This is a genomic window from Roseivirga seohaensis (assembly GCF_001592945.1).
Taxonomy (GTDB): domain Bacteria; phylum Bacteroidota; class Bacteroidia; order Cytophagales; family Cyclobacteriaceae; genus Roseivirga; species Roseivirga seohaensis.
The window spans coordinates 173,015-520,206 of sequence record NZ_LRPB01000048.1; the positions used below are offsets into that span (position 1 = coordinate 173,015).

General features: G+C 39.0%; 305 protein-coding genes, 5 tRNA genes and 1 pseudogene (1 of these 311 cut by a window edge). 177 read left to right on the forward strand and 134 right to left on the reverse strand.

Translation table 11 applies throughout. The features are described from left to right. Both AWW67_RS15295 and AWW67_RS15300 read right to left on the reverse strand, forming a co-directional pair. Positions 1–897: the beginning of a TAT-variant-translocated molybdopterin oxidoreductase gene (locus tag AWW67_RS15295; RefSeq protein ID WP_062302792.1), read on the reverse strand. The gene continues 2,220 nt to the left of window position 1, outside the view; 897 of the gene's 3,117 nt are visible here — the first part of the coding sequence; the start codon lies at positions 895–897; its stop codon lies beyond the left edge, outside the window. Between the two features lie 36 nt (positions 898–933). Then, positions 934–2,178 (reverse strand): cytochrome c3 family protein, encoded by a 1,245-nt coding sequence (locus tag AWW67_RS15300; RefSeq protein ID WP_062303171.1) that lies wholly within the window; start codon positions 2,176–2,178, stop codon positions 934–936. Positions 2,179–2,789: 611 nt separating this feature from the next. Between AWW67_RS15300 and AWW67_RS15305 the strand changes: the two genes are divergently transcribed. Further along, positions 2,790–2,863, forward strand: a tRNA-Pro gene (locus AWW67_RS15305). Between the two features lie 140 nt (positions 2,864–3,003). Here AWW67_RS15305 and AWW67_RS15310 read toward each other — a convergent pair. The 6 genes from AWW67_RS15310 to AWW67_RS15340 form a co-directional block, all read right to left on the reverse strand. Then, positions 3,004–3,396 carry a hypothetical protein gene (locus tag AWW67_RS15310; RefSeq protein WP_062302794.1) on the reverse strand — a complete coding sequence of 131 codons (393 nt, stop codon included), beginning with the start codon at positions 3,394–3,396 and terminating at the stop codon, positions 3,004–3,006. 3 nt (positions 3,397–3,399) lie between these two features. After that, the gene (locus tag AWW67_RS15315) at positions 3,400–3,870 is read right to left on the reverse strand and encodes a TolB family protein (RefSeq protein ID WP_062302795.1); all 471 of its coding nucleotides are present in this window, start codon (positions 3,868–3,870) and stop codon (positions 3,400–3,402) included. Between the two features lie 56 nt (positions 3,871–3,926). Then, on the reverse strand, positions 3,927–4,316 hold the full coding sequence (locus AWW67_RS15320; protein WP_062302797.1) for a TolB family protein: 390 nt from the start codon (positions 4,314–4,316) through the stop codon (positions 3,927–3,929). A gap of 3 nt (positions 4,317–4,319) precedes the next feature. Then, positions 4,320–4,811: a hypothetical protein gene (locus AWW67_RS15325; RefSeq protein ID WP_062302799.1), complete on the reverse strand. Its 492-nt coding sequence runs from the start codon at positions 4,809–4,811 to the stop codon at positions 4,320–4,322. Positions 4,812–5,242: 431 nt separating this feature from the next. Continuing rightward, the gene (locus tag AWW67_RS15335) at positions 5,243–5,794 is read right to left on the reverse strand and encodes a TetR/AcrR family transcriptional regulator (RefSeq protein ID WP_141655476.1); all 552 of its coding nucleotides are present in this window, start codon (positions 5,792–5,794) and stop codon (positions 5,243–5,245) included. A gap of 373 nt (positions 5,795–6,167) precedes the next feature. Then, positions 6,168–9,449, reverse strand: coding sequence for a WD40/YVTN/BNR-like repeat-containing protein (locus AWW67_RS15340; protein WP_082794076.1), 3,282 nt, complete (start codon positions 9,447–9,449; stop codon positions 6,168–6,170). A gap of 211 nt (positions 9,450–9,660) precedes the next feature. Here AWW67_RS15340 and AWW67_RS15345 point away from each other — a divergent pair. Next, positions 9,661–9,747 (forward strand) — tRNA-Ser (locus AWW67_RS15345). A 164-nt stretch (positions 9,748–9,911) separates the two neighbouring features. After that, positions 9,912–10,457, forward strand: a complete 546-nt coding sequence (locus tag AWW67_RS15350) for an inorganic diphosphatase (protein WP_053223296.1) — start codon at positions 9,912–9,914, stop codon at positions 10,455–10,457. Between the two features lie 50 nt (positions 10,458–10,507). Here the strand turns inward: AWW67_RS15350 and AWW67_RS15355 are convergent, their stop codons facing one another. The 5 genes from AWW67_RS15355 to AWW67_RS15375 form a co-directional block, all read right to left on the reverse strand. Then, positions 10,508–11,755 carry a metallophosphoesterase gene (locus tag AWW67_RS15355; protein WP_062302804.1) on the reverse strand — a complete coding sequence of 416 codons (1,248 nt, stop codon included), beginning with the start codon at positions 11,753–11,755 and terminating at the stop codon, positions 10,508–10,510. Positions 11,756–11,928: 173 nt separating this feature from the next. Continuing rightward, the gene (locus tag AWW67_RS15360) at positions 11,929–15,372 is read right to left on the reverse strand and encodes an efflux RND transporter permease subunit (protein ID WP_062302806.1); all 3,444 of its coding nucleotides are present in this window, start codon (positions 15,370–15,372) and stop codon (positions 11,929–11,931) included. Positions 15,373–15,396: 24 nt separating this feature from the next. Next, positions 15,397–16,539, reverse strand: coding sequence for an efflux RND transporter periplasmic adaptor subunit (locus AWW67_RS15365; protein ID WP_062303173.1), 1,143 nt, complete (start codon positions 16,537–16,539; stop codon positions 15,397–15,399). A 22-nt stretch (positions 16,540–16,561) separates the two neighbouring features. Beyond that, positions 16,562–17,917, reverse strand: coding sequence for a TolC family protein (locus AWW67_RS15370; protein ID WP_062302807.1), 1,356 nt, complete (start codon positions 17,915–17,917; stop codon positions 16,562–16,564). Continuing rightward, on the reverse strand, positions 17,901–18,527 hold the full coding sequence (locus AWW67_RS15375; RefSeq protein WP_141655477.1) for a TetR/AcrR family transcriptional regulator: 627 nt from the start codon (positions 18,525–18,527) through the stop codon (positions 17,901–17,903). The genes AWW67_RS15370 and AWW67_RS15375 overlap by 17 nt, the downstream gene beginning before the upstream one ends. Before the next feature lie 208 nt (positions 18,528–18,735). Between AWW67_RS15375 and AWW67_RS15380 the strand changes: the two genes are divergently transcribed. The 5 genes from AWW67_RS15380 (at position 18,736) to AWW67_RS15400 (ending at position 24,879) form a co-directional block, all read left to right on the forward strand. Further along, complete coding sequence (locus AWW67_RS15380) at positions 18,736–19,554, forward strand: alpha/beta fold hydrolase (RefSeq protein WP_062302810.1); 819 nt, start codon at positions 18,736–18,738, stop codon at positions 19,552–19,554. Between the two features lie 14 nt (positions 19,555–19,568). Next, the gene (locus AWW67_RS15385) at positions 19,569–20,036 is read left to right on the forward strand and encodes a RidA family protein (RefSeq protein WP_071387155.1); all 468 of its coding nucleotides are present in this window, start codon (positions 19,569–19,571) and stop codon (positions 20,034–20,036) included. A 72-nt stretch (positions 20,037–20,108) separates the two neighbouring features. Then, the gene (locus AWW67_RS15390) at positions 20,109–21,125 is read left to right on the forward strand and encodes a hypothetical protein (RefSeq protein WP_062302812.1); all 1,017 of its coding nucleotides are present in this window, start codon (positions 20,109–20,111) and stop codon (positions 21,123–21,125) included. Positions 21,126–21,335: 210 nt separating this feature from the next. Next, positions 21,336–23,195, forward strand: a complete 1,860-nt coding sequence (locus AWW67_RS15395; protein WP_176700061.1) for a DUF4139 domain-containing protein — start codon at positions 21,336–21,338, stop codon at positions 23,193–23,195. A gap of 82 nt (positions 23,196–23,277) precedes the next feature. Beyond that, positions 23,278–24,879 carry an amidohydrolase gene (locus tag AWW67_RS15400; RefSeq protein WP_062302814.1) on the forward strand — a complete coding sequence of 534 codons (1,602 nt, stop codon included), beginning with the start codon at positions 23,278–23,280 and terminating at the stop codon, positions 24,877–24,879. Here AWW67_RS15400 and AWW67_RS15405 read toward each other — a convergent pair. After that, on the reverse strand, positions 24,876–25,397 hold the full coding sequence (locus tag AWW67_RS15405) for a DUF6155 family protein (RefSeq protein WP_062302815.1): 522 nt from the start codon (positions 25,395–25,397) through the stop codon (positions 24,876–24,878). The genes AWW67_RS15400 and AWW67_RS15405 overlap by 4 nt on opposite strands. Positions 25,398–25,589: 192 nt before the next feature. Between AWW67_RS15405 and AWW67_RS15410 the strand changes: the two genes are divergently transcribed. The 14 genes and pseudogenes from AWW67_RS15410 (at position 25,590) to AWW67_RS15475 (ending at position 37,940) form a co-directional block, all read left to right on the forward strand. Next, positions 25,590–25,991: a hypothetical protein gene (locus AWW67_RS15410; RefSeq protein WP_053223286.1), complete on the forward strand. Its 402-nt coding sequence runs from the start codon at positions 25,590–25,592 to the stop codon at positions 25,989–25,991. Positions 25,992–26,052: 61 nt separating this feature from the next. Beyond that, complete coding sequence (locus AWW67_RS15415) at positions 26,053–27,087, forward strand: sensor histidine kinase (protein WP_062302817.1); 1,035 nt, start codon at positions 26,053–26,055, stop codon at positions 27,085–27,087. Beyond that, complete coding sequence (locus tag AWW67_RS15420) at positions 27,084–27,836, forward strand: LytR/AlgR family response regulator transcription factor (RefSeq protein ID WP_062302818.1); 753 nt, start codon at positions 27,084–27,086, stop codon at positions 27,834–27,836. The genes AWW67_RS15415 and AWW67_RS15420 overlap by 4 nt, the downstream gene beginning before the upstream one ends. 69 nt (positions 27,837–27,905) lie before the next feature. Continuing rightward, positions 27,906–28,544 carry a carbonic anhydrase gene (locus AWW67_RS15425; RefSeq protein ID WP_062302820.1) on the forward strand — a complete coding sequence of 213 codons (639 nt, stop codon included), beginning with the start codon at positions 27,906–27,908 and terminating at the stop codon, positions 28,542–28,544. Between the two features lie 852 nt (positions 28,545–29,396). Further along, positions 29,397–31,064: a glutamine--tRNA ligase/YqeY domain fusion protein gene (locus tag AWW67_RS15430; protein WP_062302821.1), complete on the forward strand. Its 1,668-nt coding sequence runs from the start codon at positions 29,397–29,399 to the stop codon at positions 31,062–31,064. A gap of 222 nt (positions 31,065–31,286) precedes the next feature. Continuing rightward, positions 31,287–32,105: an agmatinase gene (gene speB, locus AWW67_RS15435; protein WP_062302822.1), complete on the forward strand. Its 819-nt coding sequence runs from the start codon at positions 31,287–31,289 to the stop codon at positions 32,103–32,105. A 436-nt stretch (positions 32,106–32,541) separates the two neighbouring features. Next, positions 32,542–33,084: a hypothetical protein gene (locus AWW67_RS15445; RefSeq protein WP_141655478.1), complete on the forward strand. Its 543-nt coding sequence runs from the start codon at positions 32,542–32,544 to the stop codon at positions 33,082–33,084. Between the two features lie 12 nt (positions 33,085–33,096). Continuing rightward, the gene (locus AWW67_RS15450; RefSeq protein WP_062302827.1) at positions 33,097–33,474 is read left to right on the forward strand and encodes a DUF3703 domain-containing protein; all 378 of its coding nucleotides are present in this window, start codon (positions 33,097–33,099) and stop codon (positions 33,472–33,474) included. 99 nt (positions 33,475–33,573) lie between these two features. Then, on the forward strand, positions 33,574–33,852 hold the full coding sequence (locus AWW67_RS15455) for a TIGR03643 family protein (protein WP_260311485.1): 279 nt from the start codon (positions 33,574–33,576) through the stop codon (positions 33,850–33,852). Beyond that, on the forward strand, positions 33,849–34,949 hold the full coding sequence (locus AWW67_RS15460; RefSeq protein ID WP_062302831.1) for an FAD-binding domain-containing protein: 1,101 nt from the start codon (positions 33,849–33,851) through the stop codon (positions 34,947–34,949). The genes AWW67_RS15455 and AWW67_RS15460 overlap by 4 nt, the downstream gene beginning before the upstream one ends. Continuing rightward, positions 34,946–35,104 (forward strand): annotated as a pseudogene (locus AWW67_RS18830) (DUF2256 domain-containing protein). Before AWW67_RS15460 ends, AWW67_RS18830 begins: the two are co-directional and overlap by 4 nt. A 95-nt stretch (positions 35,105–35,199) precedes the next feature. Next, positions 35,200–36,021, forward strand: a complete 822-nt coding sequence (locus AWW67_RS15465; RefSeq protein WP_062302832.1) for an AraC family transcriptional regulator — start codon at positions 35,200–35,202, stop codon at positions 36,019–36,021. A gap of 220 nt (positions 36,022–36,241) precedes the next feature. Beyond that, positions 36,242–37,351 carry a chromate efflux transporter gene (gene chrA / locus AWW67_RS15470; RefSeq protein WP_062302834.1) on the forward strand — a complete coding sequence of 370 codons (1,110 nt, stop codon included), beginning with the start codon at positions 36,242–36,244 and terminating at the stop codon, positions 37,349–37,351. Between the two features lie 64 nt (positions 37,352–37,415). Beyond that, positions 37,416–37,940, forward strand: coding sequence for a flavodoxin family protein (locus AWW67_RS15475; protein WP_062302837.1), 525 nt, complete (start codon positions 37,416–37,418; stop codon positions 37,938–37,940). An 86-nt stretch (positions 37,941–38,026) separates the two neighbouring features. On the opposite strand, the gene AWW67_RS15480 is transcribed toward AWW67_RS15475, so the two are convergent. The 7 genes from AWW67_RS15480 to AWW67_RS15510 all read right to left on the reverse strand — a co-directional run bounded on the left by AWW67_RS15480 (position 38,027) and on the right by AWW67_RS15510 (position 43,638). Next, entirely contained in the window at positions 38,027–39,211 is a 1,185-nt protein-coding gene (locus AWW67_RS15480) for an aminotransferase class V-fold PLP-dependent enzyme (RefSeq protein ID WP_062302838.1), read from the reverse strand. Positions 39,212–39,335: 124 nt separating this feature from the next. Further along, positions 39,336–39,614 carry a hypothetical protein gene (locus AWW67_RS15485; RefSeq protein WP_062302844.1) on the reverse strand — a complete coding sequence of 93 codons (279 nt, stop codon included), beginning with the start codon at positions 39,612–39,614 and terminating at the stop codon, positions 39,336–39,338. A 188-nt stretch (positions 39,615–39,802) separates the two neighbouring features. Beyond that, entirely contained in the window at positions 39,803–40,501 is a 699-nt protein-coding gene (locus AWW67_RS15490; protein ID WP_062302846.1) for a DUF4097 family beta strand repeat-containing protein, read from the reverse strand. Positions 40,502–40,513: 12 nt separating this feature from the next. Further along, positions 40,514–41,254 carry a hypothetical protein gene (locus tag AWW67_RS15495; protein ID WP_141655479.1) on the reverse strand — a complete coding sequence of 247 codons (741 nt, stop codon included), beginning with the start codon at positions 41,252–41,254 and terminating at the stop codon, positions 40,514–40,516. Positions 41,255–41,507: 253 nt separating this feature from the next. Further along, a complete protein-coding gene (locus AWW67_RS15500) occupies positions 41,508–42,281 on the reverse strand; it encodes a DUF4097 family beta strand repeat-containing protein (RefSeq protein ID WP_062302849.1) in 774 nt (257 codons plus the stop codon). Between the two features lie 81 nt (positions 42,282–42,362). Beyond that, entirely contained in the window at positions 42,363–43,139 is a 777-nt protein-coding gene (locus AWW67_RS15505; RefSeq protein WP_062302850.1) for a PG0215 family putative anti-sigma factor, read from the reverse strand. After that, on the reverse strand, positions 43,126–43,638 hold the full coding sequence (locus tag AWW67_RS15510; RefSeq protein ID WP_062302851.1) for a GFO_1088 family ECF-type sigma factor: 513 nt from the start codon (positions 43,636–43,638) through the stop codon (positions 43,126–43,128). Before AWW67_RS15510 ends, AWW67_RS15505 begins: the two co-directional genes overlap by 14 nt. Before the next feature lie 145 nt (positions 43,639–43,783). Between AWW67_RS15510 and AWW67_RS15515 the strand changes: the two genes are divergently transcribed. The 4 genes from AWW67_RS15515 to AWW67_RS15530 all read left to right on the forward strand — a co-directional run bounded on the left by AWW67_RS15515 (position 43,784) and on the right by AWW67_RS15530 (position 47,195). Further along, positions 43,784–44,548 (forward strand): YdcF family protein, encoded by a 765-nt coding sequence (locus tag AWW67_RS15515; RefSeq protein ID WP_071387156.1) that lies wholly within the window; start codon positions 43,784–43,786, stop codon positions 44,546–44,548. 207 nt (positions 44,549–44,755) lie between these two features. Continuing rightward, entirely contained in the window at positions 44,756–45,718 is a 963-nt protein-coding gene (locus tag AWW67_RS15520) for an endonuclease/exonuclease/phosphatase family protein (protein WP_082794077.1), read from the forward strand. A 124-nt stretch (positions 45,719–45,842) separates the two neighbouring features. Next, positions 45,843–46,661: an AraC family transcriptional regulator gene (locus tag AWW67_RS15525; RefSeq protein WP_062302855.1), complete on the forward strand. Its 819-nt coding sequence runs from the start codon at positions 45,843–45,845 to the stop codon at positions 46,659–46,661. Between the two features lie 165 nt (positions 46,662–46,826). After that, positions 46,827–47,195, forward strand: a complete 369-nt coding sequence (locus AWW67_RS15530) for a VOC family protein (RefSeq protein ID WP_082794078.1) — start codon at positions 46,827–46,829, stop codon at positions 47,193–47,195. 87 nt (positions 47,196–47,282) lie between these two features. On the opposite strand, the gene AWW67_RS15535 is transcribed toward AWW67_RS15530, so the two are convergent. The 3 genes from AWW67_RS15535 to AWW67_RS15545 all read right to left on the reverse strand — a co-directional run bounded on the left by AWW67_RS15535 (position 47,283) and on the right by AWW67_RS15545 (position 50,644). Then, a complete protein-coding gene (locus AWW67_RS15535; RefSeq protein WP_311316226.1) occupies positions 47,283–48,641 on the reverse strand; it encodes an NAD-dependent succinate-semialdehyde dehydrogenase in 1,359 nt (452 codons plus the stop codon). 57 nt (positions 48,642–48,698) lie between these two features. After that, a complete protein-coding gene (locus tag AWW67_RS15540; protein ID WP_053223262.1) occupies positions 48,699–49,001 on the reverse strand; it encodes an ArsR/SmtB family transcription factor in 303 nt (100 codons plus the stop codon). Positions 49,002–49,234: 233 nt separating this feature from the next. After that, a complete protein-coding gene (locus AWW67_RS15545) occupies positions 49,235–50,644 on the reverse strand; it encodes an OmpA family protein (protein ID WP_062302859.1) in 1,410 nt (469 codons plus the stop codon). Between the two features lie 197 nt (positions 50,645–50,841). Between AWW67_RS15545 and AWW67_RS15550 the strand changes: the two genes are divergently transcribed. Then, positions 50,842–51,342 carry a metallophosphoesterase family protein gene (locus tag AWW67_RS15550; RefSeq protein ID WP_053223260.1) on the forward strand — a complete coding sequence of 167 codons (501 nt, stop codon included), beginning with the start codon at positions 50,842–50,844 and terminating at the stop codon, positions 51,340–51,342. A gap of 60 nt (positions 51,343–51,402) precedes the next feature. Here AWW67_RS15550 and AWW67_RS15555 read toward each other — a convergent pair whose 3' ends face one another. Beyond that, complete coding sequence (locus AWW67_RS15555) at positions 51,403–52,092, reverse strand: tetratricopeptide repeat protein (protein ID WP_053223259.1); 690 nt, start codon at positions 52,090–52,092, stop codon at positions 51,403–51,405. A 21-nt stretch (positions 52,093–52,113) separates the two neighbouring features. Further along, positions 52,114–53,532 carry a CCA tRNA nucleotidyltransferase gene (locus AWW67_RS15560; protein ID WP_062302861.1) on the reverse strand — a complete coding sequence of 473 codons (1,419 nt, stop codon included), beginning with the start codon at positions 53,530–53,532 and terminating at the stop codon, positions 52,114–52,116. Between the two features lie 279 nt (positions 53,533–53,811). Here AWW67_RS15560 and pyrG point away from each other — a divergent pair, with 279 nt between their 5' ends. The 7 genes from pyrG to dapB all read left to right on the forward strand — a co-directional run bounded on the left by pyrG (position 53,812) and on the right by dapB (position 61,212). Further along, complete coding sequence (gene pyrG / locus AWW67_RS15565) at positions 53,812–55,425, forward strand: CTP synthase (protein WP_053223257.1); 1,614 nt, start codon at positions 53,812–53,814, stop codon at positions 55,423–55,425. Positions 55,426–55,444: 19 nt separating this feature from the next. Further along, entirely contained in the window at positions 55,445–57,271 is a 1,827-nt protein-coding gene (yidC, locus tag AWW67_RS15570) for a membrane protein insertase YidC (RefSeq protein ID WP_062302862.1), read from the forward strand. A 207-nt stretch (positions 57,272–57,478) separates the two neighbouring features. Then, entirely contained in the window at positions 57,479–58,159 is a 681-nt protein-coding gene (locus AWW67_RS15575) for a metal-dependent hydrolase (RefSeq protein WP_062302864.1), read from the forward strand. Between the two features lie 8 nt (positions 58,160–58,167). Next, entirely contained in the window at positions 58,168–58,932 is a 765-nt protein-coding gene (locus tag AWW67_RS15580; RefSeq protein WP_053223254.1) for a ParA family protein, read from the forward strand. Positions 58,933–59,012: 80 nt separating this feature from the next. After that, positions 59,013–59,918, forward strand: a complete 906-nt coding sequence (locus AWW67_RS15585) for a ParB/RepB/Spo0J family partition protein (RefSeq protein ID WP_053223253.1) — start codon at positions 59,013–59,015, stop codon at positions 59,916–59,918. After that, positions 59,918–60,499 carry a DUF5683 domain-containing protein gene (locus AWW67_RS15590; protein ID WP_062302865.1) on the forward strand — a complete coding sequence of 194 codons (582 nt, stop codon included), beginning with the start codon at positions 59,918–59,920 and terminating at the stop codon, positions 60,497–60,499. Before AWW67_RS15585 ends, AWW67_RS15590 begins: the two co-directional genes overlap by 1 nt. Then, complete coding sequence (dapB, locus tag AWW67_RS15595; protein ID WP_062302866.1) at positions 60,496–61,212, forward strand: 4-hydroxy-tetrahydrodipicolinate reductase; 717 nt, start codon at positions 60,496–60,498, stop codon at positions 61,210–61,212. Before AWW67_RS15590 ends, dapB begins: the two co-directional genes overlap by 4 nt. A gap of 62 nt (positions 61,213–61,274) precedes the next feature. Here the strand turns inward: dapB and AWW67_RS15600 are convergent, their stop codons facing one another. Beyond that, positions 61,275–62,588, reverse strand: a complete 1,314-nt coding sequence (locus AWW67_RS15600; protein ID WP_062302868.1) for a hypothetical protein — start codon at positions 62,586–62,588, stop codon at positions 61,275–61,277. A gap of 167 nt (positions 62,589–62,755) precedes the next feature. On the opposite strand from AWW67_RS15600, the gene AWW67_RS15605 reads away from it, so the two are divergent. Further along, a complete protein-coding gene (locus tag AWW67_RS15605; protein WP_062302869.1) occupies positions 62,756–63,940 on the forward strand; it encodes a DUF4934 domain-containing protein in 1,185 nt (394 codons plus the stop codon). Between the two features lie 114 nt (positions 63,941–64,054). On the opposite strand, the gene ung is transcribed toward AWW67_RS15605, so the two are convergent. Then, on the reverse strand, positions 64,055–64,717 hold the full coding sequence (gene ung / locus AWW67_RS15610; protein ID WP_062302871.1) for a uracil-DNA glycosylase: 663 nt from the start codon (positions 64,715–64,717) through the stop codon (positions 64,055–64,057). A gap of 75 nt (positions 64,718–64,792) precedes the next feature. Between ung and apaG the strand changes: the two genes are divergently transcribed. Beyond that, on the forward strand, positions 64,793–65,179 hold the full coding sequence (apaG, locus tag AWW67_RS15615; protein WP_062303179.1) for a Co2+/Mg2+ efflux facilitator ApaG/CorD: 387 nt from the start codon (positions 64,793–64,795) through the stop codon (positions 65,177–65,179). A gap of 47 nt (positions 65,180–65,226) precedes the next feature. Further along, a complete protein-coding gene (locus AWW67_RS15620) occupies positions 65,227–65,958 on the forward strand; it encodes an O-methyltransferase (protein ID WP_062302872.1) in 732 nt (243 codons plus the stop codon). Here AWW67_RS15620 and AWW67_RS15625 read toward each other — a convergent pair. After that, the gene (locus AWW67_RS15625) at positions 65,955–66,542 is read right to left on the reverse strand and encodes a methyltransferase domain-containing protein (protein WP_062302874.1); all 588 of its coding nucleotides are present in this window, start codon (positions 66,540–66,542) and stop codon (positions 65,955–65,957) included. The two genes, AWW67_RS15620 and AWW67_RS15625, sit on opposite strands and share 4 nt — an antisense overlap. A gap of 104 nt (positions 66,543–66,646) precedes the next feature. On the opposite strand from AWW67_RS15625, the gene AWW67_RS15630 reads away from it, so the two are divergent. Beyond that, a complete protein-coding gene (locus AWW67_RS15630) occupies positions 66,647–67,564 on the forward strand; it encodes a DUF8428 domain-containing protein (protein WP_062302875.1) in 918 nt (305 codons plus the stop codon). Positions 67,565–67,703: 139 nt separating this feature from the next. On the opposite strand, the gene AWW67_RS15635 is transcribed toward AWW67_RS15630, so the two are convergent. Both AWW67_RS15635 and AWW67_RS15640 read right to left on the reverse strand, forming a co-directional pair. Further along, positions 67,704–68,531, reverse strand: a complete 828-nt coding sequence (locus AWW67_RS15635; protein ID WP_062302877.1) for a PhzF family protein — start codon at positions 68,529–68,531, stop codon at positions 67,704–67,706. Further along, complete coding sequence (locus tag AWW67_RS15640; protein ID WP_062302878.1) at positions 68,528–69,376, reverse strand: DMT family transporter; 849 nt, start codon at positions 69,374–69,376, stop codon at positions 68,528–68,530. The genes AWW67_RS15635 and AWW67_RS15640 overlap by 4 nt, the downstream gene beginning before the upstream one ends. Positions 69,377–69,428: 52 nt before the next feature. Here AWW67_RS15640 and AWW67_RS15645 point away from each other — a divergent pair, with 52 nt between their 5' ends. Both AWW67_RS15645 and AWW67_RS15650 read left to right on the forward strand, forming a co-directional pair. Further along, positions 69,429–69,887 carry a peroxiredoxin gene (locus tag AWW67_RS15645; RefSeq protein WP_062302879.1) on the forward strand — a complete coding sequence of 153 codons (459 nt, stop codon included), beginning with the start codon at positions 69,429–69,431 and terminating at the stop codon, positions 69,885–69,887. A 60-nt stretch (positions 69,888–69,947) separates the two neighbouring features. Next, complete coding sequence (locus tag AWW67_RS15650; RefSeq protein ID WP_062302881.1) at positions 69,948–70,802, forward strand: outer membrane beta-barrel protein; 855 nt, start codon at positions 69,948–69,950, stop codon at positions 70,800–70,802. Between the two features lie 3 nt (positions 70,803–70,805). Here the strand turns inward: AWW67_RS15650 and AWW67_RS15655 are convergent, their stop codons facing one another. Next, on the reverse strand, positions 70,806–71,465 hold the full coding sequence (locus AWW67_RS15655; protein ID WP_221405274.1) for an ABC transporter ATP-binding protein: 660 nt from the start codon (positions 71,463–71,465) through the stop codon (positions 70,806–70,808). Between the two features lie 124 nt (positions 71,466–71,589). Between AWW67_RS15655 and sucC the strand changes: the two genes are divergently transcribed. The 3 genes from sucC to AWW67_RS15670 all read left to right on the forward strand — a co-directional run bounded on the left by sucC (position 71,590) and on the right by AWW67_RS15670 (position 73,945). Continuing rightward, positions 71,590–72,801: an ADP-forming succinate--CoA ligase subunit beta gene (gene sucC, locus AWW67_RS15660; RefSeq protein WP_053223240.1), complete on the forward strand. Its 1,212-nt coding sequence runs from the start codon at positions 71,590–71,592 to the stop codon at positions 72,799–72,801. A gap of 8 nt (positions 72,802–72,809) precedes the next feature. Continuing rightward, positions 72,810–72,883: transfer RNA gene (locus tag AWW67_RS15665), tRNA-Arg, on the forward strand. Between the two features lie 153 nt (positions 72,884–73,036). Beyond that, positions 73,037–73,945 (forward strand): DUF6089 family protein, encoded by a 909-nt coding sequence (locus AWW67_RS15670; protein ID WP_062302882.1) that lies wholly within the window; start codon positions 73,037–73,039, stop codon positions 73,943–73,945. Positions 73,946–74,265: 320 nt separating this feature from the next. On the opposite strand, the gene AWW67_RS15675 is transcribed toward AWW67_RS15670, so the two are convergent. The 31 genes from AWW67_RS15675 to AWW67_RS15825 all read right to left on the reverse strand — a co-directional run bounded on the left by AWW67_RS15675 (position 74,266) and on the right by AWW67_RS15825 (position 107,140). Then, complete coding sequence (locus AWW67_RS15675) at positions 74,266–76,170, reverse strand: polysaccharide biosynthesis protein (RefSeq protein WP_062302884.1); 1,905 nt, start codon at positions 76,168–76,170, stop codon at positions 74,266–74,268. After that, positions 76,167–77,303, reverse strand: coding sequence for a DegT/DnrJ/EryC1/StrS family aminotransferase (locus AWW67_RS15680; RefSeq protein WP_062302885.1), 1,137 nt, complete (start codon positions 77,301–77,303; stop codon positions 76,167–76,169). Before AWW67_RS15680 ends, AWW67_RS15675 begins: the two co-directional genes overlap by 4 nt. Further along, positions 77,296–77,895, reverse strand: coding sequence for an acetyltransferase (locus AWW67_RS15685; RefSeq protein WP_062302887.1), 600 nt, complete (start codon positions 77,893–77,895; stop codon positions 77,296–77,298). Before AWW67_RS15685 ends, AWW67_RS15680 begins: the two co-directional genes overlap by 8 nt. Further along, a complete protein-coding gene (locus AWW67_RS15690; RefSeq protein ID WP_062302889.1) occupies positions 77,896–78,498 on the reverse strand; it encodes a sugar transferase in 603 nt (200 codons plus the stop codon). Beyond that, positions 78,488–79,606, reverse strand: a complete 1,119-nt coding sequence (locus tag AWW67_RS15695; RefSeq protein ID WP_062302890.1) for a glycosyltransferase family 4 protein — start codon at positions 79,604–79,606, stop codon at positions 78,488–78,490. Before AWW67_RS15695 ends, AWW67_RS15690 begins: the two co-directional genes overlap by 11 nt. Before the next feature lie 62 nt (positions 79,607–79,668). Further along, positions 79,669–80,919 (reverse strand): O-antigen ligase family protein, encoded by a 1,251-nt coding sequence (locus AWW67_RS15700; protein WP_062302892.1) that lies wholly within the window; start codon positions 80,917–80,919, stop codon positions 79,669–79,671. Then, a complete protein-coding gene (locus AWW67_RS15705; protein ID WP_062302893.1) occupies positions 80,919–82,031 on the reverse strand; it encodes a hypothetical protein in 1,113 nt (370 codons plus the stop codon). The genes AWW67_RS15700 and AWW67_RS15705 overlap by 1 nt, the downstream gene beginning before the upstream one ends. Continuing rightward, complete coding sequence (locus tag AWW67_RS15710) at positions 82,028–83,137, reverse strand: glycosyltransferase (RefSeq protein WP_062302894.1); 1,110 nt, start codon at positions 83,135–83,137, stop codon at positions 82,028–82,030. Before AWW67_RS15710 ends, AWW67_RS15705 begins: the two co-directional genes overlap by 4 nt. Positions 83,138–83,143: 6 nt before the next feature. After that, on the reverse strand, positions 83,144–83,806 hold the full coding sequence (locus tag AWW67_RS15715; RefSeq protein ID WP_071387157.1) for an HAD family hydrolase: 663 nt from the start codon (positions 83,804–83,806) through the stop codon (positions 83,144–83,146). Positions 83,807–83,991: 185 nt separating this feature from the next. Then, complete coding sequence (locus tag AWW67_RS15720; protein ID WP_062302897.1) at positions 83,992–84,873, reverse strand: NAD-dependent epimerase/dehydratase family protein; 882 nt, start codon at positions 84,871–84,873, stop codon at positions 83,992–83,994. Further along, a complete protein-coding gene (locus AWW67_RS15725; RefSeq protein ID WP_062302898.1) occupies positions 84,870–85,799 on the reverse strand; it encodes a phosphoglycerate dehydrogenase in 930 nt (309 codons plus the stop codon). The genes AWW67_RS15720 and AWW67_RS15725 overlap by 4 nt, the downstream gene beginning before the upstream one ends. Further along, positions 85,789–86,538: an acylneuraminate cytidylyltransferase family protein gene (locus AWW67_RS15730; protein ID WP_053223226.1), complete on the reverse strand. Its 750-nt coding sequence runs from the start codon at positions 86,536–86,538 to the stop codon at positions 85,789–85,791. Before AWW67_RS15730 ends, AWW67_RS15725 begins: the two co-directional genes overlap by 11 nt. Beyond that, positions 86,535–87,638, reverse strand: coding sequence for a glycosyltransferase family 4 protein (locus tag AWW67_RS15735; RefSeq protein WP_062302900.1), 1,104 nt, complete (start codon positions 87,636–87,638; stop codon positions 86,535–86,537). The genes AWW67_RS15730 and AWW67_RS15735 overlap by 4 nt, the downstream gene beginning before the upstream one ends. A gap of 39 nt (positions 87,639–87,677) precedes the next feature. Next, positions 87,678–88,754, reverse strand: a complete 1,077-nt coding sequence (locus AWW67_RS15740) for a glycosyltransferase family 4 protein (RefSeq protein WP_062302901.1) — start codon at positions 88,752–88,754, stop codon at positions 87,678–87,680. A gap of 46 nt (positions 88,755–88,800) precedes the next feature. Then, positions 88,801–89,838, reverse strand: coding sequence for a hypothetical protein (locus AWW67_RS15745; protein WP_062302903.1), 1,038 nt, complete (start codon positions 89,836–89,838; stop codon positions 88,801–88,803). A 20-nt stretch (positions 89,839–89,858) separates the two neighbouring features. After that, the gene (locus AWW67_RS15750) at positions 89,859–90,545 is read right to left on the reverse strand and encodes an acylneuraminate cytidylyltransferase family protein (protein ID WP_062302904.1); all 687 of its coding nucleotides are present in this window, start codon (positions 90,543–90,545) and stop codon (positions 89,859–89,861) included. Next, the gene (locus AWW67_RS15755) at positions 90,542–91,588 is read right to left on the reverse strand and encodes a nucleotidyltransferase family protein (RefSeq protein WP_062302906.1); all 1,047 of its coding nucleotides are present in this window, start codon (positions 91,586–91,588) and stop codon (positions 90,542–90,544) included. Before AWW67_RS15755 ends, AWW67_RS15750 begins: the two co-directional genes overlap by 4 nt. 45 nt (positions 91,589–91,633) lie before the next feature. Further along, complete coding sequence (locus AWW67_RS15760; protein WP_141655480.1) at positions 91,634–92,572, reverse strand: NAD-dependent epimerase/dehydratase family protein; 939 nt, start codon at positions 92,570–92,572, stop codon at positions 91,634–91,636. A 40-nt stretch (positions 92,573–92,612) separates the two neighbouring features. Continuing rightward, positions 92,613–93,725, reverse strand: coding sequence for a UDP-N-acetylglucosamine 2-epimerase (gene neuC, locus AWW67_RS15765; RefSeq protein ID WP_141655481.1), 1,113 nt, complete (start codon positions 93,723–93,725; stop codon positions 92,613–92,615). Beyond that, positions 93,722–94,741, reverse strand: a complete 1,020-nt coding sequence (locus AWW67_RS15770) for an N-acetylneuraminate synthase family protein (RefSeq protein WP_062302910.1) — start codon at positions 94,739–94,741, stop codon at positions 93,722–93,724. The genes neuC and AWW67_RS15770 overlap by 4 nt, the downstream gene beginning before the upstream one ends. Further along, positions 94,731–95,687, reverse strand: a complete 957-nt coding sequence (locus AWW67_RS15775; RefSeq protein ID WP_062302911.1) for an ATP-grasp domain-containing protein — start codon at positions 95,685–95,687, stop codon at positions 94,731–94,733. Before AWW67_RS15775 ends, AWW67_RS15770 begins: the two co-directional genes overlap by 11 nt. Next, a complete protein-coding gene (locus AWW67_RS15780; RefSeq protein ID WP_082794067.1) occupies positions 95,684–96,523 on the reverse strand; it encodes a pyridoxal-phosphate dependent enzyme in 840 nt (279 codons plus the stop codon). The genes AWW67_RS15775 and AWW67_RS15780 overlap by 4 nt, the downstream gene beginning before the upstream one ends. A gap of 7 nt (positions 96,524–96,530) precedes the next feature. Further along, the gene (locus tag AWW67_RS15785) at positions 96,531–97,319 is read right to left on the reverse strand and encodes a formyltransferase family protein (protein ID WP_062302914.1); all 789 of its coding nucleotides are present in this window, start codon (positions 97,317–97,319) and stop codon (positions 96,531–96,533) included. Between the two features lie 3 nt (positions 97,320–97,322). Continuing rightward, the gene (locus tag AWW67_RS15790; protein ID WP_062302915.1) at positions 97,323–98,228 is read right to left on the reverse strand and encodes a class I SAM-dependent methyltransferase; all 906 of its coding nucleotides are present in this window, start codon (positions 98,226–98,228) and stop codon (positions 97,323–97,325) included. A gap of 8 nt (positions 98,229–98,236) precedes the next feature. Beyond that, on the reverse strand, positions 98,237–99,379 hold the full coding sequence (locus AWW67_RS15795) for a LegC family aminotransferase (RefSeq protein WP_062302917.1): 1,143 nt from the start codon (positions 99,377–99,379) through the stop codon (positions 98,237–98,239). A 35-nt stretch (positions 99,380–99,414) separates the two neighbouring features. Beyond that, positions 99,415–100,608: a UDP-N-acetylglucosamine 4,6-dehydratase gene (locus AWW67_RS15800; protein WP_062302918.1), complete on the reverse strand. Its 1,194-nt coding sequence runs from the start codon at positions 100,606–100,608 to the stop codon at positions 99,415–99,417. A 33-nt stretch (positions 100,609–100,641) separates the two neighbouring features. Further along, on the reverse strand, positions 100,642–102,441 hold the full coding sequence (locus AWW67_RS15805) for an ABC transporter ATP-binding protein (protein ID WP_062302920.1): 1,800 nt from the start codon (positions 102,439–102,441) through the stop codon (positions 100,642–100,644). A 14-nt stretch (positions 102,442–102,455) separates the two neighbouring features. After that, the gene (locus tag AWW67_RS15810) at positions 102,456–104,864 is read right to left on the reverse strand and encodes a GumC family protein (RefSeq protein WP_062302921.1); all 2,409 of its coding nucleotides are present in this window, start codon (positions 104,862–104,864) and stop codon (positions 102,456–102,458) included. Between the two features lie 4 nt (positions 104,865–104,868). After that, positions 104,869–105,699 (reverse strand): polysaccharide biosynthesis/export family protein, encoded by an 831-nt coding sequence (locus AWW67_RS15815; RefSeq protein ID WP_062302923.1) that lies wholly within the window; start codon positions 105,697–105,699, stop codon positions 104,869–104,871. 18 nt (positions 105,700–105,717) lie between these two features. Next, complete coding sequence (gene kdsA, locus AWW67_RS15820; protein WP_062302924.1) at positions 105,718–106,563, reverse strand: 3-deoxy-8-phosphooctulonate synthase; 846 nt, start codon at positions 106,561–106,563, stop codon at positions 105,718–105,720. Then, complete coding sequence (locus tag AWW67_RS15825) at positions 106,556–107,140, reverse strand: KdsC family phosphatase (protein ID WP_062302926.1); 585 nt, start codon at positions 107,138–107,140, stop codon at positions 106,556–106,558. The genes kdsA and AWW67_RS15825 overlap by 8 nt, the downstream gene beginning before the upstream one ends. 288 nt (positions 107,141–107,428) lie before the next feature. Between AWW67_RS15825 and AWW67_RS15830 the strand changes: the two genes are divergently transcribed. The 3 genes from AWW67_RS15830 to serA are packed head-to-tail and all read left to right on the forward strand — an operon-like array spanning position 107,429 to position 112,117. Then, positions 107,429–109,855 carry a penicillin acylase family protein gene (locus AWW67_RS15830; protein WP_062302927.1) on the forward strand — a complete coding sequence of 809 codons (2,427 nt, stop codon included), beginning with the start codon at positions 107,429–107,431 and terminating at the stop codon, positions 109,853–109,855. Beyond that, positions 109,855–110,211 carry a hypothetical protein gene (locus AWW67_RS15835; RefSeq protein WP_062302929.1) on the forward strand — a complete coding sequence of 119 codons (357 nt, stop codon included), beginning with the start codon at positions 109,855–109,857 and terminating at the stop codon, positions 110,209–110,211. Before AWW67_RS15830 ends, AWW67_RS15835 begins: the two co-directional genes overlap by 1 nt. Before the next feature lies 1 nt (position 110,212). Beyond that, complete coding sequence (gene serA / locus AWW67_RS15840) at positions 110,213–112,117, forward strand: phosphoglycerate dehydrogenase (protein WP_062302930.1); 1,905 nt, start codon at positions 110,213–110,215, stop codon at positions 112,115–112,117. A 68-nt stretch (positions 112,118–112,185) separates the two neighbouring features. On the opposite strand, the gene AWW67_RS15845 is transcribed toward serA, so the two are convergent. After that, the gene (locus tag AWW67_RS15845) at positions 112,186–112,608 is read right to left on the reverse strand and encodes a hypothetical protein (RefSeq protein WP_053223203.1); all 423 of its coding nucleotides are present in this window, start codon (positions 112,606–112,608) and stop codon (positions 112,186–112,188) included. A gap of 170 nt (positions 112,609–112,778) precedes the next feature. Here AWW67_RS15845 and AWW67_RS15850 point away from each other — a divergent pair, with 170 nt between their 5' ends. The 5 genes from AWW67_RS15850 to AWW67_RS15870 all read left to right on the forward strand — a co-directional run bounded on the left by AWW67_RS15850 (position 112,779) and on the right by AWW67_RS15870 (position 118,238). Then, complete coding sequence (locus AWW67_RS15850) at positions 112,779–114,494, forward strand: phospho-sugar mutase (RefSeq protein WP_062302931.1); 1,716 nt, start codon at positions 112,779–112,781, stop codon at positions 114,492–114,494. Beyond that, complete coding sequence (locus AWW67_RS15855) at positions 114,491–114,946, forward strand: DinB family protein (protein WP_062302933.1); 456 nt, start codon at positions 114,491–114,493, stop codon at positions 114,944–114,946. The genes AWW67_RS15850 and AWW67_RS15855 overlap by 4 nt, the downstream gene beginning before the upstream one ends. Then, the gene (gene murB, locus AWW67_RS15860; RefSeq protein ID WP_062302934.1) at positions 114,943–115,959 is read left to right on the forward strand and encodes a UDP-N-acetylmuramate dehydrogenase; all 1,017 of its coding nucleotides are present in this window, start codon (positions 114,943–114,945) and stop codon (positions 115,957–115,959) included. Before AWW67_RS15855 ends, murB begins: the two co-directional genes overlap by 4 nt. A 54-nt stretch (positions 115,960–116,013) precedes the next feature. Then, the gene (locus tag AWW67_RS15865) at positions 116,014–117,225 is read left to right on the forward strand and encodes a TCR/Tet family MFS transporter (RefSeq protein WP_062302936.1); all 1,212 of its coding nucleotides are present in this window, start codon (positions 116,014–116,016) and stop codon (positions 117,223–117,225) included. A gap of 104 nt (positions 117,226–117,329) precedes the next feature. Beyond that, entirely contained in the window at positions 117,330–118,238 is a 909-nt protein-coding gene (locus AWW67_RS15870; protein WP_053223198.1) for a dimethylarginine dimethylaminohydrolase family protein, read from the forward strand. Between the two features lie 81 nt (positions 118,239–118,319). Here the strand turns inward: AWW67_RS15870 and AWW67_RS15875 are convergent, their stop codons facing one another. The 3 genes from AWW67_RS15875 to AWW67_RS15885 form a co-directional block, all read right to left on the reverse strand. Beyond that, positions 118,320–120,323, reverse strand: a complete 2,004-nt coding sequence (locus AWW67_RS15875) for an OmpA family protein (RefSeq protein ID WP_053223197.1) — start codon at positions 120,321–120,323, stop codon at positions 118,320–118,322. 141 nt (positions 120,324–120,464) lie between these two features. Continuing rightward, a complete protein-coding gene (locus AWW67_RS15880) occupies positions 120,465–121,469 on the reverse strand; it encodes an ABC transporter ATP-binding protein (RefSeq protein ID WP_062302937.1) in 1,005 nt (334 codons plus the stop codon). A 32-nt stretch (positions 121,470–121,501) separates the two neighbouring features. Then, complete coding sequence (locus tag AWW67_RS15885; protein WP_311316227.1) at positions 121,502–122,653, reverse strand: PQQ-dependent sugar dehydrogenase; 1,152 nt, start codon at positions 122,651–122,653, stop codon at positions 121,502–121,504. Between the two features lie 124 nt (positions 122,654–122,777). Here AWW67_RS15885 and AWW67_RS15890 point away from each other — a divergent pair, with 124 nt between their 5' ends. Beyond that, positions 122,778–124,694 carry an ABC-F family ATP-binding cassette domain-containing protein gene (locus AWW67_RS15890; RefSeq protein WP_062302939.1) on the forward strand — a complete coding sequence of 639 codons (1,917 nt, stop codon included), beginning with the start codon at positions 122,778–122,780 and terminating at the stop codon, positions 124,692–124,694. Here AWW67_RS15890 and AWW67_RS15895 read toward each other — a convergent pair. From AWW67_RS15895 to AWW67_RS15910, 4 genes are read right to left on the reverse strand one after another with little or no spacing between them, the layout of a single operon-like run. After that, a complete protein-coding gene (locus tag AWW67_RS15895; protein ID WP_062302940.1) occupies positions 124,691–125,080 on the reverse strand; it encodes a hypothetical protein in 390 nt (129 codons plus the stop codon). The two genes, AWW67_RS15890 and AWW67_RS15895, sit on opposite strands and share 4 nt — an antisense overlap. A 9-nt stretch (positions 125,081–125,089) precedes the next feature. Further along, complete coding sequence (locus AWW67_RS15900) at positions 125,090–125,497, reverse strand: hypothetical protein (RefSeq protein ID WP_062302941.1); 408 nt, start codon at positions 125,495–125,497, stop codon at positions 125,090–125,092. 7 nt (positions 125,498–125,504) lie between these two features. Beyond that, a complete protein-coding gene (locus AWW67_RS15905; RefSeq protein WP_062302943.1) occupies positions 125,505–126,842 on the reverse strand; it encodes an outer membrane protein in 1,338 nt (445 codons plus the stop codon). Further along, positions 126,829–127,398, reverse strand: a complete 570-nt coding sequence (locus tag AWW67_RS15910) for an RNA polymerase sigma factor (protein WP_053223191.1) — start codon at positions 127,396–127,398, stop codon at positions 126,829–126,831. Before AWW67_RS15910 ends, AWW67_RS15905 begins: the two co-directional genes overlap by 14 nt. Positions 127,399–127,594: 196 nt before the next feature. On the opposite strand from AWW67_RS15910, the gene AWW67_RS15915 reads away from it, so the two are divergent. Continuing rightward, positions 127,595–128,869, forward strand: a complete 1,275-nt coding sequence (locus AWW67_RS15915; RefSeq protein WP_176700062.1) for a type IX secretion system plug protein — start codon at positions 127,595–127,597, stop codon at positions 128,867–128,869. Here the strand turns inward: AWW67_RS15915 and cas6 are convergent. The 4 genes from cas6 to AWW67_RS15935 form a co-directional block, all read right to left on the reverse strand. Next, positions 128,866–129,684, reverse strand: a complete 819-nt coding sequence (gene cas6 / locus AWW67_RS15920; protein ID WP_053223189.1) for a CRISPR-associated endoribonuclease Cas6 — start codon at positions 129,682–129,684, stop codon at positions 128,866–128,868. The two genes, AWW67_RS15915 and cas6, sit on opposite strands and share 4 nt — an antisense overlap. A 137-nt stretch (positions 129,685–129,821) precedes the next feature. Then, the gene (gene ychF, locus AWW67_RS15925; RefSeq protein ID WP_062302946.1) at positions 129,822–130,919 is read right to left on the reverse strand and encodes a redox-regulated ATPase YchF; all 1,098 of its coding nucleotides are present in this window, start codon (positions 130,917–130,919) and stop codon (positions 129,822–129,824) included. 9 nt (positions 130,920–130,928) lie between these two features. Further along, complete coding sequence (locus AWW67_RS15930; protein ID WP_053223187.1) at positions 130,929–132,014, reverse strand: AI-2E family transporter; 1,086 nt, start codon at positions 132,012–132,014, stop codon at positions 130,929–130,931. Between the two features lie 60 nt (positions 132,015–132,074). Then, on the reverse strand, positions 132,075–132,419 hold the full coding sequence (locus AWW67_RS15935; RefSeq protein ID WP_053223186.1) for a DUF3276 family protein: 345 nt from the start codon (positions 132,417–132,419) through the stop codon (positions 132,075–132,077). Between the two features lie 191 nt (positions 132,420–132,610). Here AWW67_RS15935 and AWW67_RS15940 point away from each other — a divergent pair, with 191 nt between their 5' ends. Next, a complete protein-coding gene (locus AWW67_RS15940; protein WP_062302947.1) occupies positions 132,611–133,516 on the forward strand; it encodes a DUF58 domain-containing protein in 906 nt (301 codons plus the stop codon). Between the two features lie 74 nt (positions 133,517–133,590). Here the strand turns inward: AWW67_RS15940 and AWW67_RS15945 are convergent, their stop codons facing one another. Next, complete coding sequence (locus tag AWW67_RS15945) at positions 133,591–133,935, reverse strand: 4Fe-4S binding protein (protein ID WP_053223184.1); 345 nt, start codon at positions 133,933–133,935, stop codon at positions 133,591–133,593. 151 nt (positions 133,936–134,086) lie between these two features. Between AWW67_RS15945 and AWW67_RS15950 the strand changes: the two genes are divergently transcribed. From AWW67_RS15950 to AWW67_RS15960, 3 genes are read left to right on the forward strand one after another with little or no spacing between them, the layout of a single operon-like run. Continuing rightward, on the forward strand, positions 134,087–135,097 hold the full coding sequence (locus tag AWW67_RS15950; protein WP_062302948.1) for an acyl-CoA reductase: 1,011 nt from the start codon (positions 134,087–134,089) through the stop codon (positions 135,095–135,097). 58 nt (positions 135,098–135,155) lie between these two features. After that, positions 135,156–136,874, forward strand: coding sequence for an amidohydrolase (locus tag AWW67_RS15955; RefSeq protein ID WP_062302950.1), 1,719 nt, complete (start codon positions 135,156–135,158; stop codon positions 136,872–136,874). Between the two features lie 14 nt (positions 136,875–136,888). Then, positions 136,889–137,371 (forward strand): GyrI-like domain-containing protein, encoded by a 483-nt coding sequence (locus AWW67_RS15960; RefSeq protein WP_062302951.1) that lies wholly within the window; start codon positions 136,889–136,891, stop codon positions 137,369–137,371. A 22-nt stretch (positions 137,372–137,393) separates the two neighbouring features. Here the strand turns inward: AWW67_RS15960 and AWW67_RS15965 are convergent, their stop codons facing one another. The 3 genes from AWW67_RS15965 to AWW67_RS15975 all read right to left on the reverse strand — a co-directional run bounded on the left by AWW67_RS15965 (position 137,394) and on the right by AWW67_RS15975 (position 140,884). After that, the gene (locus AWW67_RS15965) at positions 137,394–138,032 is read right to left on the reverse strand and encodes a response regulator (RefSeq protein ID WP_062302952.1); all 639 of its coding nucleotides are present in this window, start codon (positions 138,030–138,032) and stop codon (positions 137,394–137,396) included. Beyond that, positions 138,029–140,233 (reverse strand): tetratricopeptide repeat-containing sensor histidine kinase, encoded by a 2,205-nt coding sequence (locus AWW67_RS15970; RefSeq protein ID WP_176700063.1) that lies wholly within the window; start codon positions 140,231–140,233, stop codon positions 138,029–138,031. The genes AWW67_RS15965 and AWW67_RS15970 overlap by 4 nt, the downstream gene beginning before the upstream one ends. Before the next feature lie 198 nt (positions 140,234–140,431). Continuing rightward, the gene (locus tag AWW67_RS15975; protein WP_053223178.1) at positions 140,432–140,884 is read right to left on the reverse strand and encodes a hypothetical protein; all 453 of its coding nucleotides are present in this window, start codon (positions 140,882–140,884) and stop codon (positions 140,432–140,434) included. Positions 140,885–141,106: 222 nt separating this feature from the next. On the opposite strand from AWW67_RS15975, the gene AWW67_RS15980 reads away from it, so the two are divergent. Both AWW67_RS15980 and AWW67_RS15985 read left to right on the forward strand, forming a co-directional pair. Next, complete coding sequence (locus AWW67_RS15980) at positions 141,107–141,766, forward strand: hypothetical protein (protein ID WP_062302955.1); 660 nt, start codon at positions 141,107–141,109, stop codon at positions 141,764–141,766. Between the two features lie 219 nt (positions 141,767–141,985). Next, positions 141,986–142,828 carry an endonuclease/exonuclease/phosphatase family protein gene (locus AWW67_RS15985; RefSeq protein WP_062302956.1) on the forward strand — a complete coding sequence of 281 codons (843 nt, stop codon included), beginning with the start codon at positions 141,986–141,988 and terminating at the stop codon, positions 142,826–142,828. 2 nt (positions 142,829–142,830) lie between these two features. Here the strand turns inward: AWW67_RS15985 and AWW67_RS15990 are convergent, their stop codons facing one another. Further along, positions 142,831–143,463 (reverse strand): 2OG-Fe(II) oxygenase, encoded by a 633-nt coding sequence (locus tag AWW67_RS15990; protein WP_062302958.1) that lies wholly within the window; start codon positions 143,461–143,463, stop codon positions 142,831–142,833. Between the two features lie 147 nt (positions 143,464–143,610). On the opposite strand from AWW67_RS15990, the gene AWW67_RS15995 reads away from it, so the two are divergent. From AWW67_RS15995 to AWW67_RS16005, 3 genes are all read left to right on the forward strand, one after another. Then, on the forward strand, positions 143,611–145,224 hold the full coding sequence (locus tag AWW67_RS15995; protein ID WP_062302959.1) for an ABC-F family ATP-binding cassette domain-containing protein: 1,614 nt from the start codon (positions 143,611–143,613) through the stop codon (positions 145,222–145,224). A 112-nt stretch (positions 145,225–145,336) separates the two neighbouring features. Next, a complete protein-coding gene (locus AWW67_RS16000) occupies positions 145,337–146,251 on the forward strand; it encodes a glutaminase (protein ID WP_053223174.1) in 915 nt (304 codons plus the stop codon). 95 nt (positions 146,252–146,346) lie between these two features. Then, complete coding sequence (locus tag AWW67_RS16005) at positions 146,347–147,483, forward strand: AI-2E family transporter (protein WP_071387158.1); 1,137 nt, start codon at positions 146,347–146,349, stop codon at positions 147,481–147,483. A gap of 352 nt (positions 147,484–147,835) precedes the next feature. Here the strand turns inward: AWW67_RS16005 and AWW67_RS16010 are convergent. After that, positions 147,836–147,907 (reverse strand) — tRNA-Glu (locus AWW67_RS16010). Positions 147,908–148,083: 176 nt separating this feature from the next. On the opposite strand from AWW67_RS16010, the gene gap reads away from it, so the two are divergent. Then, entirely contained in the window at positions 148,084–149,076 is a 993-nt protein-coding gene (gene gap / locus AWW67_RS16015) for a type I glyceraldehyde-3-phosphate dehydrogenase (RefSeq protein WP_053223173.1), read from the forward strand. Positions 149,077–149,590: 514 nt separating this feature from the next. Here the strand turns inward: gap and AWW67_RS16020 are convergent. Continuing rightward, positions 149,591–152,149, reverse strand: a complete 2,559-nt coding sequence (locus AWW67_RS16020) for a M14 family metallopeptidase (RefSeq protein WP_062302961.1) — start codon at positions 152,147–152,149, stop codon at positions 149,591–149,593. A gap of 342 nt (positions 152,150–152,491) precedes the next feature. Between AWW67_RS16020 and AWW67_RS16025 the strand changes: the two genes are divergently transcribed. Together AWW67_RS16025 and AWW67_RS16030 are read left to right on the forward strand one after the other, a co-directional pair. Continuing rightward, a complete protein-coding gene (locus tag AWW67_RS16025) occupies positions 152,492–153,079 on the forward strand; it encodes an RNA polymerase sigma factor (RefSeq protein ID WP_062302962.1) in 588 nt (195 codons plus the stop codon). Beyond that, positions 153,079–153,840, forward strand: coding sequence for a hypothetical protein (locus AWW67_RS16030; RefSeq protein ID WP_062302964.1), 762 nt, complete (start codon positions 153,079–153,081; stop codon positions 153,838–153,840). Before AWW67_RS16025 ends, AWW67_RS16030 begins: the two co-directional genes overlap by 1 nt. Positions 153,841–153,851: 11 nt before the next feature. Here AWW67_RS16030 and AWW67_RS16035 read toward each other — a convergent pair whose 3' ends face one another. After that, on the reverse strand, positions 153,852–156,854 hold the full coding sequence (locus tag AWW67_RS16035; protein ID WP_082794070.1) for a CHAT domain-containing protein: 3,003 nt from the start codon (positions 156,852–156,854) through the stop codon (positions 153,852–153,854). 180 nt (positions 156,855–157,034) lie between these two features. Between AWW67_RS16035 and AWW67_RS16040 the strand changes: the two genes are divergently transcribed. From AWW67_RS16040 to AWW67_RS16060, 5 genes are all read left to right on the forward strand, one after another. After that, complete coding sequence (locus AWW67_RS16040; RefSeq protein ID WP_062302966.1) at positions 157,035–159,842, forward strand: T9SS type A sorting domain-containing protein; 2,808 nt, start codon at positions 157,035–157,037, stop codon at positions 159,840–159,842. 36 nt (positions 159,843–159,878) lie between these two features. After that, positions 159,879–160,331 carry a hypothetical protein gene (locus AWW67_RS16045; RefSeq protein WP_062302968.1) on the forward strand — a complete coding sequence of 151 codons (453 nt, stop codon included), beginning with the start codon at positions 159,879–159,881 and terminating at the stop codon, positions 160,329–160,331. A gap of 93 nt (positions 160,332–160,424) precedes the next feature. Further along, positions 160,425–161,339 carry an OmpA family protein gene (locus AWW67_RS16050; protein WP_062302969.1) on the forward strand — a complete coding sequence of 305 codons (915 nt, stop codon included), beginning with the start codon at positions 160,425–160,427 and terminating at the stop codon, positions 161,337–161,339. Positions 161,340–161,359: 20 nt separating this feature from the next. Continuing rightward, entirely contained in the window at positions 161,360–162,307 is a 948-nt protein-coding gene (locus AWW67_RS16055) for a hypothetical protein (RefSeq protein ID WP_062302970.1), read from the forward strand. A gap of 1 nt (position 162,308) precedes the next feature. Then, positions 162,309–163,028, forward strand: a complete 720-nt coding sequence (locus AWW67_RS16060; RefSeq protein ID WP_062302972.1) for a hypothetical protein — start codon at positions 162,309–162,311, stop codon at positions 163,026–163,028. A 273-nt stretch (positions 163,029–163,301) separates the two neighbouring features. On the opposite strand, the gene AWW67_RS16065 is transcribed toward AWW67_RS16060, so the two are convergent. Next, a complete protein-coding gene (locus AWW67_RS16065) occupies positions 163,302–165,902 on the reverse strand; it encodes a BamA/TamA family outer membrane protein (protein ID WP_176700064.1) in 2,601 nt (866 codons plus the stop codon). A 185-nt stretch (positions 165,903–166,087) separates the two neighbouring features. Between AWW67_RS16065 and AWW67_RS16070 the strand changes: the two genes are divergently transcribed. The 24 genes from AWW67_RS16070 to AWW67_RS16180 all read left to right on the forward strand — a co-directional run bounded on the left by AWW67_RS16070 (position 166,088) and on the right by AWW67_RS16180 (position 195,394). Further along, positions 166,088–167,260, forward strand: a complete 1,173-nt coding sequence (locus AWW67_RS16070) for a Pycsar system effector family protein (protein ID WP_062302975.1) — start codon at positions 166,088–166,090, stop codon at positions 167,258–167,260. 174 nt (positions 167,261–167,434) lie between these two features. After that, positions 167,435–171,727, forward strand: a complete 4,293-nt coding sequence (gene dnaE, locus AWW67_RS16075) for a DNA polymerase III subunit alpha (protein ID WP_062302976.1) — start codon at positions 167,435–167,437, stop codon at positions 171,725–171,727. Positions 171,728–171,866: 139 nt separating this feature from the next. After that, on the forward strand, positions 171,867–172,193 hold the full coding sequence (gene trxA / locus AWW67_RS16080; RefSeq protein ID WP_053223160.1) for a thioredoxin: 327 nt from the start codon (positions 171,867–171,869) through the stop codon (positions 172,191–172,193). Positions 172,194–172,409: 216 nt separating this feature from the next. Then, the gene (locus AWW67_RS18905) at positions 172,410–172,715 is read left to right on the forward strand and encodes a hypothetical protein (protein ID WP_141655482.1); all 306 of its coding nucleotides are present in this window, start codon (positions 172,410–172,412) and stop codon (positions 172,713–172,715) included. Between the two features lie 2 nt (positions 172,716–172,717). Beyond that, positions 172,718–173,245: a LytTR family DNA-binding domain-containing protein gene (locus tag AWW67_RS16085; RefSeq protein ID WP_141655483.1), complete on the forward strand. Its 528-nt coding sequence runs from the start codon at positions 172,718–172,720 to the stop codon at positions 173,243–173,245. 61 nt (positions 173,246–173,306) lie between these two features. Next, on the forward strand, positions 173,307–174,470 hold the full coding sequence (locus AWW67_RS16090; RefSeq protein WP_062302979.1) for a dioxygenase family protein: 1,164 nt from the start codon (positions 173,307–173,309) through the stop codon (positions 174,468–174,470). A 344-nt stretch (positions 174,471–174,814) separates the two neighbouring features. Next, positions 174,815–176,626: a CHASE3 domain-containing sensor histidine kinase gene (locus tag AWW67_RS16095; RefSeq protein ID WP_062302981.1), complete on the forward strand. Its 1,812-nt coding sequence runs from the start codon at positions 174,815–174,817 to the stop codon at positions 176,624–176,626. Then, on the forward strand, positions 176,623–177,081 hold the full coding sequence (locus tag AWW67_RS16100; RefSeq protein WP_053223157.1) for a response regulator: 459 nt from the start codon (positions 176,623–176,625) through the stop codon (positions 177,079–177,081). The genes AWW67_RS16095 and AWW67_RS16100 overlap by 4 nt, the downstream gene beginning before the upstream one ends. A gap of 9 nt (positions 177,082–177,090) precedes the next feature. Then, positions 177,091–178,569, forward strand: a complete 1,479-nt coding sequence (locus AWW67_RS16105; protein WP_062302982.1) for a hybrid sensor histidine kinase/response regulator — start codon at positions 177,091–177,093, stop codon at positions 178,567–178,569. Between the two features lie 93 nt (positions 178,570–178,662). After that, positions 178,663–179,586: a ribose-phosphate pyrophosphokinase gene (locus tag AWW67_RS16110; RefSeq protein WP_375596905.1), complete on the forward strand. Its 924-nt coding sequence runs from the start codon at positions 178,663–178,665 to the stop codon at positions 179,584–179,586. 12 nt (positions 179,587–179,598) lie between these two features. After that, positions 179,599–180,228, forward strand: a complete 630-nt coding sequence (locus AWW67_RS16115; protein ID WP_053223154.1) for a 50S ribosomal protein L25/general stress protein Ctc — start codon at positions 179,599–179,601, stop codon at positions 180,226–180,228. 100 nt (positions 180,229–180,328) lie between these two features. Continuing rightward, positions 180,329–180,889 carry an aminoacyl-tRNA hydrolase gene (gene pth / locus AWW67_RS16120; RefSeq protein ID WP_062302983.1) on the forward strand — a complete coding sequence of 187 codons (561 nt, stop codon included), beginning with the start codon at positions 180,329–180,331 and terminating at the stop codon, positions 180,887–180,889. A gap of 166 nt (positions 180,890–181,055) precedes the next feature. Next, positions 181,056–181,403, forward strand: a complete 348-nt coding sequence (gene gldC, locus AWW67_RS16125) for a gliding motility protein GldC (protein ID WP_053223152.1) — start codon at positions 181,056–181,058, stop codon at positions 181,401–181,403. Positions 181,404–181,580: 177 nt separating this feature from the next. Next, positions 181,581–184,394: a TonB-dependent receptor gene (locus AWW67_RS16130; protein ID WP_260311497.1), complete on the forward strand. Its 2,814-nt coding sequence runs from the start codon at positions 181,581–181,583 to the stop codon at positions 184,392–184,394. 12 nt (positions 184,395–184,406) lie between these two features. Next, positions 184,407–186,008, forward strand: a complete 1,602-nt coding sequence (locus AWW67_RS16135; protein WP_176700065.1) for an SGNH/GDSL hydrolase family protein — start codon at positions 184,407–184,409, stop codon at positions 186,006–186,008. Between the two features lie 383 nt (positions 186,009–186,391). Next, positions 186,392–187,132: a 3-deoxy-manno-octulosonate cytidylyltransferase gene (gene kdsB, locus AWW67_RS16140; protein WP_062302986.1), complete on the forward strand. Its 741-nt coding sequence runs from the start codon at positions 186,392–186,394 to the stop codon at positions 187,130–187,132. 35 nt (positions 187,133–187,167) lie between these two features. Continuing rightward, complete coding sequence (gene tpx / locus AWW67_RS16145; protein ID WP_062302987.1) at positions 187,168–187,668, forward strand: thiol peroxidase; 501 nt, start codon at positions 187,168–187,170, stop codon at positions 187,666–187,668. Positions 187,669–187,793: 125 nt separating this feature from the next. After that, positions 187,794–188,675: a sugar phosphate isomerase/epimerase family protein gene (locus tag AWW67_RS16150; protein WP_071387159.1), complete on the forward strand. Its 882-nt coding sequence runs from the start codon at positions 187,794–187,796 to the stop codon at positions 188,673–188,675. A gap of 267 nt (positions 188,676–188,942) precedes the next feature. Next, positions 188,943–190,904, forward strand: a complete 1,962-nt coding sequence (locus tag AWW67_RS16155; RefSeq protein ID WP_062302989.1) for an LVIVD repeat-containing protein — start codon at positions 188,943–188,945, stop codon at positions 190,902–190,904. A gap of 78 nt (positions 190,905–190,982) precedes the next feature. Beyond that, on the forward strand, positions 190,983–192,170 hold the full coding sequence (locus AWW67_RS16160) for a YncE family protein (RefSeq protein ID WP_062302990.1): 1,188 nt from the start codon (positions 190,983–190,985) through the stop codon (positions 192,168–192,170). Between the two features lie 75 nt (positions 192,171–192,245). Further along, positions 192,246–192,318, forward strand: a tRNA-Gln gene (locus AWW67_RS16165). Positions 192,319–192,463: 145 nt separating this feature from the next. Further along, a complete protein-coding gene (locus AWW67_RS16170) occupies positions 192,464–193,570 on the forward strand; it encodes a CapA family protein (RefSeq protein ID WP_062302992.1) in 1,107 nt (368 codons plus the stop codon). A gap of 88 nt (positions 193,571–193,658) precedes the next feature. After that, positions 193,659–194,513, forward strand: a complete 855-nt coding sequence (locus AWW67_RS16175) for a ChaN family lipoprotein (protein ID WP_062302993.1) — start codon at positions 193,659–193,661, stop codon at positions 194,511–194,513. A gap of 434 nt (positions 194,514–194,947) precedes the next feature. Further along, on the forward strand, positions 194,948–195,394 hold the full coding sequence (locus AWW67_RS16180) for a cold-shock protein (protein WP_053223145.1): 447 nt from the start codon (positions 194,948–194,950) through the stop codon (positions 195,392–195,394). Positions 195,395–195,596: 202 nt separating this feature from the next. On the opposite strand, the gene metG is transcribed toward AWW67_RS16180, so the two are convergent. From metG to AWW67_RS16230, 10 genes are all read right to left on the reverse strand, one after another. Continuing rightward, complete coding sequence (gene metG / locus AWW67_RS16185) at positions 195,597–197,657, reverse strand: methionine--tRNA ligase (RefSeq protein WP_062302994.1); 2,061 nt, start codon at positions 197,655–197,657, stop codon at positions 195,597–195,599. Positions 197,658–197,807: 150 nt separating this feature from the next. Further along, positions 197,808–198,419 (reverse strand): NADH:ubiquinone reductase (Na(+)-transporting) subunit E, encoded by a 612-nt coding sequence (gene nqrE, locus AWW67_RS16190; RefSeq protein ID WP_053223143.1) that lies wholly within the window; start codon positions 198,417–198,419, stop codon positions 197,808–197,810. An 11-nt stretch (positions 198,420–198,430) separates the two neighbouring features. After that, on the reverse strand, positions 198,431–199,093 hold the full coding sequence (locus tag AWW67_RS16195) for an NADH:ubiquinone reductase (Na(+)-transporting) subunit D (protein ID WP_053223142.1): 663 nt from the start codon (positions 199,091–199,093) through the stop codon (positions 198,431–198,433). An 11-nt stretch (positions 199,094–199,104) separates the two neighbouring features. Next, positions 199,105–199,872 (reverse strand): NADH:ubiquinone reductase (Na(+)-transporting) subunit C, encoded by a 768-nt coding sequence (gene nqrC, locus AWW67_RS16200; RefSeq protein ID WP_062302996.1) that lies wholly within the window; start codon positions 199,870–199,872, stop codon positions 199,105–199,107. Beyond that, positions 199,859–201,040 (reverse strand): NADH:ubiquinone reductase (Na(+)-transporting) subunit B, encoded by a 1,182-nt coding sequence (locus AWW67_RS16205; RefSeq protein WP_053223140.1) that lies wholly within the window; start codon positions 201,038–201,040, stop codon positions 199,859–199,861. The genes nqrC and AWW67_RS16205 overlap by 14 nt, the downstream gene beginning before the upstream one ends. A 2-nt stretch (positions 201,041–201,042) precedes the next feature. Then, the gene (locus AWW67_RS16210) at positions 201,043–202,410 is read right to left on the reverse strand and encodes a Na(+)-translocating NADH-quinone reductase subunit A (RefSeq protein WP_062302997.1); all 1,368 of its coding nucleotides are present in this window, start codon (positions 202,408–202,410) and stop codon (positions 201,043–201,045) included. Positions 202,411–202,550: 140 nt separating this feature from the next. Further along, positions 202,551–203,444 (reverse strand): 4-hydroxy-3-methylbut-2-enyl diphosphate reductase, encoded by an 894-nt coding sequence (locus tag AWW67_RS16215; RefSeq protein WP_062302998.1) that lies wholly within the window; start codon positions 203,442–203,444, stop codon positions 202,551–202,553. A 12-nt stretch (positions 203,445–203,456) separates the two neighbouring features. Further along, positions 203,457–204,137, reverse strand: coding sequence for a (d)CMP kinase (cmk, locus tag AWW67_RS16220; protein WP_062303000.1), 681 nt, complete (start codon positions 204,135–204,137; stop codon positions 203,457–203,459). Positions 204,138–204,233: 96 nt separating this feature from the next. Beyond that, positions 204,234–205,169, reverse strand: a complete 936-nt coding sequence (locus AWW67_RS16225) for a carbon-nitrogen hydrolase family protein (RefSeq protein ID WP_062303001.1) — start codon at positions 205,167–205,169, stop codon at positions 204,234–204,236. A 58-nt stretch (positions 205,170–205,227) separates the two neighbouring features. Beyond that, positions 205,228–205,947: a hypothetical protein gene (locus AWW67_RS16230; RefSeq protein WP_062303002.1), complete on the reverse strand. Its 720-nt coding sequence runs from the start codon at positions 205,945–205,947 to the stop codon at positions 205,228–205,230. 191 nt (positions 205,948–206,138) lie between these two features. Between AWW67_RS16230 and AWW67_RS19285 the strand changes: the two genes are divergently transcribed. The 5 genes from AWW67_RS19285 to AWW67_RS16255 all read left to right on the forward strand — a co-directional run bounded on the left by AWW67_RS19285 (position 206,139) and on the right by AWW67_RS16255 (position 211,244). Continuing rightward, positions 206,139–206,318: a PLDc N-terminal domain-containing protein gene (locus AWW67_RS19285; protein ID WP_375596906.1), complete on the forward strand. Its 180-nt coding sequence runs from the start codon at positions 206,139–206,141 to the stop codon at positions 206,316–206,318. A gap of 15 nt (positions 206,319–206,333) precedes the next feature. Then, positions 206,334–206,825 (forward strand): GNAT family N-acetyltransferase, encoded by a 492-nt coding sequence (locus AWW67_RS16240; RefSeq protein WP_062303005.1) that lies wholly within the window; start codon positions 206,334–206,336, stop codon positions 206,823–206,825. 139 nt (positions 206,826–206,964) lie between these two features. After that, positions 206,965–210,228 carry an amidohydrolase family protein gene (locus AWW67_RS16245; RefSeq protein WP_062303006.1) on the forward strand — a complete coding sequence of 1,088 codons (3,264 nt, stop codon included), beginning with the start codon at positions 206,965–206,967 and terminating at the stop codon, positions 210,226–210,228. 135 nt (positions 210,229–210,363) lie between these two features. Beyond that, a complete protein-coding gene (locus AWW67_RS16250; protein ID WP_053223132.1) occupies positions 210,364–210,774 on the forward strand; it encodes an Xre family toxin-antitoxin system antitoxin in 411 nt (136 codons plus the stop codon). Beyond that, positions 210,774–211,244 carry an RES family NAD+ phosphorylase gene (locus AWW67_RS16255; protein ID WP_053223131.1) on the forward strand — a complete coding sequence of 157 codons (471 nt, stop codon included), beginning with the start codon at positions 210,774–210,776 and terminating at the stop codon, positions 211,242–211,244. Before AWW67_RS16250 ends, AWW67_RS16255 begins: the two co-directional genes overlap by 1 nt. Positions 211,245–211,333: 89 nt before the next feature. On the opposite strand, the gene AWW67_RS16260 is transcribed toward AWW67_RS16255, so the two are convergent. Continuing rightward, positions 211,334–211,834 carry a PRC-barrel domain-containing protein gene (locus AWW67_RS16260; protein ID WP_062303008.1) on the reverse strand — a complete coding sequence of 167 codons (501 nt, stop codon included), beginning with the start codon at positions 211,832–211,834 and terminating at the stop codon, positions 211,334–211,336. A gap of 247 nt (positions 211,835–212,081) precedes the next feature. Between AWW67_RS16260 and AWW67_RS16265 the strand changes: the two genes are divergently transcribed. Next, positions 212,082–212,273, forward strand: coding sequence for a hypothetical protein (locus AWW67_RS16265; protein WP_062303009.1), 192 nt, complete (start codon positions 212,082–212,084; stop codon positions 212,271–212,273). Here AWW67_RS16265 and AWW67_RS16270 read toward each other — a convergent pair whose 3' ends face one another. After that, positions 212,274–214,688, reverse strand: a complete 2,415-nt coding sequence (locus AWW67_RS16270) for an ABC transporter permease (protein ID WP_071387165.1) — start codon at positions 214,686–214,688, stop codon at positions 212,274–212,276. Positions 214,689–214,869: 181 nt separating this feature from the next. Here AWW67_RS16270 and AWW67_RS16275 point away from each other — a divergent pair, with 181 nt between their 5' ends. Together AWW67_RS16275 and AWW67_RS19250 are read left to right on the forward strand one after the other, a co-directional pair. Further along, entirely contained in the window at positions 214,870–215,937 is a 1,068-nt protein-coding gene (locus tag AWW67_RS16275; RefSeq protein ID WP_062303012.1) for a fatty acid desaturase, read from the forward strand. A 115-nt stretch (positions 215,938–216,052) separates the two neighbouring features. Continuing rightward, positions 216,053–218,248, forward strand: coding sequence for a helix-turn-helix domain-containing protein (locus AWW67_RS19250; protein ID WP_062303013.1), 2,196 nt, complete (start codon positions 216,053–216,055; stop codon positions 218,246–218,248). Positions 218,249–218,299: 51 nt separating this feature from the next. On the opposite strand, the gene AWW67_RS16285 is transcribed toward AWW67_RS19250, so the two are convergent. From AWW67_RS16285 to AWW67_RS16295, 3 genes are all read right to left on the reverse strand, one after another. Then, complete coding sequence (locus AWW67_RS16285; RefSeq protein ID WP_094078559.1) at positions 218,300–219,160, reverse strand: murein L,D-transpeptidase catalytic domain family protein; 861 nt, start codon at positions 219,158–219,160, stop codon at positions 218,300–218,302. Between the two features lie 268 nt (positions 219,161–219,428). Continuing rightward, positions 219,429–219,908: a PepSY-like domain-containing protein gene (locus tag AWW67_RS16290; protein WP_089082051.1), complete on the reverse strand. Its 480-nt coding sequence runs from the start codon at positions 219,906–219,908 to the stop codon at positions 219,429–219,431. Positions 219,909–220,094: 186 nt separating this feature from the next. Then, entirely contained in the window at positions 220,095–221,843 is a 1,749-nt protein-coding gene (locus tag AWW67_RS16295; protein WP_062303014.1) for a L,D-transpeptidase family protein, read from the reverse strand. Between the two features lie 488 nt (positions 221,844–222,331). Here AWW67_RS16295 and AWW67_RS16300 point away from each other — a divergent pair, with 488 nt between their 5' ends. The 4 genes from AWW67_RS16300 to AWW67_RS16315 all read left to right on the forward strand — a co-directional run bounded on the left by AWW67_RS16300 (position 222,332) and on the right by AWW67_RS16315 (position 225,153). Next, a complete protein-coding gene (locus AWW67_RS16300; RefSeq protein WP_053223124.1) occupies positions 222,332–223,006 on the forward strand; it encodes a YiaD family glycine zipper/OmpA-like lipoprotein in 675 nt (224 codons plus the stop codon). 91 nt (positions 223,007–223,097) lie between these two features. Then, on the forward strand, positions 223,098–223,328 hold the full coding sequence (locus AWW67_RS16305) for a DUF3820 family protein (protein WP_062303016.1): 231 nt from the start codon (positions 223,098–223,100) through the stop codon (positions 223,326–223,328). 62 nt (positions 223,329–223,390) lie between these two features. After that, positions 223,391–223,828 (forward strand): hypothetical protein, encoded by a 438-nt coding sequence (locus tag AWW67_RS16310; RefSeq protein ID WP_062303017.1) that lies wholly within the window; start codon positions 223,391–223,393, stop codon positions 223,826–223,828. Between the two features lie 116 nt (positions 223,829–223,944). After that, on the forward strand, positions 223,945–225,153 hold the full coding sequence (locus AWW67_RS16315; RefSeq protein ID WP_062303019.1) for a CynX/NimT family MFS transporter: 1,209 nt from the start codon (positions 223,945–223,947) through the stop codon (positions 225,151–225,153). A gap of 19 nt (positions 225,154–225,172) precedes the next feature. Here AWW67_RS16315 and AWW67_RS16320 read toward each other — a convergent pair whose 3' ends face one another. Continuing rightward, the gene (locus AWW67_RS16320; protein ID WP_062303020.1) at positions 225,173–225,961 is read right to left on the reverse strand and encodes a glycerophosphodiester phosphodiesterase; all 789 of its coding nucleotides are present in this window, start codon (positions 225,959–225,961) and stop codon (positions 225,173–225,175) included. A gap of 151 nt (positions 225,962–226,112) precedes the next feature. On the opposite strand from AWW67_RS16320, the gene AWW67_RS16325 reads away from it, so the two are divergent. The 8 genes from AWW67_RS16325 (at position 226,113) to AWW67_RS16360 (ending at position 241,465) form a co-directional block, all read left to right on the forward strand. Then, the gene (locus AWW67_RS16325; protein ID WP_062303021.1) at positions 226,113–226,781 is read left to right on the forward strand and encodes a response regulator transcription factor; all 669 of its coding nucleotides are present in this window, start codon (positions 226,113–226,115) and stop codon (positions 226,779–226,781) included. Beyond that, positions 226,778–228,163, forward strand: a complete 1,386-nt coding sequence (locus AWW67_RS16330; protein ID WP_062303023.1) for a sensor histidine kinase — start codon at positions 226,778–226,780, stop codon at positions 228,161–228,163. Before AWW67_RS16325 ends, AWW67_RS16330 begins: the two co-directional genes overlap by 4 nt. A gap of 67 nt (positions 228,164–228,230) precedes the next feature. Next, positions 228,231–232,568, forward strand: a complete 4,338-nt coding sequence (locus AWW67_RS16335) for a CusA/CzcA family heavy metal efflux RND transporter (RefSeq protein ID WP_062303024.1) — start codon at positions 228,231–228,233, stop codon at positions 232,566–232,568. Continuing rightward, entirely contained in the window at positions 232,565–233,728 is a 1,164-nt protein-coding gene (locus AWW67_RS16340) for an efflux RND transporter periplasmic adaptor subunit (RefSeq protein WP_062303026.1), read from the forward strand. The genes AWW67_RS16335 and AWW67_RS16340 overlap by 4 nt, the downstream gene beginning before the upstream one ends. Positions 233,729–234,099: 371 nt before the next feature. Beyond that, positions 234,100–234,543: a response regulator gene (locus AWW67_RS16345; protein WP_062303027.1), complete on the forward strand. Its 444-nt coding sequence runs from the start codon at positions 234,100–234,102 to the stop codon at positions 234,541–234,543. An 11-nt stretch (positions 234,544–234,554) separates the two neighbouring features. Then, entirely contained in the window at positions 234,555–237,068 is a 2,514-nt protein-coding gene (locus AWW67_RS16350) for a PAS domain-containing sensor histidine kinase (RefSeq protein WP_062303029.1), read from the forward strand. Positions 237,069–237,188: 120 nt separating this feature from the next. Further along, the gene (locus AWW67_RS16355; RefSeq protein ID WP_062303030.1) at positions 237,189–240,356 is read left to right on the forward strand and encodes a PAS domain-containing sensor histidine kinase; all 3,168 of its coding nucleotides are present in this window, start codon (positions 237,189–237,191) and stop codon (positions 240,354–240,356) included. A 98-nt stretch (positions 240,357–240,454) separates the two neighbouring features. Then, positions 240,455–241,465 (forward strand): LLM class flavin-dependent oxidoreductase, encoded by a 1,011-nt coding sequence (locus tag AWW67_RS16360; RefSeq protein ID WP_062303032.1) that lies wholly within the window; start codon positions 240,455–240,457, stop codon positions 241,463–241,465. Positions 241,466–241,513: 48 nt separating this feature from the next. Here the strand turns inward: AWW67_RS16360 and AWW67_RS16365 are convergent, their stop codons facing one another. Further along, on the reverse strand, positions 241,514–242,209 hold the full coding sequence (locus tag AWW67_RS16365; RefSeq protein WP_062303033.1) for a hypothetical protein: 696 nt from the start codon (positions 242,207–242,209) through the stop codon (positions 241,514–241,516). A 91-nt stretch (positions 242,210–242,300) separates the two neighbouring features. Further along, positions 242,301–243,455: a serine hydrolase domain-containing protein gene (locus AWW67_RS16370; RefSeq protein WP_062303035.1), complete on the reverse strand. Its 1,155-nt coding sequence runs from the start codon at positions 243,453–243,455 to the stop codon at positions 242,301–242,303. 500 nt (positions 243,456–243,955) lie between these two features. Here AWW67_RS16370 and AWW67_RS16375 point away from each other — a divergent pair, with 500 nt between their 5' ends. The 11 genes from AWW67_RS16375 (at position 243,956) to AWW67_RS16425 (ending at position 255,160) form a co-directional block, all read left to right on the forward strand. Then, a complete protein-coding gene (locus AWW67_RS16375) occupies positions 243,956–244,636 on the forward strand; it encodes a response regulator transcription factor (RefSeq protein ID WP_062303036.1) in 681 nt (226 codons plus the stop codon). 1 nt (position 244,637) lies between these two features. Continuing rightward, complete coding sequence (locus AWW67_RS16380) at positions 244,638–246,008, forward strand: sensor histidine kinase (RefSeq protein WP_062303038.1); 1,371 nt, start codon at positions 244,638–244,640, stop codon at positions 246,006–246,008. 184 nt (positions 246,009–246,192) lie between these two features. Continuing rightward, the gene (locus AWW67_RS16385; RefSeq protein WP_141655484.1) at positions 246,193–246,480 is read left to right on the forward strand and encodes a hypothetical protein; all 288 of its coding nucleotides are present in this window, start codon (positions 246,193–246,195) and stop codon (positions 246,478–246,480) included. A gap of 118 nt (positions 246,481–246,598) precedes the next feature. After that, a complete protein-coding gene (locus AWW67_RS16390) occupies positions 246,599–248,173 on the forward strand; it encodes a SulP family inorganic anion transporter (protein WP_062303041.1) in 1,575 nt (524 codons plus the stop codon). 11 nt (positions 248,174–248,184) lie between these two features. Further along, positions 248,185–248,781 (forward strand): carbonate dehydratase, encoded by a 597-nt coding sequence (gene can, locus AWW67_RS16395; protein ID WP_053223104.1) that lies wholly within the window; start codon positions 248,185–248,187, stop codon positions 248,779–248,781. A gap of 112 nt (positions 248,782–248,893) precedes the next feature. After that, the gene (locus AWW67_RS16400) at positions 248,894–249,709 is read left to right on the forward strand and encodes an enoyl-ACP reductase FabI (protein ID WP_062303192.1); all 816 of its coding nucleotides are present in this window, start codon (positions 248,894–248,896) and stop codon (positions 249,707–249,709) included. 90 nt (positions 249,710–249,799) lie between these two features. Next, on the forward strand, positions 249,800–250,609 hold the full coding sequence (gene ispE / locus AWW67_RS16405) for a 4-(cytidine 5'-diphospho)-2-C-methyl-D-erythritol kinase (protein WP_062303043.1): 810 nt from the start codon (positions 249,800–249,802) through the stop codon (positions 250,607–250,609). A 241-nt stretch (positions 250,610–250,850) separates the two neighbouring features. Next, on the forward strand, positions 250,851–251,675 hold the full coding sequence (locus tag AWW67_RS16410) for a M23 family metallopeptidase (RefSeq protein WP_062303044.1): 825 nt from the start codon (positions 250,851–250,853) through the stop codon (positions 251,673–251,675). 53 nt (positions 251,676–251,728) lie between these two features. Then, complete coding sequence (locus AWW67_RS16415) at positions 251,729–252,190, forward strand: (2Fe-2S)-binding protein (RefSeq protein ID WP_062303046.1); 462 nt, start codon at positions 251,729–251,731, stop codon at positions 252,188–252,190. After that, positions 252,183–254,453: a xanthine dehydrogenase family protein molybdopterin-binding subunit gene (locus AWW67_RS16420; protein WP_062303048.1), complete on the forward strand. Its 2,271-nt coding sequence runs from the start codon at positions 252,183–252,185 to the stop codon at positions 254,451–254,453. The genes AWW67_RS16415 and AWW67_RS16420 overlap by 8 nt, the downstream gene beginning before the upstream one ends. Before the next feature lie 8 nt (positions 254,454–254,461). Next, positions 254,462–255,160 carry a hypothetical protein gene (locus AWW67_RS16425; RefSeq protein ID WP_141655485.1) on the forward strand — a complete coding sequence of 233 codons (699 nt, stop codon included), beginning with the start codon at positions 254,462–254,464 and terminating at the stop codon, positions 255,158–255,160. Positions 255,161–255,202: 42 nt separating this feature from the next. Here AWW67_RS16425 and AWW67_RS16430 read toward each other — a convergent pair whose 3' ends face one another. The 3 genes from AWW67_RS16430 to proC are packed head-to-tail and all read right to left on the reverse strand — an operon-like array spanning position 255,203 to position 258,021. Further along, positions 255,203–256,402 (reverse strand): glutamate-5-semialdehyde dehydrogenase, encoded by a 1,200-nt coding sequence (locus tag AWW67_RS16430; protein WP_062303051.1) that lies wholly within the window; start codon positions 256,400–256,402, stop codon positions 255,203–255,205. A gap of 9 nt (positions 256,403–256,411) precedes the next feature. Continuing rightward, on the reverse strand, positions 256,412–257,191 hold the full coding sequence (gene proB, locus AWW67_RS16435) for a glutamate 5-kinase (RefSeq protein ID WP_053223097.1): 780 nt from the start codon (positions 257,189–257,191) through the stop codon (positions 256,412–256,414). Positions 257,192–257,193: 2 nt separating this feature from the next. After that, entirely contained in the window at positions 257,194–258,021 is an 828-nt protein-coding gene (gene proC, locus AWW67_RS16440; RefSeq protein WP_062303052.1) for a pyrroline-5-carboxylate reductase, read from the reverse strand. Positions 258,022–258,289: 268 nt separating this feature from the next. Between proC and AWW67_RS16445 the strand changes: the two genes are divergently transcribed. From AWW67_RS16445 to AWW67_RS16475, 7 genes are all read left to right on the forward strand, one after another. Continuing rightward, positions 258,290–258,736 (forward strand): hypothetical protein, encoded by a 447-nt coding sequence (locus AWW67_RS16445; protein ID WP_062303054.1) that lies wholly within the window; start codon positions 258,290–258,292, stop codon positions 258,734–258,736. A gap of 157 nt (positions 258,737–258,893) precedes the next feature. Further along, positions 258,894–260,363: a tRNA (N6-isopentenyl adenosine(37)-C2)-methylthiotransferase MiaB gene (gene miaB, locus AWW67_RS16450; RefSeq protein ID WP_062303055.1), complete on the forward strand. Its 1,470-nt coding sequence runs from the start codon at positions 258,894–258,896 to the stop codon at positions 260,361–260,363. Between the two features lie 17 nt (positions 260,364–260,380). Continuing rightward, positions 260,381–261,658 (forward strand): sigma-54 interaction domain-containing protein, encoded by a 1,278-nt coding sequence (locus AWW67_RS16455; RefSeq protein WP_062303057.1) that lies wholly within the window; start codon positions 260,381–260,383, stop codon positions 261,656–261,658. Beyond that, the gene (locus AWW67_RS16460) at positions 261,645–262,178 is read left to right on the forward strand and encodes an LptE family protein (protein ID WP_062303058.1); all 534 of its coding nucleotides are present in this window, start codon (positions 261,645–261,647) and stop codon (positions 262,176–262,178) included. Before AWW67_RS16455 ends, AWW67_RS16460 begins: the two co-directional genes overlap by 14 nt. Positions 262,179–262,215: 37 nt before the next feature. Beyond that, complete coding sequence (locus AWW67_RS16465) at positions 262,216–263,058, forward strand: DUF8458 domain-containing protein (protein ID WP_141655486.1); 843 nt, start codon at positions 262,216–262,218, stop codon at positions 263,056–263,058. Next, entirely contained in the window at positions 263,051–263,413 is a 363-nt protein-coding gene (gene secG / locus AWW67_RS16470) for a preprotein translocase subunit SecG (protein WP_053223090.1), read from the forward strand. Before AWW67_RS16465 ends, secG begins: the two co-directional genes overlap by 8 nt. A gap of 169 nt (positions 263,414–263,582) precedes the next feature. Beyond that, a complete protein-coding gene (locus AWW67_RS16475; RefSeq protein ID WP_062303061.1) occupies positions 263,583–265,490 on the forward strand; it encodes a M61 family metallopeptidase in 1,908 nt (635 codons plus the stop codon). Between the two features lie 179 nt (positions 265,491–265,669). Here the strand turns inward: AWW67_RS16475 and AWW67_RS16480 are convergent, their stop codons facing one another. The 3 genes from AWW67_RS16480 to AWW67_RS16490 all read right to left on the reverse strand — a co-directional run bounded on the left by AWW67_RS16480 (position 265,670) and on the right by AWW67_RS16490 (position 268,512). Beyond that, the gene (locus tag AWW67_RS16480; protein ID WP_053223088.1) at positions 265,670–266,194 is read right to left on the reverse strand and encodes a hypothetical protein; all 525 of its coding nucleotides are present in this window, start codon (positions 266,192–266,194) and stop codon (positions 265,670–265,672) included. Between the two features lie 89 nt (positions 266,195–266,283). Further along, positions 266,284–266,823, reverse strand: a complete 540-nt coding sequence (gene hslV / locus AWW67_RS16485; protein ID WP_062303064.1) for an ATP-dependent protease subunit HslV — start codon at positions 266,821–266,823, stop codon at positions 266,284–266,286. Positions 266,824–266,880: 57 nt separating this feature from the next. Then, positions 266,881–268,512, reverse strand: a complete 1,632-nt coding sequence (locus tag AWW67_RS16490; protein WP_062303066.1) for a pyruvate dehydrogenase complex dihydrolipoamide acetyltransferase — start codon at positions 268,510–268,512, stop codon at positions 266,881–266,883. A 203-nt stretch (positions 268,513–268,715) separates the two neighbouring features. Here AWW67_RS16490 and AWW67_RS16495 point away from each other — a divergent pair, with 203 nt between their 5' ends. Further along, positions 268,716–269,414: an SOS response-associated peptidase gene (locus AWW67_RS16495; protein WP_053223085.1), complete on the forward strand. Its 699-nt coding sequence runs from the start codon at positions 268,716–268,718 to the stop codon at positions 269,412–269,414. Between the two features lie 7 nt (positions 269,415–269,421). Here the strand turns inward: AWW67_RS16495 and AWW67_RS16500 are convergent, their stop codons facing one another. After that, entirely contained in the window at positions 269,422–270,168 is a 747-nt protein-coding gene (locus AWW67_RS16500) for a DUF6503 family protein (RefSeq protein ID WP_071387167.1), read from the reverse strand. Positions 270,169–270,380: 212 nt separating this feature from the next. Here AWW67_RS16500 and AWW67_RS16505 point away from each other — a divergent pair, with 212 nt between their 5' ends. The 3 genes from AWW67_RS16505 (at position 270,381) to AWW67_RS18910 (ending at position 273,371) form a co-directional block, all read left to right on the forward strand. Then, positions 270,381–271,379 carry a 3-oxoacyl-ACP synthase III family protein gene (locus AWW67_RS16505; protein WP_062303069.1) on the forward strand — a complete coding sequence of 333 codons (999 nt, stop codon included), beginning with the start codon at positions 270,381–270,383 and terminating at the stop codon, positions 271,377–271,379. Positions 271,380–271,630: 251 nt separating this feature from the next. After that, positions 271,631–273,178: a toxin-antitoxin system YwqK family antitoxin gene (locus AWW67_RS16510; RefSeq protein ID WP_176700066.1), complete on the forward strand. Its 1,548-nt coding sequence runs from the start codon at positions 271,631–271,633 to the stop codon at positions 273,176–273,178. Between the two features lie 31 nt (positions 273,179–273,209). Then, the gene (locus tag AWW67_RS18910) at positions 273,210–273,371 is read left to right on the forward strand and encodes a Lacal_2735 family protein (protein ID WP_311316228.1); all 162 of its coding nucleotides are present in this window, start codon (positions 273,210–273,212) and stop codon (positions 273,369–273,371) included. On the opposite strand, the gene AWW67_RS16515 is transcribed toward AWW67_RS18910, so the two are convergent. Continuing rightward, the gene (locus AWW67_RS16515; protein ID WP_062303072.1) at positions 273,372–275,321 is read right to left on the reverse strand and encodes a TlpA family protein disulfide reductase; all 1,950 of its coding nucleotides are present in this window, start codon (positions 275,319–275,321) and stop codon (positions 273,372–273,374) included. 209 nt (positions 275,322–275,530) lie between these two features. On the opposite strand from AWW67_RS16515, the gene AWW67_RS16520 reads away from it, so the two are divergent. The 11 genes from AWW67_RS16520 (at position 275,531) to AWW67_RS16575 (ending at position 291,229) form a co-directional block, all read left to right on the forward strand. Next, positions 275,531–276,670, forward strand: coding sequence for a prolipoprotein diacylglyceryl transferase (locus AWW67_RS16520; RefSeq protein ID WP_071387161.1), 1,140 nt, complete (start codon positions 275,531–275,533; stop codon positions 276,668–276,670). After that, positions 276,667–278,109 (forward strand): BamA/TamA family outer membrane protein, encoded by a 1,443-nt coding sequence (locus tag AWW67_RS16525; RefSeq protein ID WP_062303075.1) that lies wholly within the window; start codon positions 276,667–276,669, stop codon positions 278,107–278,109. Before AWW67_RS16520 ends, AWW67_RS16525 begins: the two co-directional genes overlap by 4 nt. 79 nt (positions 278,110–278,188) lie before the next feature. After that, on the forward strand, positions 278,189–279,004 hold the full coding sequence (locus tag AWW67_RS16530) for a PorV/PorQ family protein (RefSeq protein WP_062303076.1): 816 nt from the start codon (positions 278,189–278,191) through the stop codon (positions 279,002–279,004). Next, a complete protein-coding gene (locus AWW67_RS16535; RefSeq protein WP_062303078.1) occupies positions 279,004–281,088 on the forward strand; it encodes a ComEA family DNA-binding protein in 2,085 nt (694 codons plus the stop codon). The genes AWW67_RS16530 and AWW67_RS16535 overlap by 1 nt, the downstream gene beginning before the upstream one ends. Before the next feature lie 148 nt (positions 281,089–281,236). After that, the gene (locus AWW67_RS16540) at positions 281,237–283,150 is read left to right on the forward strand and encodes a M1 family metallopeptidase (protein WP_082794073.1); all 1,914 of its coding nucleotides are present in this window, start codon (positions 281,237–281,239) and stop codon (positions 283,148–283,150) included. A 201-nt stretch (positions 283,151–283,351) separates the two neighbouring features. Next, on the forward strand, positions 283,352–284,041 hold the full coding sequence (locus tag AWW67_RS16550; RefSeq protein ID WP_062303081.1) for a TetR/AcrR family transcriptional regulator: 690 nt from the start codon (positions 283,352–283,354) through the stop codon (positions 284,039–284,041). Next, positions 284,038–285,759, forward strand: coding sequence for a peptidase domain-containing ABC transporter (locus AWW67_RS16555; RefSeq protein WP_062303082.1), 1,722 nt, complete (start codon positions 284,038–284,040; stop codon positions 285,757–285,759). The genes AWW67_RS16550 and AWW67_RS16555 overlap by 4 nt, the downstream gene beginning before the upstream one ends. Positions 285,760–285,766: 7 nt before the next feature. Next, complete coding sequence (locus AWW67_RS16560) at positions 285,767–287,122, forward strand: HlyD family secretion protein (protein ID WP_062303084.1); 1,356 nt, start codon at positions 285,767–285,769, stop codon at positions 287,120–287,122. Continuing rightward, a complete protein-coding gene (locus tag AWW67_RS16565) occupies positions 287,122–288,531 on the forward strand; it encodes a TolC family protein (protein ID WP_062303085.1) in 1,410 nt (469 codons plus the stop codon). The genes AWW67_RS16560 and AWW67_RS16565 overlap by 1 nt, the downstream gene beginning before the upstream one ends. 74 nt (positions 288,532–288,605) lie before the next feature. Next, the gene (locus AWW67_RS16570; protein ID WP_062303087.1) at positions 288,606–288,956 is read left to right on the forward strand and encodes a DoxX family protein; all 351 of its coding nucleotides are present in this window, start codon (positions 288,606–288,608) and stop codon (positions 288,954–288,956) included. A gap of 434 nt (positions 288,957–289,390) precedes the next feature. Continuing rightward, entirely contained in the window at positions 289,391–291,229 is a 1,839-nt protein-coding gene (locus AWW67_RS16575; protein WP_062303088.1) for a potassium channel family protein, read from the forward strand. A gap of 66 nt (positions 291,230–291,295) precedes the next feature. On the opposite strand, the gene AWW67_RS16580 is transcribed toward AWW67_RS16575, so the two are convergent. Next, the gene (locus AWW67_RS16580; RefSeq protein WP_082794083.1) at positions 291,296–293,398 is read right to left on the reverse strand and encodes a S9 family peptidase; all 2,103 of its coding nucleotides are present in this window, start codon (positions 293,396–293,398) and stop codon (positions 291,296–291,298) included. Positions 293,399–293,624: 226 nt separating this feature from the next. On the opposite strand from AWW67_RS16580, the gene AWW67_RS16585 reads away from it, so the two are divergent. Then, a complete protein-coding gene (locus tag AWW67_RS16585; RefSeq protein ID WP_053223068.1) occupies positions 293,625–293,912 on the forward strand; it encodes a DUF3817 domain-containing protein in 288 nt (95 codons plus the stop codon). 47 nt (positions 293,913–293,959) lie between these two features. Then, positions 293,960–294,805: a 1,4-dihydroxy-2-naphthoyl-CoA synthase gene (locus AWW67_RS16590; protein ID WP_053223067.1), complete on the forward strand. Its 846-nt coding sequence runs from the start codon at positions 293,960–293,962 to the stop codon at positions 294,803–294,805. Between the two features lie 162 nt (positions 294,806–294,967). Here the strand turns inward: AWW67_RS16590 and AWW67_RS16595 are convergent, their stop codons facing one another. From AWW67_RS16595 to AWW67_RS16625, 7 genes are all read right to left on the reverse strand, one after another. Then, positions 294,968–295,780 (reverse strand): ABC transporter permease, encoded by an 813-nt coding sequence (locus AWW67_RS16595; RefSeq protein ID WP_062303090.1) that lies wholly within the window; start codon positions 295,778–295,780, stop codon positions 294,968–294,970. After that, positions 295,777–296,685: an ABC transporter ATP-binding protein gene (locus AWW67_RS16600; RefSeq protein WP_053223302.1), complete on the reverse strand. Its 909-nt coding sequence runs from the start codon at positions 296,683–296,685 to the stop codon at positions 295,777–295,779. The genes AWW67_RS16595 and AWW67_RS16600 overlap by 4 nt, the downstream gene beginning before the upstream one ends. A gap of 65 nt (positions 296,686–296,750) precedes the next feature. Then, on the reverse strand, positions 296,751–297,281 hold the full coding sequence (locus tag AWW67_RS16605; RefSeq protein ID WP_062303091.1) for a DUF4252 domain-containing protein: 531 nt from the start codon (positions 297,279–297,281) through the stop codon (positions 296,751–296,753). A 53-nt stretch (positions 297,282–297,334) separates the two neighbouring features. Continuing rightward, positions 297,335–297,850, reverse strand: a complete 516-nt coding sequence (locus AWW67_RS16610) for a DUF4252 domain-containing protein (RefSeq protein WP_062303092.1) — start codon at positions 297,848–297,850, stop codon at positions 297,335–297,337. 19 nt (positions 297,851–297,869) lie between these two features. Beyond that, positions 297,870–298,421 (reverse strand): PG0215 family putative anti-sigma factor, encoded by a 552-nt coding sequence (locus AWW67_RS16615; RefSeq protein ID WP_062303094.1) that lies wholly within the window; start codon positions 298,419–298,421, stop codon positions 297,870–297,872. Then, positions 298,411–298,923 carry a GFO_1088 family ECF-type sigma factor gene (locus AWW67_RS16620; RefSeq protein WP_053223062.1) on the reverse strand — a complete coding sequence of 171 codons (513 nt, stop codon included), beginning with the start codon at positions 298,921–298,923 and terminating at the stop codon, positions 298,411–298,413. The genes AWW67_RS16615 and AWW67_RS16620 overlap by 11 nt, the downstream gene beginning before the upstream one ends. A 128-nt stretch (positions 298,924–299,051) precedes the next feature. Beyond that, the gene (locus tag AWW67_RS16625; RefSeq protein WP_176700067.1) at positions 299,052–300,074 is read right to left on the reverse strand and encodes a tetratricopeptide repeat protein; all 1,023 of its coding nucleotides are present in this window, start codon (positions 300,072–300,074) and stop codon (positions 299,052–299,054) included. A 74-nt stretch (positions 300,075–300,148) separates the two neighbouring features. Between AWW67_RS16625 and AWW67_RS16630 the strand changes: the two genes are divergently transcribed. The 4 genes from AWW67_RS16630 to AWW67_RS16645 all read left to right on the forward strand — a co-directional run bounded on the left by AWW67_RS16630 (position 300,149) and on the right by AWW67_RS16645 (position 301,653). Beyond that, positions 300,149–300,514 (forward strand): diacylglycerol kinase family protein, encoded by a 366-nt coding sequence (locus AWW67_RS16630; RefSeq protein ID WP_062303097.1) that lies wholly within the window; start codon positions 300,149–300,151, stop codon positions 300,512–300,514. A gap of 3 nt (positions 300,515–300,517) precedes the next feature. Continuing rightward, positions 300,518–300,940 carry a DUF1801 domain-containing protein gene (locus AWW67_RS16635; RefSeq protein WP_062303098.1) on the forward strand — a complete coding sequence of 141 codons (423 nt, stop codon included), beginning with the start codon at positions 300,518–300,520 and terminating at the stop codon, positions 300,938–300,940. Further along, complete coding sequence (locus AWW67_RS16640) at positions 300,933–301,208, forward strand: hypothetical protein (protein ID WP_053223058.1); 276 nt, start codon at positions 300,933–300,935, stop codon at positions 301,206–301,208. The genes AWW67_RS16635 and AWW67_RS16640 overlap by 8 nt, the downstream gene beginning before the upstream one ends. A gap of 94 nt (positions 301,209–301,302) precedes the next feature. After that, entirely contained in the window at positions 301,303–301,653 is a 351-nt protein-coding gene (locus tag AWW67_RS16645) for a hypothetical protein (RefSeq protein WP_062303100.1), read from the forward strand. 2 nt (positions 301,654–301,655) lie between these two features. Here AWW67_RS16645 and AWW67_RS16650 read toward each other — a convergent pair whose 3' ends face one another. The 4 genes from AWW67_RS16650 to AWW67_RS16665 all read right to left on the reverse strand — a co-directional run bounded on the left by AWW67_RS16650 (position 301,656) and on the right by AWW67_RS16665 (position 305,532). Then, positions 301,656–302,975 (reverse strand): ABC1 kinase family protein, encoded by a 1,320-nt coding sequence (locus AWW67_RS16650; protein ID WP_062303101.1) that lies wholly within the window; start codon positions 302,973–302,975, stop codon positions 301,656–301,658. Between the two features lie 53 nt (positions 302,976–303,028). After that, the gene (locus tag AWW67_RS16655) at positions 303,029–303,697 is read right to left on the reverse strand and encodes a TetR/AcrR family transcriptional regulator (protein ID WP_053223055.1); all 669 of its coding nucleotides are present in this window, start codon (positions 303,695–303,697) and stop codon (positions 303,029–303,031) included. 76 nt (positions 303,698–303,773) lie between these two features. Further along, entirely contained in the window at positions 303,774–304,469 is a 696-nt protein-coding gene (locus tag AWW67_RS16660; RefSeq protein WP_062303103.1) for a LytR/AlgR family response regulator transcription factor, read from the reverse strand. Then, on the reverse strand, positions 304,462–305,532 hold the full coding sequence (locus tag AWW67_RS16665) for a sensor histidine kinase (protein ID WP_062303104.1): 1,071 nt from the start codon (positions 305,530–305,532) through the stop codon (positions 304,462–304,464). Before AWW67_RS16665 ends, AWW67_RS16660 begins: the two co-directional genes overlap by 8 nt. A 177-nt stretch (positions 305,533–305,709) precedes the next feature. On the opposite strand from AWW67_RS16665, the gene AWW67_RS16670 reads away from it, so the two are divergent. From AWW67_RS16670 to AWW67_RS16710, 8 genes are all read left to right on the forward strand, one after another. Next, complete coding sequence (locus AWW67_RS16670) at positions 305,710–306,627, forward strand: ABC transporter ATP-binding protein (RefSeq protein ID WP_062303106.1); 918 nt, start codon at positions 305,710–305,712, stop codon at positions 306,625–306,627. After that, complete coding sequence (locus tag AWW67_RS16675; protein WP_062303107.1) at positions 306,624–307,403, forward strand: ABC transporter permease; 780 nt, start codon at positions 306,624–306,626, stop codon at positions 307,401–307,403. The genes AWW67_RS16670 and AWW67_RS16675 overlap by 4 nt, the downstream gene beginning before the upstream one ends. Before the next feature lie 29 nt (positions 307,404–307,432). Then, positions 307,433–308,899, forward strand: coding sequence for a serine hydrolase domain-containing protein (locus AWW67_RS16680; RefSeq protein ID WP_062303109.1), 1,467 nt, complete (start codon positions 307,433–307,435; stop codon positions 308,897–308,899). A gap of 13 nt (positions 308,900–308,912) precedes the next feature. Continuing rightward, complete coding sequence (locus AWW67_RS16685) at positions 308,913–309,527, forward strand: DoxX family protein (protein ID WP_176700068.1); 615 nt, start codon at positions 308,913–308,915, stop codon at positions 309,525–309,527. A 146-nt stretch (positions 309,528–309,673) separates the two neighbouring features. Next, the gene (locus AWW67_RS16690; protein ID WP_062303112.1) at positions 309,674–310,369 is read left to right on the forward strand and encodes a nitroreductase family protein; all 696 of its coding nucleotides are present in this window, start codon (positions 309,674–309,676) and stop codon (positions 310,367–310,369) included. Next, positions 310,362–311,705, forward strand: a complete 1,344-nt coding sequence (locus AWW67_RS16695) for a D-alanyl-D-alanine carboxypeptidase/D-alanyl-D-alanine-endopeptidase (RefSeq protein WP_071387162.1) — start codon at positions 310,362–310,364, stop codon at positions 311,703–311,705. The genes AWW67_RS16690 and AWW67_RS16695 overlap by 8 nt, the downstream gene beginning before the upstream one ends. A 772-nt stretch (positions 311,706–312,477) precedes the next feature. Then, complete coding sequence (locus AWW67_RS16705; RefSeq protein ID WP_082794075.1) at positions 312,478–315,768, forward strand: SusC/RagA family TonB-linked outer membrane protein; 3,291 nt, start codon at positions 312,478–312,480, stop codon at positions 315,766–315,768. Between the two features lie 20 nt (positions 315,769–315,788). After that, entirely contained in the window at positions 315,789–317,243 is a 1,455-nt protein-coding gene (locus tag AWW67_RS16710) for a SusD/RagB family nutrient-binding outer membrane lipoprotein (protein ID WP_176700069.1), read from the forward strand. A 114-nt stretch (positions 317,244–317,357) separates the two neighbouring features. Here AWW67_RS16710 and AWW67_RS16715 read toward each other — a convergent pair whose 3' ends face one another. After that, positions 317,358–317,837: a low molecular weight protein-tyrosine-phosphatase gene (locus AWW67_RS16715; RefSeq protein ID WP_062303196.1), complete on the reverse strand. Its 480-nt coding sequence runs from the start codon at positions 317,835–317,837 to the stop codon at positions 317,358–317,360. Positions 317,838–317,887: 50 nt separating this feature from the next. Between AWW67_RS16715 and AWW67_RS16720 the strand changes: the two genes are divergently transcribed. Further along, positions 317,888–318,661, forward strand: coding sequence for an enoyl-CoA hydratase-related protein (locus tag AWW67_RS16720; protein ID WP_062303119.1), 774 nt, complete (start codon positions 317,888–317,890; stop codon positions 318,659–318,661). A 53-nt stretch (positions 318,662–318,714) separates the two neighbouring features. Here the strand turns inward: AWW67_RS16720 and AWW67_RS16725 are convergent, their stop codons facing one another. The 3 genes from AWW67_RS16725 to AWW67_RS16735 are packed head-to-tail and all read right to left on the reverse strand — an operon-like array spanning position 318,715 to position 320,991. Then, positions 318,715–319,770 (reverse strand): DUF6588 family protein, encoded by a 1,056-nt coding sequence (locus tag AWW67_RS16725; protein ID WP_062303121.1) that lies wholly within the window; start codon positions 319,768–319,770, stop codon positions 318,715–318,717. A 20-nt stretch (positions 319,771–319,790) separates the two neighbouring features. Then, on the reverse strand, positions 319,791–320,378 hold the full coding sequence (locus tag AWW67_RS16730; protein WP_053223040.1) for a hypothetical protein: 588 nt from the start codon (positions 320,376–320,378) through the stop codon (positions 319,791–319,793). Between the two features lie 58 nt (positions 320,379–320,436). Further along, positions 320,437–320,991, reverse strand: coding sequence for a hypothetical protein (locus AWW67_RS16735; RefSeq protein WP_062303122.1), 555 nt, complete (start codon positions 320,989–320,991; stop codon positions 320,437–320,439). Between the two features lie 267 nt (positions 320,992–321,258). Here AWW67_RS16735 and AWW67_RS16740 point away from each other — a divergent pair, with 267 nt between their 5' ends. The 4 genes from AWW67_RS16740 to AWW67_RS16755 all read left to right on the forward strand — a co-directional run bounded on the left by AWW67_RS16740 (position 321,259) and on the right by AWW67_RS16755 (position 324,872). Next, on the forward strand, positions 321,259–321,888 hold the full coding sequence (locus AWW67_RS16740) for a peroxiredoxin (protein WP_053223038.1): 630 nt from the start codon (positions 321,259–321,261) through the stop codon (positions 321,886–321,888). Between the two features lie 62 nt (positions 321,889–321,950). Beyond that, positions 321,951–323,195, forward strand: coding sequence for a 3-deoxy-D-manno-octulosonic acid transferase (locus AWW67_RS16745; RefSeq protein ID WP_062303124.1), 1,245 nt, complete (start codon positions 321,951–321,953; stop codon positions 323,193–323,195). Next, positions 323,183–324,112, forward strand: coding sequence for a ribosome small subunit-dependent GTPase A (gene rsgA, locus AWW67_RS16750; protein WP_053223036.1), 930 nt, complete (start codon positions 323,183–323,185; stop codon positions 324,110–324,112). The genes AWW67_RS16745 and rsgA overlap by 13 nt, the downstream gene beginning before the upstream one ends. A gap of 85 nt (positions 324,113–324,197) precedes the next feature. Further along, on the forward strand, positions 324,198–324,872 hold the full coding sequence (locus tag AWW67_RS16755) for a protein-tyrosine phosphatase family protein (RefSeq protein WP_062303125.1): 675 nt from the start codon (positions 324,198–324,200) through the stop codon (positions 324,870–324,872). 52 nt (positions 324,873–324,924) lie between these two features. Here AWW67_RS16755 and AWW67_RS16760 read toward each other — a convergent pair whose 3' ends face one another. Beyond that, entirely contained in the window at positions 324,925–325,314 is a 390-nt protein-coding gene (locus AWW67_RS16760; RefSeq protein ID WP_062303126.1) for an acyl-CoA thioesterase, read from the reverse strand. A gap of 118 nt (positions 325,315–325,432) precedes the next feature. Here AWW67_RS16760 and AWW67_RS16765 point away from each other — a divergent pair, with 118 nt between their 5' ends. Then, positions 325,433–326,362 carry a hydrogen peroxide-inducible genes activator gene (locus tag AWW67_RS16765; protein ID WP_053223033.1) on the forward strand — a complete coding sequence of 310 codons (930 nt, stop codon included), beginning with the start codon at positions 325,433–325,435 and terminating at the stop codon, positions 326,360–326,362. Positions 326,363–326,642: 280 nt separating this feature from the next. Here AWW67_RS16765 and AWW67_RS16770 read toward each other — a convergent pair whose 3' ends face one another. Together AWW67_RS16770 and AWW67_RS16775 are read right to left on the reverse strand one after the other, a co-directional pair. Next, entirely contained in the window at positions 326,643–328,091 is a 1,449-nt protein-coding gene (locus tag AWW67_RS16770) for a hypothetical protein (RefSeq protein ID WP_062303128.1), read from the reverse strand. Positions 328,092–328,239: 148 nt separating this feature from the next. Further along, positions 328,240–328,443 carry a hypothetical protein gene (locus tag AWW67_RS16775; RefSeq protein WP_053223031.1) on the reverse strand — a complete coding sequence of 68 codons (204 nt, stop codon included), beginning with the start codon at positions 328,441–328,443 and terminating at the stop codon, positions 328,240–328,242. A 157-nt stretch (positions 328,444–328,600) separates the two neighbouring features. Here AWW67_RS16775 and hisS point away from each other — a divergent pair, with 157 nt between their 5' ends. The 4 genes from hisS (at position 328,601) to AWW67_RS16795 (ending at position 333,152) form a co-directional block, all read left to right on the forward strand. After that, a complete protein-coding gene (hisS, locus tag AWW67_RS16780) occupies positions 328,601–329,971 on the forward strand; it encodes a histidine--tRNA ligase (protein ID WP_062303129.1) in 1,371 nt (456 codons plus the stop codon). Positions 329,972–330,057: 86 nt separating this feature from the next. Further along, the gene (locus AWW67_RS16785; RefSeq protein ID WP_062303131.1) at positions 330,058–331,788 is read left to right on the forward strand and encodes a T9SS type B sorting domain-containing protein; all 1,731 of its coding nucleotides are present in this window, start codon (positions 330,058–330,060) and stop codon (positions 331,786–331,788) included. 24 nt (positions 331,789–331,812) lie between these two features. Beyond that, positions 331,813–332,145: a YbaB/EbfC family nucleoid-associated protein gene (locus tag AWW67_RS16790; RefSeq protein ID WP_053223028.1), complete on the forward strand. Its 333-nt coding sequence runs from the start codon at positions 331,813–331,815 to the stop codon at positions 332,143–332,145. After that, positions 332,145–333,152 carry a glycosyltransferase family 2 protein gene (locus tag AWW67_RS16795; RefSeq protein ID WP_053223027.1) on the forward strand — a complete coding sequence of 336 codons (1,008 nt, stop codon included), beginning with the start codon at positions 332,145–332,147 and terminating at the stop codon, positions 333,150–333,152. The genes AWW67_RS16790 and AWW67_RS16795 overlap by 1 nt, the downstream gene beginning before the upstream one ends. Here AWW67_RS16795 and AWW67_RS16800 read toward each other — a convergent pair. Beyond that, the gene (locus AWW67_RS16800; protein ID WP_053223026.1) at positions 333,149–333,367 is read right to left on the reverse strand and encodes a PspC domain-containing protein; all 219 of its coding nucleotides are present in this window, start codon (positions 333,365–333,367) and stop codon (positions 333,149–333,151) included. The two genes, AWW67_RS16795 and AWW67_RS16800, sit on opposite strands and share 4 nt — an antisense overlap. 215 nt (positions 333,368–333,582) lie before the next feature. Between AWW67_RS16800 and AWW67_RS16805 the strand changes: the two genes are divergently transcribed. From AWW67_RS16805 to AWW67_RS16815, 3 genes are all read left to right on the forward strand, one after another. Beyond that, positions 333,583–335,286, forward strand: a complete 1,704-nt coding sequence (locus AWW67_RS16805) for a tetratricopeptide repeat protein (RefSeq protein ID WP_245620791.1) — start codon at positions 333,583–333,585, stop codon at positions 335,284–335,286. A 133-nt stretch (positions 335,287–335,419) separates the two neighbouring features. Next, on the forward strand, positions 335,420–336,397 hold the full coding sequence (locus tag AWW67_RS16810) for a pyruvate dehydrogenase complex E1 component subunit beta (protein WP_062303133.1): 978 nt from the start codon (positions 335,420–335,422) through the stop codon (positions 336,395–336,397). Between the two features lie 63 nt (positions 336,398–336,460). Then, the gene (locus AWW67_RS16815; protein WP_176700070.1) at positions 336,461–336,964 is read left to right on the forward strand and encodes a nucleoside/nucleotide kinase family protein; all 504 of its coding nucleotides are present in this window, start codon (positions 336,461–336,463) and stop codon (positions 336,962–336,964) included. 149 nt (positions 336,965–337,113) lie between these two features. On the opposite strand, the gene AWW67_RS16820 is transcribed toward AWW67_RS16815, so the two are convergent. After that, complete coding sequence (locus AWW67_RS16820) at positions 337,114–337,485, reverse strand: hypothetical protein (RefSeq protein WP_062303136.1); 372 nt, start codon at positions 337,483–337,485, stop codon at positions 337,114–337,116. Between the two features lie 504 nt (positions 337,486–337,989). On the opposite strand from AWW67_RS16820, the gene AWW67_RS16825 reads away from it, so the two are divergent. Beyond that, positions 337,990–338,697: a hypothetical protein gene (locus AWW67_RS16825; RefSeq protein WP_141655487.1), complete on the forward strand. Its 708-nt coding sequence runs from the start codon at positions 337,990–337,992 to the stop codon at positions 338,695–338,697. Between the two features lie 30 nt (positions 338,698–338,727). On the opposite strand, the gene ffh is transcribed toward AWW67_RS16825, so the two are convergent. Further along, complete coding sequence (gene ffh / locus AWW67_RS16830) at positions 338,728–340,059, reverse strand: signal recognition particle protein (RefSeq protein WP_053223019.1); 1,332 nt, start codon at positions 340,057–340,059, stop codon at positions 338,728–338,730. 145 nt (positions 340,060–340,204) lie between these two features. On the opposite strand from ffh, the gene AWW67_RS16835 reads away from it, so the two are divergent. After that, entirely contained in the window at positions 340,205–342,634 is a 2,430-nt protein-coding gene (locus AWW67_RS16835; RefSeq protein WP_062303138.1) for a YfhO family protein, read from the forward strand. Then, positions 342,631–343,776: a glycosyltransferase family protein gene (locus AWW67_RS16840; RefSeq protein ID WP_062303140.1), complete on the forward strand. Its 1,146-nt coding sequence runs from the start codon at positions 342,631–342,633 to the stop codon at positions 343,774–343,776. Before AWW67_RS16835 ends, AWW67_RS16840 begins: the two co-directional genes overlap by 4 nt. Here the strand turns inward: AWW67_RS16840 and AWW67_RS16845 are convergent. Next, positions 343,769–345,415, reverse strand: coding sequence for a LamG-like jellyroll fold domain-containing protein (locus AWW67_RS16845; protein WP_062303141.1), 1,647 nt, complete (start codon positions 345,413–345,415; stop codon positions 343,769–343,771). The genes AWW67_RS16840 and AWW67_RS16845 overlap by 8 nt on opposite strands. A 522-nt stretch (positions 345,416–345,937) precedes the next feature. After that, positions 345,938–347,192 (reverse strand): T9SS type A sorting domain-containing protein (locus tag AWW67_RS16850; RefSeq protein ID WP_141655488.1); only part of this gene is annotated, 1,255 nt, incomplete at its 5' end.

Sequence of the window (347,192 nt, forward strand, 5' to 3'; positions counted from 1 at the left end):
AGGGCGAATGCCTGTTCTATAATCTGCGTTTGCACCCGTTAATGAAAGGTTAGACTCAAATTGATAGTGTCTAGACATTTCACGGTGCTCCGCGCTAATTTTTCTTGTTTGTGAATACTGCTTAGTAAACTCAATTGGTGAAATCCAAGTACCTAAGAAGTCGGCACCTACACTCACAATAGTTTTGGCTTTACTAAAATCATATGATGGCACCATTGATGTACCAAACGATCTTCTGTTTCCTTCAGAAATACCATAAGCCGATGATGAATCGTAGCTTATGTGTTGCGCTGTTGGATAATTAGCAGTAAACTCGGCTATTGATCTTTTTGTAGTAGGACTTAAAACAGAATTACTTACAATTCTAATTTGACCACCCTTAGCAGAAATCTCACCCAACTTGGCAATTACTTCTTTATCTAAAGTTTCCCAGTCAGTTTTAGAACCTGCTTTTTTAGGGCCTACCAATCTTTCTTTATCGTACAATGAAAGTACAGAAGCTTCTACTTGAGCATTAGTACCTCCCTTTGTCATTGAAGAAAACTTATTTCCTTCAATTTTAATCGGACGACCTTCTCTAGTTTTCACCACTACACTTACAGCGTCACCGCCATTCACATAGGTAGAAGCATAATAATTAGGAATAGAAGGATCAACATCAACAGGTTTGTTCAAATAAGGGATTGCCTTCCTTACCGGAGCCTCACAAGCCGCTAAAGAAGCTGCTGCGATACCAAAACCCATTAATTTTAAGAAGTCCCTTCTGTTACTGCTTCCCTCACCATTTTCGTTGATAGGAAGGTATTCTGGAAATTCCTTCTCGGCATTTTTAACAAACGAAGGTTCGTTGGTTAATTGCTCTATCCCTTTCCAGTATGTTTTTTGATTTTCTTTCATTGTATATCAATCAGAAATCGAAATTCTATTCAATAATTAATAGTGACATTTAGCACATTCCAAACCACCGATATCGGCTACTTTCATAGGTGTTTTTGAGGTTGCGTTATGCATCTCCACCAACTTATCGTAGTATCCGTTACCTTGCGTATTTACATCTGTATTTCTATGGCAGTCAATACACCAGCCCATTGTTAAAGGGGCAAACTGCTCAACAACAGCCATTTCTTGAATTTCACCGTGACAAGTCTGGCATTCAATCTCTCCTACCGTTACGTGTTGTGAGTGATTGAAATAAGCTAAATCAGGCAAGTTATGAACACGTACCCACTCAATTGGCTTTCCGCTTTCTTGAGCTGCATATAATTTCTGTATCTCAGGAGAATCTGTCTTGATTGAACTATGGCAGTTCATACAAATATTCACTGATGGAATGTTTGCACTCTTTGCAATCTCTACACCTGTATGGCAATACTGACAGTCAATTTCGTAAGTTCCAGCGTGTATTTCATGAGAAAAAGCGATTGGTTGAGTTGGCGCATATCCTTGTTGCACACCTACAGTGTACAGACCGTCAATCACGTTTTTAGCAGCTAAGGTTACTACAAGGAAAGTAACAATACCTATAACTGTTGGGCTTCTTAGGAAAGCAGAAACACTAAATTTCTCATTAACAATCTCTTCATCTTCTGCAGAAAGTTGCTTTTTATCCTTTAAGTAACGGCTAACGAAATTGATGATGATAACCAATACTACTAATAGTAGTACCAACACCACAATCAAAGTAACCATAATTACATTCAGATATTCTGAAGGAACACCGCCTGATTGAGCAGCACCTTCGGCACCAGTTGCAGTAGCTATTGGCGCAGCTTCTACTGGAGGGTTTTCTTCAGTATGCAGAACATAAGCCATAATTGACAAAATCTGCTCGTCTGAAAGATCTTGATTAGGCATCACCTGATTATACTCTTTAAATAGAGCTACAGCTTGAGGATCGCCATCATTAATCATTTTGCCTGGGCTCTTCACAAAAGATAAAATCCAGTCAACTTCTCTTCTATCGTAAATTCCAGCCAAAGCTGGACCTACAACTTTTTTATCCACAGCGTGGCAAGAATTACATATGTATTCTTTAAAGAGACCTTCTCCTTTTTTGATGATTGCTTCATCGGTTGGAATTTTATCTCTCTGGGCAAAGGCTTGTTGGCCAGAAAAAACAAAACAACATACAAACAAGCATGCTGTCGCGAAGCGGACTAATAGTTTTTTGGATAACATGTAATCAGTAGTTAGAGTCACAGATTGTCTCATCACGTAAAATCGAGACAAAGGTAGTATCGGAATGCTTTATTTCAAACTAAAGTTTAGATAGTACACGAGTGGTCAAAAGAGATTAAAAAACCACATACTTCGTTCATTAACAGTTGTTTACGCACTTAATTCTAAGGTGGTTTTTATTTAGAATTATTATAAATAGCCTAAACAATTTAAATTAGCGTAACCCTGTATACGAATCCATTTTTACAAGAGATATACAAAGATAAATCAGCGCCATTATTTAAAATAATAACCCCATTTACAGCTATATAGGCTATTGAAAGCGTATCTAATTGGTTGTCAGCAAGATCAGCCTAACTGTACATTATAGCTACATTTTCGAAGTATATACTCCTCTTATTTCTATATTATATAGTGTACTACTGAGCACTTAGAAACAATTTCATTTTAATTAATAAAAATTTCGAAAGACGTGTTGTACAATAAAAATTATCCCTATATTTGCACTCGCAATTGAGACAACGGCCTCAAAAAAGAAACAAAAACAGTCTTGAATTACTTAATTTAGATTGAAAAAAATTGGGTTTTGAACTTCCCTTAAAATAAAAGTTCGGGGTGTAGCGTAGCCCGGTATCGCGCCTCGTTTGGGACGAGGAGGTCGTAGGTTCGAATCCTGCCACCCCGACAACAAAAGCTTCTGAGAAATCAGAGGCTTTTTTGTTTTTAGGATTTGTCCCGTCCTGATTTTAGTTGACAGTTATCAATTGATTGTGTCAACCTATTTCAGGACAAGACATAAGGTTGTTCTTTTTCATTTTATTATTTTTAGTTTCCAATTATCATTAATATTCCTATTATTAAAAGCACCATCCAACCAGGGTGTTTTCCTTTGGTGCCAATTAAAACCAATAACGAACTCATCCCCATGGTATAAATAATTGCTTGTAAAATAAAATTAACGAGCTCTATATTTTGCTGGTTTTTTGATAATGCAATTTTCATTAATATAGCTCCAATGCACCAACCAAAAACAGAAGCCAGATGCCAAGTAGCCCATAGTATGCGTAAATGTCTTTCCTTTAGTTCTAAACCTCCCTTTAAGGGAACTAAATTTCCTTTCTTTCTTTTACCCTTAAAAATAAAATACTCTCCAAGGAAGGAATGAACAATTCCTAAAAGAAAACACAGAATACCACTTATAAACAGAAAGATGTTCATAAATTATTTATGTGTTTTTAACCAAACAGCACCAAAAGCGTTATCAATAAATTTTTCTACTGAAGAACCATCGTTGTTCATTTTATAAATATGTTTTTCTCCGTGTTTGTCTTCGGATTGGAAGAGTATTTTAGCCCCATCAGGTGACCATGAGGGATCCCAATCATCAACATCATTATTTGTTAATCGTTTTTGATTTGAGCCATCAATATTCATTACATAAATTTCAAAATTCCCATCCCTGTTAGACATAAAAACAATTTGTTTGCCATCTGCAGAAACTTCAGGATGTAAATCGGTAGCTTTATTATTGGTTAGCTTAATCATATTGCTACCATCAATATTGGCTATACAAATGTCTTCACTAGTGGTATTAAAAGCCGAATGAAAAATGAGTTTACCTTCATGAGTAAAATATGGCCCTCCACCATTCAGTGGTTTTATTTGAGTTTGTCTGCTTCCGTCTGCATCCATAATCCAAAGTTCTGCTATCCAATCTTCACCAGAACCTTGATAACCTCTAGCAAAAGCTATTTTTTTCCATCAGGAGACCAAGCTGGCGAGCTATCCCATTTGTTTTTTGCATGCGTTAACCGTTTTAGGTTTGTACCATCGTGATTCATGGTATGAATAGACCATGTGTTTCCACCATCATAATAGCCATAAGAAGCAATACGTGTTCCGTCAGGAGACCAAGCTATATAGCCATCTCTCCCAGAGCGATTAGTAATTCTAGTTTTTGATTTGGCCTTATCATCTGTCAAGTAAATTTCTGCATCACCTGTTTCTTTTGATGAATAAGCAATTTCATAGGATAATGATTTAGAAGAGTTTTCTTTTGAGTCCTGTTTTTTAATATTACAGGCATTTAAAAATAGTATCAATACAAGTATTAAATGTGTGAAGTTGTGGGTTTTCATTAATTAAATATTTTTAATTGTTGTCATCTTTCCTAAATTAATTTGTTCCGCACTCGTAAACTTTATGTCTCTAATAGAATCCATCTTTTTCCATAAATAAGCATTGCCTTTTAAACTTTTGGTTGCTCTCATTCTTCTATTCAGTCTTTCTATTTCTTTTGTCGTAGCCTTTCTTTTTTCACCCAATTTACCATATAGTTTTATTGCAGGTGGGTTAGTAAACTTTCCTTTGAACAAAGATTTAATCCAAAACCACCGGTTGCTATTAACGCCTAAAACACAAATGTTTGGATTGCTATCGGCATTTTTCGAAAGCTTTACCGCAAACTTTTCAAAATAGAAACCTGTTTGATTGTCATTCAAAAAAAGTGAGCCAATGGGTGTCACAGTTGGGTTATTATTGATATCAACCGATGCAATTGATACATAAAAATTAGATCTAAAACTTTTACTAAAATGTTGTCGAATAAAATCCCAATTTTTGATGATGTCCATTTTCAATTTTTATTTACGCTTTATATAGAGTACTGTTATAAGGGTAGGAAATAGTAAGCCCTTTAGAGGTTTTAACCCAGAAAGTATAGAGTGAACTAACGGGTTTGTAGATTCATTTACTAACCAAAATTGAGATATCACAAGCAGCACTATACCTAACCACATACTTATTATTCCATTTTTTTACTTTTTACAATTAAAATCAAGCTTATAAGTATAATGACTCTAAATACACTTTGAGCAATAACTGCTATTTTTGCATTAAATACTGAAGAAAAAGAATTTATAAAACTTTCAGAATTCATAAAGTCTTCTCCAAAATGAATGATATATAGTTTAAAAGAATGATATGAAAAGAGAAAGGTGATCAATACATATATTATGATTGATAGAATAGAATGTTTTCTTGTATTCATGTTTTTTAGTATATATTAAAACTCAATAAAGGTTTTAATAAGTTTTATTGCATCCTTAATATCTTCACCTTTTTTAGATGTTTTGTTTATCTCGTACCACCCAAGGTAAAAGAGATATAAAATTTCTGCTTTTTGAATTGCTACTTCCCTTGAGTATCCTAATTTCTGAATTAATAGCGCCCCATACTCAACTCTTGTTTTTTTGAGTTCTTTTAAAAGTCGATTTAGTTTAGTATTTGTCTCGGCTTCTTTTCTTAAAAAAAACATTAAATCTTTTCTAGATTTATCTTTAAATCCCAAAATTAAAAACCGCTCAAACCGCAACCTTGGTTCTCTTATTCCATCAACTTCCGTTATAATAGGTTCCATACTTTCATTATACCAATACTGAATCATCTCATTTAGAAAGTTCTTTTTGGATTGAAAATGATGGTAAAAACTGGATTTGTTGCAATCCAGTTTTTTTGCCATCTGCTCTACATTTATCCCCTGTTTTCCCAATGTAGAAAAGTATTCTATTCCTAATTTTAACCACTTCCTTTTATCTACTTTTAGTGCTGGCATCACATTAAACGTTTTCGTTTAATGCAAATATATAAAATTATTAAACGTAATCGTTTAATGTTGTGTATTTTTGAAATCCCATCTATTTACTTAAAAAGCATATGGATGAACAACTGTCTTTAAGAGCTTTCTTGTTTTATTAAGCCATTAATAAGAATCAAAATGATATTTTATAACTGATATTTGGGACTATCAATGCTTCTCTATATTCATCAACCTTATTGGTTTTAATATTGTACCGCCTCATTCTATATAGCATTTCTTAAATCCCTTGCCAACCTATTAAAACAAGAAAGGCCTGTGAAGAATGTTCCACAGGCCTTTTGACTATATAAAAGCTTTCACCCTAAATAAGATACAGTTTTATAAACGATTCTTATTCTCCACCAATTGGAGAGAAATCTACTGTTTTAACAGCTGCCAAATATGCATTCCAGTTTGCAGCATACCAAGCATCCATTTTAGATTGTAATGATTTGAATTCACTATTGAAATCAGCCAAATCTTTACGATCTGCAGCGCCAGGAGCATCAAACGAACCAGAAATTGTACGAGACAAACCACTTACTTTTGAGCTTAAAGGAACAATATCAGAGTCACTTCCTCCTCCAAAACGGAAACCACCTCCACTACCAACAGCATCAGAAAGTTCTTTCATTTCCTTCTTCACTTCTTCACTTTTGGTTCTCAAAGCATTTACTTCTGGGCCACGCTTACCTTTCAAAGCTTCTATCACTTTATCTACAGAAGCCATATCGGTAGTAATTTTAGAGGCTAAGGCCGAAACATCTGCTGAAAGCACATTTACTTCTCTGAGCAAGTCTCTTCTAGCAATTAAGTTATTGATATCATAAGTATCGCGAGGATCCATTTGGAATTCAATTTTACCTTCGTCTGATTGATTACCAATGGTTACTTTGAAGGTATATTTACCTGGCAAAGCAGGAGCCCCACCCCTTCTAAAGAAAGAAGCAAATTGAGCTGGAACACCCGCAGGCAATTCTGGCTGTACAGTATTCTCAGGAGGATCTTCATCATACCTCCAAGAAACACTATTTAAACCTTCACTAATTGGAGAACTCAATGTTCTCACCAAGTTTCCACTCAAATCAAAGATTTCAATCTTGGCTTGAGGACCTCTTTGGGAACTTCCCCCTCCAGCTCCACCTCGGCCTCCACGGCCTCCGCCACCACCTTGACCACCAGCAGGTCTTCCTTGTGCTTGAGATGCAGTCGCACCAGCGCCTCTTCCTCCGCCAGCAGGCGCTTCAGGTTTTTTAGCAAAAAATTTGATTATTGCCGAACCAGACTGCCTGTTTTCTCCTTCGAAAGTTGCATTACCTGGGTTAGCCGGCCCACTCGCTGCTCTTGTGCTCACCATATAGGATGTAACGGCATCAATCGCAGTTACATCAGACTCTGTTATCGCTTTTTGACCTTTTGCTGCCAAAACACGTAGTGGGTTAATATCGTCAAGCACATAAATAGCTCTACCGAAAGTACCAATCACTAAATCACTCTCACGCTCTTGAATCACCAAATCCATTGTTGAAACACTCGGATAGCCGTTTTCAAACTTAGTCCAAGTTTTTGCTTCATCGATACTGATGTATAGTCCATGCTCAGTACCTAAAAACATCAATTTCGGCTCTACCGGATCTTGGATGAACGAAAGTGCATATCCGAAAACATCATTTTCGTTTACAATTGATGTCCATGTTTTTCCATAATCTTTAGTTCTCATCAAATATGGTTTGAAATCGAACCTTCTGTAATTATTAATTACAGCAACGGCCTCTCCTTTGTTATATCGAGAAGCTTTGATTTGGTTCACCCATGATCCTTCAGGAACACCTTTAAGGTTTTTGGACACGTTTGTCCAAGTGGCGCCTCCATCTTTTGTAACATGAATGTAACCATCATCTGATCCAGCCCAAAGCACTCCTTTTTCCAAAGCACTTGGTTCAATTACTAAAAGCGTAGTATGGTTTTCCGCTCCCGTTGCATCAATGGTTAACCCACCACTCTTATCTTGATTTTGTTTAGTGGTATCGTTGGTTGTTAAGTCTGGAGAAATAATTGTCCAGCTATCACCTTTATTTGTACTCTTATGTACAAACTGGCTTCCAAAATAAATAGTGCTATTATCAAATGGATCTTGCGCCATGGCTGAGTTCCAGTTGAAACGTAACTTTACTTTAGGGTCATCGCTTGTAGGCTTAATCCTTTTGCTGCTTCCAGTGAGTTTATCGTATCTACTAACATTACCTTGTTGCGACTGAGAATAACCATAACGTGAATCGTCAGGATCGGCCATTACATCAAAACCATCGCCACCACCAATGGTGAAGAAGTAATCGTTTCTAATTCCATCGCTTTTCCAGGTATAGGCAGGCCCTGTATATGTTCCGTTATCTTGTAAACCTCCATATACATTGTAAGGCATTTCGTTATCTACATTAATATGATAGAACTGACCTAATGGTAAATTCTCTACAAACTGCCATTTCTTACCCATATCGCGCGTAATGGCCATGCCACCATCATTACCTAAAATCATATATTTAGGATCGTCTGGATGTATGTATAAAGCATGATTATCTACGTGAATAAGGTTTCTAGGAATAATATTCTGGAATGACTTACCGCCATCTTCACTTCTGTGGACATTAGTGAAAATACTATATACTCTGTTTTCATTTTTAGGGTCTACGTAGATATCAAAATAGTAGAAAGGTCGGTTTCCGATGTCGTTACCATTGTTGATCATCTCCCATTTAAAACCACCATCATCTGAACGATAAAGCGCGTTTTCTTTGGCTTCGATAAGTGCATAAACCCTGTTCGGATTGTTTGTAGCAAACGCTAAGCCCATACGGCCCAAATCTCCTTCAGGAATACCGTTGTCTTTGGCCGACTGTTTTGTCCAGTTTTTACCGCCATCTACGGTCATATATAAGCCTGAGCTTGGCCCGCCAGAAGTAAAGAACCAAGGTTCTCTTCTGTGTTGCCACATGTTTACCAGAATCTTATTTGGGTTAGAAGGATCCATCACCATGTCGCCCACTCCTGTTTTTTCATCTACATAGAGAATGTGATTCCAAGTCTCTCCTCCATCAGTAGTTTTATAAACACCTCTTTCTTTATGGTCGCCCCACGGAGAACCAATGGCACCTATATATACAGTGTTCGGATCATTCGGATCGATGATAATACGGTGAACGTTTCTGGTTTTTTCAAGCCCCATTAATTTCCAAGTTTTACCAGCATCTAAACTGCGGTAAACTCCATAACCACCTGTTAAACTGTTTCTAGGATTCCCCTCTCCTGTTCCTACCCAAACAATATTTGGGTTTTTTTGAGAAACGGCAACGGCTCCTATAGAGAGCGCTAATTCATTATCAAAAATAGGCTCCCAAGCAATACCCCCACTTTCAGATTTCCAGAGGCCACCAGAGGCAGAGCCGGCATAAATAATTTCTGGACTGCTATTTACTACATCAATGGAGGTAACCCTGCCACTCATGTTGGCCGGACCAATACTTCTTGGTTTCATTGCTTCTAGCTTACTGAAGTCAATTTTCTGTCCAAAAGACAGTGTACTGATCAGTAAAGCGCAAATCACGAGCATTCCAGTTCGGAAACTCGTGACATTCATACATTTTGGTTGATACATAGTTTAGTTGTGTTGATTTTCGATTTAGATAGCAAGTAGTGGCTATCGTTTAATGAATTGACTCAATTTTAATGAGTTATAAAAATGGATTTACATTGATGGTATTTTTTCTAAAATACGCTTGGTGAAGTCTGATCTAATCACCTATATTTGCACTCCTCTTAAACGAGGGCAATATATCAGCTAAATACACGGAGAGATGGGTGAGTGGCTGAAACCACATGTTTGCTAAACATGCGTGCGGGAAACCGTACCGGGGGTTCGAATCCCCCTCTCTCCGCAAAAGGCCTTAGAAACAATTCTAAGGCCTTTTTTATGCTTTTGTCACAGCACTTGTCACATGTAACCAAAATCAGGCATCCTCATTTGCTAGTAGCATTAACTATCTTTACTATTCTTAGCTTAAAACAATAAGCGATCTTATATACTTGAAAAACCTACTTTATGAAAAATAAATTTAACCCTTGGCATGATGTTTCACCTGGTGATAACCTACCAGATATTGTAAACGGCATTATTGAAATTCCGAAAGGCACAAGGGCCAAATACGAGCTAGACAAAGACAGTGGGCTTTTAATCCTCGATAGAGTATTGTACTCTTCGGTTTATTATCCAGCGAATTACGGCTTTATTCCTCAGAGTTATTGTGAAGATAGAGACCCATTAGATATTCTGATTCTGTCACAAATCGACATTGTACCCATGTGTATTGTTCCGGCCAAAGTTATTGGCGTAATGCGTATGCTCGACAACGGTGAAGCAGATGATAAAATCATTGCAGTAGCTGCAGGCGACCCGAGCATTAGCCATATCAACGATATCTCTGAACTTCCTTCGCATTTCATTTCAGAAATGAGGAATTTCTTTGAAGACTATAAAAAGCTAGAGAATAAAACTGTGGTGGTAGAAGAATTTCTGAACAAAGAAACTGCTATTGAAATTCTTAAAGAGAGTTTTGAAATGTATAACGAGAAGTTCAATAAAGCCTAAATTCTCCCCTGAGAAAATGAATATAGAGTGGGGCTTCAAAAGCCCTACTCTTAAACCGGCCTATTCGTCAATTCAAAAATGGTGATTTCAGGAAGAATTCCGATTCGGCCAGGGAAGCCTAAGAAACCAAAGCCTCGGTTTACATAGAGGTGATGATTTCCTTCGGTATATAAATCAGCCCATTGAGGGTACATCCATTGCGAAGGGCTCCATCTAAAATTACCAACCTCAACACCAAGCTGCATACCGTGGGTGTGCCCTGCAAACATCAAATCAATGTCGTTATACTTTGGCCTTACTTGTGCATCCCAATGACTTGGATCGTGTGAAAGCAATATTTTTACATCGCCTTCTGAATTTTTATGCGCAAGGTCTAAGTCGCCATATTTGGCAAAACGACCAGCACCCCAGTTCTCTACGCCTATTAAGGAGATTTGATCCCCTCCTACTTTCAGCGATTTATTTTCATTCATCATGAGATTCCAGCCCATTTTTTCATGCGCCAAAATCATGTCTTGCAGGTTTTTTTGCTTTGCCTGAGCTGAAGTCCATTGCATATAATCTCCGTAATCATGATTTCCTAAAGTAGAGTACACTCCTAAATCGGCTTTTACTTTAGAGAAAATATCGAAGTATTCATTCAGTTCTTTGGTTTGGTTGTTCACCAAGTCGCCCGTAAAAAACACTACATCGGGCTTTTCGACCATCAGTAAATTAACTCCCCCTTCAACTGCTTTTTTATCGAAGAAACTTCCGCTATGGATATCAGAAAGTTGCGCCATTTTAATACCATTGAAACCGCTCGGAAGGTTTGGAAGGTATAATTTTCTTCTTCTTATTCTATAATCATAGGCACCTGACACAATGCCAAAACTCATGGTCACAATTGGCAAAGTAGCTGCCGCAACGGCAGTTTTAGCAAGAAACTCAGACCTAGATATTTTTTTACCTGCTGCTATCTTCTTTTCCTTTCTGCGCTTCTTGCCTGCAAAGAAAAGCGCAATTGCTCTCCTAATATCATCTATAAAAACGAAGACCAACCCAATGAGCTTGGCAGTATAAGACATAAAAATTATGGAGATAATGAAGCTAAAAGGTACTGTTCCGGCTTGCGAAAGAAAAAGATAAAACACCAAGGCCATCATTGCTACGGCTTGTAAGAGGTAAATTCTCTTGAGCCATTTAGCGCGATTGGCCTTTACATTCTTGAGAAGGGTCTTTGTTGCCTGATAAGCATATATCTCTATCCAAGCTAAAAACAGAATTATTAGAATAAAAGAAAAGACACTAAACTTCATACATTTTGCTAACTGTTTGAAATCAATTTGAGTTCAAAAAAAGAGCTCTCGGGAACCACCCCGAGAGCCACCAAATCAACCTTAACTATGATGGTGCCTGAGAAACAGACACCTAAATCACCACATAGTATTTTAAACAAACATCAAGCCAAAGCTCTGTTTGTGTATTTTATCTAGCTTAGAGCGTTTGCTTTTCTTGCTTCCTTCTTCCCTGCTATTCTATACATGAATTTATCGGCTAATAAATACATTGTAGGAACAATAATAAGGGTTAAGAAAGTTGCAAAAGTAAGTCCGAAAATAATCGTCCATGACATCGGCCCCCAGAATACAACGTTATCACCACCAACATAGAAGTCTGCATTATAACTAGTAAACCAACCGATAAAGTCAATGTTTAAACCTACTGCTAGCGGCACCAAACCAAGAATGGTAGTAATAGCCGTTAAGATTACAGGACGAAGCCTAGTTTTACCAGCAAGAATAATAGAGTTTAAAACTTCTTCCATTGGCAAACGATCATCGTCATCTAAGCCCAATTCTCTTCTCCTTCTCTTTCTTGTAAGCTCAATGTAGTCAATCAGTACAATGGCATTATTTACCACAATACCGGCCAAGGCAATAATTCCCACCATGGTCATAATTACCACGAATTCCATATTGAAAATTACCAAGCCCAAGAACACACCAATGGTACTCAAGAACACCGATACCATAATAATAAATGGAGCAGTAATTTTATTGAACTGAGACACAATGATCAAGAAAATGGTAAATACGGCAATCAATAATGCTTTAGCTAAGAAAGCCATATTTTCAGCTTGCTCTTCTTGCTCTCCTGTAAAGGCATAGCTATATCCAGCCGGCATATCGTAATCAGCCATTAACACTTTGAGTTGCTCAGTAATTTCTGTAGCATTTGCTCCAGCCAACACATTAGAACTTAAGGTTACAACCCTGTCTAAATCCTTTCTTTTGATAGAACCATATGTAGAGCCATAACGCACATGAGCAACAGACGAAATAGGTACTTGCACCAATTTACCTGAGTTCTGATTTCTGAAAGTGATATTCTTATTCAACAAAGCATCGATATCGTAACGATAGTCTTGATTCAAGCGAACATTGATTTCATAATCATCCTCCCCTTCTTTGTATTTAGATACTTCCTTACCAAAAAGAGCTGTTCTAATTTCATTGGCAATGGCGTATGTAGACAAACCAAAACGTCTGGCGTTATCACGATCAATATCAACGATTAACTCAGGTTTACCCAATTCTAAAGAGCTCTTTAATTCTTCAATTCCACGAATTCCAGACTCATCAATTTTTTGTTGAATGTCTTCACTGACATGAATTAACCTCTCAAGATCTTCACCAACAATTTCTAAGTTAATTGGCTTTCCTGTTGGCGGACCAGCAGCATCTTTATCAATGGTTAAAGTAACACCCGGCTCTGGCTTGATTTGCGCACGCAAATCGTTCATCACATCAATGGTATTGATATCTCCACGTAGTTTACTTTCAATAAAGTTAACGGTGATACGTGCCTTATGCGGCTCTTCTGATTGACCAACTGCTGTTGGATCGTTAGGATCGGCAGCACCTTGACTTACGTTGGTTGAAACCGACTCTACAATAGTTTCATAAGGTTTAATGATTTCAAGCACTTGCCCCTCAATCTTCTTTGCAAAGTCATTGGTTACTTCAATGTCTGTTCCCACAGGAAATTCAACAAATACGTTTACATATTTAGGTTCGTTTTCAGGAAAGAATAACACCTTAGGCTGGAAGGCGGCAAAAACACCCAATGAAATGAACAAGGCCAAAAATGCACCTCCCAAATAAAGACCGGGGTGTTTTACAGCACTCTTCAACACTCTTTCATAACGCCCCTCTAAGGCTGGTAAAAAGCCTGATTGAAACATTTTAGACAAAGGCCCTAATACATAAATGTTCATTAATGTAAGTGCGCCAATAAGAATTAAGAGGTTGCCCAATGCTGGAATTCCAGCTCCAAGAGCAATAACAAGCCCTACTACAATAGAAATAGAAGACCTAATGATTATTCTCTTGTGGTTATACACTTTCTTCCCATCTAAACTCATGAAAGAAGAGATGAATACGGGGTTAATTACCAAGGCTACAAATAGAGATGAACCCAGCGTAATAATTAGCGTTACTGGCAAATAGAGCATAAACTCACCTATAATACCTGGCCAAAAAGCCAATGGCATAAAAGCCGCCAAAGTAGTAGCAGTAGAAGATATAATAGGCAAAGCCACTTCGCCTACCCCTTTACGGGTAGCCGCCATTGGACTTAATCCTTCTTCCATTAAACGATACACGTTTTCAACTACCACAATACCGTTATCTACCAACATACCCAAGGCCATGATAAGACCAAAAAGTGTCATGGTGTTAATAGAAATACCCAGTAAACCCAGAATCATTAAGGCCATGAACATTGACAACGGAATGGCCATACCCACGAAAAGTGAGTTGCGGGTTCCTAAAAAGAACATCAAAACGGTAACAACTAGGATTACCCCAAAAATGATATTGTTACCCAAACTGCTTACTTGCTCTCTTGTATCTTTCGACTGATCGTTAGTTACAGTTACTTTGGTTGAAGAGGGAATTTGACCACTTGCATAGCTTTCATCAATTAGTTTGGTGATTTTATCGGTAGCGATCAAAAGGTTTTCACCACTTCGTTTCATCACATCCAACTTCACAACCGGATTTAAATCCAATCGTGCGTAGTTCATCTTGTCCTTATAGCCGAATGTAACTGTGGCCACATCTTTTAAATAAACAATGTGTCCATCTTCGTTGCTAATAATGATTTCTTCGATTTGAGCAGGGTCATCAAATTCACCAATTACTCTTACGTTTCTTCTTAAACCATCAGCTACTACGTTACCGCCAGAAAGCGTAAGGTTTTCTGCCGAAATTGCATTTTCAATATCAGTAAAGGTTACTTTTCTAGCCTCCAGCTTAAAAGGATCGACCATTACCTCTACTTCCTTTTCATCAACCCCAACAATATTCACTTTAGAAATCTCCTTAAATTTCTCAATCTCATCCTCAAGATATTCTGCCATATCATTGAGTTCATCGAGTGTTTTTGAAGGATCAGTAAGGTTTAGGTTCAGAATTGGAAAGTTTTCCGAAAAACTAAACTTGATTACACTTGGGTCAGATTTCAAATCAGTGGGTAACTCAGACTTAGCTCTATCCACAGCATCTTTTACATCGATCACCGCATCGTCAACATCTACACCTACTTGAAATTCCACCACAATGGCAGAGAAATCTTGTACCGAAGTAGATTGAATATTATCGACACCTTCAATGGTATTGATTTCCTTCTCCAATTCACGTGTAATCAAGCTTTCGATATCCTCAGGTGAGTTACCTGGGTGCGCTGTACTTACATATACCGTTGGTTGTTCCACTTCGGGGAAACTCTCCTTAGGTAGAGTAATATAAGAGTATACGCCTGCCGCTATAATTATGAGCGTAAGCACGTATACTGTAATTTTATTTCGAATCGACAGGGAGGTTAATCCAAACTCCTTATCAATCACATTTTGTTGATTATTTTCAGCCATAATGCTCTAATTCAGAGGTTAAGATTAATTCTGCACTTTTACAGTTGTGCCATCTGCGATTGAACGATTTCCTTTATCAACAATTACTTCACCGCCCGTCAAACCAGAAAGCACTTCTGTTTCGTGATCGTGAGAGAGACCTAATTTCACATGAACTTTAGATGCTTTATTGGCGGCATCTAACACATAAACAAAGTTACCCTCTAGGTCTTCTTGTATAATTCTTGAAGGAATTGTAATGGCTTCTTCGTTTGTATAGTCAGTTAAACCTAAAATGCTCACAATGTTCACCTTTGCATTAGAAGCTTCGCTTGGTAATTTCACTTCAATAGTGAAAGTTCTACTGGCAGGGTTGATTACATTACCAATGCTTACGATTTTAGAAACGTAGCTCTCGTTCATAGATGGTATTTCAACATCTACATCATCACCAACTTTCACTTTACCTAAATAGGCTTCAGAAACTTCGGCTGAAATGTACATATCACTGTTGCTTACCAAGAATACAATTGGAGAACCTGGTTGAACTACTTCTCCTGCTTTTACTGGCACCTCTTCAATACTTCCGGCAAAAGGAGCTACAATATTGGTTTTACTCAATTGTGTATTTAAGGTTGAAAGTTGTTTTTCAAGCGCTTCTTTGTTGTTTTTAGCAGTCAAGAAATCTACTTCTGTACCAATATTTTTCTTCCAAAGTCTTTCCCTTTTTTCGAAAATGGTAGTAGCATACTGCAATTGATTTTTCACTTCGTCAATCGACTTCTCAAGTTGTTCAGAGTCGATTGTAGCCAACAACTGACCTTTTTTTACCGACTGGCCTTCAACTACTTTTACCGAAGTTAGAAGCCCCATGCTTTCTGCACTTACATACACGTTTGTACGAGACATTACCGTTCCTCTAACCTCGATTTTGTGATCGAAATTTTTCTTTTCGGTTTTAATAGTAGTTACCAAAGTAGCTGCTCCTGAACCGTTGAAAAAATCAGGGTCAGCCTCGGCAATTTCGGCCTCTATGGTTTCAATTTTATTTCTGATTTCCTGAAGTTGAACCCTGGCTTCAGTCAGTTCTTTCTTCTTGGCATCAAGACCTTCATTCTCAGATTTAGGCCCACATGCTGCTACCGTGAGCACAGCAAGAAAAATTGTGGCGATTGATTTAGCTTTCATGTGATTGATATATTTTGAGTTATTAGTTGTCATTGTTTCTTAGTTTACCGAGTGCTTTATCCAAGTCCACTTTTGCAATAATGGCATTGTATAAGGCATTCAAATAGTTGGTTTCTGCTTCTTTATAGTCCTTTTCGGCATTGGTAACTTCTAAATTAGACCCAACTCCTTCTTTGTACTTCTCTTTTGTAATACTGCTTACTTCTTGCGCCAATTCCATATTCGATTCTTGAACCTCTAATTGCTCAAGGCTTACCTCTAGATTTCTCTTGGCATTTTCAAACTCTTGAGTCAAGCTATTGGTCAATAAACCGTATTGATTGTTCAGTGTTTCTAGCTCGATTTTATTACGCTGAATGGTGTATTTTTTTCTTAAACCATCAAAGATTGGAATACTAACATTCAGACCAATTTGAGAATTTGAGAACCATTTTTTTCCGTTGGTTAAATCGCTAAAATCGTTCGAACCAGTATTTCTACCCCAACCTGCATTGAATGTAACTTTAGGTATATACTGAGAAGTAGTATTCTTGATTTGCAAACCAGCCAATTCTTTTAGGTAATTGAGCTGTTGCACTTCTAACCTGTTACCAATACTAAAACCCTCTAATTCAGACTGATCGTATTTGAAGTCCAGCGTTTCTAACTGATCGGAAAGCGTAATTTCCTCCTCTACTGGCATACCCATACTTAGCTTGAGTAAATCTTTACTGGTTTTAACAGCTTGTTCCACTCCACTTCTTTCGGCTAAAAGATTGTTGGTTTGTACCTGAAGCCTGCTTACATCGATTCTTTCGGCAAAACCATTTTCATATAAGGTTCTGGTTTCATCTAAAGTAGTGTTTAAGGTCTCCAAATTAGCATTGATCAAATCAACACGGGTTTGGTTTACTAAAACCAAATAGTATGCTTTAGTTACCTGTTCGATAACATCTACTTCGGCCTTGGCTTTATCTATTATCACTTTTTCTCTAAGCACTTTCGCAGCTTGTAATCCAATAAAGAAGGATCCGTCCCAGATCATTTGCTCTAAACCAACATTCAGGTTGCCAATATGTTGAGCACCAAAACCTACTAAGGTTACACCTTCATCATTTGGATTGCCAGAAATAAACGATGTTGGGATTGGGCTTTTGGCGATAAACAGGTTGTTGGTGTAGTTGAAACCAGCGTTAACCTGAGGTAACCCATCGGCACGTGTTTCAAACACCTGAGCTTCTGCATCAAGTGTAGAAAGTTGCGCATTCTTCACATTCTCATTGTTGATCAAAGCATACTCCAATGCCTTGTTCAGAGAAAATTCAGTTTGAGCTTTTACTGCAATAGCAGGCAGTAAAAGCGCGAGCATAAGCATGTATTTATTAATTCTGCTCTTCATTGTTTTTTGAGTTTGTTGTGTATTGATTAAAAAGTTGGTGACCTTCTATAGTAAAAAGACCATGCATAAAATGATCGAATAATTGCATTTGTATTTCTTCTAAAGTGTATTTATCCCGAGGAACAAGGTTTCCGAGAAGGAATGTCTGAACCTGTTCCATACGCATAATGGCTATAAGCTCAGCATCTATATTTGGTCTAAAAAGACCTTCCTTTTTCCCTCGTTCAATAACACTCATAATAGACTCCTTCATCACATTGCCCTTGAACTCTTCATACATCTTCCAGGCTTTAGGGTAGAATTTCTGGAGTTCATAAAGGAGATTCATTTTTGTATCTCTAATAGAATCGCGAAGGCAAGCAGAAAGCAACACAAGCTCGTGTACTCCATTCTTCCCTTCTTCGGTTAAACCACAGAACCGCTGTGTCTCTGTTTCAAGGTGATATTTGGTGATAGTATTCACTAAGTCACTTTTATCCTTGTAGTATTGGTAAATCGTTTTCTTAGAAATACCCAACTCCTTGGCGATGTCGTCCATTGTCACAGCCCTGATACCAAACTGGGTATACAGCTCTGTTGCCTTCTCTAAAATATTCTCTCTAACATCCATTTCGATTGCAAAACTACGGAAACTTAAAGGTTTTCCAAAGTTTCCTTCGGCATTCAGACGTTTATTTTTAAGGTTTTGTTTAACATTTTTTAAAATTCCGCAAAAAATGCAAGTACTTACGAAAACCCAAACCAAAGATTATTCTACCGAAGTTCTTGTGTTACAATTATGATTCTACCATTTTACAAAAGACACCTAGCTCTAATTGATGTTACCTGAAACACATAGAAATATTACAATTAATCATCACTCTTTAAATTATACCATTTGGAGCGGTGGTAAAAATGTAATGCTCTGCTTCCATGGATTCGGTTTAGATCATTCTTCGTATAAGATCGTTTGGGAAAGCCTAAAAGAGACACACAACATTTATAGTTTTGATTTACCTTATCATGGCACTAGCCAATTTTCTAAGAATGAACAGACACTTCTACCGAAAGACTGGTTGGAGTTTATGGAAAAGTTTTTAATGATTGAGAAAATAGACAGGTTTGAAGCAATAGGCTACTCTATGGGTGGAAAATATGCCATGATTACGGCTGAGCTTTATCCAGACAAAATCAAACACCTCCACTTAATTGCTCCCGATGGCATCACCACTCATTTCTCTTATCGCTTTTCTACTTACCCCTTCCTTTTCAGAAAACTGTTTAAAACTCAAATTAAAAACCCATGGTTCTTCAAAGCTATAGTAAAATCATTGCGCACTTTAAGAATTATGAACAATTACAGCTTGAGGTTTGCGGAAAGCCAAATGGATACCGAGTTTAAACGATCTCAGGTGTATTACTCTTGGGTTAATCTAAGGCACTTTTTACCTAACTTGAAATTATTGGCAGCGCAAATTAACGCACATCGAACTCCTACTACTTTCTACATTGGCAAACACGACAAGGTGATTGATTCGAAAACCATTGAACCATTACATAAACTTTTGCCCGATAGTGAATTGGTAATGTTAGAAAGTGGACATAGTAATCTATTGACTTCGGTGGCTAAATACCTTGAAACGAAAAATCAGCTTTAACACATCAACCCATTATGAAAAACTACACCTTCCTACTTCTAAGCCTATTTTTAGCCAGTTGCAGTACTCCTTCAGAAACCACCACGGCAGCAAAAAGTCTTGAGTATTATCAGTCAGAGTCGATGAAAACCTTAGGCCTACCTTTTTCTGACGCAGTAATTGTAGACGACATCATTTATTTATCAGGGCAAATTGGCAACCTTCCAGGCACTTTGGATTTAGCTCCGGGAGGTTTACAAGCAGAGGCAAAACAAGCCATAGAAAACATAAAGGCCATTTTAGAAGCCAATGGTTCTTCACTTAATGATGTAATCAAGGTAACTGTAATGATGGCCGACATTGACGAATGGGGAGAATTTAACCAAGAATACATCAAATACTTTACTGCGGAAAAAAAACCAGCCAGAAGCGCTTTCGGAACCAGTGGTTTAGCATTGGGCGCGCGACTTGAAATTGAGTGTATTGCGCTCAAAAGAAAATAATCCACTATTAATCAGTTGCGCTCAATAACTTATCCAAAACCACTTCGTTAGTTTTTCATAATTTTTCAGTACATGAATTTTTCCACCCGCTCAATACTCACCATCACTCTCTTTGTTTTCAGTCATTTTTATTGCCTTGGCCAAAAAAAGGAAGTAACTGACCGAAAAATTTATGAATACCTCGATCAGTATTCTCCAGAAAGCTCAGAAATGCTTCGGCTACTATATAGCCTACCCTCTAAGTATGAACTGAATGGGGTAACGATGAACCTCACAAAAGAACAATCTCCCTCCTCCTGGGTTTCTGATCATTCTGAAAAAGGTATTCTGAAAAGACTCAATACGGTGGTGCATGAGTCTATGCACGGATTAACTTCAAGATTACCATATACTTTACTAAAAGAACGAGGCGATATTTATTATAATTTTAAAGATGATTACTCCGCTTTTTATGTTAACAAAGACTCTTCCTTTCTGGTAAAACACAGCCCCGTTTTTAGCAGTAATGAAATCAGCAATGAAATTCCCAAAGCCTTAAGGACCTTTAGATTCAGACCGTATATCGCCCCAAGGAATAAAATATTAGGTAGCCAGGCCCATGGAATTTACGGACTGACAGATGAGTGGAATGCTTATTATTTCGGTACCAAAACCGCCCTAAATCTTTTTGATTATTATAAATCAAAATCCGATCAAAACTACGAAGTCTATCTGGAATACGTGAGCAATATTGCTGGCACTTACTATGCCTATTATGAATTCAAGTACTTTATTCTTAAATACTTAGAGTATGCCAAATCGAACGAAAAAGAAGTTTATGATGGCATAATTTCCAATTACGAATTTAGAAAAGCTTTTACTTCCATTGATGATCGTTTCGCTGATTTGCTCCGCGAATTCGGTGAGCGTTTGGATGAAATCGCGATTATCACAGAACAAAATACGGGAAACCGTGCCTATATAGAAGATGGTTATTATTTTATTAATGGAAATGGTATTGGACTTTTTACGGAAGAAGTCGAAATGCTTAAAGCCGAATTAGAAAAGCCCAATTTAAAGACTTTGGAGTTGGCGTTAAGGGTGGAATAGCTTTTAAATTAATATGTCTCTATCTCAATAGTTGCTCTTTTTTTTTGAGTTGGCACATTGCACACATAAGGGTTTGTCTCTAGCTATATTGTTAAAGAGATACGGACGGCCGTCCACATTATTTTTTTGAGTATCCCTTTATGGAATCCCTCAAAGCTGAGCATCATTGAGTCAATGAAGTTCAAATACCTTAAACTAAACGCTAATATTATGAAACTCTCAGCATTACTTTTAGTAATGTTCATGGCTGTTCAATTCAGTCATGGACAATCCACCATCGAATCAAAAATCAAGTCTGTAGAAGTTTACACCAAGGGAGCAGAGGTGAGAAGAACCGCAAAACTGTCACTTAAAAACGGTAAGAATGAATTCAAGATTTCTAACCTTTCATTCAACTTAGACCCCAAAACAATTCAAATCTCTGGTGAAGGCTTTACCATCCTATCCGTTCGACATGAACTTGATTATTTAGTACAAGAGAATAAACCAGACTTGGTAAATCAATTGCTAAATCAATCTGACGCTGTTTCAGATTCCATAAAATACATTGAGCTTGAAATCAGCATTCTACAAAAAGAAATGACCTTGTTAAACCAGAACCAAAAGATCATTGGCGATCAGGGTATTCAAAATCAGGATTTTAAAAATGCTGTAACCTATTTTACAGAAAGATTCAAAACCCTTTCAAAAGAAGAATTCAACCTTAACCTAAAAAAAGGAAAGCTTAACGAGAAGCTAATGCAGATAGGCTTACAACTTGATTCGTATTCTGCTCAACAAAAAAAGCCCTCCTCCAATATTTTCCTTACCATCAGCTCCGATAAAAACCAAACGATACCCATTGAAATTAGCTATGCAGTAAGCGAAGCAGGGTGGTTTCCTGCTTATGATGTTAGAGCCAAAGACAGCTCTCAGCCGCTGTCTATCACCTATAAAGCACGTGTTTATCAGAACACTGGAATAGACTGGAAGGATGTAAAATTAAGAATTGCATCTGGAGATTTGGAATCCAGTGGAACAGCACCAGAACTAACACCATATCATTTAGGTGGTACAAACACCTACTTCAATGGAAGTAAGGGAATCAAGCAAGTTCATGGGTATGTACTTGATTCAGAAGGCTTACCTTTACCAAGTGCTTCTATATTTGTGAAAGGAACTACCCTTGGCGTTACTACTGATAATAATGGTTTCTATAGTATTCAAATCCCCAATGGAAACACCCCTATACTAACCTTTAGGTTTCTGGGTTTTGTTACTCAAGAAAAACCAGTTACTCAAGAAAACATCAATGTTCAAATGAAGGCCGATGTTACCGAAATGGGTGAAGTAGTAGTAAAAGGTGTTAATTCTTATTCTGACCGGCTTTCTGGACAAGCAGCAGGTATTCGCATTAGAGGAGTTGGGACTATTAAAGAGGAAGAAAAACCACGGTCTATTCCTATTAGTTACATTAACTACCAAACTAACTTTGTATATGATATTGAAATACCCTACAATATTCCATCTACAGGAAAACCAGAAGTGGTAGACATGCTTACTAAAGAAGTAGAAGCTCAATTCATGTATTCCACAAGCCCAAAAGTGAAAGAGACGGCCTATTTGGTGGCCATGATCAAGGACTGGACAGATTTGAAATTACTAGATGGGGAATCAAATCTTTATTTTGAAAATCGCTTTGTTGGCAAATCAATCATCGATACTAATGTGGGCTCTGATACTTTGAATGTCTCACTTGGAAAAGATGAAGGCATTGTCATCAACAGAGAAAGACTTAAAGATTTTGAAGAAAACAAGTTTTTCAGCAATAAGAAAAGAGAAGAAAGACATTTCCGAATTACGGTAATGAATACCAAGTCAAGCGAAGTGAGTATTTCGATTTATGATCAGATTCCAATCACCACTAAAGACAATATAAAAGTTAATGTTATCGAAATTTCAGGTGCTGAAATAAACAAAGAAACAGGTTTACTGATCTGGAAAACACAACTAAAACCAGGAGAAAAGCGAGAATTGACTTTAAAGTACTCTGTTGAATATCCAAAGGAAATGGATTTAGAAATTAACTAATCACATAAAACCAACTTTAACTCTTCATGAAATTGATTATTTTGGAAGAACTGAAAATCAACAGCTTCCAAAATAATCAACCATGAAAAGACCATTAACTAGTAAATTACTCCTGTGTATTGCGCTATTTTTTACGAGCAGTTTCGCCTTTGCACAAAAGAAATACTCCGAAAAACAGATTGCCAAACTCAAAACTGAAGTTGCTCAAATTGTAGAAGACAACCACAAGCAAACACAGATAATGATCGATAAGATTTTCAGCTTTGCTGAGCTCGGTTTTCAAGAGTATGAATCTTCTAAATACCTTACAGGCATTTTAAAGGCCAACGGCTTCGAGGTCGAGGAAGGAGTTTCGGGAATTCCTACCGCATGGTTTGCCACTTGGAAACAAGGTGATGGCCCTACGATTGCTTTGGGAAGCGATGTCGATAACATTCCAAAAGCATCACAATATCCGGGAGTTGCTTATCACAAGCCCATGGTAGAAGGCGCACCAGGTCATGGCGAAGGCCATAATGCTGGAATTCCATTGAATATCACGGCCGCTCTTGCCGTAAAGCAGATTATGGAGCGCGAGGGCATTGAAGGCACACTCATTTTATGGCCAGGAATTGCCGAAGAATTGGTAGCCGCTAAAGCTTGGTACACCCGCGATGGCCTGTTTGACGATGTAGACATTTCAATCTTCACCCACGTAAGCAGCAACCTTTCCGTGTCATGGGGACAAGCCTCGGGTACAGGACTTATCTCCGTTGAATATACTTTTGATGGTGAAGCTGCTCATTCTGCAGGTTCGCCTTGGCGAGGAAGAAGTGCCTTGGACGCAGTTGAGCTAATGAGCGTAGGCTGGAATTACAAACGCGAACACCTCACTACTTTAAAACGCTCTCACTCCATAATTACCGATGGTGGCGATCAACCCAATGTAGTACCTTCAAAAGCTTCGATTTGGTATTATTTCCGCGATGTAACCTATGAAGGCATAATGGAGATGTATGCCGATGCCAACAATATTGCCAAGGGTGCGGCTTTGATGACAGACACGCAAATGAGCTCAAGAATATTGGGCACCGCATGGCCGCGTCATTTTAACAAAACCATAGCCGAAACCATGTATGAAAACATCAAGCAAGTGGGTTTACCCACCTGGAGTGAAGAAGACCAGGCTTTGGCTAAGGCAACTCAAGCAGAAGTGGGTTCTGAACCAAGAGGATTGAGCGTAAACCTTTCTAGCTTAGGTATGCCTGTAAGAAGCCCAGTAAGCGGTGGTTCAGACGACATTGGGGATGTATCATGGAAAGTTCCTACTGTAACTTTGCGTTTTCCTTCAAACATTCCAGGTTTGCAAGGTCACCATTGGAGCAATGCCATTGCTATGGCCACTCCAATTGCTCACAAAGGCGCTACTGCCGGGGCCAAAGCCGAAGCCATGACCATTATGGATTTTCTTTTAAAGCCAGAATTGGTGACTCAAGCATGGGATTATTTTAACAATGTGCAAAGCAAGGAAACGCAGTACAAACCCATGATTTCGGCCAGCGATGCCCCTCCTATTTACCTAAACAAGAAAATCATGGATGAATTCCGTCCGCAATTGGAGAAATTCTACTATGACGAAACAAAATACGGAAGTTACTTAGAGCAATTGGGTGTTACTTATCCTACGATTAAGAAGGGGAATTAAGGCAAATCAGCCAGTTCACCCAATTTGATTTCAAAAGCCGAAGCGTTGAACCAATTCTGCACTTCGGCTTCTTCCAATATTTTATTCAGCCGCTCCCAATAAATGCCTTTCAACCCATTCCTTAAGATAAATTCAGAAGCTTCCTCATACGAGTTGTAAATACTCTTAAAAAAAGCTTCCTGTTTTACTTCCTTTCTGGCATTAAAACGCATGGCGGTTTCGATATTAAAGAGCATGAAATCCGCTAAAAGTGAAGGGTCTAATTCTAAGGTTATAAAGTGCTTTATCGCTTTTTGCGCTACCGACCTTCGTGCTTTGGGCTTTCGTTTGGTTTGAGGAAAATACTCTTTGAGCACCTTCTGTTTTGCTTCATCTATTAATTTATCTTCTTTGGGGTTGAACACAAAGTTATAGTAGCTGCGAACAGGCAGAAATTTATCATAAAGCTCCAGCACCTGTGTTTCAAGCTCATCTTTTTTTAATGACTGTAAATACTTAACAAGCGCACGCTTACTCATTTATCCTCCTGTTGGTTTTTAGATTTTGCTAAGGTATCAATTATTCAAAAAGCATTGGTCGCCAATCTGTTTCGCGAAGCTACAGCTCAACTATTTCCTTCAACAACTCAGCCCAATTCTTCGACAACCCACCAAAAGCCATATTTCAATATTTATACGAATGATTAAATATGCATAAAAACGCCCCTAATCATGAAAAGAACATTATCATTATTCGCCATACTCCTTTTTGCAGGCTTAGGAAACCTAAACGCTCAAAACCTTGAAAAACCAAGATCTGGAAACGAAATCCGTTTAAAAGATTACACAGTAACCGTAGCTCAAGGTGAAGAAATCGACCTACAAATGTGGGTGGTAAAAGCAAAGAAATACAATCTCGTTGTTGAAGCACCAAAAGCTTCTGCTAAAGAAGGCATCCACTTTACCTTCGAACAACAAACTGAAGTAGAAGACCCTTTGACTTACGACATGAAAGTAAAAGTAGACGCATCGACTCCAGTAGGTGATTATTTATGTATTTTAAAAGTACCTGGCAAAGGAAGAAGTGCTGTAACAGGTTCTACCATTAAAATTAAAGTCGTTCAAAACGACTAAAAAATTCAGAATTCAATGAAGCCCTTTTGTTTACACTTAAGGGCTTTTCTTATATTGAGCCATGTCTAAAGGAAAGGTATATGGATTAAGAATAGCAATAGGGCTTTTGGTCTTTATGTTCTTCAAAATCACCTCTTATAAACTTTCCGAATGGGGTACATCCACCTTTGTATCCATGGGTAGCACAGTAATTACGGTACTCATTGTTTTCGAGATTATTGGCTACACTGGTAAATACCTGATTAAGCATTATAAAAACAGCCTTACTTCGTACCGCACTCTTGGTATGTTCTATTGGGGAAACTGCCTTATCACTGCTCCTTTTGTAATTGGTGCTGCAGCCTTTCATACCGAAGTCCTTATTCCTGCTTTTCCTTGTACTACTTGTACTGCCGAAATATCATTGGCCACTACCATCGCGCAAAGCTTGGTGCTTTCATGGTTAATCATTTCCGCAAAATCTTTTATGATTTATGTAGAGTACACTAAACGTTCGGAACATGAAAAAGACATCCTACAAAAAGAGCTTGCGCTTTCTAAATACGAAAGTCTAAAAGACCAAATTGAACCTCATTTCTTATTCAACAGCTTTAGCGTGTTGACCGCAGTTATTGAAGAAGACCCAAAATTAGCGGTAGACTTTGTTTCTCGACTTTCTAAAATATACCGGTATTTAATGGAAAACACCTCCCAATTGGTGTTACTGAGTACCGAACTTGAATATTTAGAACACTATGTTTTCGTTTTGAAAACAAGGCATGGCCAAAGCATTAATGTGAATTACAATTTGGATGCGGGAGCTGCTCAAATACCAATTTTATCGCTTCAAATGTTGGTAGAAAACGCTTTAAAGCATAATTACTTTTCGAAAGAAAACCCACTCACCATTAACATCTATACGGAAGGCACTGACTTTTTAGTGGTAAGCAACAACTTGAACAAACGACCTAACTTAGAAAAAACCACGCATTTAGGTTTAGAAAACATTAATAAACGTTACGAATTACTGCTCAATAAAAGCATTGATATTCAAGAAAACGCAAATAGCTTTACGGTCAAGCTTCCATTAGTATCTCAACTGAAAGCCGAATCATGAAACTGGTTATTATTGAAGACGAAGAACTTTCGGCCAAGCGTTTGGCTAAAATGATTACCGAAATCGTTCCGAACGCTCAGATTTTAGCCAAGCTAGAATCTGTCAGTGAATCATTGATTTGGTTTAAAGAAAACCCTAAACCCGACCTCATTTTCCTGGACATTCAACTGAATGATGGTACCGGTTTCGATATTCTGAATGCGCTGAACGACTACCCTAAAATCATTTTCACTACCGCTTATGAACAATATGCGCTCGATGCTTTCAAACACAACAGCATTGATTATTTACTGAAGCCGATTGATGCTACGGAGCTAAAAAATTCATTTAAGAAACTTGAGAATATTAAGGCTACCGAAACCCTTCAATACAAAGAAAACATCGACAGCTTAAAGGCTCAGTTTTCATCTGGCTTCCGTGAAAGGTTTCTAGTTAAAATTGGCCCGCAGTTCAAAAGCATTACCACCAACGATATTAGATATTTCTTCTATTCCGATGGCCTCACCTACCTTCAAACTGAAGAAAGCGCCTTGCCGATTGATTACACTTTAGACCAACTGAAAGACGAATTAGACCCTAAACTCTTCTTCAGAATCAACCGCCAATTCATTATCAAAATCTCTAGCATCAAGGAAATTCACAGCTATTTCAATAGCCGGCTATTACTCACTCTGAGCCCAGCTTTTAAAGAAGAAGTAATAGTAAGCCGTGAACGGGTATTAAATTTCAAAATTTGGGCTGGAATGTAAGTCTTCTGTACTCTATTTTTGTTCAGTTGATTTACGTATTCCAATTTCAAAATACTATACCTTTAAAGCATGGCTGACCAGTACAAAGCATTACTCGAAGGAAATAAACAGTTCATCCAGAACATCACCAAAGTCGATCCCGATTTCTTTTCAAAGCTATCGCATCAGCAAAAGCCAGAATTCCTATGGATTGGCTGTTCCGATAGTAGAGTGCCCGCCACTGAAATCACCAACACTACTCCAGGTTCTATTTTCGTAGGTAGAAATATTGCCAACGTAGTCGTTAATACCGATCTCAATTTACTAAGTGTAGTGTATTATGCTGTCAAAGTATTGAAGGTGAAACATATCATTGTTTGCGGCCATTATGGCTGTGGAGGGGTAAAAGCCGCCATGTCGAATGAGAGTTTTGGCTTTTTAGACAATTGGTTACTCAATTTAAAAGACATTTATAAAAACCACAGCAAAGAACTGAACGGTATTCAAGATGAAACAAAAAGGTTTGACCGCTTTGTGGAATTGAATGTGATAGAGCAGGCAAAAAACTTGGCCAAAATATCCTTTGTACAGGAAGAATGGCAAAAAGGTGAATTTCCCTTTATCCACAGTTGGGTTTACAGTTTGAAAGATGGAAACATTACAGACCTAGGATGCTCTTTCAACTCAGCCGAGGCGGTGAATTCAATTTACGGATACAACCAAGAATAACTCCAATAGATTTAGCTTAGTCCAAACGAAAAAGACCGCCTGGCAGCGGTCTTGATCTGTATTTTTACAAATACCCCCAAAAACAAAAGCGGGGGACGAAGATTCGCCCCCACTTGCCATGAAAAGGCCGTGGCTTTTTCACAACATCAAGTTACTGTTCAAGCCTTTGTTCTTCATTTATTGGCCCAAGCTATAAACAAAAAACGCTGTCTTCTTCAGCTTCGTCCGTTGCCAGCACCTAGTGCTAAGACGGTTTAACGCAGCTTTGCAGTCTTTTTATAAGGTTCAGTCTAAGAAAGAACCAAGCCGAAAAGATAAGGGTGAACCCTGTATCTTTTCCAATTTCTGCTCACACACCCAAATGCGCTCGCTTCTGAATTGGACTTTGGTGTATGCTCTCGCATTTTCCATCAGTTAAGCTGACTGTTTCAGATCATCTTTTTCAAGAATAACCCTTTCGCGTACATTTTTTCCGGGCTTCCCCCGAAGAGAGACTGAAAACTAGTTTCTGACTTTTATCCCTCACTTGATATAACTAAGATACTCTCCTTAACTTTACGCTCAAACTTTGTAACTCATTAGTTTTCAACAACTTTCCCACCTCTCTATCCACGGGGTTATACACTGAGTTATCCACGATTTTCAAGCTAAGTAACTGTAAGTCAGAAACTCAAGCTAAATAAGAGAACCCTCCAAAAGTTGAGGTATCTGTTGTATCAGGAATTATTGAATTCATCTGAACAATGAATAAGAACTTTTGGAGGGTTTTTTAAGAAAGGATAAGCGGATTTTTCAATCCCTTCTGAATGCTTTTTACTAAACTTGCACTTTAAACTTTTGAATACAGGAAAAATGAGTGAAAAGGACCCAAAAGAGTCGCTCAACTTTATTGAGCAAATGATTGAGAATGATCTAAAATCAGGAAAAAACTCATTCGTCCAGACGCGTTTTCCTCCTGAGCCTAATGGTTACCTCCACATTGGTCACGCCAAGTCGATTGTATTGAATTTTGGCCTTGCCGAAAAATACAACGGCAGCTGTAACCTTCGTTTTGACGACACCAACCCTGAAAAGGAAAGTGAAGAATACGTCAACTCTATTAAAGAAGATATTAAATGGCTAGGCTACACTTGGTCGGACGAGGCGCGCTATACTTCCAATTACTTCGATACGCTTTATGAATTTGCCGTAAAGCTGATCAAAAAAGGAAAAGCCTATGTAGACGATCAATCGGCTGAAGAAATTGCAGCGGGTAAAACGAACCCGACTATTCCTGGCATAAAAAGCCCTTTCCGCGATCGTTCGGTAGAAGAAAACCTTGATTTATTCGAACGCATGAAAAATGGTGAGTTCGATGCAGGAAGCCATGTGCTTCGCGCTAAAATCGATATGGATTCGCCCAACATGCACATGCGCGACCCTATCATTTATAGAATTAAAAAAGTAACCCACCACAATACAGGTGATGCTTGGTGTATTTACCCGAATTACGATTTCGCCCATGGCCAATCCGATTCGATTGAACATGTTACTTACAGCCTTTGTACACTTGAATTCAGAGACCATAAGCCTTTGTACGATTGGTTCATTCAAGAATTGGAGATTTTCCCTTCTAACCAAACAGAGTTTGCAAGGTTGAACCTAAGCTATACCATCGTAAGCAAGCGCAAGCTTTTACAATTGGTAGAAGAAAAGCATGTAACGGGCTGGGATGACCCAAGAATGCCCACCATTTCTGGTTTTAGAAGGAGAGGTTATACCCCTGAATCGATCAAAAACTTCGTTAAAAAAGTGGGTGTAGCCCGAAGAGATGGCATTACCGATGTAGCGCTTTTAGAACACAGCATCCGCGAAGATTTGAACAAAAAAGCCAATCGGGTTTTTGGTATTCAGAAGCCACTAAAAATGGTGATTACCAACTGGCCAGCGGACAAAACGGAAATGATGCAAGCCATCAATAACCCTGAAGACGACACGGCTGGAACCCGCGAAATGCCATTTACGCGCGAAGTCTATATTGAAAGCAAAGACTTTATGGAGGAACCACCTTCGCCTAAAAAATTCTTTGGCTTAGGGCCCGACAGAGAGGTGCGTTTGAAATACGGTTACATTGTAAAATGCACAGGCTTTGAAAAGGATGCGGATGGCAACATTACCGAAATTCATTGCACTTACGATCCTGAAACCCGTAGCGGCAACGATACCAGCGGCAAAAAGGTAAAAGGAACTTTGGGTTGGGTTTCTGTACCTCACGCTGTACCAGCTACTTTACGTTTGTACGACAGACTTTTCCGTACCGAAAACCTGAACAGCATTGACGATGATTTCTTGAATCACATCAATCCTGATTCGCTGACCGTTGTGGAGAACGCCATGCTAGAGCCTTCGATTAAAGATGCACAAATAGGCGATATTTTCCAGTTCGAAAGACAAGGCTACTTTGTGGTAGACAGAGATTCTACCCCAGAGAAGAAGGTCTTTAACCGAACAATTACGCTAAGGGATAATTGGACGAAGTAGTCGTTTAGTGTTTAGTCGAAAACGGCAAGCACTGTAGACAAGGTTTAAAACAATAGGATTATTTATCTGGATAGTTTGAAATTCAATTACGGAGTGTGATTCAGAAATTTGAATACAGAAGCTGTATCCTTATCGTTTCTTTTCCTGACGAAGGAAGGATCTAACATTTCGAAAAATTCATAACAAAAGCACGATATTCCGATTATCGTGCTTTTTTTGTGTATGTCCATTTCAAGAACTCCAGTAAATCAGTTAAAACCAGGCCAAATTGCTTTGATCGGTTTGCCTTTTGATCAAAACTCATCCTTTTTGCAAGGCCCGGCCAAAGCGCCTGAGCTAATCATTCAGGCCTTAGAATCCGATTCGGCCAATTACTTTACTGAAAACCTGACCGACCTTAACGAGCACCCAAAACTGGCTTCGTGCGGAAATGCTGAGCTCAGCCAATACACAGACATTGAGCAGCGCATTGACGAAGTGCTCGCGAAAGGCGCCCTCCCCTTTTCTTTGGGTGGCGATCATTCTGTCACTTTTCCTGTGGTGAAAGCTATAGCGAAGAAGCATCCCAAGCTCAGCATTCTTCATTTCGATGCTCATGCCGATTTATATGACGAACTGGACGGCAACCGATATTCTCATGCTTGTCCTTTTGCTAGAATTATGGAGGGCAATTATGCCCAACACTTGACCCAAGTGGGCATTCGAACTTTAAACGCCCACCAAAAGGCCCAAGCCGAAAAATTCAATGTGCATATGATCCAAATGAAGGATTGGAAAGCGGATATGAAATTTGAGATTGAAGGCCCCGTTTACCTTTCTTTTGATATGGATGTGCTAGACCCTGCTTTTGCCCCCGGGGTATCGCATCACGAACCGGGAGGTTTTTCTACCCGCGAAGTACTGACCATGATTCAAAACCTCAACCTCAATATCGTAGGCTGCGATGTAGTAGAATACAACCCCGACAGAGACCTCAATGGCGTTACCGCCATGGTAGCCGCTAAAGTGGTGAAGGAGTTGATAGCGAAGCTTTTAAAATGAAAAGGTATACTAAAAATATTCTAGGATTGATTCTGCTAGTTTTCATGCTCAGCAGTTGTCATAATACCCTATACAGAAATGGGGCACTAGTCAAAAACCTAAAAGAAAATTATTCTTATGATTCTCCAAAGATCGATGTTATGCTTTTCCCCAAAGAGATTTTATTGAAGTGTGAAGCTCACCATCGAAATAAGTTAAAAAAGCATGACACACTTGAACTTAAAAGAATCAGCCTAGTAGAGTATCAGAACACTGAATACACTCTGATAGAATACGATTTCAAAGAGGTTTTTGACTCTAGACTGGTCTATATTTGGGATCATAAAAAGAATAAATTAATCGGCTATTTTTACAAATCTCTAGCGTAAGGTTTATAATGACATTCAAACTACTTCTACTGCTCATCCTTCTGTCAGCCTCCCTACATGGACAAAACATGACTAATAGTATTGGAGTAGTCACTATATCAGATGATTTTGACAATTCAGATCATACTATAGAGTTTCTTAATGATGACGGGTCCGTATGGAAGGCCGTCAACCTCTTTGATGAATCGAAACCAATAGAGGATTTAATGATCATTGCTCTTCATCCAGACTACTTCCTGTATAAAATAAGGTGCAAAGAGAGAAATTCAGAGTATTTTAGAGTAGTAGTCAATGAAAAAACAGGATTAACAAAACGTATGTTAATATCCCCAAAACTAAAGCTTCAAACTTGGGAAGAGTATGTATTAGATGTATTCACAATTGGTTTCAATATCTCAGAAAACCCAGTTCTTGACAAAATAAATGGAGTTCCAGTGAGTAAATCACCAGCCAAGAATCTGTTTCTTTACCCAAAAGAAGTTAAAGGTGAATGGATGAGGATAATCTGGACGGACTCTAACTACCCAACTGATAATTCAATCAACTGTTCAGGTTGGATTAAGTGGAAAAAAGGGAATCAAATAATAATAAGTCTTCATCATCTTTCATAGACAACTGACCAAATGCCCCTCAACACCACCCTCCCAAAAACCCTTACCCCCTATTTTAAAGCGGAATTGCAGGCCTATGCTATGGCATACAAGACTGGTGATTTAACCAAAGCTTGGGCGCATTTGGAAAGGGCGCATATTATTGGGCAGCGCTATCCTTTTGCGCATACTTTCGTGCATTGGAAAATGCTTCAGTTTGGATTTCGGATTAAAAGCGGAAAAGAAGTGATGGGGCAAATTCCACGTTTGCTGGTGGGAGGCGTAAAGTCGTTTGTGGGGAAAGTGCCTGTGGGTAATCCCGGTGGCGCTAACGTACCACCCATGAAACCCTTCCCCATAGAAAAAGACATTCAGGATATTTTTATTAAAACTGGCGTTTACCAAGCCTAATGGGTTGAAAGCAACGATTGCCAAAAAAAAATTAATCAGCTCAAAACATTCAAGTTCATTTTTTGATTGTCAAATTTTAAAGCATCAAACACTTTAAGCTTGAATAATCTCAGTACAGAAGATAAAGACCGTATAATTGAAATGGCTTGGGAAGACAGAACCCCTTTTGAGGCCATTGATTTTCAGTTTGGAATGCGTGAAACAGAAGTGATTAAACTCATGAGAAACACGCTTAAACTGTCTTCTTTTAAGCTTTGGCGAAAACGAGTGAATACCGGCACAAGCATTAAGCACTTGAAAAAAAGAAATGCCGAAATAATGCGATTTAAGTGCACCAGACAGCGCAGCATTTCCAATAATAAGATTTCAAAAAGATGAATTTCCCAACTTCATTACCTGAAATTGAAGCCAGAATTCATAATCTATCAATTGAGGCTTACGGTAAAACACGAAACTATAAAAACGGGGCTGTTAGCTATTTAAGCCCCTATATTTCTAGGGGAGTAATATCTACCAAACAGCTATTTGCACATGCCTTAAATCAAGATTTAAAATGGTGGGAAAAAGAAAAATTTGTTCAAGAACTGGCCTGGCGTGATTACTGGCAGCAAGTATGGATTGCCAAAGGTGATTTAATCAATAAAGACCTAAAACAGCCACAATCCAAGGTGAATAATCACCTGATTCCAAAATCTATTATTGATGGCAATACTGGTATCGAAGCAGTTGATGAAGCCATTGAAACGCTAAAAAAAACGGGCTATATGCATAATCACATGCGCATGTATGTAGCAAGCATGGTTTGTAACTTAGCACAATGCCACTGGTTAGCCCCCGCCCAATGGATGTACGGGTATTTACTCGATGGTGATTGGGCGTCTAACGCACTAAGCTGGCAATGGGTGGCTGGGGCAAATGCGAATAAAAAATATTACGCGAATCAAGAAAACATTAATCGTTACTTTTTCACCAATCAAAAAAACACCTTTCTTGACCATGATTATGAGTTATTGCCAGAATTAGACATTCCATATGCTTTATCGGAATTAGCAGGTTTTGACCACCACCTTCAACTTCCTCAAACAAGAAATTTGATTATTGACAACAGCAAGAAAACCCTCATTTACAATTACTATAATATTGACCCCAACTGGCATAAGGATGAAGGTGTGAACCGAGTTTTCTTAATTGAACCAGCCTTTTTCGAAGCGTACCCCATAAATCAAAAGTGCCTAAACTTTGCAATAAATCTCACTTCCAATATCCCAGAAATTCAAATCCATGTTGGTAGTTTTGACTCCCTAAAAGAGGTGGTTGATCCAACAAAAATTATTTATAAAGAACACCCTACAAACCTAAGTTACACAGGTACTGAAGAGCCACGAGATTGGATGTTTGAATTAAAGGGCTACTTTCCTTCCTTCTTCAACTTTTGGAAAAAGGCTAAGAAACAAATTGATCATATTCCAAAATGAAAAAGGAATTTCTTCCACAAAAAACATGTCCTGTTTGCCAACTCACTTTTTCTTGGTGAAAAAAATGGACTAAAAACTGGGAGTCAGTGACTTACTGCAGCGAACGCTGCCGAAGAAACAAGGCTAACATTTCTGAAATGACGACAGAGACTTAAGTAACCTATGCCTGCTGCCATTAAAAATATCATTATACTAAATAGCCAATACTACTTTTAAAACCATATTTTTGGTGCGAACTGGTGACGGTAGTATGACCACAAAACTCGAAATAAAAGACAAGACTGCGCCCATCGACAGCATTAAGATTTCCCCTTTCAGGAAGAATATCCGTAAAACCACCCCACACAAACACAACAGCTATTTCGAGATTATCTTTCTCACGCAAGGTTCAGGCACGCACACCACAGACACGCAAAAATTCGACATTGTTCCGCCCATTGTTTTTACGGTGCACAAAAAGCAAATTCACTTTTGGAATATCGAAACGGAACCCTCAGGCTATGTGCTGATTATCAAAAAACAGTACATCGATAACTGCTTGGACAAGGAAATCAAACAACTTCTGGCCAAGTTGAGCGCTTATCCTTGCCTTTACCCCAATCCTCAATCGTTGGAACCGCTCTTCGAAATTCTAAATCAGGAATACCAAGAAAACGGCTACAGCCAAAAACCAGTAGTGGACGGATTACTCAAAGCCATTTTGGGTAAACTGCTACTTTCTGCGAAAGCAGAAAAAGCCAGTGAAAGCAATAAAGCAAGCGATTTTCAGCATTTTAAAGAGTTGCTCAACCAAGAAAATCAGTTAACGAATAAGGTAGCACACTATGCTAAACTCCTGCACACCACGCCCCAAAACCTGAATGCCATTTGTAGGAAAGAAGCCCATCAATCGGCCACAGAGATTATTTCGGAACACATTATTAGTGAAGCTAAACGCCTATTGCTCTACACGGACCTTACCGTAAATGAAATTTCGCACAAGCTCGATTTCAAAGACAATTCACACTTCACCAAATACTTTAAAAGACATACTGAATTAACACCCAATGCTTTCCGTAAGGAATTGCTTTAGGATTGAGTTAGGTTGACCTACCTGCTAAAACTCTCCAAAAGTTCTTGTTTATAATTCAGAAGAGCTCATTAACCCTTGATCATTATCGGTCAGCAACTTTTGGAGAGTTGGTTGACTCAGGTTGAAAAGACCACAGCCTTTTCAAATAGACCATTTTATTAATCATGCCTTGTATATTTTTGCAGCAGAGATAATTTTTTAGTTTAAATTAAATAGAGCAATGAGCAAGGAATTAAAAGAAGTCGCCAAGCTGTTTTTCAAACTGGGCAGTATTGCCTTTGGAGGCCCTGCAGCCCACATCGCGATGATGGAAGATGAAGTGGTGAAAAAGCGTAAATGGATGACACCTCAGCATTTTCTGGATTTGGTGGGTGCTACTAACCTTATTCCTGGTCCCAATTCCACAGAAATGACCATGCACTGCGGACATGAACGCGCAGGCTGGAAAGGTTTGATTGTGGCTGGTGCTTGTTTCGTATTTCCTGCCGTTGCCATTACCATGCTCTTTGCTTGGCTCTACCAGCAATATGGCCAACTTCCTTCCGTAGAACCCTTCATTTACGGTATTAAGCCAGCGGTAATTGCCATCATTATTTCGGCCGTTTATCGCCTTGGAAAAAAGGCACTCAAAAATGTAGAAATCGGAATTCTGGGGGCGCTTACTTTGGCCGCTAGTTTACTGGGCATGAACGAAATCATTGCGCTATTTGCTTGTGGTGCTTTAGGCTTAATCATTCACCTTATCCGAAATTCAAAAAGCACATTGAACAGTTTCTCTCCTATCGCTCTAGTGCAAGTCACCGCCACTTTAGGCTCTATGAAAATTTTCTGGACTTTCTTTAAAGTGGGCGCATTGCTTTATGGAGGTGGTTATGTGTTGTTCGCTTTCTTAGATGCAGAACTCGTAAATACTGGCCTACTCACCAGACAACAGTTGATTGATGCGGTAGCGGTAGGTCAATTCACACCAGGGCCTGTGCTTTCTACCGCCACCTTTATTGGTTGGCAATTGGGAGGCTTTTGGGGTGCTATAGCGGCTACTATAGGCATATTCATGCCCTCTTTCATCTTTGTAGCTATATTGAACCCGCTAGTTCCGAAAATGCGCAAATCGAAAGTGATTGCTGCTTTCCTGGATGCAGTGAACATTGCTGCAGTAGCGGTGATTGTCGCGGTTTGTATAGAAATGGGCAAAGACACCATTGTGAACTGGGAAACCATCGTGATTGCCGTGGCCAGTTTAATTACCGTATTCGTTTTCAAAAAACTGAACAGTGCATTTATCGTGGTTGGCGGATCGCTTCTCGGTTATTTGTTGACTTTGGTTTAGAAATCTTCTTTCTAAAAAGGATATGAAGTAGCTTTAGCTTCTCGTTTCACAAACTTATGCAGCTATGAGAAGCATTATCATTCTTGGCAGTTCTAGAAATGACGGTGACACCTCCAAAGTGGTGAAACTGCTCAAAGAAAAGTCTGACTGGGACTTGATCGACCTGAATGAGTATGATTTTAGCTATTATGACTATGCGCATAAAAACGCTGGGGATGATTTCCTTCCTATGATGCGAAACATCATCGACAACTACGATACGTTAATTTTTGCTACACCAGTGTATTGGTACAGCATGAGCGGCATCATGAAAGTGTTCTTCGATCGCATTACCGACTTACTAGAGATTGAAAAGAACTTGGGCAGAAAGCTGAGAGGCAAAAATATAGCTGCCTTAAGTTGCTCCATCGGCAATCATTTGGGTGACCAATTCTGGCTACCCTTTTCTGAAACCGCCAAATACTTAGGCATGAATTATCTTGGAAACGTTCATGCTGTAATCAATGACAGCACAAATCTTGAAGCAGAAACGGACAAACTAGAAAAGTTTATTGCGTTGATTAACACAGCAGAGAAACCCTCTCATTAGCGAAACCCTCCAAAAGTTAATACTCATAGTTCATCTGAGCTCATTAATTCCTGAAGGTATATTGAAACCAACTTTTGGAGGGTTCTTTAACCTACTATTTCCTTTAGTGTAGCAGTAAATACCTCAATTTCTTCTTCGGTATTATAGTAATGCACAGAGGCACGAGCAATTTCTTTCAACTTTCGAGTCGTCATATCGAGATAACTGTTAGGAATTCCCATCCATGAAATATTAATGCCTTGGCGATGTAAATAGGTCTTCACCTCTGCCGCTGATTTCCCCTCCACGGTAAACGATACAATTCCGCTCTTTACTTCACCAATATCGTGAACAGTGATGCCCTTTACTTGACTAATTTGCTTTCTTAACACCGAAGACAAATGCTGCACACGTTCCCAAATATTATTGATTCCAACCTCTAGAATATAATCAGCTGCGGCTTTGAGCCCTAGCGTATTGGCTCGGTTTCCTTCCCAATTTTCAAACTTTTTAGCGTCTTCTCGAATGGTGTATGATTCTTTTCCTGTCCATTCTGCGGAATGAAGATCAATAACAGCAGGCGTTAATTTTGGTAAAACCGACTTTCGAACATAGAGAAAGCCAGTACCTCTTGGGCCTCGCATGTATTTTCTGCCTGTGGCCGAAAGCATATCGCAACCAATTTTTTCTACATCGAGCGGATATTGCCCTGCTGATTGACAGGCGTCTAGTAAGTATAGAACTCCATGTTTTCTGGTGATCTCTCCTACTCCTTCGGCATCTACGGTCAGTCCGCCATTGGTAGGCATATGCGTAATAGAAACCAGCTTTACCGAAGCATCCATCATGTTTTCCAACGCCTCCAAATCCAGTTCCCCAGAATACTTATTAGGAATGACTTTGATTTCTACGGCCACTTTTCTTTGAAGATGCAAATACGAAAGGTAGTTCGATGCGTAGTCGGCTTGGGTAGCAATAATCACATCACCATCTTTCCAATCAATGGCTTGAAAGGCAGCATGCCAAGCGGCCGTGGCATTTTCCACCAAAGCAATTTCTTCTGTCGAAGCGTTGATCAGTTTGGCTATAGAAGTATAAGCTCCTGAAATCTGCTCCGCATATTTTTCATGGGTTTCATAACCCCCATAAGTCATTTCTTCTTCCAAATAATCGATCACGGCATAACACACTGCCTGAGGCGGTAGCGAACTTCCTGCATTGTTGAAGTGAATTACCTTATCTGTTCCCGGAGTTTCCTTTCGAAATCGCTGAATATCCTTTTCTGTAAGCATGTTTGAAATTATGAAATTTAGGCGCAAAACTCAGCGCCAAAGCAATAAAAAAACCCCGACAAATGCCGGGGCTTGGATAGAAAACACCTGTTTAATAATCACCTCAAACCATAACTAAATCAGGCTATCTTAAATTTCTTGTGCGGTTAATTACAGCTTCCAGTTCCTTGCAGGTCACCACGTCTTTTCCTCCTTTAAGTTCCTCCAGTAAAATTTCGGCTACTCGTTCTTCGCCCGATTCAAACTGATTTTCTGATTGGAGTGTATTATTTCTATGCATGAATTTGAGATGATTAAGAAGTAGATTCTTACATTCATTTTCTACATAAAAAACTACTCCGCTGATGCTGATTTTGTGGTGACCATCCATGGTGCCGAAGTATAAAGTGGATTGAGAGAACATCTGGTTTTTATTTTTCTACACTTCTCTTTTTCAGAAAAGTTACTGACTGCTGCTTTTTCCTTTGCTATATAGATGCGTTTCAGAGCAAAAATGTTGCATGCCCTTGGTTTTTTTAACTGAAATTAACCGCAAAAGGAGAATTCATTAACAGTCGATAACATAAGGACTGCTTTCCAAGTCCTTCTTTCTTACAGGTCAGAGGCTTTTAGGTAAATATCACTCGTCACCGTTTTTAGATTTAGTGCTTTGCCACCGCTTTTGTATGTCGCCTTTACTTTATGACTACTGATTTTCGGAAGTCCTTTCTCCTTTTCCATGTCCAAATCCATATTGGTATAAATACCGCCATTCACCGTTTCAATATTCACTTCGGCACCAGCACCCTTTGCCCAAAGCAAATTGATTTGGCCTGTAACTGTTTCTAAATCGAGGTTACCTGAAAAGCCTTCTACAGCTACATCAGCCACAATAGTTTTGATTTTAACATCCGACTTGCCAGGCATCATCACCTCCACCTTAATGTCAACACAAACTCTATTGCCTTTGGAACCACGCCCCGACCAGTAATTTCCATTCTTACTATTACAGCAGCAGTCGCCCAGTTTTTCTAGCTTCTTGCTGTCTAGTTCAATTTCAACAGTCAGCTTTCCATTGCTATCATCCACTTTCCAGTCCATGACCTCGTTGTCCTTGCCCTCGTTGATTTCATAGGTAATTTTCACCGAGATCTCATTCTTATCCCAAGACTTCAGGATTACTTCGGTTCCGAAGTTCAAATCAATATCCAGCTTTTGACCAGTGTAGGCATAGCTTTTTTCGATAGTTTCGGCTTGGGCAAAGGCTAGCTGCGCGAAAAGACAAGTAATTAATGTAAAGAGCACTTTCACGTTTTCCTTGATTTAGTTTTTACGCAAATACACATGACCATACTGAGATTCTACCTTGAGGCGCTGGCTTCCACTTTTGATAGATGCGTGTGCTTTCATCCATTTACCTAGGCTATCATCTCCACCAATTTCTACCTTGGTTTCTAGGTTAGAGAAGATTTGCCCCCATTGGGTGCTGGCTTCTAAATCCAGAGATTCAGTCTCATCTATTTGAACATCCACTCCGCCATATCGTGCTTCCACATCCAGTTGTTTCGGACTTTGCAATACTTCTACCAAGCCATAGCGGGCATCGAGCACAACGGCCATGCTACGAGGAACAGTAACTTCTAATACAATTGAAATATTGATTCCGTTGGTATAACGACCACTTTTCCCTGTAGAAATAGTGGTTCCATTTTTCGAGATGGTAATAGACCTATTTTCTCCGTCCTCATCTTTATCGGTGTATAACTGATAGTTTTTATAGTTGTCGATGTTTTTGATGTTCGACTCTATCATGAGCTCCCCTCCACTGACCTTGCTAGAGAGTTCGAAATCGTCATCGAATTCTCCGTTGTGAATTTCTACCTGACCTTTAATATTGACTTCGTTTTTATCCCACACTTTAATTTTGACCAATTCGGGATACTTGAAAAAGAGGTCGATGTTTTTGACAGCACTGGCATCAAAAGTCTGATCGATTTGCTTTTGCGCGAAGGCACAAACCGAAAAGAGCATGAGCATCATTAGGATTAATATTGGCTTTTTCATGGTGTGATATTTTGAGTTGTTGACCTTTTTGTAGATTCTAATCGAACCAAAATCGAAGCTTGATTCTTCATTTTTTCAAGACATAATTCTCCCGTTTCAACCAAAATTGAATGCTGGTTAATGAGCGAAAAGAATGAGTTATTGTCTTAGACTTGAATTCCCTTTTGAGGAAAATGTGTAGCTAATTATTGTAGCTGGGTATTAGAAAAAATGTCCGTAAAGTTTAGAGATTAAGTTTTACGGACATTTCAAATTACTTCTTTCGAAGGTATACATTCTGGTAAGAGGCTTGAATATCAAGTTTTACGCCTCCGCCATTTAAGGTACCTTCCACAGTTGAGCTTACTTTTCTCATGCCGTCCGTTTTAGGGAACTCAATATTTAAATCTGAATAAGCTTCGCCAAAAGGTGTTTTTGCTGAAATGTTAGCCTTGGCATTGGCCGGAAGTGTTACGTCTACATCACCATATACAGATAGTAGAGAAGTTGGGCCTGCTTGGCTGAGTGAAGAAAATTTAGCTTCGACATCACCATACACCGTGTTCACTAAAGCTGGACCAGTAATACTTTCCATATAGATATTATTATAGTTACCAGAAATCTCAAGTTCTCCAGTAATTCCATATACTTCCATTTTTCCACCTTCCCAGTTTCCTGTATGCTCCATTTTAACATTCATCGACTTGGGTACTTTGATGGTGTATTTTCCGTCTGCGCGTCTGGCTACTTGCATTACCGTAATCTCTCCAGCCTCAGACTTTACATTCAAACCAATCCCCGTATTATCTTGCCCTCTTGCGCTGAGCGACTTAAGGCCTGCGGCTCTTTCAGATCGCTGTTCGTCTTTGTTACTTGAAGTAATTTGAATTTCAGTGCCATCATAAGCTTCTACACTTACCCGGTTTACTTCTTTAATCACTACTTTCTTCTGACCCGATACTGCTACTTTAAAATCTTGGCCTTGTACCGTAAAGGCTACTAAAAAGAGCGCTATCGCTAATAAATTCTTTGTTAACTTTTTCATCATTGATTTTTTTATGTTTCAGATATTTTGAGTTTTACCTTTTAAGGAAGGCTAATCCTGACCAATTCAATCGATTAAATATTTTTACATTTCTTTGAGTTTGAACATGCCCATATAAGCTTGATCCTTCACTCCTTTTATACTGTTGCCGTCTTCGGCTATGCGTTCTAAATCATCCAGTGCCGCTTTTTCATTATTTTCCACTAGTACATCAATCAAAGCAATTTGAATCATCGGTTCTTTCTCTTTTTTTAAAGCCTTCAGCAAAGCTTTCTTTGCACTCGGTTCGTCATAAAACTTGGCCAAACCCTCTACCGCTTTCAACCTTACATTCATGTTATCATCGGTTTCCAGCACGTTAATCAAAGCGTTGAGCATTTCCTGATCTACTTCTTTAAGTTCAACCGAGTAATTCACTGCTTGCAGCCTTCCGCTGGCCGATGAGCTTGTCATTTGTTCGAGCATCATGGCTTTTACCTGCGCCAATTCCTCTTTCACTCCAGCCACATCATCATTTCTGATTTCATTGCCCATGTAGAAACCGACCAATACTAAAGCCACGGCAGCCGCTACTCGATACAACCAAACCTGCTTTGTTTTAGGTTGAAGCATTGGAACCACTTTAGTTTCTTCTTCCTTCACCTGCGCATCTAGCTTAGCAAAAAGCTTATCTTCAGAAAAACCTTCCCATTCGGTTTTGGCTCTTAAATCGAGCTGTGCAAACCAAGCCTGCTCCTCCTTCAAATGGTCGGGGACGCCTTCTCCCCGAAAGAAGTTTTGGAGTTGCTCTTCTTCCTGAAGAGAAGTTTCCCCGTTGTTATATTTCTCGATTAATGCTTCTATTTCTTTATTGCTGTTCATAATTCGCAATTTTTAAGTAATCTTCTTTCGCCTTCTTTCTTGCCCTGGAAATGCCCACTCTAATGTTGTTCACTTCCAATCCTGTTTGCTCGGCTATTTCTTCATAGCTGTAGCCTTCCACATCCCTAAGGGTAATCAAAAGCCGCTGTTGGTCTGGCAATTGTTCAAACACTCTTACCATCGTTTTTACACTGTCATCCAGTTCAATGCGCTGGTAAGGTGAAACAGTTCCAGAATCCAGCTCCATTTCTTGAATATCGAAATGGCCTTTCATTCTTTTGGATTTGAGTCGATCCAGACAAAGGTTTTTGGTGATTGTCACCGCAAAAGCCTCCAAGTTTCTGTACTCGCCCCATTGCGCCCGCTTGTCCCAAAGTTTTACCATTACATCCTGTAGAATGTCTTCGGCTTCCTCTACAGACCGCATCATATTGAGGGCAATCCGAAAGAGCTTATCCTTTACTGGTAGAACTTGTGATTTAAACGTTTGCAACTCCATTCAATAGTAGAGACGAGGGTGAGGGTATGTCATTACACCCATTGTAAAATAAATATTAAAAACCTGACACAAAAGATTTAACTAATTAGTAATCAACCGATAATGATTTCATATTTTGTTAGTGTAATTTCGTAAAAAATCCATCGTGTTCTTTATCCTTTCAAAAATACTCGCCCTTTTCGTAATGCCTCTTACTTGGGTCATTGGTTTTCTTGTGTATTCTAGGTTGACCAAAAATCCAAAAAGGAAAAAGCTCTTTTTTATCCTCCCCTTGGTATTATTGATTTTCTTTTCGAACCAATATATTAGCAATAGGGCATTGCTTTTATGGGAACCTGAGCCTACACCTATGAATGAAGTGGGTGTGTATGATGTGGGCATCGTTTTTTCGGGCGTCACCAAAGGCAGCAAAAGTCCAAAAGACAGGGTTTACTTTGACTATGGTGCCGATAGAATTACCCACACCTTACAACTTTATAAAGAAGGAAAACTCAAGCACATTATCGTCAGTGGAGGTTTGGGTTTCCAACAAGTAGAAATGAGCATAGCTGCAGAAAGACTCAAGAGTTTTTTGGTGATGGCGGGCGTTCCTGATTCCGTAATCACAGTAGAACCTAATGCCGTAAACACCTATGAAAACGCAGTGGAATCTGCCAAAATATTAAAGCGAGATTTCCCAAATCAGAAATACCTTTTGATTACTTCGGCTTTTCACATGAAGCGTTCGGCTCTCTGCCTGGCCAAACAAGGCATTGAATTCGATGAATTCCCCGCGGGCTATTATACCGACAGACCTAGCCTTAATTTTGATGATGTTTTTATTCCAAAAGCGGAAGCCATTAAGCGTTGGGAAACGCTTTTTAAAGAATGGGTGGGTTTGGCAACTTATAAGGTGATGGGGTATATTTAGGAGAGTTAAGGTTATTGAGTTCGACTTCAATACGAACTATCCACTTTTCTAAGTATCATTATGGATTCTTCTACTTTCGGTAACTTTGCTTAAACTTGTAGAGTGAGTACCTTTTTCATAATTCTATCGCTACTGCTTATTATAATAAGCTTATTACCCTTTGTTAAAAACCAGCATTGGGTTTTTCGCGTGCCTGAATTTATTAAAATGCAGCTGCTCATTCTTCAGGTTGTAGCGAGTGTTGGCCTTTTTGTTTTTGCGGAAAAGAACATTGTGTTTTGGGTGGTCGCATTAATCCAAATAGGGCTAATTGTTTACCACTCCTATTTATTAGCTCGTTTTACAAAATTTTATAAAAGCCACAAGAATGAAACGGAAGGGTTGACCGAGATAAAAGTAATTTCTACCAACATTTATCAGTTCAATCAAGAGTTTGACAGATTTAAAGACTTTATTCGAAAAGAAAAACCAGATATTTTTCTCACCATAGAAAGCAATAAGGATTGGGAACTTGCCATGCGAGAAATGGAAGCTGACTATCCTTATACAGAAAAAATAACACTGGAGAACACCTATGGCATGCATTTATATGCTAAAATGCCTTTCCAGAAGGTTACTACACATTACTTCGTGTCAGAAGATTTACCGAGTATTGAAGCCCATTTTAAAACCGAAGATGGAGAAGACTTTATGCTTTTCTGTGTACACCCACCACCGCCAAGCCCTACAGAAGAAGACACATCTAAAGAGCGCGATGGTGATTTACTATGTATTGCAAAACGCACCAAAGAAATCAACAAGCCAACACTTGTAATAGGCGATTTTAATACAGTGGCGTGGTCAAAGATCTCTGAACTATTCCGTAAAAACAGCGGATTAATCGATGGTAGAATGGGGCGAGGAATTTTAGCTTCTTACCATGCTAAATATTGGTTTTTTAGAGCGCCATTGGATCTAGTCTTCCACTGCCCAACTATTTTTCTGAAAGAATTAAGCGTTTTAGAACACGTTGGCTCAGACCATTTCCCTATCTGCTGTGTTTTCTCTATCGACTCCTCCAATCACAATCAAAAGGAAGAAGTTGAAAAGCTAGAAAAAGAAGAAAAGGAAGAAACCAAAGAACTGATTGCAGAAGGAAAAAAAGAGGAGAGTGACAATCGAACCGCATAAAATTTTCGACTTTAACCTTAGCCTTAAATTTGCACCTTCATCAAGATGAGCCATCACATGACTGTAATTACTTTTTTTATTTTATGAAATAACAGGCTGACCACTCTCCAGTAAATATCTCTATATGAATTACCAAACATATAAAGCTCACCCCGACCTAGAAGCCATTGTTAAGTGTTACTGGACACTAGAGGTTCCTGCCGAAATGGCAACCGAAAAGCAAAGAATAGTACCTGACGGCTGCATTGAAATGGCCTTTATTCTTGGTGAAGACATTAAAAGATTGGAGAACCATGAAAACTGGGTATTACAGCCAAGAGCAATGGTAGTTGGCCAAATTACGAAGTCATATTTTATCCAACCCACAGGATTTGTCAACTCATTTGCTGTTCGCTTCTACCCTTACGGTTTTGCCCATTTCGTAAAATCACCCATCAAAGAACTAGCCAATAAGGACACTCCTCTCTCCGTGCTTTTTGGAGAATCAGCAAATGAATTAGAAGAAAAAATTATTCATGCTGCAAGTACTAAAGAGAGAATTGAAATTGTGGAGAGTTTTCTGCTAAGCAAGTTGATTGAGACGTCCACAATTGATAAAATCGTAAAATCTACTATTGACAGCCTTCATACAACAAACGGAAGTATACCCATTAGTTCTATTCTGAAAGGTGAACTATCGCAAAGAAGAAACCTTGAGAGAAACTTTTTGAAACAGGTGGGGATTAGTCCCAAACAATTAGGGAAAATAATAAGGTTGCAAGCTGCTTTAAAAATGATGCTTAATAAGCAACCCGATAGTCTAACTGCGATTGCTTATGCTAGTGAATATTATGATCAAGCACATTTCATTAAAGATTTCAAAGAGTTTACTGGCACCAATCCTAAAGAGTATTTGAGTGACAAGCAATTAGTACTTTCTTCTCTTTTTTATTCAGAGAACTAGAGTTGTCGCATTTTTACAATTCGTTCTTTTAGAGGTTTCTTAATCTTGAAAACTAAATTTTAAGAAATCAGAATGAAAAACACACCACTAAGTTTAATTGTAATTTCCGCAATCATACTGACTGCTTGTACTTATAAAAACACTCTAGACCCAAAAAGAAAAAACATGAAAAGCTTTATCTCAATTTTCGAAATACCAACGACTGATTTTTCACGTGCCGTTAATTTTTATCAATCAATTTTAGATATAGAAATCTCTGAAATAGAAATGCAGGGCACACAAATGGGGTTATTCCCAAGTGATGGGCAAGCCGCCTCAGGAGTACTCATAAAAGGCGAAGGATACACCCCTTCGAGCGATGGTGTAATAATTTACCTCAATGGTGGAGATGATCTTCAATTTATTTTAAATAAAGTAGAAGGTAATGGAGGGGAAATCATTGTTCCGAAAACGTTAATCGATGAAGAAAACGGACACTTCGCTATGTTCCTCGATACTGAGGGTAATCGCATAGGGCTTCATTCTCTAAACTGATGAAAAGAAAGAGCTGATGAACAATATTGTTCATCAGCTCTCTTTATTCACCTAACCCTCTGAATTAACAGACAGGTTTATCAATCTTTAATTAATGGCAATAGTTTTGGTATTCATAAATTCACGGATACCGAGGTGCGAAAGTTCGCGTCCATAGCCAGAGGTTTTAATACCGCCAAAAGGTAAACGTGGATCAGAAGAAACCATATGATTTACAAACACGGCTCCGGATTCAATTTTTCTAGCAATCATTTCTCCACGCACCAAGTCCTGCGTCCATATAGAAGCCCCCAAACCAAACTTGCTATTATTGGCTAAAGCAATGGCTTCTTCTTCATTTTTCACTTTAAACAGTGATGCCACTGGTCCGAAAAGCTCTTCTTCATAGGCTGGCATTCCTGGTTTTAAATCTGCTAAAATGGTAGGCTCAAAATAAGCTCCTTCCCTTTCAGGTCGTTTACCGCCCAAAACCACTTTAGCACCCATTTCTACACTTTCATTTACTTGTTTAAGTAATTCATTGGCCAAGTCTTCAGAAGCCATTGGGCCGCAAGAAGTCAAAATATCGCTGGGGTCTCCTAATTTGAGTGCTTGCAAAAATGAGCTAAACTTTTCTACAAATTCATCATACACTCTTTCTACTACAATAAAGCGTTTTGCTGCAATACAACTCTGACCGCAATTACGCATTCTAGCCTTTACCGCAGTACGAACGGCAAGGTCCATATCAGCATTATCGAGTACTATAAATGGATCGCTGCCGCCCAACTCTAAAACTGATTTTTTAATTTTTGATCCTGCTACACTCGCCACAGCACTTCCTGCTCCTTCGCTTCCGGTAAGGGTTACGGCTTTAATGCGATCATCATTAATAATGGCTTCTACTTTATCAGAGCCAATTCTTAAATTTTGAAAGGCTCCGTTTGGAAAACCGGCTTCTATAAAAACATCTTCAATAGCTTGAGCACACATTTGAACATTTGAGGCATGTTTTAATAAACCAACATTACCAGCCATCAAAGTAGGTGCGGCAAACCTAAATACTTGCCACAGTGGAAAATTCCAGGGCATTACAGCCAAAATGGTTCCTAACGGATGATAACTTATAAATGCTTTTGAATGATCGGATTTAAGTATCTCATCCTTCAAGAATTTCTCTGCATTATCGGCATAATATCTACATACCAATGCACATTTTTCCACCTCAGCAAGGCCTTCAGCAGTGAGCTTGCCCATTTCTAAGGTCATGATTTCAGCAAGAGAGTTTTTTCGCTCTTCAAGCACATTGGCAAGCTTATTAAATAGCTGAGCCCTGTATTCGAACGACTCATTTTTCCATGTAGAAAACTGAAGATCGGCTCGCTCCATTGCTGCCTGAACATAATCCTCTGAATGAGGCTCAAAAACTTGTATTATTTGATTATTTGAGGGGTTTACTGATTGCATTGACATAATTGAAAAAACTAAGTTCTTCAATGTAACCAGTATTTTGGAGAGTAAGTTCTAAAAAACATTAACCTTAACATCTTCTAATATTTTGATGATTTCCGGAGCTTCCTTCATTTTCAAAAAATAGAAAATATTCTTTCCATCACGCTTACTTCCTAATACGCCTTTCATTTTAAGGTTGGCCAAATGATGTGAAGTTAGCGATTGTTCTAGACCAAGGTACGCAGTAATATCGTTCACCGACATCTTTTCATTCCTGCTTAGGAGATCAATGATACCGACTCGCATAGGGTGCGCAATAGTCTTCAGTACGAAGGCAATTTTCTCGACCCTTTCATTGTCAAGCTGCTCTTCCATTTGGATAGGTTTTTATCAAAGGTATGAACATATGTTCATGTAAAAAAGAAAAACAAAAATTAATCAGGCAAAACCTGACAAATAATTAAGTACAAGTAGCAACTACAAATGCAGAAATACGATTTACAAACACAAATAAATGACTCTAGCATTAAAGTTAACAGCCGCCTTTTATAAAAAGAGAGGCCGCTGTACACAACGACCTCTCTATATGTATTGTTTAATTTACTTTACTATCTGAAGATAATTTTCAATTCTACTCTTCTGTTTCTTGCTCTACCTACTGCAGTTTTGTTGTCTGCAACTGGGTTTACAATTCCGTAACCATCGGCAAATAGTCTGTCAGCTGAAATACCTTTGTTCATTAAGTATTGCTTTACAGCGTTAGCTCTTCTTTTAGAAAGCTCAAGATTCTTGGCAGCATCACCAGTGCTATCAGTATAACCACTTAGCTCTAGGCTAAAGTCTTCAGCTTTCATTAACTGAACCACTTGATCTAAAGATCCGTTGGCAGATGATTTTAACACATCGCTACCAGAATTGAACTGAATGTCTTTCACAGCAAGCTCAAGTACTTTCTTCACTTCTTCTTTAACTTCTGGGCAACCATTGTTTGAAGCCAAACCAGCAGTTTCAGGACAATTATCTTCGCTGTCTTTTACACCATCACCATCGCTATCTGGGCAACCGTTTAGCGTACCAGCTACAGTTGGACAAGCATCCTCGCTATCTTTTACTCCGTCACCATCGCTATCAGGACATCCATTCAATGTACCAGCAACTGTTGGGCAAGCATCTTCAGAATCTTGGATTCCATCACCATCAGTATCAGGACATCCATTGAATTTAGCAATACCAGCTACTGTTGGACACTTATCCTCTGAATCTTTAATTCCGTCACCATCAGTATCAGGACATCCGTTTAAAGTACCTGCTTCAGTTGGGCAAGCATCATCTTTATCTAGCACTCCGTCTCCGTCTGTATCAGGCCAAGGGCAACCTTTGTTTTCTAATGGACCAGCTTCTGTTGGACACATATCTTCTTTATCGTAGATACCATCACCATCTGAATCTTTCTTTCCACTTAAAGAGAAAGAAACACCAACGGCATACTGAAGATAGTTTGGAGAATAATCGATGCTCTTTTTATAGGCTGCACGCATGTTAATTTCAGCGTTTTCTACCACTTTGAATTTTAATCCAGCTCCTAAAGGAATCATTTTATATGTTCCTTTATTGAACTCTTCATAAATTGGTTCAATCTTAGAAAAGCTTGTTACTCCAAAGCCAGCAAATAAATAAGGAGCTACTTTTGAGTCTTTCTTAAAAATATAGCCGTTGTCAAACTTGTAGGCAAAACGTAAGTCAAGATCAGCTACATTCCCATCGAGCACATCATTATGAACAATGTTTCCATAAGAAGCCCCAAGCTCTAAATCAAAACTTGGGTTTAGGTAGCGCTCTACCCCTACTCTAAAGCCAGCATTATCTAGTTGGCCAAAGCTGAACATTCCATCGTACCATTTGTAATCCAATTTGTTATTGGTAAGCTCTAGAGTCATCCACCATGGTGAGTCCTCTGTTTGGGCTGATAGGCTAAAAGTGCTGACAGCCATTGTTAGAATTAGTAATAATTTTTTCATCGTTTTTGGTTTTGTTATGATTGTACACTTATCAAAACCTAAACCATAAATGATTTTTCACTTTTATTTTTACGCATACACATTTTTACGCTGTAAATGAGCACTATAGGCGGTGATATTTATTTTTCGCTTCGAAGGATGTATTTCATTTCGGGAAATAACATCCCATTTCGGGAAAAATAAGCACCTTTACTCTTATGAAAATAGGGTTGATTTCCGACACACATGGATTTTTACATGAACGCGTATTTCATCATTTTAAAGATTGCGATGAAATATGGCATGCAGGCGATGTGGGTGATGTAAAGGTAATAGAACAGTTGGAAGCGTTTAAACCTACAAAAGGTGTGTACGGCAATATTGATGATAAAACAATTCAAGCCATTTTTCCTGAAGAATTAATTTTTGAAGCTGAAGGTGTAAAAGTTTATATGATCCACATTGGGGGCAAACCTCCAAAATACGCAAGTGGCGTTAGAAAGAGGCTTGAAGAAATAAAACCTCAACTATTTATTTGTGGTCATTCTCATATTCTGAAGGTAATGCCCGATAGTAGTTTAAATAAAATGCTTTACATGAACCCAGGAGCTGCGGGCAATCATGGTTTTCACCTAATGAGAACTTTACTTCGGTTTGACATTGAAGCTGGAAAATTAAAAAACCTTGAGGTAATAGAACTTGGTAAAAGAGGAATGTAAAAAGGCATCACCTGAATGGTAATGCCTTTAAAAACTCTTGGTAAAAATTGGTTAAACCTATTATTTATTTGCTTCGGCCAAACCCATTTTTGCCGCTTCAAAATCAGGAGAAAGTGCCAAAGCCGCATTAAAATGTGTTTTCGCAGCTTCCTTATCTCCTTGGTCTAGAGAAATTAAACCACTTAGGTTCTTCAATGCTGCTTTAAATGCAACTTCTTGTGTAGACCCATCTTGTTTTGTCAGCGTGATTTTTGCATCATCCTTTAGTTTACTCTCAAGTATTCCAATATTAGTATTGGCTTCCTCGTAGCGTTTTATAGAATATTGAAGGTAGGTGATTTGATAAAGGATATTATTATCGTCTAGCTTAAGCCACATTTCTTGGTAGTACTCAATGGCTTTATCATAGATTCTTAACTGTTCATAACTTAGCGCTGCAATTTCCATCGCTATTAAATTACCAGGATATTTCTTCAGCAAATCCATAGCTACCAAAGCACTCGAAGTATATCTTCGGTTATTGTAATAGTACTCCGATAGGGTTCTCATAACTGAGCTATCGCCTGGGTCTAGTACCAACATATCATACAATGCCGCCTTTTGGACTTCAATATCATTATATAATTGTGCTTGGTTATAAACCGCCATTGCTTTGGCATATTCGTTCGATAGGTAGGTACTATCTTGGCCGAATGACGCTACAGAAACCATCATAATGGCCGCGATCATCCAATACTTCATTTTTCTCATTGTATACTAATTCAGATTATTTCAACTTTTAACAACTTCAAGGCCTCTCTCCCTACCTAATTCCAACATTAGATTATAAGCCTGATTATATTCATTTTGAATTTTACCTTCTAAAACCGCCTCTTTCAACGCCTCCTTTATTTCTCCTACCAAACGGCCAGGAGCCACTTTAAACGTGTTCATAATCACTTCTCCAGTAATTACCGGCTGGAAGTTACGAATTTTATCTTTTTCTTCTACTTCGCGCATTCGTTGTTCTACCGAATCGAAGTTTTGGAGAAATCGCTTTACTTTATTTTGGTTTTTCGAAGTAATATCTGCTCGGCACAGCATCATTAAATCATCGGTATGCTCTCCTGCCTCAAATAACAGTCTTCTTATGGCCGCATCAGTAATTTCATCTCTTACCAATGGAATAGGTCGTAAATGAAGTCTCACCAATTTCTGAACCTTTTTCATTTCGGCCCCCAGCGGCAATTTCATTCTTCTGAATATGCCAGGAACCATTCGAGCCCCTTTATCTTCGTGACCATGAAAAGTCCAACCCGTTTTTTTATTGAAGCGTTTGGTAGCAGGTTTAGCTATATCGTGTAAAATGGCTGCCCAACGCAACCATAAATCATCGGTATGCTCACTTATATTATCCAACACCTGTAGGGTGTGATAGAAATTATCTTTATGCGATTTATCTTCAATGGTTTGAACGCCTTGTAGGGCTACCATTTCAGGAAAAATTTTATCCAAAAGTTTGGCATAAAAAAGCAATTTAAAACCGTATGATGGCTTTTTGGCCAAAATGATTTTGTTCAACTCAACTGTCACCCTTTCCATCGAAACGATTTCAATTCGATCGGCCATTTTGGTAATGGCTTCAAAGGTATCGGCTTCAATATCGAAATTAAGCTGAGTAGCAAACCTAACGGCCCGCATCATTCTGAGCGGATCGTCAGAAAAAGTGACTTCTGGTGCTAATGGGGTTCTAATAGTTTTTGAACCTAAATCGGCTTGACCGTTAAAAGGATCAATCAGCTCTCCATAACTCTTTTTGTTAAGAGAAATGGCCATGGCGTTGATTGAAAAGTCGCGCCTATTCTGATCATCTTCTAGGGTTCCATCTTCCACAATTGGCTTTCGGGAATCACGTTGATACGATTCTTTTCGTGCTCCTACAAATTCTAATTCTAGCTCGCCACTTTTGATCATGGCTGTGCCAAAGGATTTAAAAACTGAAAAAGGCAAGTTACTTCCTAGCTCATTGTGAACAGCCTGAGCTAATTCTACTCCAGAACCTACACATACAAAGTCAATATCTTTTGAAGGTCGCTCTAAAAGAATATCGCGAACATAGCCCCCTACTACATAGGTTTCAACACCCATTTTATCGGCAACAGCGCCTACAAGTTTAAAAATATCGAGTTGTAAGTGTTTTGAAAGGTTCATCCGTAGTCCTTTTTTTAAAAGGTGGGCAAAGTTAGCAGTTATTCAAAAGGGGACAAAAAGTAGAATAAAGGTTTATCAAATCACCTAATATGGATCATAAAATTAGTTAAAAACCAGAGACTCGAGGCTCGTTTAGGTGTTGAACATAAAGAAAAACTCATCTAAACAATTTAGTCTCATAGTTTTAAAAGAGTGAGGCAATCTTTCTGCAAGTTACCTTCATATCAAAGTAAATATACTACCTTTGTACCCCATAAGTTATTCCATTTACTCTTACTTATGGCTTCTACGAAATACATTTTTGTTACCGGTGGTGTTACTTCTTCTTTAGGAAAAGGAATTATCGCCTCATCTCTTGGTAACCTTTTGATGGCAAGGGGATACCGTGTCACTATCCAAAAATTCGATCCGTACATTAATATCGACCCAGGAACGCTCAATCCTTACGAACATGGCGAATGTTATGTAACTGATGATGGCGCAGAAACCGATTTAGACTTGGGTCACTACGAGCGTTTTTTAAATGTTCGTACCTCTCAAGCGAATAACGTAACTACAGGAAGAATTTACCACAACGTAATTACCAAAGAGCGAAGAGGCGATTATTTAGGTAAAACCGTTCAGGTAATTCCTCATATCACCGATGAAATCAAAAGAAATTTCTACCGCCTTGGCGAAACTGGCGATTACGATATTGTAATTACAGAAATAGGTGGTTGTGTTGGTGATATTGAGTCACTTCCATTTATTGAAGCCGTTAGACAGGCAAAATGGGATTTAGGAGAAAGCAACTTTTTGGTAATTCACCTTACGCTTATTCCTTATTTAGCCGCTGCCAAAGAACTAAAAACCAAACCAACACAGCACTCGGTAAAACAATTGCTAGAAGCTGGTATTCAGCCCGACATATTGGTTTGTCGTTCAGAAAAACCATTACCTTCAGAAATAAGAAGAAAGCTTTCTCTTTTCTGTAACGTACAGTTGAACTCAGTAATCGAAGCGTTAGATGCGGAAACCATTTACGATGTGCCGTTGATGATGCGTAAAGAAAAACTTGACGAACGCGTTTTAACAAAATTAAAGCTTGCTCACAAAGAGCCTCCGCATATTGACGAATGGAGAACTTTCTTGAGCAAACTTAAAAACCCAACCAACGAAGTAAACATTGGTCTAGTTGGTAAATATGTAGAATTGCCTGATGCTTATAAATCTATAGCTGAAGCATTCATCCACGCTGGTGCCCACTTAGAGTGCAAAGTGAACATTCACTGGATTTCCTCAGAAACGATTACAGAAAAGTCCGTTAAACGAACCTTAAGTGATTTACATGGAGTACTGGTTGCTCCTGGCTTTGGAGAAAGAGGCATTGAAGGCAAAATTGAAGCTATTCGCTATGTAAGGGAGAATAATATCCCTTTCTTTGGCATTTGTTTGGGAATGCAGTGCGCTGTAGTAGAGTTTGCTAGAAACGTTTTAGGTTTCGAAGATGCAGCTTCGTCTGAAATGGATAAGGAAACCAAGCACCCAGTAATTGACCTGATGGAAGATCAGAAAAAGATTACCGACTATGGTGGAACCATGCGTTTGGGCTCTTATGAATGTAAATTAAAGAAGGCATCTAAAGCCTATCAGGCTTATAAAACTTCTACTATTCAGGAAAGGCACAGACACAGATACGAGTTTAACAATAAGTATTTGGAGCAAATGGAAGCAGCTGGACTAAAAGCAACAGGCATCAATCCAAAATCAGGATTGGTAGAGATTGTTGAGTTAGATAACCATCCTTATTTCGTTGGTTCTCAGTTCCATCCAGAATTAAAAAGCACAGTAATGAACCCTCACCCACTTTTTGTGAGCTTCATTGATGCTATAATACAGAATAAGAAAAACTAAGCATAAGAATAAAGAGAAGATGGATAGAAATCAGATGATCGGTCTCGGCCTGATTGCAGCGTTATTAATAACCTATGCAATCGTTTTTAAGCCGCCAGTTACCGAGGAAGATTTAGCAACACCAACCCCTATCGAACAGGCAGCGGTTACCCCTGAACAAACAACTAGTCAATCAGAAGCAAGCAATGTTTTAACAGACACCATTGAAACTGATTATACCGATAAATATGGTGCGTTTGCAGCTGGTGCGCAAGGTGAAGCTACCGATTTAACCATAGAAAACGAAGTGGCTAAATTCACTTTTAGCTCTAAAGGTGGTATTATTAAATCGGTTGAATTAAAAGAGTTTAAGACTTGGGACGGAAGGCCATTGATACTGATTGATGAAGAATCAACAAGCCAGTCGCTAACACTACAAACGGTTAAAGGAAATATCAACATAGCCGACCTCTATTTTAAGGCCAGCCAAACAGGCACTAGTCTGGTAAAAGGCGATTCGCTTCAGTTTAAATACACTATGGATTTAGGCTCAGGCAATTCAATTGAGCAGATTTATTCAATCGCAGGCGATTCATATGTAGTTGGCTATGAGATCAAAATTAATGGTTTAAACAGCACAATCATTGGTGAGCAAATGAACTTTGTTTGGCAACACCAAATGAAGCGTTACGAGAAGAATTTATCAGATTCTCGTATCAAATCAACCATCAAATGGTATTCGCTTGCTGAAGATTTAGATGACTTAAAAGCATCGAGCAGCGATATACAACAAGAGCAATTAACCGAGCCAATAAAGTGGTTAAGTTTCGATCAGAAATTCTTTAATGCAGGTATCATCTCAGAAAAGGGTTTTACTGGGGCATTAGTAAGTACAGACGTTCCAGCTCAAGACACAAGCATTGTTAAAAATGGCGAAATGCGTTTGGCCATTCCTGTAGCCGACTTATATAGCGGTAGCAAAAACCAGTATTATTTCGGGCCAAACAATTACCGAATTCTAAAAAAGGTAACTCCGGGTTATAAAGAGAATATTTACTTAGGTTATAAAATGGTGAGTTGGGTGAACAAACTCATCATTATTCCTCTGTTCCAATTCTTAGAGAAGTACATCTCTAATTACGGAGTCATTATCATGATCATTGTTTTGATCATCAAATTGGCGCTATTCCCTCTTACAAGAAAGTCCTACCTGTCGATGGCCAAAATGAAGGCCCTAAAACCAGAGCTGGACGAGTTGAAAGAAAAAGTAGGTGGAGATCAGCAAAAAATGCAGCAAGAGCAAATGAAGCTCTATCGCGAAATGGGCGTAAACCCAATCAGTGGTTGTATTCCTATGGTGCTTCAAATGCCAATTTTATTCGCCATGTTCTTCTTCTTTCCTAACTCTATTGAGTTAAGAGGAGAATCATTCTTATGGGCAACCGACCTTTCAACTTACGATGTGCTTTTCAACTTACCGTTTACCATTCCTTTTTATGGTTCTCACGTAAGTGGTTTCACCTTACTTATGACGGTTTCTACTATACTATACACTTGGTCAAACAACCAAGTAAGTACGGTACAAGGCCCAATGAAAAGCATTGGTTATTTTATGCCAATCATTTTCATGTTTGTGTTGAACTCTTATTCTTCAGGACTAAGCTTCTACTACTTCGTTTCGAACATCATCACTTTTGGTCAGCAGGCCATTATCAGACGTTTTGTAGACGAGGATCAGATTAGAGCAAAGCTACACGAAAACAAGAAAAACAACGCTAACAAAGGCAAATCTAAATTCCAGCAAAGACTAGAAGATGCTATGAAGGCAAGCCAAGAAGCCCAAAAGCAAAAGAGATCTAAAAAATAAGACTTACCAATATTCACAAAAAAAGGAAGACTCAAACGGTCTTCCTTTTTTTGTTTCAACTTAATAAAACACCTAATTCTATCTGTCACAATCAATTATTAACACTTCACACATTCATCATTTTCTATTGATGTAGTTCCCTTAATTCTTTCAATGATTCTTCTATCTTTGTAGGCTATTGACGAACCTAATCAGAGACTACAAAACATGAAATTCACCTTCTACGGACACTCTTCTTTCATGGTAGAAACAATGGGGAAAAAGTTACTGTTTGATCCCTTTATTACACCCAATGAAAAGGCCAAGAACATTGATATCAATGAATTAGAGCCTGATTATATTATTTTAAGCCATGGGCACGGAGATCATGTAGCAGATGTTGAGGCTATCTATTTCAACTCAAAAGCTAAGTTAATTTCCAATTTTGAAGTAGTAAATTGGTTTGAAGCTAAAGGAGTAGAAAACGGACACCCAATGAATCATGGAGGTGCTTGGGACTTTGATTTTGGAAGGCTGAAAATGGTAAATGCAATTCATTCCAGCTCAATGCCCGATGGCAGTTATGGCGGAAATCCAGCAGGTATTGTTATTACAAATAATGAAGGCTGCTTCTATTATTCGGGTGACACCGCCCTTACTAAAGATATGGAACTTATTGGCGAAGAATTCAACTTAGACTTCTCTATTATGCCCGTAGGCGACAATTTTACAATGAGCGTTACCGATGCTATAAAAGCTGCAAAAATGGTGAAATGTAATACCTTAATTGGGGTACATTTCGATACCTTTCCTTATGTAGCAATAGACCATGAGGAGTCGATAGAAAAAGCTGAAGCCGCTGGCATAAAGCTTACATTACCAAAAATTGGACAACAAATCACTTTTTAGATTTAAAAATGGGTAAGATAATTTCCATAGCAAACCAAAAAGGAGGAGTAGGTAAAACTACAACAGCCATGAACCTTGCCGCAAGTTTGGCGGTATTAGAATATAAAACTTTGGTGGTAGATGCCGATCCACAGGCCAATACCACTTCTGGCTTAGGCCACAACCCCAGAGAAGTAACCAAAAGTATTTACGAATGCATGGTGGGCAAAGAAGGCATACGCGACTGTATTATGACCACCGAGGTTAACTTTCTAGACCTATTGCCTTCGCATATCAACCTAGTTGGAGCAGAAATAGAGATGGTAAGCCTTTCGAACCGAGAGGAAAAAATGAAACAAGTTTTGGGCGAAATTAAAGATGAATATGATTTCATCTTGATTGATTGCGCACCTTCATTGGGTTTAATTACTATTAATGCGTTAACAGCCTCCGACTCCGTTGTAATCCCTGTGCAGTGCGAGTACTTTGCTTTAGAAGGTTTAGGTAAACTTTTGAATACAATTACCATTATTCAAAAGCGTTTAAATGCTAAACTATCAATTGAAGGCATTCTTCTTACAATGTACGATGTACGTTTAAGGCTCTCCAACCAAGTGGTTGAAGAAGTTCATACACATTTTAAAGACATGGTTTTCGAAACCATAATTCCTCGAAATGTAAAACTGAGCGAATCTCCTAGTTTTGGTCTTCCGGTAATCGTTCACGATGCAGAAAGTAAAGGAGCCTTGGCTTACCTTAACCTTGCAAAAGAGATAGGAGATCGTTTAAATTAGATTCATCAATGAATTCAGTCTATGGATTTCTGAAACCAGAAGCCATTCAGACCGACTCATTCTATTAATAAAAAATTATTATGGCAGCAAAAGCACCCAAAAAGAAAAGCGTATTGGGAAGAGGATTAGGTGCGCTTTTGGAAGATTCAAATTCTGAAAGCAACAAAAATCTAGAAACCTCATCGGTAGGAACGATGAATGAAATTAACCTTGACCAAATTGAGGTAAATCCATATCAACCCAGAACCCATTTCGATCGAGTAGCATTAGAAGAGCTTGCCGATTCAATAAAACTGCAAGGGATTATTCAGCCCATTACGGTAAGGCAACTGAGTGAAGGGGAATATCAGTTGATTTCTGGAGAACGAAGATTTCAAGCCTCAAAAATTGCTGGGCTCAAGAGTATTCCTGCTTATGTAAGAACTGCCGATGACCAGCAAATGCTGGAAATGGCCATTATCGAGAACATTCAGAGAGAAAACCTGAATGCCATTGAAATTGCTTTGAGTTACCAGAGGCTTCTATCTGAATGTAAAATCAAACAAGAAGAATTAGGAGAACGTGTTGGTAAGAACAGAACCACTGTAAACAACTACCTGAGGTTGCTTAAACTTCCACCAGATATTCAGGCAGGTTTGCGCGACAATAAGATTTCAATGGGCCATGCCCGCGCTTTGATCAATATTGAAGATGTAGACAAGCAATTGCACATTTACAAACAAACTGTAGAAGAAGAACTTTCTGTAAGAAAGGTAGAACAGTTGGTACGTGATTTGATCACCCCGAAAGAGGAAAAACCTAAGCCAGAAAAAACTGGAGATAGTAAGCACAGAACCTATGAGGTTCAGCAAATTCAGCAAAAGCTATCTTCACATTTCGGCACAAGGGTAAACCTAAAAGCAGACGGACAGTACAGAGGAGAAATAAAAATACCATTTGTTTCTACTGAAGACCTGAACCGCATTTTGGAGATCATAAACTTGTAATGCAAAAAATCATATTCCTTGTTTCATTCTTTGCCCTTGGCTTTGGAGCAATGGCCCAAGATCCTACCGAAATCATGGACAAAGGTTTGGTAGAGGGCGACACTGTTCCACCAGATATTGAACTCAAAAAGGAATATGACCCAAAAAGAGCTTCTACCCTATCAGCCATTTTTCCGGGTTTAGGCCAGATTTATAATGACAGTTGGTGGAAAGCGCCTATCATTTATGTGGGCATGGGTACTTCTATTTACTTTATTGACTACAATAATCAGAAAAGAAAAGACTACACTGTTTTGGTCAAAGAGTTGTTAGCGAAGCAAAAAAATGGTGAGACAATCAATGAAAATGAATTAAGAGTGTACCGAAGAAATGCTGATTACTGGCGTAAGAACCGTGATTTAGTGTTTCTGACAACACTCGCCATTTATGGCTTAAACATTATTGAAGCTTCAATTGACGCCCATCTCAAAGGCTTTAATGTAAATGATAACCTTGCCAATTTTAAACCCAAAGTTGGCGTAATTAATAACGGCACTACCTACCTAGGTGTGGGGGTAACTATTCCAATAAGATCGAGATGAAAATTCTTTTATTAGGTTACGGAAAAATGGGTCAGATGATAGAAAAACTGGCCTTAGAAAGAAACCATAGCATTGTTGCTAAAATTACGGTAGACAATAGATACGATTTAGATAGTCTTTCTACGAACGATATCGATGTAGCCATAGATTTCAGCCAACCTTCTGCCGCCCCTGATAATATTAAATGGTGTATTGATCATAAAATACCTGTGGTGGTAGGTACTACCGGTTGGGCAAGTCACAAAGCAGAGGTTGATCAATATTGTAATGACAATGGAGGCACTTATTTGGTAGCTTCAAATTTCAGCATTGGGGTAAACATCTTCTTCAAGTTGAATAAGTTTTTGGCCAAACTCATGAACAGCCAAGCTGACTATGAAGTGAGCATGAAGGAAATTCACCATACCTATAAACTGGATGCCCCAAGTGGCACGGCCATTACTTTGGCTGAAGGTGTAATGGAAAATTTGCCGAGCAAAACCAAATGGGTGAACCAAGCTTCAGACAAACCAGAGGAATTATCCATTATTTCTGAGCGTGTTGACCCTGCTCCTGGCACACATTCCATCCAATACGATTCAAGGATTGATTCCATAGAAATTACCCATACTGCACATTCCCGAGAAGGTTTTGCCATGGGTGCCCTTTTGGTAGCAGAATGGCTTCCCAACCAAAAAGGCATAAAAACCATGGAGGATTTCTTGAAGTTTTAAGCGTTTATCAAACGAACCCTTGGAGGGTTTAAAACCCTCCAAGGGTTAAGTCAGAAAATCGACTAATCCAATTTCAGTTCATACCTCACAATCAGTTTATAATCTCTTTCCTGAGCGTAATCGTTGTTGTATAAAACGTACAGAGAATTCAAGTCGCTCCCTCCAATGAGCTGCCCTCTCAAGTCTGTAGCACTTCTAAAGTATTCTTCCCCCGGCTGAGGAGACAATGCTACCAATTCAAAGTCTTGTTTTACCACGTTGCCATCCTTGATCAACAGGTAATAAAATTTGTAAGTTGATTTTCGTACTGTTTCCCAGTATTCACTCTCTGAAATTCCTCCCGACTCCACTAACTGACCCGCCTGAGTATTGGAGATTACACTGCTATACCTTATCAAAGTATAGTCACCAAGCTGTACCATATCATGATAAGTTGAATTAATTAGGCTTCCACCACCTTGTCTCCATTCCAAATATCCAGGACTGTCCGTAGGAATAGCGGATTCATTACCACTACTAAAATAAACTGGCTTCAAATCAATGACATTCAAGAGACTACCATCTGCTATTGAATATTGATGTAGCTTTTGGAATTGGCTAAATAACACATTCAATACTCCTGTCCTTCTATTTAAAGTCATTCTTGGAATAGATTGGGCTGAAATAGTCTCATCTGCCATTTCATCTGGAAACCCATAGGTATGTATTGTATGCTCATCAATGCTATCATCCGACTCTAACAAACCATTAAGGTCAAAAATCTTAAAGGAAGTGATAAAGGGATATGGATTATCTCGATTTTCATAAACTTCCTTTGTCCATTCAGAATACCCTAAGGCTAGATTGCCATTTTTAAAACCACTCATTCTAATATAAGATCCAACAGTGAGCGATCGAGTATTCAATACCTTGCTATTCCCTACCAAGCTCCCATCAAAGTCATAAACAAAGAACCCTCTCCGTGTAAACACCCCTATTCTATTGTTGTCAAGAAAAAGATTACTCATTGAGCCTATACCATGATTGATAGGACCCTCACCAGTATTGTTGAACTGTCCTAAAACTTCACCCTCTTTATCTAAAATGATAAAACCTATTATATTTCCTGACTCAGCAGCCCCAGGCGGGCGCAGAATACTCATAGCATCAGCCACATCTCCTAGCAAAAAGAGGTTATTCTCAGAATCATAATCATAAATTTTTATTGGACTCAAAACATCAATCTTAATTGAATCTTTGGGGATTAAGTTTACCTCTCCACTCGCCTGACTACTTTCTTTTCTCCCATCATTTGAGCAGCTACTTACATTAGAAAAAACTGTCAGAGCGAATACTGCTCTCAACAAGAATAAACACTTGGTGTATTTAATCTTCATAGAGATTAAGTAGTGTAAAGAATATATATTTTTAAAGTACAAGCCCTTCTTTACTCGAATCTGTAACGTTTGCTTTAGTAGTTAAACTAACTTACATTTAATACAACTATTAATTTAGTAGTTTTAAGAATTGGTCTTTCAAAATAACCTATATAATCCGAATCATCATGAATTATAAAAAAGTATTCTTCCTACCATTAGCTTGCATTGCTCTATTCTCCAGTAGTTGTAGTCAAAAAAAAGACTCAATTAATGCTGGGAATCAACTAAATTCAGGTGCGGTAGTTATTGATGTCGAAAAAGCACTTAAAGAAGGTACTTCACAATATCTGAGTCAATTTAGTTCCGAAATTGAGTACGTTAGGTTGGAAATGGCAGACGAGGGTCTAGTGGCGGAAAATGCGAGAACTTACGTATTGGAGGATTACATTTATACTGTTGCTTTCAGGCAAATACTTCAATTTGATAGAAAAACAGGCAAGTTCATCAAAGAATTAAGCCACTATGGTAATGATCCAGAGGCTTATCAATATACCCTTCCTTCTATGCACCCAACAACGTCTAATGAAATCTATGTTAGAACTGGTAACCGAATCAAAACTTTAAATTCAAAAGGAGAAATTAAAACTATAGCTTCGGCTCCCTCAGAAGTTGAAAATGCCTTCGAAATAGAGGACGGTTATTTTGCTGGCTATATCAAGAACATGAGTTGTACTGTCACAGAGCTAATAGTTATTTTTAATAAGAAGGGAGATGTAATAAAAAGCTTTCCTAATCACCAACAATGTGAGCCAAATCGAACTAACTCATTTTCCCTCCGCTTAAGCGAAGGCCTGTTTTTCACTAGTAAAAATGATGTCTTTTTTAAAGAAGCCTTTAACGATACCGTTTTTCAGGTGACAAAGAATGAGCTTTTACCGGCTGTTATATTTAACATGGGGGAACACTCTCCACCTTATGAAAAGAAAGAAATCATGGAGGACGATGATTACCTCAACATGTATTCGGTGAATAATATTGATTTAAATGATAATTACGTGTTTTTTAGCCTCAACTATCAAGGAAAAACATATAGTGCCTACCACGACATTAAAGAGAATAAAACACACTTGGCCTATGAGAGGTATACGCAAACATCTAGCTTTCAAGATGATTTAAATGGGTTTATACCTTTCTCTCCACAGTATATCAACGACCATAATGAACTAGTGAGCCATGTGGCAGCAGAAGTCATATACAACTGGTTTCGGGACAATCCCGATAAAATTGGGTCACTGCCCAAACACATACAAAGTCTACAAAATATTGACCGAGAAGATAATCCGGTCGTGATGATTGCGAAGTTGAATTAAGAATTTGCTCATAAGAATTCAAGAAGGAATAATGCTGTCAACAGAAGAACTATGTGCTATTCTGGATTCGACAGCAACCCTTGGAGGGTTTAAAACCCTCCAAGGGTTCAGTCATCACCACTCAATTCCATTACCACCTTTCCCCTCCAAATAAGCATTCGCTTTGCTAAAATGCTTGCAGCCAAAAAAACCTCTGTAAGAAGATAATGGTGAAGGATGTGGCGCTTTAAGAATTAAGTTTGAATTACCATCCACAAAGGAGGCTTTCTTCTGCGCATAGCTACCCCAAAGCAAATAAACAACCCCTCGTTTTTGGGAGGCTAGTTGATGAATGACCGCATCAGTAAACTCTTCCCAGCCTTTATTTTGGTGTGAACCTGCTTGATGCGCTCGAACAGTTAATGTTGCGTTGAGTAATAAAACGCCTTGTTGCGCCCAGCGATCGAGAGAGCCGTGTGGAGGAATATCCTTGCCTAGGTCGTCTTTAATTTCCTTGAAAATATTGACCAAAGAAGGCGGAAAAGGCATTCCTTCTTTTACTGAAAAGCACAGTCCGTTGGCTTGCCCTGGGCCGTGGTATGGGTCTTGTCCCAGAATCACCACTTTTACATCGTCAAAAGCACATTGATCGAAAGCCCTGAAAATGTTATTCCCTGCCGGAAAAATGGTTTGAGTTTTATATTCCTCTTTCACGAAATCCGTCAAACTTTTGAAATACTCCTTCTCAAACTCCTCTTTTAAAACTTCTCTCCAGCTCTCCTCAATCTTAACATTCATCGAATTTTCGTTTTCTCATTAGTAATTTTAAAAGTAATCTATATCTTTAAAACTCTGAAGCGAAAGCCATAAATGATTGTAACAGCAATAACAGAAGGTGTAAAAGTAAGTGTGGAAACCCACTACCAACCGGAATATTCCAGTCCGGCACAAAACCACTTTGTGTTTACCTACCGCATTACGATTGAAAACGATGGTGAAAACACAATTAAGCTACACCGCAGACATTGGCAAATTTTCGATACTAATAACGAAATGCGCGAGGTTGAAGGTGAAGGCGTTGTAGGCCAACAACCTGTTTTAGAACCGGGCGAAAAACATCAATATGTATCGGGTTGCAACCTGAGAAGCGGTATTGGCAAAATGCGTGGCATCTATTTGATGGAAAGGGTGATGGACGGAAAACAGTTTGAAGTCATCATTCCTGAGTTCACCATGATCGTTCCCTATCTCCTTAATTAATCCCCTTGTACCAAATTCTGGCTTATATAAAGTACTGGCTTTTAGCCATGAACGAACATTCGTTGCACTCGCCATTTCTTTATTCATTCTATACCAAAGTTGTTAAAAAAGACAATAAAATAGGCTTTGAGCCCATCGAAACCTTAAGAAAAAGCCTGCTTCAAAACGATGAAGAGATTTTAATAGAAGATTTGGGCGCGGGTTCTCGGGTCAGTAATTCCAATACGCGTAGAGTAAGTCAGATCGCTAAACATGCCTCTACTCCCGCCCAATTTTCAAGATTGCTCAATCGAATTATCACACATTTCGATTATCAAAACATTGTGGAATTGGGTACTTCATTAGGTTTGAATTCAGCCTATATGGCTTCTGCAAAAAAGGATGTTCAACTTTTTACTTTTGAGGGAAGTGCATCCATCGCCAATTTGGCCAAGCAAAACTTAAGTGAGCTAAACTGCACCAATTACCAATTGATCGAAGGGAATATTGACAACACTTTACCTCAATGGATTGAAAACACCCCTCAAATTGATTTGGCTTACATAGATGCCAACCACCGATATGAGCCTACTCTTCGTTATTTCGAATTACTCTTGCCTAAAATGACAACATCAGGCGTGATTATTTTAGACGACATTCATTGGTCTAAAGAAATGAATGATGCTTGGAAAGTCCTTAAAAAGCATCCTAAAGTCTCTCTTTCCATCGACCTATTTGAAGCAGGAATTATCTTTCTTCAACCTGATTTAATGAAAGAAAATTATATTCTGGAATTTTAAGCTTTGACCATCTTCACGAAAAGCTCATTGCCGCTTCTGGGTGGAATGGAATTATGTGCTTCTTCCATAATTTCAATCTTGAAATAAGGCGAGAAAATAGATTTGTATTCTTCTTCATTTCCACCAAAAGGAGGATGCGTTGTGTTGAGTGGAATCTTAAACATGAGGCCTACCAGCTTACCACCATTCACCAAAAGTTCATGCATTTTAGCCACATAATCCGTTCGCATAATGGGGTTGAGCGCACAAAAAAATGTCTGTTCAATAATCAAATCATATTGCGAGTGATGGTCAAAAAAGTTACCATGAATTAATTGCGAAGCAGGGAAATCAGGAATTCTAGATTGAAGATTCTGCAAAGGAGTTTTAGAAAGGTCAATCACCCAAACATTTTTAAACCCTTGACTCCATAAGTATTCTGCTTCATAGGCATTTCCCGCCCCGGGAATTAGAATCCTAATATCCTTATTACTTAGCTGATCAATATAATCTTTAATAGGTGTAGAAACATGGCCTATATCCCAGCCCACCTGATTATTCTCATACCTTTGTGTCCAGTAATTCTCATTTAAAGATTCAATCATGCCAGTCGTTTTTAATGGGTTGGCATATTTAAAAAAGATTTAAGTAATTCGCCCAATATTTAACCGAAAAGGCGTTTAAAATTTATTAACAGAGGTTCAGCGGAATGAGTGAAGTAGCAAAGAAGAAAGGCGGAAGCCCAGATAAAATTAGAATTATATTAATTGTAGCCCTCATTGTTATTGTAGCTGGGGCGGGCTTCAAAATTTACTCTGATAACGAAAGTAAAAACGCACTTCAAGCTGAATTTGAGGCTACAAAAATCACACTTACCACTAAACTAGACAGTATCAGCGGTCAGCTGAGCAACCGTATTTCTGAAATAGCCAAGTTGGGTGGAAATATAGATTCACTGGTAACCTTAAAAGACTCTATCACTGCACAACGTGATCAGCTGCAAAGAACAAGAGTAGCCAATAAAGCCATTATTCAGCGCTTGGATAGAAAAGTGGGAGGTTACGAAGAATTACTTTTAGCCAAAGATGACGAGATCGCAGCGTTGAAAGTAATCAACACCAAATTGGTAGAAGAAAACATTGATTTAAAAACCGAGAAAAACGAATTAAACAATACAATTCGTAAAGCCACAGAAACGCAACAAGAGCTAAAGCAGCAGATTTCTTTAGCAGCCAAACTTAAGGCAGAAAACGTAAAAGTCTTCAATATAAATTCTAGGGGAAAAGAGCGAGAAGGTGATTTCAGAGGCCGTCAGGCTGAAAAAATCAAGGTAACCTTCAACTTAGCAGACAACCCTGTAGCACCAGTTGCAGGCCATAAAATCATGATTCAGTTGGTTGACCCTGCTGGTAATGTGGTTTTTGATATTGCTAAAGGTTCTGGTTCATTTACTGTTGACGGACGTGAACAAACATTTACAGCGCGTCAGGAAATTCTTTTCGATAACTCAATGCAAGAATTGACCTTTATTTACGACAAAGGTTCTGAATTTGATGAAGGCGAATACAAAGTCATCATTCTTTCTGATACTTACGAAATAGGCAGAACTACTTTTAATGTAAGGTAGAACCTTAAAACTGATTCTACACTTAGACAAACCCTCCAAAAGTTGGGGCAATTATATTATCAGTAGTAAATAATTAATCTAAAGCGAAAAAGAGAACTTCTAGAGGGTTCTGCTAATGGCAGAATACTCAATAAATTGCCTAAACTATTTTATTAATTGGGTTCAGGTTAGAAGGTATTATAAAGTCAGTTTCGAAAACCATCACGGCATTTCCTTTAAGGATTACGCGATTCCCTTTTAATTCCGTTTGCATCTCGCCCGTTCTAGCGGAAGCTTGAAAAGCTTTAAAACTAGTTTTTCCAGTTTTATCAGCCCAATAAGGCGTTAGAATGGTGTGCATAAAACCAGTGACCGGATCTTCCTTGATGCCTAAATTCGGTGCAAAGTAACGACTGACAAAATCGTATTTACCTCCATCCGACAGCGCAGAAACAATCACCCCATTTTGGGCTTGTTTGGCAATAATAGCATCATCAGGATTCGCTGACAACACCGCTTGCTCCGACTCAAAAATCAGAATTAACTCCGCTGGATAATTGAGTACTTCTTGAATTGGAAAACCAAAAGCACTTTCGAGTTCAGTTTTATCAAAGCCTTCGGTAGTGGTGGCATAATTCGCAGGAAAATCCATGGTAATTAAACCGTTTGAATCTAATGAAGTAAACAACGAACCGCTTAAGGTTTTGAACTCAATAGTTTTGTCTTTTGGCCAGTGGCCGCCTTTCCAAAGCGCAAAAGCCGAAGCCAACGTGGCATGGCCGCAAAGCGGGACTTCGGTGGCTGGTGTAAACCATCGTAAATCGCAGTAATCTTCATTTATCTTTACAAAAGCAGTTTCAGATAAATTCATCTCTACCGCTATCTTTTGCATCGCTTCATCTGAAATCGCTTCATTCAAAATGGCCACAGCCGCTGGATTACCTTTAAAAACCTCTTTGGTAAAAGAATCTACTTGATAAATTTTCATACAACTTTCTGCTTTCTTTGTTTATATACCACATTCAAAACTACGCCTACCATCACCAAAGTCATACCCAAATAGGTCAGAAGGTTGAAAGTTTCTTCGAACAAAACGTAGCCAAAACCTAAGGCATAAATAATTCCGATAAAGTTAAGGTTGGCTACTTTAGAAAGTTCTTCCGACTGATAAGATTTAGTCATAAAATACTGTGCTAATTGAGTAAGCACACCAATGGCCAAAAGCACCACCCACTCAATTCCTACTGGCCAAACCCAGTGGAATGCAGAGTAAATTCCAACAATGGGAAGCGTAACCAGTGGAAAGTAAAATATGATTACCAAAGGATGTTCCGAAGTTTTTAGCTTCCGAATCATATTATAGGCAATTCCTGAAAAGAAGGCCGCCCCTACACCGAGCAAAGTCATTTCTGGCGAAACCCTTGGGTCAAAGCCTTTAATCATTAGAATTCCCGCAAAGGAAAGCCCAAAGAAAAGCCATTGTACCCAAGCCACTTTTTCTTTTACAATCCACATTCCTAGAATCGCAGTGAAAATTGGCCCTAGAAACATTAAAGTAACCGCACTTGCTAAGGGAATTTCCTGAAGTGTGGTGAAAAACATCATTAGTGCAAGTGCTCCAGCCAAGCCTCTAAACAGGAGTATTTTCTTGTTGTTTCCAAAAAGAGGAACTTTCTGTGATTTTAATGCGATACCCGACATTAAAAACGAAACAATTGAGCGAAACAAAATGATTTCAATTGCAGGTATATTGGGCACGTATTTAATGAGCACATTCATTACTGCAAAAATGAATGTTGACAAGAGCATGTATTTTACCCCTTTTGAAACCATGCTCGAAGTTGCGATATTCTCATTCGAAAAAATAATTATTCAAACATAAAGCATGGCATTAAAAATTGGTTCAAAAGCACCCGAAATAAAATTAAAAAGTACCTCAGGAAAAGTATTTGATTTAGAGGCAGACCTTAAAGGCAAGCCCTGCATTATTTATTTTTACCCAAAAGATTTTACCCCAGGCTGTACAGAAGAAGCATGCACCTTTCGCGATGCCTTTTCAGACTTTATTGGCTTAAATGTAACTGTTATTGGTGTGAGTAAAGATAGTATCACCAGTCATCAGAAATTTAAAGAAGAACATAAACTCCCTTTCGATTTACTTTCTGACCCAAAAGGGGAAGTTTGCAAATCATACGATGCACTTATCCCATTGATTAAAGTTCCGAAGCGGATTACCTACCTTTTAGATGCTGAACATAAGGTTGCTGCAGTGTATCAAGATATGTTCGGGGCAAAAAAGCATATTGAAATCATGCTTGAAAAGATGAAATCTGCCAATACATAGCTTTTTTTTGCGTTTGAATTATATCTTTATGGTTCTAAGCCTAAATCAAATTTTTAAAGAATGACTAAATCACGCTTTTTGTTATTGCTTTTTGTTATTGTTTCGAAGAGCATCATGGGTCAACAATACACCACTACAGGCGATTTTGATAGAATTTCAAAAGTCACTTTTGGCTTTGGCTTAAACACTTATTTTGGAGAGTTAAGTGCTTTAGCAACTGATACTAAAGTAAAAATGGGATTAAGCACTTCATTAGCTTACGAACACCTTTTCACTGATAACATTGCGCTTCGCGGAAGCTTATCGGTATATTCTATTAAAGGAGCAGACTCTCTTTCTGTTGAAACAGCAAGAGTTCAAAGAAACCTATCTTTTAAAGCCACCAACATAGAATTTACAGCTCAGGCTTTATACTATGCTTTTCGCCACCCCCATACAGGCTATAAAGACAGGGCTTTTGTAAATCCTTATTTTCATTTGGGTTTAGGGGTAACCACAAACAAGCCTAAAGCTACTTTAGCCGGAACCGACTACGAATTACGTCCGATGAGGCTTGAAGGTGTTGAATATGGTACATTGGCACTGGTAGTCCCAGTAGGTGTTGGAGTAAACATTTTCATCAATAGAAATATGGACCTGCAATTAGAGATGCAGTATACCGCAGCTTTAACAAAGTACTTAGACGATGTAAGCGCAAACTACAGAGACCCATCTTCTTTTGCTGACCCGATTGCTTCTCAGCTTTCTGACAGACGAGTAGAATTAGGTTTTGATCCAGCCGCAGCAGGCGATGCACGCGGGGAAGGTACTAATGATGCCTATTTGAGATTTGGATTCAGACTTGGGTATTACCTGCCTAGTTCATTATATGGTAAATCATCTATCCGCTGTAAAGTGGTAAAGAAAACTAGGTAATTCTCAGTTTACTATTACCCCATCTCTAATCTCGATCTTTCGATCAGTCATAGAGGCCAAGGATTGATTGTGCGTTACAATCACAAAGGTTTGGTTAAGCTCATCTCTAAGATCGAAAAACAAGCGATGCAACTCTTCAGCTGTTTTCGAATCTAAATTACCGCTGGGCTCATCGGCAAAAACAAGGCTAGGATCATTAATCAAGGACCTGGCTACTGCTACACGTTGTTGTTCACCACCAGAAAGTTCAGAAGGTTTATGATCTTTTCGGGACAAAAGACCAAGTTTAGTTAAAAGCTTTTCACCCTTTTTAAAAACTTCCTTTTCATTAGAATTAGAAAATAATGCTGGCAAACAAACATTTTCCAATGCAGTAAATTCAGGCAACAGGTTGTGAAACTGAAAAATGAAACCTATTTCTTTATTCCTGAAACTGGCCAATTGCTTAGGATTCATTCCTCCAACAGATTTTCCATTAATCAAAACCTTACCTGAATCTGCTAGATCTAAAGTTCCTAAAATGTGGAGTAAAGTGCTTTTACCAGCCCCTGATTCTCCTACAATCGACAGCAATTCTCCTTTTTGAACGGTCAAGTGAATGCCCTTGAGCACTTCTAAATCACCATATGACTTCCTTACACTTTCTGCCTTTAAAATCTCCATAGCTACTTATGAAACCAAACATAGTAAAATCATACGAATGATCGTGTAAAACTGAAAAGAACGCCACCTATTTTCCTTGTTATATTAAGGTCAAAGGTGTAGTTTCGTGCAAAAATTTTGACACATGAATATCCACGAATATCAAGCAAAAGAACTACTAAAAAAACATGGAGTAAAAATTCAGGAAGGCATTGTTGCTTCAACAGCTGACGAGGCGTTGGAGGCGGCAAAAAAACTGAATGCTGAAACAGGAACATCTTGGTACGTAGTAAAAGCTCAAATCCATGCTGGTGGTCGTGGAAAAGGCACTGTAAACGAAACCGGATCACGAGGCGTAGTTTTAGCAAAAAGTTTAGATGAAGTACCTACCAAGGCAGGCGCCATTTTAGATGGAACGCTTGTAACTCATCAAACTGGGCCTGAAGGAAAGAAAGTCAACAAAGTACTTATTGCGGAAGACGTGTACTACCCTGGTGATTCAGAGCCTAAGGAGTACTACATGGGAATCTTATTAGATAGAGCAAAGGGCTGCAATGTAATCATGGCTTCTACCGAAGGTGGAATGGACATTGAAGAAGTTGCTGAAAACAGCCCAGAGAAAATCATTAAAGAATGGATTGATCCAAAAGTTGGTCTTCAAGGTTTCCAAGCTAGAAAAGTAGCTTTCAAACTAGGCTTAGAAGGCAACGCATTTAAGGAAATGGTTAAATTCATTTTCTCTCTATACAAAGCATATGAGAGCTCTGATTCTTCAATGTTCGAAATCAATCCGGTTTTAAAGACTTCTGACAACAAGATACTTGCGGTTGATGCAAAGGTAAACTTAGACGACAATGCTTTAATGCGTCATCCAGACCTAATGGCATTGAGAGATGTTACTGAAGAAGACCCAGCAGAAGTAGAAGCAGGAAAGTTTGGCTTAAGCTATGTTAAATTAGATGGTAACGTTGGCTGTATGGTAAACGGTGCTGGTTTGGCTATGGCTACTATGGACATTATTAAGTTATCTGGCGGAGAACCAGCAAACTTTTTAGATGTTGGAGGGTCGGCTAATGCAGAAACTGTAGAAGCAGGTTTCAGAATTATTCTTCAGGATCCTAACGTAAAAGCGATTCTAATCAACATTTTTGGCGGTATCGTTCGTTGCGACAGAGTGGCCAATGGAGTTGTAGAAGCGTATAAGAAAATTGGAAATATTAACATTCCGATCATCGTTCGTTTGCAAGGAACAAATGCTGAAGAAGGAGCTAAAATCATTGATGAAAGTGGTTTAGCCGTGCATTCTGCAATTCTTTTAAAAGACGCTGCAACGAAAGTTCAAGAAGTATTAGCTTAAAAAGCTAGGCATCCGTAGCTCAACTGGATAGAGTACCAGATTTCGGCTCTGGGGGTTGAGGGTTCGACTCCTTCCGGGTGCACTTAAAAATCCTTCGGTATTTTACCGAAGGATTTTCTATTTATAAGAATATTACCTAGTTTTGTACAGCCTCACCGAAGTACGTTTAGTGTAACCACCACTTATTTAGTTAAATGTTTTTCAGTATATAGATTTACACACTTGTGTATTCGGAATGAAAAAAACGATATTTCTTCTTCTATTTATTTTCGTTGTGGTTGATGCTGTCAACGCTCAAAGCTTCTATTCCAGAAGACGAGACAGAAGCATGATGTTTTCCTTTGGCTTAGGTACGTCCACCTATCATGGTGATTTACACGATGTTTTGTACGATGGATTTACAGCCAGGCCGAATGCTGGAATTGGACTCAGGAAAAAATTTGGCTCGCAACTCAGCCTAAGACTTGATCTAAACTGGTATCAGATAGGTGGTTCAGATTCATTAAACCAAAAAATTAAAGATCGAGATAACAGGTTTGGTGGAACAGACACAAGAAGAAAGAGAAATCTATCATTTAGATCAAATAATCTCGAGTTGTCTGCAATGTTTGTTTTCAACTTAATTCCTGTAAACAATTCGTACACTAGAAGGCCACTAATCAACCCTTATATCTATGCAGGTTTAGGAGTGAGTAGCAATAACCCCAAAGCATTGTATGAAGGCGACTGGGTACCCTTAAGGCCACTACAGACAGAATTGACACCCTACTCAGGTAGAATTATGGTAGTTCCTGTTGGGTTAGGTGTAAGATTAAAAGCCAATGATGCCATAGATATTCTTTTAGAAGCTGGCTATAGGCACACCTTTACCGATTATCTAGATGACATTAGTAAAGAACATGTCGATCGAAGTGAGTTTGATGTGTTGTTTGGGGAAAATACAGAAAAGGCAGCGTTAGCTAAAGCGTTGTCCGATAGAAGTCCAGAAGGTGGGTTTTCAGTCAGTAAACCAGGTGATGACCGAGGTAATCCTCTAAAAAACGATGCTTATTATATTTTCCAAATCAGATTAGAAATGTATTTACCAGATAATTTCTTGTCACAACTCTTCTCTCCTTCTAGAAAGAAACCTAAGTTCAGATAATATCTACACAACAAATAGCAGACATAATAAAAGCGGCTCAATTCAAATGAATTGAGCCGCTTTTATGTTTAGGATTAGCACTAATCCTTAATCAAAAAAATGTATGATTGATTTGCTGTGAAGAGTTTTAACCCATTAAAAGCCTCTATGACAACGAAGGGTAAATAGAAAGGTCTAGAGTTTAAGATTGTTCGTTCCTATGCTCTTGAACGAATGATAGAAAATAAAAGTTAAAATCAATCCATTGAACTAAATAAGTGACCCTTTTAAGATGTTACTCTAGGTAGCTCCTGCTTCTTGATTTCAACTTAAAAGAACAATTAACGATCAAGCATTGTGAATTTAGATTCCTTGCTTCTATACTCTTGAATAAGAGACTTTAATACCTTCACCATTTTCATATCTATATCATCACCACTGCTAGGTGACGAATAAATTAGATCTTCTAAATCAGAGTAATGTGATTTAACCTTAGAAAAATCAAGAGACCTTACTTTGGCGATCATAATTTTTGGGTGATGGGTACTCATTGTATTTTCTTTATCATCCAAAAGCTCCTCATACAGCTTTTCGCCAGGCCTTAATCCAGAAAAAACAATGTCAATATCTTTCCCTTCCTTTAACCCTGAGAGTTGAATCATCCTTTTTGCTAAGTCAACAATTTTTATTGACTTACCCATGTCAAAAACGAAAATTTCACCACCATTACCCATTACTCCAGCCTCCAATACGAGACTACAAGCTTCAGGTATGGTCATAAAATATCGCGTGATGTCGGGATGAGTTACGGTAATCGGCCCCCCTTTTTGTATCTGTTTTTTAAAAATAGGAATAACCGAACCATTGGAGCCTAACACATTACCAAACCTTGTAGTGATAAATCGGGTAGGACTATCTGCCTCAATTTCAGAAAGAAGATTATTTAAGGATTGCACATATATTTCAGCCGCTCGCTTAGTAGCCCCCATTACACTTGTAGGGTTTACCGCCTTATCCGTTGAAATCATCACAAACTTTCGGACGTCATATTCCACTGATAAATCGGCCAAATTTCTAGTACCCAATAAATTACATTCAATTGCCTCAGGAACATTAATTTCCATCATAGGCACATGCTTATATGCAGCAGCATGAAATACGAACTCAGGCTTATACTGACTAAACAATCGCCTAACGCGCTCTCGATTGGTAACATCAGCCACATAGCAAACGAGCGATTCACCCAATGACCTTAACTCTCTAATCTCATTTTCAATTTCAAAAAGCCCCGACTCAGACTGATCTAATAAAATAAGCTTAGCAGGGTTGTAGCGAACAATTTGCCTAACCAATTCTGAACCAATAGAACCTGCCGCACCAGTAATCAAAATACTTCTTCCCGATAATTCCTGATTTACAAACTTATTCTTTAAACTAATCGGGTTTCTTCCTAGAAGGTCTTCAATCTTCACTTCATGAATTTGATCAATACCAAACTCTCCTCCTATCCATTGATCTGCTGAAGGAACAGTTGACACTTTAATCCCAAACTCTAAGCATTGATCTACAAGCTCATTTTTCCTGTCTAGTGACATGCTTGTTGTAGCAATGATTAATTCACTAGGGTTATTTTTAATCACCACTTTTTCAAAATCGTTTCGTGCAGAGTAGATACGCACACCACTCAGTACATTACCAATTTTTCTTGGGTTATCCTCCAAAAAGCCAATGACTTTAACATTAGTTGAAGTATCATTATCTAACAATTGTTTGGTAATCATACCCGACTGGCCAGCACCGAAAATAACAATCTTCTTACTGACCTTAGGAATCGTTCTGTAAAACGAAAACAGCTCTTTTACGAGAAGCCGATAACTCGTGAGCGCCACAACGGAGACAAAAAAAGCAATTGCCGCAATGGAATATGGAATGGCATTTTCCGAAATGGAGTTAATTCCCAGAGCAATTGCTAAGGTTAATAAGCTGGCATACAGCACTCTCAGTGTATCTTGTATACCTGTGTATCGAATGATGCCTGCAAAGCTCCTAGTGACTAGAGAACTAATTAGACCTGCAAGGGTGAAAATAATTATACCTTGTAAAAAATTATAGGCATATAGACTCTCAACATTAAAGTTAAGGCGAAGCAAATACCCCACTAAGGCTGCCAATGAATAAATGACTAAGTCAATTAAAACAATTATCCACCTCGGTAAAACGTTTAATGTGCTAATGCTTCTTTTCATGATTTAGCAATGAAGCCTTTAATTGCTACTACTACTCTTTCTAATTCAGCTGTAGTTAGGTTCGAACCTGAAGGAAGACACAAGCCCTTAGTAAATAACTCATCACTGACTCCATTGCCGTAATAAGCACAATCTTTATAAAGCGGTTGTAAATGCATTGGCTTCCAAAGTGGCCTAGTCTCTATATTACTCTTCCATAACTCCAGCCTTACGTCCTCACGGTCTACTCCAAATAGCTCTGGCTCAATTTTGACTGAAGTTAACCAATAATTAGAGAAATCTTTAGCACTCATTTCAGATTGAAAACTAATACCTTCAAAACTTAAATGTTCTCGATAAAAGGCATTTACCGCACGTCTCTTTGATACATGACTATCTAATACTTCTAACTGTCCTCGTCCTACACCTGCCAAAATATTCGACATTCTGTAATTATAGCCCAATTCGGTATGTTCATAATGTGGGGCTTCATTACGTGCCTGAGTAGCCAGAAAGCGAGATTTCTCAATCCATTGGGTATTATTACTCACCAAAGCTCCTCCGCCTGAGGTCGTAATAATTTTATTTCCATTGAAAGACAAGATACCCATGTCACCAAAAGTTCCTGCCTTTCTTCCATCAATAGTTGAACCTAGTGCCTCAGCGGCATCTTCAATTAAAGGGATTTTATGGCGATTACATACCTCTACAATCTGCTCCATTTTAGCAGGCATTCCGTAGAGGTGAACCATAATCACCGCTTTAGGCTTTCTTCCCTTTTTAATTCTATCCAAAATTGCTTCTTCAAGCAATACAGGGTCAAGGTTCCAAGTATCATGCTCGCTATCCACTAAAACAGGGGTAGCTCCTAAGTAGAGTATTGGGTTTGTGGTACCACAAAAAGTAAAACTTTGAGCAATTACTTCATCTCCGGCTTTAACTCCTAAAAGTATTAGAGCTAGGTGAATGGCTGCCGTTCCGCTTGAGAGAGCTGCTACATGCCTTACACCTAAATATTCTCCCAATTCTTTCTCAAAGTGATCGACATTAGGACCCAATGGAGCAATCCAATTGGTATCAAAGGCCTCCTTTACATATTTCAGCTCATTACCTCCCATATGAGGAGAAGAGAGCCAGATTCTATCTTCAGTCATTTGTGTATTTGATTATTTTTCCAGGATTCCCAACAACAACTGCAAAATCTGGTATATCTCTTATTATCACAGCTCCTGCCCCTATAACAGCCCATTTTCCAATTTTGATATTAGGACTAACCACAGCACCAGCACCTATTTGAGTTCCCTCTCCTACATGAACAGTTCCACAAAGCGTGGCATTTGGGCTAATATGTACATAATCTTCGATTATACAATCATGATCAATTGATGAGGAGGTGTTTATTATTACGTGTTTACCCACTTGTGTATCTCTATTGATAACTACTCCAGCCATAATCACGGTACCTTCTAATGTTGTAACAGTAGTATCCAAAATAGAAGCTGGATGTATGAGTATTTCAAACCGGCATTTTAACCATTCAGATATCTCTCTCCTAACTCGATTATCACCTATGGAAATTACCATTGAGTTTTCATTCAAAAGAATTTGATTCCTACCAAAAACAGGTAAATCGCAAAATTTTTGTATCTTTCGATTATCATCAATAAGAAAGTCAACTTTATAACCTAATAAATTGGCTATATTCATAATTACTTTCGCATGACCTGATGCTCCAAAAAGTACCATTTAATTACCCTTAAATTTCTCCATAGTTGCAGTCCCTTCTCCACTAATGCCTTCTGAGACCAGCACTTTTTTAATTGTCAAAAATAGAATTTTTAGGTCTAGCTTAAAAGACAAGTGGTCTACATACCAAACATCCATTTCGAACTTACTTTTCCAATCTACCGTATTTCTTCCATTTACTTGAGCCCATCCAGTAATTCCTGGTCGAATATCATGTCTACATTGTTGTTCTCTGGAATACAAAGGTAAATATTCGACTAAAAGTGGTCTAGGCCCAATTAACGACATATCTCCTTTCAGCACATTAATCATTTGAGGTAGTTCATCAATCGAAAATTTTCTTACAAATGCGCCTATGCGAGTTAATCTCTTTTCATCTGGCAGTAAAGCTCCATTTGCATCCCTTTTATCGTTCATGGTTTTAAACTTAACGATTCTGAAGATTTCCTCATTTTTACCCGGCCTTGACTGAAAGAAAAAAGGCTTCCCTCCATTGGCGAATAAGAGCGCTAATGCGGTAAGAAGTATTATCGGGCTTGCCAAAACAAGGACAAGCAGTGATACTATAAAATCAAAAACACGTTTGAAATACTTAGCGTACATGTTTAGCTATTTGCTCAAGATACTCTGAATGTAAAGCTTCCCAAAGTGATTTTTGATCGTATCGGTTTACAATCATATCTCTTGCGTTGAGTTTTAATGTATCCATCATCGGCTTATCAGTCAACAGTCGCATGATGGCCGAAGTTAAAGCTTCAGCATTTTTTGGAGGAACAATCAATCCATTTTTTTCATGCACTATTATTTCATTGCAGCCATTAATGTCGGTTACAATAGACGGTAAACCCATTGCTCCCGCTTGCATAGGTACATTAGGAAACCCTTCTCTATAGCTAGGAAACACTAAAAAATCACTAGCCAATAAGTATGCTCTAATATCATTTTGAAAGCCTACCGAATGTATACTGGGATTACTATTTATTTCCTCTATTGTGCTGGGCGCTAAAGGGTCTAGTTCTGGTTCAAATGGCCCAACCAATATCAGTTCAAGATTGTCGAACTGCTTGAAAGCATCAATTAGTTCATTAATGCCTTTATCTCCCGTAACTCTTCCCACAAAGACCGCCACATGCTTACTGGAGGAAATCCCAAGTTTGAGCCTGATTTGCTCTGCTCTTTCAACCAACATAGGTCTAGATTGAAAATGCTTACAATTAATCCCATTACTACTGCCATTCCCTATTACTTTGATCTTTTTCTCATTAGCGTAAATGTACTGAAGTATAAAATCTTTTTGTGCAAAAGAATTTGGATACACCTTGGTTGCACAACTGTAAGTGAGACGTTCAACCCAAACCAAAATCTTTCTTTTGAAGCCTCTTGCTTCCATCAAAGGAAGTCCCGCCACAGTATGCATCCGAACTGGTACTCTACAAAACCATGCCGCCATCATCCCTATTAAACCAGCTTTGGGCGTATGAGTATGAACAATATCGAAAGAATTAGCTCTCAAAAATCGGATTAACTGAAAAAGTGCCTGTAAGTCTTTGAGAGGAGAAATATCTCGCGTAAACAAAAAATCGTGATGCTTGACATTTTCTTCTTGAATTATAGATTCAACTTCTAGCCCATTTGCAGACCCCACTTCAACTTGAAAACCTTTGCTTTGAAAGTAAGCAAACTGGCCTTTCAAAAGAAGTGATAGAGACATCGGAACGGTTGTGAGCCGGAGTAACCTAATGGGTTTGTTATTCTGAACTTTCATCACACCACTCAAGAAGCATTTTGACTAAGTACAGTTGATTGTTTAAACAGTTTCTCTTGTCGCTCTTTTTCTCTCTTCTTCATTAGGTACATTTGCATTAGTTTCATCTTATTTCGCTCAGCTCTAATAATAGGAAACATCATTAACGCCACCCAAAAAACAGTAAATCGCAAACCCATATGTGTTACACCATAGGCAAAAAGCGGAAGCGAATACACCAAATAAAACCAAGGAAGTTTTTTTAGTAAAGAGAAAATAAACATTATAAATAAGACTGTACCAGGTATGCCGTAGCAAAAAACTATTGTACCAAAGGATGAATGAATTTCATGGTTTTCAATAAAAGTGTCAAAGCGGTTATAGCCCCCCTCTCCTGCACCAAAAACTAAGTATTCAGGGTGGTTGGAAATTCGGTCGTAGCCTCGGTACTGCCATTCTGTAATTTCTTCGGGTCTATCTGCTTCATTTATATTTCTAGTCTCTAAATTCTGTTGAAATCTTTTTCCAAATTCAGATTGCGTTAAACCAAAAAAACCAAAACCTCCAACTACCACTATAGCCAGTATATTTCTAATTGAGAAAATTTTATTAGCAATTAAATAGGCTCCAAATAGAATTGCCATAGCACCCAAGGCCGCCTTCGAAACACTAACTAGTGCTAGGTAACTAAAAAGAAAAAAACTTAAATACACCCAAATTTTAGGGATTTTAATCATAGTTTCTAGCACCAACACAATGGCCAAACCACAAAGCGAATAATAGCCTAATTGATTGGGGTTGGTGAAAAACAAGGCACCTCTAACACCTTCGCCTCCAGTATCTAAAACGAATGAGAGTCCTATTTGAAGCGCTGCAGCAATTAGACAACTATAAACTGATGTGTATAGAAAATTCTTTCCATATTGCTTATAAAGTGACAATGCAAAGCCCATCACTAACAAATTATAAAAATAGAATGCACTAAATACAAACCATGGTAAGCCCTTGTTTGCTTCCCCCAATAGCGAGATAAACACACCGAAATTGACCACTGTGAGGTAAACACAAAATCTTAAGAACCTTGTAAAAGGCTCTTTTACGAACCCCTGAAGCTTGAACTTTCGGGCCATAATATACAACCCTATCACTACGACTATTAAAATATCAGATGGCTGCGCACTTCCTGCTGGAAAAAAGTAAAAGGGAAAAGCAATTAAATAAATAGCCCACGCCCTCAGCCAGCCTTTTGCTCCTAATGTATGTTTGAAAATAGCTAACATTATTCTGTTAAAACGGAAGTAATCCTTTGGGCTGCATTCCCTATGGCAATGTGTTCGTAAAAATAGGAAATTTCAGCTTGTGCTCCGAAAAGAACGGACAAATCAAAGCCTCCTTCAACTGGGATTTTTAAAACATCAGCGCTTTCATGATAATCGAAAACATATCCATAATTAGGGATTTCCAATTGCGCAATTTTTCTTTTGGCACCCAAAAGCTCTAAACCTACAGTAGATGCCATAATTACTCCTGCATCCACAGCCAAAATGGCTTCTACAATGAATTCTGGTAATTCAATTGTAGGAAAATACTTATTGGCAACGATTAGATACTCTTGAACATCTTCCCGTGGGTGACATTTAATACCTAACTGAATATTCATACGCTTTAATTGCGGAGTAGCTCGCATCACAAATTGCTCAAATAACTCTAGCTTAGCTTGAGGGCTACAAAAACCTTGATCATCAATGGGGTTGGTAAAGATTCCTAGAACTTTTTGATTACTATCTCTTATTAAACGCGGTTCGATATCTGCCAGAAATTTATTAAACCTTGGTGACCCTGTAACGACTACCTCCGTGTTTTGAGTTGCAATGGGTCGAAAATGTTTAGCGGAGCGTTCGCCCCAAGCCATCACTTTTACGGCTCCGTTCCCCCCATATTTCACCTCAGCTTCGTTGGGTAAAGGGAATCTAATCCCTTCCTGCATCAAATAAAAGGGAATTGATTTACGCTTAAGCCATTTGCAAATTTCGTCACCTGGAAAAGCCGCGTCATTCATGAGCAAGACTTTGTCAAAACCAGCAAACGATTTCTTTATAAAAGTTTTCAATTTAAGCACCCAAAAAGCTTTTCTGACCAAAGACCGTAACAAAGAGTCGCTATTACCAAGCGCTTTTTTTCCCGAACTCGGCTTCAGGTTTTCAGAAAGGTTGCCAAATTTAATATAGTCTATTCCTTCACTTTTAAGGATATCTTCTGGACTCGCCATTCTTCTAAGCTCACAAAGCGAAACATAAGTTACCTGATGTCCTTTTGCCTTAATTTGTTTCGCAGCATCAATTGTGAGTTCCAAATGGTGATTTGGATTGGTGATAAGTATGGCTAGTTTCATTTGTCTAGAAAATCAAAATACGACTGCACTCCATTCTCTTCTGTATATGATTGTACTGCCTTTGGTGCGGCTATAGAAAACTTGGATCTCAAATCATGGTTTTCTAATAAGTGGAGAACCCTTTCGCTCATGGCAGTATCATCTCCCACATTCACCAAATACCCATTTTTGCCATCAGTAATCAGCTCATTGGGTCCGGTTGGGCAATCTGTAGACACACAGGGGGCACCGCAGGCTAGCGCTTGCACCAGCGTTCCAGGCATTCCTTCGTGTCGTGAACTCAAAACATAAATATCAGCAGTAGCCATATATTTAAAAGGGTTCTTATCGAAACCTGCAAAACACACCTTATCGTCTAATTGCATTTCTGAAACCATAGCCCGATAATGGCTTTCCAACGGCCCCTTGCCCAAAATAAATAGGCCAACATTGTTATTTACTCGAGTCACCTTTTGAAATGCTTTCAGAAGTGTATCGTAATCCTTCTGCCACTCAAAACGACCTGCTGCTAATATGATTTGGTCAAATTGATTAAAGAATGGATGATCAACTCTTTCTTTAGCACCCTCCAACAATGTCGTATTCACAATTGGATTATGTACTACTCGAATACGTGATGACGGTACGCCAAGAATATCTTTGCACTCTTTGGCCACTCCTTTTGATACCGCAGTTACCCAAGTGGCTTTTTTGTAAAGAAAAGCTTTGATAAAAATCATCAACCTTCTTTTAGCCTTGCTCTTTTTAGGTGGAAAAAGAATATTCCTTTCCGAAACCACAGTGACTCCTTTGTATCCACTGAGCCAAGCGGCCAACATCATCGGCATAGAAGCGCCTCCACAGGTAGAGTAAACTACATCATAATCACTTTCTGAAATCAACTTTTTCAGTGGCTTCCACATGGGCCAAAGTGAGCTAGATTTAAGGTCGAAGAGCTGGACATCCTTAGGGATTTGGTCGATAAACTCTCCTTCTGCCCGCATCAGGGCTAAATCACATTGAAACTTTTCTCTATCAAAGGCTTGAAGCAAGTTTACCGTTACCCTGTCGGCTCCGCCATAGCCCAAAGTAGGCCTTACAAAAAGTATCTTTAACCGTTTTGACATGCGTAATTATTGAACTTGAGAGAAATCGCTAGCGCCATACTTATAGGTAACTTTCTCCCAATAATCGGAAAGCTCTGGAGTTAATCGAGCAAAGAAATCCATATCGATTTGTGCTGCGGCTTGATGATCGGTGCTGGCATCACCAAAAAAGAGGCAGTCTTTTGGTTGAAGACCCTTTCTCTCCATCACTTCTAATGCAATCTCAGCTTTCTTTCTTGGGCTTCCATATACTTCATCAAAGAACGGACTTAGTTTGCGATTGATCACAATACCTCTTAACTCTTCTTGTGGGGTTCCAGAAGCCACCACACAATAGATATTTTGTTGTCTAATAAAGGTGATCAATTCTCTAAATCCAGGAACAAAGGGTGCTGACAATACTTTAGCTTTTACTAATTCAGAGAAACGTTTACCCAGTTCCTCTCCCATTTCTTGGGTATGCTCTTGATTTAAAAGGTTTTCAGAAATCCATTTGAATTTTTCATACCTGGCCACGCCCTGATGGGCCAAATGATGTGCTTTAACTTGTTCTTCAAACCCTGTGCCTGCATAAAGCTCAACAAAAGCATCGGTTTTAATATCCCCTGACTCTAACACCACTCCGTCAAAATCGAAGAACATACATTTGTACTTTACTAAATCGGTATATGAAATTGGTTTTTGAATCATTTTTGGTTTTGTTTCTTATTCTTATTGACCTCACTTCACCGTCATTCTGAGGGAATTCACTTGTGGATACACAACGTGAATGACCGTAAGAATCTGTCCGTCTCTAGTGCTGACCCATCGAACAGACAGACGCTAGCGGTTTCGCTTTCCAAACTTCAACCTCAGCGTGACGGTTACTTTCAACGTCATTCTGATAAACCTGAATCAATCTCTTCAATGACCTGAATAAGTCCTTGTCCCATGTCTACATATTCGTTTGACACTAGCTTATGACCAATCTTAGGCGTATAAGCGTAGGGCGTAATATTGTAATGTCCGTTAGTAGCGCCTTCATCGCCTAAAAACCTCACTTTCACTTCTTTACCCAGTATCTCACCAAACATTTTATAGAGATCAGCAATTTCCAATTTATCATTACCTGTCAGTACCAAGTTTTTATTGGCATACTGGGCATCTAAAATAGAAGCACTGAGTCTAGCGGCATCGTAGGCATGAATGTAATCGCGCTTATCACTTGATTTTCCACTATGCTCCATCTCGGTTTGATCCATGAAGTTTTTCAGAAGACGATAAACTCCATTGGCCATGTCGGTGCGTGGCCCATACAAACTCCCATAGCGGAGAATTGTATATTCTAATCCAAATTGATTGTAATACTCTTCAACATAGTTTTCGCAGGCCTGTTTGCTGCATCTGTAAAAGCTACCTTCGCGACTGTACACATAAACAGTAGAGCCAAAAACAAAGCGCTTTACATTATTCACCCTACAAGCCTCAAGCATATTGACCGTACCTTGAATATTAATGGCAACGGTTTCAATCGGTCGTGCTTTGGCAGCATTTAAATCGGCCAATGCCGCTAAGTGATACACATAATCGAAACCCGAAAGTTGCTCGATGAGTTTTTCGGCATCGCAAACATCTCCTTTAATGAAGCTTTGGTCTTCACGTAAATAAGGTGACTCTACTTGGTCTAAAATAGTAACCTCATGCCCGATATCAGAAAGCGCATCGGCTATATGGCTACCTAAAAATCCAGCACCTCCTGTTACTAAAACTTTGCTCATTTCTTTTTGAAGTAATTAATCACATTTTGTGCTGCTTCCATTTCCATATTAATTCTTACTTCGCTGGCATAAGAACCGATATGAGGAGTAAGCGTACAATTTTTCATTTTACTTAAAGGGCCAGAATAAGGCTCTTCTTCGAAAGTATCAAGATAAGCAGAAGCGGCAGGATTTACGCTCAAAAAGTCCAGTAATGCAGCCTCATCTACCAAACCGCCACGTGATGCATTGACCAAGCACAAGTTGGTTTTTGCCTTGCCTAAAAATTCAGCATTAACCATATGTTTGGCTTCTGGCGAATATGGAGTATGAATAGTTATAATATCTGATGAGCTGATCAGTTCATCCAGACTTATAAAGGATACATTATGCTTTTCAGCAAACTCGGTATTCTGGTATAAATCGAAAGCCAATACTTTTACTTTGAAAGGGCTAAGTAACTCTACAAGCCTACAGCCTACCCTGCCCAAACCAATGATACCGACCGTTTTCCCTTTTAACAGCGTACCCATTGGCTTTTCCCAAATACCATTCGTAATATTCGTGTGAGCGTTGGCAATGCTTCTCATGCACGAAAGAATACCTCCTAAGGTAAGTTCTGCCACTCCATCCACATGGGCACTTGGGGTGTTTTCAACTGTAATATTTAGCTTTTTAGCCGCTTCAAAATCTACATTGTCCATGCCAGCCCCTAAGCGACAAAGGTACTTTAGGTTTTCAGCCGAGCCGAGCACCTCAGCATTCAAGACTTCTGTACCCGCAATTAAACCATCATAGTCCCTTAAAATTGCTTGAGATTCCTCCACCGATAGTTTTCTTCCATAGGGATTTACGGTAACCTCAAATCCTTCTGCTTCCAATAATGCCAAAGGAGCAGGGTCTACTTTTCCATATGAAGAGGTGGTAGTGAGTATTTTATAAGCCATTTTCGGAAGATTTTTTTAGTGCTTCTTTGATTTTATCGAGTCCTTCTAACCACCATTCACTGATACCTACATCAAAGTAAGTGTGAATATCACGACCCGTTACCCAAGTACGGATGATTGGTGCTGAGTTCTTGCCCATCCACCACCAAGGGTTGGGTCCATCATGGCTTTGAACTGTATATTTTCTAAAAGCCCATACGCCTTGATCGTAATAATAGGCTTTTTGATAGGATTGCCTTTCGGTAGACACATTGCGCTCTACTCCGCCATAAGGTCTTAACAATCCATTTTCAGTAATTTCCATGGCACGCAAAGGATGATCATCCTGTGCTTCCCAAACAGTCATACAGGAATCCAATTCCTTTTCATCATCTAATTTCTGAAGGCATTTATCGATGATGTCTCCATCCACATATACCGTATTACCCAGCAGTAAAACCACGTTTTCAAGGTTTTCATAGCGCTCGTCTACCCATTCCACTGCATGTTTAATTACATCTCCGTGGTTGATGGTGTCTCCGCCCAATTCATCAGGACGAGGAATAACGGTAGCACCGTATTTCTCTGCTGCTGCGGCAATGCCTTCTCCATCGGTAGAGACAAATACTTTGTCGATTTTTAAGGCATCGAGTGATGCCTTAATTGGATAATAGATCAACGGTTTTCCCTTGACCTCTAAAATATTCTTATTGATTATGGATTTACTGCCTGCTCGGGCAGTGATAATGGCTACGTTCATTGTTTTCCTAATTGCTCATTTATAAAAGCTAAGATACGTTCTGCTCTCTTCTCCCACGTGTAATTTTCTATGAATTTTTTATGGCCGCTTTGACCTAAGGCTTCTCGCTTGCTTACACTCATTAATGTGTTGACAGCATTTACCCAGGCCTGAATATTATCGTGCGCAGCAAAAACTGCGGTATCATCATCCAACACTTCGCGTAGTACTTCCAAATCAGAAGCAATGATAGGCTTGGAATACGACATGTATTCAAACATTTTTAATGGAGAGGTGTATTTTCCAATATTTGACTTTTTTCCTGTTCTCACATCCGGTTGATTCGGGAGCAGGCATACATCAACATGTTGCATGTACTTCCAAATATCATCATGGTCTACAAAACCCTTTATCTCTACATTTTTTGTCTTGACTTCATTGTAAAGCTTTACTTCACTGGAATTACCTCCTATGATTATGAAGTTATGTTCGGGCAATTTGGCAGCTAATTGTAAAACCACATCAAGACCCTTTCCTTTATGAAAAGACCCGACATAAGCTATATTCAAATATTTCTGGTCATTAAAAACAGCCTGATATTCTGGGTTGGGTAAACCAGCGGCATCCTCAATCACAACTACTCTCTTATTCAGAGCTGGATAAGCTTCAAGTAAATCATCTTTGATGGCGTGAGTAATTGTGGTGAATCCGAGACATTTTTTTTGTTTGGCTGCCTTGCTAATCGCTGCTTTGAACAGGAAACCTTTATTCCAAGCATCATCGTGAAGCTCTATTACATAAGGAGAGGTATCCGCAATCAGTGGAAAGAGCACGAACCGTGAATAGATGGCATCATGTTGATACTTTTTGAGCCGCCTTGCAAACAACCACAGCATCCAGTACAAACCTCCCTTGATACCCGGTAACTTTATAGTAAAGTGATCAATTTTTTCAGTAAATCCGGGCCAGGCCATGCCTGTACCTTTATTACTCAGCAGCTGAACCTTAATACCGACATTGCTCAAAGCGGGCAACAGCTTTCTCACATGTACGGCACTAGCCCTGTCAGAGGGAATTCGTGTATCGGTGAGAAACAACAGTTTTTTAATCTGTTTTGTCATTTATTCAATAGTCAGACAGACCTCAACTACCAAGCCTGATCACTTCTTTGATTCGTTGAAATAGGCATATAATCTATCTACATTTCTGGAGACGTTGTGGTGTTCATCGATGTATTTCCTGCAGGAGGTACTTATCTTCTCATAAGTTTCATTATCTGTAACCAACGACTCTACCTGCTTAACAAACGCCTGGAAGTCTCCGTGAGAGCAATAGCCAAGATGTTCTTCTTCTATAACATCTGAAGGGTCATAGTTCATAGAAACCACAGGGCGGCCAAAAGCCCATGCCTGAAGATAGACCATGGGAAAACCTTCCGCTTCGCAGGTACTGATGAACATCCTAGAGTTTTTAATATAGCCATTGGTCATTTTCATTTCCTGCCCACCTAAAAACCTGAAATTTGGTTGCTTTTCTGCCTCTTCACCCCAACTGGCATAGTGCTCTTCCTGAGCCTTGCCTATCAGGTAAAAATCCATGTCAAGATGCTCCAGTGCTTTTGCCAAGTCGAGAAATAACTCTGGGTTTTTGACCTTTTTTATACTGGCTACCCAAACCACATAAGGTCTGGGGGTCGGGGCAGGCTCGACATACTCGTCAAACACTCCGAAAGGGATAAAAGTCTTGTTAAAGCGCTCTGGGATAAGACCTAAGTGCTCCTTATTGATGGCAATGTAGCCATTAATCATTTTACGGGCCTGAAAGAAATGATATGCTTTGGTGACCTTCTTCAGGTTGTGCTTGAGTATAAGCCACGGACTTTTGTAGGGTTTCTTTTTAGGGTAATACTGCAAATCATTGACATGATTAACGGAAAAGAAAATCGGTATCCCAGCCTTGCGAATGTTCTTAAAATTGGGCCATATGAGTTTCTTATTATAGTTCCAGTAAAGCACATCTACCTTTTGCTTTATCAGAAAAGTGGCCAGGTCCTTTTGGTCCTGTTTGTTAATCTCAACAATCGGGTAAGGCCACTCAACAGAGTCATCATAACCATTTACTGCCCCATAAACCACATCATACCCCTTGTCCACAAAGGCCTTTGTGTTGATATGGCAGGCTACTTCGGAACCTCCCATCACCCTTGAGAGATGTGCATTGATGATCATTACTTTCATATACTCAACTCATTTTTTTCTACCTGTGCCATTTCGCTCTACATGTTCAGTAATCCTTAACAACCTCTATTCTGTTGTGATCCAACATTTCAAAACTTCTGTATATTTTTCTGATCCGGTCATGGTGTACCAATAAGTCTTCACTATTCAGGTAAAAGGCTTTGACCTTCAGGCGTTCTGTCGATGAAAAGATAGCGGACACATTGACCAAACCACTTGAAAAACAGGATGCAAGAATTGCCGGACGTTCTACCTGGCCATCCATGAGTATTTTTTCTGCAGGAGCATCAATGGTTAGGATTTTGAATATTTTTTCTACTTCGTCTATTTCGGCCTTGTTTTCTGTACGATGCGGAATGTAATACACATCGTGCCCTTTAAAATACTTGCTCACTCTTCGGAGCACTGTAAGGTATACGTCCGGCTTCATGTAGATTCTGCCAAGCGGTGCTCCCAGAAAATATACCTTTTCGCCAAAATTATCCAGGTTTTTAATTTTTCTCTGCTGGAGGTTGAACTGATTAATGATCAGCTGATCTCCGGGTCTGTGCAGTTTAATCCTGTAGCTGGAAAAAAAGGTGACTGCTTCCGGCAGCCTTACTTCATTGATCACTACCGGGTTATTTCCTTCGGACACTTGCTGATCAATTTTATCTGCCAGGGTTATGGTCGATGAACCATCATCAAAAAGCACCATGCGCTCAAAATCTGCTTCATTCATCAGCCTTCTCAGATAGATATCATTGGAGAGGATGTTGACGGTAAAGAGCTTTTTGATAGCTCCCCATTTCTTAATCCTTCTGAGCAGTCTGCCATAGGCAAACATATAAAGGCATCTTTTATAGATGCGCGTGTAACGTTTGGGAATGCCCCGGTCGTCAAAAAGAAAATAGAGAAAGGAATAAAAGTAGTAAACTTCCGTCCAGGAGGATGGATCTACTTTGCCATGAAGCTGATCGTAGCAGTCGCGATAGTGACCAAATACAATCAGGTAGTTGTCATCAGCTTCACAACTGAGCTGGTGTCTGGCTTCTTCTATTTGCAGAAGGTGTGTGGCGGTGGAGATGGTGAATATATTGGCCATGAAAGAGGCTATCTATTAGGTCAATCTTCTTTTGAATTCAACACAAACTCCGCGAGCTGCCAGTCGAGCCTAGTATCTATATCCATAGAAGAGTGCTCATCCATCAGGTACTTTCTCACTTTCTGGAATTTGCCAATGGGTTTTTCCTTCAGCACAGCGGCATGCATTACATAAATAGCCCCGTTTACCTCATAAACCTTGGGGCAGTCCTGTCTGCGGGTATAATTTCCGGGTTTTGACTTTTCCAGCCAGCCAGCCTCATTTTCTTCTTTCAAAACATAGTAGGGGTTGGCGTTGGTCTCTCTGACAGAGACTACCATATCACATACTGCATCGAACAGGTCGATGGCTCCCTGTATATGGGAGGCCGAACGAAACGGTGATGTTGGCTGCAACAGTATAATGGTATCGGGGGTGTAGCCCTTTTTTTCATAAAACTCCATGGCATGCAGCAACGCACCATAAGTACCAGCTGTATCGGTGGCAAGTTCTGCAGGTCGTATAAAGGGTACCGGCAGGCCTGTCTTTTCCACCACTGACTTAATCTCAAAGCTATCGGTTGAAACACAAATGTGCTCATCAGGAAACACAGCCCTCGCTGCTTCTACGGTATAGTTGATCAGGGGCTTACCATTGAGCGGTTTGATATTCTTACCAGGTACCCCTTTGGAGCCTCCCCTTGCCGGAATAATTACCAGTGGCTTCATAAATCGAGGTGCTTGATATCTTCCTGGGCTTTAACAAAATCCTGTGGCTTTCCTATGTCCAGCCAATAGGTACGCATAGGGTAAGAAATGAGCTTGCCATTGTTTTTCAGCAGGTCTTCCATCAGGTCGGTACTGTTATAAAACTCATCCTTTGGTATTCGCTCCAGCACTTTCCGCTTAATCAGGTAAATGCCTCCATTGGAATAGTAAGTATAAGTGGGTTTTTCTTTGAATGAAAGCACCTCATTGTTCTCCGTTTCCAACACAGCATAGGGCACATCTACATTGTAAGGAATAGTAGCAACAGACATATCAGCATCGCGCGAAATGAAGTCCAGAAAGAAGTCCTCATAATCCAGTGTTGTCAGAATATCTGAATTGGTCACCAATACATAGTCGTGCTGAAAGTTCTTGATTTTGCTCACGGCTCCAATGGTGCCGAGCGGTTTATCTTCCCATACGTAGTCAATAGTAATATTGTCCTGGGTGCCGTTGCCGAGGTGTTCCTCAATCTGTTCTCCCAGATATCTAATGGATATCCAGAAGTCGTCCATTCCAAAACGCTTCAAGCGATCCAGATTGTGCCTTATGATGGTTTTGTCTCCCACTTTAAGCAGCGGTTTGGGGGTGGTATCAGTCATGGGCTGCAAGCGGCTGCCTCTCCCCCCCGCCATGATGACCACATCTACCGGCAGATAAGAGAGTAATTCTCTCAGGTTGATAATATTGACCACCTTCCTATTGGCATCGATAATGGGGATGATCTTAAAATGCCCTTTTCTGAACTCAATTATCTGCTCCAGTCGGTAGTCGCCCTTTTCTATGTAGCGCGGGTTGGGCTGAATGATCTTCTCCACTTCATCCTGTACCGAAAAATCCTTGAGCAGCCCTCTCCTTACATCACCATCGGTCAGGCTGCCAATCAGTGTATCATTTTCATCTACAACAAACAAAATGGCATCTCTGGCCAGAATATTGAGCTGGGCCATGGCCTTTAATACAGTGGTTCCTTTCAGGATCAGGTGTTCTTTATAGTGCCTCATCTTTCGTTTCCCGGTTGTTCAAAAAAATAGCGATGTTATTGACAATTAACTTTCAGATTCTTCTAGGCGCTGCATGAGCCACTGATGATATTTCCTTAACCCATCTTCCAGCGCAGTTTGTGGAGACCAACCTGTGTCTTTCCCGATTTTGTCAATGGACAACACAAACCTTTCAATAGCATTGTGGTCTGTTTCAACCACCTTTGTCTGCAGTGCCTTACCCATCTGTTGTTCCACTGCTTTGACCAGTTGATTCACATCATGTCCCTGTCCTGAACCTACATTGTAAGCTCCTGTACAGGCTGCATCAATGAGTTTTTGTACGGCCTCTATCAGATCTGCTATATATATATAGTCGCGCACCTGGCTGCCGCCTCCCCATAGCTGAAAGACCTTATCGTTGATAATCGCATCAAAAATAATGGGAATCACTCCCTGAAGCCCATAAGAAATCTGCCCCGGCCCATAGGGATTTGAAGGCCTGATAATCAGGTACTCGAAGTAGTTTTTTGATGCATAAAACCTAATATAATCTTCAATGGCACACTTGACAATGCCATAAGAGCCTATAGGCTCCCGCGAATGGTCTTCTTTGACAAGGGCCGTTTTGGGCTCTCCATAAACAGTGCCTCCTGACGAAAAATAGATCAGCTTGCGGACTCTGGTTTCAGGTAAGATTTTCAGCAACCTAATGGTATTCATCAGGTTGCTATTGAGATCAAAAACGGGGTCGGCATCGGCCGTCTTGGGTACCGTAGTAGAAATGAGATGAATCACTGTGTCTATTCCTACCAAAGATTTTCTTAGAAGGTCTTCCTGCTCAAAGTCTCCATAAATGTATTGTACACCTGCCTGCTCCTTTGCACCAATCCGTCTTCTCTCAAATACGCTTACGGCATTGTGCTCTTTCAGAACTTGCACGAGGTGGCTCCCGATAAAGCCGCTTCCACCCAAAACCAGCATGCGCTTTTCCGGCTGACTCAAGACGTGGCGGTGTTTGTTGAAAGATAAGGACTGATCATACTTAGCTTCTGGCAGACAAGTTCTCTTTAAAATAAGTCATTATGCGTTCCAATGCACGACCATCTCCATAAATTTCATCGCAGACAGTGGTCGGCCATCCTTGTTCGAAACCCAGATTGAGTGCTTCTTCAATGCTCTCTCTTTGGCAATCTGTATGGGTGATACTACCATCATGCTCCCTTCCCTCCTGTCGGGAACCTATGTTGATGACCTGCTTATGAAAATAGGGGGCTTCCATGAGCCCGCTGCTGCTATTGCCGATTACAAATTGACAGGCACTGAGTGCAGCATAGTAGCCTTGTGCTCCGAGGTTTTCACGAATGACCACCTTTTCGTGATCACGCCACTTTTCTATTACATCCAGAATTTGCTGATAACCTGGATCATTATTAGGGTAAGTGATTAACACGGTGTGTCCCCTATCAGTGATGACTTTCAGACTATCATCCATCGCCTGGGCAATATCTTCATCTGAGCGGGTAACAGGGTGAAAGGTCATCAGGGCAAAAGCGCCCGGAAGTATGCCGGGCACAAAGTGAGCAATGGGTTTTGGTGAGGCCTGGAAATGCTTGATAGCATCAATGGCCAGTGATCCCGTAAATACCAGTTTTTTCTCATCCAGAACAGGCATTGCCTTCAGGCGCTCAAAGCTGCTCTTTGCTGTAGCTAGGATGATATCTGAGAGGTTAGAGATGTTATAACGATAAATATTGTCTACTGCACCTTTAGTCAGATTGCCTCCTCCTGAATGGATGATGGTGACTCCTGCAAAATGACAGGCTACTGCAGCGGCATAGGCTTCGGGCCGATCGCCCAGAATAAACATAGCATCCGGCCTCTTCTGCTCCAGAAGTACAGATAATTCTGAAATGAGCTGTGTGAATTCCTGCTGACCGGGCTCTGTATCTTCTCTGAAAACGTCTATGATAGCACTAATATCTAAGCCATCAGCCCTGATCTCATCAATGGTATGGCCAAAGCGCTTCAGCAGATGAAGCCCTGACACATAGATGCTGTAGTCAAAGTCTTCAGTGTTTGCTACTGCCGCTATTAACCGCTTCATAATGCCATAGTCAGACCTAGCTCCTGTAAAAAATCCTATTGTTTTTTTCACGCTAGATGTTCCGGTCTTATTACCCTGTTCCCTTCAATGGTGGTGCTTACTTTTTTACCAATTACCTGATCTTGTTCAGTGGGCAGATAGCCAAAACCCGGACGCTTATAGCAGAGGTCTTCCTGGGTAATGATATGCCCAACAGGTAAATCAGTTTTGGCTACAATACTCTTTCTAGCCACCTTTTTAATACCTATTTCCTTTTCAGTAAAGATTTTCTCGTTGGTTCCCATCAGAGTTTCCACCTTTCTGATTGCCTTTACCAAGTCTGCAAACTCTTCAATGGTGGCTGAGGCCTGATGATCAGGGCCTTCGTCATTCTTGTCAAAGGTCACGTGCTTTTCTACCACGGTTGCTCCCAGGGCTACTGCGGCTATAGAGGCCTCATTACCCAGCATATGATCTGAGTAGCCTACATTTCTGCCAAATCTCTTTCTCAGCTCCAGCATCACATTCAGGTTGATGTCTTCCGGACTGGCCGGGTAGCTACTCACACAATGCAGGATAGTTATGTCTTTCGGACCCCGTGCTTCAAAAAGAGCAATACCTTTTTCAATCTCTTCAAAGGTAGACATGCCCGTTGAAAGTATAATCGGCAGGTCTTTCTGTGCCATGAAATCGACCATATCCAGGGTGAAAATTTCTCCTGAAGGAATTTTAAAGAAGGGCATGGGGATATTATCCCAAAGAAAGTTCAGGCTGTCCATTTCAAAAGCCGAACAGCTATAGTCTACCCCCAGCTCCTTACACTTTTCATACAGTTTGATATGATCCTGGAAGGGCAGCTGGTAGCGCTTAGACATTTCAATGGGTGACTTGGTTTTGTCCCGGCCTTCCTGGTAGTTGGCCTTGAAGGCGTCCAGTGAGTAGGAATTGAGTGGATTGCCCATTTGAAATTTCACTGCATCTACGCCTATAGCCGCGAGTGCTTCCACATATTTCAGCGCCACTTCCAGGCTCCCGTTATGGTTGGGGCCTACCTCAGCGATGATGTAACAGCCTTGCTTATCTTTCATAGAAATATAGTTTTATCCCTTTCATGCCTACAATCTCACGTGGTGTTCCTGTCAGATTGGCTTCTTTGCCCATGGAAAGGTCAATAATTGCTTTTAAATAGTTAAGTCCTGAATTGTGGGTGAAGGGATAGCCTCCTCCAAAGCGGGGATTGAAGTCGATGAAGTACACTTCACCGGCCTCTGTTTCCATAAAGTCGATGTCCATGTTACCGGTATGCCTGAATTTTGCACTGAGCTCTCTGGCCATTTCAACAAAGGCTTCGCTGCTAAAGGACCTTGCCTTGTCTGTTTCTCCTGCCCGCATGGCCATCTTTTCTCTGAAGTGGGCACTGAGAAATTCACCCTGATAGTTGTTGAAAATATCCATTCCTACTTCCCTGCCTTCTATCATATCCTGCAGCAGGAAGGTATCAAAATCTACCGTTTGGAGGGCTTTAGCATCTCTGATAATTTCAAGACCGACACTACCGCTTCCCAAAATGGCTTTTTTGATAACCGGGAACCTGATAATCGCTCTGGCCTCTTCTATATTCCAATAAGACCTGGGCACCCTGATATCATTGGCCAGACACCATGCGTAGCTTTTCTTTTTGTCCAGGCATTGGTTAATTACCCCGGAGTCAGAAACCCAGATGCGCGTGCCCGACTCAAGGAACCTTGCCTTATTTTCACTCAGCACAGGTAGCTCAAAGTCCATCAGGGGAATGATCACATCGATCTGATGCTCTTTACAGATTGCCTCCAATGCTTTGAGATAATTAGCTTCATTTCCGCTGACATAAGGAGTCAATACAGGTATCACTTTTTCAGATACACTAAATGCCGCTGTATCTCTAGACACATCTCCTGCAAAAATTGTCAGGTCATAGCCCTCTTGTTCGGCAAGCTCCAGCGCATACTCAATGAGATAGGTTCTTCTTCCGGCATTGGTGAAAAGCAGGTTCATAGCAGGTTGTTCAGCATTCCACCTGTGTTTACCACCAGGGTGTTGCTCATTTCTTTTCTGTAAAAATACTCGATGCTTTTGGCATTGTAAATAGGATCAGGCAATACGGATGTTTCTTTGAAAAACCACTGTCGGGCGGCCTCTGTTTCAGGGGTTCTGTCGTGATAGCGACCGGCATAATCATCTACAATCTCCAGCGGGCTTAACTCGGTCTCCGACCCGGCAAACTCTGCTGCTGCCTGCAGGCAGCGCTCTTTGTCTCTTGCTACTGAAACCCCAATGACCCTTGTCGGCAATTGCAAAGCTGATACCGCCTTGCAAATTCCAAAGGCCGTAGTGCCGGTACCATAGGGCAAAATGATATGCCCGACCGATCTTAGTGTCTCATTGGCCTGAAAAAGTGACTTAAAATAGGCACAATATTCTGCTGCAGCTCCGGGGGTATGCCCTCCACCGGGTATCCACAAATAGTCTTTGTATCGCTCTTTCTGCTCGTCAATAAAAGCCGTTGCTTCCGCTCCTTTAACAAAGAGCACTTTGGCTCCAAAATCAATACTGGCTTTCAGGTGTGGAAAGTCTCTCTCGTCAACTTCGCTTTCTGCAATAATGATCAGCACCACTGGCTTGCCCAGGTAGGCTCCGTAAAAGGCGGTGGTCATACAGTGGCTTGAAAAGACAGACCCTAGTGTGATGAACCCGTTCACCTCAGGTTGCTCTTTAAGAATACCATTGAACTTACGCAGCTTGTTGCCTGATACATAGCTGTGATTCTGCCCTTCATCGAGCAGTAGGTTACCACTGTTCAAGCTTTGAATATGATGTTGTAGTGCGATCAAAAAAAGATCAGGATTTAAAAAAGGGCTGGGTAGTCATGTAGATTTTATTACCATTGATAACGGTATAGGCAGACTCGTGACCCGGAAAATCAAGGCCTCTTACCCTTCTGTCCAGCTCTTCCGGAGTAATTATGGCAAGATCAATTTCTTTTCTCTTGTCTATCGCCTTTTTGTTAAAGTATTCCTTCTTTTCCCCGTTGGCGATGTACACTGACTGAGGAACAGCTTCAATCGTTTCATCAACGATGCTGTCAATATTATCACTAAAGGCCTTAAAGAGAGCAAATTGTGTCTTTCGATAGACTGTGTAGGAGGTGTCTGTGGATTCCAGGTCAAAGAACTCTCTGGCCAGTAAATCTCCTGCATCAATGGCTTCATTGATGATATGCAAAGTACCGCCACTTTGAGTATCGCCTTCTATAATACAGTGATTGGCAATGTGCAATCCGCTACGGGCGGGCAAAATACCACCATGCATATTAATAAGGTATTTGGCAAACAGATTGAGGAAGGGAGGCTTGTAAATAATGGAAGCCCTGCAGCTAATACCATAGTCAAAGGCTCCTGCTTCAAATGCGTCTACTACCTCCTGCTGGCTGTGGAGTGTACGAATACCATATTTCTGTGCCTCGTCATACAGGCATGTTTTATCTTCCCAGGGATCATTGGCAAACACCTTGGACCTGGCCAGTGTAAGCACTGCCGCCACTTCTACTTTGGGATGATTATGGAGTACCCTGAAAACCTTAGTGGCCAAAGGAATATCTCCGATTACCAGGAATTTTACTTTACTCATCTCTTATCGTTTTCTGCTATTCCAGATGACGTGTTTGTGCAGTGAACCATTGGCATCAAAATAGTCAAATACATTTCTTACCTGATCCTCTTTCTCTTCCAGCTCTTCCAGAGAAAACTCACCACGGCTTGTTTTTATTCTGAGTATAGAGGGCAGCAGTGACAGCCCGTGGTAGTCCAGAAACTCAAAACCGGCTGCTGCCAGGTGGCCTTTCATATCATCTTTGGTAAAGAGCCTGAACTTGAATTCTGTTTTTCCTTTTCCTTCTTTAAAACGTCTTTCCTCCAGGTTTTCCAGCAGGTCCTCGATCTCATCCAGAATCACTGACTTATAGGTAGCTCCTTCAATATCAGGCTCACTGTTCACCAGAATACCTCCTGACTTGAGCACCCGATGTGCTTCACCCAGTGCTTTTTCGAAATTTTCGTTGAGGTAATAAAACACGCCAATGGCTAGAGCCACATCTACCAGTCCATCAGGAATGGGCAGACTGTCTGCAGAACAGTGTATTACCATCAATCGATCAGTCAGACCGTTTTTCTCTGCGTATTGGGCGAGGTCAAAAAGGGGCTGAATGTGTGCATCCAGGGCGATCACATTATAGCCTTTGTTGAGCAATAGTTCCGTGAACCTGCCATCACCACAACCAATATCAATCGCGAGTTTTCCTTCAGGGTTTTCTACTCCTTCTATGAAACCATTGATGGCTTTTTCATAGTAGGGTGTTTCCCAGTAAGACAAATGAAATTTCTGATCCCTGAGTGTTCTGAGAATGGAGCCAGTTGACATTTTATCATGATATTCTATGCCTAGATTTTTCTCCATCTCTGCGGTATAAATACCTGTCGACTCGAATTCTGAGAGCTGTGGGGCAGCTTCCAGGACTGTATTTTTCCAATGATCGTTCATCTCCTTAATTATACTTTAACACTACTTGGGATATTCACTATTCTTTCTTCCAGCCAGATACTATTGGCAAGGCTGTCTTTCTGACATTGCTCATACATAGGCAAGCTTGAAATAAGCCTCCATATAGGCCTGGTCATCACTGCCGCATCATTAGTTTCCTGCAAAAACCGATTTCTTTCTTCAAGATTCTCCAATTCAACACTGATAAGCCAATGGTTCCAGTCAGTGCCGGCAGGAATGGGTTTAAGCCTGGCCGACTCCCCGGTAAATACCTCTTGATATGAGGCAAGGAGCACTTTTTTAGCACTCTTTATTTCTTCTATGCGTTCCATCTGAGCACAGGCTAGTGCGGCATTTACGTTGGGCATACGAAAATTATAGCCCAGTTCATCATGTACATACTCCCACCTATGGGGTACTTTGGCCGTAGTAGTCAGGTATTTTGCCTTCTCCGCAAACTGCGCGTCTTTCGACACTATGGTTCCACCTCCTCCGGAGGTAATGATCTTATTACCGTTAAAGCTGAAAGCTCCGGTCTGGCCAAAGCTACCCGCAGACTGGCCTTTGTATTTACTACCCAGGGCTTCTGCGGCATCTTCTACTACTTGGATTTTCCAGCGATCACAAATAGCAACTATCTCGTCTATGCGACACATGTACCCAAAGGTATGCATCGGTACACAGGCGGCTATTCTCCTTCCTGTTGATTTGTTAAAACACCCTTCTTCACGCAGCTCCCCAAACTCATCCAGAAAGGCGGACAGTGCCAGAGGAGACATGCCCATGGTATCTAGGTCCACATCAATAAACACAGGCCGGGCAGAATTGTAGGCAATGGCATTGGCCGTAGCCACAAAAGTAAGTGCCTGAGTCAGTACCTCTGTACCCTTGCTCACTCCGGCCAATCGCATGCCCACCTGTAGTGCTGCCGTACCATTGACCACTGCAACAGCCTTGGCGGTTTCTGTATAGCGAGCCATCTCTGCCTCAAAGCGATCTACATAGGCGCCCACAGAAGACACAAATGTGGTATCAATTGTGTCCGCTAAGTAGTTCTTTTCATTTCCTGAAAAACAGGGTTCGTGCAATGGTGTAAAATCACGATTGCCGTTTATCTCCTTTATCTGCGCTATGGTCTTGCTATAAGTCATTTTTAATGGGTTTCTATCCTGCTTTATCCAGCAGTTTACATTTTACTATCCAAGTATTTCCCAGTCTCCAGATGACCAAAGCCCGGAATCATCTCATGAAAGAGACTAACGATTTCATCCTTCCTCCAGGCTCCTCGAGTGATCATTTGTTGAATTCGCCTCTCGAAATGATTCAGTTTTTCATCATCAAAGGATAGCTCGTTTTTGATGATTCCCAGGTTGGCAAAGCGCTCCATATCCAGTGTTTCGCTTTCAGTAAAAAACTCTTCAAAGTCTTTTTCACCCGTTGTATCGCTTGGAGTAAACAGGCAGGGCCATTGCTTTTTGGCAGGTAATCCATGCACGAGAGACCTTGCTTCTTCTTCTGTCTCACAAAGATATGGCTCAAAGCCCCTTTGCTCTAGGTATTTCACAGCTATGCTGGAAAAGGTGGTGAGATGAAGTGAGTCACTGAGTTTAGGAAAGAATATGTCCCTATTCTCACCAAATACACATGACATCAGACATAGTTCTCCAGACTCCTGGGGGGTTACAAAGTAGCGTTTAATATCGTTGGGAGCCACAATAGGTTGTTGCTTGGCAATGCGCTGATTAAAACCGTGTAAAAGTGAGCCGTCAGAAAAAGCTACATTGGCAAAACGGGCTGTTGAAATATCGATCTGCTGACTTCTGCGCATCAGAAAAAGCTCCATAATGCGCTTAGATCCACCCATCATATTTACTGGATTGGCGGCCTTATCGGTAGAAACACAGAAATACTTTTTGGCACCTTTTTCTATGGACTGGCCAATGGTCTTATCGGTATTGAAGACATTGACATTGATCATACGCATCAGCGTGAATGGATCTTTCTCGCTTCTTACATGCTTAAGTGCCGACAGGTTGAGTACATAGTCATAGACTCCATCCTGATTAATAAAAGTATTGTATTCTGCTGAACCAATGTCCAGCGCGAAAGTCCCGAAATCACCTTCTATGTATCCGAATGAAGATCTGATATCTCTTACCAGTTCTACAAGGTTATTCTCAGAGATGTCTACTACATGTAGCTTTCGGGGCGTACGCTTAAATATCTCCTTTACTACTGCCTGACCAATTGACCCGGCTCCTCCCAAAACCAGAAAGGTGGATTCGCTTACAATCTGGCTGAGTTCCTCTTCCGATGCTTTAATATCCGACTCAAACAAAGGGCTTTGGCGGCCAATCAGATCAAGTAGTTGTAAGTTCATGTCGATGCTATTCGAAATTCGGTCTATTTAATTTCAGGAAAACTCCTGAAGCATTACCATTTTTTTGAAATCTTCTGATTGAGCCATCAGCGCGTCAAAACTCCCGGCTCTTTCGATTTCTCCCCTTTTCAGCAGAATAATTTTATCCACGTTTTTGATAGTAGAAAGCCTGTGGGCGATGATGATGATGGTGTACTTGCCTCTCAAGTCATCTATATTTTGCTGAATGGCCTTTTCCGTTTCACTGTCCAGGGCAGAGGTGGCTTCATCCATCATCAGAAAGTCCACGTCTTTGTAGAGTTCTCTGGCGATGGACAGTCTTTGCTTTTGGCCTCCACTCAGGTTGATACCGTTCTGGCCCAGCATGGTTTCTTCCTTGTCAGTCAGCTCATCTACAAAGGCATCGATAGAGGCCTTTTTCAGGGCTTCGCGGAACCGCATCAGGTTTTCTTCAGTCTTCTCCTCCCAGAAAGAGACGTTATTGAAGATGGTATCACTGAAAATCACTGGCTCCTGAGTTATGTAGCCGATGCGCTTCTGTAAAGTTCTTACATCCAGCTCACTTGCCGAAACGCCATCAAACAGCACCCTGCCGCTATCAGGCTTGATCAACCCGGCTATCAGATTGACCAATGTTGTCTTTCCAGAGCCACTTTCACCTATCACGGCTACCGTTTCATTTCTGTTAATGGTGAGGTCAACATTTTTCAGAATGGAGGTCTCTCCATAATTAAAGCAGAGATTCTCTACCTCAATTTTACTCTGAAACCTTTCAAAAGGCTTGTCTCCGTAGTGGTCTTCACCTGCTTTAAGCTCTTTGGAAAAGCTCTTCATATTCTGCAGTGAGCCCTCTGAACCCAGAAAGGAATTCCATTCATTTTGTGCTGCAAGCAAGGCTGTCATAGCACGATAAAACAGTAATAAACTCACTGAAATCGTCACTATACCCTCACCAAAAAACTCCATTTGAATGATGATCACAGCTACTACAACCAACATGGTAATAGGCTCGCGCAAAGCCTGCATTCTAGCTTTCAAAATCCCCATGCGCCTCTGTAGTAACTCTATTTCTCGAATACGGTGTTTTAATTTCGATGAGTATTTGAAAATCAAAGAAGTGGCTTTTAAATATTTAAAATTAGATACATTCTGTAGTAAAAGTCCTTGGAAACTATGAGATTCAGAAGTATAGGCTCTTGATGCTTTCTTGGTTGCTTTGTATAGCCCTTTGAATAGAATATTAGATAATAACCCTCCTAAAGACACTAGTAACGCGAATTCAGCGTTTACAAAAAATGCCATACCAATATAAACTAACACTAAGACAGCTGATTGTATAGCCATGAAATAGGCTCTGAAAGCCCCATTCACCCGTTCAACTTCACTAGTAAAAGTATTCTGGATACGTCCACTATCGCTACTGACGAAAGAATAATAACTAAAGTTAGATAAGGCGTCAGCATTACTAATCCTCAGTTTCGCTACGAAGAACTGTTGATAAACAGCCCTGTAGTATCCTGCTAAGTATTTAAAAAAACCTTTAAGACTAAAGAATATTAAAATTATGATTAGAACTGAGTAAGTAGTTAATGATATGCCAACAGACTGAAACCCTTCCACTAAGAATGACATATTGCCTAATTGGGAGTTATCAAAGTCAGAGTTATCTCCTGTCATTTGCAAGAGCGGAAAAAACATGGTTAAACCAAAACCATCAAAAATTCCCACTAAAAGACTAACCCCAATGATTAAGAAAGTACGAGATTTCAGGTACTGATAAAAAAAAGAGAAGCTCTGAAAATACTTCTTGATTGCTTTTTTAAGGAAACTCATTAACTGAAAGAGCTTTACTTTTTCCGTTTTAAAAAACTTGTTTTATTGGTTACATCTTCCTCATAGTACCCTCCACCGTATTGATTTCCATAGCCGTAACCATAACCGTAACCATAACCATAGCCATAACCGTAGTTATAGCCATAACCGTAACCCGTACGGGATTTAAAATCATTCAGGATTAGAGCCATATTTTTAATGATTCCCTTTTCCACATATTCGTTAAGAGGTTTCAAGGAATCTTGTTGGGTATAGAGGTGGCGCACTAGATAGAGGCTGACATCGGCATATTTCAGTAAATTGAAAGTATCTGCTACAATGCCAATTGGCGGGGTATCCACTATGATGATTTCATACTTAGACTTTAAGTAAGTCATCAGCTTTTCCATTTTCTGCCCCATTAAAAGTTCAGCAGGATTGGGTGGTACTGGCCCTCCAAAAATAACATCTAAATTATTGAATTCAGTATGGATAATGATATCCTCCATTTCAACAAAGCCACCAAGGTAATTCGAAACTCCTATATCGTTGGTTAAGCCGAAATCGTCAAAAAGTTTAGGTTTCCTTAAATCCAAACCTAGCAATACGGTTTTCTTGCCGCTAATGGCCATAATAGAAGCCAAGTTGGTAGAACAAAAAGATTTACCCTCTCCCGATGAGCCAGAGGTAACCAAAATGGTTTGCAGCTCCTTTTCACTACTAAAATACTGAAGGTTAGAACGTAAGGATCGGAAGGTTTCTGCAATAATAGATTTAGGCTTATCAAAAATGGCCAAATTAGATTTTTGTTCGTTATGTCCAATCACCCCTATAATAGGAATGGAAGTAATGCGTTCAATTTGGCCTCTGGTTTCTATTCGGTTGAACGTAAGTTCTCTAATTACAATAAATAATAATGGGATAATCAAACCTAATGCGCCTCCCACCAAATAGTTTAACTGGTAATTAGGAAAGAATGGTTTTGAAGGTAAAACAGCAGGGTCTACCACTTCAGAGTTGGCCACATTCGAAGCCGATACAATAGCCGCTTCTTGCCTGCGTTGAAGCAAGTTGGTATAAATTCCATTAACAATATTAAACCTTCTCTCAATTTCCAAATAACCTTGCTCTATTACCGGGTAATCTTTAAAGTCAGATTCAACCAATTTATTCTCATCTTGATAGGCCTTGAGTTGTCCTTCTAGCTCCTCAATCTTAAGCTTCACATAACTTTTCAAGTTCCTTTTAACCTGATTTATTTGTTCATCTAAAGTTCGAATTGTACTGTTATATGGTTCTAGGTATTGAAGTAACCCTGATCGCTCTAAGGTAAGCTCACTAATTTGGTCTGTAAACTGATTCATGTATACATCCTCTATACCATATAGAGACGGGGAGATCAAATCTTGAAGACCATCGTTACTTTCAATTTTATCAAGCGACTCATTTAAAAATTCAACCTGACGCTCCAACTTTCTTATCTCAAAATCGGATTCATTTATTTTTAGCAAAAGCTCTGTTCCTTTGCTCCCTAAATCTAAAAACCTGTTATCAATTCTATATTTAGACCTTTCTGCACTTAAAGTCGCCAATTGACCTTCCAAAGTATCCATTTGGCTATCGATAAATTCTATGGTTTTCTCTGCCTTACTGTTTTTCAAGGCAAGTTCCCTTTTCTGGTATACTTCCAATAGTTTATTAAGAAAGTCAACACCCTTTTGAGGCACATCTGTAGTAAGCGTAAGCACCGCAATTGAGCTAAAGGCTTTTAAATAGGTGACATTCAATCGACTCTGAAAGCTATCAATCAGGTTTTCTCTACTATGAATTTTGAAATAGTAAGTCTTACCAGCTAAATCAGTATAGTTTTTAAATTCCAGTTTGAATCGATATTGGCTGCTCTCAATCCAACCATCTGGACGGAATCTGATAGGAGATTCTTGAACCTCTTCTCCAGCTTTAGATACACTAAACTGGTTTCCCTCGTAGAAAGTAAGTCTCCATTCCTGGTCATAGGGCTGAGGGTGACTCTTATCGTAATGTATAACAAAAGGTAGGGTTCTATATTCTTCAATCGTTTTTATTCTACCCTTAGAATAATAAGACACATCAAAGTTAAGGCTATCTAAAGCATCCCTTGTGAGTGGTTTTGATTTTAGAATTTCAATTTCATTTAAGAAAACTGCTCCGAAATCGAAACTAAACTGGGCTAAAATACTTTGGTCAATATCTCTATTCTGTTCAGGAATTAAAATGGTATTGCTTACACTGAACTTCTCTGTAGTATACCTATGATAGATATATACAGTAAGTAATAGCATAAATATGGAGATGATAAAAAGAGGCCATAAGCGGATATACTTAAAAACCACCTCTTTTGGGTTAAAAGCTGCCGTTTTTGTTTTACTCTCTCCCTGACCGAAAAGGTCTTCAAAATCTTCCATGCTGCTAGTTACTTGTTAAACTGATAAGAAAAATTCCAGTGGAAATCAATCCAACAACCACACCCAATTGGGAAAGAAAGTTATCTCCAGCTCCAATTTCACGCAATTTTAAAGGAGGTGCATAAATAATATCTCCAGGTTTAACGTACCAAAACTCTGTAAGCATTAAATCTCTTTGGGTTACATCTATCTCATGCCATTTCACTCCCCCCTCATAATTTCTTAACACTTGCACTTTCTGCCTGTCGGCATTAATGGTAAAACCTCCAGCATTGGCTATGGCTTCCAAAAGATTTGCCTCACTCCCTACTATTAGCTGTTGTCCTCCTCCTATTTCACCGGTGGTAGTATACCTAATACCAGCTAAACTCACATTCACAGAAATATCTCTTATACCTTTATCCACTCTAATTACAGATTCCAAACTATCCTTTAACGCTTTGGTTGTTAAACCGCTAGCTTTAAGAGGCTCTAGCGTGTTGATGAGTAAAAACCCATTATTATCAATAACAAAAGTCTGCCCTAGCGATTGACGCCCCCCTTGTTGAAATGCTTGTCCGCCTCCTTGCTGACCTTGACCTGAACCTGTAGTTGCGATAACATCCGCAGTGGATTGCCTAAAAGGCTCCACAGCTGTTTCTACATTAGAGAAGAAATTAATAGAAAGAATATCCCTCGGCTGTAAAAAGTATTCAGACCTAGGTGGGGTAATTAGAGTATCCAGTCCCAACTCATCAACTCCTCCCTTATTTTGAAAAAGAATAATCTTCTCATTCGGAATACAAGACGACACAATCGCAATTAATACAACCAAACCTAAAATTTTCTTTACCATTTGTTCAGTTTAATCAATTTATAGAATGGTATTATTTAGACTATTACCGTACTCAAAGCCTGTTTTCAGCATTTGCATAAAGCCTTTCATTTTATCTAATGGAATTAAATTTGGCCCATCACTTAAGGCCTTTGAAGGATCTGGGTGAGTTTCGATAAAGAAGCCGTCTACACCTGTTGCTGCGGCAGCGCGGGCTAAATAGGGTGCAAACTCTCTTTGGCCTCCTGATTTTCCATTCATGCCTCCTGGCTGTTGTACACTATGGGTAACATCAAAAATAACAGGAGCGAATTGACGCATAACAGGAAGGGAACGCATATCTACTACAAGATTGTGATAACCGAATGAAACACCGCGTTCGGTTAAGCAAACCTTCTCATTACCAGTAGATTTCACCTTGTTCACAGCGTATTCCATATCTTCTGCAGCCATAAACTGACCTCGCTTTATTTTGACGGTTTTACCCGTTTCACCAGCCGCTACCAATAGGTCGGTTTGTCTACACAGGTAAGCGGGAATTTGCAACGCGTCCGCCACTTCACTCACAGGAGAAGCTTGATATGATTCGTGAATATCAGTCACAATTGGTACGTGGTAATTTGCTTTGATCCTTGCTAGTACGTCTAAAGCCCCTTCGAACCCTACTGATCTAAATGAATCAACAGAAGTTCTATTGGCCTTATCAAATGAAGCTTTGAATACGTACTGGATATCCAGTTCAGAACAAATCGCTATTAAGGTCTCCGCAATTTGTGCACAAATATCATAACTTTCAACTGCGCATGGTCCAGAGAACAGTACCATCTTGCCATTCCCTACTTCTACACTATCACTTAAGCGAAAACCTTCTTCAAACTTATTCATTTCTTAACTGTCTTTCAATAATTAACTCATAAAAACCTTGAGACTCTAAAACCAAATCGGCCAGTTCTCGTAGTGCTCCTTCACCTCCTTTGGCTTGAAGCACCAAATCAACCTGTTCTTTCACTTTGTAGTGTCCATCTGCTGGTGTGGCAGCTAACCCACACTGTATCAGTACAGGAAGATCGTTAATGTCATCACCTATAAAGGCCACTTCATCTGCATTTAACCCGAATTCCATCAAGATATCATCAAACTTTTCTCCTTTTCTTTTCACCCCATGGTAATGAAAATCAAATTTTAGCTCGTTGCATCGATTACGCACCACCTGAGAATCGCGCCCAGTGATAACGCCTGTTAAGATTTCGTGAAGTTTTAAATGTTGGATAATCTGACCGTCTTTCACATTGAATTCTTTGGACTCCATGCCCTCATTATTATAAATGATACGGCCATCGGTAAGTACGCCATCGACATCGAAAATAATGGCTTTTATTTTTTTTGCTTTCTCAGCAATCTCAGTGGATATTCTCACAGCTTTAGATTTAGACAAATGTAGAAGGTTTTTTTTGTCTGACATAATGCTTCGATTTTGAATAAAGCCGTAAAAACACTTTAAAACCATTGACCTACTCCTCTTCTGAATCCAGCATGAACTACTAACCTTAACTCAACTTTAAATACAGCAAGAACCGAATAGATAATCCCCTCCAAAAGTTCTTATTCATAGTTCAGATGAACTCATTTATTTTTCAATAAGAATATAGCACCAACTTTTGGAGGGTTGTTCAGCTATAATTAATTTATGGCTATTTTATTAATCGGGTTCAGGCCACTATATTTAAAGTCTACATCAATTCACTACTTTATGAAGTCAGTCAAGTTTTTAGTCAGCTTACTTTTTACCCTTGGCATTTTTTACGGACTAAACACCAAGTTTGGAGATATCCCCCCGATGGGGAAATTTCTAAGCCCGAACCAAGGTTTCTGGAAAAACGAAGTCACGGAGTCTGATGTGGCAAAAGAAACTTTAGAAATTTCTGGACTGAAAAGCCCTGTAACCGTGCATTATGATGAATCTCTGATTCCTCATGTATTCGCTCAAAATGACGAAGATTTGTACAGAGCTCAAGGTTACATCACGGCCCAACACCGACTGTGGCAACTTGAATTTCAGACCTTTGCTTCGGGCGGTAGACTTTCAGAAATAGTAGGCGAAGCGGCCATTGAATACGACCGAGGCCAACGCAGAAAAGGAATGGGCTTTGGAGCTGACAATGCTTTAAAGGAGATGATGAAGCACCCTGAAGAAGTGAAACTACTTGAAGCTTACCGAGATGGAATTAATGCATACATCGAAAGTTTGAGTGTAGGAGAACTTCCGGTGGAGTACAAAATATTAGATTATCAGCCCGAACCTTGGACGACCAAGAAAACTGCACTGCTACTAATGTACATGACGGATATGTTGGCTGGGCGCGATGTAGATTTGGAAAATACGAATTTCGTGAAGCTATTTGGGCAAGAAATTTTCGATTTACTCTTCCCAAATTTTTATGCTGACCAAGACCCTGTAATACCTCAAGAAAGAGACTGGAGTAGTTTTGATTTGGAAACCGTAGAAAAGCCAGACGTTGACTTTCCTAGTGATTTCATTAAAGAAACCATGGACAAGCCTAATCCGCACAACGGAAGTAACAACTGGGCTATAGCGCCATCCAAATCAGTTTCTGGCAATCCAATTTTAGCCAATGACCCGCATTTACAACTCAACTTGCCTTCGATCTGGTATGTAATGCAATTGGCCACTCCTGAGAAAAACACCTTTGGCGCTACACTTCCTGGGGCAATGGGAATCATTATTGGCTTCAACCAAAACATAGCTTGGGGCGTAACCAATGCCACCCGCGATGTAAAAGATTGGTACAAAATCGAATTTCAAGACGAAAATAGAAAAGCGTATAAGTATGATAATGAATGGAAAGCCACTACTGAGGTAATAGAAGAGATCAAAGTAAGAGGGAAATCTACGGTATACGACACCGTGACTTACACCCATTATGGACCTGTAACCTACGACCATACTTTTAAAGGAAATGGTGAAAAAGTAGGCTACGCCATGAAATGGACGGGCCATTTGCCTAACAATAACCAACAGACTTTTCTGGATTTAAATAAGGCCACAAACTATGCAGAATATGCGGCAGCACTAAAGCATTTTACTGCGCCAGCACAAAACTTTGTTTTCGCTTCGCGCGAAGGCGATATTGCCCTCTGGATTCAAGGAGAATTGGCCAATAAATGGCCGGAACAAGGTAAGTTTCTGATGGATGGGTCAGATTCTAGATATGAATGGCAATCATTCATTCCTCAAAACCAAAATGCTTATGTAAAAAATCCTGAAAGAGGTTTTGTGAGTTCTGCCAACCAACACCCCACCGATGAAAAGTATCCTTATTATGTATATGATGACGGTTATGAAACCTATCGTAACCGCGTAATCAATAACTTTTTCAGAAGTAAGGAGAAATTCAACATTCAAGATTTTAAAGATTTACAAGCCGATAACTTTAACCTAAAGGCAGCAGAGTTAATTCCTACCATGCTCGACAGTATGGACAGAAGTTCGCTTACTGCCCATGAAGAACAGATGCTCTCTACAATAGAAGATTGGGACTTCAACAATAACATTGATGCCGAGGGCGCTTCGATTTGGGAAAAGTGGTGGGATAACTTGTACCGAATGACTTGGGACGAACTGTACAACCTCGATGTCGCTATCAATCGCCCAAGCGATTACCAAACCATATGGTTACTAAAAAATCAGCCGAACCACCCTTGGTTCGATAGGAAGGAAACGCCAGAAATAGAAACCGCTAAAGAACTTTATTTTCAATCGTTTAGAGATGCCGTGCAAGACCTGACCGTTTGGCAATCTAGAACAGGGAAGTCCTTAAAATGGGTGGATTACAAAGGCACTTTTGTTGGGCATTTGCTACAAGCGTTACCTGCATTCTCGCGTTTCAATTTACCTATTGGAGGAAATTCAGGCATTGTAAATGCCACGAGTGAAAATCATGGTCCTTCGTGGAGAATGATTGTTGAATTAGGCAACGAGCCCAATGCTTTGGGAATTTACCCTGGAGGCCAATCAGGAAACCCTGGTAGCAAATTCTATGACAATATGATTGATCGCTGGGCAGCTGGAGAATATATTCCACTCTTCTTTATGAAGTCCGCTGACCAAGCTTCAGACCATATCATTTTTTCTCAAAACCTAAGCCCAGCCAAGTAATGAAAACGTTCATCAATATTATTCTAACTGTTCTTATTGCCTTTATTTTAGGTCTGTTCCTTCCTTGGTGGTCAGTGATGATTGCTGGCTTTATTATGGGAGCCGTTGTAGGACTAAAAAAGGCCTCTTCTTTCTTTGTTCCCTTCTTGGCAATCGCCTTACTTTGGATCGTAAACGCATGGTTTCTGGCGCAACCCAACGATTTCACCATGACCAAGAAAATAGCGGTACTATTACCATTAGAAGGAAATACCTTTTTGCTATTTCTGATTACTGGAATTATTGGGGGAATTGCTGCTGGAGTGGCCGGTGTTTTTGGTAACCAATGCAAGCAATTAATCGCAGGGAAAAAGTAGGATGAAAATTGAAGAGGAAGAAAAACAGTATTTTGTAATTGATTTTGATAGTACTTTCACTCAAGTAGAAGCACTTGACATTTTAGGGGAAATTTCACTTTCTAACCATCCCGAAAAGAACGCTCGACTTCAGAAAATTAAAGACATTACCGACTTAGGGATGGCTGGAGAAATGTCGCTACGTGAATCACTTATTGCTCGTATTCAGTTGTTGAATGGCAATAAAGCACACCTTCCTGAGTTAATCTCCCGCTTATCGAAGCTAGTATCAAAGTCCATTGAAAGAAATAGTGTTTTCTTTAATGAGCACCCTGAAAACACTTTTATTATTTCGAATGGCTTCAAAGAGTTTATTGTACCTGTAGTCACCAAGTTTGGCATTAAAGCCGATCATGTTTTTGCCAACGATATGGTTTTTGATGAAGATGGCAACATTATCGACCTTAACCGCAACAATGTTCTTTCCATAAATGGAGGAAAAGTAAAGCAGATTGAAGCGTTAAAATTAAAGGGTCAAATCAATATGATTGGCGATGGTTACACCGATTACGAGGTGCGCCAAGCCGGAATGGCCAATAACTTTTATGCTTATACCGAAAATGTAGAACGCGAACCCGTAAAGAAACATGCCGATCACATTGCCCCAAGTTTTGACGAAATTTTATACCACAAGAAAATGAGCGGAGCCCTATCCTACCCCAAAAACCGAATCAAAATGCTTTTGCTAGAAAGCGTTCATCCCAATGCGCTGGCCAAATTAAAAGAAGAAGGCTTTAGTGTTGAAAGTTATCCTGCAGGTTTAGACGAAGATGAGCTTTGCGAGAAAATTAAAGGCATTCACGTTTTAGGGCTGAGGTCGAAAACACAAGTAACAGCCAAAGTAATTAGCGAAGCTGATAAGCTGATGGCCATGGGTGCTTTTTGTATTGGCACCAACCAAATTGACACTGGGGCAGCGCTAGAAGCTGGAATCCCTGTTTTTAATGCGCCTTTTAGCAATACACGCTCGGTAGTAGAATTGGCCATAGCCGAAATGATTAGCCTGATGCGTGGCATTTCTGACAAGAACAGAGATATGCACCAAGGCATTTGGGCTAAAACAGCTAAAAATAGCTTCGAAATTCGAGGAAAGAAATTGGGTATTATTGGTTACGGAAGTATTGGCGCACAACTTTCTGTTTTGGCCGAAAACCTTGGTATGGATGTTTATTACTACGATTTGGTTGAAAAACTAGCGCTAGGGAACGCCACAAAGTGTGATACCATAGAAGAATTACTATCTATTGCAGATGTGGTTTCTTTACACATAGATGGCCGACCAGAAAATGGAAACTTCTTTCTAAGAGAGCATTTTCAGATGATGAAGGATGGCGTTATTTTCTTGAACTTGGCCCGTGGCCCAGTAGTTGACATTCTCGCTTTAAAAGAAGCCATTTTGAGTGGCAAAGTAATTGGCGCAGGAGTTGACGTTTTTCCAGAAGAACCTAAAAGCAACAACGATCCTTTTACTTCGGAACTCATGGGTTTACCCAACACCATTCTTACCCCACATATTGGCGGAAGCACTTTGGAAGCTCAAGAGAACATTGCTGATTTTGTGCCGCGTAAAATCATGGACTACATCAATACTGGAAATACAGAAAACAGTGTCAACTTCCCGAATATCACCTTGCCTCCACTGAAAGATGCGCATAGACTTATTCATATCCATAAAAACCGACCGGGGGTTTTAGCTAAAATCAACAATACTTTAGCCGAATTTGAAGCCAACATTGTTGGGCAATATCTAAAAACCAATGAGTCCATCGGTTATGTGATTACTGACATTAATAAGCAGTATGGCAAAGAACTCAGCAAAGCCATGAAAAAGATTGAGCACACCATAAAATTCAGAATGCTCTATTAAACGGATGAACTACAAACCAAAAAAGTCTGGCAAGCCAGACTTTTTTGGTTCTATTTAAAAGAGACTAATTACTTAGCTCTCCAAGCTTCTTGTTTAGCATTTTCACCAACCGTTACCAACAAACGGGTTGGGCCTGGCACTAATACCAACTTCACTTCTTGGTTAGGAAAATCGTCTACCTCTACAGGCACTCCTTCACCAAATTCAACATCATATCCGTACTTACCATCTTTATCTCGTTGCAAACGAATATAATTTTTGGCAAAATAGGCGATAGGCAGAAGCACATCATTATCAGGGCAAAATTCATCGTGCACTAAAGCAATGGCTTCTTCAAGTTCAGAACCGAACTCTTCGATAAACGCATCTTCTAGATCGTGGAGCTCTTCCTCCAAGTCATCGTAGCGTTCATCACTATAATCCATGTCGTCCAACTCATTGATTTTCTCTGCAATGGCAGCAAAATCATCATTCAGTTTCTCTACATTCATATTCTAAATACTAGGCGTAGCACAAAGAATGCAAGTTCAATTAAAACATGCAAGGCATAACAGAAAAAGGTTTACTAGAGGTCAATTTCCTTTTTAAAAGCAAGTAGAAAACCTAACTTTACCCAACGTATTTCTTAGTACCATACTATTACATCTCACCTTAATTAATTATGACAACCAACATTCAAGACAAGGTAAATACTTGGTTAAATAGTAGCATTGACGAGGCCAGCAAAGCGGCCATTCGTTCGCTTTCTGCTGAAGAATTGAACGAAGCTTTTTATAAAGATCTAGAATTTGGCACTGGAGGTTTAAGGGGGATTATGGGAGTTGGTTCTAACAGAATCAACAAATACACCATTGGAATGGCTACTCAAGGCTTGGCCAATTACTTAGTTAAAGCCTTTCCGAATGAAGCTATAAAAGTAGCCATAGCACATGATAGCCGTAATAACAGCCGATTCTTTGCAGAAACTACCGCTGCGGTTTTCTCAGCCAATGGCATCCACGTTTACCTTTTCGAAAGCCTTCGCCCAACGCCTGAGCTTTCATTTGCCATTAGAGAATTAGGTTGTAAAAGTGGCGTGGTGCTCACAGCTTCGCATAACCCAAGAGAATACAATGGCTACAAAGCCTACTGGGACGATGGTGCGCAAGTAATTGCCCCTCACGATAAAAATATCATAGCCGAAGTACAAGCCATAGCCGGAATTGAAGCGATTAAGTTTGAAAAAGACGACAGTAAAATTGAATTACTTGGGCACGAAATAGATGAGAAGTATCTGAATGCCATTGAGAAGTTAACCTTGGCTCCAGAAGCCATCAAAAACCAGAAAGACCTTAAAATTGTATTCTCCCCCATTCATGGAACTGGCATTACTTTGGTGCCCGGAATACTAAAGCGAAAAGGTTTTGAAAACGTATTCGTGGTAGAAGAACAGGCCGAACCCAATGGCGATTTCCCTACTGTAGTTTACCCAAATCCTGAGGAAAAAGAAGCAATGACTTTGGCACTGACTAAAGCCAAAGAGTTAGATGCCGACCTTGTAATGGCCACCGACCCCGATGCCGATCGTGTAGGAATGGCTGCTAAAAATGATGAGGGTGAGTTTGAATTACTGAACGGAAATCAAGCTGCTAGTCTTCTGATTTACTACTTACTTAGAAAGTGGAAAGAGAATGGCAAACTCAATGGCAAGCAGATGATTATTAAAACCATTGTAACCACTGATTTGCTTACCCGAATTGCAGAAAAATTTGAGGTAGACTGCCCTGAAACGCTCACAGGCTTTAAATACATTGCCGCACTTATAAGACAAGAAGAAGGTAAAAAGGAATTCATTGGCGGAGGCGAAGAAAGCTATGGCTACATGATTAGCGATTTTGTACGCGATAAAGACGCTGTTGCTTCTTGTGCCATGCTTGCCGAAATGTGTGCTTGGGCCAAAGATCAAGGCATGTCTGTTTTCGACCTTCTAAAACAGGTGTATATTGAAAACGGATTCTACTTAGAAACGCTAGTTTCAATGACCAAAAAAGGCATGAAAGGCGCTGATGAAATCAAACAAATGATGGTGGATATGCGCGAAAAAACACCAACCACAATAGCAGGAAGCAAAGTAATTAAAACCATGGACTACCAGAGCTTGGTAGAAAAAGACATGATTTCAGGCTCGGAAAAAGCGATTGATCAGCCAAAATCAAATGTACTACAATTCTATTTAGAAGATGGCACTAAAATATCGGCTAGACCTTCTGGTACCGAACCAAAAATTAAATTTTATATCAGCGTGAACGCTGCGCTCAAATCTGCTGTTGACTTTTACGAAACAAAGCAGTTTCTAGAATCCCGAATTGAAACCATCAAAAAAGATTTAAACCTATGAGCATTGCAGCCCAATCCATTTCAGAATTAATCAACCGTGATTTAGACCGCCTTTCAAACGAAGTAGAAGCTTACTCAAAGGAAGAAAACCTTTGGATTACAGAGGGCGAAATCACAAATACAGCCGGAAACCTAACGCTTCATCTTTGTGGAAATTTGCAGCACTTTATAGGAACCGTTCTGGGAAAAACGGGATACGAACGGAATAGAGATTTTGAGTTTGCAGCGAAAAACATAAGCCGCGCGGAACTGCTTGGCTCAATTCAAGAAACTAAAACAGCAGTGCGCGACACGCTTCAACGTTTGCCAGAATCGGTATTGAATTACCCCTACCCGCTGCGAGTTTTTAATAATAAAGAAATGAGCACGCTGTTCTTTCTTATTCACCTTCAAGGCCATCTAAACTACCATTTAGGACAAATTAATTACCATCGCAGGATTCTAGATAAATGATTAAACTAGAACAGAACGTTTCCCTCAAACCCTTCAATACCTTTGGATTAGAGGCCAAAGCTGCCCATTTTATTGCATTCACTACGGTAAACGAGTTGCTAGAAGCACTCAAAATGATTGAGTCTGACGAACCATTAATGGTTTTAGGGGGCGGTAGCAATATTCTACTCACAAAAGATTTTGAAGGCGTTGTTCTTAAAAACGAACTTCAAGGAATAGACCTTATTGATGAAGACAGAAACCATGTTTGGATCAAAGCCATGGCAGGTGAAAATTGGCATCAATTTGTTTTGCATTGTATTGAAAATGGCTGGGCTGGCTTAGAAAACCTTTCTCTTATTCCTGGAACAGTGGGTGCGGCACCTATGCAGAACATTGGCGCGTACGGAGTAGAAATTAAAGATGTTTTCCACTCATTAGAAGCGGTTGAAATAGCATCAGGAAAATACCAAGAATTTACAGCCGAGGAATGTGAGTTTGGTTATCGCGAAAGCGTTTTCAAAACTTCCTTGAAAGGAAAATACATCATTACTTCCGTAGTATTTAGGTTAGATAAAACCCCAACCTTTAACACTTCCTACGGTGCTATTCAGGCTACTTTAGACGAAATGGGAGTAACCGATTTGAGTATTAAAGCCATTAGCGATGCAGTTATCAAAATCAGGCAAAGTAAGCTTCCCGACCCTGTAGAAATTGGTAATTCTGGCAGCTTCTTTAAAAACCCTACCATCGACAATATTGACTATGAAGGCCTTAGGGCTGAATTCCCAAGTATTCCGGGGTACAAACTACCTGAACAAAAAGTAAAAATTCCAGCAGCTTGGCTCATTGAACAAGCAGGATGGAAAGGAAAAACCTTTGGTGAAATTGGTGTACACAAAAATCACCCCCTCGTTTTGGTAAATTACGGCAATGGAAAAGGAGAAGACATCAAGAAACTAGCTTTGGAAATAAAGGCTTCTGTTGCTTCTAAATTTGGAATCGAAATCACCCCTGAAGTGAATATCATTTAATCCTTCTTCAACTGGTTTCAATTCCATAAATTCGACCCCTCAAATTTATCCAAGATGTCGAAACGTACACCCGCCATGCCGTTTATTTTGGCAACCATTCTGATTGACATTATTGGAATTGGAATTGTACTGCCCGTAGTGCCTACGCTTATTTTAGAGCTGGGAGGTGAGTCCATCAGCGAAACAGCCAAAATTGGCGGCTTGCTCGCTCTGTCTTATGCTTCAATGCAGTTTATCTTTTCGCCTATTTTAGGAGGTTTAAGCGACAAGTATGGCAGACGCCCGATTCTTCTTATCTCATTATTTGCATTAGGCATCGACTATTTTATTGCGGCCTTATCACCGACTTTGACTTGGCTTTTTCTGGCTAGAATTGTAGCTGGAATTGGCGGAGCAAGCATTACAACGGCCATGGCCTATATTGTCGATGTAAGTCCACCAGAAAAACGTGCTCAAAATTTCGGTATGATTGGAGCAGCCTTTGGCGTTGGCTTTATCATTGGCCCGCTGACCGGAGGTTTACTTGGCGAAATTGGACCAAGGGTACCTTTTTTCGTAGCAGGTTGCTTAGCACTTCTCAATTGGCTGTATGGCTATTTCATCCTTCCAGAATCGTTAACTCCTGAAAATAGAAGACCTTTTTCGTGGAAACGGGCTAACCCAATTGGTTCATTAGCACAACTAAAGAAATATCCCGTCATCATGGGTTTAGTATTGTCTTTGGTATTGATCTACATTGCCGCCCATGCCGTGCAAAGCAACTGGTCGTTTTTTGTGATTGAAGAATTTCAATGGTCAGAAGCCCAAATCGGATACTCTTTGGCATTTGTAGGACTGATGGTAGCCTTAGTACAAGGACTGCTTATTCGCGTGGCTGTACCTAAGTTAGGACAGAAACGCGCTGTCTATATTGGCATTACCTTTTATGCTTTGGGTTTATTACTCTTCGCATTCGCTAATAAATCATGGATGATGTATGCCTTTATGATTCCCTATGCTTTGGGCGGTTTGGCTGGGCCAACACTTCAAGCCATTATGTCGTCACAAGTACCTGCCAATGAGCAAGGTGAATTACAAGGCGGTTTAACCAGCTTAATTAGTGTTACCTCAATTATAGGCCCACCTTTAATGACAGGTATTTTTGCTTACTTCACTACCGAAGGCAACTTCTATTTTGCGGGAGCCGCCTTTTTGCTTGGTGCAATTCTTACATTTCTGAGTGTAATTTTTGCTTACCGAACCCTACGCAAAACTAACTTGAGTTAGGTTTACCTTTAAAATTCATAACCAATACTGCTATTCCTTGGTTATACCTAGGGCATTAAATCATTAATTCCGATCTTAGAATTTTATAACCAAAAGGCAGATTTATGAGTGAAGTTGAGTTCACTACTTCAGAAACAGAAAGCAAATACCTTAAGTTAAATGTTAAAAATGAAACCGACAGGCTTGAAGCCGTGGTTTTAGGCATTGGCACTGATTTAGGAGAAGAATCAGAAATAAACCCAACCAGTAAACACCATAAGGAAGAAGGAACATACCCAACGGAAGAGGATATTCAACATGAAATTTCAACTTTTGAAAAAGTGCTTAAAGCTTTCGGAGTGGAGGTGTATCGCCCAAAAAACATCGAAGGCCTAGAGCAAGTTTTCACACGTGATATTGGGTTTGTAATAGACAACACGTATGTGGTAGCCAGTATGCAAGAAGAAGTTCGGCAATTGGAACTTCCTGGGGTAAGGCATATCACCAATAAAATAGATCCACAAAATATTATTCACCCGCCAAAAAACGCCAATGTTGAAGGAGGTGATGTCATTCTATGGAACGATCATATTTTTGTAGGAATTAGTGCTCGCACCAATTGGGAAGGTTATGAATTCGTTAAAGCCTCTTTCCCTCATAAACAAGTACACGCTATTCCTTTAGTGGTTTCCGAAGATCGGAAGAAGAACATTCTCCACTTGGATTGTACCTTTCAACCCATCGGAACTAAAGAGGCCATCATCTATGAAAATGGCTTTGCTGAGTACCCACAAATTATCTATGACCTTTTTAAAGAAGAGGATATGATTAAGGTAGATCAGGCTCAGATGAATAGAATGTTTCCTAATATTTTCTCGCTTTCACCAAAAGATATCGTAGTAGAAAGATCATTCAAGGCGCTGATTGCTGCTTTAAAAGAGCGAGGTTACACAGTGCATGAAGTAGACTATACTGAGAACTCAAAACTTAGCGGTTTGCTCAGGTGTTCTACCATGCCACTGAGACGTTCCTAAGATTCGAGTTTATTTCCATAAATGAAAAGAGGCGATCAAATTGATCGCCTCTTTTAGTTGTAGTAACCCAATATATGTATGTTATTTTTCAATGAATGATAGCTCCACCCTACGGTTAAAGGCCCTACCTTCTATTGTATAGTTTGTTGCAATAGGTGTGTCTTCACTAAAGGTTTTCACTTCTAGCTGACTTGGATTTACTCCTTTACTTATCAAGTAATTATATACCTCGGTGTATCGTCTGATACCAAGCGCTACGTTATACGGGTTCGTTCCGTATTCATCAGTATGGCCAGCAACCATCACTCTCAAGTCTCTGTTTTCTACCAAAAGTGCCGCAGCCTCATTTAAGCGTTGGAAGAATTCTGATTTGATGTTATGCTTATCGAAATCGAAGAATACATTCGGAAGCTTAATTTTCTTTTCGACTGGTGCCGCAGCAATAATTTCTTTAGGCTCTTCTGCTGGAGGCGCTACTTCCTCTACTACTTCTTCTGTCACTTTAGGTTTTATGCCTTCAATCGATGGCGGGTCAACAGGCAAGTTGGTAGGGTCAAGATCGAAACCGTTAATCATTTTCACATAAATGGTTTCATCATTCTTTTCACAACCTACATAGAAATTTTGGTCTACATCAAATTGATCTCTGAAAAGCACACGAATGGTGTGTTTCTTCTCATAAATTGTTTCTCCATTCAGCACCGCTCTTAAATCGAAAGACCTTTCGATAGGCATCACCATTTTATAAACTCCGTATTCATCTGTAGTTGTTGAAATCGGCCCATCTTCGCCTTCTACAGTAATTGTAGCATTGGCCACAGGTGTTACCCCATCGCATTCTAAAAATTTACCTTGAATCTGAGATTGATTGAACATAAGAATACGGTAAATATCTACTTGTCCATAGCCTTCAGGGCGGCTAGAAGATAGATATGCAAAACCGCCATACATTGTAAAGAAGGTGTCGTCATTGGGCAAGTTTATTGGAGCACCCATATTTTCAGGCGTGTTAAATTTACCGGTAGCGCTATCGTATTTGGTTGAAAAAATATCATACCCTCCCATTGAATCATGTCCTCTTGAAGAAAAATAGAATGTACCATCTTCAGCTACAAAAGGAGCATCATCATTTAAAGGTGTATTCAATTCAGTAATTGGTGCAGGTTTGCCCCATTTTCCTTTTTCATCTTTATGCATAATGTATAAATCAAGGTTTTCAACCTCATGATTAATATCTGATGCATAAATCATTGAATTACCATTATTATAAATGAAAGCGTGTGAATCCCATCGTTTTGAGTTAATAGGCAAAGGCTCTCTTTTACTCCAAGTGCCATCCTTTTTCTTTTGCGAGATGAATAAATCTTCATCGTAGAAAGTGATTAGGGTGCTGTCATTATTAAAAAGTTGAATTGGCGCTTCGTTAGCCGTTGTGCTGGCAAATCCTTCCAATGGATTGTCTTTATCCCACTCATCAATATCATTCATGTCGGCAGTAAGTACTTGCTCATAGGCCTCTCCGTCATCAGCTACTTTAGCAGTACCCTTTCTTCTTGCTGTGAAATAAATACCTCTTTGATCGCCAGTTACTACCTGACTATATTCATTTCCGTCCGTATTGATATTCGGCCCAAGGTTCTTAATAATAATGTCTCGAGGGTTGGGTAAATACTTTTTCGCATTTTTGATATTACTACTCACCAACAGGTAGTCTGGCCTTAAAAAATCATCCAAATCCTGCATTCTAACTCTTTGAATGGTTTGTTCGGCTTCATCTACTTGTTCATTCAACAAGTAAGCTTTAGCAAACTTTACCCAAAAATAAGGCGAATCCTGAGCAAAGGCCGTAGACTCATTGAAGAGACCAATGGCTTCTTCTAGCCTATATCTTTCAGTATGGCATATAGCTGCCAAAAATTTCGCTTCATTGTTCTTCGGGCTCTTTTTAATGATAGGTTCTAGCATTCCCAATGCTACTTCCCAATCGCCCTCTTCCATAGCCGCATAGGCTTTATTGAGGTTTTGTGCTTGACTCACAGTAGTCAGGCACAATAACAGGAATGAAAAAATTATGGCACTCTTCATAATCTAAAGTCTATAGTTAGTTGTGTACTAGAAAAAGCAAAGTCAGTCGGAAGAATGGTGATTGGATTGAGGCAATGGCTGGTAAAACCATCGTGACGAAGTTATGAAGAATTTTCTATATTAAAAAAGAACAAGATAACTCTAAATGACTAAGATATTGTGACCATCGACATAAAAGGGTAGCTTATCTCCAATTTTCAATTGATTTTTAGCAAACACATCCACCAAATGATTACCTACCTTCAACTTAATCAAATACCCATTTCCCTTAAAAAAAGTAGCTGAAACCACCCCTTCAAGCTTTAAAGCACCAGCTTGGAATTCCGTTTCAAAACTTTCTGAACGAACAACAATTTGCTGCCCCTTTTTAATGTTCATTTTTTTATGGAAAACACTTGAAAACTCAGCTTTACTAAAAATATTGACGCTTCCGAAAAACGCTGCAATTTCAACGCTTTTTGGCTTGTTGTAAATATTCAATGGAGAATCATACTGTAGCAATTTACCGTCAGACATAAAGCCAATCTTATCTGAAAGCATTAGTGCATCTTGAGTATCATGCGTTACCATAATCAAGCTCAATTGTTGATTTCGGATAATTTCACTCACTTCAACAATAAGTTTACTCTTAACAATAGGATCTAGATTGCTAAATGGCTCATCCATTAAAAGAAGCTCAGGTTCTTCGGCAAGTGTTTTAGCCAAAGCCAAACGCTGCTGCTGGCCACCAGAGAGTTCTCGCGGTAATCTTTTTCTAAATTCTTGAAGATGACAAATCTCTAAGAGTTCTTCCACTCGATCATTTTGATAGTCTTTATCAAATAATAAGAGTGGATATTTAATATTTTCCTCCACGGTTCGATTTGGCATTAATCGCAAATCTTGGAACACCATTTTTACTCCTTCTTGGCCAGGAATAAGCTTATCTTCTGGCTTATCCAATTCCTTTCCTTGAAAACAGATGGTTCCGTTTTCTGGGGAAATCAATCCGCCTATCATTTTCAATAAGGTAGATTTACCTGAACCACTGGCACCTACAAAGGAAATGATTTCGCCCTTCTGCATTGAAAAAGCCATATCGGAAACCGCAGACTTTTCACTACCCGAATAGGTTTTTGATACTTTATTTACTTTAAGAAATTTCAATAGCTTCTTATTTACCTTTGGTTTCCAACAGGTTATTTTTCATAAGAAATACGATAAATCACACCAGCAACATCATCAGAAACTAGAATAGAGCCATCAGGCATTTCTAAAATATCTACAGGTTTTCCCCAACCCTTATTGGTTTTTTGATCTAACCAGCCAGAAGCGAAAATTTCACTACTAATTACCTTATCTCCTTCTACCTGAACAAAGCGCAACTGGTAACCAATATGACCTGCATCTAGCGAGCGATTCCATGAACCATGTTGAGCAACAATAATATTGTTTTTATACTTGGCTGGAAACATATCTCCTTGATAAAACCTTAGGCCTAATGGAGCAGAATGCGGTTCAAACTTATATTTTGGCTCTGTGAAATTCGTTCTTGGAAATTTATCGCCAAAGTCTGGGTCTGGAATATCGCCTTGGTGCCAATAAGGAAACCCAAAATTCATCCCTTTTTCTGGAGCAAAATTAAGTTCACAAGCTGGAATATCATCCCCCATCATGTCTCTTCCGTTATCGGTAAACCACATTTTTTGAGTCTTTGGATCCCAAGCAAATCCTACACTATTTCTTACCCCAGTAGCATATATTTCCATGTTCGAACCATCAGGATTCATTCTGGTAATCGATGCATAAACTTCCTTATCGCTCTCGCAAACATTGCAAGGCGCTCCTACTGGAACGTAAAGCTTGCCATCAGGACCAAAAGCAATAAACTTCCACCCATGATGAGCATCTGTTGGGTAATCTTCGAAAATCACCTCTTGCTTTGGGTCATCCAAATTATTCATGATATCAGGAAAACGGAGGATTCTGTTGACTTCGGCCACATATAAATCTCCGTTATGATAGGCCACACCGTTGGGCATATTCCAATCCTTACCTGTTTTTGATGCCCATTTGTACGTCTTATCAGCTACCATGTCTCCATCAGTATCGGTAAGCGCATACACATTCTTTCTTCTTCTGTTTCCAACAAACACGGTTTTCCCATCAGGAGTACTGCTCAATGAGCGTGCGTCTGTAATCCCTTCTGCATAAATAGAAATCTTAAACCCTTCAGGGAGTTTGATTTTCGACAAATCAATTTCGCTTTGCGCCCAAACATTGACGTTAGCGCCCATTAGCGTGAGCAAACCAATTGAAAATATTCTTGAAATACCCTTTATCATATCCATTTAATTTAGTCGCGAAAGGTAGACTATTAACCGCTAAGAGTTAAAAAAGATTTGACAAATGGATATATACCAATAATACTTTTATAAACGTTTGAATTGGCTTTACAAACACTAATTTTGCGGCATGATTGCAATCAACAACTTATCGTACCTTATTGGAGGACGAGCCCTTTACGAAAACGCCTCACTTCATATTAAGCCGAAGGATAAAATCGGTTTGATAGGCCTTAACGGAAAGGGTAAGTCAACACTATTGAGAATTATCGATGGGGAGTTCCCTCCTACTTCTGGCGATGTAAGTAAAAGTAAAGATTGCAGCATTGGGTTCTTAAATCAAGACCTTCTCTCTTATCAGTCTGAAGAAAGTATTTTAGCCGTAGCCATGCAAGCCTTTGGCAAAGCGAATGAGCTTCAAGCTACCATAGAGCGTATTTTAAAGGAAATGGAAACCAACTATCACGATCAGTTGGTAGATGATTTGGCCAAAGCCCAAGACCAATTCGAAACGCTTGGTGGCTATTCTATGCAGTCGGATGCCGAGGCAATTCTGGAAGGAATTGGTTTCAGAACAGAAGACTTAAACCGTCCGTTGAAAGAATTTTCGGGAGGATGGAGAATGAGGGTAATGCTGGCCAAGTTACTCCTTGAAAAGCCTTCGTTATTAATGCTCGATGAGCCTACTAACCACTTGGATTTACCTTCCATTCAATGGATAGAAAACTATTTAAAAACTTATGAAGGAGCGGTAATAGTAGTTTCTCACGACCGTTCCTTTATCGACAATGTTGCTACTTCAATTGTAGAAGTTGCTAACCAAAAACTGACGCAGTATAGCGGTAATTATTCCTTTTACATGAAGGAAAAACAAATGCGTGAAGAAATTCAAAAGAATGCATTTGAAAACCAGCAACAGCAAATTAAGCAAACCGAACAGTTTATTGAGCGTTTTCGATCTAAAGCCACAAAGGCTCGTCAGGTTCAATCTAGGGTGAAATCTTTGGAGCGAATGGATAAGATTGAAGACATTGTTGATGATTCAATGGTGATGAATTTCAAGTTCGGTTTCAAACAAAAGTCTGGGCGATCTATCATTGAATTGGATAATATTTCGAAATCCTATGGCGACTTAACCATTCTAAAAAATACCACCGCCAAAATTGAGCGAGGCGATAAAATTGCATTGATTGGCGCCAACGGAAAAGGTAAATCAACTTTGCTCCGTGTGATTGCTGGAACAGAAAAAGTGACTGGCGAGAGAAAGGAAGGTTTTAATGTTTTGACTACATTTTATGCGCAGCATCAGTTAGAAGCCTTAAACGTTAATAACGAAATTCTTCAGGAGCTTTCTCAGGCAGGTAGTGAAAAATCGGAAATGGAGTTAAGGGCGATTCTTGGTTGCTTTTTATTCTCGAATGACGATGTTTTTAAGAAAATTAAAGTACTCTCTGGGGGCGAAAAATCAAGAGTGGCTTTGGCTAAAACTTTGATTTCAGAGGCCAACTTCCTGATGATGGATGAGCCTACTAACCATCTGGATTTTCTATCTGTTAACATCCTCATTCAAGCCTTACAGCAGTATGAGGGCACTTTCCTAATCGTATCTCACGACAGGCACTTTATTTCGCAAATCGCGAATAAGATTTGGTACATCGAAGACCATCAAATCAAGGAATACCCAGGTACCTATGATGAATATGTGTACTGGCAACAGAAAAAGGAAGCAGAACAAAAGCCGAAAGTTGCTGAAGTTAAAGTGCAAAAAGAAAAGCCTACTCAGCAACAAAGACCGTCAAAAGATCCAAATCTACAGGAGTTGAAGAAGCTTCAAAACCAGCTTGGGAATGTAGAAAACGAGATAGAAAAGTTAGAATCGAAAAAAGGAGCTTTAGAAGCTGAGATGGCTAAACCAGAGGTTTTTGGAGATTTTAATAAGCTGCAAGAAAAGCAATCGGAATACGATGAGTTGACTAAAAAACTAGAAACGGCTCAGAGCAGTTGGGAAGAAATTGCCGAAATGATTGATGCGATTGAGGTGAATTAATTTAATTCTATTTTAATCTTCACCACCTTTTCATCATTTAGGCCAGTGGTAGGGTATGGATTTACCTCAACTAAGGTGACCAAGTACTCTTCCACTTGCACATGGATGTATTCAACATCATTCAAATCAATATCATAAATTTCGTTTCTCGTCCACTTTATTTTCACGGCCGATCTGCCTTCCCATATACAATTTGTATTTTCTGGGCAACGTGAATCTTCAACCCCCACCAATTCAAGCACCGAGCCATCAATTAATCTTTTAGGCTGATTTAACCTTAGAGAGAATTCACCGCCTTCAAACACCTCGTACTCCTCATCGCAGGAAAAAACCATGGTGGAAATCAAGATTAAAAAAGCCACTAAAATTCTCTTATCGATCATCATAACCTGAAACTAAAGTTCAACTATTACACATTTACCATCCACACAAGTTACTTCTGGAACAGCCATTATGCTACAATCACTTATCAAGCCAAACCTACGATTTACTTCATCTTGCAATGCAGTGTATTCATTACTTTTCTTCTCTAAAAGAGCCTCATCAACATTGCTGCTATAAATCACATAAGTTGAAGGGCCACCGCAAGCTTTTTTTCCATAAGCTAATACTTTGCAGTCACCTCCACCATTGCATGACTTATCTGCCACCATACCTTCAATATCACTTTGAATGTCTCCTAACCTAACTAAGGCTTCCTCCAAGGTTGTATTCTTATCTAAACCAAATTCATCGATTTTAGAGCAACTTATTAGTACGTACGCCCCTAGAGCAATGCCAAAAGCAATCACTAACTTTTTCATATTAATTCTATTTACGATTTAAGAAATAATTTAAGCTAAAGCCTACGCCCACCACAGATGGACTAGATGGAGATGAAGTTTCTTGATTGGTAGAGTTTAAAAATTTCCTGTAATAGCCTTCGGCAGAAATGCCCCATTCTTCGCTCAACTTGTAATTTAATGCCAAAGCACTTAAGCCAGCCACATTAAAACGGTCAAACAAACCATCATTTGAAAAATTCACTTTACGAACCTCAAGCGACTCTAATTCACCTTTTATTTGATAACTCAGGAAATAATCTGCACTAAGCCCTGCCTTCATTTGCATATTGAATTTACCTAATTCTAATAACTTAAATGATGCTTGAACCGGAATAGAGATACTCTTAATGGTATTGGTTATATCATAATTACCCGTAAAATACACTTCGCCTGCATAGCCTGCGGGAATATAAATAGGGTAAGAAACGCCATTTTCAACAGAGTAAGCATTTGATTGATTGGCAAAACGATACTCAGAATACCGAGCCCCTAAATTCAAGCCCCATCTATCTGTTAGTTCAAAGCCTAAGCCCGCGCCAAAACCCAATGAGCCTAATTGTTTATCGCTACCATTACTTACCGAAGATAAAGCCACATCGTTAGTACCAGTAGGAGAATCAGTCCTTGAAAACATATCTAATGAATTACGTGAAGGATTTGGGTTAAAGCTTCCTCCACTCAAACCTCCAGTTAAGGCTAAAGCTTTCGGTTCATTTTCCATGAAACCTTCAGTTTTATAATCTTTCAAATCCAATGAAGCTACCATATGCTTCATGTCCCATAAGCCCTTTAATATATGAATACTGCGCTGCGGGGCTCTCAGTTGAGCATAATCTAGCTGCTCACTATTTCTTTTAAATTTAGAAGATTCAACCAACGCCAATACCGTATTTTCTTCTTTCTGAAAGGGTTTTGAGCTAGGGTATAGCTCAGAATTATGGCTTGAATTTGAAGCTTGAAGCCTAGTACTTACTTCCTCATCCAACTGGTCATTTGTTGAAGGTTTATCAATAGGTACTAAAATACCATCTTGATCCTTTGTGTTTTGTTTATCTGTATCACTTTCAGATGATTTACTCTGTACCTCAGCTTTACTTTCCTTCGTTAGACTTTGTTCATTTCCCTTAAAGCGATCAGAAAAAAGAAAGCCAAAACTTAAAATCAAAGCTATACCAGCCGCTATACCATAAGTTTGCCAATAGAAGAACACTCCTTTCTTCTTTTTAGCTTTTAAACCAGCTTCAACACCAGCCCAAACGCGATCAGAGGGCTTAAACTCGGCCCCTTCAAACATTTCCTTTAACCCGTTCTCAAAATCGCTCATCTGACAAATAATTAGTTTGAACAACTTTATTGGCATCATCAATCATTGATCTTAAGAGCACTCGTGCTCTAGAGTATTGTGACTTAGATGTGCCTTCACTTATCTCCAACATTTCTGCAATTTCCTTATGCCCATATCCTTCAATTGCAAACAGGTTAAAGATGGTTCTTGACCCCACCGGCAACTTCTGCATCATGGCTAGAATTTCTGTAAAATGCATGTTAGAGAGTGTCAAATCAGACTCAACATGCATAAGAGCCACTTTCTCTATATCTAGCATGGGTTGCTGATACATTTTCTTTCGGTTATGATTTATGGCCGTATTGATTACAATCCTTTTTAACCATGTAAGAAATTGTGCTTCCTTTCTAAAAGAATCTAAACTGTTGAAAATCTTAATGAATGCATCTTGCAAAATATCCTCTGCATCTTCTTGAGACTTGGCATAGCGCATTGCCATGGGCATTAGTTTTTGCGCATACCGGTCATAGAGCTCTCGCTGAGCCTTATGATCCCCTTTTATGCTACGTTCAATTAGATTTTCGTCTAGGTTCATTTATGCAGAAGTACCGGTTTCCTTCTTCCGATTTGTTAGACACCAAACACAAAGTTAGGGTTGTAAACGTTATGTGGTTAAAGCTTAAAAATTAAGAACGGCACAATCTTCGCACCAAAATAGACAGAAACTCTAGTTCAATTAATAATTTATGTTGAAAGCAAATGATATGTTAATTTGCATCAAAAGCATCACTTTGAAATTAAAATCAATCTTAGTTTTAGCATCATCTGTTCTCCTTCTGCAACCCTTAATGGGTTTTCAGGCAAAGAAGGAGTTGAGATTTGAGGACGAAACGTACGAAAGCACAATTAAAACTGTCCGGATGTATCCTGAAGGCAGCTCCATTCAAAGCAGCCTTGCTCCTGCCATTGCTGAACTAGATCAAACCACAAAACTCTTACTTGAATTTGATGACCTAAGAGATGATGCCGATTATTACTTTGTGCAATTTATTCATTGCAATTCCGATTGGACGCCCTCTGATTTAAGACCAAATATGTATCTGAATAACTTCAATGAATTTGAAGTTGAAGATTTCGAGTTTAGTAGCGAATCCAAAATCAATTATGTCCATTATAAATATCGATTGCCTCAATTTCAGTCTACCGGTAATTATATAGCCGTTGTTTACAGAGACAGAAATAAAGAAGACATCATTTTAAGCAAACGATTTAGAGTCTATCAAAATGAAGTGGGTGTGGGTGGAAATATATCTCGCTCTAGTTCGGTAGGCGATAGATTAACCCATCAGCGCATAGAAGTGACCATAAACTATGGCAACCTTAACAGCATTGACCCAAGAGAAGATTTCAAAGTGATTGTTAGGCAAAATCAAAGGCCAGATATGCAATTGAAGCTTAACCCCACTTTTATTGATGAAAACAGCAAGGTAATCCGTTATCAAAACTTAGGTAGCGAAAATGATTTTCCCGGAGGAAATGAGTTTAGGTATTTTGACCTAAGTACGGTAAACTTTAAGGGTAGAAATGTGATAGATGCAGGTTTTGAAAACAATAAACCATTTGCTCAATTGGGAATAGATGAGATGAGGAAAGATGGTTATTTCCAGAATCTGGATCTTAATGGTCAATACTATATTCGTGATTTAGAAGGAGGTGGTACTTTTGCAATAACTTCGGAGTATATAGCTACCACCTTCAGTTTGAAAACCGAAAAACGGCTTACAGATATTTACTTGCTTGGTGCCTTTAACAATTGGAAAAGAGATCGTCAATCGAAACTAAAATGGAATACCCAAAAAGAAGTTTACGAAACAGAATACCTTCTGAAACAAGGCTGGTATGACTACTCCTATTGGAGCGCAGACCCAACAGCGCCAAATGAATTTGAACAAAGCTTTTTTGAAACCGAAAATCTCTACGAGATTTATGTTTACTTCAAACCCATTGGTGGACGTGGAGATATTTTAGTCGGATATTCTAGAATTGATTACAACGGCAGACGCTAATCCTGCTTGGCAGAAATATTCTTTGAAAAGGTATACTGTGTTGATCTATCAATCGGATTTGCATTGGCCAAGTCAACCATTCCAAAACCCTTGTAAGTATAATTTCCTATTCCGCAATTGAATATAAATTCTTGCACTTCCTTAGCTGCATATAATTTAAAAGGCAGCGTATATCCTCTTACTTCGTACTTTACATCCATATCGAATAAAGAGTAAATTCGAGCAAACTTCTTGTCCTTCTCCCTTAGTTTGTTCAAGTATTCTTTATCCGGAACAGCCTGAAATTTATTAAAGCCCTCAATTTGCTCAATATTATATTGGCCCGACTCTTCCATTCTTTGTACCGTAGAGTCAAATAGAAAGTCAGAGAACTCGTCCTTCTCGGGTTCAATAAAACGCTTTCCTTCAGGACCATTGTAAGTGGCAGTAACAGGAATAATTGGGGATATACATATATACTTCATCTCTGAAGTAAACTCCGGAAGTTTCTCCAACTCCGTGTTCTGGGGAATCAATTGAAGATTACCCAATTCAAACTGGTCGAACTTAAAAATTTCGGTGAGCACATAATCGATAAATTCCTTATTAGGTGACGACAAAACAAGTGTTACCAAATTTGAAAAATAATGCAAACCTGTTCTACTTACCTTAGTTTGGCCCTTCAACCCCGAAAAACTGTAATATGGATAATCAATAAATTCCTTCGATCCACCATTCACAATCACGCCCTTTATAAACTGAGCTAGAATGTATTGGTGATGAAATGGAAGAACTGCCCCTCTATTCTTAAGCTTAAAAATAATCCTTACTCTCACAACAACTCAACTTTAATTAAAAAACACCCAATGACTTATACGGCTATAAATCAATTGGGTATAGCGATAACTTAATGTCGTCAAAGTTTGTTCAATGACAAGCGAAATTTTTATTGAATTGTTTTATAGCTGCACAATTAAACATTGAATCTAAAGTGCATCACATCACCATCTTTAACAATGTATTCTTTGCCTTCGATAGACATTTTACCAGCTTCTTTTATAGCCACCTCGGTTTTATACTGCTCATAGTCAGCAATCTTAATTACCTCAGCTTTAATAAAGCCTTTTTCAAAATCGGTATGAATTACACCTGCAGCTTGCGGTGCTGTCCAGCCTTTTTTGATGGTCCATGCCCTCACCTCTTTAACACCTGCTGTAAAGTAAGTAATTAGCTCTAAAATTGAATATGACGCACGAATCAACTGGCTTAATCCAGATTCTGTCAATCCATATTCCTCAAGGAACATCTGTTTTTCATCTTCTTCTTCCAGTTCAGCAATTTGAGCTTCAATAGCAGCAGAAACAATAATCACCTCAGCGTTTTCTTCCTTCACTCCTTCGCGAAGCGCATCAACAAATTTATTACCAGAGTTAACTGACGCTTCCTCCACATTGGCTACATAAATTACTGGCTTAATGGTAAGTAATTTCAAATCACTTACTGCGGCTAAATCTTCTTTACTAGCTTCTACAGCCCTAGCGTTTTTACCGGCCTCTAGTGCTGCTTTAAATTTCTCTAAAATTGCGAGTTCTCTTTTGGCTACCGCATCTCCTGATTTCGCGATTTTCGAATTCTTAAGAATTTTCTTCTCAATCGACTCAAGGTCTTTCAGTTGTAATTCTGTATCAATTACTTCCTTGTCGAACATAGGGTCTACTGAACCGGCCACATGCACTACGTTATCGTCTTCAAAGCAACGCACTACGTGAAGAATAGCATCTACTTCTCTAATATTGGCCAAGAATTTATTTCCTAAACCTTCACCTTTTGAAGCCCCCTTTACCAAGCCAGCAATATCTACAAACTCAATTACCGTAGGCAACACTCGTTGTGGATTTACCAATTTTTCTAACACCTTCAACCTCGGGTCTGGCACGGTAACCACCCCTACATTGGGTTCAATAGTACAAAAAGGAAAATTTGCTGCCTCTGCTTTGGCACTGGATAATGCATTAAAAAGGGTGGATTTGCCCACATTTGGCAATCCTACAATCCCACACTGAAGTCCCATGGTAATTTGCTATGATCTGAAAATACTGTACTGTTTATATCCCCTTCTAAGTTCGACTACCGACACCCTGATAATAGTATATGCAGGAATAGCAGCGATCATTCCGGAGATGCCCGCTATAGAAGCGCCCGCAAAGATAATAACAAATATTTCTAACGGATGTACTTTAACAGATTTGGAGAAAATCAATGGCTGAAGTAGAATATTATCTGTAAGCTGAATTACAGAAAACACCGAAACAACTTTTATAATTAAGAACATATAATCATTTGAAGTAACTAAGTCGGGTGAGGTAGAAAGCCCTACGATAATACCAAATGCCGAACCCAATAGCGGCCCTGCATAAGGGATAAGGTTAGCCAAAGCTGCAAAGAGAGCAATAGTAAGAGAGTATTTAATGCCCATAATTGTAAGCCCAATAGAAGCCATAGTAAAAATGACAATTACTTGGAAAGACAGGCCAAGAAGATAGTTTGAGAGTAGTTTTTCAATTTTATCTAAGGCTGCAATAGAAACTTCAAAATACTTATTTGGTATGGCTACAATAATGCTATTCCTTAAAAGCCCCTTTTCGTAAAGCAAAAGGAAAGTGATAAAACTTAGTGCTAGCAAGCCTACAAAAAAGCTACTCAAAAACGACAAAATAATATTGAGAATACTCTGTACCTGAATCTTACTTATAGCTTCAGTAATGGTATCGCGCAAGCCCTCCACCAAAAAACCTGGCGATTCATTCGACAACCTTTTTTCAAGCAAAAACTCTTCGAACGACCGAATCGGCTCAAGAATGCTCTCGGTAACAGAATCGATATCTAATGTAGAAAGTAAGGATATTTGATCATCAATTAGTGGAATGAACAATATAACGAATAAGGTAAGCACCAAAATCATAGCGCCAAAAGCCATCAGAATAGCTAGCCATCTTGGTACTTTGAGGTTGAAAAATCTAGCACCGCTAATTTTTTCAACCAAAGGCCTTAAAATGGAAGCCAACACCAACGACAATACCAGGTAAGTAAAAATGCTGGTGAAAAAATATATGAACAGAAGCAAGGCTGCTATAATCAGAGCGATATATATGGCTGTTCTTTTCATATCAAAAAAAAGAGCTCCTGAGAAATCAAGAACTCTTAAGTCTTCTTATTTAAAATTTTCTTAATCCCACTTCAAATCCGATCCCTCAGAAGAAGACTCGACCAATGCTTCATCTTCTTCGTTATCAAACTGATCAAAGTCAAATTCGGGCATGAGCTCGGTTTTCACATGATCCACAGCAGACCCAAATGCCTCCATGAATTTATTAAAATCTTCTTTGTAAAGGAAAATCTTATGCTTTTCATAAGTAAAACCATCGTCCTTATACTTCCTCTTGCTTTCCGTAATGGTAAGGTAATAGTCGTTTGAGCGTGTTGACTTTACATCAAAAAAATAGGTTCTCTTACCTGCCCTTACCCTCTTCGAAAAAATCTCATTCTTGTCACTATCCTTGTTCTCTTCCACTATTCAACATTTAGTTTGGTAAATTACCACGTAGATATAACGCTAAAAACTTATCCAATATAAGCCAATAATAATTACTATTGCAATAGCCGAATGTATAATTCCGTAAACTTAATATATAGAAAACAGTACTCTATTTGGCATAAAGATTCGCATAAAGGCGTATTTTAGACCTTAATTCAATTTTGCTTATGAAGTTTTCTCTAGATGACGTAAAACAATTCACAAACATTGAACTCCTTGCCAAACAGATGGTTGAGGGCTTTATTACGGGACTTCACAAATCGCCATACCATGGTTTTTCGGTAGAATTTGCAGAACATAGGCTTTACAATACAGGGGAAAGTACGCGCCATGTAGATTGGAAGATTTTCGCCAAAAACGACCGTTTGTACACAAAACGATACGAAGAAGAAACCAACCTTAGATGCCAAATCGTAATAGACCAGTCGTCTTCCATGTATTACCCTGAGCACAATTATGGAAAAATGCGATTTAGTGTGTTGGCTGGCGCGGCCCTTACTTACTTGCTACACAAACAACGAGATGCTGTTGGCTTGCATACATTCAGTGACAAATTAGAACTAGAAACCCCAGTAAAATCGTCTGCTTCGCATATTCATAAATTGTTCATTCAGTTTAATAGTTTGCTTGAAAAGCAGAAAATCGAAAAACGAACCAATGTCGCTACCATTCTCCACCAGTTAGCGGAAAAAGTACATAGAAGATCGCTGATCGTTATTTTCAGTGATATGTTCGACAATGAAAATAATGAGGCAGAAATATTAGCAGCGCTTCAGCATTTAAAGCACAAAAAACACGAAGTTCTGCTCTTTCATGTTACAGATCATAAAACAGAATTCGACTTTGATTTTGAAGATCGCCCTTATGAGTTTATAGATTCAGAAACCAAAGAAAGAATAAAACTCAACCCAGCCGCCATTAAAAAGGACTTCAAAATTCAAATGGACAGCTATTACAAAGAACTCTACTTGAAGTGCGCAAAACTGAAAATCGACTTGATTGAAGCGGACATTAACTTGGGTTTCGATCAGATTTTAAATTCATATTTGATCAAAAGAAGAAAAATGGCTTAGCGTTCAAAAAACAAAGCACACAAAAAAAGCCTTCATTACTGAAGGCTCTCAATATATTTTAAAGAAATAGCGAATTAAACGTGTAGCCACTCTTTTTTGGCCATTAACTCTTCTTCCGTTTCTCTATAATCTGGGTCATCTACACAGCAATCAACTGGACAAACAGCCGCACACTGAGGCTCTTCATGAAAACCAGTACACTCTGTGCATTTTCCTGGAACGATATAATAGAATTCGTCTGAAACAGGCTCTTGCATATCATTAGCATCCAACACAGTTCCATCTTCTAACTCTACTTCACGAAGGTCAGTACCGCCTGCCCAGTTCCATTCTTGGCCACCTTCATATATAGCAGTATTTGGGCATTCTGGTTCGCAGGCCCCACAATTGATACATTCGTCAGTTATAATAATTGCCATTTCTGATCTCCTTTGTAGTTTGTAATCAATTCATAAACAAAAACTATCTGACGAAGTTTCTTCGCCAAAGGTTTTTATTTGCTGCAAAACTAATCACTATTTTGACTTTGAAGTAAACATAAGGTGTATTTTTGCCCAAGATTTACAGAATATGATACTTAAGGAAAGAATTCAGGCCTTTGCCCAGTTAGGAGAACGAATCAAATCGCTAAGTGATGCAGAAATCGACAACTTGTGTTTTCGTGCAGGTAATGAAAACTCGTGGTTTACAGCGGAAAGCGTTCAACAGGCGCTCAATGCTTGGAGCGAATCTCTAACAGAAGAATCACTTTCTACTTGGGTTAAGAATTATGTACTTGAGCCCTCCACCCCGAAAAAAGTTGGTTTGGTAATGGCAGGCAATATTCCATTGGTCGGTTTTCATGACCTCCTTTCAGTACTTATTTCAGGGAATATCGCCATGGTAAAGCTGTCTTCCCAAGACAAAATCCTGATGCAGTTTATGATTTCAGAAATCAACGTCATCTCTGAAACGCTCGGGGCTAACATTATTCATGCTGAAAGAATGAATGAAGTGGACGCCATTATTGCTACGGGTTCCGATAACAGTGCTCGCTATTTTAAACACTATTTTGCTAAACATCCGCACATAATCAGACAAAACCGTACGGCTGTTGCAGTGATTAAGGGTGACGAAACGGCAGAAGAACTCACCAATTTTGGTAAAGATTACTTCCAATATTTTGGTTTAGGCTGCAGAAACATCTCTAAAATATATGCGCCCAAAGGTTATGATTTCGTAAAATTGATCGATGCACTTATGGGTTATGAAAAGGTGCTCGACCATCATAAATACCGTAATAATTACGATTACAATAAATCTATCTATCTCGTAAATGGCGAACCACACCTCGACTCTGGTTTCTTCTTAATGAGAGAAAGCGAAGCGTTGGTCTCTCCTATTTCAGTGCTCTATTATGAATATTACACCAGCCAAGCAGAGCTAGACCTAACCCTTGCCCAACATCACAACAAAATTCAGTGTGTGGTTTCTGCCAATGGCTGGTATGAAGGCAGTATCCCCTTAGGAAAAGCGCAACAGCCCGAACTTTCAGACTATGCCGATGGGGTTGACACCCTAGAATTCTTGAGTGACATATAAAGCCGTTGTAGGTTTCAAGCAAAAGGATTAGATTCATCAGCAAAATCAATTCTTAACTATGAAAACCACTTCTAAACTCCTTTGCCTAGGGCTATATCTTTTGCTCACGGTACTCTCTTGCAATTCAGCCGACACGGCAGATGCCATTTATACCAATGGACACATTTACACTTCAGATATTAACAACTCTAAAGTTGAGGCGGTTGCTGTAAAAGATGGGGTGATCGTAGCCACAGGAAGTCTGACCGAAATTGAGGCTATGAAAGGTAAAGAAACCAAAGTAATAGACCTTAATGGCAAAACCATGACTCCGGGCTTTATTGAATCTCATGGGCACTTAATGGGCATTGGCTATAACAAACTAGAACTGGATTTAATGTATGTTAAAACCTATGATGAACTGGTGGAAAAAGTGGCAGAAGCAGTTCAGAAAGCTAAGCCAGGCGAGTGGATTACGGGCCGTGGCTGGCATCAAGATAAATGGATAGAGCGCCCCGACAATATGGTAAAAGGCTTTCAAACGCATGATAAATTAAGTGCCGTTTCACCAGACAACCCCGTTTACCTTCGCCACGCCAGTGGTCATGCCACCTTTGCTAATGAAAAAGCGATGCAGCTGGCAGGTGTAAACCGGTTGAGTATTGAACAACTGTCAAGTCAAGTAGAAGGTGGCGAAATAATTAAGGATGACCTAGGCAACCCAACAGGAGTATTTACAGAACGTGCCTCTGGTTTGGTAGGGCGTTTAGTGTCTGGAACTACCGAAGAAAAAGACGATCAAGCTTTAGAAATGGCCATTCAAGAATGTTTGGAAAAAGGAATTACTAGTTTTCACGATGCTGGTTCAGGCCAGAACTTTATCGATAGATTAGAGCGATTTAAGGCCGAAGGAAAGCTTGGAATCAGAATGTATGTTATGCTTACAGGAAGATCGCCAGAACTGCTTGAACAATGGTATGAAAGAGGCCCAATGATCGACCCAGATCATTATGTAACTGTCCGCTCTATCAAATTAAATTGCGATGGCGCTTTAGGCCCTCGCGGTGCTTGGCTTTTAGAAGATTATACCGACAGAGCTGGCCATACAGGGCACGAAACACTGCCAATGGAAATGGTAACTGAAGTTTCAGAAAAAGGGCTTCAGCATGGTTTTCAGGTTTGTTCTCACGCCATTGGCGACCGTGCTAACCGAGAAATCCTAGATCGCTATCAAGCTGCTTTTGAGAAACACCCTGATTTGGCCACAGATCACCGTTTTAGAATTGAGCATGCACAACATTTGAGTGGCGCAGACATTCCTCGTTTCGGGCAATTAGGCGTAATTCCGGCCATGCAAGCCATTCACATGAGCTCAGACCGACCTTGGGCAATTGACCGACTGGGGAAAGCTAGAATAGAAGAAGGTGCTTATGTATGGCAAGACTTACTTAAATCTGGGGCAATTATTCCAAACGGAACCGATGCACCAGTAGAGCCTGTTGATCCCATCCCTTCTTTTTATGCATCAGTTTCTCGAAAAACATTAGCAGGTTTACCCGAAGGTGGATTCGAGCCTAATCAGAAAATGACACGTGAACAAGCCTTGAAATCATTTACCATTTTTGGGGCTTACAGCGAGTTCGAAGAAGACTTTAAAGGCAGTATTGAGGTGGGAAAAGTAGCAGACTTTACTGTTTTCGATAAAGACATTATGACTATTCCCCAAGCAGAAATTCTAAACACCAAAGTTGCGATGACCATTGTAGGTGGAAAAATTCTTTACGAAGCCAAACAGTAAGCTAATCAATTAAAATGGATACAGAACCTAGAATTGTAAGGATTGAGCAAAAGATAATTATTGGTAAGCGATTAGAAATGTCGCTTGCCAATAATCGAACTGGGGAACTTTGGGGCAGCTTTATGCCCAGACGAAAAGAAATAGGGAATACGCTCAACTCCAACCTCATTTCTATGCAGGTGTATTCTGAACCTTTAACTCTTGGTCGGTTTGACCAAACCTTTGAAAAATGGGCTGGGGTTGAAGTTTCTGACTTTAATACTATTCCCGAAGGAATGAAAAGTTTTATGTTAGAAGAAGGGCTTTATGCAGTATTCGACTACAAAGGCTCAAGTACAGACCACAGCATTTTTGCTTACATCTTCGGAACATGGATACCTAAATCAGATTACAATTTAGACAACAGGCCTCACTTCGAAATTTTGGGAGCTAAGTACAAAAATGCAGACCCCAATTCTGAAGAAGAAATATGGATTCCAATTAAGCCAAAAAACTAAGTTATAGGCCGAGTTTGCCCTGTCAAATAATTCCTTTTTCCATTGAAAAGGAGATCAACTCCGCGGTGTTTTTCACTCCCAGTTTGTGCATGATGTTTCTACGATGGGTTTTAACTGTATGCTCACTAATAAAAAGCGCTTCCGCAATGGCCTTACTGTTCATCCCCTTGCCAATACAGCCTATAATTTCCTTTTCTCTATCTGATAGTTGATCTACCAAGTTCCCCTCGCTGGGGTTTTTATTACCTCGCAAATAGTCAAAAATTTGATTATTGATTTTTGGGTGAAAATAGTTTTCTCTTCTACTTACCTTTTCAATAGCTTCTGTCAACTCTGATTTTGAAGCGTCTTTAAGAATATAGCCTTGCGCACCTGTTTCCAATGTTCTTCTAATGTACTTCATGTCTTGGTGCATGGTGAGCATTAATACAGGAACATCCAGACCGTTCTTTTTCATTAACTCTAAAACCCCAACGCCATCAATCAATGGCATACTAATATCCATTAGAATCATATCAACCTCTATTTCAGAAAGTATGGCTGGAACGTTGTTGCCGTTGGTAGTAATTTTCACAATTTCAATTCCATCATTGGGATTAAACATAGAGCGAACTCCTTCACCAAATAATTGATGATCATCTACAAGCAAGGCGCGTATCATACTTTTAACAGGGTTTGTTCAATAGATATGGGTAAATCAATAATAACCGTAGTTCCTTTTTCAGGTCTACTGTCTACTTCAAATTCCCCATGCAATTCGGTAATTCTTTCTTGTAAACTCTTAAGCCCCATTCCTTGCGAATTCTTCATTAAAAAATCAGCATCAAAACCACGACCGTTATCTTCTACAATAATGTTGATAATATCTTCTAAGCAGGTTAATTGAATGGTAAGCTTTGTGGCCTTTGCGTGTTTCAACACATTACTTACAAGCTCTTGAATTACTCTATAAGCCGTAATTTCAATGGTAGAATCTAGTTTTTCTGCACAGTTAGAAGAATGAAATGACACTTGAATTTTTCCTGATTGAGAAATGGAATTGGTCAAATCCTTTAACGCAGGCACCAAACCAAAGGCTTCTGAAATACCTACATGCATAGAATGAGAAAGGCTTCGAATGTCTATACAGGCTTGATCTACAAGTTTGGCCAAATGCTGCATTTGTTGCTCGCTTTCGGGTGTAATTTGCTTATTAGCCGCCACCGTAGTTAAATTCACTTTTACCGTAGCCATTAAGCTACCAAAATGATCATGTAGTTCTTTGGCGATTCGCTTACGTTCTTGCTCCTGCCCTTCTACCATTGCCTCTAGGGTTTTGGTTTGTTGTTGAATCATTAGTTGGTTCACTTCCTTGTTTCGCGATTCCTTCTCTTCATTTATCTTCAATTTAGTCAACACAAGGCGCTGCCTAAAATAGAAGTAAAATATGAGTACCAAAACAAATAGAGCAATCGCTAAAACAATGAACACTAACTTATTTGCTGCTTCCTTTTGGGCCAATGCCGCATTTGCTTCACTTTTTGCATTTACCACTTCGTTCTCAAGTTCCAGTTGCGAAATCTGCTTGTCCTTCTTTTCCGACTCATAGATTTCTCTGATCTCAGCCAGTTGACTCGCTTTTTCAACATTATCCAAACTATCCTTCACCACTTCGTATTGAAGACGATAGTCGTAGGCTTTGGATGAACGACCTAAAGCTTGATTAACTTCTGAAAGCCCTAATAAAGACCTACGAATTAACGAAGGCAGCTTAAGCTCCTTACCAATATCATAAGCCTTCTGATAATTTCGTAAAGCTTCGGCATACTCTTTCGTATCGTAATTGGCTATGGCTAAACTGTTGTAAGTTTGACCTAGAGCATCAGAATCCTTTAACTCTTCTTTCCTCAAAATACTTTCCTGATAGTAGGCTTTGGCCTTGTCGTACTCGTTTAACTGCTTGTATGCAATCCCATAACCATGTTGAACCATAGCCAAATCGCGGGTTCTGTTTCTATCTGTATAAATCTCTTCACTCAACTTTAAGTACTCCAAGGCCTCACCCGGTGAATTTTGAAGAAGGTAAACATCAGCCATACTTAAATAAACTTGCGCCTTATCAATTTCACTATCTAGTGATTCATAGATGGCCAAACTTTTATCGAAGTACTCTAAGGCAAGCTGTAAATCAGACAACCTTTTATACAGCAATCCAATATTGTGTAGAGTGCTCGCTTCATTTGCTTTTACATCTTCCAAAGACCTATATATTACCAAGCTTTTAAGGTAAAAGTTGAGCGCCAATTTAAAGAAGCCCATATTATTATAGCAATTACCTATATTATTAAAATTATTAGCTATCCCTTTCTGGTAATTGGTCTTTTCATGAAAGACATTGGCCTCATTGTACTTTTCAATTGCCTTTTCGTAGCGCCCTATTTCAGAATAATAAACCCCAAGGTTAGTAATAGTAATACCGAGCGATACCGTATCTTTTAATTCCTGCTTTATATCAATACTTCTTTGATAATAAATAAAAGCACTATCTGTAGCTCCTGTATCTCTAAAAATATTCGCTATGTTTTGGAGCGTTTTGGCCATTCCTGCAGAATCTGATAACATTTGCCTATTTTCCAAACTCTTCCGATAATGCGCTTCAGCTAAGCTAAGGTCGCCATTTCTCTTCTCTAAAACCCCCATTAAGTTATAAGCCTTAGCTAGCACTTCGTAGTTTTGGGTATTAGTAGCTTTTTGAATAGCTGTTAAGGAGTATTGCTGCGACTTGACATAATCCTTTAATGCATAATAAGTCTTTGCTTTTACCCATTCGCTTTCGGCCTGAACATTTTCAAGGGTTTTAGGAGAAGCTAAATTCTCTGCCATTTTTAGCAATAGCAACACTGAATCAATATTGCTTTTACCCATTTCTTCTGCCTGGGCTTGAAGAGCAGTTATTTTTGATTGGTCTTGATAAGGACTTGCCTCTATTAAAAAAGTTAAAAAAAAGGCCATGAGACCTAGCGGTAACGTAAAAAATAATGGCCGAAACATATGCCTTAATCCCATGGTCTAAATTTACAATTAATCTACTTCTTCCTCTCCATCGTCAGTTGCTTTACCAACCTCACCCTCTTCTGGGTCTCCGTGTACGGGAATCACAAAAATATTTCTCTTTATCAGTTTTCTTGAAAACTCTTTGGTAAAACACACTTTAAAATTAAAGCACTGAAGCATACTATCTGGAGTACCTTCCTCACTTAAATTTATAAAAACAAAAAGCTCTGTTCCCATGTAAGTACACACTATGGCTGATTTAGCATCGAGCACAAAGTTAGAGGGGGCATAAAACACTATGCTGAGCTCAGAACATTTTGTTGTTGCATTCTTTACCAATTTTAAATGTGGTGCAAAAACCTTAGGAACTCCGAACCCTCCTCCTTGAACATTCTCAAATTGTAACCCTTTGGCTACAAGGCATTCTGCTGACCCATAGACACCATTGGTGCCTAATGGGTATGTGCTTACTGTTGACATAATTATACTGGTTTTAGTTGAAATCTCTCTTCAAAAGTACGCCTACTAACATTTTGGCCGATACCTCTAAAGTGGTATCGTGAAATTACTACTTACAGCCGATTAAACCCTTCTTTTAATCCCCCAATTTTGGAATGTCTTAAACATTAGATCATCCATATTTCTTCAAGTCTATTTAAGTAGCTAAGCAAGAAGATTTACTGATTTATCTAAAAAACCACAATGGGAACTACTGAACTAATAATTATTAACGACTGGACAGAAGAGGTAAAGGTTTACCTTACTTTAGACGAGGGGGAAGAGTACATCTCTGACATTAGTAAAATACCCTTTGTTAAAGAAACAACAAGTTCAAATCAAGGTTACTTTGTTTTAGGCCCTGGTAAATTCATTTCGTACAATTCTCCGCAAGGCAAAACATTTAGTGGCAATATCGCATTCAATTCCCCACCGCTTAATTGCCCAACAGACGATTTCCCTATGGGGATTAACTTGGCCGAATTCACTTTAAATTCATACAGTACTAACCCAAAAAGTTGGGAAACTGTGGATATAAGCAATGTATCAGGAGCAAACTCTTACTTAAAATTTCTTTTAACAGATGGAGAGAAATGGAATGCAGGACCAAACCATCCAAATGTAACAAAGTTCAAAAATGCAGCGCTTGGTAAAAACATTGGGAATATTGGCGTTTTTCCATATGGCTGCGATATATGTACAGCAAGCGTAGCCCCTCCAATATGTGGCAATAAACCTATTGGAGCTCCCTCTTCCCCTATTCCACAAACTGATGCCATTTGTAACGTTCAAAGAGCCGCATCAAACGCAGGGGGTACAGTATCACTTTTTTACATGGGGCCTATACCAGTAGATAAAGTATAGATTAAAGATTTTCGCTAGCAGTTGGATTAAATGGTTATCCAATCATAGTGGTGTTTAGGAGAGGAAGGGTGCCGTACGGGCACCTTTTTCTTTTTATAGCTATTTACAAAATTAAGACCAGCAAAGCCTAACCAAACACCTACATCTCTGGCCTAAAATTTGGTTAGCTGAACAGTCAGTTTGTTTTATAATCTCCAAATCAATTACGAACTTTGGCCTATGCGTAAATTACTCTTTCCCCTATTCACCATTCTACTTAGCGTAAGTTTAATTGGACAGACACCAATTAAAGTAATGACCTATAATATTCGCTATGACAACCCGAATGATGGAGAAAACCATTGGGAATTGCGTAAGCGCTGGCTTGCAAACCAAATTAACTTTATCGAACCAGATGTTTTGGGAATTCAAGAAGGGCTTGCACATCAAGTTACTTTTTTAGAAGATGCTTTACCCACCTACAATCATATTGGCGTAGGCCGAGATGATGGTAAAGAAGCTGGAGAATACACCGCGATTTTCTACAAAAGTGAAAACCTAGAACTGATCAACCAAAATACATTTTGGCTTTCGGAAACTCCAGAAAAACCTAGTGTAGGCTGGGATGCCGCACTCGAAAGAATTTGCACCTATGCCTTGTTTCAGCATAAAGTTACCAATCAAAAATTTTGGGTTTTCAATACCCATTTCGATCATGTAGGAGACACTGCAAGAGCAAACAGTGTAGATCTTATTACAACTGAAATAAGAAAACTGAACATGGAGAATCTACCTGTCTTTTTAATGGGAGATTTAAACCTAGAACCAGATTCTGAACCTATTCAAAAACTCAGTTCTAGAATGAACGATGCTCGCCACTATAGCACTGACTTAGTTTTTGGCCCCAAAGGTACTTTCAACGGATTTAAACATAATGAGCCTGTAACCAGCCGAATTGACTATATTTTCACCAACCCTTATAAAGTTGAAGTAAGAAAATATGCCATATTAAGTGACTCTAAAGACAAAAAATACCCTTCTGATCATTTACCAGTTGTGGTAGAGGCAATATTAAAACAATAGTATTAGCCTAATAAATATCCTAAAGTGGAAGGCTGGTATAATAGCCAGCCCGTTAAACTATAGCGATTAACTTGAGTTTTCATAACCTCATGAGGAACCGTATCACTTTTAAACATGACGCATCTACCTGCTAAAGGTTCAACCAAGAGTTCTCCACCGTTTTCCTTAAAAATCTTAAGCTCCCCGCCATCTCCTGGTTTCCACCCCACATTTAGGTAGATAATCACTGAAATCAGTCGGTTACTCCTGCCTTTAAACTGGTCGATGTGTTTTTTGTAAAAAGCACCAATGGGGTAATGGGCCAAGTGAAATTCGCAGCCTGAAAGACTGAGGTAACAAAGCTGGTTAAGCTGTTGAATCAATTCATCTGATAGCTGGAAAAAAGATTCCATTTCAAGGTCGTTCTTCCGTTCCAGCCAATATATTTTATCTCCGCGAATTGATTTCTCTAATTGTTTATGGTTTAATGCACCAATAGCCGCATCAGAAAAACCATCCATCTCTAGGCGATGGAGAAAATAAGTTCGGATGCTCTCAAACAATTGCTTATCGAGAAAATCATCAATTACTACAAAATCATTTTGTGAGAGCTGATCAACCCAGTCGATCCACTGCTCTTCCGAGAACTTAGTCATGTAAAAAAAGCCTGCGAAAGTAATCAAGTTTCAATAAACATAACTCACTTATTTTTAATAGTTAAGCATTACAAATCATAAAATTGCTGCTATACTTCCCTTTCCCATTTGATCGCCTTACCTTTGCGGCCTTAAAATACGGTCGCTATGATATCAACCCAAAATGTTTCCCTTGCCTACGGTAAAAGAGTATTGTTCGATGAAGTAAACATAAAGTTTACTGGCAACAACTGTTATGGTGTAATTGGAGCCAACGGAGCAGGAAAATCCACCTTCTTAAAAATACTTTCTGGTGAAGTTGACCCCAATTCAGGTCAAGTGATTTTAGAACCAGGTAAAAGAATGGCGGTATTAAGTCAGAACCACTTTGGCTTTGATGAACATACGGTTTTAGATACCGTAATGATGGGACACACCACGCTTTGGAACCTGATGAAAGAAAAAGAGGCTATTTATATGAAGCCTGATTTTTCTGAAGCAGATGGCATTAAAGCCTCTGAACTTGAAGGCCAATTTGCTGAAATGGATGGTTGGAATGCTGAATCAGACGCAGCCTCATTGCTAAGTGGTTTGGGTATTACAGAAGACCTTCATTACATGTTAATGAAAGACCTTAATGGTAGCCAAAAAGTGCGTGTACTTTTAGCCCAAGCTTTATTTGGCAACCCAGATATTTTGATTCTAGATGAGCCTACCAACGACTTGGACATCAACACCATTTCTTGGTTAGAAGACTTCTTACTCGAATTTAAAAACACAGTAATCGTAGTATCTCACGATAGGCACTTTTTAGATACAGTTTGTACCAACATTGTTGATATCGACTTTAGCCAAGTTAAGTTATACACTGGTAATTATTCTTTCTGGTATCAATCTAGCCAGTTGGCCTTATCACAAAGATCTTCGGCCAACAAAAAAGCAGAAGAGAAGAAAAAAGAACTACAAGAATTTATTGCCAGATTTAGTGCAAACGCCTCTAAATCTAAGCAAGCTACCAGTAGAAGAAAATTATTGGAGAAGATTAACTTAGATGATATTCAACCTTCTACCAGACGATACCCTGCCATTATTTTCACTCAAAACAGAGAAGCAGGAGATCAAATTTTGGAGATCAAAGGCTTGAGCAAAAAAAGTGAAGGAAAAACCCTCATTAACAACCTAGATTTGTTTGTAAACAAAGGAGACAAAATTGCCTTCTTAAGCAAAGACAGTATGGCTACCACTGCCCTATTCGAAATATTGACCGGTGGCATGAAAGCCGACTCCGGTGAATTCAAATTTGGCCAAACAATTACCCATTCTTATTTACCTAATGACAATGCCGAGTACTTTGAATCTAGCGACAACTTAATTGACTGGTTAAGACAATATTCGGACGGAGAAAAAGATGAGGTTTACATTCGAGGTTTCTTAGGTAAAATGCTTTTCTCTGGCGAAGAAGTTTTCAAAAAATGTAGCGTACTATCTGGAGGAGAAAAAGTTCGATGCATGCTTTCTAGAATGATGCTGAAGCAGGGCAATCTTTTAATTATTGATGAACCAACCAACCACTTGGATTTGGAATCTATTCAAGCCTTTAACAACGCTTTGAAAGACTTTCCAGGAACAGTGTTATTCACCTCTCATGACCACGAATTTACGCACACCGTGGCGAACAGAATTGTGGAATTAGGACCAAATGGTTTCCTAGATAAACTAAGCACCTACGATGATTACATCGAAAATGCCACTTGGGCAGAGCAGCGAAAAGCCATTTATTAAAAAACAAGAAAGAGGATTGCTTCAAACAATCCTCTTTCACTTTTGTTCTGTTCTCAATTTCTTTAGGTTTATTTAAATCAATTTTTCGATCTACCCCTAATTCAAGTAAAGAATGGAGTACAAACAAGCTTTTTCAAATACCTGTGATTTCCTCTCTAAAATAAACGATCCTGGCAAGGTAGCTTCCTACATTCCAGAATTGGGATCGGTAGACCCCAACAAATTTGGAGTACACCTTACTACATTAAATGGAGAAAATTTTAGCCATGGAGATTTCAATGAGAAGTTCTCAATTCAAAGTATTGCTAAGGTTTTATCATTGGTATTGGCCTATGAATTGGAAGGAGAAAAACTCTGGAAACGTGTTGGTGTAGAGCCCTCAGGAACGGCCTTTAATTCTCTAGTGCAGTTAGAACACGACAAGGGAATTCCTAGAAATCCGCTCATTAATTCAGGGGCATTGGTTGTTTGTGACATCCTTGTAGACCACCTCCAAAATTCAAAACAGACGTTTATAGAGTACATCAGAAAAATAGCCGACAACCACTCTATTAATTACAACGAAAAAGTAGCTCAATCAGAGAAAGAGCATGGATATAGAAATGCCGCTCTGATCAACCTGATGAAAGCTTATGGCAACATTGATGGAAATTGTGACGAGGTATTAGACTTCTATTTCCACCTTTGTTCTATTGAAATGACTTGTTCTGAACTATCTAGAACCTTTATGTTTTTAGTGAATGATGGAGTTGACCCATTTACTGAGGAGCGAGTAATCAGTACCGAAAAATCTAAACGAATTAATACCTTAATGCAACTTTGTGGTTTTTATGATGAAGCCGGAGAGTTTTCATTCAAAGTGGGAATCCCTGGAAAAAGTGGTGTGGGCGGAGGAATTATAGCTGTGCTTCCAGAACATTTTAGCGTAGCAGTATGGAGCCCCCCACTAAATGAGAAAGGAAACTCATATAAGGGAATGCGTTTTTTAGAAATGTTTAATCAGGCAACAGATTCTTCTGTCTTCTAAAAAAAATAGTCTATTCCTTATGTACTTTTGCGCACTAAACTCGTAAGAGTGTTCATTATTTAAGCACCTGAAATAACCGAGAGTAAAAACAGAAAATGCAAGACAGTCCTTTAAAAGATTTAAGAACAACTAATACCTTGTTGTTAATCATTGTGATTCCGCTGGTATTTTACCTGCTTAAAATCCTTTCTTTCATTTTCATTCCGCTTGTTTTCTCAATGTTCATTGCGCTTTTGTTCTTACCACTAATGCGCTGGTTCAACAAGAAAAACCTACCTAAAACCATTAGCATATCAATTATTTTCTTGATTATCGCGGGTGTACTTAAAGTCGGAATAGAATTAATACAACTTTCGAGCAGAGAAATACTTTCGGCTGAAAATGATTTCTTTCAGCAGGCTGAGTCAAAAATCATTTCCATGATTATATCTGTGGAAGAGCTTTTTGGGGTTCAATTTTTACAAGGTGAAAATCTTTTGGGCGATATTCTTGAAAAGGATAGCTCATTTAAAAACGTAGGTTCTATTCTCGGTTTTGTTAAAAACACCGTTTCAATGACCTTAATGACGGCCTTCTTTGCCATATTATGGTTAGCCGAGTCTATTAACTTTCAAAAGCTTTTGAATAGCACGATTTTAAGAAAGGAATTTGCGTCAGTTAAAGCTTTTATGAAAATTGAAAAAGACCTTATTACCTTTATTAAGGTGAAATTTATAGTAAGTCTTTTCACAGGAATTGGCATTAGCTTAGCCTGCGTATTCTTTGGTGTTAGTTTCCCTATTTTCTGGGGCTTATTTGCCTTTGTAATCAACTTTGTGCAAATGATTGGCTCGTTCGTATCTGTTATACTGCTCGCCATATTTGCCTTTGTAGAAATGGATGCTAGCAGTACTTTGTTTTTCTTCATTCTTAGCATTACAGGAGTTCAAGCATTATTTGGCGGTGTGTTAGAACCTGTATTTATGGGAAAATCTTTCTCGATCAACATCATTACGATTTTAGTGATGCTTATGCTTTGGGGTTATATTTGGGGTGTCCCGGGGCTGATTATGTCCATTCCATTGACGGTATTCTTTAAAATAATTTTAGAGCAATTCCCAAGAACTAGAGTAATTGCCGATTTGATATCAGGACCAAAGAAAAAACCACCTAGACTACCTAAAAGATTACGACAGGTAGGAAAAAAAACGTATCTAACTGTAGATAAAGAGAACACCAATACTACCTTCTAAAAGGCTTTCTCCGATTGATCTTCTTGCTGATTTCACTTAATCCAAACTGAAGGTTGAATTCGTGAGAACACGTATTTATCCGGCTCAAGGCTACTTTACTAGTGCTTGAACGGTAGTTCTAGTAAAACGCACCCAGTGTATAATCCAAATTAGACTGACCTATAGAATAATCCCTTAGTTACGATATAAAAGTTGAGCTTTTTGAAGTAGTATGTAGGAGGACAATTCGTTAATAATTTTTACAGCGGAAGAATTTAGAATTGGGCAGGCTTGTGGGGCGGGCTCCCCGATATTTCAAACTATAGAGTGATAAAAACAAAAAAGCCCAGCAATATTGCTGAGCTTTTGAAAGTAGTCCGTAGGGGAATCGAACCCCTGTTGCTGAGATGAAAACCCAGTGTCCTAACCCCTAGACGAACGGACCATTTTTTTCGTGGTGCAAATATAGTAGTCCATTTTAATTCCAAAAATATTTTTTGCAAAAAAATCAAATCATTTTGATGGAACTATATGCAACTTCACTCGATTGTATTGGATATAGTAGAAGGCTTAGTTACCTTTGCAGCACTTTTTAGAATCACATAAATTAACTTTCTAGATATGTCTAAAACCAAAGTAGCGATCAACGGCTTCGGAAGGATCGGAAGATTGACTTTCAAAGTATTGTTGGCCAAAGAAAACATCGAAGTTGTAGCGATCAATGACTTAACTGACACAGCAACTTTAGCCCACCTTTTAAAGTACGATTCAGTTCATGGTAAATTCGATGGAACTGTAACTTCTACTAAAGATGGTATTGTAGTAAATGGCAAAGAAATCAAAATCTATGCTGAAAGAGAACCTGCTAACCTTCCTTGGGGTGAACTAGGCGTTGATGTTGTTCTTGAGTCTACTGGTAGATTTGTGGATGAAGAAGGCGCTGGTGGACACTTAAAGGCTGGCGCTAGAAAAGTAGTTATCTCTGCTCCTGCAAAAGGCAACATCCCAACCGTTGTTTTGGGTGTTAATGAAGACAGCATGACGGGTGAAGAAACTATTCTTTCAAACGCATCATGTACTACAAACTGCTTGGCTCCTATGGCCAAAGTTTTAGACGATAATTTCGGAATCGTACACGGTTATATTTCAACTGTTCACGCTTACACTTCTGACCAGCGAATTCAAGATGCACCTCACTCTGATTTGAGAAGAGCAAGAGCTGGCGCGGTTTCTATCATTCCTACTTCTACTGGAGCTGCAAAAGCAGTGGGCTTGGTGTTACCTCACCTAAAAGGAAAACTAGACGGTATCGCATTGCGTGTTCCAATTCCTGATGGTTCTTTAACTGACCTTACTGTGGTATTGAAAAGAGAAGTAACTAAAGAAGAAGTAAACGCTGCAATGAAAGCTGCGGCTGAAGGCCCAATGAAAGGCATTCTTGAGTACACTGAAGATCCAATCGTTTCTATTGATATCGTTGGAAATCCTCACTCAAACATTTTCGATTCTCAACTTACTTCAGCGCAAGGAACACTTGTTAAAGTAGTAGGTTGGTACGACAACGAGGCTGGCTACTCAAATAGAGCTGCTGACTTGATCGAGAAAATCGGTTAAGCCTCTTTATAATATTGAAGAGAAGGGTTGGGCAAATGTTCAACCCTTTTTTATTTTTCAAAATCTAAGTTTAAAGGAAACTTTTATTTCCAGAATCTGTTTAAGTACACAAATGACAACCCCAAGTCGCTATAAAATGGGATGCTCAGTAGCACAATGACGACAACCTAAGTCTTTAAAATAGGAACTGAAGCCGCTCGTAATTGAGGGGTTATTTTTTTGCCCTTAAGACCATGGCCTAAACCAAATTAATGATGATGATTATTTAACATAAAGAGGCTTATTTTCCTTTCCTGGCTCCGAGGCTTCGGAGGAAGGATCTAATTGTCTTGATTTGCGTGATGCTGTTTCTAGTTCCTTCGTTTCACTCAGGATGAAAAACAGTTTGCATTCAATTATCTTTAGTTTATATCTGTCCGATTTTTAGCTCAAAATCTTAAGAGGAGAAGGACACAAAAAAGCCCCACCAATTCAGAATGAACGGCAGGGCTTTACATACAGTTAAACTACTAACTTACTTTTTATTCATTTTAATCGACTTCTTTTCCGCTCCCATATAAATAGAGTTGAAAATCAATTTATAGGTTCCTCTTGGTTGACCACGGAATTGCGGACCAAAACCAAACAATACTAAATCGCCATTACCGTAGTTTACGTTCAGCATGGCTGACGTATTCGCCAAGTATTTATCTTCTCCCATGGCCCAGCCACTCATAAGTAAATCTTTAGAGGCATAACGAGCTACTTCCTCAATACCTTCGGCACCATCGTTAATCTTAAACGCACGTCCGTTATCAAACGAAGCAGCTACCTGAGATTGCATACCAAATGCAAGCGGATGATCCGTCATAATATCGGTTCTGATTAGCGAACCTGGAATAAAGAATTCTGAAGATTTAAGCTCTCTTAACACATTTGTTACTGGTAACTTAAACTCATCAATGGCAAAATTACTAGCATCATCAAAGAATATGATGGCTCCGCCATTTTTAGCATAAGCATCTAGTTTAGCCAAACCATCTTCGCCAATTCCACCTCTTAAGTTCTCTGGCATTCTATTCGAACCGTTCATGATTCCACGAGGGCTCTGAGAAGGCATAATGATAGCACTATACTGAGACAGGTCAGAATTTTTAATTTCGGCATTATGAAGAGTATCTAAATCGAATTCAAATTGTTCGAACATCCAACGGCTCCAACCTTCATCCATATTGGCTTGCCATGACTTATAAATACCAATTTTAACCTTATTCAATTCAGCAGTTTCTACGCTTGGTTTTTTATCGATACCATTAAAATTAAGCCCCATTTCTGCACTTATCTCTTTCACCTTATCGTCTAAACCTCTTTTGCTTCGCACCAAAACAGAACCTGCTTCCATACCGTCTGCGGCTTCTTTAATTATGCTCACAGTATACCCTGCTTTTTGCAAACGGTTAATGGCTTTCGCACTCAAGTTATCTTTGTTAGAGAACACATAACCGTATTTTCCATTTCCTGAAACCGTACCCGCCACAGGCTTAAGTTTTTCTGTAATATCTGAGGTAGAAGCACTGAAATTTTCTGTAATACGATCTACAGTTACCCCCATTTGCATAGGAAGCGTCCATCCGGCTAAATCATAAGGCGGCATTGGCGGCCCACCTGGGTATTGGAATTGATCTGGATATACTTGCTTCTCCATTAAATCGGCCAAATACGGACGGAAAGACTGTGCACCGTAGAAAATCACAGAACCAGCTTCATAGCTTTTTCCATTTACACTAAATGCACTTGTTGCCATTTTTGCTTCCAAACCTCCTTGCATTAAAATATTGGTAAGGTTGATTGCCTCGCTAGGATTCCACTGATCTTTAGGGATTACATAAGCAAAAGCACCTTCTTTATCTTCGATCGCATCGCGTCCCATACTGTAGATATTCCAAAGGAATTCATCTTTTTTATCAGCAGCCAAATCAAGTACCGCCATTGACGATTCGAGCATATAATCAACCGCCATTCTGAAAGTCATTGTTCCTCCTTTATAAGGGTAAGGGTAGAAAATCTCGGTAGCGTTGGCCGGCTTACCTCCTACTACTGATGGCATTCTGTCTTTTGGATATTCTGTTGGTGTAGGAGTTGGCTGAGCAGTTTCCGTTAAAATACCAATTTGGTTATGATAATAAGGAGTAGTTCTCATACCACCATTCCAGAACATACTAAATGAAGTATGAGCAATTGCACCAGGCATTTTTTTCATGGCAAAACGGTTGGCCATGGCAGTACCAACTAAGTTAACCCCTGTAGTAATTCCCGGGTGAATTTTCTGGTTTACTGGGCTACGGAAAGGAGGAATAAAAATCATTGCTCCTCTTGGGGCCGTTTGGTGATGGTTATGCACAATTTGAGGATACCACTGATTATAAAGCACGGTGGTTACTGCTTTAGTTTCAGGCATATTGTTCATGAACCAATCACGGTTGTTATCGTGACCCACATATTTTTGATACAAAATTGGAGGGCTAGAGCTCTCATAAGGTGTACCTAAAGTTTTTCTATACCAGTCTACCACAATATCAACACCGTCAGGGTTGATTACTGGCACTACTAGTGTAATTACATTATCTCTAATTTTCTGCATTTCTTCCGACTCCTCAGAAGCAATTCTCCACATTAGTTCAGAAGTCATTTGAGCGTGTGCTCTTTCTGTAGCGTGCATTCCACCGTCAAACCAAACAATGGCTTTACCTTCTTTTGATAGCTTTTTTGCCTCGGCTTCAGAAATTTCGGCTCTTGAAAGCTTCTCGCTGATTTCTCTCCATTGCTCCAACTTTTTCATGTTCTCTTCACTAGAAATAAACACGAGTTTCATCGGACGTCCCATTACGGATTTTCCTATTTCGATCATTTGAACGCGATCGGTAGAGGCGGCTAGTTTATCGTAGTATTCCAGCATTTGGTCATAGTCGGCCAATTTATAATCGGCACCTACTTCATGACCGAAAGTTTCCCTTGGGTGAGGGATTTTCTGTGCGCTCAAAGAAAAGCACGCCAGAAATAGCAAAGCGAATAGTATTTTAATTGATCTCTTCATCTTTTGACATTAAGGTTTGGCTGAATATACCACTAATGCACAAGCCTTATGCCTCCAAATCTGTTAAGCTAAGAATATTTGAAATGAATGGGGAATTATTGGTTTAAGGTAAATTGGTTATTGAGAAGACTGATTACTAACAATCGGAAATCACTTAAGCTACTCAATTAGGCCACACTATTTCATAACCATATATATGCATACATTACGAACGAGACGTTTCCTTCACTTTTAAGATTGAAAAATTTTCAAAGACTTTCACCCACAATTAATGGTGATAGATTAAATTGTGCACTAGGTGTTCACATTTTACCAATAAAGGATATTAAGGAGTAGCAATTTATGGCGAAAACACGCGGAGGTTCTTCAGCGAACCTGTCAGATGGGAATGAGGTGATTGAACGAATTCGCAGAGGAGACCAGTCGGTTATATCTGCTATTTACAGACAGCTTCGCCCTGAGTTTTTGAGCTGGGCTGCTATTCGCTTTAAGGTAGATCAGGAACAGGTAATCGATGTTTTTCAGGAATCGGTGATTGTTTTCTACAGAAATGTGGCAAAAGGGAAGCTGACTGAATTAAATATCTCGGTAAAAACCTACCTGTTTGCTATTGGTAAGAATTTGCTACTAAAAACAATAAGAGACGAAAAAATACATCTCGACATAGATGAATTGCCGGCAGAGGCTTTTGAAGATTGGGAATTGGAAAAAGTGTACGAACAGAGCCATAGTAGGCAGCTTTTGTCAAATGCGTTAGATTCACTGGGAGCACCTTGCAAACAGATAATTCTGATGTTTTACTATCGCGAATTTTCTATGGAGGCTATTCAGGAACAGCTGGGGTATAAAAGCGAAGCTGTGGCCAGAACACAAAAAAAGCGCTGCATGCAATACTTAAGAGAGGTGCTCAATACAAAGGATAAAAAATAGTGAACGAGAGAGACTATCAACTTATAGAAGATTACCTGAACGGAAGCTTGAAAGCTTCGGAAAAGGCAGAGGTTGAAGCACGTTTGATGCAAGACAATGCCTTTGCTAAAATTTTAGCTCAGCAGCAAGATTTACTTGCCGTGGTAGATAAAAAAGTGGAGGATGATTTAAGACTGCTACTGGCCGAAGAAGAAGCTAAGCTTAGCAATAACGTAACGAATAAAGTAAGTTCGCCAACAATACCTATTAGCAGGTGGCTCAGTGTGGCAGCAGCTGTAGTTGTGCTAATTACGGTTGGCTGGCTACTTTTTAGAAACGAATCGAGCCCCAATGGGTCAACTTTGTTTGCTGAAAATTTTACAGCCTACACCAATATTATTGCCCCAAACCGTAGGGGGGAAAATGATGAAAGCCGTCTAAGCCTAGCATTTCTAGCATATGATAATAAGCAATACCAAAAAGCAATTGCTGATTTTGAAACACTGAAAAGCGATACCCTTAAGAGCGAGCTCACTTTTTACATTGGGGTGAGTTATTTGGCAATAAATGAAATTGAAAAAGGTATAATTACCTTAAAAGATGATGCAATAGACAGCAAGTTTGCCATGGAAAAGCAGTGGTATTTGGCACTTGCATACCTAAAGAAAAACGATATTGATGCTGCTAAGATAGCGTTGAATAAGGCCTTACATCTTTCTACAGACCCCGTACTTGGCAGAAATGTATCCGAACTACTCGATAAAGTAAACTCGATTGAGTGAGTTTTGTATCCTTAACCTTTATTCCAAACCTTTTTTCTCCACAAAGCGGTTCCACTTACTAAGGTAAGTGCTACCAATACAATTAGCCATAAGTTAAAACGATTAGGCTGGGTAATGGCTTTTTCGTTACCCGAAAGCACAAATCCAGCCCAATAGAATGGGTGTGTCATGCGGTCGTTGTTCGCTTGTTTTAAGTATTCAGTTTTTGCCAAATGAAGTGCTTCTGTTTTAGATTTTTCAGTCTTAACACCCTCATAAAAGTTATTCATCAGTGTTTTGGTTTCCTTGTCGGGAACCATCCAAAGGCTCATTAAAGTTGCTGGACAACCAGCTGCAGTAAAAGCTTGGGAAAGACTGAGCACTCCTTCGCCTGGGAGTAAACGGCCGTAACCTGTATTGCAAGCACTGAGCACAACCAGTTCTGTATTGAAATTCTGATGATAGAGCTCCGAAACACTCAATTGCTCATCGTCATTTTCAACGTCTGGCGTAAACAAAAAACTCGAATACATCGGCTGATCATTATTGATGGTACTGTGCATGGCCAAATGCATCACTTTATAGTTTTCGCCAGCTTTTAAAAGTGCAGACTTTGTAGCGTTTTCGCCTGTAAACATATCCCCATTCATCAACACAGATAGTTCCTCAACTTCTTCTTGTGCCCCGGGAAGTATCGAGACCCACTCCTTACTTGTGGTATAATTGACCGCTTTTGTTTGGTGATATTCAGGAGCAAAACCTACCCAGAATTGGTGTGCCTTACGCTCCGTTTCGTTGAGTTGTTTGTTCCATAAAGTAGCTGAATAAGCATAATGAACACGGAATTTGTGCAGTAAATACGATAGGCCAGAAAAGCTATTCTCTGCTTTTTGTTGGGTTACCAAGGTCTCAAACGGAATGGTACTGATTTCCTTATCGGGGATAATTAGCAGGTTTTTATAGTTTTGTACATACTTAAAAACAGGAGCAACTAGCGATTGGTGAAGTGCATAGGCAGCGTTACTATACTCCATTGGTGAAGCTCCAGGATTTAACAATAACTCACGATACTGTGCTATCTGCTCTCTTACAGCGGCCGCATTTTCAAATTGCTGGGCAACAATATCTTGCTGAGTAATTGTGTAAATAAAGAAGCGGTCATCGTGAAGAGAATAAACCAACGTAGCAGTCTTTTCGTCAAGCTGTTGCTGTATTTCGGTTAGGCCAACAGGGGTCACATTACGTTTTAACCCATAATATTTAGGGAAATTTTCTTGAAGTTGCGCCTCAAAAATCTGGTTATCCTTGTGCAATTGAAAAAGCTCATTATAAGCATTTCTCAGTGCAGTACTATCGGTTTGCTCCTTCTGACTTTCTTTAAAAATACTTCTCTCAACTTCTGCAATGCGTTTTTTAAAGTCTCTGTCTCGTTCATAAATATCTTCTGGTAACTCGGCCAGTGTACGCACTTCTTGGTCATTAAAATAAAGTAGTGTTTTGTTAATTTTGGCTTGTTCAGACACTCTAAATGCACTTACACTAAACTTCTTTTGCCCGGTAATTTCGAAGAGATCAAGCAATATAGACTGCTGTATGGACATGGCTCTGTCGAAACCTCTTTTGTAAAATAACGATGCGTATTCTGTTTCCCCTACCTCCTCGAAATGAGCCACTGCTTGTTCAATATTTTGTAATGCCACTTGCAGAATTTGCTCCTCCTCTTTCGGCTTTTGCTTTGCCAATTGCTTCAGGTAGAATGCGTGGTTGCTCAATAATGTAGCCGAGTTGCTTTGTAACGACTGTTCGTTTCGGTTAAATATCCGAATGGTTGTATCGGGAGCTAGACTTTTGTTTCCATGAGCATCGTACCTCAGCGAGAAGAGGCTATACAGCAATGCATTTTCATAATCGCCTTGTGCATCGTAAGTCTTCGACAACGAATATGTTACATAACCAAACATATAGTCGTTTGGGTTGGCTGTACGTGGCAAAATTTTGAGAAGTTCAGCTACTGCCTTTTTGTATTGTCCTTTATACCTAAAAAGGTTTGCTTGTGCTGTAAGGTAGCGGGTTTGCCATGTTGGGTGATTTATCATGGTTGGTACATCATAAGCTGCTTGGTAGTAATGTTGAGCGGAATCATAATGCTCCATTGCTTCGTGTGTTTGCGCTATTAATGAGTAAGTTGTGGCCAAATCGTACTGGTATTCAAAACCAGTCTCCTTTTGCGCATCAGCAAGTGGTTTTAATAGCTTTATACCTATATGGTAGAAACGCAAAGCCTCATTGTAGTTTTCAAACGAAGAATGTTTACTGGCGATTTCTATATACGATCTAAAAGGGTTTAATCCTTGTTTAATTTTTAAGTCGAGCGCCTTTTGTAGATAACTTAAGCTCTCATCGGTGTCTAAATAAGCGCCAAGATTTTCGTATCCAACAATAAGATAATCTGGATTTTGTTCAGCTACTTGCTCCCAATTTTCTACTGCCTTTTTAAAGTGAAAAATGGCTTTTCTGTGAAACTCCATGCTACGATAATTTGCCGCAAGGTTGTTATGTACTAGCCCAATATCGGCAAATGCACTAGGTGTGTTTTCATAATAAAGCTCCAAGGATTTTTCCAGGTAGTAGAAAAGGCTATCAGGATTTCCCGCACCGCCATGTAGCTCACCTAGATTGTAAAGGGCATCTATGGTATGTTTGTTTTTCTCGCCAAAGTGCTTGTTATATAGTTTCAAGGCTTTATGGCTATGGTTAATTGCTGACTCAAACTCACCTTTATATCCCAATACCATGCTGTATTGGTTCTGGAGTGTTGCAATGAGGGTATCTGACAGGCTCAGCTTCAGAGTTTCGATCAACAGATTTTCGGCCTTGCTATAATCTTCCGTTTCAAGTAATTCAGAAACTCTGAGGCTATTGGTCATAGCTGCTTCCAAATTGTTGTTTTGTCCCTTAATACTTAAGATAGATGCCCTAAATACTAATATGAGCAAGCAAAGCTTTAGTAATCTTGAGAAATAGGAAATATTCATTGAAGTAATTTAAAAGCCTTTTTCATGACCAATATAAAAGGCAAAACGCAGAGCATGAGGCATTTTTTAAAAAAGTTTCACCACTGTTCACACCTACTATTCTCATGGTATTAACCCATGATTCATTGGGTTCAGACAGCACTCAGTTGATCAAAATTTTTGAAAATTAAATCAACATCTATGAGAAAAAAACTACTCATTTTATTACTGCTTAGCTTTAGCACTTATGCATGGGCGCAGCAATTTACGCAAACCATATCTTTCCTTGGTACAGGGGAAGACAGCAGACTAAAGGGCTTTGGCTCAGAGCTTTCAATGTATGGAGATTACCTAGTAGCGAGTGCGCCAGAGTACATAAACGACAACGGATTACGCAAATACGATGACATCTTTTACGTATTTAAGCACAGCAATGGCAGTTGGGCAGAGGTGAGCAAGTTGGAACCACCAACTGGCCATACTTTTGATGAAGCCACCGGTCGAGCAATTATCGGTAAAAATTTTATAGTGATTGGAAGAAAACCTAACGGAGGTGACACGGACACTTCTTTGGCATTTTTATACCAAAAGCAAACCGATGAAAGTTGGCAATTTCATAGCATGCTGCCAGAAATTAATAGAACCGGCATTCGCAATGTTTCAATGGATTTTACCGGAGACCATTTGGCTCTGTTTGTCAATAGTGACTCTGGCTACGAACTGATTGTGTTTGATGTATATGGCGTTGATGGTACCGTTGATTGGGGAATTAGAGCAACGTTGGATTTGGGGACAGCAACCTCAATTAAAAATCAAACCGGAGGCCCGCTTGGACGAGGCGAAATATTCAAACATAAAAATGAATTTAGTGCTAACGGTTTTACTGGTCCGGCCATTGCCATGGACAACAAATCAATTGTTATCGGTTGGGATCAGTCATCAGTAGAATACAGCTATGTAACTCTCAACGTAAACGTGTATACTTATTCCAGCTTTAGTCCTAGGCAAATTCAGGCGGGGAAAGTGGATGTATATGAGCTAAAAGGAACAGCTGAAATAGAGCACAAGCAAACTCTTACACATACGGGCTACGATGACTTTCATCAGCTTGGCTACCAAGTAGGTATTTCTGGAAATACAGTTTTCACCACTATGGAGGGTGGGCCAAATTCCGACCGAAAAGTCTATGTATTTGAGGTAGAGAGTGACGGAATTTGGTCTCAAGCCAAAATGTTGGCCCCTGCCGATTTAAGTGGAAACCATAAATACGGAGATAAAATACTGGTACGCGATAATAAGGCTTTTGTAGCTGCACCAGGCCTGACATACACCGAAAGTTCCGTAAATGCATCGGGAGTGGTATACGCATATGAGAGAAGTGCTCAAGGTGATTGGCAGGAAATACAAGCTATAAAGGGTGAGGTTATTCCTCCCAAAAATGGCTATGCCGGTGTTGGCCCATCTGGTTTTGGAACAGGTATGGCTTACACCGAAAACCTGCTTTTGGTAGGTGCTCCCAATACAAGCAATAGCTACTTCAATGATGCTGGCAGAGGAGAAGTTTATGCGTTTGGTTCATGCGAAGCAAAAACCTATGAGGTGTCAGAGTCCGTTTGTTTAGACGATGGAAATTATGAATTTGGGGGTCAGTACTATTCTGAATCAGGAACCTATACTCACACTTTTCAGTCGGCTTTAGGCTGTGATAGTACCGTGGTGTTAAGCCTTACCATAAACCCATCAGATTTTGTAATGCTTAACGATATCAATTTGCGAGTAGGTAATTCTATAGACTTTGGCGGGCAAACCATTACTGAAACAGGAGAATACGAGCTTGTACTGCAAAATCAGTATGGCTGCGACTCTACAATAGTTCAGCCAGTAATCGTTTCGAACGATGACTTTGTAGGTCTTGGAGATGTGGAAATTTGTGAAGGCACCGAATATATTTTTGGTGATCAAACATTAACCGAGTCTGGATCATATCAACTCGATTTGAAGAATGAAATTGGTGGAGACTCTACAGTAGTAGTAAATCTAATTGTTCGAGAAACCGATTTGGTTGTATTAGATGCAGTCGAGATTTGCGAAGGAACAAACTACCAATTCGGAGGACAAACCATTACCACATCTGGCGATTATGAGCAATTGCTAACGAATCAATATGGTTGCGACTCACTAGTAACGGTGAATGTAAAAGTGAATACTCCTGATTTTGTAATTCTAGATGACGAGAATCTATGCGAGGGTGCCATTTACCAGTTCGGAGAAACAGAAATTACTCAAACCGGCATGTACCAGCTCTTTTTAAAAAATCAGGCAAACTGCGATTCCACCGTCCAGGTACAGGTAAATTTTCATTCTCCAGACGTTGTAAATCTCAACACTGTAGATATTTGTGAGGGCGAAACATTTACGCTCGGTAGCCAATTATTGAATGCTTCGGGAGATTATCAGGCCATTTTAGTTAATCAATATGGTTGCGACTCTACAGTAAATGTATCGCTAAATGTACTAGACAAACCTAACCCAAGTATAACCCTTGATGAGTCCAACACAGATGAACCAACACTTAAGGCAGAACCAGAGAATGCCACTTATCAGTGGATAGATTGCGCTACAGGGCAGGCCATTGCAGGTGCCACAGGCATCACTTTTAAGCCAACAGTTTTTGGCGATTATGCAGTCGATGTTACCTTAAATGGATGCACACAGCGTTCGCAGTGTTTTAGCTTACAAGTACTAAGTGCTGAAGATGAGATTGAAATCAGCAATAGAATTTCCGTCTTTCCTAACCCTGCAGAAGACATGTTTAAAGTAGAAATGCCGGCTGTTTATCGAAAGATAAAGGCAACCATTTACAATACTCAAGGCATTGTGCAGAGCACAGCTACTTTCAACAATCGGCAGGCTTTCGAACTCAGTTTGGCGTCACTCCCTCAAGGTATTTATACGTTGCGAATTATTGCAGATGAAAACCGAGGTACCAAGCGAATTTTTAAGCAATAAAGACATCAGTTTACTAATTTTTAAATAGTTAAATCAATGAGAAGATTAAATCTAAAATATATAGTTCTCTGCTTGGTTTTGGCCGTTTGGTCATGCAATAGCGGTAGCGATGAAGAGCCAACGGAACAAGAGTTAGTAGTGAAAGCCCTGACAAAAACCTGGGGTATAGCTCCAGGAAGAAGCGTTGTTTTTCAAGGGCTCGATGCTTCAGTTTTTTGGGCGGATTTTGAATTGAGTTTTACCGACCGAAGGAGCTTTACCGTTTCTGGTGTACCAAGTGGCTATGACGATGTTTGGCCAGCATCTGGCACCTTTACCTTTCCAGATCCTAAAGATCCAAACTTAATAGAGCGCAACGATGGCGTTTTTATTAAGATCGAAATAACCTCTGAGACCAGAGTAGAGTTGGTTTTTGAACTTAACGACACCGGAGGGAGCGCGTTCGGAACAAGCGGCAACTACAGGTTCATGCTTGCTTCAGGTAGTTAATTTACAATTATAGGAGTCCCGTTAGGGACTTTTTTTCTTTTTACTGTTCACATGAGTTGAGTAAATGATATAAAGGTTTGAAAAAACAAACGCATGAAATTAATACTACTAATCGGCCTACTTCTTTGCAGCCTTGTATTAAACGCTCAGGAAGAAAAGGATCATCCGCTCTTTCCTGCCTTTGAAGGCGCATCGATTTATCAATACGAAGAAACATCATTTGAACCTTACCAGCTGGTAACAGGCCTAGTCAATTCAGCATATAATAGTTCTAAAAACAAAAAGGCAGAAGGCCGAATCTTTAGAATATTCTATACCATGCCAACCGATAAAGCATCGGTTTATGAGGTATTCACCAACTTTAAAAAGGCGCTGCAAAACAGTCAGGCAAAAACAATTTTTAGTTGTTATGGCGATGAATGCGGAGATATTAGTCTTTTCTGGAAAGAGCTAGAGCCTGCGCGCTTTCAAATCCCTGTATACTACGGTGAGCGCTTTGCCTACCATGCCGCAAGCTTTAGCAAAGGTGGAAAGGCCTACTATGTAGCCATGGTTTTTGGCTATGGTTTGGGCGAACAGGGTTACGAGATTCATGTGGTGGAAGCAGAAGAAATGGAGCAGAAAGTTGATTTAAATACCCTTGAATCTACTTTAAACGAGAAAGGCATGATTTCTATATACGGTATCACTTTCGATACTGGCAGTGCGAAAATCAAACCTGAATCGGACGATGTACTACAAGAAATTGCCAGCTACCTCAAAGCAAACCCGTCTGTCAATATATATGTAGTAGGCCATACCGATGATGTTGGAACAGTAGCCTCCAACCTTACGCTTTCCCAGAATCGGGCAGCTGCAGTGGTTAAAAAACTAACCTCCGTTTTTGGGGTAAACAGCACCCAACTCGAAAGTTCAGGCGTGGGGCCTTATGCTCCGGTAAGCAATAATATTTCGGAAGAAGGGCGAGCGAAAAACCGCAGAGTAGAACTGGTAAAACGACTAAAATAAGATAACCAAAATTCATGATTATGAGAAAGATAATATATCTGCTTTTAGCTGCAGTGATTGGAAGCACAGCTATAGCGCAAGAAAAAAAGAAAGACGAAGTAAAACGTAAAGCGAAAGAGAAAACAGAAAAGCGTTTAGACGATAAAATTGATAAAACAATTGACGGTGGTCTCAATAAGCTTGAGGGGCTTTTTAAAAGAAAAAATAAAAAGAAGAAAGGTGATGAATCAGAACCTGTTGATAGTACCGAGACAATGGACATATCTACCTTAATGGGTTTAGGAGGAAATGGAAAGGAGATTAATATTAAGCCAAGCTATCAATTTAGTAGCAGTATGAAGAGTCAATTCAAATTCTACGATTTGAAGAAGAATAAAGAAGTAGGTAATATTTACTACGAATACTTCTTTAGTCAAAATGATTACATCGGGATGAAATTTATGGATGAAGAAGGCAACCTTGGCAAAGCTTTCAACCTAATGATCATTGATGGCGATAATAGCATCAATTTTATGGAAAACGAGGGTTCAAAGATGGCTACCAGTTTTAACATGAATACAGCCATAAATTTGGATGAAGTTGCAGAAGAGGACTGGATGTCATCAGCCCAGTTAAAACAAACAGGAAAAACCAAGCAAATTGCTGGCTATGAGTGTGATGAGTATGTAATGGAAGATGAGACCGCAAACAGAAAAATGACATTTTGGGTAGCGCCTGCACTTAGCAATTTAGCCAATCAAATGGGCAACATGTACAAGGGAATGCAAGGTAAAGGAGCAAGTATGGGCAGTAATCCTTTTGCAAGAGCCATAGGCGGAATGGTACTTGAAATGCACATGATCGATAAGGAAGAAAATATGGCCATGACAATGAACACACAGGAAGTAAATCCCTCACTAACCTATACCTTCAACACTGAGGGCTACCAAGTCTTCAACATGTCGCAATACACACCAAACGGGAATTAACATGATAAAAGCAATACAATTAATAATATTTCTGGCTGTAGCCGCTTGTGGTGGCAGTGGAGAAGGTACAGCCGTTAGTAATAGCACAACAGCCTCTGACAGCAAATGTCTAGAAGAAAATATCAACTTTCCGAGCAAGTTGCTGACCGAGCAAATGGTGCTTAAACTTATAGACACTGAAGGAAAAGAGCTGGAAGTAAATGGTAGTGACAACAACAAGCGCACTGAATGGAATAGTCGAGATTTTAATTGGGATACGGGCAGAAAAGGCAACTTCCAAGGAATGGAGCTTCCGCTTATGAACTCAATTTCGCTGTATAGTATGGAGATAGTTAAGGCCGATAATCCTATCGAGAATTTTAAATCTACTTACAAAATACTAACTGATGAAGAGCGAAAAAAGCTCATGAAACAGTTGAGGGAGGGCTTAAAGGCCAAATTGGATGCTGATGAAATTACCGAAGAGCAATACAATATGTCGCAAGGATTTACTGGTGTCTTTGCCAAGCTCAATTATCAGAAGATTGACGAAAAAGTGGGTGACATTGCCATATGGGATGCCACAAGAACAAAGCTTAATCCTGTCTCTATGGGGGCATTAATTGTGCAGTATGGTAAGGTAAGGTTTAAACTAAATGTAGATGTAGGAGGTGAGAATGACGAGGCCAGTAAAGCCTTAGCCATCAAAGTGGCGCAAAGTATAATCGCAAATTGCAATTGACTACTTCACGTCTTATTATAAACAAGTAGTAATCGTCATTCCCAACCCACTGTCACAGGTTCTTCGAACCTGTGACTTCTTCTATAAAGGCGAGACATAATAATTAGAAAGGTTTGAATTTAGCTTTTTAGACAAAAACGCTCATCAAATTTTATCCCTAGAAACAAACCCAAACTAAAGGGATATTCATCAATCAATGCATAATACTACAAAGAACCATTTCAACGGATTAATTTCTATAAACCTATTGGCAACAAATTCTCTCCAGCTTTATTAAAAGAAGAAACCCATATTAACATAAAATGCCCCTTTGCGATCTGGAGTAATACCGTACTGAGCGGTAAGTACTATGTATTCATAGAAATGAAGAAAGGCTCCGCCACCATAGGTAGTGGTAAAGCTGGTGCTTTCTTCTACATCATCGGCCCAAACTTTACCATTATCTACAAAACCCAACACCCCAAAGTCGCCATTAAGAACAACGTTTTTAATTTTAGCCAAGCTTACTCGGGCTTCTGTATTCTGATAGACACTTCCTTTTCCTGCAAAACGGGTTCTTCTAAAACCCCTTAGGTTGGTTTGACCTCCTAGAAAATTAGATTGATGAAAAAGGTAATCTCCTACATTTTCACTCACCCCAAAACGTGTAGCAAAAGTCAATCTGAATGGTAGTTTTGGAGTGTAGTACAATGAAAAATCTGTGCTTAACCGTGCAAAATTCACATCATCACCATCAATCTCATTAAGATACGAAACCTCAGCATTCCATCGAATTCCTTTCGTGGGGTTAAAAGGATGATCTATATAATTCAATTCGGCAAACATTTTACCGCCAAGCATTCGCTTGCTAAAGGTGTTTAAAAATTGAGTTCCAATTTGATTTTCAAGAATGGTATTCGGTTGCTCCTCAACATCCGCATATTCGTACATAGGACCTATTCCGAACGAAAACATTTTACCAAAACGTTTAACCAATGGGGTTGACACATGAATGTTGCTTAGTCGCACACGGTAATAATCTAAATCTTGGGTAAACTCAGAATCATTTCCTTGCCCAAAGTAATTAAAGGCAAATTTTGGATTATGCCCCCAAGCATTTATTTCCAAATCCCAATTGTGAGCAAATAGTGAATAGAATTTAGCCTCTGTTTTTAAATTAAAACCTCTCGTTTTAGTCGAGAAATTTCCTTCTACTTTGAGTGAAGCCTGTGGGTCTCTTCGAAAACCAAATCGTTCCATATAAACTCCGGCCCCTAAAAACAGCCCATCGTCTGGATTTAACTCAAAAGAAAGCCTTGGGCCAAAGTAGTCATACTCAAAGTCATCACGGCTAAACTCATTCACCCATGGGTTGTTTGACGCTACTGTGCTGGTTTCTTTACTTCGTTTAACTTCACTTATATCCTCTGGATTGTCGTAAATTTTTGTCTTATGACTCCACCCTTTTACTCTCGATTCATCTTCAAATGTATCTGTTCCTTCTCCCCCTACAATTCTTACTTTAATGCTTTCATCTACTTCTCCCTCAATTTTAAATTCATCGTCTCCGCCTAGCCCATAGAGCCATAACTCTTTAGTTACTTGGGAAGAAAAAGTGCGAGAATAAATCTTCTTTTCAATTTCATCATCGCTATTAATTTTAAACACCTCCACTTTTACCGAGTCATTCTCCACCCGATTTACCTCAAACCTTTCATGTTTATTGCTTCCTACTATTCGTACAAACTTGGACAAGAAGAGATAATAATCTTCTGCGTATTTATCTAATTCATTCCTTCTAGAAATCAGTTTTTTTTCAATATCCTGAGCGGAAAAAGAATACACTTCAGGTGGTAAATCCTGCATGGCTTGATGGATGATTTCGTCTGTTAATTCTCGCTGAATATCTTTAGCAATCTCTATCCAATCTCTCTTTTCTAACCTTGTTAAAAGGTTACGGTCTACATGCCTGCCTGCATAGTTAATATCCCTTATGTTTTCTATTTCGTAAGTAAAATGCGACAATTCGCGTTTACCTGTGGGGCGTTTAATCAAAGAAGGCAACAGACCATCCATTAAAACAAAAGCCTGATCCCTATCCCTCGGTACTGCTTCAAAACGAGAACCCTTGTCTTCATTTTCGAATTCTGCCCAGCGCCATTGATCCCAGTGGCGATCCCAATCACCAATAAGCATATCGAATAGGCGCGATTTGGCCAATTGGCGTTCGTCTACAAAGTTGTCATTGTCTTCATACAAATGCTCAAACAGCTTGTCTGTACCTACAATATTTTTACTATTGCCAAACCTCTCATAATTTGAAAGGTCTTCATCTGGCCGTATTTCTGCCATAAATAATGCATCACCAAATTCCTCAAGAAAATCATCATAGCCTGGTATATTGGTTGACTTTCGCACATATAGTATTTCAGGCTTGGTATGGTAAACCCCTACCGCATCAGCCATTTTTGGAATGGCCATAAAGGCATAAGGATGTGCCGATGAAATTTGGTCTTTAAGGATATTATGAAGCCATGTTCCTCTCAGGGCCTCTGGCAATACTTTGTAAGGGTATTTATCTAAACTTCTAAGGTTATACTGAATACCATTTTCTGCCAAAAGCCTTAGGGATTTGGTTTGATAGCCTCCCCCTATTTGAAGCACCTCCACTCCTCCCTTAAATGATCTTGGTTCGAATACAGGAACGTTAATAGGAGTTGCCCATTCCTTTCTATAATGGTCTCCCCATAGAAACCTCCATAATCCATCTCTTTCATAATAATCAGAATTAGGTATGGCTGTTTGATAATTTACAGTATCCTTTTTGGTCTGAGCCTTGGTTGTATTTACCATGAGGATCAGAAGTATAAGACAGGTTAATTTGGATGTGTTCATACTTCGGCTTTGGCAAAACTTCATCCAAACGCCAGAAACACACAGATTCATTATACTTCAATAATATCGGGGAATTTTATGCACAAGATGAATTACAAATAATGTAGAATTTATTACTCACTATTGTTTAAAACCGCTTTTTCTGGTAACCATATACATGGTATGCTTTTGGTAAATCAACTGGTATGACAGCTCAACCAAACATAATTAACCAAGCCATAGATTTTGTTACCGAACTCTACAGATCTACACACAACAAAGAAGTGGTTTATTACACACTACCAAACACTCTAGCCTTCCATTCAGAAGCCATGGAAATAGCAGAGCAAGAAGAGCTTAAAGACACCCTACATTTAGAAATTGCTACTTTATTTTTCCATACTCAGTTTTGGAATAAAAAAAATCCAGAGGTCAGTCGAAATACCCATCTGCACGAGTTTATCGAAACTCATAAAGCGAAACTAGATGAGCAAAAAATTATCGCCTTAATGGATTCCATCCATAATAATAGTGAGGGGAAAACTTTAGAAGAATCTATTCTATACGATGCCCATTACAGCTACCTAGGAAAAAAGAATTTCACCCGAAACCTTTACTTAAAAGCTAAAGATGAAGATAACCAACCTTCGGTTATAGAATTGCATCAAAAAAAGATTCGATTTATGATTGATCATAATTATCGAACATCATATGCCATTCGTGAATTTGCCGAACGAAAATCAAAAAACATATATAAGTTACAAACCATTGCCGACAAATGGATTTCTAAAAAGAACAAAGACAAAAGAAAGGATAGAAAACTCGGACGTGGAATTGACACCATGTACAAGTCGATTTATCGCAATCATATAAATTTAAGTGCCATAGCCGATGGAAAAGCCAACTTAATCATCAGTGTAAACACAATTATACTTTCCGTCATTATTACCCTTGCCGGTACTGGTTATACTTTTTTTGAAACTGGCTTTTTCAAATATGCCCGATTTACAGTGCCCGTTATTATTTTGCTCATCTGCTCTTTAACTGCTGTAATTTTCGCTATCCTTTCCGCAAGACCCAACGTAACCAAAAAGCGAGTAAACCGAGAAAGATTGCTCGCCAAAAAGAGCAGTATACTTTTCTTTGGAAATTTTGCTACGGTAGAACTCCAAGACTTTGTTCGTGAAATGGGCGTATTTCGCCAAGAGCAAACCCGTCTTTATGATAGCATGTCCGTAGACATTTATCAATTAGGCATAGTACTTCATCGAAAATACAGACTCGTTCAAATTTCATATAATGTATTTATGATAGGCCTTGCAGTAAGTGTATTGTCGTTTCTAGGGATTTTCATTTATTCTGAGTTTCAAATTCAATAATTGGCATTTTAAAATAGTTGAATTCTCTATCATCAAACACCCGCTAAACCAATCATAAGAGAAGGAAATACGACACGTAAATCAAATCACAATTTCCTTCTCTCCCTTTCCATCATTTTCTGTACTTTAGTCTATTATTTCCGATCGAAAAATCGTCATTCCGACTAACAGCCTATGTACCTGATATTTGATACCGAAACCACTGGTTTACCTAAAAACTATAACGCTCCGGTAAGTGATTTAGAGAACTGGCCCCGATTGGTTCAGCTCGCATGGCAGCTACACGATGGTTACGGAAAACTGATTTCGGCTCAAAATTTCATTGTCAAGCCCGATGGCTTCACCATTCCTTATAACTCTCAGCAAATCCATGGTATTTCTACCGAAAGGGCACTGGAAGAAGGCCACGACCTCAATGAAGTATTAAAGGCATTTACCGAAGACCTCAACAAAACCAAAATTGCAGTTGGTCATAACATTGAATTCGATTTAAATATTGTTGGGGCGGAATACCTACGTACCGAACAAGACAATAAGCTCGAAGGTGTAGAAAATATTGACACCAAAAACGTAGCTACCGACTTCTGTGCTATTCCAGGAGGAAAAGGCGGAAAATTCAAATGGCCTACCCTTACAGAATTACACTTTAAGCTTTTCGGAAAAGGCTTTGACGATGCCCACGATGCCGCTTATGATGTTGATGCAACTGCTCGTTGTTTCTTTGGGCTGTTAGAACACAGCGTAGTTCCTCCCTTAGAAGGCGTTCGTTTATCGGAAATTAAATACGAAGCACCAGAACTTGATGCCGCCAATTTTGCTAAAACAGATGAACAAGAAAGTGCAGGTGGCATTGGGAAAATAGACAAAGAAACCCTTTCCGATTTAAAAGAAGTCCCTTTTTCACACCTACACTGTCATTCACAGTTTTCTATTTTGCAGGCCACTTCCGAACTCACCGCCATGGTGAATACTGCCAAAGAAATGGGAATGCCAGCCATAGCAATGACGGATCATGGAAACATGATGGGCGCATTTACTTTTGTAAAAGCAGCATTGGCAGCTGGCATTACTCCGATTGTGGGCTGTGAGTTTAACATCTGTACCGACAGAAGTAATAAAAAACTGCAAGACAATGGTAACCAAAGCGTACTGTTGGCCAAAAACAAAAAGGGTTATCACAATTTGGTCAAGCTGGCTTCAATTGCCTATACCGAAGGTTTTTACTACCTGCCCAGAATTGACAAAGACGATTTAGTAAAGTACAAAGGTGATTTAATTGCAACAACAGGTGGACTTTGGGGTGAAGTACCCTACCTCATTCTGAATGTGGGTGAAACCCAAGCAGAAGAAGCTTTTGTTTGGTGGAAAGAACAGTTTGGCGATGATTTCTATGCTGAAATTAACCGACATGGCATTCCAGAAGAAGACCACGTAAATCAAATTTTACTTCAGTTCTGCGAGAAACACAATGTTAAATACATTGCTACCAACAATACTTATTACACCAAAAAAGAACAGGCCGTAGCACACGATATTCTTCTTTGTGTTAAAGATGCTGAATCGGTAAGTAAGCCTAAAAAATACATTGGTAAACGCGGAAGAGAATTCCGTTATGGCTTCCCAAACGATGAATTCTACATCAAGTCGCCTGAAGAGATGAAAAAACTCTTCACCGATCTGCCAGAAGCCATTTCGAACACCAACGAAATCGTTGAAAAAATAGAATCTTACAAACTCGAGCGCGATGTACTGCTTCCCAAGTTTGACATTCCTCAGGAGTTTATTTCAGCAGAAGACGAAGCTGATGGTGGCAAGCGTGGTGAAAATGCCTTTTTGCGCCACCTTACTTATGAAGGTGCCAAAAAGCGCTATGGTGAAATCACCGAAGAAATTAGAGAGCGACTCGACTTTGAATTGGAAACCATAGCTAATACGGGTTACCCTGGTTATTTCCTCATTGTTCAGGATTTCACCAATAAGGCCAGAGAAATGGACGTATCCGTTGGGCCTGGAAGGGGTTCGGCAGCGGGTTCGGCAGTGGCCTATTGCATTGGAATTACAAATGTGGACCCTATTAAGTACGATCTCCTTTTTGAGCGTTTCCTAAATCCAGACAGGGTTTCACTTCCCGATATTGATATTGATTTTGATGATGAAGGTCGCCAAAAGGTAATTGACTATGTAATCAATAAATACGGAAAAAATCAGGTAGCCCAAATTATTACCTACGGTAGTATGGCGGCCAAATCTTCCATACGAGATACTGCCAGAGTGATGGAACTCCCATTGTCCGATGCCGATAGAATTGCTAAGCTTGTACCTGACACTTCATTGGCCAAACTGTTCGCCTTTAGCGAAAAGGAGTTAAAGGACAAACTAAAAGGAGATCAGGTGGCCTTGGCTCAAGAGCTAATCAAGATTTCGCATGGCACGGACGAGCTGGCCAGAGTGCTTAATCAGGCCAGAGTACTTGAAGGTTCAGTTCGAAACACCGGAATCCACGCATGTGGAGTAATTATTACGCCAGATGACATTACCAATTTTGCGCCTGTGGCATTGGCCAAAGATTCGGACATGTGGTGTACCCAGTTCGATAATGCTGTGGTAGAAAATGCGGGCTTGCTCAAAATGGATTTCTTGGGCCTAAAAACCCTCACCCTTATTAAAGATGCGGTAAAAAACGTAAAAGAGCGACACGGCATTGATCTGATTCCGGATGATTTTCCTTTGGATGACGAACTTACTTACGGGCTTTTCCAACGTGGAGAAACGGTTGGTATTTTCCAATACGAATCCAATGGAATGCAGAAGTACTTGCGCGACCTCAAGCCTACTGCTTTTGCCGATTTAATTGCCATGAACGCCCTGTACAGACCAGGGCCGCTAGAATACATTCCTTCCTTCGTTAGAAGAAAACACGGTGACGAAGAAATTACCTACGATTTGGAAGACATGAAGGAGTACCTTGAGGAAACTTACGGTATTACGGTATATCAAGAGCAGGTGATGTTGCTTTCGCAAAAACTGGCCGGTTTTACCAAAGGTGAGGCCGATGTTTTGCGTAAGGCCATGGGTAAGAAAAACCGACAGTTGCTCGACCAGTTGAAACCTAAATTTGTGGGTCAAGCGGTTGAAAAAGGCCATGCAGCCGATAAACTAGAAAAAATCTGGAAGGATTGGGAAGCCTTTGCCTCTTATGCCTTTAACAAATCGCACTCTACCTGTTACGCTTATGTGGCTTTTCAAACTGCCTATTTAAAAGCGCATTACCCTGCTGAATACATGGCTTCGGTACTCAGCAACAACATGAACGATATTAAGCAGGTAACCTTCTTTATGGAAGAATGCCAGCGCATGGGTATTCCTGTTTTGGGGCCAGATGTCAACGAATCGAACTACAAGTTTACAGTAAACGCCAAAGGAGAAATTCGCTTTGGAATGGGAGCTATTAAAGGCGTTGGTGAAGCTGCCATAGAGTCGATTATTACGGAAAGGAAAGAGAACGGTCCCTACTCTAACATTTTCGAGTTTGCCGAAAGAGTAAATCTAAGAGCCGTAAATAAAAAGAACTGCGAATCGCTGGCCATGGCGGGTGGTTTCGATTGCTTTAAAGATTACCACAGACGACAGTATTTATACGCGCCTGAAAATGAGCAAACACTTCTAGAAAAAGTAATCCGCTACGCCAATGCTAAGCAAGCAGAAAAAGATGCAGCACAGGTGTCGCTATTTGGTGGAGATAGCAATGTGGCAACGCCTCTACCAAGTGTAGCAGTTTGCGAGCCTTTCAGCGAAATGGAAAAACTCAAAATTGAAAAAGATGTAGTAGGTTTTTACATTTCAGGTCATCCACTTAACCAGTTTGAGGTAGAGCTTGAAAGTTTCTGTAAGCCCATTTCCGATATCAAGAAATTCCCTAACCAAGACATTTCCATTGGCGGCATTGTAAGTGGAGTTAGAAATGGGCAAACGAAGAACGGAAAGCCCTTTGCCATTCTTAGTATGGAAGATTATAACAGTTCGGTGGAGCTCTTCTTGATGGGTGAAAAATACATGAATCACGCGCAGTATTTAAGACCAGGAGAGTTCCTATTCATTACAGGAAGAGTAGAACTGAACTGGCGTAAGAAAAATGAAATCAGGGATAATCCGCACATTACCCCTACTCCCGAAGATTGGGAGTTGCAAGTGGCTGCCATTTCTCTTTTAAGTGAATTAAGAGAAAAAAGAGCCAAAGGAATTAAGGTGAGCATTAATGCCAGAGATGTAGATCAAGCGATGATCGATACGATTATGCAACTGGCAAAAGAGCATGAAGGAAATACAGATTTGAGGATTCAATTGGTAGAAAAATCTGAGAACCTAAGTGTAGAACTTTTAAGCAGAAAAGTAAAAGTAGACCCCAATAGCAACCTGATTAGAACACTAAAAAAACTGGCCAATTCTGCTCATTTAATCACCAACTAATGGGTTTTAATAAAGGCAGACAATACTCTATTTATAATGCCAATGAAGGGTTGCTTTGGTTTTAGCTGTCAAATTGAACTTTTTAATTAGTTTTGTTGTCAACCTGCAACAATAGAAATAAGAACTTAATAAATATATAATGGCAAAAGCAATTGAAATTACAGACGCTAACTTTGATGAGTTAGTATTAAAATCAGACAAACCAGTATTGGTAGATTTTTGGGCAGCATGGTGTGGCCCTTGTAGAATGGTAGGCCCGGTTGTGGAAGAAATCGCAGGTGAATACGAAGGAAAAGCAGTAGTTGGTAAAGTAGATGTGGACGCTAACCCAGGTATTTCTGCAAAGTACGGTATCCGTTCTATCCCGTCTTTACTTTACTTCAAAGGTGGTGAGCAAGTAGACGGTGTTGTAGGTGCTGTTCCTAAAGGAACTTTAACTTCTAAACTAGAAGCTACTTTGGCTTAATTGACCATACATTTTGTGTCCCGTCCTAAATAGGTTGGCATAAACTCGACTTATTTCAGAACGAGACATTGAAAATATACTTAAAGGCTGCACGAAAGTGTAGCCTTTTTTGTGTTCAATCTGCTACAAAAACACACCTAAATCACTAACATAACATAGTAAATCATTTACTTCGGTTATTCCGTAAAGAGAAAGCAAGTAGTTCAAGCGATTAAAATGATCCGTACATTCTCAAAGCATATTCAGCAACACACAAAACTATACTTAGGTTTTGGTGTATTGACGCTGGTTCTTTTGGTAGGTCTAGGGCAAGATTTTCTTGAGTCAGAATTACAAGATTACAGTTTCTACATCAACGAATCGCTCCTTTTCAATTCGTTTTGGGTGTTGTTTTTACCGCTTTCATTTTTCCAACTGAAAGAGTTGAGTGCCTTTCGAATAGAAAAACATTCAAGAGTTTGTCTATCATTATTGGTTCAATCATACTCGCCAGCGCAATTCACTTTCTTCTCTTTCCGTTAATTGTGAATTTAGTTTCGGCTCAATTCTTTTCTCACACCTATGGATTCAGTCGTACTCTGTCTTATGCTTTATCCGAACATTTATATGCTGGCTTAGCCATCTATTCATTAGTTGCTGTTTATCATTACAGTAGAATGGTGGCAACTCCTGCTGTTCCAGAAACCTTGGAATCACCAACTTACGCCAAAACCATTTCAGTAAGCTTGGCAAACGAAACCTCTTTGTTAAATGTAAGTGAGATACAAACCATTGAAGCCGCCAGCCCTTACGTAAAGTTAATCACTTCAAAAGGAAATTTTCTTCAGAGTGAAACACTAAAGTCTATGGCTGAAAAATTAAATCCATCGGTATTTGTTCGGGTTCATAAGTCCACAATTATTAATATGAATGAAGTGGTCTCCTATAAATCCAGACTGAATGGAGATTATGATATTACACTCAGTAACGGCTCTTCAACAAGAATGAGTAGAAATTACAGCCAAACATTTAAAGCCTTACTCAACACTCCTCAGGTTAGCTTAAAAAATTAACAGGACAGCCCATTCGATTTGACAAACCTTCATTTCCGAAGCTTATTGCTAGAAAAAAGTCATGCTTCGAAAACTGTATTACTATCCAATTCTGCTTATCGCTTTTCTTTTCAACTGCAAAGCGCAGCCTCTCCAACGAATAGGTGGGCCGTTTGAAAATGCTGAGTTGATGTACATAGGAATGCCAAAACACATCCCATCTATTGACACGAGTCCGGGATGGATGGAGGAAGGCCAGAAATTATTAATCATCGGAACCATATACAAGAAAGATGGAGTCACCCCTGCTCCAAACGTTATCGTTTACTATTATCAAACCGATACAAAGGGGGCTTATGCAAACAGAAAAGGCCTCGATCAAAAGGTAGCAAGGCATGGCTATATCCGTAGTTGGGTAAAGTCTGACGAAAATGGAAAATACGCGATTTATACTATCCGTCCCGCTGCCTACCCAAACCGTGATGACCCAGCGCATATTCACCCTTCGATTAAAGAACCAAACGATATCAATGAATACTATATCGATGCCTTTGTTTTTGACGATGATCCATTGTTAACTAGCGAAAAGAGAAAGGCAATGGAAAACCGTGGCGGCAGTGGTGTATTGCGTCTTTTGCAAAAGGGTGACTTACAAATTGCAGAACACAACATTATTCTTGGGTTGAATATTCCGAATTACCCAACAACCAATAATAAACAAGAGGCCTCTTCTGGAAAAAATATTGGTGAGGACGTGATTTCATTCACTCCATATCATGCTTGGGGGCCAGATCGCGGCACTAAAACCTGCCCAATCTGTAAGTATGGACGCTATCAAGGGGTGTTATATTTTGTAGGAAAGAACACTAATTGGGAAGAAGTGAGTAAATGGTTGATCTACTTAGAAAGAGAAAGTTTCGAAAGACAGAAATACCTCAAGGTATATTTTGTTTATGGAAATGAATTAAATGAAAGCAATGATAAACTAATTACACATTTGGAGAACATTGGTAAAACACTGAACCTACAAAAAATAGCACTCACTTTCGTCCCCTCCTTTTCAGATAAAGCCTCAGAAATCGACATGAATAAAATCAACCCCGAAGTTGAAAACACTTTCATTATTTACAAGCAAAGTAACATTGTTGCTAAGTTTATTAACCTAACTCCTACTCAAAAAAACCTAAGCCTATTTTCGAAAAAGCTAGATGATACCACAGGTGATTTTTTCCATATAAATCGTTAGTATTCTCTACAGTACGCTGAACATAGGCCAGCACTCGAAATATTGAATTCATAAAGTGAAAGTATTTTTCAAAACTTAATTCATGGAATTAGGTTAATTCGATAATGCCCATGATTACCACTCACAATAGATAGGACTATACCATTTATCAAATTCGCAATGCTTTTGTTCTAGACAATTATTTTTGTTTCGTGAAAATACTATCTTTGAAAAAGCTTTTCTAAACCATCTTGTTCTGCTGAACAGAAGAGAAGCGAGTTTTAATCTAATGGCAGTAATTTAAGTTACACCAATTTTTTGCCGCTTGTTTTTGAGCAAGAGAGCAAATTAATATCTCGCTTTCGATGAATAAAAACACTTATAAATTAGGGCTTATCATAGCTATAGTAGTGCTGGTTAGTATTGCCTACTCTTCCTATCGTACTTTTAAGGCCTATGATAATGATTCTTCTTGGGTAGTACATACCGCCAAAGTAAAAGCTACGGTCGAAAGTTTAAGTGTTCACCCCAGAGATATTTCCAATAACATTAGAAACTCTGCAATTAACAGAACTCCAATTGATAGCAGTTTGGTGCTGAGTAAATCCAGCCAAATGAAAAAAGAGTTGAGCCTGCTTGACAGCCTTGTTATTGACAATGCAAAGCAGACAAATAACATGGTGGAAATGAGAAGACTTGTTGAACAATATGCAAGTTTTAGCGATAGCTTAGTAAGGCTGATGAACACTAACAGAGGAGGCTTTAATTACAGCCTCCTTCGTATGATTGCAAACGAGCAAACCATGCTCGACAGCATTTTAAATCAAGCTGATGTTTTAAGAAGTGAGGAAAACAGACTACTAGATGCCCGCACACAAGAGCGAAGTCAATCACGTACCCTTACCCCAATTACAATACTATTATTAACATTAGTAGCGCTTGCTGTAATCACATTCCTCTTCATTATTACTTTTAACCTTGCCGATAAGAATACCAGAGCCAATAATGAACTAAAATCTAAAGTAGATGAACTAAACACAGAAATTAAAGAAAGAACATCACTTCAAGAACTGCTCACAAATATTCTCAACAGCTCACTAAATGGAATTATGGCTTTTAAAGCTATAAGAAACGAAAAAGGCAAGATTACAGACTTTCAGTTTGAAGTAGTAAATGAGGGTGCCGCTACTATAACAGGAGTTAGTAAAGAGAAGCTAATCAATACTACTCTGCTTAAAGAGTTTCCTGGCAATAAAGAATCAGGACTATTTGACGCCTATGTACAAGTAGTTGAAATTGGTGAGAATTACCACACCACGAATCATTATGAATATGAAGACCTTAACACTTGGTTTGATATTGTTGCAGTTAAAAACGGTGACGGCTTCGTAGTTACCTTTACAGACATAACCCAGCAAAAAAATCATGAACAAGAACTATTATTAAATCAGCAAGAGCTTGAATCTACAAACCATAACTTAGAACAATTTGCTTATATCGCTTCTCACGATTTACAAGAGCCATTAAGAAAAATAAGAACTTTTGGCGACCGATTAAGAGGAAGATTAAACGATAAATTAGATGACAGAGGAAATGATTATTTGAATCGAATGCAGAACGCAGCTGAGCGTATGCAAACATTAATTGATGACCTTTTGAAATTTTCTAGAGTATCGAGTGCCGACAGAGAGTTTGCGGCAGTAGATTTAAACAACATTCTGAGTACTGTTAAAACTGATCTAGATTACCAGATTTCGAAAAGCAATACCATTATTGAAAGCCAAGAGCTACCCACAATTTCTGGTGATGCAATTCAACTCAATCAACTATTTCAGAACCTAATTTCTAATGCAATAAAATATTCAAAACCAGATATCTCTCCCAAAATCGAAATTTCAGTAGAGTCAAGCGAAGAATGCCTAACGGAAGGCATGCCCGAGACTGATTGTTGGAAAATTCATTTTAAGGATAACGGAATCGGTTTCGACCCTCAATACAAAGATCAAATTTTCATTATTTTCAAACGGCTACACGGACGTACAGAATATACTGGCACCGGAATTGGCCTCGCCCTCTGTGAAAAAGTAGTAACTAATCATGGCGGTTTACTTTATGCGGAATCTGAATTAGGAAAAGGATCGATATTTACAATTATTTTACCCAAAGAAGAATTATGAGCCCTAGCACCAACTTAAACCCTATTAGCATATTAATGGCTGATGACGATCCGGATGATCAGTTAATGGCAAAAGAAGCCTTTGAAGAAAACAGAATGGCCAACGACCTCAACTTTGTTCAAGATGGCGAAGAACTGATGGACTATTTGCAACACAGAGGAAAATACAATGCCCAAAATGCCCCTAAACCAGGCTTAATCTTATTGGATTTAAACATGCCAAAAAAAGATGGCAGAACGGCTCTCAGAGAAATTAAAGCCGACCCTAAACTTAAAAGAATCCCAATTGTGGTATTAACAACAAGCAAGTCTGATGAAGACGTATTCAAAACTTATGATTTGGGAGTTTCTTCATTCATTACCAAACCTGTAACCTTCGAAGAGTTAGTGGAAGTAACTAAAGACATCGGTAAATACTGGTTCGGAATTGTAGTTTTACCAAAAGATAACGAATAGACTTAACCTATGACCAGCCAACCAATTCGAATTTTATTGGTAGACGATGATGAGGATGACTTTGTATTGACGAAGGATATTCTAGATGAAATTGAAAGATTTCCTTATCAACTCACTTGGGAGCCCAGCTACAGCAAAGCCATCAGTAAGATCAACGAAAATGCCTTTGACATTTGCCTGATTGACTTCCGATTGGGTGAAAATGATGGTATTAGCATTATTAGCAATGCTGTTAAGAATGAAATTCAATTTCCCTTTATCTTACTTACAGGTAAAGGAGATAAAGAAATTGACTTAAGAGCAATGAATGAAGGTGCCGCTGATTACTTAGTGAAAGGTGAAATCACACCTCAGCTAATGGAAAGAAGCATTCGTTACGCTCTTAATCATAATAAAGCCATAAAACAGGTTAAAGAAGGAGAACGAAAGTTCAGACAACTTTTTGAACGTTCCATAGATGCAATTTACATATGCGATTGCAACCATAATTTATTGGAAGCTAACCCATCATTGGAAAAGCTCTTGGGTTACAAAAGCGAAGAAATATCGGGAATGAACATGAAAGATTTGTTTCTACACCCTGCTGATTTCGAACGATTTACACGACTATTATCGTCTAAAAGCCAAATTAAAAGCTTAGAAGCCGTTTTTCTAGCAAAAGATAATCGCAAATTAATTTGCCAATTAAACGCAGTAGTAAGAACTGACTTCAGTAAAAACTCGATCGGTTTTCAGGGCATTTTAAGAGATATAACGCTGCTTAAAAAAGCAGAACGCGATTTGTTAATGGCAGAAAAGTTGTCGGTCACTGGTAAAATTGCGCGAAGTGTAGCCCACGAGGTAAGAAATCCCCTAACGAATATACAGTTAGCTATTTCTCAAATGCGTGATGAAGTAACAGAAGATGATTCGGAAATGGCATTTATGATTGATATGGTAGATAGAAACGCTGGCCGTATCAATCAATTAATAACAGAAATGCTCAACTCATCTAAACCAAAAAGTCTTCAGAAAGAAGAACTCTCAATGAATGAACTCATCAACGAGTCGATTGAGCTGGTGAAAGACAGGTTTATTCTTAAAGGAATGAAACTGGTTCAAAATCTAGACCCAGAATTAGAAAGTTTACTCGTTGATAAAGAGCAAATTAAAGTGGTCATGATTAACCTCATGATCAATGCCTTAGAGGCTATGGAAGAAAACAAAGGTGTATTGCATATTAGCACTTTAGACCTTGATGACTCCATAGAAATTAGTGTTACTGACAATGGATCAGGCATATCAAAAGAAGATGTGAAAAAGCTTTTTGACCTATTCTACACAAAAAAATCAGGCGGTATGGGGCTAGGGCTCACCTCCACCCTAACAATAGTTCAAAGCCACGGAGGATCCATAGATGTATCGAGCAAGCTAAATGAAGGAACAACTTTTACAGTATCATTACCAAAAGACTCACCCGCTTCGATTGAAAATTTAGAAGATGAGTAGAAAACTAAAAATGATCTGAAGGCATAGCGCTGTTTTTAACATAAATCTTTTTACTTTTGCGGTTCAATTTTCAAAGCCCAAAAGCCTAAGATCATGGATAACCAACTATTTGCCGGAACTGAGTCAGCTTATCTTGGAAAGATGATTGCCGAATTCTACGGTAAGTCATTGGGTTCCATAGAGATTCAAAAATTTAGTGACGGAGAAATCGCACCTTACTACACCGAGTCAGTAAGAGGCAATAGAGTATTTTTAATTCAGTCTACCATTCCTCCTTCCGACAATCTATTTGAGCTTTGCTTAATGATTGACGCAGCCAAAAGAGCAAGTGCTTATAAAGCCATTGCAGTAATTCCATATTTCGGCTACGCCCGTCAGGATAGAAAAGACAAACCAAGAGTAGCTATAGGTGCTAAATTAGTTGCCAATATTCTTACAGCTGCTGGTGCAGATAGAATTATGACTTGTGATTTACACGCAGGCCAAATTCAAGGTTTCTTCGATATTCCAGTAGATCATTTAGATGGAGCAGCAGTATTTGTTCCATACATCAGAAAACTGAACTTAGACAATCTTCTTTTTGCTTCACCTGATGTTGGAGGTGTAAAAAGAACTAGAGCCTTTGCACAGCATTTTAATGCTGAAATGGTAGTAATTGATAAGCACCGTACCAAAGCAAACGAAGTAGCCGAAATGAGAATTATCGGTAACGTAGAAGGCAAAAACGTGATTTTAGTAGATGACCTTGTAGATACTGCAGGTACAATCTGCAAAGCGGCCAAAATCATTTTAGATGAAGGCGCCCTTTCAGTAAGAGCATTCTGCACCCACCCAGTTTTATCTGGTAAGGCATATGACAATATAAACAACTCTGTTTTAGAAGAATTGGTTGTAACAGACACTATTCCTTTAAAACAAGAATCAGACAAAATCAAGGTACTCACTGTGGCCGAGCTTTTCGCTAAAGCCATTAAAAGTGTTACCCAAGATGGGTCTATTAGCGAGCTATTTATTTAACAATTATATATTATGAGAAAAGTAGAGATTATAGGGTTTAAAAGAGCAAATCTCGGTAAAACTGAGTCAAAAAGGCTTAGAAACGAAGGACAAGTTCCATGTGTACTTTATGGTGGTGATGATCAGTTGCATTTTTATGCGCCTGCCATTCAGTTCCGTGATGTATTATATACTCCAGAGCCATGTTTCGTTACTTTGAACGTTGAAGGCGAAATATTCGAAGCGATCGTTCAAGATTCACAATACCACCCAGTAAGCGACATGCTTTTGCACGTTGACTTCTTACAGTTATTCAAAGGAAAGTACATAAAAATGGAAATCCCTGTAAAAATGGAAGGTACCGCACCTGGTGTAATCAATGGTGGTAGCTTAGTAATTAAAAAGCCAAAACTATTGGTAAAGGCTTTACCTAAGGATATGCCAGATTCTATTCCTGTTGACATTTCTAAGTTAAAGCTTGGTAAATCAACAAAAGTTGGCGCATTAAATCCTGAAGGTTTTGAAATCCAAAACAGCCCACTAGTTACTATCGCAACTGTTACAATCCCAAGAGCACTAAGAGGTGCAGGGTTGACTGACAATGAAGAAGATGAAGAAAGTGGCGAAGAAGGTGGTTCTGAAGCAGCAGAATCTGCGGAATAAGAATTTCTTGTTTGAAAATATGGAAATCCTGCCTTTTAAAGGCAGGATTTTTTTATTTGCGTACGTATTAAAAATACACACAAATTAAAAAAGCATTAAAATGAAATACCTCATTGTTGGTCTCGGAAACATTGGGCCAGAATATGAATTAACCAGACATAACATCGGTTTTTTGACTTTAGACAGACTAGCTGATGCAAAAGGAGTTTCGTTTGAAATCAATCGCCTTGCTTACCATACCGAATTCAAACATAAAGGAAGAACAGTTCATTTAATAAAGCCCACTACTTATATGAACCTTAGTGGTAAAGCCGTCAAATTCTGGATGTCAGAGTTAAAAATACCTATCGAAAATGTTTTAGTGGTGGTAGACGACTTAGCCATTCCTTTTGCCAAACTCCGAATGCGAGCAAAAGGCTCTAGCGCAGGACACAATGGCCTAAAGAATATTGAAGAGCTATGTGGAGGCCAAAACTACCCTCGTCTAAAATTTGGAATTGGTGACGATTTTGCAAAAGGAAGACAAGTAGACTATGTTCTAAGCCCATTTAGCAAAACCGAATTCGAAGAACTTCCGTTTGCCATAGACAAAGCTATTGACATGATCTACTCTTTCTGTACTATTGGCATTTCACAAACCATGACGCAGTTCAATGACTAATTTAGAATTGCGGGTAAGAATATTAAAAAACAATATTTAAAATAATCGAATCCAAAGAAGGAAGTTAATTTGAGACTCAATATAGAATCGCATAATTAAATACCTCAGATCAAAATTAAAACCATTCTAATCAGTCAAGTTTTATCTTTGACAAAAAAACACACTAATGAAGGAATCAGAAATTAAACTCAGGGTAATATTAGATAATGAAAACATTCCTGAAAAAATATATTGGGATGCTACTGAAAAAGAAGGTAATGGTGAAGAAGAAACCAAATCTGTAAGCCTAAACATATGGGACCACAACTCTCAGAACACCTTGAGAATAGACCTCTGGAACAAGGAAATGCCTATTGATGAAATGAAAAGATTTTACGTTGACTGCCTAGGTGGCTTAGCGCAAAGCATTCTCAATTCAACAGGTGACGAATTCATGTCTACAGCCATGAATAGACTTTGCGATAAACTCGTAAAACACCTTGAAGAAGAAGCCAAAAATGGCGGTCCAAAATAAGTAAAACAGTCAAACAACGGTGCTAAGACTTACTGGATTTAGTATGCATGACGAATATTTTTTCCTGTAAACCCTTTTTAAACTTACAAAACATTGTATTTTTGAGATAGACGTTGCCTTTCGCACCGTATTTACATTAACAAGCCAAACTTAATTTGTTTCCAAACTCAGAATAAGATGATGAAGATGAAGAGAATTTTGAAGGGGCTGGCACTTGTATTTTTGATCATGCAGTCTGCTGTACTTTATGGTCAATCGCAAGTTTCAATCTCAGGCCGAGTGGCAGATGCCGCTACTGGCGAAAGTCTACCCGGTGTAAACATTAGGGTAAAAGACAAGGTGATAGGAACGATTACAAACGCAAAAGGAGACTTTAGCCTAACTGTTAATCAATCAGCCCCTCTAGTACTTGTTTTTTCTTACGTAGGTTATACTCCGCAAGAGATATCCATTACCGAAGCCAATGTAACAGGGCTAGAAGTTAAATTAGAAGAGCAAGTAATTTTCGGACAAGACGTGGTAGTATCTGCTTCAAGAGTAGAAGAGAGCATTTTAAGATCTCCGGTCTCAATTGAAAAATTAGACATCCTAGACATTAAAAACACAGCCGCAGCTTCATTTTATGAAGGTTTGGCTTCACTAAAGGGTGTTGACATGAGTACACAGAGTATAACTTTTAAATCCATAAACACTCGTGGTTTTGGGGCAAATGGCAACACTCGTTTTGTACAACTGATTGATGGTATCGACAACCAAGCTCCAGGCCTCAACTTTGCGGTAGGAAACATTGTAGGTATTAATGATTTAGATTTAGAGTCTGCTGAATTACAGCCAGGTGCATCTTCTGCGCTTTATGGACCAAACGCAATCAACGGTATTCTTCTACTTACCTCTAAAAATCCTTTCGAATATCAAGGACTAAGCGTTTATGCTAAAACTGGAGTAAACCATGTAGACGAGAGAGACGACAATATTTCCCTTTATCAAGACTATGGTTTCCGTTATGCAAAAGCATTTGATAATAAATTAGCCTTTAAAGTAACTGCATCTTACCTCAGCGCCAACGACTTTATTGGTGTCGACACTAGAGATCAAGGCTTAGCGACTGGTGGCGTTGTTGAAAGAGGCGCTACTGAAAGAGGTAACAACCGTTTTTATGATGGCGTAAATACATATGGTGATTTTGGAATTACTGTTGGTAGAATTGCAGATATAGCCATTGCTCAAGGAAATGCTTCCGTTGCAGCAACAAGATCGCTTTACCCAGATGACATGTCAGGTTACTTCACTCCCACTGGTTTTAGTGAGGCTTCTTTCGTTGACAACACCACAGAAAGTGTAAAAATCGGTGGAGCCCTTCATTACAGACTTAATGATAACCTAGAGTTACTAGGCCAGTTTAATTATGGATCGGGTAGCACAGTATATACAGCTAACGACCGTTTCGTATTAGACAACTTTAGTATTACAACTGCCAAGTTGGAATTAAAAGGATCGGAATTCTACCTAAGAGCCTATACTACTCAAGAAAATTCAGGAGATACTTACGCAGCTAATACACTAGCTTCTTTGATCAATCAGCAAACTTACCTTTCTCCATACCTTTCGGCTTTTGCTGGTGCAAGATTAGCCGGAGCAAGTATTGAGCAAGCACATGCATCGGCAAGAGTTTCTGCAGATGCTGCACAACCTCAGCCAGGATCAGCAGCATTTCAAGCGCTAGTTGAAGCGAACAGAGCTAAGCCTATTTCACAAGGTGGGGCTCTTTTCCTTGACAAAACAGACCTGTACCATATGGAAGGAAACTGGAATTTGAGCGACAGGATTGATTTTGCTGATGTTGTTGTAGGTGCCAACTTTAGAAGATATGCACTTTATTCTGAAGGAACACTTTTCGCTTTAGAAAACGATGGTTCAGAGGTTAGCCTTGACGAATACGGGGCATTCTTACAGGCTTCTAAAAGCGTAGCCAATGACAACCTTACATTCCAAGGTTCTGTTCGATATGATAAAAACGAATACTTCAAAGGTCAGTTCTCACCTAGATTCTCAGCCGTAGGTACCATTGCCGACAATCATAACATTCGTGGTTCATTCCAAAGAGGTTTTAGAATCCCTACTACTCAAGATCAGTTTATTGATTTAGATGTAGTAACAAGAAGACTAATTGGTAGCAACGAATTACTTGTTGATCGTTACAACTTTAGAACTAATACGGTTTACACAACAGAAAGTGTAGATGCAGCAAGACAGGCTGGAAACGAAGCTCTTCTTGTTATTGAAGATCGTGTTAACGATGAATTCAAAACGGAAAAAGTAAATACTTTTGAAGTGGGGTATAAAGGTTTATTTGCTGACGGTAAGTTGCTTGTTGATGCGTACTATTACAATAGTACTTACACTGATTTTATTGCAGAAATTGATTTTACGCAAGCTGTACCTAATGGCTTAAGACAATCAAACCCTGACGCAGGTACAGCAGCCCAGAGACAGCAAATTGTTGATGGTACTGTTCCAACTCAGCGTTATGGTTTCGATGTAAATGCAGACGGAAAAGTAAAATCACAAGGATGGGCTATTCAATTAGATTATCAAATTGGAAATGGTTATGAAATTGGAGGTAACGTTGCCTACAACGAATTGACTTCACAAGACGACCTTATTGCACAAGGTTTTGCAGCTAGCTACAACACCCCGAAGTACAGATACAATATCAAGTTTGCCAACAGAAAAGTTACTGACAGACTTGGATTTAACGTTACCTACAGATGGCAGCAAGCTTTCCTTTGGGAGTCTTCTTTCGGAACGGGTGTAATTCCTGAATTCGGAACATTAGATGCACAAGTAAGCTATAAGGTTCCTACTTGGAAATCTACTTTCAAAATAGGTGCAAGCAACCTATTGAACGAAAGATACACGACTTCATTCGGTAACCCATCGCTTGGAGGAATCTACTATTTCCAAATCACGTTTGATGAATTCTTCAAATAAATCGAGATGAAAATGAAAAATTTAAAATTATACTTATTCGCTTTATTGGCATCTGGGGCAATCATGACCTCTTGTGATGAAGAAGAAAACCTAGTAGAGCAAAGAAAATCGGACAACCCGCTACCAGTGGTGACTGACCCTTCGGGATCTAACGGAACTGTTACACTAACCAAATATGTGAGTATTGGTAACTCCATTACCGCAGGTTACATGGATGGTGCACTTTATACCAATGGTCAAGCGCATTCATTTGCAAACATGTTAGGGACGCAATTCCAAATTTCTGGAGTTGGAGGCACTACTTTTAACCAACCTGACATTAATTCAGATTTCGGTTATTCAGGTATGGGGCCGGGCAACACCATCTTGGGTAGATATGTTCTGGATTTAAGCATACCTGGACCTAAACCTACACTTACTGGTCAAGTACCTACCGCATATGCTGGAAACAAAGCTGAACTTAACAATTTTGCTGTACCAGGCATGAGAATAGTGGACATCAACAGTGCTGCACTTGCGGGCTCTAATCCATTGTATGCGCGTTTTGCAAGTACTCCAGGAACATCCACTGTTTTGTCTGATGCTCTAGCAGCCTCTCCTACTTTCTATACCTATTGGTTAGGAAATAATGATGCCCTTGGTTATGCTGTTGGTGGAGGTGTTAATGCTGCCATGATTACTTCCCAAGCAGACTTTCAAAATGCTTTGGCAAGTTCGTTAACCGCATTAGTAGGCACTGGAGCAAAAGGTGTGGTAATGACTTTACCTCCATTAGTAGTGCTTCCTTACTTTAGAGCTGTAAAATGGAATGCAATTCCATTGGACCAAGCTACCGCAGATCAGTTGAATACAGCTTTTGCTGGCTTGAATGCTGCCCTAAATGGTTTAGCTGCATACAACTTAATTTCTACAGCAGAAGCTGCAAAACGTAAGGTTACGTACCAAGCAGGACCTAATGCAATATTGATGCACGATAAAGACCTTGAAGACTTAGGACCTAAATTCGATGCTTTGGTTGGGGCACAAGCTATTACAGCTGCACAAAGACAAGCCTTAGAGCCATACAGACAGTCAAGACCAGCCACATCTAGTGATTTACCCGTATTATCAGCTGCAACAGTATTGGGTACAGGTACAGCCCCAATTGGCTTAGCTATTCCTATTGAGGATAAATACATTTTATCTGCCAACGAAGTAGTAAAAACCGTTACTGCAAGAGCAACTTTCAACCAAACCATTAAAGGTGTGGTTGATCAAATTAACGCTGGAGCAGGCGCAACTGTAATCACTTTAGTAGATGTTCAGCCAAAATTCGCTGACCTGTTTGGTTTAGATGCAGCCACAGTGGATCAGTTGGCTCTAGGATTAGGCACTCAATCGTCTATTGCTGCAGTAAAAGCAGAAGCTGATGGAGAATTAGGTATAAAAGTCAACGGAACTAATTTAGCTCCTGATTTCAGCCCGAATGGAGTATTTTCAACAGACGGTATTCATCCAAACCCTCGTGGGCACGCCATCATTGCCAACTTAATTTTAAGTGCAATGAGAACTGCCTACGGTGTAGATATTCCAGATGTGGATGTTTTAGCGCAAAGAGGTATTCTTGTTCAGTAATTAAACACAACCAAGAAATGAAAAAGGAGTGACGATTCACTCCTTTTTTTTATGCTCTTGAATTTTTACTAATTGCCTTAAAAAATAGTGGCCCGAAGACGTATTCTTCGGGCCACACCTCAACCAAATAGATAAATAACCATCAACTTCACAATCCAACAAGATCTTTATTTATAAATCTTTGAACATTCTATTACAAGCTACCTGCCAAAAGAAAGCTTTTACACAAACCATTCATTTTCAATAGTTTAAAAATAGATCCTATTCCAAACAGAAGAATATACTCCCAATCAACTATTAAAATTCCCAAAATGGGATGGATAACTATATAATCAAGTAATTATGATTCCGCATTTCTATTTATTTTTGAAAAAAACCTTCCTATGAAAGTAGTTGCTATGATTCCGGCCCGATACGAAGCCTCTAGGTTTCCAGGGAAATTAATGGCCAACCTAAATGGCCAATCGGTGATTTTAACCACTTACACCGCTACTTTAAATACAGGTTTATTCAATGATGTTTTCGTTGTGACCGACAGCACAATCATTCGAGATGAAATTGCTGCTCATGGAGGTAAAGTGATTATGAGCATTGAAACTCATGAAAGCGGAAGTGACAGAATTGCTGAAGCAGCTGAAAACATTGACGCAGACATTATTGTCAATGTACAGGGAGATGAACCCTTTACACAAACAGACACACTCAAGAAACTTCTTGATGTATTTGAGCGAGATAATCTAAAAGAAATCGACTTGGCTTCTCCTATGGTGCGCTTAGATGGGAAAGATAATATTGATAACCCTAATCACGTAAAGGTAATTGCAGACCAAAATAATTTTGCTATTTATTTTTCACGCTCTCCCATCCCCTACCCTAGAAATCAGGAAATCGACATTCCATACTATAAGCACATTGGCATATACGCGTTCCGAAAGGCCGCTCTTTTGGCTTTCAAGAGTACTCCAATGACGCCTTTAGAAAATGCCGAAAAAATCGAGTGTATTCGTTATCTTGAAACGGGCAAAAAAATTAAGATGGTTGAAATCGATCATGTAGGAATCTCCATTGATTCGCCAGAGGATTTAGAAAAAGCCAAAGATTATATGAACACAAGGAACAATTAAAGGAGAGACTTGTTCTATTCTAAAATGACAAAACTATGAGCACCGTTACACTAAAAGGCAATTCAATTAATACATCAGGCAGCCTCCCAAAAGTTGGTGAGCAAGCCAAAGATTTTACCCTAACAAAGACTGACCTTTCAACGCTTACATTATCTGACTTGAAAGGATCGAAAGTGGTACTTAACATTTTTCCTAGTGTAGATACAAGTACATGCGCTACTTCGGTAAGAAAATTCAATGAGCAAGCTTCGGGTTTAGAAAATACTAAGGTAGTTTGTATCTCTCGCGACCTCCCATTTGCCCAAGCTAGATTTTGTGGTGCAGAAGGTATCGAAAATGTAATCAACGCTTCTGATTATGCTACCGGACAGTTTGGAAAGGATTATGGTTTAGAAATCGTTGACCCACCATTATTGAATCTTCATTCAAGAGCAGTAATTGTTCTGGATGAAAACGGAAAAGTGGTTTACACTGAACAAGTACCTGAAATTGTGGATGAACCGAATTACGAAAAAGCCTTAGCGGCATTGAAGTAACAATCAATTTTCTTAACAATGAATAGAAGCCTGCCTCATAAGCAGGCTTTTTCTGTTTATATCAAAGCCCTAAAATTTGTCGCATAAGTATATTTTAGTAGCTTAATAAGCTCAAAGTAAAAATTATGAAACGAAGAGATTTTTTGCAGAAATCGGCACTAACCTCTGCTGGCTTATTAGCCACAGGCTCACTTCTTAGCCATCCATTTTTTGAAGGCAAAATCAAACAATTTGGTTTTCAAGTATATACCGTAAGAGATGTTATTAAAAAGGACATGGCCGGCACCTTAAAAACACTAAAAAAGGCTGGTTATGATTATGCAGAGTTCTTTGACTTTGCTGATGGCAAGCTTTTAGGCATGCCCATAAAAGAAGCCAAAGCGATTATTGACGCTTCTAAAATTAAACTGAAGAGTATTCATGTACCCACTGGAACACAAGCCCATACAACACCTGGCACAATGGTAAACAATTGGCAAAAGGCTGTTGATGACGCAGCAGAATTGGGCGCTGAATATTTGGTTTGTGCTTATCTTGACAGTGCTGAAAGACAAACTATTGACCAGTACAAAAAAGTTTCTGAGCTATTCAATAGGTCAGCTGAAATTTGCAAAAAATCGGGGATCAAATTCGCTTACCACAATCATGCTTTTGAATTTAAAGAGATTGACGGCCAAGTACCATACGATGTTCTTCTCAAAGAAACCGATGCCGATCTCGTTAAAATGGAGCTCGATATGTATTGGGTTAGATTTGCCGACCAAAACCCAATTAAAATTATTCAAAAAGACAGAGGCCGATTCCCACTTTGGCATGTTAAAGACATGAGTATGGATGACGACCGAAAGATGAAAGAAGTAGGGGCTGGAAGAATAGATTGGAAACAGCTTTTTGCTTATGACAAAGATGCAGGCTTAGAGTACTTCTTTGTTGAACAAGATGGAAACTGGGCGGAAAATTCTGTTCAAAGTCTTGTCACCAGTATTAAACACCTAAAGAAAATCTAAAATTAGATTAGGGTTCGAACCACAGGTGTAATTGCTTACATTTTTCTAGCCCTCACAAGTCGTACATGAACTTCTATATCAATTACTAAGCGCATTCCTCTTTGCCGCCTAAATGCATATTATTTGGACAACGACATAAAACAAACTCATTTTCTTCTACGCTAATTATCTGTAACAGTATAAAATTTCAACCATATCACTAAAAACAATTGTAGTACTTTCTCTTTATGACTAGATTGTTTGATTAATCAATCACACCAACTCACTATGAAAAACTTAAAGAAAGCCCTTTACATATTGGCCTTACTTTTTCCTGTCACTCTTTTTGCACAGAAAGAAATTGTAATTGAGCCAGCCAACATTACTATGGAGGTGGGGCAAAAGAAACAAATCACTGCTTATGTCATGGAAAATGGCAAAAAGCTAAATGATCCGATCAACCTGCTTTCAAGAGCCAGAAGAAGCTTAAGCATTGACTCCACCATGATGGCTCACGCCATTCAGCCAGGCACTTACGACATTGTAGCGGTGGCCGATGGGGTAAGAAAAAATTTCCAAATCAAAGTAAATTACCCAGCAATTGCTGAAATCAAAATTGATGACATTCCACAGAAAATATATGCGGGAACATCGGTAGCGCTTAAATACCATGTTATTGACAAATCGGGCGCTACCAGAGATGATGTTGACGTACAGTTTAGCTCTATGTATACCAATATTGCCGAAGTAGATGATTTCGGAACGGTAAACACCTTGATTCCCGGAAAGGCAACCATTACTGTAAAAGCTGAAAACGTTACGAATACCATAACAGTAAATGTGGTGAGCAACCCAATTGTTAAAATTCAATTAGAAGCTGAAATGAATACAGCTAGAACTGGCGATGTATTCCATTTTAAAGCTAAAGCTTTAGATAAGAATGGAAAAATAGTACCAGACGCCCCTATTTTCTACTCTTTCAGTGGAGTAGCAGACAATACTTCGCAAAGCGCTTCTGGTTTAATTAAAAACGATGGCCGTTTTGTAGCAGACGAAGCTGGAAGATATACTGTAACTGCATCTTGCGGAGTAGCATCAGCTTCAAAAACGCTTAAAATCACACCTAGAGAAGTAACCCGAAAAATAGAAATGGTTGGTCAGGGTTCTGTAAATGACAAACACACCTCTGATTTTTGGGTGTGGGAAGGAATTGATGGTAGAGATTATGCTGTTACAGGAACTTGGGGGGCCGATGGAACTGCCTATTTCTGGGATGTAACCGATCCAAGCAATATTTCTAAAATCGATTCAGTTCAGGTAGATGCTAGAACTGTAAATGATGTGAAAATTTCTGAAGACGGCAAAATTTGTGTGATCAGCCGAGAAGGGGCTTCCGACCGCAAAAATGGTTTGGTAATTATTGATGTTTCAAACCCAAGAGATGTAGAAATCATTTCAAGATTTGACGAAAACATGACTGGTGGGGTGCACAACGTATTCATTTCTGGTGATTATTTATATGCCCTTAGCGGTGGTCAGAAATACTATATTATTGACATTAAAGACCCTAAGAATCCACGTGCAGTTTCTAAATTCGAATTAGATACTCCTGGCCATTCTATTCACGATGTTTGGGTGGAAGACGGCATCGCTTATTCTTCAAACTGGGCAGACGGTATACAGCTAGTAGATGTAGGAAACGGTATTGCTGGTGGTTCGCCAGAAAACCCAAAGCAGTTCGCGAGCTATGCATATCCTAACAAAGCAAACCATGCCTCATTCCCTTTCCGTAGCCCTTCAACTGGTAAGTTCTATGTGATTGGTGGAGACGAAATTTTCCCTTATGGATTAAATACTGGCAAAGGCGGAGTTAACATGGCAGGAGGTTACCTTCACGTAGTAGACTTTACTGACCTTGAAAATCCAGAGGAAGTAGCGAGGTTCGAAATACCTTATGCTGGATCACACAACTATTGGATTGAAGGGGAAACACTCTATGTAGCCTTCTATAATGCAGGCGTAAGAGTAGTAGACCTTAGTGGTGAGTTAATGGGTGACTTGAGAAAGCAAGGCCGTGAAATAGCCTGGATCATTCCTAACGATGCAAACGGATATACAGCCAACGCACCTTTTACTTGGGGAGCTCAGCTTCACAAAGGCCATGTATTTTTCTCTGATTGGAACAGTGGATTATGGTCTGCTAAATTAGAGCCAGAAAAGCCAAAGAACACTCCTATTAAAGTAAAGTAAGCCATAAAGCAAACGTGGTATATATCTTTGTACCACGTTTGCTTTGATTAACCAACACATCTTAAACCTAAGTAAAAGATGAAAAAAACACTCATAATCGTTTTTTCCTTAATTGCCATTACTGCGTTACAGGCCCAAAATTACTATGTATATGTTGCGGCCGAATCTGAAGATGAAGTGGCTTTGGTGAAATTCGATGGTAAAAAGGCAGAAACCATAAAGAATATTCCTGTGGGAATATGGCCTGCTGAAAACGAAGGCCCTCACGGAATCACTGTTGGCCCAGAAGGAAAATATTGGTATCTCAGTTTAGCCCATGGTAACCCTTATGGAACACTTTATAAATATGAAACTGGTACAGATAAAGCTGTAGGCTCCGTTACTCTTGGTTTATTTCCAGCCTCAATGCAGGTTTCTGCGGCTACTGGCCTACTCTATTGCGTTAATTTCAACCTACATGGCGATATGGTACCTAGCACGGTTTCGGTAGTGGATGTAGAGAGCATGACCGAATTAACTCAAATCACGACTGGCGCAATGCCTCACGGCTCAAGACTTACTTCTGATGGCTTAAAACAGTATTCTGTTGCCATGATGTCGGGGGAATTATTTGAAATAGACGCCATAAGCTTGAAAATCACTAAAACGCTTGACTTGGATGAAGCTTCTAAAATGGCTCCTGAAGACCACAGCATGATGGACCATTCTAAAATGGACATGGGTAAATCAAAAATGGGTGATGAGAAAAAGTCTATGGCGGGTATGGACCATAGTCAGATGGATCACTCTAAAATGGATATGGGAGGTATGCCAGCCATGAAACACTCTGCTTTCAAGCCTACTTGGGTAAGTACGCACCCTACCAAAAATTTGGTGTATGTAGCTGGAAATGGTGCTGCTGAAGTATTAGAAATCAGTACAGATACATGGAAGACTACACGCAAGTTTAAAACTGATAAAGGGCCTTATAACATAGATATTTCTCCTGACGGGAAACGTATGGTGGTTTCTTATAAAACGGCAGCCAAAACTGGAGTTTGGGATTTAGAATCTGGAAAGGAATTGGCGAGATTAGATAACAGCCAAAAAGTGACTCATGGGGTAGCCATTTCATCAGACAGCAAGTTTGCCTTTGTTTCTGTAGAAGGAATTGGTGATGACCCAGGCATGGTAGATGTAATTGATTTAACAACTAACCGCCTGATAGACACAGCATACCTAGGTAAACAAGCAGGAGGTATTGCTTTCTGGAAAATTGAACGATAAAAAAGACTTAAATTTTTTCATCAATTCGTTTCCGAAATTAAAAGCAAATACTACTTTTGTACTCCGAAATAAAGCTGGTCTATGGTGTAACTGGCAACACGTCTGGTTTTGGTCCAGAAGAGTCTAGGTTCGAGCCCTAGTAGACCAACAAAAAGCTTCACAGAAATGTGGAGCTTTTTTTTTTATGCCCAACCTCAAAGTTATCTTTTAATCATAGGCGCCCATCATCTACTAATAATTTCACTTTTTACAATACAATTCATAAAAGAAGAACTTAACTTTCCATCACTTTTATGAAGCCATTATTTTTTATCACTTTACTTCTTTTCCCGTTTTGCTCAATAGCGCAAAAGGTAGACAGAACTGAATCAGTTTCTCTACTTTTTATAGGTGATATTATGGGGCATTATGCTCAGGTTAATGCGGCACTAGACACCACCACTGGTGAATACAACTTTGATAGGATGTTCCGTAAAGTGAGCCCATTGATTCAAAAGGCAGATTTTGCTATTGCTAATCTTGAAGTTACTTTGGCAGGCGCACCTTATAGTGGCTATCCTCGGTTCTCTTCTCCCGATGAACTTGCTGTAGCGGCTAAAAAAAGCGGAATAGATATTCTTCTTACGGCAAATAATCATGCCAGCGACCACAACCTCAAAGGCATAAAGCGCACCATTAATGTATTAGATTCTATTGATGTTAAACATACAGGCACTTTCTTAGACAAAGCCCACAAAGACAGCTCGAACTTAATTATCCTAGAAAAGGGCTCGATTAAGGTTGGACTATTGAACTATACAGAAAACACCAATGGAAGAAGAGTACCCAAACCAGCATTGGTTAACCTTACGGATACTACAGCCATGAAAAGCGATATAGAAAATGCTTTTGCTAAAAGCATCGACAAGCTTATTGTTTTCTTGCATTGGGGTATTGAGTATGATTCTGCGCCTTCTAAAACACAAAGAGAAACAGCTGAATTCTTATTTGCACAAGGGGTAGATATTATTATTGGCGCACATCCACATGTGATTCAACCTATGGAGTTTACTCAGGGCAAGGGAGGTAATAAAGAACGTTTCATCGCCTACTCATTAGGGAATTTTGTTTCTGACCAACGCACCCGCAAAAGAGATGGCGGTGCTATGGTGGAAATCATTATTTCGAAAGAAAACGGACTGAGTCAAATTACAGATTACGGCTATCACCTTACTTGGGTAAACAAACCTATTATCAAAGGAAGAAGGAGCTATGAAATATTGGTTTGTAAAGAGTATGAAGACAATGATTTTAAAGGACTTACAGAATACTCAAAAAAGAAAATGAAGCTATTCATCAAAGACTCACGCGCCCTTTTAGACTCGCTCAACATTAATGTAAAAGAGAAACAAATGCGTTAGTTATCCTTAAGCAGCATTCAAATAATAGCCACTTATTCATTCCGCTTTTTTGATTAAATTCAGCCTCATAATTATTTAAAACAAAAGAATGAAGCGCGCACTTTTCCTCCTAATTTTCTCACTCATCACTTTTATCAGTTACAGTCAGAAGAAACCCGCCTATGTGATTTATACTGCTACAGGCAAGAAAGTTTCTTACAAGAAAATGTTGAAGACATTAGATAAGAAGGACATTATTCTATTCGGGGAGCTTCATAACAATGCCATAGCCCACTGGATGCAATACGAAGTAACGAACGACTTAAGTGCATCGAACAGCATGATTCTAGGGGCGGAAATGTTTGAAGCTGACAATCAGAAACCACTGAATGACTACTTGGCTGGAAATATTGATGCAAAAGCATTAGACACCTTGGCCAGACTTTGGCCCAATTACAAAACTGATTACGCGCCTCTAGTGGACTTAGCTAAAAAGAAACAACTCCCCTTTATTGCTACGAACATCCCAAGAAGGTATGCAAGTATGGTAAACAAAAGTGGGTTTGATGTATTGAATACACTTTCGGCAGAAGAAAAATCGTGGATGGCTCCCCTACCAATGCCTTTCGATAGTGAGCTACCAACTTACAAAAATATTCTAGCTATGATGGCTGGCCACGGCACACCCCAATTGGTAGAAGCTCAAGCTTCTAAAGATGCTACCATGGCGCATTTCATTTTAAAGAATTACCAGCCAAATCACACCTTTATACATTATAATGGCTCATACCACTCTAATCATTATGAAGGTATTCTTTGGTATTTGAAAAGAGAAAGAAGTGATTTACAATACGCTACAATCGCTACGGTAATGCAAGATGATTTGAACAAGCTATTAGAAGAAAATAAGCTTATGGCCGACTTCATTATTTGTATTGACAGCAACATGACAAACACTTACTAACCTAAACTCGATAATTAAAACAGTGATTTTACAGGTATAACTAAACTTTCTTATTTAAAACCCCTCCAAAAGTTCTTATTCACAGTCCAGATGAACTCATTTACTATCAGTAAATATATAGCACTAACTTTTGGATGGTTCTTGCTTTATTTAAAGAAGAGTTCAGCTTAGAAAGCTAAATAAAGTTAACCTCCGGACAGTTACGCCCTATAATTCAGTGTAAATGCGATTGTTAATACAGATTTTCTTATAAATTATCGTAACTTTGCACGAGCGTAATGATGTAAATACCCTTCAAGTAATTCCCCTATCGTATGATTTTCTGATTTCCATCAGCTTTCTACGAACAAGCCACTTACTAACTGCGTATTTCTTTACCCCCCTTGGTTGTTTGAGTAGAACAATCATTGCATCATTTTTAACAAAAACACTGAATGGCTAAATCACAAGAAACATTTAACAAAAAAGAAAAAGAGAAGAAGCGTTTAAAGAAACGTCAGGATAAGCAGCAAAAGAAAGAAGAGCGTCAACAGAACTCTCAAGGCGGTGGACTGGACAACATGATTGCTTATGTGGATGAAAATGGAAACATCACAGATACTCCTCCAGATCCAACAATCAAAAAGAAGAAGATCGATGCTAAGAGCATTGAAATTGGTGTTCCAAAAAGAGAAGACACTGTTGAAACGGTAAGAACAGGCCGAATCGAATTTTTCAACGATCAGAAAGGTTATGGCTTTATTAAGGAGCTAGAAACACAAGAAAAATTCTTCGTTCATGTAAACGGACTTATTGATGAAGTTCGCGAAGGCGACAAAGTATCGTTTGAGCTTGAGCGTGGGATGAAAGGCATGAATGCCGTTAGCGTTAAGAAAGTGTAATTCCCCATTACACTTAAAAAGTCCATTCTAAAACATACGATTAAATTCCTTTACTCATTTATGAGTGAGGTTTTTAGTCGGTTTTAACTGGCCTTAAAACACCCTAAAACGACACTAGATAAAAGCAAAAATCCCCAATTAGCATTTCTAATTGAGGATTTTCAATATCTACCACATCAAGAGGCATGTGAGCTTATGTTACTTAACTAATCACCGAACCCGGATTTACCTTTTCGTTTGGCTGAATTAGTCTCAAGTTTCCTTCAGCATCTTCTGCCATTAGAATCATTCCTTGCGACACAGTACCCATCATTGGTCGTGGAGCCAAATTGGCAATAATAGTCACTTGTTTCCCAACCATTTCTTCTGGAGAGTAGTGCTTGGCTATTCCACTCAAAATGGTGCGTTTATCAACGCCAGTATCTACTAAAAACTCAAGTAATTTATTCGATTTGGCTACTTTCTTAGCTTCTAGAATCGTCCCAACCCTGAGATCCAACTTCATGAAATCATCGAATACTATGGTCTCTTTTAAAGGTGTCAGTTCAATTTCCTTATTCTCCATTTCGTTTTGTTTCTTGGTGTTTTCTAATTTTTGAATTTGTGCGGCAATGGTTTCGTCTTCGATTTTTTCGAAGAGCAAAGCTCCTTGTGCTAACGATTGGCCTGCACTAAGCAAATCTGGGTTTCCGGCAGCAGCCCAATTGAGTTGTTCCATTCCAAAAATTCCTCTCAATTTTTCCGAAGTAAAAGGAATAAATGGTTCGGCTACAATTGAAATATTAGCCACAATTTGCAAGGCTATATTCAAGATGGTTGCTACCCTAGTTTCGTCTGTCTTAATCAGTTTCCAAGGCTCTGTATCGGCCAAATACTTATTACCTAAGCGAGCAAGTTCCATCATTTCTGATTGCGCTTCGCGAAAGCGATAACGCTCAATAGAAACACCAATCTTGGCCGGCATTTGCCTTAATGCCTCGATGGTCTCTGTATCGATATCAAAGAGCTCTCCTCTTTCAGGTACTTTACCTTCAAAATATTTATGTGTAAGCACAACCGCTCGATTTACAAAATTACCTAAGATGGCAACGAGTTCGCTGTTGTTTCTGGCCTGAAAATCCTTCCAAGTAAAATCATTATCCTTTGATTCGGGGGCATTGGCACACAAGGCATAACGAAGCACATCTTGCTTACCTGGGAATTCCTCTAAATACTCATGCAACCAAACCGCCCAATTTCTTGAAGTTGAAATCTTATTTCCTTCTAAGTTCAGGAATTCATTAGCTGGTACATTATTTGGCAAAATGTAATCACCATGTGCTTTTAGTATGGCTGGGAAAATGATACAGTGGAAAACGATGTTGTCCTTACCAATAAAGTGCACCAAATTAGTATCATCCGATTGCCAGTAAGGTTTCCAGTCTTTCCCCTGAGCTTCTGCCCATTCACGAGTTGCCGAAATGTAACCAATTGGGGCATCGAACCAAACGTAAAGCACTTTACCATCTGCTCCTTCTATAGGCACTTTAATCCCCCAATCTAAATCGCGAGTCATGGCTCGAGCTTGCAAACCACCGTCAATCCATGATTTACATTGCCCCCAAACATTCGACTTCCAATCGTCTTTATGACCTTCAACAATCCATTCTGTCAACCACTTCTCATAATCTTGTAAAGGCAAATACCAATGCTTTGTTTCTTTCATGATTGGCGTATTGCCACTCAAGGTAGATTTCGGATTAATCAGATCGGTTGGATTCAATGTAGCACCACAGTTCTCACACTGATCGCCATAAGCTGAGGGGTGTGAACAACGTGGACAAGTACCAGTAATGTATCTATCAGCCAGAAACTGTTGAGCCTCTTCGTCAAAATATTGCTCGCTTACGCGTTCTTCAAATTTGCCTTCAGTATATAGCGTTTTGAAAAACTCTTGTGCAGTTTCGTGATGTATTTTATTTGAAGTTCTTGAGTAAATATCAAATGAGATTCCAAGCTCACCAAAACTATCTTTGATCATACCGTGGTATTTATCCACGATATCTTGGGGGTTAACACCGTCTTTGCGTGCTCTCATGGTGATGGCCATTCCGTGCTCATCTGAACCACAGATAAAGGCTACATCCTCTCCCTTCGACCTTAAATACCTAGCGTAAATATCGGCAGGCACGTAAACGCCAGCCAAATGCCCAATATGCACAGGTCCGTTGGCATAAGGTAATGCAGCCGTTATAGTATGTCTTTTGAATTCATTCTTACTCATAGGCTGCAAAGATAGTTTTTAGATATTAGAAGGAGGAAATAAGGTAAGAGATTTTGACAAGTTTGGCAGTAGATAATTACCAAAAGCTTGAACACAAAAAAAGCACACCCTTTGCAGAGTGTGCTTTGTATATCTAATAGGTAATTTCGATTAAAGTGAAATCCCCATAAAGCTCATAAATGCAATACCCATTAAACCAGTAATGAACATGGTAATCCCCAATCCTTTCAAAGCATCAGGAACGTTTGAGTATTTCAATTTCTCTCTGATCGCGGCTAAAGCTACAATGGCCAACAAGAAACCAGTTCCTGATCCAAAACCAAATACGGTAGCTTCGCTTAGAGTATAATCTCTTTGTGCCATGAATAACGCACCACCCAAAATCGAGCAGTTTACCGCGATAAGTGGCAAGAAAATACCTAATGAACCGTAAAGAGAAGGTGAGAACTTTTCGATCATCATTTCCACTAACTGCACCATAGCAGCAATAATAGCGATGAACATGATAAATCGTAAGAAAGATAAATCGATTGTAGCAAAGCTATCGCCCAACCAAGTTAATGCACCTTCTTTCAATACGAATTGATCCAATAGCCAGTTCATTGGTACTGTAATACCCAAAACGAATACTACAGCGAGCCCTAAGCCCATGGCTGTAGATACCTTTTTAGAAACGGCCAAGAAAGAACACATGCCCAAGAAATAGGCGAAGATCATGTTCTCTATAAAAATCGACTTTATACCTAAGTTAATTAAATCCATGATTGCTTCAATTAATGTTCTACGTAACCTGTTTTAGTTCTCTGTACCCAAATGATAAAGCCAAGTACCATAAAAGCACCCACTGGACTAACCATCAAACCGTTAGTGGCAAGGTTATCCATTCCAATAGCTTCGAAAACTGGGTAACCAAACACTTTACCCGACCCGAAAAGTTCTCTGAAGAAAGCAACAGTAAGGATAATCCAAGAGTAACCTAAGCCACTCCCAAGTCCATCGAGCATTGAATCGTATGGTTTATTCCCCAAAGCAAAAGCCTCAAGACGTCCCATCACAATACAGTTGGTAATGATTAGACCAATAAATACAGATAGCTCTTTGTACATATCGAATGCATATGCTTTCAAAACCTCGTTTACTAATGTTACCAAGGTAGCTACTACAGCCAGCTGTACAATAATCCTTACCCTTGAAGGAATGATATTTCTCATCAAAGAAATAATCAGGTTAGAAAGGATCAATACCATTGTTACCGAGATGGCCATTACCATTGTCGGTTTCATTTGAGTGGTTACTGCCAAGGCAGAACATATACCCAAAACTTGAATGGTAATTGGGTTGTCATCACTCAACGGATCTATTACGAATTTCTTCCTGCGCTTAGAAAAAATTGCTTCTTTCTTAACGATTGGTTTTTCTAAAGTTTCAGTACTCATATCCTCTTTGTTTACTGATTATTCATTGACATGGCATCCGCATTTGCAGAGTGCTTATTAAAGTATGCCTGATAATACCCTAAGTAATTAAGTAACATTGCGTTTACTCCATTTGCTGTCAAGGTTGCTCCGGCCAAACCGTCTACTTTGGTATCATCTAATTTTGATGGTGGATTTCCTTCTCCCTTAATCATGGTTACAGAAACCAACTCTTGGTTTTCAACAATAGACTTACCTTGGTAACGCTCCTGAACTTCGTCAGTTGTAATTCTGGCTCCTAGTCCTGGAGTTTCTCCTTTGTGTGAGAAAGTCACCCCTTTTATAGTCTCTAAATCTTCGTTCAAGGCCACAAAGCCCCAAATCGCATCCCAAAGACCTGCACCATAAGTAGGTAGAATATAAGCAACTTCACTTCCATTTCTGTATTTGAAAACAGGGTATACTCTTTCTTCTGCTGGTTTTTTGTAATTCTTTTCAATGTTTACATTCTCAGCAACTAAAGGCTCTCCTTTTTCATTGGTAGTTACCAAATTACCTTCATAGTCTGCCACCTCTGAACTGATTACCTCTGCATAACGATCCAAAATTTCTTGTGGCGACATGTCACCTAACTTGGCCTTTTCCGCAGGAATTGCTCCCAGAATCTGTTTCTTAGTATCTAAATCTTGCGCCTTCTTTTGAGTTGGCCCTAAAACTTGAGAAACCCCAGACAATAACCCTCCTAATACTGCTGTGAGTATTAAAGAGAATACTATAATATATGTATTAGACTGTCGCACGTGCTAACCTCCTTTTCTTGTTTGCTTGAATTACATAGAAATCAATTAGCGGGGCAAAAACGTTCATTAATAACACCGCCAACATAATACCTTCTGGGTAAGCTGGGTTTACTACCCTAATCAATACACTGAGCATACCAATCAAAATACCGTAAATCCATTTCCCTGTTTCAGTATGGGCTGCCGACACAGGGTCAGTTGCCATAAACACAGCACCGAATGCCAAACCACCCATTACCAAATGGTAATGTGCTGGCATATCCATAAAAGGATTGATTCCTGCTGCATTGAATATTGCCCCCATAATAAAGGCTCCACCGAATACACTTACAATAATTTTCCAACTTCCTACACCTGTAGCGATCAGAATTAGTGCTCCTACTAACACCCATAAGGTGGAAGTTTCACCGATTGAACCTGGAACTAAGCCCATAAACAGGTTATTAAAACTGAAGGTGTCTCCCAATGCAGAAACTACATTTCCTCCTGCTGTTGAGGTATCATAAGCTACGGCTAAAGCTGTTGCTCCTGTAAATCCATCTACTGGTGTTTTATCTGCCAGCTGCGTCCAAACCGCACCAGAAATTTGTGATGGGTAAGCAAAATATAAGAATGCTCTAGAGGTCATGGCAACGTTCAGAATATTCATTCCTGTTCCTCCAAAGATTTCCTTTCCAACTAAAACACCAAAAACTGTAGCCAATGCTACTTGCCATAATGGAATGGTAGCCGGTACAATTAATGGAATTAGCATTCCTGTTACCAAGAAGCCTTCGTTGATAGGGTGTTTTCTAACTACCGCGAAAATAGCCTCGATAATACCTCCTGCGGCATATGACACCAAAACGATTGGTAATACCCAACGAGCACCAAAAAGGAAGTTTTCTAATGAAAGGAAAGTAGTTGCCTCTCCAATCGCAACGTGGTGTTGATACCCCGTGTTAAATATTCCAAAGATCAGACAAGGGATCATGGCAATTACCACGGTCATCATCATTCTCTTCAAATCAATTGCATCCCTCACTTGCACTCCTTTGTTTTTGGCAGTGCTAGGCGGTGAAAACATAAACGTTTCTCCAGCTTCAAACAGGTAGTAGAACTTTTCAAGTTTACCTCCCTTTTCGAACATCGGTTTTTGTTTTTCTAATAGGTTGTGTAAAAACTTCATCCTTATCCGTTTTGTATCAATTCTATACCCTCTCTTACCATATGTTGAACGTCATGCTTAGAAACATCAACGAATTCACATAAAGCAAGATCTTCCTCAATTACCTCATAAATACCTAAGGCTTCCATGTTGTCAAAATCTTCAGACAAAATGGCCTTCAGTAAAAATGTAGGGTAAATATCCATTGGAGTTACTTTCTCAAAAGTACCTGTTTGAACAAAGGCTCTGTCTTCACCATTGGTGTTAGAATCGAGTACGTATTCTTTGTCCTTACCATTCAAGAAAGAGAATAAGCCCCATGCTCTGTGGAAGCTCAGCACATCTTTCTTAGGCATAATCCAGCCCATGAATTCAGAATGATCTCCCTCAGGAATAACAGTAATGCTATTTGCATAGAAGCTCAAGTAACCGTCTTTCTCTATTTTTTCACCTGTCAAAACGTTGCCAGAAATATATCTCACATGGTCTTGTTTGACATTTCCTTCAACAAGTTTATTGATGGCTCCTCCGCTGTAGGTTTTATAGTACTGAGGTGTTTTAACCTCTGAACCACAAACCGCTACTAATCTAGAAGCATCGTATTTTCCTTGGCTAAAAAGCTTTCCGATTTGAGCAACACCATAAGGTGTCACAGTCCACGCAATATCACCTTTATTAATAGGATCTAAGTGGTGGATTTGAACTCCCACGTTTCCTGCTGGATGTGGTCCTGAAAACTTATTATGCTCAATACCTTCTACATTGGCAAATACTTTAGATACTTCTGCATTCAGGTTGTGATTCAAATGAATTTTACCCTCAGTAAATTTCTTAAGAATATTGATTCCTGTTTTAAAAGCATCCTCTTCACCTTGCAAGGTAAAAGCTATATCAGCAGCCAATGGATGGGTATCGAAAGCCGAAATATGAATCGCCTTAGGGCTATCATTTTCATTGGCCACAACACCGAAGGGGCGTTGGATAATGTTTGGCCATACACCAGATTTCATCATCTGAGCTTGAGCTTCTTCTCTGCTCAATCCAGTAATGTCTGATGGGCTGTAGGACTGAAACGATTCGTATTCGATCGTTTTATCGGCTAGGATTTTGACTTCGAGGATTTTCCTTTTGGCACCTCTTTTCACTTCGACAATTTCACCACTCACCGGTGAGCAATACATCACGTTCTCCTGCATCTTGTCGAACAAGATCGGAGTTCCGGCTTTAACGTTGTCGCCCTCGTTAACGAGTAACTTCGGACGCTTCATTCCAACAAAGTCGGTGGGTTTAATTGCAAACGTTTCTGGATGAACGGAATCAGCAATTTTATGTGCTGCTTTTCCTGCCAGATTGATGTCAAAGCCCTTTTTAAGCTTTATAATTTTGGACATACTCTTTTAATTGCGAATCAATAGTTTGATCAAATGTTGGGGCAAAAGTAAAATATTTACCGTCAACAAAAAGCCTTTATCTAGCTTTTCGAGGCGCAATTTAGTCCAAAAAAAATGGTATGAAAAGTATTAGTATAGAATTATGCGACTGGTAGTTTCTTAAATGATTTTTCAATAAAGCTACTCACCTGTTCCATAAGCCACATTGGAGTAGATGTAGCACCGCAAATCCCAACCCTATCTTCTTCTTTGAACCATGAAAGATCTATTTCTTCCTCAGACTCAACAAAATAGCTTCGCTCATTTTCCTGCAAACAAACACTGTAAAGCGCTCGCCCGTTCGAGCTTTTCTTTCCGCTAACAAAAATTATTACATCTTGGTCTTTTGAGAAATTTTGGAGTTGCGGTTCTCTATTTGATACTTGACGGCAAATACTATCGTTCGCGCTAAAGTCTATCTCTTTAAAATCACCCTTTGCTTCTTTGATTCTATCTTCAATCATCTGACGGATTCTATAGAAGCCTTTAGTACTTTTTGTGGTTTGGCTATATAAGGTTACCGGACGGTTGAAATCAATTTTATCGAGGTCTTTATCTTCCATAATAATTATAGCCTCATTGTTGGTCTGGCCTGTAAGGCCAATCACCTCGGCATGACCTGTTTTTCCATAAATCACAATTTGCCCGTTCACATCTTGCATACGGTCATAAGCCATTTTTACGCGGTTCTGAAGTTTGAGCACAACCGGACATGAAGCATCCACCAATTCGATATTATTATCCATGGCTAATTGATAAGTTTCTGGTGGCTCACCATGGGCCCTGATCAATACTTTGGCGTTTTTAATGCTTTTTAATTCTTCCCTATCAATAATTTTCAGGCCTTTGGCATTTAGGCGATCTACCTCCATACCGTTATGAACTATATCGCCAAGGCAATATAATTCACTCTCTTTCATTTCATCTTCCGCCATCTGGATAGCAAATTCTACCCCAAAACAATAGCCTGAATTTTTATCGATTGTGACTTCCATACTAATTGATATCTAGCCTTCTATCTGTTCGTTCGCCAAAGTTAACACCTTATTCACTTGATCTTCAAATTCCAAATGCGAAGTATCAATTACAATAGCTTCTGGTACTTGAATCAAAGGACTTTCTTTTCTGTTGGAGTCCTGCAAATCTCGTTCCCTAAAATTCTTCACAATCTCTTCAAGCGATGCTTCCTCTCCTTTTTCTTCTAATTCAGCTTGCCTTCTTTTGGCCCTCGCCTCATCACTTGCTTTCATGAAGATTTTGAGTTCTGCATCTGGAAAAACCACCGAAGCGATATCTCTACCATCCATTACTACACCTCTGTATTTGCCCATTTCTTGTTGTTGGGCTACCATGGCTACTCTTACCGCTTTAATGGCAGCTACAGGGCTCACAAATTCTGAAACATACATTTTGCGAATCTCTTCTTCAACATAGGCTCCATTCAAAAAAGTTTCGCTTTTACCTGTTTGTGGGTTATGTCTGAAATCAATACTTATCGCTTCAAGAGCGCTCATAACTTGAGCCTCATCCTTAATATCTACTTTATTCTGAAGCATATATAAGGTTACCGCCCTGTACATCGCTCCGCTATCTATAAATTTATAGGCCAAACGTTTGGCTACTTCCTTCGCAGTACTACTTTTTCCGCAACCTGAGAAACCATCAATGGCAATATTGATCTTCTTCATTCAAAATAAATTTCGGCAAAGGTAAGAAGTTTGATGAAGGGGTATAAAGAATCAAAACAAGGATTTAAGTTAAATAGAAATAAAACAATTGAAACCTCACCCAAACTCTGCCGAATCTGGTAGCCCTTGGACTGTTAAGGAAAAAACATCGTTCCGGGCATAATGTCCAATTGGGTCGAAATCGAGCTTACTCTTTATTACTTCATCAATGCTGATTTCAGCGGTAAGTATTCCTTCTTCATCCCACAATGGCCCTGCTAAAACCTCACCTGTTGGCGACACAATAACAGAACCTCCACGGCTCATCACTTCTGGCTGGTGATCTAAATCAGCAATTCCAGGCAAATCATTAGGATGCATTGACTTGGTCACAAACTGATTGCAGCCCATTACAAAACACCTGCCCTCCAAAGCAATATGCCTTAAGGTATGCTGCCAACTTTCACGGCTATCGGCTGTGGGTGCCAAATAGAGTTGTACGCCTTTTTGGTACATGGCCGTTCGCGCCAGCGGCATATAATTTTCCCAGCAAATCAACCCTCCCATTTTGCCCAAAGATGTATTAAAGGTTGAAAGGGTTGAACCATCTCCTTCTCCCCAAACAATACGTTCAGCAGCGGTAGGTTTAAGTTTTCGATGCTTGCCCATGAGTTCACCCTTTGGGTTAAAATAAAGCATGGTGCAGTACATGGTTCCTGAAACCGTGTCCTTTTCATTCACGCCTATTACCAAAAATAAATTGGCATTTCTGGCCATTTCACCCAATTGATTAGTTGCTTTACTCGGTACCTCAATGGAGGAGTTCCAGTAACGCAACCAAGTTTCGCGTCCTTCGGTGCTTCTGCTACCCACCACAGTGCCGAAGCTCAAACCTCGAGGGTAGGCAGAAATAAAAGCTTCTGGAAACAGGGCTAGTTGAGCTCCTTTACTAGCAGACTCGGTAACCAAATGAGCCACTTTTGCCAAAGTTTTCTCTAAATCGAAAAGCACGGGTGAGGCTTGAACCACCGCAGCAATGAATTTTGTAGACATGGCTGAAAGTTATAAAATTTGAGAATGAAATTACGATTTAAGATATTGGAGGAGTTCACTACCCCACCCTCGTTCTTCTTCTCAACTTCGAAATACGGTCTTTGTAATAAAGTTTAAGCTCGTCCAGAAATTTCATTGGTTCTGGGTATTCCGTTAGCACCTTGTAGGTGTATTTTCCTTTCACTTCATCAATAATTTTCTCAAGCCTCTCTTTCTCCTTTTTTAGAAACTCGCCTTTAGACCGTTGATCAACTTTAACTCCGCTGTGTTCTGCAATATTCACCAATGTATTCCCACTAAATATATGAGCATGGTAATCCTTCAACGCGATTAAATCTCCAGTTTGATAAATATGAATGAGCTTTGTAGTTACCTCCGTTGCTAAATCCGCTTGCCCTTCATTCATATTGAATTTATCGGGATGCACATAAAGCATGGCTTCTCTATATAGTCGTTTTCTTTCCTTTTCATCCACTTCTGAAACATGAACTTTAGTGGCTTTGGGCAAGGGCTTTAATGAGGTTGGTGGCGTGTAATTCTTCCCTCTTTGCTTTTGTGCAATTCGCTTTTCCTTCTTCGCTAATTTCTGCTTTTTATAAAGCACGGTTAGTTCTTGAACCTCCACCAATTCATTGGACAATTCAGACCTAAGAATAGATTCAAAGGCAAACACTTTTTGTTCTAATACATCTAGCTGTTTTTTCAAAGCATCAACCTCAGCCTGCAATAGCAGTTCATTTTGGCTATAAGTATTGATTGGGTGATTTTGCTCTGACATTAGATGTTTTCAAAAACCAAAGTTGAGAAAGTATCTACAAATAGCCCAATTCATTTATCTCAACTTATTCGTTCGGACTTTCAATAAAGAAAATAATAATTACATTAAATCATTATATTAGCGAATCAACTTTATGTATCACCATTAAAAATTAAATCATGCTCTTATTAGGTATGCCTGGAGGGATGGAAATGTTTTTCCTTTTATTCGTTTTAATACCCGTAGTTTTATGGATAACAGCCTTAGTCGACTGCCTCAAAAGCAACTTTTCAGGAGACAGTAAAATCATTTGGGTTTTGGTCATTATATTCCTACCTGTTTTAGGTTCGATCTTATACTTCCTCGTTGGACGAAATCAAAAAATAACTTAGCCCCAAACGAATTCAATGCTTCATCTTAGAACAATGTCTGAAAACGATTGGCCCATGGTTGCGAAAATCTATGGACAAGGTATTGCAACTGGTCAAGCTACATTTGAAACGGAAATTCCAAGTTGGGAAAAATGGGATAGTTCACATTTAAAAGCTTGTCGTTTTGTGGCAGAAAAAGAAGGTGAAGTTGTAGGTTGGGCAGCCTTAAGTCCCGTTTCTAGTCGCTGTGTTTACGGAGGCGTTGCTGAAGTAAGCGTTTATGTTTCAACAGCACATTTAGGGCAAAAAATTGGAAGTCAGCTTTTAAAACAACTGATATTAACCAGTGAATCCGAAGGGTTTTGGACGCTTCAGGCTGGTATTTTTAGAGAGAACAAAGCCAGTATTAAACTTCATACTGCTTTAGGCTTTAGAGAAATTGGTTATCGCGAAAAAGTAGGGCAAATGAATGGGGTTTGGAGAGACACCATTTTACTTGAGCGTAGAAGTAAACTTTTTCAGCATTAGATTCAGAAAGTCACAACATCATCCACATTTTTTAACACTCTAATTCATACGAATTCTTACCCTTCACATCATTCGGATTGGCGACAAAACTAAAACGCCCTATTTTGTCAACACTAACAACCACATCAATTTGAATTTTATGAAATACATTTCGAGAAGCCTAGCGTTGGTGGTAATTCTGCTTACCTCCATTGCATTTACAGGTTTTGCACAAACCGATCCCGCAAAATCGGACACCAGCAAAACAAACAAGAAAAAGAAAAAAGATTTACCTCTTGAGCCTGGGAGAACTTTTGATTTCGACCTCACAGAAGGCTCGTGGATTTCTTTGGATGTAAGTCCAGACGGAAAAACCATAGTGTTTGATTTTTTGGGTGACCTATATACTATACCTATTTCTGGCGGAAATGCTACTCAAATCACTAAAGGTATGCAGTTCGACAGCCAACCAAGGTTCAGCCCAGATGGTAAAAAGGTAATCTTTATATCTGACGAATCTGGCGGGGAAAACGTATGGACTTACGACTTTGCTACCGACAAGAAAAACCAAGTCACGAAAGGCAATTCCAATGCTTATCAGTCTCCGGAGTGGACACCTGACGGAAAATATATGATCGCCTCAAAAGGAGGCGGGTCACATAAGCTTTGGTTATATCATGTAGAAGGTGGTTCTGGAACAGCTTTAGTGAGCGAACCTAGTAATATGAGAATGGTAGAAGGCGCATTCGGAAAAGACGACCGTTACATTTGGTTCTCTAGAAGAACAGGTTCTTCACAATACAACGCAAGTATGCCGCAATACCAAATGGCAACTTACGACCGCGAAACGGGAGAAATCACTGCACAGTCTTCTCGATACGGATCGTCCTTCCGACCTACCCCTTCTACTGATGGAAAATGGTTAGTATACGCAACCCGCCACGATGCAGAAACTGGCCTAATTTTGAGAGATTTAGCCACAGGAGACGAAAGTTGGTTAGCCTACCCTATTCAGCATGACGATCAAGAATCACGTGCATCAAGAGACGTTTTGCCAGGTTTTTCATGGACACCAGACAATAAAAGCATTGTAATTTCTTATGGTGGAAAAATATGGAAGATCAATGTAGCAACGAAAAAAGCTCAGGAGATTCCTTTTAGAGTAAAATCAAGCATAGAGTTAGGCCCTGAATTGGATTTTGATTACCCAATTTCAGATTCAGAAGAATTTGTGGTTACTCAAATTAGAGACGTTGCCCCTTCGCCAAATGGAAAGCAAATGGCCTTTACCGCCTTAGACGAGCTTTATATTATGGACTTACCCAATGGAACTCCTCGAAAATTAGTGAACATTGGTGAATCTCAAGCTCAGCCAGCATGGTCGCCAAATGGCGAATGGATTGCCTTTGTGAGTTGGAAGGCCGAGGGCGGAAAATTATACAAGGTTCGCCCGAATGGTCAAAACCTTACGCAATTGAACAAAGATAATTCTGTTTACCAAAGTCCCGTTTGGTCAAATGACGGAAATAAAATCGTTGTTATTAAAGGTTTAACACAAGACTTTAAGGAAGCACTTCAGCGCACAGCTTTTAGAGGTACGAGCGACTTGGTTTGGATTTCGGCCGATGGATCGAAAGATAACTTCATTACATATACAAACGGAAGAGCTAACCCACATTTCGTTAAGTATTCGGATAGAATCTATTTATCAAGTGGCAGAGGTTTATCTTCAATTCGTTGGGATGGAACAGATGAAAAATTTCATGTTCGAGTTAGAGGAAAAGCAGCCGCAGGATCGAGCAATGCTCCAAATGCCTCATGGATTCGTATGGCACCAGAAGGCGACCAAGCCTTGGCCGAAGTTGTGAATGATTTATTCGTAGTAACTGTACCACAAGTAAGTGATGAAGCGCCAACGATTTCGGTTTCAAACCCAGCGAATGCCGCTTTCCCCGCGCGTCAGCTCACAGATATTGGAGGGCAATTCCCGGCTTGGAATGCAGACGGAACTAAAGTACACTGGGCCGTAGGAAATGCACATGTGGTATATGATTTAGCCGCAGCTAAAGCTCTTGAGGAAGACAATAAAACCGAAGAGGACAAGGAGAAGAAAAAAGAATACGAACCAGTAGAAAATCGAATAAGTGTAAAGGTTAAAAGAGATACTCCTCAAGGTTCTATTCTATTAAAGAACGCTCGAATCATTACCATGAAAGGTGATGAAGTGATTGAAAAAGGAGATATTTTAATTGAAAACAACCGCATTAAGCAAGTAGGCATTAACCTTACGGCTGACAGGAAAACCACCGTAATGGACATGGCGGGAAAGACGATTGTTCCAGGTTTTGTAGACACTCATTCTCATTTCCGCCACCCAGTGAATCTTCATAGAGGAGAGTTTTGGCCATATCTTACCAATTTAGCCTTTGGGGTGATCACTACACGCGACCCCCAAACTGCCACCACAGATGTACTCACTTATGGAGACTTAGTGGATGCGGGTAAGTTAATTGGCCCAAGAATTTATTCTACCGGCCCTGGTATTTTCGGTAGCGAAAACATTAGTAGCCTAGAGCATGCTCAAAAAGTAATGAAACGCTACAGCGAATATTATAATACCAAAACGATTAAAATGTATGGTGCTGGAAATCGTCAGCAAAAGCAATGGATCATTCAGGCTGCTAAGGAGCAAAACATTATGCCTACTACCGAAGGTGGATTGGATTTTAAAGCTAACCTTACCCAAGTTATAGATGGCTACCCAGGGCATGAACACACCTTCCCTATCTTTCCATTGTATAAAGATGTGATTGATTTAGTTTCATTTTCACGAACAGTTTATACCCCAACATTGCTAGTAGCTTACGGTGGCCCTTGGGCAGAAAACTACTACTATGCTACTGAAAATCCACATGCTGATCCAAAACTAAATCGCTTTATGCCGCATGAAAATCTTGACTCTAGAACTAGAAGAAGAAATGACGGCTGGTTTATGGAAGAAGAACATGTTTTTGAAGACCATGCGTATTTTGTTAAAGATTTAGTAGAAGCTGGCGGCAGAGCTGGTGTAGGTAGCCACGGCCAATTACAAGGTTTGGGTTATCATTGGGAACTTTGGGCGATGCAGTCTGGGGGGTTGAGTGAACTGAACACACTTAAAGTGGCCACTATTTTAGGAGCAGAAGCCATTGGTTTAGACACTGACCTAGGCTCTATTGAATCGGGAAAATTAGCTGATTTGGTTATTTTGAATAGTAACCCTCTAGATAACATCAAGAACTCTAAAGACATCAGTCATGTAATGAAAAATGGCCGACTGTATGATGGAAATACGCTTGACGAACTTCACCCAACTAAAAAGCCACTTCCTAAAATGTGGTGGATGGATGTAACTCCAAAAAATTTACCAGGAGTGAAAAAATAGCCCCATAACTTAAAGCGAATTGAAAAATGGCCACAGCAGACAATTGTTGTGGCTATTTTTTTTGAATAAATGAAACTAACTCTGGTGAAAAAGTGTATATTTACATGAATATTAAAGTAATTTTACACCAAACAAATGAAAGAACAAACGCAAAATTCGTCCAACGTTCTCAATGAACCCGCAGTAATGTATGGGCATACAAATTACTATTCTTTGGCCGACCATGATATTTCAAAAAATTACATCAAAGCAATTCTAGACATCTCAAAACTTACTCTAAATGAGCTGATGGCTATTATTCCTATCTCCATAGATACCTACAAGCGTAAAACAGAGTTTAACCCGGCAGTTACTGAAAAAGTACTCGAGATAGAAGAAGTTTACCGAACAGGGCTCAGCGCCTTTGGCGAGGGATTTCACACTTGGATGTCTACCGAAAACGTGGCCTTAGGGGGAGTTATTCCTAAAAAACTGCTCTCCAATAGTTTCGGAGTACGCAAACTTCTCGATGAAATTGGCCGCATGGAACACGGAGTACTTGCCTAATGCTTGTTTACAGAATTAGTAAACAAATCTATGCAAACGACCTAAGTGGAACGGGTGCTGGATTATATGGTGGTAGGTGGAATCCAAAGGGTGTCAGCCTTGTCTACACGGCAGGAAGTACTTCTCTGGCATGTTTAGAATATTTAGTACATAATTTCCATGTTATGGAAAAACAAGAAATATGTTTATCGGAAATATTCGTTGCAGACGATTCTTCAATCGAGGAAGTTTCGCTTAATGACCTTCCTGCCGACTGGCAGACGAAAAAATATACTCCTCTTTCTACACAGAAAATAGGTTTCAACTTCTTTCATAGAGCAGAAGCCTACTTACTCAAAGTACCTTCGGCAATTGTTCCCAACGAATTCAACCTCTTGCTTAATCCTTCCCACAAATTCCACCGAGAAACATATATATTTAATCAAATCACCCCTTTCAGTTTTGACGAGCGACTGTTTAGTAAAAGATAAGCAAGGTTGTTCTTCCTCCGTAATTTCCTTTAAACAAAAAACCATGGCAGAAGGCTCTACCATGGCTTAAAATTAGCAAACGAATATTCTTAGAGTCCGTAATGCGATTTATGTCTATCTGTTACACTTTTGTGGCTACTATCGATTCTACTGGTTTTAAAACTAGCCTGTTCAATTGTAGCAGGGCCAGAATTTGTTGGTGTGTCGAGCACTACATTCGGTTCCACTTCTGTCTTAAATAAATAAGGCTGTAGGTCATAATAATTGTACATGTTCCAAATAAACTGTGTGTACTCATCAACACCCGACTTGGTACTATCAATGGAAGGAGCCTTTTTCAGTTTATCCACATCTGCATTTAATATCACCTTTTTTTCTTCGTCAGAATCTAGGTAGAAAGCTCCAAAAGGAACAGGGATATGCTTTGAATCCATTCCCCAAAAACCTGTGCTCACTTTTAATAAAACATAGGCCACTCTTTCTGAACCTTGATGAATTATAACATCCTCAATTTTACCAATATGTTCGTGGGCGGGTGTTAAAACATCGCTGTTTTTTAAATCGGTAACTGATATAAAATAATTTGCCATTTCTCTTTTGTTTAAGTCCTACATTAATTTCATAGGCCTATTAAAGCCCTTCTTACTAATAGAAGCAAAGACCATGAAAACAATTTAAAATATCGGTTTTAGCGCTGTATAGACACTTTTTCAATTTTTCATTGAAGAAAATCTGTGGAATGATGATCATTAGCCGATTGTTATTGGGTAAATAATTACACAAATTAGAGTTGGAGTAGCGCACAGAAACTTTTAAAAACTTCTTATATTTTATAACATGGGATTATTCTGGGACCTTATTCAACACAGTCAAATATCAGATCAACAAAGCAAAACAAGTTCATTGGAAGAAAGAGTAAGTCATTTGGAACTCGAATTGAGACACACCCAAGAACTTCTAGTGAAAACACTAAAAACTTTGGAAGAAACTATTGACAAAGACATTAATGAAGATGGCCGCGTAGGCTAATCATTCCGCATGTAGAGTATCTGCTGGGTTATTGAACGCTGCTTTAATGCTATGATAAGAAACCGTAATTAGGGCAATTAAAATAGAACCAAAAGCAACAAACACAAAAGTATATCCATTCACATCAATGGAATAAGCAAAATTTTGCAACCATTCTTTCATGGCCAAATAAGTGATGGGAATGGCAATTAAATTGGCGATGAGAACAAGTTTCACAAAATCTTTTGAAAGTAACTGAACAATGCCAAATGTTGAGGCACCCAATACTTTGCGCACTCCTATTTCTTTAGTGCGCTGGGTAGCTAAAAATGCGGCAAGCCCAAAAGCACCCAAGCAAGCAATGATAATGGCCAATACAGAAAAGGAAGTAAATACTTTTCCGCTTCGTTGTTCTGCTTGATAAAGCGCTCCAAATTCTTCATTTACAAAACGGTAAGCCAATGGGCGATCAGGAATAAACTCTTTCCATTGTGCATCCATAAAATCAAGTGTTGACTTTACATTGGTCGAATTGGTTTTTACAATTATCAGGTTAGATGCTCTCGCATTCAAATTACTTGCAAAAATGGCCAGTGGCCCAATTTCTTGATGCAGAGATTCAAAATGAAAGTCCTTTACCACTCCTATTACATTGTAAATTGGGCCATTAATAGGTTGTAGCTGTTTGCCAATAGGATTTTCCCATTTGAAGATTCGAGCTGCTGCTTCATTGATAATTACGGCAGAAGAGTCTGAAACTACTTCTGGATTAAAAGCTCGCCCTTCTACCACTTCTAAGCCCATGGTAGAAATTAAATCATAATCGCCACGCAAATTTGGCAAAAGAAAGCGGTCACTGGCATCACCTGTAACATCTGTAAAAGTACCGCCAACCACCTGCCTGCCTGGGATGGTATTCACTCCGCTGACTTCCAAAATATTTGGATTATTAAGCAAGGCGTTTTTAAAAGTATTGCTCTGCCCTCGAAGTAAATTAGCTCGCTCAATAACTACCAATTGATCTTTATCAAAGCCTAAACTCTTTTCATTCATATATTGTAACTGCTGGTAGATTACGATTGTACCCACTACCAAAATTGCAGATACGGCAAACTGAAAAATCACCAGCCCATTTCTTAACCAAGAATTCTTTGCACCGCCCGTAAGCTTCCCTTTCAGTACCGTAACAGGCTTAAAAGCAGAAAGGTAAAATGCCGGATAAAGCCCAGCCGCAACACCCAACAGCAGCGAGAACCCTAGCATTGAAAACAGAACGAGAGGAGTAAAAAAAGTATTCAACTCAATTGATTTTCCAGCCAATTCATTAAAAAAAGGAAGCAATAAGGCTGTCATTCCTACAGCTAACACCAGGGCCAGCAAACACATAATTATTGATTCGGCCAGAAACTGAAAAACGAGCTGACCTTTTAATGCTCCCAAAACCTTACGCATACCAACTTCTTTTGCTCTATTGGCAGAACGAGCCGTAGCGAGGTTAATAAAATTTACACAAGCAATTAGTAAGATAAAAGCAGAGATACCTGCAAATAGATAAACAGTAGAAGCACTTCCGTTTGGTTCTAGTTCCCATTGCAAATTAGAGTTGAGATGTATTTCAGATATGGGTTGAAAAAAATAGCGATGTGCATTACCGGCTTCCTCATACTGCTGCCAACTTATTCCTAAAATACTCTGAATTTGTGGCTCCATATTTCGCTGTAAAACCTCTTGTAATTTTCGTTCTACAATAGGTACCGAACTTGCTTCCATTTTTACATAATTGTAAGCAACGTATGAGCCCCAAAATTGATTGTTATATAAACTTGGAATGGTATTAAGAGAAAAAAGAAAATCGAAATGAAAATGACTGTTGCTAGGCAACGGCTCCACAACTCCCTTTACCAGCATTTGACCTATATTTTGCATTTCTAGCTGTTTGCCAATCACATCTGTTGAGCCAAAATATTTATTTGCCATTTCTGTAGTGATTACCAACGAATTAGGTTCGTTCAAAACGGTTTCTACATCACCTAAAATCAACTTTGCTCCAAAAAAATCGAAGAAGTTCGAGTCGGCCGCAATTACATTTCTTTCATCAAAATACTGGTCGTCCTTTTCGATGGTTACCGAACCAAAGCTATTGTAAAGCCGAGTAGCTGCGGTGATTTCAGGTAGTTCGTTATAGAGTGTCATGCCCATTGGCATAGGGCTTCGGGCGTATTGAAAACCGTTATCGGGAAATTTTCGATCCAAAGCTATTCGAAAAGTACTTTCGCTGTTCGGATGAAATTTATCATAACTCAACTCATCTACCACAAAGCTCACTATCAATAGACAGCAGCACATGCCAATGGCTAAACCAAAAATATTAATAAAAGCATAAGCTTTCTGTCTGAAGATACTCCTGAGTGCTACCTTAAAATAATTCCTTAACATGTTCACATACATTTTGACCTAAAATGAAGATATGGAACAAATAAATGTAAGCAGTTACTATTATTACGAATGGTCGGATTATTTGACAGAAACGCCACATTGGCCGAACTAAAATGGTGGATCGGAGTTTGTATTGAGTAGATTGCGGCCTTAAAGGTTAGCATAATTCAAACCCTTTTAAATGAAGAAAATTACAGCTGAAAAAATCACCTTAGAAAAAGAGCAAGTTTTAGCGCTTCGGAAGTACGCAGAAGAGCACAAAACCAAAGCAACCATTCAAATTATCAATTCATTTCTACCTTTTATTGGCATCTGGATTTTAATGTATTTCTCCTTAGACATTAGCTACTGGCTAACCTTTGGTTTAGGCATTATCAATGCTTTTTTCTTGGTAAGAATTTTTATTATTCAGCACGATTGCGGGCATCAATCTTTTGTGAAAAACAGAACCGCACAAAAAATTATTGGCTACGCTTGTAGCTACTTCTCTACTATTCCTTTTAACTATTGGGCTAAATCACACAGCGTACACCATAAATTAAATGGTCAGCTTGAAATGCGCGACATTGGAGACGTGACTACCTATACTGTGGCTGAATTCAAAGAGTTTAGTAAAGGCAAAAGACTAGGTTACAGAATTTACCGCTCTCCAATTGTAATGTTCCTTTTAGGGCCAATCTACTATGTTTTCATTCATAATAGATTGGCTAAGATTAAACTTCCTGCCTTTAAAAGCGCCAAGAAAGGTGTAATCGTGAACAACATACTTTTACTTACCGCCTTTACGATTTTAGGCTTCACCTTAGGTTGGGTCAAATTTCTTTTGGTTCATCTTACTATTTTAGTCATGTTTTCGATCATCGCCATTTGGTTTTTCTATGTGCAACACCAACATGAGCACGGTTATAAGCAATGGAAAAAGAACTGGGATTATGTTACTTCGGCCTTAAAGGGAAGTACTTATTATAAAATCCCAAGGGTGTTCAATTGGTTGACTGGCAACATTGGAATTCACCATGTGCACCATTTAAACCCGTTAATTCCAAATTATAATTTAAAGAAGTGTATTAAAGAAAACCCTTGGTTAAATCAGTTTCCAACTATAATTGGATTTAGAGATAGCTTAAAACTTGCTTCGAATAAGCTTTGGGATGAAACACAACAGCGCATGATTTCTTTCCGAGAATTCTACGAAATGGAAAAGCGCGACCTAATTCCGGTACCTATACCGAATAAGTCAAACCACTAAACAGTATTTACATTTAATAGTATAGCTCAACCTTCAGGGTTTTGCTCACAAGCACCAAATTGAACAAAATTAAAAATTTGTTTGATTTGGTGTTTTTATATAATTATTATTAATCATGAATTACGAACTGACTGGGATTGCAAAAACTACTGCGAACTATATTAACACCACCAATCAACATGTTTTTTTAACTGGTAAAGCTGGAACTGGAAAAACCACTTTCTTAAAATACATTGTTCAAAACACCCATAAAAAGGTGGTAGTGGCTGCACCAACCGGAATTGCCGCCATTAATGCAAATGGAGTGACACTCCATTCTCTTTTGCACTTGCCATTCGGTGCTTTTATTCCCGAACGAATAACACCCCCAAATACTGGTAGTCAGGTAACCACCTTACTCAACCTGTTTTCGAATGTAAGGTTTAATGCCTCAAAAAGGTCAATGATTCGTGAGGTAGAACTTTTGATTATAGATGAAGTCAGCATGCTGCGTTCCGATTTACTGGATTGCATCGATCACATGTTGCGCTACCTCAGAAAAAACAGAAATGAGCCTTTTGGTGGTCTTCAAATATTGTTCATTGGCGATTTACTTCAGCTTCCGCCCGTGGTGAAAGATTCAGAGTGGAATGTGCTTTCAGAGTATTATAAAAGTAGTTATTTCTTCGATGCACATGCCCTTCGCGAAGCCCCTCCTATTCATGTAGAATTAGATAAGATTTACAGGCAAACCGATGAAAACTTTATTCAAATTTTAAATCGTTTTAGAGACAACGAACAAAATACTGAGGATTTAGCTTACCTCAATTCGTTTTATAAACCTGAAGTAAAAGAAAAGTCTGAAAGTGGATATATCTACCTTACCACACACAACAGGAAAGCCGATGAAATTAACGCCAATAGGTTGGCAAACTTACAGTCGAATTTACATGAGTACAAAGCCGACATTAGTGGCGATTTTCCTGACAATGCGTACCCTACCAACCCCAAGCTTTCACTAAAACTGGGGGCTCAGGTTATGTTTATTAAGAATGATGCTTCAGGACAAGGCCAATTTTTCAATGGGAAAATAGGAACAGTTTCACAATTGCGTTCTTCTGAAATTTGGGTAAAGTTCGAGGACGGAAATGAGGTAGAAGTAGGCAAACACACTTGGGAAAATAAACGATACAAACTCAACGAAGCTTCAAACGAAATAGAAGAAAAGATACTTGGCAAATTCGAGCAATACCCATTAAAACTGGCTTGGGCGGTTACTATTCACAAAAGTCAAGGCCTTACGTTCGAAAAAGCAATTCTGGATCTTACGGATGCTTTCACTCATGGGCAAGTATACGTAGCACTTTCAAGATTGACTTCTTTAAATGGATTAATTCTCGCTTCTAGGTTGCCTGAAGATAGTTTTGAAAGAAGTCAAAGCATGAACGCCTTTATGGCTACAAAAAGTAGTGAAGACCAACTGGCCAGCGAACTACCTAACTACCAAAAGCGATATTACGCTAAATTAGCAGATACAACCTTTGACTTTGCCGGTATTCTGTATGCCCTAAGCCAACACATTCAAAGCTTTGACAAGGACGAAAGTAAATCGGCCAAACAAGAATTTCTGGGTTGGAATAGAAGGTTTTTAGAAAGCACCCTCCCGTTGCAAAAAGTGGGCGCTACATTTATTGGCGAAGTTCAGCGAATATTGACCATGGAGGTTTACCTGCCTCATTTGGCTGAGCGAGCAGAAAAAGCAAAAGGGTACTTTAATAAGGAACTAGAAAAACTCACCGACCTTTTAGACGAACACCAAACTGATATTAAAGCAAAGGTTAGAATTACAGAATACAAAAAAGAGCTTAAGGCTTTAGAGCAACTGTATTTTAACAAAAAGGCTGAAATTCAGCGTTTTCATTTATTGGTAGGTAATGCGTTGAAAGGTAAAACCCTTACAAAGGAAGAAATGCTCAGTTCTAACTTGTATAAAGAACGAAAAGTAGAAGCCGTTTCTAAAAGCAAAAAGTCGAAAACACCTACTGCCGAAATCAGCTTTGAGTTATACCAGCAGGGGAAAACCGTTGAGGAAATTGCTGAAGCCAGAGGTTTAGTTCCGAGTACAATCGAAGGCCATTTAACGCAATATATTTCGAGTGGAGAAGTGGACATCAAACGGTTGATAAGTGAAACAAAACTTAACAACATTCTTTCGCTTATAACTCCTGAAACCACTGGCACACAAGAAATAAAAAGTAAACTTGGAGATGATTATAGTTATGGGGAAATAAGAATGGCCTTAGCTTTTCATAATGCTTCCCATTCTAAATAAACGGTACTTTCTCCAAGTCAAATCACAAACTTAAGTCTGGCGTTTGTAAGCTTATATCGAGGTTAAAGCTTTGTGTTGACTTTCTAGCTTCTGCATCAACTTTTCAAGGTTTAAATACTTTGAGGATTTCAAATAACCATCATCTTTATAGTAGGCAAAAATCACCGTTCGATCTTTAATAACATCAATCACCTTTTTTGAAATTTCCACAGGCAGTGCAGGACAGCCTTGACTACGACCAAGCCTTCCATACTTCTTTATCCAATCATCACTTACATATTTAGCATTATGCATTACTACAGCCCGTTTTCTCATTTGGTCATTATAACCTTTATCCAGTCCATCTAAACGCATAGAGTATCCTTTGCTGCCAACATAAGTTTCTGCAGTTAGGTAAAAGCCTAAGCTACTCGCATTGCTACCTGATTTGTTTGAGAAAACACTAGATTTATTACCACCTGTTGTCCGCCCATGGCTTACAAGTGTATTAAACAGCACCTTCTTTTTAGCCAAGTCAATGGTGTAAAATCGTTTCTCAGTACTGGTTTGAGTGAAGTCTATTATTGATATTAAATCCTTGGTATTCAAAAGTCCGTCTTGTTTCAAACTATAGAAACCGATCATGGCATATCGGAATGGCTCATAATCTAAATTCATCTCCTTCAAACCAACTGCCTGATAAAGAGAGTAGAGAGAATCTTCAAAATTTATTCGATTTAGGTTTCTTTCAAAGGTTTGGTGATAGGCAGGTATTTGAGCACCTCGGCTATCGCCTTCATCGAAATTTACATTGGTAATTTGGGGCTGTGTTTGTTCTTTAAGCTTTGGGTTACTTTTTTCAACTTCTTTATCAGTGTTTTTGCACGAGCAAACAGAAAGCAGTATTGCTACTGCTAATAGATTATATCTCATAAATTTTTAAGGGGTAGTAATTGGGAATTTTTCAATACAGATTCAAATTGCTTCTTAGCTACTAATTTAGGATCTCGACACCTGAACGGAAAACTTATTAATCTTATTGCCCTTTAAAAATGTTCTTTGTGAATCTACGTTAAATCAAAAATACGTACCCCTTTATTCAAAAAACCTACTGGGTAGGTTGTAGTCAAACTTTTTATCGAAAAAAGAAACCCCTCAAACATTAAGCTTGAAGGGCTGAATTAAAAGACCTAACTGTTTTTTATTCCATTATTTTCTGTCCTGATAAGCTGTATTCCACATCCATATTTTTGCCTTTTCGCTTAAACTCTACATCATAGAATTTACCTTTTGTTTTGTGATCAACCCATTCAATTTCTGTAATATCATCTTTGTCGTATTCTTCTTCGATCTTATTCTGAACAACTGAAGGTAAGTCGGACCACTTAACACTCTTTTCGGTCTCAATCCAATTTCCATTCAAATCGTAATCAGCCCTGTACTTCTCACCTTTCAGTTTAAAGTTCACCTCTAAGTTACCTTTGTCATCCTCCTCCCAATCGGTGTCTTTACCGTTAGGGTATTGTCTTTGAAAGGTCTCAACCGCCTCATCAAATTTGCCCTTATTACCGTTGCTAGGGGCGCAAGCCGTTAAGTAGAAAAAGTAAAGCAATATCATTAATTCCGGACGGTAAATTCTTTCAAAAAACTTATAGATAGAATGTGATTTTATATGTTCCATGGTTATGTGATCTTTGATTCAAAACCTATAATTGCAAATGATTGACCAAAAGAAAAAAGCCTCTCTGAGGCCTTTATTAATGATTTATGAATTTCACTTAGCTCAATATGTTGAAAAAATTACTCAATAAACTCCCCCTATTTACGCCAAATTTTACTCACAAATTTAGTTTTCAGAATCATCTCTTTATTGAATAGCATACAAGTGTTTCAATTTATCGGCCTGAGACTTGTCATGACCATAAATATCTTTTCTAAAGTTCATCAATCCGTTTTCATCAACGAAAGCGGTTAAATAAGTAATCTGAACATGATAGTCCTTTTCTAAGTACACCTTTTTAGGCGTATTACTGAACATAGCTTTGTTGATTTCTTCTGAAGTCCATTCGGTTTGATCACGCAACAAGTATTCAGCTAATAACTCTGGTTTTTCTACTCGAATACACCCATGACTAAATGCTCTATCGTAGCGGTTAAAAAGATGACCGCTAGGAGTATCGTGCAAATAAATACTTAAGTCATTGGGCATTATAAACTTGACCCGCCCTAAACTATTCGACCCACCTGGCTGCTGAACAACATTAAATGGAAAATTACTTGATGAATACTCAGACCAATCTACTTTTGAAGGGTCGATCTCTGTTTCTGTGCTCCAACCTCTATAAAATTTGTAATTCAGCCTTGTGTAATACGCAGGGTCTTCTTGAAGTTTAGGCAGCATTTCTTTAGACTTAATACTGAAAGGCACCGTCCAAGTTGGGCTAAACACCAAGTACTTTAAAGTATCGGAAAAAATAGGTGTAGAAGTAAATTCCGCTCCAACAATCACCTTCATTTCAAGCGATTTTTCATTGTCTCGGTATACTTTCAAACTGTAATCAGGAATATTCACTTCGGCATAATTTGCTCCATATTCACTTGGCAACCATCTCATTCGCTCAAGGTTTAGTTCAATCTGACTCACCTTATCAGCAACAGGAATGTTTAAAGCTGCTATAGTTTCCTTCCCTAAGCGACCATCTGGAGCTAAACCGTGTCGCTGCTGAAACTGCTTTACCGATGCCTGCAAAATTTCATCGTAATATTTTGCATCTAAGTCGAAGTCGCTAAGATCATAACTCATTTCAAATGAATCTGTCGGCTTAGGAGTATTAAAAAATGGATCTGTAACAGATAACCTCTCTCTAATTTGCGGAATTGCTTCATGCATTTCGCCTGGCTCAATTACTTTGGTGTCACCTATATTAATGGTTGACCAACCACCGCTGGCTTCAATCTCACGGTATTTATTTAAATGTTCTAGAAGTTCAGCATACTTATGGTGTGTAGGAAAAGTATTTTCTAATTGAGCCTTGAGTTGTTCAGGAGTTTTTATTTTAACCAAATCCCTCAAAAATCCTTTGTTCTTTTTGTCCTTATGCCAATAACCACTCATGAGCTTTTCAGGCAAACGTCCGTTTTGTATATGGAAATTGTAAAGTAGATAATTGGCCGTCATTTCAATTTCCATTTCTATAACATGCTCTTTGCTAATACCTCTTTGAAAAAGGGAATCCACATTTTTAAGCTCGTCTACTCCATAATAATGAGGACTCAAACCGTGCGTATCACCAGAATTAATTTGCCTTAAGGCCTCGTAGAATATAGGCTTAGGGCTATCAGAGTAAAACCAAATGGATTGATTATTCCGCTGGGAGTATAAATTCCTGAGCTCATCTTTTATCTCCTCATAATAGTCGGAACCTTTTATTTTATGAAAAACAGTGTTTTCAAGCTCTAGTTCTGAAGGAGCTACTTTAAATGATCTATATTCAAATTCATCTTCAAGTTCATTCTCGATTTCGGTATTTTTTGAACCCACTATTAAAGATGAAACACTGAGAAGCACCGTGGCACCCATCAAAATTGCCAATAAACTAAGTATTCTATATTTCATAACTAGTGATTTTAAGGTTAGTAGTTGTTCACCACGGCACATCATAGAGAAATACTATACCAACTAAGAAATTGGCGCTGAAGGGCAGTTTTAAAGAAAAGTTTCAATCAAAAAGGACAAAGCCTTACACGTTTTGAGGAGTTTTTTACCCAAATAAATTTGGAGGGAGTTTGATAATCGAGAAACAAAGCAGAAGATATCTATGCTTTTAAACGAGACGAAATAAGAAGGAAAACAGACTATTTATAATGTGAACAATTTGGTGAAGTACCTGCTCAAAAAATAAAGGCAATAGCAATTGGAAAGAATGAGATCAATTGTACTCATATTTGCGCAAATACCGTCTCTATTCATTATCAAATTGAGTATTCTTTTACCCATATGGGAAAGATTGGAACAACTTCTACCTCAAAAAACGGCTTTAATTAAGCTTTTCGCAGGTGGTACAAGAATTGAATATTAACAGCCAAATCAAATAACACTAAATCATGAAATCATCATTTAAATTAATAACAGCTATTTTTCTTTCGGGCGCTCTTTTATTCGGCTGCCAAGCAAGTAACTCAGTTAAAGGTGGAGCCATTGGCGCAACTGCTGGTGGAGTAATTGGGGGAGTAATTGGAGGTAAAGACAATACCGCTCTAGGAGCAATTATTGGAGCTACTGTTGGTGGTACCGCTGGTGCTTTAATTGGACGTAGAATGGACAAACAAGCCGAAGAATTAAGGAATGATTTGGAAGGAGCAAAAGTAGAACGTGTAGGAGAAGGAATTAAAATCACATTCGATTCAGGCTTAATGTTCGCCACCAACCAATCCACTTTAAATGTAAACACTAAGGAAAACCTTAAAGATTTAGCCGCTACGCTTCAGAAATACGAAGATACAAACGTGCTTATTGAAGGTCATACTGACAATACTGGTACTGATGAATATAACATGACCCTTTCTAAGAAAAGAGCAGCTTCAGTACAAGAGTATTTAGTAAGCCTTGGTTTAGATTACCAAAGGTTGGAAATAGCAGGCTATGGCGAAAGCCAGCCAATTGCCGAAAACGACACGAATGCAGGCAGACAAGCCAACCGCAGAGTGGAAGTTGCGATTTACGCTAACGACAAAATGAAAAGAATGGCCAAAAGAGGCGAACTTGAAGGAGGTGAATAAGCCCCTTCTATTCAAAATAAAAAAATGCTTTGTGAGAAATCGCAAAGCATTTTTTTATGCGCTAGCTTCTCTGTTTTGTTAACTTGCAACAATGGAAGGCTCTAACCCCCAACTGCTAGTCGACTTGGTGACAATGAAAATGCCTTTCGGCAAATACAAAGGCACCACGCTCTGTGATTTACCCACTTACTATTTAGAATGGTTTGCCAAAGAAGGCTTCCCGGATGGCAAACTAGGCATGCTCCTTTCCACCATCTTTGAAATCAAAATCAACGGTTTAGAAGACTTACTTAAGCCGTTGAAGAATAAGAGAAGGTTTTGAAGAACCCTCTCCCAACCTTTCCAACCTAAGGCGGGTCTAACCGAGCAGAAAACTATGAAAATATGAAAAATTTATTATTTGCTTCTGCCATCCTCCTTTTCTCCTTTTCTTCTTGTTCCGATGAGCTAGACTGCTGCGTTCTTGAAGGTAATCCACAGAAATGGGAATTGGTTGAAATGACAGGTAGTTTTTCGCCTTCCATTACCACAGGGAACGACATGGATTGGCAAGAATATTATATTTTGAATACCAACACTGGCAAATTTACCAAATCCAGAACAAGAGAAGGCGTAGAAACCTCTGCCTCTGGCACGTTCGTTTTTAATTCTACAGAAGAAGAACATTCAATCAAACTTACCTACCCAAGCGACAACGAGCTTATCGCCAATTGTACAGGCGATTTAACCGAGGTGTTAATTATAGAATCAGAAAACACATTAAAAGGCACTTGGGCCCCATGCGATGGGCCAGGTTTGAAATACCAGAGAACGAATAATTAAAAGGAGGATAAACGCTGAAAAACAATTCAGTTATTCAGCGAACTTTTATTCGAACTTGGCCATTAGGGTATGATATGATTACTCATGCAGAGTATTTCATTCTGTAAGCGCTAATAATGTTAAAACCTAATTTAAAAGCTTCGAGTACTAATCAACCCAAGCAAGCTTTACTTATTGCTGGTATTTTATTTATTGCCATCAACTTACGCCCAGCACTGGCCAGCGTGGGTCCATTGGTAAGCACCATTAGAGAAAGTACTGGACTATCGAATTCAATGCTGGGTTTGCTTACAGCCTTACCCCTTTTGGCATTCGGAGTAGTTTCAATGCTCACCACTCTTTTTACCAAACGGTTTGGAATGGCTGCTACTTTAGCTGGCGCACTCTTATTAATTACCTTTGGTATTCTGGTTCGTTCAATTGATTTTATACCCGCACTGTACATAGGAACAATTTTATCAGGCATTGGCATTGCCTTTGGCAATGTACTTTTACCCAGCTTGGTGAAAAGAAATTTTGAGTCTAATTCTGGTCTCATCACCAGTTTATACTCTGGAGTTATGGCTATTGGAGCCGCTACTGCTGCTGGCATTAGCGTTCCGCTAGCTCAAAACGAAGTCTATGGTTGGCGAGGCGCAATGGGCGTTTGGGCTCTTCTTTCTTTCGCAGCATTTTTTATTTGGTTGCCTCAAGTTTGGCGTATTAAAAAAGCGAAAAAACATCGTAATTTCTTAAAGGCCATGAAGCACCTAACGCGCTCAGCCTTGGCTTGGAAAGTGGCAATTTTTATGGGTTTACAATCCTTCGCTTTTTACGTTATTTTGGCTTGGGTACCCGATATTCTTCAAAGCCGTGGTTTTGACGCTTCCTATTCAGGATGGATGCTTTCTCTATCTCAAGGTACTGGCGTTTTAGGCTCGTTGCTAATTCCCATTTGGGCGGGAAGAAAAAAAGATCAACGAAGTATTATTCTTATTCTCGTGCTTTTAGAAGCCATCAGCCTAATTGGACTCATGTTCCCACAAGCAGGCCTTGTTCCCATTTGGGTTTCGTTAATAGGTTTTGCTTTAGGGGGAAGTTTTGGTCTGGTATTAATGCTTATAATTTTCCGCTCAGAAGATTCTGAAACAGCGGCAGAGCTTTCGGGAATGGCGCAATCAATTGGCTATTTGATAGCCGCCACAGGGCCAATTCTATTTGGTAGCATTTTCGATTTAACTGGAAACTGGTCTTACTCCTTGGTTTTTTTACTAGTTATTGCTTTACTAAAGCTTTATATGGGTTTAGGTGCAGGAAAGCCGGGGAAAATATCGCAGGAAAACTAGGCAATTATTGCATTGTAGCCTATTCTTTTAGTTTAACACCTGGCAGCTTCACCAATCGATTAGGGAAATTAGAGATAATGCCATCAACACCTACCTCAATCAGTGCTTTCATGGTTTTTTCATCATCCACAGTCCACCTCCACACTTCAAGTCCAGTTTTGTGAGCCTTTTCTATATACTCCTTTGTAATTGGATTTCCACCCCCAGCACCAATCGCTTGAGCATTGATAGCTTTAGCCATATCAATTGATCGTTCATTAGCAGAGCCTACCAAAAATAGAATCGGAATATCTTCGTCTAGCTGACGCACTTTTTCCAATGCTTCATAATAGAATGAAAAAACAATTACTTCATCTTTCATACCCAAATCATTGATAATATCGAGCATCTCTTTCTCCACCCCTTTCACTTTCAACTCAATACAAACCTTGATTTTCCCTTTCGAAATGGTCAGTGCTTCTCTGAGCGTAGACACTTTTTCACCCTTAAACTCCTCGCCAAACTTAGAAGAATAGCCCACCTTCACTTTGCTCAGTTCTTCATAAGTCATTTCAGCAACCTTTCCTTTCATTCCGTTAGAAGAAGTTCGGTTAACCGAAGCGTCATGAATAACCATTAAAGAATCGTCTTTAGTTTTGTGAATATCTAACTCGTAATACTCAAACTGATGATCAATGGCTTTCTGAATGGCCGCCAAAGTATTTTCTGGCGCAATACCTGAAAAACCTCGATGGGCAATTACTTTAGTTTGGGCTAGAACGTTGGTGGTGAAAAAAAACAGAACACAGAGAAAGGTTAACTTATTCATTTTACGAATGTGTTTTTATGAAGTAAGTGCAAATATAGAAAACTCAAATTGCCTGAATATTAACTGGGGTTTATGATACAACAACCCTTTTTTAAGGAAACTTTAAGGAAGTTCAGCATGCTCTATAATTTAACAAAGCATAAATTAGAGCATGAGAATTCTGATTGTTGAAGACGAGGTCGGGATTTCCAGCTTTGTTAAGCAAGGTTTGGAAGAAGAATCTTTCGTGGTAGATACAGCGGAAGATGGCAACCAAGGACTTATTTTAGCCCTAAGCAATGATTATGACTTGCTCTTGCTCGATTGGATGCTGCCCGGCCTAAGCGGCATAGAAATTTGTAGGCAATTCAGAAAAGAAAATAGCGCTACTCCTATCATTTTTCTAACCGCCAAAGATACAGTTCAAGAAACAATTTTCGGTTTGCAATCAGGCGCTAACGACTACATAAAAAAACCCTTTCATTTTGAAGAACTCTTAGAAAGAATCAGGGTTCAACTGCGTTCCACACCAAGTTCTTCTGAAAAATTGAGCATTGGAAACATAGTTTTGGATGTGAATGCCCACCAAGTTCATAAGGGAAATGAGGAGATTTTCCTTACGAAAAAGGAGTTTGCATTATTAGAGTATTTGCTCCAAAACAAGAACAAAGTTTGCCGCAGAACGAGAATTATAGAATCTGTTTGGGACATTCATTTTGAATACAATACTGGAGTAATCGATGTATACATTAATGCGCTTCGCAACAAACTAAAATTGAGCGAAGCTGAAAATTACATCCAAACAGTAAGGGGAATAGGCTATATCGCTAAGGAATTATGAAGTTAAATTTCAAAAATAGAATTGCCCTCTACTACACTGTTGCCACAGCCATCATCACGGCATTGGCTTTTCTTATTGTATTTCTAAGCGTAAAGAAAACGGTTTTCAGTAATCTAGATAAAGAGCTTTCTTATCAGGCCCAAAAACACTCTAAGGAAATTATTATTGAAAATGACAGCATTCATTTCATGAACAAAGCCGAGTGGGCCGAAAGAGAACATCGTGAGGTGCAGGTAAACCCGGTATTTATTCAGCTAATCAATAATCAAGGGGAGTTAATGGATAAATCGCCAAACCTTAAAGAGCAGCAACTCACTTTCCTTGAAGCGGTAAACAGCAACGACCATTTTAGCACATTCCTTGTAGATAGAGCCATTAGGCAAGCACAAATTCCAATTGAAAAAAATGGAAGAAAGCAAGGCTATATTATTACAGCTATTTCAATGGAGAGTTCCACAATGGTGATTAAGAACCTACAGAACACTTTATTGATTTCCTTTCCTATTGTGCTTTTTGGTCTATATCTAATTTCAAGTTCTTTGGCAGGCCGAAGCATCACTCCGCTTCAAGCCATAATAGATACTACAAATACCATTACAAAAAACAACCTGAATGAACGGGTTCCGCTACCTCCTAACAAAGATGAAATCTTCGAGCTTTCTTCAGCCATCAACGAACTTTTACAGCGTATAGAAAACGCCATTCAGCGTGAACGACAGTTTACTTCAGATGCTTCGCACGAACTGCGCACCCCACTTTCAACGCTCAGAGGCACTTTAGAAGTACTCATCAGAAAACCACGAACACAATCAGAATATGAACAGAAAGTGCAGTATGGCTTAAACGAAATAGACCGTATGGGCAATATTGTGGAGCAACTTTTATTACTGGCTAGGTTTGATTCTAAAAGTGAAATTGAAGAAAATCACCTTATTTCATTGGTAAGTTTGGTTGATGAAGTGCTCACTAGAAATGGCAACACCATTAGTCAGAAGAATTTAAAAGTAAATTTTGAAGTAAAGGCCGAAACCGAAACTCTAGTACCTCAATATTACGCCAGTTTGATACTGGAAAACATCATTATAAATGCCATCAAATATTCGCTTGAAGGCAAAACACTATCAATAGAAATTTCAGAAGAAGGAAAATATACGCTTTGTAAAATAAGCGACCAAGGTATAGGGATTAAGCAAGAAGACCTTAGTTCGCTGTTTAATCCATTTTTTAGATCCGATGCTTTAGAACATAAACAGATTACAGGAGCTGGCTTGGGATTATCTATTGCTAAAAAGGCAGTAGATGCTATTGGTGCGCAGATTACTGTAGAAAGTAAAATCAATAAAGGCACCACTTTTACGATTGCATTTTTAAGGAAACCTTAAGTTTCTCTTATGAGAAGCCTAAGGAAACTCATTATAGATTTGAGAAGTCAATTTTAGACCAATAGTAATGTTAGAACAGATTATTCAATACAGCATTCGAAACAAACTCATTGTGATGATTTTCACCGCAATCATGGTGGGTTTTGGCATTTTTTCACTTAACAACATCCCCATTGGGGCCGTGCCCGATGTCACCAACAATCAGGTTCAGATCATCACCACATCGCGTAATCTGGCAACTCAGGATGTGGAGAAATTTCTGACCTACCCTGTAGAATTGGAAATGGCCAACTTGCCTGGGGTATTAGAAATTCGCTCTATATCTAAGTTTGGGCTTTCTGTAGTAACCGTTGTATTCGAAGATAAAATGGGCACCTACTTGCCTCGCCAGCTTATTGCGGAAAAAATTAAAAGTGCCGAAGAAAGAATCCCTGCTGAATTTGGCAAACCCTTTATGGGGCCTGTTTCTACTGGTTTAGGTGAAATCTATCAATATATAATAGATGTAGAGCCTGAATACCAAGATCAATACTCAATTACCGATTTAAGAACCATTCAGGATTGGATTGTAAAACGACAATTATCTGGAATACCTGGCGTAGTGGAAGTAAACACTTGGGGCGGCTACCTCAAGCAATACGAAGTTGCTATTAATCCAGAGCAGTTACGTGCACTAAATTTGTCACTTTCAGAAGTATTCGATGCCTTAGAAACGAACAACAGCGTAGCAGGTGGTAGTTATATCGAAAAAGGAAATGAGGCCTTTTTTATTCGTGGTGAAGGTTTAGTAAGCTCTCTTGAAGACATAGAAAACATTATAGTTACCAACAGAGATGGCAAACCCATTTTTGTACGCGATGTAGCCAAAGTCGGTTTTGGTCATGCCAATCGCTTTGGAGCAATTACTGGAAATGGCGAAGGCGAAAAAGTGCTAGGCCAAGTGATGATGCTGAAAGATGCTGATTCCAAAGCGGTAATAGAAGCAGTAAAAGAACGAGTAGAAGAAATTCAAGGTTCACTTCCTGAGGGTGTTAAAATAAATGCCTTTTTAGAGCGAAGTGAGCTGATTGGAAAAACCACTTTCACTATTGCTGAAAACCTAATTCTAGGTTGTTTAATTGTAGTTTTTGTAGTGGTGCTCTTGTTAGGAAATCTGCGTTCTGGCTTGGTAGTAGCCTCTGTAATTCCTCTCTGTTTACTTTTTGCGCTTTCATTAATGTACATTTTTGGTGTAGATGCCAACCTAATGAGTTTGGGGGCGATTGACTTCGGAATTATCATAGATGGGGCGGTGATTATAGTGGAATACATTGCTTTTAAAATTACAGCCGAAAGAACTCAAATCATGAGTTTACCAAAGTCTGAAAAGCAAAGTCTGATTGATAAAATTACATTTAGCGGCTCTACAAAAATGATGCGTTCCGCAGTTTTTGGCCAGCTCATCATCATCATTGTTTTCATTCCAATCCTCTCACTTTCAGGTGTGGAAGGCAAAATGTTTAAGCCTATGGCCATGGTGTTTTGCTTTGCTTTGATTGGCGCAATGATCCTCTGTTTCACTTATGTTCCGGTGGTTTCTTCGATCTTCCTAAAACCATCTGACCCAAATAAAAAGAACATCTCTAATCGACTGATTGGGTTTCTGGACAGGATTTACACCCCTTCAATCACTTGGGCCTTGAAAAGTAAAGGAATTGTATTGGCTGCCGCTACGGCACTACTCATTGCAGTAGGTATACTATTCTCAAAAATGGGTGGAGAGTTCGTGCCTACTTTAGATGAAGGTGATTTTGTGATCCAGCCAGTGTTTAAAACAGGAACATCTTTAAGTAAAACCATAGAAGCCACTACCCTTATGGAACAAATCCTCAAGGAGTTTCCAGAGGTAGATCAGGTGGTGACCAGAATTGGTGCGGCAGAAGTACCTACCGACCCTATGTCGATGGAAGAAAGTGATGTAATCATTAAACTCAATCCAATTAAAGAATGGACTTCGGCCGAAACCAAAGATGAATTGGCCGACAAGTTTAAAGAAGCCCTTTCGGCCAAAATACCTGGGGTAGATTTTGAGTTCACTCAACCGATTGAGATGCGCTTTAACGAGCTGATCACTGGAGTTAGGGCCGATTTGGCCATCAAAGTTTTTGGGGAAGATTTAGATATTCTCTACCAAAAAGCCTTAGAAATAGAAAAGGCGATTGCCAATGTAGATGGCGCAGCAGACATTATTGTAGAGAAAGTGGCGGGTTTACCTCAAATGTCTGTGAAATTTAACCGCCAAAAGATTGCACGCTACGGGCTGAATGTAGAAGAATTAAATAACATTATTACAATGGGCTTTGCAGGAGCAACTGCAGGATCTGTTTTTGAAGGCGAAAAGCAATTCGACTTGGTGGTTCGGTATGACGCGGAACACCGAAAAGACATTCAAGACATAGAAAGAGCATCGGTGCTTTTGCCCAACGGAAACAAAGTGCCGCTTAGTGAATTTGCCGAAATCACTTACACCAAAGGGCCAGCAAAAATATCACGAGATGATACCAAAAGAAGAGTTGTGGTAGGTGTAAATGTTCGTGGCAGAGATTTAGAGTCAGTCGTAAACGATGTTCAGCAAATTATTAAAAGCAAGGTAAAAGTACCAGTGGGTTATAGCATCGAATACGGTGGGCAGTTCGAAAATCTAAGATCGGCCAGGGCCAGACTAATGCTAGCAGTGCCTGTTGCTTTAGTCCTTATCTTCTTCTTACTCTATTTCGCTTTCAACTCTGTAAAAGAAGCCCTCATGATTTACAGTGCTATTCCGCTATCAGCTGTGGGTGGTGTTTTACTGCTTTACTTTAGAGATATGCCCTTTAGTATTTCAGCTGGCGTAGGCTTTATCGCTCTTTTTGGAATCGCGGTACTCAACGGAATTGTGTTGATTGAGCATTTTAAAGAATTGAAAAAACATGGTCATGACGATATTAATGCCAGAGTGATTTTGGGTACAAAACAAAGATTAAGACCAGTACTACTTACCGCAATGGCCGCAGCTTTGGGTTTTCTGCCTATGGCCATTTCTACTTCTGCTGGTGCCGAAGTTCAAAGACCATTGGCCACAGTTGTGGTTGGTGGACTCATTTCCGCCACCATTCTTACGCTAATTGTACTGCCCGTTTTGTACTCTATTTTCGATAAAAAAGAAGCTAAAAAACCAATGAAAGCACAACCGCTTATGATTGTCATTCTGTTGATGTTTGCTTTTAATAGCAACGGAATAGCACAAACCAAACCTGTAAGTCTTAATGAAGCAATCGACATTGCGTTAAAGAACAACAGTGAATTGAAAGCTTCTTCTGCTAAAATAGATCAGAATAAATCTTTAGTAGGCAGCTCATTCAACATTGAAAAAACGCAGGTGTATTATCACTTTGACGAAAACAACATTGCCGAAAACAATCAGGCGCTCAATGTATTTGGCCTTAGTCAATCTTTCGCTTTTCCAACGGTGTATGGAAACCAGAAAAAAGTGCTTCAAGGCATTACCTCCCTTTCGGAACAACAACATTTGCTCGATCGGAATAGAGTTACAAAAGAGGTTTCAAAGGCCTACTACACTGTTGTTTACTGGCAGAATGTAGCCCAGAACTACGCTTATTTAGACAGCCTATACAAAGACTTTTCCAGAGCAGCTTCGCGCAAATTTGAAGAAGGGGAATCTAATTATTTGGAAAAACTAACTGCGGAAGCCAAACAGAGAGAGCTTGATTTGGCTCTAAAGCAGAGCAAAGAAAGCGTTCAAAAATCTTATGCATTACTAAACCAATGGCTTCAGTCCGACTCTGAAATTGAAATAGAGCCGCAGCAAATGCAAATGCTTGAGTACAGCCCATTAGACACCGAAAACCATTTGGGTATTCAGTACTTTGAAAAGGCGGAATTACTTTCGCAGCAATCTTTAAAACTTGCGCAGCAGCAGCTATTGCCCGATTTACATTTTAATATTTTCAGAGGCACCAACAATGGCATAAATGCAAAAGCCTATATGGGCTTTCAGGCGGGCATTGGCATACCCCTCTTTTTTGGAGCCGATAAGGCAAAAATAAATGCGGCCAAAATTCAATCGCTTATTTCGGAATACGAGTCGGAGAATTACAAAACGCAGTTAAAAGCGAATTACGAAGCTCAGCGCGCTGATTTGCAACAATACCAAGAGGCCATTGACTATTATGAAAATGCTGGAAAACAGCTTGCTCATGAACTAATCAATAATGGAACAAAAGCTTTTAAAGGTGGAGAGATCGACTTCTTACAATACATTCAGCTACTCGATAATGCTAAAGGTATTGAGATTACCTACTTAGAAAATCTCTACAATTACAACATGATCTTATTGGATATCAAATATTTAACAATTCTGAAATGAACAGTTCTAAACATACATTCAGTATCAGCTTATTTTTAGGCAGTCTTGCCCTAGTATTTAGCGTATTTTCTTGCGGCTCAGGCGCTTCTAACGAAACGATGGTAATTGAAGAAAACACTGATGAGAATATCATAAGCGTGAGTAATTCTCAATTTCAAGCTTCGGCCATGCAACTTGGTAGAATGGACACGTTCCAGTTTTCAGAAAAGGTGCATACCACAGGCATGTTTGATGTACCTCCGGGACATAAAGCTTCTGTAAGTGCCTATTTTGGTGGATATGTAAAAGAGAGTGAATTATTGCCAGGTGAAGTAGCCACGAAAGGCCAAACCTTATTCACGCTAGAAAACCCTGCTTACATTCAGATACAACAGGATTTTCTGGAAGTTAAAAACCATATTTCCTTTTTAAAGTCAGACTACGAAAGACAGAAGAGCCTTTCTGAAGAGAATATCAGTTCTCAGAAAAAATTTCTTCAGGCAGAAACTGAATACAACAATGCTCTGACCCAATTCGAAGCCTTAAAAAAGAAGTTAGTGCTAATGAACATTGACCCAAAAAGCCTAACCGCAGAAAGCATGACCTCGGTGATTCCAGTAAAATCACCCATTAGCGGCTTTATCACCGCTATAAATGCCTCTAAAGGCATGTTTCTAAACCCTTCAGACATTGCTATTACAATTACCAATACAGAACATATGCATATGGAATTGAAGGTTTTTGAAAATGACCTTCATAAGATAAAAGTAGGGCAAAAAGTAATATTCAAGCGCCAAAACGATCCAAACAAAACATTTACCGCTACAATCAACCTCATCAATAAAGCCATAGACGAAGAAAACAGATCGGTATTAGTGCATTGCCATTTAGACAGTGAAGAAGATGAAAGGCTCTTTATTCCGGGTATGTATGTAGAAGCCGAAATATTAACCTCGAGCCAAACTCAAATGGCTTTACCAGAAGCAGCCGTGGTAGAGATTGAAGGCAATTATTATGTTTTGGTAAAAACAAACACCGAAAATGAAGCTTCAACCTTTGAAAAAAGAATGGTGAAAGTGGGAATTACGGAAGATGGCTACACCTCCATTTTAAACCCTCAGGACTTTAAGCCGAATACTGAATTCGTGACCTCAGGAGCTTTCAATTTGATTATGGAATAAGGCAAGTAGTGTTTCCAGCAAAATATTTTTCAAATATTGATTAACGGTAGTACCAACCTAAAAAGCAGTGATAATTGTAAAAAGCTGATGAAACCACTTCTGCCAGTTCATATTTAAAGTATCAGATTTTCAGATAGCTAGTCCTTTTCAACGATTATATATAGCCTTACTGCAAGAATTAGGTTCATTGTACAGTTTTCCGTTTATGGTTTAAGAGCTCTATGTAAAAGTATTTAGCTTTTAGGCCATTTTTGTTTAACAGATAATTTTTATTGACCTTTATTTTAAATAGGGGATAACTTCTAAAAACCGAAAGAGACTCTTTAGCCAAAAGTTTGTTCTAACTGTCATTCATTTTTTAAATAAATACTATGGGCAATGGATTTGAACTTTTACTCGCAGATGACGATCAGGATGACTGCCTTTTTTTTGAAGAGGCTTTGCATGAACTTTCAGTATCGGCAGGCTTAACCACCGTTAATAATGGAGAAGCGCTTCTAAAACTATTGTCAGAAAACAATAGAAAGCTTCCAAACGCCCTCTTTCTAGACCTAAACATGCCTAGAAAAAATGGTGCGGATTGCTTGGTTGAAATTAGGCAATGTAACAACCTTAAAGAACTACCCATTATTATTTACTCCACATCCTATAACCCAGAAATTGCAAATATGCTTTTTGAGCAAGGAGCAAACTATTATATTAGAAAGCCAAAAACCTTTTCAAACCTAAAAAAAGTTATCCTTCGTGCAATTGAATTAGTTAAAGGAGAACACAATAGACCACCTACGAAAGATTTATTTTTAATTCAGCCGTAAAGTGATAATCAATGGGTAAAGAAACAACATATAACTTCCTTTCTGGCGGAGGTGAAATGGGTAAACTAACCCGATCAAAAGACTGGAGTAAAACCTCACTTGGCACCCCCGACACATGGTCGCAAAGTTTGCGTACCACCTTAGGAATTATTCTTAACTCTAAATTTCCAATGTTTTTATGGTGGGGGCCTGAGTTATTATGTTTTTATAATGATGCATATAGACCTAGTTTAGGGAATGAAGGAAAACACCCATCTATATTGGGCATGAAAGCCGAAGAAGCTTGGAGTGAAATATGGCACATTATTAAGCCATTAATTGACCAAGTTTTAGAAGGAGGACAGTCTACATGGAGTGAAGATCAGCTAATTCCCATTTATAGAAATGGCGAAATACAAGATGTATATTGGACCTTTAGTTACAGCCCTGTACATAATGAGCAAGGCAAAATTGCAGGTGTTTTAGTTACTTGTACTGAAACCACTCAAAAAGTAAACAGCCTTAAAAGTTTAAAAGACAGCAATCAGCGTTTTTGGCAGAATATTACTCAATCACCAATCGCAATGTGCATATTCAGGGGGCCAAATTACGAAGTTGAAATTGCCAACGACCTAATGCTCTCGTTATGGGGGAAAAGCGAAAAAGAAGTTCTAAAAAAACCAATTTTCGAAGGCTTACCTGAAGCTAAAGGGCAAGGGCTAGAGAAATTATTAGATCAAGTATATACTACTGGAGAAAAATTCACGGCCATAGAAAGACCCGTAGACTTACCAAGAAACGGTAAGATGCAAACCATATTTATCAACTTTGTTTATGATGCTTTAAGAGAGTCTGACGGAAGTATTTCAGGTATTGTGGCCATTGCCTCTGACGTTACAGATCAGGTATTGGCTCGAAAAACTATAGAAGAAAGTGAAAAAAGATTTAGGACTTTAGCCGACAACATGCACCAATTGGTGTGGATGGCCGATGCAAAAGGTTGGATTTATTGGTACAATCAACGTTGGTACGATTATACCGGAAGTACCTTTGAAGAAATGCAAGGGTGGGGCTGGCAAAAAGTACATCACCCTGATCATGTAGATCGGGTAACCCAAAAAATTCAGCACTCATGGGACACCGGAGAAATTTGGGAAGATACTTTTCCTTTGAGAGCTAAGAATGGCGATTACAATTGGTTTTTATCACGTGCCCTGCCCATTCGTGATGAAAAAGGAAATATTACTCATTGGTTAGGCTCCAACACCGATATTACCTCGCAAAAAATTGCTGAAGAGCAAATACAGTCTTTTGCCTACGAGCTAGAGAAAAAAGTCGAGTTGCGTACAAAAGAATTAAGAGAATCTAATAACTCTTTGAAAAAGAGCGAAATGCGTAATCACCTTATGGTAGATGAAATTCAAGATTACGCAATCATTTACCTAGATTCCGAGGGCAACATAGAAAACTGGAACAAAGGAGCTGAAAAGATAAAAGGCTACCACGAAAAAGAGATAATCGGCAAACACTTTTCAGTATTCTACATTCAAACCGATAAAGAAAACAACGTACCACAAAAATTACTAACGCTTGCTAAAGAAAAGGGAAAAGCAGCTCAAGAAAACTGGCGAGTTCGGAAAGACGGCAGTCTGTTTTGGGCAAGTGTAGTAATAACCGCCATTAAAGATGGCAATAATAGCATAATAGGTTATTCGAAAATTACGCGTGACCTCACAGAAAAAAAGGCTGCCGATGACAAATTAAAAGCAAGTGCTAAGCAACTGAAGCTTAAAAATCAAGAGCTCAAAAAAATGAACAAAGAGCTTCAATCGTTTGCTTACGTTTCTAGCCATGATTTACAAGAACCGCTACGAAAAATTCAAACTTTTGCTTCGCGAATAGCAGATAAAGAAAAAGAGGTTTTATCAGAAAGAGGCTTAGACTATTTAAATCGCATGCAAAATGCAGCAAACCGCATGCAAATTTTGATAGACGACCTTTTGCAGTACTCCCGAACTACAACAGCCGAACATAAATTTGAGCTTACATCGTTCAATAAAATCGTTGAAGAAACTCAACAAACATTCAAAGAAGAACTAGAGCAAAAAGGAGCCAAATTTAACCTCGGTGAAGATGTCAACCTTGAGATAATCCGTTTTCAGTTTCGACAATTGCTGTCAAACCTTATTAGCAACGCGATTAAATTTGCAAAAAAAGACACATCACTCGTTGTCGACATTAAAACTAAAACAGGTATTGGAAATTCTTTCGGAATAGATAGTCTTTCGCCCAAAAAACAATACTGCAATATTACTTTTTCTGACAATGGCGTAGGTTTTGACCCTCAACATAATGAAAAAGTGTTTGAGATATTCCATCGTTTACATGGTAAATCTGAATACAATGGCACCGGTATAGGCTTGGCCATTGTTAAAAAAATTGTTAGCAACCATAACGGTATAATCATGGCAGAAGGAGTGCTTGATCAAGGGGTTACATTCAATATTTACATACCGATAAACCGCCCTAAACCAAAAGCAAGATAATGTCGATATCTAAACAAAATCACTTACTCGAAGTTTATTAATCCGGCAAACACCCCTTAAAAACACAGCCAACGATCAATAACATTTACGAACTTTCTCCATGGACAGCACGCACACTTTATGAAAACAAACACGGAATTTAGCTTTCTTCAGGGTGGTGGAGAAATGGGGAAACTCACTAGAGAAAAAGATTGGTCTAAAACCCCTCTGGGCTCACCTGATACTTGGCCCCAAAGTTTGCGTACCACTTTAAGTATTGTTATACATTCTAAATTTCCCATGTTTCTTTTTTGGGGACCCAACCTTATTTGTTTTTACAATGACTACTACCGACCAAGTTTAGGCGAACAAGGAAAACACCCAGCCATATTGGGCATGAGAGCAGAAGACGCCTGGCCCGAGATATGGCATATCATCAAACCACTCATCGATCAGGTTTTAAACAAAATTGAGCCTACTTGGAGCGAAAATCAGTTGATTCCTATTTTTAGAAATGGGAAAATGGAAGAGGTATATTGGACATTTGGTTACAGCCCTGTTTTTGATGAATCAGAAAAACCAGCAGGTGTTTTGGTAACCTGTACCGAAACTACCGAAAAAATTAAGGCCTTAGAAGAAGTCAAATCTAGCGAACAAAGATTCAAGAACATTACTGAAAGCACCGATATCTTAATTGGCTTAAGTGATGAAACTAGTAAAGCCACCTACTTCAATACGGCATGGGTAGAAATTACGGGTAAATCATTGGAACACCTATTAGCATTTGGGTGGGCAGACCTAATTCATCCTGATGACCGCGACAGTGTATTGAATGACTACCTAAAGGCCTTCGAAAGTAAAGCAGAGTTTACAAGTGAATTCAGGGCTTTAGACCGCAACAATGATTATCGTTGGTTTCTTTCAAAAGGCACCCCCTGCTATTCGGCAGAAGGTAAATTCACTGGGTATATTAGTTCTTCATTAGACATTACCTCTAGAAAAAAAGCAGAAGTAGAAGTAGAAAGATTTAAGTTCATTGCCGATTTCGCCAGCGACCCCTTTATCTTAATGCGTGAAGACGGATCTTTTGAGTATTTAAATGAATTGGCCTTAGAAAAATGGGGATACACTGCCGAAGAAGCCAAATCATTGAAAGTGCCTGATGTAGACCCTATATATCACGAAGAACTGTTCAAAACCACTTTTCAACGAGCTCAAAAAGAAGCACTTCCACTCTTTGAAACCCTACACAAAAAGAAGGATGGCACTATCTATCCAGTTGAAATTCAAATGAAAGGGCTGTCTATTCAAGGGGTTCCTTACATGTTCGCTATTGCTAGAGACATTACTGAACGGAAACGAATCGATAGAAAATTAAAAGCCAGCGAGCGTAACCTCAGGCTAATGATTCATCAGGCACCAGTAGCAATAGCTATCTTACGTGGCTCTAATTACGTGGTAGAAATTGTGAATAAGCATTCTTTAGAGCTTTGGGGCAGAAAAGAGAATGAAGTATTAGGTAAAGAAATACTAAATGCCATGCCCGAACTTAATGAGCAAGGTATAAAAGCTTTACTGGATGATGTATACCAAACAGGTAACAGATTTGTAGCCAAAGAACTTCCGGTTGAAATACTAAGGGGAAATCAGCTCGAAACCGTATACATCAACTTTTCCTACGAACCTCTATATGATGACAATAAGGTTATCAACGGTATAATGACCGTAGGATTTGATGTAAGTGACCAGGTGAAAGCTCGTTTAAAAATAGAGGCCAACAGAGAAAAACTAAATGTAGTTATTCAAGCCAGTGAATTGGGTACTTGGGAGTATAATTTAAAAACCCATGAAATCAATTATTCAAACCGCTATTTAGAAATATTTGGTTATGAAAAAGATAGCAAGCTACCACATAATACATTCCTTAAACAAATTCATGAAGAAGACCTTCCTATCAGACAAAAAGCCTTTGAAGAAGCTTTTGCTATAGGCTCTTTACACTACAAAGCCAGAATTTTTTGGCCTGATAATTCGCTACATTGGATGGAAGCAAAAGGCACAGTTTTCTATAAAAACAATGAGCCTTATCGTATGATTGGAACAGTTCGTGATATCACTGAAGAAAAAAACATACAGCAACAGCTTTTTGAACGCGAACAAAAATTTAGACTGTTGGCAGACTCCATGCCACAACATGTTTGGACATCTGACCCAATGGGTAACCTGAATTATTTTAATCAGTCTGTTTTCGACTTTTCTGGTTTAACACAAGCACAAATAGATAAGGATGGCTGGATTCAGATTGTTCATCCAGATGACCGTGAGGAAAATATCAAACAATGGAAGCGATCGATTGAAACAGGTGAAGACTTCCTTATTGAGCATCGTTTTAAAAGATACGATGGCACTTACCGTTGGCAACTTAGCAGAGCTATTCCACAACGAGATGAAGATGGAAACATTAGAATGTGGGTAGGGTCTAGTACCGATATTCAGGACCAGAAAATGTTTTTACAAGAACTGGAAAAACAAGTAAAACAACGTACATCTGAACTCGCTAGGAAAAATAAAGACCTTGAAAAAATGAACAAAGAGCTACAATCCTTTGCTTATATTTCAAGCCATGATTTACAAGAGCCTCTGCGTAAAATTCAAACCTTTGCCTCTCGAATTATAGATAAAGAAAAGGAAAATCTTTCTGAAAAAGGGGTAGACTATTTATCAAGAATGCAGAATGCTGCCAACCGAATGCAAACCTTGATTGAGGACTTACTTGCTTATTCGCGAACCAGTACTGGCGAATTAAAGTTTAAGCGAATTCCGCTTGATCAAGTCGTTAATGAGGTGTCGGAAAATTTAAAAGAAGAAATAGAGCAGAAACAAGCCAAGTTAGAAGTTTCTGCACCTTGCAAGGTGCATATCATACACTTCCAGTTCCAACAACTGCTTACAAACCTAATTAGCAATTCATTAAAGTTTGCAAGACCGGGCATCGCTCCTATTATAAAAATATCGAGTAAAACAGGAACAGGAGAGCAACTTGAGCCTAAAAGATTACAATCAGATAGAACCTACTGCCATATTCGAGTCCAAGACAATGGTGTTGGTTTTGATAAAAAACATAGTGAAATCATATTTGAGCTATTTCAGCGGCTATACGGCAAATCAGAGTATAAGGGTACGGGTATTGGATTGGCCATTGTGAAAAAAATCGTTGAAAACCATAATGGAATAGTTAATGCAAGTGGCGAAAAAGACCAAGGAGCTACTTTTGATATTTATATACCTACGCTCCAACAAATAGACTGATAGCTACTTACAATCCATTGTAAAAACTCTAGTAAGAGGGAATTATTCTCTTCTATTTCTCATTACCTACTCGGTTAAAGAAACTAAAAAGAGAATCCATGTTTAAGCATTCTGAACATATAAAATATTCAATCCTAGAATTGGCTTCTATGGGTATAGGGTCTACCCCTACCGATACCTTTTCAAATAGTCTTGATCTTGCACAGCAAGCAGAACAAATGGGTTTTACTAGATTTTGGTTGGCAGAACACCACAATATGGTAAGTATTGCAAGTTCGGCTACTGCTGTGCTCATTGGGCATATTGCTGGAGGTACAAAAACCTTAAGAGTTGGTTCTGGAGGAATTATGCTCCCCAACCATTCTCCCCTTATTGTAGCAGAACAATTTGGCACCTTAGGTTCACTTTTCCCAAATAGAATTGACTTGGGTTTAGGTCGAGCACCTGGCACCGACCAAGCTACAGCTTATGCGATCAGGTCTGACAGAGCGAGATCGGTAGTAGCCTTCCCCGATGAAGTTGCTCAAATTCAAAAGTATTTCTCTAAAGAAAATAAAAGCGCTCAGGTAAGGGCTTCAGTAGCCGAGGGCGTAGAAGTTCCTATTTACATTTTAGGCTCTAGTACCGACAGTGCTCATCTGGCTGCAAAAATGGGTTTACCTTATGCTTTTGCTAGTCATTTTGCTCCTGCTCAGCTTTTTGAGGCTTTTCATATTTATCATAATAATTTTCAACCTTCAGCATTTTTGAAGGAGCCCTACACCATTGCTTGCATCAATGTGATTGCCGCTGATACAGACCATGAAGCAGAGCGCTTATCTACTTCGCTCATAAAAATGATGTATGGTGTGTTGACAAATAATATCGACTATATGCAGCCTCCGCAAGAAATGACTGCTGAACTGAAATCCTTAGCACAACACGAGGCTTTTCAGCGCATGCTTAAATATGCGTTTGTAGGTAGTAAAGAAACTGTGCAACAAAAAACAAACAACTTTATTGAGGCCACAGGAATTGATGAAGTGATGGTGGCTTCGCATATTTTCCACCATGAAGACCGGGTGAAATCATATAAGATTTTCTCAGAAATAATGAAAGACCGGAAATAATTCCAGTCTTTCATTATTATTAATCAGGTGAGGTTGAGTCCTTTTCAATCAATTCAACTCTGCAAATAAATCCATATACTCGTTGTCCCAACTGTTGGACATCTCCTCAAAATTCTCTTCAGTAACTTCTTTATTTTTGATTTCAGAAGCTGCCCGAGTAAAAAGCGCTTCTGCCTTTTCGAAGAACTTTGTCATTTTCTGAATTTGAGCATAATCTTTATCCTTCAAGAACATTAAATAGTGACCATCCTCTTCCTTCACTTCAAGATCAGTTTCTCTATCTACCATCCTGCACTTAATAGTCACCACACCATCATCATTTGGTTCTGAAACTGAAATTACTTCATAATCTTCTGGTGAACGATTTTGCAATTGAGGGCGAATAAGCGAAGCAGAAAGCGAAAGTGATACGGTAGAGAACATTTTCTCATCTTTATAAAACTCTATTTTGTCTTTAGAGCTACGCTTAATTTTAGTTTGAAAAGTGTCCATCATGGCATTTTTAAAAGCCTCAAAAGCATCAAGTGCCTTGAATCCAGCTTCGTCAAAATTAGTAATGGCAACTCCATCTTTCTTCACATAAAAGTACGGAACAGGGTTGTGATCTACAGGTTGAGCAGAAACCAGACCTAATGAAAGAAGCATTTTTTCTGGTGTGCTAGTGTCATAAGGACTTTTAGGTTTACAGCCCATCAATGCAAAAAAGGCCAAAGTTGCTAGTAGATATTTAGTTCTGTTCTTCATGTTAAAGTATTTTAAAACGAAGAACCGAGATTTATCATAGTGAAAGAATACCCTCTAGCTCGGATATTCCTGTAGGTAATATTGGGCAGGGTTATTTTGTGGCTTCTAACACTAAACTCATCATAGGTCCAATTTTATTAGGCTCTAGCCATCGTGTCACTACTACCAAATCATTCTTTTTATCGATTACAATAAAGTTTCCTCCAAAACCAGCGGCAAAGTAAATGGACTCGTCATCTACTTCTTTCCACTTTCTTGGGCCTCTATTCAGCCACCACAAATAGCCGTAGCTGGCATTCGCCTCAGAAGATTTCTGCACCTCAACTACCCATTTTTTGGAAATGAGTTGGTTTCCATTCCAATTTCCTTCGTTTAAAAACAACAGACCAAAACGAGCATGATCTAATGCACTGATAAAAACACCTCCACCAGAATGACCGCCCCCCGTAACGGATTGCATATTTATACCATCAACATTTACCCAAGAGTTTTCATAACCAAACCAACGCCAGGTAGTAGACGCCCCAATGGGGTCCATAATGTATTCTTTTAAGACTTGTGGAAGTGGTTTTCTCCACACCTGAAGTAGCGAATAAGCCAGTACATTCACACGTACATCATTGTATTCCATTACAGTACCAGAAGGCACTGGTTTTTCGAAACGCCAATCGTCAATCCCTCCCCTTCTTGGCGGTCTGTCTGCCCAATCTTGCATTCCAAACAAAGTACCCGACCAAGCCGAAGACTGATTGAGCAAAGTATGCCATTCTATTTTTTGATTGTGAGCACCATCAAAAGTATTGTCCCAAACATAGTCACTGACTTTATCATGAACACTACCAATTAACCCCTCGTCCAATGCCAAACCAGCTACCGTTGATAAATAACTTTTAGTTACGCTGTGGGTCATATCTACCCGTTTTACATCGCCCCATTGCGCTACGATATAACCGTTCTTCAAAATCACTCCTGCTGGGCCTCCTCTTTCTCTGGTGGGGCCAACTAATTCATGATATGGCTCGCTACTAAAGCCTTCATAAGAAGCAATTCTAGAATCTTTAGAGCCTGAATACTCATTGTCTAGGGCAAACTTTACAGCAATATCAATTTTAGCCGCATTCAAACCTAAGGACTGTGGCGTTCGGGTTTCCCATTTGCTTCTGGGCGGAAAGTAATTTTGAGCTGATATGGGAATTGAATCAAGAAGTACTATGATGATAATGAAGGCTAAGGCAAATCTATTCATTCTATGAGAGGTTTAATTCGAGTTAAACAGAAAGGGGAAGATATACAAGCCAACTTTGACTGGAGGAAAAAATGAAAGGAGGCCATCACACCTCCCTTCTACCTAATCAAAAACATGTAATCCCTTACATGCCTTCGTTTTCTTTGTTCTAAAACTGGCTTGAAGATAACATTTATTTAACATTTAGATAATAAGGGTTCAGAAAAAAATAAAGGCGGTTCCCTTACGGATCCGCCTTCACCTCAATTAACTCGATTCATAACTCCACACGAAATGAACCACTCTACTATTTAATTCCAGTTTCAATAAACATTATTGAAACTTAACCGACATACGCAGGTAGCACTCGCAGCGGATTTAGGATAATGAAGAAATTTTCATTTTTCTATATTCCTAGTTCAACCTCTGACCTATAAGTGTGAAATTATTCGGGCTTAATTATCCATCCGAATCTCTATTTTTGTAATTGAGCATAATTGATTACACCTCTTTATAACATCATGAAAAACATACTCTTAGTTGAAGATGAACAGAACGTAGCAGCTTTTATAAAAAAGGGGCTCGAAGAGGAAGGTTATGTTGTTGAGGTAGCGCACAGTGCTGAATCTGCCAGAAACACAATAACCACTAGTCAATTTGATATGTATATACTGGATGTAATTCTGCCGGGTATTAGTGGTTTGGAATTATGTAAACAGCTCCGCAAAGAAGGTGTTCAAAAACCAATATTAATGCTTACGGCTTTGAGTTCTACAGAAAACGTAGTTCAAGGTTTAAACTCAGGCGCAGATGATTACTTGGCCAAACCTTTTAAGTTTCAAGAACTACTTGCTCGAATTAACGCCATAGCCCGAAGATCTCAGAAATATCAAAACAGTCAATTGTTAACCGTGGGCAAGCTGGTGTTAGATAAAGACTCAAAAACTGCAAATAGAGCAGGAACCGAAATCAAACTGACATCGACAGAATACAAGTTGTTAGAATACATGATGGTAAATTCTGGCAAAGTACTTTCGAGGGTTGAACTGCTTAAAAACGTTTGGGACTTACACTTCGATGTAGGCACTAACGTGGTTGATGTGTATGTGAATTACCTCAGAAATAAAATCGATAAAGAGTTTAGGGTAAAAATGATTCAAACAGTAATTGGAATGGGGTACATTTTAAAAGACGAAGCTTAAAATGAGAATTAGAAGTAAAATCACCCTCATTTTTACCCTAACCACTTGCACCTTGCTTCTGGCAACTTTTGTGTCCATTTATTATTTCGCAAAAGTATATTCTGAAAAAGAATTTTATGATCACCTAAGCAGAAGAGCTAAGATTGAGGCCGACTTCTTTCTTAAAGCCGAAGAGCTCGATTCTTTAACTTTCAATGAAATTCAAAAAGAGCATTTGCTTCACCTTACCAGTGAAACCGCCTATGTAGTACCAAAATCAGACATAAATACTTTACCTGTTCCTGTTAGATCTTTTGCTTCATCTATAACAAATAACGAAGCACTTACCCAAAAAATAGATAATGTAGCCTTCTACGGAATGATACATTCCCATCATAATAAAGACTATATCGTAATTATTTCTGCTATTGATGAGCACGGAATCAAGCTTATTCAGAGCCTCAAAAGTATATTAATCATTGCCTTTATTACATGTTCAGTGGTCATTTTTATTGTCGGTATTTTTCAAGCAAAACAAGTACTCATTCCTATTTCAGGCATTGTAAAAAGGGCGAATGAAATTAGGGCCTCTAACCTTCACTTAAGGCTAGATACCGGTGAGAATAATGATGAGCTCGCAGAGCTGTCTTCCACTTTCAATAATATGTTAGACAGGCTTGAAACTTCGTTTGAAATCCAAAGCAACTTTGTAAGCAATGCTTCGCATGAACTTAAAAACCCGCTTACCGCTATTTTGGGTGAGGTTGAAGTAGCACTTCGCAAACAAAGAACGGTTGACGAATACATTGCTTCATTAAACACTATCGAAAAGGAATCCAACAGACTTGAGATTCTTGTAAAGTGCTTACTAGAGCTAGCTCAAGCCGATCACGATAACAAAGGACTAATCATTGAGAGTATCCGTATTGATGAGTTGATGCTGATTGTAAAAAGCGACATCGACAAGATCAAGCCTGAAAACCAAATCAGTTTCGATTTTTCAGAATTACCCGAAACAGCAGAGTGCTTAATTATTCAGGGGAGCCAAAGCCTACTGCGAATGGTTCTGAATAATATTGTAGAAAATGCATGCAAATTTTCAATGAATAAGCCTGTAACTATAAAAGTTTCTGCCAATGAAACCTGGGTAGAAATAGAGGTAGATGACAAAGGCATTGGTATTCCACCTCAAGAATTAAAAAACATCTTTGAACACTTTTACCGTGCTTCAAACGCCAGAGCTTTCAACGGTTTTGGAATTGGCTTGCCTTTGGCTCAGAAAGTAATTAAAATCCATGGTGGAAGTTTAATTATCAACTCAAAAGAGGGCGAGGGTACCAATGTAAAAATTAGCCTACCCAACTATAGACAAGCCGTTTCGATAGACCGTTAGGAAATTCTAATGGTATTCTAATCTTGAGATTCAGCCCTAGGCTTTCATAGCCCGTATATTTGCAGGACATTATTACAACTGTAATTTTTTAATGCGTAAACACCTCCATACATGCTTTATAATCGTAATGAGTTTTCTCGTTTCGATACAGGGTTTCGGGGTGTATTCTTTCAATAGAGTTGTAATGGCGCCTAGTCAGAGTATTGTAGTTGACATGAGCCAGGACGAGGAGCATAACACTGAGAATCAAGAAAATTCAGATTCTGACTCGATCCCACTCCCTCTAACGCTACCAGACGAAGAAACTAAAGAGGACTGCGTTGACATTGATGACTTAGTAGTTAGTCATTCATATTACCATAAAAACTGGACCCTCGTTGACTTCGTGAAAAGAGATTTTTACTTCTTTATTTTAGATGGAGAGTTTATAAAAGAGAAAATACCAACCCCACCCCCCGAATTGATAGCTTAGGCTTAACAAATCAATTCTAATCAATTTTTACTTTATCAAAAACACTGTTGCTAACGCACAGTAAATTAGACTTATTCTTTACATAAGGGCAAGTCGAAAAATTTTTAACAATCCGTTTATGAGTATTAAAAATATGTTTTCAAAAGAAAACTTGAAAAGCGACATGCTATCAAGTGTGGTAGTTTTCTTAGTAGCACTACCGCTTTGCTTAGGTATAGCACTCGCATCAGGAGCCCCACTCTTCTCAGGCTTAATTGCTGGTATTGTAGGCGGTATCGTGGTGGGAATGTTAAGTAAATCAAGTTTGAGCGTAAGTGGGCCAGCCGCTGGCTTGGTGGTTATCGTTCTTTCAGCGATTGACGATCTAGGTGGTTTTCAGGGCTTTTTACTTGCTGTTGTAATGGCAGGGATAATTCAAGTAGCACTAGGTTACTTAAAAGCCGGAATTATCGGTTTATACTTTCCTTCACCAGTAATTAAAGGTATGCTCGCAGCAATCGGGTTAATCTTAATTCTGAAGCAAGTGCCACACCTTATTGGTTTTGACGCTGATGCCTTTGGTGAAATGGAGTTTATGCAGCAAGACGGCAGCAATACGCTTTCATTCCTTGTTTCTTCCTTCGACCATATTTACTTAGGCAGTTTAATTGTAGGATTAATATCCTTGTTTATTTTAATTGCTTGGGGTAGTAACTTTATAAAACAAAACAAATTCCTTAAGGGGGTTCCGGGGGGTATCATTGTAGTAACCATAGGTGTATTAATTAACTACCTTTTTGGCGCATTCTACCCAGACCTTTCGATTAGCGGAGATCACATGGTAAATATCCCTGTAATTTCTGGCTTAGATTCACTTGGTGCTGTATTCCAATTTCCAGACTTTTCTCTACTGACGAACATTAACGTGTACATCACCGCGTTTACTCTTGCCATTGTAGCCAGTTTAGAAACATTACTGTGTGTAGAAGCAATGGATAAGCTTGACCCACATAAAAGACGTACGCCTCAGAATGCTGAATTGAAAGCTCAAGGGGTAGGTAATATAGTATCTGGTCTGATTGGAGGTTTACCAATTACCGCAGTAATCGTAAGAGGTTCGGCCAACATCGAAGCAGGAGCAAAATCAAAAATGTCGGCCGTTTTTCATGGTATTTTATTATTGATTGCCGTGGCAATTTTTCCAACAATAATGAACATGATTCCATTGGCATCATTGGCGGCAATCCTAATTGTGGTTGGGTTTAAATTAACTAAGCCAGCATTATACAAACAACAATTTAAGCTGGGGCGCGAACAGTTTGTTCCATTTATCACCACAGTAGTTGCTATCCTTTTCACCGACCTTTTGATTGGTATTTTAATCGGTATGGCTGTAGGTATATTCTATATTCTAAAAGCCAACTACAAAGTACCTTATCATTACGAAGAAGAGAAGCAAGTAAGTACCAACAACAGTAAAATTAGACTAGAGTTAAGCGAACATGTGTCGTTCTTAAATAAGGCCAGTTTACAACTTACTTTAGAACACTTACCACACAATAGCAATGTAATTTTAGATGGGTCTCGATCAACAAAAATTGATTACGATGCACTTGAAGTTATCTATAACTTCAAGGAGTCAGCCCATGAAAAGAATATTACACTAGAACTCATTAACATTCCAATAGGATCAACAGTAACCGTAAAACATTAATCTTAAGAGATATGACATTAGCTAAAGAATTATTAGATAACAATCAGAAGTGGGTAGAAGACAAGTTAAACGAAGACAAAGACTTCTTTAACAAATTGGCAAATGGCCAAAAACCACCAGTATTGTGGATTGGTTGTGCCGATAGCCGTGTGCCTGCAAACCAAATTACGGGTACTGAACCAGGGGAAATCTTTGTTCACAGAAACATTGCCAACATGGTGGTTCACACCGACATGAACATGCTAAGCGTACTAGATTACGCAGTAAACATCTTAAAAGTGAAGCATGTAATCGTTTGTGGCCATTATGGTTGCGGTGGAGTTATGGCAGCAATGGACGACAACCAATATGGTTTAGTAGACAATTGGATTCGTCATATTAAGGATGTTTACAGACTTCATAAAACAGAATTGGAAGCTATTGAAGATCAGAAAGCAAGAGCCGACAGGTTTGTAGAACTCAATGTAATAGAACAGGTATACGACCTTACCACTACCAGTATTATTCAAAACATGTGGGCAAAAGGAGATTCACCAAAAGTTCATGGTTGGGTATACGACATTAAAAACGGTTTACTTAAAGACTTAAACGTACCAACAGAAAATTAAATTAAACCAGATTAGATTATTTGCCGGGTATGTCTCATTATTCGAAAACACATTTCGTATCGGTTTATTAAATTGAATGTCTATTTTTACAGCCGAAATAAGAAAACGTACTATGGCAAATAATCTATTAAAAGGTAAAAGAGGAATCATATTTGGCGCATTAGACGAACGCTCTATTGCTTGGAAAGTAGCTGAAGTAGCAAAAGCTGAAGGCGCCACCTTTACCCTAACCAACGCTCCGATTGCGATGAGAATGGGTGAAATCAATAAATTGGCTGAAGCCTGTGGTGCAGAAATTATTCCTGCCGATGCAACTTCAATCGAAGATTTAGAAAACCTTTTCACCAAGTCAGTGGAGATTTTGGGTGGTAAAATCGATTTCGTTTTACACTCAATAGGCATGAGTCCGAACGTAAGAAAAGGCCGTGATTATGGCGATTTGAATTACGATTGGCTCACTAAAACCTTAGATGTTTCTGCCATTTCTTTTCATAAAGTAATGCAAACAGCCGAAAAACTTGACGCCATGAATGAATGGGGCTCAATTTTAGGTTTATCATACATTGCAGCGCAGCGTACTTTCCCAGATTATTCAGATATGGCACACGCAAAAGCCATGCTTGAATCTATTGCCAGAAGCTACGGTGAGCGTTATGCTAGATTGAAAAAAGTAAGAGTAAACACTATTTCTCAATCTCCTACCATGACTACTGCCGGAACAGGTGTTGGAGGTTTTGATGTATTCTATTCTTATGCCGACCAAATGAGTCCATTAGGCAATGCAAGTGCACTAGATTGTGCTAAATACTGTGCAATGATGTTCTCTGATTACACGAGAATGGTAACCATGCAAAACTTAATGCATGATGGAGGTTTTTCTTCTTCAGGAATTACCGATGCATTAATTGAGCAGTTGAAAAAAGATTAATCAACAGTCCTTAGGACAATAGATAGCAGCCTGCCGATTAAGCGTTTCAAGCGAAAATCAGCAGGCTGTTTTTAATTCACCAATCGCGCCATGGTTACATTCCCCAATGCCAAAATCAATTTAGGACTTTCCATTACTAGGAAGCTTCATAATGGCTACCATAGCATTGAAAGCTGCCTCTACCCTATTCCTTGGTGCGATGTATTGGAGTTTATTCCAGGTAAGAAAATTTCATTCTCTTCCAGCGGAATAGCCATTCCTGGCGAAGACAAAGACAACTTAGTTTTAAAAGCATACAAACTACTTCGTAAAGATTTTGGGCTTCCTGAGCTTAATATTCACCTGCATAAAATTATTCCGATGGGCGCTGGATTAGGTGGCGGTTCTGCAGATGCCGCTTTTATGCTGAAAATGCTGAACAGCGAATTTCAATTATTCTTAGATGATTCTGTTCTAGAAGATTACGCAGCCCAACTAGGAAGTGATTGCCCCTTCTTTATTCAAAACAAACCAGCCATTGCTACAGGAACGGGTACCGATTTAGAAGTTTTCGACCTAGATTTAGCTGGCATGTGGATGCTTTTGATTAAACCTGAAGTTCACATTTCAACCCAAGAAGCATACGCCAATGTAACGCCAAAGCCCAATGAAGTAGACTTGAAAGCACTTCTAGAAAGCAAAGACTTTAGTCTATGGCGCGAAAAGTTGATCAATGATTTCGAAGCATCCATCTTTCCTAATCATCCTGTTTTAGGTAAAATCAAAGAAGCCCTTTATCAAAATGGAGCGGCCTATGCTGCCATGAGTGGCTCAGGTTCTACCCTCTTTGGATTATATACCGAGAAACCAGAGATTTCACCAGTTTTCGAAACATACACATATAAACTGATCGAGCTTTAATAGAGACCGTCAGATGTGTTTCCAACACTTTACTTAACTTTGAAAAGAACCCTCCAAAAGTTGATGTATCTATAACATCTGCATTAGTGAGTCCTCATGATTTTTTCAGTAGCACTTTTGGAGGGTTGCGACAACAGAAAACCCTTCCACTAACCGGAGAAGCTGAGTCTATAATTCGAGTTTAGGTTTTTACAATAAATCGTATATTAAATCCGTCTTTAACTCATTGGTCTGACCACTTATGCGCATTCGGTTAATACTTATCAGTTTACTCTTACTTTCAGGTTTTTCTAAGTTTTCTTTTGCCCAAGAAAAAGAGATCAATGTATATGACATTAAAGAAGATGGTAGAATCGGCATTTACGCAGACAACGACAAACCCTATCCGCAAACGGTTACATTAACACTCAAACTGAAAGGTTTAAGACCATCCAAAGAAGTTCCTGACTTTATTGTAGTTCCTGCCAATACCAAAGAGTTTAGACTCACCAGTCTTATAATTCCATTCGAAAGATCTTGGCAGTATTCATTTAGCTATATCTATCGTTTTGGCGATGCAAATGCACAACACGACCCTAAACAAGAATATTTACTTCCTTTTGAAGAAGGAGCAAGCTATAGGCTTACACAAGGTTATAATGGCGATCGAACTCATCAAGGAGAAAATGCACTCGATTTCACGATGGATGAAGGCACTAGAATTTTTGCGGCTAGGGCAGGAAAAGTGATTAGAATTAAAGAAGATTCCAATCAAGGTTGCGCAAGCAAAAGGTGCAACAACATGGGCAATTACGTAACCATTCTACACGAAGACGGTACTTATGCAGACTACCTCCACTTACAGTTTGAAGGAGTTACAGTACAATTGGGTGATTTAGTGGAAGCTGGTGACCCAATTGCGTTGAGTGGAAATACAGGATGGAGCACAGGACCTCATCTACATTTCATCGTACGTAAAACTGAAAAAGATCGACAGGTTTCACTCCCCACTCTATTCAAAACTTCGAGCAATAAAACTGAACTTCTAGTAGAAGGGAAAATCTATACGGCCATCAAAAACCAGTAAAGTTTTTCACCTCCACTTTCTTTTCTTAAATTCCAAAACGGATAAATTTTGCTATGAAGATTAACGTGAATGGTATTGACCATGAAGTGGATGTGGAACCCAATATGCCTTTGCTTTGGGTGTTGCGCGATGAACTTAACCTTACCGGAACCAAATACGGCTGTGGAGTTGCCGCTTGTGGCGCCTGCACTGTTCATTTAGACGGACAAGCCGTTCGATCTTGTGTATTACCCGTTGCTGCACTGCAAGGAAAAGCCATTACTACCATTGAATCCATTGCAAAAGATGACCAGCTGTCACGCGTTCAACAAGCTTGGATCGACCATCAAGTACCGCAATGTGGTTATTGCCAATCGGGAATGATTATGGCCGTAGAAAGCCTTTTAAATAACAATAGCCAACCTACTGAAGAAGAAATTGACGCTTCCATTTCTAACATTTGCCGCTGCGGAACTTACCAAAGAATTAAAGAAGCCATTAAAGAGGTGCTGACTCAAAATCAAGAAAATGGCTAAAGAACGAACCAGAGGACAGAAAATAAGTCGCAGGGCGTTTATCATTTCCGGAGCTGTAATCGGAGGTGGTTTTGCATTAGGCTTGGGCGGAGTCGCATTTTCCAATTATAAGAAAAAGCAGTTCAGCGGAATGGGCTTTGAAGGCGCAGAATCGCTCAATGCTTTCATTCATATTACACCAGATAACAAAATCAAACTGGCCATTGCTCGGGCGGAAATGGGACAAGGGGTACATACCGCATTGGCCATGCTTACTGCCGAAGAACTGGAAGTAGATTTAGAGCAAATCGAAGTAATTCACCCGCAAGTAGAGTCGCCTTACGCCAACGTGAATTTGGCTACCCACTACGAAAGAACCTCAAGCTCCACTGGTTTCCATTTCATGGAAAAGGTGGCCTATATTCTTCCATATATCGCTACTGGCGGAAGTACGACCATTCGCGATGGCTACGAGCATTACCGTATTATGGGCGCTTCTGCCAAGGAAATGTTGATGAAAGTGGCCATGAAAAAATGGTTTATTGACATTGATAAATTGAAAGCAGAAAAAGGCTTTATCGTCAATACTGAAACGGGCGAAAAAGTCTCATATGGGTCTCTTGCGTCTTTTGCCGCAGAAGAAAAACCCAATAACCGACCAACTTTAAAAGCGAAGTCTAATTTTAAAATCATTGGCAAACCTACTCAACGCATTGACCTGAAAAAGAAGGTGACGGGAGCAGCCGAATTTGGCATTGATGTGCGTTTACCGAACATGCTTTTTGCTGCAGTAAAACACTGCCCAATTATTGGAGGAGAGATCACGAGCATTACGAACGAGCCTGAAGTGCTTGCCATGCGAGGCGTAAAGCACATCGTGCAGTGGCCTACTGGTGTGGCTGTAATTGCCGACAACACTTGGCGAGCACAACAGGCAGCTAGAGCCCTAACTTTTGAAATTAATACTAAAGGAAATGAACAGCTTTCATCAGCTCATATTTCTAAGCTTTTAAAAACAAGGCTCGACAAAGACATTGACCATGTAAAAGAGAAGATTGATAATACTGCCACAGCATTTAAAGCTGCTAACAAGGTTTTCGAAGCAGAATATGAAGTTCCATTTTTAGCACACGCCACCATGGAGCCGATCAACTGCACGGTTTTGGTGGAAGAGGACAAAGCCAGAGTTTGGGTGGGGCATCAGGCGCCATTTTTGGTCACCATGGCCACCGCCAAAGAAGCGGATGTAAATAGCAGTAATGTTGAAATCGATATAAAATACTTGGGAGGTGGTTTTGGCAGAAGGGCCGAAAACGACTTTGTCGCTGAAGCTGTACGCATTGCCAAAGCCATGAAAGGCACGCCTATTCAAATGGTTTGGTCGAGAGAAGAAGACACACAATTTGACACCTACCGCCCAGCAGCCATGGCCAGTTTTAAGGCAGGAATGAATAATGATGGAAGAATATCCGCATGGGAAAATCATTTATCGCTTCAGTCTGTTTTACGAAGTAGCATTGGGCGAAACTTTCCGCTAATGACTCCACCAGAATCGCAGGACACCACCGCAGCCGAAGGTGCTTTAGGTTTAGCTTATAATCTGGGTGCACGAAAAGTTGGATATTCGTTTATTGAAAGCCCAATGCGTTTGGGTTTTTGGCGAAGTGTAGGTCATTCTTACAATGGATTTTTCACTGAAAGCTTTATAGATGAACTGGCCAATGAAGCCGATACCGATCCTTATGAGTTTAGAGCAAAGCTTCTTCCTTCAAACTCTAGACAGAAAAAAGTGCTGGACAAAGTAGCTAAAATCAGCAATTGGAATTCCCCTCTTCCCGAAGGAAAAAGCCGAGGCGTTGCCTTTCACGAATCTTTCGGTTCTATCGTGGCACAAGTGGCCGAAATCAGCATCAACCCCGATAAAGAATTTAGTGTGGACAAAGTGTTTTGCGTGATTGACTGCGGCAATTATGTAAACCCAGACACCATTATAGCGCAAATGCAAAGCGGAATTGTTTTTGGGTTAACTGCAGCTGTTTATGGAGAAATTACCATCGAAGAAGGCAAAATTCAGCAGTCGAACTTCCCTAACTATGAAATGCTAAAATTGAAGCATATGCCTGAAGTCATTACGAATATCATGGAAAACAATGAAGCTCCAGGTGGTGTTGGCGAACCTGGCACTCCTCCAATTGCTCCTGCCCTCACCAATGCTATTTTTGCCGCTACTGGCGAACGTGTGCGTTCGCTTCCTTTGAAAAATCACGGTTTTAAATTGGCCTAAACAATTCCATGAAATCACTCAAGTTATTCGCACTCCTTTTTCTGGTTTGCAGTTGCACTCAATTAACGGTAAATAAACCGGTTCAAGAGATGCTATTACCTACCTCATTTTGCGAGACAAGCCCAATAGAAATCAAGCATAATATGCCTTATGGAAACACTCCTTGGCAAAGAACCATCAACTTACCTACAAGTGGGAGATTTGTAGAAGAAAACCATTATGTCACACAATCCGATAAGTTCGATAATCAAGTAGCTTGGCCTAAAATGATAACCGAGAACATACAGCAACACCTTCAGCGCAGCTTTCTTCTTTACCAATCCTTCGACCCAAAAATGACTTTTGAGGAATTGTATTCCAAAAAGTGGAACAAAGAATGGACACCTGAAGAAGGCGGCCATTTTGGGCAGGGTTCTGTGGGTGAAGTACAGCGAAGCGAGTTAACTCCAGAAGATGAAATGTGGTTTATGTGCATGATGTGGGCCAGTGAATCCAAACCAAAAAGGGGCACTAAGTTTTTGCTTACAGCTAATAACAAAAGTGTAGTCGTAATTGCAGGCTACGAAACAGGGCCTTCATCTAAAGATCATATTGGAGGAATTACCAGAGAAGTTCATGCTTGGCTGGGCACAAATCCAAATTCTTTAATAAAAGTAGGTTTGCTAAAAAATCAGGAGCAAAAAACAGGGCCTGTGGTTTGCAAATAATTACTATTTACAAACTACAGACCCTAAAATCAACCATTCAACTTAGACTCTTACCTGCCCGTTTCCGAAAAAATAGTATTTATTAGTCACCAATTGTTCTAGCCCCAATGGGCCACGGTGATGCAACTTATCGGTACTGATGGCCAGTTCTCCACCAATTCCCATTTGACCTCCATCTGTAAAACGGGTAGAAGCATTGTGATATACTGCTCCACTATCCACCTGCTCCATAAAGCTCTGTGCAAGCACTTTATCGGTTGTAATAATGGCTGAAGAGTGGCCACCAGAATATTTGTTAATCTTCTGAATGGCTTCTTTTTCGTCACCTACAAGGGCTACGCATGCCTTGAGTGCCAAAAACTCTTCAAACCAAATTTCTTCATTTTCTATGGCTTGCTCTTCTGGCAAAACCTTCTTCACTTCTTGATCTACCACAAGCTCTACCTCAAATTCGTGTAAAGCTTTTTGTAGTTGAATGAGTTTATTCTCTAAATCTGGCAAACGCTTATCGAGCAAAATTTTATCGAGGGCGTTGCAAGCTGAAATCTTATCCGTTTTAGCATTTAAAATCACTTTCAATGCTTGATTCCAATCTGCTTTATGATCTACATAAATGAAATTGTTTCCTCTTCCGCTTACCAACACTGGACAAGTGGCGTGTTCCTTCACAAAAGCAATCAAACGTTCACCTCCTCTCGGAACAATCAAATCAATTTTCTGATCTGGATTTTTCAAGAACGCTTGCGTCTCAGTTCTCGACATTTTGAGCAACTGCACCCAATCTGTATCTAAACCATTTAGGTGTAAAGCCTGATGCCAACAATCAATAAGTATTTGATTGGAGTGAATAGCTTCCTTCCCTCCCTTTAAAAGAATTTTATTATTGGCTTTGAAGGCTAAAACCGCTGCTTCCACTGTTACATCTGGTCGTGATTCATAAATCATCATGATGGTACCGAAAGGTGCAGTTTTGTTAATAATCTCCAGTCCATCTTCTCTTTTGAAAGTAGATTTCGTTTGCCCTACGGGGTCATCCTTTTCCATTACTTCTTCTACGGCCTTCACCATACTGTCGATCTTTGCATTGTCGACCACGAGCCTATCGTACATGGCACGGTCAGACTGATCAAAAGCAGCCAAATCCAACTGATTTGCCGCAATGATTTGAGCTCTATTCAGCCCTAAAATTTTTATAAATGATCCTAATACTTTGTTCTTCTTATCTGTTTTTAATAATTCCATTTTTTCTTTTTATGCTGTGAATTTGGTACCTACCGTTTTCCCATCAATAATGTCTAAAATCACATTGTCTTGTTTGCCATTGGCTATATATGCAGTAATGTTCTTTGCTGCTGCTCCCTGAGCAATTTTTAGTTTAGAGCCCATTCCTCCTCTACCTTCGGCTTCGCCTTTTTCGCTTTTCTGAATGTATTTTTCTAGATTCTGCTGGCCATTTACTTCCCTGATAATTGAAGTATCACTATGATTTGGATGACCATTATATAGACCATGCGTATCGGTCAGAAGAATGAGCATATCAGCATTGATCAACTCAGCCACCAAACTCGCCATTTCATCATTATCGGTAAACATGGTATGCGATAGCGATGTAGCGTCATCTTCATTTGCGATGGGAATAATGCCTTCAGACAGTAGCCCTTCGTAACAATTGATCATATTTTCGCGCCAAACTCCAGGATTGAAATCCCTTTTAGTGGCTAAAACTTGAGCGCACTTCATTCCATAATCATGAAATGTTTCATAATAGGTTCGCATCATCCGCGGTTGGCCTACAGATGAAAAAACCTGCCTTCTGATGGCTTTATCTTCAATTTCAGAATGCCCAAGCACTTCTTTTCCTGCAATTACAGATCCTGATGAGATCAATACAGAAAGGATATCTCTTTCATAGAGTTCAGCAATTTGCCTTACAATTCCTTGAATTACAGGCCTTACAATGCGGTTATCTTTATTCGTTAATACGTTAGTACCTACTTTTATTACTACTCTTTTCTTAGTTGATTTTACCACGACTATTTTTCTTGTAATTCGGTTGATTCTTTCCCCAGTTCTACGGCCCTGTTAAAAGCGGCATAAGCGGCATCGTGAATTAACTGCTGCACATTATTATCTTCTAAAGAATCGAGAGCAGCCTGTGTAGTACCTCCTTTAGAACTCACCCTTTTCATCCAACTGTCTGGCGAAAGCTTATTTTTATTGAAGAGTTCGATTGCGCCTTCAAATGTGGCACTTACCAGTACTTTTGAATCGTTATCTGAAAAGCCCATGCTTTTAGCGGCTTCCATCATTGATTCCATAAAATAGAAAACATAGGCAGGCCCCGATCCAGAAATACCCGTAGAGGCATCTATAAACATTTGTGAATCGACCCTTACCGATTTACCTGTGGTGTTGAGCAAGTCTTCTACCATCCAAAGTTCAATACGAGATATTTCAGGGGCAGCCAAATAAGATGTCATTCCTTTACCTACCTGAGCCGGTAAATTGGGCATGGCCCGTACTACTTTTTTTATTCCCAAGCCCAGTTGAATGGTTTCAATAGTAACGCCAGCCATAATTGAAATCACCAACTGTTGATCGTTCATCATAGCCCTCATTTCTTGCATGAGTTCATCGTTATGGTAAGGTTTAACCGCCAGAAAGATAATATCCGCTATAGGCAGACAGTCCTCTAGGGTATCGTAGACCTCATAATTCTCTGTAGATTTTTTTAAGGTTTCTCTCAACTCGAGAGATTTGTCGAAGATGATCAGGTCTTCCTTCTTTAAATAACCTGATTTTGCGATGGAAGAAGTATAGGTTAACCCCATATTTCCTGCACCAATTACTAGCACTTTCATGATTGTGTTTATTAAATGAATTAAAAGATTGCATATAGCAAAATGCCCCAGGTGAATACCTTGGAAGCGACAACTAAATAGATTTCAGTGAATTAATTAACGAACACGCAGAAGACCACAGGAAGGGCCTGAAGGTTAGAAAAATTGATTTTTCTAGGGTATTGAATATTTTTTGCGTAGCTCATTATACCTTACCAACAACTGTAGTAGCTTAATGTTCCGAATAATTTAAAAAACCTCCTATCTTGAACATGATACTTCATTACTAATGAAAAACAACTTCATACATCAAGACCTTTCCATTCTTCACTGTACTGAAATTACATGCGACATTCACGACCACAAGGAAGAGAGTATTCTTTGGGTGGAAATAAAAGGCAAATGTAGCCACGGCTCTCAAGGCGAGCATTACGGCAAGTTTCTCTATCAAAAAATAGGACTGGCGCTTCTCACATTTCAACTCTTAGCCATTCTGATTGACATGCGAGAATTGGAATACAGTTATGGAGACAGAATCATCAACCTCTTTCAAATTTTTAAAGATGTAGTCATCTATCCTGAAGAAGGCTTTATCACATCCTTCGTTTTATCAGACAAAAACAGATTTGGTCTTTCTTCTTTGATGAAAATTGATTTGGAGGAAGCTGAAAGCGATTTTCACCTAGATTTAAATTCAGCTTACAACCACTTAATCAAACGCTATGACGAAATCTAAAACTCAGAAAACAGATTGATTTTACCTTAGAAACACCAACACTTCAACACCCAAACATCCAAACACATTCGTCCAACACTTCTCTGCCAAATTGGCGCTTCTTCGGTCAAATCACTTATATTTGCGGTTCAATTTTGTAGAATAGAGATAGAAGTAAATGGATAACATTATTCAGGACATAGACATTCTAGATAGAAATAGTCGGGAGGCGACAGACACGGTAATCACTTCAAAAGAAGAGAATACTGGTAAAGCAAAGAAACTCTACATTGAAAGTTATGGATGCCAAATGAATTTTGCTGATAGCGAGATTGTAAGCTCCATTATGAAAGACAATGGTTACGATACCACCTCGGAGTTTGAACAAGCCGATGTTATCTTTCTGAATACTTGTTCCATAAGAGAAAAGGCTGAACAAACGGTTAGAAAGCGTTTAGCAGACTTCAATAAAATAAAGAAAAGAAAGCCAGAACTCACCATTGGGGTTTTGGGCTGTATGGCTGAAAGACTAAAAGACAAACTTCTGGAAGAAGAAAAATTAGTAGATGTAGTAGTAGGGCCTGATGCCTACCGTGATTTACCAAATTTAGTAGGTTCGGCAGAGGAAGGCTTAAAAGCCATCAACACATTACTGTCAAGAGAAGAAACCTATGCCGACATCTCTCCTGTTCGGTTAAACTCAAACGGAGTTAATGCATTTATCTCTATTATGCGAGGTTGCGATAACATGTGTTCTTTCTGCGTGGTGCCGTTTACCAGAGGTCGAGAAAGAAGTAGAGACCCACATTCAATTGTTCGCGAAGCACAAGACCTTTTCGATCAGGGCTACAGAGAGGTGACACTTCTAGGCCAAAACGTAGATAGCTACAAATGGTCTCCTGAAGAGAATAATAAGGCTTGGTTAGAGAAAAAAGAAAAACAAGGCGAAGCCGAAGCCATTATCAATTTTGCAAACCTGATTGAAATGGTGGCTCAAGTATCTCCCGACCTTAGGGTTCGTTTTTCTACTTCGCATCCAAAAGACATTACCAACGAGGTACTCCATACCATGAAAAAGTATGAGAACATTTGTAAGTACATTCATTTACCTGCACAGAGCGGAAACAGCCGAGTATTGGAATTGATGAACAGAACTTATACGCGCGAATGGTACATCAATAGAGTTGACGCCATCAGAGAAATTTTGGGTGAAGAATGCGGTATTTCTTCCGACATGATTGCTGGCTTTTGTTCAGAAACAGAAGAAGAGCACCAAGATACCCTAAGCTTAATGGATTATGTAAAGTTCGATTTCTCCTACATGTTTTTCTATTCAGAAAGACCCGGAACTTTAGCTGCTAAAAAGTTAAAAGATGATGTTCCACTGGAAGTTAAAAAAAGGAGACTTCAGGAAATAATTGATAAGCAACGACAATATTCGTTCGAACGAAACAAACTTGACCTGAACAAAGTACATAAAGTACTAGTAGAAGGCACTTCAAAACGTTCGGAAGAACACTTAAGCGGAAGAAACTCTGCAAACAAAGTGGTGATTTTCCCTAAAAAGAACTTCAAAAAAGGAGACTATGTGAATGTATTCGTAGACGACTGTACCACAGCCACACTTCTAGGAAACTCTGTTGATTAACCCGCAACCCCTACACCTTGAATAGCAACGAAATATTAAGCATAAAACAACGGTTTGGTATTATTGGCAATAGCCCTCAGTTAAACCACGCCATTCAGGTAGCGGCACAAGTTGCTCCTACCGATATGACCGTATTGATTACTGGCGAAAGTGGTAGTGGTAAAGAATCCTTTTCAAAAATTATCCATCAGCTGAGCCCAAGAAAGCACGGTAAGTTCATTGCCATCAACTGCGGAGCAATTCCTGAAGGCACTATCGATTCCGAGTTATTCGGCCATGAAAAAGGCTCATTTACAGGGGCATACGATGCCAGAAAAGGTTATTTTGAGGTTACTGATGGCGGAACCATTTTTCTAGATGAAATTGGAGAAATGCCAATGTCTACCCAAGCGCGTTTGCTACGCGTTTTAGAAAATGGAGAGTTCATTAAAGTTGGTTCTTCTAAAGTTCAAAAAACCGATGTGCGAGTGGTAGCCGCTACTAATGTCGACCTGCTCGATGCGGTGGACAATGGTAAATTCAGAGAGGATTTATATTACCGATTAAGTACCGTTCCAATTTCTGTTCCTCCGTTACGAAATAGAGGTAACGATGTTGATTTGTTGTTCAGAAAATTTGCTTCTGACTTTGCGGAAAAATATAGAGTGGAATCTATAAAGCTAGATGACGATGCCAAAGCCATTCTTTTGCGCTACAATTTCCCTGGTAATATACGTCAGCTCAAGAATTTAGTAGAACAAATTTCTGCATTAGAAATGGAAAGACATATTTCCGCAGAAACTTTGGTCAAATATTTGCCTCAAAACAGATCTAGTTTACCGGCACTCTATAAAGCTCATAACGGACAAGGAGGAGATAGCTTGAGTGAAAGAGATTTGCTCTATAAAGTTTTGTTCGATATGAAAAAGGACATGACAGAGCTAAAAAAGTTGGTTCACGATATTTTAGAATCTGGTGACTTGAGTGAAAAGACGATTAGCGAGCATGCAAATTTATTTAGAAACATAGATGATGACAGCAGTGCCCTACTAAGTGACCAGCTAGAAAAGCAAACAAATGAAAGCTATTACTTAGAGCCTAAACCTATTGTTGACGACTACGATTACGAGGAAGATAAAGTAGAAGACATTACGCATGAAATGGAAGACGAGTCGTTATCCATAGAAAAGAAAGAGCAAGAACTCATTATTAAAGCCTTGAAAAAGAATAACAATAAAAGAAAGTATGCCGCTAGAGATTTAGGTATCTCTGAACGAACCCTGTATCGTAAAATCAAGCAGTATGAAATTGAGTAAATCATTAATGCTGAGTATAGCACTATTGGCTTCCACGCTTTTTGGCTGTACCTATGGCTTTTCAGGGGCTTCAATAGATTACAACACTACAAAAACTATATCTATTGCTAATTTCTTTAATGATGCTGTAGACGGAGGACTTCCAAATATGGGGCAACTGTTTACGGAAGACATGAAGGATTATTTTCAGCGGAATACTAAGCTAGAATTAGTACCTTCAAAGGGAGATTTACAGTTTGAAGGAGCAATTTCTAGATATAACATTTCACCTCAAGCGGTTGTTTCATCCGGAAATCAGAATGTAGCCGATAGATCAGGTTTAATGCGACTAACCATAGGTGTAGAAGTAGCATTTACCAATGTAAATAAGGAAGAAGAAAACTTTAAACGTACCTTTAGTTTCTATGCTGATTATGACCCACAAACTACCTCACTAACATCTGTCGAGCCAGAATTGGTAAGTCAGATTTTTAAAGAGATTATTTTCGAAATTTTTCAGGCCTCAGTTGCCCAATGGTAATTTTCATTCTATTTTAGACATCCCAAAACAAAAACCAGTGAACAGAGAACGGTTTAATCAACTTCTTGGAAACCTACACCAAGTCACCAATGAGGACATTAAATCGCTCAATGATCTGCGTAAAAAGTATCCTTTTTTTCAAACACCCTACGTAATAGTTGCCAAGGCACTTAAAGATCGAGATCATCCAAAAACAGATGCTTTCATTAAAAAAGCTGCCATCTACTCTCCTAACAGGGCTCATTTAAAGAAAATAATTCTTGGCGAAATAAGCTTTGAAGCCCCTCAAGAGAATACAATCCAGAAAAAGCAGGTTAAGGCAATTGAAACCCCAGAAACTACAAAGGAAATAGTTACCCCAAAAGCTGAAACTGAGACAGAAACAGTAACTAAAGAAGCTATTTCTAAGACTGACAAAAATGAACAACAAGAAGAACCTCTTGCTACTCAAACATTAGATCAGAAAACCCCAGAGATCAATCAGTTGGAAAAAGACTTATTGGAGATTAAAGAACGAAAACTCCGATTGGCAAAGATGTTTGAAGGACAAGAAGACACAAAGAAAATCAAACCCCAGACAACTCCGCAAAGCAACAAGTCTCAGGTAGAATTGATAGAAAAATTCATTCAAAATGAACCTCGTTTTGAAAACAAAAAGGGTATTAACGAGGAGAATGAGTACACGCAAGAAGACCTCGCAGCCAAGCACATGAAGTCTAAAGACGAGTTCGTTACTGAAACTTTAGCCAAATTATTACTGAAACAAAAAAAATATACCAGGGCTATTGACATTTATAAAAAACTAAGCTTGAAATTCCCTGAAAAAAGAACTTACTTTGCGAGCCAAATTCAAAAAATAAAGGAAGTACAGAATGTTTAAGCTATTAATAATCCTTGCCATCATCGTTGCCATACTTTTAATTTTAATCGTACTGGTTCAAAACTCTAAAGGTGGCGGTTTGTCAAGCCAGTTCGGTGGTGCAGGTGCTACTCAAGTAATTGGAGCAAAAAAGACAACCGATTTATTAGAAAAAGTGACTTGGGGTTTTGCACTAACCTTATTAGCGCTTAGTCTGGCATCTGGAATGATGGTAGACAATAGCAATAGTGATTTTTCAAATAATCCTAACATAGACAAGGCACTTCAAGAGATGCCAATGCAACAACAAGCTCCTGTAACGCCAGAGGCTGGAGGCACACCTCAAACTGCTCCTGACACAACAGGTAACCAGTAAGAGCACAAAGGCTTTATAAAAAAGACCATCAATTGATGGTCTTTTTTTTGCCTTCAAACTAAAATCAATACTTTTCATTAATAGTATTTACACAATAGCCTTAATATTGCAGTTATAGTATAAATCAACGCTAGAGCATGTCAAACCTCTGGCGTTTAAATTCAATATCATGAACAAACTCAAATTTATCTGTTTAGGTCTCCTATTCACAACAATCACATGGGCAGCAAACCCATACAAATACATCATCGATCTTTCCCGCGTGTCGGACGATAAAGTATATGTAGAGCTCGCCCCACCCAAAATAAAACAAGACGATATCTTGTTCTACCTACCGAAAATCATCCCTGGCACCTACGCGATAGCCGATTATGGCCGAATGGTTTCAGACTTTGAAGCTTTCGATAAAAAAGGGAACCCACTTCCGGTAAAAAGGCTTGATGATAACACTTGGAAAATCAGTGATGCTAAAAAAATTACCAAAATAAGCTATTGGGTAGACGATACTTATGATAACCCAAAAGAAGGCCCTGAGATATTTCAACCAGCAGGAACCAATATTGCTGAAGGCGAAAATTTCCTTTTAAACACAAGCGGTTTCTTCGGCTATTTTGAAGGCATGAAAAAAGAAGCTTTCGAGATTAATATCATTCGCCCTATGAACTTTTATGGAGCCACTGGATTAAAAGCAGAAGCTACAAATACAAGCTTAAGCCGTAAATTAATAAAGAAAGACTTCAATACACCTGATGCCAACAGCACCATTGATAGGTTCGAAGTTTCAGATTACGACCGCTTGATTGACTCGCCATTAATGTACAGTAAGCCTGATACAGCCATAGTTAAAGTAGCTAATACCGAAGTGCTGGTTGCTAGTTATTCCCCTAACAAAAAGGTTACGGCTAAAGAAATTGCAGCCAGTATTAAAGAAGTGCTCGCAGCACAAAGCACCTTCTTAGGCGGAAAACTACCAGTTGAAAAATATGCTTTCATCTTCTATTTCACAGATCAGCCAGTAGTGTCATATGGTGCTCTGGAGCATTCTTTCAGCTCACTTTATTTTATGCCTGAGCAAACTATTCAGCAAATGAATCAGCAACTGCGTGACTTTGCTGCTCATGAGTTCTTTCATATTGTAACTCCATTAACCATTCATTCTGAAGAAATTGGAAGTTTTGATTTTAACGATCCTAAAATGTCGCGTCACCTTTGGATGTACGAAGGCATGACGGAGTATTTTGCTGGTAGCGTACAAGTTAAATACGGCTTGGTAAGCCCAGAGGAATACTTGGACATGCTATCTGAAAAAATTCTTACCTCGGCACAGTTTAAGGATGATTTGCCTTTTACAGAGTTGAGCCTTGGCGCTTTAGATACCTACGCTGACCAATACTACAATGTATACATGAAAGGTGCACTTATTGGTATGGCCTTAGACATTAAGCTTAGAAAACTTTCTGACGGTGCTTATGGCGTGCAAGAAATGATGGCTGATCTTTCTAAGAAATACGGTATGGAGAAATCCTTTAAAGATGATCAACTGTTCAGTGAAATAGTAGCCATGACCTATCCTGAAATCGGAGAATTCCTCAACACTTATGTGGCAGGAAACACACCTATCAACTATGAAGAAGTATTGGCCGAAGTTGGTGTAAAAGTAGTTAAAGACGGCACCAAGAAACAGTACTCATTAATCATTAGTCAGGAAAGCATAGCTGCAACCGAATACAATGGGAAAAGAATGTTAGCGATAGGTAATCAAGATAAACTTGATGCTATTGGTAAAGCGCTTGGATTACAAAACGGTGATATCATCTTGAAAATGAACGGAGACGAGCTCCCAGAACTTGGGCCTGAAATCAATAACTTCTTAGGCGGACAATTTCAAAAAATTCCAAGTCTTGAAACCATGAGCGTAACGGTTATTAGGGCCGTAGATGGCGAACCTAAAGAAATAACCCTTACAACTCCTAACCAACAAATTGACGTGCCTGTAGCCTTTAAATTGGCATTTGACGAGAACGCTACACCAGCCCAGCTTAAGCTGAGAAAGGCTTGGTTGGAACCAAAGAATTAAGATTAAGTGTCAAAAAATTAAGACGATGTAAAAGGTCACCGAAATCGGTGGCCTTTTTCGTTTCTCCAACCACCTAGAAGTTTACTTCAATCAAGTATAAAACTTATTAGGCACCAGACTTCAAATAAAAAAGCGACCAATAAGTCGCTCATTTTATACTATTCTAATAAGGGTACGGACTAGCGGTTATTTCCATTTACCTTGTAGTCTGACTGCTCTAATATTTTGACTTTGTCATTCCCATCTACAACGTATTCCACCCTAAACTTACTGATGTCGGTTATACTTCCCCTGCAAATCAGTAGAGCTGCTTCGCAACCAATGGTAATGCATTTTTCCACTTCATTATCGCGAATGGTAATGTTAAACGGCTTTGCATCGGCTCTGGCCAAAACAATTCCAGAGTTACCTAATTCAGTCTTCTTAAAAGGATAGATATGGTATTCAGAACTTAAGCGATCTACTTGAAATTTAGAAAAGTCAAGCTTTTTTGAAGCACCATCTGCTAACAAGGTAACGTACCCGTCCTTTACAGCTAAAGCTGCATTTTCAATTACCTCTCCATCTCCTAAGTGTACTGTAGCCCCTAATAGGAGTCTTCCTTCACTCCCTTCAGTATATGAGGGAATCTTGGTGTCAATACAGCTATTGCTCATGACAATTAAAGCCATTAAAGCAAAGAGCTTTGAGATAGGAGTACGCATTGTTTCAGTTGGTTAAATTGAATTCTCGCTCAACAATTAACTACTACAAAAGCAGCTAAGTGATTGAAAATCTTTTCTTTATTACGAAATTAAGAAATTTTCTCTATAATCAAATTGTGATTTGTGTATATACAGATGTCAGCAGCAATTTTAAGACTCTCTTCAACAATTGCGAAGCTGTCTAAATCTTTCGCATGAGTTTTTAGCGCTTGAGCTGCAGCTTGAGCGTACATACTTCCAGAACCGATGGCCGCAATACCATTGTCTGGCTCTAAAACATCACCCGTTCCGGATAAGATCAGAATATCATCTTTGTCTGCCACAATCAGCATCGACTCTAGTTTTCTTAAGTAGCGATCGGTGCGCCAATCTTTAGCTAATTCTATCGCAGCCCTTTTCATGTTGCCCCCGTAAGCACTCAGTTTTTCATCAAACCTTTCTAGTAAAGTGAAGGCATCGGCAGTAGAGCCTGCAAAACCTGTTACTATCTTCCCATCCTGAAGCTTTCTGATCTTCTTTACGTTACTCTTGGCTACGGTATTACCCATAGTAGCTTGCCCATCGGCACCAATTGAAATTGAACCGTTATGTTTTACCGCTAATACGGTGGTTGATTTAATCTTAGTCATGTTATTTCTAAAGAAAAAAAGTCCCGTATGAGAACGGGACTTGAACTTAATAAGTTTCTAAACCAGCAACCTAACTGGATCTTCTAATAAAGATTTAAAGGTTTGCAGGAATGCTGAGCCAACTGCACCGTCAACTACTCTGTGGTCGCATGACATGGTTACTTTCATGATGTTACCAATAGTCAACTCACCATCTTTAACAATTGCGGTTTGCTTAATACCACCAACGGCCATAATACAAGCGTCTGGCGGGTTAATAATGGCTGTAAATTCTTCTATACCGAACATTCCTAAATTAGAAATGGTGAAAGTATTTCCTTCCCATTCAGCAGGCTGTAATTCTTTATTCTTTGCCTTTGCTCCTAATTGCTTTACCTCGGCAGCAATATGAGAAAGTGGCTTATTATCTGCAAACCTAACTACAGGTACTAGAAGACCTTCTTCTACAGCTACTGCTACACCGATATGGATATGGTGATTAATTCTAATTTTATCGCCCAACCAAGATGAATTTACCTGAGGATGTTTTCTTAAAGCTGCGGCTGCGGCCTTAATTACCATATCGTTAAACGAAATTTTCACTGGTGAAACTTCATTCATACTAGCTCTTGCCTCAATGGCCTTATCCATGTTGATTTCCATGGTAAGGTAGAAATGAGGCGCAGTAAATTTACTTTCGGCTAAACGCTTGGCTATGGTTTTTCGCATTTGCGATACCCTTAGCTCTTCAAAACTTTCTTCACCTACAATCTTAGGAAGCTCCACTGCAGGCGTTGATGATTTTTGGGCTGGAGCCGCAGATTTGGTCTGTTCAGCTTTAACAGGAACAAAATCTTCTACATCTCTTTTTATAATTCTTCCGCCATCGCCAGAACCTTTCACTTCTGAAATATTGATTCCCTTTTCTTCCGCCAATCTCTTAGCCAAAGGGGACGCTTTAATTCTTCCGTTATTAGTTTGGGTTGGTGCAGCGCTTTCTTCTTTCTTAGGTTCAGAAGTTTCTTGCTTTGGACTAGCTTTCGCAGGCTCTTCTTTGGCGGGCTCTGTCTCACTTTCTGTTTGACTTTCAGCCTTTAAAAGCGTTTCAAAGTCAGCTCCTTTTTCGCCTACAATGGCCAAAACACCATTTACAGCTACTGACTCTCCTTCTTTAGCGCCAAGATACAATACAGTTCCATCATTGTAAGACTCGTATTCCATGGTAGCCTTATCGGTCTCGATCTCAGCCATCAGTTCACCTGACTCTACCGTATCGCCTACCTTTTTATGCCAAGCCGAAATAACACCCTCTTCCATGGTGTCGCTCATTTTCGGCATTCTCACCACTTCTGCTTTGATGTTACTTGTATCTATCGCCTCGGCATCAGCTTTCTTCGCCTCTGCTGGTTTTTCTTCATTATCATCCGAGCCATTTTCACTTGACTCATTCAGAAGCGCCTTATAATCCTCGCCTTTTTCTCCAACAATGGCCAAAATGCCATTGATTTGAACGGCCTCACCTTCTTCTGCTCCAAGGTATAATACGGTTCCTTCATTATATGATTCGTAGTCCATCGTAGCCTTATCGGTTTCGATTTCGGCCATTAACTCACCTGATTCTACTTTATCACCTACTTTTTTATGCCAAACAGCGATCACCCCTTCTTCCATGGTGTCACTCATTTTCGGCATCCTAACGATTTCTGCCATAAGATTTGTGAAAATTGAGCCCAAAAATAGTTTTAAACAACCGATATTCAAATTATTGAATGACCTATTGCCCTAAGCTTTTGTTATCATTTTATAATCGGTTAATCTTCAATAGAATAATTCTGCAACTTAGCTCCTCGGTGAATGGTTCGAAGTATTAGTATTTATGAACCTGATCACTTAAATTTCTAAAAAAGTTTAATATGCCATCCAGCTATTCCATTGCCAGTTCTGCTAAAGTTATTGAAGAATATTTCAATGTTGAAGTGACTGGACAGTATAAAGAAAAGTATAATGCTTCACCTACAAAATTACTCCCTGTAATTACTGCAGAAAACCCAGACGGACTTTCTTTTTTCTACTGGGGAATTAACCCGGCATTTGTAAAAAACCATAGTGTTAGCGAAAAACTAATTTTTGCGCCAGTAGATCAAATACTAAACAAGGCCAGCCTAAAAAAGAATTTAAAAACTCAACGCTGTGTAATTATTGCAGATGGTTTTTATGCTTGGAAGAGCATTTCAAAAAAAGAAAAAATCCCTTATCGTTTTCATTTGGCCGATAAAAGTCCCTTTGGCATTGCTGGATTATGGGATGAATTTGAAGATGAAAACGGAGAGTCGGTGCATACTTTCATGATGATAACGACCAAGGCTAATTCAGATGTAGAAGATATTACTGACCGAATGCCAGCCATACTCGACAGCGATTTGATGATAGATTGGCTAAATGAATCTAATACAGAGGAAAGCGTAATCAACTTCATTACCCCATACAGAGAAAAACCATTAGATCGCTTCTCCATCACACCTAAAATCAGCAACCCCGATTTCGATAGCCCGGAGCTTCTCAAAAAAGCACCACCCGCAAACCAATTCGGAAGTTTTACGCTGTTTGGATAATTTGGGATTAACGAGTTACTTGAACGTTCTCGAGATCAATTCTTGAAATTTCTCTTAGCTGATCCGTTTGGAAAGCATAATCCAGTTCGTGGGCAGGAAAATCACTATCAATAGTGTAATTGATATAATCTTGAAATAGCACTCCATTTACTTCCCTTTGGTTGTATGCTTCACGGAACCTCACTCCGCCACCATTTATATAATAGCTATACGCTAAGTAATCAATAGTGTGCGTTTTTTGGTTGATCCAGTAAACAAAAATATTTTCGAAATTCTTTCCCCCACCATTCTTTCCGTAAGTCACCTCTACTTTATAATAAGTGTCTTCTTTTATTTTTATAGAAGGCATAAGGTGTTTGCTAATGACTTCTCGGTTAGCAGCATATGGAAGCAACGCGAAATAAACCACAGACCTGGTATCACCAGCCAAAATACTGGAAATTGAATCTTCTTCCATTCGAACTTCCTTTTGGTTTACCCTTCTTATAAAGGTATTGGAAGTAACAATGTCTTCAAGTTCATTTCCATCTTTATAAGAGGTACGCTTATAAACATCTCCTTTATCAGAAATTCTAGCGTTGTAGTGATTACCACGAAAATCAAACTGAATTTCTAACGGTTCACCAGATTTATATCCATGTTTTTGTATGGCCGAATCCAGTATTTGCTGAGCGGTGGGCTCATTCACAGCACAGCTTGAAGACACCATAACCCAGGTCAGCACAATAAAAACACTTGGATTAACTCTTATCATTTTACACAAATCAATTCTTCCGTAAGCCATTACGCTAATATTCCCAATTAGTTACTTTCATTACTTGGGCGGCCGAAGAAATTCCTTTGAATCGAGTAGAACAACACATGCTGTGATGAATGGCCTTAATTTCCTTTTAAATAAGTAAGCATACAGAAACAATTTCGAACTATCGGATATTTCTTTACTTTGTATCCATAAATAGAATTGCCATGAAGAGTTCCAGAATTGTTGGTTTAGGTCATTATGTACCGAAAAACATTGTTAAGAACACAGACTTAGAAAAAATAATAGACACTAGTAATGAATGGATTATAGAGCGAACTGGTATTGAAGAGCGCAGGTGGTTCGATCCTGAACAGGACACAGTGTCTAATATGGCCACCAAAGCAGCAAAGATGGCGCTCGAAAGAGCAAAAACAGATGTTAGTGAAGTTGACTTTATTGTTTTTGCCACCATTACTCCAGATTATTTTTTCCCAGGCTCTGGCGTTTTAATGCAAAGAGAACTTGGGCTTCAAGGCATTGGCGCATTAGACATCAGGAACGCTTGCAGTGGGTTTATCTACGCACTCTCAATTGCCGATCAATTTATTAAAACGGGCATGTATAAAACCGTTTTAGTGGTTGGTGCCGAAATTCAATCTTCGGCCATTGACAAATCTACAGCAGGGAGGTCAAGCGCTGTAATTTTTGCCGATGGTGCCGGAGCTGCTGTTCTTAAAGCCGCAGAACCTTCTGAGGGAGGAATCCTGTCTACTCACCTACATGCCGATGGTGATTTTGCCGAAGAACTTTATGTAAAAGACCCTGGCAGTAGCAGAACTGTAAGGCTTTCTCAAGAACTAATTGAAGGCCCCACTTTCCATCTTACCATGAACGGGAATGCTGTATTCAAACATGCAGTGGTTCGTTTTAGCGAAGTAATTGCAGAAGCTTTGGCCGCTAACAACCTAATGGCAGAAGATATTGATCTTTTAGTTCCGCATCAGGCCAACTTACGCATCAGTAATTATGTGCAAAAGCAATTAAACATGCCTGATGAAAAAGTATTCAACAACATTATGCACTACGGCAACACTACAGCGGCATCAATACCAATTGCCTTAAGCGAGGCCTGGGAACAAGGTAAAATCAAAGAAGGAGATTTAGTTTGTTTAGCGGCCTTTGGTAGCGGATTCACATGGGCTTCGGCATTAATTCGCTGGTAAGTCGACTACGAATTCTCAAGTGCCATTTTCGTTGGCAAACCTCCTCCGTTTTGAACCAAAAACGGCTTTAAATGTTAGGTATGTAGCTCAAAAACGTTTATTGGAAGCCTGAATTGATAATCAATTTAGCAAATCCTAACGAACGTTTTTTAGTGTTGATTAAAAGACGTCATGAGGTGCAATGTTTTGAGCTTTCTTGGCGTAATATTTGAGAAGAAAGATCCGAATCATTTTTCATGAAACCCAATTGCATGCAATCCGATATACGTTCTATGCGCTTTCGTCAATTCATACTTTCAAGTTTATTTTTTACAGTGTTCAGCCTTTCAGGCTTTGCTCAAGAGGAAAGCTATGAACTAATATTCCCCTCTGACGACCCTACACTGAAGAAAGAAGGAAAAACCAAAGAAGGCAAACGTGATGGACTTTGGACCATGTACAATGCAGACAGTAGTTTTCTACAAAGAGGCTATTATGTTGAAGGTAAAAAAGCTGGGGCATGGATGATCTTTCTAGACCGACAGGAAAGGGCCAGACTCAAGTACGACAACAACGTCTTAAATGGAGCTTATGTACTTTTTAATGAAGAAGGAAAATCAACAGTCATCACCAATTATACATCAGGTAAACTTAATGGCACATGGTCTTCATATTATGGTTCTGGCCAACTATATGAAAAAGGTGAGTTTGAAAACGGCTTAAAAACCGGAGTATGGAATAGTTATTATGACAATGGTGCCCTTCAAATCAAAAGTCAATACAAAAAAGGTAAGCTCGATGGGCCATTTCAGCAATACGATCCTTTTGGTTCACTAATGATTGAAACCAATTACAAAGAAGGTTACCTCAACGGTGATTGGGTTAAATACGATGGGGCTATTGTTATTGAAAAAGGCCAGTTTGTTTATGGTGAAAGAGATGGAGAGTGGTTGTATTATGAATTCAGTGAATTCTCACCTTCGATCAAAGAGTATTATGACAAGGGTAAGAAAACGGGGACCTGGACAACTTTTCATGAAAGTGGCAGAATGGCAAGTCAAATTACATATGTAGACGATAAACCAATTGGCACTTCTAAAGAGTGGTATTCAAATGGCCAAGTGGCAAGTGAAAGCCGATATAGATTGGGTTTTATTGACAGTACTTTTACCGCCTACTACGACAATAAAGTGGTAGCAGAAACAGGTGATTTTAAGTTAGGTCTTAGGGAAGGCGTGTGGAAATACTACCACGATAATGGTATGATTTCAGAATTTGGAAGCTACAAGAACGATCTAAGGATTGGGAATTGGAAAAGCTTTAGTCCACGAGGAAAACTGATTTCTGAAGGCGATTACCGATTAGGAAAACAGCAAGGCCAATGGTTCACTTATCATGAAAGCGGACAATTATCATCTATTGGAAGTTATTTGACTGGTGAAAAAGACGGGCTTTGGGGCTATTTTCATGAAGATGGTTCACCGATGCTAGAAGAAACCTACGACAAAGGAAAGCTCATGAAAGTATCTGAATTTACAGACGATGACGGTGACAAGCACAGCTCAGGCACGATAATCAATGGAGAAGGAATTAAAATTGGCTATTACCCTGATGGGACTAAATTCTCTGAAGGACCTTACAAAAACGGGCTCCCAAATGGTAATTGGACATTCTTTGATGAAAGAGGTCGCAAATTGAGTACTGGAAAATTAGAGAATGGCATAAAAGAAGATGGCTGGAACATCTACGCGAAAAACGGAAAACTCATCAGAATAGAAGTGTACGAAAAGGGAGAATTAATTGATGAAGTAAATCGTTAAACATTCTCTTTCAATTACTGTTATTTCAATCATGGGATTATTTTCAAGGAAAACAGAAAAGGAAAAGCTTCAGGCCAAATACAAAAAACTTATTGATGAAGCCTACAAGCTTTCGCACACCAACCGTAGAGCTAGTGATTTAAAAACAGCTGAAGCAGATGAACTTCTCAAGCAAATTGAAACAATGAATTGATTAACGCTTTGCGAATCCTTTGAGCTGTTCAACAAGTTCTTTTTTAGCGCTAGGTCTTTTAATCCCTTCTCTTATCAGCTTGCCTTCTTTTGTAATTACCATATAAGTAGGGAAGCCAGTAATGTTTACAGCCTGATCAAACTTGGCATATTGGGCGTCATCTAAAAAGAAATTCTCTCCCTTTAGCTCATGCTTTTTCACCATAGTCTCCCATGATTTCTTTTCAGATTGGGCACCTAAGTAAACAAAAACCACATTATCATCCTCTTTAAAATTGGCCTTGATTTCTGGTAAGTGAGAAAACTCCGTGATGCATGGCCCACACCAAGTAGCCCAAACATCTATATAAACCACTTTACCTGGGTAAGTTTTTTTCAGTTGACTTAGCACATCACCTTCTGAATCAACTATTTCTATTCCGTTGACAAACTTCTTATCCTTCAAAATCACAAAGTCGCTATACTTACGTTCTAGCACACTTCTGGCTGTACTATTCAAGTTTAAGGTTTTCACTTTACCCCATATTACTTGAGGAAGCTCATTTCCTCGACTAAAGTAGCTCTCATCTATATAAGTAGCGATGATACTAGATTTAGACATTGGGTCTAACTTGTCGATCCTCATTAACAAATCATCCCAAGTAATTTTTTGGTTTAATTCTAAAAGTTCTTTTGAAAACTCTTCTGTTCTGGCTTTTAATGGGTCGCTTAGCTTAACATAGCCAAAATGTTTTTCTCTTTTTTTCTCTTCAATTTTCCATTCCTCAATCTCAGCCCTTCCGGTTTCAGAAATAATTTTAGACTTCAAAAAACCATAAACCTGCTCAATTCTGTAATCGTGCATTGCCTCTCTCTCTTTAGGCATCATGGCCATCGAAAACTCTCGCATTAAATCACCAAACTCTCCAGCAAGCATATTCAAAGGCTCGTCATCTATCATTTCTTTAACTTTTGCCTCATAAGCCTCAGGTAAATCAATTGGAGTTAAAGCACCGTTATCTGCGCCATGTAACCAGCGATACCTCATTAAATCATTTGCTGCATACAGATTGATATTTCGCTCGCTGTATTCTTTTACTATTCGGCTTGGGATATTTTCACTAAAGTAATTCTGATAAAAATTCTGATGCTCTTTTAGTAAATCTAAGCGGTACTCTAAATATTCCATGGGCTCCAAAGCCTTTTGCAAACTATCGTTCTCAAAGTAGTTTCTCACCTTCATATACTTTGGCTTTACCACTCTCAGCTCCTCGTTTTCCTTTGCCAAAGCTCCCATAAACGAAATTGGAGATTCTGCATACCAACCATCAATACCGCTAACTGCTTTTTCTTCATCTACAAATACTGCCATTTTGCTATCGGGCTCGGCTAAAAACATAGTAAAGACCTCTCCCACCCTAAACATTATATCTTGTGGATTATCTAAAGGGAAAAATATTTTGAATCGTCCCTGTTCATCTACATTCACCGTAAACTTTTGTTGCCCAGAGCTAAAGGCATGATTATAAATAACGGAAGCCGTTAAGGGCATTTCGCCTTTAGGTTTTACCACACCAGAAAGGGTTACTTGACTACTTTTGAAAAAGTCATCTTGCCAAACATGTTGGTTAGGCATTCTCTGACGTTCATCACCCAATTTATTTTTACTCAATCGTTTAATAATTCTTCCGTCCTCCAAAATCAAAAAATCACCAACCTCTCTTATTATGATTTGTCTTGCTTTTCCTGGTTGAGAAAGATTAACATGCCATTCTTTGCCTTTCTTACTAGGATCTTTGAAGCTCCAGAAATCTGATTCATACATCATATAATTATCTGAAACCCTTAATTCAAGTGTATTGGAGCCATCTACCAAAAACCAATTACCCTTTATAGAGCTAGGCAAAGAAGATTGAGCATTGAGATGAGCAACCGAAAGAACTGATAAGAGTAAAGTGAAAAACGCTTTCATAATTTCAATTTATTCAGGAAAATAACAATTATACTTAGCCAAAACAAAACTCATTTTATTTAACAATAAAAATATATCAAACTGATTTTCATAAACATTAACTTCAAGCGCCCATCATAATTTAGTTCCTTCAAATACCTTTCCTCAAAATATTGACGTTTATCCATTCTAAAACCTTCACCTTTTCCTAATTCCTATATCTTTGCTGTATGCACCATTTGACAATACTCTCCTACATCGTTTGGGATCCCATGAAAGAAATCATCAGGGGAATTCAACCGCCCGTTTGGTACAGTGTACTTTTTGCACTTGGCTTTATTATAGGCTATCAAATCATGGTCTATATTTTCAAAAAAGAAGGTAAAGACCCGCTTAACGTAGATACACTTACCGTACATATGGTATTGGCCACCATAATTGGTGCTCGTTTGGGGCATTTATTATTTTACGAACCCGATCGCTTTTTAGCCGATCCATCAATGTTCATTAGAACTTGGGAAGGCGGTTTAGCTAGCCATGGTGCAGCTTTTGGGATTTTAGCAGCCCTTTTCCTATACAGAAATTACTTCATAACAGTTGGTTGGTTTCCTCCACTCAAATTCAAAAAACAGAAAAAAGCCGGCCAGAGTTATCTCTGGATTGTAGATAGAATTGTAATTACTGTGGCTCTAGCCGCAGTTTTTATTCGAATGGGCAATTTTGTGAACTCCGAAATTGTAGGAAAACCAACAGGAACCGACCAAGGGGTAGTATTTGGGCGCATTGCCGAAATGTATTTTGAAGATGGCATTAACGGTGTGGACCGTGCCGAAGCTTCTAAAGGCACAAGCACAGAAGATTTAGAACCTGGTATCGTACCAGTAGATATTTATGTAACTTTTGAAGGTACAAGCAGCACAGAGCAAGAAATAAGAGCAAAAATAGAACGCGAGTTCAAACCCATGCTTACGCGCTACCCCGTTAATGAGCATTATCAAGAACCACTAGGAACTCCTTTGAATTATGAGTTAACACCTATTGGTAGGCAGTGGGCTGCTACAATCCATACTTATGGAATTGTTCGATACCCTGCTCAGCTATATGAGTCGGCAACATCCCTCATATTATTCTTTATTTTACTGGCGCTTTGGCTCAAATACAAAGAACGAACGCCAGAAGGCTTACTCTTAGGAATCTTCCTTATCTGGATTTTTGGGCTACGTGTTTTTCATGAAACTTTCAAAGAAAACCAAGTGGCTTTTGAAGAAGGAATGAAATACAATATGGGACAACTATTGAGTATTCCTTTGGTGCTTATCGGATTCTTTGTTTTAATCCGCTCTATGGTTGTAAGCAAGAAAAAAGAGTGATCGACATTAAGGTAAAAAAAGGCTTAAAGGGCGGAATAATTTTATTCCTTCTGTTGATTTTCAGTCTAAATGGTTTTGGGCAAAACACTTCTGTTGAAGACAGTTTGGGTTCTGTGACTATCAATGTTGGAAAAATCTACATTACAGGAAATAAAAAAACGAAAGCTGAAATTATTCTTAGAGAGCTAGATTTTGTTGAAGGCCAACAAATTAGTGCTAGAGAATTCAGCCAATCGATTGTTTTAAGTCAGCAAAAGCTAATCAATACGCGACTATTTGTTATTGTTGAAGTTGTCCCTCTTTTTATGTCCGACACTCAAGTCGATATTCTTATTCGACTGCAAGAGCGTTGGTATATTTTTCCATTACCTATTTTTAAGCTTGCCGACAGGAACTTCACAGAATGGTGGGTGAATCAAAAGCGTGATTTCTCAAGGGTGAATTATGGAGTTCAACTTTATCATTTCAACCTAACAGGCTATAACGACAAACTAATTTTCAGGTCGCAATTCGGCTTTACAAAGCAGTACGAATTACAATATCAGCGACCGTATATCAATAAATCACAAACCTTAGGGCTTACACTACGAACCAGCTTCGCAAATAACAAAACGGTTGCCACCAACACCGATGGGCATCGACTACAATTTGAACAGTCGGACGACATTAACCGTAGAATTTTTTCTTCTAGCGGAACACTTACTTATCGTCCATCTTTTTACAGCAGGCATTCCATTGATGCGGGCTTTAGCCGAGCAAGTGTTAGCGAGCTTATCACCAATGCCAACCCCGACTATTTTCAGAATGGAGAACAGTTGCAGAAATACTTTCGCTTAAGTTATGTGTACTCTTGGGACAACCGCGATTACTTCGCCTACCCCCTTTCTGGCAACCTGTTTAGAGGCGAAGTCAGCAACTATGGTTTAGGTATTTTCAATGACCTAAATATGTTTTCTGTCCGTGGCTCAACCAGTAACTTTTTTGATTTAGGAGGAAAATTATACTTAGCTAATTCACTTGAAGGATACTATAACTTTAGTGACGAAATCCCTTATATGCTCCGTTCTGGCTTTGGCTATAAACCAGATTTTATTCGAGGCTACGAACGCTATGTAGTTGAAAGTAAAGCCTTTGTATCAAACCGAAGCGAATTCAAATACAAATTTCTTTCGGGTATTCAAGAACTGAACAGAAGAAGCCTGATCGATCAATTTAGAACCATGCCTTATGCTTTTTACCTTAAAGCATTTGTAGACATGGGCTATGCTGGTGAAGCCATTCGTTCTACCACTAATAATTTCTACAATAAAGAATTAATGTACAGCGCTGGTCTCGGCCTCGACATTGTTACTTATTACGACTTTGTAGTCCGTTTTGAGTTCAGCGTGAATAGAGAAAGGCAAACAGGGTTCTTTGTCAACTTCATGTCGGCACTGTAGTGTAAAAATCAAATATTCACCTCCTCAATTTTGTAAAACATATTTATAGGATTTATTCCAAATATTGTATTTTTAGTCTGTGAAGATTGTATATACTCTTTTAATCGCACTTTGCTTTTCCTTCAATACCTCTGCTCAATTAGCCAGCAGAGCACCTGTGGGGCCACGAGCCCTCGGTATGGGTGGAGTATCTTCTGTATTTCACGATAATTGGTCCATATTCAATAATCCAGCGGGCCTAACTGAAACAGAGCAACTTACCGCACTATTTGCCTACAAAACTATTTTCGATTTTGCACCTTTCAATACTGTTTCGGCTGGTGTTGCCATGCCTACTAGTTTGGGTAGTATGGGCTTTTCAGTATTCAGTTTTGGCGATGATATTTTCAATAGCCAAATGGCCAGTCTCTCTTTTGCCAGAAAAACCGGTATTATTCGACTAGGTGTAAAGTTGAATTATTTACAATATAACATCGAGGGTTTCGGAAGTAAAAGCACCCTGCTTTCAGACATTGGTGTAGTAGCTGACCTCACTCCTCAACTCACTTTTGGCGCGCACATTTATAATTTCACCCAGTCTTCAATTGCAGCAGATAATCGAGAAAAAGTACCTACAGTAATTAATTTAGGCATTGCTTATAAGCCTTCTGAAGAAATCACTTTGGTAATTGAAGGCGAAAAAGACATTGACCTTGACCCAGACTTAAAGTTAGGTTTGGAGTACCAAGTCATAGAAAAAGTAAAAGCCAGAACGGGCTTTTCAACCTTAACCAACACCCATTCGTTTGGAGCAGGTTTACAACTCAGTCGTTTTGGTTTGGATTACGGAATTCGAATTGACAGAAAATTAGGCCACACTCACAACTTCGGTTTAACCTTCCAAATCAATGAGTAATGAAGCGGGCTCGAGTATTCATATTAGCGCTTACGGCTTTACTTCTTTGTGAAGGAAAAACACTAGCACAAAAAGAAGAACAATTTGATCTAGAATTATTTATTGAAGAACTCTTCAACCTTCAGGACGAAGACATTAATTATGAAGACCTCTATGAGACTTTGCTTACTCTTTATCAAAACCCGTTAAACCTCAATACCGCTAACACTTACGAGTTACAGAGTTTATATGTACTTTCCAGTATTCAAATTCAAAACCTGCAAAATTATATCTTAGAAAAAGGAAAGCTGATTACACTTTATGAACTACAGGTAATCGAGGGTTTTGATTTTTCAACTATAGAACGCTTAAAGCCTTTTGTAACAGTTGATTCTAAAGATGCCCTAGTAGATGATCGTCCGCTTTTGCAGCGAATTTTAGAAGAACGAAATAATTATCTCATTTCTCGCTACGAACGAATCTTAAACCAAAAGAAAGGCAACAGCCCAAAAGAATCTCCTGATGATTCGCGTTATGCTGGCTCGGCAGACAAATTTTACCTCCGGTATCGAGTTTCTAAACCCAATGATTTTAGCATTGGGTTTACCACAGAAAAAGACGCAGGAGAACAATTTTATTGGAACCCAAAAAGCAAAACCTATTTCAGCGATTTCTGGTCGGCCCATTTTATGCTCGAAAATCAAGGCAAATGGCAAAAATTAATTGTTGGAGACTACCAATTACAATTTGGGCAGGGCTTAATATTTGGTGCTGGATTTGGGGTTGGAAAAGGCTCTGAAACAGTAAATACAGCCAACCGAGTTACATTAGGAATCAAGCCTTATACTTCAGTTTTGGAAGGTGGCTTTTTAAGAGGAACAGCAGCCAGTTATACTTTGAATAAAAAGCTGACAGCCACCGCTTTTATATCTAATTTAAAACAAGACGCCAATCTTCAAACAGGCGGAAATAATGAAGATTTCGAATCCTATTTTTCTGCCATACAACTTACCGGAATGCACCGAACGCCAACAGAATTGGCCAACAAAAAACAGGTAGGCGAAACTGTTTTGGGAATGAATCTTAATTACCGACCAAACGACCGCACCGAAGCAGGCTTTATCGCAAGTACCAACCATTTCTCGACCCCAATTTTACGTAGCGACAAACCCTACAATAATTTTGAATTCAAAGGCCAATCCAACCTGAACATGGGGGTATATGGAAAATACCAATGGAAGCATTTTCTGCTTTTTGGCGAAAGTGCCATCTCTAAAAGTGGAGGAATTGGTGCTGTTGGTGGCTTTACAACCAGCTTAACTCCTCGTGTCGAATTTGCTATGGTGCTTCGATCTTACCAAAAGAATTTCCACACTTTTCGTGGAACCTCATTTGCCGAAGGAAGCCGTAACATAAACGAAAAAGGCGTTTATTGGGGTATCAAATACACCCTGAATCGAAAATTCTACCTCACTGCTTATTATGACACATACCATTTCCCGTGGTTAAGGTTTCGGGTTGACGCGCCTTCTAATGGTCATGATTATTTGCTTAGGCTAAATTATAACCCTGGCAGCAGAATAAAGCTATATGGCCAATTTAGACGAGAGTTTAAAGACACCAATGTGAGTAGTGAAACTTTGAACAACAATATTATTGCTTCAGGGCGAAAAGATCAGTACCTCATTAACCTGGAATATGCCTCGGGCATTCGGTTTAGTTTTAAATCACGAGTACAATTCAGCGAATACCGCCTGATTACTGAAAAAACAATGGGCTATGCTTTTATTCAAGATGCCGTTTATAAAAATGGTGACTGGATTTTAAGTGCAAGAATGGCGCTATTCGACACAGAAGGAAGCCAAAACAGACAATACGCATATGAACGCGATGTACTCTATGCGTTTTCAATTCCAGCGTACAGTGGCAAAGGCATTAGAAACTACCTACTTGTTCAGTATAAAGCATTCAGAAAAATGGACCTTTGGGCAAGAATTGCCAGAACTACTTATTACGACCGAAACGAAATTGGAACAGGACTAGAAACGATTAATGGAAATAAACGGACAGAGGTTAAATTTCAGGTACGGTATAAATTAAACTAAGCCCGACAAAACGGTTTAAGTTCGTAAATTGCATCCTACCAAATTTCAATTCTGTTTACTCCTGAAACTATAAATCCTACCACTCGAAAATATTGTTTTGGACTGCTGGCATCCGTTTAATACTTTACATCTTTAAACTTAAAAGACGATGACGAAAAAAATTGGAAGTTACTTCCTTTCCATGGCCTTGCTAATGTTTAGCTTACAGGCCTGTTCTCAAGGAAACGGACCTGCGGCAACAAAGCCCGACAATGAGCGATGGCAACAAGCCATTGAATACAAAATGGAAATTGATATGGACGTGAAAACTAACAGGTTTCAGGGCGTTCAGAATGTGAAATACACTAACAATTCTCCAGATGCCTTAGATCAAGTTTTCTATCACCTCTATTTTAATGCCTTCCAACCCGGAAGTATGATGGATGTTAGATCAAGAACTATTGCCGATCCAGATAGAAGAGTAAGAGATAGAATTTTCAATTTGAAAGAAGATGAAATCGGCTACCAAAAAATCAAATCTTTAAAACTAAACGGTAAGCCTGTAAAATACGAAGTGGTAGGAACGGTTTTAGAAGTTCAACTTGACCAACCAATCGCCCCAGGAAGCACTGTTGATTTTGATATGGAATTTGAAGCACAAGTTCCAGTTCAAATTAGAAGAACAGGACGTGATAATGCCGAAGGCGTACGCTACTCTATGGCGCAATGGTTCCCTAAAATGGCTGAATACGATTACCAAGGCTGGCATGCTGATGAATACATTGGCCGCGAGTTTTATGGTGTTTGGGGTAACTTTGATGTAAAAATCAAGATCGACAAAGATTATTTAATTGGCGGTACTGGTTATTTACAAAACCCTCTAGAGATTGGGCATGGATACGAAAACGAGGGAGAAACCGTGAATCAGAAAGTTGAAAACGGAAAGCTTACTTGGCATTTTGTAGCGCCAAATGTTCATGATTTCATGTGGGCTGCTGACCCTGATTATACACACAAAAAATTGACTACAAAAGACGGTTTGGAACTTCATTTCATCCACAAAAAAGGTCAGAATGAAGAAAACTGGAATAAAGTAATGCCTCAAACAGAAATGTTATTTGAGTATGCGAGCAAACACTTTGGTAAATACCCTTACAAGCAATTCTCAGTAATTCAAGGCGGAGATGGAGGTATGGAATACCCAATGTCTACTTTGATTACAGGCTCAAGAGGAAGCTTAATAGGCGTAACCGTTCATGAAGCAATGCACGATTGGTATCATGGTATTTTAGGCAGTAACGAAGCGCTTCACCCTTGGATGGACGAAGGTTTTGCTTCATATGCTTCAACTAGAATTATGGATTACATTAACCGTAAAACTAAAGGCGAATCTGAGCCAGAAGTAACCCTCGAAAACTTAGGTAATAACTCTGGTCAAAGAAGCTATGTAGGTTTATCGAAAAGCGGAAGAGAAGAGCCTTTGAGCACACACTCAGACCATTACAACCTCAATGGAGCATATAGTAGTTCTGCATATGGAAAAGGAGCTGCTTGGATGAGCCAATTGGGCTATGTAATTGGTGAGAAAAACTTAGACAAAGGTTTACTTACCTATTTTGAAGATTGGAAGTTTAAACACCCAAATCCAAACGATGTTTTGAGATCTTTCGAAAAAGTTTCGGGCTTAGAGTTAGATTGGTACAATGAATACTTTGTATACACTACAAAATCAATCGATTATGGAGTGAAAGAAGTAAAAGGTGAAGGCAATAAAACCAACGTTACACTAGAAAGAGTTGGTATGATGCCAATGCCAATGGATGTGGTTGTAACCTATAAAGATGGCACAAAAGAAGTACACTACATGGCCTTGAGAATGATGCGTGGCGAAAAACCAGCTGAAACTCAAGACAAAAGAATTGTGCACCCTGACTGGGCATGGGTAAGCCCTACTTATGATTTCACAATTGACAGACCAATGGCTGACATTGCTTCAATTGAAATTGACCCTTCTGGTAGAATGGCCGATGTAGAAAGAGGAAATAACAAATGGGAAGTGAATTCACTGAAAACAAATAAGTAGTCTGTTTGAAATAAGAGTTAATGAAGCAGCTCAGCCGAAAGGTTGAGCTGCTTTTTTTATGTTCTTCCCTAAAAACAGAAAGCTCTTTTCAATCATGTGAGTTCGCAATATTAAAAGTATTACTACTGAAAAAGTTTATTTTAATTTTTATTTCAAAAGTATTTAAACCTTTTCTGAAAGTAGGCGTTAGGTTTAGGCGATATGAATAATTTAATTAGCCAAATGCAAATCCAAGTGAATGAGAAAGTCTTTTTAAAAGACCCGAATTCATCTGAACTTGGAAAAAAAATTATCGCCAAAAGTATCGAACTGATTGTTGAGATGGGGCTTGAAAGCTTTACATTCAGAAAGTTAGCTACTCAACTAGAAACTACCGAAAGCTCAATCTACCGTTATTTCGAAAGCAAGCACAAACTACTTTTATACCTTACTTCTTGGTACTGGGGCTGGTTAGAATATCACTTAGTATTTTCAACTGCTAATATTTCGTCTGCCGAAGAAAGGTTGAAAGCAGCAATAAAGGTGATATCAAAAGACATTCCCGATAATGAAATGTTTGGTCATATCAATCTGGGCTTGCTTAACAAAATCGTAATTTCAGAATCATCTAAAGCATACCTTACCAAGCAGGTAGACGATGCCAATAAGGAGGGCTTCTATGCAGGTTACAAACGCATGGTGATTCGCATTAGTGAAATTATAAAAGAATTAAATCCGAATTTTGGTTTTGCCAGTACCCTCACCTCAACAATTATAGAAGGTATTCAAGATCAAAAATACTTTGCCGAGCACCTTCCTACTCTAACAGATATTTCTGGTGACTCATCAATTTTAACACAGTTTTATACCGACATGGCCATTTCAACCATACAGCAAAACAACACACCATGAACCCTGCAATAAGTATCTCTCCTGTAAAAAGGTTTTTAAACATGCTTAAAGTGGATAAGCGTGAAATTATGAGTGTATATGTTTATGCACTCTTTAATGGCGTTATCACACTTTCATTACCCTTAGGAATTCAAGCGATCATCAACCTTATTAGTGGTGGCCAAGTATCTACCTCATGGTTTATTTTAGTGATTTTCGTAATTGTTGGGGTAATAGCCTCAGGTGTAATGCAAATTATGCAACTCACTATTACGGAAAATATTCAGCAGAAAATATTCACTCGATCTGCTTTTGAATTTGCCTACCGTATTCCTAGAATGAAAATGGAATCCATTAAGAATGCCTATATCCCTGAGTTGGCCAATCGTTTTTTCGATACCTTATCGGTTCAAAAAGGGCTATCAAAAATATTAATCGATTTTTCGAGTGCATCGTTGCAGGTAGTTTTTGGCCTGATTTTACTTTCGCTATACCATCCGTTTTTTATCATGTTCGGATTGCTTTTGGTGGTTGTAGTATATTTAATATTTCGTTTTACTGCACCAAAAGGACTTAAAACCAGCATCATAGAATCCAAAAACAAGTATATGGTTGCGCACTGGTTAGAAGAGTTGGCCCGCGCCATGGAAACCTTTAAGCTGGCGGGTCAGTCGCCTCTACCCTTATCTAAAACCGATGATGTTGTTGAAGGTTACCTGACCTCCAGAAAAGCCCATTTTAAAACCCTACTTACTCAATACATTAATCTGGTAGGCTTTAAAGTATTGGTTACCGCTGGTTTACTTTTAATCGGTGGTCTTTTGGTGATTAACCAGCAAATGAACATTGGCCAATTTGTAGCGGCTGAAATCATTATCATTTTGGTTTTAAACTCAGTTGAAAAGCTAATTCTGAGCATGGAAACCATTTATGATGTGCTTACTTCAATTGAAAAAATAGGAAATGTAACAGACATTCCGCTTGACAGCGACAGTGGTACTACAGCAGATACATCGGACGATCAAGGCCTTTCTATAAACATCACCAATTTAGGTTACAGGTTCAGTTACCTGAAAGAAGACACTATCAAAAATGTAAACCTAAGTATTGAAGCAGGTGAAAAGATATGTTTATCAGGCTATAACGGTTCGGGAAAATCTTTGCTTCTACATGTTGTTTCTGGTTTATACGATGAATACAGTGGTTCAATTTCAAGCCAAGGCGTACCATTAACAAGTTGGTGTAAAGCAGATTTCCATAAACTTATTGGCGATAACCTTACGCGTGGCGACATTTTCAATGCAACTCTTTTTGAAAACATCTCATTAGGAAAACCTGAAATTACAATGAGTCGCGTTCAGCAAGTAGCAGAAATTGTGGGACTCAAAGATTTTGTAGATGCCATTCCACAGGGCTATTACACTACCTTGTTACCCGAAGGCCGAAACCTACCGCAAAGCATAATTCTAAGAATAATGTTGGCCAGAAGTATTGCCGGAAATTTTAAAATGATTCTACTAGAAGACAATTTTAATCAACTGAATGAGAAAGATAAGGCTTCATTCTTGGACTTCCTTCTTAGCCAGCAATGGACAGTAATAGCGGTTTCAAACGACCCATTTGTAGCAGACAAATTTGACCGAACCATTGTGATGGAAAAGGGAGAAATTATTGCAAAGGGTACGGTATCATCAATGACGACTTACCCATGGTATTCAAACATTTTTTCTAAAAAATAATCATAGCATGCTAAACATCAGTCCAAACAAAATTGAGGGGAAGGTTGAAACATCAAAATTCCGATCGTTTGCCATGGTAAAAGATTATTATGCTGGTAAAATCTTTACTAGGCTTGTTGCCATATTCTTTGCACTATTTATACTGGCCTTGTTTTTACCATGGACACAGAACATTAGGTCAACTGGTGTGGTAACTACTTTGCAGCCCGATCAACGTCCGCAAACAGTAAACTCAATTATTAGTGGTAGAATAGAAAAATGGTATGTGAGGGAAGGCAATTATGTAAATAAGGGAGATACCATTTTATACATATCAGAAGTAAAAGACGACTATTTCGATCCTGAACTTTTGTCTAGAACCCAAGAACAAATTACTTCGAAATCTTCTAGCTTGAATTCCTATTCAGGAAAAATAAATGCTTTAGACAATCAGTTAGAAGCTTTGTTAAGAACCAAGGAGCTTAAGCTTGAGCAAGCGAAAAACTACATTCGACAAATTGAGCTCAAAATCCAGTCAGATAGCATTGATTTTCAAGCTTCTAAAACAAACAATGCAATAGCCGAGAATCAATTAAAAAGGATGGAACAACTTTATGAAAGTGGTTTGAAATCACTTACCGATCTGGAAAAATCTCGATTAAAGCTTCAAGAAACCCAAGCCAAAAAAATTAGTGCCGAAAACAAATTACTCAGCAGCAGAAATGAACTGATAAATGCTCAAGTTGAGGTTAACTCTATTGAGACCCAATACCAAGATAAAATTGCCAAAACAGAATCTGAAAAATTCACAGCCATGTCGAATAAATTTGATACTGAGGCTACGGTATCGAAAATGGAGAATCAGTATAAGAACTATTCTGTTAGAATGGGTATGCATTACATTACGGCTCCACAAAACGGATACATTACAGAAACCATTAAATCTGGTATAGGAGAAACCTTAAAAGAAGGTGAGCAACTTTTGACAATTATGCCATCAGATTATGACTTGGCCGTTTCACTTTATATAAAACCAATGGACCTACCGCTCATTAGAGAAGGTCAACCGATACGTTTCATCTTCGATGGCTGGCCGTCTATTGCTTTTTCTGGTTGGCCAAACCTGTCGTACGGAACGTTCGGAGGAAATGTAGTAGCCATAGACAATTTCACAAGTGCAAATGGTCAGTATAGGGTTTTAGTAGCCCCAGACCCAAGTGATGAACCTTGGCCAGAAGGTTTGCGGGTGGGTTCTGGCGCTAATGGAATGGCCTTATTAAAAGATGTACCTATATGGTATGAACTGTGGCGTAAGCTCAATGGTTTTCCAGCAGACTACTATGTAACCGAAAACAGTACTGATAAAAGCTCAAAAAAGAAGTAATGAATAGATTGATAAAAACCATCTTATTACTTTCAATCGGCTTCCATTTTGTTCAGGGTCAAGAAGAGCGTTCAATATTTACCCAAGATCAACTTCTTTGGTACATAGAAAACTATCACCCTATTGCGCAACAAGGCAAACTATTAATTCAACAAGGAGAAAGTTCAGTTAGGGCCGCCCGTGGTGGCTTCGACCCTAAATTATTCGCCAACCTAGATCAAAAGCAATTTGACGACAAAGAATATTACAGCATTCTGAATAGCGGTTTAAAAATTCCAACATGGTATGGTCTGGAGTTTAAAACTGGATTTGACCAAAACAGAGGTGTATACCTAAATCCAGAAAACAAAGTGCCAAATGGAGGTCTTTGGTATGGTGGTGTTTCAGTTTCGTTGGGCCAAGGTTTGTTTATTGACCAAAGAAGGGCCGAACTGCAAAAAGCTAAAGTATTTGCTTCATCCTCAGCGGCAGAGCAAAGGGCACTGATGAACGAACTTTACTTTGATGCTATAAAACAGTATTGGAAATGGGTACAAGCCTATAATGAATATCAAGTTTATGAAGAATCTGTGACCTTGGCCGTCACACGTTTTACAGCAGTAAAAAACAGCTATTTACTTGGCGACAAACCTGCAATAGACACACTAGAAGCTAAAATTCAGGTTCAAAATAGAGAACTAGCCCGTAACGAGTATAAACTTGCTTACCAAAATGCTACGCTCGAACTTTCAAACTACTTATGGTTTGAAAACAATACTCCTTTAGAGATTACTGACGAACTCAGACCTCCGCTTTTCGATGAAATTGAGTTGAGTAACACCACCTCCTTTGATACTTTACAAGCCTTTGTTAATGCTGTACCTAATGCTCATCCCGACATGCAGATTTATCAATTCAAGCTGTCATCATTAGAAATTGAAAGAAAATTGAAAGCAGAGAAAATAAAACCAAAACTCAACCTGAACTATAATTTTCTAAGCGAACCTGTAGGAGACAATTTCCTGAATAATGTTTCGAGCCAAAACTACAAATGGGGTATTGAATTTAGCTTACCTGTTTTTTTAAGAGAACAACGTGGCAACCTGCAATTGGCCAAGTACAAAATAGAGAATACCACCTTTGGGCAACGACAAAAACAGTTGGAAATAGAAAATAAAGTACTGAGTTACTTTAATGAACATGTTGCATTAAGAAAACAGGTAGATATATATAGAGATGCGGTAAGCAACTACAGTAGCTTACTTGAAGGAGAAAGAATCAAATTTAATATAGGCGAGAGTTCTCTTTTCTTAGTCAATTCCCGCGAATCTAGTTTGATAGAAGCCCGACTCAAAGCCATTGCTCTAGTGTCTAAATACAATATTTCTAGCGCTGGAATTGACTATGCCTCTGGTAGACTTTATAAGTAATTAAGTACCCCAATATTAATATGTAGGGTTCTCAAATCGAATTGACTTATATTGAACAGCTAAACCATTCCCTCATGGAGAATACTTCACTTTATATCATGAGTGCCATGTACATTTTAGCTGGCATTATGCATTTTGTCAAACCCAAGGCCTACCTCAGGATTATGCCGAGGTATCTTCCCTACCATTTGCCCTTAGTATATTTGAGTGGTGTTTTCGAAATCGTTTTCGGTACATTACTCCTCTTTCCTTCTACTCAAGAAATTGGTGCTTGGGGAATTATAGCCGTACTCATTGGCGTTTTTCCTGCCAATATCCATATGCTCCAAACGAACAAAGTAAAAAAGACATGGTACATAATTGCCCTGTGGGTAAGGCTTCCTCTGCAGGGTTTTTTAGTTTATTGGGCTTGGTTATTTACATAAAAAAAGGAGTCCGAAGACTCCATTTCTATTTCAATTTCTCTTTAAAGTGAACTAGCTAGCCTGATACCATTTAATATACTTCTCATTATCTCCCAGAAGGTGTTCGGTTATTCTCATGTTTAAGGGCGGGTTTAAAGCTGTCTGTATCGGGCGTTTCAATACCAATAAATACGGTGGTAAATAGGCGCCCAAAAGCGTGTGAGGGAAATAAGGTGTTTAAAAAGAACATTGCTAGTAGCGAAAAAACACACCAAATTATCAATTTACTTTTTGCTTTTAATCAAAATTTAATTTGGAAATAAGAACTAAAGTGGAGGTTACCATTAAACTACAGCACCCTACGCCCGTCTAAAAAACAACCCAATATTGATTCGGCCGCTGTTTTCAGTATATTCCTTAACTTTTCACATAGCAGTACAACCTTAAACCACAGTATGCAAGCCCCTTCTCGTTATCGATCAATCTTCTTATTGATTTTATTTCTGTCGGCCTCCCAGTATTTGTTTTCTCAAACCAATGAGTTTAAGAATTACACTTATTCCGAGTTTTTCGAAATGATAGAAAACTCTAGTGACTCTGTTTTTAGGCTCGAAAATGCGATTATCAAATATGCCCAAGGCATCGATAACCGCTTTAGTTATACAAGTTTCCCAGGAAGTTCGGTAAACACCTTCGATAACTCTGATTCAATTTATGTAAACAAGGAATTACAGCTTACCAATGTGCATTTTGATGCCCCAGACAGACGACAGCCCAGTGCTTTGCACCATATACAATTCAACAAGAACGTGATGCTCCGCAACACTTCATCAGTGCACTTTATGAACTGCACTTTTGAAGGAAGACTAACCATTATGTCGACAGAATCAATGGCCAAAACCATAGAATTGCTGGATAGAAATAGTCGTGCGATAAACTTAGCAGTAACGGTAACCAACAGTAAGTTGAAAAAGAGTGTAAACATGGATTTGGGTACCACAGATGAGAAAATGCGTTCTAGAATTAGGATTGAAAACTCTGAAATCTGGGGGTCTAAAGAAGGTAGGGGCTCTAGGTTCAATGGCATTTCGGTAGTATCTGTTACTGTTAAAAATTGTACTTTCTACGATCAAGGCAGAGTAACCATTACAGGAAATTTAACTGACCAAGTAGATATTTCTGGAAACAACTTTGGAGATTGGATTGCTGAATTAAAGGTTTTAGGCTCGATGGAACTCAACACTTCCATTTTAGAAGAAAACACATTCAACAATCATGTATTGTTGGATTTTGATGATTTAACCACCAGCAGCACTTTTGAATGGTCACAATGGGGCAATCAACTGATCTCTTCACAAGGCTATAACGACTATTTCAACACACTTTCAGATTCTGTTAAAATGAGTAGCTTCATTAGTTTTGAAGCCAATAACAGCATTCTGACCAATTATAAAAATGAGATCGTTCAATTTGGAAAGTCATATAAGCAAGAAGTAAAATTGAGAGGCAAACTTCTTGATTTGTATAAGGCCCAACACGATTTGGAAGATGTAAATACAGTTTACATTGGCATTAAAAACATGGAAACTGAGCGTCTTGCTTACCTCTATTCTCAAGACCCTTCTTTTAACACTTTCTTTAAGTGGAAAGTGAATCAGTTCCTTAAGGTGTTTTCTGATTACGGAACTGAGCCCTCGAAAGCAATAGTTTTTTCGGTAAACGTGGTTATTCTATTTGCCTTAGTTTATCTCTTTTTCCCCAACAGCTGGGACGAGCAGGGTAAGCATAGAATCCTTCATCGTTTTGATTTCTTCCAAAAATATCTGCGGAGTAAAGAAGGCATGAACGATATCTATCTGGTAGAAAAAAAGAAAGAACTTAGTGAGTATGAAGCTTTCAAAAAACGCATTGAAGATGGGAGACTCGAACTACCTAAGTTTTTCATTGCATGGTCTAAACCGGTGTATAACATAGCCATGGTAAGCACAAAACTGACCAGTAGTTTTCTTAAAACCACAGACATTCTCAGTGGTAAATGGCATACGCTTAGCCCATCTCAAAAGCGTTGGAAAAATATACAAATTGGCACCTACCTAGTGATTGGCGTTGGTTTCGATCTTTCTATACGTGTACTTAATGCACTTATGTTAAGCATTAATGCCTTCACTACTTTAGGCTTTGGCGAAATCCCTATCAAAGGTCTCCCCCGCTACTTAGCAATTATTGAAGGCTTTATCGGCTGGTTTATGCTCACAATTTTCAGTGTATCACTTATTTCTCAATTACTCAATTAAGCTACAGCATAAAAAAAGAGCAGTACCGTATGGCACTGCTCTCAATTCTTCTTTTAGAAAGTAATTTTACTTACGCTCTATCTTCAACTTGTTTTCGCTATCGATTACTAAATGGCGAATAAAGAACTCCATCATTCGCTCTGTGTTTACTGCAGTATGACCTCTATCTGGCCCTACTTGAACTTCGAAGCTCTTGCCTGCATCTTGTAAAGCTTTGATCAATTGCATTGAGTTAGAAGGGTGCACGTTATTGTCAGCCGTTCCGTAATAAATCATCAATTCACCTTTCAAGTTTGGCGCATACTTAGCTAATCTGAAGTTATCATAACCCGCTTTATTGTCCTCTAGAAGGTTCATGTAACGCTCCGTATAGATGTTATCATAAAAAACCCAGTCCGCAACTGCTGAATTTGCAACAGCCGCTTGGTATACATCTGGGAATCTCAATAAACTCATTGCAGCCGTAGTTCCTCCATAAGAAGTTCCGTAAACACCTACTCTATTCTTATCGAAGTAAGGGCGGTTATAAAGTGACTTAATACCTTCCGCAAAGTCATCTTGCTCTACGATTCCTAGGTGACCATAAAGTTGATCAAGTAATCTCTTACCTCTACCTCTCACGTTTCTACCATCAATACTAACGATCAAAAATCCGTACTCAGTCAACGGGCTTGGAAGGGAGAAATTCTCAGAGAATTCGTTTGTAGCCGGACCACCATAGTTAGCCAAAAGTGTAGGGTATTTCTTGTTAGGGTCGAAGTTAGAAGGGAAATGAATCATACCGTGTAACTCAGTAACCCCGTCAGCTGAAGTGAAGGTAAATACCTCTGCTTTTTTCAATCCTAATTCATTGAATTTAGTCAAATCGCTTTGAGCCAATTCAGCAACTATTTTACCTTTTGAATCAACCAAGTTGGTAAAAGGTGCAATGTTATGCGTTTGAGCAACATCCACAAAATACTTACCGTCAGGAGAAATATTTACGCTATGGTTAAATTTAGGGTCAGTTAAACGAGTGTCTTTTGTGCCGTCTAACTTCACTCGGTGCAATTGCATTTTCATGTGGTTTTCACCACTTCTGGCCATGTAATACATTTCGCCAGCTTTCTCGTCTATCTTAACAATGTTAGCTACTTCAAAAGGATGGTTTGTAATGGCATTGATTAAAGTACCATCGAAATTGTATAGGTAATAGTTGTTGAAACCTGTACGCTCAGAGGCCCAAACGAAACGTTTCCCGTCTTCCAGCACTCTAATTTCAGGCGTATTTTTAGTAAAACTTGGCAACCACTCTTCGCGAACTACAACTCTAGATTTTCCTGTAACCGGGTCAGCCGCACGGTATTCCATGATGTCTTGCTTACGGTTGGTACTGTGGAAAAGCAATTCCTTTCCATCAGGCGTCCAATCCATGCCATAAAGGTAAGTTCCTACAGCACCATCATTAAATGGTTTACCGTCACGAACATCCAATTTCTTCATTTGCTTGGTGTCTACATCATACACCATTAAATCCACAGGTAAGTTGTCGGCACCTACTTTAGGGTATGACATTACCTCAAGAGAATCGTATAGCTTTAATTGATCTAAAAGCACGTAATATTTCTGAGCATTCTTCTCGTCAAATTTGTAGAAAGCAATTTTCTTGCTATCAGGCGACCACCACATAGCAGTACGCTGACCAAGCTCTTCACCATAAACCCAAGTAGCAATACCGTATTTGATTTGGTTTTCAGCACTACCATCTGTAGTTATGGCAATTACATTGCTGCCATCAGGGTTACTCAAGTACATGTTTCTGTCCTTGGTAAAGGCCTTTAGTTTACCATCAGGAGAATCTGCCGAAGGAAATTGTCTACCTCTGGCTGGGCCACGGCTAAAACCTCTGCCTCTTGAGGCTGGCTCAGGCATTTCGATTTCCGTAGCCTTTTTCTTTTTAACATCGTAACGGTATCTTTTACCATCCTTTGTATATTCAAAAGACGATCCATCGTCACTCCACTGAACGAAGAGACTACCCGGAACAACGGATGATCTAATTTGAGGAGCTATCTTCTGGTATTGATCATAACCAGGCATGCTTTTCAGCTTATCCTGCGCTTTCAAAATGCTCGTACTGCCAGCCAAAATGACCACAGCGGCTATCACTGATGCAAGTTTCTTTTTCATTGAGTTCATTTTAATATCGTTTTTCATTCCAAAAAGGGAATACGTGGCTAATACTACTACTTTCGGCTGTAAAAAAATAGCATAAAGTTATTATACGGTATATACATTACAGCGCCAGTACATTTAGAATTATTACAACTTACTCGACTTCATAGCCAAAAAAGAGAGATAAAGCATAAGGCCAAATACTACATTGCTTATCTTCGCAGCAAAAGGATTCAGCCCAATGAGCCACTTAAAAACACTACGTTTACTCGCCATTTTAGAAGGAATAAGCTATTTACTTCTGTTAGGAATTTGCGTACCCTTAAAATACATTTTCAATATTCCTGAACCCACCCACCCCGTAGGCTTAGCCCATGGGGTCTTATTTGTGAGTTACTGTTTATGGGTACTGATTGTAGCCAAACAAAAACAATGGTCTATTGGAGTTACATTTCTGTCATTACTGGCTTCACTCCTTCCCTTTGGCACTTTTGTAGCCGAAAAAAAATATTTTCAGGATGATGTTTGAATCAGCCTCACAATCAAAAATTTTATATTAGCAAGAAATAAAGCGTTATGAATACACCCAATTGGACTACCGTTAAAGAATATCAAGACATCACCTATAAAAAATCAGGCGATGGTGTAGCTAGAATTGCCTTCAATCGCCCAGAAGTGCGCAATGCTTTTCGACCTAAAACTGTAGCAGAACTTTTTGATGCTTTTTTGGATGCCCGCGAAGACACTTCCATTGGAGTGGTTTTACTTTCAGGAGAAGGGCCATCGCCCAAAGATGGTGGCTGGGCATTTTGCAGCGGTGGCGACCAAAACGCGAGAGGGCACCAAGGCTATGTAGATGACGATGGAATGCCAAGGTTGAATATTCTGGAAGTTCAGCGTTTAATCCGTTTTATGTCGAAAGTAGTGATTGCCGTGGTGCCAGGCTGGGCTGTTGGTGGTGGACATAGCCTCCACACGGTTTGTGATCTTACTTTGGCCAGTAAAGAACATGCCATTTTCAAGCAAACCGATGCCGATGTCACCAGTTTTGATGGCGGTTACGGATCAGCTTATTTGGCTAAAATGGTAGGCCAGAAAAAGGCGAGAGAAATCTTCTTTTTAGGAAGAAATTACTCTGCTCAAGATGCTTTTGATATGGGAATGGTGAATGCCGTGATTCCGCATGACGAGCTGGAGGACACCGCTTACCAATGGGCGCAAGAGATTCTAGAAAAATCGCCAACTTCCATCAAAATGTTAAAGTTCGCCATGAACTTGACGGATGACGGCATGGTGGGGCAACAGGTATTTGCTGGAGAAGCCACAAGGCTTGCTTATATGACAGACGAAGCTAAAGAGGGTAGAAATGCTTTCTTAGAAAAGCGTAAACCCAACTTTAAAGACATTAAGTGGATTCCTTAAACCAAGCAGTCTTAAAACAGCCGTTTCTGTAATTTGAAAGGAGAGATTGCTTCGCGTAATCGGCACTTCTACAAATAGCATTAACAGGCTCGCAATGACCAAAAAGAAGCCCTGTCAGTTTTACAACTAACAGGGCTTTTGTTTTAAGTTAAAGGGAGTTTTCTATAAATCTCTTTTCACTACCAATCTGACAGTAGCCCAATAAAACAAAGTGCCCCACAATATCACAAGCCCCATTTCGTGCCAAGCAATGTAATCCTGCACTTCCATAAAAACATATTTAGGGAATGGGTTATGAATTAACGCATTAATACTTTTTACAGGAAGAAGGTATTCAACCCAATCAATACTCTTCACCTTGCTCCAAACGTAAAACCCATTTTCAACAGCTAAAACCCAAAAGATCAGTAGCCCCATAGCAATAATTGATTTTCTTATCAGCGTTCCCACAAAAAGAGTAAATAATAAGAATGCAAATAGCTGGAAGAAAAAGGCCAACAGGAAATAAACATCGCTAAAAACAAGCGAGAAAGATATTTCACTCGAATAAATAAAGCCTGTAATCAAACCTAACACGAACAAGGCTATTGTCGACATCGCACTTAAAAACCCAGCCATAATAATTTTCGACCAGATAAATTCATTCTTAGTAAGACCGTCAATTACGTTTTGCCTGATGGTTCTGTATGAATATTCATTAGTAATGGAGAATATTAAACTAAAGCCCAACAACATTTTGAACCAAATCATTACACTTGTAAGGTTCTGCCAAATGTCTGGGAATTCATAAAACGGAATAATAGTGGGATCAATTCCATCCATATCAAAATCTGCAAACTTAGATTTTAAGTATTGAAAGAATGGCATAACACCCATACTGATAATCACCATTGCTACAATATACATAATGGCCAATACCTTAAATGCGCGGTTTGGCATTACTTTTTTCAGTTCTATTTTCAGTAATCTCATCATTGGGCACCTCCTTCTTTATTACCAGCTAAAATTTCTAAGAATTGCTTTTCAAGGCTCTTCGATTGCACAAGTAAATGCTTGGCAGTGATTCCTTGCTTGAACAAATAGGCATTCAACTCGGCAGCGGAATGATCTCCCTCCATCGTCATGATGTACTTATCAAGTTCTCGCTTCACTTTCGTCCCAAGGCCAGATTCTTCCAAAACGGTTTGCAAGTCGTCATGGTCAGCTTTTACTTCTACCGAAACTGAACCTTTACCTACGTCTTCCACCAACCCGTTATAGATTAGTTTACCGCGCTGAAGCACACAAAAATGTGAGCATACCTTTTGAACTTCATCTAGTAAATGACTAGCAATAATGATGGTTTTCCCACTATTGGCAATTTCAATGATGAGTTCTCTGATTTCGGCAATTCCTTGAGGATCAAGACCATTGGTAGGCTCGTCAAGAATCATTACCGTAGGGTTACAAAGCAATGCTGACGCAATGGACAGACGCTGTTTCATACCTAGCGAGAAGGTTTTGAATTTCGTATCCTTGCGTTCATCAAGTCCCACTTGCGTCAATACCTCGTCTACCCTTTCGTAAGGGACTTCCTTGATATCGCAAACAATTTTGAGGTTTTGAACCGCAGTGAGGTATGGGTAAAAAATGGGGTGCTCTAAAATGGCTCCAATCTTTTTTCGGGTATCCTTGTTGGCTTTTTCGCCAAACCATTCAAACTGACCGCTGGTTTGGTTGATTACACTTAAGATAATACCGAGGGTAGTCGTTTTTCCGCTACCGTTAGGACCGAGAATTCCGAAGACGTCTCCTTTCTTCACCTCAAGATTGAGGTTATCAAGTGCCCTGACCTTTCCATATTGCTTGGAGAGGCCTTTAATTGACAATACAGTTTCCAAATCGTGTTTTTGAGTTTTATTGATATTCAGCAACTGGCCCATCCAAAACCAGCTCCTGTACTTTACTAATTAAAAGCGTCCATGATCGACTCTAGGCCGCTGGTATTTTTGCTCATGAATTCTGAGAATTTCATGATTTGCTTTAAGTCTGGGTAGCCTTCAATATCTACCAAACTAACTCCTTCTTCTGAACGCATTACTACTACAAAGCCCTTAGGTTTTTCAGCCGTTCCCTTCATTAAAAAATTCATGTTAGCTCCAGACATTCGCGCTGACATCATGGACTCATAGCCTTCAGAAAGAATGTCTTCTTCGAGCTTAGAAAACATAGGGGCATCCATTTCATAAGTATCCTTATCGAATACAAAAAACTTTACCTTTTCGATGTTCTTAATCACGGAAGAGAAATCGGGTAATTCTTCCATTTCGTCTGCCATTTTCATCTGTATGTTGGCAAACATTTTAAGTGTACTCTTATAAAAAAAGAGCTTCAATGTAGGCTCGTTGTCATTCCTGAATTTCTCAACACTCTTGCTTTGACCAAAAGCAAGAGTGGATAATAAGACCAGTGTTAATATCAGTGTTGTTTTGCGCATAATTCAAATATAAAAAACTGTTGAGTTTTTGAATTCTAAAAAGGATAAGGGGCTTATTTACCCCCTAAGTGTTTGAACTCGTCCATCCCAAGGCTTTTTGACAGTTTATATAGTTGGTTGATGTCGATACCGTCACCAACAATGCTAACCATTCCAAATTCTTTGGTTCCGCCCATTACCATAAAGAGTTCGTCAATTCTATTGCCTTTCTCTTTGATGTAGAATTTGATGTCTTTGTCTTCATCTCTTACCGACATTAACTCTTCAAAATCTTTGCCTTTGATAGCACTCATTGCCTCTTTATACATGGTTGCTCCATCTACATCCTTTTGAGCAAAAAGCACTCTTACTCCTTTAATTTTACCTAAAGACTCGACCAAAGCCCTATCTTCATCATCTTCTACCTGAATAGAATTGATCATGGCAAACATTTTACCACTTATAGATACCGCACTAAATTTTTCAGTATCCTTTTCATATTTCGCGAAATACTTTGAAATCGCATCATTTTGAGCTTGTACTCCAAAGGCCATAACGGCCATTACCATAATCATTACTAACTTTTTCATTGTGTTCTATTTTAAGTTTTTAAAATTCGCTTTCTAAAATATTCATTTCACTAATTGGCTCCATTCCTCTGGCGGCATCTCCCATATACTTAAGACTTTCCATTCCTGCATCCATTTTGCTCATGCTACCAAGTTTATCAAGATTACTTGAGCCTGAATTCATATAGTTTGAAACCATTACGAGCTGCTTTTTAAGTTCTTGAAGCGCCAATTCAGGGGAGTCAAAAGTATCTTCTTGCTCATATGTTTTTTGCTGTTGCATAAAGAAGTACGAACTTGTAATTAATACCAGCATTGCTGCTGCCACTCCGGCATACCTTTTAAAATAGCCCGATATGTTTATTACTTTCGTTTCAGGTTCTGCCTCAATCATGGCTAAAACTTCCTGATCGAAATCATCACCCAAACTAAGCTCTTGCTCCGACTGAAAGTACCCAAATAAGGCCTTCAGTTCTTCCATCTCTTCTGAATTGTCGGCATTGGCCACCAATCCCTTCAATTCTTTTTCTTCTTGAATACTTGACTCTGAAGCCCAGTATTTTTCTAACAATTGCTCTATTCTAGAGTCCATAAGCATTTTCTTTAATAAGGCTTTCTTTCAATTTTCTGCGTGCTCTAAACAAATTCGTTTTCACCAAATTGATGTCAATCTCCAGCATATCTGCTATTTCCTTATAGCTATAGCCTTCAATATCTCTTAACTGCATCACCTCTCGTTGTCGACTAGGAAGTGCATCAATTAAAAATTGAATGCGGTTCATAATTTCGTTTCGTTCGGTAAGTACAACTGGCGTGTCCTTTTCTTTTCTAGTGTCAAATTCCACTTCAAAAAGATCCGTTTTCTTAACATGTTTAGACCGTAGCTTATCTAGGGCCTTGTTTCTGGTTACTTGCATACACCAAGCTTCCAGGTTATTAATGTGTTTTACTTCATCCCTTTTTTCCCACACCTTAATCATACATTCTTGCACCACATCTTTGGCCAATTCTTCATCTTTTACAATGTTGAAGGCAAAGCGGTAAAGTTTGTTCTTTAAAGGCAGAACGTCCGTTTTGAACTGTGCTACATCCATAATCAAAGGGTAGACGGCATGTTGTTAAGACTTGTTAACATTAGTATTGAAAATTATTTCAAGAAACAAAAAAACCACCTTTCAGATATAAAAGGCGGCAGGTACTTTCGAGGAAAAGGTCTTATTCTTTACTTACAATACTTTTTTATAAGCATCTCTTTTTCTGAAGATTCTGACAACGAAAATTTAGCGCAGGCTTCATCCATTCTATCTAATTCAACCAATACTAAACCCCAATAATGATTAAGTAATGGAATGGAGTCATCATACTGCGCGGCTAGTTCTATATTTCTTAAAGCTGCATCGAAGCTCTTATTGTCATAGTAGAAAATAGCCTTATTTCGGTAAGCCCAAGGGTTACTAGGGTCAAGTTTGATCCCCATATTTATATCTGCTTCGGCTTTTTCTAGCTCGCCTAAATTTAAGTATATAAAACCTCTGTTATTACTGAAGTAGCCATTTCTGCTATCTATCTCTATGGCTTGATTTACTTGCTTCAAAGCTTCCTGGAAATCGCCTTCTTGCGTAGCAATTAAGGCCAAAGTATTATAAATATTAGCTTCGGTTGCATCAATGCTTATTGCTTTCTGAAGTAATTCACGAGCTTTTTCATATCTATTGGACATATAATATGCATTGGCTTGGTTTACCACAGCTTCTACATTGTCAGGATCCTTCTGGTAAGCCATATCAAATTTAGAAATGGCCTCATCATAGCGCTTAAGGTCGGTTAATGCCAAACCTTGATAGAGGTAAGTATAGGCGCTGTCGGGGTAAACAGTAGCCAAGTATTCCGCATCTTCCAAAGCCCGTTGGTAGCTGCCTGAAACCAAATTCACTTCGAATCTATTTTTATATGCATCGGTATACGTTGGATCTATTTGCACTATCGCGAAAGTGTAATCATTGAGGGCTTCTGCGTAATGGCCACTTTTATAAAGTGCTACACCTCTATTATTATAAGCCTCTTTAAACTGTGGGTCTTTGCCAATGGCCTCAGTATATAATCTAATGGCTTCTTTATAGTTTAAATTGGCCAATTCATTATTCCCCATCAATAAAAATCTTCCAGCTTTTGCCTTGTCATTATCGCAGCTCAAGGTGGTGCAGAAGAGTATAAGGATTAGGTAGAAATATTTAGTTTTTTGCATAACACCCAAAATTAGTCCTCGTGCTTTTACGAACCTACTTTTCATTGCGTTATAAATCTTCTTACTTTTAACGGATGTCTGAAAAATTCTCAGTTTTAGCACGTTTAAAAAGCTTCAATTTTGCTTTCAAAGGGCTTTGGCATGTAGTTCGGCACGAACATAACTTCAGAGTTCATTTGTTCGCAGCAATGTTGGTTATTGCTTTGAGCGCTTACGTAAACTTGACTATGAATGAGTGGTTGTGGGTGATTTCAGCAATCGCAATGGTTTTGGTGGCCGAACTTTTTAACTCATCTATCGAAAAGCTAGTTGACTTGGTTTCGCCAGCATTTAACCCCAAGGCAGGAATTGTAAAGGACATTGCCGCTGCGGCTGTTCTGATTACAGCTGTTGCCGCTGCAATTATAGGCATACTTATTTTTTACCCATATTTTTTTTAACTCATGACAAAAGCACAAAACAAGACTACCGAAACTAATGCAAGTGTTTCCGATTTTTTAAACAGTATAGCAGAGGAAAAGAAAAAGAACGATTGCGTTCTGATTAACACCCTAATGGAAGAGATTACTGGAGAAGCTCCAAAAATGTGGGGACCTTCCATTGTTGGTTTTGGTACTTATCATTACAAATATGACAGCGGAAGAGAAGGTGATTTTCTGAAAATCGGATTTTCTCCAAGGGTTCAAAATCTTACGCTATATATAATGCCCGGTTTTGAAAAATATGAAGATTATATGGCAAGGCTGGGCAAATACAAAACGGGAAAATCATGTCTATACATTAAGAAAATTGAAGATGTGGATATTGAAATATTGAAGCTCTTAATTAAGGATTCCTACGAATACATGACTAACAAATATGGATGATAGAAGAACGCGTTCCGAGCGCTTTGGGATAAAATGGAGATGGTTATTTCTAGTGGGTGGAATAATCTATTTGGCTAATGGAATCAGCACTATAATTAAACCTAAAGAAATATACAGCTATTTAGGCTTTGATTTTAACCGCTGGCTTTACATTGCGCTTCACCTGTTTGTGGCTTTTCTTCTGCTACTATTATTTATTAAAAACCAGAAGTTGCTAAGACAACAAATTAAGGATGAAGTTATGAGGCAGCACAATGAGGAACATTAGTCGAAAATTACTTTCTAGGTGATTCACCTATTTTGAACAAATTCAAGAAAACAAAGTGGGGTATTCACTATCAAATTGGTAGTAGTTGAAGTCAATGAAATACACTTTTACCTCACTACTTCTATTGGGAGTTTTGTTCACCGGATGCAACTCTCATGATGATCTAAGTCGTTCTGAAAATATTCAGAATGAAGACAGCATGATTCATAGAAACATGCACAAAGAAGCGTCTGAATTACTTAAGGACATGAGTTCAATTATCCAATCTGGCCTCTTCAAATTCGAGATTTATAACATAGAAGGAGTATTGATTGAAGTATTAAACAACACATCAGATATTTCAAGTGGTTTTATCAAGAAGTTTGACCCATGCCATATGAGCATCAAACCAGTTAAAGTAGAAGGAAAATTCATAATCGAAACATCAACCACCTCAGAACTATAATACTAAACAGCCACTTTTATGGCCCATTCTGGCTTGGTGGTTTTTACTTTCGCTTTCAATTCATTCAGAATATTATAGAGACCAAAATAAGTACGGTTAATATACAGTCCATCTCTTGCTCCCCTAGCCCTTTCACTTTCTCTGAACTTAGGTGACTGAGAAATCACTTCTCCCATCTCGTAGATTTTCCTGAAATAACTATCATCACCAAAATCGAATTCATCTTGATGAAATGGCTGCCCCAAAATTCCCATCATATCTTTGATAACAGCGGAAAAATAGGCTTTATCGTCTGCTTTGTCATCGGGATAAATAAACTGTAGTTGAGTAAAAAGTTCTTCCAACTCTTTATCTTCATGAAGAATATCCTTTCTGATTAGCTTGAAATATGGATCATAAAACTCATTGGGAATTACCTTAACACAGCCAAAATCGATTACTCCCAAAACGGCATCATCGCTAATAATAAAATTACCAGGGTGTGGGTCGGCATGTACTTGCCTTAAAGTATGGATTTGGAAATCGTAAAAATCCCAAAGCGCCTGCCCTACCTTGTTTCGGTCGGCTTGCGATGGATTCGACTTTATAAACTCCTTAAGCACTTTGCCATCCATCCAGTCCATGGTAATGATGCGCTCATCAGATAGCTTAGGGTAATACTTCGGAAACCGGATGTTCTCAATATGAGTACAGGCTTCTGAGATTTCAACCGACCGCTGCACTTCTAACAAATAATCGGTTTCTTCAATCAGCTTTGTTTCTACCTCTTCCATATAATGGTCGAGATCCTTTTCATTTAAATTCATTAACCGAACCGCAAACGGACGCACCAATTTAAGGTCGGAACGAACACTGGATGCTACTCCAGGGTATTGAATTTTAACAGCATACTCTTTCCCATCCAAGGTAGCTTTGTGCACCTGCCCAATAGAGGCTGCATTTACTGCATTTTTAGTGAAGGTCTCAAAAATTTGAGTGGGCGACTTTTTAAAATATTGTTGAAAGGTTTTTACCACCAAAGGGTAAGACAATGGAGGGGCACTGTATTGTGCCATAGAGAATTTATCTTGGTAAGCTGTTGGAAGCATGTTTTTATCCATGCTCATCATTTGAGCCACCTTTAATGCACTACCCTTTAACTCGCTCAAAGAATTATAAATATCCCGAGCATTGTCTTCGTGCAGTTGATCTTTTGAAAGAGACGGATTCATTACTTTTTTGGCGTAATGTTTCATGTAATTACCTCCCACTTTGGCGCCTGTAGTTACAAACTTAGCCGCCCTCTGCACTTTTCCTGTAGGTATTTTTGATTGTTCTTTCATCTTATATATTACAACCTTCCTAAGATTTAAAACCCTTGGAGGGTCAGTTTCATTTATCTATTCTGAAAAAGGAATTTCCCGAAATCAATCATGGCATCCAATGGCCCTCTCCCCATTAAATCAAAGGATAAATTGACAGCTTTTTCAATGGCTTCATCCGTTTTCTCAAATGCTTTGGAGTCATCTTTCATCCAGAAATTGAATACGAATAAAAACTGAAGCCAAATTCCTTCATCGTACTTATCGCCAATGTAAGGTCTGTTTTGCACCTCTTCGGTTTCTTTAGCTTCGGTCAAAACTTCATTCACAAAATCCTTAAAATCTTTTCTGAATTCTTTAAGGTGTGCAGGAGTAAACTCTGGCTTGATTGTTTTCTTAACAGTGAGAAGAATGAAACTTCGGTTACTTTTCAGCACTTCTATGAAGGTGAAATAAAAGGCCAAAAGTTTTTCTCGAGCCGAATATTCCGCATAAACCTCTTCGGCTTTAATTGCCGTAATGGTTTCTTGGAGCCAATCGCGCCAAAGCTCTTTTTCTAGGGTATCAAAAGAATTGAAGTTTTCGTAAAAAGCCTCTTCCTTAATCTTCAGTTCTTTCACAAACTTAAAGATAGAAGCAGGTCTGTTTCCGTGTTCAAGAATATGCTCAATGTAGGCCTTCTTGAGTTTTTCTGAATCGTTTACCTTCGCTTTAGAAGATTTACTTGTAGTCTTCTTTTCCATGATTCGATTAACCTAAGTTGTAAGCAAAAGGTTATTGTAGAAGGGTATTATTTTCAAAAAAACATTCATTCAAATCCTAAACTGTTCTACGCTGAATTTCGCTCAAAAAATCCTCCTTATATGACTCTCCTATTGGAATCCATTGTTCCTTAATTTTCACTTTGCTCTTTTCAATAATATCGATGGCGTCAATCGCAATCACAAAGGATTTGTGTACGCGTGAAAATCGGTTTGAAGGCAAAGTGGGCAAGAGTTTAGAGAAGCTTTGCAGAATCATAATCTTCTCGTTCGGGGTAACTATGCGCAAATAATCTTTCATGCCTTCTATGTATAAAATATCGGACAGGCGTATTTTCTTTGTTTTGTATTCTGTCTTCACAAATACATAATCATTCGCTTCCTTTTCTAATGGCTCTTGCGATCCTTTGATACGCTGAACAGACTTAAGAAAACGTTCAAACGAAATTGGTTTGAGTAGGTAATCTTTCGCATCTAGTTCAAAACCCTCTACCGCATAATGGTTATAGGCCGTAGTAAAAATCACATCACATTTCTTACCTATCAATTGAGCCACTTGTATGCCTGACAAATCGGGCATTTGAATATCTAAAAAAAGTAAATCAATAGCACTGTTATTAATATGTTCAATGGCCTCTATGCCTTTATCAAAGCTTCCGACAAAACTTAACCACGGCACTTTACCAATATACTCTTCCAAAATTTCTATGGCCAACGGTTCGTCATCGACAATCAGGCACCTAATTTTATCCATGATTTCTAATGGTTAGTTTTATGTTGAAATGCAATTCAGTTTGCTCTACTTCTAAGTCGAAGTCTGAAGGATAAATAAGCTCTAATCTACGTCTAATATTCCCCAGCCCTATTCCGCCTACACTGTCTTTTTGTGGAGGATCATTCCTTCCTACAATTCCATTATTTACCTCATACACCAAATCGTCTTTAACTCTCAATTGAATTTGAATGGCATCAGGGCGATTAAGTTGGGCACCATGCTTAAAAGCGTTTTCAACAAAAGGAAACAAGATCAGTGGTGCAATATGCTTTTCAGAAACATCACCTTCTACCTTAAAACTCACTATACCCTTGGCTTTAAACCTAAGTTCTTGAAGGTCGATAAAGCTTTGGAGGTATTGAAGTTCTTTCTTCAAGGGCACCAAATCAGTATTCGAATCATAAATCATATAGCGCATCAATTCCGAAAGTTTCATAATAGCCTCTGGTGCTCCATCTGCCTTTTTATAGGCCAACGTGTGAATATTATTGAGCGTATTGAAAAGGAAATGAGGGTTAATTTGTGACTTAAGGAAAGCCAGTTCACTGGTGAGGTTTTGATTTTCAAGCTCTCTTCTGATTCGTAAATTCTTAAACCAGTCGAAAGTAAACTTGCCAATGCCTGCCATCATTACTACAAATAAACAGGACAACACCCGCACCCCATAGGCTGTCCAAAAGCGTGATTTTGCTAAAGCCGCTATGGGCGTAATATCTGTAGGAAAGAAATGTGTTAAAGCCGAATTCATTAAAAACACCAAAAATGGGTATACGGCAAGCATCAATAATATCAGACCAAAAAACCGACCTGCTTTTCGATTCATTAGCAATTTGGGTATGCTAATGCTATAGAGGTAGTAGAATACACTCATATCGACAATAGCCACTGAAATAAAGTACCAAACACTAAATTCAGTACTAAAACGGCTACTCAAAAAAGTCAGTTTGATAAAGGAAAAGTAAAGTCCCCAAGCAATAACATGCAGAACGACTATTACCAAGTCTTCCTGATGTTGCTCAAGCCAAGTCTTAAAATTCTTCATTCCCTTAGAGGACGACTGAAATGAAGAAAGGTCTCAAAACCCGATAGCTAATTAAAACACATGATTTTGGTAGAGCATTAGCTCCTATTGATCTAGATAGTTAGTCGATTGGTATAATTAAAAACTGTTAGGAAGTCAAAACCAATTCCCCATCGTCTTTCCCCTAAATACTAAAAAATGCCAAAGTCAATTATTCAAACCAACAATTTAACCTTCAATTTCGGCAGCTTTAAAGCATTAGATCAAGTAAATCTAAATGTACCCGAAGGTAGCATTTATGGTTTCTTAGGGCCAAATGGAGCAGGTAAAACCACTACCATTAGAATTCTACTCGATCTTTTTCATTCCAAACCGGGACAAGTAAAATTATTCGGCCAAGAACTTCTTGCCAACAAGGTAGAACTCCTAGGCAAGGTAGGTGCACTGATTGAAAACCCTTCTATCTATAAACACCTTACTGGTCGACAAAACCTTGAAGTGGTCAGGCGCATGATTGGCGCTCCAAAGTCTAGAATTGACGAAGTGCTAAAAATCGTTCGGCTGACGGATAACGCAAATAAAAAAGCGAAGAACTATTCTTTGGGAATGTGCCAAAGGCTCGGGCTTGCTTCTGCCCTACTCAGCGACCCTGATCTGCTCATCTTAGACGAGCCCACAAACGGACTTGACCCGAGTGGTATTATCGAAATGCGCGAATTGATTATTCGCTTGAATAAAGAACACGGTAAAACAATTTTCCTATCGAGCCATATTCTTACTGAAATCGAAAAAATGGCCACCGATGTAGCCATTATAGACCAGGGCAAAATCATGTATGAAGGCAAGCTCGATGGGCTTCATAACAACGACTCTAGTCAGTTTTTAGAAATTAAGCTCGACAACTCTCAAAAGGCAATCGAAATAATCAAAGAGTTGAATTACACCATCTCTGAGCATGACAGTAAAACGATAACTTTGCCTATAATGGACAAAACTGATATTTCAAAAATCAACAAAGCTTTGGTGCAAAACGATATTGAAGTCTATCAGCTTAAATCTACTGAGGAAACCCTCGAAGCCATCTTCCTAAACCTTACCAAAAAATTAGACCAATGAATATAGCAATACAACTCAAAAGAGGGATTTCAGCAGAAATATTTAAGTACAAAAAGACCTTTACCCTCTGGCTGCTCATTTTAGCACCCGCTTTTGTGCCCGTTATTAACTTTATTATTTTCTGGCGAAAAGGCCCCCAAATTATTAATGAAGGAATGGACGCTTGGTCAACATTACTTGGGTATAGCATTGACCCCGCTAATTTTCTCTTCCCATTTTTTGTAATGATGGTTGCCCTTTTGGTGAACAATATTGAGTACAGTTCGAATACTTGGAAATTGATATATGCGCAACCACTATCACGTTTGGCGCTCTACCTATCAAAAATGAAGGTATTCATTGTCATGATCTTTATCAGCCTAATGCTTTTTGGCACCTTTACAATTCTTGTCGGTTTGTCCATGCGCATTGTACAGCCGGGTTTAGGTTTCGAAGAAAGTTTCAGTTTCGGTTTTGAATATGCGCTAATGGTTAAAATTTTCTTAGCCACTTTAGGCATGGCCTCAATCCAATTCTTTATTAGCCAACAATCCAAAAATCTGATTTTACCGCTGGGTATTGGTATTGCCGGGCTCATCTCCTTTATGATTGTTGTCAGAGGCTGGGAATACGCTCCATACCATCCATATGGCTATTCCATCCTCGCCACGGGTGGGGTAAGGCAAGAGGGCTATCAAATCTGGGCCGATATGACTTCTGTGTATAAGAGCTTAATCGTTGCGGTCGTAATGTTTACCATCGCAGGAGTGACTCAACTCAGAAAACGAATTATTTAAACAAAGGAAGTCTTCCAAATTCAACACCTATGAAAGCATTCAAAACTTCAGGCATGTTAATGATAGTAATGCTGGCCTTAGCATATAACTTCAGCTTTGCTCAGTCTAAATTCTCAAAAGAAACCCAGCAAAAGATTGAAGCTGTAGAAAGCAATTTAGCCGCAAGTACAATGACCAAAGAGCAACCTACTTGGACATTGCAGGAGCGAATGGAAACCTACAATGTACAAGGACTGAGCATAGCTGTTATTGATGGAGGTGAAATTCAGTGGACCAAAGGTTACGGCTTCGCAGATGTGGCCTCGAAAACAAAAGTAGAATCAAATACCTTGTTTCAAGCGGCATCTATAAGCAAGTCACTTAATGCTATGGCCCTACTCAATCTAGCACAGGATCAAAAAATCAACCTTGATGCAGACATTAATGATTATTTAAGCACTTGGAAATTCCCATATGAAGCTGGTGGCAAACCTATTTCCACAGCCCATCTGCTTAGCCATACAGCAGGTCTTAACGTACATGGCTTTCCGGGTTATACATTTGAAGAACCTAAACCTTCGGTAATTCAAATATTGAATGGAGAAAGCCCTTCGAATACCGAAGCCATTAAATCCCTTTTTGAGCCCGGCATTCGGTACCAATATTCAGGAGGAGGAACCTTGATAAGCCAACTAATACTTGAAGATGTCACCCATAAAAAATACAGCGATTTTTTAAGGGAAAAAGTGCTGAGTCCTCTGCAAATGAACAATAGCTTTTTTGGAGCCGGTGACCCGAAGAAAGGATCCATGTTTGCAACGGCTTACGAAGAAGATGGAACGGAAGTAGAAGGCAAATTCCATATCTACCCCGAATTAGCCGCAGCAGGTTTGTGGACTACTCCCACTGACCTTGCTAAATTCATTATAGAAATGCAGCTTTCAGCCAAAAACCAATCGAATAAGGTGCTTAACCAAGATTTTACTAAGCTAATGCTTAGCCCTTTCATTGAGTCCAGCGATATCAGCATGGGCACTTTCATCGAAAAGCATGGAGAAGAATTATACTTTACACATTCCGGAGCAAACTGGGGTTTCAACTGTATTTACATCGGTGGAATTGAAAATGACAAAGGGGTGGTAATTATGACTAATTCAGACAACCCTCAAATACTTTATGAAATCGTGACGAGTGTGGCCACGGTTTATGGTTGGGAAGGTTATGACTTACCCGAAATCAAAGACCTTTATCCTGTTAGTGATGACCAGTTAAACGAGTATGTAGGCGAGTATTACATCAATGAGCAAATAAAGATCAATATCGCCACTGGTGATAAAGTTTTAATGCTCACGCTTCCGGGAAGACCAGCCTTTGAAATATACCCTGAATCAAAAGATAAGTTTTTTCCCATTGCATTACCTGGTCAAGTAGAATTTGTAAGGAATGATAAAAATGAAATTATCAAGCTTATAGTACACGCCAATGGGAATTCTACTGGCGCAAATAAAACCAAGTAATAAATTCACTCATATGAAAAAGATACTTTGGATTCCGTATCCCACGGTTATACTACTCATTAGGGTATTCTTGGGCTTAATCTTCTTTGGTGCCGGAATGAGCAAGTTGTATTTCGAACATAAATTCCCAGGCATTATTGGGCCTGTTTGGCTCGAAGATGAATTAGCTCCTTATGGACTTGGACTCTATGCTAGGTTCATCGCTATTTCACAAATCATTGTCGGTTTGTTATTACTTACTCAGCGATTTGCTACACTAGGTGCCGTTTTGCTTTTCCCTGTATTGCTCAATATTCTGATGGTGACGATCTCTCTAGACTGGAAAGGCACACCTTATGTGAATGGATTCTTCTTGATCTTAAATACTTGGCTTTTACTTTACGACTGGCCCAAACTGAAATTCATCTTTTCAGACCATACGGAATCGGTTAAACACATTCCCCTTAAACGGACTTCTAGAAAAGCTGACAGAGGATGGGTAGTGCTGTGTATTGTTATCTTACTCACAATTCCCATTTCGTATTTAAACCTTACACTAGCTTGGGTAATTTGTGCAGGAGCTATTTTGGGTTTAATAGCGAACCAAATGATTGCCAGAAAACAAAAAAGTAATTTAAAGAAACATTGACGATTTTCAATCGTCTTAAAGGCAACCCTCGAGTAGGGTTATTTTACATCCAAATCGTGCCCTGGCTGATTATCAGTCGGGGTTTTTTTATTTTATTTTTCAGCTTCTAGGTTCTTTCTTATCTTGTGGGTCATTTAATTAAAACAATGAGCGCACAACAAGACATTAAGGTCATAGAAAATCACGAATTCATCAAGTATTCGCATATACACTATTCTCTGGAAGAAATGAAAGCCCGTAGTGCGAAATTCTACGACTGGATGGAAACGCGAAGGTCTGTGCGTGATTTTTCTGACAAGCCTGTTCCTAAGGAAGTTATTGAGAATGTAATCATGTCGGCTTCTACAGCCCCCTCAGGTGCGCATAAACAACCATGGACGTTTTGTGTAGTGAGCAACCCTGAAATTAAAAAGCAGATTCGCGAAGCCGCAGAAAAAGAAGAATACGAAAGCTACACCAAACGCATGAGCGAAGAGTGGCTGGATGACCTAAAACCAATGGGCACAAACTGGGAAAAGCCTTTTCTGGAAACAGCGCCTTATTTAATCATTGTTTTCAAACGCCCATTTGAATTTGATGCTGAAGGAAAAAAGCATCAGAACTATTATGTGGCAGAATCGGTAGGCTTGGCAGCAGGCTTTTTAATTACCGCTATTCACGATGCTGGCTTAGTTACTTTAACGCACACCCCCAGCCCAATGAATTTTTTAGCGAAAATTTTAAACCGACCAGAAAACGAAAGAGCATTTTTACTTTTACCAGTGGGGTATGAAGCCGAAGAAGTATACGTACCCAATAACAGAAGAAAGTCGCTAGATGAAGTGGCCGTCTTTTATGAGTAAAAAACTACTCATATTATTGATATGCTCTATAATTAGCATTCAAGGCTTACATGCTCAGAGATATTCTAAGAAGAAAATTCTTAAAGACTTAAAAGACTTACCCGGTTTTGAGCAAGCCTTTGTTGGATTTAAATTGGTTGATTCAAAAAATGGAAAAACCATTGCAAGTCAGTTCGAGGATAAATACATGACTCCCGCTTCGAACACGAAACTTTTCACCTTATATGCTGGCATCCATTTTCTTGGGAATAATATTCCAGCCCTACAGTATATCATTAAAGATGACTCATTGATTTTTTGGGGAACAGGCAATCCGCTCTTCCTTCACCCTGAATATAATGACACCACCGCATTTCATTTTCTAAAGTCAAGAACGGAGAAGCTCTACTATTGGCCGCGCCCAATGGAAGATGATAGGTTTGGCCCGGGATGGGGCTGGGATGACTACAATGGCTATTATTCAGCCGAAAAATCTGTTTTTCCGATTTATGGAAATAGTGTTACAGCATACCTTAATAAGGAGAAGAAAACAATTGACGTATCACCATCTTATTTCAAACCTAATTTTAAACTTAAGAAAGACTCTCTTATTCGCCTGAGAAGTTACACACAAAGAGAAGAGTTTGAAAACCAATACGAATATGCCTTCCCCAGCAATCACGACTTTGATATCGTAGACTATTCAGCAGTCGATACTTTAACTAGGCCATTTCATTATTCAACCGATTTATTTAACGCATTACTTTCCGATACTCTCAAAAGAGAAATCACTCTAGTTGAAAAGCCAAAAAACTTTAGGTTAGCTCAAACCTTATATACCTCTCTTTCAGACACTCTATATAAGCACATGCTTCAGGAAAGCGACAACCTGTTTGCAGAGCAGATACTATTAATGGCTAGTGGGCTGGAAAGCGATACACTAAGTACCGAGGCTATCATTCAAAAAACGAAAACATCTTTGTTTAGAAATCAACCAGATGAATTGGTTTGGGAAGATGGATCTGGGTTATCGCGTTACAATATGTTCACCCCAAGAACCATTACCAACTTGCTCTCAAAACTTCATAAAGAACTTGGCGAGGAGAGGCTGTTTGAGCTACTTCCAGCAGGAGGTATTTCTGGAACCCTGAAAGATTGGTATGCCGGAGAGACCGAGCCCTATATTTATGCCAAATCTGGCTCGTTGCGGAACAACTATGCAATAAGCGGTTACCTTAAAACTAGAAAGGGTAAAATATTAATATTTAGCTTTATTGTTAACCATTACGGACATTCCTCCGATCAGGTTAAAGAAAGTATAGAGGCATTATTGTCTAAAATAAGGACTACCTATTAAAAAGGATTTTTATAAAGCACTAAACTGAGGGGATAGTGCGTAACCGAAGTTTTGCAAAACCTACCCTTAGTCACTTTAAAAACGCAACATAGAGGCAAATATGTGTTTTTCAGCCATATAACAACATATATCACTGCTCATCAAAAACAAAAGCTGTAAATACTCTTTTATCGCCACAAGCGATGTAGTTTAAATTATTATTATTATTTTGGTATCCTTAATCAGAATCCATATCCTAGATACGACTCTGAGGAACTACTAAAACTACTAGACTTAATGGACTACAGGCGGGAAATCAATTCCAACTTTCTACTTATTTTTTTGTACGAAAAAACAAATCGAGTAACCATTTAATGATGGAAAAACGACTTGTTAATATTACTAAAGTAGGCTTAGTTACTGCGGCTATATTCTTTCATAAGAAACAAACCGAGTCTGACACCTTCTATATCATTTCTAGCAGCAAACTAAGTCACAGAGGCTTTATAAAGAGCCATTCAATTCTTTACAATATTTATTCGAGCTCAAGCAAGTCATACGCCTTCTTCAGGAATGCTATTTCAAAGATCTTCTCTAACATCAATGAAACTTTTTTTGATTTTACTACAGGTTTCATTAGTGCTAGACCTATTACTAAAGCAAATAATTACATAACTAACTTAACAATTAAAATGCCTATGACAGAACCTATTACTACAACTCCCATGACGCGCTATTGCAGTAGAGCGCCATGGTCTTACAAACTATGTTTAACTAAAACACAACTTTATCTATGAAAAAGAAATGTATAAACGCCCTCTATCGAGGTGCTAAGTACTCTCTATTTGGCATTGTGATACAGACATTCGTAATGTCTTCTATGTTTGCAAATGGAGTTTTAAACGAAGACGTTAATGGTAAAACCATTGAGTCTGTAAATGTACAAGACAGAACTATTACTGGTAAAGTAACTAGTGCTGAGGATGGGCTTCCATTAATAAGCTTATCTGTTTACATCAAAGGTACAACTAGTGGTGTTGTTACTGAAAGTGATGGAACTTATAGCATAACTGTTCCACAGTCTGCTACTACTCTTGTTTTTAGATACTTAGGTTTTATTACCCAAGAAGTTCAAATCAACGGTAGAAATAACATCAATGTAGTTATGCAACCTGAGGTAGTGGATTTCGGTGAAGTTATTGTAACTGCCTTGAACATTCCTAGAGATGCAAAAACACTACCTTACACTGCACAACAGGTAAATGCTAAAGATTTGAACATGGCTCAGCAGCAAAACGTAACAAACGCGCTTGCTGGTAAAGTAGCAGGGGTTCAAATCAGAACAGAGTCTGGTGCTAGACTTGGTTCTAACGCTTCTGTTAGAATTAGAGGTAACATCAGTTTAACATCTGATGGTGGTGCTCTTTGGGTTGTTGATGGTACTCCAGGTATTAACCCAAGTAGTATTAACATGGATGACGTTGAGAGTGTTAACATTTTGAAAGGACCAAACGCAACTGCCCTTTACGGACAAAGAGCTGCGGATGGTGTTGTAATGATTACAACAAAACGTGCTGCTAAAGGCGACATGGCTGTTGATTTCACTACAGGTATCACTTTCGAAGAAGTAGGACGTCAGCCTAAATACCAAAACGTATATGGTGGTGGTGGTTCTGCTAACTGGATCACTTACAACTGGAACCCTAATCACCCTGCTGAATGGCAAGTATTTGATGGTAAAAAATACCACGATTATACTGATGATGCTAGCTGGGGCCCTAAAATGGATGGTTCTGAGTACATTCCTTGGTATGCTTGGTACCCTGGTTCTAAGTATTCTTTCAAGACTGCTACTTTTGATCCACAACCAAACAACATTAGAGACTACTGGGAAACTGGTAAAACTTTAAGAAACAACATCAGTTTCTCAAAAGGTGGTGAAGGTTACTCTGTTAGAGTTTCTTACACTAATGAGCAACAAACTGGTTTGATTCCTAACTCTGAGTTAAAGAAAAACTATATCTCAGCTAAATTAGATTTCGATGTTTCTGAGCGTTTCTCTATCAGAACAAACGTAAACTACCAAGATCAAGAAGTTCAAGGTGATTTCAACGATGGTTACTCAAACAATGCAACTGGTAACTTCAACTCATGGTTCCATAGAAACTTGGATATGGACATTTTGAGAGAGTTATCTCAGTTCAAAACTCCTACTGGCAATATCGCTTCTTGGAACCACAGTAACGTATCGGCTACCACAAACTTCTCTACTACAAACTTCAACAGAGGTAACTACTGGTATAACCCATACACTTATTTTGAGTTATTGGATAATAGATCAAATACTAACAGAGTATTCGGAGATATCTCTTTAACTTATAAGTTAAACGACAAATTTTCAATCACTGGTACCGCTAGAAGATATGAAGTATTTGGACGTGGAGAAACTAGACTTCCTGCTTTATTAGCTAATTCTGGTGCTCAAACTGGTTACTTCAACTCTTACTCTACTAACCAGTCTCGTTATACTGAAGATAACTTCGAATTCTTAGCTACTTACTCTGAAACTTTCGGTGACCTTTCTGTTGACTTCAACCTTGGAGGAAACCTTAGAAACAACTTAAGTACTAGTATCAATGGTGCTACTTCTGGAGGTATGGTTGTACCTGATCTTTGGTCATTAGCTAACACTGTAAACCCTAGAGTAACAGGACATGGTTATTCTTTACAAAAAACTAGAAGTGCATTTGCAAGAACTACTTTAGGTTATAAAGAATTCTTATTCTTAGAAGCTACGCTTAGAAATGACTTGAGCTCTAGCTTACCAAAAGGTAAAAATGGTTATATCTACCCTTCAGTAGGTGGATCTTTTGTATTCTCTGAATTCACAGAAGACTTACTTCCTGCTTTAAGTTATGGTAAAATCAGAGCTGGTTATGCGGAGTCTGGTAGTGACCTTGGAGCCTATACAACAGAAGCATACTACGGAATCGGTGCTAACCAATTCAGTGGCAACCTATTAATGTCAGTTCCAAGCCGTCTAGTAGATCCAAACCTTTCTCCAGTAACTAACTCTTCTGTAGAATTTGGTACAGACCTTAAATTCTTTGAAAGAAGAGCTGGTATTAGCTTTACTTACTATAATGAGAAACACAGAGATGATATCCTTTCTGCGCAAATCGCTACAGGTTCAGGTTATAGCTCTATTCTTCAAAATGCTGGTTCAACAAAAAGATCTGGTATTGAGTTAGTGCTTTCTGGTACTCCAGTTCGTTCTGGTGACTTCCAGTGGGACTTAACTGTTAACTGGGCTAAGAACAAGTCTGAAATCGTAAGCATTGCTGATAACTTAGAAAGTTTAATCTATAGCTCTGGCTCATTCGGATTTGCAAGAACTGTACACCAAGAAGGAAAAGAGTGGGGTCAATTAAGAGGAACTGCCATTGCAAGAAATGCAGAAGGTCTTCCTATTCTAGATGCCAACGGTCTTTTCACTCCTGAGCAAAACGTATACTTCGGTTCTGTATTACCAGATTTCAACGGTGGTATTATCTCTACTTTAACTTGGAAAGACTTGACATTGAACATGTCATTTGACTACCAAAAAGGTGGTAAATTCTTCTCTCTATCAGAGCACTGGGGTAACTACTCAGGTCTTTTAGATGAGACTGCAGCCATCAACGAAAATGGTAAAAACGTAAGAGATGCTGTTGCTGATGGCGGTGGTATCCGTATGGTAGGTGTTGACGCTAATGGTAACCCAGTTGACACATACGTTTCTGCTTTCGCTTATTTCCATCAGTTCTATGGTAAAAATAGAATGGCCGAAACTATGATTTATGACGCTACTTACCTTAAAATGCGTGAGCTTTCTGTGAACTACAGAGTTCCAGTAACCAAAGTATTTGGTAACTCTCCATTCAACAGCATCAACGTGTCGTTCATTGCTAGAAACCCATGGTTAATTGCAACTGCGAAAGGTCAAGACAACTGGGATCCTTCTGATCAGTCTGCCTCTTACGGTGAAAACGGACAGCTTCCTAGTACTAGAAGCTACGGTTTGAGCGTTAAATTTGGATTTTAAAACTTATTAAAATGAGAAAAATGAAACCAATTATAAAAACGAAAAGCATATTAGCATCACTTTTGGTGTCTGTGCTATTCTTAGCGAGCTCATGTGAAGAGTATGATTTTGGAGATACTAACGTAAACCCAGCGCAAACTGGTACACCGTTACCAAATGCATTGCTTACAAGTGCTCTGTGGTCAGTTTCTGGGTACGAAACCCAAACTGCACCATCTCTTTATGTTCAGTATTTATCTGAAACACAATACCCTGAAACCTCATTATACGCAGTAGGACCTGTAAGCTGGGGCGAATATACTGGTGTATTGCAGAATTTAAATACGATCATTAACTATAACACTGATGCAGATACTAAGACAAAAGCTGCAGATTATGGTTCAAACGCGAACCAAATCGCTGTTGCTAGAATCTTAAAAGCTCATGTGTTCTCTAAAGTGACCGACAAGTGGGGTGATGTTCCTTACTCTGAAGCTTTGAATGGAAACACTTTCCCTTCATACGACACTCAAGAAAGTATCTATAAAGATATTTTAAAAGAGTTGACTGAGGCTGAAAACGGTTTTGACAATGGTGCAATGCCTTCTGGCGACATCTTGTTGAATGGCGACAAAGCTAAATGGAAGAAATTAGCAAATTCATTAAGAATGATCTATTCTCTTCGTTTATCTAAGCGCTACCCAGGAGCTGGTGATTATGCTGCTACGCAATTTAACGCTGCTTTGAATGATTCAGACGGATACATTGCTTCAAATGCAGATAACATCCTATACCCTCACTTGGACAACAACAACTTTGCAAACAGATGGTATTCTCTATTCTTAACTAGAGCCGATTATACCATTAGTGACGTGATGATTGATGAGCTTATTGCTAAAAACGACCCAAGATTAGAGGTGTATGCAAACAAAAACACCAATGGTGCTTATGTAGGCCTTCCATATGGTTATACTAGAGATCAATTGATCGCTTGGACTGCAAACAATCAGTATTCTTTGATGGGTGATGCTATCACAGGTCAAACTTCTGATAGTTACTTCATCACATCTTCTTACATCGCACTTACTCGTGCTGAAGCTGCTGAATTAGGCTGGACAACTGAAGTTGCTGCTACTTTATACGCTAAAGGTATCGAAGATTCTTGGAGACAAAGAGGTGTATATGATGCAGTTGATTTTGCAGCATATTTAGCTGATCCTCAAAATGCTTATGTAGGTAATGTTGCTGAAAAAATCGGAGATCAAAAGTGGATTTCTTTATTCCCTGATGGGTTCGAAATGTGGGCTGATTGGAGAAGAACAGGATACCCTGAGTTAACTCCAACTCCAAATTTCTTGAATGACAATGGTAATATCCCTTTGAGATATAACTACCCTTCAAATGAGTCTGATTTGAACAGTGAGAACTATGAAGCTGCTGTAGCTAGATTAGCAAACGGTGACAACGATGACTCTCCAGTTTGGTGGGATAATTAATTCACCATGAATTAGAATAAAATATACTATGTAATTATAGTTAGTTAGTAGTTAGTATATTTTGCTTAAAAGGCCGATTCCAACTTTGGAATCGGCTTTTTTCATTCAGCATCTCTACAATTGATTCTCCTTAATTATAAAATCAAGTAAACCCTGTGCAGAGCGATCAATAATATCAAACACTTCTTGAAAGCCACGCTCACCTCCGTAGTATGGATCTGGAACATCTTTATTTAAACCTGCTTCATCAAAACTCCGCATTAGCTTAATTTGTCTATCATTACCTTTAGGCCTAAGCATCTCAATATTCCTAAGGTTACTCGAATCCATGGCAACTATATAATCGAAATCATTATAGTCTTGAACGGTGAACTGCCTACCTTGATGATTGAGCCGAACTCCATTGGTTAATGCATTTTTAACGGTTCGCCTGTCGGGTTGCTCTCCAATATGGTAATTAGAAGTACCACAAGAATCAATAAAAAAACGATCGGCTAGTTCCTTCTCTTCTACCTTCTTCTTAAACACACCTTCTGCCAAAGGAGACCTACATATATTTCCCAAGCAAACAAATAGCACCTTCACCTTAGACATTCCCATTTCTTTCTATTTTTGTTTAGTGATCTAAAAAACAAACCTAACCTATGGAATTTATCAAAGTAAATAAAGCTTACGCCAAACACATTGCACTAATTCAGTTGAACAGACCTAAAGAACTAAACGCGTTGAACCTGCAACTTATGGGTGAAATTAGGGATTGCCTAAAAGAGTTAGATCAAGACGATGAAGTCCGTGTTATTATTATCTCAGGAGATGAAAGAGCCTTCGCAGCAGGTGCCGACATTAAACAGATGGCCGGCAAGTCTACCATTGATATGTGGAAAGTAGATCAGTTTAGTACATGGGATCAGATTAATAAAACTCGTAAACCTATTATTGCAGCAGTATCTGGTTTTGCCTTGGGCGGTGGTTGCGAATTGGCAATGACCTGCGATATGATAGTAGCGTCTGAAACTGCTCAATTTGGCCAGCCTGAAATTAAAATTGGGGTAATGCCAGGAGCAGGAGGCACCCAACGACTCACTAAAGCCTTAGGCAAGGCAAAGGCCATGGAATTGGTATTAACAGGAAAGTTTATTTCCGCGGAAGAAGCCTTAGGTTATGGACTGATAAATAAAGTTGTACCTGTTGAAGTATATTTAAAAGAAGCCGTTAGCCTTGCCAGTGAAATTGCGGCAATGTCCCCTATCGCTGTTCAAATGGCTAAGGAAGCCGTGAAAAGATCTTTTGAAGTACCATTAGAAGAAGGGCTTCACTTTGAAAGAAAGAACTTCTACATGCTCTTCTCCTCCGAAGATCAGAAAGAAGGAATGAATGCTTTTGTGGAAAAACGAAAACCTGATTTTAAGGGGAAGTAATAATAAAAAAGGGGCTTGAGCCCCTTTTTTATTATATAACAATGTAGTACTTCTTAAATACCTGGTACAATTGGAATGTTTGTATTGCTGGCTCCTTCTCTAAAGCTAAAACCAATACCTACAGTAGCTGTATTGTATTCTTGGAAAGAGTACTCACCGAAAATATTTAAGAATAACAATCTGACTCTTAATCCAACATTCGCCTTTACTCCACCATTTTCATAAGCTAAATCAATGGGATCAGTAAAACTTTGGGTTTCAGTAGTATATACTCCCTTCAACCCAAAAGTTGTTTTAGATTTTGCATAGCCTAAGCCTCCATAAACTGTAAGAAGTGCTATTTTTTTTGAAACCAATGCCTGAACTACAGTTCCCTTAGTTTCAAACTCCGCAGTTTGATTTAAGTCTGAATCTACAACAAACCCCGTTTTCAAATTTGTATACCCTACAAACATGGAAAGATCGAAAGGCAACTTCTTCACTACTGGCAAGTATTGCTTAATATCGTGCATTACGCCAATACCAAATAATTTCACATTGGCTTCTTCTTCATCGCCAAACGACATGTCTGGTGTATATCTAATCTTAAGGTCAGTTCCCTTTATCAAACCAACCCCTAATTGAATCATTGGAGAAGGTACAGCGTTTGTTGGAAACTCCTCTTCTAAACCTAAACCTGTTGGTGCTGAAATACGAATAGTTTCATTACCACTGTTATCCATAAATGTCAATTCCGGTAGATCATCAGCACCCAAATTAGGCCCAAATAAAGTAGGCAGTTGTGCTGAAGTACCATTCGATAATTTCACATTGGAATAATCAGAATTTTTGAAAGTAAAGAACTCACCACTGGAAGGTACAATTGCGGCATTCACAGAAATATTCAGGTCGAAACCTAAAGTTTTATGTGGCCTAGCCGTATTATACCAACCTGCATTTACACCATAGCCAATACCTTGAAAAGCAGGCGCCATGTAAGCTTCTAATAGCTTATTAGCATCTGCCAAACCCGCTTCTAAAAAAGAGTCAAAATCAAATTGTGCTTTAGAAACATTCGCCATTGACACCATTAGTCCAGCGATCAATAATATTCTTGTATAAATTTTCATGTCAAAATGCTTTTAAAAAATTAATCTAACTGAACTCTGGCGGTTACATCAAACTTGAATAAGAAATCAAATGTGTCGCTAGCTGTTTGAAAAGTAACATTCTTCCCAACTAATACTAGTTCAATTTTGAAAGAAGTACCATTCAATAAAGCGCTTTCGATGACTGACACAGCAGCAGGATTTACATCGCCAGGAGCTGCCTTATCGAAAAGAAGCACATCTTCTGTTTTAAGATGGGCATCAACAATTGTAGTTTCCAAAAGTTCGGTTGAATTACCTCCACTGATGATATTCAAAGTAACATCCAAATCAGCTTCATTTCCAGCATTAAAGCCTTCAACCTTATACCAAATCTTGTTGATGGTAAAACGCTGAAGTTCATCCATGTACTCATCAAACTCATCCGAGGTAATATTGATTTCACCTGTTTCTACAGTAACTGGTGGAGTTTCATTGATCAATTGACCAATCGCCACCGCAGGAACATCAAGAGTTACCGTAACAGGATCAGTTTCCACAACTTGGGAGATATCTGATTGAATACCAGCTTCTCCGCAGGCACTAATGATAGTGGCCATCAGCAAAATTAACAGTACGTTTTTTTTCATTGTTAAGGTTTTAAAAAGAATGCTAAATAATTATAAGGTTGAACAGTTAAAAATATACTCAGTTAGTGTTTTGTGAAATAGAAGCGGTAATATCCCATACTACCTCAACAGTAAAATCACTTTCAATGTCTTTATCAAAGCCTGCAGTAACGATTAAATTAAAAGGCTCTTGGTTATTTATAATAGCTTCTAAACTGGCCACTTGGGCTGCGCTAAGTTGAGAAGATGCGTTTCCGCTTTCAAAAGCAGTAAAAAGTCCATTAGCTAACGTAATACCAGTAACCGATAACACCTCTGTGGTGGTACCATTTAATTCTGTAGAAAGACTTAAACTCATAAGGACATCATTACCCGCAGTGCCAAAATAATCTGAAATCTCATAAGTCAGCTGGTTAAGCGTAATATTCTTAATCAGTTCCGAATCTTCTGTAAATAATGCCGATGGATCTACCAAACGTTCAGCGGTATAGCTGTTATTTGTGCTACCATTGGCTTCGTCACTGTTGATAGTGAATTCATAGTTACCTACAGAAGGCACAGTAATTAAAATTCCGCCTTCATCGCAAGCAGAAAGCGTAATTAGAAACATAAGAAATAAGCAGATCTTCTTCATTGATTTTGTATTAACAGGTTACGTAAAGTTAACAATAAATTCGAAGCCTGTATTTTACATTTATATGGCTTAAAACTAATTCTGATTTATCCTAAAAGAAAAACTTCAAGCATTTGATTCGACTCTATTGACAGTTATCTTTGCAGCCGAAAACACGTGAAAGACAATTTCATCAATAAATAAAAGGTGGGATTTGACTAATTTGAGTGGTCTCTTAACGTAAAGATTAGTAAAAGAAATTAATTATTCAATTCAAATAAAAAACAAATGTCATTAGTTGGAAAAAAAGCACCAATATTTAGCGCACCAGCGGTAATTAACGGAGAAGAAATAGTAGAGGGATTTTCTCTTGAGCAGTACATCGGTAAAAAAGATGTAGTATTTTTCTTCTATCCGAAAGATTTCACTTTTGTGTGCCCTACTGAAATTTTGGCTTTTCAAGAGAAGCTAGGTGAATTCGAGAAAAGAGGCGTTGCGGTAGTTGCAGCTTCTTGCGACACTGAAGAAAGCCATTTGGCTTGGTTAATGACTCCTAAAAATCAAGGTGGTATTGAAGGTGTTACCTATCCTATAGTAGCCGATACGGCTAAAACAATTGCTCATAATTATGGCGTTTTAGCAGGAGATTGGAACTACAACGAAGAAGGCGAACTTACTTTCGAAGGAGCTCCTATTGCTTACAGAGGTACATTCTTAATCGACAAAGAAGGAACTGTAAGACAAGAAACTATCAACGATTTGCCATTAGGTAGAAATATCGATGAAATGATCCGTTTGGTTGACGCCCTTCACCATGTTGAAAAATACGGTGAGGTTTGCCCTGCAAACTGGGAAGAAGGAAAAGAAGCAATGAAAGCTACTAAAGATGGCGTTGCTGATTACCTTTCAAAAAACTAAGCTGAATTAAATATTTAGTATAAAAGCCCTCCTTAATGGAGGGTTTTTTATTTTTGTTCTGAATGGCTATTATTCTCTATAATTTATCCGTCCGTTTTTATCGCCTTGTTATTGGCTTGGTAGCCCCATTCAATGAAAAAGCAAAAAAGTTCGTAAACGGTAGAGTAGGGATATTTGATCGCCTAGCAAAGGATTTTTCAGACATCAAAAAGCCTGTGATTTGGTTTCATTGTGCCTCACTAGGTGAATTTGAACAAGGTCGCCCAGTAATTGAGGCATTTCTTAATTCAAAACCTAATAATAAAATACTCATTACATTTTTCTCTCCATCAGGTTACGAGCTCAGGAAGAATTACACCGAAGCCGATTTTGTTTACTATTTACCAATCGATACAAAAAAGAACGCCAAACGCTTTTTAGATATCGTCAATCCAGCCTTGGTGATTTTCGTGAAATACGAATTTTGGTATCACTACCTCAAACAAACCAGTGAACGCAAAATTCCGCTGTATTGCATTTCAGCCTTATTCAATGAAAAACAGCGTTTTTTCAAACCCAATGGAGGTTTTTTCAGAAAAACGCTCAACTTGTTCGATCACATTTTTGTTCAAAACGAAAAGTCTGAAAAGCTACTGCAGCAAATTAACATCAAACAAGTCTCTGTTGCTGGCGACACCCGTTTTGACAGGGTAGTAGACACCGTGAGCAACCCAAAGCATTTTCCATTGGTAGCACAATTCAGCCAAAACGAGCTCGTCATGGTAATTGGAAGTTGCTGGCCTTCCGATATGGCCTTCCTCTTCCCTATTATCAATCGTTCGGAAAACGTGAAATTCATAATTGCCCCACACGATGTGAGTGAAAACAGCATCAAGCAATTAGAAAAGGGCTTGAAGTTACCCCATTGCCGAATTACAGAAGCTACTCCTGAAAACATTGATCAATCTCGAATCATAATTATCAACACCATAGGCATGCTTTCTTCGCTCTATCAATATGGGCAATTTTCGTACATTGGCGGAGCCTTTGGAGACGGGCTACACAATATATTAGAAGCGGTAACTTTTGGGCTACCCGTAATTTTCGGGAACAACAACCTAGAAAAATTCCCTGAATCGTTGGCGCTAATTGAAAAAGGAGGCGCATTTTCATTCACGCAACAATCAGAAATTGAAGAGCATTTCGCAAAACTATCTACCGATACTAATTTCAGAAATAAAGCTTCTGAGATTTGTAAAACGTATATTCGAGAAAACACTGGTGCTACCGCCAAAATTATGGACAGTTTAACCCAATGGAACAAATGAGAGGAAGAGTCATTCGATCTACGGGTTCTTGGTATGAAGTGAAAACCGAAAGCGAAGAAGTTTTCAAAGCTCGATTGCGCGGTAAATTCAAGCAAGACAAGCTGAAGGTTAATAACCCAATTGCGGTAGGCGACTGGGTAACGCTTGAACAAGAAGGCGAAGAAGGTTCGGCCGTAATCAAAACCATTGAGCCACGTACTAATTACATAATTCGTAAATCCACCCGTAAGTCTAATTTCTCGCACATTATCGCGTCTAATTTAGACCAAGCACTTCTGGTGGCAACACTTGCCTTTCCACGCACTTCTTTAGGCTTTATAGATCGTTTTTTGGTCAGTGCCGAATCGTTTAGAATCCCATGTATTTTAGTCATTAACAAAAGCGATTTACTCGATGAGGAAGGTTTAGAAATTGCAGCGCAATTGAAGGAACTCTACGAGAGTATTGGTTATAGAACTCTACTTATTTCTGTGCTGGAAGAAAAAGGATTAGATGAAATTAAAGCAGCGTTAAAGGGCAAAACCTCTTTAATTTCTGGCCATTCTGGTGTAGGCAAATCTTCTTTACTAAATGCATTGGTACCCGAACTAGGTTTACGAATTGGTGAGGTTTCTACCTTTGCTAATAAAGGAACTCACACCACCACTTTTGCCGAAATGTTTGAAACCGAAGATAATGCCCGAATCATAGATACGCCTGGAATTAAAGAGCTAGGATTGGTAGAAATGGAGCAAGATGAAATTAGCGACTACTTTCCTGAAATGAGGGCATTTTTAGGCCAATGCAAATTCAACAATTGCCTCCACGTAAACGAACCAGGCTGCGCAGTGCTAGAGGCCTTTGTGAATGGAGAAATTGCTGACTCACGCTACACGAGCTACCTAAGCATGCTGGAAGATTCGGACAATAGAAGGTAGCTGGTTTTATTTATTTACATTAAAACCAAACATAATTACAAGTTCCAGTATCTACATTATATTGGTAGAGATTAATAACCACTCAATGACTACAAACAAGCTTTTAGAAAGCGCAACCCTATGGCTTTCCAACCCCATTCCCTCTAGCCTTGAAGAAGGTATACAAAATGCTAATGAACTTCTTATTGACCTACAATCAGCGGTAGACAATAACCGAAGCTCAAAGCAAATCATTGGCCCTCTACTAGGTAAAGTAAAAGCCATGCAAAAGAGAATTGAGAACATGGAGCTCGTAAACTGGGTAGCCATTGGAAAAGGATATTTGGCGATTGGACACCGGCCAAGCACGAAACTTACTGAAGATTTAAAACTTCAAAATTGTACACACATCTTGACCTTGCTTTCAGAAAACGAAGGCGCTAAAAAAATTAAAATCCTTACCGACAAATCAAATTTAAAATGGCTTTGGCTACCCATGGAAAGCGCAAAGCCATTGGCAGAAGAAAGAACCGAAGAACTCGGTGCTTTACTTTCGGGAATGAAAGATATTTTAGAGCAAGGCGGTAAGATATACCTTCACTGTTCTGCGGGAATTCATAGAACAGGGATGATCGCATATTCATTTCTTCGGTTTATAGGTTTAAGCCCAGAAGATGCCATGCAGAAGCTTAAAGAGTTGCGACTAGATACTTACGAAGGGGTTGGGGAAGAAAGAACGGCTTGGGGCGAAGAGATTGTGAGGAGGTTAAAAACTAAATAAAATAGGAAGTAAGAGAAATAGCTCTTCCCCCTATTTTATTTGGGCTTGCTAATTACAAACTGAGTCTACCTTTAACATATTCAATCTTGGTTTTACCGTGTTCAGCAGGCTTTCCGTCCTCGCCTAGGTTTACCATAATAATCTTATCAATACTCAAAATATCTTCTCTAGTAAGCTTATTTCGTACTTCACACCTTAATGTGATTGAAGTACGACCAAAGGCCACAGCCTCAATTCCAATTTCTATAATATCTCCCTGCCTAGGGGCATTTATAAAATTGATTTCAGAGATGAATTTGGTTACTATATGTCTGTTTTCAAGTTGAACAATAGTATAGAGTGCGGCCTCTTCATCTATCCATTCCAAAAGCCTACCTCCAAACAAAGTTGAATTAGGATTTAAATCTGTGGGGCGTACCCATTTTCTAGTGTGAAAGTTCATAATTCGTTTTCCGTGAGTTTTTAACCTTACCCGATTTATTTAATGGCATAAATTTCCGCCTTTCGGAACTATTAATCAAATTAATGGTATCTATATTAGTATAGACTAAAGCTATACAATGACCTTACAACAACTTGAATACATCGTTGCGCTTGATACGCATCGCCATTTTGTAACTGCCGCTTCGCATTGTTTTGTAACACAACCCACGCTCACTCTTCAAGTTCAAAAACTTGAAGATGAAATGAATACCCTGATTTTTGATCGTTCGAGGCACCCAATTGTACCTACTCCAACAGGAGAACTTATTATTAACAAAGCTCGACAAATTTTGAGAGAGGCGCATCAGCTAAAAGAGTTGGTAAACTTAGAAAAAGACACCATTACTGGTAGTTTTAGAATTGCGGTTATACCTACGGTAGCCCCTTATTTGATGCCGAGATTTTTAAAAAGTTTTTCTGAAAAACACCCTAACACACATCTACAAATTAGGGAAATGGAATCTGAGGAAATTATTCATGCCTTAAAAAATGATTTTGTCGACATTGGTATTTTGGCTACTCCGTTAGAAGAATCATCCATTCGAGAAATCCCATTATACAATGAGCCTTTTCTAATATACAGCTCAGAAAATCACTCGCTTTACGGGAAAAGCAACATTAAACCAGACAGCCTACCCTTGTACGGTCTTTGGCTCTTAAATCAAGGGCATTGTTTCCGAAATCAAGTACTGAATATTTGTGATAAAAAGAAACAATCTGACAACCCAGGCTTTTCATATGAAAGCGGTTCTATCGAAACACTGAAAAACATGGTGCGCTCAAACATGGGCTATACGCTTGTTCCGGAGTTATCGGTGATAGAAGAATTGGACGACCCAAGAGTAAAGCGCTTAGAAAGTCCTGAACCTATAAGAGAAATTAGTTTAGTAGTGCATAAGAGCTTTACCAAAGAATCACTTATTGAAAAATTGCGTGAAGAAATCCTTTCAAACATCCCAGATCATTTTCAAAAAGGGAAGAAGTTCATTAAAGTGAAATGGAGATAATTTTTACCTAAAATTTTAAATAAGAGAATCACTTAGATATTCGTTTTGACAACCAGCTACTTTTGATTCATCATAAACAAAGAACAAAATGAATATTGATAGCACACTTCTGAGCCTTGCCTTATTCTACTCTGGAATTATAACTTTCATTGTATTGAAAATAAGAAGCCATTGGAAAAAGTATCATTATTAAGCAGACTTCCTTTTCACCTAAAGGAAAAATATACTACTAAATACAGCCCAATGCAATGTGTCAATCGCCATTGTAATTGGGCTGTATTTATTCTACCCAAAAATTAAGCTTTGCTATAAGCTCCATTTTTAAATCCTCTAGCTGAATACCTCTCATTCGTGCAGTACTACTAGCCTTTAACTTTTTTACTTCCAAAAGGTGCTTTCCTCTTCCCAGTTCAATAACATCTATCACCGCTAAGTATCCTTTTTCGCCATTTGAAGCATGGGTTTTGAAAGCGTAATCTAGGTTAGGATATAATATGCCATCAATGTATACCTCAAAAAGCTGAGTTTGACATGCCAAAGACTGTTCCAAACGCGCCTCATAATTCTTATCACGCACTAAATCATCTACATTCAGAGTAGTGTCCATTTGAACTTTCATTCCAGCTTTGAAACCTTGCAAAACACCTTCATCTGGGCTAAGCTTATAACTATCTGGGCACAGCAATTCAAGCGTACTATTATCCTTTGGGTTGTAGCGTAAAAAAAGCTCAAGAAAACCATTCTCAACATATTTAGAAGGCAAACTAAGTTCACGAATAAATTGGTCATCTGCCCTTAAATCATCGTAAAAGCCCTCAACCATATACCCTTCAGAAATATTAGTCCGCTCTGGGTAGAACACATTTACATCCAGCGCATCGGCCCTGAACGTGACCAGAAGCACCAACAATAGCACCGAGGAAACTCCTATGATCTGCTTTTTCTTATAGGTGGTAATAAGGTGATAATAAATTGACCGGTATAAAATAGATAAGGTGATTACCGAAAAGAAGCGATAAATGGGGTAATACAACACCGAAAACCATTTTGATTTCTTGAAAGCACTAAAAAACAAGGTGTCGAGAAAGAAGATTATAGCCAACACAAAATAGAAAATGACCGCAAAAATTGCTACCAAATTCATTATCCCTACCCATATTGTCAGTTCATTAGAAGTACTGAGCATTACAGTCACGCTCAGCAAGCTTACCCCTATGGCTACAACAATTACTACGGAAACAATGGAAAAGACCAGCAGAAATGTATAGGCAAAAATTACACTAGAAATCTTATCTAGGTGAACGATCAGTTCGTCAAGAGAGCGAACCTTCTCTGGCATATATTTCCTGAACTTTCCTTTAAACGCAAGTTTATCATAGTCGATAAAACTTGACACCGAACTAAGACCTACAATACCAATCCAAAACCCTCTGAGCAAGAGATGAATTAATAAGTTAATAAGGAAGAATTTCATCCCAATTGGGATGGTGTCTAAAATGAAGTTAATAGAAATACTGAGCAGCGGATTGATTCCATTCGCTCCAGGGTTCAGCTTATTCTCCTGAATATTTCGGTTGATTTCGGCATACTCTCCAATACCAGTGACAAGCAAAAAAATGGAAAAACCAGTAATAAGAAGCTCCAGCTGCCAACTTTCTAACTGAAGATTGGCCACCCATCGCCTCAGTTTACTTTCATCTTTACCTTTGGGTCTATCAATATTTGTCATGGTTGAATAAGGTTGATCAACCAAAATAAACAATTCTTACCTATAAATCTTAGCAACAAGATTTGAACTAGTTTTCATTATTGGTTTAAGCCCAACAAAAAAAGGGACAGTCTTTCAACAGTCCCTTCAAATATGTAAAAAGAGTAAATTACTCTTCAGTTTTCTCTGCCTCTTCTTTTTTAGCTTTTGGCTTAGCCTCAGCTTTAGTTGAAGTTTCAAATGAAGCTTTTAGTGCTTCAGCGTCAATTTTAGCAATTACAGGGGTACTTGTCAATTGCTTGATTTTATTAACCCTATCAGCAGACCTCTGCTTATTTCTTCTCGCTTTTCTTTTTAATCTCGTTATCCCCATGATAGTACTTGTTCGAAATGAGGTGCAAAGATAAGAGTTTGAATAGAATTTATAAACCCCTAGCGAAATAAAATTCACATAAGTTTTCAATATTCTGTTTTAGACCCTCCAGATTAGCCCTGTGTTTAGTAGTTTTGTATGATTAAAACCAACAAGAATGGCTCAAAAACCTTCATTACCAAAAGGCGTACGCGATTTCGGACCCGAACAAATGTTTCGTAGAAATTATCTTCTAGATACTATAAAAGGTGTTTTTAAGAAATATGGCTTTATGCCACTAGAAACTCCCGCTATTGAAAACCTTTCTACACTAACAGGAAAATATGGTGATGAAGGCGACCAACTCTTGTTTAAGATTCTAAACTCTGGTGATTTTCTATCAAAAACAGATTTCAGTGATTTTGAAGCTGGCGCTAAAGAGTTGAGCAAGAAGATTACCGAAAAAGGACTAAAATACGACCTCACCGTCCCCTTTGCAAGGTATGTGGTAATGAACCAAAACGACATCACCTTCCCTTTTAAGCGTTATCAGGTGCAGCCCGTTTGGCGTGCCGATAGACCACAAAAAGGCAGATACAGAGAATTCTATCAGTGCGATGCAGACATCATCGGTACCAATTCATTGGTTTGCGAAGCCGAGTTAATGGCCATGGTGAATGAAATTTTCTGCAAACTTGAACTCAAAGATTATCAGGTTTCTATAAGCAGTAGAAAAATACTTGAAGGTTTGGCCGATGTTATTGGCGCAACAGACAAGTTTTCTGCCTTCTGCGTTATTTTGGACAAACTGGATAAAATAGGTTTAGAGAAAATGCTAGAAGAAATGTCGCAGTTGGGCATTCCAAAACCTGGACTTGACCGATTGACCGCTATTCTGGAACTTGATGAAAACAATACCGATAAAATTGAAACCCTCAGAAAAGTATTCATTGGCTCGGAAGTAGGTTTAGAAGGCTTAAACGAAGTTGAAACTACATTAAAACACATGACCAGTTTGGGGGTTGCTCACGACAAAACTCACTTCGACCTTACCTTGGCCCGTGGTCTTTCTTACTATACAGGAATCGTATATGAGGTAAAACCTACCTCCGTAAAAATGGGCACAATTACCGCTGGTGGCCGTTACGATAATCTTACTGGGGTATTTGGCCTAGAAGGTGTTTCGGGAGTCGGCATCTCTTTTGGCGTGGATAGAATTTATGACGTACTGGACGAGCTTAACCTTTTCCCTTCAAATCAACTGGGCAACACCAAGGTGATGATTACCAATTTTGATGAGAATTGTTTGGAGCACGCTTTAGGTCTTTCTTCTCGTTTGCGGAACAACAATGTGAATTGTGAAGTATACCCCGAGCCAGCCAAAATGAAAAAACAATTGGGTTATGCCAACAAGAAAAACATACCTTTTGTAGTTATGGTTGGGCAAGAAGAAGTTGACACTAATATTTACACGGTAAAAAACATGGAGAGTGGTGAGCAACACAAACAAACTTTATTAGAGCTGATTGATTTTTTAGCTACTCAGTAAATGATAGAACCGCAAAGCCGACTTTTTAAATAAGTTTCGCGACAATACACCGTTAATCAAGAAGCATAATCAAATTAGCACCTGAATTGAAAATTGACGCAAAAGCACTTTCAAAGTTTATTACACCTTTTGGTGTTCTGATTTTATTGCTTTTTGTGCTTTCGAATCACGTAAGCGGGCAAACCCAAAGCCAACTCACTGCTAATTTTGAAGTTGATCACGTAATTGGGTGCGCCCCCTTTACACTTAACATCACTAATGTAAAGGCCTCAACTCAGTTCGATTACCTTAACACCACAGACCCTAATAATTGCAGTACGTTCCAACAAGACCCTGGCCAGTGCTTCACTAACTTTCAAGCGGAACAGCAATTTGAATACACCCAGCCAGGGGTATATTATGTAATAGGCATTAGTCAATCCTTACCAAACGGAGAGCAATCTGATTATATCAAAATCACCGTAATAGAAGCCATAGAACCTACCTACAATGTATTTGCCTGCGCTAACAATGAGGTTTTTCTAGATATAGATTTTACCCAAGACAGCTACGATAGTTATTCCATTGATTTTGGAGATGGAAGCCCTATACAAACAATTGACAAAGCAACTGATTCAAATGAACTACCCTATACATATGCCACTGCGGGAAATTATAACATTACCGTACAAGGACTAGCTTCTGGGAATGCCACAAACTGTTCTGGCTTTACAAAGTCAATTACCACGCTCGACAGCTCCCCTACTCCAGTAATCAACAGACTCGAGGTGTTGGGTGCCACCACACTTGAAATCAATTATGAAAGCTTGGACAGTAGGATTGTACATACATTAATGATTGAATCAGAAGACGGAAGCCAAACAGAACTTATTACTTTAGACCCAAGCACAAACCCAACAAACTACACTTACACCAACAGTAATTTCGATTTTGTTAATACGGTGTATTCGGTAAAAATTGAAAGCACCACTCAATGCGATAACACAGCAATACCATCTGAAACAGTGCATACTGTGGCGGCTCAATCTAATTCCGCCTATGTAAACTCAGATATTCAAATTGATTTTGACTTCAGCTCAAACTCCAATGGTCTTACTCAAATGCAATTCTACGAAAACAGCAGCCCTCAAGAAACTTTCACCACAAATACAGGCTCAGTGCAACGCATGTTGAGTAACTGTACATTGGTAGAAAGCTATTATTTTGAAGCTACTTTCGGGGCCGCTACTTCTAAGAGTGCACCAATTATCCCTGATTTAAGTGGCACTCTCAGTCCGCCTGCAATACAGTCTATGGATGGAGAGTTAGTAAATGCTACTTTCGAGCTAGAGTTTAATGAAGCACCAGTTGGTACATCAAATTATACGATTTACAAAAAGAACCCAGACGATACCTTCAGTGCTATTGGAACATCATCAAGCCCAGAGTTTACCGACACCAATTTAAAATCAGGGCAATTAGAACTTTGCTACACTGTAGTTTATGAAGATGACTGCGGGAATACTTCAGAAATGAGTCCAGAGTTCTGCTTCCCGCTTTCAGTTGGCACCATTCGACTGCCAAACGCATTTACTCCAAATGGTGATGGAATCAATGATACCTTTACGGTTGGAGATGGCGTCTTCATCAACTTTCAGATGCAAATTTTTGATCGCTGGGGTAACTTAATTTTCAATTCTACCAACCCGAGTCTTGGTTGGGATGGAAGTTATAATGGCACTCCTGCTAGTATAGGTGGCTATGCTTACCGTGTTTCGTTTCAAGATGCAGGAAATACCACCATCCAACAGACCGGAACTTTAGTATTAATTCGATAGTTTTGGGTAAAAAATAACAAGCTTATGTTCGATATGATGAAAATGATGGGCAAGGTGAAGGAGATGCAGTCCAAAATGAAGGAAGCCCAGGACAAGCTAGAATACATTCAAGAAACAGGCGAGGCTGGTGCCGGAATGGTAAAAGCTACCGTTAATGGGAAAAAGCAAGTCATTTCAATTGAAATTGATGAAGCTTTAATGAGCAAAGAAGATAAAGAAACAGTTCAAGACCTTACTGTAGCCGCCATTAACAATGCGCTTGATAAAGCAGACATTAGCGCAAAAGAGGAAATCAGAAAAAGCACAGAAGGTATTATGCCTAACATCCCTGGAATGGACCTAGGTAATATGTTCTAATGTCAAACCTATCCGTTGCCCTTCTTAATTATAACGGCAAAACTCATCTAGAAAACTTCTTGCCTTCTGTTGTGCAATTCAGCACAGGACATGACGTTATTGTGATTGATAATGGATCAACAGATGGCTCTGTGGAGTTTGTTACAAACAACTTCCCATCCGTTAGATTAATTACCTATTCAAAAAATTATGGCTTTTGTGGAGGCTACAATAAAGCACTAAAAGAGTTAGATCATGAATTTGTAGTACTGCTTAATACCGATGTTCAGGTGTCTGAAGGTTGGATTTCTCCAATTTTAAAACTGATGGAATCGGATAGTAGTTTGGCGGCAGTTCAGCCAAAAATTTTAGACCTAAAAAAGCAAACCCACTTTGAGTATGCTGGTGCCTCGGGTGGTTATCTTGACATTCTAGGATATCCATTTTGCCGAGGCAGAGTATTTCATACCATAGAAGAAGACCAAAATCAATATCAAGAAACCCAAGATGTGTTTTGGGCTTCGGGGGCTTCTCTTTTTGTTAGGCGTTCGGCTTATTTTGAAGCTGGTGGTCTAGACGAAGACTTCTTCGCTCATATGGAAGAGATTGATCTTTGCTGGCGCTTTTGGAATTTAGGTTATAAAGTAAAAGTATGTCCTGAAAGTGTAGTTTACCATTTAGGCGGTGGAACATTAGATAAATCCAGTCCAAGAAAGACCTATCTAAATTTCAGAAATGGGCTAACTATTCTTTTAAAGAATGAAATCACTTCTGACCTCTTCTGGAAATTTCCAATCCGATTGATTTTAGATTGGCTTGCCATTGCTCAATTCTCAATTCTGAGTGGACTTCCACACGGGTTCGCAATCATCAGAGCCCATTTCGATTTTATGAGGTCTATTCCTAGCCAAATCAAAAAACGAAAGTCTGCAAAAAGACTATCGCAAAACAATCCAAGATATAGGGGCTTAGTGATTTGGGATTACTTTTTAAGGCAGAAAAAAACCTATCAAAAAATAAATCCTTAATTGTACCAAACAGGATTTTGTCTTCTACGTAAATGCTTCCGAAAATTGATCACATAGGCTAGGCCTAAATAAATCAATAAAGGTGAACCAAAAGTAATAAATGAAGCATAGATGAAGAACAAGCGAATAGAAGAAGCCGACAGATTAAGCTTCTCACCTAATTTGGTACAAACACCGTAGGCTTGGCTTTCAAAAAAACGTTGAATTCTTTCCATTGGACAAATATTACATCAAATTTACAAAAGAATTTATTAAAGGTTAAAATCGGAATCCATTAAAATTTTATTAAACTTGCAGTCCTAAAATTAAGGCTATACTGTTCTAAATCAATCAAAATAATATGAAAACCCAAACAGCTAAACTATTTTTTCCATTCTTGATACTTGGTGTCCTATCAATGTCTGGTTGCGCACTAAGCAAAATGGCAAGAATGTCTAAAGACCAAGGACTTACAGTTGAGCCATCTCCATTGGAAGTTCACGGGAACGAAGTAAAATTCACAATGTCGGCAAACCTGCCTGTTAAAATGTTAAAACCTAAAAAGGTTTACACATTAAACACATATTACCAATACGGCACTCAAGAAAAACAATTGGCTCCAGTTGTTTTCAATGAGAAAGATTTCCCTAACGCTTCAACAGAGCAGCCTAAAGCATCTAAAGAATACTCTTTCGCATATGACCCTGCTATGTCTCGCGGAAACCTTTTAGTTCAAGGTGTTGCTTCAAACCCTAAAACTGGAAACTTTGTAGAATCTGAAAAACTTATCATTGCTGAAGGTTTAATTACTACTTCTACTTTGGTTCAGCCTTCTTACTTTACTTCATATGCTCCTCATGGCTACAATGATAAAGAAGAACTAATCCCTACTAACGTAGAGTTTTTCTTTGAGCAAGGAAGATCGGTTTTAAGGCCAGTAGAAAAAAACAGTGATAGAGGTTCAAGGTTTGCTGCTTTCATTGCAGAAAAGAATGCAACTAAAACAGTTACCATCACTGGTACTCACTCTCCAGAAGGTAAAGACAGAATTAACGCTGACTTAGCAAAAGAAAGAGCTGTAGCCATCGAAACATGGTACAGAGAGCAAATGGATAAATATGACTACCAAGGAATGGCAAGTCAAATCAGATTCATCACTAAACCAGTTGTTGACGATTGGAATGAATTGAAAGCCATGCTTTCTAGCTACAATGGCATTTCTTCTGCTCAAAAATCAGAATGGACTAACATTATCAATGGTTCAGGTTCTTTCGAACAAAAAGAAAAACAACTTCAGAAGTTGAGTACTTACAAGCAAGTATTTAAAGACATCTATCCTCAGTTGAGAACAGCTAAAACTGAAGTGTTAACTATTAAGCCTAAAAAATCAAGAGAAGAAATTATTTCTTTAGCAAAATCTATTGCACAAGGAAGAGGATCTGCTGATCAACTTTCTGCTGAAGAGTTGGCTTATGCTGCTTCATTCACTCCTTCTTTAGAAGAGAAAAAATCAATCTACGAAGCTGCTGCTAAAAAGAACGATACTTGGGCAATCCACAACAACCTTGGTGCAGTATCTATGGAAATGGCAATGGCTGCTTCTGGAAGAGAAAAAACTAACATGTTGAGAGATGCGATCAACCATTTCGAAATTTCAAACCAAAAGAATGCTAACGTTCATGCGCAAGCAAACTTAGGAATGGCGCAAGCAATGCAAAATAACAACCAAGCGGCTCTTGATGCTTTAAACAAAGCATTAACAATGAACCCTGGTAACGATGTGAGACAAGGTGTAAACGGTGCTAAAGGCGCTATTGAAATCAAAATGGCTAGCTACGATGCAGCATTAAGCTCATTGGGCAATGCTACAAACCGTTCGGTTGACCAATACAACAAAGGTATGGCTCAGTTCTTGAAAGGCGATTTCAGAAGCGCTCAGTCTACTTTTGAAACTGTAATCTCTAACGATAGAGCATTTGTTTGGGCTCATTACTTAGCGGCAGTTGCTGCTGCTCGTCAAGGAAACGAGAACAAAGTAATCGAGAACTTAAGAAATGCTGTAAACGCTGACGCTTCATTGAAAGCAAAAGCTTTATCTGATTTAGAGTTCAGAGAGTTCAGTGGTAATCAAGCATTTATCGACATCTTGAAGTAATCGAGCATAAAAATTCAAAAAAGGGCTCTGGATGTAAATTCAGAGCCTTTTTTTATACCCATTACTCTTGTCAATCTTTCTTTGTGAATTGAGTACTGAATGTTTATTTTTACGGCCATTAACCCCTAGATGAATGAGAGAAATACAGTTTCGTGAAGCCCTGAGAGAAGCCATGTCTGAGGAAATGAGAAAAGATGATAAAATCTTTCTTATGGGAGAAGAAGTGGCCGAGTATAATGGTGCTTACAAAGTGAGCCAAGGCATGTTAGACGAGTTTGGCCCAGAAAGAGTAATCGATACCCCCATTGCGGAACTAGGGTTCGCAGGAATTGGTGTTGGTGCCGCTATGAATGGTCTTAAGCCAATTATCGAATTCATGACCTTCAACTTCTCACTGGTAGCTATTGATCAAGTAATCAACTCTGCTGCTAAAATGATGTCAATGTCTGGCGGACAATACTCCGTTCCTATCGTGTTTAGAGGACCTACAGGTAACGCAGGCATGTTGAGCTCTCAGCACTCTCAAAACTTTGAGAACTGGTATGCAAACACCCCAGGATTAAAAGTGGTAGTGCCTTCTACTCCATACGATGCAAAAGGCTTATTGAAAGCCGCCATTCGCGATAACGACCCAGTGATTTTCATGGAATCGGAATTAATGTATGGCGACAAAGGCGAAGTGCCTGAAGAAGAATACGTATTAGAAATTGGTAAAGCGCACATTGAGCGCGAAGGATCTGATGTTACTTTGGTTTCTTTCGGTAAAATGATGAAAATAGCCCACGAGGCAGCTGATGAATTGGCCAAAGACGGAATTAGCGCAGAGGTAATTAACCTTCGTTCTGTAAGACCTTTGGACTACCCTACCATTATTAAATCGGTAAAGAAAACAAACCGTTTGGTGATTGTAGAAGAAGCATGGCCATTGTCTTCATTGGCAACAGACATCGCTTTCAACGTACAAAAAGATGCATTTGATTATTTAGATGCGCCAATCAAAAGAGTAAACAGCATGGACTTACCATTGCCTTATGCTCCAACTTTGATTGATGTAATTCTACCGAATGTAAAAAGAACGCTAGATGCTGTACATTCAGTTATGTATAAGTAGTCTTTTTTTAAAATGATATTTAGGAATCCGAGCCTTATAGGTTCGGATTTTTTATTTTTAGCCATGTCTACCGTAATCGCTATAGGAGGAGTTTCAAGGTCAGGTAAATCTACGCTGGCAGATTGGCTGGGGACTCAGCTAAAGAACGCCACAGTACTCCATCAGGACGAATACGCGCTACCAAAAGATAAGCTACCAAAAATTAAAGACCTGCCCGACTGGGAAGTCCCAGAGTCTATTGATTGGGATGCTTGGTACAAAGCCATCACTCAAGCAAAAAAGCATTATGATTATGTCATCATTGAGGGCATTCTGGTGTTCGCTAATACCAATATCAATGCCTTAATCAACCAATCCATTTTTCTAAATATTGATAAAGAAAACTTCTTAAAAAGAAGGCTAAAGGAAAAACGCTGGGGAAAAGAACCAGAATGGTTTATTGAATATGTATGGGAAGCTCATTTAAAATATGGCCTTCCTCCTAGTGATTTACAGGCTATTCAAATCAAGGACATCACAACTAACCAATACTCTGAGGTTTTGGCAGTAGTCAAAGAACAGGGTTGATATTCCTCTGAAGCTTCCTAGTTCGCACTTTTAGTGCGGACTGGTCTTTCCTTTATACTTACTTATATGCACTCGAAGTACATAAGAAAAAAGGTACTCAACACAGGTAAGCACCAGTTACCGCAGTGGGCAATTGAGCACCAGAAAGATTAAATGTTTCTATATGCCTTGATCAATAAGACTAAGACCAAAAGCCCAACAATAATCACAGAATCTAGAACCAAAATGTATTTCCTAAAGTAATTGTCTAGAACGAAAGTGTAGTCTAAAATAAATACAGTAATGACAATTAAGAAATATGGCGACCTTCTCTTAAGAATCACCAATGCTTCTCTTTTTCCAAATCGCTCAAATGTTCTATAAACGACCACTAGCATTATGACGGGAAGTGAAATAGCCATCATAACTGCGCTCCAGTACAACATTTCACGAAATCCATAAATTACACCTAAGAGCAAAAGCCCAATAAAGGATGTAATCAAAAACGTAGTATTCTCTTTAATTGATTTCACCAATTTCATCTTGTCAATCTTTACTAATTGACTTACCTAATATCCCTTGTAGGAGTTTGATCTACTATGCTCCGGTTCGTACACACCGCCTCTATCAGAATACTTTCCCCTACTTTATTATTGGTTAACACCATCCCTTGGGATTTTTTATTAATCATTCCTCCGATTAGTTAGATTTCCTAATTAGTCTTTCAGTGTAGAACGTCAAGGCTATAGAACCTAACAATAAAACGATCCTTACTATACCAAATATGTAATTATCGATAGGGAAAAAGATCCCTTGTACTACTACTGCAATTATAACAACATACGATACTCTATTTATTACTTTCATCATTTAGGCCTCCAACCCTTTTTGAACTATCAACTCTTGCATGGGGAGATTTCCTTCTTCGAGCATCCCCTAAGCTTTCTTTTCTAAAAGTAACGGATTCCTATAAATAGTAACATGTACATCCCAAATTTTGCTTACTCATTAATTTCCCCTACATTAACGTAAAAATTAGTTCTGTATTGAAGAAGATAGTTCAGCCGTTTTTACTGATTACCACTCTCTTATTTTCTATAGGTTGTAGTGCTCCTAAAAAGGAAGTTCCTCAGAAAAAAGTTAAGGAAGTAGAACCAGCCCCAAGGGTACCAATTGCCTCAGTAAACAGTTCGGTACCAAAATACAAAGTATCATTTTCCTCGTTGGAATTGGGCATGCCCATTTCGGAACTCGATCAAAGGGTTTTTAAACATTATGGCGAATTTTACACCAAAGACTTTTCGGTGTATAGTTTAGACCAAATGGACTATTTGGCCGAATCTCATTATATCAACAATATTGATTTGTTCTTTATCGACAGCCTATTGGTACAAATTCAAGCTTATTTAACTGTAGACAAATCCAATGAGTTAATTAATCAATTTGGCAGGGCTAAATTAGTGATCAACGACTACCATAATAAAACCCTTCTGGAAACAGAAAAGGCGATTACAAAAACCAGTAATGGATATTCTATTAACAAAAACCTAGACCACTACAAATTGAAATGGGTCAGAATAGGTGCCGATATTGAGTATGAAGTAAATAAAAAACTTAATACGGATTCTACTAGCGCTAACTTAGCTCGCTTCTCTTCGATGGGAAACCCCAACGGATCAAAATATAAGCTCACCTTTCAGACTAGTGATTTTCAATACCAAATGGCATTAATTGAATGGGAATCCACTCGATAATTAGAATACTAATCAGTTAGTTACGAAGGACTATCGTCTCATTCCTCCAAGGTTGGCTAAGGCTCTTTTTCCTCCCCCCATCTTGTTCATGGTTTTCATCATTTTGCGCATGTCCGCAAACTGCTTCATTAGGTTGTTTACTTCCTGAATAGTTCTTCCGCTACCACTTGCAATTCTCTTTTTTCTACTGCCATCAATCAAATCTGGATTGGCCCTTTCAGCCTTTGTCATCGATTTGATAATGGCCTCTATTGGCTTGAATGAATCGTCATCAATATCTAGTCCTTTTATGGCTTTCCCCATGCCAGGGATCATCCCCAAAAGGTCTTTGATGTTACCCATTTTCTTGATTTGCTCGAGCTGAGAAAGAAAGTCTTCAAAGTCGAATTTATTCTGACGAATCTTCTTATTCAGCTTGCGTGTTTCTTCCTCGTCAAAGTTTTCTTGTGCCTTTTCTACCAAGGACACCACATCACCCATACCAAGAATTCTGCTAGCCATCCTATCAGGATAGAAAAGATCGATGGCATCCATCTTCTCGCCAGTAGACATGAACTTGATTGGTTTGTCCACCACCGTTCTGATAGAGAGGGCAGCTCCACCACGGGTATCACCATCTAATTTGGTCAGAACAACACCATCAAAATCGAGACGTTCGTTAAAGGTTTTGGCTGTATTTACCGCATCCTGTCCTGTCATCGAATCGACAACAAACAAGGTTTCGGTAGGATTAAGGGCTCTTTTAAGCTCCTCAATTTCATTCATCATTTGTTCGTCTACCGCCAAACGTCCGGCAGTATCAACAATTACAATTTTCTTACCCGTTGCTTTAGCGTGTTTGATTGCGTTATTGGCAATTTGAAGGGCATTCTTATTCTCTGGCTCGGCATATACCTCCACTCCTACTTGCTCTCCTAACACTTTCAATTGGTCAATCGCAGCGGGTCTATAAATATCACAAGCGGTTAGCAATACCTGACGACCTTGCTTTTTAAGCATATTGGCCAGTTTACCAGAGAAAGTCGTTTTACCCGAACCTTGAAGTCCAGAAATCAAGATGACAGCTGGGTCGCCCTTCACATTGAAGTCGGCTTTTTCGCCCCCCATCATTTTGGTAAGCTCTTCGCTTACAATCTTCACTAAAAGTTGGCCTGGTTTAACAGAAATCAATACGTCACGCCCAAGTGCTTCTTCCTTAATTCTATCCGTTACATCTTTGGCTACTTTAAAGTTAACATCAGCAGAGATTAAAGCCCTTCTGATTTCCTTTACCGTAGAGGCAACGTTAATTTCAGTTATTGTTCCTTGTCCCTTCAGCGTTTTAAACGCCTGATCCAGCTTACCACTTAAATTATCAAACATATTCTCAATTGTAATTGACTGCAAAAATATAAAAATAATCGTCAGCGCGAAGGATGAATTCGCATTGAAAAACCCAAAAAAAACATTTCACCTTTTTAAATACATTTGATATGAAGATATTGGTGCCTTCATAACATTCCCAAACATGATCAAAGTCGATTTTAAGAAGGACGTATTGCCTCATATTGTAGCGATTGCCATTTTTTTAGTGCTTACGCTTATCCTTTTCAAACCCGTTTTTTTTGAAAACAAGAGTTTAACCCAAGGCGATATTTTGCAATGGGAAGGTGGCGCGAAAGAGATTTTGGATTACAGGGCTGAAACTGGCGAAGAAGGCCTTTGGACCAACTCCATGTTTAGCGGAATGCCAGCCTATATGGTGAGCGTGAAATGGGGGAATGAATTGATCAAAACCATGCATGCAGTAATCAGTTTTGGACTACCTCACCCCGTTAGAATCATCTTTGTTTCGATGATATCTTTCTACATCATGCTCCTTTGCTTTAAAGTGAGGCCTTATTTGGCCATTATTGGCGCAGTCACCTTTGCGCTTTCTTCTTACAATATTATAGGCATAACGGCCGGGCACAATGCTCGAATTTCGGCAGTTTCACTGATGCCATTGGTTATGGGCGGAATTCACCTCTGCTTCACCAGAAATAAACGGTTGGGCTTTAGCCTTACTGCTTTGGCTTTGGCCATGCAAATGCGGGTAAACCACCTTCAAATCACTTATTACTTGGCTTTTATTGTTGCTATTTACGGATTACTTCAGCTGATTCATGCGGCAAAGCAAGGCGAATTAAAGCCTTTTGCACATCGCTTGGGATTACTCGTATTGGCGGCTGTTTTAGCTGTGGGCACTTTCTTTGGTGAATTTTATGCGACTTACGAGTACGGAAAATATTCAAACCGAGGTCAGTCTGAATTAACTCAACAAACCGACCAAGACTTAAACGAAGACGGCTTATCTAAAACCTACGCTTTTCAATACAGCAATGGCCTTGCCGACCCCTTCACCTTATTTATTCCAAATGCTTTAGGAGGAAATGATGTATTAGGAACCGACTCAAACAGCGCAGATGTTTTGCGAAAAGCAGGTGCTACTGAAGCCCAAGTAAGACAAACCCTTCCGCAACTTAGAACCTATTGGGGCAAAGAATCACCAACTACTTACTATGCAGGTGCAATCATGGTATTCCTTTGTGTAGTGGGGATGTTCTTTGTAGAAAGAAGGTATGTGATTTGGCTTGTGGCCGTTTCCATTTTAGGGATTTTAATGAGCTACGGCCGAAACCTACCTAGCCTGAATTACTTTCTCTTCGATTACTTCCCAGGCTATAACAAATTCAGATCGGTGAGTTTCACTATTATGATGCCGATTTTCGGTATTATTTTCTTAGGAATGTTGGGCTTAGAAAAGGTGATAGATCAAAAACTGAATAAGGCTCAACAAAAGAAATTATGGATCGCCTTAGGCGCCACTGGAGGTTTGGCTTTACTATTAGCAATCATTCCAAGCGTATTAGGTTTCAGTTCGGTCTTTGACGGACAGTTACCTGTAGAATACGCAAATGCTCTAAAAGAAGACCGTAAGGATTTATTCCGAAGTGATGCATTCCGAGCCTTTATTTTCATTGCTCTTTTTGCAGGTACTTACTTTTTGTATTCCATCAAAAAACTAGGAAAACCTACGGCTTTCGGACTAATGATTTTGCTTGGGATTTTAGATGTAAGTCTCGTTGCTGGACGTTTTATTGGAGAGGCTAACTTTGCTAAATCGCCAAGAGCGCAGTTTTTTACCGAAACCAATGCAGACAGATATATTAAACAAAACGAAAGTTTAGGAGATCGTGTACTAAACCTCACTTCATCATTTTACAACGCTCAGTCGTCTTACCATCACCATACCATCAATGGGTATCATGGTGCGCGCTTGAGAAGATATCAAGAATTAATCGACAATAACATCTTTCCTGAAATGCAGGAATTGACCGAAAGAATTAAGAATGGCGACAGCAACCTTCGTGGTTTCGAGGTTTTGAATATGTTGAATACCCGTTACTTAATTATAGATCCCAATTCAAATCAAGGTGTTCTGACGAATAATTCAGCGAATGGAGCCGCTTGGTTTGTTGACAATCTATTTAAAGTTAATTCTCCAGATGAAGCTTTTAATAAGATTGGAGATATTGAGACCAAGACACAAGCGATTGTCAATGCTAGCGAATTCGATTTAAAAATTGATGATCCAAGCAGCGAAGGGCAGATTAACTTAATAGACTACCACCCTGGTTATTGGAAATACAACAGCCAGAATTCAGGAGATGGCTTTGCTGTATTCTCTGAAATTTATTACCCAAAAGGGTTTAAAGTAACCATTGATGGTCAGCCAGTAGAAATGCTTCGCGCCAATTATGTACTTCGTGCATTGGAAATCCCTGCTGGAAATCATGAAATCGTTTTCGAGTTCAAACCTACCATCTACAGTGCGGGGAAAATCGTAATGAGGATTTTCTCTATTTTGGTGGTGTTGCTGTTTTTTGGTAGTACTATTTACAGTCTTAGAAAATGAAACGTGCCTTAGTTTTATCGTTTTCTGACTTAAAGTATGATGCCAGAGTAACTAGACAAATCAAATGGTTAAGTACCAATTATGAGGTAACTGTTGTTTGTTTTGGAGAGCGATTAGACATTGAAAACATTCAATACGAAGTAATTCAACAAATTCCATTAACTCCAATCAAGAAGTTACTTCTGGCCATATCATTAGCGTTAAGGTTTTACAATTTGGCCTATTCCATTCAGCATGGATACTTATCGGTTTTAAAAAGAACTCATCTTCCCTCTTTTGATTTAATTATCGCCAATGACATTGAAGCACTGCCATTGGCCTTAAAACTAAAGCAGTCAGCAAAAGTCTTTTTTGATGCTCACGAATATGCTCCGCGGCACTTTGAAGATAAGCTTTGGTGGAAATTACTTTTTGGGCCTTGGTATCGACACCTATGTGAGATGTACATTCTAAAAGCTAATATCATGACCACCGTTTGTTCAGGGCTTGCAAATGAATATATGAAAGAGTTTGGTGTCAAACCTGTTGTAATAACAAACGCAACGAGATACTATAGTTTAGAAACGACCAAAGTTGAGGACACCATTAAAATGGTACATCATGGGATAATTAATAAGTCAAGAAAGATAGAAAATATGATTTCGTTAATGGGCCTTTTAGGAGACGGTTATCACCTTGATTTAATTCTAATGCTGCCCGAATATGCATCAGAAAGTACGGCTATTTATTTTGATAATTTGAAAGCAGAAATAACCAAGACTTCAAATATTAGAATACTTCCGCCATTACCGAACGAAGAAATTGTACCCGCGATTAACAAATACGACATTGGCCTTTTCCTTTTAGAGCCAATAAATTTCAACTATACACATGCCCTTCCAAATAAGTTGTTCGATTTTATCCAAGGCAGGTTAGCGATAGCCATTGGTCCCTCTCCAGAAATGGCCAGAATCGTAAAGAAATATGAATTAGGGGTGATCAGTTCAAACTTCTCTCCGGAATCTCTGGCTGAATCAATAAAGAATTTATCGAAAAGAGATATTGAGGTAATGAAAGCCAACTCATCAAAACACGCTTTAATGCTTTCTGAAGAACACAATAAAGAAGTTTTCCTCAGCCTTCTGAAGAAGTTATTTACTTAAATCCAGATTTCACAATCTGAACCCAGCCCTTAATATCTTTATCAAGACAAGGATGATTTATTAAATAATAATACGTTCCATCCTTCAAACCTTGACCATACCAATCATTTTGATAATCTAAATGGCTGAATACCACCCCACCCCATCGGTCTACTACTTTAAGGTGAGCCCCAACTATTTTTGAGTCTATCTCAAAAAAATCATTCTTCCCATCCCCGTTAGGAGTAAATGTATTGGGAATAAACACTTCACCAATAGTTTCTTTACCAATAGTTATTTTCTCAGAAACTACCTCTCCACAGCTGTTTGATGCTGACAAAACATACTCTCCCGCTGCTTGCACCTCAATGATTCTTCCATTAGCCCCATTCGACCATAGATAATTATCGAAGCCACCGCTGGCGATTAACTCAATTGATTCTCCAGAACACCCAATGCTCTCTCCAGAAGCACTTATTAACAGCACTAAGGACTCTTCCATATTTATTTGCACTTTATTTGAGGCGACCTCTCCACAGTCATTTACTGCTGTTACAAAATACTCTCCTGGCGCTGTAACTTGAACCTCCTGCCCAATCTGTCCATCAGACCAACGATAGTTTGTAAAACCGTTCGATGCAATAAGTGTTACAGGATTCAAACAAGTCAAAGTACTATCACTTGCAGTAACACTTAGATTTATGTTATTAAGCTCTAAATCAACATCTTTAGTATAAGAACAATTGTTAAACTTGGCTTCAACATTATATCTCCCACTTTCATCAGCCCTAATTACCTGAGTAACCTCCCCATTGCTCCAGAGGTACGAATCAAACCCCGGGCCTGCGTCCAAAAGAGAGAAATCATCACAGACAGAAATAACACTATCTAAGGTTAATAAAGGAGTAACAGTAGACTCATCCAAATTTTTTAGAGCGGCAATTTCATCATTGGATATTAGTCTATTAAAAAACCTTACATCATCAATTGCTCCTTTAAATTGCTGATTCGGGTCCCAACAGCCACCAATACAATCTTGATCAGCACCAATATGAAGTCCATTTTCAGCAATTTCCAGCGGTTGCTTAGGTACAGGGTTTCCCGCTAATAGTCTATTGGAATCAATGTCTAACTTCCCATCAATATGAATTTTCACATTCCCAGAAACATGGTTTCGAGTAATCACCACATGATGCCATTTGTCATCAATAACTTTAATATTGCCTGCAACTCCTTGACTCACTTTACTCGGATCTGCCCTCACGGTTGTATAAACGTAATTTTCAGGCCTGATCTGAATAAAAAACTCATTGTGTCTGCTTTTATTTGCCGCAGTTATTGCCACCCCCTGCTGGTTTGTCTTGACCCACAATGAAACAGAAAAAGACTCCGCCTGATCAAGAACATCATTTGGGATAGAAATCAAGTTCGGTGAATTCTGAAAACCATAGGCGTATTCACAATTATCAAAACGATCCATTGTAAGAAATGCTCCGATAATTTGTCCATCATGCCCATTTCCGCTCTCATCAAGAGCCGATCCGTTGAAGCTATAATGAGCAATCAGTCCATTTGACAAATTTACCTGCCCAAATGCTGTATTAGCGTAAGGAAAAACACAAACAAAGAATAAACCAATGAGTTTTCTAACAAATACCATAAAGACTAATAATAAGCAATCACAATAACACTAATTTCTTTCAATTTCCATTAAAAAAAGTTAATTTAGTCATAAACTACAGACAAATTAGTCTTTTCTTAAAAAGACTTTTCACAGCTTATAAAGCACCAATTAACGAAGCGATTATAAAAAAAAGAAGGTTCAAAAAAACACTTGACCTTGTAAACACCTCTATCAAACCACCTTCAAAATCACGAGGTACGGAACCTCAAATGTGGTAAGAGAATACTTCTCAGATATGGAGACACAAAAGGAATAGACCTCGATTTATAATTTAGTAAAGCTTATAGAAACAAGCCTAATGAATGGGGTCAACACTTTCATGAATTCGAACACTAGCAATTTGACTGGTTATTAAATAAGTCTGGATGGAAAGCTATAAGAAAAGTAAAGTTCACAAATCACGCATTAACCTATGGTTTTAGACACTTATTGAGACTTCTCACTCCTACACTCATTATCCAGTAAATACCTTATTAAATGAGCTTAAGGGCAACCATATTAATTCTCAATAATAATTTTCCTCTTGATTGTTGAGTACCCATCCGAGAGAACAACTAAATAAATTCCCGAAGAATAGCTAGAAACATCTATAATCAAGACTTTTTCCGAGATTTGTTTCCTAGACAGTAAGGTCAGCCCTTTCATGTCAATCAAGTCTAAGTTCACAAAAACATACCCTGTATTCGACAAGTCTATAGTCAAGAAATCATTCGCAGGATTCGGGTAAACTAGTAAATCTTCTGAGCTAACTGTACCATCATCAATTCCAGTAACAACTTCTCCTATGGCTGACACGGCCATACTCGTTTCTCCTAGGTTCGACTTAATAACAATATTACCACTGTACGTTTTTTCTTCTGTCGGAGAAAAGTCGATCGAAAGTGTTTTACTACTAGCAGGTGAGACAGTAAACCCAGTAGACACCCCTGTAAACCCAACAAAATACGCTACTTCAGTAACGATTAAATCACCATCACCATCATTAGAAATTACAATATCAAAGCTCGATATCGAACCTAATGCAGTACTTGGTATAACTGGATTATTCGTTACTCTGATTTGTGCTTCAGGCAAATTCAAAATCGTTATTTCTAAAGTTTTCTCATAAACCTCACCAAATGAATCAGTCGATTTAACCCTAATGCTGTAATTTGATTTTGTTTCAAAGTCAAAATTTTCAGCTGTAAGCAGTTCAACTCCGTTAATCGTAAAACTATTATTATCAGCATCCCCTGTTCCAGAGATCAGTGTATAAGTATGTATGTCTCCTTCGTTATCTAACGTGTTAAACTGACCAACCAATGCTCCAGTACCACTATTTTCATTAATTGATTGATTGCTAATCCCTATATCTGAAGGCAAACTATTAAACTCAAGGCTCAAAGAGGTCGGCTCTGTATTCATGTTTCCAGCCATGTCTTCAACCATCCCAGCAGCCATACTTATATCGACACTGCTTACATCAGATTTAACCAAAACAGTATAAGAACTTTGGTCAACCTGAACCAAGTCACTCTTGGTGCCAGCTGACAATGAAAGGTCTGTCAAGTCGAAACCAAAAATGTTCTCACTGAACTTTACTAAAACAGTAAATGCACCAGATACTGGTTTATCCGTTGTTTTGGACAAAACAACACTAGGCTTGGTCTGATCATTCACTATGCTGAATTGAGTTGCCGCAGTATTATTATTAGTAGCTGCGTCTTGGGCTACATCGTTTGGCACATCTACCGTTACTGAACCATCGACTGAA

Bases quoted from the DNA above. Each gene is read 5' to 3' on its own strand.
- AWW67_RS15300 (WP_062303171.1), bottom strand. From the start codon at position 2,178: ATGTTATCCAAAAAACTATTAGTCCGCTTCGCGACAGCATGCTTGTTT.
- AWW67_RS15310 (WP_062302794.1), bottom strand. From the start codon at position 3,396: ATGAACATCTTTCTGTTTATAAGTGGTATTCTGTGTTTTCTTTTAGGA.
- AWW67_RS15315 (WP_062302795.1), bottom strand. From the start codon at position 3,870: ATGGATGCAGACGGAAGCAGACAAACTCAAATAAAACCACTGAATGGT.
- AWW67_RS15320 (WP_062302797.1), bottom strand. From the start codon at position 4,316: ATGAAAACCCACAACTTCACACATTTAATACTTGTATTGATACTATTT.
- AWW67_RS15325 (WP_062302799.1), bottom strand. From the start codon at position 4,811: ATGGACATCATCAAAAATTGGGATTTTATTCGACAACATTTTAGTAAA.
- AWW67_RS15340 (WP_082794076.1), bottom strand. From the start codon at position 9,449: ATGAATGTCACGAGTTTCCGAACTGGAATGCTCGTGATTTGCGCTTTA.
- AWW67_RS15350 (WP_053223296.1), top strand. From the start codon at position 9,912: ATGAAAAATAAATTTAACCCTTGGCATGATGTTTCACCTGGTGATAAC.
- AWW67_RS15355 (WP_062302804.1), bottom strand. From the start codon at position 11,755: ATGAAGTTTAGTGTCTTTTCTTTTATTCTAATAATTCTGTTTTTAGCT.
- AWW67_RS15360 (WP_062302806.1), bottom strand. From the start codon at position 15,372: ATGGCTGAAAATAATCAACAAAATGTGATTGATAAGGAGTTTGGATTA.
- AWW67_RS15365 (WP_062303173.1), bottom strand. From the start codon at position 16,539: ATGAAAGCTAAATCAATCGCCACAATTTTTCTTGCTGTGCTCACGGTA.
- AWW67_RS15370 (WP_062302807.1), bottom strand. From the start codon at position 17,917: ATGAAGAGCAGAATTAATAAATACATGCTTATGCTCGCGCTTTTACTG.
- AWW67_RS15375 (WP_141655477.1), bottom strand. From the start codon at position 18,527: ATGGATGTTAGAGAGAATATTTTAGAGAAGGCAACAGAGCTGTATACC.
- AWW67_RS15380 (WP_062302810.1), top strand. From the start codon at position 18,736: ATGTTACCTGAAACACATAGAAATATTACAATTAATCATCACTCTTTA.
- AWW67_RS15385 (WP_071387155.1), top strand. From the start codon at position 19,569: ATGAAAAACTACACCTTCCTACTTCTAAGCCTATTTTTAGCCAGTTGC.
- AWW67_RS15390 (WP_062302812.1), top strand. From the start codon at position 20,109: ATGAATTTTTCCACCCGCTCAATACTCACCATCACTCTCTTTGTTTTC.
- AWW67_RS15395 (WP_176700061.1), top strand. From the start codon at position 21,336: ATGAAACTCTCAGCATTACTTTTAGTAATGTTCATGGCTGTTCAATTC.
- AWW67_RS15400 (WP_062302814.1), top strand. From the start codon at position 23,278: ATGAAAAGACCATTAACTAGTAAATTACTCCTGTGTATTGCGCTATTT.
- AWW67_RS15405 (WP_062302815.1), bottom strand. From the start codon at position 25,397: ATGAGTAAGCGTGCGCTTGTTAAGTATTTACAGTCATTAAAAAAAGAT.
- AWW67_RS15410 (WP_053223286.1), top strand. From the start codon at position 25,590: ATGAAAAGAACATTATCATTATTCGCCATACTCCTTTTTGCAGGCTTA.
- AWW67_RS15415 (WP_062302817.1), top strand. From the start codon at position 26,053: ATGTCTAAAGGAAAGGTATATGGATTAAGAATAGCAATAGGGCTTTTG.
- AWW67_RS15420 (WP_062302818.1), top strand. From the start codon at position 27,084: ATGAAACTGGTTATTATTGAAGACGAAGAACTTTCGGCCAAGCGTTTG.
- AWW67_RS15425 (WP_062302820.1), top strand. From the start codon at position 27,906: ATGGCTGACCAGTACAAAGCATTACTCGAAGGAAATAAACAGTTCATC.
- AWW67_RS15430 (WP_062302821.1), top strand. From the start codon at position 29,397: ATGAGTGAAAAGGACCCAAAAGAGTCGCTCAACTTTATTGAGCAAATG.
- speB (WP_062302822.1), top strand. From the start codon at position 31,287: ATGTCCATTTCAAGAACTCCAGTAAATCAGTTAAAACCAGGCCAAATT.
- AWW67_RS15445 (WP_141655478.1), top strand. From the start codon at position 32,542: ATGACTAATAGTATTGGAGTAGTCACTATATCAGATGATTTTGACAAT.
- AWW67_RS15450 (WP_062302827.1), top strand. From the start codon at position 33,097: ATGCCCCTCAACACCACCCTCCCAAAAACCCTTACCCCCTATTTTAAA.
- AWW67_RS15460 (WP_062302831.1), top strand. From the start codon at position 33,849: ATGAATTTCCCAACTTCATTACCTGAAATTGAAGCCAGAATTCATAAT.
- AWW67_RS15465 (WP_062302832.1), top strand. From the start codon at position 35,200: ATGACCACAAAACTCGAAATAAAAGACAAGACTGCGCCCATCGACAGC.
- chrA (WP_062302834.1), top strand. From the start codon at position 36,242: ATGAGCAAGGAATTAAAAGAAGTCGCCAAGCTGTTTTTCAAACTGGGC.
- AWW67_RS15475 (WP_062302837.1), top strand. From the start codon at position 37,416: ATGAGAAGCATTATCATTCTTGGCAGTTCTAGAAATGACGGTGACACC.
- AWW67_RS15480 (WP_062302838.1), bottom strand. From the start codon at position 39,211: ATGCTTACAGAAAAGGATATTCAGCGATTTCGAAAGGAAACTCCGGGA.
- AWW67_RS15485 (WP_062302844.1), bottom strand. From the start codon at position 39,614: ATGTTCTCTCAATCCACTTTATACTTCGGCACCATGGATGGTCACCAC.
- AWW67_RS15495 (WP_141655479.1), bottom strand. From the start codon at position 41,254: ATGAAAAAGCCAATATTAATCCTAATGATGCTCATGCTCTTTTCGGTT.
- AWW67_RS15500 (WP_062302849.1), bottom strand. From the start codon at position 42,281: ATGATGAAAAAGTTAACAAAGAATTTATTAGCGATAGCGCTCTTTTTA.
- AWW67_RS15505 (WP_062302850.1), bottom strand. From the start codon at position 43,139: ATGAACAGCAATAAAGAAATAGAAGCATTAATCGAGAAATATAACAAC.
- AWW67_RS15510 (WP_062302851.1), bottom strand. From the start codon at position 43,638: ATGGAGTTGCAAACGTTTAAATCACAAGTTCTACCAGTAAAGGATAAG.
- AWW67_RS15520 (WP_082794077.1), top strand. From the start codon at position 44,756: ATGCAGCTGCTCATTCTTCAGGTTGTAGCGAGTGTTGGCCTTTTTGTT.
- AWW67_RS15525 (WP_062302855.1), top strand. From the start codon at position 45,843: ATGAATTACCAAACATATAAAGCTCACCCCGACCTAGAAGCCATTGTT.
- AWW67_RS15530 (WP_082794078.1), top strand. From the start codon at position 46,827: ATGAAAAGCTTTATCTCAATTTTCGAAATACCAACGACTGATTTTTCA.
- AWW67_RS15535 (WP_311316226.1), bottom strand. From the start codon at position 48,641: ATGCAATCAGTAAACCCCTCAAATAATCAAATAATACAAGTTTTTGAG.
- AWW67_RS15540 (WP_053223262.1), bottom strand. From the start codon at position 49,001: ATGGAAGAGCAGCTTGACAATGAAAGGGTCGAGAAAATTGCCTTCGTA.
- AWW67_RS15545 (WP_062302859.1), bottom strand. From the start codon at position 50,644: ATGAAAAAATTATTACTAATTCTAACAATGGCTGTCAGCACTTTTAGC.
- AWW67_RS15550 (WP_053223260.1), top strand. From the start codon at position 50,842: ATGAAAATAGGGTTGATTTCCGACACACATGGATTTTTACATGAACGC.
- AWW67_RS15555 (WP_053223259.1), bottom strand. From the start codon at position 52,092: ATGAGAAAAATGAAGTATTGGATGATCGCGGCCATTATGATGGTTTCT.
- AWW67_RS15560 (WP_062302861.1), bottom strand. From the start codon at position 53,532: ATGAACCTTTCAAAACACTTACAACTCGATATTTTTAAACTTGTAGGC.
- pyrG (WP_053223257.1), top strand. From the start codon at position 53,812: ATGGCTTCTACGAAATACATTTTTGTTACCGGTGGTGTTACTTCTTCT.
- yidC (WP_062302862.1), top strand. From the start codon at position 55,445: ATGGATAGAAATCAGATGATCGGTCTCGGCCTGATTGCAGCGTTATTA.
- AWW67_RS15575 (WP_062302864.1), top strand. From the start codon at position 57,479: ATGAAATTCACCTTCTACGGACACTCTTCTTTCATGGTAGAAACAATG.
- AWW67_RS15580 (WP_053223254.1), top strand. From the start codon at position 58,168: ATGGGTAAGATAATTTCCATAGCAAACCAAAAAGGAGGAGTAGGTAAA.
- AWW67_RS15585 (WP_053223253.1), top strand. From the start codon at position 59,013: ATGGCAGCAAAAGCACCCAAAAAGAAAAGCGTATTGGGAAGAGGATTA.
- AWW67_RS15590 (WP_062302865.1), top strand. From the start codon at position 59,918: ATGCAAAAAATCATATTCCTTGTTTCATTCTTTGCCCTTGGCTTTGGA.
- dapB (WP_062302866.1), top strand. From the start codon at position 60,496: ATGAAAATTCTTTTATTAGGTTACGGAAAAATGGGTCAGATGATAGAA.
- AWW67_RS15600 (WP_062302868.1), bottom strand. From the start codon at position 62,588: ATGAAGATTAAATACACCAAGTGTTTATTCTTGTTGAGAGCAGTATTC.
- AWW67_RS15605 (WP_062302869.1), top strand. From the start codon at position 62,756: ATGAATTATAAAAAAGTATTCTTCCTACCATTAGCTTGCATTGCTCTA.
- ung (WP_062302871.1), bottom strand. From the start codon at position 64,717: ATGAATGTTAAGATTGAGGAGAGCTGGAGAGAAGTTTTAAAAGAGGAG.
- AWW67_RS15620 (WP_062302872.1), top strand. From the start codon at position 65,227: ATGAACGAACATTCGTTGCACTCGCCATTTCTTTATTCATTCTATACC.
- AWW67_RS15625 (WP_062302874.1), bottom strand. From the start codon at position 66,542: ATGATTGAATCTTTAAATGAGAATTACTGGACACAAAGGTATGAGAAT.
- AWW67_RS15630 (WP_062302875.1), top strand. From the start codon at position 66,647: ATGAGTGAAGTAGCAAAGAAGAAAGGCGGAAGCCCAGATAAAATTAGA.
- AWW67_RS15635 (WP_062302877.1), bottom strand. From the start codon at position 68,531: ATGAAAATTTATCAAGTAGATTCTTTTACCAAAGAGGTTTTTAAAGGT.
- AWW67_RS15640 (WP_062302878.1), bottom strand. From the start codon at position 69,376: ATGGTTTCAAAAGGGGTAAAATACATGCTCTTGTCAACATTCATTTTT.
- AWW67_RS15645 (WP_062302879.1), top strand. From the start codon at position 69,429: ATGGCATTAAAAATTGGTTCAAAAGCACCCGAAATAAAATTAAAAAGT.
- AWW67_RS15650 (WP_062302881.1), top strand. From the start codon at position 69,948: ATGACTAAATCACGCTTTTTGTTATTGCTTTTTGTTATTGTTTCGAAG.
- AWW67_RS15655 (WP_221405274.1), bottom strand. From the start codon at position 71,465: ATGGAGATTTTAAAGGCAGAAAGTGTAAGGAAGTCATATGGTGATTTA.
- sucC (WP_053223240.1), top strand. From the start codon at position 71,590: ATGAATATCCACGAATATCAAGCAAAAGAACTACTAAAAAAACATGGA.
- AWW67_RS15670 (WP_062302882.1), top strand. From the start codon at position 73,037: ATGAAAAAAACGATATTTCTTCTTCTATTTATTTTCGTTGTGGTTGAT.
- AWW67_RS15675 (WP_062302884.1), bottom strand. From the start codon at position 76,170: ATGAAAAGAAGCATTAGCACATTAAACGTTTTACCGAGGTGGATAATT.
- AWW67_RS15680 (WP_062302885.1), bottom strand. From the start codon at position 77,303: ATGACTGAAGATAGAATCTGGCTCTCTTCTCCTCATATGGGAGGTAAT.
- AWW67_RS15685 (WP_062302887.1), bottom strand. From the start codon at position 77,895: ATGGTACTTTTTGGAGCATCAGGTCATGCGAAAGTAATTATGAATATA.
- AWW67_RS15690 (WP_062302889.1), bottom strand. From the start codon at position 78,498: ATGTACGCTAAGTATTTCAAACGTGTTTTTGATTTTATAGTATCACTG.
- AWW67_RS15695 (WP_062302890.1), bottom strand. From the start codon at position 79,606: ATGTCTCTATCACTTCTTTTGAAAGGCCAGTTTGCTTACTTTCAAAGC.
- AWW67_RS15700 (WP_062302892.1), bottom strand. From the start codon at position 80,919: ATGTTAGCTATTTTCAAACATACATTAGGAGCAAAAGGCTGGCTGAGG.
- AWW67_RS15705 (WP_062302893.1), bottom strand. From the start codon at position 82,031: ATGAAACTAGCCATACTTATCACCAATCCAAATCACCATTTGGAACTC.
- AWW67_RS15710 (WP_062302894.1), bottom strand. From the start codon at position 83,137: ATGTCAAAACGGTTAAAGATACTTTTTGTAAGGCCTACTTTGGGCTAT.
- AWW67_RS15715 (WP_071387157.1), bottom strand. From the start codon at position 83,806: ATGATTCAAAAACCAATTTCATATACCGATTTAGTAAAGTACAAATGT.
- AWW67_RS15720 (WP_062302897.1), bottom strand. From the start codon at position 84,873: ATGAGCAAAGTTTTAGTAACAGGAGGTGCTGGATTTTTAGGTAGCCAT.
- AWW67_RS15725 (WP_062302898.1), bottom strand. From the start codon at position 85,799: ATGGCTTATAAAATACTCACTACCACCTCTTCATATGGAAAAGTAGAC.
- AWW67_RS15730 (WP_053223226.1), bottom strand. From the start codon at position 86,538: ATGAACGTAGCCATTATCACTGCCCGAGCAGGCAGTAAATCCATAATC.
- AWW67_RS15735 (WP_062302900.1), bottom strand. From the start codon at position 87,638: ATGACAAAACAGATTAAAAAACTGTTGTTTCTCACCGATACACGAATT.
- AWW67_RS15740 (WP_062302901.1), bottom strand. From the start codon at position 88,754: ATGAAAGTAATGATCATCAATGCACATCTCTCAAGGGTGATGGGAGGT.
- AWW67_RS15745 (WP_062302903.1), bottom strand. From the start codon at position 89,838: ATGGCCAATATATTCACCATCTCCACCGCCACACACCTTCTGCAAATA.
- AWW67_RS15750 (WP_062302904.1), bottom strand. From the start codon at position 90,545: ATGAAGCCACTGGTAATTATTCCGGCAAGGGGAGGCTCCAAAGGGGTA.
- AWW67_RS15755 (WP_062302906.1), bottom strand. From the start codon at position 91,588: ATGAGGCACTATAAAGAACACCTGATCCTGAAAGGAACCACTGTATTA.
- AWW67_RS15770 (WP_062302910.1), bottom strand. From the start codon at position 94,741: ATGAAAGATAAGCAAGGCTGTTACATCATCGCTGAGGTAGGCCCCAAC.
- AWW67_RS15775 (WP_062302911.1), bottom strand. From the start codon at position 95,687: ATGAACCTGCTTTTCACCAATGCCGGAAGAAGAACCTATCTCATTGAG.
- AWW67_RS15785 (WP_062302914.1), bottom strand. From the start codon at position 97,319: ATGAGTAAAGTAAAATTCCTGGTAATCGGAGATATTCCTTTGGCCACT.
- AWW67_RS15790 (WP_062302915.1), bottom strand. From the start codon at position 98,228: ATGAACGATCATTGGAAAAATACAGTCCTGGAAGCTGCCCCACAGCTC.
- AWW67_RS15795 (WP_062302917.1), bottom strand. From the start codon at position 99,379: ATGACTTATAGCAAGACCATAGCGCAGATAAAGGAGATAAACGGCAAT.
- AWW67_RS15800 (WP_062302918.1), bottom strand. From the start codon at position 100,608: ATGAACTTACAACTACTTGATCTGATTGGCCGCCAAAGCCCTTTGTTT.
- AWW67_RS15805 (WP_062302920.1), bottom strand. From the start codon at position 102,441: ATGAGTTTCCTTAAAAAAGCAATCAAGAAGTATTTTCAGAGCTTCTCT.
- AWW67_RS15810 (WP_062302921.1), bottom strand. From the start codon at position 104,864: ATGGAAGATTTTGAAGACCTTTTCGGTCAGGGAGAGAGTAAAACAAAA.
- AWW67_RS15815 (WP_062302923.1), bottom strand. From the start codon at position 105,699: ATGGTAAAGAAAATTTTAGGTTTGGTTGTATTAATTGCGATTGTGTCG.
- kdsA (WP_062302924.1), bottom strand. From the start codon at position 106,563: ATGAATAAGTTTGAAGAAGGTTTTCGCTTAAGTGATAGTGTAGAAGTA.
- AWW67_RS15825 (WP_062302926.1), bottom strand. From the start codon at position 107,140: ATGTCAGACAAAAAAAACCTTCTACATTTGTCTAAATCTAAAGCTGTG.
- AWW67_RS15830 (WP_062302927.1), top strand. From the start codon at position 107,429: ATGAAGTCAGTCAAGTTTTTAGTCAGCTTACTTTTTACCCTTGGCATT.
- AWW67_RS15835 (WP_062302929.1), top strand. From the start codon at position 109,855: ATGAAAACGTTCATCAATATTATTCTAACTGTTCTTATTGCCTTTATT.
- serA (WP_062302930.1), top strand. From the start codon at position 110,213: ATGAAAATTGAAGAGGAAGAAAAACAGTATTTTGTAATTGATTTTGAT.
- AWW67_RS15845 (WP_053223203.1), bottom strand. From the start codon at position 112,608: ATGAATGTAGAGAAACTGAATGATGATTTTGCTGCCATTGCAGAGAAA.
- AWW67_RS15850 (WP_062302931.1), top strand. From the start codon at position 112,779: ATGACAACCAACATTCAAGACAAGGTAAATACTTGGTTAAATAGTAGC.
- AWW67_RS15855 (WP_062302933.1), top strand. From the start codon at position 114,491: ATGAGCATTGCAGCCCAATCCATTTCAGAATTAATCAACCGTGATTTA.
- murB (WP_062302934.1), top strand. From the start codon at position 114,943: ATGATTAAACTAGAACAGAACGTTTCCCTCAAACCCTTCAATACCTTT.
- AWW67_RS15865 (WP_062302936.1), top strand. From the start codon at position 116,014: ATGTCGAAACGTACACCCGCCATGCCGTTTATTTTGGCAACCATTCTG.
- AWW67_RS15870 (WP_053223198.1), top strand. From the start codon at position 117,330: ATGAGTGAAGTTGAGTTCACTACTTCAGAAACAGAAAGCAAATACCTT.
- AWW67_RS15875 (WP_053223197.1), bottom strand. From the start codon at position 120,323: ATGAAGAGTGCCATAATTTTTTCATTCCTGTTATTGTGCCTGACTACT.
- AWW67_RS15885 (WP_311316227.1), bottom strand. From the start codon at position 122,653: ATGGATATGATAAAGGGTATTTCAAGAATATTTTCAATTGGTTTGCTC.
- AWW67_RS15890 (WP_062302939.1), top strand. From the start codon at position 122,778: ATGATTGCAATCAACAACTTATCGTACCTTATTGGAGGACGAGCCCTT.
- AWW67_RS15895 (WP_062302940.1), bottom strand. From the start codon at position 125,080: ATGATGATCGATAAGAGAATTTTAGTGGCTTTTTTAATCTTGATTTCC.
- AWW67_RS15900 (WP_062302941.1), bottom strand. From the start codon at position 125,497: ATGAAAAAGTTAGTGATTGCTTTTGGCATTGCTCTAGGGGCGTACGTA.
- AWW67_RS15905 (WP_062302943.1), bottom strand. From the start codon at position 126,842: ATGAGCGATTTTGAGAACGGGTTAAAGGAAATGTTTGAAGGGGCCGAG.
- AWW67_RS15910 (WP_053223191.1), bottom strand. From the start codon at position 127,398: ATGAACCTAGACGAAAATCTAATTGAACGTAGCATAAAAGGGGATCAT.
- ychF (WP_062302946.1), bottom strand. From the start codon at position 130,919: ATGGGACTTCAGTGTGGGATTGTAGGATTGCCAAATGTGGGCAAATCC.
- AWW67_RS15930 (WP_053223187.1), bottom strand. From the start codon at position 132,014: ATGAAAAGAACAGCCATATATATCGCTCTGATTATAGCAGCCTTGCTT.
- AWW67_RS15940 (WP_062302947.1), top strand. From the start codon at position 132,611: ATGAAGTTTTCTCTAGATGACGTAAAACAATTCACAAACATTGAACTC.
- AWW67_RS15945 (WP_053223184.1), bottom strand. From the start codon at position 133,935: ATGGCAATTATTATAACTGACGAATGTATCAATTGTGGGGCCTGCGAA.
- AWW67_RS15950 (WP_062302948.1), top strand. From the start codon at position 134,087: ATGATACTTAAGGAAAGAATTCAGGCCTTTGCCCAGTTAGGAGAACGA.
- AWW67_RS15955 (WP_062302950.1), top strand. From the start codon at position 135,156: ATGAAAACCACTTCTAAACTCCTTTGCCTAGGGCTATATCTTTTGCTC.
- AWW67_RS15960 (WP_062302951.1), top strand. From the start codon at position 136,889: ATGGATACAGAACCTAGAATTGTAAGGATTGAGCAAAAGATAATTATT.
- AWW67_RS15965 (WP_062302952.1), bottom strand. From the start codon at position 138,032: ATGATACGCGCCTTGCTTGTAGATGATCATCAATTATTTGGTGAAGGA.
- AWW67_RS15970 (WP_176700063.1), bottom strand. From the start codon at position 140,233: ATGGCAGAGAATTTAGCTTCTCCTAAAACCCTTGAAAATGTTCAGGCC.
- AWW67_RS15975 (WP_053223178.1), bottom strand. From the start codon at position 140,884: ATGTCAACAGTAAGCACATACCCATTAGGCACCAATGGTGTCTATGGG.
- AWW67_RS15980 (WP_062302955.1), top strand. From the start codon at position 141,107: ATGGGAACTACTGAACTAATAATTATTAACGACTGGACAGAAGAGGTA.
- AWW67_RS15985 (WP_062302956.1), top strand. From the start codon at position 141,986: ATGCGTAAATTACTCTTTCCCCTATTCACCATTCTACTTAGCGTAAGT.
- AWW67_RS15990 (WP_062302958.1), bottom strand. From the start codon at position 143,463: ATGACTAAGTTCTCGGAAGAGCAGTGGATCGACTGGGTTGATCAGCTC.
- AWW67_RS15995 (WP_062302959.1), top strand. From the start codon at position 143,611: ATGATATCAACCCAAAATGTTTCCCTTGCCTACGGTAAAAGAGTATTG.
- AWW67_RS16000 (WP_053223174.1), top strand. From the start codon at position 145,337: ATGGAGTACAAACAAGCTTTTTCAAATACCTGTGATTTCCTCTCTAAA.
- AWW67_RS16005 (WP_071387158.1), top strand. From the start codon at position 146,347: ATGCAAGACAGTCCTTTAAAAGATTTAAGAACAACTAATACCTTGTTG.
- gap (WP_053223173.1), top strand. From the start codon at position 148,084: ATGTCTAAAACCAAAGTAGCGATCAACGGCTTCGGAAGGATCGGAAGA.
- AWW67_RS16020 (WP_062302961.1), bottom strand. From the start codon at position 152,149: ATGAAGAGATCAATTAAAATACTATTCGCTTTGCTATTTCTGGCGTGC.
- AWW67_RS16025 (WP_062302962.1), top strand. From the start codon at position 152,492: ATGGCGAAAACACGCGGAGGTTCTTCAGCGAACCTGTCAGATGGGAAT.
- AWW67_RS16035 (WP_082794070.1), bottom strand. From the start codon at position 156,854: ATGAATATTTCCTATTTCTCAAGATTACTAAAGCTTTGCTTGCTCATA.
- AWW67_RS16040 (WP_062302966.1), top strand. From the start codon at position 157,035: ATGAGAAAAAAACTACTCATTTTATTACTGCTTAGCTTTAGCACTTAT.
- AWW67_RS16045 (WP_062302968.1), top strand. From the start codon at position 159,879: ATGAGAAGATTAAATCTAAAATATATAGTTCTCTGCTTGGTTTTGGCC.
- AWW67_RS16050 (WP_062302969.1), top strand. From the start codon at position 160,425: ATGAAATTAATACTACTAATCGGCCTACTTCTTTGCAGCCTTGTATTA.
- AWW67_RS16055 (WP_062302970.1), top strand. From the start codon at position 161,360: ATGAGAAAGATAATATATCTGCTTTTAGCTGCAGTGATTGGAAGCACA.
- AWW67_RS16060 (WP_062302972.1), top strand. From the start codon at position 162,309: ATGATAAAAGCAATACAATTAATAATATTTCTGGCTGTAGCCGCTTGT.
- AWW67_RS16065 (WP_176700064.1), bottom strand. From the start codon at position 165,902: ATGAACACATCCAAATTAACCTGTCTTATACTTCTGATCCTCATGGTA.
- AWW67_RS16070 (WP_062302975.1), top strand. From the start codon at position 166,088: ATGACAGCTCAACCAAACATAATTAACCAAGCCATAGATTTTGTTACC.
- dnaE (WP_062302976.1), top strand. From the start codon at position 167,435: ATGTACCTGATATTTGATACCGAAACCACTGGTTTACCTAAAAACTAT.
- trxA (WP_053223160.1), top strand. From the start codon at position 171,867: ATGGCAAAAGCAATTGAAATTACAGACGCTAACTTTGATGAGTTAGTA.
- AWW67_RS18905 (WP_141655482.1), top strand. From the start codon at position 172,410: ATGATCCGTACATTCTCAAAGCATATTCAGCAACACACAAAACTATAC.
- AWW67_RS16090 (WP_062302979.1), top strand. From the start codon at position 173,307: ATGCTTCGAAAACTGTATTACTATCCAATTCTGCTTATCGCTTTTCTT.
- AWW67_RS16095 (WP_062302981.1), top strand. From the start codon at position 174,815: ATGAATAAAAACACTTATAAATTAGGGCTTATCATAGCTATAGTAGTG.
- AWW67_RS16100 (WP_053223157.1), top strand. From the start codon at position 176,623: ATGAGCCCTAGCACCAACTTAAACCCTATTAGCATATTAATGGCTGAT.
- AWW67_RS16105 (WP_062302982.1), top strand. From the start codon at position 177,091: ATGACCAGCCAACCAATTCGAATTTTATTGGTAGACGATGATGAGGAT.
- AWW67_RS16110 (WP_375596905.1), top strand. From the start codon at position 178,663: ATGGATAACCAACTATTTGCCGGAACTGAGTCAGCTTATCTTGGAAAG.
- AWW67_RS16115 (WP_053223154.1), top strand. From the start codon at position 179,599: ATGAGAAAAGTAGAGATTATAGGGTTTAAAAGAGCAAATCTCGGTAAA.
- pth (WP_062302983.1), top strand. From the start codon at position 180,329: ATGAAATACCTCATTGTTGGTCTCGGAAACATTGGGCCAGAATATGAA.
- gldC (WP_053223152.1), top strand. From the start codon at position 181,056: ATGAAGGAATCAGAAATTAAACTCAGGGTAATATTAGATAATGAAAAC.
- AWW67_RS16130 (WP_260311497.1), top strand. From the start codon at position 181,581: ATGATGAAGATGAAGAGAATTTTGAAGGGGCTGGCACTTGTATTTTTG.
- AWW67_RS16135 (WP_176700065.1), top strand. From the start codon at position 184,407: ATGAAAAATTTAAAATTATACTTATTCGCTTTATTGGCATCTGGGGCA.
- kdsB (WP_062302986.1), top strand. From the start codon at position 186,392: ATGAAAGTAGTTGCTATGATTCCGGCCCGATACGAAGCCTCTAGGTTT.
- tpx (WP_062302987.1), top strand. From the start codon at position 187,168: ATGAGCACCGTTACACTAAAAGGCAATTCAATTAATACATCAGGCAGC.
- AWW67_RS16150 (WP_071387159.1), top strand. From the start codon at position 187,794: ATGAAACGAAGAGATTTTTTGCAGAAATCGGCACTAACCTCTGCTGGC.
- AWW67_RS16155 (WP_062302989.1), top strand. From the start codon at position 188,943: ATGAAAAACTTAAAGAAAGCCCTTTACATATTGGCCTTACTTTTTCCT.
- AWW67_RS16160 (WP_062302990.1), top strand. From the start codon at position 190,983: ATGAAAAAAACACTCATAATCGTTTTTTCCTTAATTGCCATTACTGCG.
- AWW67_RS16170 (WP_062302992.1), top strand. From the start codon at position 192,464: ATGAAGCCATTATTTTTTATCACTTTACTTCTTTTCCCGTTTTGCTCA.
- AWW67_RS16175 (WP_062302993.1), top strand. From the start codon at position 193,659: ATGAAGCGCGCACTTTTCCTCCTAATTTTCTCACTCATCACTTTTATC.
- AWW67_RS16180 (WP_053223145.1), top strand. From the start codon at position 194,948: ATGGCTAAATCACAAGAAACATTTAACAAAAAAGAAAAAGAGAAGAAG.
- metG (WP_062302994.1), bottom strand. From the start codon at position 197,657: ATGAGTAAGAATGAATTCAAAAGACATACTATAACGGCTGCATTACCT.
- nqrE (WP_053223143.1), bottom strand. From the start codon at position 198,419: ATGGATTTAATTAACTTAGGTATAAAGTCGATTTTTATAGAGAACATG.
- AWW67_RS16195 (WP_053223142.1), bottom strand. From the start codon at position 199,093: ATGAGTACTGAAACTTTAGAAAAACCAATCGTTAAGAAAGAAGCAATT.
- AWW67_RS16205 (WP_053223140.1), bottom strand. From the start codon at position 201,040: ATGAAGTTTTTACACAACCTATTAGAAAAACAAAAACCGATGTTCGAA.
- AWW67_RS16210 (WP_062302997.1), bottom strand. From the start codon at position 202,410: ATGTCCAAAATTATAAAGCTTAAAAAGGGCTTTGACATCAATCTGGCA.
- AWW67_RS16215 (WP_062302998.1), bottom strand. From the start codon at position 203,444: ATGGAAGTCACAATCGATAAAAATTCAGGCTATTGTTTTGGGGTAGAA.
- cmk (WP_062303000.1), bottom strand. From the start codon at position 204,137: ATGAAGAAGATCAATATTGCCATTGATGGTTTCTCAGGTTGCGGAAAA.
- AWW67_RS16225 (WP_062303001.1), bottom strand. From the start codon at position 205,169: ATGTCTACAAAATTCATTGCTGCGGTGGTTCAAGCCTCACCCGTGCTT.
- AWW67_RS16230 (WP_062303002.1), bottom strand. From the start codon at position 205,947: ATGTCAGAGCAAAATCACCCAATCAATACTTATAGCCAAAATGAACTG.
- AWW67_RS19285 (WP_375596906.1), top strand. From the start codon at position 206,139: ATGTTTTTCCTTTTATTCGTTTTAATACCCGTAGTTTTATGGATAACA.
- AWW67_RS16240 (WP_062303005.1), top strand. From the start codon at position 206,334: ATGCTTCATCTTAGAACAATGTCTGAAAACGATTGGCCCATGGTTGCG.
- AWW67_RS16245 (WP_062303006.1), top strand. From the start codon at position 206,965: ATGAAATACATTTCGAGAAGCCTAGCGTTGGTGGTAATTCTGCTTACC.
- AWW67_RS16250 (WP_053223132.1), top strand. From the start codon at position 210,364: ATGAAAGAACAAACGCAAAATTCGTCCAACGTTCTCAATGAACCCGCA.
- AWW67_RS16255 (WP_053223131.1), top strand. From the start codon at position 210,774: ATGCTTGTTTACAGAATTAGTAAACAAATCTATGCAAACGACCTAAGT.
- AWW67_RS16260 (WP_062303008.1), bottom strand. From the start codon at position 211,834: ATGGCAAATTATTTTATATCAGTTACCGATTTAAAAAACAGCGATGTT.
- AWW67_RS16265 (WP_062303009.1), top strand. From the start codon at position 212,082: ATGGGATTATTCTGGGACCTTATTCAACACAGTCAAATATCAGATCAA.
- AWW67_RS16270 (WP_071387165.1), bottom strand. From the start codon at position 214,688: ATGTTAAGGAATTATTTTAAGGTAGCACTCAGGAGTATCTTCAGACAG.
- AWW67_RS16275 (WP_062303012.1), top strand. From the start codon at position 214,870: ATGAAGAAAATTACAGCTGAAAAAATCACCTTAGAAAAAGAGCAAGTT.
- AWW67_RS19250 (WP_062303013.1), top strand. From the start codon at position 216,053: ATGAATTACGAACTGACTGGGATTGCAAAAACTACTGCGAACTATATT.
- AWW67_RS16285 (WP_094078559.1), bottom strand. From the start codon at position 219,160: ATGAGATATAATCTATTAGCAGTAGCAATACTGCTTTCTGTTTGCTCG.
- AWW67_RS16290 (WP_089082051.1), bottom strand. From the start codon at position 219,908: ATGGAACATATAAAATCACATTCTATCTATAAGTTTTTTGAAAGAATT.
- AWW67_RS16295 (WP_062303014.1), bottom strand. From the start codon at position 221,843: ATGAAATATAGAATACTTAGTTTATTGGCAATTTTGATGGGTGCCACG.
- AWW67_RS16300 (WP_053223124.1), top strand. From the start codon at position 222,332: ATGAAATCATCATTTAAATTAATAACAGCTATTTTTCTTTCGGGCGCT.
- AWW67_RS16305 (WP_062303016.1), top strand. From the start codon at position 223,098: ATGGAAGGCTCTAACCCCCAACTGCTAGTCGACTTGGTGACAATGAAA.
- AWW67_RS16310 (WP_062303017.1), top strand. From the start codon at position 223,391: ATGAAAAATTTATTATTTGCTTCTGCCATCCTCCTTTTCTCCTTTTCT.
- AWW67_RS16315 (WP_062303019.1), top strand. From the start codon at position 223,945: ATGTTAAAACCTAATTTAAAAGCTTCGAGTACTAATCAACCCAAGCAA.
- AWW67_RS16320 (WP_062303020.1), bottom strand. From the start codon at position 225,961: ATGAATAAGTTAACCTTTCTCTGTGTTCTGTTTTTTTTCACCACCAAC.
- AWW67_RS16325 (WP_062303021.1), top strand. From the start codon at position 226,113: ATGAGAATTCTGATTGTTGAAGACGAGGTCGGGATTTCCAGCTTTGTT.
- AWW67_RS16330 (WP_062303023.1), top strand. From the start codon at position 226,778: ATGAAGTTAAATTTCAAAAATAGAATTGCCCTCTACTACACTGTTGCC.
- AWW67_RS16335 (WP_062303024.1), top strand. From the start codon at position 228,231: ATGTTAGAACAGATTATTCAATACAGCATTCGAAACAAACTCATTGTG.
- AWW67_RS16340 (WP_062303026.1), top strand. From the start codon at position 232,565: ATGAACAGTTCTAAACATACATTCAGTATCAGCTTATTTTTAGGCAGT.
- AWW67_RS16345 (WP_062303027.1), top strand. From the start codon at position 234,100: ATGGGCAATGGATTTGAACTTTTACTCGCAGATGACGATCAGGATGAC.
- AWW67_RS16350 (WP_062303029.1), top strand. From the start codon at position 234,555: ATGGGTAAAGAAACAACATATAACTTCCTTTCTGGCGGAGGTGAAATG.
- AWW67_RS16355 (WP_062303030.1), top strand. From the start codon at position 237,189: ATGAAAACAAACACGGAATTTAGCTTTCTTCAGGGTGGTGGAGAAATG.
- AWW67_RS16360 (WP_062303032.1), top strand. From the start codon at position 240,455: ATGTTTAAGCATTCTGAACATATAAAATATTCAATCCTAGAATTGGCT.
- AWW67_RS16365 (WP_062303033.1), bottom strand. From the start codon at position 242,209: ATGAAGAACAGAACTAAATATCTACTAGCAACTTTGGCCTTTTTTGCA.
- AWW67_RS16370 (WP_062303035.1), bottom strand. From the start codon at position 243,455: ATGAATAGATTTGCCTTAGCCTTCATTATCATCATAGTACTTCTTGAT.
- AWW67_RS16375 (WP_062303036.1), top strand. From the start codon at position 243,956: ATGAAAAACATACTCTTAGTTGAAGATGAACAGAACGTAGCAGCTTTT.
- AWW67_RS16380 (WP_062303038.1), top strand. From the start codon at position 244,638: ATGAGAATTAGAAGTAAAATCACCCTCATTTTTACCCTAACCACTTGC.
- AWW67_RS16385 (WP_141655484.1), top strand. From the start codon at position 246,193: ATGGCGCCTAGTCAGAGTATTGTAGTTGACATGAGCCAGGACGAGGAG.
- AWW67_RS16390 (WP_062303041.1), top strand. From the start codon at position 246,599: ATGAGTATTAAAAATATGTTTTCAAAAGAAAACTTGAAAAGCGACATG.
- can (WP_053223104.1), top strand. From the start codon at position 248,185: ATGACATTAGCTAAAGAATTATTAGATAACAATCAGAAGTGGGTAGAA.
- AWW67_RS16400 (WP_062303192.1), top strand. From the start codon at position 248,894: ATGGCAAATAATCTATTAAAAGGTAAAAGAGGAATCATATTTGGCGCA.
- ispE (WP_062303043.1), top strand. From the start codon at position 249,800: ATGGTTACATTCCCCAATGCCAAAATCAATTTAGGACTTTCCATTACT.
- AWW67_RS16410 (WP_062303044.1), top strand. From the start codon at position 250,851: ATGCGCATTCGGTTAATACTTATCAGTTTACTCTTACTTTCAGGTTTT.
- AWW67_RS16415 (WP_062303046.1), top strand. From the start codon at position 251,729: ATGAAGATTAACGTGAATGGTATTGACCATGAAGTGGATGTGGAACCC.
- AWW67_RS16420 (WP_062303048.1), top strand. From the start codon at position 252,183: ATGGCTAAAGAACGAACCAGAGGACAGAAAATAAGTCGCAGGGCGTTT.
- AWW67_RS16425 (WP_141655485.1), top strand. From the start codon at position 254,462: ATGAAATCACTCAAGTTATTCGCACTCCTTTTTCTGGTTTGCAGTTGC.
- AWW67_RS16430 (WP_062303051.1), bottom strand. From the start codon at position 256,402: ATGGAATTATTAAAAACAGATAAGAAGAACAAAGTATTAGGATCATTT.
- proC (WP_062303052.1), bottom strand. From the start codon at position 258,021: ATGAAAGTGCTAGTAATTGGTGCAGGAAATATGGGGTTAACCTATACT.
- AWW67_RS16445 (WP_062303054.1), top strand. From the start codon at position 258,290: ATGAAAAACAACTTCATACATCAAGACCTTTCCATTCTTCACTGTACT.
- miaB (WP_062303055.1), top strand. From the start codon at position 258,894: ATGGATAACATTATTCAGGACATAGACATTCTAGATAGAAATAGTCGG.
- AWW67_RS16460 (WP_062303058.1), top strand. From the start codon at position 261,645: ATGAAATTGAGTAAATCATTAATGCTGAGTATAGCACTATTGGCTTCC.
- secG (WP_053223090.1), top strand. From the start codon at position 263,051: ATGTTTAAGCTATTAATAATCCTTGCCATCATCGTTGCCATACTTTTA.
- AWW67_RS16475 (WP_062303061.1), top strand. From the start codon at position 263,583: ATGAACAAACTCAAATTTATCTGTTTAGGTCTCCTATTCACAACAATC.
- AWW67_RS16480 (WP_053223088.1), bottom strand. From the start codon at position 266,194: ATGCGTACTCCTATCTCAAAGCTCTTTGCTTTAATGGCTTTAATTGTC.
- hslV (WP_062303064.1), bottom strand. From the start codon at position 266,823: ATGACTAAGATTAAATCAACCACCGTATTAGCGGTAAAACATAACGGT.
- AWW67_RS16490 (WP_062303066.1), bottom strand. From the start codon at position 268,512: ATGGCAGAAATCGTTAGGATGCCGAAAATGAGTGACACCATGGAAGAA.
- AWW67_RS16495 (WP_053223085.1), top strand. From the start codon at position 268,716: ATGCCATCCAGCTATTCCATTGCCAGTTCTGCTAAAGTTATTGAAGAA.
- AWW67_RS16500 (WP_071387167.1), bottom strand. From the start codon at position 270,168: ATGATAAGAGTTAATCCAAGTGTTTTTATTGTGCTGACCTGGGTTATG.
- AWW67_RS16505 (WP_062303069.1), top strand. From the start codon at position 270,381: ATGAAGAGTTCCAGAATTGTTGGTTTAGGTCATTATGTACCGAAAAAC.
- AWW67_RS16510 (WP_176700066.1), top strand. From the start codon at position 271,631: ATGCAATCCGATATACGTTCTATGCGCTTTCGTCAATTCATACTTTCA.
- AWW67_RS18910 (WP_311316228.1), top strand. From the start codon at position 273,210: ATGGGATTATTTTCAAGGAAAACAGAAAAGGAAAAGCTTCAGGCCAAA.
- AWW67_RS16515 (WP_062303072.1), bottom strand. From the start codon at position 275,321: ATGAAAGCGTTTTTCACTTTACTCTTATCAGTTCTTTCGGTTGCTCAT.
- AWW67_RS16520 (WP_071387161.1), top strand. From the start codon at position 275,531: ATGCACCATTTGACAATACTCTCCTACATCGTTTGGGATCCCATGAAA.
- AWW67_RS16535 (WP_062303078.1), top strand. From the start codon at position 279,004: ATGAAGCGGGCTCGAGTATTCATATTAGCGCTTACGGCTTTACTTCTT.
- AWW67_RS16540 (WP_082794073.1), top strand. From the start codon at position 281,237: ATGACGAAAAAAATTGGAAGTTACTTCCTTTCCATGGCCTTGCTAATG.
- AWW67_RS16550 (WP_062303081.1), top strand. From the start codon at position 283,352: ATGAATAATTTAATTAGCCAAATGCAAATCCAAGTGAATGAGAAAGTC.
- AWW67_RS16555 (WP_062303082.1), top strand. From the start codon at position 284,038: ATGAACCCTGCAATAAGTATCTCTCCTGTAAAAAGGTTTTTAAACATG.
- AWW67_RS16560 (WP_062303084.1), top strand. From the start codon at position 285,767: ATGCTAAACATCAGTCCAAACAAAATTGAGGGGAAGGTTGAAACATCA.
- AWW67_RS16565 (WP_062303085.1), top strand. From the start codon at position 287,122: ATGAATAGATTGATAAAAACCATCTTATTACTTTCAATCGGCTTCCAT.
- AWW67_RS16570 (WP_062303087.1), top strand. From the start codon at position 288,606: ATGGAGAATACTTCACTTTATATCATGAGTGCCATGTACATTTTAGCT.
- AWW67_RS16575 (WP_062303088.1), top strand. From the start codon at position 289,391: ATGCAAGCCCCTTCTCGTTATCGATCAATCTTCTTATTGATTTTATTT.
- AWW67_RS16580 (WP_082794083.1), bottom strand. From the start codon at position 293,398: ATGAAAAAGAAACTTGCATCAGTGATAGCCGCTGTGGTCATTTTGGCT.
- AWW67_RS16585 (WP_053223068.1), top strand. From the start codon at position 293,625: ATGAGCCACTTAAAAACACTACGTTTACTCGCCATTTTAGAAGGAATA.
- AWW67_RS16590 (WP_053223067.1), top strand. From the start codon at position 293,960: ATGAATACACCCAATTGGACTACCGTTAAAGAATATCAAGACATCACC.
- AWW67_RS16595 (WP_062303090.1), bottom strand. From the start codon at position 295,780: ATGATGAGATTACTGAAAATAGAACTGAAAAAAGTAATGCCAAACCGC.
- AWW67_RS16605 (WP_062303091.1), bottom strand. From the start codon at position 297,281: ATGCGCAAAACAACACTGATATTAACACTGGTCTTATTATCCACTCTT.
- AWW67_RS16610 (WP_062303092.1), bottom strand. From the start codon at position 297,850: ATGAAAAAGTTAGTAATGATTATGGTAATGGCCGTTATGGCCTTTGGA.
- AWW67_RS16615 (WP_062303094.1), bottom strand. From the start codon at position 298,421: ATGGACTCTAGAATAGAGCAATTGTTAGAAAAATACTGGGCTTCAGAG.
- AWW67_RS16620 (WP_053223062.1), bottom strand. From the start codon at position 298,923: ATGGATGTAGCACAGTTCAAAACGGACGTTCTGCCTTTAAAGAACAAA.
- AWW67_RS16625 (WP_176700067.1), bottom strand. From the start codon at position 300,074: ATGCAAAAAACTAAATATTTCTACCTAATCCTTATACTCTTCTGCACC.
- AWW67_RS16630 (WP_062303097.1), top strand. From the start codon at position 300,149: ATGTCTGAAAAATTCTCAGTTTTAGCACGTTTAAAAAGCTTCAATTTT.
- AWW67_RS16635 (WP_062303098.1), top strand. From the start codon at position 300,518: ATGACAAAAGCACAAAACAAGACTACCGAAACTAATGCAAGTGTTTCC.
- AWW67_RS16640 (WP_053223058.1), top strand. From the start codon at position 300,933: ATGGATGATAGAAGAACGCGTTCCGAGCGCTTTGGGATAAAATGGAGA.
- AWW67_RS16645 (WP_062303100.1), top strand. From the start codon at position 301,303: ATGAAATACACTTTTACCTCACTACTTCTATTGGGAGTTTTGTTCACC.
- AWW67_RS16650 (WP_062303101.1), bottom strand. From the start codon at position 302,975: ATGAAAGAACAATCAAAAATACCTACAGGAAAAGTGCAGAGGGCGGCT.
- AWW67_RS16655 (WP_053223055.1), bottom strand. From the start codon at position 303,697: ATGGAAAAGAAGACTACAAGTAAATCTTCTAAAGCGAAGGTAAACGAT.
- AWW67_RS16660 (WP_062303103.1), bottom strand. From the start codon at position 304,469: ATGGATAAAATTAGGTGCCTGATTGTCGATGACGAACCGTTGGCCATA.
- AWW67_RS16665 (WP_062303104.1), bottom strand. From the start codon at position 305,532: ATGAAGAATTTTAAGACTTGGCTTGAGCAACATCAGGAAGACTTGGTA.
- AWW67_RS16670 (WP_062303106.1), top strand. From the start codon at position 305,710: ATGCCAAAGTCAATTATTCAAACCAACAATTTAACCTTCAATTTCGGC.
- AWW67_RS16675 (WP_062303107.1), top strand. From the start codon at position 306,624: ATGAATATAGCAATACAACTCAAAAGAGGGATTTCAGCAGAAATATTT.
- AWW67_RS16680 (WP_062303109.1), top strand. From the start codon at position 307,433: ATGAAAGCATTCAAAACTTCAGGCATGTTAATGATAGTAATGCTGGCC.
- AWW67_RS16685 (WP_176700068.1), top strand. From the start codon at position 308,913: ATGAAAAAGATACTTTGGATTCCGTATCCCACGGTTATACTACTCATT.
- AWW67_RS16690 (WP_062303112.1), top strand. From the start codon at position 309,674: ATGAGCGCACAACAAGACATTAAGGTCATAGAAAATCACGAATTCATC.
- AWW67_RS16695 (WP_071387162.1), top strand. From the start codon at position 310,362: ATGAGTAAAAAACTACTCATATTATTGATATGCTCTATAATTAGCATT.
- AWW67_RS16705 (WP_082794075.1), top strand. From the start codon at position 312,478: ATGAAAAAGAAATGTATAAACGCCCTCTATCGAGGTGCTAAGTACTCT.
- AWW67_RS16710 (WP_176700069.1), top strand. From the start codon at position 315,789: ATGAAACCAATTATAAAAACGAAAAGCATATTAGCATCACTTTTGGTG.
- AWW67_RS16715 (WP_062303196.1), bottom strand. From the start codon at position 317,837: ATGTCTAAGGTGAAGGTGCTATTTGTTTGCTTGGGAAATATATGTAGG.
- AWW67_RS16720 (WP_062303119.1), top strand. From the start codon at position 317,888: ATGGAATTTATCAAAGTAAATAAAGCTTACGCCAAACACATTGCACTA.
- AWW67_RS16725 (WP_062303121.1), bottom strand. From the start codon at position 319,770: ATGAAAATTTATACAAGAATATTATTGATCGCTGGACTAATGGTGTCA.
- AWW67_RS16730 (WP_053223040.1), bottom strand. From the start codon at position 320,378: ATGAAAAAAAACGTACTGTTAATTTTGCTGATGGCCACTATCATTAGT.
- AWW67_RS16735 (WP_062303122.1), bottom strand. From the start codon at position 320,991: ATGAAGAAGATCTGCTTATTTCTTATGTTTCTAATTACGCTTTCTGCT.
- AWW67_RS16740 (WP_053223038.1), top strand. From the start codon at position 321,259: ATGTCATTAGTTGGAAAAAAAGCACCAATATTTAGCGCACCAGCGGTA.
- AWW67_RS16745 (WP_062303124.1), top strand. From the start codon at position 321,951: ATGGCTATTATTCTCTATAATTTATCCGTCCGTTTTTATCGCCTTGTT.
- rsgA (WP_053223036.1), top strand. From the start codon at position 323,183: ATGGAACAAATGAGAGGAAGAGTCATTCGATCTACGGGTTCTTGGTAT.
- AWW67_RS16755 (WP_062303125.1), top strand. From the start codon at position 324,198: ATGACTACAAACAAGCTTTTAGAAAGCGCAACCCTATGGCTTTCCAAC.
- AWW67_RS16760 (WP_062303126.1), bottom strand. From the start codon at position 325,314: ATGAACTTTCACACTAGAAAATGGGTACGCCCCACAGATTTAAATCCT.
- AWW67_RS16765 (WP_053223033.1), top strand. From the start codon at position 325,433: ATGACCTTACAACAACTTGAATACATCGTTGCGCTTGATACGCATCGC.
- AWW67_RS16770 (WP_062303128.1), bottom strand. From the start codon at position 328,091: ATGACAAATATTGATAGACCCAAAGGTAAAGATGAAAGTAAACTGAGG.
- AWW67_RS16775 (WP_053223031.1), bottom strand. From the start codon at position 328,443: ATGGGGATAACGAGATTAAAAAGAAAAGCGAGAAGAAATAAGCAGAGG.
- hisS (WP_062303129.1), top strand. From the start codon at position 328,601: ATGGCTCAAAAACCTTCATTACCAAAAGGCGTACGCGATTTCGGACCC.
- AWW67_RS16790 (WP_053223028.1), top strand. From the start codon at position 331,813: ATGTTCGATATGATGAAAATGATGGGCAAGGTGAAGGAGATGCAGTCC.
- AWW67_RS16795 (WP_053223027.1), top strand. From the start codon at position 332,145: ATGTCAAACCTATCCGTTGCCCTTCTTAATTATAACGGCAAAACTCAT.
- AWW67_RS16800 (WP_053223026.1), bottom strand. From the start codon at position 333,367: ATGGAAAGAATTCAACGTTTTTTTGAAAGCCAAGCCTACGGTGTTTGT.
- AWW67_RS16805 (WP_245620791.1), top strand. From the start codon at position 333,583: ATGTCTAAAGACCAAGGACTTACAGTTGAGCCATCTCCATTGGAAGTT.
- AWW67_RS16810 (WP_062303133.1), top strand. From the start codon at position 335,420: ATGAGAGAAATACAGTTTCGTGAAGCCCTGAGAGAAGCCATGTCTGAG.
- AWW67_RS16815 (WP_176700070.1), top strand. From the start codon at position 336,461: ATGTCTACCGTAATCGCTATAGGAGGAGTTTCAAGGTCAGGTAAATCT.
- AWW67_RS16820 (WP_062303136.1), bottom strand. From the start codon at position 337,485: ATGAAATTGGTGAAATCAATTAAAGAGAATACTACGTTTTTGATTACA.
- ffh (WP_053223019.1), bottom strand. From the start codon at position 340,059: ATGTTTGATAATTTAAGTGGTAAGCTGGATCAGGCGTTTAAAACGCTG.
- AWW67_RS16835 (WP_062303138.1), top strand. From the start codon at position 340,205: ATGATCAAAGTCGATTTTAAGAAGGACGTATTGCCTCATATTGTAGCG.
- AWW67_RS16840 (WP_062303140.1), top strand. From the start codon at position 342,631: ATGAAACGTGCCTTAGTTTTATCGTTTTCTGACTTAAAGTATGATGCC.
- AWW67_RS16845 (WP_062303141.1), bottom strand. From the start codon at position 345,415: ATGGTATTTGTTAGAAAACTCATTGGTTTATTCTTTGTTTGTGTTTTT.